This window comes from Amycolatopsis sp. FDAARGOS 1241 (assembly GCF_016889705.1).
GTDB lineage: Bacteria > Actinomycetota > Actinomycetes > Mycobacteriales > Pseudonocardiaceae > Amycolatopsis.
On sequence record NZ_CP069526.1, the window covers coordinates 6280693 to 6741118 of the forward strand.

418 protein-coding genes and 27 pseudogenes (2 of these 445 running past the window's edge) are annotated in these 460426 nt (G+C 71.5%); 177 read left to right on the forward strand and 268 right to left on the reverse strand.

Features of this window, described 5'->3' with window-relative positions:
• The 6 genes in view from I6J71_RS30755 to I6J71_RS30780 are tightly spaced (at most 10 nt apart) and all read right to left on the reverse strand, a layout consistent with a single transcriptional unit that may run on beyond the window.
• On the reverse strand, positions 1–1153 hold the 5' portion of the coding sequence (locus I6J71_RS30755; RefSeq protein WP_204090059.1) for an acyl-CoA dehydrogenase family protein. Its footprint begins 14 nt before the window's first position; 1153 of the gene's 1167 nt are visible here — the first part of the coding sequence; its start codon is at positions 1151–1153; the stop codon falls past the left edge of the window.
• Positions 1150–3102 (reverse strand): biotin carboxylase N-terminal domain-containing protein, encoded by a 1953-nt coding sequence (locus I6J71_RS30760; RefSeq protein WP_204090060.1) that lies wholly within the window; start codon positions 3100–3102, stop codon positions 1150–1152. The genes I6J71_RS30755 and I6J71_RS30760 overlap by 4 nt, the downstream gene beginning before the upstream one ends.
• Positions 3103–3112: 10 nt before the next feature.
• Positions 3113–4714 carry an acyl-CoA carboxylase subunit beta gene (locus I6J71_RS30765; protein ID WP_204090061.1) on the reverse strand — a complete coding sequence of 534 codons (1602 nt, stop codon included), beginning with the start codon at positions 4712–4714 and terminating at the stop codon, positions 3113–3115.
• Entirely contained in the window at positions 4711–5859 is a 1149-nt protein-coding gene (locus I6J71_RS30770; RefSeq protein ID WP_204097312.1) for an acyl-CoA dehydrogenase family protein, read from the reverse strand. The genes I6J71_RS30765 and I6J71_RS30770 overlap by 4 nt, the downstream gene beginning before the upstream one ends.
• The gene (locus I6J71_RS30775) at positions 5859–7619 is read right to left on the reverse strand and encodes an acyclic terpene utilization AtuA family protein (protein ID WP_204090062.1); all 1761 of its coding nucleotides are present in this window, start codon (positions 7617–7619) and stop codon (positions 5859–5861) included. The genes I6J71_RS30770 and I6J71_RS30775 overlap by 1 nt, the downstream gene beginning before the upstream one ends.
• Complete coding sequence (locus I6J71_RS30780) at positions 7616–8407, reverse strand: TIGR03084 family metal-binding protein (protein WP_204090063.1); 792 nt, start codon at positions 8405–8407, stop codon at positions 7616–7618. Before I6J71_RS30780 ends, I6J71_RS30775 begins: the two co-directional genes overlap by 4 nt.
• Before the next feature lie 144 nt (positions 8408–8551).
• On the opposite strand from I6J71_RS30780, the gene I6J71_RS30785 reads away from it, so the two are divergent.
• From I6J71_RS30785 to I6J71_RS30820, 7 genes are all read left to right on the forward strand, one after another.
• Positions 8552–9391, forward strand: a complete 840-nt coding sequence (locus tag I6J71_RS30785) for an enoyl-CoA hydratase-related protein (RefSeq protein WP_204090064.1) — start codon at positions 8552–8554, stop codon at positions 9389–9391.
• Positions 9388–10020 (forward strand): acetoacetate decarboxylase family protein, encoded by a 633-nt coding sequence (locus I6J71_RS30790; protein WP_204090065.1) that lies wholly within the window; start codon positions 9388–9390, stop codon positions 10018–10020. Before I6J71_RS30785 ends, I6J71_RS30790 begins: the two co-directional genes overlap by 4 nt.
• Before the next feature lie 220 nt (positions 10021–10240).
• Positions 10241–13258 (forward strand): ribonucleoside-diphosphate reductase subunit alpha, encoded by a 3018-nt coding sequence (locus I6J71_RS30795; protein ID WP_204090066.1) that lies wholly within the window; start codon positions 10241–10243, stop codon positions 13256–13258.
• 64 nt (positions 13259–13322) lie between these two features.
• Positions 13323–14393: a ribonucleotide-diphosphate reductase subunit beta gene (locus tag I6J71_RS30800; protein WP_204090067.1), complete on the forward strand. Its 1071-nt coding sequence runs from the start codon at positions 13323–13325 to the stop codon at positions 14391–14393.
• An 818-nt stretch (positions 14394–15211) separates the two neighbouring features.
• Complete coding sequence (locus tag I6J71_RS30810) at positions 15212–16672, forward strand: cytochrome P450 (RefSeq protein ID WP_204090068.1); 1461 nt, start codon at positions 15212–15214, stop codon at positions 16670–16672.
• A 244-nt stretch (positions 16673–16916) separates the two neighbouring features.
• The gene (locus tag I6J71_RS30815) at positions 16917–18773 is read left to right on the forward strand and encodes an EAL domain-containing protein (protein WP_239154017.1); all 1857 of its coding nucleotides are present in this window, start codon (positions 16917–16919) and stop codon (positions 18771–18773) included.
• Positions 18774–18848: 75 nt separating this feature from the next.
• Positions 18849–19310 (forward strand): peroxiredoxin, encoded by a 462-nt coding sequence (locus I6J71_RS30820; protein ID WP_204090070.1) that lies wholly within the window; start codon positions 18849–18851, stop codon positions 19308–19310.
• Positions 19311–19316: 6 nt separating this feature from the next.
• Here I6J71_RS30820 and I6J71_RS30825 read toward each other — a convergent pair whose 3' ends face one another.
• The 4 genes from I6J71_RS30825 to I6J71_RS30840 all read right to left on the reverse strand — a co-directional run bounded on the left by I6J71_RS30825 (position 19317) and on the right by I6J71_RS30840 (position 23273).
• Entirely contained in the window at positions 19317–19841 is a 525-nt protein-coding gene (locus I6J71_RS30825) for a GNAT family N-acetyltransferase (protein WP_204090071.1), read from the reverse strand.
• A 76-nt stretch (positions 19842–19917) separates the two neighbouring features.
• Positions 19918–21114 (reverse strand): LCP family protein, encoded by a 1197-nt coding sequence (locus I6J71_RS30830; RefSeq protein WP_204090072.1) that lies wholly within the window; start codon positions 21112–21114, stop codon positions 19918–19920.
• A gap of 117 nt (positions 21115–21231) precedes the next feature.
• Positions 21232–22491, reverse strand: coding sequence for a cyclopropane-fatty-acyl-phospholipid synthase family protein (locus I6J71_RS30835; RefSeq protein WP_204090073.1), 1260 nt, complete (start codon positions 22489–22491; stop codon positions 21232–21234).
• An 89-nt stretch (positions 22492–22580) separates the two neighbouring features.
• On the reverse strand, positions 22581–23273 hold the full coding sequence (locus tag I6J71_RS30840) for an alpha/beta hydrolase (RefSeq protein WP_239154018.1): 693 nt from the start codon (positions 23271–23273) through the stop codon (positions 22581–22583).
• Positions 23274–23385: 112 nt separating this feature from the next.
• Here I6J71_RS30840 and I6J71_RS30845 point away from each other — a divergent pair, with 112 nt between their 5' ends.
• Entirely contained in the window at positions 23386–24114 is a 729-nt protein-coding gene (locus I6J71_RS30845) for an SIS domain-containing protein (RefSeq protein ID WP_204090074.1), read from the forward strand.
• A gap of 319 nt (positions 24115–24433) precedes the next feature.
• On the opposite strand, the gene I6J71_RS30850 is transcribed toward I6J71_RS30845, so the two are convergent.
• Complete coding sequence (locus tag I6J71_RS30850) at positions 24434–26314, reverse strand: ABC transporter ATP-binding protein (protein WP_204090075.1); 1881 nt, start codon at positions 26312–26314, stop codon at positions 24434–24436.
• 250 nt (positions 26315–26564) lie between these two features.
• Between I6J71_RS30850 and I6J71_RS30855 the strand changes: the two genes are divergently transcribed.
• Complete coding sequence (locus I6J71_RS30855; protein WP_204097314.1) at positions 26565–27911, forward strand: glycosyltransferase 87 family protein; 1347 nt, start codon at positions 26565–26567, stop codon at positions 27909–27911.
• On the opposite strand, the gene I6J71_RS30860 is transcribed toward I6J71_RS30855, so the two are convergent.
• The 5 genes and pseudogenes from I6J71_RS30860 to I6J71_RS30880 all read right to left on the reverse strand — a co-directional run bounded on the left by I6J71_RS30860 (position 27898) and on the right by I6J71_RS30880 (position 35472).
• Positions 27898–28107, reverse strand: a complete 210-nt coding sequence (locus tag I6J71_RS30860) for a helix-turn-helix domain-containing protein (protein ID WP_003071237.1) — start codon at positions 28105–28107, stop codon at positions 27898–27900. The two genes, I6J71_RS30855 and I6J71_RS30860, sit on opposite strands and share 14 nt — an antisense overlap.
• A gap of 179 nt (positions 28108–28286) precedes the next feature.
• On the reverse strand, positions 28287–29915 hold the full coding sequence (locus tag I6J71_RS30865) for an ABC-F family ATP-binding cassette domain-containing protein (RefSeq protein WP_204090076.1): 1629 nt from the start codon (positions 29913–29915) through the stop codon (positions 28287–28289).
• Positions 29916–30110: 195 nt separating this feature from the next.
• Positions 30111–30743, reverse strand: a pseudogene (locus tag I6J71_RS30870) (acVLRF1 family peptidyl-tRNA hydrolase).
• A 52-nt stretch (positions 30744–30795) separates the two neighbouring features.
• Positions 30796–33663, reverse strand: coding sequence for a S8 family serine peptidase (locus I6J71_RS30875; protein WP_204097315.1), 2868 nt, complete (start codon positions 33661–33663; stop codon positions 30796–30798).
• A gap of 246 nt (positions 33664–33909) precedes the next feature.
• Entirely contained in the window at positions 33910–35472 is a 1563-nt protein-coding gene (locus tag I6J71_RS30880) for a deoxyguanosinetriphosphate triphosphohydrolase family protein (RefSeq protein ID WP_204097316.1), read from the reverse strand.
• 88 nt (positions 35473–35560) lie between these two features.
• On the opposite strand from I6J71_RS30880, the gene I6J71_RS30885 reads away from it, so the two are divergent.
• Entirely contained in the window at positions 35561–36697 is a 1137-nt protein-coding gene (locus I6J71_RS30885; protein ID WP_204090077.1) for a lycopene cyclase family protein, read from the forward strand.
• A 401-nt stretch (positions 36698–37098) separates the two neighbouring features.
• Positions 37099–38778: a GGDEF domain-containing protein gene (locus I6J71_RS30890; RefSeq protein ID WP_204090078.1), complete on the forward strand. Its 1680-nt coding sequence runs from the start codon at positions 37099–37101 to the stop codon at positions 38776–38778.
• A gap of 4 nt (positions 38779–38782) precedes the next feature.
• Here I6J71_RS30890 and I6J71_RS30895 read toward each other — a convergent pair.
• From I6J71_RS30895 to I6J71_RS30905, 3 genes and pseudogenes are all read right to left on the reverse strand, one after another.
• A pseudogene (locus tag I6J71_RS30895) lies at positions 38783–39374 on the reverse strand (response regulator); the annotation flags it as partial.
• A pseudogene (locus I6J71_RS30900) lies at positions 39278–40375 on the reverse strand (histidine kinase dimerization/phosphoacceptor domain-containing protein). The pseudogenes I6J71_RS30895 and I6J71_RS30900, both read right to left, overlap by 97 nt.
• A 368-nt stretch (positions 40376–40743) precedes the next feature.
• Positions 40744–41298, reverse strand: coding sequence for a snapalysin family zinc-dependent metalloprotease (locus I6J71_RS30905; RefSeq protein WP_204090079.1), 555 nt, complete (start codon positions 41296–41298; stop codon positions 40744–40746).
• Between the two features lie 1011 nt (positions 41299–42309).
• Here I6J71_RS30905 and I6J71_RS51230 point away from each other — a divergent pair.
• Positions 42310–42447, forward strand: a complete 138-nt coding sequence (locus tag I6J71_RS51230; protein ID WP_370541996.1) for a hypothetical protein — start codon at positions 42310–42312, stop codon at positions 42445–42447.
• Between the two features lie 18 nt (positions 42448–42465).
• Entirely contained in the window at positions 42466–43416 is a 951-nt protein-coding gene (locus I6J71_RS51235; protein ID WP_370541997.1) for an AarF/UbiB family protein, read from the forward strand.
• Here I6J71_RS51235 and lepB read toward each other — a convergent pair.
• From lepB to I6J71_RS30960, 10 genes are all read right to left on the reverse strand, one after another.
• A complete protein-coding gene (lepB, locus tag I6J71_RS30915) occupies positions 43340–44128 on the reverse strand; it encodes a signal peptidase I (RefSeq protein WP_204090080.1) in 789 nt (262 codons plus the stop codon). The genes I6J71_RS51235 and lepB overlap by 77 nt on opposite strands.
• Positions 44129–44157: 29 nt before the next feature.
• A complete protein-coding gene (locus I6J71_RS30920; protein WP_204090081.1) occupies positions 44158–44493 on the reverse strand; it encodes a YnfA family protein in 336 nt (111 codons plus the stop codon).
• Entirely contained in the window at positions 44490–44903 is a 414-nt protein-coding gene (locus tag I6J71_RS30925; RefSeq protein WP_204090082.1) for a hypothetical protein, read from the reverse strand. The genes I6J71_RS30920 and I6J71_RS30925 overlap by 4 nt, the downstream gene beginning before the upstream one ends.
• 1593 nt (positions 44904–46496) lie before the next feature.
• Complete coding sequence (locus tag I6J71_RS30930) at positions 46497–46919, reverse strand: metal-sulfur cluster assembly factor (protein ID WP_204090083.1); 423 nt, start codon at positions 46917–46919, stop codon at positions 46497–46499.
• Positions 46916–47365, reverse strand: coding sequence for a Fe-S cluster assembly sulfur transfer protein SufU (gene sufU / locus I6J71_RS30935; RefSeq protein WP_204090084.1), 450 nt, complete (start codon positions 47363–47365; stop codon positions 46916–46918). Before sufU ends, I6J71_RS30930 begins: the two co-directional genes overlap by 4 nt.
• Positions 47362–48675 (reverse strand): cysteine desulfurase, encoded by a 1314-nt coding sequence (locus tag I6J71_RS30940; RefSeq protein ID WP_204090085.1) that lies wholly within the window; start codon positions 48673–48675, stop codon positions 47362–47364. Before I6J71_RS30940 ends, sufU begins: the two co-directional genes overlap by 4 nt.
• Before the next feature lie 46 nt (positions 48676–48721).
• Complete coding sequence (sufC, locus tag I6J71_RS30945) at positions 48722–49492, reverse strand: Fe-S cluster assembly ATPase SufC (RefSeq protein ID WP_204090086.1); 771 nt, start codon at positions 49490–49492, stop codon at positions 48722–48724.
• Between the two features lie 78 nt (positions 49493–49570).
• On the reverse strand, positions 49571–50743 hold the full coding sequence (sufD, locus tag I6J71_RS30950) for a Fe-S cluster assembly protein SufD (RefSeq protein ID WP_204090087.1): 1173 nt from the start codon (positions 50741–50743) through the stop codon (positions 49571–49573).
• A gap of 2 nt (positions 50744–50745) precedes the next feature.
• A complete protein-coding gene (sufB, locus tag I6J71_RS30955; protein WP_204090088.1) occupies positions 50746–52194 on the reverse strand; it encodes a Fe-S cluster assembly protein SufB in 1449 nt (482 codons plus the stop codon).
• Entirely contained in the window at positions 52191–53030 is an 840-nt protein-coding gene (locus I6J71_RS30960; RefSeq protein WP_204090089.1) for a metalloregulator ArsR/SmtB family transcription factor, read from the reverse strand. The genes sufB and I6J71_RS30960 overlap by 4 nt, the downstream gene beginning before the upstream one ends.
• 134 nt (positions 53031–53164) lie before the next feature.
• On the opposite strand from I6J71_RS30960, the gene mptB reads away from it, so the two are divergent.
• The 6 genes from mptB (at position 53165) to I6J71_RS51240 (ending at position 59002) form a co-directional block, all read left to right on the forward strand.
• Positions 53165–54805 carry a polyprenol phosphomannose-dependent alpha 1,6 mannosyltransferase MptB gene (gene mptB, locus I6J71_RS30965; protein ID WP_370542235.1) on the forward strand — a complete coding sequence of 547 codons (1641 nt, stop codon included), beginning with the start codon at positions 53165–53167 and terminating at the stop codon, positions 54803–54805.
• Between the two features lie 6 nt (positions 54806–54811).
• On the forward strand, positions 54812–55738 hold the full coding sequence (locus I6J71_RS30970; protein ID WP_204090091.1) for an ABC transporter ATP-binding protein: 927 nt from the start codon (positions 54812–54814) through the stop codon (positions 55736–55738).
• Positions 55735–56523 (forward strand): ABC transporter permease, encoded by a 789-nt coding sequence (locus I6J71_RS30975; RefSeq protein ID WP_204090092.1) that lies wholly within the window; start codon positions 55735–55737, stop codon positions 56521–56523. The genes I6J71_RS30970 and I6J71_RS30975 overlap by 4 nt, the downstream gene beginning before the upstream one ends.
• 84 nt (positions 56524–56607) lie before the next feature.
• Positions 56608–57612 carry a heme A synthase gene (locus I6J71_RS30980; RefSeq protein ID WP_204090093.1) on the forward strand — a complete coding sequence of 335 codons (1005 nt, stop codon included), beginning with the start codon at positions 56608–56610 and terminating at the stop codon, positions 57610–57612.
• Positions 57613–57704: 92 nt separating this feature from the next.
• Positions 57705–58655 (forward strand): acyl-CoA desaturase, encoded by a 951-nt coding sequence (locus I6J71_RS30985; protein WP_204090094.1) that lies wholly within the window; start codon positions 57705–57707, stop codon positions 58653–58655.
• 92 nt (positions 58656–58747) lie between these two features.
• Complete coding sequence (locus I6J71_RS51240; RefSeq protein ID WP_204090095.1) at positions 58748–59002, forward strand: transposase; 255 nt, start codon at positions 58748–58750, stop codon at positions 59000–59002.
• Here the strand turns inward: I6J71_RS51240 and I6J71_RS30995 are convergent.
• Both I6J71_RS30995 and I6J71_RS31000 read right to left on the reverse strand, forming a co-directional pair.
• A complete protein-coding gene (locus I6J71_RS30995) occupies positions 58999–59865 on the reverse strand; it encodes a RimK family alpha-L-glutamate ligase (protein ID WP_204090096.1) in 867 nt (288 codons plus the stop codon). The two genes, I6J71_RS51240 and I6J71_RS30995, sit on opposite strands and share 4 nt — an antisense overlap.
• Entirely contained in the window at positions 59862–60179 is a 318-nt protein-coding gene (locus I6J71_RS31000) for a hypothetical protein (protein WP_204090097.1), read from the reverse strand. The genes I6J71_RS30995 and I6J71_RS31000 overlap by 4 nt, the downstream gene beginning before the upstream one ends.
• A gap of 96 nt (positions 60180–60275) precedes the next feature.
• Between I6J71_RS31000 and I6J71_RS31005 the strand changes: the two genes are divergently transcribed.
• Positions 60276–61247, forward strand: a complete 972-nt coding sequence (locus tag I6J71_RS31005) for a quinone oxidoreductase (RefSeq protein WP_204090098.1) — start codon at positions 60276–60278, stop codon at positions 61245–61247.
• 40 nt (positions 61248–61287) lie between these two features.
• Here the strand turns inward: I6J71_RS31005 and I6J71_RS31010 are convergent, their stop codons facing one another.
• The 5 genes from I6J71_RS31010 to I6J71_RS31030 all read right to left on the reverse strand — a co-directional run bounded on the left by I6J71_RS31010 (position 61288) and on the right by I6J71_RS31030 (position 66019).
• On the reverse strand, positions 61288–61533 hold the full coding sequence (locus I6J71_RS31010) for a cold-shock protein (protein WP_204090099.1): 246 nt from the start codon (positions 61531–61533) through the stop codon (positions 61288–61290).
• Between the two features lie 2 nt (positions 61534–61535).
• The gene (locus I6J71_RS31015; protein WP_204090100.1) at positions 61536–62111 is read right to left on the reverse strand and encodes an FKBP-type peptidyl-prolyl cis-trans isomerase; all 576 of its coding nucleotides are present in this window, start codon (positions 62109–62111) and stop codon (positions 61536–61538) included.
• Between the two features lie 10 nt (positions 62112–62121).
• Entirely contained in the window at positions 62122–64392 is a 2271-nt protein-coding gene (locus tag I6J71_RS31020) for an ATP-binding domain-containing protein (RefSeq protein WP_204097317.1), read from the reverse strand.
• A gap of 173 nt (positions 64393–64565) precedes the next feature.
• Positions 64566–64997 carry a hypothetical protein gene (locus I6J71_RS31025; protein ID WP_204090101.1) on the reverse strand — a complete coding sequence of 144 codons (432 nt, stop codon included), beginning with the start codon at positions 64995–64997 and terminating at the stop codon, positions 64566–64568.
• Positions 64998–65038: 41 nt separating this feature from the next.
• Positions 65039–66019 (reverse strand): heme o synthase, encoded by a 981-nt coding sequence (locus I6J71_RS31030; protein ID WP_204090102.1) that lies wholly within the window; start codon positions 66017–66019, stop codon positions 65039–65041.
• 497 nt (positions 66020–66516) lie between these two features.
• Here I6J71_RS31030 and tkt point away from each other — a divergent pair, with 497 nt between their 5' ends.
• The 10 genes from tkt to I6J71_RS31080 all read left to right on the forward strand — a co-directional run bounded on the left by tkt (position 66517) and on the right by I6J71_RS31080 (position 79266).
• Complete coding sequence (tkt, locus tag I6J71_RS31035) at positions 66517–68619, forward strand: transketolase (protein WP_204090103.1); 2103 nt, start codon at positions 66517–66519, stop codon at positions 68617–68619.
• Positions 68620–68645: 26 nt separating this feature from the next.
• Positions 68646–69761, forward strand: coding sequence for a transaldolase (tal, locus tag I6J71_RS31040; RefSeq protein WP_204090104.1), 1116 nt, complete (start codon positions 68646–68648; stop codon positions 69759–69761).
• A gap of 9 nt (positions 69762–69770) precedes the next feature.
• Positions 69771–71390, forward strand: a complete 1620-nt coding sequence (locus I6J71_RS31045; protein WP_204090105.1) for a glucose-6-phosphate isomerase — start codon at positions 69771–69773, stop codon at positions 71388–71390.
• Positions 71387–72913, forward strand: coding sequence for a glucose-6-phosphate dehydrogenase (zwf, locus tag I6J71_RS31050; RefSeq protein WP_204090106.1), 1527 nt, complete (start codon positions 71387–71389; stop codon positions 72911–72913). The genes I6J71_RS31045 and zwf overlap by 4 nt, the downstream gene beginning before the upstream one ends.
• Complete coding sequence (gene opcA, locus I6J71_RS31055) at positions 72910–73944, forward strand: glucose-6-phosphate dehydrogenase assembly protein OpcA (protein WP_204090107.1); 1035 nt, start codon at positions 72910–72912, stop codon at positions 73942–73944. The genes zwf and opcA overlap by 4 nt, the downstream gene beginning before the upstream one ends.
• Positions 73941–74717: a 6-phosphogluconolactonase gene (gene pgl, locus I6J71_RS31060; protein ID WP_204090108.1), complete on the forward strand. Its 777-nt coding sequence runs from the start codon at positions 73941–73943 to the stop codon at positions 74715–74717. Before opcA ends, pgl begins: the two co-directional genes overlap by 4 nt.
• Before the next feature lie 425 nt (positions 74718–75142).
• A complete protein-coding gene (locus I6J71_RS31065; RefSeq protein ID WP_204090109.1) occupies positions 75143–76333 on the forward strand; it encodes a sensor histidine kinase in 1191 nt (396 codons plus the stop codon).
• A 125-nt stretch (positions 76334–76458) separates the two neighbouring features.
• The gene (locus I6J71_RS31070) at positions 76459–77292 is read left to right on the forward strand and encodes an AraC family transcriptional regulator (RefSeq protein ID WP_204090110.1); all 834 of its coding nucleotides are present in this window, start codon (positions 76459–76461) and stop codon (positions 77290–77292) included.
• 79 nt (positions 77293–77371) lie between these two features.
• On the forward strand, positions 77372–78664 hold the full coding sequence (locus tag I6J71_RS31075; protein WP_204090111.1) for an FAD-binding oxidoreductase: 1293 nt from the start codon (positions 77372–77374) through the stop codon (positions 78662–78664).
• Entirely contained in the window at positions 78661–79266 is a 606-nt protein-coding gene (locus I6J71_RS31080; protein ID WP_204090112.1) for a dihydrofolate reductase family protein, read from the forward strand. Before I6J71_RS31075 ends, I6J71_RS31080 begins: the two co-directional genes overlap by 4 nt.
• A gap of 496 nt (positions 79267–79762) precedes the next feature.
• Here the strand turns inward: I6J71_RS31080 and I6J71_RS31085 are convergent, their stop codons facing one another.
• The 6 genes from I6J71_RS31085 to I6J71_RS31110 all read right to left on the reverse strand — a co-directional run bounded on the left by I6J71_RS31085 (position 79763) and on the right by I6J71_RS31110 (position 85044).
• Complete coding sequence (locus I6J71_RS31085; RefSeq protein ID WP_204090113.1) at positions 79763–80107, reverse strand: RNA polymerase-binding protein RbpA; 345 nt, start codon at positions 80105–80107, stop codon at positions 79763–79765.
• A 94-nt stretch (positions 80108–80201) separates the two neighbouring features.
• Positions 80202–80432, reverse strand: coding sequence for a preprotein translocase subunit SecG (gene secG, locus I6J71_RS31090; protein ID WP_204090114.1), 231 nt, complete (start codon positions 80430–80432; stop codon positions 80202–80204).
• Between the two features lie 131 nt (positions 80433–80563).
• Positions 80564–81349: a triose-phosphate isomerase gene (gene tpiA / locus I6J71_RS31095; RefSeq protein ID WP_204090115.1), complete on the reverse strand. Its 786-nt coding sequence runs from the start codon at positions 81347–81349 to the stop codon at positions 80564–80566.
• Complete coding sequence (gene pgk / locus I6J71_RS31100) at positions 81349–82560, reverse strand: phosphoglycerate kinase (RefSeq protein ID WP_204090116.1); 1212 nt, start codon at positions 82558–82560, stop codon at positions 81349–81351. Before pgk ends, tpiA begins: the two co-directional genes overlap by 1 nt.
• Before the next feature lie 5 nt (positions 82561–82565).
• Entirely contained in the window at positions 82566–83570 is a 1005-nt protein-coding gene (gene gap / locus I6J71_RS31105) for a type I glyceraldehyde-3-phosphate dehydrogenase (RefSeq protein ID WP_204090117.1), read from the reverse strand.
• A 286-nt stretch (positions 83571–83856) separates the two neighbouring features.
• Positions 83857–85044, reverse strand: coding sequence for a winged helix DNA-binding domain-containing protein (locus I6J71_RS31110; protein WP_204090118.1), 1188 nt, complete (start codon positions 85042–85044; stop codon positions 83857–83859).
• A gap of 72 nt (positions 85045–85116) precedes the next feature.
• On the opposite strand from I6J71_RS31110, the gene I6J71_RS31115 reads away from it, so the two are divergent.
• Positions 85117–85761: a LysE family translocator gene (locus I6J71_RS31115; RefSeq protein ID WP_204090119.1), complete on the forward strand. Its 645-nt coding sequence runs from the start codon at positions 85117–85119 to the stop codon at positions 85759–85761.
• On the opposite strand, the gene I6J71_RS31120 is transcribed toward I6J71_RS31115, so the two are convergent.
• From I6J71_RS31120 to I6J71_RS31135, 4 genes are read right to left on the reverse strand one after another with little or no spacing between them, the layout of a single operon-like run.
• On the reverse strand, positions 85758–86585 hold the full coding sequence (locus I6J71_RS31120; protein WP_239154019.1) for a TIGR03620 family F420-dependent LLM class oxidoreductase: 828 nt from the start codon (positions 86583–86585) through the stop codon (positions 85758–85760). The two genes, I6J71_RS31115 and I6J71_RS31120, sit on opposite strands and share 4 nt — an antisense overlap.
• A gap of 19 nt (positions 86586–86604) precedes the next feature.
• Positions 86605–91137: a hypothetical protein gene (locus tag I6J71_RS31125; protein WP_239154020.1), complete on the reverse strand. Its 4533-nt coding sequence runs from the start codon at positions 91135–91137 to the stop codon at positions 86605–86607.
• Positions 91138–91147: 10 nt separating this feature from the next.
• Positions 91148–91951 (reverse strand): hypothetical protein, encoded by an 804-nt coding sequence (locus tag I6J71_RS31130; protein ID WP_204090120.1) that lies wholly within the window; start codon positions 91949–91951, stop codon positions 91148–91150.
• Entirely contained in the window at positions 91951–93429 is a 1479-nt protein-coding gene (locus tag I6J71_RS31135; protein ID WP_204097319.1) for a hypothetical protein, read from the reverse strand. Before I6J71_RS31135 ends, I6J71_RS31130 begins: the two co-directional genes overlap by 1 nt.
• 77 nt (positions 93430–93506) lie before the next feature.
• On the opposite strand from I6J71_RS31135, the gene I6J71_RS31140 reads away from it, so the two are divergent.
• Positions 93507–93944, forward strand: coding sequence for a PPOX class F420-dependent oxidoreductase (locus I6J71_RS31140; RefSeq protein ID WP_204090121.1), 438 nt, complete (start codon positions 93507–93509; stop codon positions 93942–93944).
• Between the two features lie 321 nt (positions 93945–94265).
• Here I6J71_RS31140 and I6J71_RS31145 read toward each other — a convergent pair whose 3' ends face one another.
• Positions 94266–94856: a TetR/AcrR family transcriptional regulator gene (locus I6J71_RS31145; RefSeq protein WP_239154021.1), complete on the reverse strand. Its 591-nt coding sequence runs from the start codon at positions 94854–94856 to the stop codon at positions 94266–94268.
• 87 nt (positions 94857–94943) lie between these two features.
• Here I6J71_RS31145 and I6J71_RS31150 point away from each other — a divergent pair, with 87 nt between their 5' ends.
• Entirely contained in the window at positions 94944–95816 is an 873-nt protein-coding gene (locus I6J71_RS31150; RefSeq protein WP_204090122.1) for a sterol desaturase family protein, read from the forward strand.
• Between the two features lie 104 nt (positions 95817–95920).
• Positions 95921–96631, forward strand: coding sequence for a hypothetical protein (locus I6J71_RS31155; protein WP_239154022.1), 711 nt, complete (start codon positions 95921–95923; stop codon positions 96629–96631).
• Between the two features lie 72 nt (positions 96632–96703).
• On the opposite strand, the gene whiA is transcribed toward I6J71_RS31155, so the two are convergent.
• The 4 genes from whiA to uvrC are packed head-to-tail and all read right to left on the reverse strand — an operon-like array spanning position 96704 to position 101605.
• Positions 96704–97696: a DNA-binding protein WhiA gene (whiA, locus tag I6J71_RS31160; RefSeq protein WP_204090123.1), complete on the reverse strand. Its 993-nt coding sequence runs from the start codon at positions 97694–97696 to the stop codon at positions 96704–96706.
• A 36-nt stretch (positions 97697–97732) separates the two neighbouring features.
• Positions 97733–98704, reverse strand: coding sequence for a uridine diphosphate-N-acetylglucosamine-binding protein YvcK (gene yvcK, locus I6J71_RS31165; protein ID WP_204097321.1), 972 nt, complete (start codon positions 98702–98704; stop codon positions 97733–97735).
• A gap of 1 nt (position 98705) precedes the next feature.
• Positions 98706–99563: an RNase adapter RapZ gene (rapZ, locus tag I6J71_RS31170; protein WP_204097322.1), complete on the reverse strand. Its 858-nt coding sequence runs from the start codon at positions 99561–99563 to the stop codon at positions 98706–98708.
• Positions 99564–99613: 50 nt separating this feature from the next.
• Positions 99614–101605 carry an excinuclease ABC subunit UvrC gene (gene uvrC / locus I6J71_RS31175; protein WP_204090124.1) on the reverse strand — a complete coding sequence of 664 codons (1992 nt, stop codon included), beginning with the start codon at positions 101603–101605 and terminating at the stop codon, positions 99614–99616.
• A gap of 263 nt (positions 101606–101868) precedes the next feature.
• Here uvrC and I6J71_RS31180 point away from each other — a divergent pair, with 263 nt between their 5' ends.
• Both I6J71_RS31180 and I6J71_RS31185 read left to right on the forward strand, forming a co-directional pair.
• On the forward strand, positions 101869–102585 hold the full coding sequence (locus I6J71_RS31180; protein WP_204090125.1) for a trypsin-like serine protease: 717 nt from the start codon (positions 101869–101871) through the stop codon (positions 102583–102585).
• A gap of 58 nt (positions 102586–102643) precedes the next feature.
• Complete coding sequence (locus tag I6J71_RS31185; protein WP_204090126.1) at positions 102644–103474, forward strand: exodeoxyribonuclease III; 831 nt, start codon at positions 102644–102646, stop codon at positions 103472–103474.
• Positions 103475–103533: 59 nt separating this feature from the next.
• Here I6J71_RS31185 and I6J71_RS31190 read toward each other — a convergent pair whose 3' ends face one another.
• The 5 genes from I6J71_RS31190 to rpe all read right to left on the reverse strand — a co-directional run bounded on the left by I6J71_RS31190 (position 103534) and on the right by rpe (position 107241).
• A complete protein-coding gene (locus I6J71_RS31190) occupies positions 103534–103929 on the reverse strand; it encodes a PH domain-containing protein (protein ID WP_204097323.1) in 396 nt (131 codons plus the stop codon).
• Positions 103930–103991: 62 nt separating this feature from the next.
• The gene (gene ribH, locus I6J71_RS31195; RefSeq protein WP_204090127.1) at positions 103992–104498 is read right to left on the reverse strand and encodes a 6,7-dimethyl-8-ribityllumazine synthase; all 507 of its coding nucleotides are present in this window, start codon (positions 104496–104498) and stop codon (positions 103992–103994) included.
• Entirely contained in the window at positions 104488–105765 is a 1278-nt protein-coding gene (locus I6J71_RS31200; protein WP_204097324.1) for a bifunctional 3,4-dihydroxy-2-butanone-4-phosphate synthase/GTP cyclohydrolase II, read from the reverse strand. The genes ribH and I6J71_RS31200 overlap by 11 nt, the downstream gene beginning before the upstream one ends.
• A 90-nt stretch (positions 105766–105855) precedes the next feature.
• Positions 105856–106461, reverse strand: coding sequence for a riboflavin synthase (locus I6J71_RS31205; protein ID WP_204090128.1), 606 nt, complete (start codon positions 106459–106461; stop codon positions 105856–105858).
• Between the two features lie 93 nt (positions 106462–106554).
• A complete protein-coding gene (rpe, locus tag I6J71_RS31210; protein ID WP_204090129.1) occupies positions 106555–107241 on the reverse strand; it encodes a ribulose-phosphate 3-epimerase in 687 nt (228 codons plus the stop codon).
• Positions 107242–107439: 198 nt separating this feature from the next.
• Here rpe and phoA point away from each other — a divergent pair, with 198 nt between their 5' ends.
• Together phoA and I6J71_RS49145 are read left to right on the forward strand one after the other, a co-directional pair.
• The gene (gene phoA, locus I6J71_RS31215) at positions 107440–108651 is read left to right on the forward strand and encodes an alkaline phosphatase (RefSeq protein ID WP_239154023.1); all 1212 of its coding nucleotides are present in this window, start codon (positions 107440–107442) and stop codon (positions 108649–108651) included.
• Between the two features lie 72 nt (positions 108652–108723).
• Positions 108724–108798, forward strand: a pseudogene (locus tag I6J71_RS49145) (hypothetical protein); the annotation flags it as partial.
• Between the two features lie 44 nt (positions 108799–108842).
• Here the strand turns inward: I6J71_RS49145 and I6J71_RS31220 are convergent.
• The 3 genes from I6J71_RS31220 to fmt are packed head-to-tail and all read right to left on the reverse strand — an operon-like array spanning position 108843 to position 111690.
• Positions 108843–109346: a flavoprotein gene (locus I6J71_RS31220; RefSeq protein ID WP_204090130.1), complete on the reverse strand. Its 504-nt coding sequence runs from the start codon at positions 109344–109346 to the stop codon at positions 108843–108845.
• The gene (locus I6J71_RS31225) at positions 109343–110767 is read right to left on the reverse strand and encodes an RsmB/NOP family class I SAM-dependent RNA methyltransferase (RefSeq protein ID WP_204090131.1); all 1425 of its coding nucleotides are present in this window, start codon (positions 110765–110767) and stop codon (positions 109343–109345) included. Before I6J71_RS31225 ends, I6J71_RS31220 begins: the two co-directional genes overlap by 4 nt.
• Positions 110764–111690 carry a methionyl-tRNA formyltransferase gene (fmt, locus tag I6J71_RS31230; protein WP_204090132.1) on the reverse strand — a complete coding sequence of 309 codons (927 nt, stop codon included), beginning with the start codon at positions 111688–111690 and terminating at the stop codon, positions 110764–110766. The genes I6J71_RS31225 and fmt overlap by 4 nt, the downstream gene beginning before the upstream one ends.
• 103 nt (positions 111691–111793) lie before the next feature.
• Here fmt and I6J71_RS31235 point away from each other — a divergent pair, with 103 nt between their 5' ends.
• Complete coding sequence (locus tag I6J71_RS31235; RefSeq protein ID WP_204090133.1) at positions 111794–112249, forward strand: GatB/YqeY domain-containing protein; 456 nt, start codon at positions 111794–111796, stop codon at positions 112247–112249.
• 344 nt (positions 112250–112593) lie between these two features.
• On the opposite strand, the gene I6J71_RS31240 is transcribed toward I6J71_RS31235, so the two are convergent.
• On the reverse strand, positions 112594–112842 hold the full coding sequence (locus tag I6J71_RS31240) for a hypothetical protein (RefSeq protein WP_204090134.1): 249 nt from the start codon (positions 112840–112842) through the stop codon (positions 112594–112596).
• A 309-nt stretch (positions 112843–113151) separates the two neighbouring features.
• On the opposite strand from I6J71_RS31240, the gene I6J71_RS31245 reads away from it, so the two are divergent.
• Complete coding sequence (locus I6J71_RS31245; RefSeq protein ID WP_204090135.1) at positions 113152–113739, forward strand: hypothetical protein; 588 nt, start codon at positions 113152–113154, stop codon at positions 113737–113739.
• Positions 113740–113749: 10 nt separating this feature from the next.
• Here I6J71_RS31245 and I6J71_RS31250 read toward each other — a convergent pair whose 3' ends face one another.
• The 13 genes from I6J71_RS31250 to pyrR all read right to left on the reverse strand — a co-directional run bounded on the left by I6J71_RS31250 (position 113750) and on the right by pyrR (position 128666).
• On the reverse strand, positions 113750–115861 hold the full coding sequence (locus I6J71_RS31250; RefSeq protein WP_204090136.1) for a primosomal protein N': 2112 nt from the start codon (positions 115859–115861) through the stop codon (positions 113750–113752).
• Positions 115862–116079: 218 nt separating this feature from the next.
• Positions 116080–117282: a methionine adenosyltransferase gene (gene metK / locus I6J71_RS31255; protein ID WP_204090137.1), complete on the reverse strand. Its 1203-nt coding sequence runs from the start codon at positions 117280–117282 to the stop codon at positions 116080–116082.
• Positions 117283–117364: 82 nt separating this feature from the next.
• Complete coding sequence (gene coaBC, locus I6J71_RS31260; protein WP_204090138.1) at positions 117365–118603, reverse strand: bifunctional phosphopantothenoylcysteine decarboxylase/phosphopantothenate--cysteine ligase CoaBC; 1239 nt, start codon at positions 118601–118603, stop codon at positions 117365–117367.
• On the reverse strand, positions 118596–118865 hold the full coding sequence (rpoZ, locus tag I6J71_RS31265) for a DNA-directed RNA polymerase subunit omega (protein WP_098509382.1): 270 nt from the start codon (positions 118863–118865) through the stop codon (positions 118596–118598). Before rpoZ ends, coaBC begins: the two co-directional genes overlap by 8 nt.
• 5 nt (positions 118866–118870) lie before the next feature.
• On the reverse strand, positions 118871–119533 hold the full coding sequence (gene gmk / locus I6J71_RS31270; RefSeq protein ID WP_204090139.1) for a guanylate kinase: 663 nt from the start codon (positions 119531–119533) through the stop codon (positions 118871–118873).
• Entirely contained in the window at positions 119530–119847 is a 318-nt protein-coding gene (gene mihF / locus I6J71_RS31275) for an integration host factor, actinobacterial type (RefSeq protein ID WP_003096398.1), read from the reverse strand. Before mihF ends, gmk begins: the two co-directional genes overlap by 4 nt.
• 107 nt (positions 119848–119954) lie before the next feature.
• A complete protein-coding gene (gene pyrF / locus I6J71_RS31280; protein WP_204090140.1) occupies positions 119955–120803 on the reverse strand; it encodes an orotidine-5'-phosphate decarboxylase in 849 nt (282 codons plus the stop codon).
• Entirely contained in the window at positions 120800–124129 is a 3330-nt protein-coding gene (carB, locus tag I6J71_RS31285; protein ID WP_204090141.1) for a carbamoyl-phosphate synthase large subunit, read from the reverse strand. Before carB ends, pyrF begins: the two co-directional genes overlap by 4 nt.
• Complete coding sequence (gene carA, locus I6J71_RS31290) at positions 124129–125262, reverse strand: glutamine-hydrolyzing carbamoyl-phosphate synthase small subunit (protein ID WP_204090142.1); 1134 nt, start codon at positions 125260–125262, stop codon at positions 124129–124131. The genes carB and carA overlap by 1 nt, the downstream gene beginning before the upstream one ends.
• Positions 125259–125774 (reverse strand): transporter, encoded by a 516-nt coding sequence (locus I6J71_RS31295; protein ID WP_204090143.1) that lies wholly within the window; start codon positions 125772–125774, stop codon positions 125259–125261. Before I6J71_RS31295 ends, carA begins: the two co-directional genes overlap by 4 nt.
• A complete protein-coding gene (locus I6J71_RS31300) occupies positions 125774–127108 on the reverse strand; it encodes a dihydroorotase (protein WP_204090144.1) in 1335 nt (444 codons plus the stop codon). Before I6J71_RS31300 ends, I6J71_RS31295 begins: the two co-directional genes overlap by 1 nt.
• Positions 127105–128052 (reverse strand): aspartate carbamoyltransferase catalytic subunit, encoded by a 948-nt coding sequence (locus I6J71_RS31305; RefSeq protein WP_204090145.1) that lies wholly within the window; start codon positions 128050–128052, stop codon positions 127105–127107. Before I6J71_RS31305 ends, I6J71_RS31300 begins: the two co-directional genes overlap by 4 nt.
• Entirely contained in the window at positions 128049–128666 is a 618-nt protein-coding gene (pyrR, locus tag I6J71_RS31310) for a bifunctional pyr operon transcriptional regulator/uracil phosphoribosyltransferase PyrR (RefSeq protein WP_204090146.1), read from the reverse strand. Before pyrR ends, I6J71_RS31305 begins: the two co-directional genes overlap by 4 nt.
• A gap of 261 nt (positions 128667–128927) precedes the next feature.
• Between pyrR and I6J71_RS31315 the strand changes: the two genes are divergently transcribed.
• From I6J71_RS31315 to I6J71_RS31330, 4 genes and pseudogenes are all read left to right on the forward strand, one after another.
• Complete coding sequence (locus I6J71_RS31315) at positions 128928–129416, forward strand: transcriptional regulator (protein WP_003096372.1); 489 nt, start codon at positions 128928–128930, stop codon at positions 129414–129416.
• Positions 129417–129893: 477 nt separating this feature from the next.
• Positions 129894–130566 (forward strand): annotated as a pseudogene (locus I6J71_RS31320) (leucine zipper domain-containing protein); the annotation flags it as partial.
• Between the two features lie 310 nt (positions 130567–130876).
• Complete coding sequence (locus tag I6J71_RS31325) at positions 130877–132253, forward strand: IS110 family transposase (RefSeq protein ID WP_204090148.1); 1377 nt, start codon at positions 130877–130879, stop codon at positions 132251–132253.
• 16 nt (positions 132254–132269) lie between these two features.
• A pseudogene (locus tag I6J71_RS31330) lies at positions 132270–132556 on the forward strand (integrase core domain-containing protein); the annotation flags it as partial.
• On the opposite strand, the gene nusB reads toward I6J71_RS31330, so the two are convergent.
• From nusB to I6J71_RS31345, 3 genes are read right to left on the reverse strand one after another with little or no spacing between them, the layout of a single operon-like run.
• Positions 132553–133011 carry a transcription antitermination factor NusB gene (gene nusB, locus I6J71_RS31335; RefSeq protein WP_204090149.1) on the reverse strand — a complete coding sequence of 153 codons (459 nt, stop codon included), beginning with the start codon at positions 133009–133011 and terminating at the stop codon, positions 132553–132555. The pseudogene I6J71_RS31330 and the gene nusB sit on opposite strands and share 4 nt — an antisense overlap.
• Positions 133011–133574 (reverse strand): elongation factor P, encoded by a 564-nt coding sequence (gene efp / locus I6J71_RS31340; protein WP_204090150.1) that lies wholly within the window; start codon positions 133572–133574, stop codon positions 133011–133013. The genes nusB and efp overlap by 1 nt, the downstream gene beginning before the upstream one ends.
• Positions 133575–133618: 44 nt before the next feature.
• The gene (locus I6J71_RS31345) at positions 133619–134716 is read right to left on the reverse strand and encodes a Xaa-Pro peptidase family protein (protein ID WP_204090151.1); all 1098 of its coding nucleotides are present in this window, start codon (positions 134714–134716) and stop codon (positions 133619–133621) included.
• A gap of 137 nt (positions 134717–134853) precedes the next feature.
• On the opposite strand from I6J71_RS31345, the gene I6J71_RS31350 reads away from it, so the two are divergent.
• Positions 134854–135453, forward strand: coding sequence for a B-4DMT family transporter (locus I6J71_RS31350; protein ID WP_204090152.1), 600 nt, complete (start codon positions 134854–134856; stop codon positions 135451–135453).
• Here I6J71_RS31350 and I6J71_RS31355 read toward each other — a convergent pair.
• The 12 genes and pseudogenes from I6J71_RS31355 to I6J71_RS31405 form a co-directional block, all read right to left on the reverse strand.
• Complete coding sequence (locus I6J71_RS31355; RefSeq protein ID WP_204090153.1) at positions 135377–136906, reverse strand: beta-xylosidase; 1530 nt, start codon at positions 136904–136906, stop codon at positions 135377–135379. The two genes, I6J71_RS31350 and I6J71_RS31355, sit on opposite strands and share 77 nt — an antisense overlap.
• A gap of 21 nt (positions 136907–136927) precedes the next feature.
• On the reverse strand, positions 136928–137317 hold the full coding sequence (locus tag I6J71_RS51245; RefSeq protein WP_370542236.1) for a VOC family protein: 390 nt from the start codon (positions 137315–137317) through the stop codon (positions 136928–136930).
• A gap of 6 nt (positions 137318–137323) precedes the next feature.
• Positions 137324–137857, reverse strand: coding sequence for a GNAT family N-acetyltransferase (locus I6J71_RS49155; RefSeq protein ID WP_239154025.1), 534 nt, complete (start codon positions 137855–137857; stop codon positions 137324–137326).
• Complete coding sequence (aroQ, locus tag I6J71_RS31365; RefSeq protein ID WP_204090154.1) at positions 137854–138285, reverse strand: type II 3-dehydroquinate dehydratase; 432 nt, start codon at positions 138283–138285, stop codon at positions 137854–137856. The genes I6J71_RS49155 and aroQ overlap by 4 nt, the downstream gene beginning before the upstream one ends.
• The gene (gene aroB / locus I6J71_RS31370; RefSeq protein ID WP_204090155.1) at positions 138282–139391 is read right to left on the reverse strand and encodes a 3-dehydroquinate synthase; all 1110 of its coding nucleotides are present in this window, start codon (positions 139389–139391) and stop codon (positions 138282–138284) included. Before aroB ends, aroQ begins: the two co-directional genes overlap by 4 nt.
• Positions 139392–139401: 10 nt before the next feature.
• Positions 139402–139959, reverse strand: a complete 558-nt coding sequence (locus I6J71_RS31375; RefSeq protein ID WP_204090156.1) for a shikimate kinase — start codon at positions 139957–139959, stop codon at positions 139402–139404.
• Positions 139956–141143: a chorismate synthase gene (aroC, locus tag I6J71_RS31380; RefSeq protein WP_204090157.1), complete on the reverse strand. Its 1188-nt coding sequence runs from the start codon at positions 141141–141143 to the stop codon at positions 139956–139958. The genes I6J71_RS31375 and aroC overlap by 4 nt, the downstream gene beginning before the upstream one ends.
• 44 nt (positions 141144–141187) lie before the next feature.
• A complete protein-coding gene (locus I6J71_RS31385) occupies positions 141188–142024 on the reverse strand; it encodes an A24 family peptidase (RefSeq protein WP_204090158.1) in 837 nt (278 codons plus the stop codon).
• Positions 142025–142220: 196 nt separating this feature from the next.
• Entirely contained in the window at positions 142221–142628 is a 408-nt protein-coding gene (locus I6J71_RS31390) for a hypothetical protein (RefSeq protein ID WP_204097624.1), read from the reverse strand.
• Positions 142629–143168: 540 nt separating this feature from the next.
• Positions 143169–143243 (reverse strand): annotated as a pseudogene (locus I6J71_RS51250) (anti-sigma factor); the annotation flags it as partial.
• Positions 143240–143725: a sigma-70 family RNA polymerase sigma factor gene (locus tag I6J71_RS31400; RefSeq protein WP_204097325.1), complete on the reverse strand. Its 486-nt coding sequence runs from the start codon at positions 143723–143725 to the stop codon at positions 143240–143242. The gene I6J71_RS31400 and the pseudogene I6J71_RS51250, both read right to left, overlap by 4 nt.
• Before the next feature lie 43 nt (positions 143726–143768).
• Positions 143769–144173, reverse strand: a complete 405-nt coding sequence (locus I6J71_RS31405) for a hypothetical protein (protein WP_204090159.1) — start codon at positions 144171–144173, stop codon at positions 143769–143771.
• Between the two features lie 133 nt (positions 144174–144306).
• Here I6J71_RS31405 and I6J71_RS31410 point away from each other — a divergent pair, with 133 nt between their 5' ends.
• Positions 144307–144744, forward strand: coding sequence for a Rieske (2Fe-2S) protein (locus I6J71_RS31410; protein ID WP_204090160.1), 438 nt, complete (start codon positions 144307–144309; stop codon positions 144742–144744).
• An 83-nt stretch (positions 144745–144827) separates the two neighbouring features.
• Here I6J71_RS31410 and I6J71_RS31415 read toward each other — a convergent pair whose 3' ends face one another.
• Positions 144828–145283 carry a PTS glucose transporter subunit IIA gene (locus I6J71_RS31415; RefSeq protein ID WP_204090161.1) on the reverse strand — a complete coding sequence of 152 codons (456 nt, stop codon included), beginning with the start codon at positions 145281–145283 and terminating at the stop codon, positions 144828–144830.
• On the reverse strand, positions 145280–145516 hold the full coding sequence (locus tag I6J71_RS31420) for a glucose PTS transporter subunit EIIB (protein WP_239154026.1): 237 nt from the start codon (positions 145514–145516) through the stop codon (positions 145280–145282). Before I6J71_RS31420 ends, I6J71_RS31415 begins: the two co-directional genes overlap by 4 nt.
• 240 nt (positions 145517–145756) lie before the next feature.
• On the opposite strand from I6J71_RS31420, the gene I6J71_RS31425 reads away from it, so the two are divergent.
• The 4 genes from I6J71_RS31425 to I6J71_RS31440 all read left to right on the forward strand — a co-directional run bounded on the left by I6J71_RS31425 (position 145757) and on the right by I6J71_RS31440 (position 149019).
• On the forward strand, positions 145757–146566 hold the full coding sequence (locus tag I6J71_RS31425; protein WP_204090163.1) for a GntR family transcriptional regulator: 810 nt from the start codon (positions 145757–145759) through the stop codon (positions 146564–146566).
• Positions 146563–147801: a PTS transporter subunit EIIC gene (locus I6J71_RS31430; RefSeq protein WP_204090164.1), complete on the forward strand. Its 1239-nt coding sequence runs from the start codon at positions 146563–146565 to the stop codon at positions 147799–147801. The genes I6J71_RS31425 and I6J71_RS31430 overlap by 4 nt, the downstream gene beginning before the upstream one ends.
• Positions 147802–147832: 31 nt before the next feature.
• Positions 147833–148102 (forward strand): HPr family phosphocarrier protein, encoded by a 270-nt coding sequence (locus I6J71_RS31435; RefSeq protein ID WP_204090165.1) that lies wholly within the window; start codon positions 147833–147835, stop codon positions 148100–148102.
• Between the two features lie 101 nt (positions 148103–148203).
• Positions 148204–149019, forward strand: a complete 816-nt coding sequence (locus tag I6J71_RS31440) for a serine hydrolase (RefSeq protein WP_204090166.1) — start codon at positions 148204–148206, stop codon at positions 149017–149019.
• Positions 149020–149300: 281 nt separating this feature from the next.
• Here I6J71_RS31440 and I6J71_RS31445 read toward each other — a convergent pair whose 3' ends face one another.
• From I6J71_RS31445 to I6J71_RS31495, 11 genes are all read right to left on the reverse strand, one after another.
• Positions 149301–150242, reverse strand: coding sequence for a D-2-hydroxyacid dehydrogenase family protein (locus I6J71_RS31445; protein ID WP_204090167.1), 942 nt, complete (start codon positions 150240–150242; stop codon positions 149301–149303).
• A 19-nt stretch (positions 150243–150261) separates the two neighbouring features.
• On the reverse strand, positions 150262–150906 hold the full coding sequence (locus tag I6J71_RS31450; protein WP_204090168.1) for an HAD-IA family hydrolase: 645 nt from the start codon (positions 150904–150906) through the stop codon (positions 150262–150264).
• Positions 150903–152165, reverse strand: coding sequence for a GrpB family protein (locus I6J71_RS31455; RefSeq protein ID WP_204090169.1), 1263 nt, complete (start codon positions 152163–152165; stop codon positions 150903–150905). Before I6J71_RS31455 ends, I6J71_RS31450 begins: the two co-directional genes overlap by 4 nt.
• A 65-nt stretch (positions 152166–152230) precedes the next feature.
• Positions 152231–153061, reverse strand: coding sequence for a shikimate dehydrogenase (locus tag I6J71_RS31460; RefSeq protein WP_239155498.1), 831 nt, complete (start codon positions 153059–153061; stop codon positions 152231–152233).
• 19 nt (positions 153062–153080) lie between these two features.
• Entirely contained in the window at positions 153081–154655 is a 1575-nt protein-coding gene (mltG, locus tag I6J71_RS31465; RefSeq protein ID WP_239154027.1) for an endolytic transglycosylase MltG, read from the reverse strand.
• 668 nt (positions 154656–155323) lie between these two features.
• The gene (ruvX, locus tag I6J71_RS31470; RefSeq protein WP_204090171.1) at positions 155324–155824 is read right to left on the reverse strand and encodes a Holliday junction resolvase RuvX; all 501 of its coding nucleotides are present in this window, start codon (positions 155822–155824) and stop codon (positions 155324–155326) included.
• Positions 155814–158477: an alanine--tRNA ligase gene (gene alaS, locus I6J71_RS31475; RefSeq protein WP_204090172.1), complete on the reverse strand. Its 2664-nt coding sequence runs from the start codon at positions 158475–158477 to the stop codon at positions 155814–155816. The genes ruvX and alaS overlap by 11 nt, the downstream gene beginning before the upstream one ends.
• Before the next feature lie 111 nt (positions 158478–158588).
• Complete coding sequence (locus tag I6J71_RS31480) at positions 158589–158897, reverse strand: hypothetical protein (RefSeq protein ID WP_204090173.1); 309 nt, start codon at positions 158895–158897, stop codon at positions 158589–158591.
• Positions 158894–159289, reverse strand: coding sequence for a DUF948 domain-containing protein (locus tag I6J71_RS31485; RefSeq protein WP_204090174.1), 396 nt, complete (start codon positions 159287–159289; stop codon positions 158894–158896). Before I6J71_RS31485 ends, I6J71_RS31480 begins: the two co-directional genes overlap by 4 nt.
• Positions 159290–159472: 183 nt before the next feature.
• Positions 159473–160327: an NAD(P)-dependent oxidoreductase gene (locus I6J71_RS31490; protein WP_204090175.1), complete on the reverse strand. Its 855-nt coding sequence runs from the start codon at positions 160325–160327 to the stop codon at positions 159473–159475.
• A 73-nt stretch (positions 160328–160400) separates the two neighbouring features.
• Positions 160401–160952: a cupin gene (locus tag I6J71_RS31495; protein WP_204090176.1), complete on the reverse strand. Its 552-nt coding sequence runs from the start codon at positions 160950–160952 to the stop codon at positions 160401–160403.
• A 426-nt stretch (positions 160953–161378) separates the two neighbouring features.
• Here I6J71_RS31495 and I6J71_RS31500 point away from each other — a divergent pair, with 426 nt between their 5' ends.
• Positions 161379–161783, forward strand: a complete 405-nt coding sequence (locus tag I6J71_RS31500; RefSeq protein ID WP_204090177.1) for a hypothetical protein — start codon at positions 161379–161381, stop codon at positions 161781–161783.
• Positions 161784–161786: 3 nt separating this feature from the next.
• On the opposite strand, the gene I6J71_RS31505 is transcribed toward I6J71_RS31500, so the two are convergent.
• Complete coding sequence (locus I6J71_RS31505) at positions 161787–163166, reverse strand: replication-associated recombination protein A (RefSeq protein ID WP_204090178.1); 1380 nt, start codon at positions 163164–163166, stop codon at positions 161787–161789.
• A gap of 130 nt (positions 163167–163296) precedes the next feature.
• On the opposite strand from I6J71_RS31505, the gene I6J71_RS31510 reads away from it, so the two are divergent.
• The 3 genes from I6J71_RS31510 (at position 163297) to I6J71_RS31520 (ending at position 166063) form a co-directional block, all read left to right on the forward strand.
• The gene (locus tag I6J71_RS31510) at positions 163297–164001 is read left to right on the forward strand and encodes a TetR/AcrR family transcriptional regulator (protein ID WP_204090179.1); all 705 of its coding nucleotides are present in this window, start codon (positions 163297–163299) and stop codon (positions 163999–164001) included.
• A gap of 35 nt (positions 164002–164036) precedes the next feature.
• A complete protein-coding gene (locus I6J71_RS31515; RefSeq protein ID WP_204090180.1) occupies positions 164037–165245 on the forward strand; it encodes a cytochrome P450 in 1209 nt (402 codons plus the stop codon).
• Between the two features lie 62 nt (positions 165246–165307).
• A complete protein-coding gene (locus I6J71_RS31520) occupies positions 165308–166063 on the forward strand; it encodes a metallophosphoesterase (protein ID WP_204090181.1) in 756 nt (251 codons plus the stop codon).
• On the opposite strand, the gene I6J71_RS31525 is transcribed toward I6J71_RS31520, so the two are convergent.
• The 6 genes and pseudogenes from I6J71_RS31525 to I6J71_RS31550 all read right to left on the reverse strand — a co-directional run.
• Positions 166029–166898, reverse strand: a complete 870-nt coding sequence (locus tag I6J71_RS31525; protein WP_204090182.1) for an SGNH/GDSL hydrolase family protein — start codon at positions 166896–166898, stop codon at positions 166029–166031. The genes I6J71_RS31520 and I6J71_RS31525 overlap by 35 nt on opposite strands.
• A gap of 150 nt (positions 166899–167048) precedes the next feature.
• On the reverse strand, positions 167049–168236 hold the full coding sequence (locus I6J71_RS31530) for a phosphotransferase (RefSeq protein ID WP_204090183.1): 1188 nt from the start codon (positions 168234–168236) through the stop codon (positions 167049–167051).
• A 302-nt stretch (positions 168237–168538) separates the two neighbouring features.
• Positions 168539–170320: an aspartate--tRNA ligase gene (gene aspS, locus I6J71_RS31535; RefSeq protein ID WP_204090184.1), complete on the reverse strand. Its 1782-nt coding sequence runs from the start codon at positions 170318–170320 to the stop codon at positions 168539–168541.
• Positions 170321–170458: 138 nt separating this feature from the next.
• Positions 170459–170920 (reverse strand): hypothetical protein, encoded by a 462-nt coding sequence (locus tag I6J71_RS31540; RefSeq protein WP_204090185.1) that lies wholly within the window; start codon positions 170918–170920, stop codon positions 170459–170461.
• Positions 170921–171143: 223 nt separating this feature from the next.
• A complete protein-coding gene (locus I6J71_RS31545; RefSeq protein ID WP_239154028.1) occupies positions 171144–173072 on the reverse strand; it encodes an intein-containing Rv2578c family radical SAM protein in 1929 nt (642 codons plus the stop codon).
• Between the two features lie 158 nt (positions 173073–173230).
• Positions 173231–173964: pseudogene (locus I6J71_RS31550) on the reverse strand (FAD-dependent oxidoreductase); the annotation flags it as partial.
• 123 nt (positions 173965–174087) lie between these two features.
• Here I6J71_RS31550 and I6J71_RS31555 point away from each other — a divergent pair.
• Positions 174088–177105, forward strand: a complete 3018-nt coding sequence (locus tag I6J71_RS31555) for an AAA family ATPase (RefSeq protein ID WP_204090187.1) — start codon at positions 174088–174090, stop codon at positions 177103–177105.
• An 88-nt stretch (positions 177106–177193) separates the two neighbouring features.
• On the forward strand, positions 177194–178588 hold the full coding sequence (locus I6J71_RS31560; protein ID WP_204090188.1) for an FAD-binding oxidoreductase: 1395 nt from the start codon (positions 177194–177196) through the stop codon (positions 178586–178588).
• Between the two features lie 100 nt (positions 178589–178688).
• On the opposite strand, the gene I6J71_RS31565 is transcribed toward I6J71_RS31560, so the two are convergent.
• The 9 genes from I6J71_RS31565 to I6J71_RS31605 all read right to left on the reverse strand — a co-directional run bounded on the left by I6J71_RS31565 (position 178689) and on the right by I6J71_RS31605 (position 189694).
• Positions 178689–180002 carry a glutamine synthetase gene (locus tag I6J71_RS31565; RefSeq protein ID WP_204097327.1) on the reverse strand — a complete coding sequence of 438 codons (1314 nt, stop codon included), beginning with the start codon at positions 180000–180002 and terminating at the stop codon, positions 178689–178691.
• Positions 179999–181792: an IucA/IucC family siderophore biosynthesis protein gene (locus I6J71_RS31570; RefSeq protein ID WP_204090189.1), complete on the reverse strand. Its 1794-nt coding sequence runs from the start codon at positions 181790–181792 to the stop codon at positions 179999–180001. The genes I6J71_RS31565 and I6J71_RS31570 overlap by 4 nt, the downstream gene beginning before the upstream one ends.
• Positions 181789–183084 (reverse strand): lysine N(6)-hydroxylase/L-ornithine N(5)-oxygenase family protein, encoded by a 1296-nt coding sequence (locus I6J71_RS31575; protein ID WP_204090190.1) that lies wholly within the window; start codon positions 183082–183084, stop codon positions 181789–181791. The genes I6J71_RS31570 and I6J71_RS31575 overlap by 4 nt, the downstream gene beginning before the upstream one ends.
• On the reverse strand, positions 183081–184526 hold the full coding sequence (locus I6J71_RS31580; RefSeq protein ID WP_204090191.1) for an aminotransferase class V-fold PLP-dependent enzyme: 1446 nt from the start codon (positions 184524–184526) through the stop codon (positions 183081–183083). The genes I6J71_RS31575 and I6J71_RS31580 overlap by 4 nt, the downstream gene beginning before the upstream one ends.
• 422 nt (positions 184527–184948) lie before the next feature.
• Entirely contained in the window at positions 184949–185902 is a 954-nt protein-coding gene (locus I6J71_RS31585; protein ID WP_204090192.1) for an LLM class F420-dependent oxidoreductase, read from the reverse strand.
• Positions 185899–188010: a S9 family peptidase gene (locus tag I6J71_RS31590; protein ID WP_204090193.1), complete on the reverse strand. Its 2112-nt coding sequence runs from the start codon at positions 188008–188010 to the stop codon at positions 185899–185901. The genes I6J71_RS31585 and I6J71_RS31590 overlap by 4 nt, the downstream gene beginning before the upstream one ends.
• 20 nt (positions 188011–188030) lie before the next feature.
• Positions 188031–188882 (reverse strand): PPK2 family polyphosphate kinase, encoded by an 852-nt coding sequence (locus I6J71_RS31595; protein WP_204090194.1) that lies wholly within the window; start codon positions 188880–188882, stop codon positions 188031–188033.
• Positions 188883–188897: 15 nt separating this feature from the next.
• Positions 188898–189365 carry an SRPBCC family protein gene (locus I6J71_RS31600; RefSeq protein WP_204090195.1) on the reverse strand — a complete coding sequence of 156 codons (468 nt, stop codon included), beginning with the start codon at positions 189363–189365 and terminating at the stop codon, positions 188898–188900.
• On the reverse strand, positions 189362–189694 hold the full coding sequence (locus tag I6J71_RS31605) for a helix-turn-helix transcriptional regulator (protein ID WP_204090196.1): 333 nt from the start codon (positions 189692–189694) through the stop codon (positions 189362–189364). Before I6J71_RS31605 ends, I6J71_RS31600 begins: the two co-directional genes overlap by 4 nt.
• Positions 189695–189838: 144 nt before the next feature.
• On the opposite strand from I6J71_RS31605, the gene rocD reads away from it, so the two are divergent.
• Both rocD and I6J71_RS51255 read left to right on the forward strand, forming a co-directional pair.
• Entirely contained in the window at positions 189839–191074 is a 1236-nt protein-coding gene (rocD, locus tag I6J71_RS31610) for an ornithine--oxo-acid transaminase (protein WP_204090197.1), read from the forward strand.
• A 42-nt stretch (positions 191075–191116) separates the two neighbouring features.
• A pseudogene (locus tag I6J71_RS51255) lies at positions 191117–192293 on the forward strand (DUF2252 family protein).
• A 27-nt stretch (positions 192294–192320) separates the two neighbouring features.
• On the opposite strand, the gene I6J71_RS31620 reads toward I6J71_RS51255, so the two are convergent.
• Positions 192321–193199, reverse strand: a complete 879-nt coding sequence (locus I6J71_RS31620; RefSeq protein WP_204090198.1) for an FAD-dependent oxidoreductase — start codon at positions 193197–193199, stop codon at positions 192321–192323.
• A 104-nt stretch (positions 193200–193303) separates the two neighbouring features.
• On the opposite strand from I6J71_RS31620, the gene I6J71_RS31625 reads away from it, so the two are divergent.
• A complete protein-coding gene (locus tag I6J71_RS31625) occupies positions 193304–193879 on the forward strand; it encodes a phosphatase PAP2 family protein (protein WP_239154030.1) in 576 nt (191 codons plus the stop codon).
• On the opposite strand, the gene zapE is transcribed toward I6J71_RS31625, so the two are convergent.
• On the reverse strand, positions 193842–194801 hold the full coding sequence (gene zapE, locus I6J71_RS31630) for a cell division protein ZapE (RefSeq protein WP_204097328.1): 960 nt from the start codon (positions 194799–194801) through the stop codon (positions 193842–193844). The two genes, I6J71_RS31625 and zapE, sit on opposite strands and share 38 nt — an antisense overlap.
• 165 nt (positions 194802–194966) lie before the next feature.
• Between zapE and I6J71_RS31635 the strand changes: the two genes are divergently transcribed.
• From I6J71_RS31635 to I6J71_RS31665, 7 genes are all read left to right on the forward strand, one after another.
• On the forward strand, positions 194967–195713 hold the full coding sequence (locus I6J71_RS31635; RefSeq protein ID WP_204090199.1) for a pyrimidine reductase family protein: 747 nt from the start codon (positions 194967–194969) through the stop codon (positions 195711–195713).
• A complete protein-coding gene (locus I6J71_RS31640; RefSeq protein ID WP_204090200.1) occupies positions 195713–196255 on the forward strand; it encodes an RNA polymerase sigma factor in 543 nt (180 codons plus the stop codon). Before I6J71_RS31635 ends, I6J71_RS31640 begins: the two co-directional genes overlap by 1 nt.
• Positions 196255–196695 (forward strand): hypothetical protein, encoded by a 441-nt coding sequence (locus I6J71_RS31645; protein ID WP_204090201.1) that lies wholly within the window; start codon positions 196255–196257, stop codon positions 196693–196695. Before I6J71_RS31640 ends, I6J71_RS31645 begins: the two co-directional genes overlap by 1 nt.
• A 229-nt stretch (positions 196696–196924) precedes the next feature.
• Positions 196925–197062: a hypothetical protein gene (locus I6J71_RS51260; protein WP_370541998.1), complete on the forward strand. Its 138-nt coding sequence runs from the start codon at positions 196925–196927 to the stop codon at positions 197060–197062.
• Positions 197056–197298, forward strand: a complete 243-nt coding sequence (locus tag I6J71_RS31655) for a hypothetical protein (protein ID WP_204090202.1) — start codon at positions 197056–197058, stop codon at positions 197296–197298. The genes I6J71_RS51260 and I6J71_RS31655 overlap by 7 nt, the downstream gene beginning before the upstream one ends.
• 26 nt (positions 197299–197324) lie before the next feature.
• Positions 197325–198404: an ATP-dependent DNA ligase gene (locus I6J71_RS31660; RefSeq protein ID WP_204090203.1), complete on the forward strand. Its 1080-nt coding sequence runs from the start codon at positions 197325–197327 to the stop codon at positions 198402–198404.
• Positions 198405–198481: 77 nt separating this feature from the next.
• Positions 198482–200050, forward strand: coding sequence for an alpha/beta hydrolase (locus tag I6J71_RS31665; protein WP_204090204.1), 1569 nt, complete (start codon positions 198482–198484; stop codon positions 200048–200050).
• Positions 200051–200749: 699 nt separating this feature from the next.
• Here the strand turns inward: I6J71_RS31665 and I6J71_RS31670 are convergent.
• The gene (locus tag I6J71_RS31670) at positions 200750–200992 is read right to left on the reverse strand and encodes a DUF2630 family protein (protein WP_204090205.1); all 243 of its coding nucleotides are present in this window, start codon (positions 200990–200992) and stop codon (positions 200750–200752) included.
• 87 nt (positions 200993–201079) lie between these two features.
• Here I6J71_RS31670 and trxA point away from each other — a divergent pair, with 87 nt between their 5' ends.
• Complete coding sequence (trxA, locus tag I6J71_RS31675; protein WP_204090206.1) at positions 201080–201454, forward strand: thioredoxin; 375 nt, start codon at positions 201080–201082, stop codon at positions 201452–201454.
• A gap of 168 nt (positions 201455–201622) precedes the next feature.
• Here the strand turns inward: trxA and I6J71_RS31680 are convergent, their stop codons facing one another.
• Positions 201623–202552, reverse strand: coding sequence for a proline dehydrogenase family protein (locus tag I6J71_RS31680; protein WP_204090207.1), 930 nt, complete (start codon positions 202550–202552; stop codon positions 201623–201625).
• 12 nt (positions 202553–202564) lie between these two features.
• The gene (pruA, locus tag I6J71_RS31685) at positions 202565–204193 is read right to left on the reverse strand and encodes an L-glutamate gamma-semialdehyde dehydrogenase (protein ID WP_204090208.1); all 1629 of its coding nucleotides are present in this window, start codon (positions 204191–204193) and stop codon (positions 202565–202567) included.
• A gap of 135 nt (positions 204194–204328) precedes the next feature.
• On the opposite strand from pruA, the gene I6J71_RS31690 reads away from it, so the two are divergent.
• Genes I6J71_RS31690 through I6J71_RS31700 form a run of 3 tightly spaced genes read left to right on the forward strand, consistent with a single transcriptional unit; the run spans position 204329 to position 207086 of the window.
• A complete protein-coding gene (locus I6J71_RS31690) occupies positions 204329–205924 on the forward strand; it encodes a CdaR family transcriptional regulator (protein ID WP_204090209.1) in 1596 nt (531 codons plus the stop codon).
• A gap of 41 nt (positions 205925–205965) precedes the next feature.
• On the forward strand, positions 205966–206586 hold the full coding sequence (locus I6J71_RS31695; RefSeq protein ID WP_204090210.1) for a maleylpyruvate isomerase N-terminal domain-containing protein: 621 nt from the start codon (positions 205966–205968) through the stop codon (positions 206584–206586).
• Complete coding sequence (locus I6J71_RS31700; RefSeq protein ID WP_204090211.1) at positions 206583–207086, forward strand: AAA family ATPase; 504 nt, start codon at positions 206583–206585, stop codon at positions 207084–207086. Before I6J71_RS31695 ends, I6J71_RS31700 begins: the two co-directional genes overlap by 4 nt.
• Before the next feature lie 38 nt (positions 207087–207124).
• Here I6J71_RS31700 and I6J71_RS31705 read toward each other — a convergent pair whose 3' ends face one another.
• The 4 genes from I6J71_RS31705 to I6J71_RS31720 form a co-directional block, all read right to left on the reverse strand.
• Positions 207125–207370, reverse strand: coding sequence for a hypothetical protein (locus I6J71_RS31705; protein WP_239154031.1), 246 nt, complete (start codon positions 207368–207370; stop codon positions 207125–207127).
• A gap of 180 nt (positions 207371–207550) precedes the next feature.
• Positions 207551–208540, reverse strand: coding sequence for an LLM class flavin-dependent oxidoreductase (locus I6J71_RS31710; protein WP_204090213.1), 990 nt, complete (start codon positions 208538–208540; stop codon positions 207551–207553).
• A 42-nt stretch (positions 208541–208582) separates the two neighbouring features.
• Positions 208583–208975, reverse strand: a complete 393-nt coding sequence (locus I6J71_RS31715) for a DUF6221 family protein (RefSeq protein ID WP_204090214.1) — start codon at positions 208973–208975, stop codon at positions 208583–208585.
• 216 nt (positions 208976–209191) lie between these two features.
• Positions 209192–210214, reverse strand: a complete 1023-nt coding sequence (locus I6J71_RS31720; protein WP_204090215.1) for a DNA polymerase domain-containing protein — start codon at positions 210212–210214, stop codon at positions 209192–209194.
• Between the two features lie 89 nt (positions 210215–210303).
• On the opposite strand from I6J71_RS31720, the gene I6J71_RS31725 reads away from it, so the two are divergent.
• From I6J71_RS31725 to msrB, 5 genes are all read left to right on the forward strand, one after another.
• Positions 210304–210978, forward strand: coding sequence for a TVP38/TMEM64 family protein (locus I6J71_RS31725; RefSeq protein ID WP_204090216.1), 675 nt, complete (start codon positions 210304–210306; stop codon positions 210976–210978).
• 165 nt (positions 210979–211143) lie between these two features.
• Positions 211144–212802, forward strand: coding sequence for a serine/threonine-protein kinase (locus tag I6J71_RS31730; RefSeq protein WP_239154032.1), 1659 nt, complete (start codon positions 211144–211146; stop codon positions 212800–212802).
• Positions 212803–213093: 291 nt separating this feature from the next.
• A complete protein-coding gene (locus tag I6J71_RS31735; protein ID WP_204090217.1) occupies positions 213094–213354 on the forward strand; it encodes a hypothetical protein in 261 nt (86 codons plus the stop codon).
• A 338-nt stretch (positions 213355–213692) separates the two neighbouring features.
• On the forward strand, positions 213693–213998 hold the full coding sequence (locus I6J71_RS31740) for a hypothetical protein (RefSeq protein WP_204090218.1): 306 nt from the start codon (positions 213693–213695) through the stop codon (positions 213996–213998).
• A gap of 19 nt (positions 213999–214017) precedes the next feature.
• Positions 214018–214443: a peptide-methionine (R)-S-oxide reductase MsrB gene (gene msrB / locus I6J71_RS31745; RefSeq protein WP_204090219.1), complete on the forward strand. Its 426-nt coding sequence runs from the start codon at positions 214018–214020 to the stop codon at positions 214441–214443.
• Between the two features lie 312 nt (positions 214444–214755).
• Here the strand turns inward: msrB and I6J71_RS31750 are convergent.
• The 5 genes from I6J71_RS31750 to hemE all read right to left on the reverse strand — a co-directional run bounded on the left by I6J71_RS31750 (position 214756) and on the right by hemE (position 220296).
• A protein-coding gene (locus I6J71_RS31750; protein WP_204096803.1) for an IS5 family transposase occupies positions 214756–215552 on the reverse strand; the annotation gives its coding sequence in 2 pieces (ribosomal slippage) (positions 214756–215222 and positions 215222–215552; 798 coding nt in all).
• Between the two features lie 139 nt (positions 215553–215691).
• On the reverse strand, positions 215692–217077 hold the full coding sequence (locus I6J71_RS31755) for a CoA transferase (RefSeq protein WP_204090220.1): 1386 nt from the start codon (positions 217075–217077) through the stop codon (positions 215692–215694).
• 5 nt (positions 217078–217082) lie between these two features.
• Positions 217083–217775, reverse strand: coding sequence for a hydrogen peroxide-dependent heme synthase (gene hemQ, locus I6J71_RS31760; protein WP_204090221.1), 693 nt, complete (start codon positions 217773–217775; stop codon positions 217083–217085).
• Positions 217776–217822: 47 nt separating this feature from the next.
• A complete protein-coding gene (hemG, locus tag I6J71_RS31765; RefSeq protein WP_204090222.1) occupies positions 217823–219232 on the reverse strand; it encodes a protoporphyrinogen oxidase in 1410 nt (469 codons plus the stop codon).
• Positions 219229–220296, reverse strand: coding sequence for a uroporphyrinogen decarboxylase (gene hemE / locus I6J71_RS31770; protein WP_204090223.1), 1068 nt, complete (start codon positions 220294–220296; stop codon positions 219229–219231). The genes hemG and hemE overlap by 4 nt, the downstream gene beginning before the upstream one ends.
• Positions 220297–220532: 236 nt before the next feature.
• Here hemE and I6J71_RS31775 point away from each other — a divergent pair, with 236 nt between their 5' ends.
• From I6J71_RS31775 to I6J71_RS31790, 4 genes are all read left to right on the forward strand, one after another.
• The gene (locus I6J71_RS31775) at positions 220533–221096 is read left to right on the forward strand and encodes a DUF3000 domain-containing protein (RefSeq protein ID WP_204090224.1); all 564 of its coding nucleotides are present in this window, start codon (positions 220533–220535) and stop codon (positions 221094–221096) included.
• 722 nt (positions 221097–221818) lie between these two features.
• Complete coding sequence (locus tag I6J71_RS31780; RefSeq protein WP_033291604.1) at positions 221819–222535, forward strand: response regulator transcription factor; 717 nt, start codon at positions 221819–221821, stop codon at positions 222533–222535.
• A gap of 71 nt (positions 222536–222606) precedes the next feature.
• Positions 222607–223872: a ribonuclease D gene (locus tag I6J71_RS31785; RefSeq protein ID WP_204090225.1), complete on the forward strand. Its 1266-nt coding sequence runs from the start codon at positions 222607–222609 to the stop codon at positions 223870–223872.
• A 944-nt stretch (positions 223873–224816) separates the two neighbouring features.
• Positions 224817–225128, forward strand: coding sequence for a hypothetical protein (locus I6J71_RS31790; RefSeq protein ID WP_204090226.1), 312 nt, complete (start codon positions 224817–224819; stop codon positions 225126–225128).
• A gap of 2 nt (positions 225129–225130) precedes the next feature.
• Here I6J71_RS31790 and I6J71_RS31795 read toward each other — a convergent pair whose 3' ends face one another.
• Positions 225131–226081: a hypothetical protein gene (locus I6J71_RS31795; protein WP_204090227.1), complete on the reverse strand. Its 951-nt coding sequence runs from the start codon at positions 226079–226081 to the stop codon at positions 225131–225133.
• A gap of 125 nt (positions 226082–226206) precedes the next feature.
• On the opposite strand from I6J71_RS31795, the gene I6J71_RS31800 reads away from it, so the two are divergent.
• Complete coding sequence (locus I6J71_RS31800; RefSeq protein WP_204090228.1) at positions 226207–227442, forward strand: thiolase family protein; 1236 nt, start codon at positions 226207–226209, stop codon at positions 227440–227442.
• The gene (locus I6J71_RS31805) at positions 227439–229550 is read left to right on the forward strand and encodes a 3-hydroxyacyl-CoA dehydrogenase NAD-binding domain-containing protein (protein ID WP_204090229.1); all 2112 of its coding nucleotides are present in this window, start codon (positions 227439–227441) and stop codon (positions 229548–229550) included. Before I6J71_RS31800 ends, I6J71_RS31805 begins: the two co-directional genes overlap by 4 nt.
• Before the next feature lie 87 nt (positions 229551–229637).
• On the opposite strand, the gene I6J71_RS31810 is transcribed toward I6J71_RS31805, so the two are convergent.
• The 6 genes and pseudogenes from I6J71_RS31810 to I6J71_RS51265 form a co-directional block, all read right to left on the reverse strand.
• Positions 229638–229868 carry a hypothetical protein gene (locus tag I6J71_RS31810; RefSeq protein WP_204090230.1) on the reverse strand — a complete coding sequence of 77 codons (231 nt, stop codon included), beginning with the start codon at positions 229866–229868 and terminating at the stop codon, positions 229638–229640.
• 329 nt (positions 229869–230197) lie between these two features.
• Positions 230198–230710, reverse strand: a complete 513-nt coding sequence (locus I6J71_RS31815) for a hypothetical protein (protein WP_204090231.1) — start codon at positions 230708–230710, stop codon at positions 230198–230200.
• A gap of 30 nt (positions 230711–230740) precedes the next feature.
• Positions 230741–231874, reverse strand: a complete 1134-nt coding sequence (locus I6J71_RS31820) for a cell wall metabolism sensor histidine kinase WalK (RefSeq protein ID WP_204090232.1) — start codon at positions 231872–231874, stop codon at positions 230741–230743.
• Positions 231871–232548 (reverse strand): response regulator transcription factor, encoded by a 678-nt coding sequence (locus I6J71_RS31825; protein WP_204090233.1) that lies wholly within the window; start codon positions 232546–232548, stop codon positions 231871–231873. Before I6J71_RS31825 ends, I6J71_RS31820 begins: the two co-directional genes overlap by 4 nt.
• Positions 232549–232601: 53 nt before the next feature.
• Positions 232602–232721: a helix-turn-helix domain-containing protein gene (locus I6J71_RS49985; RefSeq protein WP_255570042.1), complete on the reverse strand. Its 120-nt coding sequence runs from the start codon at positions 232719–232721 to the stop codon at positions 232602–232604.
• A 1031-nt stretch (positions 232722–233752) separates the two neighbouring features.
• Positions 233753–234076: pseudogene (locus I6J71_RS51265) on the reverse strand (PucR family transcriptional regulator ligand-binding domain-containing protein); the annotation flags it as partial.
• A gap of 88 nt (positions 234077–234164) precedes the next feature.
• Between I6J71_RS51265 and I6J71_RS31835 the strand changes: the two are divergent.
• The 4 genes and pseudogenes from I6J71_RS31835 to I6J71_RS31850 all read left to right on the forward strand — a co-directional run bounded on the left by I6J71_RS31835 (position 234165) and on the right by I6J71_RS31850 (position 238486).
• Positions 234165–235620, forward strand: a pseudogene (locus I6J71_RS31835) (sodium:solute symporter).
• Between the two features lie 35 nt (positions 235621–235655).
• Positions 235656–236600 (forward strand): agmatinase, encoded by a 945-nt coding sequence (gene speB / locus I6J71_RS31840; RefSeq protein ID WP_255570915.1) that lies wholly within the window; start codon positions 235656–235658, stop codon positions 236598–236600.
• A pseudogene (locus tag I6J71_RS31845) lies at positions 236597–238289 on the forward strand (thiamine pyrophosphate-binding protein). The gene speB and the pseudogene I6J71_RS31845 overlap by 4 nt, the downstream one beginning before the upstream one ends.
• Before the next feature lie 11 nt (positions 238290–238300).
• Positions 238301–238486: a hypothetical protein gene (locus tag I6J71_RS31850; RefSeq protein ID WP_204090235.1), complete on the forward strand. Its 186-nt coding sequence runs from the start codon at positions 238301–238303 to the stop codon at positions 238484–238486.
• A gap of 139 nt (positions 238487–238625) precedes the next feature.
• Here I6J71_RS31850 and I6J71_RS31855 read toward each other — a convergent pair whose 3' ends face one another.
• Together I6J71_RS31855 and dxs are read right to left on the reverse strand one after the other, a co-directional pair.
• Entirely contained in the window at positions 238626–239444 is an 819-nt protein-coding gene (locus I6J71_RS31855) for a hypothetical protein (RefSeq protein ID WP_239154033.1), read from the reverse strand.
• 444 nt (positions 239445–239888) lie between these two features.
• Positions 239889–241808, reverse strand: coding sequence for a 1-deoxy-D-xylulose-5-phosphate synthase (gene dxs / locus I6J71_RS31860; RefSeq protein WP_204090236.1), 1920 nt, complete (start codon positions 241806–241808; stop codon positions 239889–239891).
• A gap of 207 nt (positions 241809–242015) precedes the next feature.
• On the opposite strand from dxs, the gene I6J71_RS31865 reads away from it, so the two are divergent.
• The 5 genes and pseudogenes from I6J71_RS31865 (at position 242016) to I6J71_RS31885 (ending at position 247897) form a co-directional block, all read left to right on the forward strand.
• Positions 242016–243485, forward strand: coding sequence for an aldehyde dehydrogenase family protein (locus I6J71_RS31865; RefSeq protein WP_204090237.1), 1470 nt, complete (start codon positions 242016–242018; stop codon positions 243483–243485).
• 65 nt (positions 243486–243550) lie between these two features.
• A pseudogene (locus I6J71_RS31870) lies at positions 243551–245087 on the forward strand (APC family permease).
• The gene (locus tag I6J71_RS31875; protein ID WP_204090238.1) at positions 245084–246631 is read left to right on the forward strand and encodes a GMC family oxidoreductase; all 1548 of its coding nucleotides are present in this window, start codon (positions 245084–245086) and stop codon (positions 246629–246631) included. Before I6J71_RS31870 ends, I6J71_RS31875 begins: the two are co-directional and overlap by 4 nt.
• Before the next feature lie 93 nt (positions 246632–246724).
• Positions 246725–247150, forward strand: a complete 426-nt coding sequence (locus tag I6J71_RS31880; protein WP_239154034.1) for a hypothetical protein — start codon at positions 246725–246727, stop codon at positions 247148–247150.
• A gap of 168 nt (positions 247151–247318) precedes the next feature.
• Positions 247319–247897, forward strand: a complete 579-nt coding sequence (locus I6J71_RS31885) for an ABC transporter substrate-binding protein (RefSeq protein ID WP_204090239.1) — start codon at positions 247319–247321, stop codon at positions 247895–247897.
• Positions 247898–248110: 213 nt separating this feature from the next.
• On the opposite strand, the pseudogene I6J71_RS49160 reads toward I6J71_RS31885, so the two are convergent.
• The 3 genes and pseudogenes from I6J71_RS49160 to I6J71_RS31900 all read right to left on the reverse strand — a co-directional run.
• Positions 248111–248503, reverse strand: a pseudogene (locus I6J71_RS49160) (hypothetical protein); the annotation flags it as partial.
• A gap of 424 nt (positions 248504–248927) precedes the next feature.
• A complete protein-coding gene (locus tag I6J71_RS31895) occupies positions 248928–250118 on the reverse strand; it encodes a class I SAM-dependent RNA methyltransferase (protein ID WP_204090240.1) in 1191 nt (396 codons plus the stop codon).
• Positions 250115–252178 (reverse strand): APC family permease, encoded by a 2064-nt coding sequence (locus I6J71_RS31900; RefSeq protein WP_204090241.1) that lies wholly within the window; start codon positions 252176–252178, stop codon positions 250115–250117. Before I6J71_RS31900 ends, I6J71_RS31895 begins: the two co-directional genes overlap by 4 nt.
• A gap of 150 nt (positions 252179–252328) precedes the next feature.
• Here I6J71_RS31900 and I6J71_RS31905 point away from each other — a divergent pair, with 150 nt between their 5' ends.
• Both I6J71_RS31905 and I6J71_RS31910 read left to right on the forward strand, forming a co-directional pair.
• The gene (locus tag I6J71_RS31905; RefSeq protein ID WP_204090242.1) at positions 252329–252994 is read left to right on the forward strand and encodes a TrkA family potassium uptake protein; all 666 of its coding nucleotides are present in this window, start codon (positions 252329–252331) and stop codon (positions 252992–252994) included.
• Positions 252994–253650, forward strand: coding sequence for a TrkA family potassium uptake protein (locus I6J71_RS31910; RefSeq protein ID WP_204090243.1), 657 nt, complete (start codon positions 252994–252996; stop codon positions 253648–253650). Before I6J71_RS31905 ends, I6J71_RS31910 begins: the two co-directional genes overlap by 1 nt.
• A gap of 76 nt (positions 253651–253726) precedes the next feature.
• Here the strand turns inward: I6J71_RS31910 and I6J71_RS31915 are convergent, their stop codons facing one another.
• Positions 253727–254482 carry a DUF3159 domain-containing protein gene (locus I6J71_RS31915; RefSeq protein WP_370541999.1) on the reverse strand — a complete coding sequence of 252 codons (756 nt, stop codon included), beginning with the start codon at positions 254480–254482 and terminating at the stop codon, positions 253727–253729.
• Positions 254483–254491: 9 nt separating this feature from the next.
• Positions 254492–254872: an OB-fold nucleic acid binding domain-containing protein gene (locus I6J71_RS31920; protein WP_204090244.1), complete on the reverse strand. Its 381-nt coding sequence runs from the start codon at positions 254870–254872 to the stop codon at positions 254492–254494.
• Between the two features lie 102 nt (positions 254873–254974).
• Between I6J71_RS31920 and I6J71_RS31925 the strand changes: the two genes are divergently transcribed.
• Positions 254975–255691, forward strand: coding sequence for an alpha/beta fold hydrolase (locus I6J71_RS31925; protein ID WP_239154035.1), 717 nt, complete (start codon positions 254975–254977; stop codon positions 255689–255691).
• Positions 255692–256022: 331 nt separating this feature from the next.
• Here I6J71_RS31925 and I6J71_RS31930 read toward each other — a convergent pair whose 3' ends face one another.
• Complete coding sequence (locus I6J71_RS31930; RefSeq protein WP_204090245.1) at positions 256023–256694, reverse strand: DUF3710 domain-containing protein; 672 nt, start codon at positions 256692–256694, stop codon at positions 256023–256025.
• Positions 256694–257197, reverse strand: coding sequence for a dUTP diphosphatase (dut, locus tag I6J71_RS31935; RefSeq protein ID WP_204090246.1), 504 nt, complete (start codon positions 257195–257197; stop codon positions 256694–256696). The genes I6J71_RS31930 and dut overlap by 1 nt, the downstream gene beginning before the upstream one ends.
• Before the next feature lie 24 nt (positions 257198–257221).
• Between dut and I6J71_RS31940 the strand changes: the two genes are divergently transcribed.
• Positions 257222–257713 (forward strand): DUF3093 domain-containing protein, encoded by a 492-nt coding sequence (locus I6J71_RS31940; RefSeq protein WP_204090247.1) that lies wholly within the window; start codon positions 257222–257224, stop codon positions 257711–257713.
• Positions 257714–257906: 193 nt separating this feature from the next.
• Here I6J71_RS31940 and I6J71_RS31945 read toward each other — a convergent pair whose 3' ends face one another.
• Positions 257907–258215, reverse strand: a complete 309-nt coding sequence (locus I6J71_RS31945) for a DUF4193 domain-containing protein (protein WP_204090248.1) — start codon at positions 258213–258215, stop codon at positions 257907–257909.
• A gap of 561 nt (positions 258216–258776) precedes the next feature.
• On the opposite strand from I6J71_RS31945, the gene cei reads away from it, so the two are divergent.
• Positions 258777–259460 carry an envelope integrity protein Cei gene (gene cei, locus I6J71_RS31950; protein ID WP_204090249.1) on the forward strand — a complete coding sequence of 228 codons (684 nt, stop codon included), beginning with the start codon at positions 258777–258779 and terminating at the stop codon, positions 259458–259460.
• 52 nt (positions 259461–259512) lie between these two features.
• Here the strand turns inward: cei and I6J71_RS31955 are convergent, their stop codons facing one another.
• Positions 259513–260334: an inositol monophosphatase family protein gene (locus tag I6J71_RS31955; protein WP_204090250.1), complete on the reverse strand. Its 822-nt coding sequence runs from the start codon at positions 260332–260334 to the stop codon at positions 259513–259515.
• Between the two features lie 64 nt (positions 260335–260398).
• Here I6J71_RS31955 and ppgK point away from each other — a divergent pair, with 64 nt between their 5' ends.
• The 7 genes from ppgK (at position 260399) to I6J71_RS31990 (ending at position 270815) form a co-directional block, all read left to right on the forward strand.
• Entirely contained in the window at positions 260399–261160 is a 762-nt protein-coding gene (ppgK, locus tag I6J71_RS31960) for a polyphosphate--glucose phosphotransferase (RefSeq protein WP_204090251.1), read from the forward strand.
• Positions 261161–261410: 250 nt separating this feature from the next.
• Positions 261411–262826 (forward strand): RNA polymerase sigma factor, encoded by a 1416-nt coding sequence (locus tag I6J71_RS31965; RefSeq protein ID WP_204090252.1) that lies wholly within the window; start codon positions 261411–261413, stop codon positions 262824–262826.
• Positions 262827–263960: 1134 nt separating this feature from the next.
• Positions 263961–264938, forward strand: a complete 978-nt coding sequence (locus I6J71_RS31970) for an ABC transporter permease (RefSeq protein WP_204090253.1) — start codon at positions 263961–263963, stop codon at positions 264936–264938.
• On the forward strand, positions 264938–265939 hold the full coding sequence (locus tag I6J71_RS31975) for an ABC transporter permease (RefSeq protein WP_204090254.1): 1002 nt from the start codon (positions 264938–264940) through the stop codon (positions 265937–265939). Before I6J71_RS31970 ends, I6J71_RS31975 begins: the two co-directional genes overlap by 1 nt.
• On the forward strand, positions 265936–268068 hold the full coding sequence (locus I6J71_RS31980; protein WP_204090255.1) for an ABC transporter ATP-binding protein: 2133 nt from the start codon (positions 265936–265938) through the stop codon (positions 268066–268068). The genes I6J71_RS31975 and I6J71_RS31980 overlap by 4 nt, the downstream gene beginning before the upstream one ends.
• A 41-nt stretch (positions 268069–268109) precedes the next feature.
• On the forward strand, positions 268110–269804 hold the full coding sequence (locus tag I6J71_RS31985; protein WP_239154036.1) for an ABC transporter family substrate-binding protein: 1695 nt from the start codon (positions 268110–268112) through the stop codon (positions 269802–269804).
• A gap of 81 nt (positions 269805–269885) precedes the next feature.
• Positions 269886–270815, forward strand: coding sequence for a hypothetical protein (locus I6J71_RS31990; protein WP_204090256.1), 930 nt, complete (start codon positions 269886–269888; stop codon positions 270813–270815).
• Here the strand turns inward: I6J71_RS31990 and I6J71_RS31995 are convergent.
• The 4 genes from I6J71_RS31995 to I6J71_RS32010 form a co-directional block, all read right to left on the reverse strand.
• On the reverse strand, positions 270792–271787 hold the full coding sequence (locus tag I6J71_RS31995; RefSeq protein ID WP_204090257.1) for a phosphotransferase family protein: 996 nt from the start codon (positions 271785–271787) through the stop codon (positions 270792–270794). The two genes, I6J71_RS31990 and I6J71_RS31995, sit on opposite strands and share 24 nt — an antisense overlap.
• Positions 271788–271833: 46 nt before the next feature.
• The gene (locus I6J71_RS32000; RefSeq protein WP_204090258.1) at positions 271834–272187 is read right to left on the reverse strand and encodes a nuclear transport factor 2 family protein; all 354 of its coding nucleotides are present in this window, start codon (positions 272185–272187) and stop codon (positions 271834–271836) included.
• A gap of 175 nt (positions 272188–272362) precedes the next feature.
• Positions 272363–272761 carry a hypothetical protein gene (locus tag I6J71_RS32005; protein WP_204090259.1) on the reverse strand — a complete coding sequence of 133 codons (399 nt, stop codon included), beginning with the start codon at positions 272759–272761 and terminating at the stop codon, positions 272363–272365.
• 19 nt (positions 272762–272780) lie between these two features.
• Complete coding sequence (locus tag I6J71_RS32010) at positions 272781–272939, reverse strand: hypothetical protein (protein WP_204090260.1); 159 nt, start codon at positions 272937–272939, stop codon at positions 272781–272783.
• Positions 272940–273128: 189 nt separating this feature from the next.
• Here I6J71_RS32010 and I6J71_RS32015 point away from each other — a divergent pair, with 189 nt between their 5' ends.
• The 5 genes from I6J71_RS32015 (at position 273129) to I6J71_RS32030 (ending at position 276685) form a co-directional block, all read left to right on the forward strand.
• Entirely contained in the window at positions 273129–273443 is a 315-nt protein-coding gene (locus I6J71_RS32015) for a hypothetical protein (protein ID WP_204090261.1), read from the forward strand.
• A 144-nt stretch (positions 273444–273587) separates the two neighbouring features.
• Positions 273588–274289: a sensor histidine kinase gene (locus I6J71_RS49165; RefSeq protein WP_239154037.1), complete on the forward strand. Its 702-nt coding sequence runs from the start codon at positions 273588–273590 to the stop codon at positions 274287–274289.
• Positions 274290–274331: 42 nt separating this feature from the next.
• Positions 274332–274526 (forward strand): hypothetical protein, encoded by a 195-nt coding sequence (locus I6J71_RS49170; protein WP_239154038.1) that lies wholly within the window; start codon positions 274332–274334, stop codon positions 274524–274526.
• A 21-nt stretch (positions 274527–274547) separates the two neighbouring features.
• Positions 274548–275210 (forward strand): response regulator transcription factor, encoded by a 663-nt coding sequence (locus I6J71_RS32025; protein WP_204090262.1) that lies wholly within the window; start codon positions 274548–274550, stop codon positions 275208–275210.
• A 17-nt stretch (positions 275211–275227) separates the two neighbouring features.
• Positions 275228–276685 carry an APC family permease gene (locus I6J71_RS32030; RefSeq protein ID WP_204090263.1) on the forward strand — a complete coding sequence of 486 codons (1458 nt, stop codon included), beginning with the start codon at positions 275228–275230 and terminating at the stop codon, positions 276683–276685.
• Here I6J71_RS32030 and I6J71_RS32035 read toward each other — a convergent pair.
• Genes I6J71_RS32035 through I6J71_RS32045 form a run of 3 tightly spaced genes read right to left on the reverse strand, consistent with a single transcriptional unit; the run spans position 276682 to position 279685 of the window.
• Entirely contained in the window at positions 276682–277446 is a 765-nt protein-coding gene (locus I6J71_RS32035; protein ID WP_204090264.1) for a hypothetical protein, read from the reverse strand. The genes I6J71_RS32030 and I6J71_RS32035 overlap by 4 nt on opposite strands.
• A 22-nt stretch (positions 277447–277468) precedes the next feature.
• Positions 277469–278821 (reverse strand): glutamine synthetase family protein, encoded by a 1353-nt coding sequence (locus tag I6J71_RS32040; RefSeq protein WP_204090265.1) that lies wholly within the window; start codon positions 278819–278821, stop codon positions 277469–277471.
• 21 nt (positions 278822–278842) lie between these two features.
• Positions 278843–279685, reverse strand: a complete 843-nt coding sequence (locus I6J71_RS32045) for a DMT family transporter (RefSeq protein WP_204090266.1) — start codon at positions 279683–279685, stop codon at positions 278843–278845.
• A gap of 340 nt (positions 279686–280025) precedes the next feature.
• On the opposite strand from I6J71_RS32045, the gene I6J71_RS32050 reads away from it, so the two are divergent.
• Positions 280026–280205: a hypothetical protein gene (locus tag I6J71_RS32050; RefSeq protein ID WP_204090267.1), complete on the forward strand. Its 180-nt coding sequence runs from the start codon at positions 280026–280028 to the stop codon at positions 280203–280205.
• A 494-nt stretch (positions 280206–280699) separates the two neighbouring features.
• Here the strand turns inward: I6J71_RS32050 and I6J71_RS32055 are convergent, their stop codons facing one another.
• The 5 genes from I6J71_RS32055 to I6J71_RS32075 form a co-directional block, all read right to left on the reverse strand.
• Positions 280700–281869, reverse strand: coding sequence for an ROK family transcriptional regulator (locus I6J71_RS32055; RefSeq protein WP_204090268.1), 1170 nt, complete (start codon positions 281867–281869; stop codon positions 280700–280702).
• Positions 281870–281892: 23 nt separating this feature from the next.
• On the reverse strand, positions 281893–283317 hold the full coding sequence (locus I6J71_RS32060) for a sugar ABC transporter permease (protein WP_204090269.1): 1425 nt from the start codon (positions 283315–283317) through the stop codon (positions 281893–281895).
• A gap of 22 nt (positions 283318–283339) precedes the next feature.
• Positions 283340–284113, reverse strand: a complete 774-nt coding sequence (locus tag I6J71_RS32065; protein WP_204090270.1) for an ATP-binding cassette domain-containing protein — start codon at positions 284111–284113, stop codon at positions 283340–283342.
• A gap of 96 nt (positions 284114–284209) precedes the next feature.
• Positions 284210–285343 carry a sugar ABC transporter substrate-binding protein gene (locus tag I6J71_RS32070; RefSeq protein WP_204090271.1) on the reverse strand — a complete coding sequence of 378 codons (1134 nt, stop codon included), beginning with the start codon at positions 285341–285343 and terminating at the stop codon, positions 284210–284212.
• Positions 285344–285748: 405 nt separating this feature from the next.
• Positions 285749–287494 carry a DEAD/DEAH box helicase gene (locus I6J71_RS32075; protein ID WP_204090272.1) on the reverse strand — a complete coding sequence of 582 codons (1746 nt, stop codon included), beginning with the start codon at positions 287492–287494 and terminating at the stop codon, positions 285749–285751.
• A 225-nt stretch (positions 287495–287719) separates the two neighbouring features.
• On the opposite strand from I6J71_RS32075, the gene I6J71_RS32080 reads away from it, so the two are divergent.
• On the forward strand, positions 287720–288865 hold the full coding sequence (locus I6J71_RS32080) for a YihY/virulence factor BrkB family protein (protein ID WP_204090273.1): 1146 nt from the start codon (positions 287720–287722) through the stop codon (positions 288863–288865).
• A gap of 3 nt (positions 288866–288868) precedes the next feature.
• Here I6J71_RS32080 and I6J71_RS32085 read toward each other — a convergent pair whose 3' ends face one another.
• Both I6J71_RS32085 and I6J71_RS32090 read right to left on the reverse strand, forming a co-directional pair.
• Positions 288869–289651 (reverse strand): hypothetical protein, encoded by a 783-nt coding sequence (locus tag I6J71_RS32085; RefSeq protein ID WP_239154039.1) that lies wholly within the window; start codon positions 289649–289651, stop codon positions 288869–288871.
• Positions 289652–289870: 219 nt separating this feature from the next.
• Entirely contained in the window at positions 289871–290113 is a 243-nt protein-coding gene (locus I6J71_RS32090; protein WP_204090275.1) for a DUF3039 domain-containing protein, read from the reverse strand.
• Between the two features lie 81 nt (positions 290114–290194).
• Between I6J71_RS32090 and I6J71_RS32095 the strand changes: the two genes are divergently transcribed.
• The 4 genes from I6J71_RS32095 to I6J71_RS32110 are packed head-to-tail and all read left to right on the forward strand — an operon-like array spanning position 290195 to position 293117.
• Positions 290195–290689: a pyridoxamine 5'-phosphate oxidase family protein gene (locus tag I6J71_RS32095; RefSeq protein WP_204090276.1), complete on the forward strand. Its 495-nt coding sequence runs from the start codon at positions 290195–290197 to the stop codon at positions 290687–290689.
• The gene (locus I6J71_RS32100; RefSeq protein ID WP_239154040.1) at positions 290686–291327 is read left to right on the forward strand and encodes a hypothetical protein; all 642 of its coding nucleotides are present in this window, start codon (positions 290686–290688) and stop codon (positions 291325–291327) included. Before I6J71_RS32095 ends, I6J71_RS32100 begins: the two co-directional genes overlap by 4 nt.
• A gap of 9 nt (positions 291328–291336) precedes the next feature.
• Positions 291337–292251, forward strand: a complete 915-nt coding sequence (locus I6J71_RS32105) for a pseudouridine-5'-phosphate glycosidase (protein ID WP_204090277.1) — start codon at positions 291337–291339, stop codon at positions 292249–292251.
• On the forward strand, positions 292248–293117 hold the full coding sequence (locus tag I6J71_RS32110) for a carbohydrate kinase family protein (RefSeq protein ID WP_204090278.1): 870 nt from the start codon (positions 292248–292250) through the stop codon (positions 293115–293117). The genes I6J71_RS32105 and I6J71_RS32110 overlap by 4 nt, the downstream gene beginning before the upstream one ends.
• A 249-nt stretch (positions 293118–293366) precedes the next feature.
• On the opposite strand, the gene I6J71_RS32115 is transcribed toward I6J71_RS32110, so the two are convergent.
• A complete protein-coding gene (locus I6J71_RS32115) occupies positions 293367–293693 on the reverse strand; it encodes a DUF3099 domain-containing protein (protein ID WP_370542000.1) in 327 nt (108 codons plus the stop codon).
• Between the two features lie 38 nt (positions 293694–293731).
• Positions 293732–294997, reverse strand: coding sequence for an amidohydrolase (locus tag I6J71_RS32120; RefSeq protein WP_204090280.1), 1266 nt, complete (start codon positions 294995–294997; stop codon positions 293732–293734).
• A gap of 28 nt (positions 294998–295025) precedes the next feature.
• On the opposite strand from I6J71_RS32120, the gene I6J71_RS32125 reads away from it, so the two are divergent.
• The 4 genes from I6J71_RS32125 (at position 295026) to I6J71_RS32140 (ending at position 300581) form a co-directional block, all read left to right on the forward strand.
• On the forward strand, positions 295026–296531 hold the full coding sequence (locus I6J71_RS32125) for a methyltransferase (protein WP_239154041.1): 1506 nt from the start codon (positions 295026–295028) through the stop codon (positions 296529–296531).
• A complete protein-coding gene (dtd, locus tag I6J71_RS32130; protein ID WP_204090282.1) occupies positions 296528–296953 on the forward strand; it encodes a D-aminoacyl-tRNA deacylase in 426 nt (141 codons plus the stop codon). The genes I6J71_RS32125 and dtd overlap by 4 nt, the downstream gene beginning before the upstream one ends.
• Before the next feature lie 312 nt (positions 296954–297265).
• A complete protein-coding gene (locus I6J71_RS32135; protein WP_239154042.1) occupies positions 297266–298297 on the forward strand; it encodes a sigma-70 family RNA polymerase sigma factor in 1032 nt (343 codons plus the stop codon).
• A 625-nt stretch (positions 298298–298922) separates the two neighbouring features.
• On the forward strand, positions 298923–300581 hold the full coding sequence (locus tag I6J71_RS32140; RefSeq protein WP_204090283.1) for a fumarate hydratase: 1659 nt from the start codon (positions 298923–298925) through the stop codon (positions 300579–300581).
• 57 nt (positions 300582–300638) lie between these two features.
• On the opposite strand, the gene I6J71_RS32145 is transcribed toward I6J71_RS32140, so the two are convergent.
• The 8 genes from I6J71_RS32145 to I6J71_RS32180 form a co-directional block, all read right to left on the reverse strand.
• On the reverse strand, positions 300639–301061 hold the full coding sequence (locus I6J71_RS32145) for a MarR family winged helix-turn-helix transcriptional regulator (protein ID WP_204090284.1): 423 nt from the start codon (positions 301059–301061) through the stop codon (positions 300639–300641).
• Positions 301061–302446 (reverse strand): MFS transporter, encoded by a 1386-nt coding sequence (locus I6J71_RS32150; RefSeq protein ID WP_239154043.1) that lies wholly within the window; start codon positions 302444–302446, stop codon positions 301061–301063. Before I6J71_RS32150 ends, I6J71_RS32145 begins: the two co-directional genes overlap by 1 nt.
• Before the next feature lie 152 nt (positions 302447–302598).
• On the reverse strand, positions 302599–303036 hold the full coding sequence (locus I6J71_RS32155) for an SRPBCC family protein (RefSeq protein WP_204090285.1): 438 nt from the start codon (positions 303034–303036) through the stop codon (positions 302599–302601).
• Between the two features lie 179 nt (positions 303037–303215).
• Entirely contained in the window at positions 303216–303722 is a 507-nt protein-coding gene (locus I6J71_RS32160) for a hypothetical protein (RefSeq protein WP_239154044.1), read from the reverse strand.
• A 41-nt stretch (positions 303723–303763) separates the two neighbouring features.
• Positions 303764–304147, reverse strand: coding sequence for a hypothetical protein (locus I6J71_RS32165; RefSeq protein ID WP_239154045.1), 384 nt, complete (start codon positions 304145–304147; stop codon positions 303764–303766).
• Positions 304148–304351: 204 nt separating this feature from the next.
• Positions 304352–305020: a phosphonatase-like hydrolase gene (locus I6J71_RS32170; RefSeq protein ID WP_204090287.1), complete on the reverse strand. Its 669-nt coding sequence runs from the start codon at positions 305018–305020 to the stop codon at positions 304352–304354.
• A complete protein-coding gene (locus I6J71_RS32175) occupies positions 305017–306126 on the reverse strand; it encodes a TIGR03364 family FAD-dependent oxidoreductase (protein ID WP_204090288.1) in 1110 nt (369 codons plus the stop codon). The genes I6J71_RS32170 and I6J71_RS32175 overlap by 4 nt, the downstream gene beginning before the upstream one ends.
• 95 nt (positions 306127–306221) lie before the next feature.
• The gene (locus tag I6J71_RS32180; RefSeq protein WP_204090289.1) at positions 306222–306602 is read right to left on the reverse strand and encodes a DoxX family protein; all 381 of its coding nucleotides are present in this window, start codon (positions 306600–306602) and stop codon (positions 306222–306224) included.
• 536 nt (positions 306603–307138) lie between these two features.
• Here I6J71_RS32180 and I6J71_RS32185 point away from each other — a divergent pair.
• Positions 307139–307879 (forward strand): trypsin-like serine protease, encoded by a 741-nt coding sequence (locus tag I6J71_RS32185; RefSeq protein ID WP_370542237.1) that lies wholly within the window; start codon positions 307139–307141, stop codon positions 307877–307879.
• Between the two features lie 371 nt (positions 307880–308250).
• Here I6J71_RS32185 and I6J71_RS32190 read toward each other — a convergent pair.
• Positions 308251–308776, reverse strand: a pseudogene (locus tag I6J71_RS32190) (nitronate monooxygenase); the annotation flags it as partial.
• A 289-nt stretch (positions 308777–309065) separates the two neighbouring features.
• Here I6J71_RS32190 and I6J71_RS32200 point away from each other — a divergent pair.
• Positions 309066–309374: pseudogene (locus I6J71_RS32200) on the forward strand (thiolase domain-containing protein); the annotation flags it as partial.
• 9 nt (positions 309375–309383) lie between these two features.
• On the opposite strand, the gene I6J71_RS32205 reads toward I6J71_RS32200, so the two are convergent.
• The 3 genes from I6J71_RS32205 to I6J71_RS32215 are packed head-to-tail and all read right to left on the reverse strand — an operon-like array spanning position 309384 to position 312489.
• Positions 309384–310406 carry a YhjD/YihY/BrkB family envelope integrity protein gene (locus I6J71_RS32205; protein ID WP_370542001.1) on the reverse strand — a complete coding sequence of 341 codons (1023 nt, stop codon included), beginning with the start codon at positions 310404–310406 and terminating at the stop codon, positions 309384–309386.
• 49 nt (positions 310407–310455) lie between these two features.
• On the reverse strand, positions 310456–311235 hold the full coding sequence (locus tag I6J71_RS32210) for a transglutaminase family protein (RefSeq protein ID WP_204090292.1): 780 nt from the start codon (positions 311233–311235) through the stop codon (positions 310456–310458).
• A gap of 27 nt (positions 311236–311262) precedes the next feature.
• Positions 311263–312489: a cytochrome P450 gene (locus I6J71_RS32215; protein WP_204090293.1), complete on the reverse strand. Its 1227-nt coding sequence runs from the start codon at positions 312487–312489 to the stop codon at positions 311263–311265.
• Between the two features lie 245 nt (positions 312490–312734).
• Between I6J71_RS32215 and I6J71_RS32220 the strand changes: the two are divergent.
• Both I6J71_RS32220 and I6J71_RS32225 read left to right on the forward strand, forming a co-directional pair.
• Positions 312735–313844, forward strand: a pseudogene (locus I6J71_RS32220) (acetyl-CoA C-acyltransferase).
• 51 nt (positions 313845–313895) lie between these two features.
• Positions 313896–314258 carry a VOC family protein gene (locus I6J71_RS32225; RefSeq protein WP_204090294.1) on the forward strand — a complete coding sequence of 121 codons (363 nt, stop codon included), beginning with the start codon at positions 313896–313898 and terminating at the stop codon, positions 314256–314258.
• A gap of 58 nt (positions 314259–314316) precedes the next feature.
• Here the strand turns inward: I6J71_RS32225 and I6J71_RS32230 are convergent, their stop codons facing one another.
• From I6J71_RS32230 to I6J71_RS32245, 4 genes and pseudogenes are all read right to left on the reverse strand, one after another.
• Complete coding sequence (locus tag I6J71_RS32230) at positions 314317–314931, reverse strand: hypothetical protein (RefSeq protein ID WP_204090295.1); 615 nt, start codon at positions 314929–314931, stop codon at positions 314317–314319.
• A 147-nt stretch (positions 314932–315078) separates the two neighbouring features.
• A complete protein-coding gene (locus tag I6J71_RS32235) occupies positions 315079–315567 on the reverse strand; it encodes a pyridoxamine 5'-phosphate oxidase family protein (protein WP_204097340.1) in 489 nt (162 codons plus the stop codon).
• Between the two features lie 36 nt (positions 315568–315603).
• A pseudogene (locus I6J71_RS32240) lies at positions 315604–316262 on the reverse strand (SDR family NAD(P)-dependent oxidoreductase); the annotation flags it as partial.
• Positions 316253–316461 (reverse strand): annotated as a pseudogene (locus I6J71_RS32245) (SDR family NAD(P)-dependent oxidoreductase); the annotation flags it as partial. The pseudogenes I6J71_RS32245 and I6J71_RS32240, both read right to left, overlap by 10 nt.
• Positions 316462–316541: 80 nt before the next feature.
• Between I6J71_RS32245 and I6J71_RS32250 the strand changes: the two are divergent.
• The 3 genes and pseudogenes from I6J71_RS32250 to I6J71_RS32260 all read left to right on the forward strand — a co-directional run bounded on the left by I6J71_RS32250 (position 316542) and on the right by I6J71_RS32260 (position 318655).
• Positions 316542–316838, forward strand: coding sequence for a hypothetical protein (locus I6J71_RS32250; RefSeq protein WP_204090296.1), 297 nt, complete (start codon positions 316542–316544; stop codon positions 316836–316838).
• 34 nt (positions 316839–316872) lie between these two features.
• Positions 316873–317845 (forward strand): annotated as a pseudogene (locus I6J71_RS32255) (NAD(P)H-dependent flavin oxidoreductase).
• Positions 317846–317854: 9 nt separating this feature from the next.
• Positions 317855–318655 carry an alpha/beta fold hydrolase gene (locus tag I6J71_RS32260; protein ID WP_204090297.1) on the forward strand — a complete coding sequence of 267 codons (801 nt, stop codon included), beginning with the start codon at positions 317855–317857 and terminating at the stop codon, positions 318653–318655.
• Here I6J71_RS32260 and I6J71_RS32265 read toward each other — a convergent pair whose 3' ends face one another.
• From I6J71_RS32265 to I6J71_RS32280, 4 genes are all read right to left on the reverse strand, one after another.
• Complete coding sequence (locus tag I6J71_RS32265) at positions 318656–319558, reverse strand: cytochrome P450 (RefSeq protein WP_204090298.1); 903 nt, start codon at positions 319556–319558, stop codon at positions 318656–318658.
• Entirely contained in the window at positions 319555–320130 is a 576-nt protein-coding gene (locus tag I6J71_RS32270) for a VC0807 family protein (protein ID WP_204090299.1), read from the reverse strand. The genes I6J71_RS32265 and I6J71_RS32270 overlap by 4 nt, the downstream gene beginning before the upstream one ends.
• 106 nt (positions 320131–320236) lie before the next feature.
• Positions 320237–320383, reverse strand: coding sequence for a hypothetical protein (locus tag I6J71_RS32275; RefSeq protein ID WP_204090300.1), 147 nt, complete (start codon positions 320381–320383; stop codon positions 320237–320239).
• 344 nt (positions 320384–320727) lie between these two features.
• Positions 320728–320934 carry a hypothetical protein gene (locus tag I6J71_RS32280; RefSeq protein ID WP_204090301.1) on the reverse strand — a complete coding sequence of 69 codons (207 nt, stop codon included), beginning with the start codon at positions 320932–320934 and terminating at the stop codon, positions 320728–320730.
• 78 nt (positions 320935–321012) lie between these two features.
• Between I6J71_RS32280 and I6J71_RS32285 the strand changes: the two genes are divergently transcribed.
• The 4 genes from I6J71_RS32285 to I6J71_RS32300 all read left to right on the forward strand — a co-directional run bounded on the left by I6J71_RS32285 (position 321013) and on the right by I6J71_RS32300 (position 326167).
• Positions 321013–322131, forward strand: a complete 1119-nt coding sequence (locus I6J71_RS32285; protein WP_204090302.1) for a sensor histidine kinase — start codon at positions 321013–321015, stop codon at positions 322129–322131.
• A 50-nt stretch (positions 322132–322181) separates the two neighbouring features.
• A complete protein-coding gene (locus tag I6J71_RS32290) occupies positions 322182–322772 on the forward strand; it encodes a response regulator transcription factor (protein WP_204097341.1) in 591 nt (196 codons plus the stop codon).
• Between the two features lie 21 nt (positions 322773–322793).
• Positions 322794–323732, forward strand: a complete 939-nt coding sequence (locus I6J71_RS32295; RefSeq protein WP_204090303.1) for a squalene cyclase — start codon at positions 322794–322796, stop codon at positions 323730–323732.
• A gap of 1046 nt (positions 323733–324778) precedes the next feature.
• Positions 324779–326167: a S8 family serine peptidase gene (locus I6J71_RS32300; RefSeq protein WP_204090304.1), complete on the forward strand. Its 1389-nt coding sequence runs from the start codon at positions 324779–324781 to the stop codon at positions 326165–326167.
• A 3-nt stretch (positions 326168–326170) separates the two neighbouring features.
• On the opposite strand, the gene I6J71_RS32305 is transcribed toward I6J71_RS32300, so the two are convergent.
• Genes I6J71_RS32305 through I6J71_RS32320 form a run of 4 tightly spaced genes read right to left on the reverse strand, consistent with a single transcriptional unit; the run spans position 326171 to position 330207 of the window.
• Positions 326171–327373 carry an amidohydrolase family protein gene (locus I6J71_RS32305; RefSeq protein WP_204090305.1) on the reverse strand — a complete coding sequence of 401 codons (1203 nt, stop codon included), beginning with the start codon at positions 327371–327373 and terminating at the stop codon, positions 326171–326173.
• Entirely contained in the window at positions 327370–328803 is a 1434-nt protein-coding gene (locus I6J71_RS32310) for a sodium:solute symporter (RefSeq protein ID WP_204090306.1), read from the reverse strand. Before I6J71_RS32310 ends, I6J71_RS32305 begins: the two co-directional genes overlap by 4 nt.
• The gene (locus I6J71_RS32315; RefSeq protein WP_204090307.1) at positions 328800–329003 is read right to left on the reverse strand and encodes a hypothetical protein; all 204 of its coding nucleotides are present in this window, start codon (positions 329001–329003) and stop codon (positions 328800–328802) included. Before I6J71_RS32315 ends, I6J71_RS32310 begins: the two co-directional genes overlap by 4 nt.
• A gap of 4 nt (positions 329004–329007) precedes the next feature.
• Entirely contained in the window at positions 329008–330207 is a 1200-nt protein-coding gene (locus I6J71_RS32320) for a M20 family metallopeptidase (RefSeq protein ID WP_204090308.1), read from the reverse strand.
• Between the two features lie 121 nt (positions 330208–330328).
• Here I6J71_RS32320 and I6J71_RS32325 point away from each other — a divergent pair, with 121 nt between their 5' ends.
• Complete coding sequence (locus I6J71_RS32325; protein WP_204090309.1) at positions 330329–331342, forward strand: Lrp/AsnC family transcriptional regulator; 1014 nt, start codon at positions 330329–330331, stop codon at positions 331340–331342.
• A gap of 532 nt (positions 331343–331874) precedes the next feature.
• Here I6J71_RS32325 and I6J71_RS32330 read toward each other — a convergent pair.
• The 3 genes from I6J71_RS32330 to I6J71_RS32340 form a co-directional block, all read right to left on the reverse strand.
• Positions 331875–333338 (reverse strand): DUF1996 domain-containing protein, encoded by a 1464-nt coding sequence (locus I6J71_RS32330; RefSeq protein ID WP_204090310.1) that lies wholly within the window; start codon positions 333336–333338, stop codon positions 331875–331877.
• Positions 333339–333535: 197 nt separating this feature from the next.
• Positions 333536–334285 carry a zf-HC2 domain-containing protein gene (locus I6J71_RS32335; protein ID WP_204090311.1) on the reverse strand — a complete coding sequence of 250 codons (750 nt, stop codon included), beginning with the start codon at positions 334283–334285 and terminating at the stop codon, positions 333536–333538.
• A gap of 6 nt (positions 334286–334291) precedes the next feature.
• Positions 334292–334846 carry a sigma-70 family RNA polymerase sigma factor gene (locus tag I6J71_RS32340; protein WP_370542238.1) on the reverse strand — a complete coding sequence of 185 codons (555 nt, stop codon included), beginning with the start codon at positions 334844–334846 and terminating at the stop codon, positions 334292–334294.
• A 242-nt stretch (positions 334847–335088) separates the two neighbouring features.
• On the opposite strand from I6J71_RS32340, the gene I6J71_RS32345 reads away from it, so the two are divergent.
• From I6J71_RS32345 to I6J71_RS32365, 5 genes are read left to right on the forward strand one after another with little or no spacing between them, the layout of a single operon-like run.
• Positions 335089–335649, forward strand: coding sequence for a hypothetical protein (locus I6J71_RS32345; RefSeq protein WP_239154046.1), 561 nt, complete (start codon positions 335089–335091; stop codon positions 335647–335649).
• Positions 335633–336406 (forward strand): DUF4142 domain-containing protein, encoded by a 774-nt coding sequence (locus tag I6J71_RS32350; protein ID WP_204090314.1) that lies wholly within the window; start codon positions 335633–335635, stop codon positions 336404–336406. Before I6J71_RS32345 ends, I6J71_RS32350 begins: the two co-directional genes overlap by 17 nt.
• Positions 336399–337007: a ferric reductase-like transmembrane domain-containing protein gene (locus tag I6J71_RS32355; RefSeq protein ID WP_204090315.1), complete on the forward strand. Its 609-nt coding sequence runs from the start codon at positions 336399–336401 to the stop codon at positions 337005–337007. Before I6J71_RS32350 ends, I6J71_RS32355 begins: the two co-directional genes overlap by 8 nt.
• Positions 337004–337228: a ferredoxin gene (locus tag I6J71_RS32360; RefSeq protein WP_239154047.1), complete on the forward strand. Its 225-nt coding sequence runs from the start codon at positions 337004–337006 to the stop codon at positions 337226–337228. Before I6J71_RS32355 ends, I6J71_RS32360 begins: the two co-directional genes overlap by 4 nt.
• A complete protein-coding gene (locus I6J71_RS32365) occupies positions 337221–338615 on the forward strand; it encodes an NAD(P)/FAD-dependent oxidoreductase (RefSeq protein ID WP_204090316.1) in 1395 nt (464 codons plus the stop codon). Before I6J71_RS32360 ends, I6J71_RS32365 begins: the two co-directional genes overlap by 8 nt.
• Before the next feature lie 91 nt (positions 338616–338706).
• On the opposite strand, the pseudogene I6J71_RS32370 reads toward I6J71_RS32365, so the two are convergent.
• Positions 338707–339136 (reverse strand): annotated as a pseudogene (locus tag I6J71_RS32370) (acetyl-CoA C-acetyltransferase); the annotation flags it as partial.
• A 1047-nt stretch (positions 339137–340183) separates the two neighbouring features.
• Between I6J71_RS32370 and I6J71_RS49175 the strand changes: the two are divergent.
• The 3 genes from I6J71_RS49175 to I6J71_RS32385 all read left to right on the forward strand — a co-directional run bounded on the left by I6J71_RS49175 (position 340184) and on the right by I6J71_RS32385 (position 342702).
• Positions 340184–340507 (forward strand): acyl-CoA dehydrogenase family protein, encoded by a 324-nt coding sequence (locus tag I6J71_RS49175; protein ID WP_239154048.1) that lies wholly within the window; start codon positions 340184–340186, stop codon positions 340505–340507.
• Positions 340508–340586: 79 nt separating this feature from the next.
• A complete protein-coding gene (locus tag I6J71_RS32380; RefSeq protein ID WP_204090317.1) occupies positions 340587–341621 on the forward strand; it encodes an acyl-CoA desaturase in 1035 nt (344 codons plus the stop codon).
• Positions 341622–341631: 10 nt separating this feature from the next.
• On the forward strand, positions 341632–342702 hold the full coding sequence (locus I6J71_RS32385) for an MBL fold metallo-hydrolase (RefSeq protein ID WP_204090318.1): 1071 nt from the start codon (positions 341632–341634) through the stop codon (positions 342700–342702).
• A 341-nt stretch (positions 342703–343043) separates the two neighbouring features.
• On the opposite strand, the gene I6J71_RS32390 is transcribed toward I6J71_RS32385, so the two are convergent.
• On the reverse strand, positions 343044–343895 hold the full coding sequence (locus tag I6J71_RS32390) for an MBL fold metallo-hydrolase (RefSeq protein WP_204090319.1): 852 nt from the start codon (positions 343893–343895) through the stop codon (positions 343044–343046).
• A gap of 498 nt (positions 343896–344393) precedes the next feature.
• On the opposite strand from I6J71_RS32390, the gene I6J71_RS32395 reads away from it, so the two are divergent.
• On the forward strand, positions 344394–344957 hold the full coding sequence (locus I6J71_RS32395) for a dihydrofolate reductase family protein (RefSeq protein ID WP_204097343.1): 564 nt from the start codon (positions 344394–344396) through the stop codon (positions 344955–344957).
• On the opposite strand, the gene I6J71_RS51270 is transcribed toward I6J71_RS32395, so the two are convergent.
• Both I6J71_RS51270 and I6J71_RS32405 read right to left on the reverse strand, forming a co-directional pair.
• Positions 344884–345282, reverse strand: a complete 399-nt coding sequence (locus tag I6J71_RS51270) for a hypothetical protein (RefSeq protein ID WP_204090320.1) — start codon at positions 345280–345282, stop codon at positions 344884–344886. The two genes, I6J71_RS32395 and I6J71_RS51270, sit on opposite strands and share 74 nt — an antisense overlap.
• A 120-nt stretch (positions 345283–345402) precedes the next feature.
• Positions 345403–346839: an IS110 family transposase gene (locus I6J71_RS32405; RefSeq protein ID WP_239154050.1), complete on the reverse strand. Its 1437-nt coding sequence runs from the start codon at positions 346837–346839 to the stop codon at positions 345403–345405.
• Between the two features lie 1713 nt (positions 346840–348552).
• Here I6J71_RS32405 and I6J71_RS32410 point away from each other — a divergent pair.
• Positions 348553–348807 (forward strand): Smr/MutS family protein, encoded by a 255-nt coding sequence (locus tag I6J71_RS32410; RefSeq protein WP_204090321.1) that lies wholly within the window; start codon positions 348553–348555, stop codon positions 348805–348807.
• Positions 348808–348935: 128 nt separating this feature from the next.
• On the opposite strand, the pseudogene I6J71_RS32415 reads toward I6J71_RS32410, so the two are convergent.
• Positions 348936–349448, reverse strand: a pseudogene (locus tag I6J71_RS32415) (flavin reductase family protein); the annotation flags it as partial.
• On the opposite strand from I6J71_RS32415, the pseudogene I6J71_RS32420 reads away from it, so the two are divergent.
• A pseudogene (locus I6J71_RS32420) lies at positions 349342–349977 on the forward strand (MaoC family dehydratase); the annotation flags it as partial. The pseudogenes I6J71_RS32415 and I6J71_RS32420 overlap by 107 nt on opposite strands.
• 58 nt (positions 349978–350035) lie before the next feature.
• Entirely contained in the window at positions 350036–350503 is a 468-nt protein-coding gene (locus I6J71_RS32425; protein WP_204090323.1) for a riboflavin kinase, read from the forward strand.
• A gap of 16 nt (positions 350504–350519) precedes the next feature.
• Here the strand turns inward: I6J71_RS32425 and I6J71_RS32430 are convergent, their stop codons facing one another.
• From I6J71_RS32430 to I6J71_RS49190, 4 genes and pseudogenes are all read right to left on the reverse strand, one after another.
• On the reverse strand, positions 350520–351089 hold the full coding sequence (locus tag I6J71_RS32430; protein WP_204090324.1) for a DUF5134 domain-containing protein: 570 nt from the start codon (positions 351087–351089) through the stop codon (positions 350520–350522).
• 187 nt (positions 351090–351276) lie between these two features.
• Positions 351277–352371, reverse strand: a pseudogene (locus I6J71_RS32435) (lipid-transfer protein).
• The gene (locus I6J71_RS49185; RefSeq protein ID WP_239154051.1) at positions 352368–352601 is read right to left on the reverse strand and encodes a hypothetical protein; all 234 of its coding nucleotides are present in this window, start codon (positions 352599–352601) and stop codon (positions 352368–352370) included. Before I6J71_RS49185 ends, I6J71_RS32435 begins: the two are co-directional and overlap by 4 nt.
• Before the next feature lie 28 nt (positions 352602–352629).
• The gene (locus I6J71_RS49190) at positions 352630–353412 is read right to left on the reverse strand and encodes an acyl-CoA dehydrogenase family protein (protein ID WP_239154052.1); all 783 of its coding nucleotides are present in this window, start codon (positions 353410–353412) and stop codon (positions 352630–352632) included.
• A 325-nt stretch (positions 353413–353737) separates the two neighbouring features.
• On the opposite strand from I6J71_RS49190, the gene I6J71_RS32445 reads away from it, so the two are divergent.
• On the forward strand, positions 353738–354706 hold the full coding sequence (locus tag I6J71_RS32445; protein ID WP_239154053.1) for an alpha/beta fold hydrolase: 969 nt from the start codon (positions 353738–353740) through the stop codon (positions 354704–354706).
• Between the two features lie 3 nt (positions 354707–354709).
• Here the strand turns inward: I6J71_RS32445 and I6J71_RS32450 are convergent, their stop codons facing one another.
• Positions 354710–355249, reverse strand: a complete 540-nt coding sequence (locus tag I6J71_RS32450) for a Uma2 family endonuclease (protein WP_204097345.1) — start codon at positions 355247–355249, stop codon at positions 354710–354712.
• Positions 355250–355761: 512 nt separating this feature from the next.
• Between I6J71_RS32450 and I6J71_RS32455 the strand changes: the two genes are divergently transcribed.
• Positions 355762–357435: a TIGR04141 family sporadically distributed protein gene (locus tag I6J71_RS32455; protein ID WP_204090326.1), complete on the forward strand. Its 1674-nt coding sequence runs from the start codon at positions 355762–355764 to the stop codon at positions 357433–357435.
• Here the strand turns inward: I6J71_RS32455 and I6J71_RS32460 are convergent.
• Positions 357432–358826 carry a wax ester/triacylglycerol synthase family O-acyltransferase gene (locus I6J71_RS32460; RefSeq protein WP_204090327.1) on the reverse strand — a complete coding sequence of 465 codons (1395 nt, stop codon included), beginning with the start codon at positions 358824–358826 and terminating at the stop codon, positions 357432–357434. The two genes, I6J71_RS32455 and I6J71_RS32460, sit on opposite strands and share 4 nt — an antisense overlap.
• A 58-nt stretch (positions 358827–358884) precedes the next feature.
• On the opposite strand from I6J71_RS32460, the gene I6J71_RS32465 reads away from it, so the two are divergent.
• Positions 358885–360132 (forward strand): alpha/beta hydrolase, encoded by a 1248-nt coding sequence (locus I6J71_RS32465; protein ID WP_204090328.1) that lies wholly within the window; start codon positions 358885–358887, stop codon positions 360130–360132.
• A gap of 1 nt (position 360133) precedes the next feature.
• On the opposite strand, the gene I6J71_RS32470 is transcribed toward I6J71_RS32465, so the two are convergent.
• Together I6J71_RS32470 and folE are read right to left on the reverse strand one after the other, a co-directional pair.
• Positions 360134–361354 carry an NAD(P)/FAD-dependent oxidoreductase gene (locus tag I6J71_RS32470; protein WP_204090329.1) on the reverse strand — a complete coding sequence of 407 codons (1221 nt, stop codon included), beginning with the start codon at positions 361352–361354 and terminating at the stop codon, positions 360134–360136.
• Between the two features lie 14 nt (positions 361355–361368).
• Positions 361369–361968 carry a GTP cyclohydrolase I FolE gene (folE, locus tag I6J71_RS32475; RefSeq protein ID WP_204090330.1) on the reverse strand — a complete coding sequence of 200 codons (600 nt, stop codon included), beginning with the start codon at positions 361966–361968 and terminating at the stop codon, positions 361369–361371.
• Between the two features lie 199 nt (positions 361969–362167).
• On the opposite strand from folE, the gene I6J71_RS32480 reads away from it, so the two are divergent.
• Entirely contained in the window at positions 362168–362827 is a 660-nt protein-coding gene (locus tag I6J71_RS32480) for a metalloregulator ArsR/SmtB family transcription factor (protein ID WP_239155500.1), read from the forward strand.
• Here I6J71_RS32480 and I6J71_RS32485 read toward each other — a convergent pair.
• The 3 genes from I6J71_RS32485 to I6J71_RS32495 all read right to left on the reverse strand — a co-directional run bounded on the left by I6J71_RS32485 (position 362812) and on the right by I6J71_RS32495 (position 368271).
• Positions 362812–363972, reverse strand: coding sequence for an SWIM zinc finger family protein (locus I6J71_RS32485; protein WP_204090332.1), 1161 nt, complete (start codon positions 363970–363972; stop codon positions 362812–362814). The genes I6J71_RS32480 and I6J71_RS32485 overlap by 16 nt on opposite strands.
• Complete coding sequence (locus tag I6J71_RS32490) at positions 363972–366713, reverse strand: DEAD/DEAH box helicase (RefSeq protein WP_370542002.1); 2742 nt, start codon at positions 366711–366713, stop codon at positions 363972–363974. Before I6J71_RS32490 ends, I6J71_RS32485 begins: the two co-directional genes overlap by 1 nt.
• A gap of 319 nt (positions 366714–367032) precedes the next feature.
• Complete coding sequence (locus I6J71_RS32495; RefSeq protein WP_204090334.1) at positions 367033–368271, reverse strand: hypothetical protein; 1239 nt, start codon at positions 368269–368271, stop codon at positions 367033–367035.
• 142 nt (positions 368272–368413) lie between these two features.
• On the opposite strand from I6J71_RS32495, the gene kstR reads away from it, so the two are divergent.
• Positions 368414–369043, forward strand: coding sequence for a cholesterol catabolism transcriptional regulator KstR (gene kstR, locus I6J71_RS32500; RefSeq protein ID WP_204090335.1), 630 nt, complete (start codon positions 368414–368416; stop codon positions 369041–369043).
• A 36-nt stretch (positions 369044–369079) separates the two neighbouring features.
• Here the strand turns inward: kstR and I6J71_RS32505 are convergent, their stop codons facing one another.
• The 3 genes from I6J71_RS32505 to I6J71_RS32515 are packed head-to-tail and all read right to left on the reverse strand — an operon-like array spanning position 369080 to position 371765.
• Positions 369080–370069, reverse strand: coding sequence for a TIGR03557 family F420-dependent LLM class oxidoreductase (locus tag I6J71_RS32505; RefSeq protein WP_204090336.1), 990 nt, complete (start codon positions 370067–370069; stop codon positions 369080–369082).
• 15 nt (positions 370070–370084) lie between these two features.
• Positions 370085–370915, reverse strand: a complete 831-nt coding sequence (locus tag I6J71_RS32510) for an LLM class F420-dependent oxidoreductase (RefSeq protein ID WP_204090337.1) — start codon at positions 370913–370915, stop codon at positions 370085–370087.
• Positions 370916–370934: 19 nt separating this feature from the next.
• Positions 370935–371765 carry an LLM class F420-dependent oxidoreductase gene (locus I6J71_RS32515; RefSeq protein ID WP_204090338.1) on the reverse strand — a complete coding sequence of 277 codons (831 nt, stop codon included), beginning with the start codon at positions 371763–371765 and terminating at the stop codon, positions 370935–370937.
• Between the two features lie 119 nt (positions 371766–371884).
• On the opposite strand from I6J71_RS32515, the gene I6J71_RS32520 reads away from it, so the two are divergent.
• A complete protein-coding gene (locus I6J71_RS32520; protein WP_239154054.1) occupies positions 371885–372601 on the forward strand; it encodes a class I SAM-dependent methyltransferase in 717 nt (238 codons plus the stop codon).
• A 46-nt stretch (positions 372602–372647) separates the two neighbouring features.
• Here the strand turns inward: I6J71_RS32520 and icmF are convergent, their stop codons facing one another.
• Positions 372648–375908: a fused isobutyryl-CoA mutase/GTPase IcmF gene (gene icmF, locus I6J71_RS32525; protein ID WP_204090339.1), complete on the reverse strand. Its 3261-nt coding sequence runs from the start codon at positions 375906–375908 to the stop codon at positions 372648–372650.
• Between the two features lie 144 nt (positions 375909–376052).
• Here icmF and I6J71_RS32530 point away from each other — a divergent pair, with 144 nt between their 5' ends.
• The 4 genes from I6J71_RS32530 to I6J71_RS32545 all read left to right on the forward strand — a co-directional run bounded on the left by I6J71_RS32530 (position 376053) and on the right by I6J71_RS32545 (position 378188).
• The gene (locus I6J71_RS32530; RefSeq protein ID WP_204090340.1) at positions 376053–376397 is read left to right on the forward strand and encodes a helix-turn-helix transcriptional regulator; all 345 of its coding nucleotides are present in this window, start codon (positions 376053–376055) and stop codon (positions 376395–376397) included.
• Entirely contained in the window at positions 376394–376837 is a 444-nt protein-coding gene (locus tag I6J71_RS32535; protein WP_204090341.1) for an SRPBCC domain-containing protein, read from the forward strand. Before I6J71_RS32530 ends, I6J71_RS32535 begins: the two co-directional genes overlap by 4 nt.
• Complete coding sequence (locus I6J71_RS32540; protein WP_204090342.1) at positions 376834–377484, forward strand: DUF899 domain-containing protein; 651 nt, start codon at positions 376834–376836, stop codon at positions 377482–377484. Before I6J71_RS32535 ends, I6J71_RS32540 begins: the two co-directional genes overlap by 4 nt.
• A 137-nt stretch (positions 377485–377621) precedes the next feature.
• Positions 377622–378188: a dihydrofolate reductase family protein gene (locus tag I6J71_RS32545; RefSeq protein WP_204090343.1), complete on the forward strand. Its 567-nt coding sequence runs from the start codon at positions 377622–377624 to the stop codon at positions 378186–378188.
• Positions 378189–378211: 23 nt separating this feature from the next.
• Here the strand turns inward: I6J71_RS32545 and I6J71_RS32550 are convergent, their stop codons facing one another.
• The 4 genes from I6J71_RS32550 to I6J71_RS32565 are packed head-to-tail and all read right to left on the reverse strand — an operon-like array spanning position 378212 to position 384536.
• Entirely contained in the window at positions 378212–378823 is a 612-nt protein-coding gene (locus I6J71_RS32550; RefSeq protein WP_204090344.1) for an ATP/GTP-binding protein, read from the reverse strand.
• Positions 378804–379586, reverse strand: coding sequence for a DUF742 domain-containing protein (locus I6J71_RS32555; protein ID WP_204090345.1), 783 nt, complete (start codon positions 379584–379586; stop codon positions 378804–378806). Before I6J71_RS32555 ends, I6J71_RS32550 begins: the two co-directional genes overlap by 20 nt.
• A gap of 7 nt (positions 379587–379593) precedes the next feature.
• On the reverse strand, positions 379594–380046 hold the full coding sequence (locus tag I6J71_RS32560) for a roadblock/LC7 domain-containing protein (RefSeq protein WP_204090346.1): 453 nt from the start codon (positions 380044–380046) through the stop codon (positions 379594–379596).
• Complete coding sequence (locus I6J71_RS32565) at positions 380043–384536, reverse strand: nitrate- and nitrite sensing domain-containing protein (RefSeq protein WP_239154055.1); 4494 nt, start codon at positions 384534–384536, stop codon at positions 380043–380045. The genes I6J71_RS32560 and I6J71_RS32565 overlap by 4 nt, the downstream gene beginning before the upstream one ends.
• A 957-nt stretch (positions 384537–385493) precedes the next feature.
• Between I6J71_RS32565 and I6J71_RS32570 the strand changes: the two genes are divergently transcribed.
• Together I6J71_RS32570 and I6J71_RS32575 are read left to right on the forward strand one after the other, a co-directional pair.
• Positions 385494–385922, forward strand: a complete 429-nt coding sequence (locus tag I6J71_RS32570; RefSeq protein ID WP_204097348.1) for a DUF485 domain-containing protein — start codon at positions 385494–385496, stop codon at positions 385920–385922.
• Complete coding sequence (locus tag I6J71_RS32575) at positions 385919–387514, forward strand: cation acetate symporter (RefSeq protein ID WP_204090347.1); 1596 nt, start codon at positions 385919–385921, stop codon at positions 387512–387514. Before I6J71_RS32570 ends, I6J71_RS32575 begins: the two co-directional genes overlap by 4 nt.
• 73 nt (positions 387515–387587) lie before the next feature.
• Here I6J71_RS32575 and I6J71_RS32580 read toward each other — a convergent pair whose 3' ends face one another.
• Positions 387588–388151: a TetR/AcrR family transcriptional regulator gene (locus I6J71_RS32580; protein ID WP_204090348.1), complete on the reverse strand. Its 564-nt coding sequence runs from the start codon at positions 388149–388151 to the stop codon at positions 387588–387590.
• Positions 388152–388400: 249 nt separating this feature from the next.
• On the opposite strand from I6J71_RS32580, the gene I6J71_RS32585 reads away from it, so the two are divergent.
• On the forward strand, positions 388401–389753 hold the full coding sequence (locus I6J71_RS32585; RefSeq protein WP_204097349.1) for an MFS transporter: 1353 nt from the start codon (positions 388401–388403) through the stop codon (positions 389751–389753).
• Here the strand turns inward: I6J71_RS32585 and I6J71_RS32590 are convergent.
• The 5 genes from I6J71_RS32590 to I6J71_RS32610 form a co-directional block, all read right to left on the reverse strand.
• Positions 389750–390100: a DUF3817 domain-containing protein gene (locus I6J71_RS32590; RefSeq protein ID WP_204090349.1), complete on the reverse strand. Its 351-nt coding sequence runs from the start codon at positions 390098–390100 to the stop codon at positions 389750–389752. The two genes, I6J71_RS32585 and I6J71_RS32590, sit on opposite strands and share 4 nt — an antisense overlap.
• Positions 390101–390136: 36 nt before the next feature.
• Positions 390137–390553, reverse strand: a complete 417-nt coding sequence (locus I6J71_RS32595) for a hypothetical protein (RefSeq protein WP_370542003.1) — start codon at positions 390551–390553, stop codon at positions 390137–390139.
• Positions 390554–390668: 115 nt separating this feature from the next.
• Positions 390669–391550, reverse strand: coding sequence for a lytic transglycosylase domain-containing protein (locus I6J71_RS32600; protein WP_204090350.1), 882 nt, complete (start codon positions 391548–391550; stop codon positions 390669–390671).
• Positions 391551–391672: 122 nt separating this feature from the next.
• A complete protein-coding gene (locus tag I6J71_RS32605) occupies positions 391673–392155 on the reverse strand; it encodes a helix-turn-helix transcriptional regulator (RefSeq protein ID WP_204090351.1) in 483 nt (160 codons plus the stop codon).
• Between the two features lie 305 nt (positions 392156–392460).
• Positions 392461–392628, reverse strand: a complete 168-nt coding sequence (locus I6J71_RS32610; protein WP_204090352.1) for a hypothetical protein — start codon at positions 392626–392628, stop codon at positions 392461–392463.
• 184 nt (positions 392629–392812) lie between these two features.
• On the opposite strand from I6J71_RS32610, the gene I6J71_RS32615 reads away from it, so the two are divergent.
• Positions 392813–393340, forward strand: a complete 528-nt coding sequence (locus tag I6J71_RS32615) for a GNAT family N-acetyltransferase (RefSeq protein WP_204090353.1) — start codon at positions 392813–392815, stop codon at positions 393338–393340.
• Positions 393341–393343: 3 nt separating this feature from the next.
• Here I6J71_RS32615 and I6J71_RS32620 read toward each other — a convergent pair whose 3' ends face one another.
• The gene (locus I6J71_RS32620) at positions 393344–394480 is read right to left on the reverse strand and encodes a CaiB/BaiF CoA-transferase family protein (RefSeq protein WP_204090354.1); all 1137 of its coding nucleotides are present in this window, start codon (positions 394478–394480) and stop codon (positions 393344–393346) included.
• A gap of 27 nt (positions 394481–394507) precedes the next feature.
• Positions 394508–395659 (reverse strand): acyl-CoA dehydrogenase family protein, encoded by a 1152-nt coding sequence (locus tag I6J71_RS32625; protein WP_204090355.1) that lies wholly within the window; start codon positions 395657–395659, stop codon positions 394508–394510.
• A gap of 94 nt (positions 395660–395753) precedes the next feature.
• Between I6J71_RS32625 and I6J71_RS32630 the strand changes: the two genes are divergently transcribed.
• The 6 genes and pseudogenes from I6J71_RS32630 (at position 395754) to I6J71_RS51290 (ending at position 398640) form a co-directional block, all read left to right on the forward strand.
• Positions 395754–396365, forward strand: a complete 612-nt coding sequence (locus tag I6J71_RS32630) for a TetR/AcrR family transcriptional regulator (RefSeq protein WP_204090356.1) — start codon at positions 395754–395756, stop codon at positions 396363–396365.
• Between the two features lie 93 nt (positions 396366–396458).
• Positions 396459–397229, forward strand: a complete 771-nt coding sequence (locus I6J71_RS32635; protein WP_204090357.1) for a hypothetical protein — start codon at positions 396459–396461, stop codon at positions 397227–397229.
• A gap of 190 nt (positions 397230–397419) precedes the next feature.
• On the forward strand, positions 397420–397611 hold the full coding sequence (locus I6J71_RS51275) for an aldehyde dehydrogenase family protein (RefSeq protein ID WP_370542004.1): 192 nt from the start codon (positions 397420–397422) through the stop codon (positions 397609–397611).
• Positions 397612–397636: 25 nt separating this feature from the next.
• Positions 397637–397762: a hypothetical protein gene (locus I6J71_RS51280; RefSeq protein ID WP_370542005.1), complete on the forward strand. Its 126-nt coding sequence runs from the start codon at positions 397637–397639 to the stop codon at positions 397760–397762.
• A 130-nt stretch (positions 397763–397892) separates the two neighbouring features.
• Positions 397893–398237 (forward strand): annotated as a pseudogene (locus I6J71_RS51285) (aldehyde dehydrogenase family protein); the annotation flags it as partial.
• 34 nt (positions 398238–398271) lie between these two features.
• A complete protein-coding gene (locus tag I6J71_RS51290; protein ID WP_370542269.1) occupies positions 398272–398640 on the forward strand; it encodes a hypothetical protein in 369 nt (122 codons plus the stop codon).
• A gap of 44 nt (positions 398641–398684) precedes the next feature.
• Here I6J71_RS51290 and I6J71_RS32645 read toward each other — a convergent pair whose 3' ends face one another.
• From I6J71_RS32645 to pyk, 7 genes are all read right to left on the reverse strand, one after another.
• A complete protein-coding gene (locus I6J71_RS32645; RefSeq protein ID WP_204090358.1) occupies positions 398685–399626 on the reverse strand; it encodes an amidohydrolase family protein in 942 nt (313 codons plus the stop codon).
• Positions 399627–399693: 67 nt separating this feature from the next.
• Positions 399694–402711 carry a helix-turn-helix transcriptional regulator gene (locus tag I6J71_RS32650; protein WP_204090359.1) on the reverse strand — a complete coding sequence of 1006 codons (3018 nt, stop codon included), beginning with the start codon at positions 402709–402711 and terminating at the stop codon, positions 399694–399696.
• A 73-nt stretch (positions 402712–402784) separates the two neighbouring features.
• Positions 402785–402994, reverse strand: a complete 210-nt coding sequence (locus I6J71_RS32655; RefSeq protein WP_204090360.1) for a hypothetical protein — start codon at positions 402992–402994, stop codon at positions 402785–402787.
• A 171-nt stretch (positions 402995–403165) separates the two neighbouring features.
• Positions 403166–403372 carry a DUF397 domain-containing protein gene (locus I6J71_RS32660; RefSeq protein ID WP_204090361.1) on the reverse strand — a complete coding sequence of 69 codons (207 nt, stop codon included), beginning with the start codon at positions 403370–403372 and terminating at the stop codon, positions 403166–403168.
• A 17-nt stretch (positions 403373–403389) separates the two neighbouring features.
• Positions 403390–404292 (reverse strand): helix-turn-helix transcriptional regulator, encoded by a 903-nt coding sequence (locus I6J71_RS32665; protein WP_204090362.1) that lies wholly within the window; start codon positions 404290–404292, stop codon positions 403390–403392.
• 490 nt (positions 404293–404782) lie between these two features.
• The gene (locus tag I6J71_RS32670) at positions 404783–405679 is read right to left on the reverse strand and encodes an acyl-CoA thioesterase II (RefSeq protein WP_204090363.1); all 897 of its coding nucleotides are present in this window, start codon (positions 405677–405679) and stop codon (positions 404783–404785) included.
• Between the two features lie 36 nt (positions 405680–405715).
• Positions 405716–407140 carry a pyruvate kinase gene (gene pyk, locus I6J71_RS32675; protein ID WP_204090364.1) on the reverse strand — a complete coding sequence of 475 codons (1425 nt, stop codon included), beginning with the start codon at positions 407138–407140 and terminating at the stop codon, positions 405716–405718.
• A 253-nt stretch (positions 407141–407393) separates the two neighbouring features.
• Here pyk and I6J71_RS32680 point away from each other — a divergent pair, with 253 nt between their 5' ends.
• A complete protein-coding gene (locus I6J71_RS32680; RefSeq protein WP_204090365.1) occupies positions 407394–408341 on the forward strand; it encodes a hypothetical protein in 948 nt (315 codons plus the stop codon).
• A 6-nt stretch (positions 408342–408347) separates the two neighbouring features.
• On the opposite strand, the gene I6J71_RS32685 is transcribed toward I6J71_RS32680, so the two are convergent.
• The 3 genes from I6J71_RS32685 to I6J71_RS32695 form a co-directional block, all read right to left on the reverse strand.
• Positions 408348–409013 carry a DUF2461 domain-containing protein gene (locus I6J71_RS32685; protein ID WP_204090366.1) on the reverse strand — a complete coding sequence of 222 codons (666 nt, stop codon included), beginning with the start codon at positions 409011–409013 and terminating at the stop codon, positions 408348–408350.
• An 85-nt stretch (positions 409014–409098) separates the two neighbouring features.
• Positions 409099–409287 carry a hypothetical protein gene (locus I6J71_RS32690; RefSeq protein WP_204090367.1) on the reverse strand — a complete coding sequence of 63 codons (189 nt, stop codon included), beginning with the start codon at positions 409285–409287 and terminating at the stop codon, positions 409099–409101.
• A 199-nt stretch (positions 409288–409486) separates the two neighbouring features.
• Positions 409487–409852: a helix-turn-helix domain-containing protein gene (locus I6J71_RS32695; RefSeq protein WP_204090368.1), complete on the reverse strand. Its 366-nt coding sequence runs from the start codon at positions 409850–409852 to the stop codon at positions 409487–409489.
• Between I6J71_RS32695 and I6J71_RS32700 the strand changes: the two genes are divergently transcribed.
• Positions 409815–410696, forward strand: coding sequence for a group II truncated hemoglobin (locus I6J71_RS32700; protein ID WP_239154056.1), 882 nt, complete (start codon positions 409815–409817; stop codon positions 410694–410696). The genes I6J71_RS32695 and I6J71_RS32700 overlap by 38 nt on opposite strands.
• Before the next feature lie 413 nt (positions 410697–411109).
• On the opposite strand, the gene I6J71_RS32705 is transcribed toward I6J71_RS32700, so the two are convergent.
• Positions 411110–412135 (reverse strand): 6-phosphofructokinase, encoded by a 1026-nt coding sequence (locus I6J71_RS32705; RefSeq protein ID WP_204090369.1) that lies wholly within the window; start codon positions 412133–412135, stop codon positions 411110–411112.
• Between the two features lie 301 nt (positions 412136–412436).
• On the opposite strand from I6J71_RS32705, the gene I6J71_RS32710 reads away from it, so the two are divergent.
• The gene (locus I6J71_RS32710; RefSeq protein ID WP_239154057.1) at positions 412437–413528 is read left to right on the forward strand and encodes a 3-deoxy-7-phosphoheptulonate synthase; all 1092 of its coding nucleotides are present in this window, start codon (positions 412437–412439) and stop codon (positions 413526–413528) included.
• A gap of 1 nt (position 413529) precedes the next feature.
• Here the strand turns inward: I6J71_RS32710 and I6J71_RS32715 are convergent, their stop codons facing one another.
• From I6J71_RS32715 to I6J71_RS32730, 4 genes are all read right to left on the reverse strand, one after another.
• On the reverse strand, positions 413530–414180 hold the full coding sequence (locus I6J71_RS32715; protein WP_204090370.1) for a S41 family peptidase: 651 nt from the start codon (positions 414178–414180) through the stop codon (positions 413530–413532).
• The gene (locus tag I6J71_RS32720) at positions 414141–414497 is read right to left on the reverse strand and encodes a hypothetical protein (RefSeq protein WP_204090371.1); all 357 of its coding nucleotides are present in this window, start codon (positions 414495–414497) and stop codon (positions 414141–414143) included. The genes I6J71_RS32715 and I6J71_RS32720 overlap by 40 nt, the downstream gene beginning before the upstream one ends.
• Before the next feature lie 26 nt (positions 414498–414523).
• Entirely contained in the window at positions 414524–415012 is a 489-nt protein-coding gene (locus tag I6J71_RS32725) for a polyadenylate-specific 3'-exoribonuclease AS (RefSeq protein ID WP_204090372.1), read from the reverse strand.
• A gap of 73 nt (positions 415013–415085) precedes the next feature.
• Entirely contained in the window at positions 415086–415847 is a 762-nt protein-coding gene (locus I6J71_RS32730) for a 1-acyl-sn-glycerol-3-phosphate acyltransferase (RefSeq protein ID WP_204090373.1), read from the reverse strand.
• A 221-nt stretch (positions 415848–416068) separates the two neighbouring features.
• Between I6J71_RS32730 and I6J71_RS32735 the strand changes: the two genes are divergently transcribed.
• The 3 genes from I6J71_RS32735 to I6J71_RS32745 are packed head-to-tail and all read left to right on the forward strand — an operon-like array spanning position 416069 to position 418498.
• A complete protein-coding gene (locus I6J71_RS32735; protein WP_204090374.1) occupies positions 416069–416833 on the forward strand; it encodes a carboxylesterase in 765 nt (254 codons plus the stop codon).
• On the forward strand, positions 416833–417348 hold the full coding sequence (locus I6J71_RS32740) for a hypothetical protein (protein ID WP_204090375.1): 516 nt from the start codon (positions 416833–416835) through the stop codon (positions 417346–417348). The genes I6J71_RS32735 and I6J71_RS32740 overlap by 1 nt, the downstream gene beginning before the upstream one ends.
• Positions 417349–417358: 10 nt before the next feature.
• Positions 417359–418498, forward strand: a complete 1140-nt coding sequence (locus I6J71_RS32745; RefSeq protein WP_204090376.1) for a glutamate--cysteine ligase — start codon at positions 417359–417361, stop codon at positions 418496–418498.
• Positions 418499–418794: 296 nt separating this feature from the next.
• On the opposite strand, the gene I6J71_RS32750 is transcribed toward I6J71_RS32745, so the two are convergent.
• From I6J71_RS32750 to I6J71_RS32780, 7 genes are all read right to left on the reverse strand, one after another.
• On the reverse strand, positions 418795–419658 hold the full coding sequence (locus tag I6J71_RS32750; protein WP_370542006.1) for an NUDIX domain-containing protein: 864 nt from the start codon (positions 419656–419658) through the stop codon (positions 418795–418797).
• 272 nt (positions 419659–419930) lie between these two features.
• Complete coding sequence (locus I6J71_RS32755) at positions 419931–420884, reverse strand: ROK family protein (RefSeq protein WP_204097353.1); 954 nt, start codon at positions 420882–420884, stop codon at positions 419931–419933.
• A 15-nt stretch (positions 420885–420899) separates the two neighbouring features.
• Entirely contained in the window at positions 420900–421343 is a 444-nt protein-coding gene (locus I6J71_RS32760) for a hypothetical protein (RefSeq protein ID WP_204090378.1), read from the reverse strand.
• Positions 421340–422500: an ArsA family ATPase gene (locus tag I6J71_RS32765; protein ID WP_204090379.1), complete on the reverse strand. Its 1161-nt coding sequence runs from the start codon at positions 422498–422500 to the stop codon at positions 421340–421342. Before I6J71_RS32765 ends, I6J71_RS32760 begins: the two co-directional genes overlap by 4 nt.
• Positions 422501–422508: 8 nt before the next feature.
• Positions 422509–422946 carry an SRPBCC family protein gene (locus I6J71_RS32770; RefSeq protein ID WP_204090380.1) on the reverse strand — a complete coding sequence of 146 codons (438 nt, stop codon included), beginning with the start codon at positions 422944–422946 and terminating at the stop codon, positions 422509–422511.
• Between the two features lie 26 nt (positions 422947–422972).
• Entirely contained in the window at positions 422973–423767 is a 795-nt protein-coding gene (locus I6J71_RS32775) for a metallophosphoesterase (protein ID WP_204090381.1), read from the reverse strand.
• A 13-nt stretch (positions 423768–423780) separates the two neighbouring features.
• Positions 423781–424194 carry a polyketide cyclase / dehydrase and lipid transport gene (locus I6J71_RS32780; protein WP_204090382.1) on the reverse strand — a complete coding sequence of 138 codons (414 nt, stop codon included), beginning with the start codon at positions 424192–424194 and terminating at the stop codon, positions 423781–423783.
• 114 nt (positions 424195–424308) lie between these two features.
• On the opposite strand from I6J71_RS32780, the gene I6J71_RS32785 reads away from it, so the two are divergent.
• Positions 424309–426105 (forward strand): long-chain fatty acid--CoA ligase, encoded by a 1797-nt coding sequence (locus tag I6J71_RS32785; protein WP_204090383.1) that lies wholly within the window; start codon positions 424309–424311, stop codon positions 426103–426105.
• A gap of 92 nt (positions 426106–426197) precedes the next feature.
• Here I6J71_RS32785 and I6J71_RS32790 read toward each other — a convergent pair whose 3' ends face one another.
• From I6J71_RS32790 to I6J71_RS32800, 3 genes are all read right to left on the reverse strand, one after another.
• A complete protein-coding gene (locus tag I6J71_RS32790) occupies positions 426198–426647 on the reverse strand; it encodes a YbjQ family protein (RefSeq protein ID WP_204090384.1) in 450 nt (149 codons plus the stop codon).
• A gap of 41 nt (positions 426648–426688) precedes the next feature.
• Positions 426689–427795 carry an NAD(P)/FAD-dependent oxidoreductase gene (locus tag I6J71_RS32795; protein WP_204090385.1) on the reverse strand — a complete coding sequence of 369 codons (1107 nt, stop codon included), beginning with the start codon at positions 427793–427795 and terminating at the stop codon, positions 426689–426691.
• Between the two features lie 72 nt (positions 427796–427867).
• On the reverse strand, positions 427868–429112 hold the full coding sequence (locus I6J71_RS32800; protein WP_204090386.1) for an aminotransferase class I/II-fold pyridoxal phosphate-dependent enzyme: 1245 nt from the start codon (positions 429110–429112) through the stop codon (positions 427868–427870).
• A 71-nt stretch (positions 429113–429183) separates the two neighbouring features.
• Here I6J71_RS32800 and I6J71_RS32805 point away from each other — a divergent pair, with 71 nt between their 5' ends.
• Entirely contained in the window at positions 429184–429666 is a 483-nt protein-coding gene (locus I6J71_RS32805; RefSeq protein ID WP_204090387.1) for a hypothetical protein, read from the forward strand.
• A 215-nt stretch (positions 429667–429881) separates the two neighbouring features.
• On the opposite strand, the gene I6J71_RS32810 is transcribed toward I6J71_RS32805, so the two are convergent.
• The 13 genes and pseudogenes from I6J71_RS32810 to I6J71_RS32870 form a co-directional block, all read right to left on the reverse strand.
• Entirely contained in the window at positions 429882–430316 is a 435-nt protein-coding gene (locus I6J71_RS32810) for a hypothetical protein (RefSeq protein ID WP_204090388.1), read from the reverse strand.
• A 252-nt stretch (positions 430317–430568) separates the two neighbouring features.
• A complete protein-coding gene (locus tag I6J71_RS32815; protein ID WP_204090389.1) occupies positions 430569–432080 on the reverse strand; it encodes an AAA family ATPase in 1512 nt (503 codons plus the stop codon).
• Positions 432081–432163: 83 nt separating this feature from the next.
• Positions 432164–432655: a hypothetical protein gene (locus I6J71_RS32820; protein ID WP_239154058.1), complete on the reverse strand. Its 492-nt coding sequence runs from the start codon at positions 432653–432655 to the stop codon at positions 432164–432166.
• Entirely contained in the window at positions 432652–433140 is a 489-nt protein-coding gene (locus tag I6J71_RS32825) for a hypothetical protein (RefSeq protein ID WP_204090390.1), read from the reverse strand. The genes I6J71_RS32820 and I6J71_RS32825 overlap by 4 nt, the downstream gene beginning before the upstream one ends.
• The gene (locus I6J71_RS32830; RefSeq protein WP_204090391.1) at positions 433140–434381 is read right to left on the reverse strand and encodes an MCE family protein; all 1242 of its coding nucleotides are present in this window, start codon (positions 434379–434381) and stop codon (positions 433140–433142) included. The genes I6J71_RS32825 and I6J71_RS32830 overlap by 1 nt, the downstream gene beginning before the upstream one ends.
• Positions 434378–435562: an MCE family protein gene (locus tag I6J71_RS32835; protein ID WP_204090392.1), complete on the reverse strand. Its 1185-nt coding sequence runs from the start codon at positions 435560–435562 to the stop codon at positions 434378–434380. The genes I6J71_RS32830 and I6J71_RS32835 overlap by 4 nt, the downstream gene beginning before the upstream one ends.
• Positions 435559–436749: an MCE family protein gene (locus tag I6J71_RS32840; RefSeq protein WP_204090393.1), complete on the reverse strand. Its 1191-nt coding sequence runs from the start codon at positions 436747–436749 to the stop codon at positions 435559–435561. The genes I6J71_RS32835 and I6J71_RS32840 overlap by 4 nt, the downstream gene beginning before the upstream one ends.
• A 34-nt stretch (positions 436750–436783) precedes the next feature.
• Positions 436784–437815, reverse strand: coding sequence for an MlaD family protein (locus I6J71_RS32845; protein WP_204090394.1), 1032 nt, complete (start codon positions 437813–437815; stop codon positions 436784–436786).
• The gene (locus I6J71_RS32850; protein ID WP_204090395.1) at positions 437812–438849 is read right to left on the reverse strand and encodes an MCE family protein; all 1038 of its coding nucleotides are present in this window, start codon (positions 438847–438849) and stop codon (positions 437812–437814) included. The genes I6J71_RS32845 and I6J71_RS32850 overlap by 4 nt, the downstream gene beginning before the upstream one ends.
• The gene (locus I6J71_RS32855; RefSeq protein WP_204090396.1) at positions 438846–440231 is read right to left on the reverse strand and encodes an MCE family protein; all 1386 of its coding nucleotides are present in this window, start codon (positions 440229–440231) and stop codon (positions 438846–438848) included. Before I6J71_RS32855 ends, I6J71_RS32850 begins: the two co-directional genes overlap by 4 nt.
• Positions 440228–441088 (reverse strand): ABC transporter permease, encoded by an 861-nt coding sequence (locus tag I6J71_RS32860; RefSeq protein ID WP_204090397.1) that lies wholly within the window; start codon positions 441086–441088, stop codon positions 440228–440230. Before I6J71_RS32860 ends, I6J71_RS32855 begins: the two co-directional genes overlap by 4 nt.
• Position 441089: 1 nt before the next feature.
• Positions 441090–441884 carry an ABC transporter permease gene (locus I6J71_RS32865; RefSeq protein WP_204090398.1) on the reverse strand — a complete coding sequence of 265 codons (795 nt, stop codon included), beginning with the start codon at positions 441882–441884 and terminating at the stop codon, positions 441090–441092.
• A 156-nt stretch (positions 441885–442040) separates the two neighbouring features.
• Positions 442041–442354, reverse strand: a pseudogene (locus tag I6J71_RS32870) (SDR family oxidoreductase); the annotation flags it as partial.
• Positions 442355–442356: 2 nt separating this feature from the next.
• On the opposite strand from I6J71_RS32870, the pseudogene I6J71_RS32875 reads away from it, so the two are divergent.
• Positions 442357–442798, forward strand: a pseudogene (locus I6J71_RS32875) (acyl-CoA dehydrogenase family protein); the annotation flags it as partial.
• A 94-nt stretch (positions 442799–442892) separates the two neighbouring features.
• Here the strand turns inward: I6J71_RS32875 and I6J71_RS32880 are convergent.
• The 3 genes from I6J71_RS32880 to I6J71_RS32890 are packed head-to-tail and all read right to left on the reverse strand — an operon-like array spanning position 442893 to position 447658.
• A complete protein-coding gene (locus tag I6J71_RS32880; protein WP_204090399.1) occupies positions 442893–445595 on the reverse strand; it encodes a bifunctional GNAT family N-acetyltransferase/acetate--CoA ligase family protein in 2703 nt (900 codons plus the stop codon).
• A 1-nt stretch (position 445596) separates the two neighbouring features.
• On the reverse strand, positions 445597–446769 hold the full coding sequence (locus tag I6J71_RS32885) for an acetoin utilization protein AcuC (protein WP_204090400.1): 1173 nt from the start codon (positions 446767–446769) through the stop codon (positions 445597–445599).
• A gap of 49 nt (positions 446770–446818) precedes the next feature.
• Complete coding sequence (locus I6J71_RS32890) at positions 446819–447658, reverse strand: sulfurtransferase (protein WP_204090401.1); 840 nt, start codon at positions 447656–447658, stop codon at positions 446819–446821.
• Between the two features lie 110 nt (positions 447659–447768).
• Between I6J71_RS32890 and I6J71_RS32895 the strand changes: the two genes are divergently transcribed.
• The 3 genes from I6J71_RS32895 (at position 447769) to galE (ending at position 451067) form a co-directional block, all read left to right on the forward strand.
• Positions 447769–448497 carry a metal-dependent transcriptional regulator gene (locus I6J71_RS32895; protein ID WP_304503249.1) on the forward strand — a complete coding sequence of 243 codons (729 nt, stop codon included), beginning with the start codon at positions 447769–447771 and terminating at the stop codon, positions 448495–448497.
• Positions 448494–449675 carry a galactokinase gene (gene galK, locus I6J71_RS32900; RefSeq protein ID WP_204090403.1) on the forward strand — a complete coding sequence of 394 codons (1182 nt, stop codon included), beginning with the start codon at positions 448494–448496 and terminating at the stop codon, positions 449673–449675. The genes I6J71_RS32895 and galK overlap by 4 nt, the downstream gene beginning before the upstream one ends.
• 411 nt (positions 449676–450086) lie before the next feature.
• Positions 450087–451067, forward strand: coding sequence for a UDP-glucose 4-epimerase GalE (galE, locus tag I6J71_RS32905; RefSeq protein WP_204090404.1), 981 nt, complete (start codon positions 450087–450089; stop codon positions 451065–451067).
• Positions 451068–452282: 1215 nt separating this feature from the next.
• Here the strand turns inward: galE and I6J71_RS32910 are convergent.
• Both I6J71_RS32910 and I6J71_RS32915 read right to left on the reverse strand, forming a co-directional pair.
• Entirely contained in the window at positions 452283–453362 is a 1080-nt protein-coding gene (locus I6J71_RS32910; protein WP_204090405.1) for a DUF4192 domain-containing protein, read from the reverse strand.
• 136 nt (positions 453363–453498) lie between these two features.
• Positions 453499–454350 (reverse strand): M23 family metallopeptidase, encoded by an 852-nt coding sequence (locus I6J71_RS32915; protein WP_204090406.1) that lies wholly within the window; start codon positions 454348–454350, stop codon positions 453499–453501.
• Positions 454351–454524: 174 nt separating this feature from the next.
• Between I6J71_RS32915 and I6J71_RS32920 the strand changes: the two genes are divergently transcribed.
• The 3 genes from I6J71_RS32920 to I6J71_RS49195 all read left to right on the forward strand — a co-directional run bounded on the left by I6J71_RS32920 (position 454525) and on the right by I6J71_RS49195 (position 456861).
• Positions 454525–455655, forward strand: a complete 1131-nt coding sequence (locus I6J71_RS32920) for a sensor histidine kinase (protein WP_204090407.1) — start codon at positions 454525–454527, stop codon at positions 455653–455655.
• Positions 455652–456293 carry a response regulator transcription factor gene (locus I6J71_RS32925; RefSeq protein WP_204097355.1) on the forward strand — a complete coding sequence of 214 codons (642 nt, stop codon included), beginning with the start codon at positions 455652–455654 and terminating at the stop codon, positions 456291–456293. Before I6J71_RS32920 ends, I6J71_RS32925 begins: the two co-directional genes overlap by 4 nt.
• Positions 456294–456570: 277 nt before the next feature.
• Positions 456571–456861: a hypothetical protein gene (locus tag I6J71_RS49195; RefSeq protein WP_239154059.1), complete on the forward strand. Its 291-nt coding sequence runs from the start codon at positions 456571–456573 to the stop codon at positions 456859–456861.
• Between the two features lie 281 nt (positions 456862–457142).
• Here the strand turns inward: I6J71_RS49195 and I6J71_RS32935 are convergent, their stop codons facing one another.
• A complete protein-coding gene (locus tag I6J71_RS32935) occupies positions 457143–458927 on the reverse strand; it encodes a Xaa-Pro dipeptidyl-peptidase (RefSeq protein WP_204090408.1) in 1785 nt (594 codons plus the stop codon).
• 85 nt (positions 458928–459012) lie between these two features.
• Here I6J71_RS32935 and I6J71_RS32940 point away from each other — a divergent pair, with 85 nt between their 5' ends.
• Positions 459013–460426, forward strand: the 5' portion of a protein-coding gene (locus I6J71_RS32940; RefSeq protein ID WP_204090409.1) for a DUF4139 domain-containing protein. It continues 122 nt past the right edge of the window; 1414 of the gene's 1536 nt are visible here — the first part of the coding sequence; it begins with the start codon at positions 459013–459015; its stop codon lies off the right edge, out of view.

The following is a 460426-nucleotide window of genomic DNA, read 5'->3' on the forward strand; positions in this document are numbered from 1 at the left end:
GCAGCCCGAGGCTGTGCTGCCCGACGAAGTTGAGCACCATCTCGCGGCTCACCGGGGCGATCCGCCCCAGCCGCACCGCCGTGACGAGCGTGCCGAGGCCGTACTCGGACGCGAGCCCGTTGCCGCCGTGGGTCTGCACGGCCTGGTCCACGGCACGGATCGCCACCTCGGCGGCGGCGTACTTGGCCATGTTCGCCGACTCACCCGAGGCGAAGTCGTCACCGGAGTCGTAGAGCGAAGCCGCCTTCTGGGTCATCAGCTTCGCCAGCTCCAGCTCGATCTTGATCTGCGCGAGCGGGTGCGCCAGGCCCTGGTGCGACCCGATCGGCGCGCCCCACACCTGGCGTTCGTTGGCGTAGGCCACGGCCTTGTCGAGCGCGTAGCGCGCCGTGCCGAGCGAGAAGGAAGCGCCCATGATGCGCTCGGGGTTGAGGCCCGCGAACAGCTGCGCGATCGCCGCGTCCTCCTCCCCCACCAGCGCTTCGGCAGGTAGGTGGACGTCATCGAGGAACAGGGAGAACTGGTTCTCCGGCGCGACGAGGTCCATCTCGATCTTGCGCCACTCGAAACCCGGCGCGTCGGTGGGCACGATGTAGAGCGCGGGCTTGAGGCGGCCCGTCTTCGCGTCCTCCGTGCGGCCGACCACGAGCACGGCGTCGGCTTCGTCCACGCCGGAGATGAAGACCTTGCGTCCACTCAGGACCCAGTCGCCGCCGTCGCGGCGCGCGGTCGTGGTGATCTTGTGCGAGTTGGACCCGGCGTCGGGTTCGGTGATGGCGAAGACCATCTTCTTGCTGCCGTCGGCGATCCCGGGCAGCCACTGCTTCTTCTGCTCGTCGGTGCCGAAGCGCGAGATCACCGTGCCGCAGATCGCCGGGGAGACGACCATAAGCAGCAACGGCGAGCCCGCGGCGGCGAACTCCTCCAGCACCGCGGCGAGATCCGCGATCCCCGCGCCGCCGCCGCCGTACTCCTCGGGCAGGTTCACGCCGAGGTAGCCCAGCCGGCCGGCCTCGGTCCACAGCTCGACGGTCTTCTCGTCCGCGCGGGCCTTCCTCGCGTAGTACTCGTGCCCGTACTTGCGCCCGAGTTCCGCGGCCGCCTTGCGCAGCGCGACGCGCTCCTCGGGTTCGACGAAGTTCATCGCGTTCATGCGTTCTCTCCCACCACAGCCAGAATCGTGCCCACCTCGACCTGCAACCCGACCTCCACCGGCAGCTCCGTGACGACGCCGTCGGCGGGCGCCGAGATCCGGTGCTCCATCTTCATCGCCTCCAGCCACAGCAGCGGATCGCCCGCCGCCACGGCGTCGCCCACGCCCACCGCGAGCCGCACGACCGTGCCCGGCATCGGCGCGACCAGCGAACCGGCGGCCAGCGCCGCCGACGGGTCGGCGAAGCGCGGCACCGCCGTCAACGTCACCGGGCCGAGCGCCGAGTCGACAAAGGACTGTTCCCCGTGGCGCGCGACGGCGAAGGTGCGCCGCACCCCGGTCACGTCCAGCACGACGCGGCCGGGCTCCGCGCTGACCAGCCGCACGTCTTCGTAGCCCTCGGCGCGCAGGCCGTCGCGCGTCAGCGAGTACGAGACTTCGTACGTCGTGTCACCGCGCGCGAAGACCTTGCGCTGCCCGCCCGAACGCACGTTGCGCCAGCCGCTGGGCAACCGGCCGAGCGTGGTCGCGCCCGCGCGGTTCTCCGCGGCACCGGCCAGCGCGGCGGCGAGGGCGGACAGCCGTTCGGCGTCGGCACCGGCCAGGGGCTTGGCGAGCGCGCCGAGGCCGTGGCGGTCGAAGAACGCCGTGTCGGTTTCGCCGGCGAGGAATGCTTCGTGGCGCAGGATGTTCACGAGCAGGTCGCGGTTGGTGACCACGCCGTGGATCTTCGCGCCCGACAGGGCGGCGGCGAGCCGGCGCGCGGCCTCCTCTCGGGTGGGCGCCCACGTGATCACCTTGGCCAGCATGGGGTCGTAGTGCACGCCGACGACCGAACCGCTCGCCACGCCGGAATCCAGCCGCAGCCCGGCGCCGGCGGCGAACTCGCGGTCGACGCCCGGCACCTCGAACGCGTGCAGCGTGCCGCTCTGCGGCTGCCAGCCCGCGGCGGGATCCTCGGCGTAGAGGCGGACCTCGATCGAATGCCCGTGCGTGCCCGGCGGTTCCGGCGGCAGCTTCGCGCCCTCGGCCACGGACAGCTGCAGAGCGACGAGGTCGAGGCCGGTGACGTTCTCGGTCACCGGGTGCTCGACCTGCAGGCGCGTGTTCATCTCGAGGAAGTAGAAGCGTCCGTCGGGCCCGGCGAGGAACTCGACGGTACCGGCGCCGACGTAGTCGATGGCCGATGCGGCTTTGCGTGCCGCGTCGAACAGTTCGGCACGCATGGCGTCGTCGACGAACGGCGACGGTGCCTCCTCCACCACCTTCTGGTGCCGGCGCTGGATGGAGCACTCGCGCTCCCCCACCGCCCACACCGTGCCGTGGGTGTCGGCGAGCACCTGCACCTCGATGTGCCGCCCGGTCTCGAGGTAGCGCTCGCAGAACACGGTCGGGTCGCCGAACGCGGACCTGGCCTCGGCACGAGCGCTCTCCACGGCCTCGGCCAGCTCGCCGAGCTCGCGCACCACGCGCATGCCGCGGCCCCCACCGCCGGCGGAAGCCTTGACCAGCAACGGCAGGTCGGCCGGGCCGACTTGATTCGGGTCCAGTTCGGACAGCACCGGCACGCCGGCGGCGGCCATCAGGCGCTTCGACTCCACTTTGGAGCCCATCGTCTCGATCGCCGCGGGCGGCGGGCCGACCCAGGTGAGCCCGGCGTCGACCACGGCCCGCGCGAACGCGGCGTTCTCCGACAGGAAGCCGTAACCGGGGTGCACGGCGTCGGCGCCGGCGTCGGCCGCGGCTTTCACGATCAGCTCGGCGCGCAGGTACGTATCGCCCGGCGCGTCGCCGGGCAGCCGGACGGCGACGTCGGCTTCGCGCGCGTGCGGCGCGTCCGAGTCGGCATCGGAGAACACGGCCACCGTGCCGATGCCGGCATCGCGGCAGCTGCGGAACACCCGGCGGGCGATCTCGCCCCGGTTGGCGACCAGCAGGTTGTGGATCACGACTGCACCCCTACATCCGGAAGACGCCGAAACCACCGTCGGCGCCCTTCACTGGTCCGTTGTGGATCGCCGACAGGCTGAGCCCGAGCACGGTGCGCGTGTCGCGCGGGTCGATGATGCCGTCGTCGTAGAGCATGCCCGAAAGGAACATCGGCATCGACTCGGCCTCGATCTGGTTTTCGACCATCGCGCGCATCGCCGCGTCGTTCTCCTCGCTGTACTCCTGCCCACGGCTCGCCGCCGCCGCGCGAGCCACGATGGACAGCACGCCGGCCAGCTGTGCCGGGCCCATCACGGCCGACTTCGCGCTCGGCCAGACGAAGAGGAACCTCGGGTCGTAGGCGCGCCCGCACATGCCGTAGTGCCCGGCGCCGTAGGACGCTCCCATGAGGACGGACAGGTGCGGCACCTTCGAATTCGACACCGCGTTGATCATCATCGCACCGTGCTTGATGATGCCACCCTGCTCGTACTCCTTGCCGACCATGTAGCCCGTGGTGTTGTGCAGGAACACCAGCGGTGTGTCGATCTGGTTGGCCAGCTGGATGAACTGCGCGGCCTTCTGCGACTCCTCGCTGAAGAGCACGCCACGGGCGTTGGCGAGGATCCCGACCGGGTAGCCGTGGATGCTCGCCCAGCCGGTGACGAGGCTCGGGCCGTAGAGCGGCTTGAACTCGTCGAAGTCGGAGCCGTCGACCACGCGGGCGATGACCTCGCGCGGGTCGAAGGGCACCTTGAGGTCGCTTGGCACGATGCCGAGCAGGTCGTCGGGGTCGAACAGGGGCTCGGCGTAGCCGGGCTTGGGCGCCGGGCCCTGCTTGCGCCAGTTGAGCCGCTTGATGATGCCGCGGCCCAGCCGGATCGCGTCCTGCTCGTCGACGGCGAGGTAGTCGGCCAGGCCCGACGTGCGGGCGTGCATTTCGGCGCCGCCCAGCGATTCGTCGTCGGACTCTTCACCGGTCGCCATCTTCACCAGCGGCGGGCCGCCGAGGAACACCTTCGCGCGTTCTTTGACCATCACCACGTAGTCGGACATGCCCGGCAGGTACGCGCCGCCGGCGGTCGAGTTGCCGAAGACCAGCGCGACGGTCGGCACCTTCGCCGCCGACGAGCGCGTGAGGTCGCGGAAGATCCGGCCGCCGGGGATGAAGATCTCCTTCTGCGTCGGCAGGTCCGCGCCGCCCGACTCGACGAGGTTGATCACCGGCAGCCGGTTCTGCGCCGCGATGTCGGCCGCGCGGAACGACTTCTTCGTGGTCCACGGGTTGCTGGCGCCGCCCTTGACCGTCGGGTCGCTCGCGGAGATGAGGCACTCCACGCCTTCCACCACGCCGATGCCGGTGACCACGCTCGCGCCGACGCGGTAGTCCGACCCCCAGGCTGCCAGTGGTGACAGCTCCAGGAACGGCGAGTCCTCGTCGAGCAGCAGCTCGATCCGCTCGCGGGCCAGGAGCTTGCCGCGCTTGCGGTGGCGCTCCACGTACTTCTCGCCGCCACCGGCGACGGCCTTCGCCTGCTCGGTGTCGATCTCGGCGAGCTTCTCCAGCATGGCCTCGCGGTTCGCGGTGAATTCACCGGTGCGAGTGTCCACGGTGGACCTGAGTGCGGTCATGCGGTGTATCCCAATCGCTTCGCGGCCAGTCCGGTGAGGATCTCGGTGGTGCCGCCGCCGATGCCGAGGATGCGGACGTCGCGGTAGTGCCGCTCCACTTCGGACTCGCGCAGATAGCCGAACCCGCCGTGCAGCTGCACGGCCTCGTTGACGACCCATTCGGCCGCTTCGACGGCAGTGTTCTTGGCGAAGCACGCCTCGGCGATCACTTCTTCGCCGGAGACGTGGCGGACGGCGGTCTGCCGCGCGTAGGTGCGCGCGACGTCGGTCTTGCGTGCCATCTCGGTGAGCTTGTGCTGCACGACCTGGCGCGAGATGAGCGGACGGCCGAACGTCTCCCGCAACCGGCACCAGTCGAGCGTGAGGTCGAGCGCCCGCTGCGCGTGGGCGTAGGCCTGCACCGCGAGCGAGAGCCGTTCGGTCACGAACTGCGTGGCCACCTGTGCGAAGCCGCTGTTCTCGGCACCCACGAGGTTCTCGGCCGGTACCCGGACGTCCACGTAGGACAGTTCGGCGGTGTCGGAACAGGCCCAGCCCATCTTCTCCAGCTTGCGCGACACCGTGAACCCCGGAGTGCCGCGTTCGACGACGAGCAGCGAAAGACCGTGCGCCCCCTCGCCACCCGTGCGGACCACAGTGGTCACGAAGTCGGCGCGGCACCCGGAGGTGATGAACGTCTTGGCGCCGTTGACCACGTACTCGTCGCCCTCGCGCACGGCGGTGGTACGGAGGCCCGCGACATCCGACCCGCCGTCGGGTTCCGTGACCGCGAGCGAGCCGATCTTGGTGCCGTCGAGCGCCGGACGCACCCAGCGTTCGATCTGCACCGGGTCACCGGCCTCGGCGAGGTGCGGCACGGCGATGCCGCACGTGAACAGCGAGGCGAACAGCCCGCCGGAGCCGCCGGCGTAGTGCAGCTCCTCGGCGACCACGAGGGCATCGAGGTAGTTGCCGTCGCCACCACCCACGGCCTCGGGGAACCCGACGCCGAGCAGGCCGAGGTCACCGGCCTTGCGGTGCAGCTCGCGCGGCAGCTCGCCCGCGCGTTCCCACTCGTCGAGGTGCGGCAGCACGTCCTTCTCGACGAACCGGCGCACCGTCGCGCGCAGTTCCTTGCGCTCCGGCGTCGCGAACGGGTCCACGATCACAGCAGGGCCTCCGGTACGTCGATCTCACGCGCCCGCAGCCATTCGCCGAACGCCTTGGCCTGCGGGTCGAACCGCGCCTGCGACGCCACGCCCTCACCGAGGATGCCGTCGACGACGAAGTTCATCGCCCACAGGTTCGGCAGCAGGTACCGCGTCACCGGCAGGTCGGCCGTCTCGGGCAGCAGCAGCCGGAACTCCGCGACGGTCAGCCGGTGCACGAGCCACCGCCACGCCTCTTCGGAGCGCACCCACACACCGAGGTTGGCACTGCCGCCCTTGTCGCCCGAGCGAGCGCCGATCACGTGCCCGAGCGGGACGCGCCGCATCGGGCCCTCGGGCAACGGCTCGGGCAGCGCGGGTTCGTCCACTTCGGTCAGCGCGAGGGTCTTCGCAGACGGTGCGATGTCGACACGTCGACCGTCGGCCAGCACGGCGACGTGGGGCACGGCGGCGGTGTCGACGTAAGCCGCCGAGTACACCCCGTAGGGCGAGGCGTCCGACGGCGGAGCGGTGACGTGGAAACCGGGGTAACTCGCGAGCGCCAGCTCCACCGCGGCCCCGCTGAACGCGCGGCCCGCGATCTTCGGGTCGGCGTCCTTGACCGCGACGTGCAGCAGCGCGCTGGCCTGTTCCTCGGTCTCGGCGTCGGGGTGGTCGGTGCGTGCGAGCGTCCAGCGCACCTCGGCCGGCGGCTTGCGCTCGAGAGCCGTCTCCAGCTGCTCGCGCACGAGCGCGGCTTTCTCCTCGATGTCGAGACCGGTGAGGACGAATGTCGTCTCGTTGCGGAACCCGCCGAGGCGGTTGAGCGCCACCTTGAGCGTGGGCGGCGGGGCTTCGCCGGTGACGCCGCTGATGCGCACGCGGTCGGGACCGTCCGGCGTGAGCCGGAGGGTGTCGAAGCGCGCGGTGACATCGGGGTTCGCGTAGCGCGCGCCGGTGATCTCGTACAGCAGTTGCGCGGTGACGGTGCCGGTGTTCACGACACCGCCGGTGCCCGGGTGCTTGGTGATGACGCTGGAGCCGTCGGCGTGGATCTCGGCGATCGGGAAGCCCGGCACACCGATCGGCTGCTCGCGGAAGAACGCGTAGTTACCGCCGGTCGCCTGCGCACCGCATTCGATCACGTGCCCGGCCGCGACGGCGCCGGCCAGCGCGTCGTAGTCCTCGCGCGCCCACCCGAAATGCGCGGCGGCGGGCCCGACGATCACCGACGCGTCGGTGACCCGGCCGGTGACGACCACGTCGGCGCCCGCGTCGAGGCATTCGACGATGCCCCACGCACCGAGGTAGGCGTTGGCGGTCAACGGGCTGCGTTCTTGCGGGGTACCCGCACCCAGGCGAAACCCGAGCTCGTCGGCGCGACCGATCAGGTCGTCGCCTTCGACGTGGGCGATGGTCACGTCGACGTTCAGCTTCGCCGCCAGCTCGCGCAGGGCCTTCGCCAGCCCGGCCGGGTTGAGGCCCCCGGCGTTGGCGACGATCTTCACGCCCTTTTCCTTGGCCAGCGCGAGGTTTTCCTCCATCTGGCGCAGGAAGGTCTTGGCGTAGCCGCGTTCGGGGTCCTTCATGCGGTCGCGGCCGAGGATGAGCATGGTCAGCTCGGCGAGGTAGTCACCGGTGAGGACGTCGAGAGGACCGCCCGTGAGCATCTCGCGCACCGCGGAGAAGCGGTCGCCGTAGAAACCCGACGCGTTGCCGATGCGGAGGGGAGCGGCGTTCGCTGCCGCCCCCGCGGGGAGGAGTCCGTCGGCGGTCATGCGAACTGCCCCGGCTTCCGGCCTTCCCCGGGCGGGCCGGCGAAAGCTTGCGCGATGCCCAGCCACTCCTCGACGTCGGCGCCGGTGGCGACGAGGTCGGTGTCGGCGTGGTGGCGCCGGCGGGTGATCACGAGGCAGAAGTCCACGGCGCTGCCGGTGAGGCGCTGCTCGGCGTCCTCCGGGCCGAACGCCCACGTGGTGCCGTCGGGCGCGGCGAGCTCGACGCGGAACTCTGCCGTGGGCGGGGCGAGGGAGTTGAGCTTGTAGGCGAAGTCGCGGGTGCGCGTACCGAAACGCGCGATGTGCCACAGCCGGGCAGTGGGCTCACGGGTCACGCCGAGCGCGTCGACCACGTCCTGGCCGTGGGCCCAGGTTTCCATCATCCGCGCGGTCGCCATCGACGCGGCGCTCATCGGCGGGCCGTACCACGGCAGCTTCTGCCCGTCCGGCACGGCGGCGAGCGCCTCGGCCAGCTCCCGGCGGCCCGTGCGCCACTTTTCGAGCAGCTCGTCCTTCGGCCGGGCGGCGCCTTCCTCGGCCGCGAGGTCGACGTAGTTCTCCCCCACGCTCAGCAGGCTTTCCACTTCGGCCTGCCACTGCTCGGGGTGCGCCGCGGAGATCAGCGCCTTGCCGTCCGTCCACGCCAGGTGGGCGATCTGGTGGGCGACCGTCCAGCCCTGCGCGGGCGTCGGCCGCGCCCACTCCTCGGCCGGCAGGCCGGCCACCACGTCGTCGATCGTCTGCGATTCGGCTGCCAGATCCCCGAGGATCACGCCGAGATCAGCCATCCTGCGCCTCCTTGCGTCCCTGTGGCCCAGCCTCGCACTGCCGGGACGGAAAAATCAAGCGCGCCTGATTGTTTTCTCCGGACGGGCGCGTGACCACTATTGACACATTGCCAGTAGCCCGCGGTTGTCCTACCGTTCAGTGCCATGAGCTCCTACGCGGACATCACCTACGAGGTCGCCGAGCGCGTCGCGACGGTGAAGCTCAACCGGCCGCAGGCGCGCAACGGCTACACGGTGCGGATGGCCGACGAGCTCAACGACGCCATGGACCGGGCGGACCGCGACGAGAACGTGCGGGTGGTGGTGCTGGCGGGTGAGGGCAAGGACTTCTCCGTCGGCGCGGACCTGTCCGCGGGCGGGTTCGACTTCAAGCTCGGCGACGGCCCGCCGGACGGGTGGCAGGAGCCGGCCGGGCGGTGCTCGAAGCGGATCTTCACGATGAACAAGCCCGTGATCGCCGCGCTGCGCGGAGCGTCGGTGGGCGGCGGGCTGACGATCACGCTCTCGTGCGACTACCGGCTCGCGGCCGAGGACTCGAAGTTCGGGTTCGTGTTCACGCGGCGCGGGATCTACCCCGAAGGCGCGTCCGCGTGGTTCCTCCCCCGGCTCGTGGGGATGGGCACCGCGATCGACTGGATGGTGAGCGGGCGCGTGTTCGGGCCCGAAGAAGCCCTTCGCCAGGGCCTCGTGCACAGCGTCCACCCACCGGAAGCCGTGCTGGGCAAGGCGTACGAGCTGGCGCGCGAAATCGTCGAGACGACCGCGCCGGTGTCGGTGGCCGTCACGCGGCAACTGCTGTACCGCATGGCGTCCGCACCGTCGCCGTTCGAGGTGCACGAGCTGGACTCGAAGCTCATCGGCGGACTGGCCACGAACCCCGACTCCGTCGAAGGTGTGCTGTCGTTCCTGCAGAAGCGCCCGCCTGAGTTCACCCTGCGCGTGGCCGGCGATCTGCCGCCCTACCTGCCCTGGCTCGAGGAATGACGGACTACCCGCCCGAACCCTGGCACCTCGCCGGCCAGGCGCACCTGTCGGTGTGGCTGCTGCCCGTGGCCCGGCTGCCGAAACTGCCCGAAGGGGCCGAACCACTCGTCGCCGGCGGCCACGCGCCGGTGTGCACCGCGTGGTTCGACTACCGCGCGCCCGGGCAGCTGACGTACCACGAGCTCCTGTGCGCCACAGCGATCCGCGGTGGGCTCGCCGCGTCGATCACCGACATCTGGGTCGACAGCGCGTCCTCGCGCGCGGGCGGGCGCGAGCTGTGGGGCATCCCGAAGGACCTGGCGACACTGGACTTCACCGGAGACCGCACGTTCACCGCCGCCGCGGCCACGGCCGGCGGCTGGATCGCCACGGCCGCGTTCACGCGCCGCGCCGGGCTGCCGGCCGCGCTGCCGACGCGGTTCGAGATCGCGCAGGCGCTCGGCGGCCGGCTCAAGCGCAGCCCCGTCTCGTCGCGCGCGAAGCTGCACGCGGCGGCCGCCGACTGGTCGATCAACCCGTCCGGTCCGCTCGGGTTCCTGGCCGGCCGTCGCCCGATCGTGAGCGCTCAGCTCCGCGATTTCAAGCTCGTCTTCGGGGCTGAACCCACTCCGAGCAGGCGCTCTGAGTGATCACCTAACCCGCGAGGGTGAGCCCGCGACACGCCACCCCTTGGGGCGCGTGCGACCCCCCACCCCTACATGTAGTCTCTGTGGACCGGCCACCCCCAGCGACGGGGAGACCGCTCGGGAAGGGCGGCCGGGCAGTTTTGAGAAGCAGCAGCGCACGGCCTCGACAGGTCGTGTGCGGCTCGAACGCGCCCATTTTTCGAAGACTCTGTTGGAGACACGCATGTCAGTGGAGACCGGTCAGCGTCCGCCGTCGTCGGCGGACACGGCACCGAGCGCGGTTCGCGTGATCCGGCGGGACGGCAGCGTCTCGCCGTTCGACGCCGGCAAGATCAGCGTGGCCCTCACGAAGGCTTTCCTCGCCGTCGAGGGCGGCGACGCCGCCGCGTCGTCGCGCGTGCACCACGTCGTCGCCGAGCTGACCGAGCAGGTCGAGGCTTCCCTGCTGCGCCACGCCGGCCCCGAGACCGCCCTGCACATCGAGCAGATCCAGGACCTCGTCGAGCTGGCCCTCATGCGCGGCGAGCACCACAAGGTCGCCCGCGCCTACGTGCTCTACCGCGAGGAGCGCGCCAAGGCCCGCGAAGCCGCCGCGCCCGCGCCCGCCGAGGCCGCGATCAGCGTGAAGGGCGCCGACGGCGCACTGCGCCCGCTCGACTGGGCCCGCGTGTCCCACGTCGTGGGCGAGGCCGTGGCCGGGCTCGACGACGTGTCCGCCGAGCCGGTGCTGGCCGAGGCCAAGCGCAACCTCTTCGACGGCATCAGCTCCGACGAGCTCGCCCTCGCGCAGATCATGGCCGCCCGCGTGCTCGTGGAGCAGGAGCCGAACTACTCCTACGTCAGCGCTCGGCTGCTGCTGGACAAGCTGCGCGGTGAAGCCCTGAGCTACCTCGCCGGCGCGCCGCGCCAGGCCAGCCAGGACGAGATGGCCCGCGAGTACCCCCGGTACTTCCGCGCCTACCTGCGCCGCGCGATCGAGCTCGAGCTCGTCGACGGGCAGCTGCAGACCTTCGACCTCGACCGGATCACCGCCGCGATCCGCCCCGAGCGCGACCTCGACTTCGGCTTCCTCGGCTTGCAGACCCTCTACGACCGCTACTTCCAGCACCACGACGGCGTGCGTTTCGAGCTGCCGCAGGCGTTCTTCATGCGCGTGGCCATGGGCCTGGCGATCCGCGAGGACGACCGCGAGGGTCGCGCGATCGAGTTCTACGAGCTGCTTTCCACCTTCCACTTCATGGCCAGCACGCCGACGCTGTTCAACTCGGGTACCACGCGCCCGCAACTCTCGTCCTGCTTCCTGACCACCGTGGACGATGACCTGGACTCCATCTTCCAGGCGTACAAGAACAACGCGCTGCTGGCCAAGTACTCGGGCGGCCTCGGCAACGACTGGACCCCGGTCCGCGGCCTCGGCGCCCACATCAAGGGCACCAACGGCCAGTCGCAGGGTGTCGTGCCGTTCCTCAAGATCGCCAACGACACCGCCGTCGCCGTGAACCAGGGCGGCAAGCGCAAGGGCGCGGCGTGCGCGTACCTCGAGACGTGGCACGTGGACATCGAGGAATTCCTCGACCTGCGCAAGAACACCGGTGACGACCGCCGCCGCACCCACGACATGAACACGGCCAACTGGGTGCCCGACGAGTTCCTGCGCCGCGTGGAGGCCGACGCGCAGTGGACGCTGTTCTCGCCGAACGAGACGCCCGACCTGCACGACCTCTACGGCACCGCGTTCGCCGAGCGCTACCGCGAGTACGAGGCCGCCGCCGACCGCGGCGAGATCAAGGTGTTCCGGCGCGTGCGCGCGGTCGAGCTGTGGCGCCGCATGCTGACCATGCTGTTCGAGACCGGGCACCCGTGGATCACGTTCAAGGACCCGTGCAACCTGCGTTCGCCGCAGCAGCACGCCGGCGTGGTGCACTCGTCGAACCTGTGCACCGAGATCACGCTGAACACCAGCACCGACGAGGTCGCGGTCTGCAACCTCGGCTCGGTCAACCTGCTCAAGCACGTCACCGCGGACGGTCTCGACACGAAGCGCCTCGAGAAGACCGTGCGCACCGCCGTGCGGATGCTCGACAACGTGATCGACATCAACTTCTACACGATCCCGGAGGCGCGCCGCTCCAACCTGCGCCACCGCCCGATCGGGCTGGGGCTGATGGGCTTCCAGGACGCGCTGTTCGAGCTGGGCCTGCCGCTGTCGTCGGAGGCCGCGGTGCAGTTCGCCGACGAGAGCATGGAGCACATCTCCTACTACGCGATCTCGGCCTCGACCGACCTCGCCGAGGAGCGCGGCGCGTACCAGTCGTTCGAGGGTTCGCTGTGGAGCCGCGGCGTGCTGCCGATCGACTCGATGCAGCTGCTGATCGACGCGCGCCAGGGCGACGCGCTCGACGTCGACACCTCCACCACGCTCGACTGGGCGCCGCTGCGCGAGCGCGTGAAGACCGTCGGTATGCGCAACTCCAACGTGATGGCGATCGCGCCCACCGCGACGATCTCCAACATCTGCGGCGTGGGCCAGTCGATCGAGCCGCTGTTCCAGAACCTCTACGTGAAGTCGAACATGTCGGGCGATTTCACCGTGGTGAACCCGCACCTGGTCCGCTCGCTCAAGGCGCGCGGCCTGTGGGACGAGGTCATGGTCAGCGACCTCAAGTACTTCGACGGCAGCCTCGGCCAGATCGACCGCGTGCCGGACGACCTGAAGGCGCTGTACGCCACCGCGTTCGAGATCGAGTCGAAGTGGCTGGTGGACGCCGGTTCGCGGCGCCAGAAGTGGATCGACCAGGCGCAGTCGCTGAACCTGTACATCGCGGCGCCGAGCGGGCGCAAGCTCGACAACCTGTACCGCTACGCGTGGCACAAGGGCCTCAAGACCACGTACTATCTGCGGGCGCAGTCCGCGACGCACGTGGAGAAGAGCACCCTGCGCGGCACGGACGGCAAGCTCAACGCGGTGTCCGCCGCTCCGGCCGCGGCAGCCCCGGCTGCGTCGCCGTCGGCTGCTTCGCCTTCGCCGTCGCCCTCACCGTCTCCGTCGGCGGCTGTCCCGGCGAGCCCGGCTGCGGCAGTCCCGGCTGCCTCGCCCTCGCCGTCCGCTGCGGTCCCCGCGACCCCGCCGGCCGCGAAGCCGGAGCCCCAGGAGCTGCCGAAGGTCGAGGACGTCGACTTCGTCGCCACCGAGGGCGCGGCCTGCCGCATCGACGACCCGGACTGCGAAGCCTGCCAGTGACCCCTCGCGGGTGGCGGTGCTCACGGGCACCGCCACCCGCGGCCTTTCCTTGGAGCCATTTCTGATGACCAACGTGGAGACCACGGCCACCGGCCTCGGCGAGATCGAGGTCGGCGCGGCCCGGATCAACGTCGACGACAAGCGCATGATCAACGCGCGCGCCGATGTGAACCAGCTGCTGCCCATGAAGTACCGCTGGGCGTGGGACAAGTACCTCGCGGCGTGCAACAACCACTGGATGCCGACCGAGGTCGCCATGCAGGCCGACATCGCGCTGTGGAAGTCGCCCGACGGGCTGACCGAAGACGAGCGCCAGATGCTCAAGCGCAACCTGGGCTTCTTCGCCACGGCGGAGTCGCTCGTGGCCAACAACATCGTGCTCGCCGTGTACCGCCAGATCACCAACCCCGAGTGCCGCCAGTACCTGCTGCGCCAGGCGTTCGAGGAAGCCGTGCACACGCACACCTTCCAGTACATCTGCGAAAGCCTCGGCCTGGTCGAGGGCGAGCTGTTCAACATGTACCGCGAGGTACCGTCCATTTCGGACAAGGACGCGTGGGCGCTGAAGTACACGCAGAACCTCGAGAACCCGGACTTCGAGACGGGCACACCGGAGGCCGACCAGGCGTTCCTGCGCGACCTCGTGGCGTTCTACGTGATCTTCGAGGGCATGTGGTTCTACACCGGCTTCGCGCAGATCCTGTCGCTCGGGCGGCGCAACAAGATGGTCGGCATCGCCGAGCAGTACCAGTACATCCTGCGCGACGAATCGATCCACCTGAACTTCGGCATCGACTGCATCAACCAGATCAAGATCGAGAACCCGCACCTGTGGACCGAAGCGTTCCAGGCCGAGGTGCGCGGGATGCTGCAGGAGGCGTGCGAGCTCGAGGTCGCGTACGCGCGCGACACCATGCCGCGCGGCATGCTCGGCCTCTCGGCCCAGCTGTGCGAGCAGTACATGCACTTCATCACCGACCGGCGTGCCCAGCAGATCGGCCTCGCGCCGATCTTCGGGGAGACGGAGAACCCGTTCCCGTGGATGTCCGAGGCGATGGACCTGAAGAAGGAGAAGAACTTCTTCGAGACCCGCGTGATCGAGTACCAGTCCGGCGGTGCCCTCGACTGGGATTGATCAACCGCGGCGCCCGGACCCCGGGGTACGCACGGCGCTCGGCCACGCCACTGGTTCGCCAGGGCGCGGCCGAGCTCGTTCCCGCTGTGCTCCGCCAGGCACCAGCGAAGCGCAGCGCCCCATCGGACCGAAGCGCGCCTCTGACGTGGTGCGTGCCGGAGCGGCACCCACGGCCGGCCTGGCGAAAGCGTTGTCCGGATCAGGCGCCCTGCTCGGCGACCAGCCAGCACAGGCAGAAGGGATGGCCGGCCGGGTCGGCGCAGACCGGGAAATCATCCTCGGAGGTGCTGCCGGCGGCCGCTTTCAGCACCTAGGCGCCGAGAGCCGCGACCCGCTCGTGTGCTTCGGCGAAGTCCTCGACCCACAGGGCGAGGTGCACCTGTTGCCTGGACCATCCGGCCATTCGGGCTGCGCATGGTCAGGCTCGAGCTGCACGCCGATCCGCGGGGCCCCGTCCACCACGACCAGGCGCCCATCGGTGTCCTCCTCCACCTCACCGCTGGGGACCCCGCCCAGAAGCGGCTCCCGGCAGCGAGATCGGCTGCGTCAGGGCGACGACCTGGTGCTTGATCCGCACCGTCGCAGTTTGCCGAAGAGGCACCCGCCCGCGCGGGCGAACAGCCGCCTGGGCGGACGTACACACCGCGAGCGGCCCGTCCTCGCGTGCACCGACCGAGCAGACCCCGTAGCCCCGATCCCTGGAGCCTCGGACCGCGCCGAGGATCACCCGGATGGATCGAGCCGCGGGTATTGTCAATCGGTCAACAAGGAGGCACGGTGGGAGCTGCACCGGTTTCCGCCAGCGAAGGTGGGTCGCCATGACGAGCGCGGTAACGAAGGTCGGCAAGGTCGCCGAGAGCTTGCGCGAGCGCGTGCCCCCACTGACGTCGATGCCGTTGCCCCGCACCGTGGACCGCCGGTGGCAGTCGGCGACCTACCCCGTCAAGGAGCTCGCGCCACCGCCCGCCGGGAGCGGCCTCAAGCCCGTGCTCGGCGACGACGGCCCGCCCGTGGTCGGGCACGCGCTGGAGATGATGCGCTTCGGCCTGGACTTCAGCCTCCGCCGCTACGAGAAGTACGGCCCCGTCTCGTGGATGGGCGGGTTCGGCCGGCGGATCGTGTCGCTGTCCGGTCCCGAGGCGACGCAGATCGCGCTCGTCAACAAGGACAAGGCCTTCTCGCAAGAGGGCTGGAAATTCTTCATCGAGAAGTTCTTCGACCGCGGCCTCATGCTGCTCGACTTCGGCGAGCACCACCTGCACCGGCGGATCATGCAGAGCGCGTTCACGCGCGAACGGCTCGTCGGGTACGTCGGGCAGATGGGCCCGGCCCTGCGCGCGGGCATCGAGGCGTGGCCCGGCGGCACACGGCCGCGCCTGTACTGGGCGCTCAAGCAGCTGACACTCGACGTCGCCACGGGCGTGTTCATGGACATGCGCTCCCCCGGCGACGCGATGCGGATCAACCGCGCGTTCGTCAGTACTGTCCGCGCGGGCACGGCGATCGTGCGCCACCCGGTGCCGGGCGGGCGCTGGTCCGCCGGCCTGCGCGGGCGGCGGCTGCTGGAGCGCTACTTCGGCGAAACCCTGCCGGAGAAGCGGCGCGCGGGCGGCGACGACCTGTTCGCGGCGCTGTGCACCGCCACCGACGAGGACGGTGACCGGTTCACCGACGCCGACATCGTCAACCACATGATCTTCCTGATGATGGCCGCGCACGACACCACGACCATCACCAGCAGTGCGATGGCCTACTACCTGGCCAAGCACCCGGAGTGGCAGGAGCGCGCCCGCGCGGAGTCACTCGCCCTCGGCGACGACGTGCCGGACATCGAGGCGCTCGAAAGCCTCGAGACGCTCGACCTCGTGATGAAGGAGTCGCTGCGGCTGCGGGCGCCGGTGCCGTCGCTGGCCCGCAAGACGACCAAGGACACCGAGGTGCTCGGGCGCTACCTGCCGGCGGGCACGCTGCTCGGGGTGTCCCCGACGCTGAACCACTTCACTCCGGAGTGCTGGACCGACCCGCTGCGCTTCGACCCCGAGCGCTTCGCGGAGCCACGGCGCGAGGACAAGTCGCACCGGTTCGCGTGGATGCCCTTCGGCGGCGGCGCGCACAAGTGCATCGGCCTGCACTTCGGCTCGCTCGAGGTGAAGGCGCTCATGCACGAGATGCTGCGGACTTTCCGCTGGTCCGTGCCCGAAAACTACACCGCACGCTGGGACTACGTGTCCCTTCCGGTCCCCGCCGACGGACTGCCGGTGCGTCTCGAATATTGTTGACGGACGCTGTGGGAGGCGGCGAACCGGGGGCAGAAGCCGGGACGAACCGGAAAAACACGATCGAGCACTCAAGGTGACATCCCGTCACCATTTGTGTTGGTGTCATCACTCGTTCAGCCGGTAGACACCCCGATTCGCGCGTGGTGCCGTGGCATCACTCACGGCCAACTCATACCTAGTGTGGGTCTGTGGATCGACACACCGGGTCTGAGCTGGCCTTTGTCCGCGCATGAAGAGGTGGAGTGTGCCTGAGCCTGGTGCCGCGCCAGGGTTGGTCGACGTCGCGCGCAAGTTCGCGGCGACGCTGACCGACACGAAAGGAGTAACGCTTCCCCCTGCGGAACTGGAGCGGCTCCTGCTCGAATTCGCCCACGAGGTCGTGGACACGGCGACCCCGGCCCACGAGGGCGCGCTGCTGCGCTTCACCACGCTCTTCTCCGCCGCGCCGATCGGGATCGCGCTCGCCGACACCTCCGGCGAGATCGTCGAGGTCAACGCCGCGCTGGCCAAGCTACTCGGCTCCACCCAGGAGCGGTTGAAGGGCCGGCACCTCGCCGACCTGGCGGCCAGCGGCCACGACGCCACGCGGCTGCGCGAGAGCCTCGAGCGCATGAGCCTCACGGGCGGCGACCGGCACACCGAACGCGGTGTGCACCTCGACCACAGCGAGGACGGCGGCCTCACCACCAACGTCACGCTCGCGTGGCTGCCCGGCGACCGGCCCGGCACGCAGTTCCCCGTACTCATGGCCGCGGACGCCGACGACCTGCACCTGCTCGGTGAGCGGCTGCTTCACCAGAACCTCCACGACCCGCTCACGGGCCTGCCCAACACGTCGGCGTTCACCACGCGCCTCGAGGCCGCGTTCGGCGTGCCCGACCCCGCCGAGATCGCGTTGGTGTACCTCGACATCGACGGCTTCAAGGTGATCAACGACGGGCTGGGTGCCGGCGTCGGCGACCAGGTGCTCAAGGAGATCGCGAACAAGCTCGCGGCCGTGTTCACCGGGCACCACGACGGGTACGTGGCCCGGCTGTCCGGCGACGGGTTCGCCGTGCTGCTGCGCGGCGAAGACCTCACGCGCAGCAAGGTGGTCGCGCTCGTCGACCGCGCGCTGGAAGACCTGAACGAGCCGATCTACCTCGGAGGGCACGGCATCGGGGTCAGCGCGAGCGCCGGCATCGTCGTGGGCGCGTGCCCCGGCGGCGGTCACGTCGAGCTCTTGCGGGCCGCGGAGCTCGCGCTGCACCGGGCCAAGGAGCAGGGCAAGGCGCAGTGGATGCTGTTCGACCCCGCCCGGGACGCGCGGGACCGCAGCCGCTACCAGCTCGGCGCCGTGATCGCGGGTGCGCTGGAGAACGGTGAGTTCTCCCTGATCTACCAGCCGACGGTGAAGCTCGCGAAGCCCGACGAGATCGCGGCCGTGAACGCCGGCCTGCGCTGGAACCACCCGGAGAGGGGCGAGCTGGACTCCGACGAGTTCTACCCGCTCGCGCGGACCACGGGCATGACCGTCCCGCTCGGCAAGTGGCTGCTCGCCGAGTCACTGGCCGCGACGGCGCGCTGGCGCTCGCGCTACGGCGACGCCGCACCCGACGTCTGCATCCGGCTGCCGAAGCGCCTCGCGACCGACGAGGACCTGGTCATGCTGGTCAAGGAACAGCTCGACCGCCACGACCTGCCGGCCCGCGCGCTGCGGCTGTGCACCGACCGCCAGTCGATGTTCACCGACGAAGGCGAAGTGCTCGACTCGTTCACGGTGCTCGCGGACCTCGGCGCCCAGCTCGTGCTCACGATCTCCGGCTCGGCGGACCTGGAGCTCATCCCCCGCTACAGCCTGCCCGTGCGGCACGTGATCCTCAGCGGCCCGGTCATCGACGCGCTCGCCGACGGCGCCGCCGAAGCCGACATGCGGCACGTTCGCCAGCTCGTCGAGCGCGGCAAGGAGCTCAAGCTGCGCATCGGCGCGGAGGGCGTGCGCAGCGCCGAGCACGCCGCCCGGCTGCGGGAGCTGGGTGTGCTCGCCGCGCGCGGTTCGTTCGTCGCGGATTCGGCCACGGGCGACGAAGTGGACGAAATGATCGAGCGCCACGCGCGGTGACCCCGCCGGTTGCGCGGCGGTGCCGGAGACCGGGGAGGATCGTCCCGACCGCCTCCGCCGACCGAAAGGGACCCGATGGACACCGGCGACCTCGCCCCCGATTTCACCCTCCCCGACGACCAGGGCGTCGAGCGCACCCTGTCCGGCTTCCTGGCCTCCGGACCGGTCGTGCTCTTCTTCTACCCGGCCGCGATGACGAGCGGCTGCACCGCCGAGAGCTGCCACTTTCGCGACCTGGCCGCCGAGTTCGCCGAGGTGGGCGCCCACCGTGTCGGCATCAGCCCGGACGAGATCGTCAAGCAGCGCCTGTTCGCCGAGACCCACGGCTTCGACTACCCCCTGCTGTCCGATGTGGACGGTGTGGTCGCGAAGCAGTTCGGCGTGTGGCGCAGGTTCATCCCGTTGCACACCAAGCGCACCACGTTCGTCATCGGCACCGACCGGCGCGTGCTGGCGGTGATCAAGAGCGAGCTGAACTTCACAGCGCACGCCGACCGGGCGCTGAAGGTGTTGCGGGAGCGCGAGAACGCCGCCTGACGCCGCTCAGGCCGGCCGCTCCAGCCGCCACACCCAGTCGTTGCCCGAGCAGGCCGGTGCGAGGGCGTCGGCCGCGGCTTCCTTGTGGTGCAACGTGAACCCGAGCCGCTGGGGGATGGCGCCACTGCGCGTGTTGAGCTCGTCGTGCAGGATCGTGACGTGCGGGGTGCCCATGCGCCAGGCTTGCCCGAGCAGCAGGGACGCGGCGCGGGTCGCGTAGCCGTGACCGGTGTAGGACTTCGCGAGCCAGTAGCCGATCTCCCGGCCGTCGCCGCGGCGCATGAGGCCGCAGCCGCCCGCGAGGGTCCGGTCGGCGGTGCGGATGGCGTACTCGTAGCCCTCTCCCGACGCCCACCGCTCGGCGGCGCCGGTGAGGAACTCCTCGCCCTCGGCGGGGCCGTAGCCGTTCGTCGCCCAGATCAGCCACGCGCCGACGTGCTCCAGGGACGCCGCGACCGTGGCCACGAGCAGGTCGAGGTCTTCGGGACGCCAGCGCTCCAGCGTCACCACGCCGTCCGTGAGGGTGTCCATGCACCCATCGTGACACCCGGGACGGCGCCGGGGCCCGCCGTTTTCGCGGCAGGCCCCGGTGGCCGGTACTACCCGCTCACTTGACGACGTCCGCCGGATCCACCGTGGTGTCGTTCTTCAGCGCGTCGAACAGCGCCGCCGACTTGGCCTTGTCCCAGTGCTCGGCCGAGCCGCTGGTGACCGGGACCGTGCCGGTGAGCACGCCGTCGGAGGAGATGCCGCGCATCGCGATCGCCAGCCCGGCGAGGTTGTGCACGTGGTCACCCGTGTCCATCGTCAGCGCGTCGGGTGCCGCCGACAGCAACGGGAAGAAGTCGAACGGGTTCAGCAGCGTGCCGGGGCTCGCGACCTGGCTGACGAGCGCCCCGATGAACTTCCGCTGGTTCGCCACCCGGTCCAGGTCCGACCGCGGCGTCGCGCTGCTGTGGCGCATGCGGACGAACCCGAGCGCGTCGCGCCCGTCGAGCTTCTGGCAACCGGCCTTGATGTCGATGCCGGTCATGGTGTCGTTCATGTCCTTGTCGACGCACATGTCGACCCCGCCGATCGCGTCGACGACGTTGGCGAACCCGCCGAACCCGATCTCTGCGTAGTGGTCGATGTGCAGGCCGGTGGCCCCTTCGACGGTCTTGACCAAAAGCGACGGCCCGCCGATCGAGAACGCGGCGTTGATCTTGCTCGTGCCGTGGCCCGGGATCTTCACCTCCGAGTCGCGGGGCAGGCTCAGCAGCGTCGGCTTGGTGTCGTTGTCCGGGAGGTGCGCGACCATGATCGTGTCGGTGCGCTGCCCGCCGCCGGCCGCCGCGACGTCGCCCGTCGCGAGCCGTTCCTCGTCCTCGGCCGACAGCCCGTCGCGGCTGTCGGAGCCGACGATCAGCCAGTTGGTTCCCGAGGCGGCCGCGGGACGGCCGTCGTAATCGCTCAGCGCGTCGACGCGCTTGATGGAGAACTCCAGGTAGGCCCAGATCCCGCCCAGGAACAGCACGAAGATCAGGATCAGCGTCATCAGGACCTTGCCGACGCTCCACCGGCGGCGCCGGCGCGGGGCCGGGCCCGGCGGCGGGACATCGCGGGGTGGCGCCTGCCGCGGTGGTGCAGGCGGAGGCACGGGGGCCTCACCGCGCATCGGTCTCGTGCGTGCGTCGTCGTAGGGGCTGCTGCTCGTACCCGGCAGCGGCATCATCTGCGCACGCTGGTGCTGGCGCGGGCGTGCGGCGGGCTGCGGTGGCCGGGGCGGCCTCCGCCGCCTGCCGTCGTCGCCTCCGTACGTCATCGGTCGATCACCCGTTCCCCGAATCCGGCGATTTGGTGCGGCCCAGTGAACCGCACGCCCTCCTACCTTGGACGTGCGGCACCCTGGGCGGGTTCATCCGGCGGGGGAACGGCCTGGTCAGCCCGGGTCGGCGAACCCGAACTGGTGCACCTTGAGGTGCCCGGAGCGGAACCCGGCCTCCGAGTAGGCGAGGTAGAACTCCCACATCCGGCGGAACACGTCGTCGAAACCGAAGCCGCGGATGTCCTCCCACCGGGCCTGGAACCGCTCGCGCCACAGCTTCAGCGTGCGGGCGTAGTCCTGGCCGAACTCGCGCATCCCGGCGAGCTTGAGGCGCGTGTTGTCGCGCATCCCGTCCTCGATGGCCTGGACCGAAGGGATGATGCCGCCCGGGAAGATGTACTTGTGGATCCAGGTGTACGACCGGGCCGCCGCCGCCATCCGGTCGTGGTCCATCGTGATCGCCTGCAGGCCGAACCGTCCGCCGGGGCGCAGCCGCTTGCCGATCGCGGCGAAGAACGTGGGCCAGTACGACTGGCCGACGGCCTCGATCATCTCGACGCTCACCACGGAGTCGTACTCGCCGGTCGCGTTGCGGTAGTCGCACAGCTGCACGTCGATGCGGTCGGACAGGCCCGCTTCGGCGATCCGCGCGTCGGCCAGCACCTTCTGCTCCTGCGAGATGGTCAGCGACGTCACCTTCGCGCCGCGCGAAGCCGCGCGGATCGACAGCTCGCCCCAGCCGGTGCCGATCTCGAGCACCTGGCTGCCCTCGCGCACACCGGCGTAGTCGAGCACACTGTCGAGCTTGCGGTGCTGCGCCTGGGTCAGGGTGTCGGCCGGGCCGAACAGCGCCGAGGAGTACATCATCGACTCGTCCAGGAAAGCGCTGAACAGATCGTTGGACAGGTCGTAGTGGCGGTGGATGTTCGACCGCGAGCCTTCGATCGTGTTCTCCTCGTGCGCCGGCTGTGTTCGCTCGGCGAGCCGGCGGAACCGTTGCAGGAACGGCGGCACGATCGTGGCCAGCTTCTCGGCGAAGGGCGTGAGCACGCCCGCGAGGTCGTCGGCGGTCCAGTCCCCCACCATGTACGACTCGCCGAAGCCGATCTTCGCGTCGGCGCCGAGGCGGTGGAAGAACGCGGCGGGCCGGTGGATCCGCATCTCCGGTGACTCCGGCCCGCCGGCTCCCAGCGTGGTGCCGTCGGGGAACGTGACACGGAGGTCGAGCGTCTTCACGGCGCGGCGGAAGAGCGCTTCCGCGGCCCGCGCGCGCAGCGGCGAGTGCGGCGGCGTGGCCAGGCCCGGCCACCGGGATTCGTCGGGCACCGGCTGCGAGACGGGTCCCGCCGCTCGGTCAACACTCGATGTGGACAAGACACTCCCTCCGGATGGGCTCTTCAGGCCCACGTCTGATGGTATTCCCGGCACCCGCCGGACGCGCTGCTCACGTGCACCGGATCCGGTCACACGGGCAGGCGCAAGCGCTCGTCCGCGGGCCGGTTCCACGCCTGGCGGAGAGTCTCGTCGGTTTCGCCCGCGTCGATCGCTTCCAGTGTGAAAGCACACATCAACCTGGTCCAGACCGCCGGGCGCCTGATCATCGCGTGGCCTTCACCGACGACCTCGAACCGGGCGAGGCGCTTGGCCAGCGCCCGAGCGCGTTCGGCGAAGGCGTGCGAGTCGCGCGGGGACGTGATGCGGTCCCGGGTGCCGTGCAGCAGGACCACGGACCGGCCCGCCACAGCGTCGGCGGGCTCCCCAGGCGGCGTCCACGGCGCGAGGGCGCACACGCCGACCACGGCGGGGTCGTCGGCGACGCGCAGCACCACGCGCCCGCCCATCGAGTGCCCGATGAGCACGACCGGCAGCCCCGGGTGTTCGGCGCGGATACGTTCCAGCGCCCAGCGGGCGTCGTCCACGGGGTCCTCGGCGGGCGCGTTCCAGCCGTAGCGGCGGTTGCGCACCAGGCGCACCTCGAGGCCGGCGGCGCGGCCCGCGCGGTGCAGGGCCTTCGCGAGCGGCACCATGCGCAAGTACGCGAGCCGCCACGGGCCCACGCGCGCCAGGCCGTGCTCCGCGCCACCGTGCAGCACCAGCGCCACGGCCCGGGCCGGGCCGCTCGCGCGCCGCACCGACACGACGGGTTGTCCGTCCACCTGCCGCCTCCCAGTCACCGGGGCCCGAGAAAAGATCAGCGCCCACGCTAATCCACCACGAAGCGTGGCCACGCGATACATTCGGCGCGCGGACCCGCGACGAAGGGCAGGTGTGGTGAGCGCCACGGAAATCTTGAAGAGCACCTCGGAGAAGCTCGCGGCGGCGCAGCGGGCCAACGCCGAGCAGCTGACGGCGGCGGCGGACCTCGTCCTGGGGGTGATCCGGTCCGACGCGCTCGTGTTCACCGCCGGTGCCGGGCACTCGCTCGCCGCGGTCGCCGAGACGTTCTACCGCGCCGGCGGGCTCGCGTGCGTTTACCCGCTGTACCACCCGGAACTGCTGCCGCTGCACGGCGCGCAGCAGAGCACGAGGACCGAGCGCCGCAGCGGGCTGGCCGAAGAGGTGCTGGCCGAGCGCGCGCCCGGTCCGGACGACGTGCTCGTGGTCTTCTCGACCTCCGGGGTGAACCCCTACCCCGTGGAGCTGGCTGCCGGGGCCCGGCGGCGGGGTGCCTCGGTGATCGCCGTGACGTCGCGCGCGTCCGTGGCCGCGGCGCCGCGCCGCTCGGACACCACCCTCGTCGAGGAGGGCACCGTGGTGCTCGACTCGCTCGTCATCCCCGGCGACGCGAGCCACCCGGCCGGCGCGCCGCGCACCGCACCACTGTCCACTGTGGTCAACGCGTTCCTGTGGAACCTGGTCCTGGCGGAGGTCCTCGACCGCGGCACCGCGGAGGGAATCGACGTCCCACTGTGGCGCAGCTCCAATGTGGTGGGTGGCGACGAGGCCAACGCGGCGCTGCTCGCCAAGTACGGCCCGCGCGTGCCGGCCCTGCGGTAGCGGCTCGCGGCCCTTCCGGCGAAAAAGGATCCGGCCCGGCAGGTCTTGCCGGGCCGGATCCGCGTTTGGGCCTCCGCTCATACCGACCAGCCGGTGCGAGTGGAGGCGGACGTGGACGACGAGACCGCGGTGACCCTGCAGGGCACGCGCGAGCCCGGCTTCGAGGGCGGGCAATGCGCGTTCGTCGAGAACATCTCCGACCGCGGCGAACCGGGGCACGGCGCTCGCCGTGGTGCGCCGCGGCGAGGTCGTGGTGGACGTGCGGGCGGGCAGGGCCGATCCGGACCCGGCGGGCCGAGGCGGCGCGCCGGGCGGAGCGTCAGGCGACCACCGGCTCCTCTTCGTCTTCGTCTTCGTCGAACTGCGTGTGGTGCAGTTCGGCGTACCGGCCGCCGCGGGCGAGGAGTTCCTCGTGGGTGCCGCGTTCGACGATGTGGCCGTGTTCGACGACGAGGATCAGGTCGGCCGCACGGACCGTCGAGAGGCGGTGGGCGATGACCAGAGCCGTGCGGCCCTGCAGCGCGCCGGTGAGGGCCTCGCCGACAGCGGCTTCCGATTCGGAGTCCAGGTGGGCGGTGGCTTCGTCGAGCACGACGACCCTCGGCTGGGCCAGCAGGAGGCGCGCGATCGTCAGGCGCTGGCGCTCGCCGCCCGAGAGGCGGTAGCCGCGTTCGCCGACGGTGGTGTCGAGACCGTCCGGCAGGGACCGCACGAGCGGCGCGAGCCGGGCCTGGGCGAGGGCGGCCCAGATCTCGTCGTCGGTCACGCCGGGGCGGGCGTAGGCCAGGTTGGCGCGGATCGTGTCGTGGAAGAGGTGCCCGTCCTGCGTCACGACGCCGACGGTGGCGCGCAACGTCGCGAAGTCCAGGTCCCGCACGTCCACCTCGGACAGCTTCACCGCACCGCCGTCCACGTCGTACAGGCGCGGCAGCAGCGATGCGATCGTCGACTTCCCGGCGCCGGACGACCCGACCAGCGCGACCATCTGGCCCGGCTCGGCGCGGAAGCTGATGCCGTGCAGCACCTCTTCCCCACCGCGGCTGTCCAAAGTGGCCACGTCCTCCAGCGACGCGAGCGAGAACCGGTCGGCCGCGGGGTAGCCGAAGCGCACGCCCTCGAACTCCACCGAAACCCCGCCCGGCGGCAGCGCCTTCGGGGCAGCGGACTCCTTGATCATCGGCTCGAGGTCCAGCACCTCGAAGACCCGCTCGAACGACACGAGCGCGGTCATCACATCCACGCGGACGTTGGCCAGCGCCGTCAGCGGCGTGTACAGCCGGGTCAGCAGCAGAGCCAGCGCGACGACGGTGCCCGGCGCGATCTGCCCGGTGAAGGCCAGGTACCCGCCGAGGCCGTAGACCAGCGCCTGCGCCAGCGCCGACACGAGCGTCAGGCTCGTCATGAACCAGCGCGTGAGCATCGCCGTGCGCACCCCGATGTCGCGCACCCGCCCGGCGCGCCGGCCGAACTCGTCGACCTCCTGGCGCGGGCGGCCGAACAGCTTCACGAGCGTGGCGCCGGGTGCGGAGAACCGCTCGGTCATCTGCGTGGTCATCCCGGCGTTGAGCTGCGCCGCCTCCCGCTGCAGCCCCGCCATGCGGCGACCCAACCGGCGTGCCGGCAGCACGAAGATCGGCAGCAGCACCAGCGCGACCACGGTGACCTGCCACGACAGCGTCACCATGACCACCAGCGAGAGCGCCAGCTGGATCACGTTCGTGACCAGGCCCGACAACGTCGCGGTGAACGTGCGCTGCGCCCCGATCACGTCGTTGTTGAGCCGGCTGACGAGCGCGCCGGTGCGCGTGCGCGTGAAGAACGCGATGGGCAGTTTCTGCACGTGCTCGAACACGGCGACGCGCAGGTCGAGGATGATCCCCTCCCCGATGCGCGCCGACTGCCACCGCTCGGCCAGCCCGAGCCCGGCGTCGAGGATGGCGAGCACGGCGATCACCACGGCCAGCCAGATCACGAACGACAGGTCGTGGCCGCCGACGATCGCGTCGACGACCTTCCCCGCGAGCACCGGCGTCGTCACCGCGAGCACGGCGGACACCACCGTGAGCACCAGGAAGACCAGCAGCCGCACCCAGTGCGGACGGGCGAACCGCCCGACCCGCTTCACGGTGCCGCGCGTGAGCGCCCTCGGCGTGTCGGCCCCGCGCATCGCGGAGCCGAGCAACGCCCACGTGTTGTCCATGTGGAGCCTCCCCCGGTCAGAAAACCTCTATATTACTCAAGCTTTTGTCATGATATGACCTGCACAACGCCGGTTTGCCCGGAGTTCTTCCCCGCCGCGTTCACCAACCGTGAACACGGTCCACCGGCGGAGCGCAGACAGCGTAGGACCACTGGCTCGGGCCGGGCGCGGCGCGCTCGGTAGCCTGACCCGACGGGAAGTGCCGGGTGACGAGGGAGCAGGACGTGCGAAGGACACCGGGCAAGTGCTGATGGCCCCCGCCCGACCCACCACCGGCCGCGTGAGCCTCGTGCTCACCTGGGACGTCGTCTTCTACCTGGGCTGCTTCGCCTTCGCGCTGATCAGCGCCTTGGTGTCCGAGTTCTACGGCTACCGCATCTGGGGCACCTTCGCCGCGGCCGGCTACGGGTTCGCCGCCGCCCACAGCGGGTGGCTGCTCGTGTCGGCCCGGCTCGGGCGCGCCCCGCGCGGGCCGCTCGGCTCGCGGTGGTGGGGCATCGCGGTGATCGGGTTGTTGGCGATGATCGTCCCGCTCGTCGTGCTCGTGATTCGCCGGCTGACCGGCGTCGACTGGCTCGTCACCCCGTTTTCGTGGGCCGCGCAACCCGAGGTGTGGGTGATCGAGCGCAGTGCCGGTTTGCTGCTTCAGCACGGCACGCCCTACATCGACGTGAACGCTCTCGGGCGCGCACCGGAAGTGAACGATTACACGCCGTACGGACCCGTGATGACGGTGTTCGGCCTTCCGCGCGCGTTGTTCGGCGGAACGCCGTTAACCAATGCGCTCACCGACGCGCGGTGGATGTTCGCGCTTTGTGCGTCTCTCTGTGTGATCGCTTCGCTACGAATGCTGAAATGGCCGCGAATTCCGGTTCTTTCGGCACAATTGGCAATCGCGTGCCCACTCACCGCATTGACGTGGGCCGTCGCCGGACCCGATCTCGCCATTGTGGGACTGCTCGTGCTCGCTTGCACACTCGCTGCGATCGGCCGCGCGGGCTGGGCCGGTTTCGTATTGGCGCTGGTGATCAGCGCGAAGCTGATCGTCGCGCCGGCCGCGGCGGTGCTCGCGGTGTTCGTGCTCTGCCGCCGGCGCGCGCAAGCCGGGCAGGCCGACGCCGGGCACGGTGAAAAACCCCGTGACCGCAGGGCACTTGCGTGGTTCGTGACCACTTTGGTCACCGCGACCGTGGTGCTGCACCTGCCGGTGTACCTGGTCGCGCCGGACGCGTTCGTGGAGCACGTGATCCGGTTCCCGCTCGGGATGGGCGTGGTGCGCTCCCCCGCGGCTAGCCCGCTTCCGGGCCACCTGATCGCGGAAACCGGCTCAGCGGGCCGCGTGATCTCACTCGTCCTGGTGGCGGCCGCGGCGGTCGCGATGCTGGTGTGGCTGGTGCGCCGGCCCCCCGCGACGGGATCCGCCGCGCTCTTGCGGATCGTCGTCGGACTCGGCGCGTTGGTCCTGCTCACCCCGGCAACCCGCTACGGCTACCTGGTTTATCCCTTGGTGCTGCTCGGAGGAGTGCTGGCTTTCCGAGCGGCCGAACAGGGACTGCGCCCCCCGCGCAGTCGCCCTGGTGCTGCTACTTCTTCTTGACCCGCGTGGCCCCGCCGCGCCCCCGCAGCTGGACCCCGGACTCCGAGAGAACCCGGTGGACGAACCCGTAGGAACGTCCGGTGGACTCAGCAAGGGCCCGGATGCTCGAGCCCTTCTCGTATTTCTTCTTCAGGTCAGCGGCCAGCTTGTCGCGCGTGTTGCCGGTGATCCGCGCGCCTTTCTTGAGATCAGCCACGTCGATCGCCTTCCCGCCGAGTGGAGTTCTGGGCCACTTAACGGCCCCTGCCGGGGCAATGATCGAACACTGAGCGCCGGAATGCCAGACGACAGACGTAAAACAACCGAAACTGCGATCACATTGGGCCATTCAAGTGCTCCGCGCGCCGGGGCAAGCACCCAAATGGACGCATCTGATCACGCCAGCTGGACAAGTTCCAGATAATCTTCGGACCAATGATCCTCGGTGCCGTCGGGCAGCAGGATCACGCGCTCGGGCTCCAGCGCCTCGACCGCGCCCGGGTCGTGCGTGACGAGCACGACGGCCCCGGCGAAGCTGCGCAACGCGTCCAGGACCTGTTCACGGCTGGCTGGGTCCAAGTTGTTCGTGGGCTCGTCCAGGAGCAGCACGTTCGCCGCGCTGGAGACCAGCCCGGCCAGCGCCAGCCGGGTTTTTTCACCGCCGGAGAGCGTGCCGGCCGGCTGGTCGAGCTGCTCACCGGTGAACAGGAACGAGCCGAGGAGGTTGCGCAGCTCCTGGGCACCCGTGTCCGGGGCGAGGTGCCGGATGTTTTCCCACACCGTCGCGTCGTGGTCGAGAGTTTCGTGTTCCTGTGCGTAATAACCCAGGCGCAACCCGTGACCTGGTTCAACGGAGCCGGTATCCGGAGTTTCCATTCCGCCGAGCAACCGGAGCAAGGTCGTCTTTCCGGCACCGTTCAGGCCGAGCACCACGACCTTCGAGCCGCGGTCGATGGCGAGGTCGACGCCGGTGAAGATCTCGAGCGAGCCGTAGGACTTCGACAGCCCCTCCGCGGTGAGCGGGGTGCGCCCGCACGGCGCGGGGTCGGGGAACTTGATGCGCGCGACCTTGTCGGCCTGGCGCGTCTCGTCGAGCGCCGAGAGCATCTGCTCAGCCCGGCGGGCCATGTTCTTCGCCGCGACGGCCTTCGTCGCCTTCGCGCCGAGTTTCGCGGCCTGCTGCTGCAGCGCGGACGCCTTCTTCTCGGCGTTCGCGCGTTCGCGGCGGCGGCGCTTCTCGTCGGTGGCCCGCGCGTCGAGGTAGCGCTGCCAGCCCATGTTGTAGGCGTCGAGCTCGCCGCGCGTGGCGTCGAGGAACCAGACCTTGTTCACGACGTCGGCGAGCAGCTCCACATCGTGGCTGATCACCACGAGCCCGCCGTCGTGCTGCTTGAGGAAACTCCGCAGCCAGGTGATCGAGTCGGCGTCGAGGTGGTTGGTGGGCTCGTCCAGCAGCAGGATCGTCTCCGACTTGCCGCCGGCGCCCGCTTCCGCGGCCGCGAACAGGATGCGCGCCAGCTCCACGCGACGGCGCTGCCCGCCCGAGAGCGTGTTGAGGGTCTGCGCGAGCACGCGGTCGGGCAGCCCGAGGTTCGAGCAGATGCGCGCGGCTTCGCTTTCCGCGGCGTACCCGCCGAGCGACGCGAACCGCTCCTCGAGCCGGCTGTAGCGGTTCACGGCCTTGTCGCGCTGGCGTTCGTCGACGAGCTCGGACATCGCCGCCTGCGCCTTCTCCATGTCGCGCAGCAGCGTGTCGAGGCCGCGCGCGGACAGCACGCGGTCCTTGGCCGTGACGGACAGGTCGCCTTCGCGCGGGTCCTGTGGGAGGTAACCGAGCTCACCGCTGCGGCGCACGTCGCCGGCGTGCGGTTCGCCCTCACCCGCGAGGACCTTCAGCGACGTGGTCTTGCCCGCGCCGTTGCGGCCGACGAGACCGATGCGGTCGCCGGGCTGGATGCGGAGGGTGGCGCCGTTGAGCAGGATGCGCGAGCCGGCGCGCAGCTCGAGGCCGGTGGCCGTGATCAAGGAAACTCCCGGAATCGGGGTGGACGTGGACAGCATCGGGCACCGGCCTCGCCCGCCATCCCCGCGCCTGCGGCAGGAATCGGTCACGAGCGCCCGGTGCGGCAGCTACTCCCTGAGGATCTCCCTCTCCACGGTGCCCAGTGTACGGGTCGGCCGGAAGCGGTTTTCGGCCCCGTGGCGGGGCTCACGCCGGCTTCACCCCTCGCGCACCACGACCTGGACCGCGAGTGCGCGGTGAGCCGCGTCGTCCACCACCGTGCGGCGGGGGCCGGGGATCTCCAGCACGCGGGCTTCGGCACGGGCGAACAGCGGGTCGAGGCGGTGGTCGGCGCGGAGGCGGTCGAGGGCGCGGCGGTCACCGCCGAGCACCACCGCGTCCACTTCGGACAAGTGGGGCACGAGGACCTCGAAGGCGTCGTCCGCGGCGGCGGCCGAAGCGCTGCTGCGACCACCCGCCCGCGGCCGTGCGACCCGGCACGGGGTGCCGGCCGGTGCGCGAGGGACCGACGACGCCGGCGCGGGCGAGGCCGAGGGAATGCCCGCCGAGTCGCACCAGCAGCACCGCGATCACCCGGGGGACGAGCGCGTGGGCCACGAGCGGTTCGACGGCGAGCCCGGCGCGGACCCGGTGACCGCGAGCGGTCCGAAGGGGACGGTCGCGGTGGCCGTGGCGCCGTTCCCGGCGGCGACGCGGACCTCGGCCGGCCCCAGTTCGGTCGTGCGGACGCCCTCGTTGCGTTCGGCCAAGCGCGCGAACCAGCCCGCGAGCCGCCCGGGCACGACCTCGACCTCCCGTCCCCCACCCGCGACCTGCCGCGCACCGGCCATGGCGGACGGTACGGGGCCGCCGCGAAAACCGCGCCGGCCCCGTACCGGGACCTCAGGCGATCGCCGGACCGGCGTGCACCGTCTTGTAGACGAGGGCGGCCGTGCCTGCCGTGCCCGCCGATGCGTAACCGTTCACGTGGAGCGAGACGCTGCGGATCGAACCGCTGTCACCGTTCGCGACGTCGACCGCCTTGAACGTCCACGTGCCGTCCGCCGAGGTGCCAGCGAGCGGTGTCTGCGGGTCGATCGGCTCATACGTGCCGGAGAACGGCGCGAACTGCGACCCGACCGTGCTCAGCAGCGCCGGGGCGCCGTCGTCGAACACGACCTGGCACAGGTTGTTGCCGCCGCTGCCGGCCCGCTCGAACAACGTGGCCGTGGCGCCCGAAGGCGAGGTCAGCGTGCCCACCAGGTCCGCGACGTAGGTGTGGTCCAGGCCCACCGTGGTCGACCCCGCATCCGCCGTGCAGCTCGACCCGTCGATCGACAGCGAGACCTTCGACGCGGCCCCGACGCCGCTCACCACCAGCGGCACCGAAGCGCCGAGCTGCGAGTTGTCCGGGATCGCCACCGGCGGGCCGCTGTAGGAGAAGGTCTGCACGACCGGCGACGGCGTGCCCACCGGCAGCGCGAACGTGCTGGTGACCGGCGAGAACGAGCCGGCGAACGTCACTTTGGCCGAGAGCACCACCGGCACGCCGAGGCCCTGGGTCGCCGGGACCGTGACGGTGAAGTCGTTCACACCCGTCTGGCCGGGGCTGATCGTGCCGTAGGACTTGGCTCGGGGCGCGATCGTGACGCCCGGGGTCGACGTGGTGAGCACGACGCTCGTGGACACAGCGATCCCGTCGCCGGTGTTGGTCACCGGCAGCGTCACCTTCGCGGTGTCGCCCGGGTCGAGCGTGCTGCCGCCGTCGGGCCCGGTGACGGTGGGCTGCTTCGCCTGCACGTACGGCTGCGGGCTGGCGCCGGTGTACTCGAGCACCTTGTCGGCGAGGAGCACACCCGCGCCGGTGAGGTTGTCGCTGCCCGGAGCTTCGATGTCCACGGCGGTGTGGAGGAACGCGTCGCGAACGTCCGAAGCGGACAGACCGGGGTTGCCCGAGAGCACGAGGCTCGCGATGGCGGCCGCGTGCGGCGCGGCGGCCGAGGTGCCGAAGAACGGGTCGAAGCCGCCCACCGAGGTGCGCACACCGTCGGCTGCCGTGATTTCCGGCTTGTTCCGCACTTCGCCACCGGTCGAGGAGAAGTTCCCCGGGGTGATGGGCGTGCCGTCGGCTTCGTAGAACATCCGGCGCGGGCCGTCGGAGCTGAACCGTTCGGCCTTGCTGGCCGAGGAGAACGCACCGGGGAACGGACCGGTCGGGTTCGCCGGGTCACCCGGTTCGAGCAGCCGGCCGAACGCGGCGGCCGCGGGTGCGGCGGCGACGGCGAACGCGTCCCGCGCCGACGAGTGGCCGACCACGACGCCCGGGGTGCTGTAGGCCTTGAGCCCGTCGGCGGAGTCGCGGAAGCGGCTGCCGAACGCCGTCAGCGACAGGTAGCGGCCCTCGCCGGTGAACTTGACGACCGCGAGCCGCAGGCCGGTGCCGCCGAACAGCGGGGTGGCCAGCTGCTCGTACGGGTCCTGGGTGCCGTCCTGCACGTCCTGGCTGAACGAGACGACGTTGCCCGCCGCGTCGAGCAGGTAGAGGTCGTAGTCGTCGGAGGCCGCGCCGAGTGGGTCGGACCAGTGAAGCGTCACGGGGATGTTCCCCGACGACGCGTCGGAGATCGGCTCGAAGATCTGGTTGCCGGCCGCGCCCGCGAAGTTGTGCGCGCTGCCCGCGAACTTGCCGACCGCCTTGCCGGAGTCGGCGAAGTCGCCCTCCCAGTGGGCGGCGGTGCCGTCGGCGATGTTGCCCTCGTTGCCCGCGGAGGAGAAGTAGAGCGCGCCGTCGGCGGTCACGTCGTTCACGGCCTGGGCGATGATCCAGTCCTGGAACGGGGATTCCTTGAAGTAGATGACGTCGTCGACGATCACGTCGCAGTGTTCGTCGAAGCGCAGCTTTCGGATGTTGTCCGCGAAGCTCGCGTCGGAGTTGAACGCGCCGGCGAAGCCCAGGGCCGCGTTGGGGGCGAGGTCGTGGATGATCTCGAGCATGGCGGTGCCCTCGTCACCGTCGCCCTCCTGCCCGGGCACGACGTCGACGGCCGGCAGCTCACCCTTGGCCTGCGAGACCTTGAGCGAGTCGATACCGTCGGACAACGCGCACGCCTTCACCCCGGTGCCGGTCACGCCGAACTGCTGACGCGCGATGTCGGCGTTGTGCGCCCGGTCCCCTTCGCTGGTGATCGTGGCCGCGGCGGCGCGCTGGTTCTTCGCCGCCAGCGCCTGGTTCAGTGCTCCCTCGATGCGGGCGGCCTTCTGCTCCTTCGACTCGGCCGGCGCGGTTTTCCCTTGTGCTGCCTCGTTTTCCAGCTCGTGCGCGGTGATCGCCCGGTCGGCGGTCTCGACCCGCTTCACGTCCGCGCGCGCGGCGATCGCGGGCAACGCCGCGAGGGGGACCTCGGCCCGGATGCTCGCGGCCTTGTCCGACACGGTGCGCACGGCGGCACCGGCCTTGCGCAGGTCGCTCACGAGCGCGTCGGACACCTTGATGGCGCGGATGTCGACGACGGCGGTGCTCGCCGCGGCGGAGCTCAGGCCGGGCACGACCGCGGCGCTGAGCCGCCGGGAGCGCAGCTGCTGCGCGACCAGCAGCCGGCTGTCCAGTTTGGACTCGGCTTTCGTCTGCCCGGTTTTGACCGCCTGCAACGCAGCGATCTGCTTCGCCGCGTTGGCGGAAAAGGAATCCGGGGTACCCGCGGTCGCGGCGCCCGCGGGCGGGGCGACGGCTCCCAGCGCGGCGATCAGCGCCGCGGCCCCGGCCGCGACGATCGTCGCCCGGGATCTCGCTCTCGTGATGGCTCTTCCGGACAGGGGCTTCGAACGGCTTCGACGCACGTGCGCCTCCGAATCTCGCACCGCGTGCCCCGACTCACGCTGGCCAACGCCGGTGATCACCGGCTGGATCCAGCTAAGTACCGCGCGTACAGGGTTACAAACGGCCGTTAGGGTGACAAACAGTCGTGAATTTCCCCGACCCGACAGAGGTCGTAGGCCGTTCAGCGGCTGTGCTCCGGCTCAGAGCACGAACGAGTCCGACCACGGCTGGGCCGCGCGCCCCGACAACGCGTCGAGCAGCGTCACAGCCTGCTTGTCGGTCAGCGACGACACGAAGTCCACCACGGCCCGCCCGCGCGCGAGGCCGCGGACTGCGTCGGTGCCCTCCACGCGCTCGCCGGTCGCCCCGATGAGCAGTTCGGGCGCGGTCTGCACCAATCCGGCGTACTCGTCGTGGGCGAGCTCGACCAGGTCGTGCAGGCGCCGCGGCAGCCGGCCGACCTCGTCGCGATCGAGCAGCCACGCGTCGAGCGCGTCGACGAGCGAGGTCACGAGGCTGGCCTGGCCGCGCTGGTGCAGCGCGAGATCGGGGCGCAGCAGCACGAAGCGGCGGTGCACGAACTTCAGCACCTGGACCTCGTGCCACTGGGCGGTGCGCAACGACACGTGCCCGGAACGCGTGGACGGCGACGAGAGCACGAACACCCCGTCGACGAGCCGCGAGGTCCAGTTCGCGGAGAACGCCGCGGTGGCCTGCTCGGCCTCGATCGAGCCGTCGAACCCGTCGGCGAGCAGGCCGTCGACGAGCTCACGCTGCACGCGCCGCACGGCGGCGGCGAACGCGTCGTCGTCGACGATCCAGCTGTCCTTGAGGTGCATGCGCCGGCGAAGCTGCTCGAGCGACCGCCCGGGACGGCGCAGCTGGGTGGCCAGCCGGTCGTCGTCGAGGGACGCGAGCTCCAGCGCGTGGTCGAGCCACTCCCCCAGCTCCGCGGCCACGGGCGCGTGCTGCAGCACGCCGATGCGGTGGAAGTCCTGCAGGTCGTGGATCGCGTAGGCGATGTCGTCGGCGGTGTCCATCACCGCCGCCTCCACCGTCTGCTGCCACTGTTCGACGCGGCCGGTGAACGGGCCGCGTGCCTGCGCGAAGTCGTCGAGTTCGGTGGCGTAGGCGGAGAACTTGCTCGCGCCCGTACCCGGCGCGCCGTCGGGTTCCGCCGCGCCGCGCGGGGGTGTCGGCATCGCCGTGGGGTGCGGCTGCGGGTGGTGCAGCCGCGCCCACGGGTACTTCAGCACCGCCGCGCGCACGGCCGCGGTGAGGTCGAGCCCGATGGCCGACGGGCCTCGCACGTCGGTGGTGGTGAGGATGCGGAACGTCTGCGCGTTGCCCTCGAAGCCGTCGGCGAGACCGAAGCGGTGGCGGGCGATGCGGTCGAGCGTCTGCTCGCCGAGGTGCCCGAACGGTGGGTGCCCGAGGTCGTGCGCGAGCGCGGCGGCTTCGCACACGTCGGGGTCGCAGCCGCCGAGCTTCGCGGCCAGCTCCGCCGACTCGCTGGCACCGGTGATCCGTTCGGCGATCGCGCGGGCGACCTGCGCGACCTTGAGGCTGTGGGTGAGCCGGTTGTGCAGCAGGCCCGCGCCACCGGCGTTGACCACCTGCGTGACCCCGCCCAACCGCGCGAAGAACGGGGACGCGGCGATGCGGTCGCGGTCGACGCGAAACGGGCTGGTCGCGAGATCGGTGTACCCGCCCGCCGGGCTGGCCGGGTCCCGGCGCGCGGCTCTCGGGTCGGTCTCGTCCATGCGCACCACCGTAGCCATCCGGGCACCGTAAACCCTCCAGCCCGCCGGCGCTCCGGAGGCCGGGCGCCGATGCGGCAGGATCGGACGGGTGACGGACGTGCTGATCGCGGGTGGCGGCCCCGCCGGGTGGGCGCTCGCGCGCGCCTGCGCCCGGCGCGGGCTCGCGACCACGCTCGTCGACGCCGCGCCGCTCGCGCCGTGGCGCGCCACCTACGGCGCCTGGGCCGACGAGTTGCCGGGGCTGCCGCCTCCGGTGATCGCGTCGGCGCCGGGCGAGACGGTCGCATTCGGTACGCGCGAGCACCGCCTGGCCCGGCGGTACCTGGTGCTGGACAACGAAGGGCTGCGCGAGTGGCTCACGACCGTGCCCGTGACGGTGGTGACCGGCCGGGTGGCCGGCGCGGAGCACGGCCGGCACGGCTCGACGGTGGTCCTCGCCGACGAGCGCCGGCTCGCCACCGCCGTGGTGGTCGACGCGTCGGGCGCGCACCGCGTGCTGTCCGGCGGCCCGCCGCGGGGCCACCGAGCCGAGCAGACGGCGTACGGGCTCGTGCTGCCCGCCGCCGACGCCGAGCGGCTGATTCCCGGCGCCCCGGACACGGCCGTGTTCATGGACTGGCGCGACGGCGCGCCGAGCTTCCGCTACCTGCTGCCGCTCGGCGACGGGTCGGTGCTCGTGGAGGAGACGTGTCTCGCGCACCGGCCGGGCGTCCCCGCCGGCGAACTCGCCGCCCGGCTGCGGACGCGGCTCGCCGCGGCGGGACTGCAGGCTCGCGGACGGGAGGAACACGTGCGGATCGTGCTCGACGTGCCGCTGCCGAGCCGAGGTGCGGTGGTCCCGTTCGGGGTCGCGGCGGGACTCGTGCACCCGGCCACCGGGTACAGCGTGGCAACGGCGTTGCGGCTCGCGCCGCGCGTGGCCGCGGCGCTCGCGGGTGCGCTCGACGCAGGGCCGGAGGCGGCCGTCCGCGCGGCGCGCAAGACACTGTGGACGGCCGAGGCGCGGGCCGTGCACACCTTGCGGCGGTATGGATTGCGTGCTTTGCGCCGGATGTCACCGGCCGAGCTCGCCGAATTCTTCGACCTGTTCTTCGCGCTGCCCGAAGCGGTCCAGCGGGCGTACACGTCGGGGCGCGAGGACATACCGGGCACCGCGGCCGCGATGGCCCGGCTGTTCCGCGCCGCGCCACCGCGGATCCGCGCCCGGCTGGCCGGACGGCGGTAATCACCAACCGGATTCGGTTCGCCACGGCGCGTCGGGAATCGGCGCCGAAACCGTGCGGCCGGTGCAGCCGGGAACGTGCCCGGGTGCGAAACCGGCGCGGCGAACGCGCGCCTCGCGCGAAATCCGCACGTGACTCTTCTTCGGTTGAAACGATCAAGGTCGGCGAGGCACTCGGCGCTGGTCACTGGCGTGATCCACACCGACACGCACTGTGCACACTCACGAACTCCGGAGTGCGGTGACGGGAGTTTTCACACCTCCGACCGGCTCGCGGAATCCATCCCGAAGGAGTGAGCCCTACCGATTTCGTTACTCCGATTCAGGTAACTCAGGTTCCGGCGCGGTGAACATCTGCTGACAACGGTTTCGTTTCCGCGCGAGAGGATGCGACGATCTCCGTCGTGACGACGCCCCGTGCGGTCCGGTTCGCCTTCCAGCCGATGTACAGCTTGCACACCGGCGGCGTTGTCGCGTACGAAGCGCTCGCCCGCCCCGGTAAGGGCACGGCCCACGAGCTGCTCGCCGACGCGCGCCGCGCCGGCCGGCTCGCCGAGGTCGACCTCGGGCTCGCGGCGGCCGCCGTGCGCCAGGAGGCCGAGCGGCCCAGCGCGCTGCCGCTGCACCTGAACGTCTCCGCCCGCACGCTCGCGTCCGGTCCCGCCGCGTTCGACGAGCTGATCTCCGAGCTGGGCGCCGCGGGCCGCCGCACGCGCGACGTCGTGCTGGAGATCGGGCCGCCGTTCACGCACCTGCCCGCCGACCGGCTGCTGGCCGGTATGCGCGCGTTGACCGAGTTGGGTTTCCGGCTGGCGCTCGACGGCCTCGGCCGGGGCGACCTGCCGCTCGCACTGCTCGTGCAAGCGCCCGTGGACCTGGTGAAGCTGGACCGCAGCGTGCTGCGCGGCCTGCCGGACGACCCGGGCGCGGTCGCGGTGGTCGAGTCGCTGCTGCACTACACGACCCGCACCGGCATCCGGCTGGTCGCGACCGGCATCGAGACCGGCCCGCAGCTCGACGCGGCGCAGGGGCTCGGCGTCCGGATCGCGCAAGGCAACCTGCTGGCGCCGCCGGCTGCGCACCGCAGCGCGGCGTCGGCCGGGGCGCTGGTCCCCGACGACCGCCGCTCCCCCGCCCCGCCGCAGGTGCCCCGCGTCGGCGACTTCCTGCGGCCCGCGACGACCCTGCCGGCCCAAGCGACCTGCGACGACGTCCGCGAGGTACTGGCGGCGGCCGACGCCCCGACCGGCGTGGTCGGCGTCGACGAGCACAACCGTCCACAGTGGTCGGTGGATCGGACCCGGTTCCTCGTGGCCGTGACCGGGCCGTACGGTCACGCCCTGCACGCCAAACGCCCGGCCGAGCGCCTGGCGGACAAACCGCACACGATCGAGGCGACGGCGAGCGCACTGGAGTTCCTCGAACTGGTCACCGACGCCGACTGGGGGCGCACCGGCGACGACGTCGTGGTGGTCGACGGCGCGGGGCGCGCGCTCGGCGTGGTGCTGGTGACCGAGGTGGTGCGTGGGGTCGCCGAGGCCAAGGTCGAGGAAGCGGTCACGCTGAACCCGCTCACCCGGCTGCCGGGTAGCGAGGTCGTGGCCCGCGACGTCGAGCGCCGCATCTCGACCGGCGAGCAGTTCGTCGCGGGGTGGCTCGACGTCGACTCGTTCAAGTCCGTCAACGACAACGCCGGCTTCGCCGCGGGCGACGACCTCATCCGCGCCCTCGGCGAGACCCTGACGGGCCTCACCCGCCGCCTCCCGCGCATGCGCGTCTCCCACGTCGGCGGAGACGACTTCCTGATCGTCTGCGACGTCGACGAGATCGGCACCGTCGCCGCGGGCCTGCTGGACACCCACTGGTCCGCCGAGGGCATGCCCGTCACCGTGTCGCTGGCGACGCTCGTGTGCGGCAGCGGGGCGATCGGCTCGTACCGCGAGGCCTCCCGCCTGCTCGCCCCGCTGAAGAAACGCGCCAAAGCCGTCCCCGGCTCGAGCTGGGTCCTGTCCCGCCCGGGCACCGACCGCGTCGAGGTGCTCCGCGGCATCGGCCGCGACGTGGCGGTCAGCCGGTCGGCCTGAGCGGTCAGCTGCCCGGCGTCACGAAACCCGACTCGTAGGCCCGGATCGCGGCCCTGCGTGCGGTCGCGCGCGCCGAGCTTGGCGAGGACGTTGCCGACGTGGGTTTGACCGTTTGGAGCCCCAGGTACAGCTCCTGGGCGATCTCGGTGTTGGGCAGGCCGGCGGCAACCAGACGCAGGACCTCGCGTTCGCGGTCGGTGGGGCCGGCCGCGGCGAGGCCGTCGCGCGGGGTGGCGCGGGCGTGCTGGGCGGGCGAGGCGGCGGATGGCGGCCGGGAACAGCAGCGACTCACCCGCGACGACGGTGCGCAGCCCCGCCACGATCTCCTCGGGGTGTGCGCGCTTGAGCAGGAAGCCGCTGGCGCCGGCGAGCAGCGCGTCGTACACGTAGTCGTCGTTTTCGAACGTGGTCACCACGATCACCTTGGGCGGCTCGTCCACAGTGGACAACAGCTGCTCGGTCGCGCGACTCCCGTCGACGGCGGGCATGCGCACGTCCATCAGCACCACGTCAGGGCGCAGCCGCGACACCAGGCCCGGCACCTCCGCGCCGTCGGCCGCCTCGCCGACGACGGGGACGTCCGGCTCGGCGTCGACCCCGCCGGTCCGGCCGACAGCTTGCCCCTCAGCAGTTCGGCGCGCTCGGCCATCCCGCGCAGCCCGCGCCCGCCCCGTGGCCGCGACGCGCGCGCCGTGCCCAGCGGATTCAGCACCTTCACGCACAGCTCGCCCGGCGCGATCGAAACGGCCACGGTGACCGGCACCTTCCCGGCGTAGCGGACCCGCACGTCCGCGCGGCGCAACAGCCCGAGCACGTGGTCCAGGTCTTCGAGCGCCGTCCGCGCCGACTCCTCGATCGCGGTCAGCGCCTGCTCGGTGAAGCCCGGATCGCCCCGCAACGTCCGGCGCGCCGCTCCCGGTTGCACCGTGACGACGGACAGCGCGTGCCCGACGGAGTCGTGCAGCTCGCGCAACAGCCGGGTGCCCTCCGCCAGCTGCTCGGTCCGCCGTTCCAGCTGCGTGATCCGCTCGGCCCCCGACATCCCCAGCAGCGTCCCCGCGATCCGCCGCAGCAGCCCACCGAGGCAGCCCACCGAGGCCCCACACCACGTAGCTCAGCAGCACGAACGCACCGACGAACACCGCAGGCAACCACACCGACGGCCACCCCTTCGGCACGGTCACGGAGTGCGTCCTGTTGTCCACCAGCTTGCCGGAGAACACCGCGCTCACCGCGAACCCGAACCCGACGGGCACCGCGAGCGTCACCGTGCTCACCACCGCGCCAACCCACGTGGACCGAGAACACGACGCTGCACCGCACCCGCGCCCGCAAGCTCACGGCCGACCCCGCTGCCACCTCCCCCAGCAGCTCCCGCACGGCTGCCGCCTGCGCACCGCCGGCAACAGCGACGTCGCCCCAGCACCACCAGCGTCGCCACGACGCCCACCGCGAACGCCCACCCCACCGACGTCACGAAAGACGCCAGGGCCGGCACCGCCACCGCCGCGAACAGCAGGTAGGGCACGCTGATCGCGCCGCCCAGGATCAGGTACACCCACCTCCGGTAGGTCACCCCGCTCACCACCGGCCGCAACACCCGTACGGCACGATCCTCGCAGTCCCGCCCCCGACTCCGCCTCCCTCGAGAGCGGCAGTCGAGGGACGGCTGGGGTTTGCGCGTGCTTCGAAGTCGGCTGGCGGTTTGTGTTGCAGGGGGCGTCTCGGCGGCTTTCACGCCAGCGGTCGGCGGTTGTGCCGCGACGGGCCGCGCCGGCTAGACGTTTCAGCGACACCCCCACCAAGCGGCGCCAAACCGCCGGCCGACTACGAAACCCGCGGGAACGCCCACCCCCGCCCCGACACGAAGCCGCCACACAGTCACGATCAAGCTTCGGGGCGCCTTCCCGCACCCCCTGCGCTCTCCAAAACCGCACCCGAAAGCCTCAATCCGCACACCACGAATCAATACACCGCCGAAGTCACCCGCGTCCCCCTCTCCCGGACTTCCCCCCGAAACCCGTTCTCCCACAACTGCTCCACCTTCGCGGCCTCCTCCGCACTGGGCTTCGCGTTCGTGCACGAAGTCCCCGGCCCATGCCCCGACATCAACTCCGAACACGGCCCCTCGTAGTCATCGGGAAGCCCCAGATTGTGCCCCAACTCGTGCGCCGCGATCCGAGTCGGATCAAACCCTTCCGCCACCTGAGAGGTATCCAGATAAACATCCCCGTTCCCATGTCCGTCGGTCTGCGTGTACGACCCCCCGCGGTGAATCTCGTGGAACACCACCGTGCCACCAGAAGCCTTCTTCACCAGCCTCACATCGGACACCGCGGCGTTCCAATTCGCCGCGCCCTGATCGATCTGCGTCACGAAATCCGGCGCCCCGCTCGACGTGTAGTACACCGTCGTCACCGCGACCGCCGACGCGCCGGGCGCTGCGACCAGGCCCACCCCGAACGGCGCCACCACGGCCACCGCCACCGCCGCGACCCGGCCGAACACGCGTGCCTTCATCCTCGTCTCCTTCACCCATCGATGTCCGACGGCCCCGACGTTAGGAGTTCACCAACCGGGCGGCCACGTCCGAAAGTAGGTGACCCGGCACTGTCCGTTATCGCGCTCACTCCCGAGGGGGAGCGCGATCACCCCGCGGCTGGCCGCGCCACGGCGCCTGGCCTGGTGTTCTCGTGTTCGTGGACACGCTGACTCGTCGGTCTCTTCGCCTACGTCTTCGTCTGTAGCCGCTGGTCACCGCGTCACGACGGGTGCTCGGCGTGCACATCGGGTACTTCCGCGCGTTGTGCGGCGCGGTGTTCGGCTGGCTAGTCGGCGGCCTGGTGGTGCGGGCGTTCCCGCTCGTGGTCCTGACCGATGCCGGCGCCGCCGCCGGATTGCTCGTCCCCCTGGCCGGGTGCGCGTTCGCCGCGACGCTGCTCTTCCTGTTCGTCGCGGAACTCGCGGTGCCATCGGGGACCGGACTGGGCCTGTTCGGCCAGCTGCGGTCGGTGCGCGCCCGGATCGACCGCGCGCGGCGCTACTCACGGATCACGCACATCGCCATCCGCCACGGCCTCGGCGGGTACCTCGCCGGGCGCCGCGACGCCGACCTCGGGCCCGGCCACCACGCCAAACTCGCGCGGTCGCTGCGCGCTCGAGGAGGGCGGCGTGACGTTCGTGAACTCGGCCAGCTGCTCTCGACGCGCGCCGACCTGCTGCCGCCGGCGTTCGTGCACGAGCTCAGCCTGCTGCAGGACCCCGTGGCACCGGCACCTGCCGACGAGGTCCGCGCCGTGCTGCGCGACGAACTCGGCGCGGACCCGGAGGACTGTTCGCCGAGTTCGACCCGGAACCGATCGCCACCGCGTCCATCGCCCAGGTGTACGGGGCGCGGCTGCCCTCCGGCGCCGAGGTCGTGGTGAAGTGCAACGGCCCGGGATCCGTGCGCGGGCCGAACGCGACGTCGACCTCGTGCGGCACCTCGCCACCGTGCTCGACGAGCGGGCGCCGTGGGCCTGATCGCTCGGCGTGGTGCAGCTCGCCGACGGGTTCGCCGAAGCACTGGCCGAGGAGCTGGACTTCCGCGTGGCGGCGGCGAACATCGAGGCCGTGTCCGCTCAGCCGACGAACGGGGTCACGCTGCCCACCGTCCACAAAGCACTGTAAAGGGAGCGCGCGCTGGTGATGCGCCGCCTCGACGGCAAGCCGCTGTCGACAGGAGCGCCCGGTGACCGCGAGGGGCTCGCGCGATCGTTGCTGGGTTGTCCGCTCGACCAGGTGCTGATCGGCGGCGTCTGCCACGCCGACCCGCACCCCGGCACCGTGCTGCTCCTCGACGACGGCACCCTTGGGCTGATCGACTTCGGCTCCGTCGGCCGCCTCGACGCGGGTCTGCGCGCCGGGCGGCAGAACCCGCTGCTCGCCCTGGACTGCGGAGGCCCGGCCGGGCTGCGCGACAGCCTGCTGGAGGTCGTCGACCGCACCGAGGAGATCGATGAGCGGCTCGAACGCGCACTCGGCGCCCTGCTCGCCCGCCAGTTCGGGCCGGGCCGCGCACCGGTTCTACCTGTTCGGCGACTGTCCCGCGTCGTCGCCGACTTCAGGCCCAGCGTGCCCCCGCCCATCGCCGCGGTGTTCCGGTCACTGGCCACGGCGGACGGCACGCTGGCCGCGCTCACACCCGGCTTCGACGTGGTGGCCGAGACCCGTGCCTTCGCCGCGGCGCGGACGGGCGCGCAGCTGCACCCGGGCACGCTGCGACCAGCCGTGACCGACGACGTCCCGGCACTGCTGCGCGTGCTGCGCCGGCTCCGCCGCCGCGTCGACCGGATCGGCCCGGCACTCGAACAGGGCAGGCTTTCGGTCAACGTGCGGCTGTTCTCCGACCAACGCGAACGCGACCGCGACCTCGTCACCGGCCTCGCACACGAGGTGCTGCCGGCGTTCGCCGGGATCGCGACCGGCCTCATGGCCGTACTGCTTCTCGGCAGCTCGGGCAGCCCGCGGCTGCTGCCGGACCTCACGCTCAACCAGGTCTTCGGCTACAACCTCTTCGTGATCAGCGCACTGCTGGGCCCGCGGCTGCTCTTCGTCGTCTTCCGGCGGACCGCACGACGGTCACGATCGCGCCGATGAACCCGAGCAGGAACAACGCAGCACCGCCTGCGGCCAGGTAGCGGCCGTTCGGCAGTCCGGTGTCCTCTGTGGATTCTCCGGGCAGCCCCGTGTCGGTGAACGCCGTCGTGGGTTGGACGGGCTCAGACGAGAAGAGGGTACCTTTCGCCACGACCACACCGTCCACCTTGGACAACGGGATGGCGCCACCGCCGGGCGAGTCGGCGTAGAAGCGGGAGTCGTTCGAGACGGCGCGGGTGTCGCCCGCCACGAAGATCGAACCCGGCGGAACCCGGGCGCTGAACTCCACCGCGGCGCCGGCCGCCGCGGACTCCTTCGGATCGAGGTAGGGCTCGGTGACAGCCTTGCCGTCCACCTCCAGCCGGTCGTCGGGGCCGCAGCAGGACAACCGGTCGCCACCGACCCCGATCACGCGCTTGAGCAGACGCGCACCTTGGGGCATGCCGGGCAACGCGTCGGCCTGGAACACAACCAGGTCGCCGCGGTGGATCTCGCTTCTCGCGGCCCAGTCGAAAACCACGGAGTCGCCGGACCGGATCGTGGTGCCCATGGAGGCTCCGTGCACGGTCACCATGCCGTACCCGAGGACCTTGGCCACCCCGGTCGCCGCGAGCGCGGCACCGGCCACGACGAACACCACGAAAAGCGCCAGGAGCGGCGAAAACCGCCGCTTGCGAGGCTGCGCCGCGGGGGGCGCCGGGAAGTCGGTCACGCTCGTCTATCGGGCCGGCCCCTGCGGCGTTACCCCCCGCGCGGCGCGTACATGATGACGGCGACGCCGACCAGGCACAGCAGCGCTCCGATCACGTCGAAGCGGTCGGGCCGGTAGCCGTCGGCGACCATCCCCCAGGCCAGCGACCCGGCGACGAAGACCCCGCCGTACGCGGCGAGGATGCGGCCGAAGTGGGCGTCGGGCTGGAGCGTGGCGACGAACCCGTAGAGCCCGAGCGCGACGAGCCCGCCGCCGATCCACGCCCAGCCGCGGTGCTCGCGCACGCCCTGCCACACGAGCCACGCGCCGCCGATCTCCAGCACCGCGGCCGCGATGAACAGCAGGATCGACCGCAGGACGGTCACGAGCCGGTGCCGAGATCGCTGTAGCCGATCGGGCTGGTCGAAACGCGCAGCGGTGTCCACGCGGGACTGATCGCGAACGCGACCGCGCCGACGAGTGCGATCAAGCACGTGAGCGCGCCGTGCAGCGTACCCCCGCGCGCGAGGCCACCGGTGCGTTCGCGCGCTCCCCCGGCGAGGCCCAGCACGATCGCCAGCACCCCGGCCAGCAGCGCGATGAAGAACAACGCCCCCAGCGCGAGCACGAACACCTGCGCCACGATCGAGTACCCGGGCACCGCCGGCACCCGCGGCCGCACCACCAGCCACGCGATCCACGTCGACACCACGAGCACGAAGCTCACGGCCGCGATCGCGATCGCGGCGATCGCCAGGCCACGCCGGGGTCTTCCCTCGTTGTCCGGTTCGGTCATGCCCCAGTCATAGCACCCGCGCCCGGTTTTCGTCGGACCTTCGCAAGTCGTTCACCGCCATGGATCTTGATGCCATCGCGAACAAACTCGCGACCGCGCTGTGCCGCGAGTGCGCGCAGCCGGCGGCGTACTGGCCCTCGACGCCTGGCTGGGCCCCGGGGTCGATGTCGGTGCCGCGGGCATGCGCGCCCTCCACGACACCCGGCCCGGCACGTACGAAGTGCGGCTGCAGGCTGACCGCAGTTACCCCTTCGCGCCCGGCGGTGGGCTCTGGCCGATCGCCGACGGCCGGCTCTTGTTCGACGAGGACTTCCGCTACCCGGCGCAGCCTCCGGTGCGCCGACGAATCCGGCCGTGCTCGCGGAGATCACGGCGCGGTGTGAGGAGTTCGCCGCGCATTGCATGCGGATCAAGGGCAGGCGCCACCCTGGCCTGCCGGGCAGACCGAGGCGGACCTCGCGGCAGCCGAAGGCCTCCTCGGTGCCCGGCTGCGGAAAACCGGCGTGCGCTCTACGTCATGGCCGACGGTGATCCCGGGAGACCGGGCCGCTGGGGCCCCGCTCGGTCAATCCGCTGGACCAGGTGGTCGCCGACCACACCGGCGGACCGCCGGGCGCGTACGGCTGCGATGACAGCGTGCCCGATACCGGTGTCGTGTTCGAGCCGCCGCCGTTCGGGCTCGTGAAACCCTTGTCGCGCAACGACTGGTGGCTCCCGTTCGGCAGCGACCGCGAAGCGAACTCCCTGTGCGCCGACCTCGATCCGGGCCCCGGGCGGACGCGCCGGCCGGATCCCCGAGTACGGGCGGGACGTCGAGGGGCTGCGCTACGTCGCGCCGTCGGTCACGGCCATGCTCCGCGAGGTCGTCGAGGCACTGCGCGCCGGCAAACGCGCGCAACCGCGCCGGCGGGGCTTACCTGCGGACCGGGGTCGCTTGGCGGACCACCGGGTTCCGCAGCCACAGCGAAGTGGTGACTGGCCCGGCGTCGGCAGCGGCCGAGATCGCCGACCGTCCGCTCGGGCAGGAGCTGTCCCTCAAACGACCCCGGCACCGTGAGCCTCAGCGTGATCGAGGGCTTCCCCGCGCTGCGCAGGCTGGTGGTGAACCACGCCGTGCGGATCACCGGCGGCTTCGATCACCTGCCGGCGATCGAGGCAGTGAAGGCGCGCGCGGGTGAAGTCGACCCGCCACCTTCGCCGGGAAGCGTTGTGGAGTCTCGAACCCGCCGGGCTCACGCGCGGTGGCGGCGCAGCAGTTCGCCGCTCTGCCGAACCCCACGCGGCACGATATCGCCGAGGTCGAGGTGCTGGACTCGGAGCGAATCGCCGAGCTGCCTTACCTGCGAGTGCTCAGCCTGCCCCGCGCTCAGATCAGCCACGGCGCGCGGCCGACATCGGCTCCCCCGCTTGGCAGCTGTGCAGGTCCCCTCCGGACACCGGTGGCCACGGCTGCCGGGCGCTGGAGCCGGTTGGCCGCCGAACGCGAAGCGCGCCGGTACGCCGAATCACCCGGGACCGTATAGGGCGTTATACGACTCCCGGTGCAGAACCGGCCACCCCGCGCGGTGCGGAGTGGCCGGTCCTCGGAAAGACTCAAACGGTGAACCCGAGCGCCCGGAGCTGCTCGCGCCCGTCCTCGGTGATCTTCTCCGGGCCCCACGGCGGCATCCAGACCCAGTTGATCCGGAAGTCGCTCACGAGGCCACCCGACTTCAGCGCCGCCGAGGTCTGGTCCTCGATCACGTCGGTGAGCGGGCAAGCCGCCGAGGTGAGCGTCATGTCCAGCGTGGCGGAGTTGTCGGTCTCCACGCGGATGTCGTACACCAGGCCGAGGTCGACGACGTTGATCCCGAGCTCCGGGTCGACGACGTCGCGCATCGCCTCTTCGATGTCCTCGATCTTGGCGATGTCGGCGGGCACCGCCGGCGCGGCCTGCTCGGGCAGGTCGGCGGCGGTGCGCCCTTCGCGGTGCTCGGGGGTCGCGGCGGTGTCCGGCGCCGCGGTCTCTTCGCTCATGCCTTCTCAGCTCCTGTGGTGGTGCGGGCCACGGCGTCCTTGAACGCCATCCAGCCGAGGAGGGCGCACTTCACGCGCGCCGGGTACTTGGCGACGCCGGCGAAGGCGATGCCGTCTTCGAGCACGTCCTCGTCGGGCTCGACCTTGCCCTTGCCCTGCATCAGTTCCACGAAGGCGTCCATGGTGGTGAACGCCTCCTCCACGGTGTGGCCCACGACGAGATCGGTCAGCACCGACGTGGAGGCCTGGCTGATCGAGCAGCCCTGCCCCTCGTACGAGACGTCGCTGACCTTCCCGTTATCGACCTTGACCCGCAACGTCACCTCGTCGCCGCAGGTCGGATTGACCTGGAACGACTCGGCGTCGAACGGGTCGCGCAGGCCTCGCCCGTGCGGGTTCTTGTAGTGGTCCAGGATGATGTCCTGGTACATGCTCTCGAGGTTCACTTCGCGACCCCGAAGAACTTCTGCGCCTCGCGGATCCCGGCGACGAGAGCGTCCACTTCGGACAGCGTGTTGTACAGGTAGAACGTGGCGCGCACCGTCGCCGGCACCGAGCACGCCCGGTGCAGCGGCCACGCGCAGTGGTGGCCGACGCGCACGGCCACACCCACGCTGTCGAGCACCTGGCCGGCGTCGTGCGGGTGCACGCCGTCGATCACGAACGACACCGTGCCGCCGCGGTCCGCGAGGTCCGTCGGCCCGATGATCCGCACCCCGTCGATCTCGCCGACCCCGGCGAGCGCGCGCTCGGTGAGCTGGTGCTCGTGCTCCGTGACGCGGTCCATGCCGACCGCCGTGAGGTAGTCCACGGCCGCGCCGAGGCCGACGGCCTGCGACGTCATCGGCACGCCCGCCTCGAACTTCTGCGGCGGCGGGGCCCACGTGGAGCCCTCCATGCGGACCATCTCGATCATCGACCCGCCGGTGAGGAACGGCGGCATCGCCTCGAGCAGCTCACTGCGCCCGTAGAGCACGCCGACCCCGGAGGGGCCGAGCATCTTGTGCCCGGAGAACGCCGCGAAGTCCACGTCCAGCGCGCGCAGGTCCACGGCCCCCTGGCCGTGCAAGCCGTGCGGCACCGACTGGCACGCGTCGAGCAGCGTCAGCGCGCCGACCGACTTCGCCTTCGCCACGAGTACGTCGACCGGGTTGATCGTGCCGAGCACGTTGGACTGGTGCACGAAGGCGACCAGCTTGGTGCGCGGCGTGATCAGCTCGTCGAGGTCCGACAGGTCCAGCCGGCCCTCCGGCGTCACCTTGAACCACTTCAGCGTCGCCCCGGTGCGCTGGCACAGCTGCTGCCAGGGCACGAGGTTCGCGTGGTGCTCCATCTCGGTGATCACGATCTCGTCGCCGGGACCGACGCGGAAGCGTTCGGCCTCCGGGCCGGCCGTGGCCGCGTTGCTCATCGAGTACGCCACGAGGTTGATGCCCTCGGTGGCGTTCTTCGTGAACACGAGCTCCTCCGGGGAGGCGCCGACGAACTCCGCGATCCGCGCGCGGGCGGACTCGTAGGCGTCGGTGGCCTCCTCGGCGAGCTGGTGCGCGCCGCGGTGCACGGCGGCGTTCGACGTCTCGAGGAACTTGCGTTCGGCGTCGAGGACCTGCGTCGGCCGTTGCGAGGTCGCGCCCGAGTCCAGGTACACCAAGGGTTTCCCGTCGCGCACGGTGCGCGACAGGATCGGGAAGTCGGCACGCAGTGCCGCCACGTCAAGGGGAACAGAGTTGGTCGGGCTGTTCGCCGTGGTGGTCATCGAGCCAACTCCTCTCGGTGTCGTCGGGAACTTCTCGTGCGCGGGCTCAGAGCGCCGCGGGCTCGGCCTTGCCCACGTACTTCACGTAGCCGGTCTCCTCCAGCTCGTCGGCGAGCTCCTTGCCGCCGGACTCGACCACGCGCCCGCCGGCGAACACGTGCACGAAGTCCGGGGTGATGTGCCGGAGGATGCGGGTGTAGTGCGTGATCAGCATGACGCCGACCTCGCTGTTGCTCTTGTACTCGTTGACGCCGTCGGAAACCACGCGCAGCGCGTCGACGTCGAGGCCGGAGTCGGTCTCGTCGAGGATCGCGATCTTCGGCTTGAGCAGCGCCAGCTGCAGGATCTCGTGGCGCTTCTTCTCACCACCGGAGAAGCCCTCGTTGACCGAGCGGTCCGCGAACTCCTGCGAAATGCCGAGCTTGCCCATCTCGTCCTTGACCTCCTTGACCCAGTGGCGCAGCTTGGGGGCCTCGCCACGGACCGCGGTGGCCGCGGTGCGGAGGAAGTTGGACATCGAGACGCCGGGCACCTCGACCGGGTACTGCATGGCCAGGAACAGGCCGGCGCGGGCGCGCTCGTCCACGGTCATCTCGAGCACGTTCTCGCCGTCCAGCAGCACCTCGCCGGAGGTCACCTCGTACTTGGGGTGGCCGGCGATGGCGTAGGACAGGGTGGACTTGCCGGAGCCGTTGGGGCCCATGATCGCGTGGGTCTCGCCCGACCGGATGGTCAGGTTGACGCCCTTCAGGATCTCCTTGGGGCCTTCCTCGGTGTTCACCGAGGCGTGCAGGTCCTTGATTTCCAGGGTAGCCATTCTCAGTTTCCTAAGGTCTTATGCGGACGGACGACGGGGCTCTGTCGATTCGCTCTCGGCGGGAAAGAGTGCCTCGAGCTAGGCGCCCACGGCTTCGAGCTCGGCTTCGATCGCCGCCTCCAGACGCTCACGCACCTCGGGCACGTCGATCTTGACCAGGATCTCGTGGAAGAACCCGCGCACGACCAACCGGCGCGCGGCATCCTCGGCGATCCCGCGCGACTGCAGGTAGAACAACTGCTCGTCGTCGAACCTTCCCGTCGCGCTCGCGTGGCCGGCGCCTTCGATCTCACCGGTCTCGATTTCGAGGTTCGGCACCGAGTCCGCTCGCGCACCCGGCGTGAGCACCAGGTTCCGGTTGAGCTCGTAGGTGTCGGTGGCCTCGGCGGCCGCCCGGATCAGCACGTCGCCGATCCACACGCTGTGCGCATCGCCACCCTGCAGCGCGCCCTTGTACATCACGCGCGACTTGCAGTGGGGCACCGCGTGGTCCACGAACAGCCGGTGCTCCTGGTGCTGGCCGGCGTCGGAGAAGTAGACGCCCAGCATCTCCACGTCACCGCCGCGCTCGGCGAAGGCCGCCGTCGGCGAGATGCGGACCAGGTCACCGCCCAGGGTGATCACGATGTGCTTGAGCGCGGCGTCGCGGCCGAGCTTGAGGTGCTGTTCGGAGACGTGCACCGCGTCGTCGGCCCAGTCCTGGACGCTCACCACGGTGAGCTTCGCCGAATCGCCGACGACGAACTCGATGTTGTCGGCGTAGGTGCCCGAGCCGACGTGGTCGAGCACGACCACGGCCTGCGCGAACGCCTCGACGCGGACCTGCAGGTGCCCATACGCGACCTCGCCCTCGCCGGGGCCGTGGATCCGCAGCACCGACGGCTTCGACGCGGCGGTCTCCTTCGCCACGGTCACGACGGTGGCCTGCTTGAAGGACGAGTACGCCTGCGCCGCGATCCGGTCACCCGGCACGCCGGCCTCGCCGAGGCGGGCGTCGTCGCGGTCGACGGTCTCGATCTTCAGCTCGGGCGCCGCGTCGGTCTCCAGCGTGATCTCGCCGGTGGCGACCGCGCTGCCGTCGTGCAGGCCGCGCAGCCGCTTCATCGGCGTGAACCGCCAGTTCTCCTCACGGCCGCCGGGGACCTCGAAGGCCTCGACGTCGTAGGAGGTGAAGCGCTCCGCGCGGGAGGCGGCCGGGATGACCGCTCCCTCGCGAAGTGCCTCGGAAACGTTGTTCTCGGTAACCGACATGACTAGCCGACGGACCCTTCCATCTGGAGCTCGATCAGGCGGTTCAGCTCGAGCGCGTACTCCATCGGCAGCTCACGCGCGATGGGCTCGACGAACCCGCGCACGATCATCGCCATCGCCTCGGCCTCGTCGAGACCGCGCGACATCAGGTAGAACAGCTGCTCTTCGCTGACCTTCGACACGGTGGCCTCGTGGCCCATGGACACCTCGTCGTTGCGGATGTCCACGTAGGGGTAGGTGTCCGAGCGCGAGATCGTGTCGACCAGCAACGCGTCGCAGACCACGCTGGAGCGCGAGTGGTGCGCCCGCTTCGCGACCTTCACGAGGCCGCGGTAGGAGGTGCGGCCACCGCCGCGCGCCACCGACTTCGACACGATCGTCGAGGACGTGTGCGGCGCGAGGTGCTCCATCTTGGCGCCCGCGTCCTGGTGCTGGCCCTCGCCCGCGAACGCGACCGAGAGGACCTCGCCCTTGGCGTGCTCACCCATGAGGAACACCGACGGGTACTTCATGGTGACCTTGGAGCCGATGTTGCCGTCGATCCACTCCATGGTCGCGCCCTCTTCGCACTTGGCGCGCTTGGTGACCAGGTTGTAGACGTTGTTCGACCAGTTCTGGATCGTCGTGTAGCGGCAGCGGCCGCCCTTCTTCACGATGATCTCCACGACCGCGGAGTGCAGCGAGTCGGACTGGTAGATCGGCGCAGTGCAGCCCTCGACGTAGTGCACGTAGGCGTCTTCGTCGACGATGATCAGGGTCCGCTCGAACTGGCCCATGTTCTCGGTGTTGATCCGGAAGTAGGCCTGCAGCGGGATGTCCACCTTGACGCCCTTGGGCACGTAGATGAACGAGCCGCCCGACCACACCGCGGTGTTCAGCGCGGAGAACTTGTTGTCCCCGGCCGGGATCACGGAGCCGAAGTACTCCCGGAAGATCTCCGGGTGCTCCTTGAGCGCGGTGTCGGTGTCCAGGAACAGGACGCCCTGCGCCTCCAGGTCCTCGCGGATCTGGTGGTACACGACCTCGGACTCGTACTGCGCGGCGACGCCGGCGACGAGGCGCTGCTTCTCCGCCTCGGGGATGCCCAGCTTGTCGTAGGTGTTCTTGATGTCCTCGGGCAGGTCGTCCCAGCTCGCCGCCTGCTGCTCCGTGGAGCGCACGAAGTACTTGATGTTGTCGAAGTCGATCCCGGAGAGGTCGGCCCCCCAGTTCGGCATCGGCTTCAGCTCGAAGAGCCTGAGCGCCTTCAAGCGGGCTTCGCGCATCCACTCCGGCTCGGACTTCTTCGCGGAGATGTCGCTGACGACATCCGCGTTGAGCCCGCGACGGGCGCTGGCGCCCGCCTCGTCGGAGTCGGCCCAGCCGAACGCGTACTTGCCAAGGGACTCGATGGTCTCTTCCTGGCTCAGTGGCGCGGTGGTGGGAGTGCGCTGCTCGGCAGCGGCAGTCATGCGGGTTTCCCTCCATTCGGGATCCGTGCTGTGCGCTCCTCGAACGGCTGAGCCGGCCGGGCCGGCTCGGTCGTCGCGCGGAGCCTGGTGCTGTCCGGCTCGGGAAGGGCCGGGGTACCCGACGGTGCGACGGGTACGTGTGTGGTGCACGCGTTGTCACCGCGTGCGATCGTCGCCAGCCGCTGCACGTGGGTGCCGAGCAGGCGGGCGAACGCCTCGGTCTCGGCCTCGCACAGCTGCGGGAACTCCGCGGCGACGTGCGCGACCGGGCAGTGGTGCTGGCAGAGCTGTTCCCCTACCCCGACCTGACGGGTCGACGCAGCGTAGCCCTCCCTGGTCAGCGCCGTGGCCAGGGCCTCGGCGCGCTCCGCGGGATCACTCGAACCGGTGATGGCCGAGCGGTGCGGGCCGACCAGCCGGTCGACCCGGCTCTCCGCGAACGCGCGGACCGCGTCGGGGCCGGCGTGCTCGGCGAGGAACCGGATGGCCGACACGGCGAGGTCGTCGTAGGCGTGGCCGAACCGGGCACGGCCCGACTCGGTGAGCAGGAAGAGCTTGGCCGGGCGGCCGCGGCCGCGCGGGCCGCGCCGGGGCGCGTCGCGGGTGTCGGCCTCACCGTCTGCCACCAACGCGTCGAGGTGCCGGCGGACAGCCGTCGGGCTGATGCCCAGCTGCTCGGCGGCCACCGCGGCGGTCATCGGGCCCTGCTCGAGCAGCAGGCGCGCCACCTCGTGGCGCGTGCGCCCCTCGGCCACGCTGACCTGCACGGGAACGCCGACGTCCGCGGCGCGCGGCGGCGCGCCGTGCTCCACTTCCGGGGTCCCGTTCTTTTTCACAACACAAGTGTGTCTTATTTCCGGCCCATGGGCAAAGGCGGGGTGTCCGGCAGTGACTCGCGTCACGGCAACGGGGACTCGATACCCTTCGTGGCGTGGCAGTCGGTGAGCACCCCGTGCAGCGGGACCCGGAAGTGGGCGTACCCGGCGACACGGCGACGACCGTGGCGCCACCGTCGGCGGTGCCCTCACCCGTCCGCCCGCGCGAGCCGCAGCCGCTCGACGCCGCCGAGCACCGCGGGCTCGACGTGGTCCGCCGCTTCGGCACGGTCGGCTCGCTGTTCCTCGCGCTCGGCTCGCTCGGCGCCGGTGCCGCGCCCGTGATCAACCCGGTGCAGGACCTGCCGGTGCTGCGCCTGTTCACCCGCATGCCGACGGTGTCGCTCGCCATCGCCTTCTCCGGGATGGGCATCCTCGTGCTGAGCTGGCTCATGCTCGGCCGGTTCGCGCGGCCCGCGAGCGCGCGCCTGGCCAGCCGCGGGCAGCTCGCGCGCACGATCGCGATGTGGGTGGCACCGCTGCTGCTCATCCCGCCCCTGTTCTCCCGCGACGTGTACAGCTACCTCGCGCAGAGCGAGATCGTGCACCGCGGCATGGACCCGTACGAGCTGGGCCCCGCCCCAGCGCTCGGCGTCGCCGACCCGCTCACCGCGGGGGTCGCCAACATCTGGCGCGAGACCCCGGCGCCGTACGGGCCGCTGCTGCTGCGCCTCGGCGGCTGGCTCGCGCCGGTCGGCGGGAACAACATCGTGGCCGGCGTGCTGCTGCAGCGTGCGCTCGCGCTCGTCGGCGTGGTCCTCATCGTGTGGGCCGTGCCGCGGCTGGCGCGCCGCTTCGGCGTGCAGCCGGCGACGGCGCTGTGGCTGGGCGCGGCCAACCCGCTGCTGATCTTCCACTTCATCGCCGGGGCCCACAACGACGCGCTGGCCATCGGCCTGATGGTCGCCGGCCTCGAGGTCGGCATCCGGCGCCTGCCCGTGCGCATCAAGGGCGACACCCCGCCACCGCTGGCGAAGGGCGAACTGCTGTTCATCGGGCTCGGCGTCGCCACCATCACCCTCGGGGCCGCGGTCAAGGTGCCGGCGCTGCTCGCGTTGCCGTTCTTCGCCGTGATGGTGGCGCGCCGCTGGCACGGGCGGGTCAAGGACCTCGTGTGGGCCGGCGTGCCGATGGCGCTGCTGTTCGGCGGTGTGCTCGTCGCCGTCTGCTACGGCACGGGCCTGGGCTTCGGCTGGATCGGCGCGCTCGGCACCCCGGGCCTGGTGCGCTCGTGGATCTCGCCCACCGCCGAGCTCGCGAACCTCGGCGGCGTGCTCGGGATCGCCCTGGGCCTGGGCAACCACACCGACGCGCTCGTACCCATCATCGGCGCGCTGGGCTACCTCGTGATCGCGTTCGTCACGATCAAGTTCCTGTGGGCCAGCTTCAAGTGGCGCTACCGGCCGATCATCGGCCTCGGCGTGGCGCTCGGCGCCGCGATGATCCTCCAGATCAACCTGCAACCGTGGTACGTGCTGTGGGCGGTGATCCCGCTCGCCGCGGCGGCCGGGACGTCGCGGTTCCGCGTGGCCGCGACCGTGATCAGCGCCGGACTCCCGTTCCTGCTGCCGCCGACCGGGAGCTCCTTCGACGGCCACGCCTACATCCTCCCGTGGGCCTACGGCGCGGCCGTCGTCGTGACCCTCGGCGGGCTCGCGATCGTGCGCCGGGTCTCCCCGCTGCTGTTGTCGAGGACGTCCCCGGAACGGCCCGCCGTCACCGACGTCGTATCGTGACTGGTTGTGGACAACCCCGCCGTCGAGATCACCGGCCTGGTGAAAAGCTACGGCTCCACCACCGCGGTCGACGGACTCGACCTGCGGATGGAGCGCGGCTCGCTGCTCGCCCTGCTCGGGCCCAACGGCGCGGGCAAGACGACCACCGTCGAGGTCTGCGAAGGATTCCGCCGGCCTGATGCCGGAAATGTCCGGGTTCTGGGCCTCGACCCCGTGAAGGACGGCGCCCGGCTGCGCCCGCGCGTCGGCATCATGCCGCAGGGCGGCGGTGCCTACCCGGGCGTGCACGCCGGCGAGATGCTCGGCCTGGTCGCCTCGTGCGCGGCGAATCCGCTGGATCCCGCGTGGCTGCTCGACGTGCTCGGTCTGGCCGGCGCGAAGCGCACGCCGTTCAAACGGCTCTCCGGCGGGCAGCAGCAACGCCTTTCGCTCGCGTGCGCGCTCGTCGGGCGCCCGGAGCTGGTGTTCCTCGACGAGCCGACCGCGGGCATGGACCCGCAGGCGCGGCGCCTGGTGTGGGACCTGCTCGCGGCGCTGAAAACCGACGGCGTCAGCGTGCTGCTCACCACGCACCTCATGGAGGAGGCGGAAGCACTCGCCGACCAGGTCGTGATCGTGGACCACGGCAAGGTCGTGGTGGAGGGCTCGCCCCACGCGCTCACCCTGGAAGCCGGCGACGCGGCGCAATTGCGGTTCCGCGCCCGCACGCGGCTCGACACGACGTTGCTCACGGCGGCCCTGCCCGAGGGTTACCGGGTAACGGAGTCTTCGCCCGGTTCGTACCTCGTCGAAGGACCCGTCGACCCGCAGGTGGTGTCGACTGTCACTTCGTGGTGTGCGCAACAGGGTGTGCTGCCGGAAGAATTGCAAGTCGGGCGCCGCACGCTCGAAGAGGTGTTCCTGGAACTGACCGGGCGGGAGCTGCGGGCATGAGCACGACGTTCCCACCGGGCACGTTCACCCCGGCACCGGGCCGCGGTTCGCTGGGCAAGATGCTGCGCACGCACTCGCGCGTGGAGGCCGCGCTGACGCTGCGCCACGGCGAACAGCTCCTGCTCACGCTGATCATCCCGCTGGCGCTGCTGATCGGCCTGAGCCTGCTCGACGTGCTGCCCGCGAGCCAGCTCGGCTCGGCGTCCAAAGTGGACTGGATCACGCCGCGGATCCTCGCGCTGGCCGTGATGTCGTCGGCGTTCACCGGCCAGGCCATCGCGCTCGGCTTCGACCGCCGCTACGGCGTGCTGAAGCGCCTGTCCGCCACGGCCCTGCCGCGCTGGCTGCTCGTGGCCGGCCGGCTGGTCGCGGCGCTCGTCGTGGTCGTGCTGCAGTCGGTGGTGATCGGTGCGGTGGCGGCGTTCCTGGGCTGGTCGCCGTCGGCCGCGGGCCTCGGCGCGGCGATCGTGCTGCTGGTGCTGGGCACCGCCGCGTTCGGCGCACTGGGCGTGCTGCTGGGTGGCGCGCTGCGCGCGGAAGCCGTGCTGGCGCTGGCCAACGTCGTGTGGTTCGTCCTGCTGCTCGCGGGCGGGATCCTGCTCGCCCCGTCGGTGCTGCCGACGGGGCTCGGCGTTGTCGTTTCCCTGCTGCCGTCGGGCGCGCTGGCGGAAGGCATGCGCGCGGCCTTGGTGGACGGTCACTTCGCGGCCGGCCCGATGGCCGTGCTCGCGGTGTGGGCGATCGTCGCGGGGCTGATTGCGACGCGCACCACGAAACTCACCTGAACCGGTCGTGAAAGGCGCGTGAGAAAAGCGCGTCCGGGTGTGCGGGGAGAAAACGCGGAATAACGCGCGAGTACCATTCCTCGCGTGTCCCTTCGCAGTTTGATCGCCCGCCTGCCCTATCCCTCCGCCGCGGTCCAGCGGGGCGTCGGCATCGCCGCCGTGGTGGCGCAGGGCGGGATCGGCGTCACGGGATCCGTGGTGCGGGTGACGGGCTCGGGCCTCGGCTGCCCGACGTGGCCGCAGTGCGTGCCCGGCAGCCTCGTGCCGGTACAGCACCCGGGCATCCACGCGGTGAACCAGTGGATCGAGTTCTCGAACCGGATGCTGACGGGCGCGGTCATCATCGTGGCCGCGCTGGCCGTGCTCACGGCGTGGCGCATCCTCGTCGACCACCCGAGCCGCCGCCGGCTCTTCGTGCTTGCCTGGACGATGCCGGGCGGCGTCGTGCTGCAGGCCGTGCTGGGCGGCATCACGGTGCTGGCGAAGCTCGAGTGGTGGACGGTCGCGATCCACTTCCTCGCGTCGACACCGCTGATCTGGCTCGCCGTGCTGCTGTTGAAGGCGTTCGGCGAAGGCGACGAACCCGCCCGACCGCTCGTCGCGCCGCTGGCCCGCAAGCTCCTGGTGGTGCTCACGGTGCTCATGTGGGCCGTGCTCATCGCGGGCACCACCGTCACCGGTGCCGGACCCCACGGCGGCGACATCAACACCCACCGCCTCAACGCCCCGATCGAGCGGCTCGCCCAGTTCCACAGCGGCCTGCTCATCGCCTACCTCGTGGTCCTCGCGGTGTTCGGTCTGGTCTTGATGCGCACGGCGACCCCGCGCGGCGTCTGGCAGCGCTACGCGTGGGTCTGGGGCATCGCGCTGGCGCAGGGCGTGCTGGGCACCGTGCAGTACAGCCTCGGTGTCCCCGAAGCCATGGTCTCGTTCCACGTCCTCGGCTCGGCCCTGGTGATCGTCGTGACGGCCACCCTGTGGACCGGCACCCGCGACCGCGGCCCGGCCGTGTCGCTGGAACCGGTGCCGGCGGCCGACGCACGAGTCGACGCCGGCGACCCGGCGCCCCGGACGGCCACGCGGGCGTAACTCCGCGTCGACGCGTCGTCGGCACGGCGGACAGGACGGGCACCTACCCTTCGGCGCGGAACCGCCAGCCGAAGCGCCGCGAGGTGACGCTCATGACCGCCGTCCCATCGAACCCGACCACGAACACCACCACGAGGAAACCGTTGCTCTCCGGACGCCGGGGACCGGCCGAGATGGTGGTGCTGAAGACGTTCCTGCTGGTGCCGTTCGCGGCCCTCCTGGCGGCCGTGCCGCTGCTGTGGGGCTGGGGCCTGAGCTGGGTCGACGCGGTGCTCGCGGTGGTGTTCTACGCGTTCGGGACGCTCGGGGTGACCGTCGGGTACCACCGGTATTTCACGCACGGGGCGTTCAAGGCACCGCGGGCGCTGCGCATCGGGCTGGCCGTGGCGGGCAGCATGGCCGTGCAGGGCTCGGTGATCTTCTGGGTCGCGAGCCACCGCCGCCACCACGCGTTCGCCGACCGCGAGGGCGACCCCCACTCACCGTGGCTGTTCGGCACGTCGCCGGTGGCGCTGCTGTGCGGATTCTGGCACGCGCACATGGGCTGGATGTTCAAGCGCGAGGTCACCAACGCCGACCGCTTCGCGCCGGATCTCGCCGGGGACCGCGACCTGCGCGTGGTGAACCGGTTCTTCTGGCTGTGGATCACGCTCAGCCTCGGTCTGCCGGCGGCGCTCGGCGGGCTCCTGACGTGGTCGTGGTGGGGTGCGGTCACGGCGTTCTTCTGGGCCGGGCTGGTGCGCATCGCGTTCCTCCACCACGTGACGTGGTCGGTGAACTCCGTGTGCCACCTGATCGGTGAGCGCCCGTTCGCCAGCCGCGACCGCGCGGCCAACTTCTGGCCGCTGGCCCTGCTGTCCATGGGCGAGTCGTGGCACAACTCCCACCACGCCGACCCCACCTGCGCCCGCCACGGCGTGCTGCGCGGCCAGGTCGACGTGTCGGCCCGGGTGATCTGGCTGTTCGAGCGCTTCGGCTGGGCCACGGACGTGCGCTGGCCGCGCGCGGATCGGCTGGCCGCGAAGCGCGTGAAGGCCGCGTAGGCCGTGTCCTGTACTTGATCTGGCTGCGGTTCTGGTTTGGTCTTGGGTAGGGGGAGGTCACGGATCGGGCGTGGGGTGAGCCGTCGCTGCGGGTGTCGGGGGGTCGGCGGTGGTGGGAGCACCTGCAGGCCCTGAGTGCGATTCTGGGGAAGTTGCGCACTGGTGCGCCGTGGCGTGACCTGCCGGAACGGTGTGGGCCGTGGAAGACCGTGCACGAACGGTTGCGGTTGTGGACCGCTGACGGCACCTGGCAGCGGAGCTTGGACGAGGTGATCGTCAAAGACGACTCCGTCCGTGGCTGCTTCAGCCGGCTCAAACAGGCCCGCGACCTGGCCAACGGGGCCTAGGCGAGCTGCTGGCGCACCGCGGACGCGAACCGCAGCGGTGCGCCGGCGTCGGCGTTGCGGAAGCCCAGCGACGGCTCCGTCAGTTCGAGTTCCAGCACCAGCGGGTGCCCGTCCTCGCCGCGGACGACGTCGACGCGGGCGTACAGGAGTTCTGCGCGCAGGATGCTCAGCAGCGAGCACGCCGCATCGAGCGCGTCCTCCGCGACAGCGCGCACGCCGGACGCCGGAACCGCCGCGGCGAGCTTCTCCGCGAGGAACAAACCCGACGGATCCACTCCGGACCCGAGCATCGCCGCTTTCGTGAAGGCGTGCGAATACACGCCGCCCAGGTACACGAGGGCGATCTCACCCTGGGTGTCCACACTGGACTGATACGGCTGCACGAGCGCGGTGCGCCCCTCGGCGTGCAGCGTGCGCAGGTGCTCGGCGGCACCCGCGGCGTCGGCGCCGAACCGGGCCGCGCCCACGGAACCGGCACCGACCGAAGGCTTCACCACGAACGGCACCTTCGGCCACTTCGCCTGCTCCCCCGGCTCGACGAGCGTCGTCGGCACGGTGGGCACGCCCGCGTCGAGCAGTTCGACGAGGTAGGACTTGTCGGTGTTCCAGCGCACGACCGCGGCCGGGTTGCACAGCGCCGGCACGCTTTCGCACCAGTCGAGGAACTCGGCGCGGCGCTCCGGGTAGTCCCAGGTCGCACGCAGCACCACGACGTCGGCGGAGGAGAAGTCCACCGCCGGGTCGTCCCACACGCCCCAGCGGACGGTGAACCCCAGGTCGGACAAGGCGGAGACCGCGGCGTTGTCGTCGCCGTCGCCCTCGGGCATCTTCGCGCAGGCCGCGAAAACGGCTTCGCGGGTCACCGGCCGGCTCGCGGACCGGCCATCTTGCGGCGGTGGGCCGCGCCGATCTTGGTCTGCTTCACGGTCTCGCTGTCCCATTCGGCGGGTTCGAGGTCCTCGACGGCCTCGATGAGCGCGGTACCCGTTTCGGGCCCCGGCACGACCACGTCGCCCATCGCGCCGTCGGCCCCGACGAGCACGACCCGCGCGCCCGCGCGGCCGATGTTCTCGACCACCGCGCGCGACGGTTTCCCGTGCCGTGTCACGAAGTCGCGCGCGGTCGCCACCTGGCGCGCTGTCGGTGCGGGGGGCTTCTGCTGGGTGTCCTCGGCCACGTCGGCGAGCTTAACCGCTCCCACCCGGTGGCGCGGAACAAGCGTGGCGTCGGCCATAGTTGGCACCGGTGAGTGATCCCGATGCGAGGAGGAAGCATGCCGACCGCAGTGCAAGTCCGGAAAACCGGTGGCCCCGAGGTGCTGGAGCTCACCGAGATCGAGGTCGGCTCGCCGGGCTCCGGTGAGCTCCTGGTGGACGTGGCCGCGGCCGGCGTCAACTACATCGACACCTACCAGCGCGAGGGCATCTACCCGCTCGAGCTGCCGTTCGTCCTCGGGCTCGAAGGCGCCGGCACGGTCACCGAGGTCGGCGACGGTGTCACGGGGTTCCAGCCGGGCGACCGCGTGGCCTGGCAGGGTTCGCTCGGCAGCTACGCGAGCCGCAAGCTGCTGCCCGCGGCCGGGGCCGTACGGGTGCCCGACAGCGTGTCCGACGAGATCGCCGCCGCGACGATGCTGCAGGGCGTGACCGCCCACTACCTCGTCCGCTCGACGTATGAGGTCAAGCCGGGCGACGACGTGCTCGTCCACGCCGCGGCCGGCGGCGTCGGCCTGCTGCTGGTGCAACTGGCGAAGGCCCGCGGCGGCCGCGTGATCGGCACGGTGTCCACCGACGAGAAGGCGGAGCTGGCCCGCGCGGCCGGCGCCGACCACGTGATCCGCTACGACCGGGAGGACTTCGCCAAGGTCACGCGCGAGCTGACCGATGGTGAGGGTGTCAACGTGGTCTACGACGGCGTGGGCAAGGACACCGTCGACGGCAGCCTGGCCAGCCTGAAGATCCGCGGCCTGCTCGCGCTGTTCGGCGCGGCCAGCGGCCCGGTGCCGCCGATCGACCCGCAGCGTCTCAACCAGGGAGGCTCGCTCTTCCTGACCCGCCCCACTTCCGGCCACTACGTGCGCACGCGAGAAGAGCTCGACTGGCGCGCCGACGAACTGTTCGCCGCCATCACCGACGGCTCGCTCGACATCCGCATCGGCGGCCGCTACCCGCTCGCCGACGCCCGTCGGGCCCACGAGGACCTGCAGGGCCGCCGGACCACCGGCAAGCTCATCCTCATCCCGTGACGCGCGACCGCCGGGCCGGGTGCGTTCCCGGCCCGGCGGTTCAGCACCCGTGCTTCTTCGGGGGTTTCTCCTTCACCCGCACCGCGCGCCAGTGGTAACCGTCCTGCTCGGCGCGCTCGACCGTGAACTCGACTTCGGCACCCGGGTCCAGGCTCCGGAACCCGCCCACGTCGACGTTCGAGTAGTGCGCCCAGACCTGCTCGGGCACCGTCCGGGCCTGGAGCACGCCCCAGCCGTCGTCGAGGTGCCACGCGTCGCCCCAATCGGTGTGGACGGTCTCCGCCACGCTCAGCTCTTGTCGGTCGGGACCGCGACGGCGTCGGTGACGAACACGAGGGTCTCGTTCGCCTTGATGCCGTTGCCGCCCTGGCCGTAACCGAGGTCGGGCGGGATGATCAGCAGCCGGCGCCCGCCCTGCTTGATACCGACGAGGCCCTGGTCCCAGCCGGGGATGACCTCGCCCGCGCCGAGGTGCAGCGAGAACGGCTCACCGCGGTCGAAGGAGCTGTCCAACTTCTGCTTGTCCGACCACGTGACCAGTGTGTAGTTCATCGACAGCTGCTGACCGGCCTTGGCGCCGCTGCCGGTGCCCGCGACCAGGTCCTTCGTGATCAGCTTCTTCGGCGGATCGCAGTCGTCCGGGATGGTGATGGTCGGCGCCTGGCCGAAGTTCCCGGTCGTCTTGACGTCGTCCGCGGTGCACTCGCGGCCCTCGGGCTGCGCGGCCTGCGCGGCCGAGCTCGACGGGGCGGGCGGGGCGGCCGCGGGCTGGGCCGCGGTGTCGTCGCCGCCACACGCGGTCAGGCTGAACGCCGCGGCCACGGCCACGGCGCCCACGGAGGCGATCTTGCCGATTGTCTGCATGCCGGAAACCCTAACCAAGCCCCGCGAGGGCCGGTACCGCGTCGCCGGTCTGGACCACGACAAGCCGCTGGGTCGCGCGCGTGAGGGCCACGTACAGCTCGTTCAGCCCGCGCGGGGAAGCGGCGACGATTTCGTCGGGCGCCACCAGTACCACGGAGTCGAACTCGAGACCCTTCGCGCGCTCCACGGTGAGCACGCTCACGCGGTCACCGAGGTCCACCAGCGCTGCCACGGCATCGAGGCGGGCCGCCGGCACCAGCACGGCCACCGTCCCACCGTCCACGGCGGACAGTTCCGCGCGGGCGGTCCCCGGCAGGTCGGCCTCGAGGTCGCTCGTGGCCTTCGTCCACGGCGGCACGCCGGTCTCGCGGACCGACGCCGGCGCGGCGAGGTCCACGTCGAGCTCCGCCAGCACCCGCGCGGCCACGGCCATGATCTCGGCCGGTGTGCGGTAGTTCACGGTCAGCTGCTCGAGCCGCCAGCGGTCGCCGACGTAGGGCGAGAGCACCTCCTCCCACGTGCGCGCGCCCCCGGCCGCACCGGTCTGCGCGACGTCGCCGACGAGCGTCATGGAGCGGTTCGGCGAACGGCGCATCAGCAGCCGCCAATCCATCGCGGACAGCTCCTGGGCCTCGTCGACGATCACGTGCCCGAAGGTCCACGTGCGGTCCGCCGCCGCGCGCTGGGCGGCCGTGAGCTCGCTGCGCTCCTGCTGGCGTTCGGCGAACAGCTCGGCGTCGAGCACGTCGGACACCCGCAGGATCTCCTCGTCCTGGATCTCCTCGTCCTGCTCCAGGATGTGCAGCACGCCCTCGGCGTACGCGCGCTCCACGCGTTCGCGGCGCTTGCGCTCGGCGCGCTCCTCGCTGTCGTCCTCACCGAGGAGCTCGGCCAGCTCGTCGAGCAGCGGCACGTCGGCGGGCGTCCACTTCGCGTCGCGGCCGCTCTCCAGCAGCGCGCGCTCGTCCTCGGACAGGAGCTTCCCAGCGGCCTGGTCGAGGCGTTCGCGCTCGGCGAACAGGTCGTCGAGCAGGCCTTCCGGGCTGAGTTTGGGCCACAGCCGGTTGACTGCCGCGGCCACGGCTGGGCTCGCGGCGAGCTCGGCACGGATGTCCTGCACGTCCTGCGCGTCGAGCAGGTCCTCCCCCAGCTTGCGGGCGGCCTGGCGGGTCAGGGCGTCGAGCACGTCGGACACGAACAGGCGCCGCGCGAGGTTGTGGGGCCTGCGTGAACGGCGGGCGCGCGTGCGGGCCTCGACGCACGTCTTGCGGTCGAGCTTCAGGATCTCGCGCTCGTGCTCGATCTCCAGCACGGGCTCGGGCACGCGCTGGCGGTCGCGCACCGCGTTGGCGAGCACGTCGGCCATCACCAGGCGCCCCTTGACCTCAGCGGCCTCCGGCGCCTCGACGCCGTCGGCGTCCAGGCCGGGCCACAGCTGCCCGATCGTGGCCAGCAGGACACCGGTCTCGCCCAGCGACGGGAGGACCTGGCCGATGTAGCGCAGGAAGGTGCTGTTGGGTCCGATCACGAGCACGCCGCGCGTGGTGAGCTGCTGGCGGTGCGTGTAGAGCAGGTAGGCGGCGCGGTGCAGCGCCACGGCGGTCTTGCCGGTGCCCGGCGCGCCCTGCACCACCATGACCCCGCCGAGCGGCGCGCGGATGATCCGGTCCTGCTCGGCCTGGATGGTGGCGACGATGTCGCTCATCTCACCCGTGCGGCGGCGCTCCAGCGCGGCCAGCAGTGCCGCCTCGCCTGCGAGCCCGAGATCCTGCCCCTGGTCGGCGGCGCTCAGGTCGAGGATCTCGTCGTCGAACCCCGTCACGCGCCGGCTCAGCGACCGCAGGTGCCGCCGCCGGCGCACCCCCTCGGGCGAGGCAGCCGTGGCCAGGTAGAACGGCCGCGCGACCGGCGCCCGCCAGTCGATCAGCAGCGGCCGGTAGTCGTCGTCCTCGTCGAACAACCCGAGCCGGCCGATGTAGGTCGTCTCCTCGGCGGCCTCGGGGACGAAATCCAGGCGCCCGAAGCACAGCCCCTGCTCCACCGACCCCAGCTGCGCGAGCCGGTCGGTGTACAGCGTCGTGGCGACGTCCCGCTCCGTGCGCGCCTGCGGGGTGCCGCCGGTCTGGCGCAACGTGCCGTCGAGGCGCCGCTGGGCGTCCGCCCGCTCGGCGTCGAGCTTCGCGTAGAGCGTCGAGACGTACGCCTGCTCGCGCGCCAGCTCGGCGGCGTGCTCGGGCGTGCCGTCCTCGAGGGTGCGGTCTGCTTCCCGGTCCGGGGACACGGACAAGAGAGATCCTGCTTTCGCATCGGGGAAAGGGTGGCGGAGAGCCGGAAAAGCACAACGGCCAACCAGACTACGCCATTCCCGGGCGTCCTTCAGCCGGCTCAGGCGGCGTGAAGCCGGTCCGCACGCCACAACGCCGCCGGGCCAGTCAACCGGCGCAACGCTCGTGGTCAGGAACGGCTGTATACCGGCGAAGTGACGCGGTAGACGTCGCCGGGGCGGCCGTGGTAGCCGCCCGCGACGACGAGCACGCTCGTGGCCGAGGCCGCCTGCCAGTATTCGCGGATGTTGTCGTCGTGCCCGGGCTCCTCGACCAGTCCGGCGCTCCGCCGGTCCAGCTCCGCCGCGAGCGCGGCGAAGGTCACGGCGCCGTCGAACGGGCCGTAGCGCTCGGCCAGCGCAGGGGCGGGCGCGAGCCGGCGCGCCTGCACGGAGAAGTGCGTGCCGGACCACGGCTGATCGCCCCGGGCGCGGTCCCAGAAGAATTCGACGAGGCCGAAGTCGTACCAGAGCTGGTGCCGGTGGCGGTTCTCGCCGGACTCGTCGCCGCCGAACAAGGCGACCGCGCGCTCGGGTGACCAGGTGCGGTCGGCCCCGAGCACGGTGCCGGTCTCGACGACGTCCGCGAAGAACGCGACCGCACTCAGAAGGGCAAGCCGAGCGTCGGCAGTCCGATCGCGGAGTCGACGGCCAGCGCGACGAACACGATCATCAGGTACGTGTTCGAGCGGTGGAACAGTGACATGGGTTTCGTCTCCTCACCGCGGCGGACGGCGGCTTGGAGGCGGTGGGCGTAGAAGAGGAACCAGGCACCGGCGAGGACGGCGAAGGTCGCGTACAGCCAGCTCGTCACAGGCAGCAGCAGGAGCGTCCACGCGACCATCACCCACGAGTAGATGACGATCTGCTTGGCCACGTGCTGCGGGGTCGCCACGACGGGAAGCATCGGGACGCCCGCGCGTTCGTAGTCCTCGCGGTACTTCATGCCCAGTGCCCACGTGTGCGGCGGCGTCCAGAAGAAGATGACGCCGAACATCACGAACGCGGGCCACTGCACGGTGCCCGACACGGCGGCCCAGCCGATGACCACCGGCATGCAGCCGGCCGCGCCGCCCCACACCACGTTCTGCGACGTGCGCCGCTTGAGGCCGAGGGTGTAGACGAAGATGTAGAAGAGGATCGTCGCGATGGCGAGGATCGCCGACAGCAGGTTCACGGTGAAGTACAGGACCGCAAACGAGGCCACACCGAGCACGAGTCCGAAGATCAGCGCGTTGCGCCGCGGCACCGAATCCTTCACGAGCGGGCGGCGCTTGGTGCGGTTCATCACCTTGTCGATGTCGGCATCGATCACGCAGTTGAGCGCGTTCGCGCTGCCGGCCGCCATGGTGCCGCCCACGAGCGTGGCGAGCACGAGCCACGGGTTCGGGATCTCGCGGCCCGCGAGGAACATCGCCGGGATCGTGGTCACGAGGAGGAGCTCGATCACCCGCGGCTTCGCGAGCGCGGCGTACGCGCCGACGACCTGGCGCAAGCTTCGCCGGGCACCGCGCGGTCGTTCACCGGTCGGGTGTTCGGCGCTGGTGCCGTCGCTGCGTCCGTGCGCAGCGTCCACCAACGACATTTCACTCCCTGGGTCAGTTCGGGGCCGGGCGGCGGTCCGGAGGGCCGCGATGGAACTGGTGAAGCTCCCGGACCAGGCCCGCGCTCGATGTTAGACGTGGCAATTCCGGTGCGTGATCGAGGGTCCTCGACACGCCGGGGTCTGTCTTCTGCGTCACGCCACCGCGTACGCGCTTCGGCCGGCCGGCGCGCCGCCGTGTTCGCGAACGGACCGCTCGCGCGCGCCGGTGTCCCCTTGGCACGGTCGGTGACCAGCACCGACCCGCGAGCGACCCGCTCGGGCGGGATCACCCGGCCGGATGGGACGGTCCGGCCGTCGCGCCTGCCCGCCGAACACCCCAAGCACTAGTCTGTCGCGGACGGGCCGAGTGGTGCCCGGCGCAGGGCTGCCAGCAGGAATATCGTCTCTTCGGGATCGATTGAGATTACTGGCAGTGCGTACCGGCAACACCACGAAGGAAAGCAAGCGACAACCTCAGGACGGGGAGTTCGAGTTCAGTGTCCGAAACCGCCTCTACCAGCGAGAACAACCCTTTGCTCCGGCGTAACGTGCCCGCCGACTGGACCGACACCGACACCCGTGCCGTCGACACCGTCCGGGTCCTGGCCGCGGACGCCGTCGAGAAGGTCGGCAGCGGGCACCCGGGCACCGCGATGAGCCTCGCTCCACTGGCGTACACGCTGTTCCAGCGGACGCTGCGCCACGACCCGGCCGACCCCGACTGGCGCGGCCGCGACCGGTTCGTGCTGTCGGCCGGACACTCCAGCCTCACCCTCTACATCCAGCTGTACCTCGCCGGCTACGGCCTCGAGCTCGAGGACCTCAAGCAGCTGCGCACGTGGGGCTCGCTGACCCCGGGCCACCCGGAGTACGGCCACACCAAGGGTGTCGAGACGACCACCGGCCCGCTCGGGCAGGGCCTGGCCAACGCGGTGGGCATGGCGATGGCCGCCCGCCGCGAACGCGGCCTGCTCGACCCCGACGCCGTGCCCGGCGAGAGCATCTACGACCACCACATCTACGCGATCGCCTCCGACGGCGACATCGAAGAGGGCGTCACCTCCGAGGCCTCGTCCATCGCGGGTCGCCAGGAGCTGGGCAACCTCATCGTCTTCTACGACGACAACAAGATCTCCATCGAGGACGACACCACGATCGCGCTGTCCGAGGACACCGCGCGCCGCTACGAGGCGTACGGCTGGCACGTGCAGGTCGTCGAGGGCGGCGAGGACGTCGCCGCGATCGAGGAAGCCATCAAGGCCGCCAAGGCGGAGACGCAGCGCCCGTCGTTCATCGTGCTGCGGACCGTGATCGGCTACCCGGCCCCCACGAAGATGAACACCGGCAAGGCCCACGGCTCCGCGCTCGGCGCCGACGAGGTCAAGGCCGTCAAGGAGATCCTGGGCTTCGACCCGGAGCGCGACTTCCAGGTCGACGACGAGGTCATCGACCACACCCGCAAGGCACTCGAGCGCGGCAAGAAGCTGCACGCCGAATGGCAGGAGCGCTACGACGCGTGGGCCGCCGCGAACCCGGAGCGCAAGGCGCTGGCCGACCGGCTCTCGACGCGCACCCTGCCCGAGGGCTTCGCCGACGGGCTCCCCCACTGGGACCCGGACCCCAAGGGCATCGCGACCCGCAAGGCGTCCGGTGAGGTGCTCAACGCGCTGCGCGACCCGCTGCCCGAACTGTGGGGCGGTTCGGCCGACCTCGCCGAGAGCAACAACACGACGATGAAGGGCGCCGACTCCTTCGCTCCCGAGAAGGCGGCCACGAAGACGTGGAACGCCCACCCGTACGGCCGGACGCTGCACTTCGGCATCCGCGAGCACGCGATGGGCTCGATCCTCAACGGCATCGCGCTGCACGGCGGCACGCGGCCCTACGGCGCCACGTTCCTGATCTTCTCCGACTACATGCGCCCGCCGGTCCGGCTCGCGGCGCTGATGGGCCTGCCCACGCTGTACGTGTGGACGCACGACTCCATCGGCCTCGGCGAGGACGGCCCGACCCACCAGCCGATCGAGCAGCTGTCTGCGCTCCGCGCGATCCCGGGCCTCAACGTCGTCCGCCCGGCGGACGCCAACGAGACCGCCTACGCGTGGAAGGCGGCGCTGGAGGACATCCACCACCCGTCGGGTGTCGCGCTGACGCGCCAGAACGTGCCGGTGCTCGAGGGCACCGACATGGAAGGCGTGAAGCGCGGTGGGTACGTCCTCGAAGAGGCCTCCAACGGCACCCCCGAGGTGCTGCTGATGGCCACCGGTTCCGAGGTCCACCTGGCCGTGGCGGCCCGCAAGACGCTCGAGGCCGAAGGCGTGCCGACGCGGGTCGTCTCGATGCCCTGCTTCGAGTGGTTCGACGCGCAGGAGCAGTCCTACCGCGACGCCGTGCTGCCCCCGAACGTCAAGGCGCGCGTTTCCGTCGAGGCCGGCGTCGCCCAGTCGTGGCGCCGCTTCACCGGTGACGCGGGGGTGAACGTTTCGATCGAGCACTTCGGCGCTTCGGCCGACGCGGCCACACTGTTCCGTGAGTTCGGGTTCACCCCGGAGCACGTCGTCGAGGCCGCCCGTCGCTCGATCGCCAACACGAAGAATTGAATTTCCGAGAAGGGGATGAAGCAGCAATGAGCACCACCGATCGGCTCGCGCAGCTCTCGGAGGCGGGCGTCTCCATCTGGCTGGACGACCTCTCACGCGAGCGACTGAACTCCGGCAGCCTCGCGGCGCTGATCCGCGACAAGCACGTCGTCGGCGTCACCACGAACCCGACGATCTTCGCGAACGCGCTGTCGAAGGGCGAAGCCTACGACGCGCAGGTGAAGGAACTGGCCGACCGCGGCGCGGACCTCGACAGCGCGGTCCGCGAGCTGACCACCACCGACGTGCGCAACGCCGCCGACCTGTTCCGCGACGTCTACATCGCCACCAACGGCGTCGACGGCCGCGTGTCCATCGAGGTCGACCCACGTCTGGCGCGCGACACCGAGAAGACGATCGCCGAGGCCAAGGACCTGTGGAAGGCGGTCGACCGGCCGAACCTGATGGTCAAGATCCCGGCCACGGCCGCGGGCCTGCCCGCCATCACCGCGGCGCTGGCCGAGGGCATCAACATCAACGTGACGCTGATCTTCTCCGTCGAGCGCTACGCCCAGGTCATCGAGGCGTTCTTCGCCGGGCTGGAGCAGGCGAAGGCCAACGGCCACGACCTCAAGGGCATCCACTCCGTGGCGTCGTTCTTCGTGTCCCGCGTGGACACCGAGGTCGACAAGCGCCTCAACGCGCTCGGCACCGATGAGGCCAAGGCCTTGCTGGGCGAGGCGGCCATCGCCAACACCCGGCTCGCCTACGCCAAGTTCGAGGAGCTCTTCGCCAGCGACCGCTGGAAGGCGCTGGCCGCCGAGGGTGCCAACGCGCAGCGTCCGCTGTGGGCCTCGACCGGCACGAAGGACCCGGCCTACTCCGACACCCGCTACGTCGACCAGCTCCTGGTCAAGGGCGTCGTGAACACGATGCCCGAGAAGACGATGGACGCGGTGGCCGACCACGCGGAACTGACCGGCGACACCGTCACCGGCCGGGGCGAGGAGGCGCAGCGCGTGTTCGACAAGCTGAGCGCGGCCGGCATCGACGTGCCGGACGTGTTCAGGACGCTCGAGGACGAGGGCGTCGAGAAGTTCGAGAAGTCCTGGCTGGAGCTGCTCGAGAGCGTGACCGGCCAGCTGAACAAGGCGAAGGGCTGAAGCCAGACCATGACAGGGGACGAAACCGGCGTCGAGCTCGTCGACGCCGAACTGGCAGGCAACGCGGCACCGCTGGCCGAGCGGCTCATCGCTGACCAGGCGGCGTCGAAGCTCGCCGCGCACGACTCGACGCTGTGGGGCCCGGACGCCGAGTCCGAGGCGTCGATCCGCCTCTCGTGGACGTCGCTGCACAAGTCGTCGCGGCCGCTGATCGGTGAGATCGAAGCGCTGCGGGCCGAACTGCAGGCCGAAGGGGTCGACCGGGTGGTGCTCGCCGGCATGGGCGGCTCGTCGCTCGCGCCGGAGGTCATCACCGCCACCGCCGGCGTCGCGCTGACCGTGCTCGACACGACCGACCCCGGCCAGGTCGCCGACGCGCTCGCGGGTGACCTCGAGCGCACGGTGATCGTGGTGTCGTCGAAGTCGGGTGGCACGGTCGAGACCGACAGCCACCGGCGGATCTTCGCGAAGGCGTTCGCCGACGCGGGGATCGACGCGGCGCGGCGCATCGTCGTCGTGACCGACCCGGGCTCGCCGCTGTCGGAACTGTCCGAAAAGGAGGGTTACCGCAAGACCTTCCTGGCCGACCCGCACGTCGGCGGTCGCTACTCGGCGCTGACCGCGTTCGGCCTCGTGCCGGCCGGCCTCGCGGGCGCGGACATCGCGCGCCTGCTGGACCAGGCCGCCGCGGTGGCCGAGATCCTCGGCACCGACTCGACCGACAACCCGGCGATCAAGCTCGCCGCCGCCTGGGGCGCGGCCCACGAGGGCGGCGCGGAGAAGGTCGTGCTGGCTGACACCGGTTCGGGCATCAAGGGTTTCCCGGACTGGGCCGAGCAGCTGATCGCGGAATCCACCGGCAAGCTCGGCACCGGGCTGCTGCCGGTGGCCGTCGAGAGCCCGCAGGCCCCCGGCTTCGCCGACGCCAAGGCCGACGCGACGGCCGTCGCGATCGGCACGCCGCAGGGCGCCGCGAAGATCGCGGTGACCGGCCCGCTCGGCGCGCAGTTCCTGCTGTGGGAGTTCGCGACCGCGCTGGCCGGCCGGCTGATCGGGATCAACCCGTTCGACCAGCCCGACGTCGAGGCCGCGAAGAAGGCCGCGCGGGCGCTGCTGGACCAGCCGGAGAAGCTGTCCGTCGGCGAGACTCCGGCCACTGTGGACGGTGCCGTCGAGGTGTTCGGCTCGGAAGGTGTCGCCACGGACGGAAAGCTGGTGGACGTGCTGCGCGCGTTCTTCGGCTCCGTCGCCGACGGTGGTTACTTCGCCGTGCAGGCCTACCTCGACCGGCTCGACGACGCGTCGACCTCGCTGCTGCGGGGCGAGATCGCCAAGCGCACCGGTGTGCAGACCACGTTCGGCTGGGGCCCGCGGTTCCTGCACTCCACCGGGCAGTACCACAAGGGCGGCCACCAGAACGGCAGCTTCCTCCAGATCACCGGCGCGGTCGCCGACGACCTGGCGGTGCCGGACCGCCCGTACACCCTGGGTCAGCTGCAGCACGCGCAGGCCCTCGGCGACGGACAGGTCCTCGCCGAGCACGGCCGTCCGGTCCTGCGGCTGCACCTGACCGACCGGGCCGCCGGGCTCGCCGAGCTCGTGCGGGCAGTACAGGAGGCCGGCGAGTGACGACCTGGCAGAACCCGCTGCGGGATCCGCGCGACAAGCGGCTCCCGCGGATCGCGGGGCCTTCGAGCCTGGTGATCTTCGGGGTCACGGGTGACCTGGCACGCAAAAAGCTCATGCCCGCCATCTACGACCTGGCCCACCGCGGCCTGCTGCCCGCCGGCTTCTCGCTGGTCGGGTTCGCGCGCCGCGACTGGGAGCACCAGGACTTCGGCGAGCTCGTGCACGACTCGGTGCGCGAGCACGCGCGGACGCCGTTCAAGGAGTCGGTGTGGAACCGGCTCGCCGAGGGCATCCGCTTCGTGCAGGGCACCTTCGACGACGACGACGCCTTCGACCGCCTCGCCCAGACCGTGAAGGACCTGGACACCGAGCGCGGCACCGGCGGCAACACGGCGTTCTACCTCTCGATCCCGCCGAGCGCGTTCCCGGTGGTGACGAAGCAGCTGGCCCGCTCGGGCCTCGCCGACGCCGACGCCACGACCTGGCGCCGCGTGGTCATCGAGAAGCCGTTCGGCCACGACCTCAAGAGCGCCAAGGAGCTCAACGGGATCGTGAACGACGTCTTCCCCGAGGAGTCGGTGTTCCGCATCGACCACTACCTCGGCAAGGAGACGGTGCAGAACCTGTTGGCGCTGCGCTTCGCGAACCAGCTGTTCGAGCCGATCTGGAACGCCAACTACATCGACCACGTGCAGATCACCATGGCCGAGGACATCGGCCTCGGCGGCCGCGCGGGGTACTACGACGGGATCGGCGCCGCCCGCGACGTCATCCAGAACCACCTGCTGCAGCTACTCGCGCTGACGGCGATGGACGAGCCGCTGTCCTTCGAGCCGAAGGCGCTGCGCGCGGAGAAGGCGAAGGTGCTGGCGGCGACGATGCCGATCCGTCCCTTCGACCAGACCACCGCGCGCGGGCAGTACGCCGGCGGCTGGCAGGGCGGCACGAAGGTGCCCGGCCTGCTGCAGGAGGCCGGGTTCGCGAAGGACTCCAAGACCGAGACCTACGCGGCCGTGACGCTGGAGGTGCAGAACCGCCGCTGGGCGGGCGTGCCGTTCTACCTGCGCACGGGCAAGCGGCTGGGCCGGCGCGTCACGGAGATCGCGGTGGTGTTCAAGCGCGCGCCGCACCTGCCGTTCGACTCCACCTCCACCGAGGAGCTGGGTCAGAACGCGCTGGTGATCCGCGTGCAGCCCGACGAGGGCATCACGCTGCGGTTCGGGTCGAAGGTGCCGGGGACCACGATGGAGGTCCGCGACGTCACCATGGACTTCGGTTACGGCCACGCCTTCACCGAGTCCTCCCCCGAGGCGTACGAGCGGCTGATCCTCGACGTGCTGCTCGGCGAGCCGTCGCTGTTCCCGGTGAACGAGGAGGTCGAGCTCTCCTGGGAGATCCTCGACCCGATCCTCGACCACTGGGCCGCGGAAGGCGCGCCGGAGCAGTACGCGCCGGGGACGTGGGGCCCGAAGAGCGCGGACGAGATGCTGGAGCGTACGGGCCGGAACTGGAGGCGTCCGTGATCATCGACCTGCCATCCACCACGACTTCGCAGCTCAACAAGAAGCTCGTGGAGATCCGCGACCAGGGCGGCCAGGTCGCGCTGGGCCGGGTGCTGACCCTGGTCATCGTCGCGGACGACGACGCCAAGCTCGAGGAGGCCATCGAGGCCGCGAACCACGCGAGCCGGGAACACCCGTCGCGCGTGATCGTGGTCGCCAAGGGGGCCCGGACGGCGGCCCCGCGCATCGACGGCCAGATCCGCGTGGGCGGCGACGCCGGCGCGAGCGAGGTCATCGTGCTGCGCCTCTACGGACCGCTGGCCTCGCAAGGCCAGAGCGCGGTCGTGCCGCTGCTGCTGCCCGACGCGCCGATCGTCACGTGGTGGCCGGGCGCCGGGCCGAAGGCGCCGGCGGAGGACCCGCTCGGCCAGATCGCGCAGCGGCGCATCACCGACTCGGCCGCGGAGAAGAGCCCCATAAGGGCACTCACCACGCGCGCGAAGGCGTACGTGGCGGGCGATTCGGACCTCGCATGGACGCGCCTCACCCACTGGCGGGCGCAGCTGGTGTCGGCGCTCGACCTGCCGCCGTACGAGGAGATCACCGGCGCGACCGTGACCGGCGAGGCCGACTCGCCGTCGACGGAGCTGCTCGCGGGCTGGCTCGCCGAGTACCTCAAGGTGCCGGTGAAGCGGATCAAGAGTTCCAGCGCCCAGGGCATCATCTCGGTGGAGCTCGAGCGGCGCTCGGGCGCGGTGGACCTGACCCGGCCCGACGGCCGCGTCGGCACGCTGACGCAGCCGGGCCAGCCGACGCGGCGCATCGCGCTGCAGCGGCGGAGCAACCCCGAGTGCCTGGTGGAGGAGCTGCGCCGGCTCGACCCCGACGAGGTCTACGAGGCGTCGCTGAACGGCCTGCACAAGATCGCCGCCCCGCACACGAAGGCGACCACGTCGGCGGCTGCGCCGACGTCGGCCGAGTCGGGTGGGGCCAAGCCGAAGACCGGCAAGTCGTCGGCCAAGAAGGCCAAGGCCGAGAAGAGCGCTTCGTGAGCAGGACCGAGGTCGTCGTCTACGAGAACGCCGCCCTGCTGGCCGCCGCGGCCGCGGCTCGGCTGGTCACGCGGATCGTCGACGTGCAGGCGGCGAAGGGCTCGGCGTCGGTCGTGCTCACCGGCGGCGGCACGGGCATCGCGGTGCTGGAGGAGCTGAACGGCTCGAGCGCCCGGGACGCGATCGACTGGTCGCGCCTGGACGTGTACTGGGGCGACGAGCGGTTCGTCCCGGCCGACTCGGACGAGCGGAACGAGAAGGGTGCGCGGGAGGCACTGCTCGACCACGTGCCGCTCGACCCGAAGCGCGTGCACGCGATGGCGCCGTCCGACGGCGAGTTCGGCGACGACGTGGACGCCGCAGCCGCGGCGTACGCGGCGGTGCTGGCCGCGCAGGCCGGGCCGGACTCGGGTGGCGTCCCGGAGTTCGACATCATGCTGCTCGGCCTCGGCGCGGAGGGGCACACCGCGTCGGTGTTCCCGGACTCCCCGGCGGTGCACGAGACGCAGCGTTCGGTGGTGGCGGTGCGCGACTGCCCCAAGCCCCCGCCGACCCGCGTCTCGCTCACGCTGCCGGCCATCCGCCGCGCCCGTGAGGTGTGGCTGATGACGGCGGGCGACGCGAAGGCCGAGGCCGTGTCGCTGGCCCTGTCCGGCGCTCCGGAGGTGCAGGTGCCCGTCTCCGGTGCCCGCGGCTACCGGCGCACGCTCTGGCTCCTGGACCGCACCGCGGCCGGGAAGCTGACGAAGGTGTACGAGCCGCCCACCGCATAGTCCTCGCTGCTCGAAGGCCGCTCTGGGAGTGTCCCGGGGCGGCCTTCGGCGTTTCCGGAGGTCCTGACGCTGGGTCTTCGGTGCCACTCGACGGGAAGGTGCGGCGTCACGCAGAAGAATGAAGATCATTCATGTGCCGAACGGGGCAGTGACGACTACGCCGAAGAGCGGATCACCAACCTGTGGGAACACCTTTAAGGTGAACGTACAGTGTTGTGATCGACACGAGGTGACGCCAGAGTGCCTCGTGCCACCTGGATGACGTAGTGATGGAGATCAGCAAGCCAAAGCTCCGTGAGCGGGTGAAACTTACCGTCGTCACACACCTCTTCGTTAGCATCCGCGAATTTGTTGTCCGCCGCGCGTCCCGATCGGGTGGCCGGCGCATCTCATCATCAAGTCCACAAGACGAATGGGGTCGCCGCATGAGCACTGAGGGACTCTCGATTCCAGGCATTTCGGTGGGCAGCCCCGGCGCGGGGGCGGCCGATCGGGTCAGGCGGTTCAGCTTCGCCGCGCTGCGCCGGCCGTTCGTGTCGGCGATCGGTGTCGAGGCCATCGCGGTCGTGGCGGCCGTGCTGGACGTCTGGTTGGTCATCCCGCCCAAGGCGCCGCCCTACTCGATCTACCTGTCGGCGGCCGCGTGCCTGGCCGTGGTGCTGCGCCGGAAGGTTCCGTTCGTCGCCATGGTGCTGGCCGTGCCGGGTTTCCTGGCCGGCTGGGCGCAGCTGGCTTCGATGATCACGCTGGGCACGCTCGCCACGCGCCGCCAGATCCACTGGCAGACGTGGGTGGGCGCCGGGCTGGTGTTCACCTGCCGGTTCGTGCAGTGGCCGCTGGAGGACTTCGTCCAGCTCAGCTGGCGCGAGCACGTGCTAGACGGCATCTACGGCGTGCTGGTGGCCGGCATGCCGATCGCGATCGGCCTGCTGATCGGTGCCCGCGCGGAGATCTCCGCGAAACTCGCCGAACTGGCCCGCAGCCGCGACCGCGAGCGCCGCTTCCACGCCGATGCCGTACGAGCGGAGGAACGCGCCCGCCTGGCCCGCGAGATGCACGACGTCGTCTCCCACCAGATCACCCTCATCGCCATGCAGGCAGGCGCGCTGCAGGCCCAGGCGAAGGAAGGCACGGCTCTGCAGACGGCCCAGGTCATCAGGCAGCTGTCGACCCGCACACTGGAGGAGCTGCGCTCGCTGGTGAGCGTCCTGCGCTCCGGCGCCGAGGACGACGGTCCCCGTCCCGGCATCGGCGAGCTGGACCACCTGATCCGCACCGCGGACGTCCCGGTGCACCTCACGGTCGAGCGGCTGCCGGACACGCTGCCGAGCCAAGTGTCGGCCGCCGCGTACCGCACGGTCCAGGAAGCCCTCACCAACGTCCACAAGCACGCCCCCGGCGCCACTGCGACCATCCGCATCCAGGGCGGCAGCGGCGCGTTGAGCATCGAGGTGCGCAACGAGCGGGCGGCGCGGGCGTCGGAACACCTCCCCTCGGGCGGCCACGGCCTCACCGGCCTCGCCGAACGCGCCCGCCTCCTCGGCGGCAGCTTCGAAACGTCGGACACGGAAGACGGCGGCTTCCGCGTCCGTGCGCGGTACCCCCTGGACCGCTGATCCCGGCGTCTCCCCCTCCCCCAGGTCGAAGGGGTGGCACCACGGTCCGGCCGCGATCCGGCCGACGCGGTGCCACCCCTTCGCCGTGTCTTGACGACGGTCCGTCCGGCCGCTTCAGTGCGGGGGTGACCTCGTACGTCGAACGGCCGCCGGTGCCGCAGCTCGCGGGCGTGGTGCGGACGGTCTGGGTCCAGCGGACGGGCGCGGCGCCCTACGTGCAGCGCCACCTGCCCACGGGCGGTGTCGAGCTCCACTTCCCGATCGGCGGGCGGCCTCAGCTGATCGGCCCGCTGACGGGTCCGCACGTCGAAGTCATCACACCGCACACCACGCTCGTCGGCGTGCGCTTCGGGCCCGGCGCCGCACCGCCGCTGCCGGCGATGCTCGACGACCTGGTCGACCAGCGCCTCGGCCTGGCCGAGCTGTGGGGCTCTCCGGTCGAGCGTCTCGTGGACGCGGTGGGCGGCGCGGCGACGCCCAAGCTCGCCCTCGACGCCCTCCAGGCGCACCTCCAGCGGGAGTTCCGCGCCGCCGATGCCGCGGATCCGCTGGTGGGTCAAGCCGTGCGGGCGCTGATGCCCTGGCGCCCGGTCGACATCGCCGCACTGGCCGGCCACCTGGCGCTGTCGGCGAGCCAGCTGCGCCGCCGCTGCCTGCACGCGATCGGGATGGGTCCCAAGGTGCTCCAGCGCACGCTGCGCTTCCAGGGGTTCCTGGCGCTGGCCCAAGCGGGCGCCACCGCGTCCGGCCGGGTCGGGGCAGATGGCGTGGCCGGGCTCGCGGTCGACGTCGGATACGCCGACCAGGCCCACCTGAGCCGTGAGTGCCTCCGCCTCACCGGCGTGACGCCGCGCAGCCTCCTCGGCGGCGACGTCGACCGGTGCGCGTGCGGCCACGACCACTCGGCGTCGTACCGGCCGTTCCTCGCCGGCCGCGGGCTGCCGGCGCCGCGGCGCTGAGTGTGTGCCGGCGCTGGGTGAGGGTGCGGCGCGCGTTTCGTTCAAGAAACCGCGGTGGCGCCATTCGTAGGGTCGGCGCATGTTCGGTTCTTCGCTCGACGGTGAGGTGTTCCGCCCCGGCTCACCGGGTTACGAAGCGGTGCGCCGGCCGGTGAACCCGGCCTTCGGGGACGTGCGGCCCCGGCTCGTGGTGCGGTGCCGGTCGGTCCGGGACGTCGTCGCCACCCTCGCCCACGCGCGGGCGACCGGGGACCACCTGGCCATCCGCGGCGGCGGGCACTGCTTCGCGGGCCGGTCGTCAACGGACGGGATCGTGCTCGACCTGTCCGCGCTGGACGACGTGACGGTGGCCGGCGTGGCCACGGTCGGTGCGGGCGCCCGGCTGGCGCGGGTGTACTCCGCGCTGCACGCGCACGGGTGCACGCTGCCGGCCGGGTGCGGGGCAGGCGTCGGCATCGCCGGGCTCACCCTCGGCGGCGGGATCGGCCTGCTGGGGCGCGAGCACGGGCTGACGTGCGACCGGCTCATCGGCGCGCAGGCGGTGCTCGCGGACGGCAGTGTCGTGGAGTGCGACGACGAGCGGGAGCCGGACCTGTTCTGGGCGTTGCGGGGAGCGGGCGGCGGGCAGTTCGGGGTGGTGACCTCGCTGCGGTTCGACCCCGTGGCCGAGCCGGCGATGACCCGCGTCGAAGGCCACCCGGCGGGCGCCGGGCTCGCAGAGCTGGTCTCGGCGTGGCAGGCCTGGGCGCCGGACGCGCCGGACGGGCTCACCGTGAACCTCACGCTGACGTCCTCAGCGGGGTCACCCGTGGTGGCGCGGCTGTTCGGCGCCTCGACGTTCGGGGAAGGGCGGACGAGCGCGCTGCTGCGGTGCTTCCCGGCGGTCGAGCTGCGTGGCGGTCTGACCGTCCCCGAGCTGAAGCGCACGTTCGCCGAGCCGCCGCAAGCGCGGACCGTGCGGATCCGGTCGGAGTTCTTCGCTCGCTCGCTGCCCGACCGGACGCTCGCGGAGCTGCTGGCCGGGCTCGGCGAGCCGCGCACCTCGGGCCGGCGGGAGCTCACGTTCACCGCGATGGGCGGCGCCTACAACCGCATCGCTTCCGGCGCCACGGCCTTCGCCCACCGGAGCGAGCGCTTCCTGCTGGAGCACCTCGCCGACGCCGGCGATCCATGGGTCGACCGCTCGTGGGCGGTCGCGCACACCGGCGGCTCGGGGCACGTCTACCCCAACTTCCCCGATCCCGCCCTCGCCGACGAACCCCCCGCCTACCACGCCGGCAACCTCGCCCGCCTGACGGCGGTCAAACGGGCCTACGACCCGCACGGGTTTTTCGCAGTTCCCCAGGTTTCCGAACGCACGGAGGAAAAATGAGCAAGGTCATCTGCGCCCACGCCGTCTCGGTCGACGGCTTCATCAGCGGCCGCACCCCCGACAGTCAGGAGGAGTTCGGCCGTGGCCTCGGTGACGCGCCCATGCTGTTCGACTGGTACTTCAGCGGGGACACACCGAGCCGCGTGTTCGACGGGTTCAAGCTGAGCGAGCCCAGCGCGCGCCTGTTCGACGACTTCGCGGCACGCATCGGCGCCGTGGTCGCAGGCCGCGCCACTTACGAGCATTCCAGCGGATTCGGCAGCGGCAGCCCGCACCCGACGGCGCCGCTGTTCGTCGTCAGCCACCGCCCGGTGACCGATCTCGCCGGCCCGCAGACCCACGTGACCACCGGCGTGGCGGACGCCGTCGCCGCCGCCCGCGCCGTCGCGGGCGGCAAGGACGTCGGCGTGATGGGGGGCGCTCTGGCCACCGAGGCGCTGAAGGAGGGCCTCGTCGACGAGCTCGTCCTGCACCAGGTCCCCGTCCTCCTCGGCGGCGGGCGCCGGTTCTTCCACGAGCTGCCGGACCACGTCCGGCTGCGCCTGCGCCAGGCCGTGGCGGCCCCTGGCGTCACCCATCTCCACTACGAGGTTCTCCGGTGATTCCCGTGACCGGCCGGCTCGGCATGATCGGCGCGCACACGACCCGCGCCCCTGACGGACCTCGGCCGTGAGGTCGTGGTCACCGTGCACCACCGGCCCGACGTCCCTTCGCCGCCACCGGGGTCCGTCGCCTGACCGCCGCATCCGGCACGTGGACACGCCGGCCCGACGCGTGGACCGGGCAACTGGTTCGCACCCGTGAACCAAGAGAGGGCGCGGCCCCCCGAAGATCCAGGCGGACGTACCCCCGCACTTCCCGAAGGGCGTCCGACGTCCGGTGGATCGGCCACCGCCGACAACCCGGGGCAAAGCTGCGGAGCGGCTGAGCTGTCCCCGACTTGGCGCCGCTGTGGGCAACTGCGCTCACGTCCCGGCGGGAACGCTGCCGGCGGTGTAGTGCGAATTCTCGTGCAAGCCCGATCGGGCCCCGGACACACGAAACCACCGACCTCGACCGGAAACCGGACAAAGTCGGTGGTTTCAAGAAAAGCAGGCGCTAGATCAGTTCCCGGCGCTGCCGAAGCCGTTCGAGGGCTTCCGCAAGGATCGCTTCGCCGTCGGCGTCGGAGCGGCGTTCCTTGACGTACGCGAGGTGCGTCTTGTACGGCTCGGTGCGGGGCGCGGCGGGCGGGTTCTGCTGGTCCTGCCCACCGGGCAGGCCGCAGCGCGGGCAGTCCCACTCGTCCGGGATTTCGGCGTCCATCGCGAACGACGGGCGGGCCTCGTGGCCGTTGGCGCACCAGTAGGAGATGCGGCGCCGCGGCGCGGATTCACCTCGCTCCGATTCGCCAGAAGGGCCGGCACCCACGCGGGTGCCGCGAATCGCGTTACCGCCAACCATGAATCCTCACACCTATGGAATCGGCGGCGCGCCCCCCAATAGGCACGCCGATGCGCACGGAGCCCTTGAGCGACGGGCCCGAGCGAGGGTCCGGTCAGACCTTGAGCAGCAGGCCGAGGCCGACGATGCTGATCAGCCAGATGGCACCCAGCAGCAGCGTGATCCGGTCGAGGTTCTTCTCGGCCACGCTCGACCCCGAGAGGCTGGACTGCATACCGCCACCGAAGAGCGACGACAGACCGCCACCCCGGCCCCGGTGGAGCAGCACAGCCACGACCAGCAGGACGCTGGAGGCGATCAACAGGATTTGCAGGAACAGCTTCATGTCATCCTCTGTGCTCTTCGGAGAACGCAGGGGTACGGCCCGACCCGCACCGCGGATCTCCACCGTACCCCTGGACTCGTCCACTGCTGTGTGACGGACCGGATACACAGGTTACCCGGTAGTGGCCTCGATCAGGGCAGCGGGCCACCCGCCGCGAGTGCGCAGAGTTTGGTGAACTCGTCACCGTCGAGGCTCGCGCCACCCACGAGAGCACCGTCGATGTTCTCGCAGGCCACCAGCTCGCCCACGTTGCCCGATTTCACCGAACCGCCGTAAAGCACCCGAACGGCCGAAGCGATCTCGTCGCCGTACTTCTCGGCGAGCACCGTGCGGATGGTCTTGCAGACCTCCTCGGCGTCGGCCGGCGTCGCCACCTTGCCGGTGCCGATGGCCCACACGGGCTCATAGGCCACGACCACGTTCTTCACCTGGTCGGGCTTCAGGCCCTTGAGTCCTTCGAGCAGCTGCCTCGTCGCGTGCGCGTGGTGCTCACCGGCCTCGCGGATCTCGAGGTTCTCCCCCACACACAGGATCGGCGTGATCCCGTGCTTGAGGGCGGCGCGCACCTTTCGGCAGATCAGGTCGTCGGTCTCGGCGTGGTACTCGCGCCGCTCCGAGTGCCCGATCGCGACGAACGTGCAGCCCAGCTTGGCGAGCATCGGCCCCGACACGTCGCCGGTGTAGGCACCGGAGTCGTGCGGCGACAGGTCCTGCGCGCCGTAGGTGAGCGACAGTTTGTCGCCGTCGGTGAGCGTCTGCACGCTGCGGATGTCCGTGAACGGCGGCAGCACCGCGACGTCCACCTTCGCGTAGTACTTCTCCGGCAGGGCGAAGGCGATCTTCTGAACCAGCGCGATGGCCTCGAGGTGGTTCAGGTTCATCTTCCAGTTGCCGACGATCAACGGCTTGCGTGCCACTAGTTCTTCTCCAACGCAGAGACGCCGGGCAGTTCCTTGCCCTCGAGGTACTCCAGTGAAGCACCGCCGCCCGTGGAGATGTGGGAGAACCCGTCCTCGGGCAGACCCAGCTGCCGCACCGCGGCCGCCGAGTCACCGCCGCCGACCACGGTGAACGCGTTGCTCTGCACGAGCGCCTCGGCCACGGCACGGGTGCCGCCCGAGAACGCCTCGAACTCGAACACGCCCATCGGCCCGTTCCAGAACACGGTCGCCGCGTCGGCCAGCTTGGAGGCGAACAGCTCACGGCTGCGCGGGCCGATGTCGAGACCCTGGCGGTCGGCCGGGATGGCCGTGGCGTCGACGACGTCGTGCCCGGCGTCGGCCGAGAACTCCGTCGCGGCCAGCACGTCGACCGGGAGCACGAGCTCGACGCCGCGCTTCTCGGCCTCGGCGAGGAAACCGGACACCTGCTCGAGCTGGTCCTCCTGCAGCAGCGACTGGCCGACCTCGTGGCCCTGGGCCTTGAGGAAGGTGTACGCCATGCCACCGCCGATGAGCAGGCGGTCGACCTTGGTCAGCAGGTTGGCGATCACGCCGAGCTTGTCCGACACCTTCGCGCCGCCGAGCACCACCACGTAGGGGCGCTTGACGTCGTCGGTGAGCTTCTTCAGCACGTCGAGTTCGGCCAGCACCAGGCCGCCCGCGTACGCCGGGAGCACCGCGGCGATCTCGTAGACCGACGCCTGCTTGCGGTGCACCACGCCGAACCCGTCGGACACGAACGCGCCGCCGGGCACGAGCGCGGCCAGCTCCGCCGCGAGCTCGGAGCGGTCGACGGCGTCCTTGCTGGTCTCCCGCGCGTCGAAGCGCACGTTCTCCAGCAGTGCGACACCGCCGTCGGCGAGACCGCCGACGAGCGCCTTGGCCGAGTCGCCCACGAGGTCACCCGCGAGCGGCACCTCGGTGCCGAGCAGCTCGCCCAGCCGCTTGGCGACGGGCGCGAGCGTGTACTTCGGGTCGGGTTCGCCCTTGGGCCGGCCCAGGTGCGCGGTGACGACGACCTTCGCGCCCGCGTCGGCGAGCTTCTTGATCGTCGGCACGGCGGCGCGAACGCGGCCGTCGTCGGTGATCCGGTCCCCGTCGAGCGGGACGTTCAGGTCGCTGCGTACCAGCACGTAGCGGCCCTGAACGCTCTCACTCAGCAGGTTCTCCAGGTTCTTGACCGTCATCGGGTTCAGGCGAGCTTCGAGCCGACGAGCTTGACCAGGTCGGCGAGGCGGTTGGAGTAGCCCCACTCGTTGTCGTACCAGCCGACGACCTTGACCTGGTTGCCGATGACCTTGGTCAGCGGCGCGTCGTAGATGCAGGACGCCGGGTCGGTGACGATGTCCGAGGACACGATCGGGTCCTCGTTGTAGCGCAGGATGCCGGCCAGCGGGCCCTCGGCGGCCGCCTTGTACGCGGCGTTGACCTCTTCGAGGGTGGCGCTCTTGGTGAGCGTCACGGTCAGGTCGGTGGTCGAGCCGGTCGGAACCGGCACGCGCAGCGCGTAGCCGTCGAGCTTGCCGTTGAGCTCCGGCAGCACCAGGCCGATGGCCTTCGCGGCGCCAGTGGAGGTCGGCACGATGTTGATCGCGGCGGCGCGGGCCCGGCGCAGGTCCTTGTGCGGGGCGTCCTGCAGGTTCTGGTCCTGCGTGTACGCGTGGATGGTGGTCATCAGGCCCTGCTCGATGCCGAACGCGTCCTGCAGGACCTTGGCCAGCGGGCCGAGGCAGTTGGTGGTGCAGGACGCGTTCGAGATGATGACCTGCGAACCGTCGTACTTGTCGTCGTTGACGCCCAGCACCACGGTGAGGTCCTCGCCCTTGGCGGGCGCGGAGATGATGACCTTCTTGGCCCCGCCGGCGATGTGCGCCTTGGCGGCGTCGGCGTTGGTGAAGAAGCCGGTCGACTCGACGACGACGTCCACGCCCAGCTCGCCCCACGGCAGGTTCGCCGGGTCGCGCTCCGCCAGCGCCTTGATGGTCGTGCCGTCGACGACGATGCCCTCGTCGGACAGCGACACCTCACCGGGGAACCGGCCCAGGACGGAGTCGTACTTGAGCAGGTGGGCCATCGTGGCGACGTCGCCGAGGTCGTTGAACGCGACCACCTCGATGTCGTGGCCGCTCGCCTTCACGGCGCGGAAGAAGTTGCGGCCGATCCGGCCGAAGCCGTTGACACCTACGCGAACGGTCACTGCTGCCACTCCTCTTGTTCGTGATCCTCGAACCGGGGCCCACGCCCCGGAAGACTGCCGGGTTCGGCGCAACCCTAGCGCGCGGGCGCGGTCGTCCCTGACTGCCCCGACGAGACTTCCACCACTGCGCCGCACCGTCAAGAATCGATTAAGAAGCCAGCTCACAAGCTTGCGCCCGGAAATCGGCTCGCGGCCCGGCCGGGGTGCGGACCACTCGCTTGATCGGTCTTGGTGCCGCGGTTCACGTGGTCGGCTGACGAGCCCGCCGTGTCCGGAAGACCGGAAATCACCCGCCGCCCGACAGCTCCCGTTCCACGGGAGTGCGGAACTTGGGCACGACCCGCGTCTCGCCGAGCCACGTCTGCAGGCGGGCGGCTTCGGCCTCCACCGCGGCTGTCCGCTCGCGTCCGGGGTCTTCGAGCAACCGCAGCGCGATCTCGCCGGACGGCTGCTGCGCCCAAGCGCCCACGACGCGGCCGTCCGCCCATACCGTGGGGCCGATGTTGCCGCTGCGGTCGAAGAGGGCGGCGCGGTGGGGACCGACGTACCAGTCGCGGGCGGACCAGCCCATCGCCGTCGGGTCGAGGGCGGGCAGCAGGGCGACCCACGGTTCCGGTTCGGGGACGGGGCCGAGGTCGTCGGAGAGGACGAGCCCGGGTTCGCCGTCGAGGTCGACGTCGGTGGTGTCGACGGCCGCGAGGGCCTGTTTCGTCTGCGTGGCCGTCCAGCCGGTCCACCAGCGGAGGTCGGAGACAGGCGCCGGGCCGAACGCGTGGAGCCAGCGGCGAGCCAGCTCCGCGCGGGCCTCGGCGGCCGGCACCTCCGGGAGGCCGCCCGGGAGCCAGCCGTCGAGCGGGGCCCAGACGTACTGGGTGCTCAGCCAGCTGCCGCGCGGCCGCCCGCGCACGATGCGGCCCTCGACCGCGAGCTGGAAGAGCACGCGGCTCGTGACGTTGCCGATCGCGCCGTACGGCTTGCCCTTCGCCATGTGCAGCTGCTGACGCAGGCGCGGTTCGTCGCCTGCCAGCTCCTGCGCGGTCGCGGATCCTCTGGCGCGCAAGGCTTTTTCGACGCTCACGGCGACGTCGGCGAGCCACCGCGGCGGATCCTCGACGTTGGTGGGGTGCCCGATGGTGCCGAGGTGCTGTTCGAGCAGTTTCCGTTGCCGCACGGCGATGTCGGCCGCGCAGCCGGCCTGCACGAGCGCCGCCGTGGCGACGTCGAGCACGAACACCGTGCGGCGCATGCCGAGCAGCCGCACCAGGGTGCGGTCTTCGTACAGCGCGCGCTCGACTTCACCCACGACATCGGTCCCGGCGGGCGTGCGGGCCCACGCGGCGAGGTACACCGACGCCGGGTCGGTCGCGTGCAGGGCGACGACACCGGCCGCGGCGTCCTCGACCGTCGCCGACGGAGTCGCGAGGCGGTGGCGCACCCCGAGCCGGGCCCGGCGCTGCGCGAGGGAGATCTTCACGCGCTCGTTGTACCAGCGGGGTGCGACAAAAACGCTTCGTCCGCCGCCGCGTTCCGCGATTACCCTCGGCCTATGGTCACCCCGGCGCACCTCGTGGCCTTCGCCGCGCTGACGTTCCTCATGGTCGTCGTCCCCGGCCCCAGCGTGCTGTTCACCATCAGCCGCGCGCTGACCGTCGGGCGCCGCGATGCGCTGCTCACCGTCCTCGGCAACGCCGCGGGCGTGTACACGCAGGTGGTGGCCGTCGCGTTCGGGCTGGGCGCGGTCGTGACGACATCGGCCGCCGTGTTCACCGCGATCAAGCTCGCGGGTGCGCTGTACCTCGTCTACCTGGGCATCCAGGCCATTCGCAAGCGCCGCAAGCTCGCCGACGCGATGGCGGCCTCCGTGCGCACCACGCCGGGTCGCACGCTGTCCGTCCTGCGTGTCGGCTTCGTCGTCGGCTTCGCCAACCCGAAGTCGATCGTGTTCCTGGCCGCGCTGCTCCCCCAGTTCGTCGATCCGGCCGCCGGGTCGGTGCCCGCGCAGATGCTGCTGCTCGGCATCTGCCTCCCGGCCATCGCTCTGGCCACCGACAGCGCGTGGGCCCTTGTCGCCGGGACGGCACGCACCTGGTTCGCCCGCTCGCCCCGCCGCCTCGAACTCGTGGGCGGCACCGGGGGCCTGGTGATGATCGGCCTGGGCGCGACGCTCGCGTTCACGGGACGGAAGGACTAAGCCAGCGCTGTCACCAGGTCGCGCTGCCACTCCCTGGGCAGCCCGTCGAGGGAGACGACCACCTGGTCGGCACCGGCGGAGCGGTACTCGCGCAGCCGGGCCACGACCGTGTCGAAATCGCCGTGCGCGGTCACGCCGTCGATGAGGCGGTCGGACAGGTCCGCGGTGTCGGCGGCAGTGAAGCCCATGCGGCGGAAGTTGGCCGCGTAACCCGGGACGCCGGCGAGGAACCGGAGGGAGCCGCTGCGCACGGTGTCGCGGGCACGGACCGGATCGGGGTCGGCGACGACCGTGGTGAGCACGGCCAGGCCGGTGTCCGGACCGAGCAGTTCGCGGGCCGACGCGACGTAGTCCGGCGTGACGAGGAACGGGTACGCCGCGCGAGCGCGGTCGCGGGCCAGTTCGAGCATGCGGGGTCCCAGTGCGGACAGCACGCGCTGCGCGGCCGGGACCACCGCGTCCAGCTCGTCGAGGTAAGCCGACAGCGTGGCGAGCGGGCGGGCGCCGTGGGCGCCGCCGAGGCCGGGCAGCCAGCGGCCGGGGTGGGTGGCCGCCAGGTCGCGGTAGCGTGCCGCCACGTCGGCCGCGCGCACCCGGTCCACGGACAGGATCCCGTTGACCACCGTGATCCGCCGCGTCGCGCGCACGAGTTCGGGCACGAGTGCCCCGTTGTCACCCTGACCACCCGGCACCCACACCGTGGCGTAGCCGAGTTCCTCCAGCCGCACCGCCTCCGCGACCGCCGCCGCCGAGTCCGTCGTGCCGAACGCGGGTGTCGCCGCTCCCACCGGGCCGAGTGTCGTCATGCCGGTGGCAACCGGCACCGGCCCGGTGGTGTTCCGCTCACGCCGGTTGTTCGTCGACAGCGGAATCCACAGCGGAAACCACAGCGGGATCCAGCACGGAATCGCCGGCGGGCTCCTCGGCCGAAGCCGGCACGTCGACCTTGCTGAACATCCGCGTCGCCGAGAGCCGGGCGACGCCGTCCGGATCGCCGAGGTCCTCCAAGCAATTGCGGATCGTCGAGTCCACCGACAGGTACTTCCGGCCGGCCCGCAGGTCGGCGTCGTTGCGCAGCCGCACGATGAGGGGGAACTCCGCGAGCGCGCCCGCGTCGAACAAGCCGGTGGTGTAGATCAGCTGCACGCCCAGGGCTTCCGCGACCGCGCGCTGCAGCTCCAGCAGGTACCCCGCCGACGCGCGACCGATGGGGTTGTCCAGGAACAGCACGCCGGAGTGGCGGTTGCGCGCCTTGCCGCGGTTGTTCGCGCGCAGCGCCGCGAGCGTGCAGTACAGGATGATCGCCGCGGTGAGCTGCTGCCCGCCGGAGAACACGTCGCGGATCTCCGACACGCGCTGGCGTTCGGTGCGCAGCACGGAATCCGGCTTCAGCATGTCGACGCGGAACCCCTTGGGCGCGGCCACCTGCACGCCGCGCAGCACGAGCGACAGCCCGTCGCGCTTCACGTCGCGGCCGTCGGCCGTCTTGCCCACCGCCGCCTCGTCGACGACCTCGCCGAGCTTCTCCGCGAGCACGTTGTCCTCGAGTTCGGTGAAGCGGATGCGCAGGAACTCCTGGCCCGACCAGTCACCGAGCCCGTCGGGCAGCCGCGACACGCGCTGGGCCGAGCGCAGCGTGCGCAGCGCGCCGTCGACCATGCCCTGCAGGCGCGTGATGATGCCGCCGCGGTGGCGGTCGATCTGAGCGAGGTCGTCGGTGAGCGTGCGCAGCCGCGGGCGCAGCGCCTCGGCCCACTCCACGGCGTGGGCGGGCAGCTGGTCGCGCTTGACCGAGATCACCTGCTGGCGCACCGGTGTGCTCAGCTTCTCGAAGCGCTTTTCCGTGGCGTACTGCGCCAGCTGGTCCGCGGCCGCGCGGACGCGCCGGTCGCCCGTGTCGGCGGCTTCCTGCGCGTTCGACAGCACGGTGTTCAGCTGCGAATGCTTGGCGCGCGCGGATTCGACGTCCCCGTCATACGCCTCGGCGCTCGTGTCCTCGACGAGCAAGTGCGCGAGCGACTCGCCGAGCAGCCCGAACCCGGACGCCGACGCCTTGGCCGCCTCCAGCGTCGCCTCCGCCGCCGCGCGCCGCTCCTGCAGCTCCTCCCACGTGCGGGCCGCGGCCGACACCTCGAGCGACGCCGCGTCGATGAGCTGCAGGCCGTGCTCGATGTCGCGCGGCCGCTCGGCCGGCGACGCCGCACCCGTCTGCAGCGGCAGCACGTCCAGCTCGGCCCGCCGCGTGGACACCAGGCCGATCGCCTCGGTGCGTTCCTCCTCCACCGCGTCCACCACACGCCGCGCGCGGGCCAGCGCCGCCGCGCGGGCCGACGCGTCGGAACCGTCCGGCGTCTCCAGCAGCTCCGCGGCGCGCGTGCGCACCCCTTCGTCGAGCGCTTCGAGCGCGGAGGCCGCCGCAGCTTCCGCGGATTCGGCCTGCTCCAGTTCGGACCGCAGGTCGCTGCCGACCTCCACCTTGGCGTAGGCGTCCGAAGCCGACGCGAACGACCGGCGCAGCGCGTCCACCGGTTCGACCGGCGCCTCGGTGTCTTCGGAGTCTTCCGTCACTTCGGCGGCACCCGGCACCTCGGCCAGCTCGGCCCGGGCGGTCGTCGCCGTGCGGCGGTGCCCGTCGGCGGTCCGCTGCTCCTCCCCCGCCTGCTCACGCAACCGCGCGGCGCGGGCTGCCGCGTCGGCCGCGGTGGCTTCGGCGCGCTCGGCGATCTCCGTGGCCCGCTCGACTTCTTCGGTCCACTCCGCCACGCGAGCCGCCCGGGCCGCGAGCTCACCGAGCCGGCGGGCCTTCTCCTCACTGTCGGCCACCGCGGCGCGCAACGCCGGCACGCGCTCGCGCAGTGCGGCCACTTTTTCGCTCAACCGCGCGAATTCCGCTTCCGCCCGGCCCAGCGCCGTCTGCGCGGTCTCGCGCGCGACGCGGGCGCTTTCGGCCTGTTCCGCGAGCGTCGCGATCGCGCCGGCCGGGTAGTCCTCGCGCCACGTGGTGAGCTTCCACGTCAGCGCGCCGTCGGTGGCGAGCGAAGCGGCGAGCTGCTCCAGGCGGCGCTGGCGTTCGGCGTGCCGCCGCGCCACCGCTTCGCGTTCGGTGTCGGCCGCTTCCTCGTCGTACATCGCCGGGTTCGGCGGCACGAGGAACTCCACACCCGCCGCGGCCGGCGCGTCCTCCTGCTGGAACGCCTCGGTGGTGCCGACGGCGACCACGGCGCTGGGCAGCAGCCGCCCGGCCGCCAGCACCTCGCGCGCCCGCGGCACTTGCGCGGCGTCGTTCAGCAGCACCCCGGCGACGAGCTGCGGCAGGCGCTCCAGCACCTCGTCCCGCCGCCCGGCGTCCAGTTTGGACAGATACCGCCAGCCGGACCACGCGGTGATCCCGGCCTGTTCGAGGGCGTCGAGGGCCGCCTGCACGTCGTGCGGTGGCGGCAGCAGGCCCCCGGAGCCGAGCGCGGCGAGCGCCCGTTCGTCGGCCGACTCCTCCATCCGCAGCGCCGTCTGCTCCTTCTCGACGGCCGCGCTCGCGTCGCGAAGCCGTTGCAGCAGCACGGGCAGATCGCTTTCGAGCCGCACGTCGTCGGCGGCCAGCAGCTCGACGAGCCGCGGTTCGGCCGCCAGCGCGTCCGTGCGCCGGTGCGCCCGGTCGAGGTCCTCGGCCGCGCGCGCCAGCCGGTCCTGTGTGGACCCCGCGAGCTGGTTCGCCTCATTGACAGCTCGTTGCGCCGCCTGCAAGTCCTCGCCCACGCGGTCGAGTTCCTGCTCGCGCCGGCCGAGTTCGGTGGCCGCTTCGTCGGCTTCGCCGCGCGCTGCGCGCGCCGCCTCCGGCACGTCCGCTCCGGCCGCGAGCAGTCCACTTCGGACGGAATTCGAGATCTCCTCGCGCAGCTCGGCGATGCGCGAGGACAGCCCCCGTGCTTCCGCCCGGCGCGAGGCGGCGAGGTTCGCGGCCTCGTCGCGATCGGTCTGCGCCTTTTCGGCCTCGGCGCGCAACGCGCCGGCGTGGGCCTCGGCCTGGTCGGCCTGCCGCTGTGCGTCGCGGGCCAGCGCCAGCAAGCCGCGCGCGAGCGCGGACGCCGCCGCGTTGCGCGCCGCCAGCGCGGGCTTCGCCTTCTCCTCGCGGTTGCCGACGAGCTCGCGCAGATCCTTGGCCTTGCGCGCCGCGTTGAGCTGGTTGAGCACGGTCGCGGTTTCGCGCCACGCCTCGGCGGCCGTCTTCGCGTCGGCCAGCTCGTCGTCCACCCGCTTGCGCGCTTCCTGCGCTTCCTCCAGCCGCAACACGGCGACGAGCCGGCGCAGCTCCGTGACTCCCGCCGCGAGGCGGCGATGGTCGCCCTCGGCGAGATTCTCCGCCGACTTGACCTCGTCGACGTGCTCTTCGAGCCCCGAAAGCCGCGCGTTCTCCAACTCGTTGCGCGCGTGGATTCGCCCGGCGAGCTCCCGCAGGTCCGCGCGGGCCGACTCGGCGATCCGGCGCGACGCCGCGGCCACGCCCTCCTCGTCGGCCAGCGGGCCGAGCAGTTCGAGCGCCCCCTCGACGAAGTCCTTCTCCGCCAGCAGTTCGCCGCGCTGCGCGAGGTTGTGGGCATACGTCGACACGACCTCGGCGAGGTCCTTCGGCTCGTCTTCCGACAGCACTGCGCGCAGCAGGAACTCCACGAACGCCTCGTCGGTGGAGAACTGGAACGCGTCGGCCGCCTCGCCCTCGCCGGCGTTCATCGCGCGCTGGTACCGGAACAGTTCCGTGTCGAGACCGAGCGAGTCCAGTTTGGCAGTCCACTCGTGGTGGCGCCGCGTCCACGACAGCTCCAGCTCCGGTTCGGCCATCGAGGCCGCGGCGATCCGGTCGTGGAAGCCGGACATGGTGAGCAGCCGGCCGTCCTCGGTCAGCGGCAGCGAGTCGAGCCCCACCGCCGCCGTCGGGCGGAAGCAGTACCACGAGTCGACGAGGTTCTCCGAGTCCGCCGACGTCACCTGCCCGCGCCACTCCGACACCTTGCCGGTGATCACGCGGTGCCCGGTATCGACGTGCAGCCACTCCAGCACGACGTGCGAAACGTCCTTGGCCGCCACGAACTTCTCCAGCACCTTGGTGCTCGTGGTGCCCACGACCTGGCGACGGCCCGGCAGCATCACGGAGAAGATCAGCTTGATCAGCACCGATTTGCCGCCGCCGTTCTCCAGGAACAGCACGCTCGCGGGGGAAGGCCGGCGCACCGGCCCCCCGGCGTGGATGCCGGCGCTGAACAGCGCGTCCTGCTTGGGCGCGGTGATGGTGGCGCCGACGCCGCTGAAGTCCAGCACCACGTCCTGGTAGCGGGCGCCCGCGGGGCCCACCGAGTGCAGGCGGACCCGCGAAAGCTCGTACATCGAATCCCCTCTACTGCAACGTGTCCGACGCGGTTGCGCGCAGCGTGCCCCCCGCGCTCGCGACCGCGACGACGCCGAGCGCGAGCAAGTCGTCGAACGCCGCGTCGGCGGCCAGCTCGCGCACCTGGATCTGGTACCGGGGCGTGGTGCGGTAGGTACCGCCCTGCTCGTCGCTCACCGGCACCAGGAAACCCTGATCGGCGAGGAACCGCAGGGCGCGCGCGACCATGCCCCGGGTGGTGTCGGCGGCCATGCGGCCGTCCTTCGTGGCCGCGGCGGCCGGGCGGCGGGCGTAGGCGCGCCACGCCTGTTCCAGCTCCGGCGCGTCGGCCGGCGGGTCGTTGTTGGTCTCGGCCTGCTGCGCGCGCTCGTCGAGGATGCGCGCGGCCTCACGCACCATCGCGTCGACCTGCTCCACGCTCACGCGGCCGATGTAGGTGTCGTTGGCGAGGTCGTCGGGCCGCGGGTAGGCGAGCGCGGCCGCGGCGAGGTGGATGAGGCCGTGCATGACCTTCTCGGTCTCGCGGCGCTCGCGGATCTTGGCCTGGCGCGCGTAGCTGTCCATCTTGATCTCGAAGATCGACTCGTCGACGGCCGCGAGCACGGCGCCCGCCTGCTGGTTGACCTCAAGCACCATGAGCCCGAGGCCCGACGCGACGGCGTGCGTGAGCGCCTTGAACGCGTTGTCCTCGGCGTAGCGGCGCACCAGCTCGCCGTAGACGACGTCGCGGGCGGGCAGCTGCTTCGGGCGCATGCCGAACGCGACCAGGCGCGCGGCGGCCTCGGCGTCGACGCTCGTGTGGGTCACGGGCATCAGGCGACCTCCTGGGGCTCGGGTTCGGCATCGTGGTCTTCGGCGCGCTCGACCTGCGCGGTGGACAGCAGCAGATCGGCTCCGCCGAACTCGGGGTCGTCGAGCAGCGTGCCGTCGTCGACGGCCAGCAGCACCTGGCGTTCCCCCTGGCGGCGCGCGGCGCCGACCTCGGGACTGTAGGCGTGCAGTGCGCGCAGCGCGACGAGAGCCGCCAGCCCGGGTTGCTTCGTGCGGCGCGCGTCCTCCAGCAGGCCTGACAGGCGGCGCGGCACGTCGGGCAGGTCGAGCAGGTCGTCGGCCAGGCGCCACACGTCGTCGCCGAAGCGGTCGGTGTCCTCGGCGGGCATCAGCTCGGGCTCGGGGACCTCGCCCACCAGCTGGTCGCGGTCGGGCGCCGGCCGCAGCAGCAGCGACACGAGCGAAGACAGCGACGGCACAGCAGGTGGCGTGATCCCGGCGACGGCGTGGAAGAAGTGCTCGGCGGGCGCGCCGGCGTCGGCCAGCGGCAGGCCGAGCGTCGGCACGAGCAGCTGGCCGAACAGGTCGATCGTCGCGCGCTGCGGCGGGCCGGAGAACTGCTGGCGGTCCTGCTCGGCGCGGAACACCGCACCCGCGGCGGCCAGGCGCGACTGCAGGCGGGTGTGGCGGCGGATGCAGTCGGCGACGATGTCGACGAGCTCGGCCGCGCGGCGCTTGTGGTCGGCGTCCTCGGACTCGTCCCGCGCGCTGGTGATGTTCTTGAGGATCGCGTTCTCCGCGCGGAAACGGGACTCGATGTGCCCGAGCGCGGTGTCGATCAGCTCCGGGACCTCGAGTTCCCAGTCGACGGCGCGCACGTCGCGGCGGGTGGCGTCGAGCTTCGCGCGCAGGGTCTCGCCGTACTGGACGGTGCGGTAGCGCGCCTGCTCGGCCGCGAGCTTCGCGTCGGTGAGCCGGCCCCGGTTGATCAGGTTCTCGAGCTTCACCTCGGCCGCGATCTGGGCCGACTCGACGTCGGTGTCCAGCGCGCCGACGAGCACGTTGATCGCTTCGTCCGTGGCGCGCAGGTACACCTCACCGTCGGGCGCGGCCAGCTCGACGAGCAGCTTGAAGTCGAACTGCCTGCGCTGGTAGCCGTCCGGGCCCATCGAACCGTAGACGCGCCGGAAGCCACGGTCGGTCGTGCCGACGTTGATCAGGTTGTCGAGCACCCACTTCGCCACGCGCACGTGTTCCTCGGGCGTGCGCGAACGCGCCTGCTGCGAGATGAACGGCAACAGCCGGTCGATCACCTGGTCGTGGCCCGCACCGGTGTCGAAGTCCATGGCGATGGTGACCTGGTCGATCGTGTGCAGCGCGATCTCGGCCATCTGGTAGACCGTGGCGTCGGCCCAGTCGAGCTTGGCCTTGCGGGCGTCGAGGTCGTGCAGCGGCGCGGTGCACGCGAGCGCCTTCAGCCGGCGGGTCAGCCCCTCGTCGGCCAGGCCCGCGCTCCCCATCTCGTCGTCTCGCACAGCAGGCCAGGCTAGTCGGCCTGCTCAGGCGCCCGCACACGCGGACGGCTAGCGTGACCCACATGCGTGAGATGACCAGGGACGAGTGGTGGGCGTTCGCGAGCGAGGGCACGCGGACGGGGATGCTGGGGATCGTGCGCGCGAACGGCGCCCCGATCGTCACGCCGATCTGGTTTCTGCTGAACGAGGGCCCCGACGGTGCCGAAATCGTGTTCACGACGGGCACGGACACCTTGAAGGGCAAGGCGTTGCGCCGCGACCCGCGCCTGTCGCTGGCGGTCGACGACCAGAAGCCGCCGTACTCCTACGTGCAGTTCACCGCCGAGGCGACACTGCACCACGACCTCGGCGAGATGCTGGACTGGGCCGCCCGCCTCGGCGCTCGCTACATGGGCGCCGACCTGGCCGAGGCGTACGGCAAGCGCAACGCGGTGCCGGAGGAATCCCTCGTCCGGGCGAAGATCACGAAGGTGATCGCCCGCGCGGACATCGCCGGCTGAGCCGCGTGGACCAGTCCACGCACGAAGGGTGCTCGGGCAGTCCGGTATTGACACCACTCCGTCCGGGATGGTGTGATCTTCCCACCAATAGATAGGAAAGTTTCCTAACTAGCACACTCGGTCCCCGACTCGACTCCCCGGCGTACCACACTCCCGGCTCGCACTGCCGCCGGATCTCCTGCGAGGGCAGGGGATTACACGGCCGCGGGTGCCGCCGGCCGCGGCGCGGCGCCGGAATGCAGGACTGTTTCGGGGGCGGTCGGAACGGCGCCGGCTGTCCCGGCCGCACCTTCCGCCGACCTGCCGTCCACACCGGACGCTTCACCAGCCGAACAGGCTCGCCATCACGCGTTCACAGCGCCGGGTCATCGACGCGGCCGTCTCGCCGGGCCGGTCGATCCACCACCCGATCAGCGAGTCGACGACTCCGGTCCAGACGTGCGCGACAGCCTCGGTGTCGAGCGGGTCGGGCAAGCCGCGTGACGCCAGCAACCGGCCGGCACCCACGAGAGCGAACGCGTCGAGCCGCTCGCGGTAGCCGGCGGCCGAGGCCGCGATGTCACCCGTGCCCGGCACCGTGGGGTCGCGCAGGAGCTTCCAGGCGTAGCGGTCGTGGTCGAAGGTCGCGAAGATCGCGGCCAGCACCGCGAGCGGCATGCGGTCGGGTTCGCCGCCGGCGGCCATGGTCTCGGCGACGCCGTCGGTGAGCCGGTCGCCCGCCCGGTGCAGGCACGCGAGGTACAGGCCGTCCTTGGAGCCGAAGTACTGGTACAGCAACGGTTTCGTGACGCCCACCCGGCGCGCGATCGCCACCATCGACGCGCCCGCGTACCCGGCCCGGCCGAATTCCTCGGTGCCTGCCGCGAGGATCTGCGACTCGCGTTCGCCGCGCGGCACACCCTTCGTCCCCACGGCCCTTGACCTTGTCACGAGGATGAGCCTACCGTAAGTGACCCTAAGGTAAGTTACCTTCGAGTCAGTTCCAGCGGAGGAGACGACGTGGCCGACTTCCTGGCGCACCTGCGTGATCCGGTGCTCTACGCGATCCCGGTGTTCCTGCTGTTCGTGGTAGTGGAGATCGTCGCGGTGCACGTGCTCGGCCGCGACGACGGCGTGGTCGGCTACAGCGTCGCGGACACCCGGACGAGCATGCTGATGGGCGCGGTCGCGCTCGGCGTCAACGCGCTGTTCCGGCTCGTGATGCTGGTGGTGTTCGCCGTGCTGTTCGAGCTCGCGCCGGTGAAGTTCGACCCGCGCGACTGGTGGACTTGGGTGCTCATGCTGCTCGGGCAGGAGCTCGTGTTCTACGCCTACCACCGCGCGAGCCACCGCGTGCGGCTGTTGTGGGCGGGGCACCAGGTGCACCACTCGAGCGAGCACTACAACTTCTCGACCGCGTTGCGGCAGAAGTGGACCCCGTACTGCCAGCTGCCGTTCTGGTCCGTGCTGGCGCTGTGCGGGATCCCGCCGTGGCTGATCCTGACGGGACTGTCGATCGACCTCGTGTACCAGTTCTTCGTGCACACGGAGAAGGTCGGCAAGCTGCCGCGCTGGTTCGAGTTCGTGTTCAACACCCCTTCGCACCACCGCGTGCACCACGGCGGCGACGCCGAGTACCTCGACGCGAACTACGGCGGCATCCTCATCGTGTGGGACCGGCTGTTCGGCAGCTTCGTCCCCGAGGGCAAGCGGCCGACGTACGGGCTGACGAAGAACATCGAGACGCATAACTTGCTAAAGGTCGGGTTCCACGAGTACGGCTCGATCCTGCGCGACGTCCGCCGCGCGACGACGTGGCGCGGGCGGGCCGGGTACGTGTTCGGCCCGCCCGGCCGGCAGCCGGCCGGTGCTGAAACAGCCGCCGTCGCGTGAGAAATCACTTGCCGCACATGGTGTTCTGGAGGGGTGCCTGAACCGATCCGCCCGTACCGCTGGGACCTCGTGCGCCCGGACCAGGTCGGCACCCTGCCCGCCGGGTGCCGGACCTGTGGTACCTGGACGAGCTCGCCGAGTGCGCCGCGCGGGTGCTGGCGTGCGGCGGCGACGGTGAGCTGTACTTCGTGGGCCGTTCCGGGGACAGCGTGCACGACCTGCTGAGCGGCGCGCTGACGGACACCACGAGGCTGCACCTGCTGCCGTTGTCGCTCGGCTGGGTCGGGAGCCCGCGGCTGCGCCCGATGCGACTTGACGAGACGGCTCAGCTGCGGGCGAACCTCGCCGACGCCGGGATCTCCCCCGCCCGGTTCACCCGTGGCCGCCCAGTGGTCTTCACCGATCTCGTGCACTCGGGCGGCACGTTCGAGACGTTCGTGGCGCTGCTGCGCGACTGGGCGAGCGACGACGGCGTCGCTTGGGCCGAGGTCCGGCGGCGGCCGCGGTTCCTCGGGATCACCTCGCGGGAGGCGACGAGCCCGAAGACGTGGCGGTGGCAGCAGCGCGCGGACTGGACCTCCGACCTGCCCGCGAGCGCGATCCGGAACGTCTCGCTCGACGGCGGCGTCTGGCACGACCTCGGCAACCCGCAACCGAAGCTGACGCGCTCCTTCACCGCAAGCGCTTGGCCGCCGAGGAAGTCCGCGCGCCCCACCACGACGACAAGACGCGCGAAGCGCTCGCCGAGGCTCAGGCGATCGTCAGAGCCGGGCGCACGGCAGCGGTGCGCGACCGCGTGGTCGGCGTGCTGGTGAAGGAGCCGGCGATCGCACAGCCGTGGGTGCGGGCGCTCGTCACCGAGCTGAAGCGCACCCGCGGCTGAGCGCTCAGGCGCCTTCGTCTTCGAGCATCTCCGCCGTCACGGCCGACTCCGTGTCCGGGATGCTCAGCTCCTTCGCCCGCTTGTCCGCCATGGCGAGCAACCGGCGGATGCGCCCGGCGACCGCGTCCTTCGTCATCTGGGGGTCGGAGAGCTGGCCGAGTTCCTCGAGGGACGCCTGGCGGTTCGACAGGCGCAGCTTGCCCGCGGCCAGCAGGTGGTCCGGGGCGGTGTCGCCGAGGATTTCGAGGGCGCGTTCGACCCGGGCGGCCGCCGCGACGGCCGCGCGGGCCGAGCGGCGCAGGTTGGCGTCGTCGAAGTTGGCGAGGCGGTTGGCCGTGGCGCGGACTTCGCGGCGCATGCGGCGTTCTTCCCACTGCAGCACGCTCGCGTGCGCGCCGAGGCGCGTCAGCAAGGCACCGATGGCGTCACCGTCGCGCACGACGACGCGGTCGGCGCCGCGGACTTCGCGGGACTTGGCCTGGATGCCCATGCGGCGGGCGGCGCCGACGAGCGCCAGCGCGGCTTCCGGGCCCGGGCAGGTGACCTCGAGCGACGACGAACGGCCCGGCTCGGTCAGCGAACCGTGCGCCAGGAACGCACCGCGCCACGCGGCTTCCGCGTCGGCGACCCCACCGGAGACGACGGCGGCGGGCAGGCCGCGCACAGGGCGCCCGCGCTGATCGATCAACCCGGTCTGGCGGGCGAGGCCCTCGCCGTCCTTGACGACGCGCACGACGTAGCGCGTGCCCTTGCGCAGGCCGCCGCTGGCGGTGATCACGTGCACGTCGGACTGGTGTCCGTAGAGCTCGTGGATCTCCTTGCGCAGCCGCCGCGCCACGGAGCCCGTGTCGAGCTCGGCTTCCACCACCACGCGGCCGGCCACGATGTGCAGCCCGCCCGCGAAGCGAAGCAGCGATGCGACCTCCGCCCGGCGTGGCCCCACCTTCGTGATCTCGAGCCTGCTGAGTTCGTCCTTCACCGCGGCGGTCATCGCCATGTAGTGCCCCTCCTGCCTTCCGCTGCGCGCCCTCCGTCAGCCACAGTGCCCGCTGGTTCCCCCGTCGAGGCCGAGAGCCTCTCGCATGCACCGGGCGAGCGCATCAGGATCATGCCGTCCCTCCACCACCGGGTCGGCCACCGCCCCTAGGTGGGCGCGGCCGCCGAGCCGCTCCGCCGCCCGGCGCAGACTCGCCGGGTCGGGCACGGAATCGCGATCCGCGATCACGGCGTCGACCCGCAGCGCGGGGGCGTGTTCGAAGAGTACGTCCAGATGCCGCTCAGGTGAGAATCCGGCAGTTTCCCCCGGCTGGGGGACAAGGTTGAGGACCACCACCTTCGTGGCCTTCGTGCGCACGAGCGCGTCGTGCAGATCCGGCACGAGCACGTGCGGCAGCACGCTCGTGAACCACGACCCGGGCCCGAGGAACACGACGTCGGCGCCCAGCACCGCGTCGATGGCCTCCGGGCAGCCGTGCGGCGGCCGTGCCTGGCGCGCGGCCGGGTGCAGGCTGATCCGGTGCACCTGGCCGGGCGTGCTCGCCACCGCGACCTGGCCCCGGATCCGGCGCACCGCGTCGAGGTCCTCGCTGTCGAGACCACTCACCTCGGCCTCGATCTCCAGCGGTTCCGGCGACATCGGCAGCACACGCCCCGAAATCCCCATCAACCGGCTCGCCTCGTCGAGCGCCGCGACGGGATCACCGAGCACCTCGAACAGGCCGGCCAGCAGCAGGTTGCCCACCGCGTGGCCGGCCAGCGCGCCGTCGCCGCCGAAGCGGTGCTGGAACACCTCGGCCCACAGCGCGCCGCCGTCCTCCGCGGCGAAGGCCGCGAACGCCTGCCGCAGATCGCCCGGCGGGAGGAGGCCCAGTTCGCGGCGCAACCGCCCGGACGAGCCCCCGTCGTCGGCGACGGTGACCACCGCCGTGACCTCACGGGTGACCCGCCGCAACGCGGTCAGCGTCGCGTGCAGTCCGTGTCCGCCACCGAGCGCGACAGCGCGCACGTCACTCACGGCCAAGGTCGCGGTGCACCACCTTCACGGCCATTCCGTCTTCATTGGACAGTCGGTGCGCGAGCTCCTCGGAGATCGCGACGCTGCGGTGCTTGCCGCCGGTGCAGCCGACGGCCAGCGTCAGGTACCGCTTGCCCTCGCGCTTGTAGCCGGCGCCGATGAGCCGCAGCAGCTGGTGGTAGCGGTCGAGGAATTCCTCCGCGCCCTCCTGCGAGAGCACGTAGTTGCGGACCTCGCCGTCGAGCCCGGTGTGGTCGCGCAGCTCCGGGATCCAGAACGGGTTCGGCAGGAACCGCACGTCCATCACGAGGTCGGAGTCCATCGGCAGCCCGTACTTGTAGCCGAACGACAGCACGGTCACGCGCGTCTGCGTGCTCGCCTCGGACCCGAAGGCGTCCTCGATCTTGGCGCGCAGGTCGTGCACCGACAGCGCCGAGGTGTCGAGCACGAGGTCGGCCTCCTCGCGCAGCGGCGCCAGCAGCTTGCGCTCGGCCGTGATGCCGTCGGCGAGCCGGCCGTCACCCTGCATCGGGTGCCCGCGCCGGACCGATTCGAAGCGGCGCACCAGCACCGCGTCCGTCGCCTCCAGGAACAGCACGCGCGGCTTGTAGCCCCGCGCGTCGAGGTCCTTGATCACCGAGGCCAGGTCGTCGGTGAACGCGCGCGAGCGCACGTCCATCACCACGGCCACCTTGGTGATGGCGCCGCGCGCCTGCGCGCCCAGCTCGACCATGGTGGCGATCAGTTCCGGCGGCAGGTTGTCGACGACGAACCAGCCCAGGTCCTCCAGGCACTTCGCCGCGGTCGAGCGGCCCGCTCCGGACAGGCCGCTGACGACGGCGACCTCCATCCCGGTTCCCCGGCTCTCCTCTTGCGCACTCACGGTGGTTCCTTCCCCGATCACGACCCCTTGTCCCCTCCCGATGCGGCGCCGGTCTCCCCGGCCAGCGCCGCCACCACGGCCTCCGCGGTGCGCCTGCCGAAGCCGGGCACCGCCTCGATTTCCTCGATCCTGGCCTGCTTGAGCTTCTTCACCGAGCCGAAGTGCTTGATCAGCGCGGTGCGCCGAGCCTGCCCGAGCCCGGGCACACTGTCCAATTCGGACACCGAAAGCCGCTTGGACCGCTTCTCGCGGTGGTACCGGATGGCGAACCGGTGGGCCTCGTCGCGCAGGCGCTGCAACAGGTACAGCGCTTCGGACGTGCGCGGCAGGATCACCGGATCGGGGTCGCCGGGCAGCCAGACCTCTTCCAGCCGCTTCGCGAGCCCCACCACCGCGATGTCCGTGATCCCCAGTTCGGCCAGCACGTCGGCGGCCGCCGTCGCCTGCGGGCCCGCGCCGTCGACCACGAGGAGGTTCGGCGGGTACGCGAACTTGCGCGGCCGGCCGGTCTCGGGGTCGATGCCGGGCCGCGCCGGATCGAGCTCCGCCCCGTCGCCGGAAGCCGGCTCCGCGTCGGCCGCGGTTTCCTTGAGGTAGCGGTGGAACCGGCGGCGCACGACCTCCGCGATCGACGCGACGTCGCCTTCCTCCGCCGCCTCCCGCAACGCGAACCGGCGGTACTCGGACTTGCGCGCGAGCCCGTCCTCGAACACCACGAGCGACGCGACGACGTCGCTGCCCTGGATGTGGCTGATGTCGACGCACTCGATGCGCAGCGGCGCGCTGTCGAGCGCGAGGTAGTCCTGCAGCTCCTGCAGCGCGGCCGAGCGCGCGGTCAGGTCGCCGGCGCGGCGCAGCTTGTGCTGGGTGAACGCCTCGCCCGCGTTGCGCTCCACGGTTTCGGCGAGCGTCTTCTTGTCGCCGCGCTGCGCGACGCGCACCCGCACGCGCGAACCGCGCAGGCCCGAGAGCCACTCGGCGAGCGCGTCGGCGTCCGCGGGCAGCTCGGGCACGAGCACCTCGCGCGGCACGACCGGACCGGTGTCGACGCCGTCACGCACCGCCCGCTCGGCTTCTTCGCCGTAGAACTGCGTGATGAACTGGTCGACGAGATCCGTGACGGCCATCTCCTCGGCCTTGTCGATGACCCACCCGCGCTGCCCGCGCACGCGCCCGCCGCGCACGTGGAACACCTGCACGGCCGCTTCGAGCTCGTCGTGCGCGAAGGCGACCACGTCGGCGTCGGTGCCGTCGCCGAACACCACGGCCTGCTTCTCCATCGCCCGGCGGAGCGCGCCGAGGTCGTCGCGCAGTCGCGCCGCGCGCTCGAACTCCAGCTCCTCCGACGCGGCGGCCATCTCCTGTTCGAGCCGCTTGATCATCACGTCGGTGCGGCCCGCGAGGAAATCGCAGAAGTCCTCGACGATCGAGCGGTGCTCGTCGGCCGTGACCCGCCCGACGCACGGCGCCGAGCACTTGTCGATGTAGCCGAGCAGGCACGGCCGGCCGATCTGGCCGTGGCGCCGGAACACGCCGGCCGAGCACGTGCGGGCGGGGAACACGCGCAGCAGCAGGTCGAGCGTCTCGCGGATGGCCCACGCGTGGGAGTACGGCCCGAAGTAGCGCACGCCCTTCTTGCGCGCCCCGCGGTAGACGTGCAGGCGCGGGAACTCCTCGTTCAGCGTCACCGCGAGCACGGGGTAGCTCTTGTCGTCGCGGTAGCGGACGTTGAACCGCGGGTCGAACTCCTTGATCCAGTTGTACTCGAGCTGCAGCGCCTCGACCTCGGTGGTGACCACGGTCCACTCGACGCTCGCCGCCGTGGTGACCATCTGGCGCGTGCGCGGGTGCAGGCCCGTGAGGTCGGCGAAGTAGGAGTTCAGCCGGCTGCGCAGGCTCTTCGCCTTGCCGACGTAGATGACCCGCTTCGCGGCGTCGCGGAACTTGTACACGCCAGGCGCGTCCGGGATGCTCCCCGGCGAGGGACGGTAGGTGGTCGGGTCAGCCACGCCTCTGAATCTACGCAGTGGCACGTAGTGCCTCCGTTGAGGGTGGTGGCGGGGCATGGATGGACTATGGCTCCGCCCTGACAGTTCTGCGAGGCCCCGGTGGTCGGTACCCGGGCGCGCCTTTCCAGCCGCTCAGCACCCGACGGAAGTCGGGTGATCCGGGCGCGAGCGACCTTCGTCGGTTCCCGGTCGGGTGACGCGCTGATTACGGTCCGTTCCGGCCGAGACCCGGCGCTTCCGGTCCCCACCGAAAGGAACTCCTCGTGAGAAGAACCCGTTCCGCCGGCGCGGCCACGGCCGCTGCGGTCGCGCTGACCCTCGCGGGCGGTACCGCCGCGACCGCGCAGACGAACATCGTCGGCGGCGGCACGGCACCAACCGTCAGCTGGGGCGCCCAGGTGTACGTGAACACGCCGGGCCGCGACTTCCAGGGCTTCAACTGCTCGGGCACCGTCATCGCGTCGCGCTGGGTCATGACGGCCGTGCACTGCCTCGACGAGGACGGCAGCGGCATGTACGTGCGCGTCGGCACCAACACGCTCTTCGGCGGCACCAAGATCGCCGTGGACCGGGAAGAACAGTCACCCAACGGCGACATCGCGCTGCTGCACCTCGCGCAGGCCACCACCGCGAAGCCGATCACCTTCGGTAGCGCCGACCCGGCCACGGGCGGCACCAACCAGCTCTACGGCTGGGGCCGTACGACCCCGACCGGCCCGCCCGCGTCGTCGCTGAAAGTCGCCGACGTCCAGGTCAGCGGGCACTCGACCGACGCGTACGGCGGGCGCGCGATCCAGAGCGTCGGCATCAACGGCTCGGCGTGGAAGGGCGACTCGGGCGGACCCGAGGTCGCCGGCGGCGTGCAGGTCGGCGTCGCGTCGACCGTGCAGAACCAGAGGGGCACGAACACCCGCGGCACCAACAACTACGCGAGCGTCGCCGCCAGCCGTTCGTGGATCCACGGCGCCGCGGGCGTCTGAGCCGAGCCGGGGGTGCGTGGCCGGGTGCCCCGGGCCACGCACCCCTATCCTGGCGGGCATGCGGATCGCGACCTGGAACGTGAACTCGATCGTGCCGCGGTTGCCGCGCGTGCTCGACTGGCTCGAGCACGCCGCGCCCGACGTGCTCTGCCTGCAGGAGCTGAAGAACACCACCGACGCGTTCCCGGCCGAAGGGGTGAAGGCGCTCGGCTACGACGTCGCCGCGTTCGGGCTGAGCCGCTGGAACGGCGTCGCGATCGTGTCCCGCGCCGGCCTGACGGACGTGGTCCGCGGCCTCACGGGCGAACCGCGGTTCGACGGCGCCGCCGAGGCGCGCGCCGTCGGCGCCACCTGCGGCGGCGTGCGGGTGTGGTCCGTGTACGTGCCCAACGGCCGCGAACCCGGCAGCCCGCACTACGCCTACAAGCTGGAATGGCTCGAAGCACTGCGCACGACCGTCGCAACCGAGCTGTCCGGGCTGTCCGGGCCGGCTGGGCTATCCGGGGTGTCCGGGCCATCGGGGCCGTCCGGCACGCCGTTCGCCGTGCTGGGCGACTTCAACGTCGCGCCCACCGACGCCGACGTGTGGGACCGGTCTCTCTTCGAAGGCTCCACCCACGTCACCGAACCCGAACGCGCCGCGCTGGCCCGGCTTCGCGACCTCGGGCTCGGCGATGTCTTCCCGCGCCCGCTCAAGTACGACCACCCGTTCACGTACTGGGACTACCGCGCCGGGAACTTCCCCAACAACCGCGGGATGCGCATCGACCTCGTGTACGGCAACGAACCCTTCACCACGGCCGTACGGGATTCCTATGTGGACCGGGAGGCGCGCAAGGGCAAGGGTCCGTCCGACCACGCGCCGATCGTCGTCGACCTGGATCTCTAGCGGCAGCGGAAAAGAAAGAGCCGCCCGGACCGTGCCGGGCGGCTCTTTTCGTGAAGACTTCAGGAAGCCGTGGCCTTCTTGTGCAACCGGCGCAGCGCGCGCACGGCGAGGACGGCGCGCTCGCGGTCCACGGCCTGCACGGCCATCACCGAGTAGTACTCGTCGTCGGGAAGTTCCAGGCGCGCCCACGACGCGCCGTCGGGGAAGCTCACCGACAGGACCTCCTGCCACGCGAAGCGGCGGCTGGTGAGCACGTTGCGGACCTCGATGCCGGTGGCGTCGGCCTTCACGCGCGCGTTGGCGAACAGCATCGTGCCCAGCGCCAGCAGCACGCCGATGCCGATCATCGCCACCTGGTCCGACTTCTCGAAGACCACGCCGGTGTGCGAGGTGCGCAGCAGCACCGCCACCACGACGAACACCGCGAGCAGCACCACGGCCAGCGCGCTGCACATGATCACCGCCCGCCGGGGGCGGATGACGAGGGTGGTGTCCTGCTCCTGCGTCACGGCCGGGCTCACACGAATCCCCGTTCGGTCCAGGGCTGGCGCAGGCTCCGCAGCACGTGCGCGGTGTCGAGCGCCGCGACCGTGGCTTCGTAACCCTTGTCCTCCTTGGACCCCGGCAGACCGGAGCGGTCGAGCGCCTGCCGTTCGTTCTCGACGGTGAGCACCCCGTTGCCCACGGGCGTGCTCTCGTCGAGCGCGACGCGCGTGAGGCCGGCGGTGACCGAGTCGCACACGTAGTCGAAGTGCGGGGTCTCACCGCGGATCACCACACCGAGCGCGACGACCGCGTCGTGGTGGCGCGCCAGCGCCTGCGCGACCACCGGCAGCTCGATGGCGCCGGCGACGTGCACGACGGTCGGCTCCTCCTCGAGCTCGGCCGCCTTGGCGGCGGCCAGCGCGCGCTCCAGCAGCGTGTCGGTGATGTTCGCGTTCCACCGGGTCGCCACGATGCCGAGCTTGAGCGCCTTGCAGTCGCTCAGGTCGAGCTCGTACTCGGGCCGTCCCTCACCGCTCATCGGGTGCTGTCCCCTTCTCCGCCTGGTCGGCGGCACCCACTTGTTCGTAGTGCTCCAGCTGCCTGAGGTCGTGCCCCATGCGGTCGCGCTTGGTGCGCAGGTAGTGGAGGTTCTCGGGGTTGGGTGAGATCGGCAGCGGCACCCGGCCGCTCACCCGCAGGCCGTAGCCCTCGAGGCCGACGCGCTTGGCCGGGTTGTTCGTGAGCAGCCGCATGGAGCGCACGCCGAGGTCGCACAGGATCTGGGCGCCGGTGCCGTAGTCACGGGCGTCGGCCGGCACCCCGAGGGCGAGGTTGGCGTCGACGGTGTCCGCACCAGCGTCCTGCAGCTGGTAGGCCTGCAGCTTGTGCAGCAACCCGATCCCTCGGCCCTCGTGCCCGCGGATGTAGAGCACCACCCCGCGACCCTCGTCGGCCACCGCCTGCAACGCCGCCTCCAGCTGCGGCCCGCAATCACAGCGCAACGACCCGAACACATCACCGGTCAGGCACTCCGAGTGCACCCGCACCAGGATGTCCTCACCATCGCCGACCTCGCCGTAGACGAACGCGATGTGCTCGATCCCGTCCAGCAGACTGTCATACCCCACCGCCCGGAACGTGCCCGCGGTCAACGGGATCCGCGCCTCCGCGACCCGCTCCACCTGCTTCTCCGTGCGCCGCCGGTACGCGATCAGATCCGCGATCGTGATGACCCGCAGATCATGATCGGCCGCGAACACCTCCAGCTCGTCCCGCCGCGCCATGTCGCCCTCGTCCTTCTGCGACACGATCTCGCACAACACCCCCGCCGGGTTCAACCCCGCCATCCGGGCCAGATCCACCGCGGCCTCGGTGTGCCCCGGCCGGCGCAGCACCCCACCCTCCTTCGCCCGCAACGGCACCACGTGCCCCGGCCGGCGGAAATCCTTCGCCGACGCCGCCGGATCGGCCAGCAACCGCATCGTGTGCGCCCGATCCGCCGCCGAAATCCCCGTCGTGATGCCCTCGGCCGCATCCACCGTCACGCTGTAGGCGGTCCCGCGCACATCCTGGTTCGTGTGATACATCGGCGGCAGATCCAACCGGTCGGCCTCCGCCTCGGTCAACGCCACACACACATACCCCGAGGTGTAGCGGACCATGAACGCCAGCAACTCCGGCGTCGCCTTCTCCGCCGCGAAGATCAGATCACCCTCGTTCTCCCGATCCTCGTCATCCACCACGACCACCGCACGCCCGGCCGCGATGTCCGCGACCGCCGCCTCGATGGCGTCCGCGTCGAACACCGTCCCGGAACCGCAGGGTGTCCAGCCCGCCTGCGGCTCGGCCGCCTTCGTCTCGCTCACGGCTGCTCCTTCGTACCGTCCGACCGAACGTCACACATTGTGCGCGCTCGCGGCCAGGTGTGGGGTTGCCAGCTTCTCCACGTACTTCGCGACCACGTCCACCTCGAGGTTCACGAGGTCGCCGGCTTCGCGCCGCCCGAGCGTCGTAGCCTCGAGGGTCGTCGGGATGAGCGCCACCGAGAACTGCTCGTCCGTGACCGACGCCACGGTCAGCGAAACGCCGTCGACGGCGATCGACCCCTTTTCCACCACGTATTTCCCCAGCGCCGTGGGCAGGGCGAACGTGGTCACGCCCGTGTCGTCACGGGACAGGAAGACCCCGGTGCCGTCGACGTGGCCCTGCATGATGTGCCCGCCGAGCCGGCCTCCCGCGGGGGTGGCGCGCTCGAGGTTCACGGCATCGCCGACCGCGACCTTGGTGAGGCTGGAGCGCGCGAGTGTCTCGTTCACCACATCGACGGTGAACTCACCATCCGAGACGGTCACGACCGTCAGGCAGACCCCGCTGACGGCGATCGAGTCGCCGTGGGCCGCGTCGGACGTGACCAGGGGACCACGCACGGTGAGCCGCGCCATGTTGGTGTCCTGCTCGACCGCGGTGATCTCGCCGATCTCTTCGACAATCCCGGTGAACACTGCTGCTGCCTCCTTGCCCGCCGTCACCGTCCGAAACCCGGTGATCCCTCCATCCAACACCCGCCGGCACCCCGTTGTTTCCCCGGGCGCGGGTCAGCTCGGACGGTGCCGCGCGGCCTGTTCGCGCAGCGCCGCGACCGCCTTGCCGGGGTCGTCCGCGCCGTAGACGGCGGACCCGGCGACGAAGCAGTCGACGCCGGCTTCGGCGGCCTGCTCGATGGTGTCGGCGTTGATGCCGCCGTCGATCTCGACGACGAGCTTGAGGTGGCCGGTGTCGACGAGCCGGCGGGCGGTGCGCACCTTCTCGAGCACGTCGGCGATGAACGACTGGCCGCCGAAGCCGGGCTCGACCGACATCACGAGCAGCGTGTCGTAGTGCTTGAGGGTCTCGACGTGGGGTTCGAGCGGGGTGCCGGGCTTGATCGACAGCCCGGCCTTCGCCCCGGCCGCGCGCAGGTCCTTCGCGAGCTTGACCGGGTCTTTCGCGGCCTCGACGTGGACGGTGACGTTGTAGGCGCCGGCCTCTGCGTACCCGATGGCCCAGCGGTCGGGGTCGTCGATCATGAGGTGGCAGTCGAGCGGCACGTCGGTGGACCTGAGCAGCGCTTCGACCACGGGCAGGCCGAGCGTCAGGTTCGGCACGAAGTGCGCGTCCATCACGTCGACGTGCACCCAGTCGGCGCGGGTCTCCCCCGGCCGCGCGACCGCGGCGATCTCCTCGCCGAGGCGCGCGAAGTCCGCGGACAGGATGCTGGGTGCGATGAGAGGTCGGTCTGCCACGGCCCGAGTCTAGGTGGGGCGGGTTAACCGTCGTGAACCGGCTGCGGCGCCCCCAGCGTTCGCTTTTCGGACATTCATTGATCATCAGAATTCTTCGCTCGGAACAGGTGCAGGCGGACTAATGGTCCGAGCCAGAATTTCCGGATTAATCCCGCACGAGGAGAACTGCATGAGAACGCTCTTCGCAGGCCGTCGCAAGTGGGTGACGGCGGGCGCGCTGGGCGCGGCCCGGTCGCACTGGCGGCGTCGGACCCGTCGGCCCCGTCGGACGCAGCCGGGGCCCGTGCCGCTTCGGCCGGCGACCGCACCCAGCAAGTCCGCAACGCGATCGAGGGCGGCACCGCGCGCAACGTGATCCTGTTCATCGGCGACGGCATGGGCCAGTCGGAGATCACGGCGGCCCGCAACTACGAGCGCGGCGCGGCCGGGCGGCTCGCGATGGACGAGCTGCCGCTGACGGGCGACTACACCACCTACGCCGTGGAGCAGAACAACCCCGGCAAGCCGAACTACGTGACCGATTCGGCCGCGTCCGGCACCGGCTGGGCCACCGGCACCAAGACCTACAACGGCGCGATCTCCGTCGACGCGTACGGCAACGCCGTGCCGACCATCCTGGAGCTGGCCAAGCGCGGCGGGCTGCGCACCGGTGACGTCACCACCTCCGAGATCCAGGACGCCACCCCGGCCGTGCTCGGCTCGCACGTGGTCAGCCGCGACTGCAAGGGCCCGGTCGAGACGACCGCCAAGTGCGCGCGCAACGCCAAGGAGAACGGCGGCGCCGGCTCGATCTCCGAGCAGCTGGTGCAGACCCGGCCCGACGTGCTGCTGGGCGGCGGCGCGACCTTCTTCGACCAGAAGGTGACGGCCGGCAAGTTCAAGGGCAAGACCGTGCTCGACCAGGCCAAGGGAGCCGGCTACGACGTCGTCACCACGGCCGCGGACCTGGCGAAGGCGAAGAAGGGCACGCCGCTGCTGGGCCTGTTCGCGAAGAACAACATGCCGGTGAACTGGACCGGCCCGGCCGCGGTCCACGGCGGCACGCAGCCGGCTCGCTGCACCCCGAACCCGGCGCTGCCGAAAACCCAGCCGAAGCTGGCCGACCAGACTCGCAAGGCGATCGAGCTGCTCGACGACCGGCGCAGCGACAAGGGCTTCTTCCTCCAGGTCGAAGGCGCCAGCATCGACAAGCAGGACCACGCGGCCGACCCGTGCGGCCAGATCGGCGAGACGGTCGATTTCGACGCCGCGATCGCCGCGGGGCTGGCGTACGCCCGCACCCACCGCGACACCCTCGTGCTGGTGACCGCCGACCACGGTCACAGCAGCCAGATCGTCGAGCCCACCGCCACCCCGGGCCTGACCGCGACGCTGATCACCAACGAGGGCGCGAACATGACGCTCGCGTAAGGCACGGCGGAGCCGGGCGGCTCGCAGTCGCACACCGGCACCCAGGTCCGCCTCGCGGGCTACGGGCCGCAGGCGGCCAACGTCGCCGGCCTGACGAACCAGACCGACCTGTTCTCGACGCTCAAGCGCGCTCTGCGCCTGCGCTGATCGTTCGAGCGAACTGCCCCCGGCCGTCGGACCGGGGCAGTTCGCTACGCGGCGGGCAGCAGGTCCAGCACCTCGGACCACGGCCGGCACGGATCGAGGCGGTGGAGGCGCACGCCCGCCGACGCGAGGGTGTCGAGGTGCCGTTGCCAGGCCGGGTGGTGCACCCGGGTGTCCTGGATCTGGTAGGCCGCCACGATCGTGATGCCGGGGGCGCCCAGGACGTCGCCGAGCAGCGTCAGGGCCTGGTTGTCGGCGATGCCCAGCGCGAGCTTGGCCAGCGAGTTGGCCGACGCGGGCGCGAAAAGGAACACCGACGGGTCCGGGAGCGGGCGGGGCTCGCCGGGCAACCGCGAAACGCTGCGGACCGGCAGGTCCGTGGTGGCGCCGAGCTCGGCCAGCCCGCCCGTCGAGTCGAGCCAGCGGTGGGCGACGGGCGTCAGCGTGATCGCGAGGCGCCAGCCGCGCGCCGACGCCGGCCGGGCGAGCTCGGCGGTGAACCGGGTGTCCAGCCCACCGCACGAGCTCGCGACCAGCCCGAGGTCCCTCACGGCTTGCGCAGGGTGGCGCAGAACATCGCGTCGGTGCCGTGGCGGTGCGGCCAGAGCTGCACGTATGGCCCGTCGCCGAGCTGCGGCACGCCCGGGAAGAACTCCCGCGTGTCGAGGATCTCGCTCTTGGTCCGGCGGGCGATCTCGCCGACCACGCCCTCGGTTTCGGCCAGGTGCGGCGAGCACACGACATACGTGACCACCCCGCCCGGCCGGACCAGGTCGAGCGCGGCCGTGAGCAGCTCACCCTGCAGCTTCGTGAGGTCGGCGACGTCGCCGGGCTTGCGGCGCCAGCGCGCCTCCGGGCGGCGCCGCAGCGCACCGAGGCCGCTGCACGGCGCGTCGACCAGGATGCGGTCGAAGCCGGGTTCGAGACCGGACTCACGACCGTCCGCGACGCGCACGGTCACCGGCAGCCCCGCCGTCGCCTGCTCCACGAGCCGGGCGCGGTGCGGGGCCTTCTCGACGGCGTCCACGGTCGCCCCGCTGATCGCCGCGAGCGCGCCGAGCAACGCGGCCTTGCCGCCGGGGCCGGCGCACAGGTCGAGCCAGCGCTCGTCGGAGCCTTCCAGCGGCACCTTCGTGGCGGCGATCGCGCACAGCTGGCTGCCCTCGTCCTGCACCGCGGCCAGCCGTTCGCGCACGGGCTCGGCGTCGGCCGGGTCACCGGCACCGGCAGGCAGCCGCACGCCGTAGGGCGAGTACGGCGCGGGGTCGCCGCCCGTGATCGCGGCCAGCTCGTCGGCGGAGATCTCGCCGGGGCGCGCGACCAGGTGCACCTCGGGGCGCGCGTCGTCGGCTTCGAGCGCGGCCTTCAGCTCCGCGCCCTTGTCCCCCAGCGCTTCCGCGAACGAGCGCGCGATCCAGCGCGGGTGCGCGGTGCGCAGCGCGTACGCGCCGATCGGGTCCGTCGCCTCGTCGGGTGCGAGCTCGTCGAGCCACTGCGCTTCGTCCTTCGCGGACACCGCGCGCAGGATCGCGTTGGCGAACCCCGTGGCCCACGAACCGGCTTCGGCGCGCACGAGGTCCACAGTGGACCCCACGGCGGCGTGCTCCGGGATGCGCGTGCGCAGCAGCTGGTACACGCCGAGGCGCAGCGCGTCGAGCACGACCGGGTCCGTCTTCTCGACCGGGCGTTCGGCGCACGCGCCGATCACGGCGTCGAGCAGCCCCTGGGCGCGCGAGGCGCCGTACGTCAGCTCGGTGGCCAGCGCCGCGTCGCGGCCGCCGAGGCGGCGTTCGCGAAGCAGCTGCGGCAGCACGAGGTTCGCGTACGCGTCCTTCTCCCGCACCGCGCGCAGCACGTCGAACGCGACCTGCCGGGCCGCGTCGACCTCCGGCGGACGGCGCGGTCCTTGCTTGCGCGGGGCCGGCCGGCCCCGCTGCGGCCGCGACGGCCGCCGTTCCCCACGCTCGTTCACCGCAGGCGCTCTCCCTCTTCGATCCGTGTGCCGCGCGCCCAGTCGGTGGCCGCCATCCGCTTCTTGCCCGGTGCCTGGACCTCGCCCAGCCGCACCGGTTTCGTCGCCGTGCCCACGAGCACGCGCTTGCGCTCCACCACGAGCTCGCCGGGCGCCGGGCCGGGCTCGTCGACGACGGTCACCGGGCCGAGCTTCAAGCGCTCGCCGCGGAACTCCGCCCACGCGCCCGGGTCGGGCGTCACCGCGCGGATCAGCCGGTCGACGGCCGGGGCCGGGTCGGCGAACGACACGCGAGCGTCGTCCACCGTCACCTTCGGCGCGTACGTCACCCCGTCGGCGGCCTGCTCGACCGCCTGCAGCGTGCCGGCTTCGATGCCGTCCATCGTGGACAGCAGCAGCTGCGCGCCCGATTCGGCCAGCCGGCCGAGCAGCGCGCCCGAAGTGTCGGCCGGCCCGACCTTCTCCGTGACGACGCCGAACACCGGCCCCGCGTCGAGCTCCTTGACGATGCGGAACGTGCTGGCGCCGGTGATCTCGTCGCCGGCGCGCACCGCCGCCTGCACCGGCGCGGCACCGCGCCACGCGGGCAGCAGCGAGAAGTGCAGGTTCACCCAGCCGTGGGCCGGGATGTCGAGCGCGCGCTGCGGCAGCAGCGCCCCGTACGCGACGACGGGGCACGCGTCGGGCCCCAGCTCGGTGAGCCGCGCCAGGAACTCGGGATCGCCCGCGCGGGCCGGCGTGAGCACCTCGATGCCGTGCTCGTCGGCGAGCGCCCCGACGGGCGAGCGCACGACATGGCGGCCGCGCCCGGCCTGGGCGTCGGGCCGCGTGACCACCGCGACGACCTCGTGGCGCCCGGACTCCAGCAGGGCGCGCAGCGACGGCACGGCGGGTTCCGGGGTGCCGGCGAAGACGAGCCGCATCACCGCACCTCCGGCTCGGGAAAGGGGGGTTCAACCTGGTCGGACATCGGGTCGAGTCTAGAAGACCCGCGCGTCGCCCCGGCGGTGGTGCCAGGATCGACCCATGACCACGCTCAAGCAGACCCTCCACGACGACCTCACCACCGCGATCAAGGCGCGCGACCAGCTCCGCTCCGCGACCCTGCGCCTGACGCTGTCGGCCATCGGCTACGAGGAAACCGCGGGCGACACCCACCGCGAGCTGGCCGACGACGAGGTCCGGAAGATCATCACCCGTGAGGTCAAGAAGCGCCGGGACGCCGCCGACGCCTTCGCCAAGGCCGGCCGCGCCGAGTCCGCCGATCGCGAACGCGCCGAGGCCGAGGTGCTCACGGCGTACCTGCCGGCGCAGCTGTCCGACGAGGAGCTGACTTCCCTGGTGACGGAAGCGGTGGCGGCGACCGGCGCGTCGGGCATGGCCGGCATGGGCGCGGTGATGAAGGCGGTGCAGCCGAAGATCGCGGGCCGCGCCGAGGGCTCCCGCGTCGCCGCCGAGGTGAAGCGGCAGCTGGCCGGCTGAGCCGGCCGGTCCCGGCGCGGCGTCCCGTGCTGCCCGTAGGAGTCGCGCAGCACGGGCGGGTGGCGGGCTTCTGCCGCCGGAACGAGAAAACCCGGTGCCCGCCGTCCACGGGACCGGGTTCCCGGCCGGCTTACCGAGGCGCGACCACGGCCAGCGTCGCCAGTCAACGAGACCGCCCACCGCCACGACGACACCGCCCAGCGAGGCCGCCGCGGCGGCGAGTTCGACGACGAATCCGACGAGCCGCCGCGCGATCCGGACCACCGCGGCGAACACGACGAGGACGAGCACCAGCACTACCGCCGAAGTTCCCGTGCCGTAGCCGTCGGCAGCCGCCAGCTCGTTCACCGTCCGCCTCGCCCCGCGAATTCCCGTTCCGCGGGCGGGTTTCGCGCGCGACCGCGCGGCCACGCCTCGACTTCTCGACGGATTTCGAGTGCGCGCCGGCGCTCCGAACCCAGCCGCCACGCCCAGCGCCAGCCCGCGCCGGGCGACACCGCCGAGCCGAGCACGAGTACCAGAACCGCTTGCCCGGCAAGGCCGTTCAGCGGCACGAGCCGCAAGACCACGAGCAGCGCCCACAGCTGGGTCACGGTGAACCGGATCACCAGCGCCGCCGCGTAGACCCGCGACGCCGGCGAATCGGTTGCGGGGCGGGAAGAAACGGGTTCATGACTGCTTCCCTCGTGAGCGTGTGCCTCCAGGATTCCCCTGGGGCCCAGGGAAATCTATGTCAGCAGACACGTTCGGGGAAGATCAGCGGGCGAGCCGGCCCAGCTCCGTGAACCGGTGGATCACGACCTGACCCCGCGCGGTGCTCAGCACCCCACGGCTACGCAGTTCCCGGGTCACCCGGGCCTACGATTCCCGCGAAACCGCCGCGGTGGCCGCGCCGCGCGATCGTGCCCCCGCCGAAGTCGAGCCGCGGCCACATCCGTGCGTGCAACCCCACCAGCACGGTCTCCTTCCGCACCGCGAACCGCCGCGTCCCGCTCCGGCCGAACGAGTACACGGCGCGCCTCGTGCTGCTCGGCGGCGTCGTCTGGAACCCGCAGACCCGCGAGCTGCTCGTCCTGATCCCCGCACCGATCCGCCAGGAGAACCGGGGGGCCGACCACGACGAGCCGGGCCGGTTCGAAGTGACCCGCCCGGACGGCACGACCGAGCAGTTCACACCGCAGATCTCCCCCGACGGCACTTTGTTGAGGGACGTCGCGCTCTTCTACCGCGGGGTGAACCCGCTGAACCGCAAACGCACCGTGACCGTGTGCAACGGGATGCACGGGCGGGGCACGCTCGGGGCCGTGCGCGCCTTGACCGACCCCCGCTTTCGCGACCGCAACCAGGCGTACGTGGACGCGCGCTTCGCGGGTGTGGAGTGCTTCGGCGTCCTCTGCCGGGTGCCGATCTTCAACAACCAGGGGCTGACCCCGGACTGGACCCTGGCGGAGCACCGGCTGCACGAATGGCCGGAACCGAGCCAGGCCTGACCGCGGCCGGCTAGATCAGGTCCAGTGGATCGAGCTGGATCCGCACCGGCTCGGCCGCCTTGCGGGCGTCCCGCCGGGCGGCGGCGTCGTGCAGCACCGTGGCCAGCGTCTTGCCCTCTGGACGGGCGACGCGCACCAGGGCGCGCTCGCGGGCGGCGTTGCCGTCCTGGTCGAGCTCGCCGAGGGGGACCGGACCGAGGATCTCGCCGGTGCCGGGCAGGGGCAGGTCGTCGAGGACCGAGGCGACGGCATCGGGCGAACCCTCGACGCTCGCCATCCGCATGGCAGGCGGGAACCCGAGCTCCCGCCGCTGCGCGAGCTCCAGACCGGCGTGCCAGGCCGGGTCCCAGCGGACCAGCGCCTGCACCACGGACAGGCCCGCCTCGGCGCCGACCACGATCCGGCCGCCCGAAGCAGCCGGGCGCACGAGGGCGCCGGCGGCCATCCAGCGGCGCAGCGTCTCCTCGGCGGCGCGCAGGTCCTGCCGGCCGAGCAACGCCCAGCCGTCGAGCAGCAGCGCGGCGCCGTAGCCGCCCTCGGCCACGGGTTCGGCCCCGGGGGTGCAGACCACCAGCGCGGGGCGCCCGGGCACGCTCGCCAGCACCTCGGCCGCCCCCGACGTCCGTACGGGCACGCCGGGGAAAGCCCGCCCCAGCTCCTCCGCCGTGCGTTTCGCGCCCACGATCACCGCGCGCAGCCGCACCGAACCGCAGGCCGGGCAGCGGAACGCGGTCTCGGGCACGCCGCACCAGCGGCACGCGGGCGGCCTCGGCGCGCCGTCGACGGAACCGCCCGGCAGCGCCAGCGGACCGGCGCAGCGCCGGCAGTGCGCGGGCGTCCGGCAGTTGCCGCACGCCAGCCCCGGCACGTACCCGCGCCGCGGCACCTGCACCAGCGCCGGCAGCCCGGCCGCGAACGCCTGGCGCGCCGCCTCGAACGCGACCGCGGGCAGGCGGGCGACGCGCGCGGCCTCGTCGCGCGCCACGTCGAAGTCCTCCCCCACCGGCGTCACGCGCGGAGCCGCCGCGCGCAGCGCGCTGCGGTCGGCCGCCACGGCCTGCGCCCAGCCCGATTCCACGAGCAGCTGCGCCTCCGCTGTCCGCGCAAACCCGCCGACGAGCAGCGACGACTTCGTGGCGTGCGCGCGGTCCATCAGCACGTCGCGCACGTGCGGGTAGGGCGCGTGCGGGTCGAGGTGCAGGTCGTCGCCGTCGTCCCAGACCACGAACAGGCCCGGGTCGGCCACCGGGGCGAACATCGCCGCGCGCGTGCCGACGACGACGCGCACGCCGCCGCGCAGCACGGCGAGCCAGCGCCGGTACCGCTCCGCCGGACCGAGACCCGCGATCAACGCGACCACCGCGTCTTCGCCCAGCAACGCGACACACGCCTCGTGCACCCGCGTGAGGTCCCGGTGGTCCGGCACCACGAGCACCGCGCCGCGCCCGCACGCCGCCGCCACCGCCGCGGCTTCCGCGAGCCGCCGCGGCCAGTCCTCACCCGGCAGCGCCTGCCACACGGCGTTGGCGGGTTTGCCGTCGGCCACGGCGTCGAGGAACGCCGGACCCCGCTGGTACCGCCCCCACGCGGACACGTCCGGCACCTCCGGCGCGGGCGCGGGCTCCCGGGCCGGCTCGCCCTCCGCCTTCGCGTGCCGCGGCGGCAACGCGAGCCGCAGCACGTCGGACAAGGTGCCGCCGTAGCGGTCGGCCACGGACCGGCACACCGCGTGCAGCGACGGCGGCAGCACCGGTTCGCTCGACGTCACCCGCTCCAGGTACGCGAGCTTCCGCTCGTACTCCGTGGTGTCCGTGCGCTCCACGAGGTAACCGTCCACGAGCTGGCCCGCGAACCGCACGCGCACGCGGCAGCCCGGCACCGCGGCCTCGTGCAGCTTGTCCGGCACTTGGTAGTCGAACGTGCGGTCCAGGTGCGCCAGCGGGATGTCCACCACGACCTTCGCCACGGGCAGCTCGGGCGCCGGTTGCTGCTGGCCCTTGCGCGGTGCGGCCTTCTTCTTCGCGCTGCCGGACGAAGCGCGCAGCGAAGCGGCCTTCGGCTCCGAGGCGGAGCGCGAAGGCTCCGGCAGGTCCCACAGCGGGGCGGGTTCGGAGCTGCTCACCCCGAGATCTCTACCAGACGCCTCCGACGGTCCCGCCGCCAGAACACGGACAGCGACACGGCCGAGGCCCCCGTTCCGGTGCTGGGCACCGGAACGGGGGCCTCGGGGAACGTGCTGCGCCGTTCATTACCAATCCGACCACAGTCACGGCCAACTGCCTTGCGTCGCAACGTAACCGTCTTGCTCGGGGTTCGGCCTGCTGTCGGTCGGATCAGCAATCAGGCGCCCGCGAGCGAACGCAGGGCCTCGGCGCGCGCGGTGCTCTCCCACGGCAGGTCGAGGTCCGTGCGGCCGAAGTGGCCGTACGCGGCGGTCGGGGCGTAGATCGGGCGCAGCAGGTCGAGGTCGCGGATGATCGCGGCCGGCCGCAGGTCGAAGACCTCGCTGATCGCGTCCTGGATCTTCGTCGGGTCCACGGTCTCGGTGCCGAACGTCTCCACGAACAGGCCCACCGGCGCGGCCTTGCCGATGGCGTAGGCCACCTGGACCTCCACGCGTCCGGCCAGCCCGGCGGCGACCACGTTCTTGGCCACCCAGCGCATCGCGTACGCCGCGGAACGGTCCACCTTGGACGGGTCCTTGCCCGAGAACGCGCCACCGCCGTGGCGGGCCATGCCGCCGTAGGTGTCGACGATGATCTTCCGGCCGGTCAGCCCCGCGTCGCCCATCGGGCCGCCGATCACGAAGCGGCCGGTCGGGTTCACAAGCAGGCGCGTGCCGGACGTGTCGAGGCCCAGCTCCGCGAGCTCCGGCTCCACCACGTGCTGCTTCACGTCGACGCCGAGCATCTGCTCGAGGTCGATGCCGTCGGCGTGCTGCGTGGACACGACCACGGTGTCGAGGCGCACAGGCTGCTCACCCGCGTACTCGATGGTGACCTGGGTCTTGCCGTCCGGGCGCAGGTACGGCAGCACGCCGTCCTTGCGGACGCCGGTGAGGCGGCGGGAGAGGCGGTGGGCCAGCGCGATCGGCAGCGGCATGAGCTCGGGCGTGTCCGAGCAGGCGTACCCGAACATCAGCCCCTGGTCGCCGGCGCCCTGGCGGTTGATCTCGTCCTCGTCGCTCTCCACCCGCGACTCGTACGCGGTGTCGACACCCTGCGCGATGTCGGGCGACTGGGAGCCGATCGCCACGTTGACGCCGCACGAGTTGCCGTCGAAGCCCTTGGCGGACGAGTCGTAGCCGATCCGCAGGATCACGTCCCGCACGATGGTCGGGATGTCGGCGTAGGCCTCGGTGGTCACCTCCCCGGCCACGTGCACCTGGCCGGTGGTGATCATCGTCTCCACGGCGACCCGGCTGCGCGGGTCCTTGGTGAGCAGGCCATCGAGGATCGAGTCGCTGATGGCGTCACAGATCTTGTCGGGATGGCCCTCAGTCACCGATTCCGACGTGAACAGCCTTTTGGTGGACGCAGTCACGACCTCGTCACTTCCCTCGGTTCGGCACGGTACCCAGCGAAACTTAGGTACCCCTTGCGCGGCCCCACATTACCCAGAAGGCCTAGTGCTGGAGTCGACGTTCCCGCAAGTCTGTTACAGCGTCCCACACTGTGGCCGCCAGCCTGGCCTTCGCGCCGAGCGGGATCGCCTGTTCGGTTCCGTCGGCCGCGAGCAGCCACCCGGAGTTGTCCTCGGTGCCGAACGCCTTGCCGTCGCCCACCGCGTTGACCACCAGCAGGTCGGCGCCTTTGCGGCGCAGCTTGGTGCGGGCGTGGTCGAGTACGCTGCCGTGCTCGTCGCCTGTTTCGGCCGCGAACCCGACCACAGTCTGGCCCTCGCGCCGACCCGCGACGAGCTCGGCGAGGATGTCGGCGTTGCGATCGAGGGTGATCACGGGGTCGGGCGAGTCGTCGGACTTCTTGATCTTGTGTTCGGCGCGCGTGGCGGGCCGGAAGTCGGCGACGGCCGCGGCCATCACCACGACGTCGGCTTCCGCGGCGGCCGCGTGCACCGCCTTGCGCAGGTCCTCGGCGCTCGACACGCGTTCGACCACGGCGCCGGCAGGCTGCGGGAGCTCGACGGTGTGGGCCGCGATCAACGTCACGTCGGCGCCGCGCTGGGCGGCGACGCGGGCGAGCGCGAAACCCTGCTTGCCCGACGAACGGTTGCCCAGGTAGCGGACGGGGTCCAGCGGCTCGCGCGTACCGCCTGCGGAGACGACCACCCGCAGGCCCTCGAGGTCACGCGGCAACGCGCGCGGCTCGTCGAGCAGCAACCGGGCGAGGTCGACGATCTCGGCCGGATCGGCCAGCCGGCCCTTGCCAGTGTCGACGCCGGTGAGGCGCCCCGCGGCGGGCTCGGTCACGACCACACCGCGCGACCGCAGCAGTGCGACGTTGTCCTTAGTGGCCGGGTGCTCCCACATCTCCGTGTGCATCGCCGGGAAGAAGGCGATCGGGCACCGGGCGGTGAGCAGGGTGTTCGTGAGTAGGTCGTCGGCGATGCCGTGCGCGGCCTTGGCCAGCAGGTTCGCGGTCGCCGGGACGACCAGCACGAGGTCGGCTTCCTTGCCGACCCGCACGTGCTGCACCTCGGGCACCTCGGTGAACACGCCGGTGTGGACCGGGTGTCCCGACAGGGCCTCGAACGTGGCCGCGCCGACGAAGTTCAGCGCGGCTTCGGTGGGCACCACACGCACGTCGTGCCCGGATTCCGTGAGACCCCGCAGGACCTCACAGGCCTTGTAGGCGGCGATGCCGCCGCCCACGCCCAGGACGATCCTGGGCTTGCGGTCATTCACCCTCGGTGTGCTCGAGCAGGCCACCGTGGATCTCGCGCAGCGCGATCGACAGCGGCTTCTCCCGCGGACCGGGCTCGACGAGCGGGCCCACGTACTCGAGCAGGCCTTCGCCCAGCTGGGCGTAGTAGTCGTTGATCTGCCGGGCCCGCTTGGCCGAGTAGATCACCAGCGCGTACTTCGAGGAGACCTTCTCGAGCAGGTCGTCGATCGGCGGGTTGGTGATGCCTTCGAGCTCTTCCAGCGTCGCCTGTTGAACAGCCACTCGCGCTACTCCGTATCGTTGCGAAGATCGGCGGCAGAGGTGTCGCCACCGGTAATCAAGTCTAGCAACCGCTGAGCAGCGGCCCGCACGTCGGTGTTGACGACCCGTTCGTCGAACTCGCCCGCGGCGGCCAGCTCACGCTCCGCCTCGGCGAGCCGGGCCTGCACCGCGGTCTCCGACTCCGTCCCGCGCCCGGTGAGCCTGCCGACCAGCTCGTCCCACGACGGCGGCATCAGCATCACCAGCCGGGCCTCCGGCATGGCCGCCCGGACCTGCCGGGCGCCCTGCAGTTCGATCTCCAGCACGGCGGGCCTGCCTTCCGCCAGCGCCCGTTCCACGGGCTCGCGCGGCGTGCCGTAGCAGTTGCCCGCGAACTCCGCCCACTCCAGCAGCCGCCCGTCGGCGACCATGCGGTCGAACTCCGCCCGGTCGATGAAGTGGTAGTGACTCCCGTCGACCTCGCCGGGCCTCGGCTTCCGCGTCGTGACTGAGACGCTGAAGTAGATGTCCGGCTCGAGCCTGCGCAGCTCCCCCACCACGCTCGACTTCCCGACCCCGGAAGGCCCCGAGACGACGGTGAGCCGGTGGCGGGAGGTTCCCCCCGCCACCGGCTCACCGTCGCGGCCGGTACCCCGGATCACCGGGTAGTCCTGACCGACGCCGCTCACTCGCCGCTGAACTCGGCCAGCAGCGCCTTGCGCTGCCGGTCGCCGAGCCCGCGGAGCCTGCGGCTGGGGGCGATCTCCAGTCGTTCCATGGTCTGCTGGGCACGAACCTTGCCGACGCCGGGGAGAGCCTCGAGCAGGGCCGAAACCTTCATCTTGCCGAGGACTTCGTTCTCCTCGGCCTGCTTCAGCACGTCGACCAGAGTGGTACCGCCCCGCTTCAGCCGCTCCTTCAGCTCAGCACGGATGCGGCGAGCGGCGGCGGCCTTCTCCAGCGCCGCAGCACGCTGTTCCTCTGTCAGCTGGGGAAGTGCCACGTTTTCCTCCGGTAGTTCTCAAATCTGGGTGGGTGACGCGACGGTACCCACCCTTGAGCAGGGGCCACAATGCGGGGGTGGCTGGTGGAGGCCGATTCCAGGGCCTGCTATTGGTCATTTTCGGGTGTCTGCACCAGCAGGTCCGCGACCTCGGCGGCCGCGCGGCGCAAGGCAGCGGGGCCGGGACCGTGGCGCAGCAGGTCGCGCGAGGACGCCGGCAGCACGCCCGGGAGGTCCGGACCGAACACTGCCCGTAAGTCCGCCACGGTTGCCCCCTGGGCGCCGAAACCGGGCGCGAGCACGGGTCCGTTGAGCCGGGAAAGATCCAGCTCGCCGGGGGTGATCGTGGCACCGACGACCACCCCTACGTCACCGTAGGGTTCAGTGCCCGCGTTGTGGTCCGCCGCCGCGTCGACGACACTCTGCGCGACCGTGCGGCCGTCGGGCAGCCGTGCGCTCTGCAGCGCGTGCGCCTCGGGGTTGGAGGTGCGCGCGAGCACGAACAGGCCGTTGCCCGCCGCGGTCGCGGCCGCCACCGCGGGATCGAGGGCGCCGAACCCGAGGTAGGGCGACACGGTGGCCGCGTCGGCCGTGAACGCGGCCTTGTCGGCCACGTAGGCGGCCGTGTAGGCCGCCATGGTCGAACCGATGTCCCCGCGCTTGACGTCCAGCAGCACGAGCGCTCCGGCGTCGTGGGCCGCGTCGACGACGCGCTCCAGCACCGCCACCCCCGGCGGGCCGAACGCCTCGAAGAACGCCGACTGCGGCTTCACGATCGCCGTGACCGCCGCCAGCGCCTCCGTGGCCCCCAGCGCGAACCGCTCGAGCCCGCTCGCGTCCAGCGGCAGGCCCCAGGACTCGATCAGGCCCGGGTGCGGGTCGATGCCGGCGCAGAGCGGCCCGCGCGCCGCCACCGCTCTGGCCAGCCTGGCCCCGAACCGCTCGGGCGCGCTCACGTCGTGGCCTTCAGCGCCGCCTGGAGGCTCTGGAGGCTCCGGACCCCGATGTCACCCCGGATGAGCGCTTCGATGCCGTGCACGGCCGCCGCCGCGCCCTGCACGGTGGTGATGCACGGGATGTCCCGCGACACCGCCGCCGTCCGGATCTCGTAGCCGTCGATCCGCGGCCCGCTGTTGCCGTACGGGGTGTTGATGACCATGTCGACCCCGCCGGCGAGGATCACGTCGACGATGTTCGGCCCTGCGTTGTCGGGCGTCCCCGCGGTGGTGGACTCGTAGTGCTTGCGCACCACCGTGCACTCGACCCCGTTGCGCCGCAGCACCTCCGCGGTGCCGGACGTCGCGAGGATCTCGAACCCGAGGTCCGCGAGCCGCTTGACCGGGAAGACCATCGAGCGCTTGTCGCGGTTGGCCACCGAGACGAAGACCCGCCCGGAGGTCGGCAGCGAGCCGTACGCGCCGCTCTGCGACTTCGCGAACGCCTTCCCGAAGGACACGTCCACCCCCATGACCTCACCCGTGGACTTCATCTCCGGGCCCAGCAGCGAGTCGACGCCGTGGCCCTCGGGGGTCCGGAAGCGGTGGAACGGCAGCACGGCCTCCTTGACCGCCACCGGGGAGTCGGCGGGCATCCGGCCGCCGTCGCCCTCGGCCGGCAGCACCCCGGAGGTGCGCAGGTCCTTGATCGTGGAGCCGGTCATGATCAAGGCCGCCGCCTTCGCGAGCGGCACCGCCGTGGCCTTGGAGACGAACGGGACCGTGCGCGAGGCGCGTGGGTTGGCCTCCAGCACGTACAGCACGTCGTCCTTGAGGGCGTACTGCACGTTCAGCAGCCCGCGCACGCCGACACCGCGGGCGATCGCCTCCGTGGAGCGGCGCACCTCCTCGAGGTCGGTGGCGCCGAGCGTGATCGGCGGCAGCGCGCACGACGAGTCGCCGGAGTGGATGCCGGCCTCCTCGATGTGCTCCATCACGCCGCCGAGGTAGAGCTCTTCGCCGTCGAAGAGGGCGTCGACGTCGATCTCGATCGCGTCGTCGAGGAACCGGTCGACCAGCACGGGGTGCTCCGGCGTGACCTCCGTGGCGCGGCGGATGTAGCCGGCGAGGGTCTCCTCGTCGTACACGATCTCCATGCCTCGGCCGCCGAGCACGTACGACGGGCGCACGAGCACCGGGTAGCCGATCTCGTCGGCGATCCGCTTCGCGCCCTCGAACGAGGTCGCCGTGCCGTACTTCGGCGCGGGCAGCCCGGCGTCTCCGAGGACCTCGCCGAACGCGCCGCGGTCCTCGGCCAGGTTGATCGCCTCCGGCGGGGTGCCGACGACGGGGACACCGGCGTCGGCGAGCCGCTGCGCCAGGCCCAGTGGCGTCTGACCGCCGAGCTGCACGATCACGCCCGCGACCGTGCCCGACGCCTGCTCCGCGTGCACGACCTCGAGCACGTCCTCGAAGGACAGCGGCTCGAAGTACAGGCGGTCGGAGGTGTCGTAGTCGGTGGAGACCGTCTCCGGGTTGCAGTTGACCATCACGGCCTCGAACCCGGCCTCGCGCAACGCGATCGCGGCGTGCACGCACGAGTAGTCGAACTCGATGCCCTGCCCGATGCGGTTCGGGCCGGAGCCGAGGATCAGCACCTTGGGCTTGTCGCCCTGGGCCACGACCTCCGACTGGGCCGCGGGGTCGGTCTCGTAGGCCGAGTAGTGGTAGGGCGTGTTCGCGGCGAATTCGGCCGCGCAGGTGTCCACGGTCTTGAACACCGGTCGCACCCCGAGGCGGTGGCGCAGCGCGCGCACCCCGTCCTCACCCGCGAGCTCCGGCCGCAGCGCGGCGATCTGCCGGTCGGACAGGCCCGTGCGCTTAGCGCGGCGCAGCAGGCCACCGTCGAGCACCGGTGCGTCGCGCACCTCGGCGCCGACCTCGCCGATCAGCGCGATCTGGTCGATGAACCACGGGTCGAGGCCGCTGGCCTCGTGCACCTGCTGCACGGTGGCGCCCAGGCGCAGCGCGCGCTCCACTTCGTACAGCCGGCCCTCGTGCGGCACGCGCAATGCGTCCAAAGTGGACTCCAGCGTGGCGCCTTCGGGGTCGGGTCGGGTCCAGAAGCCGGTGGCCTTGGTCTCGATCGACCGCATGGCCTTGCCGAGCGCCTCGGGGAAGCTGCGCCCGAAGGACATCGCCTCGCCGACGCTCTTCATCGTCGTGGTGAGCGTCGGGTCCGCGCCGGGGAACTTCTCGAAGGCGAAGCGCGGGATCTTCACCACGACGTAGTCCAGCGTCGGCTCGAACGCCGCCGGGGTCTCGCCCGTGATGTCGTTCTGGATCTCGTCGAGCGTGTAGCCGATGGCGAGCTTCGCGGCGATCTTGGCGATCGGGAAGCCGGTGGCCTTCGACGCGAGCGCCGACGAGCGCGACACGCGCGGGTTCATCTCGATCACGACCATGCGCCCGTCGGCGGGGTTGATCGCGAACTGGATGTTGCAGCCGCCGGTGTCCACACCGACCTCGCGCAGCACGGCGATGCCGACGTCGCGCATCACCTGGTACTCGCGGTCGGTGAGCGTCATCGTCGGCGCGACGGTGACCGAGTCGCCGGTGTGCACGCCCATCGCGTCGACGTTCTCGATCGAGCAGACGACCACGACGTTGTCGTGCTTGTCGCGCATCAGCTCGAGCTCGTACTCCTTCCAGCCGAGCACGCTCTCCTCGATGAGCACCTCGGTGACCGGCGACTCGTCGAGGCCGGTGGAGGCGAGCCGCTCCAGTTCCCCCGGCGTGTGCGCCATGCCGGACCCGAGCCCGCCCATGGTGAACGACGGCCGGATCACGACCGGCAGGCCGAGCTCGGCGACCGTCTCGCGCACCTCGGCCATGTCGTGGCACACGCGGCTGCGCGGCACCTCGGCGCCGACCGTGCGCACGATGTCCTTGAACTTCTGCCGGTCCTCACCGCGCTGGATGGCGTCGATGTCGGCGCCGATCAGCTCCACGCCGTACTTCTCGAGCACCCCGCGCTCGTGCAGTGCGACGGCGCAGTTCAGCGCCGTCTGCCCGCCCAGCGTCGCCAGCAGCGCGTCGGGGCGCTCCTGCGCGATGACCTTCTCCACGAAGTCCGGGGTCACCGGCTCGATGTAGGTGGCGTCGGCGAACTCGGGGTCGGTCATGATGGTGGCCGGGTTCGAGTTCACCAGGCTCACGCGCAGGCCTTCGCTGCGCAGCACCCGGCAGGCCTGCGTGCCCGAGTAGTCGAACTCGGCGGCCTGCCCGATCACGATCGGCCCGGAGCCGATCACCAGCACGTGCTGGATGTCCGTCCTCTTCGGCATCAGGCCTTCTTCTCCATCAGGGTCACGAATTCGTCGAACAGCGGAGCCGCGTCGTGCGGGCCGGCCGCGGCTTCGGGGTGGTACTGGACCGAGAAGGCCGGCACGTCGAAGGCGCGCACGCCCTCGACCGTGTCGTCGTTCGGGCAGTAGTGGCTGATCTGTGCCGCGCCGTAGGGCGATTCGAACCGCCGGCCGGGCTCGCCTTCGAGCGCGAAGCCGTGGTTCTGCGCCGTGATCGCGACGCGGCCGGTGGCCACGTCGATCACCGGGATGTTGATGCCGCGGTGGCCGTAGCGCATCTTGTACGTGCCCAGCCCCAGCGCGCGGCCGAGGATCTGGTTGCCGAAGCAGATGCCGAAGAGCGGGATCTCGCGCTCCAGCACCGCCTTCGTCAGCTCGGTCGCGTGCGTGGTGGTCGCCGGGTCGCCGGGACCGTTGGAGAGGAAGACGCCATCGGCTTCGACGGCGAGCAGGTCCTCGACCGAGGTCGCGGCGGGCAGCACGTGGACCTCGATGCCCCGCTGCGTCAGCAGGCGCGGGGTGTTGGACTTGATGCCCAGGTCGAGCGCGGCGACGCGGAAGCGCCGCTCGCCCTGGGCCTCGACCACGTACGGCTTGTCCGTGGAGACCTCGCCCGCGAGGTCGGCGCCCTTCATCTGCGGGCTCGCCAGGACCTCGGCGACCATCTCCTCCTCGGTGCCGAGCGCGTCGCCGGAGAACACGCCGGCGCGCATCGCGCCGCGCTCGCGCAGGTGGCGCGTGAGCGTGCGGGTGTCCACCTCGGCGATGCCGACCACACCCTGGCGCGTCAGCTCCTCGTCGAGGCCGCGTTTGGCGCGCCAGTTCGACGGGGTGCGCGCGGGGTCGCGCACGACGTAGCCCGAGACCCAGATGCGGGCGGACTCGTCGTCCTCGTCGTTCCAGCCGGTGTTGCCGATCTGCGGCGCGGTCTGCACCACGATCTGCCGGTGGTAGGACGGATCGGTGAGGGTCTCCTGGTAGCCGGTCATGCCGGTGCAGAACACCGCCTCGCCGAGCGTCCGCCCGCGCGCGCCGTAGGCCGCGCCGCGGAAGACCCGGCCGTCCTCGAGGACCAGCGCGGCCGGGCCGCGGGTGCCGTTCGCGGTGCTCACTGGGCACCTCCCTTGATGTCGTGATCCGAGTTGTCGGGGGAAAGCTGCTCGATCCACTGTGGATAGTCGTCGAGCTCGTCGCCGCGGAAACCCGTGTCGAGCCGGGTGTCTCCGAGGCGCCAGGTGATGACGAGCAGCGCGTCGGTGCCCATCACCTTCCCGGCGATGCGCGAATCGCGGCGGACGCCGATGACCGCCTCGCGCGGGATCCAGAAGTCGGGGGCGCCGCCGCGTTCGACCGCGACGCCGCCCGGGTGCAGGCGCCACACCGCGCCGGTGCGCAGGCCCGCGCCCCGGGTCACGATGCGGTCCTGCCAGTTGCCCGCGGTGGTGGTGCTCACGTAGAGCCCCGTGGATTCCAGGAGCACCTCGCCGGGGTCCGCGGGAAGCTCCGGGAACGGCGGCACGAGCACGCTCTGCGTGCGCGACTTGCGCCGCCAGCCCACCCACATTCCCCACAGGCACAGCAGGAAGAAGACGACGATCCCCAGCGTGAGGAGGAGCCGGTCCATCAGCAGATCTTCCCTTCGCGCGCCGTGATCCGCCCGCGCAGCACGGTGACCGTCACCACGGCGGGCAGCCGCATTCCCTCGTACGGGGTGTTGGCGGCGATGCTGGCGAGCTCCGCACCGCGCACCGTCCACTCGGCACCCGGGTCCACGAGCGTCAGGTTGGCCGGCTCGCCGACCTCGATCGGGCGGCCGTGGTCGGGCAGGTTGCCGATGGCGGCGGGCCGCTCGCTCAGCACGCGGGCGACGCCGCGCCAGTCGAGCAGGCCGGTCTCCACCATCGCGCGGACGACGACCGAGAGCGCGGTCTGCAGCCCGAGCATGCCGGGCCGCGCGACGCTCCACTCGGTGTCCTTGTCCTGCGGCGCGTGGGGTGCGTGGTCCGTGGCGACGCAGTCGATGACGCCCTCGGCCAGCGCGGCGCGCAGCTTCTCCACGTCGCCGCCGGTGCGCAGCGGCGGGTTCACCTTGTTCACCGGGTCGTAGGTGGCCAGGCGCTCGTCGGTGAGCAGCAGGTGGTGCGGCGTGACCTCGGCCGAGACCTTGGTGCCGCGGTCCTTGGCCCAGCGCAGCACGTCGACGGTGCCGGCGGTGGACACGTGGCACACGTGCAGGCGCGCCTTCGCGTGCTGGGCCAGCAGGCAGTCGCGGGCCACGATGGACTCCTCGGCCGACGCGGGCCAGCCCGGGTAACCCAGGCGCGCGGAGTGCTCGCCCTCGTGCGCCTGCGCGCCGACCGTGAGCCGCGGCTCCTCGGCGTGTTGCGCGACCACGGCGTCGAGCGCGGTCGAATACTCCAGCGCGCGGCGCATCAGCAGCGGGTCGGCCACGCAGACGCCGTCGTCGGAGAACACGCGCACGGCCGCGGCGCCCTTGGCCATCGTGCCGAGTTCGGCGAGCTTATCGCCCTTGAGCCCGACGGTCACGGCCCCGACGGGGTGCACGTCGACCAGGCCCACGTCCTGCCCGCGCCGCCACACGTGGTCGGTGACCAGCGCGTTGTCGGCCACCGGGTCGGTGTTGGCCATCGCGAACACGGCCGTGTAGCCGCCGAGCGCGGCGGCCGCCGAACCGGTCTCGATCGTCTCGGTGTCCTCGCGGCCGGGCTCGCGCAGGTGGGTGTGCAGGTCGACGAACCCGGGCAGCAACACCTGTCCGCCGGCCTCGACCACCTCGGCGTCGCCGGGCACGGAGAACCGGCCGATCGCCGTGATCACGCCGTCCTCGACCAGCACGTCCACCGGCTCGCCCTCGCCGTACGGGCGGGCTCCCTTGATCACGAGCGGGGTGACGGTGTTCGGCGCCGCCTCCGCGGAAGTGCGTGCGTCGGCGGTCATGCGGCGGCTCCTTCACTGGCCAGGAGGTGGTAGAGGACGGCCATGCGGACGTGCACGCCGTTGCGGACCTGCTCGGTGATGGCCGCGGACGGCGAGTCGGCGACCGCCGAGGCGATCTCCATGCCGCGCAGCATCGGGCCCGGGTGCAGCACCACGGCGTGATCGGGCAGCAGGCGTTGACGCCGCTCCGACAGGCCGTATGCGATCGAGTACTCACGCGAAGACGGGAAGAAGCTCTGCCCTGGGCCCCCGCCTGTCATGCGCTCGGCCTGTACGCGCAGCATCATCACGGCGTCGACGGCCGGCAGTTCGGCGTCGAGGTCGTGCGACACGGTGACCGGCAGGGTCTCCACGCCCACCGGCAGCAGCGTCGGCGGCGCGACCAGCACCACCTCCGCGCCGAGGGTGCTGAGCAGGTGGATGTTCGAGCGGGCGACGCGGCTGTGCAGCACGTCGCCGACGATCGCGACCCGGCGGTCCTTGAGCGAACCGAGCCGCTCGCGCAGCGTCGCGGCGTCGAGCAGCGCCTGCGTGGGGTGCTCGTGGGTGCCGTCGCCCGCGTTGACCACCGCGGTGCCGGCCTCGGCGAGCCAGCCCGACAGCCGGTGCGCCGCGCCCGAGGCCGGGTGCCGGATGATCACGCAGTCGGCGCCGGCCGCGGCGAGCGTGAGCGCGGTGTCCCGCAGCGACTCGCCCTTGTTCACCGAGGAGCTCGACGCCGAGACGTTGATCACGTCGGCGCTCATCCACTTCCCGGCGATCTCGAACGACACGCGCGTGCGGGTCGAGTTCTCGTAGAACAGCGTGATCACCGTGCGCCCGCGCAGCGTCGGCAGCTTGCGGACCTCCCGGCCGAGCAGCGTGTGCTTCAGCTCGTCGGCGGTGTCCAGGACGGCCGTCGCGGTGCCGGCGTCCAGGCCGTCGGTGGCGAGCAGGTGCTTCACCGGGGTTCTCCTTCCGGCGCGCGGAGCAGGACCGCGTCGCGGCCGTCCGTCTCGGACAGCAGCACGTTCACGCCCTCGGCCCGCGCGGTGGGCACGTTCTTCCCGACGTAGTCGGCGCGGATCGGCAGTTCACGGTGGCCGCGGTCGACGAGCACGGCCAGCTGCACGGCGCGCGGGCGGCCGTGGTCGCGCAGCGCGTCGAGGGCGGCGCGGATGGTGCGGCCGGAGAACAGCACGTCGTCGACCAGGATCACCACGCGGTCGTCGACACCGTCGGGCGGCAGCTGGGTCTGCTCGAGCGCGCGCGGCGGACGGCGTCGCAGGTCATCGCGGTACAACGTGACGTCGAGGGCGCCGGACGGGGGCACGACCCCGGAGAACTCGCCGATCTTGCCGGCGAGGCGGGCGGCCAGCGGCGTACCGCGGGTGGGGATGCCGAGCAGCACCGGTGGCGCGTGCCCGGCGGGTGAAGCGTCGCCCGAAACACCCGCACCGAGTGCGGTCTTCTCGATGACCTGATGGGCCATCCGGGCGATGGTGCGCGCGACATCACCGGCCGACAGGAGCTCGCGCTCCCCGACTGGCTCCGCCGCGCCACGGGGACGTGACGACAAGGCGGACCTCCTTCCCCGCCTCTCTGGACGGGTCCTTAAAGGACGTCGACTCCCAGCTCGTGCCGGGAAATCGCACCGACAGTAGCAGGAGCGGTCAATCAGCCTTCCGGGTGGTGTGCCCACCTCCGCGACCAGGTACGAAGACCTTCTGCTTGACCTGGTGACAACTATGCGTAACCATTACTCTGAGTATTCGACTCGAGGAGTCCCCTGACCGGTCAACCCGACCGGCGTGGGGGTGAGGAAACGGAGAACCACCAGATGGGCGATTACGCCAAGGCGCTCGGGGCCAAGCTCCGCGGGATCCGCCAGCAGCAGGGCCTGTCCCTGCACGGGGTCGAGCAGAAGTCGGGCGGCCGCTGGAAGGCCGTCGTCGTCGGCTCGTACGAGCGTGGTGATCGAGCCGTCACCGTCCAGAAGCTGGCCGAACTGGCCGACTTCTACGGCGTGCCGGTGGTCGAACTGCTGCCGGAGGGCCGCGTGCCCTCGGGTGCCGAGCCCGCCACGAAGATCGTCATCAACCTCGAGCGGCTGCAACAGCTGCCCGCGGAGAAGGTCGGCCCGCTCGCGCGGTACGCGGCCACCATCCAGAGCCAGCGCGGCGACTACAACGGCAAGGTGCTCTCCATCCGCACCGAGGACCTGCGGTCGCTCGCCATCATCTACGACATGACCCCCGGCGAGCTCACCGAGCAGCTCATCGACTGGGGCGTCCTGCCGCCCGAGGCTCGTCCGTCCAAAGAAGACTGATGCGCGGCGGATGTCCGACGCGGTGGGCGTTTTCGGCGGGGCACCGGAAACGCTCACCACGCTCCGGACACTCGCCGGCGCCCTCGCCCGGATGCGGACGGTGATCATCGCCGCCCCGCCGGTCCCCTCGCTGCCGCGCGGCCGCCCCGGCGCGTTACCCGATCGGGCTAGCGCTTCCGGGTCACCGTCCCGGTGAACCCGGTTCACCGGGCGACGCCCGAGCGGAGCGGGGTGTGACGAAGGCCTCTCCCGGACCCCACACGTGAGGCTTCCTGGGGGCACATCGGCTTCGGAAACGACGAAGGCCGCGCACTCCCGAGGGGTGCGCGGCCTTTCGTGTGTCGAGAGCGGGCTAGCTGTACTGCCGGGGGAGGTTGCGATCGTGGTGACACGTGATCGGATGATTTTGGTGTGTGGGAGGGCCTGCGGGTTCGGGGTGGATTGCGGCATCTGCACCGACTGCCCTGGAGGCCCCTCGTGACCCACGCGAACGCACCCCTGACCCCGACCGGCCGACTGCGCCTGGCTCGCTGCGTGGTCGAGGACGGCTGGCCGTTGCGCCGGGCGGCCGAACGGTTCCCGGTGTCGACTTCCACCGCTGCCCGCTGGGCCGGCCGCTACCGTGACCTCGGCGAAGCCGGCATGGCCGACCGGTCCAGCCGCCCGCGGACCAGCCCGAACCACACCCCGTCCAGGACGGAACGGCGGGTCATCAAGGTCCGGGTCCTGCGCCGATGGGGACCGGCCCGAATCGCCGACCTGCTCACCCTCAACCCGTCCACGGTGCACCGGGTCCTGTCCCGCTACCGGCCGGCCCGGCCGGCGCATCTGGACCGCGCCACCGGCGCCCCGGGTCCATCGCTACGAGCACCCCGCGCCCGGCGATCTGGTGCATGTCGATATCAAGAAGCTGGGCAACATCCCCGACGGCGGCGGCCACAAGGACCTCGGCCGCGCCGCCGGACGCCGCAACAGCGGTCAACGTGGCCACAGCTACGCCTACCTGCACAACGCCGTCGACGACCACTCCCGCCTGGCCTACACCGAAATCCTGCCCGATGAGACCAAAGAAACCGCTGTCGCGTTCTGGACTCGGGCGCAGGCGTTCGTCACCAGCTACGGCCTCACCATCCCGCGGGTGCTGACCGACATTCAAGCTGGGTGTGCGGCGTTGAGCCTGTCTCGTCGGCCGGCGGGAGGGATCGGGGTCGTCCGGCACCCGCCTGTGAACGTTGTTTGACCGAGTGGAGCGCTGCGCGACTCCTTGCCTGTTGACCATGCTGGCGGGCGGGGCCACTGCCGGAGTTCGAGATGCCCTGTTAGGAACCCGGTGACCATGTCCTGATCGAGGCGGATGTGGATCCCTGTTAGCGAATGTCTGGTGCGGCTCGGACTCCCACGGCGGTGCGGCGGCCGGATCCGAATTCACGCGAGCAAGGGAGCCGGCATTGATCGTTCGGATGGGCATCGACCTCGCGGTCCGCGCGCAGCACCAAGCCAGCATGGCCGACGAGCAGGGACGCGTGCTCTGGTCCGGGCACCGTTTCCGCACCCGCAGCGAGGAACTGGATCGGTTGTGGGCACGGCTGCCCGACGGCGTCACGGCTGCGGAGGTGACGGTCGTGATGGAGCCGACCCGCAACGCGTGGGTTCCGTTGGCCGCGTGGTTTCGCCGACGGGGCGCGACGGTGGTGCTGGTGTCCGCAGAGCGGTCGGCGGATCTGCGCGCCTACTACGCCAAACACACCAAGAGCGACCGGATGGACTCGGTCCTGCTGGCCCGGCTGCCGTTGCTGCACCCCGAAGGACTCCATCCCGAGCGGGGCACGGGGCCGGGCGATCCGCTGCGGCGCGCGACGAAACTGCACTCCACGCTGGTCCAGCGCCGCACCGCCGGCCTCGCCCGGCTCGATGCGCTGCTGGAGATCCTGGGACCGGACTGGCATGCCGCCCTCAGCGGCGATCTGGCGAACAAGACTCCGCTGCGGTTCCTCGCCGCCGGCTACGCCGACCCACACGCCGTCCGTCGCCTCGGCCGTGCGCGGTTGGCCCGATTCTTCTACCGGCACTCCCGCGGCGCCTGGGGCGACCCGGAAGCCGACAGGGTCCTGGCCGCAGCCGCCGCGACCACCGAATTGTGGGGCGAGGAACTGGCCTTTGCCGAGCTGGCCGACGACATCGCCGTCGAAGCCCGCCTCGCGCTGGCGATCACCGATGAAATCAAAGATGTCGACGAACGTATCGCCGTCCTGGTCGCCGAACGTGACCCCGAAGGGCTCATCACCTCCGCGCCCGGCGTCGGACCCGTGACCGGGGCAGTCATTCTCGGACGGCTCGGCAACGTCAACCGGTTCTCGTCCTTGGCAGCAGTCCGCGGTTTCAGCGGCCTTATTCCGTCGCTGAACGCGTCCGGCGTCTCCGGCAGCCACGGCGGCCCGACCAAACGCGGCGACGCCCTGCTCCGCGAAGCATTGTTCATGGCCGCCAGCCAGGCGCGCCGCCACGACCCCACCTTGGCCGCGAAGTATCACCGGCTGATGGTCGAAGCCGGCAAGCACCACAACTCTGCGCTCTGCCACATCGCAACCACCCTGCTGACCCGCATCGCATCATGCTGGAAAAACCACACGCCCTACCAGCTGCGCGACGTCAACGGCACACCCGTCACCGCGATCCAAGCCGGCGACATCATCGCCCAGCGATACACCGTTCCGGAAGACATTCGCCGATCACACAGGACAACCGGAGTGGGGACGGGCCAGCGAAACAAGAAGTCGCCAAGCGCTCCATCGACCGGCCCGTCCAACACCCACGCTAAACCCCACCAAGCGGCTTGACATCCCTTAGGAACGCAACGGCTCCTGCTACCGCTCACACCTGCGGCGCGACACGCTGCGCGACGCGGGCATCACACCCAAACGCACCCGGCCCTACCGACCGCGACCCAACGGAAAGTGGAACGCTTCAACCGCACCCTGCACGAGGAGTGGGCCTACCACCAGCCCTACCGCACCGACACCGAACGACGAGCCGCCCCGTCACACTGGCTGCACACCTACAACCACCACCGCGGACACACCGCACTCGCCGCCCAACCACCCGCCAGCCGCGTACCCAACCTCACGGGTCAGTACACCTAGAGCACGGCCCGGAGCCGGTCCGCGATGGTGCCGATGCGGCCGAGCACACCGTTGACGAAGCGGGGCGAGTCGTCCGTCGAGAGTTCCTTCGCGAGGCCCACGGCCTCGTCGATGGCGACCGGGTCCGGCACGTCCGAGGACCAGAGCATCTCGTAGACGCCCACGCGCAGCACGGCCAGGTCGACGGGCGGCATGCGCTCCAGCGTCCAGCCTTGGGAGTGCTCGGCGAGCAGCTCGTCGATCTGCTCGCGGTGCGCCGTGACTCCCTCGACCACCGCGATCGTGTAGTCGGCGATCGGGTCGACCTCGACGGAACCGACGCGATCGGCCAGGAGGGTGACCGCGTCGGTGCCGCGCTGGGAGGCCTCGTACAGGATCTCGACGGCACGCCGCCGGGCCTGCCGCCGGCTGATCGGGCCGCCGCGGTTGGGGTGCGGTTTCTGCTTGTCCGCCATCAGCCGGAGACGCGGCCGAGGTACCGGCCGTCGCGGGTGTCGACCTTGATCTTCTCGCCGGTCGAGACGAACAGCGGGACCTGGATCTCCGCTCCGGTCTCGAGCGTCGCCGGCTTGGTGCCGCCGGTGGAGCGGTCGCCCTGCAGGCCCGGGTCGGTGTGCTGGATGAGGATCTCGACCGAGGTCGGGAGCTCCACGTACAGCGGCTCGTTCTCGTGCACCGCGACCTGGACCTCGGTGTTCTCGAGCATGTAGTTGGCGTTGTCGCCCACGACCTCGGCCGGGACCGTGATCTGGTCGTAGGTGTCGCCGTCCATGAACACGAAGTCCTGACCGTCCTTGTACAGGTAGGTCATGTTCCGGCGGTCCACGGTGGCCGTTTCGACCTTCGTGCCGGCGTTGAAGGTCTTGTCGACGACCTTCCCGCTCAGCACGTGCTTGAGCGTGGTGCGCACGAACGCACCGCCCTTGCCCGGCTTGACGTGCTGGAACGCGGTGACGGTCCACAGCTGGCCGTCCAGGTTGAGGACGAGCCCGTTCTTCAGGTCGTTGGTGGTGGCCACGAGCTTTCGGTCTCCTGTGTCGATCTCTTCGTCCGCGGCCCGTCTCAGACGGCCACGAGGTCCTTGGTGGTCAGGGTGAGGAGTTCGGGCCCGGAGTCCCGCACGACGAGCGTGTCCTCGATGCGCACGCCACCGCGCCCCGCCAGGTACACGCCGGGCTCGACGGTGACCGCCATACCGGCGGACAGTGTACCGACGCCCGTGGTAGCGAGGCTCGGCGCCTCGTGCACCTCGAGCCCGACGCCGTGGCCGAGGCCGTGCGCGAAGTTGTCGCCGTGGCCCGCCTCGGCGATCACCGAACGGGCCGCCGCGTCCACTTCGGACACGACGGCGCCCGGCGAGACGGCCGCGGTGCCCGCCGCTTGGGCGCGGTGGACCAGGTCGTAGAGCTCGCGCTGCCAGTCGGCGGCCTTGCCGAGCACGAACGTGCGCGTCATGTCCGAGTGGTAGCCGTCGACCGTCGCGCCGAAGTCGAGCTTCACGAAATCACCTTCACGCAGCTCGGCGCCGGTGGGCTGGTGGTGCGGGATCGCCGAGTTCGGCCCGGCGGCCACGATCGTGGCGAACGACGGCTCCGACGAGCCGTGCCCGAGCATGCGGTTCTCCAGGTCGCGGGCCACTTCCAGCTCGGTGCGGCCGGCGCGCAGCCCGCCGGCCGCCAGCAGGTCGGCGAGCGCGCGGTCGGCCGCCGCGCAGGCCGAGCGCAGGGCCGCGACCTCGACCTCGTCCTTCACCGCGCGCAGCTGCTCGACCAGCCCGGGCGTGCGCACGAGCGCCACCTTCTCGAAGCGCACCTTGAGCACCTCGTGCTCCTCCACGCTCACGTGCTGGCTCTCGAACCCAGTCCGCCCGTATGCCGAGTGCTCGCGCGCCGCGAGGTCGGCCAGCACGCGGCCGCTCGCGCGGCCCGTGACGCGCTCCAGGTCGGGCACCTCGGCGGCCGACTGGGTCGTGTAGCGCCCGTCGGTGCAGAACACGGTCTTGTCTTCGCCGCCGGCGTGCACGAGCAGCGCGGCGTTGGACCCCGTGAACCCGGTGAGGTAGCGGATGTTGAGCAGGTCGGTGACGAGCAGCGCGTCGACCCCGGATTCGGTGATCAGGGACCGCAATGCGCCGCGGCGGTGAGCGTGGGTTTCAGGCACCCGGCCAGCTTAACCAGCCGGCGGCGGCCGGCCCGGGGACGCGCGCGGCAGCGACCACCGGCGCCCTGCGCGCACCCGGTGCCGCGGGTGAGGGGCGGACCGCACCGCGTTCACGCCCGGCCACCTACACTCCGTGCATGCTGGGTGCCTGGTTGACTCGCGGGCTGGTCATGGCCGTCGTGCACGCCGCCGCCATGACGCTGCTCGCCAAGTGGTCCGTGTTCCACCCGACCGACCAGACCGTGATCACCTCCGCCACGCTCGCCGTGCTGGTGGGCGTCGCGGCGCTGTGGAGCGCGGTCGACGGCTGGCGCGCCGTGGCGCACCGCGGGCGGGCCTGGTTCATCGCCGCGCTGGTGGCGGGCGTGGTGTCCGGCGTCCTGTACGTGATCGGCCGCGCGGTGTTCGTCGACCAGACGGGTGTGTCGGAGCTGGGCGCGGCGCTCACCGGCGGTGCGGCGTTCTCGGCGCTGCTCGTGCTGGTGCCGGCCGGGCTGGGGCTGTTCGTGGGCGGGCGCATCCGGCGGCCCGCGCCGGAGGCACCCGAGGCGGAGGCCACCGACGACGACTCCGACGACGGTTCGGGCAGCCAGTCGGGTCAGCTGGAGCTGCCGGAGCCCGAGCCCGCCGCGGTCGCCACGAACCCCAGGCCGTCGCCGGTCAGCCGCCCAGCGGCAAACCGGGCGCGTAGGCGTCCCACCGTCGCGGGTCGATCTCCGTCACCTCGGCCCCGTTGAGGCCGACGGTCGCGGTGTCGGGCAGGCCGTAGAGCACGTTGCCGAGCACCACGCCGTAACCGCGCCCGTAGGCGTGGACCACGGGGGCGGCGGACTTCAGCGTCGCCTTCACCGGGATGCCGCCGACGGGCGTGAGCGGCCGGTCGACGACCTCGCCAGCCAGCGCCACCGCGACCGAACGGCGGTCGACGCGGATGCGCTCGCCCCGGCGGAACAGGTCCATCCGGCGATCCGGTGACGGCATCGCGACCCCGTCGAACGTGGTCGTCACGCGGTCGGGGCTCGAGCAGCCGCCGGCGCCGCGCACGTCGAGGCCGAAGTGCTCGAGCCCCGTCGGCGCGCCCGCGGAGCCGATGGCGGTCGCGCGGACCACGTCGAGCGAGACCGTGTCGCACGGGTCCGTGACCGAGGTCGGCGCGTGCCCGTCGGGCCGGCGGACGAGACCGGGGCCCTCCTTCCACGCGCCGGGGATCGTGAGCGGCGCGTAGGGCTGGAGCGTGAAGTCGCGGTCCCAGAAGGTCAGCGTCGTGCCGGTCGCGGTCTCGTGGGCGATCGCGAACGCGTCGAGCGCGCCGATCCACTCGAGGTCGGCGCTGAACCCGTCGACCACCGAGCGCTCCCGCGGCGCGTTCGTCCCCGCGACGGGCGTGAAACCCTTGTCCCCCAGCGCTTCCACGCCGCTGCGGAACGCCGGGTCGTGGGAGCGGATCACAAACTGACCGGCGCCGTTCCAGCCGGCGGCGCGGCCGGTGGTGTCGGTGAACATCAGGTAGTACCAGCCGTCGAGGAACACCACGGACGGCTGGCCCGCGCCGTAGACGTTGTCGCGGTGCACGTCGTGCGAGGGCCCGAGGATCGGTTGCCCGCCCGCGGCGCGTGTCCAGTGGATGCCGTCGGTGCTCGTGGCGAGGCCGATGGCGTTGCCGAGCGCGTGGTCGCCGGCCGCGCCCGTGTAGTACAGGTAGTACGTGCCGCCGACGCGCAGCACCGACGGGTCGCACGTGTGCACCCCGTCGAATCCGCCGGGCGAGCCGGACAGCACGGCGATCGGCGCGCCGCCGCCGGGGCCGGTGAAGGGGCCGTCGGCCGACGGCGCTTCGGCGTACAGGATGTCGTCGCCCGGCGGGGGCGCGCTGCTGTACTGGCTGCACCACCACATGCGGGTCTTGCCGCCCTCGACCATCACGGTGGGGCCGTAGTTGTAGACCGCGTCCGCGGCGCCAGCGGCGACCACCCCGGAGCTCTGGCGGGCGTTCGCGGTGCCGAGCGCGACGTTCGCCTGGCGCGGTGGTTTCGCCGGAGCCTGCTCGCCGCCGGCGAGGCCGCCGTGGCCGGGTCCCTCGGCCTGGGACTGCGCGTAGCTGTCGCTGCAGCCCGTCACCACGGCCCCGGAGAGAGCCAGGGCGAGGAGGGCACGCACTGGTCGCGGACCCCCGCGACGGAACGGGCGCATGATGGCCGAGTGTAGCGAGCCTTAACCCGGACGGGTGAGTGGCTCCCGGCGTGGCGGGCGCTCCAGGGCAACGAGTTCGACCTCGAAGCCGTCTTCGTTCTCGAGGTAGGCCGCGTAGTGCGCCTTTCCTCCCGCGTAGGGGTATTCGGCGGCGAAGAGCGGCCGCCGGCCGGATCCGCCGGCGGCGAGCTCGTCGACCTGCGCGCGGGTCGCCACGTGCAGCGCGAGGTGGTTGAGGCCAGGGCGGGTGCGCACGTGGGTGCCGCCCGTCCGCGCGGGCGAGGCTTCGACGACGACGTACGTCGGGCCCAGGCGCCAGCTGACGCCCGGGGGCCGGCGCTGGAATTCGCGGTAGCCCAGCCGGCCCAGCAGCCGGCCCCAGCTGCGCTCGGCGCGGGGGAGATCCGGCAGCCAGAGCTAGATGTGGTGCGGTTTCCCGTGTGCTGTGGGAAGGGCGACGAGCACGCGGTGCTCGGCGCCGTAGTGCTCACCCGATCCGACGTCGAGGAACCCGAGCCGGCGCGCGACGGCCCGGCTGGCCGCGTTGTCCTCGTGGACCAGCGCCCAGACGGCGGGCAGGCCGAGACCGTGCAGGCCGTGGTCGATGAGCGCGCGGGCGGCTTCCGTCGCGTAGCCGTGACCGGCGTGCTGCGCCGCGATGAAGTAGCCCAGCTCCGCGACGTCGCCTGGCAGCTGCGAAGACGGACGCAGGTGCGCGACGCCGATGACCTCCTCGGCGCGTTCGATCGCCCAGTGTCCTTGGCCGTCGGGGCCGGTGTAGGCGAGCCGGCGGGCGGCCATGGCGCGGGCCCGCGCGGGGTCGGAGAAGTCGGTGGCGAGGTACCGGCTCATCGCCGGGCCGGCGAACACCGCCACGACGGCGTCGGTGTCGGCCTCGGTCAGTGCCCGCAACCGGAGCCGTTCGGTGGTGAGCTCCGGGACCGCGCTCACTTCGCGTTCGCGGCCAGCCAGCGCAGCGCGAGCGGGTACCCGTCCACGCCGAGCCCCACGATCACGCCGGCGGCGATGTCGGAGAGCACGCTGTGGTGGCGGAACTGCTCGCGCTTGTGGACGTTGGTGATGTGCAGCTCGATCAGCGGCGCAGGCACCTGCGCGGCGGCGTCGCGCACGGCGATCGAGTAGTGCGTCCAGGCGCCGGCGTTGAGCACGACGGGGGTGGCGGCGTCGGCGGCTTCGTGGAGCCAGCCGACGAGTTCGCCCTCGTGGTCGGTCTGGCGCACCTCGACGTCGAGGCCGAGCTCCTTGCCCGTGTCCACACACAGGGCGACGAGGTCGTCGTGGGTGGTGGAGCCGTAGACGTCGGGCTCGCGCTTGCCCAGCCGGCCGAGGTTGGGGCCGTTGAAGACGAAGACCTTCACAGCAGCACGCTCCCGCCGTTCTTGGGCTCCTCCGCGGCGACCGCCGAGTAGGCCGCGGCCAGCAGCGCCGGGTCGGGGCCTTCGAGCCGGCCTGGCTTGGCGAGCCCGTCGAGGACCACGAACCGCAGCACACCGGACCGGGTCTTCTTGTCGCTCTTCATGGCTTCGACGAGCTGCGGCAGCGCCTCGGGGTCGTACGTGGTCGGCAGGCCGATCAGCTTGAGCACCGAAGCGTGGCGCGCCGCGGTCTCGTCGTCGAGGCGGCCCGCGAGGCGCGCGAGCTCGGCGGCGTACACGAGGCCCACGCTCACGGCCGCGCCGTGGCGCCAGCGGTAGCGCTCGCGGCGCTCGATGGCGTGCCCGAGGGTGTGGCCGTAGTTGAGGATCTCCCGCAGGTCGGACTCGCGCAGGTCCGCGGCGACCACGTCGGCCTTGACCTGGATCGACCGGCGGACGAGATCGGCGAGCACGTCGCCCGTCGCGTCGAGCGCGCCGGCCGGGTCCTGTTCGATCAGCTCGAGGATGCGCGGATCGGCGATGAACCCGGTCTTCACGACCTCGGCCATGCCGGCGACCAGCTCGTTGGGCGGCAGCGTCTCGAGCGTCGCGAGGTCGACGAGCACGGCGCTCGGCTCGTGGAACACGCCGACGAGGTTCTTGCCGGCCTCGGTGTTGATGCCCGTCTTGCCCCCGACGGCCGCGTCGACCATGCCCAGCAGCGTCGTCGGCACGTTGACCAGGCGGACCCCGCGCATCCAGGTGCCGGCGACGAACCCGGCCAGGTCGGTCACGGCGCCGCCGCCGAGGCCGACGACCACGCCGCGGCGGTCGAGGCCGATGCGGCCGAGGACCTCCCAGCAGAAGCCGGCGACCGTGAAGGCCTTGCCGTCCTCGGCGTCGGGGATCTCCACGCGGTGCGCGTCGAGGCCCGCGGCGGCGAGTTCGTCGCGCACCGCCTCGGCCGTGGTGGTGAGGGTGGGCGGGTGGATCAGCGCGACCTTGGACGCGTCGGCGAGCTGCGCGGTGAGCTCGGCCAGCAGGCCGCGGCCCACGACCACGTCGTACGGGTGCGCCGTCGCGACGCGGATCCGGACCGGTTCGGACACGATTGTCTCACTACTCCTGCAACTGCTCGGTCTGCGCGGATTGCTCGGTCTGCCGGTCGGCGGCCGGCTCGAGCGCGGTGACGGCGAGGGCCACCACCTCGGCGGGCGTCCGCTTGTCGGTCTCGATCTCGACGGTCGCCACCTCGCGATACACCGGCAGGCGCCCGTCGAGCAGGGCTTTGAACGTCGCGCGCGGGTTCACGCCCGCGAGCAGCGGACGCGCGCTCGACAGGCCGGTGCGCTGCACCCCGGCGGCGAGCCCGACGTTCAGGAACACCACGGTGTGCTTCGCCAGCAGCGCCCGGGTTTCCGCCGCGAGCGGGGCGCCTCCGCCGAGCGACAGCACGCCGTCGTGCTCGTCCAGCGCCGTCGCGACGGCCTGTGCCTCCAGCGCGCGGAACGCCGGTTCGCCGTCCTCGGCGAAGATGTCGGCGATCGCGCGGCCGGCGCGTTCGACGATGTCGTCGTCGGTGTCCCGGAACGCCACGCCGAGCGCCTCGGCCAGCATCGGGCCCACCGTGCTCTTGCCCGAACCCGGCGGCCCGACCACGACGGCCCGGGGGCTCACCAGCGCTCCTCGAGCGCCTTCAGGTAAGCCTCGGCGTTGCGCTTGGTCTCGGCCAGCGAGTCGCCGCCGAACTTCTCCAGCGCCGCCTCGGCCAGCACCAGCGCCACCACCGACTCCAGCACGACCCCGGCGCGCGGCACCGCGCACACGTCCGACCGCTGGTGGATCGCGACGGCGGGCTCGCCCGTCCGCACGTCCACTGTGGACAGCGCCTTCGGCACGGTGGAGATCGGCTTCATCGCGACGCGCACGCGCAGGATCTCCCCGTTGGTGATGCCACCTTCCAGCCCGCCGGCGCGGTTGGTCCGGCGGGTGACGCCCACCGGCCCGGTGCCGCGGTCGATCTCGTCGTGGGCCTGGCTGCCCCAGCGCCGCGCCGTGGTGAAGCCGTCGCCGACCTCCACGCCCTTCATCGCCTGCACGCCCATCAGCGCACCCGCCAGGCGCGCGTCGAGCCGCCGGTCCCAGTGCACGTGGGACCCGAGGCCCGGCGGCAGCCCGTAGGCCAGCACCTCGATCACGCCGCCGACGGTGTCGCCCGCCTTCCGCACCGCGTCCACCTCGGCGACCATCGCCTCGGTGCCCTCGGCCGAGAACGACCGGACGGGGCTCTCGTCGATCGCCGCGAGGTCCTCGGGCTTCGGCAACGGTCCCCCGGGTGCGTCCGCGCCCCCGATCGACACGACGTGGCTCAGGATCTCCACACCGAGCAGCTGGCGCAGGAAGTTGCGCGCCACCGTGCCCAGCGCCGTGCGCGACGCGGTCTCACGAGCGCTCGCCCGCTCCAGCACGGGGCGCGCCTCGTCGAAGCCGTACTTCTGCATGCCCGGCAGGTCGGCGTGCCCGGGGCGCGGCCGGGTGAGCGGCTCGTTGCGCGCCAGTCCGGCGAGCACCGCCGGGTCGACGGGGTCGGCCGCCATGACCTGTTCCCACTTGGGCCACTCGGCGTTCTCGATCTGCACCGCGATGGGGCCGCCCTGCGTGAGCCCGTGGCGGACCCCGCCGAGGAACTGCACGTGGTCGGTTTCGAACCCCATGCGGGGACTGCGACCGAACCCGAGCCGGCGCCGCGCCAGCTGCGCGGTGAGGTCCTCGGTGGTCACCTCCACCCCGGCGGGCAGGCCCTCGAGCACAGCGGCGAGGGCAGGTCCGTGCGATTCTCCTGCGGTGATCCAGCGCAACACCTGGCAATCCTGTCACGCGTGACCACGTCGCCCGTGACAGGCCCTCAGCTCGGCACCACCCCCGAACCCACCCCGGGGAAGACCGCGCACGTCCAGGCCGCCAGCACCAGAGCCGGCCCATGGGGCACACCACACCGGATCGCCTGACGGGCACGGCCGGCGGCGCCGTTGTCGCCGCCCTGCGCCCACGCGCGGCCACCCGTGCCGAGGGCCGTCGGGAACGCACCGCCGCTCCCCGCGACCGCACCGCAGCCCGGCGAGAACCCGCCGTCGCAGGCCACGAACTGGCTGTCGCCCGGCGCGAGCACCCCCTTCCCGTCCGGCCACCGCGCCCGCGCCGCGACCTGCATCCGCAACGCGACCACCGCGACCACCGCGCTCACGGCCGCCGCCGTGATCGCCGCGAACACCATCGACGCCCAGCCCAGCGCGCCCAGCACCGCGCCCAGGACACCCGCCAGCTTCACGTCACCCGCGCCCATCCGGCCCGGCAGCGCGCGATGGACAGCGAGGTGCGCGCCACCGAACACCAGCGTCCCGGCTGCGGCGTCGACGAGGAGGGCCGTGCCCCCGCCCGTCGCCGCGGCCAGCCCGAGCGCGACCGCCATCGCGGGGTACGCGGGCAGCGTGAGCACATCGGGCAGCCGGCGGTGCTTGAGGTCGGCGAGACTCAGCGGCACGCCGACGACCGTGAGCAGCCACGGCACGGGCCACCACCACCGCGCCCACGCGGCCTCACTGCACCGCCACGCCACAACACCGAGCGCGGCGGCGACGAGCGCCACCGCGGCCACCGGCGGCACCGGCGCCCCGGCTCGCTTCACCGACCAGACGAGCAGCGGCACCACGACCGCTCCCGCCACGACCATTCCCCAGGACATGCCTCCACGTTGGCAGCGGTGCCGCGAAAGGCCAAAGCGGCGATGGCGCGAGTGGACCGTTCGCACCGAACTGTCCTCGAATTCACCCGACCGGGCAGCCACGCACAAAGCACGACCGGAACCCGGAACCGCAAAACCGCCGCAGCCCGCGCGAAAGCGAGCTGCGGCGGCAGCGACTGCTCCCCGTCCGGACGGATCAGGGATAACTCAAGCGCATCAACGGTTTCCCCGTCCTGACACTGCGGATCTCCAGCGACGCGATGTCTTGCGGCTTCAGCTTCGTCCCGACGACGACCTTCGCGGTGTTCTCCGGCAACGCCAGCCACGTCGCCAATTCCGCCTGGGAGCCGTCGCGGGCGATGGCGACCAGCGAATAGTCGCCGCCCCGACCGCCGCCGTAGCTGCAGGACATCTCGACTTCGGTGCCCCACGCCTGCGTCAGGAGGCGCGCCGCGGCCTGGATCGGATACTCGCCCAACGCGGACATCGCCAGTGCAGGCGGCTGCGGCGGTGCGGGCGCGACCGGCGTCGCCTCCGGCACCGTCAGCGACACCACCAACGCCACCCCCGCCGCGACGGCCAGCCCGGCGACGCCCCCCGTCACCCCGGTCCGGACCCGCCGCCGACGACGTACCTTGCGCATCAAGGTGGGAAGCAGGTCGGGGGCCGGCCCCTCCGAACCGCCCGCAACCTCCCCGGGCCCCTCGCCGTCCCCGACCGGCGGCGACGAACCCGAAGAACCGGTAACCCCCGAACCACCCGGCCACGCCGGGCCGGACACCACCGGAGAACCCGCAGCACCGGCTGGGGCCGCAACCTCCGCGGCATCCGGCACCCCCGCAACACCGGCACCAGCGGAGCCCGCACCCTCCTGAGACCCGGAAGCCGCAGCGGGGCCGGCAACCCCGGCAGCACCGGAAACGCCCGCAGGCTCCGGCGCACCCACAGCACCCGAAGCTCCGGGGACTCCTGAAGCACCGGACGCTCCCGAGGCACCCTCCACCCCGGGAAAGCCCGGAACCCCAGCAGCACCCGAAGCCCCGGTACCACCCGAATCCCGGGTCTGCGCCAGCAAACCCGGCAACCCCGCCAGCTCCCGCACCGCGGCGGCACACCGTTCGCACCCCGGCAGGTGCTCTTCGAACGCCTGGCGCTCCTCCGGTGACAAGGCACCGAGTATGTACGCCGCGTCGTAGGTCGCGAACTCGTCGGCGGTCACTGCGTCACGCCCCGCTCCTCCAAAGCCAGGCGAAGCGCCCGCAGCGCGTAGTGCGTGCGGGACTTCACCGTCCCTTCGGCGATCCCCAGGGCCCGGGCGGCGTCGGCCACCGAGTAACCCTGGAAGTAGCACAGGTCGAGCACCTCGCGGTGCCGCGCCGAGAGCTCGCCCAGCGCATCGGCCACCAGCCACCCCTGCACGGCCCGCTCCGTGCCGTCGGCCACCGCGCGCTCGGGCGGAGCGTCGGTGACGACCTCCGAGCGCGAGGTCGCCGACCGCCACCCGTCGATGGCGATGCGCCGCGCGACCGTGAACAGCCACGCACGGGCCGAACCCTGCGACTGGTCCAGGACGTCCGTGTGCCGCCACGCCCGCAGCAGCGTCTCCTGGACCACATCCTCCGCGTGGATCCGGTTGCCGCCGGTCAGGTGCAGGGCGTAGGACCACAGCGCGGCCGCGTGCTCCTCGTGCAGCGCCCGCATCAGCTGGTCCTCGACGTCGCTCCTCCCCACCGGGCCGCCTCGGTCAGCGACCGGCCGGCACCGCGTGCGCGCCGCCCGCCTGGCGCGCCCGCACCTCCTGCACCAGCAGCACCAGGCCGCAGATCACGCACAGCGCCTCGGTGACCACACCCCAGTACTCGAACTGGCTGTTGAACTGGTCGTGCATGCCGTAGAAGCCGACCGTCACCGACAGGATGTACGCCAGCAGCGTCACGCCGCCGAAGCCGAACGTGAAGAACGGCGGCACCCAGTGCCGCCACGTCAGCAGCGCGATGGCGATCACGACGCCGGCGATCCCGTTGACCAGGAAAAGCGGCCCGACCACGGGGATGTCCGAGTAGCCGCTGCCGAAGTACAGGTAGAAGTGGACCGCGGCGGACCCCACTAGCCCGAGCGCACCCAGTCCGCGCATCCAGTTGGCCAACATGGCTCTCTCCTTCACCTCACCCGTCCAGAATCCCTCTCTCCCACTACACGGACGCACCCGCCTTCCGGTTCACCGGACGAGGCGATGCGGTGAACGGGTGAACCACCGGGGCCGCGGTTTCGTTACTAGGGGCATGACTGCCGAACTGCACTCCCGTCGCTCCGTTCTCACCACCGGTGCCGCCGTCGCCGGCGTCGCCGTGGGCACCGTCGCCCTGGCGGCGTGCGGCGGCGGCTCGGACTCAGGCTCGTCGGGCGGGAACGCCCCCAAGCCCGGCGGGAAGGTCATCGCGCTGGCCGACGTGCCCGTCGGCCAGGCGAAGTCCGCCAAGACCCCCGACGGCCAGGACGTGATCGTGGCCCAGCCGACCGCCGGTACCGTGAACTGCTTCAGCGCCGTCTGCACCCACCAGGGCTGCACCGTGAACCCGCCGCAGGGCGCCGAGATCCACTGCCCCTGCCACGGTTCGGTGTACGACTCGCTCACCGGCGCCGTGAAGAACGGCCCGGCCGAAAAGCCGCTGCCGAAGGTCAACGTGAAGGTCCAGAACGGCGAGGTCGTCACCGCCTGACCGCACCACCCACCCGCCGCACGACGAAGGGCCCCTGGTGGACGATCGCCGTCCACCGGGGCCCTGCCACGCGGGTACCCGGCTCAGCCGGTCCAGGTGAACAACGGGTCGCCGGCGGCGACCGTGCGCCCGGGCTCGAGGCCCGCGAGCACCTCGGCCCGGGTGTCGAGCCCGACGACCGGCACGATCGGCGAGTAGCCGGCGGCCGCGACGGCCTCGGGATCCCAGCCGACCACGGGCTGGCCGGCGCGCACGGCCTCGCCCTTGACCACGTGGAGCGTGAAGCCCTCGCCCTTCTCCTTGACGGTGTCGATGCCGAGGTGCACGAGCACGGCGCGCCCGTCCTCTGTCGCCACCACGAAGGCGTGCGGGTGCAGCGTCACGACGGTGCCGTCCACCGGCGCGACGGCGTCGGCCCGCCCGCCGCTCGGCTTCACGGCGATGCCGGGGCCGACCATCGCCTCGGCGAACACGGGGTCGGGGACCTCCGTGATCGCGACGACCTCGCCCGCGACGGGGCTCAGGATCTCGAGGCTCACATCAGGTCCTCGATGTCGCTGGCGATCGTGTCCGCCTCCGGCCCGACGATCACCTGGACCGCGGTGCCCATCTTCACCACTCCCATCGCGCCGGCGGCCTTGAGCGCCGCCTCGTCGACGAGGCTGTTGTCCTCGAGCTCGCACCGAAGGCGCGTGATGCAGCCTTCGATCTCGACGACGTTGTCCGCGCCGCCGAGCGCCGCGAGAATCTTCTCCGGCCTGTCATCCGCCATCGCGGCCTCCTCGTTTCCCGTTGGTTCTCCACGTGGCCAGGTGCGCTCAACCACTACTACGCCGTTCGTCGGCATGCACGTCGCCGCAGGCCACGAACGCATAACGGTGGTTGACACCCGCTCGCGAAGCAGAGCATCCTGCCCCATCGGATTCAATGGTCTAGACCGGAACGTACCAATCTTCCGGCGAAGACGCGAGCACCGGTTGCCCGGTGCGACGACACGAGGAGGGTGACACCGATGAGCGCGGCCGCGCACGTCCCGCCGCCCGACCGGGTCGACCGGGTGGACCGGGTGACCAACGGGCCGACGCCCAAGCACGCCCAGCTGCGGGAGATCCTGCGCCGGTCCGTGGAGCGCGAGCTCCCACCCGGTTCGCCGATCCCGTCGGAGCGGGAGCTCGCGCAGCGTTACGGTGTCTCGCGGCTCACGGTCCGCTCGGCGATCGGCAAGCTCGTGGAGGAGGGCCTGCTGGCCCGCGTGCGCGGCAAGGGCACGTTCACCGCCGCGCGCCGGATGGAACTCCAGCTCTACCTGATGTCCTTCACCGACGACATGCGCCGGCGCGGGCTCACCCCGACCACCGAGGTGGTGTCCACGTCGGTCGAGGTCCCGCCGGTGACCTCGGCCCACGCGCTCGGCCTGGCCGAGGGCGTGGCGGCCCACCGGCTCGTGCGGCTGCGGCGCGCGGACGGCGTGCCGCTGGCCGTGGAGCGCGGCTGGTACCACGCCGGGCGCACGCCCGGCTTGCTCGACCTCGACCTCACCCGTTCCCTGTACGCCCAGCTGGCCGAGGCCTACGACCTGCGGCCGGACCAGGCGTACCAGACGGTGTGGGCCGAGTCCGCGGACCGCGACACGGCGCGCCTGCTCGGCATGCGCACCGGCAGTCCGCTCCTGGTCTTCCGCCGGATCTCCAGCGCAGGCGGAGAACCGGTGGAGGACATGACGTCCTGGTACCGGGGGGACCACTACCAGGTGACCATGCAGTTGGATCGGAACACCCCGGATTCCGGCCACGAACCCCACTACGGAGGTACCCGACGATGAGCGCCACCACCACGGAGGGGGCGAAGGGCAAGAAGGGCGGCGGCGGGCTCGCCGGGCTGCAGCGCTTCGGCCGCAGCCTGATGCTCCCCATCGCCGTCCTGCCCGCGGCCGGTCTCCTGAACCGGCTGGGCCAGGACGACGTGTTCGGCAAAACCGGTCTCGGCTGGGACAAAGTCGCAGCCGTGATCGGCGCGGCGGGCGGTGGCCTGTTCGACTGGCTGCCCCTGCTGTTCGCCATCGGTATCGCGGTCGGCTTCGCGCGCAAGGGTGACGGCTCGACGGCCGTCGCGGCGGTCGTGGGCTGGGTCGTCTTCAACAAGGTGATCCAGGCGATCGCTCCGATCAGCAGCCAGGAGGGCTACAAGCCCGCGTGGGACGGCTCGCCGATCCACTGGCCCTACAGCGTGCTGACCGGTGTGATCAGCGGCATCGTCGCCGCCCTGCTGTGGCAGCGCTACTACCGGATCAAGCTGCCGAGCTGGCTCGCCTTCTTCGGCGGCCGCCGGTTCGTGCCGATCATCACCGCGTTCTCGATGATCATCCTCGGCGTGATCTTCGGCCTGATCTTCAAGTACGTCGACCACGGCATCAACGCGATCGGTCAGGCCGTCGTCGGCTCGCCGGTCATCGGTGGGGGCATCTACGGCGTGCTCAACCGCCTGCTGATCCCGATCGGCCTGCACCAGCTGCTGAACGTGCCGGTGTGGTTCATCTTCGGCGGCGGCGACCTGAACAACTTCTTCGGCCACGTGCAGGGTTCCGGCACGTTCATGACCGGCTTCTTCCCGATCTTCATGTTCGCCCTGCCCGCAGCGGCGCTGGCGATCTGGCAAACCGCGAAGCCGGGCCAGAAGAAGATCGTCGGCTCGATCATGATCTCCGCGGCGCTGACCTCGTTCATCACGGGTGTCACGGAGCCGATCGAGTTCGCGTTCATGTTCGTCGCGTGGCCGCTGTACATCTTCCACGCGATCATGACCGGTGTTTCGCTGGCCGTCTGCAACGCGCTGGGCATCCACCTCGGCTTCTCGTTCTCGGGCGGCGCGATCGACTTCGCCCTGAACTCGTCGCTGGACACGGCCCACAAGGCGTGGCTGCTGATCCCGATCGGCCTGGTCTTCGCCGTCATCTACTACGTGGTGTTCCGCTTCGTGATCACCAAGTGGAACATGCGCACCCCCGGCCGCGAGGACGACTCGATCGAAGCCGACCTCGACCGCACGGCCGCGAAGTAAGATCGCCAGCAGAGAACGGGAGAGGACGACCATGCCGGAGAAACGAGTCACCGTGGCCAGCAAGGTGGGCCTGCACGCCCGGCCGGCCGCGCTGGTCGCCAAGGCGGCCGCGGCTCAGCCCGTCGCGGTGAGCATCGCCAAGGCCGGCGGCAACCCGGTGGCCGCCGGCAGCGTGCTCAACCTGATGACGCTCGCCGCCGCCCACGGCGACGAGGTCGTCATCAGCGCCGAGGACGGGGAGGGCGCCGAGGCCGCGGTCGACGCGGTCGCGCAGCTCGTCGCCACCGACCTCGACGCGTAAGCAGGTACCGCTCCGGGGCAGCCGCGCGGGGCCGTCCGGTGCCGGGAAATCCGGTGCCGGGTGGCCCCTTCGCGCGTTTCGGAGATGTTTAAGCTGGCGGTATGGAGAGCCTGCGCCTGATCGACGACTGGCCGGTGGACAACGCCGCGGCCGCGGTGGTTTCGGCCGACGGCGAGGTGCGCGGCCGCCACGGCGACACCACCCGCGTGTTCCGCCTGGCCTCGGTGACCAAGCTGTTCACCGCCTACACCGCGCACATCGCGCTCGAAGAGGGAGTGGTCGAGCTCGACACCCCGGCGGGCCCCGAGGGCTCGACCGTGCGCCACCTGCTCGCCCACACCTCCGGCCTGGCGTTCGACGCGCACAAGGCCATGGCCGAACCGGGCACCCGGCGGCTGTACTCCAACGCGGGGTTCGAAGTGCTGGCGGAAACCCTGGCGGAGCACTCGGGGATCGCGTTCGCCGACTACCAGCGGGAAGCCCTCTTCCACCCCCTCGGCCTGACCGCCACGACCCTCGACGGCTCCCCCGCCGCCGGCGCTTCGTCCACTGTGGACGACCTGCTCACGTTCGCCGCCGAGCTGCAGGCCCCGAAGCTGCTCGCGCCGGAGACAATGGCCGCTGCCACGGAGGTCGCGTTCCCCGGCCTCAACGGAGTGCTGCCCGGCTTCGGCCACCAGAAGCCCAACGACTGGGGGCTCGGGTTCGAACTGCGCGACCACAAGAGCCCGCACTGGACGGGGTCGAACAGCTCACCCCGGACGTTCGGCCACTTCGGCCAATCCGGCACGTTCCTCTGGGTGGACCCCGACGCGCGGCACGCGTGCGTCGCGCTGACGGATCGCTCGTTCGGCCCCTGGGCGGCGGAGGTGTGGCCGAAGTTCACGGATGCAGTGCTTGCCGAGGTCCGGGGCTGAAGGTTGGTCGTTGTGCGGGGTGCGGTCCTGCACAGGGTCGGCTGCGGTTGGTCTGCGGCTGGGATGCGGTCCTGTGCGGGGCGTGTCGCGTGGCGTATGCACCCCGAAGCTCGAGTGTGACTACGGCCGCTGACCCCGTGACAAGGCGGGAAAGCGTGCCTTGCCACGGGGTCGGCGGCCGTATTGAAGCTTCGGACCGAGGCGCCGGGCAGGGGCTGGGCGCATCCTCGGTGCGCAGGTGAGGGTGCGTTGCGGTGGGTGGGTGGCTGGGTCTTCTGTGGTCACTCCATGACGCGGATCGGTGTTCCCGCTTGGAAAGCCGCGATGTCTTCCACCGCGTCGCGGTAGAAGATCTCGTACGTCTCCTTGCTGACGTAGCCGACGTGGGGCGTGAGGATGACGTTGTCCAGCCCCCGCACCGGGTGGTCTGCGGGCAGCGGTTCGATGTCGTAGACGTCCAGCGCCGCGGCGGCGATCTTCTTGTCCCGCAAGGCGGCCAGCAAGGCGGCCTCGTCGACGATCGGGCCGCGGGAGGTGTTCACCAGCAGGGCCGTCGGCTTCATGCGGGCGAGTTCGGGCGCCCCGACGAGGCCGCGGCTGCGCTCCGACAGCACCACATGCACGGAAAGCACGTCACTGCGTTCGAACAGCTCGTCCTTCGACACCGCGGTCACGCCGTGTTCGGCGGCGCGCTCGGGCGTCAGGTTCGGGCTCCACGCGATCGTCTCCATTCCGAAGGCCTGCCCGATCTTCGCCGAAGCGCTCCCCAGGCGTCCCAACCCGAGCAGGCCCAGCGTCTTGCCGCTGAGCACCGTGCCGACACCGACCTGCCAGCCGCCGTCGCGCATCGAGCGCACGTCGGCCGGGAGGTTCCGGGCGGCGGCCAGGATCAGCGCCCAGGTGTGCTCCAGCGTCGGCGGCCCCAGGTAACCCGTCGCCGACACCACGACGCCGTTGCGCTTCGCGGCTTCGAGGTCGATAGCCGCGTTGCGCCGGCCCGTGCTGACGAGCAGCTTGAGGTGCGGCAGCCGGTCGAGCACTTCGGCCGGGAACCGCGTGCGTTCCCGCATCGCGACGACCGCGTCGAACCCGGCGAGCCGGCGCACCACGTCGTCGGGCCCGCTGAAGGCCTCGGTGAAGACCTCGATGTCGGCGCCGAGGGAAGCCCAGTCGGCGTAGGTGAGCGCGACGTTCTGGTAGTCGTCGAGGATCGCGATCTTCATGCGCCCCACCGTAGCCCGCTCACGCCCGCAGCACAGCGGCCTGCTCGACGTCGAGCCCGGCGCCCGTCCAGCGGATCCCCCGCAGGTCACGCACAACCGGCGAAGCGGGCGAATCCAGCGCCCCCGCCCCGACGCCGACGACGGCCGCCGGTTTCGCCGCCACCGCCGCCGCGAGTCCGTTGCCGCTGTCCTCGAAGATCGCGCACTCGCCGATCGGCACGCCGGCGCGCCGCGCCCCGAGCAGGTAGCCCGCGGGGTCCGGTTTGCCGCGTTCGACGTCCTCGGCGGTGATCACCACGGGCGGCACCGGCAATCCCGCCGCGGTCAGCCGTGCGTGCAGCAGCGGCGCCGACGCCGATGTGACCACGGCCCAGTTCCCGGCCAGGCCGGCGAGGAGCTCGGCCGCACCCGGGATCGCGACGGTGGTGCCGGCGTCGCCGATCTCCAGTTCGTCGATCCGGCGCAGTCCTTCCGCGGCTCTGGTTTCGGGCAGGAACCGGCGCACGGTCTCGGCGGACCGCCGGCCGTGCACCCCGTCGAGCACGGCCGCCGGGTCGAGCCCGTGTTCGGTCGCCCACCGCGTCCACGACCGCTCCCCGGACGCGGTGGAGTCGACGAGCACGCCGTCGGCGTCGAACAGCACGGCACGACAGTTCAGGTTCACTGTTCTCCTGCCACACAACGGAAGTAGAGGAACCGCGGCTTCGTCCGCAGCAACCGCGCGACCCGCGGATCCGCTTCGTCCGCTTCGGCCACCGGTTGCGGTTCCACCAGCCGGTCGACGGTGAACCCGGCGTCGCGCACCGCGTCGAACGTCTCGCTGAGCGGCCGCCGGTAGAACTGCACGCGCTGTCGGTACGACCCGAGCGGGAACTCGTCGTCGAGCAGCTCGGTCTCGAAGTAGTTCTCGCGGTCGAACCAGTGCCAGTCCTCACCGGGGTGGTGCACGGAGAACACGAGCAGCCCGCCCGGGCGCAGCACGCGGTGGAATTCGCGCAGCGCCGGACCGAAATCCGCCAGGTAGTGCAACACGAGGGACGCCGTGACGACATCGACGGAACTGTCCTCAAGGGACAGTGGCTGCGCCAGGTCGGCGACCTCGAACTCCGCGACGGCCCCGAATTCCTTGCGGGCCAGCGAGATCAGGCCCTGGCTCACGTCGAGGCCCAGCACGTCCGCGCCGCGCGCGGCCAGCAGCGCACTGAGGTGCCCGGCCGCGCAACCGGCGTCGAGCACGCGCTTGCCCGCGACGTCGCCGGCCAGCTCGACGATCGCCGGCCGGTCGTAGAGGGCGTTCGTCACGCTCTTCGCCGCGTGGTCGGCGTACGCCTGGCTGAACTCGTCGTACTGCGCGGCGCGGGCGCGGGCGATGATCTCGTCGATCACTTCGGACTTCGCGTCGGCGTAGTTCTGGATGTAGCGCCATGTTTTCGCGGCCAGCTCACGCTTCTTGGCGAGGTAGGTGGCCAGTTCTTCGGGGTGGGCGCGAAGCCGGTCGCGGAAGAGCAGGTAGCGCTCGGTCTGGCCGTTGCCCGGCGAGTGCACGTGGAGGTTCACCCGCGGGTCCGAACCGGACAAGGCACGGTGTTTCTCCCACTCGGGTTCGCGGATCACCAGCCGATAGCCCGCCGCTTCCAGCGCCGGGAGGTAGGCGGGTTCGTCGTCGGAATCCGGGACCTCCAGCAGGATGTCGATGATCGGCTTGGCGGCGAGGCCGGGCACCGACGTGGACCCGACGTGTTCGAGCAGCAGCACCCGCTCCCCCAGCGCGGCGCGGATGCGCTCGGCTTCACCCTCGAACAACGCGGGCCACCGCGGGTCGTACTCGGCGAGGTGCACCGTACTGTCGAGCCGGGGTGCTTCGTCGACCCACGCGTTCTGGATCTCCTCGTCGCTGTGCGGCGGCTGGCTGGTGGCCGGCATGCGTTCCCCCTGATCAGGTCGAGATGGGCAGTCGGCCAGACTAACAGCCGACCGCCATCCCGTCCTCAGGAAATCGGCAGCGGCAGGAGATCGCCGGTCGCCGCCCGCAGCGCCGCGCGCATCGGTTCCCGCGGCGCGCGCCGCCCGGTGAAGTGCTCCGCCTGGCCGAACGCCTGGTGCAGCAACATGTCCAGCCCGGTCGCAAGCCGGCCGCCGCGCGCGGTGACGGCCTCGGCCAGCGGCGTCGGCCACGGGTGGTAGATCACGTCGAGCACGCTGGGCACCGCGGCGAGCGCCGCGGCGTGCGGCCGCACCGCGTCCGGCGGCACGGTGTTCACGAGCACGGCGGTGCGCGCCGCCAGGTCCGGAAAGTCCACTTCGGACCACCGGAGCACGTCGACCTCGAGGCCCGCGCGCTCGGCCGCGTCGAGCGTCTCCCCCGCGCGCGCCGGTTCGCGCACCACGAGGCTCGCCGCCGCCACGCCCAGCGCCGCCAGCCCCACGACCGCCGCGGCCGCCGTGCCACCGGCGCCGAGCACCACGGCCCGGTCACCCGGCGAAGGCGTGTAGCCGCCCGCTGCCCGCAGCGCACCGGTGACGCCGTCGACATCGGTGCAGTCGGCGAGCCAGCCACCCTCGACGCGCACCAGCGTGTTGGCGGCGCCGACCGCCGCCGCGCGCGGTGTGGTCTCCGTGGCGTGCTCGAGCGCGCACCGCTTGCCGGGCATCGTCACCGACAGGCCGACCCACTCGGGGCCGAGCCCGTCGACGAAGCCCGGCAGCTCGTCGGCGTCGGTCTCCACCCGCTCGTAGGTCCAGCCGGTCAGCCCGAGCGCCTCGAACGCCGCGCGGTGCAACACCGGTGAGAGCGAGTGCTCCACCGGTTTGCCCAGCACCGCCGCTTTGCGCGGCACGTCAGAAGACACCACGTTGCTGCGCCAAGAGCCGGTTCTTGTTGTGCTCGGTGTTGGTCGAGGCGAAGCAGGAGTGCCCGTCCTTCTCGCACTTCACGAAGTACAGCCAGTTGCCTTCCGCCGGATCGAGCGCCGCCTTGATGGCGGCCGTGCTCGGCACACCGATCGGGGTCGGCGGGAGATCGTAGTTCAGGTACGTGTTGTACGGACCGGGGGCTTGGCGATCCGCGGTGTTGGTCAGCAGGGTCGGTTTGTCGACCACGTAGTTCACGGTGGAGTCGAGCCCCAGCTTGATCCTCTGGTCGAGCCGGTTGTAGATGACCCGCGAGATCTTCGGGAAGTCGTCGGTGATCGCCTCGCGCTCGATCAGCGACGCGATGATCAGCGTCCGGTACGGTGTCTGCTTCGGCCCGGTGTTCTGCGCGCTGAGGCCCGCGGCCTGGATCGCGTCGGCGGACTGCTTGATGAGGTTCGTCATCAGCTCCGTCGCGCTCCAGCCCGGTTTGACGTCGTAGAGTCCCGGCGCGATGAGTCCTTCGATGCGCTTGTCCTTGCTCAACGCCTTCTGCGAGTCGTTCACCGCCCAGTCGGGCACGCCGAGGGTCTTGAGGTCGGCGTCGGCGACCGTCTTGCGCAGCTCGTCGGTGGAGATGCAGGTGCTCTTGCCGTCGAGGTCGGCGCACGAGGCCTTCGAGATCAGCGAGTAGATCCCAGGCGCGACCTTGTCGCCGGGCTGCTTGACGTCGTCGAGCTGCATGTACGGGCGGATTTCGAGCCGCCCGACGTGCGCGGCCGGCGACGTGATCAGGGTGACCGCGCTGTCGCCGGACATGTGCTGCTTGAGCAGGTAGTAGCCCTGCTGGATGCGGCTGAGCGCCGTGTTGTCCTCACCGGCCTTGACGAACGCCTTCGTGCTCGCGACGACGCCCGCCTTCACCAGCTTGCTGCCGATGGCCGAGGTCGTGTCGCCGTCCTCGACCTGGATGAGCGCGCTGCCCTCGCCGGCGCCGTCGTAGTCGTCGTAGCCGAAGAGCTTGTGGTAGCCGTAGTACGCGCCGCCGGCGAAGAGCACGAGCACCATCAGCGCCGCGACCCAGCCGATCGCGCGCTTGCCGCGCTTGCGCCTTTTCTTGACGGGGGCGGGTTCTTCGGCGAACTCCTCTTCTTCGTACTCGGCGTCGGGGTCTTCGTCGTACTCGTCGTAAGCCTCGTCGTATTCGCCGTCGTACTCGCGGTACTCGTCTTCGTAGTCGTCTTCGCCGAAGAGGTCATCGAACCGCTCACCCTCCTGCGGGGCGGGGTCCTGAACAGTCGGGAGCACGTCCGTCGGGTGCTCCACGGGCGGTGGCGGGCGCCGGCGCCGCGGACCGGGCTGCGGCTGGTCGCCCGGCCGGCCCAACCGGGGGTCGCGCGGCATGGAGCCTTCGGCGAACCGCGGGTCGGGCGGCATGGAACCATCCGGTGGGCCGGCGAACCGCGGGTCCGGCGGCATCGAACCGTCGGCCGGGCCATTGAAGCGCAGGTCCGGCGGCATGGAACCGTCCGGCGGACGGGCAAACCGCGGATCCGACGGCATCGAACCATCCAGCGGACCGTTGAACCGCGGGTCCGGCGGCATGGGGCCATCCGGCGGGCCGGTAAACCGCGGATCCGGCGGCATGGAGCCGTCCGGCGGCCCGGGGCGGCGGACCGGACGCGACGGACCCGGTTCGGGCATCGGGACGTCACCGGTGTCCGAGCGCGGACGGCGGCGCGGCGGTGGGGGCGCGACGTCGCCCGGTTCGGCCCGGGGACGGCGGCGCGGTGGACCAGGCGGCGGACCCGGTGGCGGCGGCACGTCGCCGGCACCGCGCGGATCGCCCGAAGGCTGCGGCAGGTCACCCCGCGACGGGGCAGCGGGAGGCGGCGGGACGTCGCCGGGGCCCGGACGACGGCGGCGGCCGGTCGCGGGAGCCGGCGGGATTTCGGCGGGCAGCGCGACCTCGCCCGCGTCTTCACGACGCCGCCGGCGGCCACCGCTCGGCGGCGGAGGCGCCTCACCGGCGTCCTCGCGGCGCCGGCGCCGGCCACCGCTCGGAGGCGGAGCGGCGTCATACGGATCGGGGGCCGCGCGGCGCGAGCGCGCCGGCGGCGGGGGTACGTCGGGCGGGTTCTGCCGGCCGCGGCGGGGTTCACCCGCGGGAGGGTTTCCGGATTCACGGAGCCGGCGGCGGCCGCCCTGGTTCTCAGGACCGCGGGGGTCGGTCATGACTCGCCTTTCCGGGCGCGCTGCGCGGCGGCGGCGTCGAGCCAGGCCTGCAGGATCTCGACAGCGGCGGCCTGGTCGACCACCGCCCGCTGCTTGCGTCCCTTGACCCCCCGCGCCGACAGCATCCGGGAAGCGGTGACCGTCGTCAATCGTTCGTCGGCGAGACGCACCGGCACGTCGCCGATCCGCCCGGCGAGCTTGTCGGCGTACTCGACCGCGATCTGCGCGGCCGGTCCGGCCCGATTCGCCAGTGTCCTCGGCAAGCCCACAATCACCTCGACCACCTCGTGTTCGGTGACGAGTTCGGCAAGCTTGTCCAGATCGCTGTCGTCCTTCGCATCACGGGAGAGGGTAACGAGCGGGCTGGCGAGGACGGGGGCGGGATCGCTGAGCGCGACCCCCACCCGGACAGACCCGACATCGACCCCGAGGCGCCTGCCGCGGCCCGGATCGGACTCACCCGGCCGATCCGGACCCCTCCGCGGACTAGCGGGCAACGCCGGCGACGGCCGCGCGCACCGCCGCGACAGCCTGCTCCGCGCCCGCCGAGTTGCTGCCGCCACCCTGGGCCATGTCCGGCTTGCCGCCACCGCGGCCACCGATCGCCTCGGCGAACGACGGCACGAGCTTGCCTGCCGCGATGCCCCGGTCGCGCGCCGCGGCCGTGGTCGCGACGACGAACGCGATCTTGTCGCCCGACGGCGAGAACAGCGCGACCACGCCGGGCCGGTCGCCCAGCCGGCCGCGGACGTCGGACGCGAGCGCCCGCAACCCATTGCCGTCGACGTCCGGCACGACTTCGGCGACCACCGAGACACCGCCGGCATCCTGCGCCTTGCCGGCGAGCGCGCCCGCCGAGCCGAGCACCTGCTGCGTGCGCAGCTGCGCGATCTCCTTCTCCGCGGTCTTCAGCCGCGACAGCACGTCTTCGATGCGGCCGGGCAGCTCGTCGGTCGGCACCTTGAACGTGTTCGCCAGCTGCGACACGAGCAGCTGTTCCTTGCGGACGTACTTGAGCGCGTCCGGGCCCACCAGCGCCTCGACGCGGTGCACGCCCGACCCGATCGACGAGTCGCCCACGAGCTTCACGAGACCCAGCTGGCCGATGCGGTCCACGTGCGTGCCACCGCACAGCTCACGCGAGTAGTCGCCCATGTCGACCACGCGCACGTCGTTGCCGTACTTCTCGCCGAACAGCGCGACCGCGCCGAGCTCGAGCGCCTTGTCCTTCGTGGTGATGTAGCTCTGGACCTCGGCGTCGGTCTGCAGGTAGTCGTTCACCTCTTCCTCGACCTCGGTGAGGATGTCCGTGGACACCGAGGAGGGGGTGGTGAAGTCGAACCGCAGGCGCCCCGGCGAGTTCAGCGAACCGGCCTGCGCCGCGCGCTTGCCGTACGCGCCGCGCACGGCCGCGTGCACCAGGTGCGTGGCCGAGTGCGAGCGCTCGATCGACAGGCGCCGCGCCCCGTCGACCGAACCGGTGAGCTCGGTGCCGATGCCGACCTCGCCCTCGACGACCTCGACACGGTGCACGAACAGGCCTGGCACGATCTTCTGCACGTCGAGCACGTTGACCTTCGCGCCGTCGCCGAGCAGCACGCCGATGTCGGCGACCTGGCCACCGCTCTCGGCGTAGAACGGCGTGCGGTCGAGCACCAGCTCGGCCTTGTGTCCCGCGGCGACGCTGCGCACCGGCTGCCCGTCCTCGAGCAGGCCGACGACCTTCGCGCTCGCCTGCAGCTCGGTGTAGCCGAGGAACTCGGTCTCGCCGTGCTGCTCCAGCAGCTTGCGGTACTCCGACAGGTCGCCGTGGCCGTGCTTGCGCTGCGCCGCGTCGGCCTTCGCGCGTTGCCGCTGCTCCTCCATGAGCGCGCGGAACCCGTCCTCGTCGACGGTCAGGCCCTGCTCGGAAGCCATCTCGAGCGTGAGGTCGATCGGGAAGCCGTAGGTGTCGTGCAGCTGGAACGCCTTGTCGCCCGCCAGCACGTCGCCACCGGACTTCTTGGTCTCCGCCGCCGCGAGGTCGAAGATGCGCGAACCGCTGCTGAGCGTGGCGAGGAACGCCTCCTCCTCCACGCGCACGACCTCGGAGATCCGGTCGAAGTCCGTGACGAGGTTCGCGTACGTCGGGCCCATGGTGTCGCGCACGACCTCGGCGAACGCCTGCAGCACCGGCTCCTGCACGCCCAGCAGGCGCGTGGAGCGGATGATGCGGCGCAGCAGCCGGCGCAGCACGTAGCCACGGCCGTCGTTGCCCGGCGTGACGCCGTCACCGATGAGCAGCACGCCGGTGCGCGCGTGGTCGGCGATCACGCGGAAGCGGACGTCGTCGAGGTGGTTGGCGCCGTAGCGGCGGCCCGAGAACTCCTCGGCGCGGCCGATCACCGGGCGGACGAGGTCGGTCTCGTAGACGTTCTCCACGCCCTGCAGGATCGTCGCGACGCGCTCGACGCCCATGCCGGTGTCGATGTTCTTCGCCGGCAGGTCACCGAGGATGGGGAAGCCCTTCTTGCCGGCGCCCTCACCCCGGATGTTCTGCATGAACACCAGGTTCCAGATCTCGATGTAGCGGTCCTCGTCGGCGACGGGCCCACCCTCGCGGCCGTAGTCGGGACCGCGGTCGTAGTAGATCTCGGAACTCGGGCCGCACGGGCCGGGGATGCCCATGGACCAGAAGTTGTCCTCCATGCCGCGCGACTGGATGCGCTCCGACGGCAGGCCGGTGAGCTTGCGCCACAGCCCCGCCGCTTCGGCGTCGTCCTCGAAGACGGTGGCCCAGATGCGGTCGGGGTCGAGCCCGTAGCCGCCCTCGGCTTGCGGCCCGGTGATGAGCTCCCAGGCCGACTCGATCGCGCCTTCCTTGAAGTAGTCGCCGAACGAGAAGTTGCCGGCCATCTGGAAGAACGTGTTGTGCCGGGTGGTCTTGCCCACCTCGTCGATGTCCGGGGTGCGCACGCACTTCTGCACGGACGTCGCCCGCGGGTACGGCGGCGGCGCCTCACCCAGGAAGTACGGCTTGAACTGCACCATGCCGGCGTTCACGAACAGCAGGTTCGGGTCGTCCAGGATCAGCGAGGCGCTGGGCACGCGGGTGTGCCCCTTCGCCTCGAAGTGGCGCAGGAATCGGTCGGTGATCTCGTGTGTGTCCACGGGTATGTCCTCGGGCTGGGGTCCGGGCACCGCTCGGCGCGGGACCGGACCGGGAAACGGGGGAGGCGGCGACGGCGGAGAGCGCATCTGGTCGCGCGGGGCGCGACGAGATCAGCCCTCCGCCCGGCGAGCTCGCCGGACGGGGCGGCGCGCCGCGGCGGCGTGCCTGCCGGCACCGCCCTGCGGTGCGGTGTACCCGGTCCGTTCCTCGACCATGTCGTGCAGCTCCTGTTCCCGTTCGCTCATCCCGGCGCGCACCTCCGCACCGAACGAACCGACGGCGCCGGCCAGTTCTCGCACGGCGTCGCCCAAGTTCGATGCTAACCCGGCGGGGGTGGCCTGACGAACCGTTTCGCCGGCCTTGCGGGTGAGCGCGACCCCGGCGATGACGCCGATGCCGAGCCAGAACAGACGCTTCACTTCTTCCTCCGGCGAGCGGGGCGGGAGGCCTTCGCTTCCTGCTTCTTGCGGCGCGCGCGGATCGCCTTGCTGATCCCGTAGGACAGGGCGGCCGTCTTCACGAGCGGACCGCCGAGCGTCGCGGTGAACACCGAGGACAGCGCGGAGACGTTCCCCGTGACCGCCTGCGCGTTGGCCGTGATGCCGTCGACGCGCTCGAGCTGCGTGTTCACGTGCGTGATCGTCTCGTTGGCGCCGAGCAGCAGCGGGTCGGTGTTCTCGTGGGCCTTGCGGATCGCGATCGTCGCCTCGTCCAGCGTGCGGCCGAGCTTGAGCAGCGGGATCGCCAGCAGCAAGACCAGCAGTACGAACGCTCCTGCGGCGATCAGTGCGGCGATCTGCCCTGCCGACACGGGCCCTCCTCGGGGTTGCAGGGGTCTTCGGTGCCAGTGAGGTTACCGCCTGGCCAGCCGTTCGGCGGTGTCGCCCCGCCGGTCGGTCACGCAGCGCAGCCGAACCGGTTGCGACCTGCGGGAGCGGGAGCGCGGCGAGCCCTCCGCCGGGTCCGGCGGAGGGCTCGTCGAGGCTGCGGACGGTCAGGCTTCCTTGGCCACCGCCCGGTAGAGCACCGCCATGTCCTCCTCGCCGTGGCCGGCGTCGACGGCGGCCTGCAGGTGCGCGAGCGTCGCCGCGGTACCCGCCACGTCGATCGCGTCGCCCGCGGCCTCGACCACGAGCCGGGCGTCCTTCGCGGCGAGCGTGGCGGGGAAGCTCGCCGGATAGTCGCCGTCGAGCATGAGCGGGCCCTTCATCCGCGCATAGCCGACGTCGAAGCCGGTCCCGGTCATCACGTCGAAGAACAGCTGCGGGTCGACGCCGAGGGCGCGGGCCAGCGCGAGGCTTTCGGCGGTGGCGTTGGTGAGCGCGAGGACCCAGGCGTTCATCACGAGCTTGAGCCGCGTGGCGGTGCCGGGTTCGGTGCCGAGCCAGCGCGTGTTCGAGCCGACGGCGCCGAAGACCGCATCGGCCTTCTTGTGCGCGTCGTCCGGGCCGGCGGCCAGCACCTGCAGCTGCGCCTGCTCGGCCGGGACCTTCGTGCCCATCACGGGGGCGTCGACGAACACGACGTCCGCGGCCTTCGCGAGTTCGGCCAGCTTGCCGACCCACTCGACCCCGACGGTGCTCATCTGCAGCCACACCGTGCCGGGCGCGACGTTCGCCGCGGCGAAGACGTCCGCGACCGTCAGGCCGTCGGCCAGCATCGTCACGAAAACGTCGGCGCCGGCCGCGGCTTCGGCGGGGGTGCCGGCCACCGTGGCGCCGTCTTCGGCGAGGGGCTCGGCCTTGCCACGCGTGCGGTTCCACACCCGCAGCTCGACTCCGGAGCGGACGAGGTTCTTGGCCATGGGGTGTCCCATGATCCCGGTGCCCAGGAAAGCGACAGTGGTCATGATCTTCATCGTGCCCTTCGGGTTCTTCACGCGCACCCGGGGTCCGTGGCGCCGGGTCGACCGGCCCCGGAGTTCAGTGACTCAGCGCGGGCCAGGTCGAGGCGCGCCCGGCGACCAGCTCGTCGTAGCCCGGGAAGACGGCGGCCGTGAGCGGTACCTGCGCCGGCGCCGCCGCGCGTGAAGCGGGGTGGCGGACACGGATCGTCACGTGGTCCGCGTCCGCACCGCCGGCGTGCCAGTGGCGGGTGTGGGCGGGGACGCCGAGCAGGTCGCCGGGCTCGCACAGCACGGCGTGTACCTGCGGGCCCGCGTGGAGGTACCAGACGGCGGAGCCGCTCACGAAGAAGCGGTCCTCGTCCAGGGGGAGGACGTGCTCGGTCGCGTCGGAATCGCCGGTCACCACGTCGACGGCGTGGTAGCCCACGGCCGTGGTGCGCGAGTCGATGCGGTCCCGGTAGCGGGAGAGCACCTCGGACTCCGTGCCGCCGAGCGCGGGCGCAGCCAGCGGCCACCGGCAGAACTCGACGCCGATGCGGGCCAGCTCCGCGGTGATCGTCCCCGGGTCCTCGGTTCTCAGCAGCACGTGGCCCGGCCGGTCGTCGGGCCACACCGTCAGCAGTGTCATCGCCACCCCCTCCGTCGACGGGATCAACCGGCCCGACGGCCGGACATTCCCCCTGGTGCCGTTATACGGAAGAAAGTGGCGACGTTCACGGGGGTTTCAGCGAGCGGGATTCAACGGGGAACCAAGGCTGCCCGGCGGTAACGGGCGACGGCGCGCGCCATCCCGGGGCGGTGAACTGAGCAAATGCGACCAGGCGCAGGGTGTACGGCCTTCGGGCCAGGTCGATCGGCCACACTCTGCCGGGGCTGCTGGAGGCCGGTCCGCGCCACGGGAACGACCTCAAGCGGACCTGCGCCGAGCACCTCGGCCAGGACCGGCCGCAGCGCCACGGGCAGGGGCGCCGACGTTGTCGCGGCCGTTGAAAAAGGGCTCGCCGACGTCACCGGTGTCGAGCCGGGTGGCGACTCGCACCGCAAGCGCGGCGCGATGACGGACGCCGGCACCACCGACATCGAGATCTGGCGGCGCGCGCCGGAGCAGCCGGTCGCGCACCTGCGGAACACGCTCGGCACGAAGGTCGTGCTCGCACTGCTGGCCGGTCACGCCGGCCTGGTCGGCCGCATGCTCCGCCGGGACCTGGCGATCGACCGGCCGGCGCTCGGGCGCCGTCGGCACCGGGCCGGCACTCGGGCGCCGTCGGCACCGGGCCGGCACTCGGGCGCCGTCGGCACCGGGCCGGCACTCGGGCGCCGTCGGCACCGGGCCGGCGCTCGGGCGCCGTCGGCACCGGGCCGGCGCTCGGGCGCTGTCGGCACCGCGCCGGCGCTCGTGTTCGCGGTGCCCGCCCTGCCACTGCCCGCGCCGCGCCCCGCCTCGCTGTGGACGGAGTGAGCGCTATCCCCGCTCGTCCCTGATCGTGCGGCGCAGGCGGGGCACGCGTTCGGCGAGCGTGCGTTCCCCGCCGCGCTGGGTCGGGTGGTAGTAGTCGCGGCCGACGAGGTCGTCCGGCGGGTACTGCTGGGCCAGCACGCCTTCCGCGACGTCGTGCGGGTAGCGGTAGCCCTGCGCGTTGCCGAGCTTCTTGGCGCCCGCGTAGTGGCCGTCGCGCAGGTGCGGTGGCACGGTGCCGGCGAGTCCGGCGCGCACGTCGGCCAGCGCGGAGTCGATCGCGGTGACCACGGCGTTGGACTTGGGCGCCGTGGCGAGGTGGATCGTGGCCTGCGCGAGCGCGAGCCGGCCCTCCGGCATGCCGATGAACTGCACGGCGTGCGCGGCCGCCACCGCCGCCTGCAGTGCGGTCGGGTCGGCCAGGCCGACGTCCTCGCTCGCGTGCACCACCAGCCGCCGGGCGAGGAAACGGGGGTCCTCCCCCGCCTCGATCATGCGGGCCAGGTAGTGGAGCGCGGCGTCGACGTCGGACCCGCGGATGGATTTGATGAAGGCGCTGATCACGTCGTAGTGCTGGTCGCCGTCGCGGTCGTAGCGCACCGCCGCCTTGTCCACAGTGGACTCGACGGTCGCGAGGTCGATCGTCTTCGCCTCGGTGGCCGACGCCGCGTCGGCCGCTGCTTCCAGCGCCGTGAGCGCCCGGCGCGCGTCGCCGCCCGCCAGCCGCACGAGGTGGTCACGCGCCTCGCCGGTGAGCGTGAGTTCGCCCGCCAGGCCGCGGTCGTCGGCGAGCGCGCGTTCGAGCAGCTTCACGATGTCGTCGTCGGTCAGCGGCCGCAGCTGCAGCACCAGTGACCGCGACAGGAGCGGGGACACCACGGAGAACGACGGGTTCTCGGTCGTCGCCGCGACGAGCAGCACCGTGCGGTCCTCGACCGCGCCCAGGAGCGCGTCCTGCTGCGTCTTCGAGAAGCGGTGCACCTCGTCGATGAACAGCACGGTGTTCTCGGCGTTGTACTGCCGGCGCCGCCGCGCCTCCTCGATGACCCCGCGGACTTCCTTGACCCCGGCGGACAGCGCGGACATCGCGACGAACCGGCGCCCGGTCGCGATCGACACGAGGTTGGCGAGGGTGGTCTTGCCGGTACCCGGCGGGCCGTAGAGCAGCACGGACGCCGGCGCGGCCCCCTCCACGAGCCGCCGCAGCGGCGCGCCTTCGCGCAGCAGGTGCTGCTGCCCGACCACCTCGTCGAGCGTGCGCGGCCGCATCCGCACCGCGAGGGGCGAGCTCGCCGGGTCGGCCTGCGGTTCGGCGCGGCCGGTCCCCGTGGGCTCCGGCGGTGGCCCCAGATCGGGGTTCACCGTGAAGAGTTCGTCCTGTGCCACACCGTTGACGTTAACCGACCACCCCGACAACCCCGCTTGCCCGGCTGGCTCACTCGCGCTACTGTGGGCCGTGACCGGATGAGCAGATCCGGTCACAGGGTCAAAGGGCTCACAGCCACAAGGAGCTGCCGTGCCGGACGAGCCGAACCGCGATCGCGCCGACCGGATCCTCGACGCGGCCGCCGACCTGCTCGTCCGCTGGGGCTCGCGCAAGGTCACGATCGAGGACATCGCGCGCCACGCCGGTATCGGCAAGGGCACGGTCTACCTCCATTGGCGCACCAAGGACCGGCTGTTCGAAGCCGTGCTGATGCGCGCGTCGATCACGCTGCTCGAGGAGTGCGCGGCGCGGCTGCGCGAAGACCCGCGCGCGGTCGTGCCACACCGTTACTTCCGCACCACCTTCCTGCTGACCGTCCGTGACCCGCTGCTGTCGGCCATGCTCGCCAACGACACCGAACTGCTGGGCCACTACGCACTCACCGCGCGGGACACCCGGCAGGCCGCCGCGGAGACGACCGAACGCGCCTGGGACATCTGGACCAGCGGTGGGTTCCTGCGTGATGACGTGGCGAACCTCCGCTTCTCCGTCGCCGCGGCGGCGAGCGGCTTCTACCTCTACGGCAACGTCGACCCGGACTACGAACACGTGGCGGTCGAGAGCAAAGCCGACTCGCTCGCCCACGTGATCCGCTGCGGGTTCGAACCGGCGGCCGAACCCGCAGCGGCCGTGGTCGAGCGGGCGGCGGCCGAACTCCGCGAGGTGTTCGAGGACTACGTCTCGGCCTGCCACGCGGCGATCTACCCAGGGAGCACCACCACCGAGGCCGGCTGATCCCGGTCCGTCCGACAGATTGGGGCTGTCGCACCATGAGCACCGCACTTCCCGAAGCCTGGACCCTCCACGAAGGACAGTTCTGGCTGCGGGGCGAGCACCCGGAGAGCCCGGTCGAATACAAGCCCGAGCTGGGCACCTGGAACGTCTACGGGCACCCGGAGGCGCACGCCATCCTCTCCGACCCGGCCACGTTCTCGTCCGACACCGCTCGGCTCCTGCCCGAAAAGACCTTGGGCGACACCAAGGAGCTGTCGGCCGGGAACCTGCTGCAGCTGGATCCCCCGCTGCACAACAAGATGCGCAAGCTCGTCAGCCGCGCCTTCACCCCGAAGGTCGTGGCCGACCTCGAACCGCGCATCGCGCAGCTGACCTGCGAACTGCTCGACGAAGCCGCCGGGCGCGACCGGCTGGAACTCGTCGCCGACCTCGCGTACCCGCTGCCGGTGATCGTGATCGCCGAACTGCTCGGGGTGCCCGCGAGTGACCGCCACCTGTTCCGCGAGTGGGTGGACCGGCTGTTCGAGAGCCCCGAGCAGTTCTCGCTCACCGACGACTCCGAAGAGCAGCAGCGCCGGCTGCAGGAGCAGCTGGCCGTGAGCCGCAAGTTCACCGACTACCTCGGCGAGCATGCCGACGACCGCCGCCGCAACCCGCGTGAAGACCTGCTCACCAAGCTCGTCGAAGCGGAAGTCGACGGCGAACGGCTCACCCGCTCGGAGATCGTGAACTTCGCGCAGGTGCTGCTGCTCGCCGGGCACATCACCACGACGATGCTGCTGGGCAACACCGTGCTGTGCCTCGACGCGTTCCCCGAGTGGGACGAGCGCGTGCGCGCCGACCGCTCGCTCGTTCCGCCGGTGATCGAGGAGTCACTGCGGTTCCTCTCGCCGTTCGCGGCCGTCGCCCGGGTGACGAACCGCGAGGTGGAGGTCGCGGGTACCACGATCTCGGCCGACCAGATGCTGATGATCTGGGTGGCCGCGGCCAACCGTGACCCGCGGGCGTTCGACGAGCCGGACACGTTCGACCCGGGGCGCGAGGACATCGCCCACGCGCACCTCGCGTTCGGGCGCGGCATCCACTTCTGCATCGGCGCGCCGCTCGCCCGCCTCGAAGGGCGCGTGGCGCTGAACATCCTGCTCGACCGCTACCCGCGGCTGCGCACGATCCCGGGTGAGCCGCCGGCGTTCCAGCCCAACCCGGGCATGACGGGGGTGAAAACGCTCCCGTTGACGGTCTGAAGCGCGTTGCGCCGCCGGCGAACACGCCTCGCCGGCGGCGCCACACCAGGCAGAATCGCAGCATGGTGTCTTCCGTCGCGGTCCTGTCCGACATCCACGGTGTGCTGCCGGCGCTCGACGCCGTGCTCGCGGAGCCGGACGTCGAGTCCGCCGACGCGGTCGTGCTGTGCGGAGATCTCGCCGCCGGGCCGCTGCCGCGGCAGACGCTCGACCGGCTCGTCGCGCTGGGCGAACGCGCGGTGTGGGTGCGCGGCAACGCCGACCGCGAGCTCGTCGACCTTGCCGGCGGAGGCACCACGGCGATCCCGGACCCGATCGCGCCGTGGGCGGCCGGGCAGCTGCGGCCGGACCAGGTGGCGCTGCTCGCCGGGCTGCCGCTGAGCGTCACGCTCGACGTCGACGGGCTCGGCGAAGTGCTGTTCTGCCACGCGACCCCTCGCGACGACGAGGAAGTCGTGCTCGTAGACAGCCCGCTGCCGCGCTGGGCGGAGGTCCTGGACGTCGTCACTGTGGAAACCGTGGTGTGCGGGCACACGCACATGCCGTTCACGCGGCTGGCCGACCGCACGCGGATCGTCAACCCCGGCAGCGTCGGCATGCCTTACGGCACAACGGGTGCGCACTGGGCGTTGCTCGGCCCGGGCATCCAGCTGCGCCGAACCCCGTACGACGCCGGGAAAGCGTGCGAGGTGCTGGCCGCCGAGTCGGGGTACGCGGACATCACCGAGTGGGCCGACTACTTCGTGCGGAATCCGGTGTCGGACGCCGAAGCGCTGCGCGTGTTCAGTCCGCGCGCCCGCGGAACGAGCGCCACATGATCGCGACCGCGTAGGGCAGGAACTCGCGGCCGCGGCGCCACAGCCACGGCACGCCCTTCCCGACGAGCCAGCCGAAGTGGCTGAGCGCGCTTGGTTCCACGCCGCCCGAGCAGGTGAGGCTCACCGGCTCCGCCACGGCGTAACCGGCCTGCTCCAGCAGCGTCGTGAAGCCGAGTGCGAGCATGCGGTGCCCGAGCTCCGACGGGTGCAGCCGGTCGACGCTCCACGAGGTCAGCTCGTAGGCGCCGGGTAGCTCGTGGAGGTTGAGGCACGGCACTCCCTCGGCCGCGACGACCGCGTCGATGGCCGCGTTGAGCTCGGCGACGCGCGCGGCCAGCGCGCGCTTGATGGAGGACGGGAGGCGGAACACCTTGCTGTGGTCGTGGAACCGCACCGGCACGAGGAGTGTGCCCTGCGCGGCGAGGGTGCGGACGAGTTCGGTGAGGTCGGCGGAGATCTGCTCGGCGTCGAAGTCCGGCCGCAGCGTGTCGTTCATGCCGACCACCAGCAGGGCGACGTCGGCTCGGTGTGCGAGCACGGCGGGAAGTTGTTCGATGAGCACGTTCTTCATGCGCGCGCCCTCGAAGGACGGGTTGAGGTAACCGTCGTCGTCCACGCCGAGCGCGGCGGCGACCAGGGGACCCACCCCTCGCCAGCCGCCGCGGTTCGGCCGCGGGTCGCCGAGGCCGACGGCGGTGGAGTCACCCAGCACGGCCAGGCGCCGGGCGCGGCGCGGCTGTGCGGCGGGTGCCGCGGCGGTCGGCTGCGGCGCGGGATCGGCGGGTTCGGGGAAGTGGGTGACTTCGACGCTGATCACGGTCACGCCCAAGACCATCCGGCACCGAAACTCACCTGCGGTGATGACGAGGTAACGCCGCATGGACGGGGGCTGAAACTCTTGGCATGTCCTGTCCGCGCACGGGGGTCGGGAATGCCGGTTTCCCGCGTTCACCCGCCCGGCCCCGGATCTTCCGGACGAACCGGATCAGCGGAAGGCGGGGTAGAACGCCAGGTCCGCGTGCGGCCCCAGCCGCGCTCCCAGAGCCGCCGCCACGCGCTGCGCGTGCTCGGTGATGTCGGTGAGCCGCGCGTACCCCGCGTGCCGGGCCAGCTCGCGCCACCACGTGACGAGCGCGGCTTCGCGGCTCACCGGCGTCGCGTGGCGCGCGAGGTCCAGCGTCGGGAGGGTCTCGCGGGTGATGAGCCAGACCAGGAGCAGCTCGCTGATCGTCAGCTGCTCGGCGAGCTCCTCGTCGTCGGCGAACGAGGGCCACACGGACACGACTTCGGCGCGCCAGGCGGCGATCATGGCCTCGCTCATGCCCGCGGGCAGGGCCAGTGGGTCGGCACACGAGGCGAACGGCAGCCGCAGGTAAGCAGCGTCGACGAGGGCGGTGCGGACGCGGCCGCGTTCGAAGTCGAGGAACCGGACACCGGAGCCGGTCACCAGGTTGTTGTCCGGGCTGAGGTCCACCGGGCTGAACGCGCGGAACGGCGCCGACCGCGCCTGCGTGACGGCCCGCTCGACCCGCTCGAGGATCGGCGGGGCGACGACCACGTCGAGCAGTTCCGCCAGCAGCGGCGGCACTTCGGCGGTCGCCGCCGCGAGCCCGGCGTCCTGGTTGCGCACGGGGCCGCCGAGGCGGCGCAGCAGCGCGTTGAAGTCGGCTTCGCGGCTGGCGGTGCTCGCGTGCAGCCGGCCGAGCGAACGGGCCCACGACAGCAGCGCCCGTTCCGCCGCGCGGGAATCGCGCGAGGCGAGCTTGTCCTGCAGCGTCGGGGCGCGGCCGAGGTCCTCGATCACGAGCACCCGCTGGCGCCCGTCGTGGGCGAGCAGCTCGGGGCACATGCGCTCGTCGGGCGAGAGCGCCGTGAACAGCTGGTAGCTCACGGCTTCCTGCGCGAACGGGTCGGCCTCACCGGGCTCCGGCGGGTCCGGGTAGTGCTTGATGACGAGCGTGCGCGGCAGCGCGAACGACGACGACACGACCCTCGCGCGCACGACCGTCGCCGGTCCGCTGCCGGCGAGGTCTTCCGGTGACACCAAGGTGATCGCGCTGCCGAAGCGGCGCGAGAGCACCGCCTCGCCCGCCGCGACGGCCGCCGCGACAGCGAGCTGTCCGGCTCCTGCCCCGACGCCCGCGTCGCCGGCGGAGGAGGTGTCGACTGTCATTGGCACCGACCCTACTCGTGACTGAGCAACCATGACCACCGTGATCCGGGCAAGAAGCGGCGAACCGGCGGGGGTCCCGCGGCCCGTGTGAAACGGACGGAACAGGGCGGCGATACGTTGCTTGCACTTGCGAAGTATCAGCACATCGGCCGCCACGAGCACAATGCCGCAACCGCGTTCACCGGGGAGAACGGTTGTTCTTCGCTCTTGTGCCGGCCCGCCGCACCACGGGACCCGAGGACACCCCTGGCCCTGCGGGCTCCCCGCCGGGGGTCGCCCTCGCAGGTGAGGGCGACCCCCGGTCAGCTCTGCGGGGGCTGCGGCTTCGCGGGCTTCGCGTCGATGCCGGCTTCCTTGCGCTGCTGCGCCGTGATGGGCGCGGGCGCGGAGGTGAGCGGGTCGTAACCGCCGCCCGTCTTGGGGAAGGCGATGACGTCGCGCAGCGAGTCGGCCTTCGCCAGCAGCATCACGATGCGGTCCCAGCCGAACGCGATGCCGCCGTGCGGCGGCGGGCCGAAGGCGAACGCGTCGAGCAGGAAGCCGAACTTCTCCTGCGCTTCCTCTTCGCCGAGGCCCATCAGGGCGAAGACGCGCTTCTGCACGTCGCCGCGGTGGATACGGATCGAGCCGCCGCCGATCTCGTTGCCGTTGCAGACGATGTCGTAGGCGTAGGCCAGCGCGCTGCCCGGGTCTTGCTCGAACTTGTCGATCCACTCCGGGGTGGGCGAGGTGAACGCGTGGTGCACCGCGGTCCACTTGCCGGAGCCGACGGCCACGTCGTCGCCGATCTCCTCGACCGGCGCGAACAGTGGCGCGTCGACGACCCACACGAACGACCAGGCGTCCTCGTCGATCAGGCCGAGGCGGCGGCCGATCTCGTCGCGCGCGGCGCCGAGCAGCGGCTGCGCGGCGGACGGCTTGCCGGCGGCGAAGAAGATGCAGTCACCGGGCTTCGCGCCCGCCGCCTGCGCGACGTTCTCGCGCTCGGTCTCGGACAGGTTCTTCGCGACCGGCCCGCCGAGCGTGCCGTCTTCGTTCACGAGGACGTACGCGAGGCCCTTGGCGCCACGCTGCTTCGCCCACTCCTGCCACGCGTCGAGCTGGCGGCGCGGCTGGCCGGCGCCACCGGCCATCACGACGGACCCGACGTACGGCGCCTGGAACACCCGGAACGGCGTGTCGGCGAAGAACTCGGTGAGCTCGGTGATCTCGAGGTCGAAGCGCAGGTCCGGTTTGTCGGAGCCGTACTTCGCCATGGCCTCGTGGTAGGTGATGCGCGGGATCGGGCGCGGGATCTCGTGGCCGATCAGCTTCCACAGCGCGGACACGATGTCCTCGCCGAGCTTGATCACGTCGTCCTGGTCGACGAAGCTCATCTCGATGTCGAGCTGGGTGAACTCGGGCTGGCGGTCGGCGCGGAAGTCTTCGTCGCGGTAGCAGCGCGCGATCTGGTAGTAGCGCTCGAGGCCCCCGACCATCAGGAGCTGCTTGAACAGCTGCGGCGACTGCGGCAGCGCATACCACGAGCCGGGCTTGAGGCGGGCCGGGACGAGGAAGTCGCGGGCGCCCTCGGGGGTGGACCGGGTCATCGTCGGCGTCTCGACCTCGACGAAGTCTTGCGCGTCCAGCACCTCGCGCGCCGCGCGGCTCACCTTGCTGCGCAGGCGCATCGCGGCGGCCGGCCCGTTGCGGCGCAGGTCCAGGTAGCGGTACTTGAGGCGCACCTCTTCGCCGACGTCCACGCGGTCGTCGATCGGGAACGGCAGCGGCGCGGCCTCCGAGAGCACGTCGAGCTCCGTGGCGAGCACCTCGATCTCCCCGGTGGGGATCTCGGCGTTCTGGTTGCCCTCCGGCCGCTTCGCCACCTCGCCGACGATCTTCACGCAGAACTCCGAGCGCAGCGCGTGCGCGCGCTCCGCCATCTCGCCCTCGCGGAACACCACCTGGGCGACCCCGCTGGCATCGCGGAGATCGATGAAGATGACACCGCCGTGATCGCGCCGCCGGGCCACCCAGCCGGTGAGGGTGACGGTCTGACCGGCCTGCCCGGCACGCAGGGTGCCGGCTTGATGAGTGCGGAGCACTGCGACTGCTCTCCTTAGCCCACGGGTTCGTCGACGGGTTTTCGCCGAACACAGAGGCTAACGAACGGTCCGCCGACGGCCGCGACCAGGTTTGAGTCGCGGTTTCGGGCTCGGCGACCCCGCGGACCACGGACGGTCTCACCAGCCCCAGGGATGCAGGGCGCTCCAGGTGCCACCGGTCACCTCGAAGACCAAGTTCGAGCCTTCGAAGACCTCCTCGGCGTTCGCCAGGTGCAGGCTCCCGCAGCGTTCGGCGCACAAGTCGACCTGCAACAGCCCCTCGAAGCGGGTGAACTGCGGCGGATCGTAGAGGACCCAGCTGGTCGTGACGCTCTCGTCGATGCGGAACCGGCGCACGCCGTACAGGTCCAGGGACACCGGTTCCCACCGGATGTCCTCGCTCATCACCATGGCGTCGATCACGAGCCTGACGACCCGCGGGGGAATCGCCTGCCGCCCGGATTCCTGATCGACGACGACGCGGCGGAGGACGGAGTCGCCGAACCCGTACCGGTCCAGCAACGCCGCGACCCCCTCCTCGGTCAACGGGAACGGCCCGAGCTTCCGATCCGGCACCGACGCCGGTGGTGTCCAGATCACGGCACTCCTTCGTCCTCCGGCGAACGCCAGCTCTCCTTCGCCGACAGCGCAATCGCTGCGCGCCGTCGACGACGAAGCCGAGGCAACCACACCATTCGGCGGGCGGCGGCGACTGGGCAGGATTATCACGGAGCCGGGATGTGGCGGTGACCCGGCTGTCGGGGGCGTGGCGGCCGGGTCACCGCCCCTGAGCACGCCGGCCGAGGAAGGCCGGGCGGCGCGCTCAGAGCAGGCGCAGCTGTTCGGAGGCCGGGGGCGGGGCTTCGGCGCGGGGCGCCGGGACCTCCGGTTCGGCTGCGGTGCGGGGGTTGTAGCCCGTTTCTCGGGCCAGGCCGTGGCGGCGCAGCAGCGGGCCGACGCGTTCGCCGAGCAGCGCGCGGTAGCCGCGGTCGGCGTAGGCGCCGCGGGAGTAGAGGCGCTTGTAGCGGGGCACCAGCTGCGGATGGTTGCGCCCGAGCCAGGAGGCGAACCACTCGCGCGCGCCGGGGCGCAGGTGCAGGGGGATGACGGTGACGCTGCCGGCGCCGGCGTCGGCCAGTTGCGTGAAGAGGGCATCGAGGGCTTCGACGGAGTCCGTGAGGTACGGCAGCACCGGCGCGACGAGCACGGAGCACGGCAGGCCGGCCGCGCGGGCCTTGCGGACGAGGTCGAGCCGCGCCTGCGGGCTGGGGGTGCCGGGTTCGAGGCGGCGCTGCAGCTCGCGGTCGAGCAGGGCGATGGACACGGCGAGGCTCACCGGGACATCCTTCGACACCGCCTCGAGCAGTGGCAGGTCGCGTGCCATGACCGTGCCCTTGCTCAGGATCGACAGCGGCGTGCCGGAGTCGGCGAGCGCGCGGATGATGCCGGGCATCAGGCGGTAGCGGCCTTCGGCCCGCTGGTACGGGTCGGTGTTGGTGCCCATGGCGACGTGCTCGCGCTGCCAGCTCGGCCGTTTCAGTTGCGCCGCAAGCACTTGCGGCGCATTGACCTTCACCACGACCTGGGTGTCGAAGTCGTGGCCGGCGTCGAAGTCCAGGTACGTGTGGGTGTTCCGGGCGAAGCAATTGTGGGACACCATGCCCTCGGCGATGAAGTCGCCGGTGCCGGTGGTGATGTCGAACAGCGGCAGCTCCAGGCCGAGCGCGTCGACGGACGCGACGGTGCGCCGAGCGGATCCGATGGTGGCGCCGTCGAGAGAGCGCTTCCACGCGACGGCCGGGTCGGTCAGGTGCAGGAACCGCAGCACCTCCCCCGTGCCGCCGGTCAGCCGCGCCTGGCGCCGGCCCGGGTAGCGGCGGTGGCCGACGGTGTCGTACTCGAACGAAAACCGGTCCAGCGCCGCGAACATCGCGTCGACGACGTCGGTTTCGTCGTGGGCGATCGACAGCACTCCGCGCCGGTACGCGCCCGCCAGGTCGAACAGCCCCGCGAGGAATCCGCGCGACCAATGCGCGTCGGGTTCGGCCGGGAGCCGCATGAACCCGACGGACGAGCCGAAGTCGGGCAGGTAGCGCAAGGCGCGCGCCGCCGCGTCGGCCTCCGTGGCGAAGCCGCCGGAGCGGAGCATCCCGCACAGGTACCCGGCGCGGTAGCCGAGCGTTTCGTCGGGCGTGCGCGCGAACCGGCCCCCGCCGACGAGGTCCCCGCCCACCTCCAGGTGCGGCCGTTGCGCCGCGCCGAGCATGCTGCCCGTCACGTACTTCCAGCCCCGCGCGCCGAGGAACCGGTGGTCCGGACCGGCGACGATGGCGGTGCCGTCGTCGAGCGTCACGCGGTAGGCCTCGCGCACCGTCGTCCAGTGCGCCAGCACCTCCGTGGGCACCAGTCGCCGCGCGACGCCGTGCCCGCGCGTGCCGAAGATCAGGTCCCCCACCTTCAGCTCCGAGATCGGCTTGTGCCGGCCGTCGGCCATGAGGACGGGCGTGCCGCCTTCAAGGCAATACGTGCACGCGTGGGAGCACCCCCGGTAGGGGTTCACGGTCCACCGGAACGGCACCTGGGAACCCTCGGCCACCCGGTTCAGCACCGACTTGGCGTGCACCTCGTGAAAGGTGACGCCGTCGAATTCCGGTGACCGCACCGACCGCACCAGGCCGTCCAGCCCGGGCAGACTCGGCTCACCCTCCCCCGCTCGTTGTCGTTCCCATCGCACCCACCCAGTCGAACACATGTTCTAACCGGTGTCAAACAGGTGTTCGAACGCTCACGTCAGACCTGGAGTTGGTCCGGTGGCCCTGATCTTGTTCGTCGTGCCCAGGGTGGCGACCTCGTACGCCTCCGAGAGCGTCGGGTAGTTGAACACGGCGTCCACCAGGCAGTCCACGGTGGCACGGCGCCGTCGGCGACCTTCTCGCCGAAGCGGAACGTGACGCCAGATCGCGGAGGTGAAATTTCAGCGATTCCACGATCTCCGGGTCGCGGAAGTCCAGCATCTGGTCGCGCTGCTCGACCACGGTCACGCGCGAACCGAGCGCCGCGAACAGCGACGCGTATCCGATCCCGATCACGCCCGCGCCGACCACCACGAGCGACGACGGGATCTCCTCCGGCCGCAGGATCTCGTCGGAGTCGAGCACGCGCGCGGCGTCGAAGTCGACGTGGTGCGGCCGCGCCGGGCGGGTGCCGGTGGCGATCACAACCGGGTCCCCGGTGATCATCGTCCGGTCGCCCGGGTGCTTGCCCTCCACCAGCACCGTGTGCGGGTCGGCAAAGGAGCCCGTGCCCGGCACCAGGTCGAGGTGGTTGCGCAGCAACCGGCCTCGCACCACCTGGACCTCGCGCCCGGCCACGCGCTGCGTGCGCGCCATCAGGTCGGCGATCGTGATGTCCTGCTTCACGCGGCAACTGGCGGGAGGGGTTCGCGCAACGTCTTCGGCGGGATCGTGCCGGTGTTCACGCATACCCCGCCCACCACGTCGTGGCGACCCACGACCGCCCCTTCTTGCCCGGTTTCGCGGCCGCGGTGGCGGCCTTCCGCCCCCGGGGCCCGAGCCGATGACGATCAGGTCGTACTCGCGTTCATTCGCGGTCAAGAGCCTGCGCACCCGGCCGGTGCTCCGCAAACCCTGCGCACGCGCCGCCGCCGGGGATTCACGCGGTGTTCGCGCGGGCGTGCGCCGGACGGCGCAAGATCCCCCGGCCGGGACACACGGGACTAGCGTGCCTGCTCAGGAGGGCACCACGGGATGCTGCACATCTCGCTGCTGGGAGAGCAGTCGGTCACCGACGGTGCGACCGGGCCGGCGCTGACCCGGTCGCCGCGGGCGATCGCGCTCGTCGGCTTCCTGGTGACCCACGCCGGGCTGCCCCAGCCGCGGCAGCGGATCGCGGCGCTGTTCTGGCCCGACTCGTCCGACGCGCAGGCCCGCACGAACCTGCGCCGCGAGCTGCACCACCTGCGCCAGGTCCTCGGCGAGGAGTCGGCGCTGCTCGTGACGGCCCAGGACCTGTCGTGGCACGACACTCCGAGCTGCCGCGTCGACGTGCGTGTGTTCGAGGCCGAACGCCGCGCCGCCGTGGCCGCCGCGCGCGATGAGGAAGTGGTCGCGCACGCGGGTGCCGCGCTGGCCGAGTACCGCGGCGAGCTGATGCCCGGCCTGGCCGACGACTGGCTCGACGCGCCGCGCACCGAGCTCGAACAGGACTGCGTGGCGTTGTGCGACCTCCTGGGCGACGCCCAGGCGCGCCTCGGCGATCTCGCGGGCGCGGCCGAGACGGCCCGGCGCCGGATCCGCCTGCGGCCGCTGGAGGAGGTCGGTTACCGGACGCTGATGGGGCTGCAGGCCGAACTCGGTGACCGCGCGGGTGCCGTGAGCACCTACCACCGGTGCGCGGCGGTGCTCGAACGCGAGCTGGGCGTGGTGCCCGACCGCGCCACGCAGGCCTCGCTGCGGCGGCTGCTGGCCGACCCCGTGCCGGGCCGCGAGGGGTTCGATTCCCGGCTCGTCGGCCGCGCCCGCGAGTTCACGCTCCTGCGCGAGCTGTGGCGGAAAGCGGCGGGCGGGCAGCCGTCCGTGGCGCTCGTGCGCGGCGACGCCGGTGTCGGCAAGACGCGGCTCGTGGTCGAGCTGGCGCAGCTGGCGCGCAGCCAGGGTGCGGTGGTGGCGGGGACGCAGTGCTTCGGGACGTCCGGGCGCCTCGCGCTCGCGCCCGTCGCCGATTGGCTGCGCAACCCCGTGCTGCAGCCGACCCTGTCCGCGCTCGCCCCGGTGTGGCGCACGGAGGTCAACCGGCTCGTGCCCGCCGGCGGGACGAGCCGGCCGCCGCCGGTCGTGCGCGCCGTGGCCGACGCCTGGCAGCGGCACCGCTTTTTCGAAGGCGTCGCCCGCGCTCTCACCGGCGCCGGCCGGCCGACACTGCTGGTGCTCGACAACGCGCACTGGTGCGACCAGGAAACGTTGGTGTTCCTCCTCTTCTGCCTGGGCCTCGAGCCGCGGGCCCCGCTGTTGCTCGCCGCCACGCAGCGCACCGACCCCGGCGACGGCGCGCTGGCCGGCTGGACCGAGCGGCTGCGCGCCACCGGCCGCCTGACCGAAGTGGATCTGAGCCCGCTCGACGCGCCCGACACCGCGCGACTGGCCGAATCCGTGTCCGGCCGGCGGCCCGACGACGACGAGCTGGCGCTGCTGCACGCCGCGACCGGCGGATTCCCGCTGTCGGTGGTGGAGGCACTGCGTTCCGGCGGCGCCGGGCCGCCCGGCGACCTCGCCGCGGTGCTCGAAGCCCGGCTCAAGCAGCCGGCCCCGCAAGCGCGTGAGCTCGCCGGGCTCGCCGCGGCCGTCGGCCGGGACTTCACGCTCGACCTGCTCACCGAGGCGAGCGACCTCGACGCGGGGGCCGTGGTGCGCGCCGTCGACGAGCTGTGGCGGCTGCGGATCCTGCGCGACTTCCGCGACGGCTACGACTTCTCCCACGACCTGCTGCGCGACGCCGCCTACCAGCAGGTGAGCCGGCCGCGGCGCTGGCTGCTGCACCGCCGGCTCGCGCAGAGCCTCGAACTGCTGCACCCCGGCGACACCGGGTCCGTGTCCGCACAGCTGGCCGAGCAGTACGCGCGCGGCGGACGGCCGGACCGTGCGGTCGCGTACTACCGCCGAGCCGCCGAGCTGGCCGCGAGCACGTTCGCCCACGGCGAGGCGATCCGGCTGCTGCGCGAAGCGCTGGCGCTGCTGGCCGACGCGCCCGCCGGACCGGAGACCGACCGCCGGGAACTCGAGGTGCTCGAAGCGCTGTCGGGTCCCCTCAACGCCCGGCTCGGCTACTCTTCCGCCGAACTGCAGCGCACGCTCGAACGCTCCATCGAGCTCTCGGAACGCCTGGGACAGCCCGATTCCACGCTCGTCGGCCTCGTCGGGCTGTGGACGTCGAGGTTCGTGCAGGGCCGCACAGCCCGCGCGCACGAAGCCGCGAGCCGCGCACTCGCGCTCGTCGACGGGAGCACCAAGGACGAGCTGTCCGGATCCGCGCACTTCGCATTCGCGGGCTCGTCGGTGAGCCTCGGGCGCCCGGCCGAAGCGTTGCGGTACTTCGACGTGGCCGCGCGGCTCACGCGCGGGGCACCGTCGCTGCCGATCGGCACGCGGCCCGAGGTGCACAGCCCCGCGTGGGCCGCGCACGCGCACTGGCTGCTGGGTCACGACGACGAGGCCGTGCGGGAATGCCATGAGGCCGTGGAGATCGCGCGGACGTACCCCCACCCCTACAGCCTCGCCGTCGCGCTCGCGTACGCCGGGATCACGCACCAGATGCGCGGCGATCGCGCGCTGGTCGCGGCTTTTTCAACCGAACTGCGCGAACTGTGCGGCCGCTACGGCTTCGCTTACTACCGCGAATGGGGGCTCGTGCTCGGCGGGTGGGCGCGCGGTGACCGGGCCGGGCTCACGGACGCGCAGCGCGGCATCGCCAACCTCAAAGCCGAGGGTTCGCTGGCGCGCATGCCGTACTGGCTCGCGCTGCAAGCCGACCTGATGGCGCGCGACGGGCGGCCCGGCCCGGCCCGGGCCGCCCTCGACGCCGCCCTCGTCGTCGGCCAGGCGCGCGACGACCTGTGGTGGTTGCCCGAAGTGTTGCGGCTGCGGTCCGCCTACGACGCCCCGGAACGAGCGCGGCTGCGCCTGAAGGCCGCGGTGGAACTGGCTGCCGCGCAAGGCAGTACGACGCTGCGGCGGCGCTGCGAACGCGACCTCGAACGCTTCGCGGACTGAGGCCGAACGCTGCGCGAACGCCCCCTGCCTAGCTTCGGCGGCACAGGCAGCCCGACCGGGTGCCGTTCCACAACCAGGGAGAAGCCGCATGACCACCATCACCGCACCGTTCCCGGAGCTCGCCCTCGCACTGCGCGGCGACCTCGTGACACGCGGCGACGAAGGCTACGAGCAGGCGCGTGCCGTCTACAACGGAATGATCGACAAGCACCCGTCCGCCATCGCCTTCTGCCGCGACACCGCCGACGTCGTCACGTGCGTGAATTTCGCCCGGCAGAACCACATCGACCTCGCCGTGCGCGGCGGCGGGCACAACGCCGGCGGGCTCGGCATCGCCGACGACGCTCTCGTGATCGACCTTTCGGCCCTGCGCAGCACGACGGTCGACCCCGAAACCCGCACCGTGCGTGTCGACGCCGGCTGCACGTGGGGCGACGTCGACCACGCGACCGTCGCGTTCGGCATGGCGACCCCGTCGGGCATCATCTCCTCCACCGGCGTCGGCGGGCTGAGCCTCGGCGGCGGCATCGGCTACCTCGCCCGGCGCTTCGGGCTGACGGTCGACAACCTGCTGTCCGCCGACGTCGTCCTCGCCGACGGCAGCTTCGTGCACGCCAGCGAGAAGTCGCACCCGGACCTGTTCTGGGCGCTGCGCGGCGGTGGCGGGAACTTCGGCGTGGTCACGTCGTTCACCTTCCGCTGCCACGACATCGGCGAACACGGCACCGTCATCGCCGGGCCGGTGCTCTACGCACTGGAGGACACCGAAGACGTCCTGCGCTGGTACCGCGAACTGCTGCCGTCGCTGCCCGAAGAGCTCAGCGGCTGGTTCGGGCTGCTGACCATCCCGCCCGCACCACCGTTCCCCGAGGAGCTGTGGGGCCGCAAGGCGTGCGGCATCGTCTGGTGCTACACGGGTTCCCACGCCCGTGCGGACGAGGTGCTGGAGCCCGTGCGCTCGTTCGGTTCGCCATTGGTCGTCGGACTGATGGAGATGCCGTTCACGGCACTGCAGAGCGCGTTCGACGCCCTCTACCCCTCGGGCCTGCAGTGGTACTGGCGAGCCGACGTCACCACGGAGATCTCCGACGAGGCGATCGCGATCCACCGCCGCTTCGGGGAAGCCCTGCCCACCGGGCACTCGTCCATGCACCTGTACCCGATCGACGGCGCCGCGGCGCGCGTCGCCCCCGACGCGACGGCGTTCCCGTACCGCGACGGCGGCTGGTCCGGCGTGATCGTGGGCGTCGATCCCTCACCCGACAACCGGGAAGTGATCACGCGCTGGACGAAGGACTACTGGACCGAGCTGCACCCGACCTCGGCCGGTGGTGCGTACGTGAACTTCATGATGGACGAGGGCGACGACCGCGTCCGGGCCGCCTACCGCGGCAACTACGAGCGGCTGGCCTTGGTTAAGGAGCGCTACGACCCGAAGAACCTGTTCCACGTCAACCAGAACATCCGGCCTGCCGGCGGATGATTCCGGGGTGCGGGGGCAGCTGCGGTGCGGTGGTCGGGAGCGCACCGCAGCACCCCGGTCTCCGGGCCCTCGCGCGCAGTGGATCCCAGCGCGCGGCGGGTTACGAACGGAGCGCACCACGGCGGCGCTGGACGTCGGTGACGGCGTCCAGGCCCGAGTCCAGCTCCTCGCGGAGCACCGTGAGCTGCTGAGTGGCGAGTTGCCTGCCCAGCAGCTCTTCCACGCGCCCCTTTTCCAGCTCCGCCAAGGCGTCCCACGGTGTGGCCGCCAGCTCGCCGACGGCCGGGCCGGGCTCCGGCGGCGTCAGGCCGTCGACGACGCCCGCGCGGCCGGCCGCCAGCAACGCGGCGACCACGAGGTGCGGCTGGGCGTCCGCGCCGGCGAAGCGGAACTCCAGGCGCGGCGCGTCGGCGCGGCCGCACAACCGCACGGCCGCGGTGCGGTCGTCAGGGCCCCAGCGAAGCACACGCGGCGAGAACGGCGCGGTGCGCAGGCGGACGTAGCTGTTCCACGTCGGTGCCCACAGCGCGGTCAGGGCCCGCGCGTCGCGCAGCACCCCGGCGAGGAACGCGCCGAGGCCGAACGGGAAACCCGCCGGTCCGTCCGGTGTGGACAGTGAGAGGTGGACGTGGCACGAGTTGCCCTGGCCCGCTTCCGGGGCGGCGAGGTAGTCCGCCCGCGCGCCGTGGGCCGCGGCCGTGCGGCGCGTGAGCAGCTGGAGCAGCAGGGCGTCGTCGCACGCGGACAGGGCGTCGCGGTGGCGCAGCACGATCTCGTACTGGCCGGGGTGGCATTCGGCGCGGGCGGATTCGACGCCGAGCCCCGCCGCGGCCGAGCGCAGGTCCGTGAGCAGCGGCACCAGGCGTTCGGTGCCGCCCACCGCGTAGTCCACGCCGTGGCCGGTCAACGGCACGCCGTCGGCGTCTCGGAACACGACCTCGTGCTCAAGGCCCACCGACGGCACCAGCCCCAGTTCTTCGAGCTCCGCCAGCTGTGCGCGCAGCACCGAGCGCGGTGCGAGGGCCGCCGGTACCCCGGACGGCAGTTCGGCGTCGCACACCACCGCCCACGTGCGGTCCCCCAGCGGGACGGCCGACGCGGCGTCGGCGCGCATCCGCAGGTCGCCGAAGCCGCCGAGATACGGCCGCAGGACGTCGTTGTCCGGCAACGGATCCCGGGCCGGGGTCCACGCGAAGACGTAGCTGCACACGCCGTAACCGTCGTCGAGCACCTCGGCCGCGAACGGCGCTTCGAGTTCCACCGCGGCGAACCGCGCGTGCGGATCGGGCACGAGCAGCACGAGCCGCGTGCCGGCTTCGGCGAGCACGCGCCGCAGCACCGCCACCGCGGCCGAGCCCGCCTCGGCGCGCACCGCGAGGGAGCGCGCGCCGACGGGCCGGTCGAACGGCGTCACCACGCGCCGTCCGGATCGGGCGCGTGCAACGAGTTCGGCACGCGGCCCCAGCGCACGTCGAACTCGTCGTCGCGCTCCACCTTGTCGAAACCCTGCCCCGCGAAGTGCTCGCGGTTGAGGGTGACGCGCTCGACGTCGGGCGCGAACAGCAGGCACGCGTCGAACCGCTCGGCCACGTCCGGGTTCTCGTCGCGGTAGCGGCCGACGACCGCGCGCACCAGGGCCCAGAAGTCCGCGCGGGCCAGGCCGAGGTCGTCGAGCAGCACCTCGGCCCAAAACCGCAGCTGGCCGGAGAACACTGAGCTGAACAGCGACTGCGCGAGCAGGTGCGCCGGCCAGCGCAGCATGTCGGCGCCGGCTTCGGGCGGCAGGTCGGCGTAACAGGGGAGCTCTTCGTCGAGCAGGTCCACGCCCTGCGCGAAGTCCTTGATCGCCACCCGCACGGGCCGCCCCTCACCGTCGACGATCAGGATCAGGTTCTGGCCGTGGGGGCAGAAGCCGACGCCGTAGCGCAGCAGCCACTGCAGCAACGGCGTGAGCAGCAGGTCGAACAGGCCCGCGAGCCACGCTTCGGCGCCGTCACCCGACCGCATGATCAGCCGGGTCAGCACGGTTTCGCCCGCCGCGTCGCGGTAAGGCAGCGCGGCGAACGAGATCGCGTGCTCCCCCTCGGCGAGCGTCGCGACGAGCGGCTCGCGCCACAGCGCGCCGAGCGTCTCGTGGAACCGGTACGGCAGCTCGTCGAGCGCGCCGAACAGCGGGTGGCACACGGACACGCTCGCCACCTCGCCGAGCAACGTGAACCGGTACTTCTCCGACAGCAGCGGGTCGGCCGCGTCGATCCCCCGCAGCCACTCGGTGACCGCCGGCCCCGCGAGCGTCGCCGCGGAATTGAGGCCGCGGTAGACGAGCGTGTTGCGCACCGACACCGCGGTCTTGACGTCGTGGCGCTGGGGGCGGCTGCGGTTGGCGAGCGTGCGCACGGTCTGGTGCGGCCGGTAGGCGTCAGCGCTCTTCCCCAGCTCGACCATCCGGCCGGTGGCCAGTTCGGCGGCGTAGAGCGTGCCGAGGATCTCGTCGGCCTGCCACGGGTGCACCGGCACCCACACGTAGTCCGCGGGATCACCGACGGCGGCGACACGCGCGGTGAACTCCTCGCGTTGGGCCGCATCCAGCTCTTCGCGCAGCAGCACGGAAGCGTCGAGCCCGGCGACGCTGCGGAACTGCGCGAGGTCGCGGTGCACGGCGAACCACCGCAGATGCACATCGGCGCCGGCTTCCGGGGCGTAGCGGGCGCGATCGGCCGCGGAGAAGCCGACGCGGCCCTTGTTGAGCACGAGCCGCGGGTGACCGGTGAGGTGCCCGTCGGCGAGGTTGTAGTCCATCGTGGACAGTTCGGCCGCCGTCGGCGCCCGGCGCAGCCGCGCCGCTTCGTTGGTGACGGTCGCGGTCAGCTCGGCCAGGACGTCGGCGAGCCGCAACCCGGTGAGCCCCAGCGTTTCACGTGCGTCGACGACCAACGTGCGCGGGTCGTCGGCCAGCGCTTCGGCGTCGTTCTCCCGTCGCACGGCGCTGCCGGGCAGCACCGTCCACGATTCGAACGCGCCGCGGCGGGCCTCGAAGCGGTACGAGACGCCGCCGGGCAGCTCGAGGTGCCATGTGCGGTGGCCGGCGCGGGTCGGTTCGCCGGGCTGCGGCCGCAGCATCGCCTCGTAGGACAGCTCGCCGAGCATCTTGTGCGTCACGAGCGAACCGGCGGCCCGCCAGGCGGCGGCTTCGGTCAGGGTCACTGCTCCTCCGGGTCAGCTAGGCCGAACGTGGTGAACGCCGTGCGCTCGGGCAGGTCGTAGACGGCCTTGCCGCACACGGAGTTGAGGATCGCCGCGGCGCGCCAGGCACCGAGCCCGAGGTCGGGCGCGCCGGGGCCGTGGGTGTGGCGCTCGGCGTTCTGCACGAACACCGAGCCGGTCACACCGGCGCCGAGTGCCAACCGGTTGTCGGCCTGGACGGCAAGCCGCCCGCGACCGTCGCGCCGCACGTCGAGTGCACGCAGCAACGGCTCGATGGGCGTCTCCGCGTAGCCGGTCGCGGCGACCACGGCGTGCGTGTGGTGCGTGGCGGTGCGGCCCTGGTCGACGTGCCGCAGGCCCAGCTCGATGCCGTCCGCCTCAGCGGCGGCCGCGACCACCTCGACGCCAGGCGTGAGCGCCGCACCGGGCCAGCCGCCGCCGATGCTGCGGCGGTACAGCTCGTCGTGGATCGCGGCGATGGTCTCGGCGTCGATCCCCTTGTACAGCTGCCACTGCGCCGGCAGCAGCCGGTCGCGGACCGCTTCGGGCAGTCCGTGGAAGTACGCCGTGTAGTCCGGCGTGAACTGCTCCAGGCCCAGCTTCGAGTACTCCATGGGCGCGAACGCCGGGGTGCGCGCGAGCCAGCGCAGACCGTCCACAGTGGAGCGCGCGCGCAGGAGGTCGAGGAACACCTCGGCTCCCGACTGCCCCGAGCCGACCACGGTTACCGTCTCCGCGGCCAGCAGCTGGGCGCGGTGGCGCAGGTAATCGGCGGAGTGCAGGGCGAGCACGCCTTCGTCGGCCACCAGGTCCCGCAACGGTTCCGGCACGCTCGGCCGGGTGCCGACACCGAGCACGACCGACGCCGCGAGCACGGGCTCGGCGCCGGTGACGGTCAGCTCGAACGCGTCCTGCGCCGCGACCCAGCGGATGCCGGTGACCTCGTGGCCGAAGCGGCACGCGGGCAGCCGGGCGGCAGCCCAGCGGCCGTAGTCGTCATACTCCGCCCGGGGCAGGTGGAAGCGTTCGGCGAAGTAGAACGGCAGCAGGCGGCCGCGTTCGCGCAGGTAGTTGAGGAACGAGTGCCGGCTCGTGGGGTCGACGAGCGACACGAGGTCGGCGAGGAAGGGCACCTGCAGCGTCGCACCGTCGACGAGCAGCCCCGGGTGCCAGCGGAACTCGGGGCGCGCGTCGAAGAGCACCACGTCGAGCTGGTCTAGTGGATCGGCCAGCGCGGCGAGCGACAGGTTGAACGGCCCGATGCCGACGCCCGCGAGGTCGAAGGGCCTCACGAGGCGACCGGGCTCTGCGGGGCCGGCGCGATCCGCTCGGCCGCCGCGGTCTCGGCCACGCGGTCGAGCAGTGCGGTGTAGTCCTGCGCGGTGGTGTGCGGGTGCAGCAGGGTGAGCTTGAGCCACAGCTGGTTCGCCCCATCGGGCCCGGTCGGCAGCGCGCCGCGGCCGATCACCGCGGTGCCGGCTTCCAGCAGTGTCCGGCGCACGCGGGCCACGAGGTCGTCACCGGCTCCCCGTGGGCGGAACACCACTGTGGACAGTTCGGGGCGGCCCCACGACTGCAGGTCCGGGTGGCGCTCGACCAGTTCGTCGACCTCGGCGGCGGTGGTGCAGCAGCGTTCGACGAGCGCGCCGAGACCGTCGGTGCCGAGCGCGCGGACGGTGACGGCCATGCGGAACGCGTCCGGGCGGCGCGACGTGCGGATCGAGCGGCCCAGCAGGTCGGGCAGGCCGGCTTCGGTGTCGTCGTCGGCGTTGAGGTACTCGGCGCGCACGGTCAGCGCCGAGAGGTCGGCGGCGTCGCGGGCGGCGAGCAGGCCCGCAGCGACGGGCTGCCAGCCGAACTTGTGCAGGTCGAGCGCCACCGAGTCGGCCAGTTCGAGCCCGGCCAGCCGTGGGGCCAGTGTTTCGCTGCACAGGGCCAGGCCGCCGTACGCGGCGTCGACGTGCAGCCGGGCGCCGGCCAGGCGGCAGATCCGCGCGAGCTCCGGCAGGGGGTCGATGCGGCCGGTGTTCGTGGTGCCGGCGGTGGCGACGACGACAGCGGACGCGCCGAGCGGCGCCAGGGCTTCGGCCAGAGCCGCCGGGATCATGCGGTCGTCGGCGCACGGCACGACGACGGGAGCCGGGAGACCCAGCAGCCAGGCGGCGCGCGCGACGCTGTGGTGGGCGTTGGTGCCGCAGACCGGGCGGACGGTGCTGCCGGTCGTTTCCCGGGCCAGCAAGAGGCCGAGGAGGTTGGACTCGGTGCCGCCGGAGGTGACGACTGCGTCGGCGTTCGGCGCGCCGGGGAAGCAGAGGCGGGCGATGCCGGAGGTGAACTCGGCTTCCAGCTCACTCGCCATCGGCGCCTGGTCCCAGGAGTCCATGGAGGGGTTCATGGCCGCGGCGACGACGTCGGCGGCGACCGAGACGGCCAGCGGCGGGCAGTGGAGGTGGGCGGCACAAGCCGGGTCCGCGGGGTCGGCGGAGCCGGCGGCCAGGAGGGTGGCGTAGTCCTCCAGGGCCCGTTCGGCGCCGATGCCCGTTTTCGGGAGTGACTTGCCGGCGCCGGAGGCCGCCAGGGCGGCGGCGACAGCGGCGGGACCGCCGGCGGGGATGGGGCCGTTGCGTTCGGCTACACCTGCTGCCAGGCCGCGGAGGGCCGAAGGGAGCAGAGCTGTGAGGTGGTCGGTACCGGTGCGGCCGCCGGCCAGCCACGTTGCCGAATCTCCGCCCATGGAGCCGCCTTTCTTAGGGTAACCTTGCCTACCCTACGCAACAATACGGACACCCAGGGAGAGGGGGCTCGGTGGGTGTCGCCTCTTTCAGGATGGAGGGGTTGAGGTGGTGATGCGTCGGCCATTCGTGTTCTGGCTCGGGTGGGGTAGCAGTCCGGCCGCGGTGGCTGCGCGGGCGCGGACGGCTCGTCGCGGCGGCGGGGAGTGGGCGCCTTCGACTCGTCGCGCTGGCGCGCGACATCGTCGGGCGTAGGGCGCGCGAGGCACCCCGATTTTTGAGTGTCTCTGAGGAGAGCGGGGATTGAGGTGCCGGCCGGGGGCTGGGTGCGCTGGTGAGGTGCGTAGGGCCCCGGCGGTTGAGTTGTGGTGGTGCGGTGCGTATCGCTCTGGCGATTTGGGTGTGGTGGTGGTTTGTCTAGTGGTCAGCGTTGGGGGGCCAGGCCCCTGACCAGTTCGAAGGGGTCGTTGCCGGTGGGGAGGAGGGCGATGATGGGGGTGGTCAGGCCGTTGTCTGCATAGGACTGGACCTGGTCGCGGCAGGATTCGACGGTGCCGTGGATGACCAGGGAGTCGACGACGTCGTCGGGGATGAGGGTGTTGGCCTTCTTTCGGTCGCCGGCGGCCCAGGCTTCGTGCATGGGGGCGAGGGCGTCCTTGCGGCCGAGCCAGTCGTGGAACTTGGCGTAGACGGGGACGGTCAGGTAGCTGGAGATCATCATCCGGCCGAGCGCGCGGGCGGTGTCTTCGTCTTCCGTGGGGCAGACGAAGATCCGGGCGGCGAGTTCGACGTCGGGGCCGATGACCTCGCGGATCTTCGGGACGTCGGTGGCGGCGAGCCAGTTGGTGATGGCGCCGTCCGATTCCTGGGCGGCCAGGCGGAGCATGCCGGGGCGCAGGGCGGCCAGCATGATGCTCGGGGCCGGATCCGGCGAGCGCTCGAGGCGGAACTTGGTCACGGAGAAGGTGTCGTACTTCTCCGACACCTTCTCGCCCGCCAAGGCCGAGCGCAGGAAGTGCAGCGTGTCGCGGGTGCGGGCGAACGGCTCGTCGAACGAACCACCGTTCCAGTTCTCGACGATGACCGGCGACGAGGCGCCGATGCCGAGGACGAAGCGGCCCGGGGCGAGTTCCGCGAGCGTCGACGCGCTCATGGCCAGCAGGCCCGGCCCGCGCGTGTACACCGGCACGATCGCGGTGCCCAGGCGCAGCTGCGGAGCCCACTGGCTGGCCAGCACCAACGGCGCGAACGCGTCCGTCCCGGCGGTTTCGGCGGTCCAGGCGTCGGTGTAGCCGAGGTCGGGCAGCTGCTCGATCAGCTCGCGGTGCTGGGTGAGCGGCACCCCCGTGAGCGGGATGGTCAGACCCCAGCGGTTCATGCGTTCTCCTTGTCGACGGCGACAGCGGCGAGCTCACGCAGGATCCAGTCGACCTGCGTGCGCATCAGGTTCTCCGCGACCTCCTCGGCCTGCGGCGTCATGTGGGTGGCCCCGGCGAGCGGCAGGAACACGTGCGGCCGCCCGTGGGCGAGCAGCGCGCCGGACAACCGCAGCGAGTGCGCGGGGAACACGTTGTCGTCGGCGAGGCCGTGCACGATGAGCAGCGCGCGGGACAGCTCACCGGCGTCGGCGAGCAGCGAGTTGCGCTCGTAGACCTCGGGCGCGTCCTGCGGCTTGCCCAGGTAGCGCTCTGTGTAGTGCGTGTCGTACAGGGCCCAGTCGGTGACCGGGGCGCCGGCGACGGCGGCGTGGAAGACGTCCGGACGCCGCAGCACGGCGAGCGCGGACAGGTAACCGCCGTAGGACCAGCCGCGGATCGCGACGCGTTCGAGGTCCAGTTCGGGGTGCTCGGCCGCGGCCGCGCGCAGCGCGTCGACCTGGTCGGCCAGCGTCACCTCCGCCAGCTTGCCGGCGACCGCCCGCTCCCACGCCGCGCCGCGGCCGGGGGTGCCGCGCCCGTCGGCCACGAGCACGGCGAAACCCTGGTCCGCCAGCCACTGCGGCGTGAGGAACGCGTTGCGGCTCTGCAGCACGCGCTGCGCGTGCGGACCGCCGTAGGGGTCCATCAGCACGGGCAGCTTGCCCTCGCTCGGCTCGTACCCGCGCGGCAGCACGAGCGCGGCCCGCAGCCCCCGCTCCCCTAGCGTGAGCCACCGCAGGTTCGGCTCCACCTCGGGGTCCACAGTGGAGGATTGGATCCGGCCGGCGGGCTCGCCGTCGCGCAGCACGGTGACCACCGGGCCGCTGTGCGCGAGGCTCCATTCCGTGAGCACGGTCAGCTCCGCGCTGCCCGCGCCGACGTGCACGCCGTTCGCGGCCGAGAGCTGCCGCACGCCGCCGTTTTCCGTGCGGTAGACGTGGATCTGCGTCGGGTCGTCCGCCGACGCGGTGAAGAGCACCTCGGCGCCGACGTGCTGCACCGCGCGCAGCTGCAGGCCCGGCGGAGTGACGGGCTCGCCGGCGACGTACAGCCGGTGATCGCCGTCCGCGGCGCTGGTGGTGACGAGCCGCCCGTCGGCCGTCCACGCGGGCACGCCCGGGAGGATGTCGACCCAGACGTCGTCGGTGTCGGTGACCAGTTCGGTCACGGACCCGGCGGCCGGGTCGAGGGCCAGCACAGTGATCCGCTTCTGGTCGCGCGGCTGCACCGCGAGCAGCGGCGCACCGCCGGCCGACCAGTGGACCGTGACCAGGTATTCCCAGTCGCCGCGCTCGACGTCGACACGGCTGCCGTCCAAGCCCAGCACCGAAAGCGACACCTCGGCGTTGGCCGCGCCGGCCGCGGGGTACGCGACGACGTTCGCGGGACGGTCGGGGTTCGCCGGGTCGCCGATCGTCCAGCGCGGCACCGGGCCGCGGTCGGAGCGCTCCGCGATGAGGCTGCGCCCGTCCGGCGCCCACCAGTAGCCGCGCGTGCGGTCCATCTCCTCGGCGGCGATGAACTCCGCGAGCCCCCAGGCCACGTCGTCGCCGTCTTCCTCGACGAGCGCGCGGTCCTCGCCCGTGGCCAGCTCGATCACGCGCAGCCGCCGGTCGCGGACGTAAGCCACGTGCGTGCCGGTCGGGTTGGGCCGCGGGTCGACCACCGAACCGTCCACGAGGACGGCGGTCGCGCCCGTGGCCAGGTCGAGTGTGTAGAGCTTCCCGGACAGCGTGAAGGTGACCACGGTGAACGCGTCGTCCACGCCGTAGGCCACCACGCCGCCGCCGGTCTCCCGCGCTCGCTCGCGGCGCGCCCGCTCCTCCGCCGGCAGGTCCTCCTCGCCGGGTAGCAGCTCCGCGGCGTCGACGAGCTTGGTCTCCGTGCCGTTCGCGAGGTCCAGCGACCACAGGCTGTGCCGCAGGTCGGTGCCGGTTTCGCTGCGCAGGAACAGCACCCGCGAACCGTCCGGGGAGACGCGGAACTGTTTGGGCGCGCCGAGGGTGAAGCGCTGCGTGCGCGCCTGGCGGCGGAGGAACGAGAGGTCGTCGAGAGCAGAGTCGGTCACGCCCGCACTCTTCCAGACGATCAGGCCGGCACGCCATCACCCCGCAGCCGGGAAAGCTCTCCGGCCACGTCGAAGTGCGGATCCGGGAACGCGGGCGCGAGCTCGGTGAGCGTCTCGATCAGCAGCTCCGCGACGGCCCAGTTGCGGTACCACTTGCGGTCGGCGGGCACGACGTACCACGGGGCGTGCGGGGTAGACGTGCGCGCGAACACGTCGGAGTAGGCCTGGGCGTACGCGCCCCAGTGGCCGCGCGCTTCGACGTCGGACGGCGAGAACTTCCAGAGCTTCTCAGGCGTTTCGAGCCGCGCGACGAGCCGGCGCAGCTGCTCTTCGGGCGAGATGTGCAGGAACACCTTGACGATCGTGGTGCCCTCGGCCACGAGCTCCTTCTCGAACGCGTTGATCTGCGAGTAGCGGCGGCGCCGCTCGGCCGCGCTCAGCTGCCCGGACACGCGCGGCACCAGCACGTCCTCGTAGTGCGACCGGTCGAACACCCCGAGCTGGCCCGGTGCCGGCAGCTCGCGGCGCACCCGCCACAGGAAGTCGTGGCGACGCTCGGCCGGCGTGGGCGCCTTGAACCCCTTGTAGCGCACACCCATCGGGTTCACCAGCCCCAGCACGTGCCGGACGGTGCCGCCCTTGCCGGAGGTGTCCATGCCTTGCAGCACCAGCAGCACGCTGCGGCCGCCGCCGGCCTGGCCCTCGGCGTACAGCGCCTCCTGCAGGGCGTCGAGCCGTTCGCCCGCGGTGGCGAGCTTCTTCTCGCCCTTGGTCTTCTTGCCCGGCCCGACCGGTGACGAGCCCGGGTGCGGCAGCTGCGCGCCGGCGCGCAGCGCGTCGCGCACCCGGGTCCCGTTGTCCTTCTTCGCCATCCGGCGACGATAACCTCAAGCGGCGGCCTTCGCGGCGAAGATCTTCAGCAGCCCGGTCCAGCCGCCCTCGGTGTCCACCCCGTCGTAGACCTGCTGTGCGGTCGCGCCGTGGCGTTCGAACTCGCGGTGCTCGATCTCGACTCGCGTGGTCCCCGGCCCCTCTTCGGTGAACAGGACCTCGATCTCGCTCGCGTGCGCCGGGTCCGGGTCGACCTTCCAGTCGCCGTCGATGTGCCACGACAGAACCACTCGGCCGGGTGGCTCCCACGCGAGCACGCGGCCCCAGCCGCATTCGGACCCGTCGACGAGCCGCTCGAACCAGCGGCCGCCTTCGCGCGGCTCCAGCACGGCTTCGGCGAGGGCCGCCTCGCCCAGGTGGTGCTCGCGCGGCCACCAGCTGTCGAAACCCTCGGTGTAGACCTTGAACGCGTGCGCGCGCGAGCAGGCGACGGTGATCGATTTGCGGATCGGTTCGAGTGTCATGACTGTTCGCTTCCTTCGCTTTCCGCAGTGGATTCGGCTTGCCGGGCGAACGAACTCAGCGCGTCGGACCACATCCGGTCGAGGTAGGCGCGCAGCGCGGCGATCCCGTCGGGCCGGAGCCGGTACAGCCGTTTCGTCCCCTCCGCCCGATCGGTGACCAGGCCGGCCTCCTTCAGCACCTTGAGGTGCTGCGACACGGCGGGACGGCTGATCGGCAACGTCGCGGCCAGCTCTCCGACCGCGCGCGGCCCGGCGCGGAGCGCTTCGACGATCGCGCGCCGCGAGGGGTCGGCGAGAGCGGTCAGCTGCTCGCTTCCGTAAGTCGCCACGAACCGTAAGCTACGGCTTACCAATGATCGAGTCAACGATGTGCAGCGATTCGCCGTTCCAGCCGCCCGAGTGCGCAACGAATGGCGGGTGAAAGCAACGTTTCCCGGCTGAAACTCCCCCCGCGTTCGATCTAGCCTGAACGCATGACGACGTTCGCCGGTCGGGAGACCGCCAGCCCTGCCTCCACCGCCGGCTTCATCGAGCTCGACGAGCGGTGGAGCACGCACAACTACCACCCGCTGCCGGTCGTGATCGCCGAAGCCGAAGGCGCCACGGTGACCGACGTCGAGGGCAAGTCCTACCTCGACTTCCTGTCCGGCTACTCCGCCCTGAACTTCGGGCACCGCCACCCCGCGCTGATCGCCGCAGCCGTCGAGCAGCTGGGCAAGGTCACACTGACCTCGCGCGCGTTCCACCACGACCAGCTCGGCCTGTTCTGCCGCGAGCTCGCGGAGCTGACCGGCACCGAGATGGTGCTGCCGATGAACTCCGGCGCCGAGGCCGTGGAGTCGGCCGTGAAGGTCGCGCGCAAGTGGGCACACCAGGTCAAGGGCGTGCCCGACGGCACCGCCGAGATCGTGGTCGCCGGCTCCAACTTCCACGGCCGCACGACCACGATCGTCTCGTTCTCCACCGACGACACCGCGCGCGCCGGCTTCGGGCCGTTCACGCCGGGGTTCGTGACAGTGCCCTACGGCGACGCGGCCGCGGTGCGCGCCGCGATCACCCCGCGCACGGCCGCGGTGCTGCTCGAACCGGTACAGGGCGAGGCCGGCGTGATCGTGCCGCCCGCCGGCTTCTTCGCCGACGTGCGGCGCGCGTGCGACGAGAACGGCGTGCTGCTGATCGCCGACGAGATCCAGTCGGGCCTCGCCCGCACGGGCACGGTGCTGGCGCTGGACCACGAGGGCGTGCGCGCCGACGTCTACACGCTCGGCAAGGCTCTCGGCGGCGGCATCCTGCCGGTGTCGGCCGTGGTCGGCAGCCGCGACGTGCTCGGCGTGCTCAAGCCCGGCGAGCACGGCTCGACCTTCGGCGGCAACCCCGTCGCGTGCGCGGTCGGCCGCGCCGTCATCCGCCTCTTGGCGACCGGCGAGTTCCAGCAGCGCTCCACCGAGCTCGGGGCGCACCTGCACGAACGCCTGTCCGCGCTCGTCGGCCACGGCCTCGCCGCCGTCCGCGGCCGCGGCCTGTGGGCCGGTGTCGACATCGCGCCGGGCGGCCCGTCCGGGCGCGCCGCGTCGGAGGCCCTGGCCGGGCTTGGCGTGCTGTGCAAGGAAACGCACGACCACACGCTGCGGATCGCGCCGCCGCTGGTGATCACGCGCGACGAGCTCGACCGCGGCATCGACGCGGTCGCCCAGGTGGTGCGTCCGTAACCACCCGGGAGCGTTTCGCCCGGGGCGCTCGTTCAGTCCGCTATGGCGCGGCTGTACGCGCGGGGCAAGGAGCTGTGCGACCGCGCACCGGTCGAGGCCTACGACCACCCGGCCGCCGGCGAACGTCGGCCGGGCGTGCGCGAGTACTTCGAGGCGAGCAACGCGGGCCGGCTGCCCGAACTGGTCGAGCTGCGGCGGGAGCGGATGGCGGCGTCGCCCTTCACGTTCTTCCGCGGCGCGGCCGGGCTGCTGGCGGCCGACCTCGCGGGCTCGCCGTCGGCAGGGCTCACGGCGCCCCTGTGCGGCGACGCCCACGCGGCCGACTTCAGGCTCTACGGCACGCCCGAGGGCGGGATCGTCATGGACGTCAACGACTTCGACGAGACCGCGCCGGGGCCGTGGGAGTGGGATCTCATCCGGCTGTCGGCGAGCCTGGTGCTGGCCGGGCTCGAAGACGGCATCGGTGAAGCGGCCTGCCGCGAAGCCGCGGAAGACGCCGTGGAGTCGTACCGGCGCACGATCCGGGCACTGGCGCAGCTGCCGTTCCGGCGGTCGTGGCACGCGCTGCCCGACGCGTCGGTGGTGTCGAAGGCGCGCGCCGACGAGCTGATCGACGACTTCGCCGAAGCCGAGGAGAAGGCGCCCCGCGGCACCGGTTCGCCCAGGTGGCGGCCAAGTGGACGCGCCACGTCGACGACCACGAGACGAACCTGCCGCGACACCGGTTCACCCCCGACCCGCCGGTGCTGACGTCCGTGGACGAGGCGACGGCGGCTTCCGTCGCGGCCGGGCTGGTGTCCTATGTGGACACCCTGCGTGAGTCACAGCGGACGCTCGTGGCGCGCTACCGCGTGGCCGACGTCGCGTTCCGCGTGGTCAGCATGCGCAGCGTCGGGTTGCGCAGCTACGTGGTCCTGTTGCGCGAGCTCGAAAACGAAGACTTCGTGCTGCAGGTGAAGCGGGCGCAGCCGTCGGCGCTCGCGCCGTCAAGGGGGCGATCGACCCCGCCGCGCTGCGCAAGGACCACCTCGACGACTACGGCCGGCTCGCGGGCGCGTTGCTCGCGCGGGCGCATTCGCGCTCGCTGCACCCGCAGCCGCCGGACGGCTACTTCGCCGAGGACGAGGACCTCGACGAGGCGATCGGCGCGTACGCGGTGCGCTACGCCGACCAGACGGAAGCCGACCACGCCGAGTTCACGAACCTCGGGCGGCCCTGACACGGCCGGACTCGTCGAAGGTGCCGGCTAGACCAGTTCCGTCACGTCGTCCGCGCAGCCCCACGCGAGCGTGATCCCCGCGCCGCCGTGACCGTAGCAGTGGATGACGTCACCGGTGCGTTCCAGGCGGACGCTCGGGCGGCCCGGGCGCAGGCCCACGCGGGTGCCGAGGATGGCGGCGTCCGCCAGCCGCGGTTCGAGGGCGCGGCAGCGGCGCACGATGGCCGCCGCGGTGGCGGGGTCCGGCTCGAGGTCGCCGCGGCCGATCTCTTCGGTGCCGCCGCACACGACGTGGCGGCCGTGGGGGATGACATAGGCGAGATCGCCGTCGATCTCTTCGACGGACCACGACGTGAGGCCCGGGTCGGCGAGGTGCACGACCTGGCCGCGCACCGGCACCAGCGTGTCGTCGCCCGCCAGGGCACCGCCCGCCAGCCCGGTGGCGTTCACGACGACGTCGGCGTCGAGGTCGGCGAGCGACGTGACCGTGCGGTACTCGGTGCGCACGCCGCGCGCGGCGACCTCCTCGGCCAGCCACGTCAGGTACACGGGCGTGTCGACCAGCGCCGTGGTGAACGCGAGGACCGTGCCGTCTCGGGACACGTCGGTCATCGCGGCGAGCCAGGCGGGGTCGGGCGCGTCGGCGGGCACCCGGATCCAGCCCGGGAGGAACCGGATCCCGGGCGCGGCCGGCAGCGACCGGTACACGCCCACGGTCGTCGTGGTCCAGCGCGCCACGCGCTCGTCCGGCCGCACCACCGGCGGGTAGATCAAGCCGCCGGCCACGGCCGACGTCGTCTCCCCCGGCCCACCCTCGGTCACGACGGTCACGGTGTGCCCCGCTTCCGCCAGCCGGTGTGCGCAGCTCAGCCCGACGACTCCCCCGCCGGCCACGGTGATCCGCATGCAGTTCCCTCCGCTCGTGCCCCAGCACCGGTGATCGTGGCCGACGCGGGGTCACCGGCGCCACCCGCCATCCGCGTAGGCTCGCCTCGCGGAGGGGAGAGATCGTGAACCGGATCCTGGCGGTGGTGGCCGTCGTGTGCTTGCTGGCGACCGTCGCGGTGGGACTGGTCTACGCCGGCGGGCACTCCCCCGGCGCGCTCGACTCGGCGGTGGCGAACGGCGTCGCCGGCCTCGGGCGCACGACGTTCGACGTGCTCGTGCTGCCCACCGAGCCGTACGTGCTGCTGCCCGCGATCGCCGTCACAGCCGGAATCTGCGCGTACCGGCGGCGCCGGCCGGACGCGGCGCTGGCCATCGCGGCCCCGGCCGTCGCGGTGGGGCTGAACACCTGGGTGCTCAAACCGCTGTTCGACCGCTGGAAGGACGGGATCCTCGTCTACCCGAGCGGGCACACCGTGAGCCTCGTGACGGTGCTCGCCGTACTGGTCCTGCTCGCCCGGCCCAAGGCGCTGACGGTCGTGCTCGGCGTGCTTCTCCTGTGCTGCGCGGCGATCGGCATGATCGGCCTCGGCTACCACTACCTCACGGACATCGTCGGCGGCACCTTCTTCGGCACCGCCGTGGTCACCGGACTGCGGTCGGTCACACCGCGTCGCGTGCCAGCGCCGTCAGCCGGCTGACCGCACGCAGGTACTTCTTGCGGTACCCACCGTTCACCATCTCCTCGGTGAACAGCTCCGGCAGCGGCACCCCGGACACGACCACGGGGATCGCGCGGTCGTAGAGCCGGTCGGCGAAAGCCACGAGCCGCAGCCCCACGTTCTGGTCCGGCGCCGGCGTCACGTGCTTGAGGTGCACGCGCCGCACTCCGTCGAGCAGCTTGCCGTAGCGCGAGGGGTGCAGCCGGGCCAAGTGCGCCACGAGCGCGCCGAACTCGTCCACAGTGGACCCTTCGTGCGCGGCGGCGGACGCTTCGAGCTCCTCGTCGCTCACCGGCGGCGGCGCGTCGGGCAGGCCACGGTGGCGGTAGTCGGGCCCGTCGACGCGCACGACGTCGAAGCGGCGCGACAACGCCTGGATCTCGCGCAGGAAGTCCTCGGCGGCGAAGCGGCCCTCACCGAGCTTGTCGGGCAGCGTGTTGGACGTCGCAGCCACGTGCACACCGGCGTCGGTGAGCTCCTGCAGCAGCCGGCCGACGAGCGTGGTGTCACCGGGGTCGTCGAGCTCGAACTCGTCGATCGCGAGCAGCCGGTGCTCCGACAGGCGCCGCACGGCCTCGGCGAACCCGAGCGCGCCGACGAGGTGCGTGAGCTCCACGAACGTGCCGTACGCCTTGGGCGACGGCGCGTCGTGCCAGGTCGACGCCAGCAGGTGGGTCTTGCCGACACCGAACCCGCCGTCGAGGTAGAGCCCCGGCTTCGCGGCCGGCGTGGGGCCGCCGCCGCCGAAGAGCGAACGCAGTCGCGACTTCTTGGCCGGGCGCGCGCCGATCCCCCGCGCGAACGCCGAGCACGCGGCGACCGCGGCGGCCTGGCTCGGTTCGTCGGGGTTGGGCAGGTAGGTCGAGAACCTCGCCTCGCCGAAACGCGGCGGCGGCACCATCGAGGAGATCAGCTCGTCGGCCCCGAGCTCGGGAAACCGGTCTGTCAGGGCAGCAGCGGGCACGGGTGCAGAGCCTAACCGCGGCCCCGCCGCGGCCCGACGTGGTGCCCGGCCCGCGTATCCCCCGGTCGGGGCCGGGTCCGGGCGCGTGCTGGGATAGCGGGCGTGCGGAGCGTGTGGCCACCATCACCGGCCGGGACCGAGCTGTCCGACGAGGACCTGGAGCTCGTCTACGGCTACCCCGAGGACCTCCGCGGCCCGTTCGTGCAGGTCAACTTCGTGGCGTCCGCCGACGGCGCGGTGGCCGTGGAGGAGCTGTCGAAGGGGCTTTCACACCCGGCCGACCGGCGGGTGTTCCTGCTCGGACGCGACCTCGCCGACGTGATCCTCGTCGGCGGCGGCACCGTGCGCACCGAGAACTACCGCGGTGCCCGGACCAACGCCGTGCGCGCCGCGCGCCGCGCGCGGCTGGGGCTCGCGCCGGCGCCGCCGATCGCCGTCGTCACGCGCACGGCCACGCTCGACCCGGCCGGCCCGCTGTTCACGGACACGCGCGTGCCGCCACTGGTCGTCACCACGTCGCGGGCCGAGACGGGCGCGCTCGCCGAGGCCGGCGCCGATGTGCTCGTGGCGGGCGAGGACGACGTGGACCTGCCGCGTGCGCTGGCGATGCTGGCCGAGCGCGGCCTGCGGCGCGTCGACTGCGAAGGCGGTCCCGGCCTGTTCGCGCAGCTGATCGCCGACGACCTCGTCGACCAGCTGTGCCTGAGCGTCGCCCCGCTGCTGATCGGCGGCGCCGCGAGCCGGATCGCGGCGGGCCCGGCCGCCGCAGTGCCGCGCCGGCTGGACCTGGCGTCGGTCCTCGTGGAGGACGGCTTCACGCTGCTACGCTACCGGCGGGGCCGCGGCTGATGGCCGACAGCGAGGCGCTCGTCGCGGCCGCGGCGGCGGGTGACCACGCGGCGTTCGACACGCTCGTACGCCGGCACACGCCGATGATGTTCCGCGTCGCGCTGCGCATCACCGGCAGCCCGGCCGAAGCGGAGGACGTCGTCCAGGAGGCGTGGCTCGCCGCGTGGCGGTCCCTTTCGGCGTTCCGCCACGAGTCGGCCGTGTCGACGTGGCTGTACCGAGTGGTCACCAACGGCGCCCTCGCCCTGCTGCGCCGCCACCGCCCCACGGTGTCCCTCGACACCGTGTCGATCGACCAGGCGCCCGACCTCGTCGCCGTGGGTACACCCGAGCGCCAGGTCGTGCACGCCGAGCAGGTCGACGAGGTGCTGCGTGCCATCGCGCGGCTCGACGTGCCGCAGCGCGTGCCGCTCGTGCTGCGCGAACTGGAGGGACTCAGCTACGAAGAAGTGGCGGAAGTACTCGAAGTCAGCATCCCGGCCTTGCGTTCGCGTCTGCACCGGGCCAGGGTGGCGCTGCTCGGCCAGTTGAGGGAGCGGTGATGACGGAGGAGGCCATCGGCGGCCCGGCGGATCCCGAGCGGGATCCCCGCTGGGCCCTGGTGCGCGCCGCGGCCCACCGCCGCGTCGCCACGCCGCCCGGTCTCGTCGACCGCGTCCTGCGCTCGCTCGCCGTGGAACGCGAGGGCCCGCCGCTGTCCCTGCCTGCCGAGGACGGCCCGCTGTCCGTCTCGCAAGCCGCCCTGCTCCGCCTGGCCCGCACGGTCGCCACCGACCAGGCCGAAGACGTCGACGGCGTGACGGTCTCCGCCGTCGCCCTCGAGGACGGCGAACTCCAGGTCCTCACGACCGTGCGGTTGGGCACCGCCGCCGGCGAAGCCGCGCGAACCCTCCAGCGCCGCCTCACCGACGAACTCACCCGCCTGCTGCGGGCCCGGCCGCCGGTGGTGAACGTGCACGTCATCGACGTGCAGCCGCGCTGAACTCCCCTCAGTCGAGTGACTCGTCGTGAGCTTTTCGCCGGCTCGGACGTCGGAGGAGCGAGCAAGCTTCCGGCGCCGGAGCGAACACCCGCGCCGACCCCCACCGACAGCGAGGAGCGAACTCCACGGTGCAGCCGGGCCCCCGCGGGCCGAGGTCCCGGGTACCGCCATCACGACACCGCTGAACGACGACGGGGCGGCGGGCCGCACCACGATCTCCTCGCTGGTCGTGCAGGAGGTCGCCGCGCTCGCGGCGCGCGAGATCGCGGGCGTGCGCACGCCGGGCGCCGGGGTGCCGTGCGCGTTCGGGGCGCTCAAGGAGCGCCGAGCTCATCGTGACGGCCGCAGCACTCGGGCGCGGTGCTAGCCGATGCCGAAAACATCGACGGCGTCACGCGCGCCCGGGCGCGAGCCGTCGGCACGCCCGCCGAGCCGGCGCTGCGCGTGACGCGGTGGCTGAGCGAAGGCACCGACGTCCGCCGCCTCTGGGCGCACCTCGACGCGTTCGTCCTCACCCGCGCCCGCGAGGCGCTCGGGCTCGACGCGCTGCCCACCTCCGTCCGGCTCGAACTCGACACGGTGGGCCCGGCACGCGTGCGTTGACCGCGCGTTTCGCACAGAATGCCCGCATGGCCCTCCCAGTGCAGGCTCCGATCAAGCCCATGCTCGCCAAGCCGGCCAAGGCGATCCCCGACTCCGGCGGGCTGCTGTTCGAGCCCAAGTGGGACGGGTTCCGCTGCCTGGTATTCCGCGACGGCCCGGAGATCACGCTCCAGTCGCGCGCGGAAAAGCCGCTCAACCGCTACTTCCCCGAAGTCCTGGAGCAGCTGCTGGTGACGCTGCCGGACCAGGTCGTGCTCGACGGCGAGCTCGTGGTGGGGCGCGGCGGCAAGCTGGATTTCGATGCGCTGACCGAGCGCATCCACCCGGCCGACTCCCGTGTGCAACTGCTGGCCAAGGAGACGCCGGCCGAGTTCGTCGCGTTCGACGTGCTCGCGCTCGGCTCGGAGTCCTTCCTTGACGAACCGACGTCCGCGCGCCGCTCGCGGCTGGAGCTGCTCGCGGGCGACGGCGTGCACCTCACGCCGGCCACCACCGATCCGGAGACGGCGCGGCATTGGTTCGAGCTGTTCGAAGGTGCCGGTCTCGACGGCGTGATCGGCAAACCGCTCGACGAGCCGTATTCGCCGGGCAAGCGCGTGATGGTGAAGTACAAGCACTCCCGCACGGCCGACTGCGTGCTGGCCGGGCTGCGCTGGCACGTCGACGCCGCGCCGGGTGAGGCGGTCGGCTCGTTCCTGCTCGGGCTGTACGACGCAGGCGGGCTGCTGCACCACGTCGGCGTCGTCGGGTCGTTCCCGGTGAAGCGGCGCCGCGAACTGGCCGAGGAGCTGGCCCCGCTGATCACCGACGGCGAGGGCCACCCGTGGCTGGGCGACGCCGTGCGCGAGGGCCAGCGGATCCCGGGCGGGATCACGCGCTGGCGGTCGAAGGAACAGCCGTGGGTGCCGCTGCGGCTGGAGCGCGTGGTCGAGGTTTCCTACGAGCACACCGAGGGCGGCGACCCGGCGCGCTTCCGGCACACGGCGCAGTTCGTGCGGTGGCGCCCGGACCGGGAGCCGGCTTCCTGCGGGTACGCCCAGCTGGACGAGCCCGCGCGCTACGACCTGTCGGCCGTGTTCCGGGGTGAGGTCGTGCGGACCCGCTAACTGCCGTCCCACACCCGCCGTGCCAAGCTCGACGGACCGTAGCCTCGAATGCCACCGGAAGACGTGAGGACCCGCCCGTGCGCCGCCGTTCCACCAGCCGATCCTGCCTGCGCGCTCGGCTGGTGGTGGCCCTTCTGGGTGCACTGACGGTCGCGGGCTGCACGACGGGACCGTCCGTGCGCCCGGCGGTGGTGGACAACGACGGCGGCGTCACCACGCCCGCGGCGCCGAGCGCCGCGCCGGTGCCGCTGCCCCCGCTCACCGAGCCGCAGGGCGCGTCGCTGCGCTGGACCGACTGCGACGGCGACACCCGAGCACGCCTGGGTTCCCCCGGCGTGCCGACGTCGCTGCACTTCACGTGCGCGCGCATGACCACGCAGCTCGACGCGCCCGACGACACGCAGCACCTGCTCGCGCGCATCCTCGTGCTGAAGGCGGGCAACGGCCCGATCCCGTTGGTGGTCGTCAACGACGTCGGCGGCGAACCGGGTTCCGTCTTCGCCGCACGGCTGGCCGCTCAGCTGCCGCCCGCGTTCTTGCAGAAGTTCTCGCTGATCGGCGTGGACCGCCGCGGTACGGGCCTCTCGGGTGGCGTGCAGTGCGTGCCGCCGGAGGCGCGCGACGCGCTGCTGGGCGCGGACCCGGCCCAGGGCGGCCTCGGCGACGTGCTCGACGCGGCGCGCCGCGCCGGCCAGCAGTGCGCCATCGACCTCGACACCGCCCAGACTGCGCTCGACAGCTGGCGGACCGCCGGTGACCTCGACCAGCTCCGCCAGGACCTCGGCCTGCCGCGGTTGAACGCCCTCGGCCGCGGCGACGGGTCGAAGGTCCTGTCCGAGTACGCGGTGCGCTTCCCGGCCCAGGTGGGCCGCATGGTGCTCGACGGCCTGCCCGACCCGGGTGAGGACCGCGCCGCCGTCCTCGACGCCGTCGCGGCCGGCGCCGAGTCCACCTTCGACGCGTTCTCCACCGACTGCGCCTCGCGCGGCTGCCCGCTCGGCGACGCGAAAACCGCGCTCAAGCAGGTCACCGACCGCCTGCGCGCCGCGCCCGTCACGACCCCGGACGGCGTCACGATGTCCCCCGGCACCGCCAGCTACGCCGTGTACCTCGGCCTCGCCGACCGCACCCGCTGGCCCGCCCTGGCCGACGCACTGAACGCCGCGAAGACCGGCGACGTCACCGCCCTGGAGTCCTTCGCCGACCCCGTGCTGACGGACGCGGAGGGCCGCACGTCCCGCATCGGCGGCACCATCGCGACCCGCTGCAACGACAGCGCCACTCGCCTCCCCGCCGACCAGATCGACAAGGTCGCCCAGGGCATGCGCACGAAGTACCCCCAGTTCGGCGCGGCGATCGCCCAGGAACTCGCCTGGTGCGGCCCCTGGCCGGTCCGCCGCGAACCCCTCCCCGCCGCGGGCGCCCCCGGCGCGCCGCCCATCCTCGTCGCCGCCACCGCCTCCGACCCCGTCACCCCGGAGGTCGGCACGACCCGCGCCGCGGACCAGATGCCCAGCGCCGTCACCATCACCTGGCAGGGCTCCGGCCACGGCGCCCTCACCCAATCCCCCTGCGTCACCACCGCCGCCCAATCCTTCCTGATCGACGGCAAAATCCCCACCAACGGCACCCTCTGCCCCGCGTAGTGAAAATCGGCCGCCAGGCGAGGCTCACACACCACCGCCAGGGCACTACGCGCAATCACTCACCGGTGCGCCCACCGACCGCCCGATCCCACCCTGCGCCCCGCAAAGGCACAACGGCCCTGCCACGGCCGCCACGAACGAATTCGGCCCGCGCACCCGCTCAACGGCAAGAAAAGGGCCCGCCAACGCCCCCCACCCCCAAACCAATTACGAAACGAACCGCACCTACGAAGCCAAATCGATCAACCAGCCCGGCCCGACACCTCGCCGCGCACCCAACGCCGCAACAGCACAAAAAAAGGGTCCCCAAGGCCCCACACACCACCTACGAAACGACCACGGCCCACGAAGCCCGACCAGCCACCGGCCTGCACCTCGATCCCCGCTCTCCTCACGGTTCTGGGCCCTTTGTCAAGGCACGCTTTCCAGCCTTGACAAAGGGCCCAGAACCGTAGAGACACTCAAAAATCGGGGTGCCCCTTTCGGATCTCCGGCGCAACGTCGCGCGCCAGCGCGAAAAGCCGCCCGCGACCGCGCAGCCACACCGACGAGACAGCCACACCGACGAGACAGCCACACCGACGAGACAGCCACACCGGACGAAACAGCCTCACCCGACGAGACAGCAACAGCAGCCGGACAGCTCACACCCGACGAGGCAGCCACTCGACAAACAACCGAAGCACCCCCGTCGGCGCCTTACTGCCGGTACCCCTCGACTTCCCCGACAGAACGCACCTGCGCCTCTTCCGGGTTCTCGTGGAACTCCGTCTTCGCCCGCCGCTGCCGCAGCAGGTCCCAGCACTGGTCGAGCTCCTGCTCCACCCGCGTCAGCCGCGACTGGTCGTCTCCGTTGAGCCCCACGCCCACCGACCGCGACCGGAGTTCGTGCTCCTCCGCGATCAGGTCGTCGATGCGGCCCAGGATCTCTCCGTCAGCCATCGAGTGTCCTCCTCACCTCGTACTACCGGCCCATGACGCTACCCGCAGCCGGGGAATTCCCACCCGGCACCGTCCGTTGAGGGAAGCATGAGCACCGTAGAGCTGACCGCCGCCAACTTCGACCAGACCGTGACCGACAACGAATTCGTCCTGATCGACTTCTGGGCGAGCTGGTGTGGCCCGTGTCGCCAGTTCGCGCCGGTGTACGAGAAGTCCTCGGAGAAGCACTCCGACATCGTCTTCACGAAGGTCGACACGGAGGCCGAGCAGCAGCTCGCCGCCGCGTTCGACATCCGCTCGATCCCGACGCTCGCCGTGATCCGCGACAAGACGCTGATCTACGCGCAGCCGGGCGCGCTGCCGGAGGCCGCGCTCGAGGACCTCATCCGACAGGCCCGCGAGGTCGACATGGACGAGGTGAAGAAGGCGGCCGCCGAGCAGGCCACCCAGGAGCAGGCCTGACGGTTCCGAGCACCGCCGCGCTGAGCGGCCGGACGACTGACCGGGAACGCCGAAGACCCCTCGCACCACGGTGCAAGGGGTCTTCGGCGTTTCGGGCCCGGTGAGCCACCGGAACGCGTGGCTCGGGCACCGATCCGGAGGCTGAGCCACGCGTTCCCGTCAGGGTCGTCAGGATCGCGTCGCGAGACCACGCAAGAAGAACGCGAGGTTGGCCGGCCGTTCCGCGAGGCGGCGCATGAAGTAGCCGTACCACTCGTCGCCGCACGGCACGTACACGCGCATGGTCTTGCCTTCGGCCGCGAGGCGCTTCTGCTCCTCCGGGCGGATGCCGTAGAGCATCTGGAACTCGTGATCGCCCGCCTCGCGCCCGGCATCGGCGGCGAGGCGGGTGGCGATGGCGATCATGCGCGGGTCGTGCGAGGCCACCATGGGGTAGCCCTCGCCGGCCATGAGCACGCGCAGGCAGCGCACGTAGGACTTGTCGACCTCCGCCTTGTCCTGGAACGCCACCTCCTCCGGTTCTGCGTAGGCGCCCTTGCACAGCCGCACCCGGGAGCCCGGGCCGCACAGCTCGCGGCAGTCCTGCTCGGTGCGCCGCAGGTACGCCTGCAGCACCGCGCCCACCCACGGGTACTCGGCGCGCAGTTCCCGCAGGATCGCGAGCGTTGCGTCCGTCGTGGTGTGGTCCTCCATGTCCAGTGTCACCGTCGCGCCCACGGCTTCGGCCGCCGCGCAGATCTTGCGCGCGTTCTCCAGCGCGACGCCCGCACCGTCGCCGGGCAGGAACTGCCCGACGGCCGACAGCTTCACCGACACGTCCGCCCCCGCGGCGAGGCCGTGGGCGGCCAGGGCCGAAAGCAGCTCCTCGTAGGCGCGGACGGTCGTGGCGGCCTGTGTGGCGTCGGTGGTGTCCTCACCGAGGTGGTCGATGGTGATCGACCGGCCGTCGGCGGCCAGTTCACGCGCGGCGCGCACGGCATCCGCGGTCGTGGACCCGGAAACGAAGCGGCGCACGACGGATCGCGTCGCGGGCACAGCTTCGATCAGCGCGCGCATCCGCTTCGATCGGGCGGCCGCGAGCAACGGGGCACGCAACATGGCGGTTCTCCCTCAGCCCTGGTGCGGGTAGCGCACGGTGGTCGGCGGCACGAACGTCTCCTTGATCGAGCGCGGGCTCGTCCAGCGGAGCAGGTTGAAGATCGAGCCCGCCTTGTCGTTGGTGCCCGAGGCGCGGGCCCCGCCGAACGGCTGCTGGCTGACGACGGCACCGGTCGGCTTGTCGTTGACGTAGAAGTTGCCCGCGGTGAACCGCAGCGCTTCCGACGCCTTGGCGACGGCCGCACGGTCGGTCGCGATCACGGAACCGGTCAGCGCGTAGGCCGCGGTCTCGTCGATGACCTTGAGGATCGAGTCGAACTCGCGGTCCTCGTAGACGTGGACCGACAGGATCGGCCCGAAGTACTCGGTGCTGAAGATCTCGTGCTTCGGGTTCGAGGACACCAGAATCGTGGGCTGCACGAAGAAGCCGACGCTGTCGTCGGCGGTGCCACCGGTGAGGATCTCGACCTCGCTGTCGCCCTTGACCCGCTCGAACAGCGCCGCGTGCTTGTCGAACGCGCGCCGGTCGATCACGGCGCCGCCGAAGTTCGACAGGTCGCTGACGTCGCCGTAGGTCAGGGCCTCGGTCTCCGACACCAGGCCGTCCTTCAGCTCCTCCCACACGCTGCGCGGGACGTACGCACGCGAAGCGGCGGAGCACTTCTGGCCCTGGTACTCGAAGGCGCCACGGACGAGCGCCGTGCGCAGCACGTCGACGTCGGCCGACGAGTGTGCGAGCACGAAGTCCTTGCCACCCGTCTCACCGACGAGCCGCGGGTAGCTGCGGTAGCCGGCGATGTTCGCGCCGACGGTGCCCCACAGGTGCTGGAACGTCGCGGTCGAGCCGGTGAAGTGGATGCCGGCGAGGTCGCGGTGCGTCAGCGCCACCTCGGACACGGCCTTGCCGTCACCGGGCAGCAGGTTGATCACGCCCGCCGGCAGGCCCGCCTCTTCGAGCAGCCGCAGGGTCAGGTGCGCGGCGAAGCTCTGCGTCGGCGATGGCTTCCACAGCACCGTGTTGCCCATGAGCGCGGGCGCGGTGGGCAGGTTGCCGGCGATCGCGGTGAAGTTGAACGGCGTGATCGCGTAGACAAAGCCCTCCAGCGGGCGGTGCTCCATGCGGTTCCACACACCGGGCGAGCTGTTCGGCTGCTCGGCGAGCACGCGGTGGCCGAACTGGACGTTGAAACGCCAGAAGTCGGCGAGTTCGCACGCGGAGTCGATTTCGGCCTGCGTCGCGGTTTTCGACTGGCCGAGCATGGTGGCCGCGTTCAGCGTCGCGCGCCACGGGCCGGTCAGCAGGTCGGCGGCGCGCAGCAGCACGGCGGCGCGGTCGTCGAAGGACAGCGCGCGCCACTCAGGCGCGGCCTTCGCCGCCGCGGCGATGGCGTCCTTCGTGTCCTGCTGGGACGCGCTGGAGATGGTGCCGAGCACGTGGCCGTGGTTGTGCGGCTGGACGACATCGATCTTCTCGCCGCCACCAGCGCGCTGCTCGCCGCCGACGGTCACGGTCAGGTCGACGGGACCGGCCTGACCCAGCTTCTTGAGCGCACCCTCCAGCTCGGCGCGCTCGGCGCTACCCGGTGCATACGTGTACACCGGCTCGTTCTTCGGGGCGGGGGTCTGGGTCACGGCGTCCACGGCGGCTCCTCTGTCCTTCTCTTGAGCTTCGTGCTGGTGGGATGCCCGAACGGTAACTCCGGAACGCTCCGCCAGGTTTGTCCGACCGGCTAGAATCAGGGTGATGAACTTGTCCGGTCAGACGAAGGTGTTCGGGTGAGCGCAGACAGTGGCGACGGACTGCCCGCGACGTCGCTCAGGCACGTGCTGGCGACGCTCGGCGAGCCGCTGGTCCGCGTGCTGGTGGCGCCGCGCGGGCTCGGCGTGCGGGTCGACGACGTGGTGATCCTCGACCCGGAGGACCCACCGGAAGCGCACCCAGGCGACCTCGTCCTGGTGATCGGCGCCCGCGGCCGGGCGGCGGCGGCCGCGATCCGGGCGGCCGGGCGCGGCGGCGCGGCCGCGGTGGCCGTGAAAGGCGAGAGCGGCACGGACATCGCGGCCGACGCGGGTGTCGCGCTGCTGACCGTCGGTGCCGAGGCGCGGTGGGAGCAGGTGGAGGCGCTGGCGCGAGGCGTCGTCGACGCGGCCCGCGCGGGCGGCGAAGCGGAGACCGGCGAGGTGCTGGGTGACCTGTTCGCCCTGGCCCAGACGGTCGCGACGCTCACCGGTGGCCTGGTCAGCATCGAGGACACGGCGAGCCGGGTGCTCGCGTACTCGCGGTCGTCCGACGAGGTCGACGAGCTGCGGCGGCTGTCGATCCTCGGCCGCGAGGGACCCGAGCGGTACCTGGCGATGCTGCGCGAGTGGGGCGTCTACCAGCGGCTGCGCGCGGGTGAGGGCATCGTGCGGATCGATGAGCGGCCCGACCTGGGCATCCGGCGGCGCATCGCGGCCGGCATCCACGCGGGGTCACAGCCGCTGGGCACGATCTGGGTGCAGGAGGGCGCCACCCCGCTGACGGAACAGGCCGAGGTGGCGCTGCTCGGCGCGAGCCGCAGCCTGGCGCCGCAGCTGATCCGGGCGCGCACGCTGCCGAGCCCGCAGCTGCGCCTGCGCGAAGACCTCCTGGCCGGTCTGCTCGAGGGCCGCGTCGACGCCGAATCGGTGGCCGACGACATCGGCGCCGACCCCGCGCGACCCGCACAGGTGCTGGCGTTCGCGCTGTCGTCGGCCGGGCCCGCGGCGTCGGACCGGCTGTTGCGGCGGGCGGAACTGGTGCACCTCATCGCCGTGCACACCGCGGCGTACCGGCGCAGCGCCCTGGTGAGCGTGCTGGGCGGCCGGGTGTACGCGCTGCTGCCCGATCTGCCGGAGCACTCGGACGCGGCCGTTCTCTCACTGGCCAAGGAGATCGTCACCGCCGCCGAGCGCCACCTCGACGTGCCGGTGCGCGCCGCGCTCGGCGGCGTGGTGCCGCGACTGTCCGAAGCCGCCGCCTCCCGCGGTGACGCGGACCGTGTGCTGCTCGCCATGGCGCGCGACCGCTGGCCCGAGGCGGTGGCGTCGCTTGCCGACGTCCGCGCCGACGTGCTGCTGTCGGAAGTGCTGGCGTACCTCGGCGAGCAGCCCCGCATCCGCGACCCGCGGCTGACTGCGTTGCGTGCCCACGACGCGGACCACGGCGACATCCTCGTGCCCGCGGTCCTCGCGTACCTCGACGCGTTCGGCGACGTCCGGGCGGCGGCCAAGGCGCTGAACATCCACCCGAACACCGTGCGGTACCGCGTGCGCCGCGCGTCCGAGATCTCCGGCGTCGACTTCGGCGATCCCGCTCAGCGGCTGCTGACCGAGCTGCAGCTGCGGCTCTAGAAATCCGCTGCCGCCGGGAGTTCCGCTCGCTAGGGTGCGGCATGGAGCTTTTCCCCCGGGCCTGGAGCGCCCTGCAGGAAGCAGTCCGTTCACTCGAGGCCCCGCAGTGGGTCGCGCCGTCCGGGTGCGCCGGGTGGCTCGTGCAGGACCTGGTGTTCCACCTGATCATCGGGGCACAGGACATCCTGATCACGCTCGTCACGACCACCGGCGCGCCGGCGACGCGCGACGCCGTGAGCTACTGGCAACCCGGTGCTCCCGGCGACGGCACCGACGCCGAGTCGGCGTTCATCCGGCGCGGCGCCGGAGCGTATTCGGGCCCGGCCGCGCTGACGCACCACTTCGGCGACCTGGCCGTGTCCGCCGGAAAAGCCGCCGCGGCAGCGGATCCCACCGCGCGCGTCGAAACGCGGGACCAAGTTCTGACCGTGGCCGACTACCTCACGATCTACGTGGTCGAGTCCACACTGCACCACCTCGACCTCACCCTGCACCTGTCCGGAGTGGACGAACCGCCGCCCGAAACGCTGGCCGCCACCAGGGGGATCGTCGAACGCGTCGCGGGACGGCCGGCGCCCGCCGCCGACGACCGCGAGGCACTGCTGTTCGCGACGGGGCGGCTGCCCGCGCCGGCCGGGTTCGAGCCGGTGGCGCTCGGGTGATCGTCTGGCTCAACGGGCCGTTCGGCTCCGGCAAGACGTCCACCGCGCGGGAGCTCGCGGACCTGCTGCGCGCACGGATCTTCGACCCGGAGTTCGTCGGTTACCTGCTGCGCGTCCCCTTTCCCGAACCCGCCGGCGACTTCCAGGACCTCGACCTGTGGCGGCCGCTGGTCGTCGAGAACGCGGCGCGGGTGCACGAACACACCGGCGGTCCGCTCGTGGCGCCGCAGACGCTCCTCGTCGAGCGCTACGCCCGCGAGATCTTCACCGGGCTCGCCGAGCGGGGCATCGAGGTCCGCCACTTCGTGCTGCACGCCGACCGGGCCGAGCTGCGCCGCCGCATCGAAGCCGACGAGCCGAGCATCCGGCAGTGGCGGCTCGACCACCTCGAGGCGTACGAAGGCGCGTTGCCGTGGCTGCGGGAAACGGGCACGGTCGTCGACACCGAAGGCACCCCACCGGCGGACGTGGCCAGGAAGATCGCCGCCGCCGTGCGGTGAAGGCTGGGGCGGCAACCACACCGCCCCAGCCTCGGACGTCACGCCGCGACCAGGTTGAACCGCCGCTTTTCGACGTCGATCATCTGGATGCGCACCGACAGCCGCACGCCGACCTCCGGCGCCGCGCCGCGGTCGGTCACCAGCAGGCCGTGCACGCCGGGCGCCACCTCGACGAACGCGCCGAACGGCAGCTGCTGCACGACAACGCCGTCAAGCACGCCGCCCGTGGCGTGCTCGGACAGCCAGCCCCGCCACGCGGATTCCGCTGTGGACAAAGAATTCACCTCCTCTCCGCACTCGTGCTTTCTCCGGTGCGCGAGGAGGTGGCGGGCCGCGGGCCCGCCGGGAGGTCACGGCAAGGCCGGGTACCCCGTCTGCTCACGGCACAACGCCGACCCGGCAGTCATGCGCTCACGCTAGCAGCGCGGCGCGGCGGACGTAAGCGAATTTCCGGCGACGCCGGCTCAGCCGGAGAGAGCCGGCGCGGCCAGCTCCGCGAGCGCGGCGAACGACTCGACGCGCTCGGCCTGGTCGTAGGCGCTCGTGCTGACCAGCAGCTCGTCGGCGCCGGTGGTCTCGACCAGCGCGCCGAGCCGGTCGGTCACCTCGGCCGCGGTGCCGCCGATCTGGGTCGCGACGATGTCGTCGAGGCGGCTGCGCTCGCGGCCGGTCATGGGCAGCGCCAGGATCTCGTCGACCGGCGACAGCGGCGGGAAAACGCCGTGGCTGCGGGAGTACACCGTGGACCAGGCCTCCGGGACGAGCAGCCGGCGCGCCGCCTCGGTCGTGTCCGCGACGGCGACCGCGGTCGACACGACGACGTACGGCTCCGCGCCGGTGAACCGGTCGCGGTAGCGCCGGATGGCCTCGGCCATCGCCCGCTCCCCGTGGGCCGGCGCGATCACCAGCGGCAGGCCCAGCTCGGCGGCGAGGTCCGCGCCGGCGCCGGTGGCCAGCAGGAACACCGGGAGGTCCAGGCCTTCGGCCGGAATCGCGTGCACACCCGGGTAGATGGTCTGGTCCCCGCGGAAGAAGCCGAGGAGTTCGCGGACCTGCGCGCCGAAGCCGGCAGCGGCCTCGCGGCCCTGGCCGAGCGCGCGCCGCACGCCGTCGGTGAACCCGACGGATCGGCCCAGCCCCAGGTCGATGCGCCCGGGGAACAGCGACTCCAGCACCCCGAACTGCTCCGCCACCACGAGCGGCCGGTGGTTCGGCAGCATCACCCCACCGGTCCCGACGCGGATCCGCGCCGTCACCGACGCCACGGCGGCCGCCAGCACCGTCGGCGCCGAGCCGGCGACCCCGGGCACGCTGTGGTGCTCCGACACCCAGAACCGGTGGTACCCCAGCGCCTCGATCTCCCGCGCGAACGCCACCGTGTCCCGAAGCGCCTGCGCGCTGCCCCGCCCACGCCGGGCGGGTGAGCGGTCGAGCACGGAGATCCGGAGCGTCACCTCAGGGACAACACGAGCCGCAGGCCCCGGATTCCCCTCGGGTCAGGGCCGCCAGCGTTCGCTGTAGTCGGGGTGGTCGGCGTAGGGCAGGGCGAGCAGCCGCAGCGTCAGGCACCAGTTCGACCCGGCCTCGTCGGCGGGCACGTTGCAGGTCTCGCACCAGTACTCGCTGCCGTACAACGGAAAGCCGGGCACCTTCTCGGACACGGTGGTGCGGTGCGCGAGCATGATGCGCCGGGTGGCTTCGACCTCGTTGATCATCTGGTTGACGACGTCGAGTTCGAGGTCGCCGAGCGAGCGCACGCGCTGCTCGACCGAGACCTTCGTCTCGCCCCGGTTGAGCGCCTCACCGGTCTTCGCCTTCTGCACCGCCTGCATGATCAGCGCCTGCCGCTGACCGACCCGCGCGGCGAGGAACGCGATCAGGTCGTCCACGAAGAGCCTCCCTCCTCAAGCCTGGCTCCTCCGTCCGGTCGCGGCGCGCAGCCAGGGCGTTACGCCGCAGACACGAAACGGGCTACCCCCGGGCCCGCCGCACGCTACTCGCGTCCCGGTCTGACCTGCGGGAACGTTATGCAGCCGTGAAGGTGGAAAATCTCGCGTCCGGCCGAAGTTGATCACCGTGCGTGAGCACCCGTGGCGAAAGGGTGATCACTCGGTGTCGGCCCGCGCCTTGCTCGGCTGCACGCGCTTGGGTTCACCCGGCATCTTCGGGTAGTCCGGCGGATAGGGCAGTTCTGCCCCGCCGAGGTCGCGGTCGTCACGTTCGTACCACTCCAGCAGGGTTTCGAGCCCGAACGCCGTTTCGTCCATGGGCGCGTGCAGATCGCCGTGCTCCGCCAGGAACGCGGGCACGGTCAGCACGTCGAAGTCGTCCGGGTGCACCTCGTCGAGCAGCGCCCACGTCAGCGGCGTCGACACGGTCGCGCGCGGCGTGCCGCGGACCGACCACGTCGACGCGACGGTCCGGTCGCGCGCCGCCTGGTTGTAGTCCAGGAACACGCGTCCGCCGCGTTCCTCCTTCCACCACGAAACCGTGGCTTTGTCCGGGATGCGGCGTTCGACCTCGCGCCCGAGCGCGATCACCGCGTGGCGCACGGCGATGAAGTCCCAATCCGGCCGTACCCGCACGAGCACGTGGACGCCGCGGCCGCCGGACGTCTTCGGGTAGCCGGTGAGCCCGGCGTCGGCCAGGACCTCGCGGACGACCTTCGCGACGGCGACGGCGTCGTCGAAGCCGGCCGAGTCCGGTGGGTCCACGTCGATCCGCAGCTCGTCCGGATGGTCCACATCGGACCGCCGGACGGGCCAGGGGTGGAAGTCGAACGTGCCGAGGTTGGCCGCCCACGCAAACACCGCGGGTTCGGTCGGGCATACCTCGTCGGCGGTGCGGCCGGACGGGAACGTGATCTTCGCCGTCTGGACCCACTCCGGCGCGCCCTTGGGCACGCGCTTGGCGTAGAACCACTCGCCCTCGACGCCGTCGACGTAGCGCTTGAGCGTGGTCGGCCGCTCGCCGATCGCGCGCAGCAGCGGCTCGCCCACGGCGAGGTAGTGCTCCACGACCTGGCGCTTGGTGATGCCACGCTGCGGGAAGTAGACCTTGTCCGGGCTCGTCACCCTGACGGTGCGCTCCCCCACCTGGTATTCGACCGGATCGCCGTGTTTGGGCATGGGCCCACCGTAGCCGGATCCGGGCCGCGCGATGGCCTTTCGCAAGTGGGAGTGCACTTCCGGGAACACCGTGCCCTACCGTGGAGCGGGTGTCCGGCAGAACCAAGCTGATCCTCGCGCTCGCTGTGCTCGCCCTTCTCGCGGGGGCCGCGGTGTTCCTGCCGATCCCCGGCCCGGCCGAGTTGCGGCGCTGGGCGCAGGCGACGGGGCCGGCGACGCCGCTGGTGCTGCTCGTCGCGTACTCGGTGCTGACCGTGGCGCCGATTCCGCGCACCGTGTTCAACCTCGCCGCGGGGCTGCTCGTGGGGAGCGTCGCCGGGATCGTGATCGGGCTGGTCGGGACCACGATCGCCGCCGGGCTCTCGTTCGGCCTGGCGCGGCTGCTGGGCCGTGATCTCGTGCTGCGGCACCTGCATCGCGCGCCGGTGCGCGTGGTCAACGACCGGCTCTCGGGCGGCGGTGTGCTGGCGATCACGTCACTGCGGCTGATCCCCGTGGTGCCGTTCGCGCCGCTGAGCTACCTGTGCGGCGTGTCGTCGGTGAAACTGGTCCCCTACCTGGTCGGAACGGCCCTGGGCAGCGTCCCCGGCACGGTCGCCGTGGTGGTGCTGGCCGACGCGCTGACGGGCGACACGCCGCCCGCACTGCTGGCCTGTTACGCCGTGTTCGCGGTGGCCGGCGCCGTCGGCCTGGTCAGGGTGCTGAAGAACCGCGCGCCGGTGCCCGAGGCGGAACAGCCCGCCGCGTCCGCACCGGCTGGCTGACGGCGGCGACGTCTGCCCGACCGCTACACTCATTCGGGTGCGCGAGGGGAATCCGCGCTGTGTAAGGCCACGATCACCGGGATTTCGTCAGGAGCGGTCGCCATCGACACCGGGCAGCTGATCGCGGGGCACTACCGCCTCGTCGAGCACATTGGTAGCGGTGCCATGGGTGTGGTGTGGCGCGCGGTCGACGTGCGGCTCGAGCGAACGGTCGCGATCAAGCAGATCCTCCCGCAGCCGGGGGTGTCGGAGGCCGAACGCGACAACATGCGCCAGCGCGCCATGCGCGAGGCCAAGAACGCCGCCCGCTTCCAGCACCCGAACGCGATCGTCGTCTTCGACATCGCCGAACACGGCGGCGACCCGTGCCTCGTCATGGAATACCTCAACGGGCCGAGTCTCTCGGCCGTGCTGGCCGAGCAGGGCACGCTGCCCGTCGGCCAGGTCGCGCGCATCGGGGAGCAGGTGGCCGCCGCGCTCGTGGCCGCGCACCGCGCCGGCATCGTCCACCGCGACGTGAAGCCGGGCAACATCCTGATCGACGAGATCGGCACCGCGAAGATCACCGACTTCGGCATCTCCCGCGCGGCCGGCGACATGACGCTCACCCAGACCGGCCTCATCGGCGGCACCCCGGCCTACCTCGCGCCCGAGCTCGCGCGCGGCGCCGACCCCGTGCCCAGCTCCGACGTGTTCGCCCTCGGCGCGACCCTGTACCAGGCCATCGAGGGCCAGACGCCGTACGGCAACACCACCAACCAGCTCGCGCTGCTCTACGCGGCCGCGAACGGCCAGATCAACCCGCCGACGCAGGCCGGCCCCGCGACTGCGCTGCTGATGTCGCTGCTGCGCAGCGAGCCCGGCGAGCGCCCGAGCATGGCGGAGGCGCGCGAAGGCCTCGCCAAGCTGGCGTCGGGCGAACCGGCCACCCCGAAGCTCCTGTCCGGCCCGGCCGCTGGTGCTGCAGGCGCCGCTGGTGCGGCCGCCGCTGGTGCCGCGCCCGACCGTGGCGGCGCGCGTCCGCCGTGGCAGCGCTTCGACGCCCCGAAGCCCGCCGCCGCGCCGATCCCCACGCAGAAGGCCCCGTCGAACCCGCCCCGCACCCCGACTGCGGCGTTCATGCCGATGCGCTCCCCCGCGGCGCCGCCCAGCACCCCGCCGCGCCCCCAGCCGGCGGTCCGCCCGACCCAGCAGCAGCCCCGCACCCCCGCCACCACCGCGGCGGCGCCGAACTACCGCGCCGCGTCCGCCGGCGGCGGTCCGGACCACGACCGCAAACGCAAGATCGCCCTCCTCGCCGGCGGCGCGGCGGCCGTCGTGGTCATCGCGGTCGTGGTGTTCCTCGTCCTCAGCTCCACCAGCGGTGGCGGCTCGAACGGGACCGACAACACCGCACAGCAGCCACGGCAGACGAACTCCGCCGGTGCACCGGGGACGCCCACCAACAGCCCCTCGCCGACTCCGCCCGTCGCGGGTCTCGGCCAGACGCCGAACCAGGGCAAGCTCGATTTCAGCCCCGCCGGCCAGCGGGTGATCGACTTCTACAGCTTCCCCGAGAACACCGAGGCGGCTTGGGGCATGCTGACCACTGCCGCGCAGCAGGTGTACGGCAACAAGCAGGCTTTCAGCCAGTATTGGCAGCAGTTCAAGTCGGTGAGCAGCCGGGGCGCCCGCGGCGCGTTCAACACGGACGGCTCGGTGAACATCACCGTCACGGTGGTCTTCCCCGACCACACCGAAAGCCGCGTGTTACGTGTGATCAACTCCAACGGTCAGCTGCTCATCGACGCGAACACGAAAGCCAGCCAGGACGTCACCCAATAGCAGGTTGCGCTCAAGTGCCCTGGCAGCCGAGACGTCGCGATCCGCAGGAAACGTGCCGCCGTTCCCGCTCAGCGCGACATTACGTGCTTTTGTCACCTATTCGACGGCTTACCGGGCACCTGGTGCACGCAATATTTCTACCGAGTGAGAAAATGAACGATTTCCACTGAACCGGGCCTCCGCGCCAGACGAGCGCTAACCGTCACCCCGTCAGCCACCGCGTTGCTCGCGGGGCTCAGCATGCAAGCGGACGCTGCGCCCTCAGCCACCAAGAAAAGTGTGCCAGGCGCGATGGTGACGACGTATCAGGCGGTGAACATCCGACAGACGCCCTGGTCGTCCAGCCAACGACTCGGTGGCTACCCAGCGGACTACACGGTTTACGGCCTTTGCTGGGTGCACGGCGAACCGATTTCTGACAATGGCGTCGTCCGGAATGACATTTGGGTTTCAACCGGGGTCCTGAACGGCGTCCATTCGTATTTCATCATCGCCGTTTACCTGAAGGGCGATGCGCTGGGCGGGATGCCGGCGGGAGCGCAGTGCGCCTAGCCAGCGGACGGAAGTGGTGGACCGCCGACTACCGCCAACGTGCCCACCACTTCCGTGAGCGGCTCATGCGTGTCGATCCACACAGCCGACTTCCGCAGCGGTGGAGACAGCGAGCGCCGCGTCGATGCGGTTCTCGCACCATCGGCGGAGGTGAGCCGGTCCCGAGTCCGGGTCCACCGCGTGGTAACCGCGCTGTCGCGGGGAGTTGAGAACGGTGAGGCCGCACGTGCCGGACATGCCGGTCACGAAGGTCAGCGACCCGTGGTCCACGCTCGACGCGAGTGAGACTCACCGCGCAGGGAGTGTGCTGAGCAGGCGCGATGGCCTACCGTGGTGCCATGGCCGACAGCGGAGCTCAGCAGCCGGGCTGGAGTCCTCGGTTCCACGAGGACCTGGTCGGGCTGGATCCGTACGACCCGGAGGCTCGCGCGTTCGCCGCGCACCTCGACCGGATGGAGCGCACGGGCCCGACGTTCACCGTCGAAGCGTGCCTCGACCAGGTCGCCGACTTCGCCGATTCCAGCAGCCGCGCGGGCGGGCTGCGCTACTGGGTTTCGGCGCTCATCGTGGCCCTCATCGTGCTCGGGGTGATCGTCACCGCATGGGACATCGTGACCCACGCGATCGCGTTCCTCGCGGGGTAACGTGGACGTGGTGAAAGGTATGAAACCCGTGGTCGGCACCACGCCCCGTGTGGTGAAGTCCGAGCAGGAGTGGCGGGCGCAGCTCAGCCCCGAGGAGTACGCGGTGCTGCGCCAGGCCGGCACCGAGCGGCCGTTCACCGGCGAGTACACCGACACCAAGACCACCGGTGTCTACGAGTGCCGGGCCTGCGGCGCGGAGCTCTTCCGCAGCGACACGAAGTTCGAAAGCCACTGCGGCTGGCCGTCGTTCTTCGACCCGGCCGACTCCGACGCCGTGCTGCTGCGCGAAGACCGCACCCTCGGGATGCGCCGCATCGAGGTGCTCTGCGCGTCCTGCCACAGCCACCTCGGCCACGTCTTCGAGGGCGAGGGCTACGACACGCCGACCGACCAGCGTTACTGCATCAACTCGATCTCGCTGAAGCTCACCCCCGCTTCCGAGTGACGACCCGGTGCCCTCCCCGCGGGGAGGGCATCTCCATTCCACGGGAACTGCGCCGCAGGCGGCATCGGTTGTGCCGGCCCCACCTGGCGAAGCGCGCGGTGGGGGTCCACCGACGCCGAGGGTGAGGTAGCAGACCGTGAACGACTCCTGGGCATACTGACCAGCACGCCCGCGCCGGCGCGCCCGACCGCCTGCCGGTCGAATCCGGTGTCCTGCTCGGCAAAGGCCGTCGCCTGATCGCCCACCTGCACACGGCTCGAAATCCCGGGCGACGAGCGCTTCGAAGTCCGCGTCGACACCTAAGAGCTTGTCTCATTTGGCGAGTTTCTTGTGGCAGGTGATGGTGGCGGCGAGGGTGAGGAAGGCGAGGTAGTGGCCGGCTTTGCGTTCGTAGCGGATGGTCAGTCGCCGGTAGCCGGTCAGCCAGGCGATGGACCGTTCGATCACCCACCGGTGTTTGCCGAGTTTCTCGGCGGATTCGATGCCCTTGCGGGCGATGCGCGGGACGATCCCGCGCTGGCGCAGCCAGGCGCGCAGGGCGGGGATGTCGTAGGCCTTGTCGGAGTGGAGTTTGGCCGGTTTCCGGCGCCGCGGTCCGCGGCGCGATCGGATCGGCGGCAGCGCGTTGACCAGAGGTCTGAGCGCGTGGCTGTCGTGAGTGTTGGCCGCGGAGATCGCGACGGTCAGGGGCAGCCCGGCCCCGTCGGACAGTACGTGGATCTTCGAGCCCGGTTTGCCGCGGTCGACCGGGCTCGGACCGGTCAGACCGCCCCCCTTTTGGCCCTGACGGATGCTCCGTCGAGGACCGCGCGAGACCAGTCGATCAAACCCCGGCCGCCCAGTTCGTCCAGCACTGCCTGATGCAACTGCCGCCACAGCCCGGCCTCGGTCCATTCGGTGAACGTCCGGTGCGCCGTGGGCACCGATACCCCGAACGAGGGCGGCAGGTGCCGCCACGCACAACCACTGGTCAACACGAACACGATCGCCGTGAACACCGCCCGCGGATCAGTCCGCGCACGACCACCACCCTGCGGACGCTCCTTTGCCGGCGGGACCAGCGGTTCCACCAACGCCCACAAGTCATCGGGCACCAGCCGTTGCGACAGCGAGTCGATCACGGTACAAGATCATTGCAGCCCAGCGGGAAAGATCCAAACGAGACACGCTCTAAGCCGCCACGCACCCGAAACCGGACTGCGCCCCCCGCCTTCTCGGCGTGGCTCGGCGGACGTCGGCGCCGCCGGTTCAGGTGGTAACGGGGTGCCACACCGCGCTGTCGGCCCCTGGCAGGTGCGACGCGTGGTCCCAGTGCGGCGGCGCGCCCGGCAGCTCGCCGGCCATGCGCACGCGCGTGAGCCTGCCGAAGTCGCTGTCGACCTCTTCGACGAGGTCCGCGTGGTCGACGAGGGCGGGGTAGTCCATTCCGGACGGTCCGGAGTCCTTGCGGCCCAGGGAATCCAGCCAGCGGCCCGTGCCGGCGAGCGAGAGCCGCACGTGCCGGCTGCCGCCCTCTTCGACGGTGCGGCGCACGGCCGTCATGATGGCCGCGGCCGCGAGCCAGCCCGTCGTGTGGTCGAGCGCCTGCGCGGGCAGCGGCACGGGCCGGTCGGCACCCGCGACGCGCGCGCCCTCGTCGGCGATGCCCGACGACATCTGCACCAGGCTGTCGAACCCGCGCCGCCGCGCCCACGGGCCGGCCCAGCCGTACGCGGAGAGATCGGCTGTCACGATGCCCGGCCGCAGTTCGGCGAGCTCCTCCGGGCCGAACCCGATTCGGGCGAGGGCGCCGGGGCGGAACGACTGCAGCACCACGTCGGCGCGCGCGACGAGCTTCTTCAGCTTCGCTCGCCCGCCTTCGGTGTCGAGCGCGACGAACGCGGATCGTTTGCCGTGCCCGGTGTCCATCGTCAACGCGGGAATGCGCGGCAGGTGCGCGGCGCCGACGTGCAGCACGTTCGCGCCGTGCGCCGCGAGCACGCGCCCGGCGACGGGGCCGGCGAGCACGTGCGTCAGCTCCAGCACGCGCACGCCGCCGAGCGGCCGGTCGGAGTCGAACACCACCCGCTTCGGTGCGTCGCCGATCTGCCGGATCTCCACGAGGGGCAGGTCCGCCACGGCCCGGCCTTGCGGGTGCTCGAGCCACTCCGCACGCGAGCGCATGAGCGCGGCCGCACCGCCCGCGGTGACCACGGCCGACTCGACCTCGGCGGCGGGCCGCCCGGCCACGGCCTTCGCCACGGCCTCGCGCTGCGCGGGCACACCGAGCGCCCAGCAGATGGCGGCTTCGTGACGCGGGTAGTTGGCGTGCAGCTTCAGCCAGCCGTCGGCCGCGCGGTAGTCGCCCGCGATCGGGCCCCACGGGCTCGGCGGCGGCTCGCCGTTCACGCGCAGGAACGCCTCGCTGAGGATCGCGGCCGCGGCGTGCCGCGCGTCGACGCCGACGGCGCCGGCCTCGATGCCGCGCAGCCGCAGCAGTTCGGCGGCTGCGAGCGTGGCCGCGCCGACGCCGGCCGAAGCGGCGGCCGCGACGCGGAACGTCCCCGGGAGCACGGATTCGTCGCCGGTCAGGGAAACGGGCGGGAGGGAATCGCCGGTGAGCGTCCGCCACACCCCGGCCAGCACGTCCTGCACGGCGGTTACGGCAGGGCCGCGACGAGTTCGGCCGGCGCCACGCGCGTGCCGGTGTAGAACGGGATCTCCACGCGCACGTGGCGGCGTGCCTCGGTGGCGCGCAGGTGGCGCATCAGGTCGACGATGCGGTGCAACTCGTCCGCCTCGAACGCGAGGATCCACTCGTAGTCACCGAGTGCGAACGACGCGACGGTGTTGGCCCGCACGTCCGGGTAGTCCCGCGCTTCCTTGCCGTGGTCGGCGAGCATCTTGCGCCGCTCCTCGTCCGGCAGCAGGTACCACTCGTAGGAGCGGACGAACGGGTACACGCAGATGAACTTGCGCGCTTCCTCACCCGCGAGGAACGCCGGGATGTGGCTCTTGTTGAACTCCGCGGGGCGGTGCAGCGCGACCTGGCTCCACACGGGAGTCGACGCGCGGCCGAGCGGGGTGCGCCGGAAGCCGGAGTAGGCCGCTTGGACCTGCTCGATCTCCTCGGCATGCCACCAGATCATGAAGTCGGCGTCCGCACGCAGTACGGACAGGTCGTAGACCCCGCGCACGACCACGCCCTTGTCGGCGAGACCGTCGAGGAATTCCGCCGTCTCCTGGCCCGCGGCCCCGCGGTCCTCGCCCAGCCTTCCCGGCTCGGCCTTGAAAACCGACCAAGCGGTGTAGCGGATGGTGTCGTTGAGCTCGTTGTAGTTCAGCCGCGCCATGAACCCATCCTCCCACCGCGCGCGGGCCGAGCGCCAAGCGGCTGGCGTCACACTCCGAGGGCTGCCGCGATCCGCCGCGCGGCCGCGTCCGCCGTGGCGACACACGCGGGCAGGCCGACGCCGTGCAGGGTCGCGCCTGCGACCGCCAGGCCCGGTAGCCGGGCGACGGCGGTTTCGATGCGCGTGACGCGGTCGAGGTGCCCGGCGCCGTACTGCGGCAGCCCGCCCCCCCAGCGCGTGACCAGCGTGTCGATCGGTTCGGCGGTGACGCCGGTGAGCCGCGCGAGGTCGTCGCGCACCGCGGCCACGAGCGAGTCGTCGTCGCCGGTCAGGGCGCCCGGTTCGCGGAAGCGGCCGACGGAGCCGCGGACGAGCACGGGTCCTTCGCCGCCGTAGTGGGCCCACTTGTTCGAGGAGAACGTGAAGGCCTTCGACGCATACGGCACGCCGTCGTCGTCGCGCTCCCCCGCGCCGATCAGGATCCCCGACGCATCGGGCAACTGTGTGCCGGGCGGCAGCGCGAGCGCGACGACCGCCATCGAAGCCAGCTCGACTTCGGCGAACGCCGCGGAGGCGGCCGGGGCGACGCCGTCGAGCAGTTTGCGCGCGGCGGGCGCCGGAACGGCGAGCACGACCGCGTCGACACCCACCGGGGTGTCCGCGGGCGCGTGGGCCGGCGAGGCCGCGCCGATGTCGAGGCGCCACCCGGCGGCGGTGCGGGTCAGGGCCCGGACCGCGGCGGACGTCCGCACGCTCGCGCACGAGAGTTCCCGCAGCCGGTCGAGCAGCGTGGTCAGCCCGCCGGTCAGCGTGCCGAACACGGGGGCGGTGCCGGGGGTCTTGGGCAGCAGCGACGCCGCGGCGTCGGTGAGTGAGCCGGCGCCCTCGGCCACGGCCTTCGCGAGGCCGGGCATGGTCGCACGCAGGCCGAGACCGTCGGCACCGCCCGCGTAGACACCGCCGAGCAGCGGGTCGACGAGCCGGTCGACGAGCTCGTCGCCGAACCGGCCGCGCAGCAGCGGACCGAGGGCCAGGTCGGCTTCCGTGAGCTCGACGGGACCGAGCGAACGTTCCTTCTCGACGGCCCGGCGGCCGTCTTCGGACAGCACCCCGGCGACGACGCCGGCGCACCCCGGCACGCCCATCACGGTGCCCGGCGGCAGGCCGAGGACCGCGCCACCGGCGTGGATCTTGGCGCGCGCCTTCGTGGGGTGCACGAGCCGCTCGGCCAGCCCGATCTCGGTGACCAGTGCCGTGACCTCGGGCCGGCGCGCGAGGAACGCTTCGGCGCCGACGTCGTAGGGCACGCCGCCGACCTCGGCCGTGCGGAGCTTGCCGCCGGTGGCGGGGGTGCTTTCGAAGACAGTGATCGCGACGGCGTCGCCGAGCAGCGTCCGCAGCCGGTAGGCGGTGGTCAGGCCGGAGATGCCGCCGCCGACGACTGCGACGTGCTTCACAGCGAGTGCACCAGCTCGACGACCCGGGCCAGCACCTCGGGCTCGACGCCGGGCAGCACACCGTGGCCCAGGTTGAAGATGTGCCCGTCCGCCGCGCGGCCCTCGTCGACGATGCGGCGCACCTGGGCCTCGATCACGGGCCAGCCCGCGTACAGCAGTGCGGGGTCGAGGTTGCCCTGGACCACGGCCGAGCCGCCGAGCCGGCGCACGGCCTCGTCGAGCGGCACGCGCCAGTCGACGCCGACCACGTCGGCGCCGGCGTCGCGCATCGCCTTGAGCAGCTCACCCGTGCCGACGCCGAAGTGGATCCGCGGCACGCCGTAGTCCGCGACGCCTTCGAGGACCTTCCGCGAATGGGGCTGGACGAACTCGCGGTAGTCGCGCTCGGACAGCGCGCCGGCCCACGAGTCGAAGAGCTGGATCGCGTCGGCGCCGGCGTCGAGCTGCGCGCGCAGGAAGGTCAGGGCGATGTCGGCGAGCCGGCCCGCGAGCTCGTGCCACAGCACCGGCTCGGCGTGCATGAGGGCCTTGGTGTGCTCGTGGTTGCGGCTCGGCCCGCCCTCGATGAGGTAGCTGGCCAGCGTGAACGGCGCGCCGGCGAACCCGATCAGCGCCGTGTCGCCCAGGCGCTGGACGAGCAGGCCGACACCTTCGGCCACGCGCGCGACCTGATCGGGCTCGAGCAGCGGCAGTGCCCGCACGGCCGCGGTGTTGCGCACCGGCTCGGCCACCACGGGACCCGTGCCGGGCACGATGTCGATGTCCACCCCCGCCGCCTTGAGCGGCACCACTATGTCGCTGAACAGGATCGCCGCGTCGACGCCGTGGCGGCGGACCGGCTGCAGCGTGATCTCGGCGAGCATCTCGGGGTCGAAGCACGCGTCGAGCATCGGGACGCCCTCGCGCAGCTTCCGGTACTCCGGCAGCGACCGGCCGGCCTGGCGCATGAACCACACGGGGGTGCGCGCGGGCCGCTCCCCGCGCGCGGCGGCGAGGAAGGGCGAACCGGCGAGGTCGCGACGGGTCGGGACTGGTGCGGGGGAAACCTGGGCCACGACGTCCATGCTCCCACGCGCGCTCGGGGCGCCCGGGCGGGGAGGCGCCGGTCTGCCCGGTACCTCTGCCGCGGCCCCCGGGGCCGACGGCCGGTACGGACGCGGCGGCGGTGCAGGCTTCTTCCCGGCGACCGGGAACTTCACGAGTCCGGGCGGACCAACCGGAACGGGACCATTCGGCCGGTCGGGTCTTCCCTCGGCGCGCCTGCGTCCGCAACGGGGCGTCGCCGCCCTACAGTCGGTGCGTGACCGCGATGACGCCAGTGCCCGAGCTCTTCCGCGAAGCCGTCGCGGCGCTGAAGTCCGTCCGGCCCCGTCCCGAGGTGCAGCTGGAGACGATGCGCGCACCGCAGCGCCTGGCACCGTGGTCGTACGCGCTGAGCTGCGAGGTTTCGGGACCGGCCGACGTGCTGGCGTCGGGCCGCCTGGTGCTGCTGCACGACCCCGAGGGCCAGGAGGGCTGGGACGGCGTGCTGCGGCTGGTCATGTACGTGCGGGCCGAACTCGACCGCGAACTCGCCACGGACCCGTTCCTGCCGGCCGTGGGCTGGTCGTGGCTGACCGACGCCCTCGAGGCATCGGGCGCGTCGCACCGGGCGCTCGGTGGCACGGTGACGGAAACCTCGTCGGCGCGCTTCGGCGACATCGCCGGCCCGGCGCGCACCGACGACCTGGAGCTGCGGGCGTCCTGGACGCCCACCGACGCCGCACTGCGCGCCCACGGTTACGCGTTCTGCCAGGTGATGGCGAGCGTCGTGGGTCTGCCGCCGGTCGGCGTGACGCTGTTCGAACAGCGCCAGAGCTCCTGAAGCGCGAGCCGGCTCCCGGCTGAATCCCGCTCGCTTTCGTTCGATTTCCGAAGTTCACCCGGACGGGCACACCACCCGAGGGCCCTTGCGCGTCCTGAACGTGCCCACAACGGCCCTTCGTGGTCTGGACGACCGACGACACCGGCGGGCGACCGAACGCGGTTCTGAGCGCCGTTCACGTCCGTCCACCCCGGACCGCACGCACTAGCACGCACGGGCGCCCACGTTCGTGAAGACCCGGCGATCACGCGCTGTCATGCCCTGGTCACCCACCCCGTTGGCGCTCCGGGACCCGGATCCGGCCCCAGCGGCCCCGCGCGGACCCACCCGGAGCCCCATCCGGCAAACGTGAAGAAAGTTGATCTTGCCCCGGCCGAGGCCGATTTCCGGCGTCTGGTGGACTCCTCGGGAGGCCCCCGGGCGGAAGCACCGGCAGGTGCACGGCCCACCTGCACGGGCATTTCAGGCTCGGTAACTAGGTTGCATCGCACTTGCAAGCTCTTCCGTTAACAAATGACGCAGCACTAGCCCGATCGTGTGACAGCGAACGCCCTGAGTGACGGGTCGTTTCAGATAGATACCCATTCGATCCCCCCGTAACGGCCTCTGGGCGGCTACAGTGCCTTCGACGACACCACTTTCGGTCTAAAGCTGGCGCGGCTGAACGGCCGAAGGTCCCGGTGCCGGTCGGGGGGCACGACCGACTCCAGGGAGGTAGTGACGTGGCTACCGTCGGCTTATCTCAGGCCGTTCGATCCACGCCAGCCGGTGCATTGCCGGCGAGCATGGTTCCGCACCCGCGGGAAGAGCTCTTTTCCGTGTTGGTGGTCGATGACCACCCGCTGTTGAGGGAGGCGATCGCAGCACGACTCGCACAGATGGGTGCGGGCACGGTCCACGAGGCCGCCACGGTGGCCGAGGCGAGGGCGCGAGCACAGGCCACCGGCCCGTGCGACCTGGCGATCCTCGATCTCGGACTGCCGGACGGCAGCGGCATCGAGCTGGTTACGGAACTCCGTAGCCACGGATGGCCGCGTGTGGTGGTGCTCGCATCGTCCGACGACCCGTACGCGGTCAGGTCGGCGTTCCAGGCCGGTGCCCAGGCGTACCTGCTGAAGTCCGCGTCGCCGGTGGTGGTCACCGACGGCGTGCGCAGGGTCCTGGAAGGGGGCGTCTACGCCGACCCGAGCGTGGCCCCGGTCCTGGCGACCGGCACGCGGGTCGCGGGCACCGACAACACGCCGCGCGAGCTCTCCGCCCGCGAGGTCGAGGTGCTTCAGCTCGTCGCCGACGGGCAGTCGAACAAGGAGATCGGGGAGGAGCTTTCGCTCTCCGCGCTCACCGTGAAGTCGCACCTCTCCCGGATCGGGCGCAAGCTCGGCACGGGTGACCGGGCGCAGATGGTCGCGCTGGCGATGCGAGCCGGTGTGATCCGCTGACGAAGGCGAACAGAGGCCCTGCGGGGCGGGCGGACCAGGCGCGGTACGCCCGTCCCGTAGGGTCGCACACCATGGGAAGTGCACAGGCGGACGGCGTTCGGACCGGAGAGACCATCACCGAGGACGCCGGATCGCCCGTGCTGCTACGCGAGCCCGCCGAAGGCACACCCCCCGTCGTGACCGACGCGGCGGCGCTCGCCGAGGCGTGCGCACGGCTCGCCGCGGGGACCGGCGCCGTGGCCGTGGACACCGAACGGGCGTCCGGCTACCGCTACTGGCCCAAGGCCTACCTCGTGCAGCTGCGCCGCGAAGGCTCCGGCACGGTGCTGATCGACCCGATCGCACTGGCCGACGACCTCGCCCCGCTGCGTGAGGTCCTCAACGACACCGAGTGGGTGCTCCACGCCGCGTCCCAGGACCTGCCGTGCCTGGCGGAGCTGGACCTGCACCCGAAGTCCCTCTTCGACACCGAGCTGGCCGGCCGGCTGGCGGGCTACGAGCGCGTGGCGCTGGGCACGCTCGTCGAGCTGCTGCTGGGCTACACGCTCGAAAAGGGCCACAGCGCCGCCGACTGGTCGAAGCGGCCACTGCCTGTCGACTGGCTCAACTACGCCGCGCTGGACGTCGAGCTGCTCAACGAGCTGCGCGAGAAGCTCGAGGCCGAGCTGGTGGCCCAGGGCAAGATCGAGTGGGCGCGGCAGGAGTTCGAGAACGTCCGCACCGCTCCCCCGCCCGCCCCGCGCGCCGAGCCGTGGCGCCGGACGTCGGGCGTGCACAAGATCCGCAGCCCGCGCGGCCTCGCCGCCGTGCGCGAGCTGTGGCAGGCCCGCGACGAGCTGGCGCGCAAACGCGACCGCGCGCCCAGCCGCATCCTGCCCGACAGTGCCATCATCAACGCCGTCGTCTCCGACCCGAAGACTGTCGAGGAGCTGCAGGCCCTGCCAGTGTTCAGCGGGCGCGTGCAGCGCAAGTACACGGCCAGCTGGCTGCGCCACCTGCAGGCGGCCAAGAGGCTGCCCGCGAGCGAGCTGCCCAGCCCTACCCAGCCCTCCGACGGCCCGCCCCCGGTCAACCGCTGGGCCGACAAGGACCCCGACGCGGCCGCCCGCCTCTCCGCGGCCCGCACGGCGCTGGCCGCCATCGCGGAAGACCGCCGGCTGCCGGTGGAGAACCTGATGCTGCCGGACCTGGTGCGCCGCACCTGCTGGCGCCCGCCGGCGGACCTGTCGGAGGACGGCGTCGCCGAGGTGCTACGCGCCGGTGGGGCACGGCCCTGGCAGGTGGAGCTGACGGCGGGGGCCTTGAGCAAGGCGCTGCACTCGACGGCCGGCGCTTGAGCAAAACCGCTCGGGGTGGCGGTCCACGGACTGCCAGGCTTCCGCCCGTGAACATGCTTTCCTTCGGGCACCAGGGTCCGGCTTCGGCCACCCGCCGGTGCCCGCACCTGGGTGGTCCGCACTCTCTCGGCCACTGCCTGGTCTTCACCGGAGTCGCCGGAGAGTTCGACGTGCTGTGCGAGGCGTGCGCCGCTGATCCGGGCGCCGCTTCACTCGAAGCGATCTGCCCGAGGTGCGTGGCGACGACTCACCGGGTCCTCAATGTCGACCGTATCGTCGGCACGCCGTGGCCCGTCCACCGTGACGCGCCGATCGGCGGCCGGTGGCCAGGCGAGCGTGCTCGGTCGTCCCGCTCGGCGACCGCTGCCTCGCTCCCCTGCCGGACGGCTGGCTCGCCCTGACCGCCGAAGGTCTCGCGGCTATCCCGACGAAGACGGCCCCCGATCGGTCAGCGGGCCGATCCTGCTGCCCGCCGAGGGCTCGCCCGAGTCCCGGCACCACGAACCGACGCCGGCTCTGCACACGTCCACAGACGGCGAGCGGGCCGCTGTGGTCTGCGACTACGGCAGCCACGGCGTGGTCCTCGCGACCCGCACCGGCGAGGTCGTGCGGCGGCTCCACCACGAGGACTACCACAGCGAGCTGGTGCGGTTCCCGTTCGCATTCCTACCCGGCCACTCCACTGCCGCCACGGCGTGGAACCGCCTCGACCTCTTCGCCGCGGAGACCGGCGACCGGATCCCGCTGGACGGTGAAGACCCGGACCACTTCCACGGCGGCCTCACGCCGAGCCCGTCCGGTCGCTGGCTCGTCGACGAGGGCTGGGTCTGGCACCCGGTCGGCGTCCCCAGCGTGATCGACGCGGCGGCCTGGCTCTCCGGCGACGCTCGCGCACCACGAGATCCGCAGCCGCTGGCCGACCGCGGGTTCGGGTGGACACACCGATGGCCTGGCTGGGCGACGATCTCCTGGCCGTCCACCAGCCCGGCCCGGACCACGGCGAAACCATCGACGGGGTCGAGCTGTCCGACCCGGTCACCCGGGAGAGCCGCGGGCTCTTCGCGGGCCCGGACGGTCCGATGTGGGCGGTCGAAGACCTGCTGTACGTGACCGCCGCCGAGGGCTTCGAGGTCTGGGACCCGGCGGACGGCTCCCGGATCGCGTTCGCCCCCGGTTTCCGGCCCACTGCCGCCGACCCGCGCACCGGCCGCTTCGCCGAGCTGCGCGACGGGTCACTGCGCGAGTGGATCCGCTGAGCTCAGCCCCAGCGGTCCAGGACCTCTTGCGCGGCAACCAGTTCCGGGTGCCCCGCCGGCCACGCGCCCGCGGCCAGCACCGCCCGCGCGTGGAACGCCGCCACCTCCGGATCCGGGTGCACCTGGGCCAGCGTGCCGCGGTTGCGCAGCGTCTGGCGCCACCCGCCCCAGCCGTCGGCGACGAGGGGACCCAGGAGGCCGGCCGCGGCGGGGTGGTCGCCGGTGAGCACGAGCGTGTCGGCGAGGCACTGGCGGTGGAAGCCGTCGCGGGGGTGGCGGTCGGCGAGGGCGCGCAGGGGCTCGAGGACGGCGGCGCCGCGTTCGGCGGTGATCGTCAGACGGGTGGCCTCTGCGCGGTCGAGGTCGGCGGACTTGCGCAGGAACGGGACGATCTTCTCGTCGATCTCGCGCAGCGCCTCGTCCTGGCGGTCCGCGTCGCAGAGCGCGACCACGTCCGCGAAGCGCACGCCGACGGTCAGCGGGTCCTCGTCGCCCAGCTCAGCAGCGCAGTAGCGGACGAGCGAGGCCGACGCGGCGACGCGCTCGTCGACCCGGTCGGCGACGCCCAGGACCTCGACCAGCGCGCGGCGGCAGCCGATCGTCTCGGCTTCGGCGCCCCAGACCTGTTCGAAGACGCCCTCCGTCTCGGCCAGCAACGGCACCGCCTCGTCGGGCCGGCCCTGCCCGGACCACGACAGCGCGAGGTACTGCCAGACCGTCAGCGTCAGCTTGCCCTGCGCCCCGAACTCGGCGGTCGCGGGCGGAACGAGCTCGCGGAAGACCTGCTCGGCGTCGCGCCATTCGCCGCGCTCGCCGAGCGCTACGCCCACCTGGAGGAGCTCGGTGAGGTCGCGCGCGCCGGATCGGCCCCGCAGCCGCCCCGCAGCCGCGCGCAGCGCACCGACCTCGTCGACGGGCCGGGCTCCGAAGCGCCACCGGGAGGTTCTGTCCACGCTGCGAAGTATGTCAGGTGCGCGGGAGTGTGCCGTACCCCACTCGTCCGGGCCACTCCACTGGTTACTCATGGGTAACAAGGGCTATCGTGCGGACAGGATTTCTGTCTACTTCAGGAGCATTCGTGGCCGCACCAGTTACGCCGCCGCTCGCGCCGACCGCGCGAGGGGTACGGAACGTCGTGTTCGTCGAAGGGGTACGCACCCCCTTCGGCAAGGCGGGCGACAAGGGCATCTACGCCGGGACCCGGGCGGACGACCTCGTGGTCAACGCCATCCGCGAGCTGCTGCGGCGGCACCCCGAGCTGCCGCCCGAGCGGGTGGACGACGTCGCCATCGCGGCGACGACGCAGATCGGCGACCAGGGCCTCACGATCGGGCGCACGGCGGCGCTGCTGGCCGGCCTGCCGAAGTCCGTGCCGGGCTTCGCGATCGACCGCATGTGCGCCGGCGCCATGACGGCCGTGACCACCGTCGCGAGCGGGATCGGCTTCGGTGCCTACGACATCGCCATCGCGGGCGGCGTCGAGCACATGGGCCGCCACCCGATGGGTGAGGGCGTGGACCCCAACCCGCGCATCATCGCCGACAAGCTCGTGGACCCGACGGCGCTCGTCATGGGCCAGACCGCCGAGAACCTGCACGACCGGTTCCCGGAGATCACCAAAGAACGCACCGACGCCTACGCCGCGCGCAGCCAAGAGCGTTACGCCGAGGCCGTGAAGGCCGGCAAGATCGGCCCCGAGCTGGTTCCCGTCGCGATCCGGTCGAAGGAACTCGGCTGGGGACTGGCCACTGAGGACGAACCACCCCGGCCGGGCACGACCGTCGAAGGGCTGGCGAAGCTCAAGACGCCGTTCCGCCCGCACGGGCGCATCACCGCGGGCAACGCGGCCGGCCTCAACGACGGCGCGACCGCGTCGATCATCGCCGACGAGGAGACCGCGCGCGAGCTCGGCCTGCCCGCCGCGATGCGGCTGGTCGGCTACTCCTTCGCCGGCGTCGAGCCGGAGGTCATGGGCATCGGCCCGATCCCGGCCACGGAGAAGCTGTTCAAGCGCACCGGCCTGTCGATCGACGACATCGGCCTGTTCGAGATCAACGAGGCGTTCGCCGTGCAGGTGCTGGCGTTCCTCGACCACTTCGGCATCGACCAAGACGACCCGCGCGTGAACCAGTGGGGCGGCGCGATCGCGTGCGGCCACCCGCTGGCCTCGTCGGGCGTGCGGCTGATGACGCAGCTGGCGCGCCAGTTCGCCGAGCGCCCCGACGTGCGCTACGGCATGACGACGATGTGCATCGGCATCGGCATGGGTGGCACCGTGATCTGGGAGAACCCGGCGTACGAGGGGGCGAAGTGATGTTCACCGCTGAAGAGGCCAAGGCCGCGTTCCCGGACGAAGTCGTGACCACCGCCGTCACGCGCCTGGTGAAGGTGCCCGGGCTCGACAAGCCGGTCGCACTGATCACGCTCGACAACGGCCACGACCACACGCGCCCGAGCACGTTCGGCCCGCAGGGTCTGGTGTCGCTCAACGCGGCGCTGGACACGGCGTTCGTGGCCGAGCCCGCGGCGATCGCGGTCACCGGCAAGCCGTTCGTCTTCGCCGTCGGCGCGGACCTGTCCGGTGTGGAGGCCGTGGCGGACCCGGCGCTGGCGCGCAAGATCGCCGAGACCGGCCACGAGGTGTTCCGCCGCCTGACCGATTCCGCGATCCCGACGTTCGGCTTCGTCAACGGCGCGGCGATGGGCGGCGGGCTCGAGTTCGCCTTGTCGTGCCACTACCGCACGCTGTCGGAGAACACCGCCGCGATCGCGTTCCCGGAGGTGTTCCTCGGCCTGTTCCCGGGCTGGGGCGGCACGCAGCTGCTGCCGAACCTCATCGGCGCGGATGCCGCCGTCACGGTGATCATCGAGAACGCGCTGGCGCAGAACAAGATGCTGAACGTGAAGCAGGCGGCCGAGCTCGGCATCGTCGACGAGGTGTTCGGCTCGGCCGACTACCTCGAGCAGTCGCTGCTGTGGCTCGCCAAGGTCGTCAACGGCGAGGTCACCCCGGCGCGGCGCGAGATCGACCGCGGCGCCGGCTGGGACGCGGCGATCGCGCGGGCGAAGTCCATCGTGGACGGTCGCACGCACGGCGCGTCGCCGGGCGCGACGAAGGCCGTCGAGCTGCTGGAGCTGGCGCGGGAGAACGATCTCGACCGCGGGTACGCCGCCGAGACCGATGGTCTGGCCGAGCTGCTGATGTCCGACGAGCTGCGCGCCGGGCTGTACTCGTTCAACCTCGTGAACAAGCGCGCCAAGCGGCCGGCCGGTGCGCCGGACAAGTCCTTGGCGCGCAAGGTGGACAAGGTCGGCATCGTCGGTGCGGGCCTGATGGCGAGCCAGCTCGCGCTGCTGTTCGTACGACGCCTCAAGGTGCCGGTGGTGCTCACGGACGTCGACCAGGAGCGGATCGACAAGGGCGTGGGCTACGTCCACGGCGAGATCGACAAGCTGCTCGCCAAGAAGCGGGTGTCGCCGGACGGCGCGAACCGGCTCAAGGCGCTGGTCACGGGTTCGCTCGACAAGGCCGCGTTCGCCGACGCCGACTTCGTGATCGAAGCGGTGTTCGAGGAACTCGGCGTGAAGCAGCAGGTGTTCGCGGAGCTGGAGCAGCACGTTTCGCCCGAGGCGATCCTCGCGACGAACACGTCGTCGCTGTCGATCACCGCGATGGCCTCGAAGCTGCAGCACCCCGAGCGCGTGGTGGGCTTCCACTTCTTCAACCCGGTGGCCGTGCTGCCGCTGCTGGAGATCGTGCGCGGCGAGAAGACCGACGACGCGGCCCTGGCGACGGCGTTCGCGGTCGGCAAGCAGCTGAAGAAGTCGAGCGTGCTCGTGAAGGACGCGACGGCGTTCGTCGTGAACCGGCTGCTGCTGCGCTTCCTCGGCGAGGTGCTGGTGGCGGTCGACGAGGGCACACCGTTCGACGTCGCCGACTCGGCGCTCGAGCCGCTCGGCCTGCCGATGTCGCCGCTGAACCTGATGCAGCTCGTCGGACCGGCGATCGCGCTGCACGTGGGCGAGACGCTGCACGCGTCGTTCCCGGACCGCTTCACCGTGAGCGAGAACCTCGCGAAGTTCGTGCAGGCGGGCAAGAAGGGCGTCTGGACCTGGGACTCGTCGGGCACCGCGTCCGTCGACCCGGAGGTCGCCGAACTGTGGACACAGGGCGACGAGCCGTCCACGGCCGAGCAGGTCCGCGACCGCGCGCTGAACGCCATCGCCGAGGAAATCCGCATCATGCTCGACGAGGGTGTGGTCGCGGAAGCGCAGGACATCGACCTCTGCCTGATTCTCGGTGCGGGCTGGCCGTTCTGGCTCGGTGGCATCACGCCGTACCTGGACCGCGCGGGCGTGTCGGAGCGCGTGAACGGCAAGCCGTTCCTGGCTCCGGGTGTCGCTTCGGTTCCGGTCGCCTGATCGAGACCGGGGTGGCTGTCCTGTGTGGACGGCCGCCCCGGTCCGGCCACTCGGCGCGGCGGTTTTCGCCGGATTCCTCCTGCCCCGTCAGAACTCGCCCGCGCGCGGGCACGCCGCGCCCCGCTTGTCCGGCGCCACCCGATCGCGGACGGCGTTCAGATCGTAGGTTTGGGCGATCTTCGCGGCCGGGAACCGCTTGGCGAGTTCCGCCGCGTAGGCGGTGAGGTCGATGCCCGGCACGGGAACCACGGTCACCGTGGCCGGCATGTTGTTCTCCTGACTCGCCTCGGCCAGCAGGTCGCGCCGGTCCTTGACCATTTTGGAAGCGCACCCAGGCCTCCGCCTGGGTCTCGGTGCACACGCGGCGCGCCTTGGGGTCGTCGGCGAGCACCGCGGCCGCCTTCCGCACCTCGGCGTCGACATCGCGCCTGTCGGTACCGGCGTCGAAGAACACGCGCACGGCCGGTGCCCGGGCAGCGGCACCGGCGTGCGGTCCACCGGCAGCGGAGCCGGCCGCACGATCGCCGCGGCGACGACGGCCAGGTCGGCGCCCGCGCCGAGCGCGAGCACCAGCACCCGGGCGAGCCGGCGCCAGATGCGAATCCTCATGGGGCGATCATCACACACCCGGCCGGGACCAGTCCCGGTCAGAACTCCCCCGCACGCGGGCACGTCCGGCCGTCGCGGGGTTTGCCGAACATCTTGTTGAAGGCGTTGACGTCCATGGAGTAGACGTCCTGCGCCCGCGGGAACCGGGCCTTCAGCCGGGCGGTGTAGGCGGCGAGGTCGGTGGCCGGCAGCGGCAGCACGGTGACGACCGCCGGCGAGCTCTCCTCGCCACCCAGGCCGTTCAGCATCTCGGGGTGGTCCTTGAAGCCGTCGCGCAGTGAGAGGTACGAGTCGTGTTTGGTCTCGACGAAGACCAGGCGCGCGTCGGCGTCGTCGTGGAACGAGGCGGCGGCGCGGGTCATCTCTTCGTCGGTGTCGAAGTACACCTGGACGTCCCGGCACGGCTGGTGCGCGGCCAGCGGCACCGGCGTGCGGTCCACCGGCAGCGGGTCCGGCCGGACCACCGTGGCCACGGCGAAGGCCAGCCCCACACCCGCACCGAGCGCAACCACCAGGACCGGCGCCAGCCCGCGCCACATGCGAATCCCCACGCACGATCATCACCGAACAGCGCGGGAACGTTACCGGGCCGGGCCCACCGGCAGGTGCACTGTGACCGTCAACCCCCCGCCCACCACCGGTTCCGCGGAGATCGCGCCCCCGTGGGCCTGCACGGCGGCGCGGACGATGGACAGGCCCAGGCCGGCACCCGAGCGGGCCGTGCGGGCAACCCCGGCGCGGCGGAACGGTTCGAACAGCACCGGCACGGCCGCCGGGTCCAGCAGCCCGCCCGAGGAGCGCACGCGCAGCGTCGCCCACTGCGGGCCGGGCCGCGTGCTCACTTCGAGCCAGCCGCCGTCGACGTTGTGGCGGACGGCGTTCTCGACGAGGTTGCCCGCGATCCGTTCCAGCAGGGCGGGGTCGCCGAAAGCGGGTGCGCCGGTCAACGAGAACTCGGCGCGCAGGCCTCGCGAAGACGCCTCCGCCCGCACCGCCGCCCACGCGCGGTCGACGAGCACGGCCAGGTCCACGGGTTCCCGGACGACGAGCCCCGCACCGTCCGTGCGAGCCAGCAGCAGCAGTGAATTCACGAGCTGGCCCGCGCGTTCCGTGGCGTCGCGCACCACGCCGCCCATGCGGCGCAGCTCGGCTTCGTCGGCGTGCTCGTCCGACAGCGTCACGTCGAGTTCCGTGCGGATGACCGAAAGCGGCGTACGCAGCTCGTGGCTGGCGTTGGCGACGAAGTGGCGCTGCGCGTCGAACGCGGCCTGCAGGCGGTCGAGCATGTCGTCGAACGTGCGGGCCAGCTCGGCGAGCTCGTCGCGCGAGCGGACCTCGCCGATGCGCTCCCCCAGCGACTCCACCGACAGCCGCTGCGCCGTGCCGGTGATCTCACGCAGCGGCAGCAGCACGCGCGAGGTGAAGGTCCAAGCCAGGATCGCCGCCGCGGCCACGACGAAGCAGAACGCCAGCGATCCGAACAGCAGCACCCGGTTCACCGCGTGGGTGCGCAGGTGCTGCGCGAGCGTGGACGCGTCGACGTCCACGCCGTCCACCCGCACGACCGTGCCGGGTGGCATGTGCGGCACGGCGTCCACCGCGTCGCCCACGAGCGACCACGCCAGCCACAGCAGGAGCAGCCCGGCCGCGGCCACGAGTACGGTCGCGAGGATCGTGACCCTGGCCCGCAGGCTGCGTGTGCCGGGCAGGTTCACTCCGCGCCGGCCTCCGCGACCGGAACCCGGTAGCCCGAACCCACCACGGTCTCGATGATGCCCGGCTCGCCCAGCTTCTTCCGCAGGGTCATCACAGTGACCCGCACGGTCGTGGTGAACGGGTCGGCGTTCTCGTCCCACACGCGCTCCAGCAGCTCTTCGCTGCTCACCACGGACCCCGACGCCGACAGCAGCACCTCGAGCACGCCGAATTCCTTGCGCGTCAGCTCGATCGGCCCGCTCGCGCGGCGCACGGTGCGCTTCGCCGGGTCCAGCTCCACGTCGCCGGCGGTCAGCAGCGGCGGCGCGGCCGGGGTTGCGCGGCGGCCGAGCGCGCGCACGCGGGCGACGAGCTCGGGGAACGCGAAGGGTTTCGCGAGGTAGTCGTCGGCACCGAGCGACAGGCCGTCGACGCGGTCGGAGACGGAGCTGCTCGCGGTGAGCATGAGCACCCGCGTGAGCTCGCCGGACGCGACGATCTCGCGGCACAGCTCGTCGCCCGACATCCCGGGCAGGTCGCGGTCGAGCAGCACGACGTCGTACCGCGTCACGGTTGACTTCTCGTGCCCATCGTCACCCGTCAGGGCGACGTCCACCGCCATGCCCTCGCGACGCAGGCCGCGGGCGATCGCGTCGGCCAAGGGCTCTTCGTCTTCGACTACCAGAACACGCACGAGTCCACAATCCCACAGTTTCCTGAGAGCACCTGAGAGACCGGAATGGACACTCAGGCTGTGGACCACCGCAAGGCGAACCACAGCCGCATCCGCGTCTCCGGATCGGCGAGATCCACGGCCAATGCCCGCTCCGCCTGTCCGATCCGGTGCCGGACGCTGTTGCGGTGCACGCCGAGCTCCGCGGCCGTGCGGTCCCGGCCGCCATGGTGCCCCGAGCCACGTCCGCAGTGTCCGCACCAGCTCCCGGTCCTGCCTCCGGTCCAGCTCCCGCAACGGGGCGAGCACCCGAACGGCGAATTGCCCCGCCGCGTCCGGGGAAACCAGCACGTCGAAGCCGAGCGGATCGGTCTCGGCCACGACCGGCCGACCCAGTGTTCGCGCCCGCGCCAGCAACAGTTCCGCTTCGGCGAGCGCGCCCGGCAACCCGTCGGCAGGGACCGGAGAGCGCGCCACGGCGAGCCAGCCGTGTTCGCGCAACCCGTCGAGGCCGGCGGGCACCGCGGTCACCACGGCGAGGAACCGCGGCCCCGGCAGCACCTGGACGAGCGGGGTGTCGAGCCGGGCGCGCAGCCAGTCGTGCCACACGGCGACCTCGTCCGGGCCCCGGCGGTGCGCGACACCGGCGACGAGCCGGGCCCGCGCCGAACCCAGCACCGCCGAGAGCCCGGTCGCGCCGCCCTGGCCGAGCAGCAGTCCCGTGGCCGCGGCTCCGAGTTCGGCCGTGTCGGAGCCGGTGCGGCCGACGAGCCCGAGCAGCGCCGCGCCGACGGCCAGGATCGAGCGGGCGCCGCCGTCGAATCGGCGCCGCCGCCCGAGCACGAGCAGGTGCCGCCGTCGCCTGCGGGTACACCGGCTGCGCCACCACGTACGTGCCGTCGGCCAGTTCGGTGGTCGCACTGCGGACGCCGGTGCCCGCACGCAGCGTGGCGAGCAGCTCGGTCACCTCCGGCGGCAGCGGTTGCGGGGCGGCGTGCCCGGCCACGTGCTCGCCGACCGGCCCGACGAGCGCCACCCAGCCGCGCAGCCGGGCCGCCAGCGCTGTCACGAGCGCGCCCATGCCGTCGCCGGCGGCGCGCGTCAGCGCTTCCCACGCGGCTGCCGTCTGGCGCTGTTCCCGTTGTCCCGCTTCGGTGAGCGAGACCGCGACGGCCCGGCTGATCGCCAGGAACGGCGTGCGCGGTGGCACGACGACGAGCGGCAGGCCGTGCCGCACGCACGCGTCACGCAGCGGTTCCGGCAGCGTCTCCGACACCGTCGGCGTGAGGCCGAAATCGAGCGCGGTCACACCGGCGTCACGCAGCCGCCGGACGTATCGGTCGGCTTCGCGGGGCAGGTTGACCCCCGCGGTGAGCACCAGTTCGGCGCCCAGCAGATACGGCGCCGGATCGTCGAGCTCGCTCACGTGGGCCCAGCGCACCGGCACGTCGAGCGCGAGCTGCGGGTCGCCGATGACGGTCCGTAGCGGCACGGTCACCTCAGCGGACTCGTACTCGAGGTTCTGGGCCGTTCCATCCCGGCTTTCCACGGTTCTTGGTCGGATCGTCCCATGCCGCAGGGGTGGCGGGCGAACCTACGGTGGCCCGCACATCCCGCAGACGACCGAGGAGTACACCGTGGGCGGCGACTACGCGGTGATCGCGCTGTATATCGCGGGCATGATCGGCGTGGGCCGGCTCGGCCTGCGGCCGGCGAAGACGAAGCCCGATTACCTCGTGGCGGGCCGGCGGCTGGGCTGGTTCATGTACTCGGGCACGATGTCGGCCATCGTGCCCGGCGGCGCGTCGACGGTCGGCGGTGTGAAGCTCGGCTACGCCTACGGTGTCTCCGGCGCGTGGCTGGTGGTCACGATCGGCGCCGGCATCCTCGTGCTCCACGCGGTGTTCGCGCGGCGACTGGTGAGGCTGCGCGTCTACACCGTCGGCGAAATGCTCGACCTGCGCTACGGCGGGCGCACCCGCGCGGTCTCCGGCGTGGTGATGTGGGGCTACACGCTCATGCTCACCGTGACCTCGACGCTGGCGTTCGCGTCGATCTTCAAGGCCCTCTTTTCGATCCCGGCTGGGCGGGCATCGCCATCGGCGGTTCGATCGTGGTGGTGTACTCGGTGCTCGGCGGCATGTGGTCGATCACGCTCACCGACATCGCGCAGTTCGTGATCAAGACCGTCGGCATCCTGTTCGTGCTGCTGCCCGTCGCGCTGGTGTCCGCGGGCGGGTTCGGCGGGATGGCCGCGAAGCTCGACGGCACCCACTTCGAGTTCACCTCGATCGGCGGCGGCACCATCCTCACGTACTTCCTCATCTACACCTTCGGCCTGCTGATCGGGCAGGACATCTGGCAGCGCGTTTTCACCGCGCGCACGCCGCGCGGCGCGACCGGCGGCGGCATCATCTCGGGCGTGTACTGCCTCGTCTACGGTGTGGCCGGCGCTCATCGGCACGGCCGCGAAGGTCCTCTACCCCGACCTCGGCAGCGCACACGACGCGTTCGCCACCATCGCCGAACGGCTGCTGCCCACCGGCGTGCGCGGGCTCGTGCTGGCGGCCGCTCTGTCGGCGCTCATGTCGACCTCCAGCGGCGCGCTGATCGCGTGCTCGACCACCACGACGTCGGACCTGCTGCGCAAGATCGGTCTCAAGGGCGGCGAAGTCCTGCGCAACCGGATCACCATGCTCGTACTGGGGATCGTCGCCATCGGCCTCGCGATGGTCGTCGACGACGTGGTCGACGCGCTCACCATCGCCTAGACATTCTCGTCGGCGGCCTGCTGGTGACGATCATCGGCGCCTTGTTCTGGCAGCGCGGCACGCGGCAGGGCGCGTGCGCGTCGATGGTGGCCGGCACCGGGTTCGTTGATCGCGTTCATGATCCGTCGACGGTGTCGCCGCCAACAGCCCGATCTACTGGGGTCCCGGCGCGAGCCTCGTCGTGTACGTCGCGGTGAGCCTCGCGACGCCGCGCACGCCCGAAAGCATCCTGACGGTCTGGACGCGGCGCCGGATCGGGTCCGCGGCCGAAGCCGAAGCGACCGGCGTGTCTTCGGAATCCCCCGCCACCGCGCAAGCCTGAACCGACGAGAACCAGGAGAACCCGCAGTGAGTGACCTGCCCCCGATCGGCCCGCTCGACTCGTCGCGCGTCCCGCGCTTCGCCGGCTTCGCGACGTTCGCACGGCTGCCGCGGCTCGACGAGGTGGCGCACGCCGACGTCGCCGTGGTCGGTGTGCCGTTCGACTCCGGCGTGTCCTACCGGCCGGGCGCGCGCTTCGGCCCCGCCGCGGTACGGGAGGCGAGCCGGCTGCTGCGGCCCTACCACCCGGCGCTGGACGTGTCGCCGTTCGAGCAGCGGCAGGTGGTGGACGCGGGCGACCTCGCCGTGAACCCGTTCAACATCGGCGAAGCCATCGACAAGGTGCAGCAGGACGCCGAAGACCTCAGCGCCGGCGGCACGCGGCTGGTGACGGTCGGCGGCGACCACACGATCGCGCTGCCGCCGCTGCGTGCGGCGGCGAAGAAGCACGGTCCCGTGGCGCTGCTGCACTTCGACGCGCACCTGGACACGTGGGACACCTACTTCGGCGAGCCCTACACGCACGGCACGCCGTTCCGGCGCGCCGTCGAGGAAGGAATCCGCGACACCAGCGCGCTTTCGCACGTCGGCACGCGCGGTCCGCTCTACGGCAAGCGCGACCTCGAGGAGGACCGCCGGCTCGGCTTCGGCATCGTCACCTCCGGCGACGTGCTGCGCCGCGGGATCGACGAGACCGTCGACGCACTGCGCCAGCGCATCGGCAACCGGCCGCTGTACGTGTCGGTGGACATCGACGTGCTCGACCCCGCCCACGCCCCGGGCACCGGCACGCCCGAGGCCGGCGGCATGACGAGCCGTGAACTGCTGGAGATCCTGCGCGGGCACCGCGATCTGCACCTGGTCGGCGCCGACGCCGTCGAACTCGTGCCCGCCTACGACCACGCCGAGATCACCGCGATCGCGGTCTCGCACGTGGCCTACGACCTGGTGAGCCTGCTGGCTCTGGGGAAGAACGAATGAGCGAATCACCCAGCACAGCGCGTTCGGCGAGTGCCGGACCGAGCGCCGGCGAGGCGCGGGCAACTCGGATCGGGGGCGGTGTCGTCGTCGAGACGCTGCGGGCGCTCGGCGCGGACACGGTGTTCGGCCTGCCGGGCCAGCACGCGCTGGGCCTGTTCGAGGCGCTGCGCCGCGCCGGCGACGTGCGTGTGGTCGGCTCGCGGGTCGAGAACAACCTCGCGTTCGCGGCCGACGGCTTCGCGCGGGCCCGGCTCGCCGCGGATCCCCACGGGCCGGTGCCGGTCACGCCGATGGTCGTGTCGACCGGCCCGGGCGCGCTGCTGACGCTGGCCTCGCTGCAGGAGTCGCGCGCGGCGTCGGTGCCGGTGCTGGGGATCTCGAGCCAGGTCCCCGTCGGCGGGCTCGGTGGCGGACGGCACGGCTACCTGCACGAGCTGCCCGACCAGCAGCGATTTTCGCGACGTGGTGAAGTCCGTGCACGTGGTCCGCACCGCGAGCCAGATCCCGACGGCGCTGCGCGAAGCGTGGACGGTCGCGGCGACGGCGCCGTATGGGCCGGTGTGGGTTGAGATCCCGCAGGACGTGCTGCTCGCGCCGGCCGCACTGCCGCCGCTGAGCGCGGTCCCGGCCGCGCCCGCGCCGCTCGAACCGCTGCCGGACCTGGTGGCCGAGGCGGCGAAACTCCTTGCGGCAGCGCGAAACCCGGTGATCCTCGCCGGCGGCGGCGCACTGCGGTCCAGCGCCCACGACGAGCTGCGCGCGCTCGCGGAAGCGCTCCGCGCACCCGTGGTGTCGACCTTCGGCGGCAAGGGCGTGTTCGGCTGGGACCACGAGCTGTCGGCGCGGTCGTGGCTGGAGGACTGGCACACCACGGAGTTCCTCGCCGCCGCCGACGTGCTGCTGGCGCTCGGGTCCGCGCTCGGCGAGCTGTCGAGCAACACCGCGAGTTCGCGCCGCGCGGCCGCGTGATCCAGGTCGAAGCCGACCTCGGGAAGCTCGAGTCGAACTGCCCCGCGCTCGGCGTCCACGCCGACGTGCGGTTCTTCCTGCGGGCGCTGGAGGTTCCCGCCCGCGCCGCCGACGGGCGTGCCGAAGCGGCAGTGGCCGAACTGCTCGGCCGCGTCGAAACCCGGTTGGCCGAGCAGGACCTGGACGCGCAGCGCAAGCTCGCCGACGACCTCCGCGCCGCCCTGCCCCGCGGCGCACAGACGTTCTGGGACATGACGATCGGCGCCTACCGGGCGTGGTCGGCGTGGCGCCCGGACGGCGCGCCGATCCACACCGCGCAGGGCGCCGGCGGCCTCGGCTACGGCTTGCCCGGCGCTCTCGGCGCGGCCGCTGCGGGGCGTCCCGGCACTGGCCGTCTCCGGTGACGGCGGCGCGGTGTACGGCCTGGCCGAATTGGCGACCGCGAAACAGCACCGGCTCGACGTCACCTGGCTCATCATCGACGACGGCGGCTACGGCATCCTGCGCGAGTACCTCACCGGCGCGTTCGGCGAGACCACGGCCACCGAACTGACGCGGCCCGACTTCGTGGCGCTGGCCGAGTCGTTCGGCGTCCCGGGCGTGCTGTCCACCTTGGACTCCGTGGGCGCGAATCTCGCGAAGGCGCTGCGCACGCCGGGTCCGTCGGTGGTCGTACTGCCCGCTGTGCTGAAGATGTTCGCCCCGACCCACCTGGAGTAGCGGGGACCCACGTGCTGAACTTCGGCGCCGGCTCCCCCGCCGGCGCGGGCACGCTCAGCTACGCCGCGACCGGCGAGGCGTCCGGCACGAGCGTCCTCTCCGGACAGGCCGAAGTCGACAAAGCGATGACCGCCGCCGCGCGGGCGTTCCGCACGCGGCGCACAGCACTCCGACCGAACGCCACACCGCGCTGCTGAAGCCGGCCGGCGCTCGAAACCCGCGCGGAGGAGTTCGCGGCGCCGCCGGCAGCTCGAGGGCACTACGCGAGACGTGACCCGCGGTTCGGGTGAGGTGCGGACGAGCGAGAAGACCACCGAGCTCGAGCAGCAGGTCGTCTCACAAGTCGGCCGTTGACGTCGCGGTTTCCAACGAGTGGAGCGACACGTACCTCTGCTGCTGCACGAACGCTGTACCCCGGCCGCTGCCTTCGTGCGGCAACGACCTACTCAGTTGACGGTGATCGGGGTGACCCGGCCCGGTGAGCAAGAACACTTGGTAGCGCCCGTCGGCCCACACAGCAGAGGAGGCGTCGATGACCGCGGCGATCTTCCGATCGAATCGATCGGTTGACGAACGAAGCTTGCTCGCTGACACATCGGTCCACTCGACGTTGTCACGACGATGCAGGACGGCGGGAACCTCTCGCTTCACTTCGCGGTCTGCGTAGAACGCGAGGCGCTGACCCGGCCGGAAACCACGTCCAGCCTGGCACACGTAGGCGCGGCAGCTCTCATACAACGACCACGCGTTCTTCGCGGGCACAACGACGGTGTCGTCGGCGGTAACCGGCCGCTCTGCGTAGACAGCCAGGACGCGGCTGCACCTCTTCAGCCACTGAGCGGCCGCGTCGTCGATGTAGGAGGCGAGCTCCAGCACGTGGCGCACTTCGAACGGGATGTCGACGTTGATCGCCGAGTCGTGATGCGACAATCGGTTTCTGAACCTCCGGACGCGCTCGACCGCCACGGCGACTTGCTTGCGTTTGCCGTTCGAAAGGGGAAGCGCACGATGCAGGCAGTCGCGCCAAAGGTCCTCGTCCTTGACTCCGAGCAACCCCGACCAAAGGCCGAAGCTGAGGCCGGCGATGATCTGGTGCCGGGTCTCTTGACGCTGAGGCCTGAGGCGCTGTCTCACAGTGGCGACTGCCTCAGCCACGTGGTCTCCACCCGGAGTGGGCAACAGGAACCACGGAATCCCGTACTCATCCTCGCGATGGTGCTCCCGGTGACAACGGTCCAGAGCATTCCGGAGCAACACTTCCCAGTGGCCTACCGTGTGGAAGGCCGCCGAGGACGTGCGTGCGCTCCATTCATACAGAGCAAGAGCGACGGCTCGATCACCGTCGGCCTGGGCCAGGTAGGGGGCCATCCGCGGTTCGGACAGCATGCTCCAGACCGCAGGCCGATCGACTTCGACAGAATTCACTGAGTGATGTCATCGTTTACCTCGAACGCCCCAGTGTCGCCTCTGCTTGCACGCGCCTGGGGCTCCTTTATTTCTGGCGTCGGCCACCCACACGAACCCTGTCGAGGCAACGGGCAAGACGGAAACGGCGGATTCCCCGAAGGAAACCCGCCGTTCGATCAGCTCTGCCGGTGATCAGCCCCGCGGGTTCTCCGCCGGGACGTCCTGCGCCGAGCCCAGGCGGCCGGACGCCCACTCCGTGATGCGCCGCGCGACGTTCTGGGCGGTGAGGCCGACGCGGTCGAGAACCTGGTCGCGCGTGCCGTGCTCGTGGAAGGTCTGCGGGACGGCCAGGTCGCGCAGCGGGACGTCGCAGTCGGCGTCGCGCAGGAGGGCCGCGAGGGCGGAGCCGAAGCCGCCGTGGCGGCCGCTGTCCTCGACGGTCACGACGAGGCGGTGCTGCTCCGCGAGGGCGACCAGCTCGGCGGGCACCGGGACGACCCAGCGCGGGTCGACGACGGTCACGCCGATGCCTTGGTCGGCCAAGCGATCGGCGACCGCGAGGGCCAGTTTGCCGAACGAACCCACGGCGACCAGCAGCACGTCCGGCGTGCAGGTCTCGCGCGGGCGGCGCAGCACGTCGACCGTGCCGAGGCGCTCGAGGGCCGGCACGTCGGGGCCGACCGAGCCCTTCGAGAACCGCAGCGCGGTCGGGCCGTCGGAAACGGCCACTGCCTCGCGCAGCTCCTCGCGCAGGGTGCCCGGGTCGCGCGGCGCGGCCACCCGCATGCCGGGCACCATGCCGAGCAGCGAGAGGTCCCACATGCCGTGGTGGCTCGGGCCGTCGGGACCGGTGATGCCGGCGCGGTCGAGCACGAACGTCACGGGCTGGCGGTGCAGCGCGACGTCCATCAGGACCTGGTCGAACGCGCGGTTGAGGAACGTGGAGTAGACCGCCACCACCGGGTGGCAGCCGCCCATCGCGAGGCCGGCCGCCGAGGTCACGGCGTGCTGCTCGGCGATGCCGACGTCGAACCAGCGGTCCGGGAACCGGTCGGCGAACTTCTCCAGCCCGGTGGACCGCAGCATCGCCGCCGTGATGGCCACCACGTCTTCGCGCTCGGCGCCGATCTTCGCGAGCTCGTCGCCGAACACCCCGGTCCAGCTCGGGCCCTTCACCGGCGGCAGCCCGGTCTCGGGGTCGATCGGGTCGGTCTGGTGCATCTGGTCGGCCTGGTGGTTCACCGCCGGCGCGTAGCCGTGGCCCTTCTCGGTGACGACGTGCACGATCACCGCACCGCCGAACGAGCGTGCGCTGTGCAGCGCCTTCTCCAGCGCGACCAGGTCGTGGCCGTCGACCGGGCCGAGGTACTTGAGGCCGAGGTCGGAGAACATGACCTGCGGGCTCAGCGCGTCCTTGATGCCGGCCTTCGCGGCGTGCAGCGCCGCGTAGATCGGCTTGCCCACCACCGGCGTGCTGCGCAGGATCTCGCGGCCGCCGTCGAGCAGGCGCTCGTAACCGGGCTGCAGGCGCAGCGAGGCGAGGTGGTCGGCGAGGCCGCCGATGGTCGGCGAGTAGGAGCGGCCGTTGTCGTTGATCACGATGACGACCGGGCGGTCCTTGTTCGCCGCGATGTTGTTGAGCGCCTCCCAGCACATGCCGCCGGTCAGCGCACCGTCGCCGACGACCGCCACGGCGTGGCGCGGGGCGCCGCCGGACAGCTCGAACGCCTTCGCCAGACCGTCCACATAGGACAGCGCGGTGGACGCGTGGCTGTTCTCCACCAGGTCGTGCTCGCTTTCGGCGCGCGACGGGTACCCCGTCGGGCCACCGAGCTGGCGCAGTTTGTCGAAATCACCGTGACGGCCCGTCACGATCTTGTGGACATAAGCCTGGTGGCCCACGTCCCACACGATCGCATCGCGTGGTGACTCGAACACGCGGTGCAGCGCGAGCGTGAGCTCCACGACACCCAGGTTCGGCCCGAGGTGGCCACCCGAACGCCGCACCTTCTCGACGAGGAAGTCCCTGATCTCGGCGGCCAGCTCGTCGAGGTCCTCGACGCTCATGCGCTTCAGGTCCGCCGGTCCGTGCACGGAGTCCAGCATCGTCACAGCTCCACCTCGCCTGGTTCCCTTCGCTCCCGCCAGATCCGGCCAGTCTACGGACCGGCGCCACCACCGCTGCGGCACCCGCTCCCGGATCACACGTGAGCACCCGTCGCAACACCACGGTCGGGTGTGAACATGGGGTTCCGGCCAACTCGCGGCTACCGCGAGTGGCCACGATAATCCGAACCGGATCAAGATCGAGAGGACCTCATGGCGGACTTGTTCATCGGCGGTGAATGGGTGGACGCGAAGGCGGGTGGCCGGCGCGAGATCCGGTGCCCGGCCGACGGGTCCCCGGTCGCCGAGGTGGCCGAGGCCACGCGCGAGGACACCGAGGCCGCGATCGCCGCGGCGCGGCGCGCGTTCGACACCGGGCCCTGGCCCCGGACCCCCGCCGCCACGCGCGGTGACCTGCTGCTGCGCGCGGCCGACCTGCTCGACCGCGACGCCGAGGCGTTCGCCCGCGCCGAATCGCTCGATACCGGCAAACGCCTGGTGGAGAGCCGCTACGACATGACCGACATCGCCGCCTGCCTGCGCTACTTCGGCAAGCTCGCGGCCAACGACGCCGGCCGCGTGGTCGACACCGGCAGCGCCGGCTCGTTCAGCCGGATCGTGCACGAGCCGGTGGGCGTGTGCGGCCTCATCACGCCGTGGAACTACCCCCTGCTCCAGACCAGCTGGAAGGTCGCGCCCGCCCTGGCCGCGGGCAACACGTTCGTGCTCAAGCCGAGCGAGCTGACGCCCCACACGTCGATCATGCTGATGAAGCTGCTGACCGAGGCCGGCCTGCCCGGTGGCGTCGCCAACCTGGTGCTCGGCGCCGGTCCGGAGGCGGGCGCGCCGCTGTCGGAGCACCCCGACGTGGACCTGGTGTCCTTCACCGGCGGCCTGGCCACGGGCCGGGTCATCGCCGCCGGCGCCGCGGCGACGGTGAAAAAGGTGGCACTGGAGCTCGGCGGCAAGAACCCCAACGTGGTGTTCGCCGACGCCGACTTCGAGACGGCCGTGGACTACGCGCTCACAGCCGTGTTCCTGCACTCCGGACAAGTCTGCTCCGCCGGCGCGCGGCTCATCGTGCAGCGCGAGTGGCACGACGAGTTCGTCGACGAGCTGGTGCGCCGCGCCGAGCGGATCCGCCTCGGCGGGCCGTTCGACGAGCGCGCCGAGACCGGTCCGCTCATCTCCGCCGCCCACCGCGAGAAGGTGGAGCGCTACGTCGCCAAGGCCCTGGAAGAGGGCGCCGTGCTCCGCACCGGCGGTAAGCGGCCCGACGACCCCGCGCTGCAGTCGGGGTTCTACTACCTGCCGACGATCCTCGACGACGTGCGCCAGGGCAGCAACGCCGTGGTCGAGGAATCGTTCGGACCGGTGCTGACCGTCGAAACCTTCACCGACGAGGACGACGCCGTGCGCATCGCGAACGACACCTGCTACGGGCTCGCCGGCGGGGTGTTCACCAACGACGCGGCCAAGGCCCAGCGCGTGGCCGGCCGATTGCGCCACGGCACCGTGTGGATCAACGACTACCACCCGTACCTGCCGCAGGCCGAATGGGGCGGGTACAAGCAGTCCGGCTTCGGCCGCGAGCTCGGCCCGACGGGGCTCGCCGAGTACACGGAGGCCAAGCACATCTACCAGAACCTGCGTCCCGGCCCGCAGAAGTGGTTCGCCGGCTGACGCTGCCGCCCGTGCCCCGCCCCCAGCCCTAGTCCGATCGAGAACCACCGAAAGGACCAGTGCCCGTGAGCACCGACACCAGCGACCTCGAGCTGAGCGAATTCGGCTACACCAACCAGCTCAAGAGAACGCTGGGCAGCTTCCACACCTTCGCCGCGGGGATCAGCTACATCTCGGTGCTCACGGGGTCTTCCAGCTCTCCTACCTGGGCCTTTCCGAAAGAGGGCCGGCGTACTGGTGGTCGTGGCCGATGGTGTTCGGCGGGCAGCTGATGGTGGCGCTGAGCTTCGCGGAGCCGGCCGCGCAGTACCCGGTTGGCCGGGTCGGTCTACAACTGGGCGAAGAAGCTCAGCAACCCGCACGTCGCCTGGCTCGCGGGCTGGATGATGCTGCTGGCCTCGATCGTGTCGATCTCCGCGACGGCGCTGGCCTACCAGCGGACGCTGCCGCAGATCACGTCGTTCTTCCAGTTCGTCGGCGACGGCTCGGGCTCGAGCGATGCGGCCAACGGCGTGCTGCTCGCGACTTGCCTGATCGTGTTCACCACGCTGGTCAACGCGTTCGGCGTGAAGCTGATGGCGCGGATCAACAGCGCGGGCGTCTTCGTCGAACTGCTCTTCGCGGTGCTGCTGGTGCTCTTCCTCGCGTTCCACTTCGTGCGTGGCCCCGGCGTGGTCACGGAGACCAACGGCACGGGCGCGGGCCACGCGGGTGGTTACCTCGGGGCGTTCCTGATCGCGGCCATCGCGTCTTCGTACGTCATGTACGGGTTCGACACGGCGGCGTCGCTCGGCGAAGAATCCGTGGACCCGCACCGCAACGCGCCCAAGGCGATCCTGCGCGCGCTGGTGGCGTCGTTCGTGCTCGGCGGGTTGATCATCCTGTTCGCGCTGATGGCGGTCGGCAACATCCGCGCGCCGGAGCTCGGCACGATCGGCCTGCAGTACCTGCTGACCGACGCGCTCGGGCCGGCGATCGGGCGGATCTTCTTGTTCGTGGTGTTCGTGGCGATCACGGTGTGCGTGCTGGCCCGTGCACACCGCGGCCATCCGCATCGCGTTCGCCATGGCGCGGGCCAACGCGCTGCCCGGCGGTTCGAAATTGGCGCGCGTGAGCGAGAAGTCGGGTACGCCGGTGCTGCCCGCGATCGTGATCGGCGTGCTCGCGGTGGCGCTGCTGCTGGTGAACGTCAACTCGACCCAGATCTTCTCGGCCGTGACGAGCCTCGCGATCGTCCTGATCTACCTCGCGTACCTGCTGGTGACCGTGCCGATGCCGGTCAAGCGGCTGCGTGGCGGCCGGCCGCGCGAGGACTGCCCGCCAGGGCGGTTCTCCCTGGGGCGCTGGGGACTGCCGGTGAACGTACTGGCCGTACAGTGGGGCCTGGCCATGACCGTGAACCTCGCCTGGCCCCGCACGGAGATCTACAACGCGTCCCCGCCCTTCCACTGGTACCTGCGGTGGAGTTCGGTGCTCTTCGTCGGTGTCTTCGCGGCCGGCGGGTTCGCCTACTACTGGTTCGTGCAGCGCCACCGCACCGGGGTGCTGGCCGACCACGGCGCGGGGCCGCTTTCCCTTGCCGATGAGGAGGATTCCCGGTGAACGAGTTCGACTACGTCGTGGTCGGCGGCGGCACGGCGGGTTCGGTGGTGGCGGCGCGGCTCTCGGAGGACCCGGGCGTGACCGTGTGCCTGCTGGAGGCGGGACCGTCCGATGTGGACGACCCGGCCGTGCTCGAGCTGACGAAGTGGATGGCGCTGCTGGAATCCGGCTACGACTGGGACTACCTGGTGGAGCCGCAGGAGGCCGGCAACTCGTACCTGCGCCAGGCCCGCGCCCGGGTGCTGGGCGGGTGTTCGTCGCACAACTCGTGCATTGCGTTCTGGGCACCGGCCGAAGACCTCGACGACTGGGCCGCGCTGGGCCTGCCGGGCTGGTCGGCCGCGGACGTTTTCCCGCTGTACCAGCGCCTCGAGACCAACGACGGCCCCGGTGAGCACCACGGCCGCTCGGGTCCGGTGACGATCCGGTCGGTGCCGCCGAAGGACCCCGCGGGCGTTGCGCTGCTCGCGGCGTGCGAGCAGGCGGGTATCCCGACGACGGAGTTCAACTCCGGCAAGACCGTGACGCACGGGGCGAACTGGTTCCAGATCAACGCGCGCGAGGACGGTGTCCGGTCCTCGGCTTCGGTGTCGTACCTGCACCCGGTGCTGGACTCGAGGCCGAACCTGCAGGTGCGCACGGGCGCCCGGGCCAAGCGGCTGTTGTTCGACGGCCGCCGCTGTACCGGCGTCGAACTGCAGGCCCCGGACCTCATCCACCATTCGACGGTGACCGCGCGGCGCGAGGTGATCGTGAGCTCGGGCGCGATCGACACGCCGAAGCTGCTGATGCTGTCGGGCATCGGGCCGGAGGAGCACCTTCGCGAGGTGGGCGTGGACGTGCTGGTGGACTCGCCGGGCGTCGGCTCGAACCTGGAGGACCACCCCGAGGGCCTGGTCATGTGGGACGCGCTGCAGCCGATGGTCACGGAGTCCACGCAGTGGTGGGAGATCGGCATCTTCACGACCACCGAGGACGGCCTCGACCGCCCCGACCTGATGTTCCACTACGGGTCGGTGCCCTTCGACCTGAACACGCTGCGCCACGGCTACCCCACCACGGAGAACGGCTTCTGCCTCACGCCGAACGTCACGCGCAGCCGCTCGCGCGGCACGGTCCGCCTGCGCACCCGCGACTTCCGCGACAAGCCCCGCGTCGATCCCCGCTACTTCACCGACGAGCACGACATGCGCGTCATGACGGCCGGGGTGCGGCTGGCCCGCGACATCGCCGCGCAGCCGGCCCTGGACGAATGGGCCGGTACCGAACTCGCCCCGGGCCGCGACTGCGTCTCGGACGACGAGATCGCGGACTACCTGCGCAAGACCCACAACACCGTCTACCACCCGGCCTGCACGGCCCGCATGGGCCCGGACAGCGACCCCTCGGCGGTGGTCGACGCCCGCCTGCGCGTGCGCGGTGTGTCCGGCCTGCGTGTCGCCGACGCGTCGGTCATGCCCTTCCTGGTGACCGTCAACCCGTGCATCACGACGATGGCGATCGGCGAGAAGTGCGCGGACCTGGTGCGGGAAGACCGCGGCTGAACCGGCCGGGACCGTCCACCTGCGGCCGTCCGGAGGCGGTGGAACCGGTAACGGCACCGGTAGGCTCGGGGCCCCTGGGTCGCGGGAGGTGTCGTGGGCGGTGGGGCGCTGCGGAGAACACGGGCGGTCGTGGTGCTGGCCGCGTCGGTGGTCGGCGGGGTGGCCCTGGTGCTGCCCGCGGTGCGGTACACGACTGCGAAGTTCCCCGACGGGGTGCCGAGCCCGGACCTGAGCCTGGCGCTGCGCCTGGTGTGCGCGGCGGCGCTCGCGGCGGCCGTCGCCCTGGGGTGGGTGGCGCTGAAGCGCCGCAGCGACGAGGTGCTGGCGTTCGCGACACTGCCGGCGCTGATCGTGGTCGGGATAGCCGTGCGGTACCTGGTGCGGACGCTGCCCGGGCTGGCCGACCTCTTCCCGGCCGCGGCGATCGCGCCGGGGCTCGGGGCGTGGGTGCTGCTCGGCGTCGGGGTGCTGCTGACGCTGACCGGGCTGGCGAGCGGGTTCGCCGTCAAGCGCGGCTGAGCGTCGCCAAGACAGGCATGGCTACCTCGCATGGCTTCTGGCCTGGTGGGGCGGCGCGGTGCCCTCCGAGCCGCTGCAGGGCCGTCGGCGGGGCCGGCCCTCGCGGCGTGTGCGAGCGGCGGTTCGCCGGACGCCGGGGGTGCGCCGGCACCGGGCTTCCCGGTCGAGGTGAAAGGTGTCGAGGGCACGGCGACGATCCCGCGGCCGCCACAGCGCGTGGTGTCCGCGGGCCAGTACCGCGACGCCGACGCGGCCGTCGCGCTCGATGTCGTCCCGCTCATCACGCCGGACCTGGACAAGTTCCTGCCGGGCGGCCGGGTCGCCGTGGCTGACGGGCGAAGCCGGGGCCACTCGCCGGAACTGTTCGCCGACGCGCAGCTGCCTTTCGAGCGCATTGCCGCCCTCAAACCCGACCTCATCCTGGGCACCGGCGTTGCGCAGGACTGCAAGACCCTCAGCCCCATTGCGCCGACGCTGTCGTCGGCCGCCGGGTACCACAAGGACACCTGGCAGGTCACCACCCGCCGCGTCGGCACCGCGCTGGGCCGCTCGCCCGAAGCCGACCGCCTCGTCGCCGGCGTCGAAGCCCGGATCGAACCCGCGAAGGACCCGAACCCCGCGTTCGCGGGCCGCACGTTCACCATCGAACCCGGGACCGGCGACGGCACCGTCACCACGATCAGCAGCGTCACCGACGCTCCGCCGTGTTCTTCGCGCAGCTCGGGCTCGTGCTGTCGCCGAAGGTGACTTCGGTCCCCAGACCTCCATCCCGGGCCGCTCCCGGATCAGCCCGGAACGGCTCGACCTCGTCGACGCGGATGTCGTCGTCCTCACCGACACCCCCGGCAGCCGGGCCCGGACCGAGGGGCAGCCGCTGCCCGCCGTCCGCCGCGGCTCCTCCCTCGCGCTCGGCTTCACGACGACGATCGCGCTGACGTTCCCGTCGGCGCTGAGCGTGCCCTACGGCCTGGGTGAAGCCGTGCCCACGCTCTCCGGCGCCCTCAATGCCTGCTCCGGCGGGCACCGCACGCCCCCACCCGGCACCCTCCCCAAGAACGCCGCCAGCCGGTCCGCCGCCGCCGCACCCCGCGGACCCGGCTGCGGCGGTCCGAACGGCCCACCCGAGGCCCGCCCAAGGTCGCCGAACCGCGCCCGCCACGACTCCAGCGCCTGCGCCGCCGGCTCCGGCTCGAGGTCCGTCGGCTGTCCGGTCGCATCGGCAAGGTCCCAGCCGTGGGCGAGGAACTCGTTGAGCCGCAACTGCACGAGCAGCGAACCCGCCACTTCGCCCAGCGGTGTCACCACCAGCCGATCCGCGAGATCCGGCGCCGCCTGCACTGCCCGCACCCGCGAGACCGAAGCGGCGAACGCCGCCGCGGGATCCGTACCGAGGTAGTCGCGGGGCGGGCGGACCGGACCCGGCCCACTCCGCCGCCCGCGCGTTGCCGTGCGCGAGGTGGTTCACCACCGTGCGCACGTCCCGCTCCGAACACGCCCTCGGCAGCGCAAACTGGTCGCCGCGCACCGCCGAACCCACGTCCGGAACCGCGACCGCGGCGCGGTGGAAATCGTCGAGAAGCGTGATGCCGGAAGTGTCGCGCGCCACCGACAATTTCGCGTCCGACGTCACTGCGGCGGCCGGTGCCAACCTCACCACGGCGCGAGATCGCGCCGGCTCCGGACGGGGCGGTGCGATCGGCCCCCGGCCGATCCGACCGCTGCATCAGGAAGCCGGCTTGAGGCGATCTCGCACGCCCCGCCGGAGGCTGGGCCGAAATCACTGCAGGAGCGCCACGCACTCCACGTGGTGCGTCATGGGGAACGCGTCGAACGCCCGCAGGTCCGTCAGCGTGTACCCGTGCTCGGCGAACGTCGCCAGATCCCGCGCGAGCGCCGCCGGATCACAAGCCACGTACACGATGCGGTCCGGCTCCCCCGCGGCGACCGCGTCCACCACGGCGCGCCCGGCGCCCTTGCGCGGCGGGTCCAGCACCACCACGTCGACGGGCTTCGGCGCGCCCTCGAGCACGTGCTCCACCCGGCCCGCGCGCCACGAAACCTGAGGCAGGTCGGCGAGGTTTCGCTGACCGTCGGACACCGCCCGACGGCCGGACTCCACCGCGAACACGCGCCCGTCCGGCCCGACCTGCCCGGCCAGCACCGATGCGAACAACCCGACCCCGGCGTAGAGATCCCACGCCACGCCGCCGCGCGGCGCCTCGGCCCACTCCCCCACCAGCTGCGCGAACGTCTCCGCCGCGAAGGGGTGCACCTGCCAGAACCCGTGCGCGTCGAGGTGCCAGTCGCGGCCCGCCGCGTGCTGCACGGCCACTCCGCCCGAGAGGTCGCGCGATCGCGTGCGCCCGTGGACGGTCGTCAGCTCCCGCAGGTGCGTGTGCCCGTCGCCGTCGCTGGTCACCTCGAGCTCGGCACCTGGCCGCCAGCGCTTTGCCAGCGCGACGTCGAGCATCCCCGGCACCGCGATCGCGCAGTCGTCCAACGGCACGACGCGGTGGCTGTGGTGCTCGCGAAGCCCGGCACGACCGTCGCGCCCGGCGATGAGCCGCACGCGGCTGCGCCAGCCCAGCGGGCCGCCGTCGAGCAGTTCCACCACCACGTCCCGCTCGATCCCCGCCAGCCGCCGCAGCTGCTCGGCCACGACGGAAGCCTTGAGCGACCGCTGGTACCCCGGATCCGCGTGCTGCCAGTCGCACCCGCCGCAGCCGCCCGGCGTGGCCAGCGGACAGGGCGGCGCGACGCGGTGCTCCGACGCCGAGAGCACCTCCACCGCGTCGGCGCGGCAGAACGACCCGCCCTTGTCCTCGGTCACTTCCGCCCGCACGCGCTCGCCCGGCAACCCGTGGCGCACGAACACCACTCGTCCGTCCACACGGGACACACAGTGCCCGCCGTGCGCCACGGGCCCGATCTCGAGCTCGAGTGTGCGGCCGAGCCAGTTCTCCGTCATTCAGCCGGTTCCTTCGCCGGTTTCGGGCTTTCGACGGGCTTCGCCGGAGCGGGCGGAGCCGCACCACCCGCGGCCGCCGTGAAGCCCCGCCGGACGTCGCCGGCCGCCGGCCGCGCCCGCCGCTCGCGCTCGGCCGCCTTCGCCGACGACTCCAGCTGCCACGGCACGCTCGCGACGATGACCCCGGGCTGGAACAGGAGCCTTCCCTTGAGCCGCAACGCGCTCTGATTGTGCAGCACCTGCTCCCACCAGTGACCCACCACGTACTCGGGGATGAACACTGTGACCACGTTGCGCGGATTGTCGCCGCGCACGCGCTTCACGTAGTCCAGCACCGGCTTGGTGATCTCGCGGTAGGGCGATTCGACGACCTTCAGCGGCACCTTGAACTTGTGCGCTTCCCACTCGCCGGTCAGCCGGCGGGTGTCGGAGTCGTCGACGTTCACGGTGATCGCCTCGAGCACGTCGGGCCGCATCGCCTTGGCGTAGGCCAGCGCGCGCAGCGTCGGCCGGTGCAGTTTGGACACGAGCACGATCGCGTGGTTGCGCGACGGCAGCACGGTCGGGGTGTCGCCGAGTTCCTTCAGCTCTTCGGCGACGCGGTCGTAGTGCTTCCGGATCGCGGTCATCAGCGCGAAGATCGCCACCATCGCCGCGATCGCGATCCACGCGCCCAGCAGGAACTTGGTGATGAGCACGATCACCAGCACGGTGCCGGTCATCGTGAGGCCGATTGCGTTCACCGTCTGCGAGCGCCGCATCCGGCGCCGCTTGGAACCGTCGGTTTCCTTGGCCAGCAGGCGGTTCCAGTGCCGGATCATGCCCGCCTGGCTCACCGTGAACGATACGAACACGCCCACGATGTAGAGCTGGATCAGCCGGGTGACCTCCGCGTCGAACGCGATGATCAGCACGAGCGCGAAGATCGCGAGGAACAGGATGCCGTTGGAGAACGCCAGCCGGTCGCCGCGCGTGTGCAGCTGGCGCGGCAGGTAGCGGTCCTGCGCGAGGATCGAGCCGAGCACGGGGAAGCCGTTGAACGCGGTGTTGGCCGCCAGCAGCAGGATGATGCCGGTGGAGAACGAGATGTAGTAAAAGGCGGGCGGGAAGTCCGCGAACACGGCGTGGGCGATCTGCGCCACGATCGTCTTCTGCTGGTAGCCCGGAGGCGCGCCTTCGAGCTGCTCGGCCGGGTTGTCGGCGAAGTTCACCTTGGTGATCACGGCGAGCGTGATGATGCCGATGAGCATCGTGACCGCGAGCACGCCCATCATCAGCAGCGTGGTGGCCGCGTTCTTCGACTTCGGCTTCCGGAACGCCGGGACACCGTTGCTGATCGCCTCGACCCCGGTGAGCGCCGCGGCGCCCGACGAGAACGACCGCAGGATGAGGAAGACGAACGCGAACCCGGTCCAGGTGCCCTCGGAGTGCAGCTGGAAGTCGGCGCTCTCCGCGCGCATCGTGGTACCCGTCGCGGCCTCGATCAGGCCCCAGACGACCATGACCAGAATGCCCAGGATGAACCCGTACGTGGGGATCGCGAACGCTTTGCCCGATTCCCGGACGCCGCGGAGGTTCAGCGCCGTGAGCACGGCGACGATCACCACGGCGGCGAGCACCTTGTGCTCGGCGACCCACGGGATGGCGGACCCGATGTTGGCCACACCGGACGAAGTGGACACCGCGACGGTGAGCACGTAGTCCACGAGCAGGGCGCTCGCCACCGTGAGGCCGAACTTGCCGCCGAGGTTGGTGGTGGCCACCTCGTAGTCACCACCACCGCTCGGATAGGCGTGCACGTTCTGCCGGTACGACGCGACGACCGTGAGCATGACGACCGCCACGGCCACCCCGATCCACGGCGCGAACGCGTACGCGGACAGGCCCGCGAAGCTGAGGGTCAGGAAGATCTCCTCCGGCGCGTACGCGACGCTCGAAAGCGCGTCGGAGGCGAAGATCGGCAGCGCGATGCGCTTGGGCAGCAGCGTGTGGGCCAGGCTGTCGCTGCGGAAAGGACGTCCGAGGACCAGTCGCTTCAGCACGGTCGGGAACTTCGACACCCTGACGAATCTACAGCGGAGCGAAGCTCTTCCGTTGAGGGCGGTGGCGGGGAGGACGGTGGAGCCAACCGGGACCCGGCACGGTAGGTTCGGCGCTGGTGCGCGAGGGTACCTACGGACGGGTTTACCCCACCTACGAGGAGGCAGGGCGTGCACGTGGTGATCATGGGGTGCGGCCGGGTCGGCTCATCCCTGGCCGCGGCGCTGGAGCGTCTCGGCCACGAGGTGGCCGTCATCGACAAGAACCCCCAGGCGTTCCGCCGGCTGGGCAGCGACTTCCACGGCCAGCAGATCGTCGGAGTCGGTTTCGACCGCCAGGTGCTCGAGGAGGCGGGCATCGAGCGGGCCGGCGCCTTCGCGGCCGTGTCGAGCGGTGACAACTCCAACATCATCTCCGCGCGGGTCGCGCGCGAGAACTTCGGCCTCGAGAACGTCGTGGCGCGGATTTACGACCACAAGCGCGCAGCCGTGTACGAGCGCCTGGGCATCCCGACCGTCGCGACCGTGCCGTGGACCACCGACCGCTTCCTGCGCACCCTGCTGCCCGACGGCGTCGCCTCCGCGTGGCGCGACCCGTCCGGCAACGTCGCGCTGCTGCAGCTGCCGCTGCACGAGGGCTGGGTCGGGCGCAGCGTCCGCGACCTCCAGGACGCCACCGGCGCACGGGTCGCGTTCATCATGCGGTTCGGCAACGGTGTGCTGCCGGACAACAAGACCATGGTGCAGGCCGACGACCTGGTGTACGTCGCGGCCCGCTCCGGCACCGTCAGCGACGTGACGAGCGTGGCCGCTCGCGCGCCGGAGGAGGAGAACTGATGCGGGTCGCGATCGCGGGTGCGGGCGCCGTCGGGCGCTCCATCGCCGTCGAGCTGATCGACGGGCGGCACCAGGTGATGCTGATCGAGCGCGAGGCGGACCAGTTCGAGCCCGAGAGCGTGCCGCAGGCCGACTGGGTGCTCGGCGACGCGTGCGAGGTCTCGATCCTCGAGGAGTCCGGCATCGAGCGCTGCGACGTCGTGATCGCCGCCACCGGTGACGACAAGGCCAACCTCGTGGTGTCGCTGCTCGCGAAGACGGAGTTCGCCGTGCGCCGGGTGGTGGCGCGCGTGAACAACCCCGCCAACGAGTGGCTCTTCACCGATGCGTGGGGCGTCGACGTCGCCGTGTCGACCCCGCGGATGCTCGCCGCGATGGTCGAAGAGGCCGTGAGCGTCGGCGACCTCGTGCGGCTCATGACGTTCCGCCAGAGCAACGCGAACCTCGTCGAGCTGACGCTGCCGGAGGAGACCCCGCTGGCCGGCAAGCCCGTGAGCGACATCGCGCTGCCCCGCGACTCCGCCCTCGTCACGATCCTGCGCGGCGACCGCGTGATCGTGCCGCAGCCCGAGGACCCCCTGGAGGCCGGCGACGAGCTGCTGTTCGTCGCGACCGCGGACGTCGAGCCCGAGATCCGGTCGGCGCTGGGCTATTGAGCTCCTCGGAACTTGCGAACGCGAAAGGCCCCCGCACTGCGAGTGCGGGGGCTTTCGTCGCGGGTCTGGTGGCGGCTCAGGTTTCCGGGGTCGGGGCTTGCGCGTACTTCTCGCGCAAGCGCGCCTCGACTTCCGCGTCCGTCTCCGGCTTCGGCTCCTTCTCGGCCAGGGCCTTGAGGCGCTTGTCGGAGCGGCGGACGGCCCAGACGACCACGAGCAGGCCCAGCGCGTACAGCGGGTAACCCATGGCGATCTTGGCGAACGCGAGCCAGCCGGTGTAGTCGCTTTCGTAGAGCCAGCGCTGCACGACGAACCGCGCGGCGAAGATCACGGCCAGTGCGAGCGTGGCGACGTCGTAGCCGTAGCGCGACGGCTTGTCCTCGCGCCACGCCTGGCCGGCGCCGTTGAGCGCGCTCCACACGACGCCGGCGATCGGCCAGCGCACCACGATCGAGAGCACGAACACGGCGCAGTAGGCGAGGCTCGCCCAGATGCCGAAGAGGAAGAAGCCCTTCGCCGAACCCGTGCGGAACGCGATGAACGCCGCGATCGCCACACCGAAGAAGCCGGAGATCGCCGGCTGCAGCGGTTCCTTGCGCACGATCCGCAGGACCGTGATCGCCACCGCGCTGCCGATCGAGCCCCAGATGGCCGCGGTCAGCCCGAAGAACGCGTTCACCAGGACGAACACGATCACCGGCACGGCCGAGTAGAACAGCCCCGACACGCCGCCCATCTGCTCCAGCAACGTGGGCTCGGGCTTGCCGGTGTCGTTCCGGTCGTCCCCGCCTTCGGGCACGTGCTTCTCGTCGCGGGGGGCGGGTTCAGTCACGGGAGTCGATCAACCTACTGGGCTCTGGAGTTCGTAGTACGGGTTGTACAGCACCTTCTGACCGTCACGCTCGGCCATCCGGCCGCGGACCTTGATGGTCCGCCCCGGCTCGATGCCGGGGATCCGGCGTCGGCCCAGCCAGATTAGCGTCACTCCTTGTGTTCCGTCGAACAGCTCGGCCTGGAGCGTCGGAGCTCCCTCGGTCGGGCACAGTTCGACGCTGCGGAGCCTGCCGAGCACCGTCACCTCTTCGCCGGACCTGCAGTCACAGGCGCGCTGCGCACCTTCGGCCCCGGACCTTTCGGACATCTCGTCGGCGTCGAGGTCCTCGACGTCGCTGGTCAGCTTGCGAACCAACCGGCTGAAGTAGCCGCCGTCCTTGGCGGACATGGTGTGCTCCTGTGCTCCGGGGCCTCAGACTTCGCGGCCCGTGCGTAATCCAGCGTAGCTGTGGTCCACGTCAGCGAAACGGGTTTGGGCCAAGATCGCAACGTGACGTCCGCAATCCCGAAGCAACCCGTCGTCCTGATGCCCGGGACCGGGTCCGACGAGGTCTTCGTCCGTTCGGTTTTCGCGGGGCCGCTGGCCGCGCTAGGGCTCGAGTTGATCGCGCCCGCGCCACCGCCCGGCGCGGCGCTGGCCGAGGGGTACTTGGCGGAGCTGGACCGGCTCGCCCGGGTCCACGGGTCGCTGGTGGTCGGCGGCATTTCGTTCGGGGCCCACGTCGCCGCGGAGTGGGCGGTCGCCAACCCGGGGCGGTGCGAGGGGCTGGTTTGCGCTCTCCCGGCGTGGAACGGCGAGCCGGGGAACGCGGCCGCGGCGGTGGCTGCGCGGGCCTCAGCGGATCTCGTGGAGGCGCGCGGGGTCGAGGAGGCGTTGCGGGTTGCCGCGATGGGGAGTCCCGGGTGGTTGGTGGCGGAGCTGGCGCGGGCTTGGCGGCGGCAGGGGGCGGGGTTGGTGGACGGGTTGAGGGTTGCGGCGGGGAGGAGGGCACCGTCGTTGGTGGAGCTGGCGGGGGTTCGGGTGCCGGTGGGGGTGGGGGCGTGTGGGGACGATCCGGTGCATCCGGTTTCGGTGGCGAGGGAGTGGGTCGGTGCGGTGAGGAGCGAGGGGATCGGGGAGACGTCGTTGGTGGAGGTGGGGAAGGACCGGGAGGTGTTGGGGAGGGCTGCTTTGGTGGGGTTTCTGAAGGCTTGCTTTGGGAGGTGAGGTGGTCGTGCGAGGTTGCGGTTGTTCTGTGGGTTGACGCGGTCCGCGCGGGGGCGTGTTGCGGTGCGTATGCACCCCGAAGCGCGAAGGGTCGGCGGCCGTGTCGAGGCTCCGGATCGAGGTGCCGGGCGGGGGCCGGACGCATCCTTGTTGCGTAGTTTGCCGGCGGTGTCGTACGCGTGGTGCGTCGCCGGGCGAGGTGGTGGGCAGGGCCGGGCGCATCCTTCGTTGTGCAGTGGGGTGGCGGTTCGTAGGTGGGGTCCGTGGCCTTGGCAAGAAAAGAGGCCCCGGCGCCGGGTGTGGTGCGGGGCCTTCTTCGGGTGCGGCTGGGTCAGCCTTGCTGTTGCTCGGCGATGTGCTGGGCCACGGCGTCGGGGAGGGTGATGGGGAGCGGGGTGCGGACGGGCATCGGGGAGGCGCCGCGGTCGACGATGGTTTTGCGGACGATGGCGCGGAGCACGTCGGGGGCCGTGGAGGCAGCGCTCTGCGGGCCGGCGATGACACCGCGGAGCATCCAGCGGGGGCCGTCCACGCCGACGAAGCGAAGGGCCACGTCGCCGACGATGGCGGAGATTTCGAGGCCCCATTCGCCGCGGCCGATGGTGACCTTGGCGCCGTCGTTGCGGAGCTGGTCGGCGAGTTCGGTGCCGACCTCGCGCCAGAGGCCGCCGGAGCGAGGGGCGGCATACGCCGAGATCGTGATCTGGCCCTGTTCGGTCACCACGTGCACGGCGCGCACGCCGCCGGCTTCGGGGTCCATCTCGACCTGCACCTGCGAGCCGTCCGGGACCGGGACGCGCACCGAGCCCAGGTCGATGCGCGGGATGCCGTCCTCCTCCGCCACCTCGGCGACGTCGAAGGGGCCGTCGTCGGTCTGCGACAGCTGGTTCTCGGGCTCGACGGCGTAGTCGTCGGCGTCCTCGGCGGCGTCGCCGGTGGCGTCGTCGAACTCGGGCTCGGTTTCCCCGCCCTCGGACCGGCGCTTGCGTCCGAAAATCCCCACTACTTCTCCGTTCCTTCCCCGGTGGCCGCGTCCGCGGCCGGCACGTCCGGGACCAGTGTGGCGTGCCCGCCCGTCGAGCCGTAACCTCCGGCGCCCCGTTCGGTGTCACCGAGGTCGGCGACCTCGACGAACTCCGCGTGCTCCACCTTTTGCACCACGAGCTGCGCGACCCGGTCGCCGCGCGCGAGCACCACGGGCTCGCGAAGATCATGGTTGATGAGGCAGATGCGGATCTCACCGCGGTACCCCGCGTCGATCGTGCCGGGGGTGTTCACCACCGACAGCCCCACGCGGGCCGCGAGCCCCGAGCGCGGGTGGACGAACGCCGCGTACCCCGGCGGCAGCGCGATCGCGACCCCGGTGCCCACCACCCCGCGTTCGCCGGGCCCGAGCACGATATCCGAGGTGGTGACGAGATCGGCGCCCGCGTCGCCGGGCCGCGCGTAGGCGGGCAGCGGGACGCCGGGATCGAGCCGGGTGAGGAGTACCTGAACGCTGGACACGGGCGGCGAGACTACCCTTGTCGCGTGGCTGACACCGTGAACACCGCCGTGAAGAGCGGGCTGGCGCACTCCGAACGGCTGTACGTGCCGTGGTGGGGCTGGCCGCTGCCGATGCTGGGCGCGATCCTGATCGGCGTCGAAATCCACCTCGGCTACCCCTCGGTCCCCGTGTGGATCCCGCTGCCCATCGCGATCGTCGTGATGGCGGCCCTGCTGGTGTCGCTCGGCCGTTCGCGCGTGCGCGTCACGCGCGGTGCCGAACCGGAGCTGTGGGTCGGCGACGCGCACCTGCCCCTGCGCTTCGCCGGCGTGGTCGAGATCCTCGAGAAGGACGACAAGCGCCGTGCGCTCGGGCGCGACGGCGACCCGGCAGCCTTCGTGCTGCACCGCGGCTGGGTGGGCCCGGCAGTCCGCGTGCAGCTCACCGACCCGGCCGACCCCACGCCGTACTGGCTGTTCAGCACACGCAAGCCGCAGCGCATCGCCGCGTTGCTGCGCGGGCAGGCCGGTTCCTGACGGCTCGTCACCACTGCGTCACCACTGCGGCACCGGAGACGCGGAAGGGGGCCGGCCCGTAGGCCGACCCCCTTTGCCCAGCTCGCGAGCGAGCTCCCCCCGGAACCGCCGCGACTGTCTTCCCCTGAAAAACCCCGTGGTTCCCCGAGAGCCTGTGTGAGACCCCGTGCGCACCAGGCGCACGTCGCCCCACTCAGGCGCAGTCGCGGCAGATCAGCCGGCCGCCGTTGTCCTCGGCGAGCCTGCTGCGGTGGTGCACCAGGAAGCAAACCGAGCAGGTGAATTCGTCAGCCTGCTTCGGCACGACCTTCACGGTCATGTCCTCACCGGAAAGCCCGGAGAGGTCGGCGCCCGGGAGCTCGAAGTTCTCGGCGTTCGCGTCCTCGTCGACGTCGACGACGCCGGACTGGTTTTCGTTGCGCCGGGCCTTCAGCTCCTCCAACGAGTCTTCGGCCAGCTCGTCGGCTTCGCTGCGGCGCGGAGCGTCGTAGTCGGTAGCCATGTGTCCCTCACCCCTGCGATTCAGCTCTGTCTTGTTCTTCCGGTCCCGCGGACGTCGCCGCCCGTAAGCCCGTCGTGCCGCTGGTCAACGTTCCAGCGCCCCTGTTTGTGCCCGGCGGGTGCAGTGACCGAGGTCTCAGCCAGGTGCCCCTCTTCCTGCGGCCGGAGCCCGGGAAGGGTAGCTCACCGTTCGGCGCGCTCCGCACCAGGTCGCAAATTGCCGGTGATTCGTCACCCGACAGGGGGAATCCGCAGGTGAGGCGGCCGTCCCCCGTTCAGGTTGCCCGCGCGTCGCGAAGATCACCCAACGGCCGTGTCCGCTTGCTCCCGCGGAGGTGTCCGTGGTGCTATCGACCGACCGGGGAATCGTGTTCCGGCCTCGGCGCGGACCCCATGGGGTACAGGGTGACCCGCGCCACCGGTCGCGGCGCGCAGCGCCTAGGCTGACCGGCTACGAAGGTGTCGCTGAGTACACCGGGGCTACACCGAACGAGGCGCGCGGGACCTCGCGGTGCTGTGGGGTCCGCGGACGGGGATCCGCGTTCGGGAAGGGACGGGGCAGGTGGCGTCGGGGAACGGCTCGGGGGACCGTGGTGCGCGGCCCTATCGGAAGCACCGGCCACTGCCCGCGCTCCTCGTGATCGGGGTGCTCGCCCTGGGCGCGGTGATCGTGTGGGTGAACGCCGTGGTCACGCGGGGAGACATCGACGAGGCCGTGCACTGCACGCCGGCCGCCACGCCTCCGCCCGGCACCACGTACACCGTCGTGCCCCACAACGGCCTCGACGACCGCTCCCCCGTGCCGCCCGACAAGGTGGCGCTGAAGGTCCTCAACGCCAGCACCACGCGCGGCCAGGGCGGCATCGCCACCACGGCGCTGCGCGAGCTCGGCTTCTCCGGCATCGCCGACCCGGCCAACGACCCCGCCTACCCCAACGGCGACGCGAAGTGCCGCGGCCAGATCCGCTACGGCGACAACGGTGCCGCGGCGGCGCGCACGGTCAGCCTGGTCGCGCCGTGTGCCGAACTCGTCCGCGACAACCGCAAGGACGCCAGCGTCGACCTCGTCACCGGCACGCTGTTCGACGACATCCTTCCCCGCCCGGAGGCCGTCCAGATCCTCAAGAAGCTCTCGGACTGGTCCAAAGCCCACCAGGGTGGCGGCAGCAATGAGGCGGCCACGGGCCCCAGCGCGCCCGTCATCGACCAGACCCTCCTGGCCGCCGCCCGCGACGTGGCCTGCTGACGGCTGCTCCTCCGGCCCTGAACCCCCGCTCGAGGGTTCAGGGCCGCGTTCGTCAGACGGTGGCCGCGCCCGCCAGCGCCAGCACGTCCCGCAGCGGCTGGGCGATGCCCGGCGCCGCCGCGAACGTCGCGTCCTCGCCGAGGTCCGGGGCGGAGCCCGGCAGCAGGACACTGGCCCCCGCTTCGGCGGCGATGAGGGCTCCCGCCGCCCAGTCCCAGCGGTTGAGGCCGTGCTCGAAGAACGCGTCGAGCCAGCCCGCGGCGACCGCGCACAGCTCGAGCGACGCCGCGCCGTTACGACGGATGTCGCGGACGTGGCCGAGCAGGTCGGCGGCGAGGGCGCCCTGGCGGACGCGGCGCGCCCGGTCGTAGGCGAAGCCCGTACCGACGAGCGAGAGGTCCAGCCGCGCCGGCGCGGACACCGACAGGCGCCGGTCGTCGAGCCAGGCGCCGCGGCCGCGGGCGGCGGTCCAGCGCCGGCCGCTCACGGGCTCGACGACCGCGCCGGCCACGGACACGCCGCCGACCTGCGCCGCGAGCGACACGGCGAACGACGGGAGCCCGTAGAGGAAGTTTACGGTCCCGTCGATCGGGTCCACCACCCACGTCACCCCGCTGCCGGCGGCCTCGCCACCTCCTTCCTCGCCCAGCACCGGCTCGCCGGGGCGCAGCTCGGCGAGCCGCTCCCGCACCAGTTCCTCCGATTCCTTGTCGACGGCGGTGACCACGTCGGTGTCCGCCGACTTGGTGTCCACCCGGACTTCGCGACCGTCTTGCATGGCGGTCCAGGCCTCGCGCACCAGCCCGGCCGCTTCGGCGGCCACCTGCTCGGCAACGCTCTTCAGCAACGTCTCATCAAGTCCCACGACCGACATGTCACCACATCCGGTTAAAGTCTCCGGAGCAGACTTCTGAATCGTGCGAGAAGGGACCACGTCAGTGACGGCGACCCGAGGTTTCGGAATCGACATCGGCGGCAGCGGGATCAAGGGCGCGCTGGTCGATTTGGAAACGGGACAGCTCATCGGCGAGCGGCACCGGATCGAGACGCCGCAGCCGTCCACGCCCGACGCCGTCGCGGACGTGGTCGCCGAGATCGTCCGGATCGCCGAGTGGGACGGGCCGGTCGGCGTCACGCTCCCCGCGGTGGTCAAGAAGGGTGTCGCGCACACGGCCGCGAACATCGACCACAAGTGGATCGGCACGGATGCGGACGCGCTCTTCGCGCAGCGGCTCGGCATGAAGGTCGCAGACGTCGCGATGCTCAACGACGCGGACGCCGCCGGCATGGCCGAGATCCGGTTCGGCGACGAGCGCGCCCGCACCGGGGTCACGGCGCTGCTGACCTTCGGCACCGGCATCGGCAGCGCCGTCTTCCACGACGGCAAGCTCGTGCCCAACACGGAGTTCGGCCACCTCGAGGTCGACGGCCACGACGCGGAGAAGCGCGCCGCGGCGTCCGTGAAGGACAACGAGGGCCTCTCGTACCACCAGTGGGCCAAGCGGGTCCACCGCTACCTGACGGTGCTGGAGAACCTGATCTGGCCGGACCTGTTCATCGTCGGCGGCGGCGTGAGCAAGAAGTCGGAGAAGTGGGTACCCCTGCTGGACGTCCGCACGCCGGTGATCGTCGCGTCGTTGCAGAACAACGCGGGCATCGTCGGCGCGGCGGCCGCGGCAGCCGAGGGCATCGAGCACTGACGGCTGTGCCCCGGTGCCCCGGTGACGCCGGAAAACACACGCGGCGGTCACGGAAGGGTCACGTGCGGGTACCGTGCGGCAGGCCGGAGGGTGATCGCTTCGCGACGCACCGCCCGGCCGTCGTTACAATGGAACATGGCCCACGGCTGCGGGAGCGAAAACTGCAGGCCGAGGCGTGTTCCCCGAATGTGAGGCAGCCGAGGTGGCGATACCTCGGCTCGTCATGATCGACCGCTGCGAAAGGGCGTAAGTGGCAGCCGCAAGAACCGCAACCCGAGGCGGGACGAAGACAGCGACCGCAGCCGGCGAGCCGGCCGACGAGGCAGCCACCGGCGCGGCGAAACCCGCGGCGCGCAAGACCGCCACGAAGTCGGCAGGCGCGAAGAAGGCCCCCGCCAAGAAGGCGCCGGCCAAGAAGGCCACGACCAAGGGCACCAAGACCGAGGACGGCGAGCTCGACGGTCCCGAAGAGCTCGACGAAGCCGAACTCGACAGCCCGGATCTGTCGGACCTGGAAGAGGTCGAGGTCGACGTCGTCGACGAGACGGTGAACGACGAGGTCTCGGACGACGACAGCGACTCCGACGACGATGACGACAGCGAGGAGGCGGAGACCCCCGCCGCGCGCCGTCGCAGCACCGCCGCCGACAAGAACACCACGAAGTCGTCGGACAACCCCGACTTCGTCTGGGACGAGGAAGAGTCCGAGGCGCTGCGCCAGGCGCGCAAGGACGCCGAGCTGACCGCGTCGGCCGACTCGGTCCGCGCCTACCTCAAGCAGATCGGCAAGGTCGCGCTGCTGAACGCCGAGGAGGAGGTGGAGCTCGCCAAGCGCATCGAGGCCGGGCTCTACGCCGCCGAGCGCGTGCGCACCGCCGAAGAGGAGGGCGAGAAGCTCGTCACCCAGATGCGCCGCGATCTCAAGTGGATCGTGCGCGACGGCGAGCGCGCCAAGAACCACCTGCTGGAGGCGAACCTCCGGCTGGTGGTGTCGCTGGCCAAGCGCTATACCGGCCGCGGCATGGCGTTCCTGGACCTGATCCAGGAGGGCAACCTCGGCCTGATCCGCGCGGTGGAGAAGTTCGACTACACCAAGGGCTACAAGTTCTCGACGTATGCCACGTGGTGGATCCGCCAGGCGATCACGCGCGCGATGGCCGACCAGGCCCGCACCATCCGCATCCCGGTGCACATGGTCGAGGTCATCAACAAGCTGGGCCGCATCCAGCGCGAACTCCTCCAGGACCTCGGCCGCGAGCCGACCCCCGAAGAGCTCGCCAAGGAGATGGACATCTCGCCGGAGAAGGTCCTGGAGATCCAGCAGTACGCTCGCGAGCCGATCTCCCTCGACCAGACCATCGGCGACGAGGGCGACTCCCAGCTCGGCGACTTCATCGAGGACTCCGAAGCGGTCGTCGCCGTCGACGCGGTGTCGTTCACACTGCTGCAGGACCAGCTCCAGTCGGTGCTGCAGACGCTGTCCGAGCGCGAAGCCGGCGTGGTCCGCCTGCGTTTCGGCCTCACCGACGGCCAGCCCCGCACCCTCGACGAGATCGGCCAGGTCTACGGCGTCACGCGCGAGCGCATCCGCCAGATCGAGTCGAAGACCATGTCGAAGCTGCGGCACCCGTCTCGGTCCCAGGTCCTGCGCGACTACCTGGACTGATCAGCCGGATTTCCTGATCACCGAGGAACCCCGTCACCTCCGAGGTGGCGGGGTTCCTCGCTGTGCCTGGGGTTTTCCAGTGGCCACTGTGGACGCGGAGGCTGCGGCGCCGATCCACTTGCACTCCCGAGCGCCGGCCCTCGCTCCACCCGCCGCGCTCCGGTTCGCGCCCCGGCGGCTACCGCCCCTGGCTCCAGTACCGCACGCCAGCCCACGCCCCGGTCTCGCCCTGCGTGCCGTGTTCCGGTTCCGAGCTTCAGCCCCGCTCGCGCGACAGCAGAACCCACCCTCCCGGGGGCCGCCCATGATCCATTCTACCCGCGCACACCGACGAAACCCGGTCCTCAACCCGTTTGTCCACACCCCACTCGAGTTGTGGACAAGTCGAGCCGCACCCGAGGCGCGAGGCGCGAGGCGCGAGGCGCGAGGCGCGAGGCGCGAGGCGCGAGCCGCGAGCCGCGAGCCGCGAGCCGCGAGCCGCGAGCCGCGAGCCGCGAGCCGCGAGCCGCGAGCGCAGGTTAATCCACTCGCTAGGGCCGGCGGCCAGGAGCCGCCCGAACCACTCGCCGGGCAAGGCCACCCGGAGCGACGCGCGCGACCCATCGGCACACACCAGGCCGGTGCGCCAGCGCAACGGCGAGCCGCACCCGAACCGCGGCGAGACACGGCGAAGCGGAGAAAGCGCTCCCCCGCACCGCGGTTCCGACGCCTGCAGGTCCCGGGCTAGCCGGTCTGGACCACAACGGAGAGGTCCAGACCAAGTCCGTTATGTCCGTTCCCCTCGTTCCGCCCGCCACCGGAGCTTTCCGGAAACATTTCCGGAACGTGATCCGCGGTATTCGGGAGACCACCCACCGCGACGAACCGCAGGTAGTGATTACCGCGTGGACCCCGTTGACCGCAACAGCCGAAAGTCGGTGCTTTACCCGCCCAGCGCGGAAATCGTGATTATTTGGTTGCCTCGGAACGAAGATCGCAGGCCCCTGTCCGGATTATGCTGCGCCGACAACGAGCGTCAGCAGCATTCGGAAGGCAGCACCGGCTAGTGTTTTCGACGAAAACTCAATCGCGCGAGAGCCAGGCGTGGCCGTCGGCGCGGAGCGGATCCTCCGGTCGGCGTGAATCGAGGAAACCGTGATCGGCTTCCTCCTCCGCCGCCTCGTCAACTACGTGGCCTTGTGCCTGGTCGCCACCTTCGCGGCCTTTTCCTTGGCATCACTGGCGTTCAGCCCGCTGGACGCCCTGAAACTGCGGAACCCGCCGGCGCCGCAGTCCACGATCGACGCCAAGGCCGCCGAGCTCTACCTGAACCAGCCGATCCCCGAGCGCTTCTTCACGTGGCTCGGCGGGGTGCTGCAAGGGAACTTCGGCCGCACCGTCGCCGACCAGCCGATCACCGACGAGCTCTTCCGCCGCGCCGGCGTGAGCCTCCGGTTGTTCCTGCTGGGCATCACGATCGGCATCATCATCGGCGTGCTCGTCGGTGTGGTGAGCGCGATCCGGCAGTACAAGATCAGTGACTACGTGGCCACCACGTTCTCGTTCGTCGTGCTGTCCACTCCGGTCTTCGTGATCGCCACGATCCTCAAGGCCGGCGCGCAGTCCGTGAACGACAACCTGCTCGACGGCTACCAGTTCTTCATCGTGCAGGGCGAAACCAGCGGCCTCGACGGCAGTTTCGGCGACGTGCTGCTCGACCGGTTGCAGCACCTCATCGTGCCGACGCTCGCGATCGTGCTCACGCAGGTCGCGTACTACAGCCGCTACCAGCGTTCGGCGATGCTCGACGTGCTGGGCTCCGACTTCCTCCGCACCGCGCAGGCGAAGGGCCTCACCCGGCGGCGCGCGCTGTTCAAGCACGGCCTGCGCACCGCGCTGATCCCCATGGCGACGCTGTTCGCGTTCGGCTTCGGCCTGCTGATCACGGGTGGCATCTTCACCGAGAAGATCTTCGGCTGGTACGGCATGGGCGACTGGCTGATCACCGGCATCCAGAAGCAGGACACCAACATCGTCGCGACCGTGACGCTGTTCATCGCGATCTGCGTGCTGCTGGCCGGGTGGCTGGCCGACGTGCTCTACGCCGCGCTCGACCCGAGGGTGAGGATCTGATGGCCGCTCCCGTGAACGAGGCCGACATCGCCGACTCGGCCGTGCTGGCAGCTGACCCGCGCAGCGAAGCCGAGAGCAGGTCCTCCAGCCGCGGCAAACTCGTGCTGCGCCGCTTCCTGCGCAACAAGCTCGCGGTCGCCTCGCTGATCGTGATCGTGCTGTTCTACGTCGCGGCGTTCACCTACAGCTGGTACTCGCCCTGGGCCTACGACGAGCTCGACCCGGTGTCGAACCTGCTGCCGCCGGGCGGCAGCCACTGGTTCGGCACCAACCAGATCGGCGGCGACATGTTCGCGCAGACCATGCGCGGGCTGCAGAAGTCGCTCACGATCGGCCTGCTGGCCGCGCTGTTCTCCACCGGCGCCGCCTCCATCGTCGGCGCCGCCGCCGGCTACTTCGGCGGCTGGACCGACCGCATCGCCATGTGGGTCGTGGACCTGTTGCTGATCCTGCCGCCGTTCCTGATCATCTCGATCCTCTCGCCGGCGTTCCGCGGCAAGACCTGGCTGATCCTGGTGGGCCTGATCGCGCTGTTCCAGTGGATGATCACCGCGCGCATCGTGCGCGGCATGACGCTGACGCTGCGCGAACGCGAGTTCGTGAAGGCCGCGAAGTTCATGGGCCAGCCGGCGTGGCGGATCATCGCCAAGCACATCGTGCCGAACATGGCTTCGCTGCTGATCATCGACGCGACCATCAACGTCGGTGTCGCGATCATCACCGAGACCTCGTTGTCGTTCTTCGGGTTCGGCGTGCAGTCGCCCGACGTTTCGCTCGGCACGCTGATCTCGAGCGGGTCCGACGCGGTGCGCACGTTTCCCTGGCTGTTCTACATCCCGGCGGGCTTCCTCGTGGTCACCGTGCTCGCGGTGAACTTCGCGGGTGACGGCCTGCGCGACGCGCTCGACCCGTCGTCGAGCCGGTCGCGGCGCAAGGAGCGCAAGCGCATCGAAGAGAAGACGAAGTCGCCGTCTCCGAAGACCGTGGGAGCACAAGCATGAGCGCCGCACTCGAACTGAGCGCGGAGACCGGGAAGCCCACCGGCACGGTCCTGGAGGTCTCGAACCTCGACGTGTCCTTCCCGTCGGAATCCGGCCGCGTGCACGCCGTGCGCGGACTGAACTACCAGGTCGCGGCCGGCGAAGTGCTGGGCATCGTCGGTGAATCGGGCTCCGGCAAGTCGGTGTCGTCCCTCGCCGTCATGGGCCTGCTGCCGCCGCAGGCGCGCGTCTCCGGCTCGATCCGGTTCCAGGACACCGAGCTCATCGGCAAGTCCGACATCGAGCTGTCGAAGCTGCGGGGGAAGAAGATCTCGATGGTCTTCCAGGACCCGCTCTCGGCGCTCACGCCCGTGTACACCGTCGGCGCGCAGATCGCCGAGGCGCTGCTCGTGCACGCCAAGGGCTCGCTGAGCAAGCAGGAGGCCAACAAGCGCGCGGTCGAGCTGCTCGACCTCGTCGGCATCCCCCACGCCGCCGCGCGCGCCAAGGCCTTCCCGCACGAGTTCTCCGGCGGCATGCGCCAGCGGGCGGTGATCGCCATCGCGATCGCCAACGACCCGGACCTGATCATCGCCGACGAGCCGACGACCGCGCTCGACGTGACGGTGCAGGCCCAGGTGCTGGAAGTGCTCAAGACCGCGCAGGAGGTCACCGGCGCCGGCATCGTGATCATCACCCACGACCTCGGCGTCGTCGCCGGGTTCGCCGACCGGCTGATGGTCATGTACGCCGGGCGCGCCGTCGAGCAGGGACCGGTCGAGACCATCTACGACCAGCCGCGGATGCCGTACACGCTGGGCCTGCTGGGCTCGATCCCGCGCGTCGACGCGCACGAGAAGCAGCCGCTGGTGCCGATCGAGGGTCAGCCGCCGTCGCTGGTGGACCTGCCGCCCGGCTGCCCGTTCGCGCCGCGCTGCCCGCTGGCGATCGGCGCCTGCCGCGAGGCCGAGCCGGAGCTGTTCACGATCACGCCGGGCAGTCCGAACGCCCCCGTCGACACCACGCACCGCGCCGCGTGCATCCGCACCGAGGAGCTCGCCCGGCCCGAGGCCGACGCGGCCGAGGTGTACGGCGCCGAAGTGGTCGAGGAAGCCCCGGTCGCGCACGTGCCCCGCGAGCAGCGGTCCACCGTGCTCGCCGTGCAGGACCTGAAGAAGCACTACCAGGTCACCAAGGGCGCGGTGTTCAAGCGCAAGGCCGGCACCGTGAAGGCTGTCGACGGCATCAGCTTCGACATCGTCGAGGGCGAGACGCTCGGTCTGGTCGGCGAGTCCGGCTGCGGCAAGTCGACCACGCTGATGGAGATCCTCGAGCTCGCCGCGCCCGCGGGCGGTTCGGTCGCGGTCCTCGGCAAGAACGTCGCGAAGCTCGACGGCAAGGCGCGCAAAGCGATCCGGCGCGACCTGCAGGTGGTGTTCCAGGACCCGATGGCCGCGCTCGACCCACGGCTGCCGATCGGCGACATCATCGCCGAGCCCATGGTGACCCACGGCTACGACAAGGCGCGCATCGCCAAGCGCGTGCCGGAGCTGCTCGGGCTCGTGGGGCTGCGCGCGGAGCACGCCGAGCGCTACCCGGCGGAGTTCTCCGGCGGCCAGCGCCAGCGCATCGGCATCGCCCGGGCGCTCGCGCTCGAGCCGAAGATCATCGTGCTCGACGAACCGGTGTCGGCGCTGGACGTGTCGATCCAGGCCGGCGTGATCAACCTGCTCGACGAGCTCAAGGCCAAGCTCGGCCTGTCGTACCTGTTCGTGGCCCACGACCTGTCGGTGGTGCGCCACATCGCCGACCGCGTGGCCGTGATGTACCTGGGCAAGATCGTGGAGATCGGCGACGTGCGCACGGTTTTCGAGGCGCCGCAGCACCCGTACACGCAGGCCCTGCTGTCCGCGATCCCGATCCCGGACCCGGTGAAGGAACGCGAGCGGACGCGGATCATCCTCACCGGCGACCTGCCGAGCCCGGCGAACCCGCCGTCGGGCTGCCGGTTCCGCACGCGCTGTTTCGTGTTCGCTCAACTGTCCGAACAGGACAAGCAGAAGTGCATCGACCTCGAACCGCCGCGCGAACCGCGCGCGGCCGACCACGACGTCGCCTGCCACTACGCCAAGACCCGCGAAGTCGTGTAGCCACACATCCGTTGGCACACCAGGGAAGAAAGGTAAACACCATGCGACGGAGGATGGCCACGCTCGTGGCTCCCGTTGCCGCACTGGGGCTGATCCTGTCCGCCTGCGGCGGCGGCAGCGGAAGCGGCGGCAACAGCGGTCTCCAGGACGCCGGCAGCCAAGGGGTCAAGACCGCGGACATCAACCCACAGCCGGTCGAGAATCTCAAGGACGGCGGCGACCTCAAGTGGCCCGTGGACCAGCTGCCGGACAATTGGAACTACAACGAGGTCGACGGAACCGTCGCTGACGGCGCGTACATGGACGGGGCGATGATCCCCTATGTGTTCACGCAGAACGCCGACGCCTCGGTGGCATTGAACAAGAACTACCTGACCTCGGCCGAGGTCGTCAGCACCGACCCGCAAGTGATCGAGTACAAGATCAACCCGAAGGCCAAGTGGAGCAACGGGCGGCAGTTCTCGTGGGAGGACTTCGCCGCACAGGCCAAGGTCCTCAGCGGCAAGGACCCGGCCTACCAGGTCTCCGGCACCACCGGGTACGAGGACATCGCCAAGGTCGAGAAGGGCACCGACGACCTCGACGTGAAGGTGACGTTCGGCAAGAAGTTCGCCGAATGGAAGTCGCTGTTCAACCCGTTGTACCCGAAGGAGCTGAACGCCGACGCCGACACCTTCAACAAGGCGTGGGCGACGAAGCCGCTGATCACCGCAGGTCCGTTCAAGGTCAAGAGCATCGACTCGACGGCGAAGCAGGTCGTGCTCGAACGTGACCTGAGCTGGTGGGGCGACAAGCCCAAGCTGGACACGGTGACGTTCAAGGTCGTCGACCGCGCGGCGCAGCCGGACGCGTTCGCGAACGGCCAGATCGACTTCTACAACACCAACAGCGACATCAACACCTACAAGCGGGGGCAGGCCGACCCCAACGGCGTGATCCGCCAGTCCAACAACCCCGACTACACGCACCTGACCTTCAACGGTGCGTCGTCGTCCATCCTGGCCGACAAGGATCTGCGGCTGGCGATCATCCGGGGCATCGACACGGTCTCGATCTCCAAGGCGATCCTCGGCCAGATGCAGAAGGACACCACGCCTTTGGGCAATCACCTCTACCTCAAGGGAGACAAGAACTACCAGGACAACTCCGGTCCGTACAAGTTCGACGTGAACGCCGCGAAGGCCGCGTTGGACAAGCTGGGGTGGAAGCAGTCCGGCGACTTCCGCGCCAAGGACGGCAAGCCGCTCAAGGTACGCCTGGTGATCCCGTCGGGTACGCCGATCAGCCAGCAGATCTCGCAGATCTTGCTGTCGCAGCTCAAGGCGATCGGGGTGCAGCTGGACGTGCAGTCGGTGCCAACCACCGAGTTCTTCAAGAACTACGTCAACGTCGGCAACTTCGACGTGACGCTGTTCCGCTGGCTGTCGAACTCGTTCCCGATCGGCGGCAGCAAGGGCATCTACTACCTCGACCCGAAGAACATCAACCAGAACTACGGCCACATCGGTGACGACAAGCTGAACCAGCTGCTCGACACCGCGGCGCAGGAACTGGACGACACCGCGCGGGCCGCGGACATCAACGCCGCCGACAAGGAAATCTGGGCGGTGGGCCATCAGCTCCCCATCTTCCAGGCGCCGGGTGCCTTCGTTGTGCGCAAGACCCTGGGCAACTTTGGTTCGCCCGGCTACGCGAACACCCCGTACGACTTCGTCAAGATGGGCTTCGTGAAGTAACAGCAGCAAGCGCTCGCCGAAGAGCGGCGCGGGCCCCGGCTCGCGCCGCTCTTTCCTTTGTAGACGGTTAAGGTGGTTCTCGTGCGGAGGTTCCTGCGGCTGCGGCCGGTGCGCCACGTCCTCGTGACGAGCGCGGTGGTGCTCGTCGTGTGCGCGGCGGTGTTCGTGCTGCAGCTGCTGGAGTTCTCGCACGCCCAGGCGCAGCTGCGCGAGCTGACGACGCCGGCCACCGCGACCGTGGTGCGCGCCGACGACGGTTCGACGACCGTGCGGTTCCTCGTCGAAGGTTCGCCGGCGACCGCGACCGTCGAGCTCGACGGGTCGGCGCCCATGACGGATGCGCAGGTCCCGGTGCTGTACGACCCCGCGCAGCCGGCGCGCGCCGTGATCCGCGACGCGGCTCCCCTGGTGGCGGAAGACCGCGCGTCGACCTACGCCACGGTGACGGTGGTCGCCGCGCTGGTGGTGCTGGCCGTCGACGGGCTCCTGCTGGTCACGCGGTTCGTCCGGCCCGCGCGGGCTCCCGCGGGTTCACCGGTGCCGGTGCGGCGCGTGAAGGTGCAGCGCGGCCTGCTCACGCGCTCGTGGCTGGAGACCGAGACCGCGACGCCGCGGTGGATCCCCGTGTACTTCTCCCCTGCCTTGATCGGCCTGCCCACGCCCACGAAGGTCACCGTCCACGGAGACGTGCGCCGCGACCGGCACGTCGCGGTGTCCCTCGGCGACGAGGTGCTGTACCCGGCGGGCACCGTGCGCGACGCCGAGCCGCGCGGGCGGCGCCTGGACAACCCCGCCGAGCCCGACGAGGAACGCTCCCGCGCGGCCGCCCGGCCGGTGCCGCTCGCCCGGCAGTTCCGGGCAGACCTGCCGGTGCTCGTCGTCGCGCCCGTGGTCGGCGCGTTCTGGGCCGTCGTCGACGGCAGCGGCTTCACGGGCTGGCTGACGATCACCGTGCTCGTCGCCGGGTTCGGTTTCTGGTGGGCCGCACTACGCGGCTCCGACCCGTCCTGAACGCAGCTCGTCCAGCACGGCGGCCAGCTCGTCGTAGGAGTCGGCGAGCTTCTCCTCGCGATCGAGGCGGTGGCGCTCCAGCCGCAGGGCGCCCAGGTGGCGGGCGCGGTAGTAGAGCATGCGGCGGCGGGCGTTCGGGGAGTCGTCCAGTGGCCCGTACGCCGCCCAGAACTCATCACGCTCCGCGCCGGGCTTCGCCAGCGCCATCCGGATCGGCCAGTCGGCCGCCGGGTCGCCCCACCAGCTGCGGTCGTGGTCGTAGACGCCGGTGACGGTGAGGTCCGCCTCCAGCATCACGTTGATCGTCCACAGATCCCCGTGCAGCAGCCGGGGTTCGGTGATTTCGTCGAGCAACGCCGCGTCGCGGTAGGCGAGCTCACCCACCTCACGCACGTCGGCGGCGACGAGGCCGCGGTCCTCCAGGTCGAGCGCGGTGTCGGCGAAGTAGGCCACCAGCGCTTCACTCCAGGTCGCGAAGTGCGGCCCCGCGACCGCGCCGAAGCCGGACCCGCAGACGCCGTGGACCAGCCGCGTGAGCCGGCCCAGCTCGCGGTAGAACGGCCCCCGCTCGGCGGGCGGGTACGCCGGCAGCACGTCCGGCCCCGCCTTGCCGCGCAGCACGGCCTGCACCACGTAGTCCCGCGGCACCAGCTCGTGCGTGAAGTCCGCCGCGGCCGTGCGCGGCAGCAGGTGCGCGATGGGCGCGAAGTAGGGCGTCGCGAGGTACTCGTTGCGCATGAACTGCCATTCGATCCGCGTCTGCCGCGCCGGCTCGGGCGCCACGCGCAGGATCACGGGCCCGTCCGCCAGCTCGACTCGGTAGGTGGTGTTGTAACCACCCCAGCCCAGCTCCGTCGCCGACTCGACCTCTGTGCCGGGCCCGATCACCCGCTCGAACACGGCTTCGATCTGCTCCGGGGTCAGGGGCTGCTGGAACGCCCCGGCGGGCCGTTCGAGGGGGCGGAAGTCCATGTGATCATCCTGGCACCCCGGCCGTGGTCCCCGGGTGAGAACGGCGTCAATCGCTGATCGGGACGGCGGTGGCGTCGGGGACGCCTAGGCGCGCGTCGTGTACACAGGCGCGCCGGACGACGTCCTCGTCCCAGTCGTAGCTCAGCGCGGTGATGCGGCCCCAGCGCAGGACGGCGACGTGGCTGCCGTGGTTGGTGAAGGAATGTCCATCCCGGGTGGTGAGGTGGTCGGTCCAGTCGGTGTGGACCGTGGTGCGCCACGGCGGGCCCTTGACGACGACCGAGTGGACTCGCAGGAGCGCGGTGGTGAGCCGGAAGACCCGCTGCCACCACCGCAGGTAGCCGTCGCGGGTGTGCCGGTCACCGCCCAGCGATCCACCACCCGGCGTCGACGTGTGCACCGCCGGGCCCGCACAGGGCCGGCACGACCCCGTAGCGGCCCGCCGACGCCTGGCGGTACAGCCGGGGTACTGCCTTGCGCACCAGCCGGTGGTACCAACGCCACCGGCCGCGTCCGGTGAAGCGGGCCGGCTTCGGCAGCAAGCACGCACTGGACAACACCGGCGCCGTACCCACTCAGGGAACCGCGAGCCCTTCGTGCCGCAACGACTCCTCCACCCGCAGCCGTTCGAGATCGCGGTCGAGGCCCTCCGGCACGGAGTCCAGGCAGTGCGCAACGCCGACCTCGCGGCACGCGGTCGTCAGCAGTTCGTCGTACGCCTGGCGCGTCCCCAGCCGGCGAGCCGCGGGGGTGCCCGGTGGATACGCGGCCAGCAGCCGGTGCACGCGGCGAAGGTCCGCCGACAGGCGTTCCACCGGTGGGTCCGCGGAGGCGAGCCGGGCACGGCGCCGGTCCACCACCCAGTGCACGAGGACCGGCACCTTCAACGCGCACCAGAACAGCGCCGAGGGGGCGAGACTGACCACGGCGAAGAGGACGAGAGGCCCGGCCACGCTGCCGGTCGCGTCGGCCATCGGCCCAGTGTAAGCCCGGTCAGGGCTGGTCGCGGCGGCGTTTGCGGGACTGCGAGCCGGACAGGAGCACCCCGCCGGCCGCGACGTGCAGCGACGGCGGCAGCAGGTGCAGCTGGACGAACCAGCTGGGGTTTCCGGAGCCGGCCAAGCGGTTGATCAGGCCGCCGGCGCTGTTCACCGGCGGGCTCGTCGCCCGACGCCCTGCGGATGAAGAAGTTCAGCACGGTGCTACTGGCGGCTGTGCCCGTGACTGACGTGGGGGCGCTGTCCGCCACGGTGGCCGACCTGGCCCGCGGCGCCGGCGCCCACCCTGTCCCACGGTCTCGCCGCCGGGTACCTGGGCTTCAGCTTGGTGTTCGGCCCCGGCATGGTCCGCCGGGCCGACGTGCGCTTCGCTCACCGCTTCGCCGGAGGCCCGCCGCCTGCGCCGAAGCTGCGCAGCAAGGCGAAGGTCCGCCGCGAGTGGCGTGAGTGGTTCAAGTGCGTACTGGCCGGCGTGATCGCCGCCGTGCTGCTGCGGGCGGCCATTCTCGTCATCGGCCGGCCCGGCCAGGTCGGGCCGCTGCGGGACTGGCTGCCGCGGCTGGGCACGCTGACGGGCATCCGGCTCGTCGCCGGCCCGCTGTGGACCGAAGTGTTCGGCGAGCACGACTCGGTCGAGCAGGGGAAGGCGACGTCGTGATCGAACTCCTCGGCCTGCTGCATGGTCAGCCGGGCGTGCCGCTGCGACCGACCTGTTCAAGCCGCGGGAGCTGCCCGCGTGGCAAGAAGACGGCCTCATCGCCGTGTTCGTGTTCGTCGTGTTCGTGTTCGTCGTCGCCCTGGCGTGTACCTCATCGGCGTCCACCGCCTGATCCCGGGCGCCGACGGCTTCGGGCTGCGGGACCGGTTGCTGGAGCTCGCGGCGCTGTGCGGGCCGGCGTTCCTGCGCCGCTGGGTGCCCGGTGGCCTGCTGCTGGCCACCGGGCACCCCGCGGCGGACCTGTGCTTGAGCCTGTCGCTGCCGGTCGTCGCGGTGTACACCGACTTCCTGTACGCCTTGACGCTCCACGGTTCACGGCGCACGAGCCACGTGCTGATCGGGTTGGCCGCCACGGCTTCGCCCGCGGTGCTCGTCGCCGCACCGGCCGTGTCCACGCAGTGGCGGGTGACCGTCGTGGGCGCGCTCGGGGTCCTGCCGTTCCTGCTGGTGCCGGTGTGGTGGGCGGCCAACGGGCGCCGGCAGCGCGACGTCGCGGCGGCCGAGCGCGCCAACGCCGAGCAGCTCGCGGAGATCGCCGAGCTCGACCGGCGCGCGGCGGTGGCCTCGGAGCGGGCCCGCATGTCGCGCGACCTGCACGACGTGATCGCGGACCACCTCTCGGCCACCGCGATCCACGCGGAGGCGGCGCTGTCGATGGCGGCCGATCCGAAGATGTCGCGCGCGGTGCTCGAGGCCGTGCGCGAGAACAGCGTGAGCGCGCTCGACGAGATGCGCAGGACGATCACGTTGCTGCGCAGCGCTTCCGACGGTGGCGACCAGCAGTAGGCAACCACGTCCCCGGCCCGCCTCGCCGAGCACTCCCGGCTCGTGGAATCCGCACGCGCCACCGGCATGGACGTGCTCGCATACTCCACAGTGGACGCAACCACCGGCCTGCCCGCGGCCGCCGACCTCACCGCGTTCCGGATCGCGCAGGAGGCGCTACCAACGCGCGGGCGGGATGCTGAGCGCGGGCCCGGCCGGCTCGGGCTGGGTGGTCCGGGCGGAACTGCCGCTGGTTGAGGGACAAGCGAGACGGTCAAGGTGCTACTGGCCGACGACCACGGGGCGATCCGGGCCGGCCTCGGTCTGATCCTCGGCAACGCCGAGGGCATCGAAGTCATCGGCGAGGCCGCCGACGGCGCCACCGCGGTCCGGCAGGCCCGCGCGTTCAAACCCGATGCGGTGCTGGTGGACGTGCGCATGCCCGGCACCGAGGGCGCCACCGCCGCGCACGAGGTGATCGCCGAAGGCCTGGCGGAAGTACTCGTGCTGACCACGTTCGACCTCGACGAGTACGTGCACGCCGCCCTTCGCGCCGGCGAGGCCGGGTTCCTGCTCAAGTCGGTCGAAGCACCGCGCCTGATCGAAGCGGTGAAACTCGTCGCCGCGGGCGAAGGCGTGCTCGCGCCCCAGGTGACGCGCAAGCTCATCACGGCGTTCGCCCAGTCGGCGGAGAAGCCCGCGACCATGCCCGCGGGCGACCTCGCCGGCCGCGAGCGCGAGGTTCTGGCCTGCCTCGGCGCGGGCCTGGCCAACGCCGGGATCGGCGCCCGGCTCCGCATCGGCGAGACCGCCGTGAAGACGCACGTCTCGCGCGTGCTCGCGAAGCTCGTCCTGCGCTCGCGCGTGCAGGTCACGATCCTCGCCCAGGAAACTGGGGTACCGGTAAGTGACGGGCGCACCGTTCTGCGCGCCAAGCCGTGAGCTTCTAACGTTCCCCCATGGGTGTGCGCAGAACGTTGGACGTGGACGAGGTCCTGAAGCGCCAGGACTCGGGCGAGCTGAAGCGGCGGCTCAGGGGACGCGACCTGGTGGGGTTCGGCGTCGGGATCATCATCGGGACGGGCATCTTCACGCTCGCCGGCGTCGAAGCCAAGACGCACGCCGGGCCGGCGGTCACGTTGTCGTTCGTGATCGGCGCGATCGTGGCGGGCCTCGCGGCGCTCTGCTACGCGGAACTCGCCTCGAGCATCCCGACCGCCGGGAGCGCCTACACCTACGCGTTCGCCACGCTCGGTGAGGTGTTCGCGTGGATCATCGGCTGGGACCTGCTGCTGGAGTTCGCGCTGGGCGCCGCCGTGGTGTCGCGCGGCTGGTCCGGGTACCTGGCGAACCTGCTGGGCCTGTCGCCGACGTGGTTCGGTGAGGACGCGAAGGTCAACCTCGGCGCGGTGCTCATCATCGCGGTGCTGACGGTCGTGGCCGTGCTGGGGATCAAGGAGTCGGCGTGGCTCACCAACGTGCTCGTGGTCGTGAAGGTCGCGGTGTGCGTGCTGATCGTCGTCGTCGGGGTGTTCTTCATCAAGGGCGCCAACCTCACGCCGTTCATCCCGCCGGCGCAGCCGCCCTCCGGTGGGTCGGGCGTGCTGGAGCAACCGGTGGTCCAGGCCGCACTGGGGCTGGAGCAGTCCGTGTACGGCATCGCCGGCGTGGTCACCGCGGCGGCCGTGGTGTTCTTCGCCTACACCGGGTTCGAGGCGCTGGCCAACCTCGGTGAGGAAACCGTGAACCCGCGCAAGGACTTGCGCGTCGGCATCCTCGGCGCGCTCGCCGTGTGCGCGGTGCTCTACATCGCCGTCTCGATCGTGCTCACGGGCATGATTCCGTTCACCGACATCGACACCGGCGCACCGCTCGCGGCCGCGTTCGACAGCGTCGGCCGGCACTGGGTCGGCGCGCTGATCTCGCTCGGCGCGGTCACGGGGCTGACGTCGGTGATGATGGTGGAGCTCGTGACCATCGGGCGCATCGGTTTCGCGATGGGCCGCGACGGCCTGCTGCCGAAGGCCATCGGCACCACGCACCCGCGCTGGGGCACCCCCCACCGGATGACCATCGGCGGCGCGGTCCTCATCGCCGTCCTGGCGGCGTTCGTCCCGATCGACGCCCTGTCGGACATGGTGAGCATCGGCGCGCTGTCCGCGATGATCATCGTCGCGGTGGCCGTGCCGGTGCTGCGCAAGCGGCGCCCGGACCTCAAGCGCCCGTTCACGGTGCCGTTCTCACCCGTGGCGCCCATCATCGCGGCGATCGCGTGTTTCTACCTCATGCTGAACCTCGACGTGCTCACGTGGATCCGCTTCGCCGCGTGGCTGGTGCTGGGGTTGCTGATCTACTTCTTCTACGGCCGCAAGCACTCCCGGCTCGCCCCGGGGAACCGGGCGAAGTCCGGGACCTAACCGGGGAACCGCGCGGCCAGCCCCGCGCCGGTGACCGCTGCGGTGAGCACACCGGCGTGGGCCACGTCCGCGATCAGCAGCAGCGCACCGCTTCCGGCCAGCGCGGCGGTGACCCACTCCAGCGGCTGGTCGTGGACCCCGTTGTCCCCCAGCACGGCGTAGGTGTCCACAACGGACACCAGCGTGCCTTCGGCGCCGATACGCACGCCCGCCAGGAGCACGTGGTGGTACCCGGGCGGGCGCCAGCGGTTCGTCCACAACGGAGGGACGCCCGTGTGGAGGTAGTCGAGCAGCGCGCGCTCCGGCGTGTCCGGCGAGCCCAGCTCGGCCGGGTCGAGCCGCGCGATCACGGCGACGCGCGGCACGTCCCACAGCGCCGCCAGCAGCTCGAACACCGCGGCGGCGGACCACTCCCCCGACGCGGGCACCGCCGGGACGACCCGCAACCGCTTGCCCGACAAGGTTTCCACGGCTGCCGCGAGCGCCGCCGGCTCGGTGCCAGCTGCCGCGGCGTCGCATGGGATCGGCAGCCGGAAGTCGTCCCGGCCCTTCGCGCCGGCCGGTGGACCGCCCGGCGCGCGCACCGTGCCCGCCGCCGCGGCGACCTCGTCCTGGTCCGGCACGGCGAGCCCGGCGGCGCGCAGCGCGGCCAGCGCGGTGAACGCCGCGGCCAACCCGTCCTTCTGGGGCAGCTCGGCGCGCGCTTCGGCCACCAGCCGGGCCGCGCCGGGTAGCCACTGCACCGCGGAGAGCCCGCTCACGCGGCCGCTCCGCGCAGGGGATTCAGTACCGCCACAGGTGCGCCGCCACGATCTCTTCGGGGGTGCGGTCGGCCGCCCACACCGCGTCCGACGCGCGCACCGCCCGGAACGCGCCCAGCAGCTCGTCACCGAGGACCCCGGACACCCGGGGCGACGCCAGCAGCGCGGCGTCCTGCTCGGCGGGGCTCGCGGGCAACCGCAGCACGCCGCGCGTCTCGCGCTCCCCCTCGGTCCAGCCGCCCGGGTCCTCGCCGATGGGCGCCGGCAGCGGTGCGCCGTCCTCGATCCCGGCCATCCCGGCGGCCAGCACGACCGCCAGCGCGAGGTACGGGTTGGCCGACGCGTCCGACGTCTTGAGCTCGACGTTCGCGTGGTCCGGACCGAGCAGCGCCGACCCCGGCACGTAACGCAGCGGCGCTTCGCGGTTCTCCACGCCCCAGAACGCGTACGCGCCGGCGAAGAAGCCCGGCCGCAGCCGCATCGTCGACGGCACGCTCGGAGCCGTGACGGCGGTCAGCGCGGGCAGGTCCCGCAGCAGCCCGCCGAGGTAGGCGGCGCCGTCGTCGACCGGCAGTCCCTCGCCCGCGAGCAGGTTGCCGCCCCGGTGGTGCACGGACGTGTGCAGGTGCCAGCCGTTGCCGGCCGTGGCGAGGCTCACGAGCGGCGCGAAGCTCACGGCCAGGCCGTGGGCGTGCGCGGCAGCGTGGATGGTCTGGCGGGCCAGCAGCTGGTCGTCCGCAGCCGACAGGGGATCCGTGGCGGCCAGCGAGAGCTCCAGCTGGGCCACGCCGTACTCGGCGTGCAGCTGGCCGATCTCCAGGCGGTTCGCGGCGAAGTCGTGCAGCAGGGCCGCGACGAACCCGTCGAGGCCGACGAGCGCGTGTGGGCTGTAGGCAGGGCCGGGATGCCCGGGTGCCGCCGCGACGTCCGTGCTGCCCACCGGCGTCACGGTGAACTCGAGTTCGTAGCCGGCGCGGAACTCGAGCCCACGCCGGGTGGCTTCGGCGACCTGGCGCTCCAGCACCGAGCGCTGGCAGTACGGCCAGGGCGAGCCGTCGGCGGCGACCTGCCGCGCGGGGGCCCAGGCGAGTGAGCGCTGACCGGCGAGCCGGCGCAGGCGCTCCATGACCGGCACGAGCCGGATGTCGCCGGAGGGGGTCGAGAGACCGGCGTGGCCGTAGGTGATGGCGTCGTGGCTGTCGAACACGGGAAACAACGAGGTCGCGCCGATCCCGCGCTCGGCGGCGGACGCGAGGCCGCCGATGGGGACGATGCGCGAGCGCGGGATGCCGTTGTTGTCGGCCCAGGCGAGGTGGACCCCGCTCACCCCGGCCGCGGCCAGGTCCTTCGCCGCCGCCGACGCCGCCTTGGTCATCGCCACCTCCCGGGGATCGGGTCAGTATCGCTGCTCGGGGTGATCCCGGCCAACGCCGGCGCTCTTGCCCGCGCCGGCAGTGGGACCGGCGCCGTCGTCCCGGCCACGCAGCGCGACCCCGGCGACCACCGCGAGCGTGCCCAGCGCCTCCGGCAGGCTCGGCACCTGGGCGAGCAGCGCGTAGCCCGTGACGCCGGCCGTCACCGGGAGCAGCGCCAGCAGCACGGCGAACCGGGCCTGGCCCACGCGGCGCAGCGCGAGCTGGTCGAGCGCGTAGGGCACCACGGTGGACAGCACCCCGACGCCGATGCCGAGCAGCAGCATACGTGGCGAAGACCACATTTCGCCCGTACCGGCCGCGAGCGGCGAGAGCACGATCGTGGCCACGGCGAAGCCGACCGCGAGGCTGTCGATGCCGTCACCGGCCACGGCGACGCGCTTGCCGAGCACGATGTAGCCCGCCCACGCGGCCGCGGCGGCCAGGGCGAACACCACGCCCAGCGCGCCACCCGCCAGCCGCACGTCGGCGATCGCGACGACGCCGGCCGCCACCAGCACCAGCGCGCCGAGATCCCGCCGCCTGCGCGAGCCCACCGCGGCGACGACCACGGGCCCGGCGAACTCCAGCGCGACGACGGTGCCCAGCGGCAGCCGGGCGATCGCTTCGTAGAACGCGACGTTCATCACCGCCGTGACCACACCGAACGCCGCGGCGAGCAGGAACCGCCGCCCTCGCCACGCGGCCCGCCGCGGCCGCCGCCACGCGACCAGCACGACGGCCGCCCCCAGGCAACGCAGCCAGGCCACGCCGGCGGGCGAGCCGTGCCCGAACAGCCCCACCGCGATGGCCGCGCCGGCATACATCGAAATTCCGCTGAGAACGAACAAGACCGGAGCGGGAATGGTCGCGCTGCGTTTCTCCGATAGCGTAGAACTCACTCCCGCATGGTGCCTGACCTCGGAAAACCGCAGTGCGCAGGTGTCGTTGTCCTAAGGAGCGGGACACCACTACGGCAACCGGGGTAATTCGGCGTGACACAGGTCCCACCGGAGCGGGAACACTTGCGGGCCACGAAACGTCTGCAATATTGGAAGCACGAACACGCGGAGCCGGAGGCGATCCCCGCCGAGGGCATCACTGCCGAAGTGGGCGTAGCTGGATCGAGGTACCGGGCGACCGGTACCGGGACGGAGGGAGACTCCCATGACATCACCGACGCTCACCCGCCCCGAACTGACCGCTGCCGACCGTTGCGACCGGTGCGGAGCCGCGGCTCAGGTACGCGCCGTCCTCAGCTCCGGAGGCGAGCTGCTCTTCTGCGGGCACCACGCCCGTGAGCACGAGGCCAAGCTCAAGGAACTGGCCGCGGAGATCCAGAAGTAGGGGCCCGCAGGGAAACGAAAACTCGACTCGGAGGCGGCAGGTGCGCGGAGCACCTGCCGCCTCCGGTGTATCCGGGTCCGCACGAGCGCACCGCCGGGCGGGCGCTGGGCCGACCGGCTCGGCACAGCGGCCCCGATGGATCACCGTCGGCACCGGATACCGTCGCTGAACAGGCCGGTCCGAACAACCCAGTGCCGAACAGCGCAGCTTCGGACAACCGATGGCCGAACAGCGCTGTGCGAATGCCGAACGCCACTTGGCCTGTGCAACTTCCCTTTTCGCACCGGGTGCGGAATTGACAATTCCTGTCCGGCCCGACAGGCAAAGCCCGGGCGAAACCGGGCCGTGTCCGAATTCGGATCGAATCGTGGTGAACCTCACGCGGGCCGGAAGCGCAATTCCGGCCACCCCTGACGATTCATGTCCGGTTAGCCCCCAGTGACGGCGAAGGCGGCAGGTGCGCGGACACCTGCCGCCTTCCGCGGGTCCAGGTCTCAGACCGTGTCGAGGACCACTTCGAACGCGACCTCGGCCGCGCCCAGGAGCTTCACGTCGGCGCCCAGCGCCGAGCTGACGATCCGTGTGCCGCCGACCGCCCGGCTGACCAGGCTGCGCCGGCGGACCTCCGCGGCCACCGAGCGGATCACCGAGTCCGGCAGCACTGTGAGCAGGTCGCCCAGCACCACCAGCTGCGGCCCCAGGAGGTTCACCACGTTGACGAGCCCGAGCGTCAGCCACTCCGCGAACTCGGCGAGCCGCTCGGCCGCCGCTTCGGGGTCGCGGGCCAGCTCACGCAACTCGAACAGGATGGCGCCGCGGGCGGTGTCCTCGGGCAGGCCGAGGGCGCGGCACAGCGCCGCCTCCCCGATCTCCGTCTCCCAGCAGCCGCTGCTGCCGCAGTAGCAGGCGCGGCCGCCGGGGCGGATGACCATGTGGCCGATCTCCCCGACGTACCCGGCGCCACCTCGCAGCGACGAGCCCTGGGCGATCACGCCGCCACCGACTCCGACGTCGGCGGACACGTAGACGGCGTCGGACGAACCGCGGGCCGCGCCGCGCAGGTGCTCGGCGAGGGCGCCGAGCTCGGCGTCGTTGCCGACCAGGACGGGGATGTTGAGCACGGCGGACAACCGCTCGCCGAGGGCGACGTCGGTCCAGCGCAGGTTCGGCGCCTCGTGCACGTGGCCGTCGGCGCGCCGCACGACCCCGGGCACCGACACCCCGACGGCCACGGGCGTGACCCCGAGGTCGCCGGCGAGCACGGCGGCCGACTCGATCACGTGCGTGATGACCTCGTCGGCCTCCCGCATGCGCCCGCGCAGGTTCCAGCTGTTGCGGCCCAGGATCTGGCCGCCCAGCCCCACGAGCGCGAGCGCCACGTGCTCGACCTGCAGGTCGACCGCCAGCACGACCGCCGCGTGGGGCTGGGGCAGGACCAGGAGGGAGGGACGGCCCGCCCCTCGGCCCGGCCTCGGGACCCGCTCCTCGACGACCCCGGCTTCCGCGAGGCCGTCGACGAGCGTTTTGATCGTGCTCCGGTTGAGCCCGAGCTCCGCTGCCAAGCTCGCCCGGGTACTCGGCCCGCCGACGTGCAGCAGACGGAGCAGCGTCGTGCGGTTGTGCCGGCGCACCTCGTCCGGTCGTGCGACGGGTGAGTTCGTCACCGGCTTGTGCGTGACATCGGGCGTCAGCGCGCCGACGCAGCCGCTCGGCGCCGCGACAGCGCGTCGACCGTGGCGGCGAGCAGCAGGACGAGACCGGTGACGATGTTCACCACGGCCGCCGACTGCTGGAGCAGGCCGAGACCGTTGTTCACGATCGCCAGCACGGCACCACCGATGACCGCGTCGATGATCCGGCCCTTGCCGCCGAACAGCGACGTGCCGCCGATGACCGCGGCACCCACCGCGAACAGCAGCGTGTTGAGGCCACCGGACTGCGGGTTGACCGAGCCGATCTTCGACGAGTACACGATCGCGCCGATCGCCGCGAACGACGAACTGATCACGAACACACTGGTGCGCAGCTTCGCGACGTTGATACCGGCGCGGCGGGCCGCTTCCTGGTTGCCACCGACGGCGTAGAGGTGCCGGCCGTACTTCGTGCGGTTGAGCACGTAGGTGCCCGCGAACAGCAGCACCAGCACGATCGGGACGACGTACGGGACGCCGTCGATCACCACGGCGTCGTTGGACGAGCGGTTGAGCGTCAGCAGATAGGTCGCGACGGCGGAGATCACCGCGATCACACCGACCTTGAACAGGACGATCGGCGTCGGCTGCACCACGAGACCGCGTTTGAGCCGCGAGAAGTGCTGGCCCAGCGCGATGAGCGCGTAGCCGCCGACCGAGATGATGAACAGGACCCAGCTGCCGAGCACCGACAGGTTGCCATTGGCCACCGCGTTGAGGGTGTCGTCCGTGCTGATCGGCAGCGTGCCGCCCTCACCGATGAACTGCAGGATCACGCCCTGCCACACGATGAACAGCGCCAGCGTCACGACGAACGACGGCATGCCGATCTTCGACACGAGGAAACCGGTGATGCAGCCGATGGCGGTGCCGGTGGTGATCGCGATGACCATCTCCAGCCACGCGTTCTGCGGAGCTCCGATCAGGATCACCACGATGCCGACGAGCGACACCGCCGCGCCGGCCCAGATCCGCTGCAGCAGCGCGAGGATCACGGCGAGTGCGAGCACCGCGATGAACGTGATGAACACGCCGGTGCCCATCGAGCCCAGCAGGTTGCCGTTGCGCACGTAGTGCAGTGCCATCAGCGAGGCGGCCACACCGGACGCGGTACCGGCCGACAGGTCGATCTCCCCCAGCAGCAGCACGAACACGATGCCCATCGCGATGATGGTCTGGCCCGCGCCCTGCGCGAGCAGGTTCGCGATGTTGCGCAGCGTGAAGAAGTCGCTCGAGAGGGCGCTGAAGAGGATCGCCAGGACGATCACGCCGAGCACGGCGGGGATCGAGCCGAGCTGGCCGTCCTTCATCCGCGCGAAGTAGTCCTTGATCGCCTCGCCCGTCGACATCGACGTGGTGTCGATGCCGAAGTCGGCGATCGCCGCGTCCGGCTTGGCGGACTTCGCAGGGGTCTCAGTCATGTCCGGTTTTCTTTCTCGTTGCTCACAGCACGACGGATTCGGGGCGGGCCAGGCCGAGGTCGCCCGAGCGGCCGGAGGTGATGAGCTCCACCACCTGGCTCGTCGTCACGTCCTTGGTCTGGACCTCGGCGACCAGGCGGCCCAGGTACAGCACGTCGATGCGGTCGGCGACCTCGAAGACGTCCGCCATGTTGTGGCTGATCAGCACCACACCGAGACCTTGCTCGGCCAGCCGGCGGACCAGGTCGAGGACCTGGCGGGTCTGGGCGACACCGAGAGCGGCGGTCGGCTCGTCGAGGATCACGACCTTGCTGTTCCACAGCACCGACTTGGCGATGGCCACGGTCTGGCGCTGACCACCGGAGAGCGCGGACACGGGCGTGCGCACCGACTTGACGGTGCGCACCGAGAGGGAGGCCAGCGTTTCGCGCGCGGCCTGTTCCATGCTCGCTTCGTCCATCAGCCAGCTGCTGCCGCGCTCACGGCCGAGGAACATGTTCTGCACGATGTCGAGGTTGTCGGCCAGCGCGAGGTCCTGGTAGACGACCTCGATGCCGAGGGAGGCGGCGTCCTTCGGGTTGTGGATGTGGACTTCCTGGCCGTTGAACTTCACCGTGCCCGTGTCGTACGGGTGGATGCCGGCGATGCACTTGACCATCGTCGATTTGCCGGCACCGTTGTCGCCGACGAGCGCGGTCACTTCACCGGCCCGCACGGCGAAGTCCACGTCGTGGAGGACGTGGACCGGACCGAAGCTCTTGTTCAGGCCTTTGATGTCGAGAATGGGCTCACTCATGGGGTTCGCTGTTCTCTCGCGTGGGTACCGGGCCGGGATGCGTCGTCGGGGTACGCATCCCGGCCCGGCTGCTGGGTTGGTGCTACGCGGTACGGGTCAGCTGATGCCGTACTGGGTGCACTTCGCGGCGACGTCGCCGGTGCAGACCTCGGACGCCTTGACGTAACCCTGCTGGATCACGGTCTTGACGTCGTTGACCGTGATCAGCTGCGGGGTCAGCAGAACCGACTTGAGGTCACGGTTGTTCTTCGGGTCGTGCAGCGTGCCGGTGGCGATCGCGTCGGCGGCGGCCGTGTCGCCCTTGGCCAGCGCCGCGGCCAGCTTGGCGGTGTTGTCCGCCTCCTGCTTGATCGGCTTGAAGATCGTCAGCAGCTGGTCACCGCGCAGGATCGCCTGCAGGCCGGCCGCGGTCGCGTCCTGGCCGGTGACCGGGACCTTGCCGTTGAGCTGGTACTTCTTCAGCACGGTGATGACCGCGCCCGCGAGCTCGTCGTTCGCCGCGACGACACCGTCGACCTTGTTGCCCACGCGGGTCATGATCTGCTCGAAGGTCGTGCCGCCGACCTGCGGGTCCCAGTCGTTGATCGGCTGCTTCTGGACCAGCGTCAGCGCGCCCGAGGAGTACAGCGGCTTGAGGACCTTGTCGTGGCCGTCGCCGAACAGGGTCGCGTTGTTGTCCGTCGGGGCGCCCTCGAGCTGGACGACCGCGGCACCCTTCTTGTCCTTAAGCGCGTCGGCCATGCCCTGCGCCTGCAGCTCGCCGACCTTCTCGTTGTCGAACGAGACGTAGTAGCCGGCCGAACCGCCGAGGCTCGGACGGTCGTAGTCGATGACCGGGATGCCCGCGGTCTTCGCCTTGGCCTCGATCGCGGCACCGACGGCCGGGTCGGACGGGGCGATGACCAGGACCTTGACGCCCTGGCTGATGAAACCGTCGGCCAGCGTCGAGAACTTCTGGTTGTCACCCTGGGCGTTCTGGATGTCGGCGCTGAAGCCCTGGGCCTGGAGAGCGGCCTGCAGCATCGGCTTGTCGAACGCCTCCCACCGGGCGGAGGTGGCGGTCTCGGGCAGGATCACGCCGACCTTGCCGTTGGCGCCGCCGCCCGCCGGAGCGGAAGCCGAGGCGGAGGTGTCCCCCGAGCCCCCGGTGTTCGAGTTGGCACCGCACGCGGTGAGCACCAAGCCGGCGCTCGCCGTGGCGGCAAGGAGGGTAAGGGTTCTGCTGCGCATCCTCGTTCCTTCCGGATCATGCTCGCGGCGGCGATCCGGGAGCCCGGCGCACCGCTGCGCATATGTTGTGGCCGACAACATATGCCGCCGAGCTGCTTCGCGGAAGATAGCGGGATCGATTAAATGACACCAATTGGACACGGTTCGGCAACGCGGGCTGAACACAGCCCGGAAAGGGTAGATCCACTGACGGAGTGATCGCCGGCGCGCACCCAGCGTGACGCTCTCGGTCGAGGCTGACTCTTCGTGAGCCGAACCCGCAGTGCAGCGCCCCGGGCACGCTTCGTGAGCGGAACCAGTCGTGGGGCGCTGATCCTGGCGTCACGCCCACGGCGGCAGGATTCGGACATCGGCGCCGGTGCCCCGGCCTTTCGCCGAACTCACCGTTGCCCGGACGGCCGACCGCTACCAGGAACGCAGAGTGACGATCCGCTCCTCGAGCTGCTCCACCGTCGCCATGGCGGTCGGCGGACCGCCGCACACCCTGCGTAGCTCGTTGTGGATCGCGCCGTGGGGCTTCTTCGTGCGGTGGTGGTACACGCCGACGAGGGCGTTGAGCTCCTTGCGCAGCGACCCGAGGCGCTCGCTCACCGATTGAGGTCGCGCGGGCGCCGGCGCGGTCTTCTCGGCCTCCGGCTTGCGGCGCTTCTCGTCGGCGAGCTGCTCCTCCTGGCGCTTGCGCAGCAGCGCGCGGACCTGGTCGGGCTCGAGCAGCCCGGGCAGGCCGAGGTACTCCTGCTCCTCGTCGGAGCCGGAGAAGACGGCGGTACCGAACGAGTTGCCGTCGTAGATCACCTGATCGAGTTCGGCCGACGCGCCGAGCGAGGTGAAAGCTTTCTCCTCTTCGCCCGGCTCGTCCTCGGTGCGGTTGGCCTGGGCGAGCAGCTCGTCCTCCCACCCGTCCTTCTCGCGGTGGGGCTTGCCGAGCACGTGGTCGCGCTGCGCCTCCAGCTCACTGGCGAGTTCGAGCAGCACGGGCACGCTGGGCAGGAAGACGCTCGCCGTCTCGCCCTTCCTGCGCGCTCGCACGTAGCGGCCGATGGCCTGGGCGAAGAACAGCGGCGTCGACGCGCTCGTGGCGTACACGCCGACCGCGAGCCGCGGCACGTCGACACCTTCGGACACCATCCGGACCGCGACGATCCAGCGGTCGGTGGAATCGGAGAACTCCTTGATGCGCCCCGAGGCCTTCGGGTCGTCCGAGAGGACCAGCGTGGGCATCTCGCCGCAGAGGCGGTGCAGGATCTTGGCGTACGCGCGGGCCGACTCCTGGTCGGTCGCGATCACCAGGCCACCGGCGTCCGGCACGCCCTGGCGGACCTGCGACAGGCGCGTGTCGGCGGCTTGCAGCACCGAGGGGATCCACTCGCCCGCCGGGTCGAGGGCCGTGCGCCAGGCACGAGCGTTCTGCTCGGCGGTCAGCGGCTCGCCCAGCCGAGCGGTGAACTCCTCCCCCGCGCTGGTGCGCCAGGAGGCCTCGCCGGAGTAGGCGAGGAAGACGACGGGCCGGACCACGCCGTCGGCGAGCGCGTCGGCGTAGCCGTAGCTGTGGTCGGCCTTGCTGCGCTGGAAGCCACCCGCGTCGGGTTCGTAGGTCACGAACGGGATGGCCGAGTCGTCGCTGCGGAACGGGGTCCCCGTCAGCGCGAGGCGCCGCACGGCGGGCATGAAGGCTTCGCGCGTGGCGTCACCCCACGACTTCGCGTCGCCGGCGTGGTGGATCTCGTCGAGGATCACCAGCGTCTTGCGGTTCTCCGTACGCACGCGGTGCAACGTCGGGTGCGCGGCCACCTGCGCGTAGGTGACGGCAACGCCGCGGTAGTCCGACGACGTGACGCCGGTGGTGTTGCGGAAGTTGGAGTCGATGTCGATGCCCGCCGCCGCGGCCGAGGCCGCCCACTGGTGCTTGAGGTGTTCGGTCGGCGTGACGATCGTGATCGCCTCGACCGTGCGGTCCGACAGCAGCTCCGCCGCGATCCGCAGCCCGAACACGGTCTTGCCGGCGCCCGGCGTCGCGACCGCGAGGAAGTCCTGCGGCCTGGTGGCCAGGTACTTCGTGAGAGCCCGGCGCTGCCACGCGCGAAGCGGACGCGCGGTGGTGTCCTGCTCGGCGGGCGGTGCCCCGAGGACCCCCTGCGTCGGCTCGGACAACCTCGCTCACCCCCTCCCCGGGCCGCGGGACGCGGCCGTGACGTGCGAAAACCCCCACTGTGGCACCGGCTTCGACGCCGGCGACTGCGGTGAGGGCACTTCCGGGAGCTTACCTTCCGGGTCCGCGCGCACCCGGCACCGCCACGGGTGGTGTCCCCCGGCCCGCCCCCGTGAGGGACCCGCGACGAGCCAAATCCCGGGACATGGACCATGCTGGGACCCACCATGGGTGAGGTGAGACCGGACGCCGGAGCGGCGACGGCTGCGAAGACGGCTCGCAAGGGGCCGTGGCGTCTCATCACGCGCACGCTCGCCAAGGCCTGGGACGGCAACATCTTCTCCGAGGCCGCCGAAGCCGCGTTCTGGCAGACGCTCTCGCTCCCGCCGCTGCTGCTCGGGCTGCTGGGCAGCCTCGGCTTCGTCGGCGAGTGGTTCGGCCAGGGGGTGGTCGCGGCCGTGCACGACCGCATCATCACGTTCTGCCGCACCATCTTCAGCACCAACGCGGTGAACGAGATCATCGAGCCGACGGTCAACAGCATCCTCACGGTCGGCAAGGGCGAGATCGTGTCGGTGGGCTTCCTCATCTCGCTGTGGGCGGGTTCGTCGGCGATGTCGTCGTTCGTCGACGCGATCACCGTCGCCCACGACCAGTACGGCGTGCGCAACGAGGTGTGGCAGCGGATCTTCGCGCTGCTGCTGTACCTGTGCGCGCTGATCATCCTCGTCGTCGGCCTGCCGCTGCTGGCGATCGGGCCGGACCTGCTGCCGGAGTTCTTCCCCGTGGCGTGGCGCGACAACGTGTCGGCGTGGGTGGGGTCGCTCTACTTCCCGGTGCTGGGCGTGATGATCGTGCTGGCGCTGACCACGCTGTACAAGCTGGCGCTGCCGCGGCGGCTGCCGTGGCACCGCGGCCTGCCGGGTGCGGTGCTCGCGGGTCTGCTGTTCCTGGTTTCCAGCGTCGGGTTGCGCATCTACCTCAACTGGATCACCAAAACCGGTTACACCTACGGCGCGCTCGCCGCGCCGATCGCGTTCCTGCTGCTGATGTTCTTCATCGGCCTGGCCGTCGTCGGCGGCGCCTACTTCAACAGCGCCATCCAGGAACTGTGGCCCGCCAAGGCGACCCGGCGCCAGCGCCGCAAGTGGCGCAGGCTCGAGATGGAGCGTGCCGGCGAGCGGATGCGCGCCGACGAGGGCCGCAAGCTGTGGGACCGCAGCACGATCCCGTTGCGGCGGCCCAAACGCCAGGAAGACGAGAAGCCGGGGCACGACGACGAGTCCGGCGACGCCGGTGGCGGGCCGGACGAGGACGCCGAGCCCGGCCACTCCGGCCATTCCGGCCACGACGCCGTGCGCAAGCTGCCCTGACCGCTACCGCTGCTGGTAGCGCCAGGTTTTGCCGTCGAAGGCGATGCAGGCGCCCGGCGACATCACGATCACGCGCAGGGTGCTGTCGCACTCGCCTCGACCTCGAAGTTCCCGGCTCTGCAGCGGGAGCCGGCCCAGCGACGTCACGTGGCCGGTCACGTCGGAGCCGGACAACGGCCCGTCGAGGTCGATCTGAAGGAGTGGTTTGGTGGTGCCGAAGAGGCTGCCGTCGGGGTCGTCGGAGGCGCACATCAGCCGGGTGGCCGTGAGGAAGTCGCAGCCCTGCACGTCGCGGACCTGGTGGTCGAGGCGGATGGCGGAGGCGTAGGGCAGGTTCTGCGCGGGATCGGTGAAGGCGGCGTCCGGCATGGGGTGCACGAGCAGGCGGTTCATCGTGCCCCACTCGCCGGCCACCAGCCGGCGTGCGTCGGGCGAGACCGCGGCGAAGGAGTTGTTGCTCGCCTCGCCCGGCTCCAGCGCGAGCCGGTAGTCGGTCTGCGTGCCGTCGGGCGCTTGCACGCGGAAGAGCTTCGCGCCGCGGTCGTCGCGCCGGTAGGACTCCACGTACCAGCCCTGGGCCGCGCCCGGGTCGCCGACGCGGTTCCGGCCCTGCGCGGCCTGACCGGGGTCCACCGTGGCGACCCCGGTGTAGCAGATGGTGGCGCCTGACGGGCGCACGATCGTCGCGAGGCCCTGGCTCTCGTCGAGGGGACGGGCGCGGTCGGACCCGACGGCGGTCCAGCCCGTGACCGCCGCGGCGAGGCCCGGCAGGGCGGCGGCGAGCACCACGACGAGGGCGAGGACGAGCCTGGTTCAGCGAATGTGCGGTCTCCCTGCGGGAAGGACTGGCGGGTTCGCAGATCTACCGGTTCTTCCCCGGCCGCACAGCCACCGGGTGAAACAGCTTCGTGTTTGTCTGCCCTAGCGTGCCTCGCGGCCCCGACTCGAGGGCAGGCCGTCGCGCACCGGGCGGGGCCTGCGCGGCCGCGCCCGGGGCGTCAGGGCTTACTCGTCTCCGCCCGGGCGGAGACCGTCGTAGATCTCCTTGCAGGCGGGGCAGACCGGGGAACCCGGCTTGGGCGACTTCGTGACCGGGAAGACCTCGCCGCACAGCGCCACCACGTGCGTGCCCATGACTGCGCTCTCGGCGATCTTGTTCTTGCGCACGTAGTGGAACATCTTCGGCGAGTCGTCGTCGGTCGACTCGGTGCTGTCGGTCTGCGGTTTCGTCAGCGTCTCGGTGCTCACGCCTCCATCATGCCTCAGCGCCGGGGGTGCCGGAATCACCGGCCGCGAGGCTATCTTCGGAACCCGAGCCGGGGAGGCGCCGTGGACGGACCGATCGCCGCCAGACCGCACATGCCGGGGTACGGCATCGCGCCCGCGGCGGCCGGGTTGCTGCCATGGGAGTGGGCCGAAGAGCGGCTGCGCACCTCGCACGACTACTGGGTCGCCACCGTGACGCCCGCCGGCCAGCCGCACCTCATGCCCGTGTGGGCGGTGTGGACCGGCGAGGTGCTGTGGTTCTCCTCGTCGCTTCGGTCGGCGAAGGCGCGCAACGTCGCCGCCGGCTCGGCGGTGTCCGTCGCGACGGAGGATCCGCTCGAACCCGTGGTGCTGCGCGGGCCCGCCGAACTCGTCACGGACCTCGGCGTGATCCAGGGCTTCCTCGACGCGATGAACGCGAAGTACGAGACCTCCGCCGGCATCGAGTTCCTCGACCCGGCCGTCAGCGCGTCGGTGCGGGTGCGGCCGGAGACGGTGTTCGCCTTGCGGGAGAAGGACTTCACGACGTCGCCGACCCGTTGGGAGTTTCCCTCGTGACCGCCTGGGCCGACGCCGTGGCCCGGGTCGGCGTCGACGCCCGCGCCGCTCGCGAAGCGCAGACCGACCTGGAAGCGCGCTACGGCGAACCGCACCGGCACTACCACGACCTCAGTCACGCGGCGGCTGTCGCGCGCGACAGTGCGGCTCTGGCGGCGGGCTTGCCCGTCTCCGAACGCGCGGCGATCGCCCTTGCGGCGTGGGCCCACGACGTGGTCTACAACGCGGCGCCCGGCGAAGACGAACGCCGTAGCGCCCGGTGGCTACGGCAGTGGCTGATCCGGGCGGGCGTCGCCGAACCCCACGTCGCCCGCGCCGAGACGCCCGTCCTCGCCACCGCGGCGCACGAAGCCCCGGAGGGCGACGACGCGGGTACCGCCCTGCTCGACGCCGACCACGCGATCCTCGGCGCCGACCCGTCGTCGTACGCGGGCTACGCAGCCGCCGTCCGGCGTGAGTACGCGAAGTACGACGACGAGACCTGGGCAGCAGGCCGGACGGCCGTGCTGGCGAACCTGCTGGCCCGGCCGGTGCTGTACCGCAGCGGAACCGCGCGCGCACGCTGGGAAACCGCCGCGCGCGCCAACCTCGCGGCCGAGCTGACCCGCTGGCGCGCGAACCCCGGCGATCGCCGATGATGTTCGTTCGTGACCACTCAACTCTTCGTCCACGAGGAAGTCGCCTCGGCGGTGCGTGACGGCCACCCCGTCGTCGCCCTCGAGAGCACCATCCTGGCGCACGGGCTGCCCCACCCGCGCAACCTCGACGTCGCCCGCCGGCTCGAACAGGTCGTGCGCGACGGCGGCGCCGTGCCGGCCACGATCGCCGTGCTCGACGGACGGCCCGTGATCGGCCTGGCGGCCCCCGAGCTGGAGCGCGTGTGCGAGCCCGGCGCCGGACTGGACAAGCTGTCGCTGCGCGACCTCGGTCCGGCCGTGGGCCTGGGCCGCTCGGGTGCGACGACCGTGGCGGGCACCTCGGCGCTCGCCGCCGCGGCCGGGATCGGCGTGTTCGCCACCGGCGGGCTCGGTGGGGTGCACCTCGGGGCGGCGCAGACCTGGGACGTCTCGGCCGACCTCGGCGTGCTCGCGAAGGTGCCGACGGTGGTGGTCTGCTCGGGCGTGAAGTCCGTGCTCGACATCGCCGCGACGCTCGAGGTGCTCGAGACCAGCTCGGTGCCGGTGCTCGGCTACCGCACCGACGAGTTCCCGGCGTTCTACCTCCGTTCGTCCGGCCACCCCGTCGGCTGGCGCGTGGACGACGCCAAGAAAGCCGCTGCGGTGATCACCGCGCACCGCGCGTACTCGGATTCCGGTGTGTTGCTGGCGAACCCGATCCCCGAAGAGTCCGAAATGGACCGTGAGCTGCACGACCGGCTGCTGGCCGGCGGGCTCGCGAAGCTGCACGAAGACGGCGTCCAGGGCCGGGACGTGACGCCGGTGCTGCTGGAGCACTTCCACACCGCGAGCGCCGGCGCGAGCATCGACGCCAACGAGGCGCTGGTGCTCGACAACGCGAAGCTCGCGGCCGAGGTCGCGGCGGCGCTGGCGGTCCGGTCGTGACCGGGTTCGTGGTGGTCGGCGACGCCGGCCTCGACGTGGTGGCGCGGCACGACGAACCGCTCCCCCACGGGGGTGATGCCCGCGCGAAGATCCGGTTCACCGGAGGCGGGGCGGGCGCCAACACGGCGCTGTGGCTGCGGTCCCTGGGCGCCGACACGACGCTCGTCGCCCGCATCGGCGACGACTCCGGCGGGCGGCTGATCAAGGCCGAACTGGAGGCGGCGGGGGTGCGGTGCGCGTTCGCCGTGGACCCGCAGGCGCCGACGTGCTGCGTGGTGGTGATCGTCGACGGCGACGGCCAGCGCAGCATGCTGGCGGACCGCGGCGCGAACCAGCGGTTCGCGCCTGAAGACATCACGGCCGAGTCGTTGGCCGGGGCCCGGCACCTGCACTTGTCGGGTTACGTACTGCTGGATCCCTCGTCGCGGCCCGCCGGCCTGGCGGCTTTGGCACTGGCGAAGGAGGCCGGCCTCACCACCTCGGTGGACCCGCAGGCCGCCGCGCACATCCACGATCCGGCCGCGTTCCTGGAGGACGTGTGCGGGACCGATCTGCTGATGCCGAACACGGAGGAACTGGTGGCGCTCACCGGCTCCGCGGATCCGGCGAGCGCGAAGGAGCTGCTCGGGTTCGTCGGTGCGGTGGTGGTGACGGCCGGGCTCGGCGGCGCGAGCTGGGTCGACGCCCAGGGGGTGACGACGGTGCCCGCCGTCGAGGCCGAGTGCGTGGACTCGACCGGCGCGGGCGACGCCTTCGACGCCGGCGTCCTCACCACGTGGCTGGCCGGCAAGTCCACTGTGGACGTCCTACGCGCCGGCACGCGGCTCGGGGCACTCGCAGTCGGCCGCCTCGGCCCCCAGCCGTGAATTCCCCGGGTTTTCAGGGGCCTCGCAGGGCGTGTCACGTGGCGTAGGCACCCCGAAACTCGAGTGTGACTACGGCCGCTGACCCCGTGTCAAGGCGGGAAAGCGTGGCTTGACACGGGGTCGGCGGCCGTGTTGAAGCTTCGGATCGAGGTGCCGGGCAGGGGCTGGGCGCATCCTCATTGCGTAGTTGCGTTGCGCTGCGTAGGTGGCCGTGCGTTGCGTTGGGTGGGTGGTCGCCGGGTGGCGGAGCTAGCCGTCGATCACCCGGTGGTCGCGCTGCTCGATCTGCTTCGCCTCCCGCTCATAACGGTTGACGTGCTTCGACTTGCGCGGTGGGCGGTCGTTGGCGATGAGGACGGCGATCCACGGCAGGGGCACCGAGATCACCAGGAACGTGACCGCCAGCCACCACGTGTGGTAGGTCAGCCCGGCCAGGATGAGGCACGGGATGCGGCACACCATCATGATGATGTACTTCTTCTTCCGCGCGGCGAGCTGATCGTCGTAGGACGGCTCCGCCTCGGTGATGAGCACCGGGGCCGGGCGGGAATCGGATCCGCGGGCGGGCTCGTTCACAGCACCACCTCCACTCCCCATGCTCCCACTCCGGGCCGTCATCCGACACCCGGGTGGGACAACCGGGACAACGCGGCGACGACCAGCGTCTCCACGCCCGCGCGCAGCGTCGGGTCCAGGACCGGCGCGAAGCGCGGCGAGTGGTTCGACGGGATGTCGCGCTCGAAGCGCCCTTCGGTCATCGCGGTGATCACCTCGTGCGCGTCGAGGCCGCCGACGAGCCAGAACACCGAGGGCACGCCGGCGGCGGAGCCGAACTCGCCGAAGTCCTCGCTGCCGGTGACCAGCGGGGCCGGCATCACCCGCTCCTGGCCGAAGTGGCCGCGGAACACGTCGGTGAGCCGGTCGGCCGTCTGCTCGTCGTTGAAGGTGACCGGGTAGGAGCTGAGCAGCTCGATCGTCGGCGGTTTCGGCGCTCCAGCGGCTTCGGCCTCCGCGTTCACGATCCGCTCGATCGCTTCGCGCAGCCGCAGCAGCACCGCGCCGTCGAACGCGCGCGTGTTGACCTCCAGCACGGCGTCGTCGGCGATCACGTTGGCGACCGAACCCACGTGCAGCGACCCGACCGTCACCACGGCCGGATCGGTGGCCGCGACCCCGCGGGAGACCACTGTCTGCAGCTTCAGCACCACCGATGCGGCCATCACCGCCGGGTCGACGGTGGTCTCGGGGCGCGAGCTGTGGCCGCCGCGCCCGTGGAGCGTGATCCGCATGGTGTCGCTCGCCGCCATGACGACCCCGGGCCGGGTGAGCACCCAGCCGGCCGGTCCGGGCGCGAGGTGCTGGCCGAAGACCACGTCGGGACGGCCCGCGAGGTCGAACATCCCGTCGGCGACCATGCCCGCCGCGCCGCCGGCGGCTTCCTCGCCGGGCTGGAACACCACGACGAGCGTGCCGGCCCAGGCGTCGCGGGCGGCACTGAGCAGGCTCGCGGCACCCGAGAGCCAGGTGGCGTGCATGTCGTGGCCGCAGGCGTGCATCACGGGCACGTCGTTGCCTGCGGCGTCGACGCCGCGGGCGGTGCTCGCGTACGGCAGGCCGGTCTTCTCCTCGACCGGCAGCGCATCGATGTCGGCGCGGAGCATGACCGTGGGCCCCTCGCCGTTGTGGAGCACGCCGACCACGCCGGTGCGGCCGACGCCGGTGTGCACCTCGTAGCCGTCGGCCTCCAGCCGGCGCGCGAGCTCGGCCGCGGTCCGGGTCTCGGCGAACGCCAGCTCGGGGTGGCGGTGGAGATCGACGTAGAGCGCCTCCAGCCCCGGCAGGGCGGCGGCGAGCGGAGCGAGGACACGTTCGATGGTCACGACGGCCATCGTGGCAGGCTTACCCACCGTGAGCACGAACCCGCCTCTGCCCGACCTGTCCGACGACGTCTGCGCGCGGCTGCGCGAAGCCTTCCGGCGCGCTGCGTACGACGCCGACGGAGTGGTGGCCGCCCTCGGCGGCGCGGCCCACGCGGCGCTCGGCCGCGGCGAGCCCGAGCCCGCCCGGCGCGCGAGCCTCGACGCGGGCGACCTCGGTGTGCTGGTGCGGCTGTTCCTGCTCGGTCTCACGGAGCCGGAAAAGTCCGTAAAATCCGCTTTCGCCCCTTTGTCCCCCGAGGGCGCCGTCGCCGCGGGGATCCTCGACGCCGACGGTGACGACGGGTTCAAGGCCGCCCTCGACATCCGCCCCCACGGCGACGAACAAGGCTCGTGGTGGGTCGTGTCGGACCTCGACGCCGACATGCTGGGTCACGTCGTGCCCGAGGACCACGTGCTCGGCGTCGGGCACGCGTCGCTCAGCCTCATCCGCGCCACCAGCCGGCGGCCGGTCGGGTCGCTGCTGGACGTCGGCACGGGCAACGGCGTGCAGGCCCTGCACGCGACCCGGCACGCGCGGCGCGTGACCGCCACAGACGTCTCGGCCCGGGCGCTGGCGCTGGCCGCGGGCACGTTCCGGCTCAACGAACTCGACGTGGAACTGGTGCGCGGCGAGTGGTTCGCGCCGGTCGCGCGGCGGCGCTTCGACCAGGTCGTGTGCAACCCGCCGTTCGTGGTGGGCCCGCCGCGCGTGGACTACACCTACCGCGACTCCGGCCTGGCCGGCGACGACGCCAGCGCGCTCGTCGTGCGCCAGCTGCCCGGGTTCCTGACCGACAGCGGCGTCGGGCAGGTGCTCGCGTCCTGGCTGCACAAGGACGGCGAGGACTGGGCCGATCGGGTGGCGCGGTGGCTGCCGGCCGAGACGGACGCGTGGTTCGTGCAGCGCGACGTCGCCGATCCCGCGCTGTACGTGGGCACGTGGTTGCGCGACGAGGGCATCGACCCGCGCTCGCCCGAGGGCCGCGTGAAGGCGGCCGCATGGCTCGACTGGTTCGCCGAGAACGACGTGCAGGGCATCGGCTTCGGCTTCGTCACGCTGCGCCGCGCGGCCGGCCGGACGCCCACCGTCGTGTGCGAGGACCTGCGCCAGGCCTACGACGACCCGCTCGGCCCGGAGGCGGCGAACTGGCTCGACCGAGTCGAGTGGCTGCGCGCGCACGGTGACGACCTGCTGGACGTCGCGTTCCGCGTGCCGGACACCGTGCTGCTGGAACGCGTCGACTCCCCCGGCGACGAGGGCTGGGAGACCACCGTTCGGCGCCTGCACCGCACGGACGGACCGGGGTGGCAGCACGAGGTCGACGAACTCGCCGAGCGGCTGCTCGCGGGCTGCCGGGGCCTGCTGCCGCTGGAGGACCTCATCGAGCTGCTGGCCGCCGCCCAGGGCCTGGACCCGACGGAGCTGGCGGCGTCGGCGCTGCCGATCGTCCGCGAGCTCGTGCGCCACGGCATGCTCGTGCCGGCCGGCCGGTGAGGGCCGTCGCGGCCCGCGTCACCCGGGCGAAGGTGACGGTCGACGGCGACGTGACGGGCGCCATCGAAGAGCCGGGACTGTTGGTGCTGTTGGGAATTCACGCCGGCGACGACCGGGCGAAGGCCGCGACGATGGCGCGCAAGCTCCACGAACTGCGCTTGCTGCGCGACGAGCAGTCGTGCGCGACGGCCGGTGCTCCCCTGCTCGTGGTGTCGCAGTTCACGCTCTACGGCGACACGCGCAAGGGCCGGCGTCCGTCGTTCACCGCGGCGGCGCGGCCGGAGGTGGCCGAGCCCCTGGTGGACGCCGTGGTTCAAGACCTGCGCGACCGGGGCGCGACCGTGGCCACGGGGCGCTTCGGCGCGATGATGGCGGTGGAGAGCGTGAACGACGGTCCGTTCACGGTTCTCGTAGAGGTTTAGACCAGTACTTCCCTGGCCCGGGAACGGATCCGCGCTCGAAGTGGTTCAACCGATGAGCGGGTTCTCATGGAATTCTCATGATTATTCCCGCAGTGACGCGCTTCTCAGCAAAAGCTCAGTTTTGGTGGAGCAACCGCGCAGCGAGTCCGCCCGTCTTCCATTCAGCGAGCCGGGAACGTTTTGGAAACCCGGTGCGTTGACACAAGTGTCCAGCTAAGCCCGCTGGGCCGAAGGTACGGGTTTTCCACAGGGCCCGTGCTCCAGGCGCAGCTCCGGCGAGACACGTTCAGCCCGTGACCGGGGAGGCAGAGAATGTCAGTCCAGACTCTCGAACGCGAAGCGCGCGGGATTCGCGAGCGTGGGATTCCAGAACAGCAGAACGAGGAGCCCGTGGGTGTGGGGACGCCCACGGACGCCGATCTCGACGCCCAGAGCCCGGCTGCCGACCTGGTGCGCGTGTACCTGAACGGCATCGGCAAGACCGCGCTGCTCACCGCGGCCGACGAGGTCGAGCTGGCCAAGCGCATCGAGGCGGGGGTCTTCGCGCAGCACATGCTCGACACCGGCGAGGGCCTCACGTCCAAGCGCCGCACCGAGCTCACCGCGCTGGTGCGCGACGGGCACCGGGCGAAGAATCACCTGCTGGAGGCCAACCTCCGCCTCGTGGTGTCGCTCGCCAAGCGCTACACCGGCCGGGGGATGCCGCTGCTCGACCTGATCCAGGAGGGGAACCTGGGTCTGATCCGCGCGGTGGAGAAGTTCGACTACTCCAAGGGGTTCAAGTTCTCGACCTACGCCACCTGGTGGATCCGCCAGGCCATCACCAGGGGGATGGCCGACCAGGGTCGCACCATCCGGCTGCCGGTCCACCTCGTGGAGCAGGTCAACAAGCTCGCCCGCATCCGCCGCGACCTGCACCAGCAGCTCGGCCGTGACGCGACGCACGAAGAGCTGGCCGCGGAGTCGGGCATCCCGGTGCACAAGATCTCGGATCTGCTCGACCAGTCCCGCGACCCGGTGAGCCTCGACATGCCCGTGGGCACCGAGGAAGACGCGCCGCTGGGCGACTTCATCGAGGATTCCGAGGCGACCGACGCCGAGAGCGCCGTGATCTCCGGTCTCCTGCAGGACGACCTCCGCCGGGTCCTCGCGACGCTGGACGACCGCGAACAGCACGTCATCCGCCTTCGCTACGGCCTGGACGACGGTCAGCCCCGTACCCTCGACCAGATCGGCAAGCACTTCGGCCTCTCGCGGGAGCGCGTGCGCCAAATCGAACGCGAGGTCATGGCGAAGCTCCGCCAGGGTGAGCGGGCCGACCGCCTGCGCGCCTACGCCTCCTGAAGCGGAGGTCAGGGCGAGGCGTGCTCGCGGAAAGCGCTCGCCAGCCGATTCGCGAGGGTGTTTTAGGGGGGTTGAACCCCCAGACCCCGCCAGGGGGAAGGCCCCTTGGACCCCGCGGTGGTCACCTTGCCGCGGGTGATCGCCTGGCCGTGACTCTCCTTGCGTGGTCGCCGGCCTGATCCGGCGCAGAGCTTAGGTCGGCTTCGAAGGTCCCGTGGTCCCCCGGTCCGCGGGGCCTTCGGCGTATCGGCGAAGGCCGTAGCGGTACCGGGAAAAGTGGTTCGGGAGGCCGGGCCCACCCCGACGGACCCGACCTCCCGGGGAAAGCGGAAACGGATGCTGGCACCCGCACCGCGAAGCTCACACCTGGCGTTCCGTTCGCCTGCCACGACAGTCTCGTGACGTAGGTCATAAGTCAACGCGGCCGAACGGGTTGTTGCCCACTGCTTGCTACCCAGTGACCACGCCGATGAAACAGCCGTGATCGTCGGACTCCGGCCGGGCGCGTGAGATCCAGTGCCGTGAGATCCAGTGCCGTGAGACACAGTCGCCGTGCGGGCGTGCGGGGCGCCGGCGGCCGCTGAGTACCGTGGGCGGATCCCGATCAGGGCAAAGGAGCCTGGCTGTGCCGTCCACCACGTTTCAGCACACCGAAGTCCTGCCGCTGGGCAAGGACACCACCACCGAGTACCGGCTCGTCACCGCAGACGGCGTCGAGGTCGTCGAAGCAGCGGGCCGCAAGTTCCTGAAAGTCGAGCCCGCCGCGCTGACGACGCTCGCGCGCACGGCCATCACCGACATCCAGCACCTGTTGCGCACGTCACACCTGCAGCAGCTGCGCGCGATCGTCGACGACCCCGAGGCGAGCGGCAACGACCGGTTCGTCGCGATGGACCTGCTGCGCAACGCGGCTATCTCAGCCGGCGGTGTGCTGCCGATGTGCCAGGACACCGGTACGGCCATCGTCATCGGCAAGCGCTCCGAAGGCGTGCTCACCGGCGGCGACGACGAACGGGCGCTGTCGCAGGGGGTGTTCGACGCCTACCAGCAGCTGAACCTGCGCTACTCGCAGATGGCGCCCCTGAACTTCTGGGAAGAGCGCAACACCGGCACGAACCTCCCGGCGCAGGTCGAGCTCTACCACAAGGATGGAGATAGCGACCCGTCCTACGAGTTCCTGTTCATGGCCAAGGGCGGCGGGAGCGCGAACAAGACCTTCCTGTACCAGGAGACCAAGGCCGTGCTGAACCCGAAGCGGCTCGCGCGGTTCCTGGACGAGAAGCTGCGCAGCCTCGGCACCGCGGCGTGCCCGCCCTACCACCTGGCGATCGTCGTCGGCGGCATGTCGGCCGAGTTCAACCTCAAGGTCGCGAAGCTCGCGTCGGCGCGCTACCTCGACACGCTGCCGACGGAGGGCTCCGAGCTGGGCCACGCGTTCCGCGACCCGGACCTCGAGCAGCAGGTGCTGGAGATGACGCGCCAGTTCGGCATCGGCGCGCAGTTCGGCGGCAAGTACTTCTGCCACGACGTCCGCGTGATCCGCCTGCCCCGCCACGGCGCGTCGTGCCCGGTCGGCATCGCCGTCTCGTGCTCGGCCGACCGCCAGGCCAAGGCGAAGATCACCGCCGACGGCGTGTTCATCGAGCAGCTCGAGCGCGACCCCGCGCGGTTCCTGCCCGACGTGACCGAGGACGACCTGTCCGACGAGGTCGTGAGCGTCGACCTCAACCGCCCGATGGACGAGATCCGCGCCCAGCTCTCGCAGCTGCCCGTGAAGACGCGCCTGTCGCTCACCGGGCCGCTGGTCGTCGCGCGCGACATCGCGCACGCGAAGATCGCCGAGCGCCTCGACGCGGGCGAGGAGATGCCGCAGTACCTCAAGGACCACCCGGTGTACTACGCCGGTCCGGCGAAAACTCCCGACGGTTACCCGTCCGGCTCGTTCGGCCCCACGACGGCCGGGCGCATGGACTCCTACGTCGAGCAGTTCCAGGCCGCGGGCGGCTCGATGGTGATGCTGGCGAAGGGCAACCGTTCCAAGCAGGTCACCGCCGCCTGCCAGAACCACGGCGGCTTCTATCTCGGCTCGATCGGCGGCCCGGCCGCGCGGCTGGCCAAGGACTGCATCAAGAAGGTCGACGTGCTCGAGTACCCCGAGCTGGGCATGGAAGCGGTCTGGAAGATCGAGGTCGAGGACTTCCCCGCCTTCATCGTCATCGACGACAAGGGCAACGACTTCTTCGCGGCCACCAGCGAACCGGTCCTGCAGATCAGCTTCCGCTGACCCGGTCCTGACACGGCTCCGCCCCGCTCGCCGGCAGGTGAGCGGGGCGGTTTCGCGTCAGTCGACCAGCAGTTCCGTCAGCCGATCCAGCTCGGCCAGGTCCTCGGACGACATCGCGAGCATCGCCTTCGGCGGCTCGCCCAGGATGCGATTGGCGAGCGCCGCCGCGTCGTGGCCCGCCGGGGTGACGGTGACGACGCGGCTGCGCCGGTCCTCCGGGTGCTGTTCGCGCAGGACGAGCCCGCGCCGGACCAGTTCGTCGACGACGTGCGTGGTGTACGGGCGGTCGGTGTTGAGCTGCTCGGTCAGCTCGCTCATCGTGAGTGGCCGGGCGGCCACGCGGCGCAGTGCCTTGATCTTGATGAAGCTCATGCCGAGCGCGTCGCAGACCTCACGCTTGCGTTCGTGGCGATCGAGCACGAGCGAGCGCACGCGGGCCCAGACGCGCTCCGCCACCTCGTCGTCGTCACCGGACGGCATCAGGCGCGCACCAGGTCGGAGCCGTGGTCTTCTTCGAGGCCGACGCGGCGGGCGGTCGCGTGTGCCCAGCGCGTGGTGGTCACCAAACCGAGCACGATCACCAGCACACCGCACCCGCCGATGATCCACCACCCGGCGTGGCTGGCGGCCGGCAAACCGGAGGCGAACGGGCCGTGGACGCGGGCCGTGACGACCGCCCCGATCACCGCGACCCCCAGTGACGTGCCCACCTGCCGGCTTGTCGACGCGATTGCCGCGGCCACGCCCGCCTGCGCGCGCGGCATGCCGGACACCGCCGCGTACGTGATGGGCGCGTTGACCAGGCCGAACCCGATGCCGAAGACGAGGTAGGCGATCATCAGCAGCCACAGTGGCGTGGTCGCGGACAGGTCGACCATCAGCAGCGCGCCGACGACCGTGCCGATACCCGCGCCGACGAGCGGCAACCGCGCGCCGCGCGTGCCCACGAGCCGGCCCGAGATGGGGGCGCAGACAGCGCACATGATGGCCATCGGCAGCGTCAGCAAGCCCGCGTGCAGCGCGCTGTAGCCACGGGTGTCCTGCAGGTAGAGCGAGTTGAGGAAAAGGAACCCGGCCATAGCCGCGATGCCGGACACCGCGGTGAGCGTGGCGCCGGAGAACGGGGCGCTGCGGAAGAACCTCGGTTCCAGCAGCGGGTCTTCACGCCGGCGTTCGTACGGCACGAACACGGCCAGCGCCACCACCGCCAGCGCGAACGCGACGAGGATCTGCGGCGAGCCATAGCCGGAGTCGCGGCCCTCGATGATGCCGTAGGTGAGACCGGCGAGGAACACGATCACGAGCAGCTGGCCCACCGGGTCGAGCCGGCGCGGCCGCGGCGCGCGCGATTCCGGCACGAACACGGCGGTGAGCACGACGGCGACGATGACCACGGGCACGTTGATCCAGAAGATGGAGCGCCAGCCGGCCGCGCCCACGAGCGCACCACCGAGCACCGGTCCGACGGCCATGGACAGCCCCATCGTGGCGCCCCACATGCCGATCGCGCGCCCGCGCTCCTTCGGGTCCGTGAACGTGTTGGTGACGATCGACATCGCCACCGGGTTGAGCATCGAACCGCCGACGGCCTGCAGCGCGCGGAACGCGATGAGCAGCCCCACGCTCGGCGCGACGCCGCACAGCAGCGAGCCGAGGCCGAACAGCACCAGGCCCGTCTGGAAGGTGCGCCGCCGCCCGAGCCGGTCGGCCGTCGACCCCGACAGCATGAGCAGGCTCGCCAGCACGAGCGTGTAGGCGTCGATCGTCCACTGCAGACTCGAGACGGACGCGCCCAGGTCGTGCTGGATGGAGGGCAGCGCCAGGTTCACGATCGTGTTGTCGAGCCCGACGATGAACAGGCTCATGCAACAGACACCGAGCACCATCTGACGCCGCCGACGGCTGAGCTCCGGCACGGTACTCCTCGAAACTAGTTGTAGAACCCTAACATTTAGCACGCTACAACTAATCTTCCGTGCCGTCACCGGACGGCGGCGCAGCTCACGCCCCGACCCGGTCAGCCGGGGAACATCTTCGTGAGCCGGGCGAGGGTCTTCTCGATGCCGTCGGCGTTGCGCTTGGGGAAGCCGAGCAGCTGCAGCGCCGCGGGTGAACGCGCGGTGGAGTAGTCGAACGTCTCGGTCACCGACGTCTTCCCCTCGCCCGCCGGCTCGAGCAGCCAGCGCCAGCGGTGGCCCATGAAGTGGCACCACGCGATGAGCCGGTTCTCCTCGAACTCCACCACGGTGTTCCGGATCCGGTACGGCGCGCCCATCCGCATGTCCATGCCGAACGCCGCCCCGAGGGACAGCCGCGCGGGCCCGCCGTCACGGCCGGCGCGGACGGTGCCGGAACCGTCGATCAGCGGGTGGTTGGCGGGGTCGGCGAGGAGGTCGAAGATCTGCTCCGGACGGGCGGCGACGAGCACGGTGCGCGAGACCTGGCGAGTACCCATGGCCGGTGAGCCTAGGGGCCGGGTGGTGCGTCGACGATTCGAACGCCGTGCGGGGAAAGGAGATCACCCGGGTGCCGAGGGGGCAGAGGCACCCGGGTGACCACCGGAACCGGCGCCGGCGCGGCTCGGGCCCGAAGGCCCCCCCGAACGAGCCGCGTGACGCCGGAAGCACGAAATCCTCACCGCGGCGGTGAGTGCTTCAGCACCACCGTCCGCTCGCCGAGCGGCGCGGCGAGCGCCACGGACAGCACCGGGTAACGCAGGTCCATCGTGCACATCTGACCGGTCTGGGCCTTGGTCTCGCTCAGGTCCACGACCACGTGCTGGGCCGTCTGCTCGGTCGCCTCGCCGAGCGCGTGCCCGCAGCCGCCCTCTTCGGCGCGGAGGTTCAGGATCGTGCCGCCGTTGTCGGTGTTCACCTGGTGCGGGAAGCCGGACGGCAGGGCCGATGCGTCGACCTGCGAGGCCGGGACCGGCGTGCTGCCGGGCGGGAAGTCGAAGCGGGACACGCCCGGCGGGTTGGCCGGCGGCTTCGGGACCGCGGACGGCGAGGTCGAGATGCTGCCGCTCGGTGCCGCGGAGTCGCCTCCGGATCCGGGGTGGGTGGCCATCGTCTCCTGGCTGCCACAGGCGGTGACCGTGGCAAGGATCAAGCCCGTGCCGACCAGCTTCGTCAAGTACCTCATGCACCCAGGACGGAACGGGTACCGCGGTGGGTTGCACACGATCAAGGACCCGGCTGCAGCACCAGCGTGCGACCGCCGAGCGGTTCACTGAGCGGCACCGGCAGCGACACCTCGCGCACGTGCATCGGGCACATCTGCCCGTGCGGCGCCTTCGTCACCGTCACCCGCACGACCACGTGCTGCGCCGTCTGCTCGCCGGCGACCGCGGAAATGTGGTCGCAGCCGGCCTCTTCGGCGTGGATGACGACGACCTTGCCGCCTTGCGCGAGCGTCACGTCGTGCGGGTAGCCGGCCGGCAGCGCCGACGCGTCGAGCTGCCCCGGAGCCGGCGCCGTGTCACCCGGGGGCACGCCCTGCGTCGGGCGGCTCTGCGGCGGCCCGACCGGCGAAGGCGGGGGCGCCGGAGCGACCGGGGTCGTCCGCACGGGCGGGATGCCTGGAGTGGCCGGAGTGGTCGAAACCACCGGTGGCGGCGAAGAGGCCGGGCCCGGACCCGCCGGCACCGTTCGTTCGCCGCACGCCGCGGCCGAAAGCAGCAGCACGCCCACACCCAGGACCTTCACCGTTGTCCGCATACCGTGCGGACGGAACCGGCGCGGCCGCGGTTGCACGGGCGGGCGCGAAATCTTTCAGCCCAGGGCGTCCGGCAGGTCGCGCACGGAGCCGAGCACGTGCGTCGCGCCGGCTTCGCGAAGTTCGGTCCGCGTCCCGGCCCCGGTCAGCACCCCCGCCACCACGCGCGCGCCGGCGGCGAGCCCGGTCCGCACGTCCGCCGGCGTGTCCCCGGCGACCGCGACGTGCCGGACATCCGTGATTCCCAGCCGTAGCACCGCGGCCAGCACGAGATCGGGGTACGGCCGGCCGCGCAGCCCGTCGCCGGGCGCGAGCGCCAGGTCGGCGAGGCCGCGCCAGCCGAGGGCGCCGAGGATCGCCTGCTGCGTGGCAACCGCGAAGCCGGTCGTGAGCGCGACCTTGACACCCCCGTGGCGCAGGCCACGGATCACCTCCTCCGCGCCCGGCACCGGCTTGCACTCCCCCGCCGCGACCAGCACGTGGTACGCGCGCTCGAACTCGGCGTTGGCGCGCTGCGCGAGGTCCTCGGTGGGCAGCAGCGACCGGAACACGGTGATCTTCGGCTGGCCCATGGTGGCGTGGACGTGCGCCAGCATCCCAGCGAACCTTGAGTCCTCCTCGGACACCCCGGCCGCGCCGATCGCGGCGGTGAAGGCGCGCACGACGAGCCCGTCGTCGGCGACCGTGGTGCCGGCCAGGTCCAGCACGACCAGTTCCGTGGTCACAGACCCACCTCCAGCGCCGTGTCCTCGGCGATCGCCGGGGAGCACGTCATGCCGCGCCCGCCGGGTCCGGTGACGAGGAAAGCGTTGTCCGCCAAGCGTTCCCGGTGCACGATCGCGGCCGGGTCGGTGGCTTGGGCGTAGACGCCGGCCCAGCGGCGGACGATCCGCGGCATAGGGCGGCCAAGCAGCGCGCCGGCGACGTCGGCGAGGTGCTCGTACGGGTCTTCGGTCACGTCGAAGCCGAAGGGCTGCGCGTACTCGTGGGTGTCGCCGATGGTGAGCGAACCGTCGAGGCGCTGGACCACCAGCAGCTGCATGGCGTTCTTCGCGGCGACTTCGCCCTGCGGCTGGTCGCGCTCGAGGGCGTCGCTGCGGAACGCCGGGTAATAGCGGAAGCTGTCGGCGTCGGCGACGCTCGTGGTCAGCCGCTCGTCCAGCGGCTCGGTCTGCGCCATCTGCAGCCGGACGCGGCGGACGGGCAGCACGCCGGCGATCTCCCGGACCAGACCGCCGAGCCACGCGCCGGTGCAGAACAGGACGACGTCGCCTTCGTGGCGGTCGCCGTGGTCGTCCGTGACGCCGGTGCCGGTGAGGCTGCGCACTTCGCGGCCGGGGAGCCACCTGTAGCGGCCGGTGGACTGCAGCGCCGCGCGAAGGGCGGGTTGGGCGGTGCGCGGTTCGACGGCGGCGTCGCGTTCGCACCAGAGCGCGGCGGTGAAGCCGCCGCGGAGCGCGGGGTTCACGGCGCGGGCCTCGGCCGGTGTGAGGAGTTTGAAGCCGCGGTCGGCCGCGTCGGCGCTCCCGGCGGCTTCCCGCGCGACCGTGACCTCGGCCTCGGTCCTCAGCACGGTGAGGGACCCGTTCGCGCGGAAGCCCACCTCGGGGACCGACGCGGCGATCTCCTCCCACAGCCGGCGCGCCCGCAGCGCGGTGTCGAGCTCCTTCCCCGCCGCGCGGCCGCTGACCCAGACGAGGCCGAAGTTGCGGACGGAAGCGCCGCGCGCCTCGGCTTCCCGCTCGATCTGCACCACCTCGTGCCCACGGCCGGCGGCCTGCCACGCGTGCATCGTCCCCAGCACGCCACCACCCACGATCACCACTCGCACGCCCGTCACGGTCGCCGCCGGGCGGGAATGGTGGTTGGCGTGGCGAAGAACGTGGGGTGAAGAGGTGGCGGTCGATTGGGTCGCTTGTTCCGGGGTCAGAGCCGGCCGGTGGCGACGAACGCGGCCAGCGCGAGGATGAGGACGTTGACGCCGACGTTGCGCCACTCGGCGGCCTTGTGCCGGGTGATCGCGAGGCGCGCGTGCATGGCCATCGCGCCGATCATGACCACGACCAGGCCCAGCGCGGCCCACCCGGTCAGCGCCGGTGCGACGCCGGTGAGCTGCGGCAGGGTCAGCCCGAGCACGGCGAGCAGCTCGCAGACCGCCGCGAACCGCACCACCGGCAACGGATAGGCGGCGGCGCCCGTCTGGCCCGTTTCCAGCATGCGCTGACGCGACATCGTGGACTTGAGCGAACCGGACAGGGCGAACAGCAGCGCGAGGACGATCTGTCCGGTCCAGAGTGCGATGTTCACGCGGGGTCTCCCTTCGAAGGTGGCCGTCGGGAAGGGAACGGGACAGCGCCGCGAGGTGTGACACGGGCGAGGTGTCGGCGCAGTCGCCGCCGGCGATCGCCCGTGGTGGTTCGCCGGTGGCGATGCTCGCGGCCGCGACCGGAAGACCGCCTGCGGGTGCGCGGGCCGCCGCTCGCGAGGCGGGTGCTCGTGGACAGCACGCCGGCGGTCGTCAGCGCTCGTGGTCTACACCGCGGTCGCGGAGGCGCTGTCGCTCGCGCTGGGACCTGCGCTGACTCCGGAGACGGCGTCGGGCTCGGCGCCGGTGGCGCGGGTGGGCCGCCGGGTTTCGCGGGACAGCGCTGAAAGTTTCGCGACGAAGGGACCGTTCGCGCCGCAAATCCGAACAAAGTAGCTTGTCCGATTTGCCCCTCTCTGCTGTAGTCAGCTGATCACTCCCCGTATCCTTGTTCCACTTCGGACACCGGAAGGACGGATCCCCCGTGACCTCCAAGAGATGGTTCACCCTGCTCGGAAAAGCTCTTGTCGGCGTCACCGTGCTGGCCACGACCCTCGGGCTCGCGTCGCCGGCGGACGCGTCGACGAGCGGCACCCAGGTCGTCGGCGGCACGCGCGCGGCCCAGGGCGAGTTCCCGTGGATGGTGCGGCTCTCCATGGGCTGCGGCGGCGCCCTGTACACGCCGCAGATCGTGCTGACAGCCGCCCACTGCGTCACGCGCACGGGCTCGAACACGTCGATCACCGCGACACTCGGGGTCGTCGACCTGCAGAGCTCCAGTGCGAAGAAGGTGCGCTCCAGCTACGTGTACCGCTCCACCACGTACACCACCACCGGGGGCGACTGGGCCCTGATCAAGCTGGCGAGCCCCGTCAGCGGCATCCCCACGCTGCCGCTCGCCACGAGCACCTCGCTGAACTCGGGCACGTTCACCATCGCCGGCTGGGGCGCCGCGACCGAGGGCGGCGCGCAGCAGCGCTACCTGCTGAAGGCCCGGGTCCCCTTCGTCAGCGACTCGACGTGCGAAGCCCAGGGCGGCGACTACTCCGACCTCATCCCGGCCGCGGAGATCTGCGCGGGCAACGTCTCCTCCGGCGGCGTCGACACCTGCCAGGGCGACTCCGGCGGCCCCATGTTCCGCCACGACACCGCCGGCGCCTGGGTGCAGGTCGGCATCACGAGCTGGGGAACCGGCTGCGCCCGCCCGCACGCCCCCGGCGTCTACACGGAGGTGACGAGCTTCGCGGACGCGATCGCCTCGGCCGCCTCGAAGATGTAGCGTCCGCTGAGGAGAGTCCTTAGTTTCGGGTTCGGGTTTCGGGTTCGGGTTCCGGCTTCGGGTTCCACCGGCTGCACAACCGCCAACCACTTACGCCACGAAGAACCCACCCGACCCCTGCCCAGCACCCCGAAAGGCGACGGACCCCACCTACGCAACCGCCGCCAAACTACGCAAAGAGTGATGCACCCAGCCCCCGCCCAGCACCGCGATCCGAAACCCTCACACGGCCACACCTGAGCTTCGGGGTGCACACGCCTCGCAACACGCCCCCGCGCAGGACCGCCTCAACCCACAAACGAAACCGCCACACACGCCCCTGCGCAGGGCCCACACCACAACCGACCGCACGTTTGTCCTAACAAGACCCCTCACGAAAACTCCTTCACAGCCTCCTCATATCCCTCCACAAGACCGTTCATCACCTCCGCCACCAAACGAACTCGATCCATCCGGCCCACGATCTGGCCCACTGGCTTCGACACCACCGCCGGCTCGCTCACGGCGTGGATCCGGTTGTGGAAGTGGGAGACCAGCAGGTCGGCAACGGCATCGGCAACGGTTCGGGCGCGTCCGGCGCGGCACAGGCGTCCGTCCAGCGGGTTTTGAGCAGGCGCGCGGGTTTGCCGGTGTAGCTGCGGGCGCGGACGGCGGCGGAGGTCACGCCGACGAGCGCGGTCTGCATCGAGCCGGAGCCGGGCATGGTGCGGCGGTACACCTCCGTGGCGAGCCAGAACGAGCCCATCCACACACCGGTCGCGCCGAGCACCAGCGCGGTCGCGACCGGCCCGAGCCGATGCCGCCGGCAGCGAACACGGGGACGTCGGCGCCGACGGCGCCGACGATTTCCGGTACGACCACCATCGACGCGATCTCCCCGGTGCTCCCACCAGCCTCGACCGTCTCGGGGTACCCCGTTCTCGCCGCCGGTGTTCATCGCACTGCGAACCGCGGCCGAACAGCGTGACCGTGCCCTCGTCCTTGCCGAACGCGACGCGCGGGCCGGCGCTGTGGTCGGAGTCCTTGCCCACCATGCCGATCCCGGTGAAACCGCTCTCCGGCGAACCGATCGCGTCGGTGATCACGACACCCCGCAGCAGGTCGAGCATCTTCTGCTTCACCGACTGCGAGAACAGCGCGGCGCGGCTCGACGCGAGACACGCTCTTAGCGTCGTAGCCACTTCGGATCCACGTGCCGTGCTCGTGGTTCGAGCCGATGTGGCTCGAGAACCTGGGTTTCGCGGGCGAAGACGGGGGCTGGAAGGTGGCCGAAGCCGGCGATACCGCGCTCGATGACCGGCTGCCGGTGAACCCGCCGGGCGGCGTGCTGTCGTCGAACCCGATCGGCGCGTCGGGCATGCTGCGCTTCTCCGCGGCGGTCAAACAGGTGATGGGCCGCGCGGGCGACCATCAGGTCGACGAGGCGCGGGTCGCACTCGACCACGCGTACGGCGGCGGCTCGCAGTACTTGGGCTCGGCCAAATCCGGCTCGTGACCGGCTCGATCACGAGCGGGACCGGCGCCGGCCGCGCAACGCGAACACCGTACCCAGTGCGCCCAGGACAGCGCCGAGCGCGAGCGGACCAGCCGGGTTGTGCCTCGGCGCGGCGACCGGCCGCAGTTCGGTCGGTGTCGGCGGCGGAATCGGTTTCCGCGGGGCGTCGCGCGCGGTGGCCGTCCACGCCGTGATGTACACGAGCATGCGGGCGATCAACGAGATGAAGAACAACAGGCCGATCACCGAGCCGAACGCGACACCGGTCGGCGACACGCTGATCAAGCTCAAGTAGAAACCACCGGCCTGCTTCAGCAGCTCGAAGCCGAGCGCCGCCGCGACCGCGCCGCGCATCGCGCTGCGCCAGCCGACCCGTTCGCGCGGCAACCGCGTGAGCACCCACAGGAACACGAGCCAGTCTGCGGCCAGCGCCAGTGGCACGGACACCACCGACAGCACCGTGCGGCCCCAGCTCGTGTCCGCCACGCCGATCAGACCCAGCAGGTAGTGCCCGACGGCCGTGCCGGACACGGTGATGCCGAACGACACGAGCAGCGCTGCCGCGAGCCCCAGCAGCGCGAGCACGTCGACGGCGATCGTGCGCAGCAGCGGCTGGTCGGAGCGGTTCTGCCCGTACATCGCGGTGAGCGCGTCGCGCAGCGAGTTCATCCAGTTCCAGCCCGAATAGAGCCCGACGACGAGACCCGCGACCCCGACGCTCGTGCGCTGCTCCACGAAGCCCGTCAGCAGCTCCGCGGCTTTGTCGCCGAGCGAGCCCGGGAGCGTGCCGGAGATCGCGTGCAGCAACTGGTCGAGCAGCTGCGGCTGCGAAGCCAGCACGAAGCCCCCGACCGAGGACGCCAGCATCAGGATCGGCACGAGCGAGAGCAGGCTGAAGTAGGTGATCGACGCGACGTAGTGGTAGCCGCCGTAGTCGAAGTACCGGTTCGTCGCGAGGGCGAGGTGGTCGAGCCACCGGTACCGGGCACGCGCGCGGGCCCACCGGCTCGGCCCAGGCAATTCACGGTTCACGGTCACTGTCTACCCAGCCGGGGCCGGGTTTGTCGCAGCGGACACGCGATCAGCCCAGGACCACCGGTTTGCCCGGGTCATCGGGTGGTAGCGCGCCGTCGGCCGTCGCGAAGACGGTGGCGCCGAGGAAGTCGAGCTCGCAGCCGAGCGGGGTGAGGAACGCGGTGTCCGCGGCGTCGCGGCCGGTGGCGATCCGCAGCATCGTCCGGCGCGATGCCCGGCGGGTCGCGTCGAACACCAGCCAGCGGCCGCCGACGCCGGCCTCGAACACGGCGTGGAAGTCCATCGGCACCAGGCCGGGAGCGTAGACGGTGGTGAACCGGGCGGGGATGCCCGCGACCCGGCACAGGGTGATGCACGCGTGGGCGAAGTCGCGGCAGGAACCGACCCCCGCACGCAGGACTTCGGCGGCGTCGCGGCCTTCGCGGGCGCTCGCGACGTAGTCGAGGCGTTCGTGCACGTGGTCGGTGATGGCGTGCACGCGGGCGCGGTCGTCGGTGTGCCGCGCCAGGTCGAGCCCGGGCATGCGGTCGGCCGGGCAGTAGCGGCTCGGGCGGGTGTAGCGAGCGAGGTCCGCGAGCGTGACCGGTTCGGCGGCGGAGCGGTGCAGGGTGCGTTCGCCGTGGTAGGTGACGCGGTGCTCGCCCGCTTCGAGGTCGAACACCTCCGCGCGCGTGCCGTGGTCGAGCTCGGCGGCGCGGGGACTGCCGGCGCCGGACACGGCCAGCTCGTCGGCGTCCGCGTGCACGGCGGCGACCGAGATCGCGGCGAGGCCGGGTTTCGTCACCCGGACGCCGAACTCGACGTCGACGCACACGCGGTGGGTCACCCGGTCATCATGCCGGTTTCCGCCGGATCAGGCGTAGCGGACCTGGTAGTGCTTGATGCCGTTGAGCCAGCTCGAGCGCAGCCGCTGCGGTGGGGCGGCCTCGGTGATCCCGGGCATGACGTCGGCGATCGCGTTGAAGATGAGGTCGATCTCCAGGCGCGCGAGGTTGGCGCCGAGGCAGTAGTGCGAGCCGGTGCCGCCGAAGCCGACGTGGGGGTTGTCCTCGCGGAACACGTCGAACCGCCCGGGGTCGTCGAAGACTTCGGGGTCGAAGTTGGCGGCGCTGTAGAACATGCCGACGCGGTCACCCTTGCGGATGAGCGCGGCGCCGAGTTCGGTGTCGCGCGTAGCGGTGCGCTGGAACGCGACGACGGGCGTGGCCCAGCGGACGATCTCGTCGGGCGCGGTCTTGGGACGGGCGTCGCGGTAGGCCGCCCACTGGCCGGGGTGGTCGAGGAAGGCCTTCATGCCGTGGGTGATGGCGTTGCGGGTGGTCTCGTTGCCCGCGACGGCCAGCAGTATCACGAAAAACCCGAACTCGTCGGAGCCGAGGGCTTCACCGTCGACGTCGGCCTGCACGAGCTTGGTGACGATGTCGTCGACCGGGCAGCGGCGGCGCTCCTCGGCCATGTTCCAGGCGTACCCGACGAGTTCGGCCGACGCGGTGAGGGGTTCGAGCTCGTACTCGGGGTCGTCGTAGGCGACCATCTGGTTGGACCAGTCGAAGATCTTCATGCGGTCTTCCTGCGGGACGCCGATGAGCTCGGCGATGGCCTGCAGGGGCAGCTCGCAGGCGACGTCGGTGACAAAATCGCCTTCGCCCTTTTTTTGCGCTTCGGCCACGATGCGCTCGGCCCGGTCGCGCAGGGTGTCTTCGAGCTTGGCGATGGACCGCGGCGTGAAGCCCTTCGAGACGATGCGGCGCAGCTTGGTGTGCTGCGGGGCGTCCATGTTGAGCAGCACCAGGCGGTTGGCGTCGAGGTTCTCCGCCGTCATCTGGTCGTCGAAGCGGATGATGGCGGTCTTCTCCCACGACGAGTAGAGCTCGCTGTCACGGGAGACCTCTTTGACGTCGGCGTGGCGGGTGACGACCCAGTAACCGTCGTCACCGAAGCCGGCGGTGTTGGGGCGCTGCGGGTTCCACCACACGGGTGCCGTTCGGCGGAGCTCGGCGAACTCCTCCAGGGGCAAGCGGTTCGCGTAGAGGTCCGGGTCCGTGAAGTCGAAACCGGCGGGCAAGAGCGGAGCGGCCAAGGCTGCCTCCAGCACGGGATCGGCGGTGATTCGCGCACTGCAACACGTTCTACGAGCCAGTAGAGCATACGGTGTTAACTCACGGAACCCAATTGGGTGATACCCGTTTACTTTACCGATTCCGTCCAGGTGAACGAGCGCTCAGTCGGGGAAGATCGAAATATTGAGACAGCTGGGGATTCATGCTTCTTGGTGTAACGCGTTCTAGTTTGAGATGGTTTTCAATGGTGGACGAAGGGGTTCTGGTGCGCGAACCAGTGATCGTGGCGGCGGTGCGCCACGCCGATCGGCAAACGCGGCGGCCTGCTTTCCGGCCTGCAAGCGGCCGAACTCCTGGGCGCGGCGCTCCGCGCGGTGGGGGAACGCGGCGGAGTCGATCCGGCTCAGGTGGAGCAGGTCATCGGGGACGCGGTGACCCAGGCTGGCAACCTGACCCGCACGGCGTGGCTGCACACCGGCCTCCGCAAGGCGACGGGCGCCACGATCGACACGCAGTGCGGCTCCGCGCAGCAGGCCGCACCTGGTGGCGGGGTTGATCGCGGTGGGCGCGATTACGACCGGCATGGCGTGCGGGGCCGAGTCCATGCGCGGGGTGCCGCTCGGCGCGAACCGGAGCGACGCGGTGGGCACGCCGCGGCCGCCGTCGTGGTCCATCGACCTGCCGAACCAGTACGCGGCCGCGGAACGCATCGCCGTCCACCGCGGCTTGACTTGCCGAGGTGGACGCGTTCGGCGCCGCCTCGCAACGGAAACCCACGGCGGTGTGCGCGGCGGCGCACTTCGGCCGGGGGATCGTGCTGCTGAAGGACCCGGTGTCGGGCGAGACCCGGCTGGTGGCGCGAGGTCAGGGCTTGCGGAAGACCACTGTGGACGGTATGGCGCGCCTGAAGCCCGTACTCGAGGACGGTGTCCACACGGCCGGCATGTCGTCGCAGATCTCGTACGGCGCGGCCGCGTTGCTGATCGTGGACGCCGCGCCGGCCCGGTCACTGGTCCTGCGCCCGCATCTTGGCCGAGGCGCTGGTCGGCGCGAAGCCCTTCTACCCTTCTGGACGGCCCGATCCAGGCGACCTTTCGCGTGCTCGCGTCGGCGGGCATGACGATCGGCGACCCGGACCTGTACGAGGTCGACGAAGCGTTCGCCTCGGTTGTCCTCTCCGGGCAATCGGTGTACCAGCCGGACCTCTCGCGCGTGAACGTCGACGGCGGCGCCATCGCCCTCGGCCACCGCGTCGGCTCCACCGGCGCCCGCCTGCTCACCACAGCGCTGCACGAACTCGAACGCCGCGACCGCCCTCATCACCATGTGCTCCGGCGGCGCCACGTCCACCGCGACGATCATCGAACGCCTGTGACGACCGAGCTTCCGCCGGCCACGAAATCCGTGACGGACTTACGCTGAGGCGATGAAACTGACCGCAACCGTGATCGGCGCCCCCGACCCGCGGGCGCTGGCGACGTTCTACCAAGCCCTCCTCGGCTGGCCCCTCGGCGCGGACGAGGCGGACTGGGTCACCCTCCGCCCACCTCACGGCGGGGCCGGCCTGTCGTTCCAGCTGGAACGCGAACTCGTGCCCCCGGTGTGGCCACCGAAGCCCGGCTACCAGCAGATGATGCTCCACCTCGACATCGAGGCGGACGACCTCGCGAAGGCCGGCGCGAAAGCCGTCGCGGCCGGCGCACGGCTGGCGGAGTTCCAGCCCCAGGAACACGTCCGCGTCTACCTCGACCCCGCCGGCCACCCGTTCTGCCTGTGGGCCCAGCCCTGACCGGTCCGCACCGGCGCGGAGTGTTCACGCCCACGACCGAGCAGGGCGCCCCGCCGGCTCACGACAACGGCTCGGTGACGACGCCGGGTGGCATCCGCTCCGGTTCGCGCAGCCACACCGCGGCGAAGGCGTGGGCGAGCCGCTTCGGAACTTCGGCCTGCGCGCCACCTCCGTGGAAGTCGATGGTGACCAGGGTGGCGTCGACGTCCCAGCGGACGCGGCGCAGCAGCTTCGCGTAATCCGCGCTCTTGGACACGAAACCGAGGACCCGCCGGGTACCGAGGCGCTGCACCTCGTACTGGATCGCGGCCTCGAGGGTGCCGGGCGGCCAGTCGCGCAAGCGGAGTTTCCGGTCGTAGCACGCGATCGGCTCGTCCGCCCTCGCGACGCCGTAGCCACCGCTGAGGATGAGCAGCCGTCCGGACGCCGCGGCGTCGGGCAGCGCGTCGCCGACGTGCCGGTAGAAGTGGCCCCGGTAGCGCTGCCAGGCAGGTAGCTGGGTCCGGTCGTCGACAACCGAGCGGGGCAGGAGGTCCGCGCGAGCCCGGAGCAGGTCTTCGGGCCAATCCGCGCGAGCCGCCGTGCGTGGGCTGCCGCCGGTGACCTTGGCCTTCGACGGCCCGATGATCAGCAGGGTGCCGGGCTCGTCGACCAGGTCTTCCGCCAGACGCATGCCCGCATTGAACCACCCCTGAGGGCCGCGACCGCACACTCGACCTGCGGCCACGCCGAACTCAGCCGGGTCGGTTGATATCCGAACCCCGCTCAGGCTCGACCTCGCGCCGGACCCGACTGGTAACCGCGCCGTGCCGTGAAAAACTCAGCCCAGCACAGTCTTCTCCACTGGCCCGTTGTCTGGGCGGGCGAAGCGGACCCAGGCGCCGCCGTCGTGCCAGGATTCGATGAAGAGGGTGTTGTCGGCGACCCACGTGTACACCGCTTCTTGGATGTCGAGGTGGAACAGGTGGCTCGGGGCCTCCACGCCGAGGCGGGCGAGTACGTCCGCCTCGGTGATCTCCGCCGCGACGCCCGCGAGTTTGGCATCGCCCTCTCCGCCGTCTTCGATGCCCGGGTAGGCGTGCAACGCGAACCGGCCGTCGCGGCGGAGGTCGCGAGCCTTGAGGGCGCCGAGCATCGAGCCGATGTACAGACGGCCGTCGTCGCGGAAGTCGACCTCGGAGCCGCTCACGCGGGGTGAGCCGTCGCGGCGCAGGGTCGCCAGGACGTGCGATTCGCCGGCCGTGAAGCGTCTGTGCACGTGGTCCGCAAGCGAGGGAGCCGCCGCCGCGAAGGTCTGCCAAGTGGTCATGCGCGCCAGTGAAGCACTCCGCACCGACAATACTTGAGCGCCGTACACCGGTTCGGGTGAGGTCGCGGCTAGCAGCGCAGCCACCGAGAGCCCCAGCTCCGCGGCTTCCCCGGGATCCCTTGTCCCGCGCCGGACCGTGACGTCAGCCGTCCGCCACCGCCACGCGCCCACCGTCCACTTCGAACACCCGCACGGCCACGCCACCGGATTCGAGGGAACCCGGCCACACTCCCAACGGCGACATGTTTTCCGGTGCCATCGCGTCGAATCCCGACGCCGGCCCCGCCATGTCGAACGTCCCCTCCGTCATCCGCGTCCGCGCGGCAGGAGCGATCGTGTGCACCGTGACGCCGAAGCGCCCCAGCTCCGCCGCGGCCACCTAAGCGAGCCCCAGGATCCCCGCCTTCGCCGCCGAATAGCGGGCTTGCCCGACGCTGCCCAGCAGCCCCGGCGCCCGAGCTGGTCATCACCACCCGCGCCTCTCGCGGCCGTCCTGCCTTCGCCTCGGCACGCCAGTACTCCGCCGCGTGCCGCAACGGCGCGAAGTGTCCCTTCGAGTGCACCTGCACCACCGCGTCCCACTCGTGCTCCGCCATCTTCACCGACATCCGGTCCCGTAGGAACCCGGCGTTGAGCACTAGCACCTCCAGCGAACCGAACGCCGCCCCCGCCGCGGACACCAGCCGCGCGGCGCCCGTTCGACGGCGAGCGTCACCGTGAGGTTGTCCAGCCCCGCTTTCGCCGCGCCGTACGCCGCTGTCCGCGGTGACGGCCGCAAAGCGCTGACACTGCTGACGTTGACGATCACGCCGCCCGTTACCGCTGCATCACGGCGTTCGCCGCCTGCACCATGCCCAGCGTCGCCAGGAGGTTGAGCGCCACGACCTTTTCGTGCGCGGCGGTCCCGGCAACACCGCGGACGACCGCACGAGCTAGTGGATCCACGGCACAGCCGGCGCGGGTTCGTGGCCCGCGTGGCCGTGGTGTCCGGCGTCGGCTACCCCCGGGCGCGGGCGCTTTCCCCGCCCTACCATGACGTCCACCGCGTCGTGACCAACCTGGACGTGCTCGACTTCGGCGGCACCGGGCACGCACCACGACTGCCGCACACCCATCCGGGCGTGTGCGTCGACGAGGTCCTCGCCGCGACCTCGTTCCGGCTCGACGCGGCGGAAACGCGGCCGACGCGCGAGCCCACCGGCGAAGAGCTGGCACTGCTGCGCGACCTGCTGGATCCGAAGTCGCTGCGGGACAAGGAAGTCTCGTCGTGAAGGCCGCGTGCGCCACCCCGTGGCGCAGACCGGCATGGGCTGGGTCGCGGACCAGGCCTGGTGTCCGCGACGGCGGAAGCGGGCGGCCTCGGCATCCTCGCGTCCGCCACCATGACCTACGACGAACTCGCCGCCGCGGTCAAGGAAACAAAGGAGCCGCACGGAGAACCCGTTCGGCGTCAACCTCCGGGCCGACGTCGAAGACGCCGGCCGGCGCGGCGACCTGCTCATCGCCGAAGGCGTGCGCGTCGCGTCCTTCGCGCTCGCGCCGAAGCGTGAGCTGATCACGAAGGTCAAGGACCACGGGATCGTCGTGCTGCCGTCGGGCGGCGCGGCTCGCCACGCGGGGGAAAGTGGCGGCGTGAGGCGTCGATGCCGTGGTTGTGCGGGGCGGCGAGGGCGGTGGCCACACCGGCGGCGTCGCGACGACGTTGCTGCTGCCCGCGGTCCTCGACGCGATCGACATCCCGGTGGTCGCGGCGGGCGGCTTCTTCACGGCCGCGGGCCGGCGGCCGGGCGAGCCTACAGCGCGGCCGGGATCGCGATGGGCACGCGGTTCCTGCTCACGCGTGCAAGCACCGTCCCGCACGCCGTGAAGCGGCACTACCTCGAAGTCGACCTCGGTGGCACCGTGGTGACGCGCAAGGTCGACGGGATGCCGCATCACGACACACTCGAAAAGTCCGGGCCACTCACCGGGTTCGTGCGCGCCGCCGTGAACGCCGCGCGATTCCGGCGGCTGAGCGGGCTTTCGTCGGGCGCGCTCGTGCGCGAACGCCTGCGGCTGCGCCACGGCGGTCGCACCGGGCGCAGGTGCTGATGGCCGCGAACATACCGGTGCTGCTGCGCGCGGGTCCGTCGACGGTGGTCCGGCAGCGGGGGTACTGGCGTCGGGGCGGATCGCCGGCCTGCTGCGCGACCTGCCGCCGGTCGCGGACTTGATCGAGGGGATCGTGGCCGACGCGGAGGCGATCCTGCGCCGCCTCGACAACGGCTGTTGTGCTTGACTTCAAGGCATGATCCCGGAAAGCCGCTGCCCGGTCGCGGAGGGCGAGCTCGCCGTCCGCATCGGCGGCGAGGGCCCGATGCTGCTGCTCATCCCCGGCGGGACCGGGGGCGCCGACGCGTACCGCGCGCTCACCAAGCAGCTGCAGACGGACCACACCGTGGTCACCTACGACCGCCGCGGGCATTTCGCCAGCACCGACACGACCACGGGCCCGGTGCCCGTTTCGCTGCAGGCGGACGACGCACTGGCGGTGCTCGACCACGTCGGCGCCGGGCCGATCCCCGTGTTCGGCACCAGCGCCGGGGCACTCATCGGCCTCGATCTCGTGGCCCGCCACCCCGGCCGTGTGTCCGTGCTGGTCGCGCACGAACCGCCGGCCGTGCAGCTGATGCCCGACGCCACGGGCTGGCTCGAAGCCGCGCACGAACAGGTGCGGCTGGCCCGTTCGGGTGACCTCATGAGCGCCGTGACTCGCTTCTCCGACGGGATCGCGGGCGCCGCGCTGCCCGACCTGCCGCACCTGCGGCTCCCCCACGAAGCCGACTGGCTGCGGCTGTTCGACCGCGAGCTCACGGAGTTCTTCGACTACCTGCCCGACCTGCGCGCGCTGCGGCGGGCGAGCACCGAGATCGTGCCCGTGGCCGGCGAGGGCAGCCGCGGCCGCTACCACTACCAGCCGGCGAAGATCCTCGCGCTCGAGCTGGGCCTGCCGTTCGCGGAAGTGCCCGGCGCGCACCTCGCGCCGCAGCGCAACGCGCCGAAGTTCGCCGCGGCGTTGCGCGAACTGCTGTCGTCGGTCACCGACTGATCACCACGTCACCGGCAGCTGCGCGAACTCCGTGTGGCTGACGTCGAAGCGCCGTTCCAGCTCGCTCGGCGGGACGGCCAGGCGGAAGCCGGGCAGAACACGGGGCAGCGCGGTGAAGACCGCCCGCAACTCGAGCCGGGCCAGCGGCGCGCCGAGGCAGTGGTGAGGACCGTGCCCGAACGCGAGGTGGCCGCGCGCGTCGCGGCGGATGTCGAACGTCGTGGGGTTCGCGAAGACGGTCTCGTCGAGGTTGGCCCGCACCGCGCTCAGCAGCACGAGGTCGCCGGTGCGCAGGGTGCGGCCGCCGGTCTCGAAATCGGCGGTCGCACGGCGCGGGCGGCCGCCGATGAGCGGGGACTTCGGCGGCAGCCGCAGGATCTCCTCGACGGTGCCCGGCGCGAGCGCCGGGTCGGCCCACAGCGCGGCCCGCTGATCCGGGTGCGTGTCGAGCGGGACGAGACCCTTGTCGATCGCCGTCGTGGTCGTGACGTGGCCCGCGTACAGCAGGATTTTCGCGTGGCGGGCGGCTTCTTCGGGTGGGACCTCGTGGACGAGGTCGGACAGGACGTCGTCCGCGGGGTGCCCGCGCTTGAAACGGGCGACCTCGGTGAGGTCTTCGCCGGGCGGGGCGCCGAGGAGCCGGCGGATCACCAGCTCCGGGAACGGATCGGAGAAGGCCGCGTGGAAGTCGACCGGCGGGATCAGCTCTTCGAGGAGCCGGTGCGCGAGCGCGTCGACCCCGGGTTTGAGGGCCGCCATGCGCCGGGCGGAAAACGCGCCGGTCAGCAGGCGCCGCATCTGGCGGTGCTCGGCGGGGTCGCGCGCGGGCAGCGGCTCGAGGCGCGGTTCGGCGAAGAGCTGCTTGACCTCCGCGTGGCCGGTGACGACCCACGGCTCGCTCACGCCGCACGCAGCCGGTTGCGGTAGCCGAACACGGCCAGCAGCCCGACGGCGATCACGGCCCAGCCGACGGGCCGGCCGACGGTGACGAACGTCGTGGTCGGCAGCGAGATCGCCAGCACCAGCAGCACTCCGGCGTGCACAGTGAGCAGGCCGCCGATGAGCGCCGTCATCACCGTGATGCCCTTCCGCTGCCCGGGCGCGGCTTCCCGGCCGGTGAAGCGGTGCGCCAGGAGCAGCACCGGTTTCCCGATCAGCGCCGAGCCGAGCAGCACGAGCCCGACCGGCCCGGTGAACACCGCTTCCTGCAGTTTCAGCACCAGTTCGCTGCCGCCCGTGAGCGCCAGCACGATCAGCATCACGACGAACCCGGCGACAGCGACGACGCCGATCGGGTCCACGCGCCGCCGCACGGCGAAGCCACCGACAGTCACGAGCAGCGGGATCGCCGCCGAGATCGCCAGCGCCACCACCTCACTCCCGACGGCGGGTTTGAGCAGCAGGTACACCACCAGCGGCACCACGACGTTCCCCACGAGGCTCGGCACCAGCCGGCGCAGCAGTTCGGGTTTCACAGCAAGCCCTCCCGTTCGGTGAAGCGGACCCGCTCAGCGTGGCCGCGACGAGGGAGCTCCCGCGTCGGCGCCAGGGTGGGACTTGCGCGTGCACCCCGGGATGGAGTCAGGCGGTCTTGCTCTGCGCCCGGCGCAGCAGCCCGGCCCCGGCCGCGGCCGCGGCGATCAGCAGCCACACGAACCCCGCGGGTGCCGGCGAGCCGCCCGCGAGACCCGGGGCGGCCGGGATGGCCAGGCCCCGCACGAGCGGCACCAGCGCTCACCGCGGTCTGCGGCGAAGCTCGCGAGGGACCCGATCACCGCGAACGCGGCGACGCAGCCGCACAGGAGCCTGCCCAGGCGCTCACCGAAGTGGACGGTGTCGCAGCGGACGAGCGTCGGGTGCTGGCCCGGACCTTCCCGGCCGACCATCCTCGCGGTCAGGCCGGCGACGAGCCGGTCGCCTGAGACGGCGAACGTGCTGACCAGGTCTAGCGCCGGCCCGAGCGCCCACAGGTCGTAGCGCGCGGCCGGCGAGCACGTCGATGTACACGCCGGCGAACACCCTCGCGTGCTCCCCCTGGATGTCCGGGACCGACGCAGCCAGGAAGGCCAGGCTCAGAATCGCGAACAGCGCCGGGAACGTCCGTGCGGCGCCCTCGCGACGTTGCCGTAGACCGTGAAGCACATCCACCCCGTCCAGCGAGGAAACACACCACCCCGCGGACCGCGGCCGTGCACCAGGTGCGCGACGCCGGCGACCGCCACGAGGTCGAAGAGCCAGGACGCGTGCTGTTCTTCCCCGGCCGCGGCCTTGTCGGTCATGGGCGGCAGTGCGGCCGCCGGCGGATCTACACCCGGGGGTTGACGACCGGCGCGTTTTCCGCGGATACCGTCGATCGGGTGGCCGAACCCCTCGCGAGCGAGCACCGCTGGCGCCGTCCCGTGGCGGTGCTCGTCCTGGTGCTGCTGACGTGGCTCGCGGCCCAGACCGATCCGCGACCGGCGCTGCACGGCCCCGGGCTCGGCGTGCTGCTGGGCCTGCTGGGCCTGCTGCTGGGCGGCGCGGTGCTCGTCGTCCCGCAGCGGCGTCTGCCGGTGCCGGCAGAGGTGGCGCTGTTCGTGCTCGTGCTGGGGAGTTCGCTGACGCTCGTGTGGCTCGAACCCAACGGCACTGGGTTCTTCGGCGGCTTCCTGCTGGCGGGCACGGCGTCGGCGCGGATGAGCACCCGGGCGGGCGCGGCGGTCACCGGCCTCGGGGTGGCGGCGCTCGTCGTGGCGAGCCTGTTCGGCGCGCCCCACGCGGTGGTGCCGACCGCGCTCAGCGCGCTCGGCATGCTGGCGTTCTACCGGCTCGGCCTGTACACGCGGAAGCTCCGGGAACGCACGGAGGAGCTCGAGCAGACCCGCGCCGCCCAGGTCCGCGCGGCGGCGCTCGCCGAGCGGCAGCGGCTCGCGCGGGAGATGCACGACGTGCTCGCCCACTCGCTGTCCGGTCTCCTGCTGCACCTCGAAGGCGCCCGGCTGCTGTCCGTCCACAGTGGAGCCGATCCGCGGCTGACCGACGCCGTCGAGCGCGCTCACCAGCTGGCGCAGAGCGGGCTCGGCGAGGCGCGCCAGGCGATCGGCGCGCTGCGCGGCGAGGACCTGCCGGGCCCGGAGCGGCTGCCGGTGCTGGCCGCCGAGTTCGAACGCGACACCGGGATCCCGTGCGAGCTCGTCGTGAGCGGCTCGGCGCCGGACCTCGCGGCGCAGACGCGGCTGACGCTGTACCGGGTCGCACAGGAGGCGCTGACCAACGTGCGCAAGCACGCCGAGGCCGACCGCGTCGACCTGCGGCTGACGTACGAGCCGGGCGGCACGCTGCTCACCGTCGAGGACCTCGGCCGGCCGGGCACCGCGCCCGGCGGCCACGGCTACGGGGTGAGCGGCATGCGTGAACGCGCCGAGCTGCTCGGTGGCCGGCTCGACGCCGCACCGACCGGCACGGGCTTCCGGGTGAGCCTGTGGGCGCCGGCGTGATCCGCGTGCTGGTGGCCGACGACCAGCGTGTCGTCCGCGACGGCCTGTCGATGCTGCTCGGACTGCTGCCGGGCGTCGAGATCGTCGGCACCGCCGCTGACGGCGATCAGGCGGCCGAGCTGGCGCGCGAGCTCAAGCCGGACGTGGTGCTGATGGACCTGCGCATGCCCCGGTGCGACGGCATCGAGGCCACGCGCCGCATCCGCACCCGCGACCGCGAGGTGCAGGTCGTCGCGCTGACGACGTACGCCGACGACCGGTCCGTGCTCGACGCGTTGCAGGCCGGCGCCCGCGGTTACCTCACGAAGGACGCCGGTTCCGAAGAGATCCGCCGCGCGCTGAGCCAGGTGACGCGTGGCGCGGCGGTGATCGATCCGGCGGTGCAGCACCACCTCGTCGACGCGCTGACCGCCGGCGCGCCGCGCCCGGCGTCGCCCGCGCCGGACGGCCTGACGCCGCGCGAGGTCGACGTGCTCACCCTGATCGCCGACGGCCTGTCCAACACCGAGATCGCGCAGCGGCTCTTCGTCGCCGAGGCGACGGTGAAGAGCCACATCAACCGCATCCTCGGCAAGATCGGCGCGCGCGACCGGGCGCAGGCCGTCGGCTACGCCTACCGCCACGGGCTGACTTCCGGGTGAGCGCGGCCGTAGAGTCGGTCCATGGCTGAGCTCCTGGCGTGGCTGCTCGACAGTGATCCGGCCCTGCGCTGGCAGGTCGAGCGCGATCTGGCGGGCGAACCACCGGGCGTCTGGGAAGCGACACGCGCCCGCGTCGCCACCGAAGGTTTCGGCGCGCGGCTGCTCGCGCTGCAGGACCCGGACGGCCAGTGGCCGGGCGGCGCGTTCTTCCCCGCCGGGTTCTCCGGCTCCCCGGAAGGCGGCCAGCCGTGGACCGCGACCACGTGGTCGCTCAACGCGCTGCGCGAGTGGGGCGTCGACGCGTCGGTGCTGCGCGGCACGGCCGAACTGCTCGCGGCCAACAGCCGCTGGGAGTACGACGACCTCCCGTACTGGGGTGGCGAAGTCGACTGCTGCATCAACTCGTGGACCCTGTCCAACGGCCTGTGGCTGGGCGCGGACGTCGCCGGCCTCGCCGCGTGGTTCGTCGAGCACCGCCTGCCCGAAGGCGGCTGGAACTGCGAGTGGGTCGAGGGCTCCACGCGCTCGTCGGTCCACTCGACCCTCAACGCGCTGAAGGGCCTGCTCTCCTGCTCCGGGGCCGACGTCCTGGCCGCCCGCCGCTCCGGCGAGGAGTACCTGCTACGCCGCGGCCTCTACCGGCGCCTGTCGACGGGTGAGCCGGTGGCGCCGTGGGTTTCGCGCTTCAGCTACCCGTTCCGCTGGTTCTACGACGTCCTCAACGCCGCCGACTACTTCCGCGCCGCCGCCCTGCTCGACGGTTCCGCGCCCGACCCGCGCATGGCCGACGCCATCGGCCTCATCCGGGCGGCCCGCCAACCCGACGGCACGTGGCTGCAGTCCCGCCGCCACCCCGGCCAGGTGTGGTTCGAGATCGACGTCCCCGCCGGGGAACCGTCGAAGTGGCTCACGTTCCACGCCACCCGCGTCCTCGACTGGTGGGATTCGGCTCAGGTCTGAACCCACGCGGACAGGCCTCGCCACGCTCACCCGCCCGTGCCGGCCAGACCAGAGCGGTTGCCGGCACCCCTCCGCCGGAAACAAACCCCGCCTCGGTTCCGGCGAAGTTGTTGTGGTGTTCGGGTGGGGATGCCGAACAGGGTGAGGGCTCGTTGGGGTCGCAGGCGGTGTGGGGCAGGCCGGCAGTGATGGTGGTCCAGCCGGTGTGGTGCTGGTAGCGAGGGCCGGCCATGGTGCGGGGGGCGACGCCGGTGCGGGCTCGGGATTGGTCTTCGCGGTAGGTGACGTCGCGGACCCTGTGGAGTGTCGTTTCGAGCCAGTGGCCGCGGACGTCGTGGCCGCTGTGGGCGGGGTGGGTGTCGGCGGTGACGACCTGTCCGGTCAGGCCGATGGTATCCGGCAGTCGTGGCAACCACCTGGTCTCGCCGGCCCGGCCGGGCCCTGGCGTTGCCCGAGCACCGTCGGCGTGTCGTGGCGATCGCCGCGAGCAGGTTGATTCCCGCACCACCGGCGCGGGCGAACGGACCGCGCAAGGTTTTCCCATCCACCGCGATCGTTCTCGGCGCGGTCTCGACCAGATCGGTGGCAGCGGTGTCAGTGCGGTCGTGGGCGCGAGCCGGCTGCTGATCACGGCGTCGAGGGTGCCGCCGCCGAGCCGGCCCGCCACCCGCCGCACTGTAACCTCATCGCGTGCCACACACCGGCCTCGACCGGGATCGAAGCGGCACCCACTGCGACCGGCACCCGCTGCGGCGCGTCAGCGCCCCATTCCCCGCTCGCGGTGAACGACTGCGCACTCGCCACCACCGCTGCCGCGGCGAATTTTCTCAACCCACCCCGACCAAACCCGGTGCTCGCAGCCTGCCATTCAACGACAACTCGTCGCCCCTGTAGGCGACCGGCTCATCCCGAGGCGAGCCGGTCGATCCGGACTCGGCGGCGGCGTGAGTCGCGTCCGCAGCCCATTCACTCGGGCGGGTGGACGAGCCTGCCGCGGCGGGCCGGGCGGTGTAGGCCTGAGGGCAGGTCGCCGAACGGAGTAACGCATGAAGGTGGGTCGGGCGCTCGCGCTGGCCGTCGTCCTCGTCGTCCCGCTCGCCGCGCCCGCCGCGGCCGAACCGCCGGGCCCCGAGACCGCGCGGATCGCGCAGGCGGTGCGCGCCGGGACCCTCGGTCAGGACCACAGCGTCGCCGACGCGTGCACCGGAGTCCTGCAGGGACACCAGGTCGACCTCGGCTGTCTCGCGAACCTGGTCACCCAGGACACCTCCGCGAACGATCCCCTCACCACCCCCGCCCCGGCCGGGTTCTCGCCGCAGGAGCTCGCGAGCGCCTTCCACCTCCCCGGCCCGGACGCCGGCGCGAGCGGCCTGGTCACGATCGTCGGCGTCGGCGCGTACCCCACGCTGGAGAGCGACCTCGCGACCTACCGCAGCCAGTTCGGCCTTCCGCCGTGCACCGCCGCCGGCGGCTGCCTCAAGATCACCGACTACCACGGTGGCCCGCCGCTGAAGCCGCAGAAAGCGCTGGCGCAGGTCGAAGAGGCCTACGCCACCGAGACGGCACTCGACGTCGACCTCGCGTCCGCCGCGTGTCCGAAGTGCCGCATCGCCATGGTCCAGATCCCGATGGACGTCTCGCGCCTGCTCAACGCCGTGCTGCTGCAACAGCCCGGCGAACTCGCCGACGACTTCGGCACCGCGGTGAACTACGCGGCGAGCCTGCGCTCCGGCGCGGTCAGCATGAGCTACGGCGTGCCCACCGGTGTGCAGGGCACTTACCTCGGCACCGGCGCCCCGGCGCAGGCGCTGCACCACCCCGGCATGGCCGTCGTGGCCGCGTCCGGGGACAAGGGTTACCTCGGCGGCCCGCAGCTGTGGCCGCAGGAGCTGCCGTGGGTGACGTCGGTCGGCGGCACGTCGCTGAGCGGCACCGACGGGTCGTTCGTCCAGAAGGCGTGGGGCAGCTTGTTCACCCCGCACGGCGAACAGCAACGCTGGGTCGGCGCCGGCAGCGGCTGCGCGCCCGACCTCGGGCCCGCGCAGGGCCAGCCCGCCGCGATCGCCGCCAACTGCTCGGGCCACCGCGCCGGGTCCGACGTCGCCGCGGTCGCCGACCCCCTCACGGGCGTCGCCGTCTACCGCTCCTACGCCCCCAACGGCGGCAAGGCCGGCTGGCTCGTGGCCGGTGGCACCAGCGCGGCGTCGCCGTTCATCGCGGGCCTCTACGCCCGCGGCGGTCATCTGTCTGGTGTGGACGGTCCCAACTCGTTGTACCGAGCCCCGAACGGCACCATCGCCGACGTGTCCGGCGGCTCCAACGCGCAACACGGCGCAGCGGACTGCGCGCAGGTCAAGGCCGTGCTGTGCACGGCGGAGCCGGGCTGGGACGGCCCGACCGGCCTCGGCGTGCCGGTCGGGCTCGGTGCGTTCTGACGATCAGACCGCCCGCACCCCGTCTTGCCACACCTCCCGCACGTTGCCGGCCAGCCCACCGAAGTCGTACGCGTCCCCGGCGACCACCACGATGTCGGCGCGGTACCCGGGCGCGAGCAGGCCCAGCTCGCCGTCGAGCCCGAGCAGTCGCGCGGCCGACGACGTCGTAGCCGCCAGCACGTCGGCGGGGCTCATGCCGCACGAGTGCATGAGCTCCAGCTCCTCCAGGTTCGTCCCGTGTGGACCGACACCGCTATCCGTGCCCATGGCGATCCGCACCCCCGCGGCCACGGCCCGGCGGACCGAGTCGGCGTGCACCTCGGCGACCTCCTTGGCCTTCTGCACCACGGCATCCGGCAGTGACGCGCCCGCCGCCGCCGCGCGGATCACGTTCACCGGCGCCACGAGCGTCGGCACGAGCCACGTGCCGCGCGCCAGCATCAACTCGATGGCTTCGTCGTCGAGGTAGATGCCGTGCTCGATCGAGCGGATCCCGGCGCGCACGGCGTTTTTGATGCCCTCGGCGCCCTGCGCGTGGGCCATCACCGCGCGCCCCTGCATTTGGGCCTCCGTGACGAGCACGTCGAGCTCCTCCAGCGTGAACTGCGAGTGCCGCGGGTCGTCGCGCGGCGAGAGCACACCGCCGGTGGTGCAGACCTTGAGCACGTCGGCGCCCGCGCGCAGCAGCGTCCGCGCGACGCGGCGCATCTCGTCGGGGCCGTCGGCCCTCGCGTCGGGCCGGCCGGGGTGCGGCAGCGAGAGCGGAACGCAGTGGCCCGAAGGCATCCAGCCGTCGCCGTGCCCGCCGGTCGGGCTGATCAGGCCGATGGCGATCTGCAGCCGCGGCCCGGGGATGAGCCCGTCGTCCACTGCCTGCTTGATGCCGAGATCGGCGCCCGCGGCGTCGCGCACGGTCGTGATGCCGAGCTTGAGCGTGGTCCACAGGTTCCGCGCCGCCTCGTAGAACTGGTACGAGAACGGCTTCTGCACCCGCGGCAGCAGCCCGAGGTCCGAGACCGTCACGTGCACGTGGCAGTCGAACAACCCAGGCAGCAGGGTCGCGCCCGAGCAGTCGACCGAGCGGTCGCCGTCGAGGCCGGAGCCGACGTCGACGATCACCCCGTCTTCGATCACCACGTCGGCTCCGGCGGGTTCACTGCCGGTGCCGTCGAACACTTTTCCGCCGGTGAACACCGTGCGGGTCATACCGGTTCTCCTGTCTTCACGGGAACTCCGGGCCGCGTCAAGGCCCGTTCGATCAGCGTCGCCACGGCGAGCACCACGACGTTGGCCGCGAGCCCGATGAGGCCGACGTTCACGGTGCCGGCGAACTTCGTGTCGAAGAAGGTCAGCCAGACCACCACGAGCTCCCCCGCGATGAGCCCGGCCAGCACCGGGCCCTTGCCCACCGGCACCTTCTTGAGGAAGCCGAGCAGGTTGGCCGGCGCGAGCTGCACCGAGCCGGAGTACGTGAGCAGCAGCAGGTTGGCGAGCAGGTCGGGCCGGAAGATGCCGAGCACGAGCGCCAGCGCGCTCGCGAGCACGACCGTGCCGTGGTTGATCCAGAACTGCTTGCGCTCCCCGCGCACCCGCGCGATGTTGCGGGCCACGAGCGACGAGATGCCGATGAGGATGCCCGCCGCGGGAACCATCGCGGTGGCCGTCGCCGCGACGACCACGAGCCCGGTCACCCAGCCGGGTAGCGCGTCCTTGCTCAGGGTCAGCAGCACTCCGTTGGGGTCGCTGCCCTTGGGCACCACGAGGATCGCCGCGAACCCGATGATCATCGGCAGCAACAGGCACAGCTCGTAGATCGGCATCCACGTGTAGTTGCGCCGCAGCACCTTCGGGTCGCGCGCGGCCATCAGCGCGGGCCACGAGTGCGGCAGCGTCATCAGGCCGACGCCGATGGCGCTCACGAGCATGCTGGTGATGAACCACGTGTGGTCGTTGGTGCCGGCGTGGACGAACAGCTTCTCCGGGTGCAGCTGCTCGATCTTGTGGAACACCCCGGACACGCCGCCGGCGAAGTGCGCGGGCACCGCGATGATCAGCACCACGAGGACCACGAGCATGATCGCGTCCTTGAAGTACGACGTCGCGGCCACGCCGCGCAGCCCGGCCCACAACACGAACGCGACGATCAGCAGGCTGCCCACGACCATGCTCAGGTTGCCCGACGCCGCGTCGCCCGTGACCAGCCGGACGATCAGGCCCAGTCCGGTGATCTGCAGCTGCAGGTAGGGCAGCACGAAGATCACGCCGAGCACGGCCGAGAGCGTGCCGAGGAACTTGCTGGAGAAGCGGTCCTCGAGGAAATCGCCCTGCGTGAGGTAACCGCGCTCCTTGCCCACCCGCCAAAGGCGTTTGGCCAGGAAGAACAGGACCACGTAGGCGATGGGCACGTACGGCAGCGCGTACATCGCCGCGACACCGCCGGAGAACGCGAGCCCGGCCATGCCCAGGAAGGTGAAGGTGGTGAACACCTCGCCGGCCTGGAGGAACCACATCGTCAGCGCGCCGAACTTGCGGCCGCCGACGGTCCACTCGCTCAGGTCGGCCGCGGGCTTGCGGCGGCCGACGAAGCCGAGCACACCGATGAGGACGATGCCGACGAGCGTGAAGGCGAGGATCATTCGTCGTCCCCCACCCCGACGCGCGCCATCATGCGCTCGCTCAGCAGCAGGGCGGGGGTGAACATGAGGCACCAGAACGCGCCCCACACCAGCATCTTCGGCAGGCCGATCCACAACCCGGTGGAGTTGACGAACGGCAGGAACGGCATGAGGACCAGTGCGATCACGGGGATGATCGGGGGGAGGTGGTAGCTGCGCATGTGATCACGCTGCCAGGACCGCGAGCTGTCGGCACGCCAGCTCGGCGAGCAAGGTGGCACCGTCGGCGAGCACCGAGTCGTCGAACGCGGCGCGTGGCGAGTGGTTGTTGGGTGCGGTGGCCGGGTCGTCCGAGCGCGAAGCACCGAGGAACACGAACGCGCCGGGCACCTTCGCGAGCACCCGCGAGAAGTCCTCGGAGCCCGTCATCGGCTGCGGCAGCAGGGCGAACCGCTCTTCGCCGAACACTTCGCGGACGGTGTCGGCGATGAACTCGTGACCGGCTTCGTGGTTCACGGTCACGGGGTACTCGGCGTCGTAGGAAATCTCGACGTCGACGCCGTGCGCGGCGGCGATGCCCTCACAGGCGCGGACGACCTGGGTGCGGATGCGTTCACGGACCTCCGGGTCGAACGAGCGGACGGTCGCCTCGAACACGGCGTCGTCCGGGATCACGTTGCGGCGCGTGCCGGCGTGGAAGCTGCCGACGGTGAGCACGACCGGTTCGAACGCGCCGAAGCCGCGCGTCATGCGCGTCTGGAGCGTCGTCACCATCTCGCACGCGGCCGGGATCGGGTCGCGGGACAGCTCGGGCGCCGAACCGTGGCCACCGGCGCCGGCGACCCGCACCTTCACCGCGTCCGACGCGGCCATCAGCGGGCCGGGCCGGCAGGTGAACACGCCGCGCGCGTGGCGCGAAGACGAGACGTGCAGCCCGTAGGCGGCGTCGACCTGGCGGCCGGCCGCGGTGAGCACGCCTTCGTCGATCATGTAGCTCGCGCCGTCGCAGCCCTCTTCGCCGGGCTGGAACATGAACACGACGTCGCCGGGCAGCCGGTCACGGCGGGAGACGAGCAGCTGGGCGGCGCCGACGAGCCCCGCCGTGTGCAGGTCGTGGCCGCAGGCGTGCATCGCGCCGGCGATCTCGGACGAGAACTCCTCGCCGGAGGCTTCGGTGACCGGCAGGGCGTCCATGTCGCCGCGCAGCAGCACGGTGCCGCCGGCTCCGCCCCCGCCGCGCAGCACGGCGGTGACGGAGGACAGGTCCCGGCCGAGGGTGAGCTCGAGGCCGAGGCCGTCGAGGGCCTGCAGCACCTTCTCCTGCGTGCGTGGCAGGTCGAGGCCGATCTCGGGCGTGCGGTGCAGGGCGCGGCGCAACGCGACCAAGTCGGGGTGGAGCGCTGCGGCGTCGGAGCGCAAGGACATGGGTCTCCCTCGCTGGAACATCGACATATGCTGGCCCGACGATGATGCGAGTGTCGAACGCTCCTGCCGGTCAGATCGCAGGAATCCGCCAAATCGACGCTGTCGGAACGAAGGATCGGCCATGCTGAGCGAAAGCGACCTCAAACTCGTCGACGCGCTGCAGACCCGGCCGCGAGCGTCGTGGTCGGTGCTGGGCCAAGCGCTGGGCATCGGCGCCGTGACGGCCGCGCGGCGTTGGGAGACGCTCGTGTCGCGTGGGCAGGCGTGGCTCACCGCGTACCCGGGTGGCGAGCTCGTCGCGCAGCTGGCACTGGCGTTCGTGGAGATCGACTGCGCGCCCGGCGCGGCCTTGAAGGTGGCGCGGTCGCTGGCCGCGGACCCGCACGTGGCGACGATCGAGTACGTCGCCGGGCACTGCGACCTGCACATCCACCTCGTGGCCCGGTCGCTGCGGGACCTCGCCGACTACGTGCTCCACCGGCTCTCGGCGCTGCCCGGCGTGACGCGGACGCGCACGGCGGTGTCGCCGCGGCTGTTCACCGAAGGCAGCCGGTGGCGCGTGCGGGCGATCTCGCCGGGCGAGCGGAAGGCGTTGGTCTCGCCGGCGTCGCGGACGTCCGGGGCCCTGCGCTTCGGTGAACTGGACCGCGCGCTGATCCTGGCGCTGGGTGAAGACGGCCGGGCTTCCGCCGCGTCGTTGGCGGTGGAACTGGGCGTGGGCGCGAGCACGATCCGCCGCCGCCTCGACGCGCTACTGGCCCGCGGCGCCGTGCGGCTGCGGTGCGAGATCGCGCGCCCGCTGTCTCCCGCGCCCGTGACGGCGATGCTGTGGCTGCGCGTCCCGCCGGACAAGCTGGAGACGACCGCGCGATCGCTGGCGATGCTGCCGGAGGTCCGCATGTGCGCGGCGATCAGCGGCGCGGCGAACCTGATGCTCGTGGTGTGGCTCGGCTCCCAGCACGACACGGTGCCGCTGGAGAGCTCCCTGGCGGCCAAGCTGCCGTGGCTCGAGATCGTCGACCGCGCCGTGACGCTGCGCGGGCTCAAGCTGATGGGCCACTTGCTCGACGACGAGGGCTTCGCCGCCGGCCACGTCCCCCTCGACTTCTGGGCTCCGGTGCCCGGCACGCCCTGACCGGCCCGGCGCGTGCGGGGGGATGTGGGAGGGAAGCGCGCGCCGGACCGATCGTGGACCCGACCCGGCGAGTGGGGGTGGGTGTTGGGAGGGAACTCGCCGGGCGGGAGCTGGACGGCTGCCGGTGCCGGCAGCCGGGATTCTGGTGTGGACAATCAGGGTTCGTGGTCGGACTCGGTGTCGCCTGGCTCAGGAGTACCGCGGCACCGAAGTGACACGGATATCGCGGCACCGCGCGGTCCCGGCCGGTGCCGTGCGGCGCCGCGAGATCGCCCGGCTCGTGCGACGCGCCGGGTGGTGGAACCGCAGGACCCGGGAGCCCACTCGGCGCCGGCCACGTCGAGCCGTCGACGCCGTGCGGTGCGGGGAAATCCTCATCGAAACTCCTCCAGTCTCCTGACCGAAACCCCTCGGTGGTCCCCGACCGGCGCCACGGAGTGAAGGGGGCGGTCGTGGCGCCGGGCGGGGCGGGGCGGCCCGGGTCCCAGCGGCGCCCGAGCAAGGCACCGCACCGGACCGCCGGCGAGTGGGGTCACTCCTTGCAGCGCTTGCCGGTGTTGATGCAGGAGACCACGCGGTTCATCTGCGACTGCGTCATGACGTTGGCGAAGTCGTCGTGGTCCGAGCGGGGGTTGTGCTTCTCCTCGGGGAAGGCGTCCACTTTGTACTGGCCCTTGACCTGCACGTCGTGCGGGATGTTGTAGACCAGCGTGATCTTCAGCTGCGGCACGGCTTTGAAGCCGCGCTTGCAGTTGCCGTTCGCGTCGGCGAAGACGATGTGCGTGCGGTGGTTGGCGCTGTCGATGTTCTGGCCGTCCCAGCAGTTGGGGAAGGCGTGGATGCGCTCGACCTTGCTGCCGGCCGGGCAGATCGGGTAGAGGTCCGTCAGCCGGTCCTCGAAGCCGGTGCACGTCCAGCTCGCCCGGGCGTTCGCGGGACCGTTCGCGCCTTCCTTGGCGTCACCGTAGAGCACGCGCAGGAACCGCGGCATCGCGACGACCTTGCGCGCTCCACCGCTGCCGAACGACAGCGTCGCGGACTCCACGCGCTGGATCTCGCCGTCGTTGCCGGCGACCTCGTTGTTCTCGTTGACGCCGGGCAGTTCGGCCGCCGAGCCGTTCGCCTGCTTCTGCTGCTGCTCCTCGGCGTTCTCGCCCTGCGCCGGGTCGCTGTTCGCACCGCCGTTGTCGAGGCCGTCGCTGCCCTCGTCCTGCACGGCGCACGTCGACAACGCACCGGTGTCACCCGGTTTCGCACCCTTCGCGGCCATCGTGTCGGAGATCTTCTTCAGCGACGCGGACCGCTTGTCGCGCAGGGACTTCAGCACCCCCGTCCGGTCCTGCCCGGCGGCGACCTCCTTGTCGGCGGCGTCGACCTGCTCGTCCATGGCGTCGAGCTCGTCGTTCACCGCGTCCATCGCGTCGTCGGGGACTTCGGGCAGCTCACTAGCGACGTCGGGGCAATCGACCGCGGGCTCGGCCGCGTCCTTCGCCGCGGCGGCGCGGTCGCCGGCCACGCTCTCGTTCTCGTCCGGCTCCGCGGCTTCGTCGTCCTTGTCGATGCGCACGACCGGCCAGTAGTACGTCGACTTGTCGCCGTTCTTGCACGTCGTGCCCGCTCGGGCGAGGCTGCGGTTGGTCGAGTCGGCGTTGGTGGACAAGTTGCCGACGTAGTCGTGCAGGTGCTGCGCGCCGTTGCGGACGCCCGGCTGCGCGATGAAGTTGTCGGGGTTGAAGTGGCCGTTCTCGTTGCGTCCACAGTCGACGGTGAACGTGCCACGCGCGCCACGGTTCGCTGCCCGGTTGACGTTCGCACCCTTGGGCACCTTGTTGATGTCCAAGAAGAACGACTTGTCGGCCGGATCGGCGCCGGCTCGGTCGGGATCGCCGGACGTCGCGTTGACGGCCAGCGCGCCGACGGCGAGCGCCAGACCGAGCGCACCGGTGACAAGTGTCGTGCGCTTCGCGAGCCGATGTCGGGGCTGGTTCCTGCTCATGCTGGTGAACTCCCTGAAGTCGAGAGACGCGGCACCTCGGATACGGGGGTGGGGAGGTGCCGGCACTAGGGAATACGGGCGCGGAACCCAAGTGGTTCAAAAAGAAATCTCCGCGTTATCGGCGCGTGATCGGCGAACGGGCCTTGTTTGTCCACAAAGGACAGCAAATTGCCCCGCTGCCGAGAACGAAACCCGGATTACCGGTCGACGACCACGAGGAGCGATCCGTCGTCCGCGCGGACCTCGAACCTCGTGATCTGGTCGGCGGGCAGCGATGTCCCACCGGTGACGCGCAGCGGATCCGGTGAGCCCGGGACCCCGTAGCCCTTCGCGGGCACGGACCAGCCCGTGACCGTCCGGATGTCCCCGGCCCGTGAGATGGCCAGCAGCTGGCAGCTCACGGGCCCCGCGACGCCCGTCAGCTCGAGTTCGACGGCGCTGCCCCATTCCTCGGGCGTCACGGTCACGTGGGCCGCGAGCGCCGCTGCGCCCTGTCCCGCCGACTTCCCACCGCCCGGCGCCGACAGCGACGACGGCGGCGCCGGCGGCACCGAGGTCGGCGCGGCGAGGCTCACGCTGGGGCCGGCCGCGTCGGCGGGCCGCACCGCGAGCGTCACGAGCGGGCCCGCCACCACGAGCGCCGCCGCGGCCGCCGCGGCCAGCAGCCCGACCCGGCGGCGGCGCTTGCGCTTCACCGTCGCCTCGGCCATCAGCGCCCGCAGCACGCGCGGGCCGGGCGCGAGCGTGCGCCCCGGCGTGACCGGTACCGGCGGGTCCGGCCAGTTCTTCTTCACGAGGTCGAGCACGTCGGGCAACTGGTAGAGCTCCACCAGGTCCAGCTGGCAGTGCGGGCAGTCCAGCAGGTGCTGTTCGAACCGCGTGTTGTCGGCTTCGTCGAGCACGCCGAGCACGTACGCGGCGAGGTCGGTGTGCGCGGACCCGGCCACGTCAGCTCACCCCCGCTCGCGCAGCGCCTTCCGCAAGGCGCGGACGGCGTGGTGGATTCGCGATTTGACGGTACCGGGCGGCACGCCCAGCGTGGCCGCGACCTCGTTCACGGTCCGGTCGGCCAGGTAGGTCTGCTGCACTGCCTCGCGCTGCTCGGGCGAGAGTCCTTGCAGCGCTTCGTAGATGATCATCGCGGCCAGCGTCTTGTCCGACTCGTCGGGCACGAACACCGCGTCGGACTGGATCTCCTCGAGTTCCTGAGGACGGACACTGCGGCTGCGCCAGCCGTCGATCACCGTGCGCCGCGCCACGGTGAACAGCCACGCGCGCAGCATCGCCGGCCGGCGGTCGAGCTTGTCGGCGTTGCGCCAGGCCTTGATCAACGTCTCCTGCACCACGTCCTCCGCCCACTGCCGGTCGTGCCCGGTCAGGCGCAGCGCGAAGCCCATCAGGGCTCCGCCGAACTCTTGGTACAACGCTTTGGCCAGGTCGTCATGAGGGCCGGGAGTTTCGGTGTCATGATCGTCCATCGGGCTCAGCGTGCGATTGTGCCGTCCCACGCCAAACATCTTTGTGGCAACGACGCCATTTCGTCCAGTACCAACCTCAGGGGCTTTGGTCACGAAAGTTTTTTGAACCGTGTCGAACCTGTGCCCGTATCCCCTGTCGAAGACCCCGACGAAGCGTCGTCCCCCCGCGACGCGCCGCATTCACCATGGGCTCAATGTCCACAGTGGATCGCTGCGCCCGTTTCCCGGCCGTTCCCGCGCGGCCGTGCGCAGTTCCGCCCCTGGAGGAAGCCGTGAACCGCTTGATCGCCACGGCGGCGACGTCCGCCGTGTGCCTCGCCGCATTCACAGTGTTGACCGCATGTCAGTCCGGAACCGTTTCCAGCGGCTATTCGAGCGGGTCGGCGTCCGGCGCGATGAGCATGCCGATGCAGATGCCGGCCGACCAGACGGACCCGGCCAAGGCCGAACTTCGCGCCGCGCGCGCTTTCGACCTCGGACCGGTAGTCGTGGACGGGAGCGGTTTCACCGTCTACCGCTACGACCGCGATTCCGCGAAGCCGTCCCGCTCCCGCTGCGACGAAGAGTGCACGCAGCAGTGGCTGCCCGTGCGCGCCAGCGGTGACGTGAAACTCACCGGCATCGACCGTGCGCTCGTGGGCAGCGTCACGCGCCCCGACGGTACGGACCAGGTCACGCTCGCCGGCTGGCCGCTCTACCGCTACACCGGCGACGAGATGCCGGGCCAGACCGCCGGGCAGGGCGCGAACCGCGCATGGTTCCCGCTGACACCGGAGGGCCGCAAGATCGAGACCACCACCGATTCTTGGCGGGCCGATGCCTTCCGCCTCTGAGCCGCACCTTCCCGACCGCCCACCCCAGAACCGGTTGCGCCGCCTCGTCCGCGTGCTGTTCGTCGTGCTCACCGCCGTGGTGCTGCTGCAACCGCAGGCCACTGCCTCCGCCCAAGTCGGCGTCGACGCCGGCGACCAGCTGCTGCTCGTGAAGGTGCGCCAGGCCGGGCTATGGGAAATGCCGGCCGGCACGTGGGCCGAGACCCGCGGTGCGAGCCCGCAGGTCCGCGCCGTCGGCGCCGCGATCATGGTCGACCACGGCCGGCTCGACGTCGCGACCCGCCAGCTCGCGGCGAAGCTGAACGTCGCGCTGCCGAGCGAGCCGTCCGCCGAGCAGATGGGCTGGCTCACCGAACTGCAGAACGCACCGACGCCGCAGGACTTCGACCGGATCTTCGCCAACCGGCTGCGCGCCGCGCACGGCCAGGTGTTCTCGATCATCGCTCAGGTCCGCGCCGGCACGCGGAACCCGGAGATCCGCGCCTACGCGACCGTCGCGAACCAGGCGGTGCTGCGGCACATGACGCTGCTGGAGAGCACCGGGTTCGTCGACTTCACGGCCCTGCCGCAGTCCGCCGTGTCGTCCTCCGCGGCACCCGCCGGCGCCGCCCTCGACCTGCGGACGACCGACATCCTCGCCGCCGCCCTGCTGTTCCTGCTGGTCGGCGGGGCAACGCTGCTCGGCGTCCGCTACGTCAAGTCCGGCCGCCTGCGCGGCGGCCGGCTCCGCCCGACTTCAGGAGAAAACCATGGTTGACACCGTCCACGAGGCGGTGACCACACTCGCGCAGCAGTCCACGGACCCGGCCGCCCGCGGTATCGCGGCGCTGTCTGCGCGGCTGTCGTACGCGTTCATGTGCCTCACGCTCTGCTGGGGCATCCTCACCGCCACGGGCTGGGTGCGCACGGTCACCGGCCGCCGGGCCCTGCGCAGCGGCCACCTCGTGCTGGCCACCCTGACGCTCGCGTTCGGCTGCCTCCATGCGCTGGGCTTCCTGTACCTGACGGTGAACCCACTGTCCTTCGCGTACCTCTCGATCCCGTTCATGCCGGGTACCCTCGCACGCCACACGTTCGGCATCGTCGGGCTCGAGCTCATGCTCGCCATCGCGATCACGGCCGGTGTCCAGCGCTGGACGTCATACCGCCGCTGGCTGTGGCTGCACCGGCTGGCCTACCCGGCCGTCGCGCTGACCGCGCTGCACGCGTTCTTCGGCGCGATCGCCAACGGGCACCTCGCGACACTGTGGCTCGTCGGGATCACCCTGCTCATCCCCCCGGTCACGCTGGCGATGCTGCGGTTCCTGCCGCCGCGGACGCTCGAGCGGATCGGGCTCGTCGAGGAGCAGGTGGCGTGAAGGTCCCTGGCAGCGGCCCGCGCGTCAGCGTCGACAACGACCGGTGCGAGCTCTACGGAATCTGCGCGATGGAGGCGCCCGACCTCTTCGACCTCGGCCAGGACGGGCGCCTGCGGTTCCGCAAGCGCCTGCTCGGGGCCGCCGACATGACACAGGCGATCGCGGCGGCACGGATGTGCCCCATGCAGGCGGTCGTCTTGAGAGGGGAACTCGATGGCTGACGGCGATCGGATCGTCATCGTCGGAGCCGGAGTCGCCGGCCTGCGCGCCGCGGAACGGCTGCGTGAGCTGGGCTTCGACGGCGAGATCGTGGTGGTGGGCGACGAGGCCCGCCGCCCGTACCACCGGCCGATGGTCTCTAAGCAGCTCGTGATGGGCGCGGCGCGGCCGACCGACACCACGCTGCGGACGTATGGTGAGGACCTCGACCTGCACTGGCGGCTCGGCACGCGGGCGACGCACCTCGACACCGTCGAACGCGTCGTGCACCTGCCGGGCGGCGAAGCCCTCTGGTACGACGGGCTCGTGCTCGCCACCGGCGTCGTGCCGCGGCACCTGCCAGGCTCGCCGCGGCACGACCCTCGCGTGCGGGTGCTGCGCACCGTCGACGACGCGCTGTCGGTGCGCCGGTGCCTGCAGGCGAGCACCAAACCGGCCGTGGTGATCGGCGCCGGCCTCATCGGCAACGAGTTCGCCGCGAGCATGCGCCATCTCGGCCGCGACGTCACGCTCGTCGGGCACGCGCAGGCGCCGTTGCACCGCTTCGGCACGCGGATCTCCGACTCCGTCGTGCAACTGCACAAGGAGCACCGCGCCAAACTGGCCATGAAGTCCGAGGTGCGGCACTGGATCAGCACGAAGGAAGCCGTCGGCCTGCACCTGACGAACAACAAGCTGCTCGTGGCGAGCTGCGTGGTGCTGGCGATCGGCAGCGTGCCGGCCGTGGACTACCTGCGCGGCTCCGGCCTCGACGTCGAGGACGGTGTGCTGTGCGAGCCCACGCTGTTCGCCGAGCACGCGAACGACGTGGTGGTCGCGGGTGATCTCGCGCGCTGGCCCAACCTGCGCTTCGACGAGGTCCCGCGGCGCGTCGAGCACTGGATCAACGCCGTGGAGTCGGGGCGCGCGGCCGCGGAGAACCTGATCGCGGGCCGGTCCGCCGCCACCCCGTTCACGCCGCTGCCGCGCGCGTGGTCGACGCTCTACGACGTGCGGCTGCAGACGGCCGGCTTGCCGGCACTCGGCGAGGACACCGTGTCGCTCGACAAGGGCATCACCGGTTTCATCCGCGGCGGGCAGCTCGTCGGCATCACGGGGTGGGACCGGCCGCGCGCAATGCTCGACTGGACCGCCGAGCTCGAGCGGCGGCTCGCGGTGCCGGAGCACTCGCCCGTGCCGGCCGAGGCGTGGCCGGAAACCGACGACGACCGGTACTACGACGACCGGTTCTTCGATGAGCGGTTCGCACAGCGGCTGGCCGAGCGGTTCGACACCGGCGAGCGATTCGAGTCAGGCGAGCGGCTCGACACGGCCGAGCGGTTCGACACCCAGGAGTTTTACGCGGAGTTCGCCGACGAGCTCGACGCCGCCGCGGAGTCCCGGTGGTGAGAGCCGGGGGTGGCCGCGCGCGGCAGCCGCCCCCTCCCGCCGGTCACCACACCGTTCCTGCGGCTGGGCGGTGCGGTGGCCGGCCCCCGGTTCAGCGGCGTTCGATGATCGTGACGTTGGCGGTGCCGCCGCCTCCGCACAGCGTCGGCAGGTCGTAGCGGCCGTCGCGGCGCTCCAGCTCATGAGGAGCGCGTGGCGAGCAGCTTCGTGCCCGACGCGCCGATCGGGCGGCCGAGCGCGATGGCGCCGCCGTTGACGTCCACGCGCTCGGGGTCGGCGCCGGTTTCGTCGAGCCACGCGAGCACGACGCTCGCGAAGGCTTCGTTGACCTCGATCAGGTGGATGTCCCGATCGTCGAACCGGTCTTGCGCAGCGCGTGCGCGGTGGCCGGAATGGGCCCGGTGAGCATCCAGACCGGGTCGGCCGCGCGGACCGACAGGTGGTGGATCCGCGCGGCGGGTTTGATCTTGTGCGCGCACGAAGGTTTCCGAAGCCGGCGGCGTCGCGCTCGCGCCGTCGGCGCCCACCGCACCGGTCTCGCCGTCGCCGACGGTGCCATCCGCCTGACCTGGCCCGAACTGCACGCACGGGTCCGGTCGTTCGCCGCTTTCCTGCACACCCGCGGGTCGGCCTCGGTTCCCGGGTCGCGGTGTGCTCCCCCAACACGCGGCACTGTTTGGTCGCCGCCCTGGGCATCCTGTACGCGGGCACCACCCTCGTCCCGATCAGCACCCACTGCGGCGCGGAAAATCCACGACTTGGTCACCCGATCACACGCCTCCGGCTTGGCGATCTGCGGGCAGCTCCTGGACAATTCGCGGCTGCCGGGGTTGAGTGCGTTGCCGGCTTTGGTCGTGCGGGTGCCGGTGGACGTGGCGAGACCTCCCGTCCCCGGCGTGACGGAGCGGTCCGATATGGACGGTTGCGGTGATGCCATGCCCGCCGTTGTTTCGACGGCAACTCCTTACCCCGCTGCCGGTTTGGCTCTTGCCGCCGGTGACTCTGCCGCCCCAGTCAGGCCGCCGATCCGCCTTCTCGCTCGGGCACTCGTTCAGCGTCCAGGTCCTCAGATTCACCGGTTCGCGCAGCCGAACCGGCTGCCCCTGGCCGGGCCTCTGATCCGCCGTCCTCACTGTCACCGCCCTCCTCACCATCACCTACGACGCCGCACAGAAACGCCTCCTCTCCCCCGTCGCCGCCGGCCACGTCGGCGCATTCGCCAGGACTTCCGACGGCCGATGGGATCCACACCAGCCCGCCTTCACATCCGAAGAGTCCACACTGGACGGAACGACCCACTACGTCTGCGACGCCGCTCAAGCCGACGTTCTCCTCGCGGCCGCCCGAACCCCGACGGCCCTGCCCTCTTCGAGGTCGACCCGGCTGATCCGGGCGTCCGCTGCGAAGCCGTGCCCACGATGGACGAGACGCGGCACCTGGCCACGTAACGCTCGATCACATCCGCGCCCGGCCACTCGGCCAGGTCGACCTCGCCCGGGTCCGCGACGTCGCCTGCGCCGTCCTGGCTGCCGAACAGGCCGGTGCTGCCGCGGGCATTGGAGCTCACCGTGGAGTACTCGCAACAGCGAGTGCAATTCGGCCGTCCGATCGGCAGCTTCCAGGCACTCAAGCACCAGATGGCCGACGTCCACGTGCTGGGGGAGACCGCGCGCTCGGCCGCGGATGCCGCGCCCGGCTCAGCTCGGCTCGCAGCCGTCGCGCAGGTGCACTGCAGCGACGTGTTCACGAAGGTCGCCGCCGAGATGATCCAGCTGCACGGCGGCATCGCCATCACCTGGGGCCACCCCGCGCACCGGTACTTCCCACGGGCACACGCGACCGCGCAGCTGTTCGGCGCACCACACCACCACCTTTCCCGCGTCCACCGCTGACAGGGTGGGGCCAGCCCCAGCACCGGTTCTGGGGTTTGCCGGGTTCTGCCCGGCCCGCTTCCCCGAAAAACTCAGCGAGGTGACCACAGACAACCTCGTCCTCCCGCCCACGGCCGGTCCCGGCAGCGATTTCGCGCGCCTGTCCCGCCGGATCGCCGACGCCGGATTGCTCAGGCGGCGCCCTGGTTATTACGCAGCCCGGCTCACCGTGGTGACCGCCCTGTTCGCCGGCGGCTGGGTCGCCTTCGCGTTGCTGGGTGAATCGTGGTGGCAACTGGCCGTGGCCGCGTTCCAGGCATTCATGTTCGGCCAGATCGCCCTGCTGTCGCACGACCTCGCCCACCGTCAGGTGTTCCGCACCCGACGCCCGAGCGAGATCTCCGGGCGGCTGGCCGGCAATCTTGGCATCGGCATGAGCTACGGCTGGTGGATGGACAAACACACCCGCCACCACGCGAACCCCAACCACGAAGAGCTGGACCCCGACGTCGACCCCGACATCCTCGTCTGGTCGAAGGACCAAGCCCGCGCCAGCCGTGGCCTGCCTCGCGTCGTCGGAAAGCACCAGGCGTTCCTGTTCTTCCCGCTGCTCACGCTCGAGGGCCTGAACCTGCACTGGTCCGGCATCCGCGCCGTCGCCCGGCCCGGCCTGCGCCGCCGCGGACTCGAGGCAACGCTGCTCGCCGCACACTTCGCCGCCTACCTGACGGCTCTGTTCGTGGTCCTCCCGCCGGGTCTCGCCCTGTTGTTCTTCGCTGTCCACCAGGGACTCTGGGGTGTCTACATGGGATCGATCTTCGCACCCAACCACAAGGGCATGCCGACGCTCACCGGCCGCCCCCAGCTCGACTTCCTCCGCAAGCAAGTGCTCACGTCGCGCAACGTCCGCGGCGGCGTGATCGTCGACGTCGCGCTCGGCGGTCTCAACTACCAGATCGAGCACCACCTGTTTCCGAGCATGCCGTCGGTTCACCTGCGGCGGGCCCAGCCGATCGTGCGGAGCTACTGCGCGGAGCTCGGCATTCCCTACCTGCAGACCGGCCTGGTGGACTCCTACCGGCAGGCGCTGGCCCACCTCCACGAAGCTGGGGCTCCTCTCAGGAAGCGTTCGTAGACTCGGAGGCATGCTCAGGAGAACACTCTCGGCACTCGGTGACCTCCCGGTGGCCTTCGGCGCGAAGGCCACCGGCGCGCGTGCTGACCGGATGCGCCGCTCGCCCCAGTACGCCGGCGGCGTGTTCCACAATGCCTCACCCACGCGCGCGACCCCATCGCCCTCGGCCGCGGGCGGCATCCTGCGCGAGCTTCTCTTCGGCGACGACCGTGCGCGGCGCAAGCCCGCCGGCGCGATCCCGATGGTGTCCGAACCTGGGTCCGAGACCAGCGAGGGCCTGTTCGTCACCTGGTACGGCCACGCGTCCACGCTCGTCGAGATCGACGGCGCCCGAGTGCTGTGCGATCCGGTGTGGAGCGAGCGGGTATCGCCCGCCGCGTTCGCCGGACCTCGGCGGCTGCACGCGCCGCCGGTGGCCTTGGACACGGTCGGCCGGGTCGACGCGATCGTGATCTCGCACGACCACTACGACCACCTCGACCTCGCGACCGTCCGCGCGCTGCTCACCGCGCACGACGCGCCATTCCTCGTGCCGCTCGGCGCCGGCGCGCACTTGGAACGCTGGCACGTGCCCGCTTCGCGGATCGTCGAGCTCGACTGGCACGACGAAGCCGAACTCGGCGGCCTCCGCTTCGTGGCCACGCCGGCCCAGCACTTCTCGGGACGCGGCATCGCCAACGACAGCACGCTGTGGACGTCGTGGGTGATCGCCGGCCCGCGGCACAAGGTGTTCTACAGCGGCGACACCGGGTACTTCGACGGCTTCGCGAAGATCGGCGAAGAACACGGTCCGTTCGACGCCACGCTCATCCAGGTCGGCGCGTACGCCCCGCAGTGGCCCGACATCCACATGACGCCCGAAGAAGGCGTCGCGGCGCACATCGACGTTCGCGGTGGCCTCCTCGTGCCTGTGCACTGGGCGACGTTCTCCCTCGCCATGCACCCGTGGGGTGAGCCGGCGGACCGGGTGTGGCGCGAAGCCAAGGCCAACGATCTCGCGCTTGCGGTGCCGAAACCGGGACAGCGAATCGACGTGGCGAACCCGCCCGCTGTGGACGGCTGGTGGCAGACGCTCGGCTGATGCACCAGGTCTTCGTCTGGCGCCCGTCGATCCGTCCCTCGGTCTGCGACGACGACAAGGCACCGCGCGGGCCGACGGCGCGGTTGTGGTTTCTGCGATGGACATCGTGATCCGTTCTCTCGTACCGATGGTGTGCTGATCGACGACAAGCCGAGGTCTTGTCACTGAGGGATTTCCGCAAACCCGGGCAACGGGTCAAGCCACACCGTGCCCGGCTGCGTTCGATGAATTCGACAGTAGCGCGGCCTGCCGACAATTTCCTTGTTCACCGGCTCGATCACTCGATCGTGCGGCGAGAAGCTGGCACGACGGACGTGCAGGCCAGCCCCGCGAACGGATCGCTAGCCGGGCGTCCCGCCGCTCGCGCTCCTTTGGGCGAGGTGCTGAAGTTGCCGCTCGTGTACGCCAGGAAGCCACTCTTTCCCGTACGTGGCCGGCGGGCCAACCCGCGGGTCACTGGGAACACGGACGTCACGCAAGACGTGCACGTACGCCCGATCCTGGTCGATCCGTACGCGTACCTGACCAGCTCGACCGATGGACCCGTGGCCGGGGACCAGAACGTCGACGTCGCCCGCCGCGCCCTCGAGCAGCCGCAACGCGGCGAGGTAGTGCTCGACGGGGTCCCCGGTGGAATTGAGGTCGAGCATCGGAATCAGGACATCGGAAAGCATGTCGCCGGCGACGAGAACGCCGCGTTCCTCGATCAGCAGCGCCGCGTGGCCCGGGGCATGTGCTTGGTGCTCGACAATCCGGATTTCGGGGCCATCCCAAGGAATCCGAGCAGTTTCGGCCGGCAGGCCGGTGATGAGGCCGAGCAGGTCCAGCGGTACTTGCTCAGCGATGTCCGGCGGGATCAGCCCGGCGATGCGGGCCTTCGCACCCGCGTCCGACAGCCGAGCCCGGACAGCGGCCGCGCAACGCGCCGTGCCGTAACGAGGCGCCGTGCCGTAACGAGGCGCCGCGCCGAGCCGGGCGTGCCAGAGCAGGTGATCCCAGTGCGGATGCGTGGAAAACCCTGCCACAACGGGTTGGCCCAACTCGCGAAGATCGTTTGCGAGGCACGCCATTTCGTGGCCCTGCACCCCCGGGTCGATGAGCAACACACCGGCCTCGCCTTGCACGACAACGGCGTTGCTCTGGCAGAACTCGCTTCCGTGGATCAGCACACCGTCCGCGACCTGCCTCAGCACAGTGGCCCCTTCGGCTCGTGGTGTGCAACCGCTTGTCGAGACGGTAGTACCCGGCGGTGGTAGAGGAAAGCACTATGGGCCAAGCGGAGGAACCGCCGAGCTGCTCGAGGCTCCGTGTCGTCGATCCCTTTCCTCGACGGTCATCTCATCGGTCGGTATCGCGACTCTGCGCCTGCCCAAGGTCGAACTCCCCGTCACTGAGCAGCCCCGAATCCCTGGCAGCAGTCTGAGAGACACCACACTGATGATGCGTCAAGGAGTTGGCAGGAATTGATCTTGATTCGGCTGGGCTAAAAATTCGTGTACGGTTGGGCCCCGGCTAGTGATATTTTCACCGTACGGGGGGTGTCTGCAACACCGGTGGTCAAGGTGATGGCGGTCCGGGCGCCCCAGTGTCGGGTGTACGTGGTCAACCGGCCCTCGGAGTGGCCTGGCCGATGATTTTTCTGCGCCGTGCTGGTCTCGACGCCGAATACCGACTCACGGGAGGCTGACGCCATGCGGAAACTGACCTTTGGCATGAACCTGAGCCTGGACGGCTACATCGCCGCGCCTGGCGACGACCTCGGCTGGAGCGTGCCGAGCGACGAGCTGTTCCAGTGGTGGTCCGACCGGGTGGCGGCGACGGGCCTGGCGCTGTACGGGCGCAAACTGTGGGAGACGATGAGTTCCCACTGGCCGACCGCCGACCAGCAGCCCGGCGCCACACCGGCGGAGATCGAGTTCGCCCGCCGCTGGCGGGACATGCCGAAGGTGGTGTTCTCCTCGACGATCAGCACGGTCGATTGGAACACCCGCCTGGTCACCGGCGACGCGGTCACCGAGATCACCCGGCTCAAGGCCGAGGACGGCGGCCCCATGGACATCGGCGGCGCCACGCTCGCCGCAGCGGCGATGCGGGCCGGGCTGATCGACGAGTACGTGCTGGCCACCGCACCGGTCTTGGTGGGCAGCGGCACCCCGTTCTTCACGGCCCTGGACAACTGGGTCAATTTGGCCCTGGTGGAGACCCGGACATTTTCCGACGGCGTGGTCCTGACCAGGTACGAGACCAAGCGCTGAGTGCCCGACGTCGAATCGGCGCAGGCTTCGTGCCGCCCAAGTATCTCGTGCCGCTGTGTTCCGAAGCGATGGTGATACCCCGCCCGATCACAGGCCGGGTAGGTAAGGGATCCACCCAACGGGACGGCCGGGCCGGCGGATACTGGGTCCCTAGGCCGGTGACATCCGCCTGCCGCGCCGTCCTGTCGTCGAGGGTCGGGTGGAGCCGGAGGGTGTTGTGGGTGCGGCGGAATGGGCCGAGTTCGACGGCGAGGGCGTTGCCATCGCCGATGAGCGCGCGGTGGAGATGCTCGTATTCGAGGGTGCCGAAGAACCGTTCGACCACGCCGTTGGTCTGCGGCTCCGGATTCTGGCGCGGACGTGACGAAGCAGCAGGTCGTTGCCGGTGAACGCCTCGGCGAAGGTTCCGCCGCGGAAGCAAGGGCCGTTGAGTTCCTAACGGATGTCAAGCGGTGAGTTGAGTCGTAGAGTGGTTGATGGACGGGCCGTTCGCCGGAGCGCTGTGCGACTCCTTGATTCGTCGGCCCGTCCTTTGCTGCTGGTGGACCGCGCGTCGGGCGGCACGCAGCTCGGCGGGAACGGTGTAGTGCTGGATGACCAGCCGGCGGGCGTCCGGGATGGTGATGGGGCGGCCGTCAGGGCCGGTGAGTTGGTAGCGCTCGCCTCGACGCCAGCAGGCAGCGATCCGGGTCAGCAGCGTGGTCGCGATGTGGCAGAGCGCGGAGTTGTGATGCTTGCCCGCAGTGGTCATCAGCCGGTGATATTTGGCGGCAAGGCTGGGATCAGTGCGTCGGGCGGTGTTGGCGGCCATGAATAGCGCTTCGCGCAGGCACGCGTCACCGGATTTGGTCGGGGCGCCGTGGCGGCTGGACTGGCCGGAGGAGTCCAGGTCAGGGACCAGCCCGGAGTAGGAGCGGACGGCGGCCAGCGAGGCGAACCGGGAGGGGTCTCCCAAGCGACCGAGGATTTGCGCGGCCAGGACATGACCGACTCCGGGAACCGAGCGCAGGATTCCGGTCGGGTCGGCTTTGGCCAGCAGGACCGCGATGCGGTCGTCGAGGTCTTTGATCTCCTCGTTCAGGCGCAGGGCCAGCCGGGCCTCGATGGCGATGTCCTCGGCAAGATCGGAGAACTCCAGTCCATCTTCGGTCCAGAGTGCGAAGGTCTCGCGGGCAGCAGCGATGAGGCGGTCGGCCTGGTCCTCGCCCCAGGCTCCGCGGGAGTGTCGGTGGAGAAACCGGCCCAGTCGCGCCCGGCCCAGCCGGAGGACCTGGTGTGGGTCGGCGTAGTGGGCCAGGAACTGCAACGGAGTCTTGTTGGCCAGGTCAGCACCCAGCGCGGCGTGCCAGGCGGGGCTCAGGATCTCCAGCAGCGCGTCGAGCCTGGCCAGCACGCTGGTGCGGCGTTTGACCAGATTGGAACGCAACTTGACCGCGCGGCGCAGAGGCTCTCCCGGGCCAAGCCCCGCAGCCGCGTGCAGGCCGTCGGGGTGCAACAGCGGAAGTCGAGCCAGGATCTTGGAGTCCAGCCGGTCGGACTTGGTGTGTTTGGCGTAGTAAGCGCGCAGGTCCGCCGACTGTTCCGGGGGCACCATCACCACGGTCGCGCCGTGGCGGCGAAACCATGCGGCCAGCGGCACCCAGGCGTTCCGCGTTGGCTCCATGATCACGGTGATCGTGGACGCGTCGGCGGGCAGCATGGCCCACAGGCGGTCCAGATCCGTCACCGTGGTGCGGAACTTCCGGCCTGACCACAGGATGGTGCCGCGTTCGTCGGCCAGGCTGGCCTGGTGCGCTGCCCGACATGCCACGTCAATCCCCAGCGAAACCCGCAATGTTCTGCCTCTCCCATCCACGATGACTGCGTTGACCAGCGTGATCATCGGTTGCGGGTGGCGCACGTTCCAGACATTCGCTAACAGGGATCCACGCTCAACGTCGTGGTCACCGGGTTCCTAATAGGACGCGCCACCCGGCGATGATCCCGCTTGCCCCACGATCAACAGGCAAGAGGCACAAAAGCCCCAATCGGTCAAGCAGCGGTGGCAAGCGGGCGCCGGCACCCCCGGATTCTCACAAGGCCGGCCGTGCCAAGCGAGCCTCCGAAGGACTCCACCAAGCTTGAATGTCGGTGACCACTGCGACCGGTGCTGCCACCTGGCCGATGACGAAGTCCTCGGCGCCGACGACGTCCGTCTCCCATGGTCAGCGCGGAGGTCGCCGAGGTCTAGGACCCGTTTGGCCTCGCCGACGGCGCGAAGTAGGCAGGAACGCGCGTCGGCACCGCGAGACGTCGGGTGACGGTAGCCGCGAGGTAGTACTTGGTGGCGTAGTCGATGACCACGCAGATCTGCCGGCTCCCACCACGGGCGGTCTCGAACTCGGAGAAATCCCTTTGCCAACCCCGGTTCCGCTCCCGTGGCGGGTCGCGGAACACGCGCGTAGGCACGACCGGGACCTGCGGTCGACGCGGAACCCGGACGGCAGCAGCCCGCACCCGCTCCACGGTCGAGGTGGACACCTGGTGCCCGTCAACGCGTGTCATCGCGGCGATCTTGCGGTGCCGCCACACCGGCCAGCCCGCCGCGTACTTCGCTGCGGCAGCTTCGACCTGGTCGACCTCCGGGGACGCCCACGGCCCCTTCACGGGACTGCCGGCGCGATGCGGGGCGAGCCGCCGACAGTAGGCCCGTTCCGGGATCCCGGCCGGTGCTGCGAACCTCGACACCGACACGCGATGTGTCGCTGTCAGGGCCGCGCGGTCGGCGAAGGGACGGAGTCGATGTGACGCTGGCCTGTCGGAGACGGGACGGCGGCTTCGCGATGAGTGCAAGGAGCTGAAGCTGGTGTTGGCGAAGGCGACGGTGCAGTTGCGGATCTGGCAGAAGGGCTCCGAGTACAACACCACCAACAGACCTGGATCTGCCCGTCCACAGCCACCTGCCGGGACGGTTTCTCCGATCTGCTCACCCAGACACCCTTCGTGACCGGTCAACTGTCTGACGCATTCTCCGCTCGATCGTGCGAACATGTGTTCGAATCGATGCCCCGTGCTGATCTTTCTGGGCATGATGGACGAGTGCTGATCGAAGAACCTGAACGCCTCGGAGAGGTGGTGTGGCGAGACGGATGACGACTGGGCCGATGAAGTGGTGCGTGAGGAAAGGAGGAGTTGCAGACTGGGCATGCTGAAGTGGTGGCGCGGGCGCAGTGGCGATCCTGAAGCCGCCAAGCAGGTGCTATCGGCGTCCGACGCGGCATGGATGATGAGCCTGGTACCGGATTTGAGTCATCCAACGGACGTGCACTCATGCCCGGTATGCAGTTGGCCGTTCGACCTTGGCGTGATCGCCTGTCGGGTGCGAATCCTGTACGACGCCTGGGGTTCCGGTCACCATCGTGACCACGACTCTCGGTTGGTGGCTCGCATTCTCGCTGTGCAACGGGAAACCGGGGCCGGGCACGGTGGGTCACTGTTGTGGACCCGCGCCGACAAGATCCTCCGCGGGGCGTCGACCGGGTAGCCGAGAATCTCCGCGGCGTGACCGCGGGCGAGGAGTACTCAAGAACCGGTACCAGGTGGCAGGGTGAAGAGCATGAAGCTGAAGCTCGACCTGCACGACATCTACAACCGCGGCGGCGAGATCGACCGCGCGTTGCGGGCGGTGATCGACGAAGCCGTGGCGAAGAAGGCGCCGCTGGTGGAGATCATTCCGGGGAAGGGATCCGGGCAATTGAAGAAGCACGTGTTGAGGTTCTTGGAGAGGAAGGAGATCAAAGCGCTGTACCACCGAGTGGAGAAGGACAAAGACAATTTCGGCCGGGTGTTCGTGCACTTCCGGTGGAAGTGACCTACAGCCAGTTTTGGGGGCGGGGCCAGACATGAGTGCCCTGAGCACGTCCGGGCCGGTTCGTTGCAGGTGTAGTGGCCGCGGTGGAACAGCAGCGGCGGACGTCCGGGATGTCGCCGAGGGCGGTCACGCGGGCCGATGACGACGTGGTGGTCGCCGGCTGGGTGGACGGTCTCGAGGGTGCAGTCCAGCCAGGTGAGTGCACCGCCGATGAGCGGTCCGCCTGAAGGGACCGACCGCCAGGTGACCGTGGCGAACTTGTCGGTGCCGCGGGCGCCGAAGACGGCGCTGACGTCGCGCTGGTGCTCGGCGAGGACGTAGACCGCGAAGCGGCCCGTGGCCGCGAGCACCGGCCAGGTGCACTAGGCGCGCGAGACGTAGAAGAGGACGAGCGGAGGATCGAGAGACAGGGCAGCAAACGACTGGCACGCGAAGCCGGCCGGTGCTCCGTCGTCGTGCCCTGTGACGATGGTGACGCCGGTGCAGAAGTGCCCCAGCACGGCGCGGAATCGCGCCGAGTCGAGCAGGGAAGTTCCCGGCGTGGACGTCGACCTCGCCAAGGTTCTGCACGGCACGCAGGAGATCGAGCTGCACCGGCCGATCCTGGCGCACGGTGAAGCCCTGGCGCACACGCGCACCACTGGCGTGTTCGACAAGGGCAAGGCCGCTGTGCTCGTGGAGGAGACCACGGTGACATACGCCGACGGGAATCGACTGTGGACGGCCCGATCCGGCATCTCCGCGCGCGGCGAAGGCGGGTTCGGCGGCGAACGCGTGCCCTCGCAGGAGGTCGTGTCCCCGGACCGCGAACCCGACGCCGTGCTGACCATCCCGACGCTGCCGCAGCAGGCGCTGTTGTATCGCCTGTGCGGCGACCTCAACCCGCTGAACGCCGACCCCGCGTTCGCGCGAGTCGCCGGGTTCGATCGGCCCATCCTGCACGGCCCGTGCACCTACGGCGTGGTCGCCAAAGCGCTGACGGACGCGTTCCTCGACGGCGACCCGGCCCGGATCCGCTCATTCGGGATGAAGTTCGCCGGCGTCGTTTTCCGCGGTGAGCGCCTGCGCACGCGCGTCTGGCGCGAGGACAACCGCCTCCTGCCGACCACGACGGCGGCCGATCGGGACGATGCCCCTGTGCTGTCCGACACAGTGCTCGTACCCCGCTGACCGGCCCGCCAGTATTACGGTGTCGGGGAACGGCACCAGGACAGGGACGGGACGGCGGATGGCGGACGAACACGGCGGCACGTACTTCGTGGTTCGCGGCCCGGTGGAGCCGGGGGACAAGCGCGGCCGCGAGCTGGGCTTCCCGACGGCGAACATCGCGCTGCGCGACCAGAGCGGGCAGGTCGGCGACGGCGTCTGGGCCGGCTGGGCCGAGCGCGCCGACGGCACGCACGTGGCCGCCGCCGTGTCGGTCGGGCGCCGCCCGACGTACTACGGCGCCGACGGCTACCGGCTCGTCGAAGCGCACCTGCTCGACTTCAAGGGCGACCTGTACGGCGAGACGCTCACCGTCTGGCTCGGTGAGCACCTGCGCGACCAGGAGAAGTACGGCTCCGGCGAGGAGCTGATCGCGGCGCTCGACCGCGATGTCGCCGCGGCCCGCAAGTGGGTCGACGAACACCCCGCGGCGCGGCTACCCGTTCTGGGCACTCTCCCGCCCGCCGGCGAGGTCCGCCGCATCGGCTGAGCTCGGCGACAGACAGTCACACCGCGGCCAGCAGCACGTACCCCATACCCGCACCCATCACCGCGCGGCACACCGTGCGCGAGGTCAACCCGGGAGTGGCCACCGCGCGCGTGCGCACGGCGGCCACTCCCGACCACGCGGCGTCGACGAGGAAGTAGCCGGCGCCCACCACCGCGAGCAGCGGCAGCGCGAGCCTGGTCTCCATTGTGGACATCGTGAGCCACGGTCCGTGCGCCATACCGCCGTGGGGCATCGCGGTCACCATGTACAGCATCGCCACGGCCGAGAGCGCGTGGTGCCCGCAGCTCGCGGTGTGCGCCTGACCGCGGCCGCGCCACCAGGCGAACCCGAACCAGGCCGCGGTGAGCACGAACACCGCCTGCCAGCCCGCCGCGGGGATCGGACCGCCGACGGGCGAGAGCATCGCCACCATGGCGACCACGAGCAGCAGCTCGGCGAGGTCGGCGTGGCGCAGGCCGTGGCCCAGCCGCGCGTAGTCGAGCCGCACCAGTCGCAGCACGCACGGCAGCGCGAGCAGCGCGAAAACCGCGGTGAGCAGCCACGCGAGCAGCTGCGGCCCGCTCACGGCGAGCCCGCCGACAGGGGTCGGGACATGGCCTCACTCCAGGTTTCACGCTCTGTCGCCGATCTCGTGTCCACCGTGGCACTCCACGGCGGGTGAGCACCAGCCAGCAAAGAGGTGAAACCCGTTGGCCCACAAGAGTTACGGCGGCGAATCGCGCTACGGTACGGGACCAGGGTATGAATAGCGCTCAGTGACGAGTCAAGACCAGTCCACTGGTCGGACGCCGGTGCCCGCGGTCACCACCACGGTCTCCACGCCCGCCACCTGGTTCACCGCCGTACCACGCACCTGTGCGGACCGCTTCGGCGATGCCGTTCATGCCGTGGAGATAGGCCTCACCGAGCCGGCGCCGGTCAGGTTCAGCGGCAGCGCACCTTCCAGGATCAGCGTGTCGCCCGCGGTGAAGTCCTTGGCCTCGCCCCGGCCGCAGAAGCCTAGCTCTTCCAGCCGCATGAGCACGTAGGGCATGATGTGGCCGTAGAGCACCGCGACGTCCACATCGGACTGCCCGGCGTCCCGATTGGCGTCCACAGCTGCCGGCCCATCACACCCATCTCCGCGGCCGCGGCGACGACGGCAGCCGGGTGCCGCAGGGCGCGGGCGCGTCGACGCTCGTGACGACCAGCGCCGCCCCGCCGTCGCTTTCCCGGCAGCAGTCGAGCAGGTGCAGCAGTTCGGCGACCCACCGAGACGCCTGGTGCTCGGCCACGGTGATGGGCCGGCCGTGGAACCACGCCGCCGGGTTCGTTGCGGCGTGCGCGCGGTCGACAACGGCGATGCGGCCGAAGCCCTCCCTGGTGGCGCCGTATTCGTGCAGGCAGCGCCGCGCCACCATCGGGACCGTCGCCGCCGGCGTCGCGATGCCCATCGGGTAGTGGAACGCGTTGTCCAGCCCGGACGAGTTCACCTGCGCCGCCGCGGCGGGCTGCACGCGGACGAAGCGCTGTCCGGACCGTTCGTTGAAGGCCTGGTACGCCACCACCACGTCGGCAATCCCCGTGGCGACGGCCATCGCCGCCTGCTCCACGGTCGCGGCACCGCCGCAGCGGATGCGGCTGAAGAACGCCAGCTCCGCAATACCGAGCTCGCGGGCGAGCGCGATCTTCGCGGTGCCGTCCATCATGAACGACACCAGTCCGTCCACATCGGACGCCGACAGTCCAGCGTCGGCCAGCGCGTGCGTCACGCACTCTGCCACCAGCTGCGGCTCGCTGCGGCCCGACGCCATCGAGAACTCGGTGGCCCCGATCCCGGCGATCGCCGCCGCCTCGGCGAGCGTCACGACGCACCCCCAGGCAGAGTGAGCGCGACGGTGCCCGTCACGTGCTCGCCGAGTCTGCCCGCGGCGGACACGGCGACTTCCATGTCGCCGCCGTCGTGCCCGACGACCCGGCCGGTGAACATGAGCGTGTCGCCCGCGTTGCACGGCACCCCGAGCCTGATCCGGATCGACCGGATCAGCGCCTCGCCCGGCCGGTGGCCGGCAACGCCGAGCGCCCGGCCGAGGCTCACCGCCGACCAGTACCAGTGCAGCGGCTGGTCACGGTCGGCGCCCAGGCCGCCGTGCAGGTGGCAGGTCAGATGCGCGGGCAGCGCCTGGTCGGTGAGCCAGTAGGCGGCGATGCCGAGCTCCGTGTCGGCGTCCAGCCCGGCCGACGGCCGCCACACGGCCCGACGTCGCGGCCAGGTACACGATTCGCGCCGCCACGTAGCTGTCGGCGATCTGCTGCGCCACCGCCTGGAACGAGGCCAGCGGGCGGCCGAACTGCGTGCGCTCCCCCACGTGGTGCGAAGTCGCGGCAAGCGCGCCGGCCAGCAGCCCGGCCAAGCGCGAGCGCGCCCGCGACGGCGAAGCGGTGCAGCGTGGCAACGGCGTGACCGCGCGCGATCGCAGGAGCTCGGTGTCGGTGTCGGTGATGCGCACGCGATCGAGGCGCATGGTGTATTCCGGTGCGCCGGCGAAGCTGTGCTTGCGCACGAGTTCCACGCCGTCGGCGTGCGGGTCCACGAGCGCCACGGCGATGCCGCCCGGCAGAGCGGTCGGCGTGAGGACCCCGGGTGGCTTCGGCCGCGTACGGCACCCCGTCTTCATGCCGGTGAGCTGCCACACACCGTCGGCGGCCGAGCCGGCCGTGTCCGGCACGCTCGTGAGCGGCGCGGAGGGTTCGTGCTGCGCCGCCGTGAGCAACTCGTCGGCCACGACGGGCGGCAGCGGCGCTGCGCGCTGTCTCGGCGTGCCGAGCGCTTCGACGGGCAGCACACCCAGCGCCAGCACCGCATACACCGGCCCGGCGGCGGCCGCGCGGCCCACCTCCGTCAGCACTGCCGCGACCTCCGCCACGCCCAGCCCGTCACCCCGAAGTCCGAGGGCAGGGCGAGGGCGGGCAGGCCGGCGTCGGCCAGCGCGCCAGGTTCCACCGGGATCCGCGGCGTTGCCCAGGACCCACGCGGTCAGCGCAGCGATCTCCATCTGCGTATCGTCTGGGGTGAAGTCCACGCCGCTCCCTCCCTCCGGATCGCCGGCAAAAATGGAACACGTTCTAGTTTCTCAGTCGGAAGGGACGGGCTCGGTAACCCTCGGATGCTTCGGCAACCGGGTACTCCAGAAGCGGAAGAGGCCGTCGAACGAGAAGGAGCGCCGAGTCGACGTGGGTGCGGAACAGGTTCTCAAAGACGCGCTGAGCGACCTCGGCTGGCAAGCCACCAGGCGGCTCGCGACGATCCCGTCCACCGCCGGCGTGCCGGACCCCGTGCCGCTCTCGCTGCCCGGGCGTGGCCAGACCGTGGTCGTCGACGTCGGGCCGCGCCAGGCGCCGGCGATCATCCTGCTGCACTCCGTGGCCTGCACCGGGCTGCTGACCTGGTACCCGGTGCTCGACCGGCTGGCCGAGCACTACCGCGTGGTCGTGTTCGACCAGCGCTGGCACGGCCAGGGCATCCGCTCGCACGAGTTCTCGCTGCGGGACTGCGCCGGGGACGTCGTCGCGGTCGCCGACGCGCTCGGCATCGACCGCTTCCTGATCGGGGGCTACTCGATGGGGGGCATGGTCGGCCAGCTCGTCGCCTACCACGAGCGCGACCGCGTGAGCGGGCTCGTGCTGTGCTCCACGGCGAGCTACTTCCGCCGCGGCATCCGCCAGAAGGTGGCGCTCGACCTGTTCGGGCGCACGCTGCAGATCATGCGGGACCAGGCCAAGATCGGCTTCGTGCCGGGCGAACCGCGGCGTGAGCGCCTCGCGCGCCTGGAAGACCACCGCTGGGCGCTCGCCGAGTTCCGGTCCACGAGCCCGTGGGCCATCGCCGTCGCGCTCGACGAGATCGGCCGGTTCGACTCCGCACCGTGGCTGCACACCCTGCGCCTGCCGACGTCCGTCGTCGTGACGAGCCGCGACGGGTTCATCGCGCCCGCGCACCAGCGATCGCTGGCCCGGCGCATCGCGGACGCGGCGACCTACGAGATCCCCGCCGGCCACACGGCGTGCGTGCTCGCGGCGAACCAGTTCGTGCCCGCACTGATGGCGGCCACCACGTCGGTGCACGCGGCGATCGCCGACCAGGCAGCCGGCCGCAGGTGCGCCGAAGACGAAGGCGAAGGCGAAGAACCCGAGTCGGCGTAAGGGTCAGTAGGTCGAGACCAGGTCCGCCGGGCGGAGGTCGAGACGGTAGGGCACCTCGAGGCGCACCGTTTCCTCGCCGGTGGCCTCACCGTCGAGCACGTACTCGCCACCGTCGAGGCGGTAGCACGACAGCGTCGGCTCGCCGGGTTCGATGACCCAGTAGTACGGACAACCTGCCGCGGCGAGCCGGGCGGGTTTGAGGTGGCGGTCGATGTAGCGGCTGGACGGGGAGACGACCTCCACGGCGAGCACGGGCACCCCGACCAGGGCCCGTTCGGTGAAGGTCTCGCGCCGGCCGACCACCACGTCGGGGATCATCACGGTGAACTCGTCGAGCACCACGTCGACGGGTGCCGGGAGCACCTCGCAGTCCGCAGGACAAACCGGGGTGAGCGCCGCGAGCAGGCGCGCGACCACCCTCTGGTGCAGCGGGCGCGGGGACGGGCTCACCAGAAGCGTCCCGTCCACCAATTCGTACCGACGGCGTTCATCCGAGATCGTCTCCAGGTCCCGACGGGTGAGACGGTCGCCGTGCGCGAACATCGGGACTGTCATCATGCTGCCTTCGGGACGGGCCGACCGGAAAACGACTACGCAAGCGTAGACGTGTACAGGCCGCAGCGCGAACCCGCCCGCGACGCGTCGCGGACCCGGGCGGCCTATTCGCCCGAACGTCCGCTCATGTTCGCCGTCACGATGCGTGACGAAAATGCGGCGAAACAGACCCGGTCAGCCCAGGAGAACGCTCGGTAACGGGGCCGTTCGAGTTAGGTTGGCGAATTATCGAAATGGACATTCAGGGGGAGGTAATACGACACCGCAAGATTACCAGTTGTACTTCTGAGCTGGAGTAACCACTTCGGCGACTCGCCCGGTCGAAGTCCCCTCCGGGCGCTCCAGCACGATATCATTGCGTGACCGAACGGGACAGGGAACCCCGCTTAAGGTGAACTTCACCATTCCGCACCACGTTCGCTCTCCGTGATTAACCGAGCCGACGCGAAAAAAGGGCATTCTGGTCGGACGTTCGCACTTTTCCGTTCCCGGTGGTGGTCATGCCTGCCCCGTCCGCACCCAGCCGGCCCGTCTCCCTCTTCCGCCTCGACCGCACCGGCGCCGAGCCCGACCTGCTCGTGGCGCTCAAACCCGGACAGGTCAGCACCGACACGACGGTCGACCTCTCGGGCACCCGCGCGCGGCTCGTCGCGGGCGCGTTCCACACCGAGCAACCGCAGTGGCTCCCGCACGCGAGTGCCTTGACGGCCAACGATCTCGCGCTGTCGTCGACGCTGCCGTTCGCCGTGCTGCTCGTGCCGCGTCCACCGTGGACATACGCGGTGTCGTGGGGCGCCGGGCACCTGGTGCTCAACGACGAGTACGTGGAACAGGGTTTCGGACTGCTGTTCGGGATCCGCCGGCTCGACCCGTACGACCTGGGCCTGGTGGCGAGCGCCGCGCTCGACGTGTCGGCGCGCGCCACGCAGATCTCGATCCCCGGCGGCGGCGAGCTTTCCGCGTTCCGCCTCGAACCCTACGGCGACCTCGTGAACCGGCTCGCGGGCTCGGCGGACCTGGGCGATCTCACGTACGGACGCGTGACGGGCAAGCGCTACCGGATCCGCGTCGGCAACTCCCTGTGGGCGCCGCTCGCGAAGGATCCGCAGGCGTTCCTCGCGGACCTCGACGCCGTCGGCGCGGTGGTCGACGAACCGGACGCCGATTCGGCCCTGCGGTTCATCGCGCAGACGCGCCCGCTCGACCGCCACCACCGGCTGGTGCCGGCGCTCGAAGGGCGGCTCGCCGATGCGCTCGGCGGCGACACCGAGGCAACTTTGGGCCTCGCGTGGCCCGCCACCACCGTCGAACAGGCGGAGAACGCCGGTTCGTTCCGCATCACCGGGCTGGGCCCCGGCGGCCCGCTGCACGTGGAGCCGCGGCTGGAGCTCGACCACCTGACCGGCCGACTCGCGCAGCTGCCCGCCGACAAGCGGGTGAAGGCCCTGCGCGCCGGTCGCGTGGTCACCTGCGCCGACGAGGCCGGCGAGGAGGAGACCGGCTCGCCCGTGCAGGTCGCGCGCTGGCTCGTGTTCGAGACGACGATCGGCCACACCCGCTACGTGTTCCACCAGGGCCGCTGGTACCGCATCGGCGAGACGTACGTGGAGCAGATGCGCGCGCAGGTCGCGAACCTGTTGTCCCGCAAGTACGCGTGGCCAGAGCTCACGTGGAAACCCACCGGCGACCCCGACGACGAGCACCGCTACTGCCGCCAGGTCGCCACCCTCGACGGCTACGTCTGCCTCGACCGCGACACGGCGAGCACCCCGCTGCACCCGCGCTTCGAGCTGTGCGATCTGCTGGGCCCGCGCGACGAGCTGATCCACGTGAAGTGGCTCGGCCGGGCCACCGCCGCCAGCCACCTGTACACGCAGACGCTCGTGTCCGCCGAAGCTCTGCACGACGAACCGCAAGCGCTGGCCCAGCTGGCCGACAAGGTGTCCACTCTGGACAGTGGCCGAGTGCTCACCGGGGCGCCGGACACCGTCGTACTGGCCGCGGCGGGACGCGCCTGGAACGTCGACGAACTGTTCACGCTGTCGCAAGTCGCGTTGCTGCGCCTCGACCGTGCCGTTCGCGGCCTCCAGGCAACGCTGAAGTTCGCCGACATCCCGTACGTGGCCAAGAAGAAGACCCAGGCGCGACCGGCGAAACGGCCGCGCAAGACCTAGGCGGGCATCGCCTTCAGCAGTTCGGTCATCGCTTCCGGCAGCGAGTCCGCGAGCGGCCACAGGTCCTTCACGAGTTCCTTGGCGCCCAGCAGTCCGACGCCGACCTTGCCGTGGTAGGAGAAGACCGTGATGTTGAGCCCGGCGCCGTGGAAGACCGGGCCCAGGGGGTACAGGCCCTTGACACGCGCGCCGAGCAGGTAGAGCGGCACCTGCGGGCCGGGCACGTTGGAGATGATCAGGTTGTGCACGACCGGGTGGCGCTCGGCCAGCCGCAGCGCCGAGTACGCGCGCACGCCGAGGCCGAAGGCCGTCGCCGGGGAGAACTGGGCCCAATCGGCGAGCATGTCGGCGTCGATGTCGTAGTGGTGGTCCTTGGACAGGCGGTTGGCCTCGGCCAGGAAGAACACGCGGGCGGCAGGGTCTTGCAGGTGCGTGGGCAGCGACGCGAAGAACGCCGACACCTTGTTGCTGCCCTGGTCGCGTTCGGTGCGCTCGTGCACGGACACCGGCACCGTCGCCACCAGCGGGTCTTCCGGCAGCTCGCCGCGGCCGAGCAGGAACTGCCGCAGGGCGCCGGAGACGAGGGCCAGCACCACGTCGTTCACGGTGACCCCGAAGGCGTTCTTGACGCGCTTGACGTCCGCGAGGTCGACCTGCGCATACGCGACCGAACGGTGCCCGGTGATGGTGCCGTTGAGCGACGTGCGCGGCGCGGTGAACGGCACCGGCATCCCTTTGCCGCGCACCGCTTTGCCCAGCCAGCGCGGCACGAGCTCCACCAGCTCGGGCAGCAAGCGCGCGAGCTCGAACGGACGTTGCGAAAGGCCGAGCAGGCTTTCGCGGAGGATCTCGACGCGCGTGGGCAGGCCGCTGTTGCGCCGTTGGTCCAGCGGAATCTCGGGCAACGGCGCGTCGGGCTCGAGGCCGGCGAGGTGGGTGATCAAGCTGGCGCCGCCGACCCCGTCGATGCTCGCGTGGTGCATCTTGATGAGCACCGCGATGCCACCGCCCCGCAGGCCTTCGATCACGTAGAACTGCCACAGCGGGTGCGAGCGGTCGAGCCGCTGGCCCGCGATGTGGGCGCACAGCTCGGCGAGTTCGCGATCGTCACCCGGCGTTGGCACGCCGATGCGGTGCACGTGGTTGTCGAGGTCGAAGTCCTCGTCCTCGACCCACACGGGGTGGCTGAGATTCCAGAGTGGATTGTGCAGTTTGCGGCGGAATTCCGGGATCAGCGCGACGCGTTCCGCGAGGCGGCGCTTGAGCTCGGCGAACGAGTAGCCGCCGGGGATCGTGGAACCGTCGAGCGTGAGCAGGCCGCAGACGTGCAAGACCTGCGCCGGGGTCTCCAGGTAGAGGAAACTCGCGTCCAGCCCGCTCAGTCGCTGCATGCCGCCAGCGTAGGCCAGAACCGGCGCCCCGGCGGTGCCTGGCGGTAGCATCGAGCAGGTGAAACCCGCCTTCCCGACCCGGCGGGCAGTGCAGCTCGGGCTCACCGCCGTCGCGCTGCGCCCGCCACGCCACCGTTTTTCGTCGATCCCCGTGTTCTTCGCCGCGTGGCTCACCGACGAGCTGGCCCCGCAGCTGCTCGCGCTCGCCGCGGCCGACACGGTGCAGCACGTCGCGCGCCACCGCCTGCGATCACGCAGCACTAAGACCGGGCTCGCGCTGGCCGCGCTGTCGGCCGCCGGGCTGGGTTCACTGATCTCGACGGCGCAGAAGGCGCGCGGCGAGGTCGAGTCGGCGCTGACCGAGGCACTCGGCCCGGAGTACTCGCAGCGGCTGGCGCACCCGCCGAGCCCGAAGGACCTGGCGACGCCGTGGGGCCAGCTGGCGCTGCCCTTCCGCACGCGCGACCCGGAGGTGGTGCGCGAGCGGAACATCCCGTACGCCGTGGGCGGCAAGCGGTTCCTGCTCGACGTCTTCCGGCCCGCGAAACCGGTGACCGGCGCGCCGGTGCTGCTGCAGATCCACGGTGGCGCGTGGACGATCGGCACCAAGGACCAGCAGGGCCAGCCCCTCATGCGCCACCTCGCCCGCCGCGGCTGGGTGTGCGTCGCCATCAACTACCCGCTGGCGCCCGCGAACCGCTGGCCCGCGCACGTCGTCGCGGCGAAGCGCGCGCTGGCGTGGATCCGCGAGCACATCGCCTCCTACGGCGGCGACCCGGGGTTCGTCGCGGTGACCGGCGGCTCGGCGGGTGGGCACCTCGCCGCCCTGCTCGCGCTGAGCCAGAACGACCCGGCGCTGCAGCCGGGCTTCGGCGAGGCGGACACGAGCGTGCAAGCCTGTGTGCCGCACTACGGCGTGTACGACATCGCCGCCACCAGCGGCGCGGAGGAGAGCCGGTACCGGCTGGAAAGCCTGCTGGCCCGCCGCGTCTTCTCCCCCGACCGGGACCCGGTGCGGTTCCTCGACGACTACCTCGCCGCGTCGCCGCTGGACCGCGTCTCCGGCGACGCTCCGCCGTTCTTCGTCATCCACGGCCGCAACGATTCGCTGGTGCCGGTCGGGGAAGCACGCGAATTCGTGCAGCGGCTGCGCGCGGTGTCGAAGCAGCCCGTCGCGTACGCGGAACTCGCCGGCGCGCAGCACGCGTTCGATGTGTTCCCGTCGATCCGCAGCGCCCACGTGGTCCGGGGTGTGGAGCGGTTCCTCGACCACACCTACCGCACGTGGGCCGCCGCGGATCGGTGACTCAGGGCTCCAGCGGCGCGTCGGGATCGGCCAGGCGGTCTGCGTCGATCGGGCCTTCCGCGCGGATCAGGGCCTTGAGCTGCTCGCCGACGTCCCAGACGTTCACGTTCATGCCCGCCAGCACGCGGCCGCCGAGGAGCCAGAACGCGATGAATTCCCGGGCTTCGACGTCGCCGCGGAACACGACGCGATCGTAGCCACCCGGGATCACGTGGCCGTGGTACTCCATGCCCAGGTCGTACTGGTCGGTGAAGAAGTACGGCAGCTCGTCGTACGTCGCGTCCTGGCCGGCCATGACGGCGGCCGCGACGGCGGGCTGGTTGAGGGCGTTGGCCCAGTGCTCCACGCGCAGGTGCTCGCCGAACAGCGGGTGCAGCGCGGACGCGACGTCGCCGGCCGCGAAGACGTCGGGGTCGGAGGACCGCAGCGAAGCGTCCACCACCACGCCGTTGTCGACGGCCAGCCCCGCTGCCTGCGCAAGGCCCACGTTGGGCGCGGCACCGACGGCGACCAGCACCGCGTCGGCCCGGACCACCGTGCCGTCGTCCAGGCGGACGCCGGTGGCCTTGCCGCCCTCGGTGGTGATCTCGTCGACCGTCACGCCCAGCCGCAGGTCCACGCCGCGGGCGCGGTGCAGGTCGGCGAAGACGGTGGCGACTTCGCGACCGAGCACGTTCAGCAGCGGCAGGTCGGCCACCTCGAGCACGGTCACCTCGGCACCGGCTTCACGCGCGGCCGCGGCGACCTCCAGGCCGATCCAGCCGGCGCCGATCACGGCCAGGCGCGAGCCGGCCGTCAGCGTCTCCTTCAGCCGGACCGAGTCGGCGAGGCGGCGCAGGTAGTGCACGCCCTGGGCGTCGGACCCCGGGATCGGCAGGCGGCGCGGGCTCGACCCGGTGGCCAACAGCAGCTTGTCGTAGCCCACCGTCTCACCGCCGTCGAGGCGCACGAGCTTCCCGGCCCGGTCGAGCTCGGTCGCCGTCACGCCGAGCCGCAGGTCGACGTCGTGCTCGGCGTACCAGCCCGGGTCGTGGACGAACACGCTGTCACGCTCGGCCTTGCCGGCGAGGAACTCCTTGGACAACGGCGGCCGCTCGTAGGGGCGGTCGGGTTCGTCGCCGATGAGCGTCACGCGCCCGGCGAATCCGCCTCCGCGCAGCGCCTCCGCGGCCTTGGCGCCGGCCAGGCCCGCGCCGACGATGACAAAACCCTGCTCTGGCAAGGGGAACACCTCCGCTATGCGTTCACACCGGTCAGTGCGAAGAACTCCTGGCGGGAACGTGCATCCTCCCGCAAGGTGCCCAGCAGTGTCGAGGTCACCGTGCTCGACCCGGTGGCCTGCACGCCACGCAGCGTCATGCACGTGTGCTCGGCCTCGATCACCACACCGACACCTTTGGGGCTCAGCTGCTCGGCGAGCCAGCCGGCGACCTGCTTCGTGAGCCGCTCCTGCACCTGCGGCCGGCACGCGAAGTGCTCGACGACGCGGGCGAGCTTCGACAGCCCGAGGATACGTTCGCCGGGCAGGTAGCCGACGTGCGCGACCCCGGTGAACGGCAGCAGGTGATGCTCGCACACCGACCGCACCGGGATGTCGCGGGCGAGCACGAGCTCGTCGTAACCCTCGTCGTTGGGGAACGTGGTGAGGTCGAACGCGCGTGGGGTGAACAGCTCGGCGTACGCGCGAGCCATGCGCGCGGGGGTGCCCTGCAGGCTTTCGGAGTCCAGGGCGATGCCCAGTGCCGTCAGGAAGTCGCCCGCGGCGCGCGTGGCGGCGTCCAGGTCGATGCCGGGATCGGGTTCGTGGACGACGCGGAGAGCAGAGCCGGAGCGCATGGGGACACCTCGGGGTTCGACGAGTTTTCGCACATGAATATTGGTCTTATTCCGCGCGCTGGTCAAGGTGAGCAGGTCAACACCACAGGTTGCTGCTTGTGGACAACCTCATGGGCGTTATCGTGGGGACGTGACGACTGAGCCCGCCACGTCCGCCATCAAGGCCGTGGCCGCGCTGGAGGAGGACCTGCGTCGCGGGATGTACACGTTCATCCGCGCCGCGGGCCGCCCCGTCACGCGCGACGAGGCGGCCGCGTCGGTCGGCATCTCGCGCAAGCTCGCCGCGTTCCACCTCGACAAACTCGTGGCCGCCGGTCTGCTGCGCGCGCGGTACGAGGCCGTCGGGGGGATCCGCAAGGTGGGCCGCACGCCGAAGGTGTATGAGCCCGCCGAAACCGACTTCGCCGTCAGCATCCCGCCGCGCCGCCACGCCGTGCTCGCCGACATCCTGCTCGACGCCGTCGCGTCCGAGACCGAAGGCGAACCGGCCCGCGAGACCGCTCTGCGCGTCGCCGCCTCGCACGGCGAGGACCTCGGCGCCGCCGAACGCGAGAACCTGCGCCCGGGCCGCCTGGGCACCGAACGCGGCCTCACGCTCACCGAAACCGTCCTCGCCCGCCACGGCTTCGAGCCGAGTCGCGAGACGCCCGCGCGCGTGCGGTTGCGCAACTGCCCCTTCCACCCGCTCGGCGGCAAGCAGCCCGAGCTGGTGTGCGGCATCAACAAGGCGTTCCTCACCGGCATCCTCGCCGGCCTGGAAGTGCCGAACGTCGACGCCGTGCTCGTGCCCCCGCGCCACGGCGGGTGCTGCGTCGAGCTGCGCGGCACCGGTGACGAGCCGGATCACTCCGGCGGATAGGCGACGTCGAGCGGCTGCGCCGACGGCGGCCCGTCCAGCCGCCAGGCCGAGCCCGCGCGCACGAAGCGGTACCACCGGTGGTCGCGTCCGTAACGCAGTTGCAGGGGTCCTTGGGTGACCCGATTGCGCCACGCGGCCACGGTGTCCGCGGACCCCGACTCCGCCAGGCACGCGCGGGCGTCCGCGAGCGGGCCCGGTCCCGGTGACCACGTGTCGCGCAACGCCGACAGGCCCCCGCGGCCGGCTTCGGCCCAGGCTTGGGCCCACGCGGTGAGGTCCGCGAGTGGGAGCCCGGCGTCGGCGGCCAGCCCCGCCAGCTCGGCCGGCGGCCGCGCGGCGGCACGGCGCGCGAGGTCCTCCTCGAACGTCAGCTCCGCCGCGGCGCCGCCCGACACCAGCAGGTCGCGCGCCCACGCCGCTGCGTCGGCGGCCAAACCCACCAGGCGCTCCGACGTCCAGCCCGTGCTCGCCGGCGGATCGAGGTCGAGGACGGCCGGCGGCCCGGCGACGTCGGGCACCGGCGGCAGTGCGGGCACCGCCGTGACGCGGCGCGAGTAGGCGCTCTTCGGCGTCAGCCCGGGGTCACGGACGCGAGCGCGCTTCGGGCGGTCCGGCGTCCGCAGGCTGCGCAGCGTGGCGAGGACCTCGTCGCGCGGGCGGCCGCGGAGCTTGAACAGCACGAACGGGTCGGCGTCCACCTCGTCGGCGACCAGGTAGTACACGGCGGCGACGTGCTTGCACGGGTTCGCCGAATCCGGGCACGAGCAGCGCGGCCGCAGGTCACCCGGGCCGGGCAGCAGGTCGGCACCGGCCTCCCGGGCCTGGGCCGCCAGCTCCTCGGGCAGTTCGCCGTCGAGCAGCGCCGCGGTGTGGCCCAGCCGGCGGCCGATGACGTCGAGCAACCGGCTCCACTCCTCCGGCGTGAACTCGCGCATCCGGATCGTCACCCGGTAGGGCTCCGGGCGGCTCCCCCGCACACGCGCCGTCAGCTCACCCGGGCCGACCGCGAGCGCGCTCACCGTGCCCTTGCGGGCGTACGTGCGCCCGCGCGGCAACCGGTTGGGGTCGACGCTCGCGCGCTGCTCCAAGGCCTCCACCCACGCCCGGCCCCACCACGTGTTGCCGAACGTCCGCCGGGGCGGCATCACCCACCGCCGAGCCGCACGAGGTCGGCGAGTTCGTCGTCGGACAGCTCCGTGATCCAGTCCTCGCCCGCGCCCACTACGGCCTCGGCGAGCCCGCGCTTCGACTCCAGCACGGCCGCGATCCGCTCCTCCAGCGTGCCTTCGGCGATGAGCCGGTGGACCTGCACGGGCCGGTCCTGCCCGATCCGGTACGCACGGTCGGTCGCCTGGTCCTCCACGGCCGGGTTCCACCAGCGGTCGTAGTGGATCACGTGCGTCGCCCGCGTCAGGTTGAGCCCGACACCGCCGGCCTTGAGCGAGAGCAGGAACACCGGCACCTCACCGGACTGGAACGACGCCACGAGCTCGTCGCGCCGCTTCGGCCCGACCTCACCCGAGAGCAGCGCGACGGGCAGCCCGCGCTCGGTGAGCCGGCGCTCCAGCAGCCGGCACAGCCGCACGTACTGGCTGAACACCAGAACGCTGTCGCCCTCGTCGAGGATCACGTCGAGCAGCTCCTCGAACGCGGCGAGCTTGCCCGACCGTCCGCTGAGGACCCCGCCGCCCTCCTTGAGGAACTGGGCCGGGTGGTTGCAGATCTGCTTGAGCTCGGTGAGCAGCTTCAGCACCTGCCCGCGCCGCTGCACACCCTGGGCCTCGCGGATCTGCGCCAGGTTCTCCCGCACCACAGCCTCGTACAACGTGGTCTGCTCCGCGGTGAGCGGGACGAACCGGTCCGTCTCGGTCTTGCGCGGCAGCTCCGGCGCGATGTCTGGGTCGGTTTTGCGGCGCCGCAACAGAAACGGGCGCACGGTGGTCGCCAGGCGCTCGGTGGCGGCCTTGTCGCGGTCGCGTTCGATCGGCCGCGCGACCGTGCGGCGGAACCGGTCGAGCGGGCCGAGCAGGCCCGGGGTCGTCCAGTCCAGCAGGGACCACAGTTCCGTGAGCCGGTTTTCCACCGGCGTTCCGGTGAGCGCCACGCGCGCCGTGGCCGGCACCTTCCGCAGCTCCTTCGCGGTGGCGGACAACGGGTTCTTCACGTGCTGCGCCTCGTCGGCGGCGACGAGTCCCCAGTCCACTTCGGACAACGTCGCGCGGTCGCGGCGCACCACGCCGTACGTGGCGAGCACGACCTCGTCGCGCGCCAGGTCGTCGAGGTGCCGGCCGCCGCCGTGGAAGCGGCGCACGGGCACTTCGGGCGCGAACTTCGCGAATTCGCGCTCCCAGTTGCCCAGCAGCGAGGTCGGGCAGACCACGAGGGTCGGCCCGGCCCCGAGCGTGCGCCGGTGCAGGTGCAGCGCGATGAGCTGGATCGTCTTGCCCAGGCCCATGTCGTCGGCCAGGCACGCGCCGAGGCCCAGGTCCGTCATCGTCGCGAGCCAGCCGACGCCCGCGAGCTGGTACGGGCGCAGCGTCGCCACCAGACCGGCGGGCGCCGCGACCGGTTCGGGCGCGCGCGAGCGCAGCCGCTCCACCAGCCCGGCGAGCGCGGGTTGCGCGGCGAACTCGACGCGTTCCCCGTCGAGCTCCAGTTCGCCCGTGAGCGCAGCGGCCAGCGCCTCGGCACCCGTGAGCTTGCGGTCGCGCCGGGCCCGGACCCGCGCGAGCAGGCCCGGGTCGAGCTTCACCCACTGGCCGCGCAAGCGCACCAGCGGACGCTTGGCCTCGGCCAGCGCGGCCACCTCGTCGTCGGTCAGCTCGGCGCCGCCGAGCGAGAGGCGCCAGCGGAACTCCAGCAGTCCGGTCAACGGGAAAGCCGGTCCCGCCTCGCTCGCCGGCGCCTGCGTCGCGCCGGCCTTCGCGCGGACCTCGCCGGCGAAGAGGTCCTTGGGCCACAGCACTTCGATGCCCGCGCCCCCGAGCTCACGGCCGCCGTCGCCGAGCAGGTCCACGACGTCGTCGTCGGTCAGCTGCAGCTCCGTCGGCGCCGCCTCCGCGAGCACCCGCCCGAGCGGCGGCCACGCCCGCGCCCCGCGGCGCAGGCCGAGCAGCAGTTGCGTCTCCACCTGGTCGCCGAGCCGCTCCAGCACTGCGTCGGGCGCCTCCCACAGCGTCGCGGCTTCGACGACCAGGCTCGGCTCGAGCGCGGACCGCACGGCGAGCACGCCGGCGAACCGGTCTTCCTCGCGGACCTCGATCCGCAGGATCAGCTGCGCGCCGTGCGGGCCACGGGCTTCCAGCTCGGTGAGCCACGCCGCGCCGTCCGGCCCGATCAGCGTGGGCTCCGCCGCCGCGAACGCCGGCCCGCCCGCCCCGACGGAGGCGGCCGGGCTGCGCACGAGCACGTCGGCAGCCGCGTCCCACAGCGCCCGCACCAGCGACTCCGGCGAATGCAGGCGGATGCGCTTCACCCCCGAGAGCGGGAGCGCGTGTGCCTCCGGCGGCAGCGCCGACGCCAGCCCCCGCAGCAGTTCCTCGTCGGCCGCGTCGAGCGGGCCCACGCGCCACGAACCGACGCCACCGGGCGTGAGCGCGGGCCGCAACCGGCCGCGCGCCACGAGGTTCACCCCCGCGTTCACGGCGGCCGACCACGCGGCGACGGCCGGGCTGACGTCGTCGGGCACCACCAGCAGCCGAGGGATCGCCCGCGCGAGCGGCACGAGCCGCGCCGACACCTTCGTGCGCGTGAACTTCCCGCCGCCGGGCAGCACGAGCTCGATCGCGGTGTCCCCCGCGACCTCGTCGCCCCAGAGCGCGAGCACGCCCTCCCGCGGCGGATCCGAGGGGAGGTAGGTGGCCTGGGTGTCTGCGCCGAACTCCACGACCAGCACCGTAGGCCAGGGGTACGACAACCGGCTCAGCGCGGCGGCCGAGCGCCCCCTCCGCGACAGCCGGCAACAGCACCTGCGTGGTGCCGCCCGCGAACGATACGTGAGGAGGAACTCGCGCGAGGCGTCCTCGCTGAGCAGACGCAACGGGATTGCTTCTCCCCGACCACCCGACGGCGAACACGTCCTGCGCTGCACTGGCACCGGCTCCCCAAGCCCTCTCACACGGGAGCTGCGCAGCCCACGCGACAATGCCGCCGTCAGCCCCGACCGGCTGGTGACCGCGGCCCCGGCGCGCAGGCACGCCAACCGGTCAGCGCGGCAGCCCAAGCGCCCACTCCGCGACAGCCGACAACAGCAGAGCAGCACTCGCGCGCGGCGGCCGCGTTCGGCAGGCGCGACCACCGGGCGGCGAACAGGTCCTGCGCCCAAGCCAGATCGGCTCCTCGAAACCTTTCACAAAGAGCGGCGAACTTGATGCGGCAACGCCGCCGGCCCCGACCGCCGGTGCACGGCGGCCCCGGCGCGCACGCCAACGGGTCAGCGCGGCAGCCCAAGCACCCACTCCGCGACAGCCGACAACAGCGGAGCAGCAACTCGCGCGCGGCGGCCGCGCTCGGCAGGCGCAACGCTCCGCACCGACCACCCGGCGGCGAACAAGCCCTGCGCTCCACTGGCACCGGCTTCTCAAGACTTCTCCCACGGAGCTGCCAAATCCATGCGCCAACGCCACCGGCCCCGACCGCCGGTGCACGGCGGCCCCGGCGCCGAAGGCACACCGGCGGTTCAGCGCGGCAAACCGAGCACCCGCTCCCGCCACGGCCGACAGCAACACTTGGGTGGTGACACCCGCGATCGACAGGCAGCGGGTGAGCAGGAACTCGTGCGACGCCGGGTCGTCCGGCAGCAGCGCTGGGCTCTCGGCAGCGGTGGTCAGGCACCAGCGCGCGACCCCGGGCTCCTCCGCGACGGCGAGCGTGGCCGCGAGGTCACGTACGCCGGGCAGCTCCAGGACGTCGGGCACCGGCACGGGGGCGAGCTGACGGGAGAAGTCGAAGCGCGCCAACGGTTCCACGTGCACGCCGGCCGCGCCGGGCGGCAGCAGCACGTGGCCGCCGGGCACCGGGACGAGGAGCCACGCCGCCGCGTCGGCCCCCCGCAAGGGCGCGGTCTCACCGTGCAGGACTCCATCCGCGCACGGCGCCTCGAGGAGCACGGCCACGAGCGTGCTGCCGCCGGCGATGGACTCGACCAGCGCACCACCGTGATCCGCGAGCGGAAGCCCGGCCGGCGCCGTGCTCAGCAGCGGACCCGGGCACCAGCGCGTGAGCCGCCGCCGCGAGGCCCGCGGCCAGATCGGCGACGCTGCCGCCGGCGTCGTCGGCCGAGAGGGCAACACAACGCCGAGCAAGCCGAGGGCGGCGAACGCGCCGGGCACCGCGGCTGCGGTGTCCTCGGCCGCGCGCACGGCCGCGATGGGGTCGTGGCTCTTCGCCCAGCCGTGGACCGCGGCGGCCGGCGCCGCCTGTTCACCGGTGAGCGCGACCGCCATCGGGCCACCTCACGGGACACTACTCGCAGGCATAGAACGTGTTTCAGTATTCCGGCCAGTCTGGTCGGTAGTACAACGTTTCGCCAGGGACGGTACGCTTAACGCAGAACTGGAACGAGTTCCGCAAGACGGGAGATGGCCCATGCCGGGCAAGGCGAAGGCTCCGGCGGCGAAGGCGCGCACCGGACTGGGCACGATCGGCGACGAGCTCGGGTCGGCGGCCCAGCGCGACCGCCGGCGCCGCATCATCGACGCCACGCTCCAGCTGGCCTCAAAGGGCGGCTACGACGCCGTCCAGATGCGCGCGGTCGCGGAGAAGGCCGACGTCGCGCTGGGCACGCTGTACCGCTACTTCCCGTCGAAGATCCACCTGCTCGTATCCGGCCTGGCGCGGCAGTTCGAGCGGGCGCAGGAGAAGCTGGAACGCGCGCCGATCCCCGGTGAGACGCCCGCGGAACGCCTGATGTTCGTGCTGGGCCGCAACACGCGCCTCATGCAGCGCGACCCGCACCTCACCGAGGCGATGGTGCGCGCGTTCATGTTCGCCGACACGTCGGCCGCCGCCGAGGTCGAACTCGTCGGGCGGCTGATGGAGGACATGTTCGCGCAGGCCATGGGCATCGCCGAACCCACGGAGTCCGATCGCGACATCTTCCACGTGGTCGCCGACGTGTGGATGTCGAACCTCGTCGCGTGGGTCACCCGCCGCGCCTCGGCCGCCGACGTCGCGCACCGGCTGGAGCTGTCCGTGCACCTGCTGCTGGACAAGTAGGGCCGCGCGAGCGGACCCCACTTGCCCGGAAGCAGCTCAGGCGGTGAGCTTCGGCAGCACCTGAGAGCCGAACACGTCGAGGAACTGGTCCTGGTTGCGGCCGACGTTGTGGATGTAGATGCGGTTGAAGCCGGCGTCGATGTACTTCTGCAGCGAGGCGCGGTGCACGTCGGGGTCGGAGGAGATGACCATGCGGCCCTCGAAGTCCTCCCGCCGCACCAGTTTCGCCATCTGGGCGAAGTCGAACGGGGATCGGATGTCGGCCTTGGGGAACTTCATACCCCCGTTGGGCCACTGGTCCATCGCGTTGTCCCACGCGTCCTGCTCGTCTTCGGCCCAGGACAGGTGCACCTGCAGCAGCTTGGGCATCTCGTCGCCGTTCTTGCCGGCCTTCTTCGCCCCGGCGTTGAAGTTCTCCACGATCCCGGCCAGCTTGTCGATCGAGGCGCCCGGCGTGATCAGCCCGTCGGCCAGCTCCCCGGTCTTGCGCGAGGTGTAGGGGCCGGCCGAGGCGATGTAGACCGGCGGCGGAGTGTCGGGCAACGTCCACAGGCGCGTGGTGTGCAGCTTGAAGAACTCGCCGTTGTGCTTGACGTCCTTGCCGGTGAACAGCTTCCGGATCACCTCCAGCGCCTCGAACATCCGCCGTACCCGCTCCGGGGCCTCGGGCCAGTAGCCGCCGATGATGTGCTCGTTGAGCGCCTCCCCCGACCCGATCCCCAGCCACGTCCGGCCCGGGTACGTGGCCTCCAGGGTCGCGGCGGCCTGGGCGACCATCGCCGGGTGCAGCCGGAACGACGGGCACGTCACCCCGGGCCCGAGGTCACCGGTGGTGTTCTCGGCCAGCGACGCCAGCACGCTCCACACGAACGAGGCCTCACCCTGCTGCGGCACCCACGGCTGGAAGTGATCCGCCGCCATCTGCCCCGAAAAACCCCGCTCCTCGGCCGCCTTCGCCAGCCTGATCGACTCACGCGGCGAGAACTGCTCCAGCGCAGCCGCCAGCCCGATTTGCACGTCAGTCACGCGTTTTCCGCTCCTTCACCGGTACTTTTCGACGACCTTCACCAGGGCGTCGAGCCTGCTCAGGGTCTCCGCTTCGGGCCGCGTGCCGAGCAGGATCGTGATGCGCTCCACGCCCGCCTCCACGTAGGCCTCCAGCAGAGCCTCGTTCTTGGTGCCCACCGCGAACACCGACACCGGGGCGCCCGGTGCCACTTCGTCGCGCAGGGCCATCAGCTTCCCGACGCGTTCGGGCACGACCACGGAGTTCGGCATCCACACCCCGCCGTGCCGGCCAGCGCGCCGGGCCGCGTACTTGCTGTTGCCACCGATGTAGATCGGCGGGTGCGGGGCCTGCACCGGCTTCGGGTACGCGACGGCGCGGTCGAAGTGCGTGAACTCGCCGTGGAACGTGGCTTCTTCCGCCGTCCACAGCTGCTTCATCGCGTCGAGCCGCTCGTCGAGCAGCCGGCCCCGGGTGTCCGGGTCGGTGCCGTGGTCGCGCATCTCCTCGAGGTTCCAGCCCGCGCCGACACCGAACAGCACCCGCCCACCCGAGAGGTGGTCGAGCGAGGCGACCTCCTTCGCGGTCTGGATCGGGTCGCGCTGCGCGAGCAGGGCGACGCCGGTGCCCAGCAGCAACGTCGACGTCACCGAAGCCGCGGCGGTCAGCGCCACGAACGGGTCGTACATCCGGTAGTACATCCGCGGCAGCTCGCCACCCGCCGGGTACGGCGACTGCCGGTCGGCGGGAATGTGGCTGTGCTCGCCCACGAAGAGCGAATCGAACCCGCGTTCCTCGACCCCGCGCGCGAGCGCGTCGGGCCGGATGCCTTCGTCCGTGACGAAGCTGAAGATCCCGAACCTCATGCGGTCATCGAACCACGGTTCACCGGTGGTCCGCCGCGAGCCGGGCGAGGTCGTCGAGCGCGCTGAGCGTCTCGGCCTCGGGCAGTGTCGGCAGCATGAACGTGTAGCGCTCCACGCCGGCGGCGGCGAACCGCTTGACCGCGCCGGTGTCGGCCGCGCCACCGAAAACGGTGAAGGGCACGTCGGTGCGGCCCTGCTCCGCCAGCCACTCGCGCACCCGCCGGATCTCCTCGCTCGGCGTCTGCTGCCGCGGCAGCCACGCGTCGCCGTAGGCGGCCAGGCGCTTGAGCGCGGCGGGGCTCTCGCCCCCGATGTAGATCGGCGGGTGCGGGGTCTGCACCGGCTTGGGCCACGCGAAGATCGGGTCGAAGTCCACGTGCTTGCCGTGGAACTCGGCCTCCTCCTGCGTCCAGATCGCCTTGAGCGCCCCGAGCTGCTCGTCGATCAGCGCGCCGCGGGTCTTCGGATCGGTGCCGTGGTTCGCCATCTCCTCGCGGTTCCAGCCCACACCGACGCCGAACGCCACCCGTCCGCGCGACACCAGGTCGAGCGACGCGACCTCCTTGGCCGTGTGGATCAGGTCGCGCTGGATCAGCAACGCGATGCCCGTGCCGAGCACCAGCTCCGACGTGTTCACCGCGGCCGCCGCGAGGGCCACGAACGGGTCCAGCGTGCGGTAGTACTTCCGCGGCAGGTCCCCACCCCCGGGGTACGGGCTCTGCCGGTCCACCGGGATGTGCGAATGCTCGGCCAGGAACAGCGAATCGAAGCCCCGCTCTTCCATCGCCTCGCCCAGCACGTCGGGGCGGATGCCTTCGTCGGTCACGAACGTGGAGATCCCGAAGTCCATGCCTCGTTCTACCCGATGCGCGACCACCCTATTCCCGCGCGGCCGCCTCGAGTTGACAGCCGGCCACGGACCGTCGCAGCATGGGGTTAAATCATCATTCGTTGAATAAGGTGGTGGCCATGAGCAAACCGGGCATGAAACCCGAAGACGTCGATTTCGAACAGGTCTACCGCGGTGCCGCCCCGCTCGGCCCACGGATCCCCTGGGACGTCGGCTCGCCGCAGCCCGCGGTCGTCGCGCTGGCCGATGCGGGCGAGTTCACCGGCGAGGTGCTCGACATCGGCTGCGGACTCGGTGACAACGCCGCGTTCCTCGCTTCGCGCGGACTGTCCGTCACCGGTCTGGACCGCGCGCCCTCCGCGCTCGAGCAGGCCCGCGCCCGCGCAGCCGCGAAGGGCGTCGACGTGACGTTCGCGGTCGCCGACGCGACGAAACTCGAAGGCTGGGAAGGCCGCTTCGACACGGTGCTCGACAGCGCGCTCTACCACTGCCTGCGCGAACCGCAGCGGCACGAGTACCTCGCCGCGCTGACCCGCGCTACCCGGCCCGGCGCCCGGCTGCACCTGTTCTGCTTCTCCGAAGAGGTGCCGGAATCGTTCCCCGGGCCGTTCCGGATCAGCGAGGCCAACCTGCGCGAGACCGTCGCGAAGGATTGGACGATCGACCGCCTCGAACCCACCCGCTACGCCACGTCGTTCACCCGGGAAGAGCTCGGCGCGAGCGTGCGGATGTTCGCCGAGGGCAACCCCGGCGCCGGTGACCTCGACCGCCTGGAGACCGACGCGCAGGGCCGCGTCCAGGCACCGGCCTGGCACCTGGCCGCCCACCGCTCCTGAACGCGGCCGAGCCGGGTCCCGCGCGGGGACCGGCTCGCGCCGCGCGTCAGACGTTGCGGCGGTACTGGCCGCCCACCTCGAAGAACGCTTCGGTGATCTGGCCGAGCGTGCACACCCGCGCCGCGTCCACCAGCACGCCGAACAGGTTGCCGCCGCGGGTCGCGGCCTCGCGCAGCGCCTTGAGCGCCTGCTGGGCCTCCTCCTGGTGGCGGTGCTGGAAGTCGGCCAGCCGGTCGAGCTGCGACTTCTTCTCGTCCTCCGTCGCGCGCGCCAGCTCCACCTCGACCTCGTCGTCGGCCGCACGCGGGTTGCGGAACGTGTTGACGCCGACGATCGGCAGCGACCCGTCGTGCTTTTTGCGCTCGTACAGGATCGACTCGTCCTGGATCTTGCCGCGCTGGTAGCCGGTCTCCATCGCGCCGAGCACACCGCCCCGCTCGGAGATCCGGTCGAACTCGGCGAGCACGGCTTCCTCGACCAGGTCGGTCAGCTCGTCGATGACGAACGAACCCTGCAGCGGGTTCTCGTTCTTCGACAGGCCCCACTCCTTGTTGATGATCATCTGGATCGCCATCGCGCGGCGCACCGACGACTCCGACGGCGTGGTGATCGCCTCGTCGTAAGCGTTGGTGTGCAACGAGTTCGCGTTGTCGTAGAGCGCGCACAGGGCCTGCAGCGTGGTGCGGATGTCGTTGAAGCTCATCTCCTGCGCGTGCAGCGACCGGCCCGAGGTCTGCACGTGGTACTTGAGCTTCTGCGACCGCTCGTTGGCGCCGTAGCGCTCGCGCATGGCCACGGCCCAGATCCGCCGCGCCACGCGGCCGAGCACCGAGTACTCCGCGTCCATGCCGTTGGAGAAGAAGAACGACAGGTTCGGCGCGAAGTCGTCGATGTCCATGCCGCGCGCGAGGTACGACTCGACGTAGGTGAAGCCGTTGGACAGCGTGAACGCCAGCTGCGAGATGGGGTTCGCGCCGGCCTCGGCGATGTGGTAGCCGGAGATCGACACGGAGTAGAAGTTGCGCACGCCGTGCTCGATGAACCACTCCTGGATGTCCGCCATCATGCGCAGGCTGAACTCCGTGGAGAAGATGCAGGTGTTCTGCCCCTGGTCCTCCTTGAGGATGTCGGCCTGCACGGTGCCGCGCACGTTCTTCAGCGCCCACTCGCGCAGCTCGGCGGCCTCGGCGTCGGACGGCTCGCGGCCGTGCTCGGCGCGGAACGCGTCGAGCTTCTGGTCGATCGCCGTGTTGAGGAAGAACGCGAGGATCGTCGGGGCCGGGCCGTTGATGGTCATCGACACCGACGTGTTCGGTGCGGTGAGGTCGAACCCGTCGTAGAGCACCTTCATGTCCTCGATCGACGCGATCGAGACGCCGGACGTGCCGACCTTGCCGTAGATGTCCGGACGCGTGTCGGGGTCGTGGCCGTAGAGCGTCACCGAGTCGAAGGCCGTCGACAGGCGCTTGGCCTCGGAGTCGGCTGACAGCAGCTTGAACCGGCGGTTGGTGCGGTACGCGTCGCCCTCACCCGCGAACATGCGCGCCGGGTCCTCGCCGTCGCGCTTGAACGGGAACACGCCGGCCGTGTAGGGGAAGTAGCCGGGCAGGTTCTCCCGGCGCAGGAACGACAGCAGCTCTCCGGGCTCGGTGTAGCGCGGCAACGCGACGCGCGGGATCCGGTTGCCCGACAACGTGTCGCGCCACAGCTGCGTGCGCAGTTCCCGGTCGCGGACCTTCACCACGAGTTCGTCGCCGCGGTATTCCTCGGCGAGCTCGTGGAAGCGCTCCAGCAGCTTCGTCGATTCGCCGTCCACATCGGACTCTGCGGCGGCGAGCAGGCCGTCGATCGCGTCGGTCGAGGCGTCCGCTGTGTCCAGCTCGGACAGCGCGGCCTTCGCAGCGGCCAGGTGCTCGCGTTTGCGCACGGCGGCGACCTGCTTCGCGGTCTGGTCGTGGTACCCGCGCACGGTGTCGGCGATCTCCGACAGGTAGCGCACACGGTTGCCCGGGATGATCGTGCTGGCGTCGGTGGACACCTTGCCCTCGACGGCCGGCAGCGTCCCCGCCGACACCGACAACCCGCGCTCGGCCAACTGGTCGCGCAGGTGCTGGTAGAGCGCCGTCACACCGTCGTCGTTGAACTTCGCGGCGCTCGTGCCGTACACCGGCATGTCCTCGGGCCCCTCGGAGAAGGCCTCGCGGTTGCGCACCAGCTGGCGCGCGACGTCGCGGCGGGCGTCTTCGGCCCCGCGGCGCTCGAACTTGTTGATGGCGACGACGTCGGCGAAGTCGAGCATGTCGATCTTCTCCAGCTGCGACGCGGCGCCGAACTCCGGCGTCATCACGTACAGCGACTCGTCCACGTAGTCCACGATGCCGGCGTCACCCTGGCCGATGCCCGGCGTCTCGACGATCACCAGGTCGTAGCCAGCGGCCTTGCACGCGAGGATCGACTCCCGCAGCCCGATCGGGATCTCGCCGCTGGTCGTGCGCGTGGCGAGCGAGCGGAAGTACACCGGCGCCGCGCCGAGACCACCGGGCGCGAGGCAGTTCATCCGGATGCGGTCGCCCAGCAGGGCGCCGCCGCCCTTGCGGCGCGACGGGTCCACGGCGAGCACCGCGATCCGCAGCTTGTCCTCCTGGTCGAGCCGGAAGCGGCGGATGAGCTCGTCGGTGAGCGACGACTTGCCCGAGCCGCCGGTGCCGGTGATGCCGAGCACCGGCACCTCGCGCTTGTTCGCGGCCTCGGTGATGGCCGTCAGCCACTCGTCGGTGAGCTTCTCGCGCTGCAGCTGCGTGATCACGCGCGCGAGGGCCGGTACGTCGCCGGAGAGCAGCTTGTCGACAGAGGCGGGCGGCTGCGCGGCGAGGTCGACGTCGCACGCCTTGATCATCGAGTTGATCATGCCCGGCAGGCCCATCTCGTAGCCGTCTTCGGGCGAGAAGATCCGGGCCACGCCGCGGGAGTGCAGCAGGTCGATCTCCTCGCGGACGATCACCCCACCCCCGCCGCCGAACACCTTGATGTGCCCGGCGCCGCGTTCGCGCAGCAGCTCCACGAGGTAGGAGAAGTACTCGACGTGCCCGCCCTGGTACGCGGAGATGGCCACGCCCTGCACGTCCTCGGTGATGGCGGCGGTCGCCACCTCGTCGACCGAGCGGTTGTGCCCGAGGTGCACGACCTCGGCACCCTGCGACTGCAGGATGCGCCGCATGATGTTGATCGAGGCGTCGTGGCCGTCGAACAGGCTCGACGCGGTGACGAACCGGACCGGGTTCTCGGGACGGTACAGGTCGCTGCTCATACTCCTCAAAATACTTTGACTTCCTACTATTGGAAACCCGAGCTGCGGTGACGCAGCTCTCATCCATCCGTTCGAGGTGGTTGACATCGGCCAGCTCGGGCCTATATCAACCTATTAGTTGAACAACCAAGCGATTGAGAACTGATGGCCACTGACCAGCTCAGCACCACGTTCGCCGCGCTGGCGGACCCGACGCGGCGGGCCATCCTCGCCCGGCTCTCCCGCGGCGAAGCGACGGTGAACGAGCTGGCTGAGCCGTTCGCGGTGAGCCTGCAGGCCGTGTCGAAGCACCTGAAGGTGCTCGAGCACGCCGGCCTCATCACCCGCGGGCGCACGCGGCAGTGGCGCCCGTGCCGCCTCGAAGCGCGGCCGCTCGAGCACGTCGCCGACTGGGTGGGTGAGTACCGGCAGTTCTGGGAGGCGGGGTTCGACCGCTTGGACGAGCACCTGCGACTTTTGCAGGAGCCCCGGAGGGAGACCGAGGGATGACACAACGCGATCTCACCATCACGCGCGTGTTCGACGCCCCGCGTGAGCTGGTGTTCCGCGCGTGGACCGACCCGGACCACCTCGCGAGCTGGCTCGGCCCGCAGGACTTCGCCGCTTCGGTGGCGACGCTGGACCTGCGGCCCGGCGGCGCGTGGCGGGCGCGCATCCACAGTGAAAAACACGGCGTCGAACGGTGGATGCAGGGCGCCTACCGGGAGATAACCCCGCCCGAGCGGCTCGTCTTCACGTTCTCGTGGGACGACCCGGCCGACGAAGTGGGCGAAACTGTCGTGACCATCACGCTCGCCGACGTCGGCGACAAGACCGAGATGACGTTCCACCAGACGCCGTTCCCGAACGAAGCCGAGCGCTCCGGGCACCGGGACGGCTGGAACTCGACGTTCGAAGATCTCGCCCACTTCCTGGAGGAGGCCCGATGACCACCGCACTTCCCCGCGTCGTGTCCGCCGAAGAGTGGCAGGCCGCGCGCGAGTCCTTGCTGGCCAAGGAAAAAGAGCTCATGAAAGCGCAGGACCACCTGACCGCCGAACGCCGGCGGCTGCCGATGGTGCGCTTCGCCAAGCCGTACGAGTTCGACTCGGCCGAGGGCAAGAAGAGCCTGCTCGACCTGTTCGAGGGCCGGAGCCAGCTGATCGTCTACCACTTCATGCTGCACCCCGGCGACGAAGCGGGCTGCCCCGGTTGCTCGATGGTCATCGACAACGTGCCGCACCTCGCGCACCTGAACGCCCGGGATGTCACGTTCACCGTCACCGCGCCCGCGACGCTGCCGGAGATCGAGGCCTACAAGGCGCGCATGGGCTGGGACGTGCCGTGGGTGTCCGCGCACGGCAGCGACTTCACCGAGGACTGCGGCGTCGGCCGGTTCTTCGGCGTCAGCGTGTTCCTGCGCGACGGCGACGACGTCTACCGCACGTACTTCACCAGCGGGCGCGGCGCCGAGACGTTCCTGGCTTCACACCGCTACCTGGACATCACTCCGTTCGGCCGCCAGGAGGCGTGGGAGGAGGAGTCGCGCGGCACCGACGAGCCGGGCTCGTGGTGGCGAAGGCACGACGAGTACTGAGGATTCTCGAACACCCAGTCGAGTACTGAAAAGATTTCCGGCCGAATACCGACGGTCGTGTCCGGTCGCGCGACGCGGCTCCGACTCTGGGGTGAAGGGCGTCCACAGGGGACGCCGCCGGATTAAGGAGCCACGCCATGGGTAAGCTGCTGTTCTACGTCCACGTATCGCTCGACGGCTGCGTTGAAGGACCGCACGGCGAGTTCGACTGGCCGGTAATGGGACCCGAGCTGTCGCGTCAGTCCCAGGCGCTCTCCGACCGTGCCGCCGTGTTCGCCTACGGGCGGCGGGTGTGGGACATGATGGCGGGCTTCTGGCCGCGCGCGGAGTCGCTGTCGGACGATCCGCACGACATCGCGTTCGCGCCGGTGTGGCGGAAGAAGCCCAAGGTCGTCTTCTCGCGCACGCTCACCGATCCCGGCTGGGGCACCGAGGTGCTCGGCGGCGACCTCACCGAGGAGGTCGCGGCGCTGAAAGCGCGCTACACCAAGGACATCCTGCTCATGGGCGGTGCCGAGCTGCCCGCGGAGCTCGGCCGGCTCGGGCTGATCGACGAGTACCACGTGGTCGTGCACCCGGTGGTGCTGGGCGGCGACAAGCGGCCGTTCGCCGTCGACGCCGAGCGGCTCGGCCTGCGGCTGCTGGAGTCGCGTGTGATCGACGGGTCCGTGGTGCTGCTGCGGTACCGCCGGGTCACCGCGTGACGAGGTGACCCGGCGCCGCGGGTTCAGCGGGCCTTGGCCGCCCGCAGGGCGATCCACTGGCGCATGGCGTACTCGACGAGCGTGATCAGCGTCTGCTTCGTCGACTCGCGGTCCCGGGCGTCGCAGCGGACGATCGGGATGCTCGGGTCGATGGACAGGGCCTCGCGCACGTCGTTGATGTCGTGCTCGAGCACACCGTCGAACGTGTTGATGCCGACGATGTAGGGCAGGCCGCGGTCTTCGAAGAAGTCGATCGGCGCGAACGAGTCCGCCAGGCGGCGCGTGTCCGCGAGCACGACCGCGCCGATGGCGCCCCGGACCAGGTCGTCCCACATGAACCAGAAGCGCTGCTGGCCCGGGGTGCCGAACAGGTACAGGATCAGGTCGGCGTCGAGCGACACACGGCCGAAGTCCATCGCGACCGTGGTGGTCGTCTTGTTCGGGGTCTGGTCGAGGTTGTCGATGCCGCGGCTCGCGTCGGTCATCATCGCCTCGGTGGTGAGCGGCACGATCTCCGACACCGACCCCACGAAGGTCGTCTTGCCGGCACCGAAGCCGCCCGCGACGACGATCTTCGCCGATGTCATGGTCGGGGGTGCGGTTTCCCGCGGTGCCTTAAAGCCGACGGAGTCCACTCAAAACCCTTTCCATCAACATCAAGTGTGCTTCGGCGCCGTCATTGCCCGAAATCGTCCGGTGCACGGTGACGAGGCCCGCGTCGGCCGCGTCACTGATCAGCACCCTGGCGACACCCAGAGGCACCCGCAAGATCGCCGCGATCTCGGCGACCGAGCGCGGGCTCCGGCACTCTTCCATGATCGAGATGCTCTCGATCTGCTCCGCTGCCGCCTCGGGGAAGCCCCCCGCGACGACGTGGTCATTGGTGGAGATCAGCGTCTCGAGCTCGAGCGCGTAGTTCGCCCGGGTCCGGCCGCCGGTGAGAGCGTACGGCCGGACGATCGAGGTCTCCTCGGCCGGGTCCACCCGATCGGGTCGTTCCGGCCGCGTGAACGCGGCGGGCATCACGAACTCGCCGCTGGGCGGTCCGGGGTCGAAAAGCCCGCCTGGTCTGGGCCCGTCCGCATCGGTACTGCCCGGTGGAGAGACTAGAGAGGTCACACGATCTCCTAACTCGGCCGGCGGCGGCGGTGGTGGTGCCGCCGGCGGTTCCTCCGCCGCGTGCGCTCCCGCGGGTGCGGACGGGGGTTCGGGGGACTGGGACTCCTTGGTGCTCTTCTTCCGCTTCTTGCGCGAGCGGCCCGAATCGAGGCTGAAGGCGTTGAGGACGTCGGCGAACGTGCCGTCCTCCTCGTCGCGGGCAGCATCTTGTTCGCCCGCACGCGGGGGCTCGCCGCCGTCTCCGGGCTCTCCGCCGAATAATCCGGACCCCGTGCTCATCGCGTTATCATCCCACCGGTTCGCCGATCAGCGACCCTCCCGCGCCTTGCAGTTGGGCGCGGAGTTCGGGCGTGAGGATTTGGCCGACGCGGTCCACGAGCATCGTCATCTCGTAGGCCACCTGGCCGATGTCGCAGTTCGGCGCCGCGAGGACCGCGAGGCACGAACCGTCGCTGATGGACATCAGGACCATGATGCCGAGTTCCATCTCGACCACGGTCTCGTTCACGGCGCCGGCCTCGAAGCAGCGGGCCGCGCCCTGCGTGAGGCTCACGAGGCCCGAAGCCACCGCCGCGAGCTGGTCCGCGCGGTCCAGCGGCAGGCGGTTGGAAGCCGTGAGGAGGAGCCCGTCGGCCGACACCACGACGGCGTGCGCCACACCCGGGACTCGCTCGGCGAAGTCGTTCACCAGCCAGCCGAACTGGTTCTGTTGCGGCTGTGCCGTATTCGGCGAGGTCATTCACCCTCCAGTTTTTCGTGGTTGGTCTCGGCGGCCTGCGCAGTGCGGTGTCGGCCGCGCTGGATGCCCTGCTGGAAACTGCTCAGGCGGCCACGCACGTCGTGCGCGTCGCGGGTCGGACGGGGGTTCGCCGCGCCGGAGGGCGGCGGGGCGCTGCCGGGGAGGAGCTGTTCCCCTCGGCGGCGCCGGGGCAATCCTGCCGAAGTGAACGAAGTGGGCGTCGACTGGGACACCGATTGGACGGTCCGCCACCCCTCGTCGGACCCGAAAGACCAGTCCGCGGAGGGTGTCGCGGTGGGTTGCGGGGCCGCGGGGGGTGTCGCGGTGGGCTTCGAGGCCGCGGGGGATGTCGCGGTGGGCTTCGAGGCCGCGGCGGCCGCTTCCAGGTTCGCGACGGCGGCGGGCACCTGATTCGGGTCCACGGCCCGCGGGCCGGGTGGCAGGTTCGTGGCCGCCGGGCGCCGCGTGGGCAGCGCGTCGGGCTTGGCCGGCCGCGCGGGGTCGGGACGGCGTGAGGGCAGCGCTCCCGGCCGCGCGGTGGTGCCGTTGCCGTTGCCATCGGCCGGCGGCGCCCACACCCCCTGCGGGTCGAACGCCGGCGGCACCTGCTGGTCGGCGACCGGTCCCGGCGACGCGGTGCGGAACGCGCCCGCCACCCCCGACCGGTCCGCAGTGGCCTGGTCATCTTGGCCGGCCGTCCCCGCGTCCTGCGCGGTGCGGAACACGTTCCCCATGCCGGACTGCTCCGTCGCCGGCTGCTGCCGGGCGGGAGCTTCGCCGCCCTGCGGCGCGAACGCCGACGGCGCCTCGGCGTCGAAGGAGCCCGCCGCGCGCTGCCGGTCGGCCTGCGGTTCCTCGCCCTGCGGCGCGAAGGCCGAGGGCGCCTGCCCGGCAGGAGCCGAACCGAACGGACCCGTGACACCCGGCCGGCCGGCCGGGGCATCCCCGCCCTGCGGCGCGAAGGCCGACGGCGTACCACCGAAGGCACTGGCCACACCGGACTGGTCCGCCGGAGTTTCACTGCCCTGCGGCGCGAAGGCCGACGGCGACTGCTCGGCAGGAGCCGAACCGAACGGACCCGCCACACCGGACTGGCCGGCCGGGACCTCTCCGCTCTGCCGCGGGAACGGCGACGGCACCCGCCTGGACCGTGGCGAACCGAACGGACTGCCCACACCGGACCGGTCCGCCGGGACGTTCCCGCTCCGCGGCGCGAACGGCGACGGCGGTTGCTGCGCCGGAGCCGAATTCGCCGCAGCAGAGCCGAACGGCTCTCCCGCGGGTGCGGAGCCCGGGGCGGTGTCCTGGCGCGGCTGGGGGTCCGCTTCGAAGATGCCCGTCGCGGAGCCGTGCTGCGGGGCGATCCCCGCGTCGGCCTCCTGCGGTGGGCCCTGCAGGCGGTCGAGCGCTTCGGCGCCCAGGCCCTGCGGCGCCGCCGGGTCGATCATGCCGTCGCGAACGTCCTGACGACCGCGGTTCACCCCACGCTGGAAGCTGGTCAGGCGGCCGCGGACGTCGACGGGGTCGCGCGCCGGCAGGGCCGGCTTGGCGGCCTCGGCGGCCGGCGCCTGTTCCGGCGTCGCGCTGCCCGGCATGAGCTGCTCGCCGCGACGGCGGCGCGGCAGCCCCGCCTTGGTGAACGCGGTGGGCTCGACCTGCGACGCGGCCTGGACGGTGCGCCAGTTCTCGTCGCTCGCGAAGTCCCAGTCGCGCTCGCCCTGCTCCGGCGTGGTCTCCGGCGCGACACCCGGCTGCGCCTCGGCCGGCGCCGCCGGCTGCTCGCCCACCTTCGCGGCGGAGGTGTCCGCATCGGACTCTTCCGGGCCGGCCTTGTCACCGGACTCGTCACCGGTTTTGTCGGCGGCCTTGTCACCGGCCTTCTCACCAGGCTCGTCACGGGACTTGTCCGAACCGGACTTGTCCTCGGCGGACGGAGCCGGTGACCGGAACCAGGCCGAGAGCATCTCGTCGAAGATCGGCGTGTTCTCGATCGTGATCTCGTTCGCGGACGGCGGCGGAACCTCCGGCACCTTCTGCGCGGCTTCGTTCCACCACTCGCTCAGCGTGGTGGCGTTGGCGGAGAACAGGTCCTTGCCCGAGGGCAGGTTGCCCTGGCGCTCGGGGACCGGCGCCTCGCCCCGCGGCTCGGGCTGGGGCTCGGGCCGCGGCGGCGGTACGTCCACGATCTGCGGCAGCTGGGGCACCGGCGGCGGCGCGTCGTCGCGCGGGATCGGGCTGAACAACGCGGTGCCGGAGATCTCGAGGTCCGACGGCGGGCGCACGCCCGGGTCGACGGCGTGCCCGTTGGCGTACCCGGCGAGATCGCTGGCCGAGGGCCACAGCTGCTGTTCGTCGGCGCCGGCGATCGGCTGCTGCGGCACCGCCGGAGCCGGCCGCGCCGAACCGTTCACCGGGCGCTGGCGCCGAGGCAGTCCGCCGGGATTCACGGGCGGCGCGGTCACGCTGCTGAGCGGACCGGCCTTCGGCGCGTTGTCCACCGCGGCACCGGTGATGACCAGCTCCGGCGGAACCACGACGGTGGCCCGCACACCCACGATGTCCTTGCCACCGTGCAGCGAAACGCCGATGCGGTGGCGCCCGGCGAGGCGGCCGACCACGAACAGGCCCATCCGGCGCGACGTCGCGAGGTCGACCGAGCCGGCTTCGGTGAGGCGGCCGTTGGCTTCGACCACCTCGTACTCGTTCATGCCGATGCCCTTGTCGAGGATGTCGACGTTGAGCGAACCGTCCTCGGCCAGGCGCGTCGCCACGGTCACCTGCGTCTCCGGCGCGGAGAACGCGGTCGCGTTGTCGAGCAGCTCCGCGATCAGGCGCTGGACGTCGCTCGAGGCGAAGCCGACGATCTTCACCGCCGGCGGCTGCTGTACCGAAACCCGCTGGTACTGCTCGATCTCCGACACGGCGGCGCGCAGCACGTCGTGCGCCGACACCGGCATGCCGGAGCGGCGCCCCGGCTCGGCGCCGGAGAGGACCATCAGGTTCTCGTTGTTGCGCCGCATCCGGGTGGCGAGGTGGTCGAGCTGGAACAGCGTCGCGAGCTGGTCGGCGTCCTCCTCGTCGCGCTCCAGCCGCTCGATCAGCTGCAGCTGCCGCTGCACGAGGCTCTGGCTGCGGCGCGAGAGGTTGACGAACACGCTCGAGTAACCGGCGCGCATCGCGGCCTGTTCGGTCGCGAGCTTCAGCACCTGGCTGTGCACCTTCTCGAACGCCCGGGCCACCTCGCCGATTTCGTCCTTCGCCCGCACGGGCACCGGGTCGACCTCGACGCTCTGCGCGCGGCCCTCCTGGATGTTGCGGACGGCGTCGGGCAGGTCCTTCTCGGCGACGTCGAGCGCACTGCGCCGCAGAGTCCGCAGCGACCGCAGGATCTGGCGCGCGATGAGAAACACGACGGCCGCCGCGGCGACCATGGCGGCGAACAGCAGCACGGCGAGCAGGCCGGCGCTGCTGCTGGCGTCCTCGACCAGCGCGGCCGACGCGTCGGTGGCGTCGGCGCTCATCCGGTCGGCGACCTCGGTGAGCTGGCCGACCACGGCGTCGGAGGAGGAGTTCCACTCCTGCGCCGGGATCCGGCGGAGCGCCTGGTCGCTGGACAGGCCCTGCTCACCGAGAACCATGCCGGTCATGCGCTTGCGGTCGTAGGACGTGTCGGGCTTGATCGTGCTGTCGAAGTCCTGGCGCTGCGGCGCAGTGGCCGCGGCGTTGAAGTCGTCGATCCGGTCGTCGTAGCGGAGTTCGGCGTCGCGGACGTCGCTCAGCTGCTGCGCGGTCAGAGTGCGATTGGCGATGCCGTAGTTCACCAGCGCCTGGCTGACCGACACCTGTTCCTTGGCGGCTTCGAGGTCGTGCAGCGCGCTCGGCGTGCCGCCCAGCGCGTCGGCGCTCGCGCCCGCGGCGACCGCGGTGTCGGCGCCGATCAGGGCCCCGGTGACGGCGTTGTAGTCGCCCACCGCCTCGGCGGCGTCGAGCAGGCCGGCCCCGACCTGCTGGCGGATCACGGCGATCTCGTTGACCTGCGCGGTGGCCGAGTTCACCGCACCGGACACACTGGACTCGGAGCCGCCCAGGCGATTGGCCGCGGTCAGGAACGGCTCGACGGCGGCGTCGGTCGCGGCGCGGGCCGCCTTGAGCTCGGGCGTGACGCCGGCGGCGCCCTCCGTCAGCTGCGCCGCGGTGAGCGTGCGTTCCTTCTGCAGGCCGTCGGTGAGCTTGCGCAGCTGGGTGCTCAGCCTGACGAGCTGGTCGATCCGCTCGTAGTCGTCCGAGCGGCTGACCTGGCCGACGATCGCGGTGACGCCCAGCACCAGCGCGAGGACGATGGGGACCAGCGTCACCGCCGAGAGCTTGACCGGAATGCTCCAGTCCCGCCAGCGCAGCGCCGCGCGCCAGCTCGCGGCCCGGCTCGGCCGCCGAGGCGGCCGGCCGAGCAGCTTCTCAACAGGCACCTGGCCTTCTCCTGCAACGGTCACGAAAGTGACTCCCTGTCCCGCGTCGTGGCTGCCCGTGGGCGGTGTCCGGTGCTCCCGGAACGGTCCACGGCATTCCGCCGACCCGCGCGATCGACCCCACTGGGGCACGACTGTGCAGACTCGTCACCGTGTTCTCCGGCGTGCTGCTTCCCGGGACTTTGCACGTGCACGGGGCAACTTGCGTACTGCACGGCGGTGGTCGAGGTCAACTTGTCTGTGCCTATCGATCGCTGCGGTCAGCTGGGCCAAAGAATCGTACACCAATGTCCGCCGAGCTTATTGTCTTCGGCTTCGCGTCGTTGACCTGGGAAAAGTCGATTCGGCCCAGGCCGGGAGCCCGGGATTCGACCCACCCCGGGCCCGAAGAGGGAATTCCGGTTACCGGTTGCTCCGGGTCGCGCCGCCGAGCAGTCACCCGATCAGCCCACGGAGGGTAGTCAAATCCCTCGGAGGACCTACGCTCCGTGCCCCCATCGGGTGGGCTAGACCTCAAGTTGAACCCGATGTTGTGGTCCGGCAGCGACTCACCGCTCGAAGCGGTGATTTCTTTCAGCATCCGCCACCGGCCTGCGAATCCCCGCCTCGCCCCTCAGCCGAGCGACGCGAGGCCCCGGCGACCACCCCGCAGTTCGGCTACCGGGCGTCACAACATTCGTCGGATCATTGTTCGTGGCTCAACCATTTGCCGCAGTGTTCCTCAGCTGCGACAACGTGGCGTGACATTGACTCTCACTATTCCGAGTGATCTGTTCGTGATCTTCGCGAGGGTTCCCGTTTTCGTACATTTCCAGCCCGAAAACGAATTCCCGAGCCCCTTCCGCGGAACCGGCTTTTTCCCGTCCCGGACGCCGTCGTTACTATGGCCGCCTCCCAGTCCGCAAGGGCAGACCGGGTGCCACTCGACCGAGGGGGCCCCAGGAGGGCCACCACCACGGACGCAAGTTGCCGGAGGCACTGATGCACAACGTCGCGCCCACCCCCGCGACGGGAACCCCGCAAGAGGAGACCGGACAGCTGCCGGCCATGTTCGCCCGCGAGGGCGCGGAGCCGGCCCGGACCACCCGGCGCGGTCCCGACTACGAACTGATCCAGCGCAGCCCCGAGTTCGGCGCGCTGCGCAGGCGGTTCCGCAGATTCGTCTTCCCGATGAGCGCCGGCTTCTTCATCTGGTACCTCACCTACGTCGTACTGGCCGCCTACGCGAACGACTTCATGAGCACCCGCGTGTTCGGCATGGTCAACGTCGGCATGCTGCTCGGCCTCGGACAGTTCCTGACCACGGCCCTGATCACCCTCGTCTACGTCCGCTTCGCCGATCGCGAGGTGGACCCGCGCGTTGCCGAACTGAGGCAACGGGCCGCCGTGACGGAAGGACCCCGCAAGTGACCAGCACCGCGCTCGCCGAAAGCGCGCCGGCCAGCAATCCGCTCGTGAACACGGGGGTGTTCGCGGTCTTCGTCGCCTTCACCCTGTTCGTGGTCTACCGGGCGGGCCACCGCGGCAAGAAGACCACATCCGACTACTACGCGGCCGACAGCGTCTTCACCGGGCGGCAGAACGGCGTCGCCCTGTCCGGCGATTTCCTCTCTGCCGCGTCGTTCCTCGGGATCGCGGGCGCCATCGCGATCCACGGCTACGACGGCTTTCTCTACTCGATCGGCTTCCTCGTCGCGTGGCTGGTCGACTTGCTGCTGATCGCGGAGCTGCTGCGCAACACCGGCCGCTTCACGATGGGCGACGTACTGAGCTTCCGCATGAAGCAGCGCCCGGTCCGCGCGGCGTCGGCGACCTCGACGCTCGTGATCTCGTTCTTCTACATGCTCGCGCAGATGGCGGGCGCCGGTGGTCTGGTCGCGCTGCTGCTCGACGTGCACTCGCGCCTCGGCCAGTCGCTCGTGATCGGCGTCGTCGGCCTGGTCATGGTCGTCTACGTACTGGTCGGCGGCATGAAGGGCACCACGTGGGTGCAGATCATCAAGGCCAGCATCCTGCTCGCCGCCGCGACGCTGATCACCGTGTTCCTGCTGGGCAAGTTCGGGTTCAACTTCTCCAACCTGCTCACCGCGGCCACCGACAGGAGCCCGATGGGTACGGCCCTGCTCGAGCCAGGCGGCTCGTACGGCGCCAACGGCACCACACGCCTGGACTTCGTGTCCCTGTCGCTGGCCCTGATTCTCGGCGTCGCCTCATTGCCCCACGTGCTGATGCGCTTCTACACCGTGCCGAACTCACGCGAGGCTCGGCGCTCGGTCGTCTGGGCCACCTCCTGCATGTTCGTGTTCTACCTGTGCACGCTGGTGATCGGCTTCGGCGCCGCGGCGCTCGTGGGCACGGACGAGATCAAGGCCGCTCCCGGCGGTGAGAACTCCGCGGCCCCGCTGCTGGCCCTGCACATCGGCGGCACGCTGCTGCTGGGCATCATCTCGGCGGTCGCGTTCGCGACGATCCTCGCCGTGGTCGCGGGCCTGACGATCACCGCGTCGGCCTCCTTCGCCCACGACGTCTACGCGAACATCTTCAAGCGCGGTAAGGCCGAACCGGCCGACGAGGTGCGGGTCGCCCGCCTGACCGCCCTGGTCGTCGGCGTCATGGCCATCCTCGGCGGCATTCTCGCCAACGGGCAGAACATCGCGTTCCTCGTGGCGCTCGCCCTGGCCGTCGCCGCGTCGGCCAACATGTCGACGATCCTGTACTCGCTGTTCTGGAAGCGGTTCAACACCACGGGCACGCTGTGGAGCATCTACGGCGGCCTCGCCGCGTGCGTCGTGCTCGTGTTCTTCTCCCCGGTCGTTTCGGGCGAAGCGGACTCGATCTTCACGAGCGTCGACTTCAGCTGGTTCCCGCTCAAGAACCCCGGACTGGTCTCCATCCCGTTCTCGTTCCTGTGCGGTTTCGCCGGCACGATGTTCGGCCGCAAGGAGGAGTCGACCAAGCACGCCGAGATGGAGGTCCGGTCCTTGACCGGCATCGGCTCCTGAACGAGCGGTGGTACTGAACTCGTACTGAACTAAAGGGGCGGGTCCGGAGTGGACCCGCCCCTTCTGTTCGCGCTCACCCGCGCAGGCCGTCGAGCATCACCTTCATCAAGCGGGCCTTGTCGTCTTCCGAGGCGTTCTTCGCGGCGGTGCCCAAGCCGTGGCCGAGGCGCAGGACATCGACGCCGGTGACGTCGGGGCGCAGCGCCCCCGTGGACTGCGCGCGGGTGACCAGGTCGCTGCACGCAGTGCGCAGGCGGGTCTGGCACCAGACGAACGTCTCGGAGCCCGAGTCGATCGACGCCTTGAGGGCGGCGGCCAGGCCGTGGCGCTCGATGACGTACTCGACCTGCTCCTCCAGCCACGCCTCGAGCGCTTCGAACGGTGGCAGCTCGCCGGCGAGCACCGCGGCGCGCGACGCGAGCTGGTCGATCTCGTCGCGGTAGACGGCTTCCACGAGCTTCTCGCGCGTCGGGAAGTGGCGGTACAACGTGCCGGCGCCGACGCCGGCGCGCTTGGCGATGTCGTCGAGCGGCACGTCGACGCCGTGTTCGGCGAAGGCTTCCTTCGCGATCGCCACGATGCGGTCGTAGTTCCGCTTCGCGTCCGCGCGCATCGGCCGCGTCGCTTCCGCCGTCATCGCCGCACCTCCTGGCAGCCGCTCCCCAGAAAACGGAGAGATTCTCCGAATTCCCTTGCGGAACCGGAGACGCTCTCCATATTATCGCAAACGCAAGCAAGTGGAGAGTTTCTCCACTTCAGTCGTTCCTCGCTGGGGAGTCCTCCTTTGACCGAGTTGACCGAGCAAGTCCCGTCGGCCGAGCCTAGGCCGAGAGCCCGGACCGCCGCGCCCGGCCTCGTCCTGGCAATCGTGCTGACGTGCCAGCTCATGCTCATGCTCGACGCCACCGTGATGAACGTGGCCCTGCCCCGCATCCAGTCCGACCTGGGCTTTTCCGCCACCGGCCTGTCGTGGGTGATGACCGGGTACAGCCTCGTGTTCGGCGGCCTGCTGCTGCTCGGCGGGCGTGCGGGCGACCTGTTCGGGCGGCGCCGGATGTTCGTGCTGGGCACGGCCGTGTTCACGCTGGCGTCGCTGGCCGGCGGGCTGAGCACGTCGGCCGCGGTGCTGATCGCCGCGCGTGTGGCGCAGGGCGTCGGCGCCGCCATGGCGGGGCCGAGCACGATCGCGCTCATCACCACCACCTTCACCGAAGCCAAGGCCCGCGTCCGCGCGCTGTCGCTGTTCTCCGCCGTCGCCAGCGGCGGGTTCGCGATCGGGCTGATCGTGGGTGGTCTGCTCACCGAGTGGATCTCGTGGCGGGCCGCGCTGTTCATCAACGTGCCGTTCGGCCTGGCCATCGCCGTGCTCGCACCGCGGTTCGTGCCCGCGCCCGCGCGGCGGACAGCGCACCTTGACGTGCCGGGCGCCGTGCTCGGCACGCTCGGCGTCGCTTCGCTCGTGCTGGCCTTCACCCACGCCGCTTCGGACGGCTGGGGCGCACCGCTCACGCTCGGCGCGCTGACGGCAGGCGTGGTGCTGCTGATCGCGTTCGTGGTACTGGAGCGACGGGTGGCCCACCCGCTGGTGCCGCTGTGGCTCTTCGCCGAACGCAACCGCGCCGCGGCCTACGCGAGCTTCTTCCTCGGGCCGATGGCGATGATGTCGATGTTCTTCTTCCTGACGCAGTTCCTGCAGGACGTGCGCCACTTCGCCGCGCTGGCCACCGGGTTCGCGTTCCTGCCGATGGCCGCGTCGATCTTCACGCTCAGCCGGCTCGTGCCACGCCTGCTCGCGCGGTTCGGGCCGAAGCCGCTCGCCGTCACGGGCACCGTGCTGATGGTGTCCGGGGTCGCGTGGCTCTCGGCGCTCACGCCGGACAGCGGTTACGTCGCTTCGCTGCTCGGTCCCCTGCTGCTCATGGGCATCGGCGGCGGGCTGGCGTTCTCGCCGCTCAACGTGATCATCATGTCGACCGTCCCCGCCGAGGACGCGGGCGCCGCCGGCGGCGTGCTGCAGACGATGCAACAGGTCGGCAGCACGCTCGGGCTCGGGATCCTGGTGACCGTCTTCGGCGCCGCGACGCGCTCGGCCGCGGCGTCCGGCGCCACTGGAACCCCGCTGCTGGTCGACGGGATGACCGCCGCGTTCCTGGCGGCCGGCGGGCTCGCCGCGCTCACCGTCGGGGTCGCGCTGACCTTCCGCCGCCGAGCCACGGCCGCTGAGAACACACCGGCTTAGAAGATGTCCTTGCCTGCGTGCACGCGGTGCGTCACCCGGCGTTCGACGATGAACGAGACGAACGGGACACACCCGGCCAGCAGCACGAGGATCGTGCTCTTGATCGACCAGCGGGCCTTGATCGCCAGGTCGATGCTGCACGCCAGGTAGATCATGTAGAGGACACCGTGGATGGGCGAGTACACGGCCGCGGGCTTCGCGTTGCCGAAGCCGTACTCGATGACCATCGTCGCGCACAGCACGAGCAGGCCGACACCGGTGATGTACGCGGTGGCGCGGAAGCGCGTCAGAGCGCCGCCGATGCGGGCCGGGCGGGTCTGGGCGGCACCGTCGGTGCTCGTGGTCATGGAATCGTCCTCACTTCCGGGCTTGCTCAGGACTGCTCAGGACTGCTGGTCGCGGGCGTGCAGCTCGCGCAAGTAGCGGTTGTATGCGGCGAGCTCGGCATCCTCGCCCTCGGCCGCCGCCGGCGCGGGTGCGGGCCGCGGCGGGGTCGCCGGCCTCGGGGCGGGCACGGTCACCTCGGCCGGCTCGGCCCGGGGCGCCTCCCCGCAGTTCTGCTCGGCCTGCTCGCGTTCGCGCAGCTTCTTGATCCGCCAGAACATGAACGCCGGGAACAGCCCGAACAGCGGCCACTGCAGCACGTAGCCCAGGTTCTGGAACGTGCCGCTCGCCGACATGAACCGGTCCCACTGCCACCACGCCAGCCCACAGCACAGCGCGAGGCTCACGACGCACGTCGCGACGATCGTGAGCCGGCGCCCGAGCGGGGACGCGGCCGGGCCGGAGTTCGCTGGCACAGAGCTGACGCTAGCACTGGGAATGAGTCCCGAAGCGGAGAGGCGCACCCGCACGTGGCCCGGCTCTCAGCCGGTGACCTCGCAGTTCGCACGGATTTCACACCGCGCGGGGCGCTCAGCCGGCTTGCACGGCCCGGGCCGACTTCGCGTAGCCGTCCGCGAGCCCGAACACCTTCTGCGCGTATTCGGTCGAGTTGTTGTACGACAGGATGCCGGACCACCAGCCGGACGCGGTGGCCATGTCGCGCCCGCCCGCGCACAGGTAGCGACCGGCGGCCAGCGCCGCGTCGTCGATCTGCTGGGGATCGCCGAGGCCGTCGCCGTTGCCGTCGGCGGCCCACTTGCGCCACGTGCCCGGGATGAACTGCATCGGGCCCACCGCGCGGTCCGTCACCGGGTCGCCGTCGAACCGGCCGCCGTCGGTGTCGCCGATCGCCCGCACACCCGTGGAACCGTCGAGCGGGACGCCGATGATCGGCTTGGACGGGCGCCCGTCGGCTTCGAGCACAGCGCCGCCGTACTGGCCGTGGTTCGACTCGATGCGGCCGATACCCGCGAGCGTGGCCCACGAGACCTTGCAGCCGGGGTCGGCCGAGCGCATCGCGAGCTCCGCGTTGCCGTACGCGTGCAGAGCCCGGGCGGGGATTCCCGTGACAGCAGCGACCTTGCGTGCCCAGTCGTCGAGCGGATCACCGGACGACCGGGCCGACTGCGGCGTGGTCTGCTGATCGGCTCCGCCCGCGACGACGGCGTTCACCGGGGCGGCCGAACCGGGTCGGACGTCGGCGGCTTTGACGCTCAGCGCCGGGATGTCCGTGGTCGTCGGGCTCGCGACCGGAGCCGACGCCCGCGTGATGAACCAGATCCCGCCGCCGGCCACCGCGAGGACCACCACGACCACCGCGAGCCGCACCGCCAGCGCTGTTCCCGCGTGGGAGCGGCGGACCGGCGCGGCGGGCGCCGCGGTCTGGTCCTCGGTCTGTTCGGTAGCGGGCACGGACTGCGGTCCTCCAGCGTGGCGGTCGGTCCCTCACACAACGAGCCCGCGCAGGTTAGCGTTACGCGAAGCTCGGGATCGGTGCCGCCACGCCGGTTCACCCGGCCGTGTAACGGGATCCGTCAGGCGGACTTCTGCTGCCGCGCGAGACGCGCGACGCACCACGCCGGCGCGCTGCCGCGCCGCAGGTGCTGGAGAACAGTCATCGGGCCGAGCCGGCGGGACAGGTCCGAGGGCGACAGGCCCGCCGCACGGTAGTCGAGGGCGCGCTGGTCGAGCGGGCTGATGCCGGCGTCCCACCACAGTTCGGCCTCGGCGACGTCGCCGACCATCTGCCACCAGCCGGCGGCGGCCACGAGCAGCTCTTCGGGGACTTCGGGCAACCGCACGCGCATGGCGGCGAGGTAACCGGGGTCCGCGGCGTCGACGGGCGCCCAGCGCGACGGACCGGACCGGGCGCGCTGGCCGGGGATACCGGGCGGAGCCTGGGGCGCGTCGGCCAGCCAGGCGGACGTGATCCGGTTGACCTCCTGCTCCTCGGCCGTCTGCTCGCGCTCATCGGCCCACTGCCGGATCAACGCGTCCACTCCGGGATCTCCGGTCATCCCTGCCTCCTCATTGGTCCCCGACGGGCCGGCCCTGACGCCTGCCCCGTTGCGCGTCCACGACTTGCACCCAACCGGCGTGACCGTGCGGAAAACCCCGCTGTGGCCCGGTTCCCGGGGGACCGGAGAACCGGCTGATCACGCAATGTGAGCACCGTAGGGCCGAGGCTGGTTTCTCCGCCATAGCCAGGACCACACAAATTCCGCGACCAGGCCCTTTCAGGGGGCAATCCACCCGGATGGTCGAGCGAACGGCTCGGATTCCGAGATCGAGTTACTCTCAGTGATGACCGGGAGGTCGGGCCTCAGGAGAAGAGGGTCTGGAAGAAGGTCACGATCGCCTCGGCGCCGTTGCGCAGCCAGCCGAGCACCTGGTGCACGAGATTGGCCGACTGGGTGGGCTGGGTGATCAGGAAGAACAGCACGAGGACGACGACCCCGACGACCACGATCTTCTTCACGCCGCTCGACATGGCACCATCCGATCCGCTCCCCCTGCTTGCCCGACGGACACCGGCCACGAGCCCGCCGGGTCACGCTCACTCTAGTGACGAACACTGTGAATGGCCCGGCCGCCGATCCGGTGTCTTGCCCGACCGGGTGATCCCGGCCCGATCGAGTGAGGCGGGCGCGGCGCCGTCCCGCTAGGCTCCCGCGATGGACGACGGCGAGACGGTGCTGCTCCGGCCCGTGCGCGAGGCCGACCTCGACCTGCTCGAAGCCCTCACCAACGACCCGGCCGCAGCGGGCGAGTTCCAGTGGTACGGCTGGCACGAACCTGGTTACCTCCGCCGGCGCTGGCTCGACGGCAAGATCCTCACCCCCGAGGGCGGCCTGCTCGTCCCCACCCTGGGCGGCCACCCGCTCGGCCTGCTGTCGTGGCACCGCTCGCGTTCCGGACCCAGCTCGTACTGCTGGAACATGGGCCTCGTCCTGCGCCCGGAAGCGCGCGGGCACGGCCACGGCACCGAAGCGCAGCGGCTGCTGGTGCGCTACCTGTTCGCGCACACGCAGTTCAACCGCGTCGAGGCCAGCACCGAGGTGACCAATCGCGCCGAGCAGCGCTCCCTCGAGAAGGCCGGCTTCACGCGCGAGGGAATCCTTCGCGGCTACGGCTTCCGCGACGGCGAATGGCGCGACAGCGTGCTGTACGCGGTGATCCGCGCGGATCTGGCCACCTGGTGACCGCTAGGCGATCGCGCCCGCCGTGCGCAGCGCCGCGAGATCCTCGGTCGTTAGGCCGATTTCCGTGAGCACCTCCTCGGTGTCGGAGCCCACCGGGCGGGGCGCTCGCGGGGTTTCCGCCGGTGTGCGGTCGAACCGCGGTGCCGGGGCGGGCTGGACAGTGCCGCCGATGTCCACAAAGGACCCGCGCGCCGCGTTCTGCGGGTGCCGCGCGGCTTCCCACGGGGACAGGACCGGCGTCAGGCAGGCGTCGGTGCCTTCGGCGCGGGCGACGAGATCGTCGCGCGGGTGCTTCGCGACCGCGCCTGCGATGAGCTCGCGCAACTTCGGCCACTGAGCCTTGTCCAGGTGCGACGGCGGATCTTCGAGGCCGAGGACCTTCACGAGGTCACCCCAGAAGCGCATCTCGATCGCCCCGATCGCGACGTACTTGCCGTCGGCGGTTTCGTAGGTGTCGTAGAACGGAGCGCCGCCGTCCAGGAGGTTGTCGCCGCGTTCGCCGGGCCAGACTCCGGCGGCGCGCATGCCGTGGAGGCTGGTCGTCAGCAGGGCCGCGCCCTCGACCATGGACGCGTCGACGACCTGCCCGCGCCCGGACGACGTGCGCTCGTGCAGGGCGGCGAGCACGCCCATGGCGAGCACCAGACCACCGCCGCCGAAGTCGCCGACGAGGTTGAGCGGCGGCACCGGGCGGTCACCGGCGCGGCCGATGGGTTCGAGTGCGCCGGCGATGGCGATGTAGTTGATGTCGTGCCCGGCGGCCGCGGCGAGCGGGCCGTCCTGGCCCCAGCCGGTCATGCGGCCGTAGACGAGCCGCGGGTTGCGCGCGTGCACCACTTCCGGCCCGAGGCCCATGCGTTCGGCGACGCCCGGGCGGAAACCCTCGATGAGCACGTCGGCCCGGTCGGCGAGCTCGAGCACCACCTCGACGCCCTCGGGCGTCTTGGTGTTCACCCCGATCGAGCGCCGGCCGCGGGTCAGCGGATCGCCGGGGATGCCGAGCACGTCGGCGCCCGGCGTCACGCGGTCGACGCGCACCACGTCGGCGCCGAGGTCGGCGAGGATCATGCAGGCGAACGGTGCCGGCGCGAGCCCGGCGAGCTCCACCACCTTCAGCCCGCTGAGCGGTCCTGCTTTCACGGGAACGTCCTTTCGTCGGCGGAGGTGTCAGAGCGTGCGGGAGATGATCTCCTTCATGATTTCGCTGGTACCGCCGAAGATCCGCGAGATGCGCATGTCCGCCCACGCGCGCGCGATCGGGTACTCGGTCATGTAGCCGTAGCCGCCGAAGAGCTGCAGGCACTGGTCCACGACCTTGTTCACGCGCTCGGTCGTCCACAGCTTCGCCATCGCCGCACCCTGCACGTCGAGCTCGCCCCTGAGGTGGCGCTCGATGCACTGGTCGAGGAACGCGCGCGCCACGGCCGCTTCAGTCGCCGCCTCGGCGAGCGTGAACTTGGTGTTCTGGAAGGAGAAGATGGGCCGGCCGAACGCCTGGCGGTCCTTCGTGTAGTCGATCGTCAGGTCGATCGCGGCCTCCATGCCGGCGACCGCGGTGACGGCGATGATCAGCCGTTCCTGCGGCAGCTGCAGCATCAGCTGGATGAAGCCCTGCCCCTCGGCGTCACCGAGCAGGTTCGACGCAGGCACGCGGACGTCGTCGAAGAACAGCTCGGCGGTGTCCTGGCCCTTCATGCCGACCTTGTCGAGCACGCGGCCGCGGCGGAAGCCCGGTGTGTCGGTCTCGACCACGATCAGCGACACACCCTGTGCGCCGGCCTCCGGGTCGGTCTTGCACGCCACCACCACGAGGTCGGCGTGGTAGCCGTTGGTGATGAACGTCTTGGCGCCGTTGATCACGTAGTGGTCACCCTCGCGCACCGCGCGGGTCTTGATGTTCTGCAGGTCCGAACCCGTGCCCGGCTCGGTCATCGCGATGGCGCCCACGAACTCGCCGCTCGCGAGCTTCGGCAGCCACTCGCGCTTGCGCTCCTCCTGCGCGTAGGCGAGCAGGTAGTGCGCGACGATTCCGTTGTGGACGGTGACGCCCCACGCGCTGTCACCGGCACGTGCCTGCTCCTCGTAGAGCACGGCTTCGTGGGCGAACGAGCCGCCACCGCCGCCGTACTCCTCCGGGATCGAAAGCGCGAGCAGCCCGACCTCGCCCGCCTTCGTCCAGACCTCGCGGTCGAGCTTCTTCTCGGCGGCCCAGCGCTCCTGGTGCGGCACGAGTTCCTTCTGCAGGAACGACCGGGCGAGCTCCCTGAGGTCTTCGAGTTCAGTGGTGCTCCACGAGCTCTTCTGGATCTGCAACGGCACGGCGACGCCTCCTGCTGGAAAACATTACGCTTGGAAGGTAAGTTCCACGCGGAATGTACCTCCGGGGCGTCGGGTACGTAAAGCGGGAGGCGTGATGACCGAGGTTGCGGCGAAGGCGCACCGCACCCAGGCCCAGCGCCGGGAGCAGACGCGCACGGCCCTGCTCGACGCCACCGTCGAATGCCTGGTGGAGATCGGGTACGCCCGCACGTCGATGCAGGAGATCTGCGCCCGGGCGGGCGTGTCGAAAGGCGCCGTGCAGCACCACTTCGCCACGAAAGCCGAGCTGATGGCGACCGCGGTCGAGCACCTGACCACGAAGCTGCGCACGCAGCTGGCGACCTCGCTCGACGACCTGCCGGGCGGCGCGTCCGGCGTCGAGGCGGCGATCGACCTGCTGTGGACGGGGTACTCGGGCACCCTGTCCACCGCCGTGACCGAGCTGTGGGTCGCCGCGCGCACCGACCCGGAACTGCGCGCCGCCATCCGGCCCGTCGACCGCGCTCTGGGCCGCGCGACGCTGGAGCACATCAGCCAGGTGGCGGGTGAGCTGCCGAAGGAACGCGCCGAGACGCTGTTCTGGCTCACCGTCAATCTCACCCGCGGCCTCGCGCTCGACGCCGAACTGGGCGGCGACCCGAACCGGCGGCGCAAGCTGCTGCGGGAGTGGAAGCGCATCGCGGTCCTGATGTACTCCGACGCCTGACCCGGCCGGCACGCCCGTGCCGTGTCTTAGCGCGATCGCCCGGTTCGTGGTGGAATCGCGGGTAACCGCGTTAGAGCACGCGAAGGAGCCGCGATGACCAGCGTGCCGCAGTACCCGCCGCCCGCCGCCGAGCCCGGTGCGGTGTCCCGGCTGCTCGCCGGGATCCTCGGGGTGTTCGCGGCCGCGCTCGTGGTGGCGGGCACGTTCCTGCCGGCGGCGACCACCCAGGTGACGGTCGAGGGCCGCCTGGAAAGCGCGTTCTCGATCACCTCGTGGACCCGGCTCGTCGACGTGGCGCCGGCCGCGGAGCAGGAATTGTTCGCGATCAGCCACGTCGCCCGCTACGGCATCCCGCTCTCGGTCACGGCGGCCGTGCTGCTGGCCGGCGCGGTGCTCGCGTTCACCCGCGCCCGGGCCGCCGCCCGGATCACGCTGATCGCCGGCGGCGCGGGTGTCGTCGCGGCCGTGTGGACGATGAGCATGGACGTGTCGGCCTCCCTCAGCTACGAGCAGCGCACGTCGGCCGTGGTTGCCCACTACACGACCGGCACCGGCTTCTGGCTGCTGCTCGGGGGTGGCGTGGTGGCCGCGCTCGTGCTGGCGCTCGCCGCGTTCGGCGGGGCGCGGTGGCCGCGCGAGCAGGTTTTCGCTTACGCCGCACCGGGTTACGCCCCGCCGGGGTACGCCTCCCCGCCGCAGCCCTCCGCCGAGCCGCCCGAGCAGGGCTTCGTGGCGCCGGAACCCGAGGCGCCCGAGGACCGGGACGCCCCGGCGGGTCCGACGCCACCCTTCCCACCGCAGGACGTGCAGCCCGCTCCCGGCGTCGAGCCACCGGACCGCCACCGCGACGACGCCGAGATGTGAATAGGATTCACAATCGAGGTTCAGCCGGCATACCGACGGCATGGCGTACCCGTCGGTAACACCGCTTTGAACGCAGACGGCATGACCCGCACGAAACCGGCGAACCTCAGTGGCGACACGGGTCCACCCGCGAGGATCGGCGGTGTCGCGGGCGCCCCGCCGGTAGCGCGCGGCCCAGGGCGTCGCCCGCGTGACCGGCAGCGCGGACGCGGCGCCGATCCGGATGACCGCGCCGTTCACCAGGATGCCGATCACCACGCTCCCCCAGGCCACCGGCGCCGACGTGCACGGCGCGTTCGCCGCTGCCCGGGAGACCCAGCGCGAGTGGGCCGCGCGGTCCGTCGCCGAGTGCCGACGGTTCTGGTGCGGCTCCACGACCTGATCGCCAGGCCGAGGCTCTCGACCTGGTGCAGGTCGAGGCCGGCAAGGCAAGCCTCGACGCGTTCGACGAGGTGAGCGCGGCGGCGCTGGTCGCGGCGTACTACGGCAAGCACAGCGCGAAAATCCTCACGCCCGGCGCGCACCGGGCGTGATCCCGGACCTGCCGAAGGCCGGCGAACTGCGCCGCCCCAAGGGAGTCGTCGGGCTCATCTCGCCGTGGAACTACTTTTGGCGCTCACCGTGGTGGACGTCTTCCCGGCTCTGGCCGCGGGCAACGTCGTGGTGCAGAAACCCGACAACCAGGCCGCTCTCTCGGCGCTGTGGCTGCAGGAGCTCGCCGAGGAGGCCGGCCTGCCCGCCGGGCTGTGGCACGTGGTGCATGGCCGTGGTGCGGCCCTCGGCCCGGCGCTGCTCGAAGAGTGCGACTACCTCTGCTTCACCGGCGCCATCCCCACCGGCAAGGACCTCGCCGACCGGATCCCGTCGCGGCTCACCGGCTATTCGCTCGAACTCGGCGGCAAGAACCCGCTGATCATGCTGCCGGACACCGACGTCGGAAAGCCGCGACCGGAGCCGCCACCGCGTGCTTCTCCTCGGCGGGGCAGCTGCGTGTCAGCGGAGCGGATCCACGCGCACGAGAGCGTCCGGGAGGAGTTCACCCGTGCCTTCGTCGCGCACGGCCGCGCTCAAGCTCGGGGACGAGCTGACGTCACCGAGCCGGCTCGAAACCGTGTCGGCGCACATCGGGGACGCCCTGGTCAAGGGCGCCTGCGCGCTGACCGGTGGCCGCGCCCGCCCGGACCTCGGCCCGCTGTTCCACGACCCGACCGTGCTCACCGACGTCACGCCGGATGTGCTGCTGCACCTTCGGCAGCGTCGGCGTGTCGATGGGCGGAAGGATTCGGGCGTCGGCCGCCGCAACGGTGCCGAAGGGCTGCTGAATTACACCGAGGCGCCGTCGATCGCCGGCCGGCGCGGCCTGGCGCTGCGGCCGCGCGCTGCCTGCCGGGCGGCGTGTGGGCGCGGGTGATGACGTCGAGCATGAAGCTGCTGCGCCGCCTGCCACGGCGGTGATCAGCCCAGCCCGAGCAGCTCCACCGCGGTGCGGTCGAGAATCGCGCTGACGGCGTCGGCGGGCAGCCCGGCGCGTTCGACGTAGGTCACGGCCTCGACGAACCCTTCGCCCTTCTGGTAAGGGAAATCGGTGCCGAGCACCAGGCGGTCGGCACCGAGGGTGTCGGCGGCCAAGCGCAACGCCGGCCCGTGGTTGTGCCCGACGGTGTCGTAGAAGATCCGGCGCGCGGCGAGGCTCGGCTTCTCCGGGGTTTCCGGTGCCTCCCAAGGATTCTGGCGGTCGATGCGCGGGAGGATCATCGGCAGCGCACCGCCGAGGTGCGGCAGGATGATCTTCATCCGCGGGAAGCGGCTCGGCACGCCGGCGATGATCAGATGCATGACTGCGACGGTGTCCTCGATCGGCGCGCCGATCTGCCAGGTCAGGTTCCGGCCGATCAGCGGGGACTCGGCGCCGAGGCCGGCGGGGTGCACGAACAGGACGCTGCCGCGGCGGTCGAGTTCTTCGTAGACGGGCAGGAACGCCGGGTCGCCGAGCGAGCGGCCGAGCACCGACGTGGTGATGGCAGCGCCGAGGAAGTCCAGGTCGTCGAGCGCGCGGGTGAGCTCCGCGAGCGCCGCGTCGGGGTGTGGGAGCGGGAGCGAAGCGAACGCGCGGAACCGGTCGGGGTGCAGGCGGGCGAGCTCGGCGTATTCGTCGTTCACCCAGCGCGCGGCCTCGATGGCCGCCTGCTCGTCTTCGAAGTACGGCGGCGCCGGGGTGGTCGAGAGCACCTGCAGGTCGATGCCTGCCGCCGTCATCTGCTCGAACCGCGCGTCGAGCTCCGCCGTGGTGCGGTCCGCGCCGAGCCCGCGCTGGCCGGCGGCCTTCGTATTGCCCAGCCGGGTCAGCAGCTGCAGGTACGCCTCGCTCCACAGGTGAGCGTGCACGTCGACGCGCATCCGGGTACCTCCGAAGTGGCCGGCAAGCGATTGACGTGATCAGTCAACCACTTCGCGGGCCCGCGCGTCAGCCGCCGGCGGCCGGCGTGGTCAGCAGCCCGCGGTCGTACGCGATGGCGACGGCCTCCGCGCGCCGGCTGGCGCCGAGCTTGGCCATGACGCGGGAGAGGTGGACACTCACCGTCTTCTCGCTGATGTAGAGCTCGTCCCCGACCTGGCGGTTGGTACGGCCGAGGGCGACACGTTCGAGGACATCGCGTTCGCGGTCGGTGAGGGGGTTCGCCGCGACGGGGGCGGCGGCCGGGGACACGCCGGGGAGGTCCACGCGGGCACGATGGGCCAGGTCGCGAACCGCGTCGCGCAGAGGCAGGGCACCGAGCGAAGACGCGACGGAGTGGGCGGACTGCAGGGTGTCCACCGCGGGCAGCCCGCGCGCCAGCAGAGCCTGGGCTTCGAAGTAGCGGCACATGGCTTGTTCGTACAGCGCGCCGTAGCCGAAGGCCGTGGCGGCGGCCGCCCACAGAGCGGGGTCGGCGGGACCGCTCACCCCGGACGCGGCGGCTTCCAGCCGGGCGAGCCACGCGTGCCCCTCCGGGCCCAGCGTGCCCGAGCGCGGGGTGCCGTCGATCGCGCAGCGGCGCCCGTGCTCCAGCAGGCGCCGACCGACGGACACCATTTCGTCGGCCGTCTGCTGATCACCGCGCAGGCGGGCGTCGGCGGCGCGCGCCGCGACGGACGCCATGCCCAGCGCGGCGATCCGGATCCCGCCGAGCAGCCAGGGCTCGATCTTCTCCAGCCACGCGATCAGCTCTTCGGTCACGCGCACGGCCTCGAAGTGGTCGGCGCGCCAGAACGCCAGCTCGACGGCGGCGTCGCCCGCCGACAGCGCGATCTGGATGTCGGCCTGCCACTGCTGGCGCAGCCCCGGCAGGAGCCGCCCGGCGTCGTCGAAGCGGCCACGGGCCACGAGGAACAGCGCCCAGTTCGCGAGGATCCGCGCGGCCACCGCGCTCGACACGCCCCGCCCGGCCCGGCCGGCCGCGTCCTCCGCGGGCCAGTCGCCGGTGAGGTACCTCAGGTAGAGCTGCCGTGCCCGCAGCTCGAGCCCGTACGAGCTCCACGTGAGCCCCGACTCCTCCGCCCGCGCGACCCCGCGCGTGGCGTGGGCCAGCGCTTCGGTCATCTCGGCCTGGTCGTCGTAGCTCAAGGCGAGGAAGTACATGCCGCGCAGCTCGACGTTCAGTGCTTCGGCGTCGCGCGCCTTGCGGATGGCCTGGCGCAGCCGCTCACGTGCGGCCGCGGCGTCGCCCGCCGAATCGGCCAGCGTGCCGAGCGTGATCAGCGCCGACGCCTCGGCCCCGACCGCGCCCACGGCCCGCGCGTCGGACACCGCGGTGAGCGCGCTGTCGAGTGCCTCCCCCGGCTGGTCGATCGCCCGCAGCACGCCGGCGCGGGTGGCAAGCACCCACGCGCGCACCGGGCTCGGCTCCGTGTCCTTGACCAGCTCGTATGCCCGGTCGACGGCCTCCGTCGCCTCTTCCAGCGTGCCTTCCAGCGAAAGGAGGGCCTCCCCCAGCCGCCGCCACACCCGCGCGGCGCGGTCGAGCGGTGTGTCGGTGGCCAGCGCCTCGGTGGCGGACCGCGCGTACGCGACCGCCCGCTCCGGCTCGCCCGACGTGCCGGCGAAGTAGGACGCCTCGTGCAGCAGCTTCAGCTCGTCGACGCCTTCGGGCCGGTCCGCGACGGGCACGGCGTCCCAAATGGACAGTGCTTGCTCGGCGTGCCGCAGCGCGGCCCCGGGCGCGCCCAGCTTCTCCGCCTCGTCCATCGCGCTCAGCAAAGCGGGCAGCGCCGTGACGTAGTCGCGGCTCTCGAGGCTGTGGAACGCCAGCTTGGCGTCCTGCCCTCGTCCCTGCGGTATCGCGCGGATCCGGGCCGCGTACGCCGCGTGCATCCGCGTGCGCTCCCCCGGCAACAGGTCACCGTAGACGGCTTCCTGCAGCAAGGCGTGGCGGAAGACGTAGAACCCGTCTTCGATCACGAGCACGTGGTGCTGCACGGCCTCGCGCAGCGCCTCGTCGAGTTCCAGCTCGCCGAGGGCCGCGACCTCCGCGAGCGCCGCGTGCGACACCGGTTCGTTCGCCACCGAGATCACACGCAGGACGCGCCGCGTCTCCGCCGGGAAGCGCTCCAGCCGGGCGAGCAGCACCTCGGCGAGCCCGGCGGGCAGGTCGCGGCAGTCGGCGTTCGTCGCGAGCAGCTCTTCGACGAAGAAGGGGTTGCCCTCCGAGCGCGCGACGATGTCCGCGACCACGTCGGGCGGCAGCGGCTCGTCGGCCAGCGCCTCGACGAACGCCCGCGCGTCGGCGGGCCCGAACGGCCGCAGCTCGATCTGCTCGACCGTTGCCAGCCGCACGAGCTCCGACAGCAGGCCGCGCAGCGGGTGACGCCGGTGCACGTCCTCCTCGCGGTAGCTGCCCACGATCAGCAGCCGCTGCGCGCGCAACCTGCTGACCAGGAAGGACAGCAGGTTGCGCGTGGACGGATCGGCCCAGTGCAGGTCCTCGATCAGGATCACCACCGGCCGCGACTCGGCGACCTCGGTCAGCACCCCCAGTACAGCGTCGAACAACTGGAGCTGACCGAGGTCCTGTTCCGGTCGCGGCCGGCGCGCGGCTTCCCGCTCGCCACCCGACACCTGGCCGTGTTCCCCCGGCGCCGTCGGAGCCGGCTCCCCGCTCTGTGGCAGCAGCCGCGCGAGTGCCGGCCGGGACCGCACCGCCGCGGCGACGGCCGGGTCCCCCGACGAGGCCAGCGGGGCCAGTGCCTCCGCGAACGGCAGGTAGGGCAGGCCACCGTCGCGCACGTCGATGCAGCGGCCCGTGAGCACCAGCGCGCCGCCGGCCCCGACGTGCTCACCGAGCGCGGTGAGCAGCCGCGTCTTGCCGACACCCGCGTCGCCCGCGATCAGCACCGCCCCCGCCTCACGCCGCTCCGCCCGCGAGAAGGCAGCACGCAGCCGCCGCATCTCGTGGGTGCGGGCGACCAGCGGGATTCCGGAGCCTAAGCGGGGCACGAGGTGCATTCTGTCCTACCCCACCGACAGTTCCGCCATGGTTTTCACCGAGAGCGTGTTCGCAGCCGAGAGCGGCACGCCGTCACCGCGCGAGGTGCCCGGCGCGCGAGGCGATCGGCTCCGCCGTGCGGTGTTCCTGCACCGGTACGTCGATGTTGGTCAGCCGGTGGGTCCGCAGCCAGCGGACGGGCCGGCTCTGCTTCGTCATCCGCGCGTCGCGCCCGGCCTTCCGCAGCTGCTCCGCGCGGTAGGCGACCTCGGCGCTCATCGCGTCCAGGAGCTGATAACTCATCGCTTCGATCCCCATCTCCGAGTTGCCTTCTTCGGTGACACTCAGAGTCGTCCTGAGGGGGCGGCGCGGGCATCGGGTGATCACCCAGACCTGGACGCCAGACGACCCCTTACCCCAGACACCGACCAGCGACGAGCAGGTCGGCGGGGTAAGGGGTCGCCGGGTGGACCGTCAGTCGCGCACCGGGCCGCCGGCGCGCACCGCCGCCAGCAGCCCCCGCCAACCCGACGCGGGGAGGCGGACAGCACCCCCTTCGGGGTCTTTCGAGTCGCGCACCGCGGCGCCACCGCCGACGAAGGCGATCTCGACGCAGTCGTTGCCGCCACCGCTGAAGCTGCTCTTGCGCCAGGTGGCCCGGGAAAGATCCGCGTCTGGCATCGTGTTCCCCACTTTCCTCACTGTGTCCTCGGTTCCAGGTGGTGCACTGCGGCCGGCACGGCAGCCTGTTCGGCGAACCGGCCGGCCGCCTCGGTGATCAAGTCGACCGAGTCGTCCGGTTTCAGCGCGGCAGCGCGCAGGTGGTCGAACATCAGCGCGTAGCGCCGGACGTCTTCGGGTTGCTCGAGGTACAGGCCGCTGGACGTGCTGTCGTCGACGTAGACGACGTCGGGGTCGGCCTGCTCGGGGAAACCCATGATGAGGAACGGGCCCTCCATGCCGGGGTGGGCACCGGCGGAGAAGGGCACGACCTGGATGGTCACGTTCGGCTTCTCGGCGACCGCGGCCATGCGGAAGAGCTGCTCGGCCATCACCTCGGCGCTGTCGACCACCCGGTGCAGCACGGCCTCGTCGACCACGGCCCAGTACTCGGGCGGCGGGGTGTCGCTCAGCAGCTCCTGGCGGGCCATGCGCGCGGCCACGCGACGCCGGATCTCGGCGTCCTCGGCGTCGGGCCGCAGCGCACGGATCACGGCGTGGGCGTAGCGCTCGGTCTGCAGCAGCCCGGGTACGAGCAGCGCCTGGAACGCGCGCAGCGAGCTCGCGTCGGCCTCGAGCCCCACGAACGTGCCGGTGAACACCTCGTTGTACGCGTGCCACCAGCCGCGCTTGCGTGCCTCGCGGGCCAGCTGGACGAGCGCCTCCTGCTCGTCGCCGGTGATCCCGTAGAGCGCGAGCATGTCCCGGGCGTCGCGCGGGGTGACCCCGACGTGCCCGGTCTCGATGCGGCTGACCTTCGACGCGGAGCACTCGAGCTTCTCGCCCACCTCGTCGATCGTCAGGTCGGCGGCTTCCCGGAGCCGCCGCAGCTCGCTCGCGAGCCTCCGGCGGCGAACGGTGGGTCCCTGGCCTCTCGCCACGACAGCACCTCCGGATCGTCTTCCGCGTTGCGCGCACCGTCTGCCACCACTGCCCGCACCGCATATCTAACCAGCCGTCCGACTAGTCAGTGGGGTATTAACACCGCGGAATTCCCGCCGTCGAGGCAGGTCTCCGCCCTGCAATTTGCAGATTGCGCTTGTACTCTGACATCGGTGAACCGGAACCGGTCACGCCGTGCCGGTCGCACCGGCCGTCATGATCGGCCTGGGTTCCTGAGCAGCGTAGACGACGGCCAGCCGGAAACAGACACCGAGTGCGCGGGCGTTTCCGGCAGAAGGTGTCCGGGGCCGCCCCCCGACCGGTCCCGGGCACCTTCACCCTCGGTTGTCACGGCTTGTCGGCGCTTGCCGTGCACACCGTGACGATTACCCGGCAACGCATTTCGCTTTTCGCGCCACCCGGAAGTGTGGTTGATTCTGCGAACGCCACTCGGTGACACACCCTCAGTAGAACGAGCTGCGACCGTCCTCACAGAACGCGCAGCAGGCCCTCCTGGACGACGGTCGCGATGTGCGTGCCGTCCTGCGCGAAGAACCGGCCCGTGGCCAGGCCGCGCGCGCCCGAGGCGCTCGGCGACGTGCTGTCGTAGAGGAACCACTCGTCGGCGCGGAAGGGCCGGTGGAACCACAACGCGTGGTCCAGGCTCGCGCCGAGGACCTTGTCGACATCCCAGTAGACGCCGTGGCGCGCGAGAATCGAGTCGAGCAGCGTCATGTCCGAGGCGTAGGTGAGCACGCAGACGTGCAGCAGCTGGTCGTCCGGCAGCGAACCGTCGGCCCGCATCCACACGCGGTTGCGCTCCGGCCGCGCGCCGGTAGAGCGCGTGATCCACGGCGGCTCGCCCACGTAGCGCACGTCGATCGGGCGCGGTCGTTCGGTGAAGCGCAGGCCGAAGCCGGCCGTGCGCTCCTGGAACGTCGGCAGGGTCTCCGGGGCCGGCACGTCGGGCATCGGCTCGCCGTGGTCGAGGCCGTCCTCGTCGCGCTGGAACGACGCCGACAGCGCGAAGATCGCCTTGCCGTGCTGGATGGCGGTGACGCGGCGCGTGGTGAACGAGCGGCCGTCGCGGATGCGGTCGACCTCGTAGAGGATCGGCGCGCGCGGGTCGCCGCCGCGGATGAAGTAGGCGTGCAGCGAGTGCACGCGGCGGTCCTCGGGCACCGTGCGCCCCGCGGCCACCAGCGCCTGCCCGGCGACCTGGCCGCCGAACACGCGGACGGGCGAGTGCGCGGGCGAGACCCCGCGGTAGAAGTCCTCCTCCACCTTCTCCAGGTCGAGGAGGTCGACGAGCCGGTCGAGGACCACCTGTCCGCCGCCGCCGGCTTCGTCTAGCCCGGCGGCGGCGTTCCTGGCGATCTCGGTCATGACCGAACCCTATTCGGTCCGCCTGAATTTCGTCCGTTACGCGTGGTCGTCTTCACCGAGCCGGTGCACGTGGATCAGGTTCGTCGACCCGACGGTTCCCGGCGGGGACCCGGCCACGATCACCACGAGGTCGCCGCGCTGGTACTTGCCCATCGCGAGCATCGCCTGGTCGACCTGGTGGATCATCTGGTCGGTGGAGGCCACCTCCGGCACGATCGTCGTGACCGTGCCCCAGGTCAGCGACAGCTGGCTGCGCACGCTCTCCTCCGGCGTGAACGCCATCAGCGGGAGCCGTGTGTGCAGGCGCGCCAGGCGGCGCACGGTGTCACCGGACTGGGTGAACGCGACCAGTGCCTTGGCGTTGAGCCGCTCGCCGATGTCGCGGGCGGCGTAAGAGATCACGCCGCGCTTGGTGCGCGGGACGTGGGTGAGCGGCGGGACGACCGGCGAATCGGTCTCGACCGCCTCGACGATGCGGCCCATCGTCTGCACCGTCTCGATCGGGTAGCGCCCGACGCTGGTCTCGCCCGAGAGCATCACGGCGTCGGTGCCGTCGAGCACCGCGTTCGCGACGTCCGAGGCCTCGGCGCGGGTCGGCCGGGAGTTGTTGATCATCGATTCGAGCATCTGCGTCGCGACGATGACCGGCTTGGCGTTCTCGCGGCAGATCTGGATGGCGCGCTTCTGCACCAGCGGCACCTGCTCGAGCGGCAGTTCGACACCGAGGTCGCCGCGGGCGACCATCACCGCGTCGAAGGCCAGCACGATGGCCTCGAGGTTGTAGACCGCCTCGGGCTTCTCGATCTTCGCGACCACCGGCAGCCGGCCCTTGCCGACGCGGTCCATGACCTGGTGCACGAGGTCGATGTCGGCCGGCGAGCGCACAAAGGACAGCGCGACGAAGTCGACGCCCAGGTGCAGCGCGAACTCGAGGTCCTCGATGTCCTTGTCGCTCAGCGCGGGCACGGACACGTCCATGCCCGGCAGCGACACACCCTTGTTGTTGCTGACCGGGCCGCCCTCGGTGACCTCGCAGATCACGTCGGGGCCCTCGACGGACTTGACCACGAGGCCGACCTTGCCGTCGTCGACCAGCAGGCGGTCGCCGGGCTTCGCGTCCTTCGCGAGGCCCTTGTAGGTCGTCGACACGCGGTCGTGCGTACCGACAACCTCCTCGACGGTGATGCGGACTTCGTCGCCCGTGTGCCACTCGGCGGAGCCGCTGGCGAAGGTGCCGAGGCGGATCTTCGGCCCCTGCAGGTCGGCCAGGATGCCGACCGACCGGCCACTCTCCGCCGCAGCGGCCCGAACCAGGTCGTAGACCTGCTTGTGGTCGCTGTGGCTTCCGTGGCTGAAGTTCATCCTCGCGACGTCCATCCCGGCGTCGACGAGTGCCCGCATCTTCTCCGGCGTGGAGGTGGCGGGCCCCAGCGTACAAACGATCTTCGCGCGTCGGCTCACGTTCGCACAGGGTAGTCCTTCCCGCCACTCACGTCTGTACCGATACCGAAAGTTCAGGGGAAGTGTTCGGAAACCATTCAGATCCCTAACCTCCGAAGGTATGACGGTGGTTCGCCGGCTCATGATCTTGATCGCGACGTTCGCCCTGGTCGGGGCGTGCTCTTCGGCTGCCGAACCGCCGTGGCGCTCCGTTGACCTGCCGGTTTCCGGTACGCGCGTACTGGGATTCGTCCGCACGTCATCGGGAATCGTTATGACCGGTTCCACGCCGGCACCCGGTGGCCGGGCGCCCGGGGCGTGGCTCGCGGGCCCGTCGTGGACCCCGCTCCCGCTGCACGCGTCGACCGGGTACGGCCGGCAGGCGGAGCTGACGCTGCCGGCCGCCGCCGGGTCCCGGCTGCTCGCCCTGGGCTCCGCGTTCGGCGGCGCCCACGCCAACCCGCGCCCGTCGATCTGGACCGGCTCCGGCGCCGGGCTCACCGAGCACGAACAGCCGGTCGAGCTACTGGGCGGGGAACGCGCGGTGACGACGTCGGCCTCCGCGGCGAGCGCCGGGGGCTACCTGCTGACCGGCCAGTGGGACCACCGCACCGGCGGCGTCGGCGCGGCCGCGTGGACCTCTCGCGACGGCGTGTCGTGGACGCTCGCCGAGGACCCGGCCCTGCTCAGCACCCCGGCCGGCCAGACGCGCATCCTCGCGGCCGCCGGCTTCGGCCCCGGCTACGTCGCGGTGGGCGACGTCCGCGCCGGCCTCACCGTGCGGCCGGTGGCGTGGACGTCGGCTTCCGGCTCGACGTGGACACGCGTCGACCTGCCTTCCCCGGCCGGCTCGGCGGCCGCCTGGCGCGTGATGTGCTCGGCCTCCTGCACGGCCGTCGGCGCGACGAGCGAGCAGCGCCTGGCGTGCTGGCAGTCGGGTCCGTCGTGGACGGCGTTCGCCGGCGGCCCGGTGATCCCGCCCGCGCAACTGCTCGAGGTGACGGGCCTGACGCAGGACTCGACGGGCCACCTCGACGTCACGGTCGAGGTGGCCGGCCGCCCGCGGCTCTGGCGCGTCGGGCCTCAGTGCGACGGCTTCGCGGAACTCCCGCTGCCCGAACCCGCCGCGTCCCTCACCGCCATCGCCGACGGCCCTGGTCTCCTCCTGGCCACGACGACGGGCACGGGGAGCCGGCTCTGGCGCTACCCGCTCCCCCGCTGAGCGACCTCAGCGGCGCGGCTGCTCGCTCGGCCCCACGTGGTCGCGGGCCCACTCGTTGAACTTCTTCAGCTGCCGCCAGGCTTTGCGGACGCGGTCGAAGGCCTCGCGTTCGTGGAGGTAGTCAGCGGGTTCCCAGGCGCGGACGGCGTAGACCGAGCGGTAGCGCAGCAGGTCGAGGCGCGGGTGGTCGTCGGCGAAGCCGCGCGGGCGGGACTTCAGCCGGTCGCCCAGGATGTCCCAGCCTTGGCGGCGCAGCGTCGCCAGGATGGACTCCAGGGCGGGACCGTGGAGCTCCGTGTCGACAGCCGTGCGGAAGCGGGCGAGCTGGTCGGGCGCGAGGTGGAAGCAGCCGCCGCCGACGCGCAGGCCGGCGGGCCCCACTTCGACGTAGTAAGCACCCCCGCCGCGGCCGGCTTCGATCACGGCGCCGCAGTGGGTCTTGTACGGCGTTTTGTCCTTGGCGAAACGCACGTCGCGGTACGGGCGGAACACCTTGCCCTCGCCGAAGCCCCCGCCGAACTCGGGCTCGAGCTCCTTGAGCAGTGCCTCCATCGGCGCGCGCACGTCGTCCTTGTAGGTCGCCACGTTCGCGTCCCAGTAGGACTTGGAGTTGTCGGCCTCCAGGCCGTCGTAGAAATCGACGGCGTACTCGCCGAATCCCGAGAACTTCACCCGAAGCACGATATCGGCCGCCCCCGACAGAAAACTCCCGGTGCGGCCGGGCGGTCCCCGCGCCGCCGGTCGCAGCCGGAAGCAGCTACTTCGCGAGTGCCGTGATCAGCTCGCCGTTGGAGGTGGCACCGGCGAGCTCCCAGAACATCGCGCCGCCGACTTGCTGCTGGGAGTAGCTCGCCTGGTAGGTCATCACGTCGTACCAGTCGACGTACTGCGCCGCGCCCGCGCAGTCGGCGACGCCGATCTTGCCGCCACCGGTGCCGTCGGCCACGAGGTTGCAGCAGGAGTTCGCGAAGGCCGCGGGGTTCTTCGCGCCTGGCCGAAGCCGCCGACCATGAGGTGGACCAGATCAAGCCGTCAATGGTGCAGCCCACTGGCAATTCGGTCACGGCGTGGGGCATCATCCGGTGTCGGCAGAACGCGCCGCTCCCAAGCCGGTCGGAGGGCGCCACGCGCCCTCCCGATCCGCCTCAGGCTCGTCTCGCCCCCGCTTCCTGGGCCGGCGTCTCGAACGTGATCCCGGTGGCCGCCGCCCGGCGCTCACCCCACTCGTACAGCGCGGTCAGCGCCGGGCCGAGCGCAGCGCCCTCTTCGGTGAGCCGGTATTCGACGTGCGGAATCCGGCCGTCGAAGCTCTCCCGGCGCACCAAACCGTCGGCCGCGAGTTCGCGCAGCTGCTGGGTGAGCATTTTCTCGCTGATGGCCGGCATCCGCCGCCGCAGTTCGCCGTAGCGGTGGACGCCCTCCTTCAGGTGCGCGAGGATCACCGGCTTCCACCGGCCGCCGATCAGGTCGACCGTGAGCTCGACCGGGCACCAGTACCGCCTGTCCGCCATCGCGATCTCCCTCCCACGCACCGAAAAGTACGTGGTTGCCCTCGTCTTCCGCGTGCGCTGTGCTGAGCGGGTGCTCGAATACCTGCGCTACACCGTCCCCGCCGGCCGGGCGGCCGCGTTCGAAGCCGCGTACGCCGAGGCCGCTACGTCGCTCGCGAAGGCACCGGAGTGCCTGGACTACGAGCTGAGCCGTTGTGTCGACGACCCTACGCGCTACGTGCTGCGGATCCGGTGGACCTCGGCCGAGGCCCACCTCCAGGGGTTCCGCCGCGGGCCGCACTTCCCGCCGTTCTTCGCGGCGATCGGCGAGTACCGGGCCGACCTCGACGAGATGCGCCACTACGAGCCGACCGCCGTCGCCGGCGAGGGCGGTGGCCGGCCGCCGACGCTGTACGAATGGGCCGGCGGGCGCCTCGCGCTGGTGCGGCTCCTGGAACTCTTCTACGGCCACGTGCTGCGGGATCCGGTGCTGGAACCCGTGTTCCGCGGCATGGACGCCCGCCACCCCCGGCACGTCGCCGCCTGGCTCGGCGAGGTCTTCGGCGGACCGGCCGACTACACCGCCCACCACGGCGGTCACCCGCACATGATCGCGCGCCACGCCGGGCGCGGCATCACCGAACAACAGCGCCGGCGGTGGGTCGCGCTGCTGCTCGAAACCGCCGACGAGGCAGGCCTGCCCGCCGATCCCGAATTCCGGGCCGCGCTCGCCGGCTACCTCGAGTGGGGCAGCAGGCTGGCCGTGCTGTTCTCGGCCCCCGGTGCGGGACCGGCCGCGTTCGAGCCGGTGCCGCGCTGGGACTGGGCCAAACCGCCGTGGCAGCCGCCCGCGGCCTCGTCCTGAGCCGCCCTTGGTCCTAAGTGGACAGTGCACTCGATGCCGGGGCGCCCGGTGGCTCCCCCGAGCCGCTAGTTCGCGGTGGTCGACCCAGGCTCTCGCCCGGCCGGCGCGGAGGTCGCCGTCGAAGGTCGGCCTCGTGTGGTCGCGGTCGCGGCGGCGCACCGTGCGACGGTGCCAACTGACGTGGCGAACGTCGCCCGCTACCGGTGCCGTTCGGGATCCCGGCAGGCAGCTCACCGCGGTGACGGCGTGGGTGGCGAAGCGGCTGCCCGAGATCCCGACGAGCCGGCCGTAGCCGTCGGTCCGCCATCCGCCGTCCACAGTGGACGCACCGGAAACGGGTGGCCGCACCTGGGTCGCCCGGAATGCGGCGTTCCCGGCCGCCGGGTGGGGACGCCCCCACCCGGCGTGGAAACTCAGCCGAAGAAGACCTCGGCCTCTTCGTAGCGCTCCAGCGGCACCGTCTTCAGCTCGGCGGTCGCTTCCGAGAGCTTCACGCGCACGATGTCGGTGCCCTTCAGCGCCACCATCACGCCGAAGTCGCCGTCGGCCACGGCGTCCACGGCGTGCAGGCCGAAGCGGGTGGCGAGCACGCGGTCGTACGCGGTCGGCGTGCCGCCGCGCTGCACGTGGCCGAGCACCACGGCGCGGGATTCCTTACCGGTGCGCGAGGCGATCTCGTCGGCCAGCCAGGTGCCGATGCCGCCGAGGCGCACGTGCCCGAAGGCGTCCTTCTCGCCGGTCAGCAGCTTCTCCTCGCCGCCCTCGGGCAGCGCGCCCTCGGCGACCACGATGATCGGCGCGTACTCGTTCTCGAAGCGGCGCTCGACCCACTCCACGACCTGGTCGACCGAGAAGTGGCGCTCGGGCACCAGGATCACGCTCGCGCCGCCGGCGAGGCCGGAGTGCAGGGCGATCCAGCCGGCGTGGCGGCCCATGACCTCCACGACCAGCGCGCGGTGGTGCGACTCGGCCGTGGTGTGCAGCCGGTCGATGGCCTCGGTCGCGATGGCGACGGCGGTGTCGAAGCCGAACGTGTAGTCGGTGGAGCCCAGGTCGTTGTCGATCGTCTTGGGCACGCCGACGACGCCGATCCCGTCGTCGGTGAGCCGCTTCGCGACGCCGAGGGTGTCCTCGCCGCCGATCGCGATGAGCGCGTCGATCTCCTGCTCGGCGAGGACTGCCTTGATCTTCTCGACACCGCCGTCGACCTTGTACGGGTTCGTCCGCGACGAGCGCAGGATCGTGCCGCCGCGCGTGAGGATGTCCTCGACGTCGCGCAGGCCCAGCGGCCTGCTCTCGCCGGTGAGCGGTCCCTGCCACCCGTTGCGGAAGCCGACGAACTCCCAGCCGTGCACCTCGATGCCCTTGCGGACCACCGCGCGGATCACCGCGTTCAGCCCCGGGCAGTCGCCGCCGCCCGTCAGCACACCGACACGCATGTCTTGCCTCCGTCTTCCTCACGTGGAGATCGCACTCACAGTTCGCCGCCAGAGTAGCGGCTTTCGTCTGGATCGGTGCAGGGCGGACCACCTGGCCAATCGGTCTGCACGTGGGTGGAGCACGAGCCGGGCGCGCCGTGTGCTAGCTTCATCGCCGTGCAGCGCTATTTCTGGTTTACGAAGCCGGCCCCGGGTGGGCACGGCCGCGTGAACCTGCGCTGACTCCCACCCCGAGCCGGATCTCCAAACCGGCTCGGCGATTCCCCGCGGGTCGGTGTCCACCAGGAAGGAACCACCCGCCGTGACCTCCCCGCAGCTGACCGCCGGGCCCGCCGACGCGAGCACCCTGGACAACCAGCGCACCACGTCGATCAGCCCGCTGATCTCCCCCGCCCTGCTCCGCGAGGACCACCCCGTGGACGCCGCGGTGGCGAAGGTCGTGCACGCCGGCCGCACGGAGACCGTCGACGTGCTCGACGGCCGCGACGACCGCCTCGCCGTGGTCGTGGGCCCGTGCTCCGTCCACGACCCGGAGGCCGCGCTCGAGTACGCCCGCAAGCTCGCCGCGAAAGCCGAACAGCTGCGCGGCGACCTGCACATCGTGATGCGCGTGTACTTCGAGAAGCCGCGCACCACGCTGGGCTGGAAGGGCCTGATCAACGACCCGGACCTCGACGGCACGTTCGCCGTGAACAAGGGCCTGCGGATCGCCCGGAAGCTGCTGCTCGACGTGTCGGAGCTCGGGCTGCCGGTGGGGTGTGAGTTCCTGGACCCGATCACGCCGCAGTTCATCGCCGACATCGTCACGTGGGGCTCGATCGGCGCGCGCACGGCGGCGAGCCAGGTGCACCGCCAGATGTGCAGCGCCCTGTCGATGCCGGTGGGCATCAAGAACTCCGTGGAGGGCGACATCCAGGTCGCGGTCGACGCCACCCGCGCGGCGGCCGCGTCGCACGTGTTCCCCGGCATCAACACCGACGGCCTCGCGGCGCTGCTGACCACCTCGGGCAACCCCGACTGCCACGTGATCCTGCGCGGCAGCTCGAAGGGCCCGAACTACGACGCCGCTTCGGTCACCGAGACCCTCGGCCGCCTCGCGAAGTCGGGCCTGCCGGAGCGCGTGATCATCGACGCGAGCCACGGCAACAGCAACAAGGACCACGTCCGCTCACGCGAGGTCGTGCTCGAACTGGCCGACCGCATCGCCGCAGGCGAGCGCGGCATCGTCGGCCTCATGCTGGAAAGCTTCCTCACCGCGGGCCGCCAGGAGCTCGTCCTCGGCCACGGCGGTGACCTCACCTACGGCCAGTCCATCACCGACGCCTGCCTCGACTGGGACACCACGGCGGATCTGCTGGACACCCTCGCGGGATCCGTTCGCGCCCGGCGCTGATTCAGCAGCCGGGCTGCGTGTGCAGCCAAGCTGATGCGGGCGCGACCACCTCGCCGGTGGTCGCGGCCGCGGGCAGCGGGTGGTCGGGCTGGATCGGGGTGTTGCCGTAGCCGCGTCCGGTCCGGTCGACGTCGCGCACGGTCGTGATCCGCAGGTCGGCGCCGTCGCTGAGGTGGCAGGCCTCGTTGCCGGTGGCGAAGCCCGCGGTGGCTTGGCCGAACGTCGCGGCGCGGGCGAGACCGCGGAAAGCCGGCAGCGACGCCTCTCCCGAGCTCCCGGTGCGTGTGGAAGTGAGCACGGCGACCGGTGGTCGCGGCCGCGACAGCCGCAGCGGGTTCTCCTCGCTCACCCTCGGGTCGCCGGTGACCGAAACGCGGCCGCCTCGCAGGATCCAGGTGCTCGACCCGTCGAGGCCCCGGAACGAGCCCAGCGCACCCTCGTCCAGGAGTGGCACGAGGACGGTGAGCATGGGGACCATGTCTCCGCCGAAGTTTTCCCGCAGGTCCACGATCCAGCCGCACGGGCTGCCCGCGTCGGCGGATTCGACCGCGGTGATGCCGGCGGCGACGTACCGGCGTTCGCCCGCCGTGTCCGCGGCGAACGCGGGCACGGTCAGCACAGCCACGTCGCCGGCGGCCCGGCTCGTCGGCACTTCGATCTTTCCGCGGCGGGGGCTTTGGCCGCCGCGGGACCGAGCAGCACCGCGTGTTTGTTGCCCACCCGGACGAACGCGCCCCGGATCGCCGAGTACGTGCCTGCCGGCGTCGACGCGCCTTCAGCTCGGCGCAGCGCTCCGGCTTCCGCGGCCGGCCAGTGCACGGAGTCCCGGTCGATCGAGTGGGCCCGCAGCAACCCGAGTGCGCCGACGAGGTACTCCCGCGGCGAGTCCGGATCCGGTACCGCTGCGGCCGTGACCAGGCCCAGCACGACGACCAGCACCACCGACCCGGCCAGTGCGCGACGACGCACCCCCGACCCCGCCCCCAGTGACCCGCTCAGCGGCGGCGGAACGCCGATTCGATGACTTCCCAGCGTTGCAGGTTGTGCTTCGCGTCCGCCAGGGCGTCGTGCTGGTCGGTGGGGGCGGCGGGCAGTTTGGGCTTCCCCGCGTCTTCCCAGCGTTGGCGCAGGTCGCGCGTGAAGCGGGGCAGCTGGCGCGGCAGGGCCGGCATCGGGCCCCACAGCTGGGCCAGCGCGACGTGGTCGTAGGCCGCGAACCACGCCCACAGCTCGATGCCGCCCGGGGGCTTGCCGAAGAACTCGAGCAGGTCCGTGCGGATCTTCTCGCGGCTGCGCCACGCGGGGTCCGCGGGCGAGGGCAGCTTGGGCAGTACGTTGTCCCGCACCCACGGTCCCGCCTTGGCGGGGTCGAAATCGGTCGAGACGGCGTAGAACTCGCGGCCGCGCTCGTCAACGACACCGATCGACACCAGGTCGATCGTCACGCCGTCCTCGATGAACTCGGTGTCGTAGAAAAAACGCATTACGGAAAACTAGCAGCGGCGCGGAACGCGTCCGTTGAGGGCGTTGGCGGCGCGGAAAGCGGAGCTCGGCCGGTTAGCCGACCTTGCTGTCCGGCACCCGGGCCGCGTCGCGCCCGGCCGGCTGGGCGGGCACCTTCGGGTCGGCGCCGGCGGCCTCCGCGGCCAGCAGCTCCTTGGCCTTCGCCGCGTAGATGTCCACGTACTCCTGGCCCGAGAGTTCCATGAGCGCATACATGATCTCGTCGGTGATCGAGCGCTCGATGAACCGGTCGCCGGCCAGGCCGTCGTAACGGGAGAAGTCGAGCGGTGCGCCGAAGCGGATCTCGAGGCGCCGCGGCCACCACATCTTCGAGCCGATCGGGTTGACCTTGTCGGTGCCGATCATCGCGACCGGGACCACCACGCCCTTGGACTCGAGCGCGATCCGGGCGACGCCGGTCTTGCCCTTGTACAGCCGGCCGTCGGGCGAGCGCGTGCCCTCCGGGTAGATCCCCAGCAGGTGGCCCTGCTTCACGAGGCGGATGGCCGTGTCGAGGGCGGCCTGCGCGGCGTTGCCGCCCGAGCGGTCGATCGGGAACTGGCCGACGCCGGTGAAGAACCACTTCTTGAGCAAGCCCTTGAACCCCGGCTCGGTGAAGTACTCCGACTTGGCCGGGAACGTGACCTTGCGCTTCACCCGCAGCGGCATGAAGAACGAATCGGCGACCGCCAGGTGGTTGCCGGCGAGGATCGCGCCACCCGTCTCCGGGATGTTTTCGGCACCGACCACCTTCGTCGGCCACAGGGTCTTCAGCAGGGGGCCGATGAACACGAACTTCATGAGCCAGTACAGCACCGCGCTCCAGTCCTTCCCGAGGCTCGACGTTCGAGTTCTCGGTGCTCAAGGGTACGAAACCCGGCCGTCCGCGCACAATGTGCGGTGAACGGCTACTGGCTGGCAGCGATCGATCTCACAGCGGTAGCAGGCGGTTCGAGGCACCGGTGGGGCCCCCACAAGACCACCCGACCGTGAGAGCATGGAAGACCTAAACCGCTTCGATCGGAAGGGCGTTCGCCATGAGCGTGCTCGCCGGCGCGGAACCGTTCGCCCACACCGGTTCCTCCGGAGCCGGGTTCCTGCTGTGCCACGGCTTCACCGGCACGCCGGCCGGGCTGCGGGCGTGGGGCGACCACCTGGCCGCAGCCGGGTTCTCCGTGCGCTGCCCGCTGCTGCCGGGCCACGGCACGCGCTGGCAGGACCTGAACCGGACCACCTGGCAGGACTGGTACGGAGCCGTCCGCGAAGAGCTGCTCGCGCTGCGGGCCGAATGCGACACCGTGTTCGTCGGCGGCCTTTCGATGGGTGGCACGCTCACGCTGCGCCTCGCCGAGGAGTTCGGCGACCGGATCGCCGGGATCGTGCTGGTCAACCCGTCCGTCACGCGGCTGAGCGCCGACGCGAAGCTGCTGCCGCTGGTGGCGCGAATGGTCCCGTCGATCCCCGGGATCGCCAACGACATCGCCAAGCCCGGCGTGACCGAGCTGGCCTACCCGCGCACGCCGGTGCGCGCCGCCGCGAGCCTCGCGCGCCTGTGGAAGGTGACACGGGCCGACCTGGGGAAGGTGACGCAGCCGGTGCTGCTGCTCCGCTCGCGAGTCGACCACGTGGTGGAGCCCGAGAACTCGCGGATCGTGCTGGCCGGCATCGCCAGCCCGGACGTGACCGAGGTGGTGCTGGAGAACAGCTTCCACGTCGCGACGCAGGACAACGACGCGGAACTGATCTTCAGCCGCAGTGTCGACTTCGCCCGGGCGCTGCGGGCGGGACAGGTGGGTGCCTGATGACGCGGGGGAAAGGCACGGACGGGCCCGAGGACGTCGACGCCACATTCGCCGAGATCGTCGCCGATCTGCGGGCCGAGGGTGTCGGCATGTTCCTCGACGAGGACGTGCTCGAGCTCGACGACTCCGCGACCGGCACACCCCCGGACACCACCCCGCCGGCGACGGCGAAACCCGACAAACCGACTGAAACCCCCGAGCCGGACTCGTGGCGCACAGGTGGGACCACGTGGGACACCACGATGTTCACCGACGACCCCGCCGAGGACGACGAGCACTTCGTGCCGCCCGAGCCCCCGCCGCTGCCTCGCCCGCGCAAGGGCGCGTTTGTGGTGCTCCTGTTCTTCGTCGTCGGGTTGCTGCTGCTGATCGTGCCGAACCTGATCGGCGTCGGCCCGGCCCTGGCGACGCCGCTGGGGATCCTCTCACTCGCCACCGCCATCGCGCTCCTGCTGCTGCGGGTACGCCAGGGCCCGCCGCCGGGCGCGGACCCCACCAACGGCGCCCAGGTCTGACCGGGCGGGTATGCGGATCGACTTCAGCCCTTCGCGCCGGTCGACGATAGGCGCGGAGTGGGAGCTGGCACTGGTCGACCGGCGCAGCGGTGAGCTGTCGTCCATGGCGGAACGCGTCCTCGAGGCCGTGCGGCCCGACGGCGCCGCCGAGCACCCCAAGATCAAGCAGGAGCTGCTGCTCAACACCATCGAGGTGGTCAGCGGGGTCTGCACCACCGTCGCCGAGGTGAAGGCCGATCTGGCCGAATCGCTCGACGTGGTGCACAAGGTGATCGACCCGCTGGGCGTCGAGGTCTTCTCGGCGGGCTCGCACCCGTTCTCCAACTGGTACCGGCAGAAGGTGACCGACAAGGAGCGGTACGCGAAGCTCATCGAGCGCACGCAGTGGTGGGGCAGGCAGATGCTGATCTACGGCGTCCACGTGCACGTCGGTCTGGACCACCGCGACAAGGTGCTGCCGGTGCTCGACGCGCTGCTCAACTACGCGCCGCACCTGCAGGCGCTCTCCGCGTCTTCGCCGTACTGGGGCGCGGAGGACACCGGGTACGCCTCCAACCGCGCGCTGATGTTCCAGCAGCTGCCGACGGCCGGGTTGCCGTTCCAGTTCCGCGAATGGGCGGAGCTCGAGCGGTACGTCTCGGACATGTTCACGACCGGCGTGATCGACCACTTCTCGGAGATCCGCTGGGACATCCGCCCGGCGCCGCACTTCGGCACCGTCGAGATGCGGGTGTGCGACAGCGTGCCCACGCTCGAGGAGGTTGGCGCGATCGCCGCGCTGACGCAATGCCTCGTCGAGAGCTTCAGCGCGCGCCTCGACCACGGCGAGCAGCTCGCGACGCTGCCGCCGTGGCACGTGCAGGAGAACAAGTGGCGCGCCGCTCGCTACGGCACCGACGCGATCATCATCCTCGACGCGACCGGCCACGAGCGCCTGGTCACCGACGACATCACCGATCTGCTGGAGAAACTCGAGCCCGTGGCCCGGCGGCTGGACTGCGTGAGCGAGCTGCGGGACGTCGAGACGATCCTGCAGTACGGACCGAGCTACCGCCGCCAGCGCGCGGTGGCCAAACAGCACAACGGGTCGTTGAAGGCGGTGGTGGCGTCGATCGTGGCGGAGATGCGGGACGGGATCGCGCGGAGCTGACCCGCCGGGTCGGCGGTGCCCCGGCGCGGCCGCGACCTGTGCGGCCGGCCACCGCGGTCAGGCCGCGCCTGACGGCAACCGGCAGCTACGGCCGGGTCGCGGACACGGTGACGGTCCCGGCGATCGCGCCGCCGGCGCCGCGGATCGGGGCGGCCACACAAGCGGATCCCCGGTTCGGGTCGTGATCGACGAGCGCTGCGCGCCCGGGTTCGCCTACCTGACCGTGATCACCGTGGCCGGCATCCGGTCCTCCGTTCTCCTCGTCGGCCGGATGTGCCGCGTGCCGGATCCCGGGGCTAAGCGTCGAGCTCCCGCCACAGCGCGCCCGGGCCCATGATCGCGGCACCGAGGTTCGTCACGCGGGAGCGCAGCTCGCGATCGGCGGTCACCACGACGACGTGGTCCGCCGGGTCTGCCCGGGCGGTGACCTCGACGATGTGGGAGTCGCCGTCGGCGGGGGCCGTGGCGATTTCGACTCCTTCGATCGGCTCGACGCCCCGGGCCTGCCCCTCGACGACGAGGACGACCCGCGGCCACCACTTCCACGTCGGCCCGGCGCCGGCGCCGGCCACGTCGTCGGCGAGCCCGCGTTCGGAAAGCTTGCCGAGCCGGTCGCGCAGCCGCTCGGCAGCGCCACGCCGGTCGCGCCACCAGCCGTCGGGCCGCGAGCCCACGACGTTCGCGCCGTCGACGACCAAGACGAGCTCCCGACCCAGCTGTTCCCGCAGCATCGGCCACGAAGCCGCGAAGTCCCGGTGCAGCGGCAGGTCGGCGACGTCCCCGGGCGCAACCCACCGCAGCTCGGCGCTCTCCTCGTTCGCGACCCGCGCGTCGAGCGACCCGTCGGCCACCCCGAGCACTGTCGTGTACGCCCAGGTCTCGTGGTCGAGCACCGACGCCGACAGTGCCCGGAACGCCGACCGCGGCACGTCCGCCTCTTCCCACGCCTCGCGCGCCGCGGCGTCGCGCACGGACTCACCGGTCTCGATCGCACCGCCGGGCAGGGCCCACGTGCTGCCGTTGTGCACCCACCAGGCGCGCCGCTGCAGCAGCACGCCGCGCTCGGGATCGCACAGCAACAGACCGGCCGCGCCGTGCGCCCCCCAGTGCAACCGCCCGCACACACACCGCACGAAGCGGTTCGCGGTCATCGGCGTCACGCGACCAGCCTTCCACACGAAGCCCGCGCTCCGCAGCCTCCGCGTGGACGACGCCCGGCCCGGCCCTCAGCCGGCCGACCTCAGCCGGCCGACCTCAGCCACGCCGGCTTTCACCACGTCCTCGGCAAGCAGAACCCGGCGCCGGGCCACCGACCATACCCACCACGCCCACCGCCTCGACCCGACCCTCCCGACCGCGCCGACGCCACTCACCCGGGTCGCGGGCCGCAGCACGGGCACCAGGCCGAACGCACCCCCAGTCCAGCCGCAGCTCAGCCGGCGACCTCCGCGACGTCGGCCTTCGCCGCGTCGAGGGCCAGGGCGGCGGCGCCCACGATGGCCGTGTCGTCGCCGAGGTGGGCGGTGCGGATGCGCGCCAGCGGGCGGTGGCGGGCACCGGTGATGGCGCCCGCGTAGTGTTCGCGGGCTTCGTCGAGGAAGAGCGGCGCGGATTCGGACACGCCGCCGCCGATGACGATGATCTCGGGGTCGAAGACGTCGGCCACCAGCGCAAGGCCTTCGCCCAGCCACTTGGCCAGCTCGGCCATCGCACGCAACGCGATGGGGTCGCCGTCGCGGGCGGCGCCGGCGACGCGGCGGCCCGTGACGGAGCCCGGGTCTCCCGCGAGCTCGCGGGAGAGCACCGTCGAGCGGCCCGGGTAGCGGGCCAGCAGCTCCACCGCGGTGGCGGCCAGCGCCGTTCCGCTGCAGTAGCGTTCCCAGCAGCCGTACTTCCCGCACGGGCACGCGCGCCCGCCCGGCACCACGGTCAGGTGGCCCAGCTCGGGGGCGACGCCGTACGCGCCGCGGTAGATCTCGCCGTCGAGCAGCAGGCCGGCGCCGATCCCGGTGCCCAGGGCGACCAGCGCGGCCACCTGCGCACCCCGAGCGGCGCCGAAGCGGTGCTCGCCGACGACGGCCGAGTTCACGTCGTGCTCCAGCGTCACCGGCAGGCCCACGCGCTTCTCGATGCGGTCGGCCACGGGCGCGTCGCGCCACGCGAGGTGCGGCGCGAACATCACCGAGCGCCGGTCGCGCGCCACGAACCCGGCCACGGCCAGGCCCACGGCCGCCACGTCGTGGCGGTTGCGCAGGTCCTCGACGACGCCGGCGATGGCGTCTTCGAGGGCGTTCTCCTCACTCGGTGTCCCGACGCGGGCGGTGTCCAGGAGCGATCCCCGCTCGTCCACCACCCCGGCGCGCACGCTCGTGCCGCCGACGTCCACCCCAATCGTCAGCACTCAGTTCTCCTGCTCCGGCCGCCAGTCTTCCCGCTTGCGGACGGTGATGCGCTGCACCCGCGCGCCCACCGGCTCGTCCGCCGGAGCCGGGGGGCGGGGCTCGGGCCGGAAGCCCGGCATGTGCACACCCTCGTCCGGCTCCCAGCGATCCGCGAGCACCGCCCGCAGCAACGCCACGAGCTGCGCCGCCTGCTCGAGGAGCCGCGCGGCGAACTCCGGCCGTTCCCCTCGCACGACGGCGACGATCGCACACAACGGACACCACCCGCACGCGGAAGTCTCCCGGTCCCGGGGCGGTTCGTCCCGGTCCTGACCGTGCCCGGCGGCGACCACCCCCTCCAGCCACGGCGCGGCCCGCTCCACGACCATCTCGACCAGGAGGCGGATCTCCTCGGCCAGCCGCAGGCCCTCGGCGGCGTGCCCCGGCTCGTCCTGTTCGCTCACGCGCGGCCCCGGTTCCCGGCCAGGCTGATCACCAGGCCGCCTCCGTCGGATTCCGCACCGGTGATCCGGCACGGGCGCAGCGTCTCCGGCAGGGTGATCAGCCGCCGGAAGCCGTCCACGGTGATCGCCAGGTCGTCGTCGACGCGGGCGAGGTCCACGTCGGCTTCCCGCTGCAGCGGGATCGCGACGCGCAGCTGGAACCCGTCTCCATCCGGCGTCACCTGCAGCAGCGGGGTGACGGGTTTTCCGTTGCCGGACAAGGGATCCCGCGTGCCGTAGAGCTCGCGGGCCAGCTCGGCCAGCGCGGCCGCGCCCACCGGTTCAGCCGCCCGGTGCTCGACGCGCGCGAGCTCACCGGGCCCGAAACCAGCCCCGGCGAGGTCGGCCAGCACCGCGTCCTGCTGCGCGCGCCGCGTGCGCAGCCACGTGGCCGCCGACCCGCGCCAGAACCCGGGCGCCGGCATCAGGCGGTTGGCGATCAGCCCGTCGACGGCGATGCCGCGCAGCGCGAGCGACGTCAACGTCCGGCGCGCCTCGGCGACCACGACCCGTTCGGGCGTGAGCACCAGCCGGACGGTCGTCACGGTCGGGTCGGTCAGCAACTCCCGCAGCGCGTCCAGGTGCACGCCGAGCCGCCGCACCGAGCTCGCGACGCGGCCGCGCCGGCCGTGCGCGCGGGAGAGGTAGCCGGCCACGGCCTCGGGCAGCGCGAGCAGCCGCAGAGTCTCGGCGGTCGGCCCGCAGTCGACCACCACGGTGTCCCACGGCCCGAGCCCGGCCAGCCGGCGCACCTCGCCGAGCGCCAGCAGCTCGTCGACGCCCGGCAGCACGGTGAGCTCTTCGGCGTCCAGCGTGTCGAGCCCGGCGCCGGTCAGGACGGTCCGCAGCTGGTCGCGCAGCCCGTGCCACGTCCGGTCGGCCAGCGCGCGCGAGTCGACCTGCGCCGCCCACAGCCCCGCCGGCGAGCCGTCGCCCGGCACGTCCACTTCGGACGGCTCCGAGCGCAGCGGCGCGGCGAACGCGTCGGAAAGGGAGTGGGCGGGGTCGGTGGAGACCACGAGCGTTTTCCTGCCGCGGCCGGCCAGCGCGGTGGCGGTGGCCGCGGCGAGCGTGGTCTTCCCGACACCCCCCTTGCCGGTGAACAGCAGGATCCGCATGTCGCCCTCTAGCCTTCGGCCCGTCGCTTCAGCTCCTTGAGCGCCGTGTCCATCACCATCTTCTCGGCCTTGCGCCGCAGCAGGCCGATCATCGGCAGCGCCAGCTCCACCGAGAGCGTGTAGGTGACCTTCGTGCGCCCCTCACCGAGCTGCTCCAGCGCGTAGCGGCCGTTCTGCGCCTTCTGCATCTGACCCTTGACCAGGTGCCAGCTCACGCCGAGCCCAGAGCTGTCCCAGTCGTACTCAAGGGTGTAGACATCCTTGATCGGCCCGGCGTCCAGGGTCAGCTTCACCTGCTTGGCCCGCCCGGCGTCGTCGGTGCCCAGCACCTCGGCCTCCTGGACGGCCTTCGCCCACTCGGGATACGCGGGGAAGTCGGCGATCACCGACATGACCCGGCGGGGCTCGGCGTCGACCTCGATGGACTGCGTGGACTGCTCGGCCATGAACGAAGCGTAGCCGGACTACGTCGTCACCAGCGCAGCACGTAGGGCTGCCCGGTCTCCTTGAAGTGACCGACGTTACGGCACTCGGTGTAGCCGACGCGGCGGCGGGCGGCCAGCGGCTGGTGCACGTGGCCGAACACCGACCAGCGCGGGCGCTGCTCGCGAATGAGTTCCAGCAGGGCCGACGAGCCCAGTTCGGCGCGCCGTGCGACCACGTCGTAGGTCAGCTCCGGCAGGGCCGGCGGGATGTGCGTGCACAGCACGTCGACCCCGGACAACTTGGCCACCGACGCGTCGAAATCCTCACGAGGCCGCAGGTAGGGCCGCCAGGCCGCGCCTTTGCGCGGGCGCGGCACCACACCCTCGGGCAGCACCGCGCCGCCGGCGAAACCGAAGCGCAGGCCGCCGATGGTGGCGACCTCGCCGTCGAGCACCTGCACGCCGTCGCCGGCGAACTCGGGCCACAGCACGGGCGAGTCGACGTTGCCGGGCGTGGCGTACGTGGGAGCCGTCATCGAGGCGAACAGCGTGGCGTACTGCTCGCGCACCGCCTCGTCGACGGCCGCGGCCGGGTCGTCGAGCGTGGCCCACAGCGTGCGCGAGTAGGCGACCGTCTCGTCGCGGGTGCCTTCGCGGCGAAGGCGCGCGAACTGCGCCACCTTCTCCGCGCCGAACAGGGCGCCCATGATGCCCTTGTCGTGCTCGCGGTAGTCGACGAAGTCCAGCAGGTCACCGAGCACGACGAGCGCGTCGGCCCCCTCCCCCGCCCGCTTCAGCGCGTCGGCGTTGCCGTGCACGTCCGAAACGACGTGAACCCGCACAAGACCCTCCTAGTCAGTCCTCGGTCCGAGGTGGGATCCCGGGCGCTCGCCCGTCCTCGAGGACGTCCTTCAACCCCAGTGCCAGGTCCTTCGCGGCGCGGGCCCGCCGGTCCTGCTCCCGGCGCAGCTCACGCCACGTCAGCTGCCGCGGCGCACCACCGGGGCCGGCGGGCGTCGCGCGCAGGAAGTAGTGCAGCACGGTGCCGTCGAGCACGGGTTCCAGCCAGACCTCCATCGTACCGACGAGCGCGCCGGTCACGGTCCAGCGCAGGCCCTTGTCACCTCGGTCGGTGTAGACCTCGAGCACCAGGTCGGGCCAGTAGCGCCGCCACGACGCCGGATCGGCGAACGCCGCGGCGAGCGTGCTGGGCGGCACCACGATGAAGGTCTCGTCCACAAGATCGAGAGCGGGCGGTCCGGGGTTCACAGGCGCAGAATGTCACGACCTCGTCCGGCGGGGCGCCGCGGCGTGGTCTTAAGGTCTACGGCAAGCTAAGTTGACCGGCGGGTAACCCCGCACGCGTCGAACACGGAGGTCCACGTGCGCGAATACAGCGCCCCCGCCGGGAAGCCGGTGACCGACGACGAGAACCTGGCCGACGTCGTCTGGGCGAACGCCGAGCGGTTCTCCGACGTGGTGAGCTTCCGCAGGCAGGTCGACGGCACCTGGCTGGACGTGACGGCCAAGGACTTCGCCGACCAGGTCGCGGCCGTCGCGAAGGGCCTGATCGCCGCCGGCGTCGGTCACGGCGACCGGGTCGCGCTGATGTCGAAGACCCGGTACGAGTGGACCCTGATCGACTTCGCCATCTGGGCCGCCGGCGCCGTCACCGTGCCGATCTACGAGACGTCGTCGCCCGAGCAGGTGCACTGGATCCTGTCCGACTCCGCCGCCAAGGCCGTACTGGTCGAGACCGATGCGCACCGCGCGGCCGTCGACGAGGTCCGCAGCCGGCTCACCGCGCTGCAGCGCACCTGGCAGATCGAAGGCGCCGCGCCCGCGGTCGACGAGCTCACCGCGCTGGGCGCCGAAGTCACCGACGAGCAGCTGCACGCGCGCCGCCGCGAGGTCACCGCGGGCGAGCTCGCCACGATCGTCTACACGTCGGGCACCACCGGCCGGCCGAAGGGCGTCGAGCTGACGCACCGGAACCTGCTGGCCGAGATCCGCGCCGACATCGACGCGTTCCCCGAGCTCATGGAGCAGGGCAACTCGCTGCTGTGCTTCCTGCCGCTCGCGCACATCCTCGCCCGCGCGATCGCCGTGACCGCGCTGTCGGCCCGCGTGACGCTGGGCCACACGCCGGACGTGAAGAACCTGGTGGCCGACCTCGGCACGTTCCGGCCGACGTTCGTGGTCGCGGTGCCGCGCGTGTTCGAGAAGGTCTACAACGCGGCCAAGCAGAAGGCCCACGGCGACGGCAAGGGCAAGATCTTCGACGCGGCCGAGGCCGTGGCGGTCGAGTACAGCCAGGCGCAGGACAACGGCGGCGCCTCGTTCGGGCTGCGCGCGAAGCACCTGGTGTTCGACAAGCTCGTGTACAGCAAGCTGCGCGCGGCACTGGGCGGCCGCTGCATCGCCGCGGTGTCCGGCGGCGCCCCGCTCGGCGCGCGCCTGGCCCACTTCTTCCGCGGCATCGGCGTGCCGGTGTTCGAGGGCTACGGCCTCACCGAGACCTCGGCGGCGGCGAACGTGAACACGAAGACTGCGTTCCGCGTGGGCACCGTCGGCAAGCCCGTGGCGGGCACCTCGGTGCGCATCGCCGACGACGGCGAGATCCTCCTCAAGGGCGACGTCGTGTTCGGCGCGTACTACAACAACCCCACCGCGACCGCCGAAGCCCTCACCGAGGGCTGGTTCCACACCGGCGACCTCGGCGAACTCGACTCCGACGGCTTCCTCAAGATCACCGGCCGCAAGAAGGAGATCATCGTGACGGCCGGCGGCAAGAACGTCGCCCCGTCCGGCCTCGAGGACACCATCAAGGCCTCGCCGCTCATCAGCCAGGCCATGGTCGTCGGCGACCAGCGCCCGTTCATCGCCGCACTCGTCACCATCGACGAGGAGTTCTTCCCCGCGTGGAAGACCCAGCACGGCAAGCCCGCGCAGGCCACGGTTTCCGACCTCGCCGCCGACGACGACCTGCTGCGCGAAATCCAGGCCGCCGTGGACGAGGCCAACAAGCAGGTCTCCCACGCCGAGGCGATCAAGAAGTTCACCGTGCTGGCCAAGGACTTCACCGAAGCGAGCGGCGAGATCACGCCGAGCCTGAAGCTCAAGCGCAACGTGGTGAACAAGAACTACGCCTCCGACATCGAAGCGCTGTACAAGCGCTGAGCCCACCGGCCGGGTTCACCGATTGAATTCGCCGCTTTGATTCGCCGTGGCGTCCGGACACTTCGGACACCACGGCGAATTCGCGTCCGGGATCAGCCCTGCGGGAAACCCGGCGGCTGCTGGTACTGAGCCGGCTGCTGTTGCTGCTGCTGGTGGTGCTGAGCCTGGTGCTGCTGCGGCGGCGGCGCACCCTCCGGCACCACGTAGACGGCGGTGCCGTACGCGGCGATTTCGCTGGCCGTCTGGGCGATTTCGTTGCAGTCGAAGCGCAGGGCGAGCACGGCGTTGGCCCCGTGCTGCATCGCTTCCTGGGAAAGCCGGTTGAGCGCCTCGTACCGGGAGTCCGAGAGCAGCTTCGACAGGCCCTTCAGCTCGCCGCCCGCCATCGCCTTGAAGCCGGCTCCGAGATTGGAGAACATGTTGCGGCTGCGCACGGTCAGGCCGAAGACCTCACCGAACACGCGGACCACGCGGTAGCCGGGCAGATCGTTCATAGTGGACAGCAGGATCGGGAACTGCTGCGGGGGTGCGGCTTGAGTCATGCGCCGGATCGTAGCCACCCCGGACGGCGCCCACGGCCGATTCAGGCTGTGATTCGCTCGTTCCAGTCGATGTGGTGGTGGTAGAGCCAGCCGCGGTCCGCGCCGGCGTCCTGGCCCGCGCTGGCGGCCACGAGCTTCTCCACCCTGGCGCGGCGCAGCTTCTCGTAGGCCGCGAACGCGGCGGGCGCGTCCGGCAGGTCGCGCAGGCACAACGCGAGCACCACGCTGTCCTCCAGCGCCATCGAGGCGCCCTGCCCCGCCGCCGGGGACGCCGCGTGGGCCGCGTCGCCGACCAGGACCAGGCGCGGGGTGGACCAGACCCGGGTGGTCGGCACGTCGTAGGAGTGGCCGCCGAACACGTCGTCGCCCGTCGCGGCGACGATCTCCGCGCACGGCAGCGGGTCGCCGTCGAACGCGGCGAAGGCGAAGGCGCGCCAGCCGGCGGGGGTCACCGCGGCGATCTCGTCGCGCGAGCGTTCGGCGTCGGGGATGCGGGCGAACCAGAACGTGGCGCCGTCGGGCGCGGTGGTGAAGCCGAACGCCGCGCGGCTGCCGCGGATCATGCGGTAGATCCCGGGCGCGGCGGGCAGGCCTTCGGCGCGGGTGTAGCCGTAGACGACGGTCAGGCCGGTGAAGCGCGGCTGCGCGGCGTCCGGATCGATGAGGGTGCGGACCACCGACCGCAGGCCGTCGGCTCCGACGAGCACGTCGCCGGTCTCGGTGCAGCCGTCGGCGAAGGTGGCGACGACGCCGGACACCCCGGTTTCGGCGGAGACCAGCCGGCGGCCGTGCGCCACGGTGATCCCGCGGCGGCCGGCTTCCTCCTGCAGCGCGCGGTAGAACGCGGCGCGCGTGAGCGTGCGCGGCGCGGCGAGCTCACCGGTGTCGAACTCGCGGGTGCCGGCGGTTGCGCCGTCCGGGCCGACCAGCTCCACCCCCAGCGCGGCGAACGAGGCCTCGACCACGGGCCCGTCGGCGTCGATCGCCTTCAGCGCGTCCATGCCGTTGTGCATGACGGTGAGGAACGCGCCCGCGTCCGCGCCACCCGAGGGGTAGGCCTCGAACACCACCGGTTCGTGGCCGGCGCGCTGCAGCGCCATCGCCGTGACCGTGCCCGCGACGCCACCGCCGGCGATGAGAACGCGCATCGAAATCCCCCACCCCAAATGCCCGAACACGTGCCACCGCCGACCGTACCGGGCGGCGGTGGCACGAAGAGCTCAGGCGCGCTCGGCGACAGCGAGGCGCACGCACACGGCGAGGGCGCGCACGGCCTCCTCGACCTCGGCGAGCTCGGGGAAGGTCGGGGCGATGCGGATCGTCGCGTCCTGCGGGTCGTCGCCGTGGGGGTGCGTGGCGCCGGCGGGGGTCAGCGCGACGCCGGCCTCCTTGGCCAGGCGCACGACCTCCTTCGCGGTGCCCTCGGGCACCGTCAGCGAGACGAAGTAGCCACCCGTCGGCTTCGTCCAGGTCGCGAGACCCGAGTCGCCCAGCTCCTCGGTGAGGATGCGGTCGACCGCGGCGAACTTCGGCGCGATGATCTCGGCGTGCTTGCGCATGTGGGCGCGCACGCCGTCGGCGTCCTTGAGGAACATCGCGTGGCGCAGCTGGTTGACCTTGTCCGGGCCGATCGTTCGCTTGGCGAGCAGGCCGGTCCACCACGCGATGTTGGCCTCGGACGACCCGAAGAAGCCGACGCCGGAGCCGGCGAGCGTGATCTTCGAAGTCGAGCCGAACACGAAGGCGCGGTCGGGGTTCCCGGCCTCGGCGCACAGCGCGAGGATGTCGGCGACGGCGGCCTCGGTGTCGGTGAGGTGGTGCACGGCGTACGCGTTGTCCCAGAAGATGCGGAAGTCCGGGGCGGCCGTGGTCATCGAGGCGAGGCGGCGGGCGACCTCGTCGGAGAAGGTGACACCGGTCGGGTTCGAGTACTTCGGCACGCACCAGATGCCCTTGATGCCCGCGTCCTCGGCCGCGAGGCGCTCGACCACGTCCATGTCCGGGCCCTCGCCGGTCATCGGGACCTGGATCAGCTCGATGCCGAAGCGCTCGGCGAGCGCGAAGTGGCGGTCGTAGCCCGGCACCGGGCACAGCATCGCGACGCGCGGCTCGTCGGCCCAGCGGCGTTCGCCGCCCGGCAGCGTGCTCAGCAGCGCCTGCACCACGGCGTCGTGCATCAGCTCGAGGCTCGAGTTGCCGGCGGCCAGCAGCTGCTCGACCGGCACCTGCAGCGCGTCGGCGAAGATGCGGCGCAGCTCGGGCAGGCCCTTGAGGCCGCCGTAGTTGCGCGTGTCCGTGCCGTCCTCGGCCTTGTACTCGCCGTCGGGCAGGGTGAGCAGGTCCGCGGAGAGGTCGAGCTGCCGGGGGGACGGCTTGCCGCGGGTGATGTCCAGGGAGAGGCCGCGCTCGACGAGCGCCGCGTAGTCGCGACGGGCGGTGTCGACGTCGACGGGAGCAGTGGTCATGGCTCCAACGCTAAACCGCGCGCCGCTACCATTTCGGGTCACCCCCTGTCCAGGGTCTACGGTGGGGCCTCGTGCGCCTCGTGATCCACGCCGACCAGCGGCAGTTCTCCTTGCGGGACAAGACCGCCTGGCTCCCCGGCGACGGTGGGTGGTCCGACGAAGCGGTGACCTCGCACCGCGTCGCGGTGGAGCCGTCGTCGCTCGCCGTCGCCACCGCGCGGTCCGACCTCGTCGAGGCCGACCTCACCCTCCACCCGGCCGAGCCCCCGCTCCTGGCCGACGCCGAGCACGTCGTCGAGGCCGACCTCGCCGTGCCGAGCGGCCGGCTGACGGTCGCGGGCCCCGCCGACTACCCGGGCCAGGAGCACGTGCTCGACCTCGCCCCGGGCCGCTACCGCGTCCGAGTGTCCTATGTGGAGGGTGAGCCGCCCGCCACGACGTGGAACGAGCACGAGTACGGCGAGCACTACCGCTACGTGGTGGACCTCTGGCCCTCGGCCGAGCCGCGGCCGGTGACGGTGGTGCGCCAGGGCGCCGCAGTGTGGGACGGCTGATGCGCGGGTCAGCGCCGGACCGGTGCTGACCCGGTGCCGAATCGGTGCCGCCTCAGTGCTGGATCAGGCCGAGCTCGCCGAACATCCGCCTGCTCCAGGTCAGCGCGGTGGCCAGGTCGTCCCACTGCCGGTCCTCGTGGGTGAGGTACGGGAACACGTACGGCTCGGTGATGTCTGCCGGCAGGTCGCCGGCGTGGCATTCGGCCGACCTCGCCCTAGTTCTCGGCGTCCATGGCCGCGGCGACCTTCTCCGGCTGGCGGTCCCACACGCCGAACCAGAGCCGGCGCAGCATCGCCGGGTGGGCCACGGCGAAGATCAGCCCGCCGACGTCGAAGGGCTCACCCGCGGAGATCACCCGGGCCACCGCCCTCGTCCGCAGCAGCACTCCGGACGTCGGCAGCGTCGTCGCCCAGCCCGACCAGATCTCCACGCTGTGGCCGGCGTCGATGATCGCGGTGCACAGGGTCGCGAGCGCCAGGCCGCGGTTGATGATCACGTCGTGGCCGATCACGTGCGAATACGCGGCCGGGATGAGGAACGTGACGACCTTGCCGCGCCGGGACACCTGGCGGGGCACCGCGTCCACCATGCACTCGGGCACGCCCGCCAGGTAGGCGGCGAGGTCGACCTCGTGCCGGTCACCTCCCACGCCGGTTCCAGCTCCGTGACCACGTGGCCGAGACCGGCGCCGGCGCGCAGCTCCTCGACGGTCACGTCGGCATCCTCGAGGGCGATCGGCCACCCGTCGACGGCCAGCCGCAGTGCTTCCTCCCAGGTGGCGCCGTTCCAGTGGGATTCGGGTTGCCTGCTGGAAGCGTGCTTGATCGACGGCGGCGCGACGGCCGTCTCGATGAACTCGTGCCACGAGAGCATCGGTGGCAGGTGCACGGGCAGCACGGCGTCAGTCCAGCCCGAGCGCGGCGCGGTGCCCCTGCGACAGCCCGCGGATCACGCGCCACCGCATGACCTGCTCGACGGTGGCGCCGGCCTCCAGCAGCTTGGCGCCGTCGATGCTGGCCCGTGGCGAGATGATCACCGGGAGCTTCTTCTCCAGGGCCGTCTCGCGCAGGTCGCGGATCTGCTCGATCAGCTCGTCGACCGCGTCCGGGTACGACGGCGCGTGCCGCCGCGCGACGCGCTCCTCGAGGCCCTCGTCGATGGGCACGTCGACGACCACGAACCGGTCGAGCGTCGCCGAGTCGAGCGTCTGGCGGCCCAAGTACTGGCGGTCGCCGCCGGTGCCGTAGGTGTTGCCGGTGGCCACCAACCGGAAGGCGGGGTGCGCGGTGACCATGCCGTCGGCGAAGGCGCACACGCCGAGCGCGAGCGCCTGGTTGAGCTCGGCCAGCAGGCCGGGGTGGCCGTTGTCGAGCTCGTCCAGCAGCATCACGCCGCCGTGCTGGAACGCGCGCCGGAACGGTGTGTCGTGGTGCCGGCCGTTGGCGTCGTAGTAACCGAACACCTTGCTCATGGGCGTGGTCGGGCCCAGCGACAGCGCCTGGAACTCCAGCCCCAGCGCGGCGGCGGCGTGGCGCGCGAGCATGGACTTGCCCGTGCCCGCGGGGCCGACGAGCAGCACGTGGCACCGCGCGTGCAGCGCCAGCAGCAGCTCCGGCAGCACCGAGTGGGTGTCCTCAGCCGGCTCTACTGTCTTACCCTCGGGCAGCACGACCGAGACGACGGTCGGCGAGAACTTCGCGAGCAGCTTCTCGACCTCGACGTGCGCCGTCTTGCGCACGCGGGCCAGCGCGACCGCCGTGACCCGCTCGACCAGGTCACCCTGCGCCTCCCGGGTCACCTCCGCCACGGCCTCCCGCACAGTCCCGGACAGCTCCGCCGTCGCTTCGCGCAGCAGGTGCTCACGCAGCTGCGAGGGGTCGGGCGTGGCCTTCTCGACCGCGGCGCGCGCGAGCCCGGGCAGCACCTTCGCCGACTCGCGCTCCAGCACGTCGGCCACGGTCGAGCGCACGCCGTCGCCGGCCTTGTCCATCAGATCGGCGACGGCCCGGGAGGCCTGCTCGCGCACGAGCCCGGTCACCTCCGGAGCGGCCTTCGCGACCAGCTCCGCCCGCATGGTCTCGGGATCGGGCGCCGCGGCGCGCACCGCCCGCTCGGCTAGCTCCGGCAGCACCCGCGCCGACGAGCTCGTCAGCACCTCCGCAGCTTCGGCCCGCAGCAGTTCGCGCAGCTCGCGCTCGACGGACTCCTGCGCCTCGCCGAGGTCGGGCGTCGCGTCGGACACCGCCGCCTTGGCCAGCTGCGGCAGCAGGCCCTCGGCGTGCCGGCGGATCATCTCGGGCAGCCGGGCGTGGACCTCGCGGTCGACGCCCCAGTACAGCGCCGCCTGGGTGAACATCGAGCGCGCCACCGACTCGGAAATCCTGGCGATCTCGGCTTTCTGGCTGTCCCGCACCGGCCCTCCACGTTGTTCCGTCACTGCGGCGAACCGTAGGACGAACACCGTGGGAGGGGTCCCGGCCGGCGCCGAGCCGTGGCTCAGAGCGGATCGAGACCGGTGATCTTCCACTGGCCGTCGGCGCGGTGGGCGGTGACGGCCAGCTGCGCGACGGACGCCCGCGGTGCGCCCCCGCCCGGCAGGATCGTCTGCTGGTCGAGGAAGAGCAGCAGGGTGGCCTCGTCGCCGTGGAGGGTGCGGACGCCGGCGGAGCGGACGGTGGTGGTGCGGATGAGCTTGCCGTCGGTGGCACGCTTGCCCGCCGCGGCGAACTGCGCGCGGTACTGGCCGACGGCCGGGCCGCTGAGCACGTCGGCGGCGGCGCGCGAGGTGCGGTCGAGGTTGCCGTAGTCGTAGGAGAACAGGGCTTTCACCGCCGAACTCACCTGGTCGCGGACCTGCTCGGTGGTGGCCAGGTCGACGAGGGCGTCGTCGTCGCGGGGCTGCAGGGCCGAGGCCTGGACGGCGAACCAGACGGCACATGCGAGCGCGACGACGGTGACCGCCACGGCGGCCCGCACCGCGCGGTTCACGAACCCACCGCCTGAACGCCGCCGACCTTCCACGCGCTGCCCTCGCGCGTGAAGTCGACCGTCAGGCGCGCCTGCTTCGGCACCGCCGCGCCGCCGCCGGTGCTCACGCGCACGTCGAGTACCGCGATGACGCGCGCGGTGCCCGCGGCCGGGTCGAGTTCCGTGACGGCCGCCTGCCGCAGCGACGCCGTCGACACGGTCTTGGTGCTCGTCGCGCGGCCGACCTGCAGCTGCCGGTCGTCGGCGAGGTTCTTGCCGTACTGGCCGGTGGTGGCGCCGAGCCAGCGGTCGACGTCGGCGCCGGCGGTGCGGTAGTCGATCGTGTTGAGGGTGACCAGTTCCGTGGTCGCCGCCGCCAGCACGGCGTCGCGGTCGCGCCCGCGCGTCAGGGAGTCGTCGTGCGCCGCGCGCCACCACGACCAGCCGAACCACGCGGCGGCCACCACGGCCAGCACCGGCACCGCGACGAGCAGCCGCGTCCTCATCACGAGCCGCCCAGCAGCGCCCCGAGCCCGCCGGCGGGCGGCGGCGTGAGCAGGTCGAGCAAGCCCGGCAATTGGTTCGCGTCCGGCGTTGCCGACGCCGCCGGCTCCTTCGGCGCGGCCGGGATCGCCGGCGGTTTGCCCGCGTACGGCGCGTTCTGCGAACCGCGGACCCCGGTGGGGCTGCCGGGCGGTTCGGCGCAGTAGGCGTTCATGTTCACCGGCGCCTCGGTGGTGTCGTCGGCCGGCCGCTGTTTCGTACCCTCGTAGCCCTTGGTGCAGGACGCCGGGTCGAAGAAGTCGAACACCACGCCGAGGTGGCCGGTGCCGTCCGGCGATGTCGACGGCGAGAACGCCGAGATCACCGGGTACGCCACGAACAGCTCCTCGATCGCGTCCGTGCGCGCGGACGTGATCTGGGCCGTGGTCAGGGAATTCGCGAAGATCACCCCGAGGTCGGTGCCCGAGGTGGCCAGCACGTCGCTGATCTGGCGGCTCAGCTGCGGCGCCTGGTCGATCACCGTGCGCAGATCCGGATCCGACGATTTCAGCTGCGCCGCGATCGTCTTCAGCCCGCCCGCGAAGTCGGTGATGTCCTGCGCCTGCCGCTCCTGGGTCGCGAACACCGTGCGCGAGTGGGCGAGCAGCCCACGGGTGTCCGGGATGTACTGCGCGGCCGTGGCGGTGAGCGAACTCGTGCTGTCGAGCAGCTTCTGCAGCTGCGGCCCCGAGCCGGCGAACGCGTCGTAGGTCTCGTCCACCACGGTCTTCAGCGACTCCGGGTGCACGCTCGCCACCAGGTCGTCCAGGTGCGCCAGCACGGAGTCGGGCGACGCGGGCAACGAGGTGCGGTCCTGTGTGATCACCGACCCGTCGTGCAGGTACGGGCCTGTCTCGCGGTTCGGCAGCAGGTCCACGAACTGCTCCCCCACCGCCGACCGGTTGGCCACCTGGGCCTTCAGGTCGTCGGGGATGTCGGGGCCGCCCGAGTCGAGGTCGAGGTGCACGTCGAGGCCGTGGCCGGTGAGCGTCAGGTTCGTGACGCGCCCGACTGTCACGCCGCGGTAAGCGACCTCGGAGTTGACGAAGATCCCGCCGGAATCGGCGAGCTGCAGCGTCACCTGGTAGCCGCGCGAGCCGAAGAGCCGGTCGAGCCCCGCGTACTTACCGCCGGCGTAGACCACCGACACCACGGCGATCACGAGGAAGGCGATGAGCTGGAGGCGCGTCTTGCGGGTCGTCATCCCGCACCTCCGCCGAGCACGGGGCCGAGCAGGCCGCCCAGCAGTCCGCCGGGACCGGGCTGGTTCTTCGCCGGCGGTGCGGTGGTCGGCAGCGGCAGCGGCAAAGCCGGGGTGCCCGGCCCCGGCTGCGGGCCCGTCAGCCCCGGGATCTGGACCGGCGGCTGCGAGGAGCTCGTGAAGTTCCGCACGAGCTTGTCCAGATCCAGGTTCACGGTCGCGTCGACGTTGGCGTAGTCGCCCTTGATGGTGTTGCCCGCGTAGTCCGGGAACGGGTAGGTGAGCAGGATCTGCAACGCGGTGGGCAGGTCCTGGCCGGCCTCAGCGAGCTTCTGCAGCGTCGGCTTCAGCGCCTGGAGGTTCGCGACGAGCTGGTCACGGCTGCGGTTCACGGTGTCCACCGCGACGCCGGAGAGCTTGTTCAGCGCGGTCAGCATTTCCACGAGCTGGTCGCGCTGGTCCGCGACGATCTTCAGCCCCGGCGCCAGGTTGTCCAGCGCCGTCTTGATGTTCTGCTGCTGCCCCGCGAGCGTGTGCGAGAGCTTGCCGAGCCCGTCGATCGCCCGCAGGATCTCGCCCTTGTGCCCGTCCAGCTGCGTCGCGAGATCGTCCACACGCGACAGCAGCGCACGCATCTCCGGCTCGTTGCCGGACAACGCGTCGTTGAGCTCGTGGCTGATGTCCTGCAGCTGCCCGAGACCGCCGCCGTTGAGCAGCAGGGAAAGCGCGCCGAGCACCTCCTCGACCTCGGGGTTGCGGTTGGTGCGGCCCAACGGGATCTGCACGCCGTCGGCGAGGTGCCCTTCGGGCTTCTCCGCCGCCGGTGCGCTCAGCTCCACGAACTTCTCGCCCAGCAAGCTCGACTGGCGCAGCTCGGCGTGCGCGTTGGCGGGTAGCTGCACGTCGCCGTTCACCGTCATCGCGACGAGTGCGGAGCGGGTGTCGGGCGTGAGCGTGATCCGGTCGACCCGCCCGACGGCGACGTCGTTCACCTTCACGCTCGCCTGCGGCACGAGGTCGAGCACGTCGGTGAACAGCGCCGTCACGTGGTACGGGTGGTCGCCGAGGTCCGGGCCACCCGGCAGCGGGGTGGAGTACAGGCCGTTGAACCCGCCGTCGCTGCACCCGGCGAGCACGAGCACCCCGGCGAGCACCCCGGCCAGCCGCCGGCGCACGCGCTTCACTTGGCACCGCCCTGGGTCAGCACGTCCACGAGCGGCAGCGGCAATGGTGGCAGCCGGCCGTTCTCCAGTGAGTTGAGCGCCTGCGGCACCGTCGGCAGCTTCAGCGTGCCGTCGAGCACCGGCGCGAGCTGCTGGCAGATGTCGGTGAGCGTGGCCGGCACGTTCTTCGGGGTGCCCGCGGCCAGCAACCGGCAGACGGTGAGGATCGGCGGGTTGGTGATCTCGTTGAGGTTGTCGCGCACGGCGATCGTGCCCGACGCGGCGTCGTAGGAGTTGATGAAGTTCGTGGCGCCGGTGGGCGCGACGTCGAGCACCTCGGCAAGCGTGGCGCGCTGGTCCACGAGCACCTTCGTGAGCGACGCGAGCTTGTCTACATTGGATTCGAGGCCGGTTTTGTTGTCCGCCACGAACTGCTTCACCTCACCCAGCGACGAGGCGAGCGAGGTGAGCGCGGCCCCGACGTCGGCCGAATCGTCGGCGAGGAACCCGCTCACGTCGGCAACGCGTTCGTAGAACTCGTTGAGCCGGCTGTCGCTCTGCGCGAGGGCACCGGTGAACGAGTTGAGGTTCTGGACGGTCGAGAACAGGTCGTCCTTCGAATCGTCCAGGGTGCCCGCGAGGTCCGCGAGCCGCCCGACGGTCGAGTTGAGGTCCGCGCCGTTGCCCTTGAGGTTCTGCGCCGCCGTGTCGAGGACTTCGGACAGGGCGCCGTTCTTGTTGGCACCGTGGGGTCCCAGCGCGGTGGAGAGCTTGTCGAGGCTCGCATACAGGTCGTCGAGCTCGACCGGCGTGGCCGTCTTGTCGCGCGCGAGCACGGTGCCGCTCGCGAGCGTCGGGCCGCTGTCGTACGCCGGCGTCAGCTGCACGTAGCGGTCGCTGACGAGGCTCGGCGCGACCACGACCGCGCCGACGTTCGCCGGGATCGGCACGTCGTCGTTCACGCGCATGTCCACGCGCACGGCCTGGCCGTCGGGCGTCACCTCCGTGACCTCACCGACGGGCACACCCAGCACGCGGACCGAAGAACCCGCGTACAGCCCGACCGTCTTCCCGAAGTACGCCGACAACGTCGTCCCGGTGCCGCCGCGGAACACCAGCCACAGCCCGGCGGTGAGCAGCAACGCCAGCACACACGCGAACCCCAGCCACGACACCAGGTTCCGCTGCGCTTTGGTCTCGATGGTCATGCCGCCTCCGCGGGAGGAAGTACTTCTTCGGGCGTCACCGGCCACCCACCCCCTGGTTCGGCGCCGCGATCGGCGGGGTGCAGCCCGCGGGGTTGATCGACAACCCGCCCGCGGTGATCGTCGGCGGCAGCAGGCCGCACAGGTAACCCTCGAACCAGCGGCCGTTGCCCGTCGCGTTGGCGCCGACGCGTGCGAACGGCGCCATGAGCGCGAGGCCGCGGTCGAGGTTGCTCTGGTTGCGCTGCAGCACGTCGGTCACCTTCCCCAGCGCGTCGAGCGTCGGCTTCAGCTGCGTGCGGTTGTCGGCGACGAGGCCCGAGAGCTGCTGGGAGAGCTGCTGCGTGCCCTTCAGCAGCGCCGCGATCTGCTCGCGCCGGTTCTGCAGCTCGGTCAGCAGCAGGTCGCCGTCGCTGATCACCTGCTGCAGCTGGGTGTTGCGATCGGACAGCGTCTTCGAGATCGCGCTCGTGTTGGCCAGGAGCGTGTGCAGGTCGGCGTCGCGCGAGGACACCGTCTTCGACAGCGCGGACAGGCCCGAGAGCGTGTCCTTCAGGTATTGCGGGCTGCCCGACAGCGAATCGGACAACGCGGTGAAGCTGTCGGCGAGCTGCTTCGTGTCGATGTCGCCGACGGTCGTGGACAGCTGGTCGAACGCGTCCTGCAGCTGGAACGGCGTGCGCGTGCGCTTCAGGGGGATGGTGTCGCCGGGGCTCTGTGTGCCGGCCCCCTTCGGGTCGAGCGCGAGGTACTTCTCCCCCAGCAGCGTCTTGATCTCGATCGACGCGGTCGACGCGTCGCCGACGCGCACGCCCTTCACGCGGAACTTCACCAGCACCTGCTTGTGCGCCAGCTCCACCGACGTCACCTGCCCCACCTTCACGCCGGCGACCTCCACCTCGTTGTCCGGCGCGAGCCCGGCGGCTTCGCCGAAGTAGGCGGAATACGTGGTGCCGTTGCCGAACAGCGGGATGTCGTCGGAGAAGTAGGCGACGGCGGTCACGAGCAGGATCAGCACGAGCGTCACCGCACCGACCGACGCCTGGTTGTGTTCTTTGAGGGGTTTCACGGGCCACACCTCGGCGCGCGCTGCGTCGCGGGCAACGGCACGATCGGCAGCGTCACGTCGAGCGATGAAATCCCGACGGTGCCTTCGATCCCGCACAAGTAATAGTTGAACCAGCTGCCGTAGCTCAGGGTCCGCGTGAACTTTTCCAGGTTGCCCGGCAGCACCTGCAGCAGGTGGTCGAGCAGCTGGTCGGAGTCCGCGAGGTTGTCCGACAGCGTGCCGAGCTGCTTGACGTCGTCGCGCACCGCGGGCCGGGCGTCGGCCAGCAGGCCGGACGTCGCGTCCGTCAGTTCGCCCAGCGCGCCCACCGCGTCGCCGATCGGCCTGCGCTGCTCGGCCAGCCCGCTCACGAGCCGCTGCGTCTGGTCGATCAGGTCACCCAGCTGCGGCCCGCGCGCGTTGACGGTGGTCAGGACCTGGTTGAGGTTGTCGATGACCTGCCCGATCACCTGGTCCTTGCCGGCGATCGACGTGGTGATCGACGCCGTGTGCGCGAGCAGGCTCGTAATCGTGCCGCCCTCACCCTGGAAGACCTGGATGATCTCGGCCGAGAGCTGGTTGACCTCCTTCGGGTCCAGCGCCTGGAACAGCGGTTTGAACCCGTTGAACAGCACGGTGAGGTTGAGCGCGGGCTTCGTGCGCTCGGGCGGGATCGTCGCGCCGTGCGAGAGCGTGCCGCCGCCGGTCACGTCGGTGCCGAGCGCGAGGTAACGCTGGCCGACGAGGTTGCGGTACTTGATGGTCGCGGTGGTCAGGGCGGGCAGCTTGTACTGCGCGTCGACGGCGAACCGCACCTCGGCGAAATTCCGGTCGCCCTGCTGAACGGCGATGGAGTCGACCTGCCCGACCTTCACGCCCGAAATGCGCACGTCGTCACCCGCCTGCAGGCCCGACGCGTCGGTGAACTTCGCGGCGAACCCTGCCGTGGTACCGAAGTTCGTGTTCGCGATCGTGGTGGCGAGAATTCCGGTGAGCAGCACCGTGACCGCGGCGAACACGAGGATCTTCACCAGTGCGGGGACGAACGACCTCACTTGAGCTCCACCTCCGTCCCGCGGTAGAGCGGCCCGACGAGCAGGCTCGCCCAGTCCGGCACCTGGTCCGGGGTCGTGCCCAGCGCGGGCGAGACGAGCAGGTCGATGAGCTGCTGCTCGTCCGTCGACCCGATCACCGACGGCGCACCACCGGATTCGCCGCCGCCCCCGGCGACACCGTTCTTCGCGATGGTGCTCGACGTGATCGCGCCGGACGTGATCTCACCAGGCAGCGACTCGGGCGGGTTGTGCGGCGGCACGGGCTTCGTCGAACCGTCCTTCACGGCGCCGTCGGGCGGGTACTGCGGCCAGTACCCGGGTTTGGGCACCTGCGGGTAGCAGCGCGGGCCGCGCTTGTCGTCGTACTTCGGCTCGTCGACGCCGGGCAGGTACTTGCCGCGGCCGGCGGTGAACTCGATCGTCACGCGGCTCACCTCGGGGTGCGCGGTGCCCTTGCCGAACGCGAGTTCCGCCTCCGGCACGGAGCCGGCGAGCTGTTTGAGCAGGCACGGGTACTCGGGTGCGTACTTCGCGAGCACGTCGAGCGTCGGCTGCACGGCCGTGGTGAGGCGGATCAGGTTGTCCTTGTTCACGTCCAGGAAGCTCGTGAGGTCCGCGGACGCGGCGGACACCGAGGCGTACACATCGGACAGTCCCTGGCGCTTCGCGACGATGGTCTGGCTCGTGGTCGTCAGGTCCGCGAGGGCGTCGAGCAGATCCGGTGCAGCCTTGTCGTACGTGGCGGAAACGCCGGCCAGTCCCGTGATGTCGGCCTTGAGGTCCGGCAGCGACGGGTTCAGCTTGCCGAGGTAGTCCGACAGCTGCGCGAGCGTCTGGCCGAGCCGCTTGCCGTGCCCGTCGAGTGCGGTCGACACTGCGCTCAGCGTGCTCGACAGCTTTTCCGGCTGCACGGCCTGCAGCAGCGGCAGCACGTCGTCGAGCACCTGCTCCAGCTCGATCGCCGTGCTGCTGCGGTCCTGCGGGATCACGTCGCCGGCTTCGATGTGCCGCGCGGGGCTCGCGGGCAGCTGCAATGCGACGTACCGCTCACCGAAGAGCGTCTTGGGCAGCAGCCGGGCCGAAACGTTGCTCGGGATCTCGCCGATCTTGTCCGGTTGCAGCGCGAGTTCGAGCTCCGCGTGGTCACCCTTCGCCATGACCGCGCGGATCTCGCCCACGAGCAGGCCGCGCACCTTCACGTCACCGCCCGTGCGCAGCTGGCTGCCGACGTGGTCGGTTTCGAGCGTCACGAGCGTGACGGGGGTGAACACCTTCTTGTAGATCGCGATCGTCGTCGTGAAGAACAGGGCCGCGACGACGAGGAAGATCAGCCCCAGCACCTGGTACCGGAGCCGCTTCAGCAGTTCGCGCCGTGTGCTCATCCCGAGATCCGCACCGTCGTGTTGGCGCCCCAGATCGCGAGGCTCAGGAAGAAGTCGAGCACCGAGATCAGCACGATCGACGTGCGCACCGCGCGGCCCACCGCGACCCCGACGCCGGCCGGGCCGCCGTCGGCCGTGTAGCCGTAATAACAATGCGAAAGGATCACGAGCACGCTGAACACGAGCACCTTCGCGAACGACCACAACACGTCCTCGGGCGGGAGGAACAGCGTGAAGTAGTGGTCGTAGGTGCCGGCCGACTGGCCGTAGAGCCAGATCGTGATCTGGCGCGACGCGAGGTAGGACGAGAGCAGGCCGACCGCGTACAGCGGGATCACCGCGGTGACGCCGGCGAGCACGCGGGCGGTCACGAGGTAGGGCATGCTCGGCACGGCCATCACCTCGAGCGCGTCGATCTCCTCGGAGATCCGCATCGCGCCGAGCTGCGCGGTGAAGCCGCAGCCGACCGTCGCCGAGAGCGCGAGCCCGGCCGAGAGCGGCGCGACCTCCCGCGTGTTGAAGTAGGCGGAGATGAAGCCGGTGAGCGCGGCGGTGCCGAGCTGGTTGAGCGCCGAGTAACCCTGCAGGCCGACGATGAGCCCGGTGAAGAGGGTCATCCCGATCATCACGCCCAGCGTCCCGCCGATCACCGCGAGCCCGCCCGTGCCGAAGCAGACCTCGGTCAGCAGGCGCGTGGTCTCGCGGCCGTAGCGGCGGACCGTGCGCGGCGACCACGCGAGCGCGCGGCCGTAGAACGACAGCTGGCGCCCGAGGCCCTCCAGGCTCGCGCCCGGACGCGCGATGATCTCGAGCGTCCGGTCGGACAGCGCCGGGGCGTCGATCGGTTCGGCCGTCACGTCAGAGCGCCTTCGGCGGCACGATCTTGAGGTAGATCGCGGTGAGCACGACGTTGATGAGGAACAGCAGCAGGAACGTGATCACCACGGCCTGGTTCACCGCGTCGCCCACGCCTTTCGGCCCGCCCGCGGGGTTCAGCCCGCGGAACGCGGCGACGACCCCGGCGACGAAACCGTAGAGGAGCGCCTTGATCTCGCTGATCCACAGGTCCGGCACCTGCGCCAGGGCGTTGAAGCTCGCCAAGTACGCACCCGGCGTGCCGCCCTGCAGCACGACGTTGAAGAAGTAGCCGCCGAGCACCCCGACCACGCTGACCAGGCCGTTGAGCAGCACCGACACGACGATCGCCGCCAGCACCCGCGGCACCACGATGCGCTGCACCGGGTTGACGCCGAGCACTTCCATCGCGTCGATCTCCTCGCGGATCTTGCGCGCGCCGATGTCAGCGCAGACGGCGCTGCCGCCCGCACCGGCCACGAGCAGCGCCGTGATCAGCGGGCTGGCCTGCTGCACGATGGCGAGCGCGCTGGCGGCGCCGGTGAACGACTGCGCGCCGATCTGCGTGGTCAGCGACCCCAGCTGAAGCGCGATCACGGCCCCGAAGGGGATGGCCACCAAAGCGGTCGGCAAGATCGTGACACTCGCGAAGAACCAGCACTGCTGGATCCACTCGCGGAACTGGAACGGACGCCGGAAGATCGCCCGCAGCACCTCCCAGGACAGCGTGGCGAGCCGGCCGACCTGGGTCAGCGCCGCGGTGCCCGGGAGGGTGATCGAGCCGGTTTCGCCCACCACACCTCCCAGTAGTCACCCCCGAGTGTTGTCCATACCTCCCGCCCGATTTCCGTTAGCGGTGTTCACCAGTCGCTCTCAGTCGTGTTGATCACAGCTTCTTGAACACTTCCTCCACGCCCCACCGCCACTCTCAACGGAGGAGCGTCGCTCCGCTGTTCACACTTTCAACGCATGCGCAGCCGTCGCTCCCCATCAGCGACGAACTCACTCCCGGTGCAGTGCCAGCTCTCGTCACTCGCGAGGAACACCAGCAGCGGCGCGATCTCGTCGGCCCGGCTCACGCGCCCGAGCGCCACCTTCTTGCCGACCCACGACACGTCGACGTCGGCCCCGGCGACTTCGGACACCACCTTCGTGCCGATCATGCCCGGGCGGACGGAGTTGACCCGCATGCTGCGTGCGCCCAGCTCCAGCGCGGCGACCTTGGTCATCCCGCGGATCGCGAACTCGCTCGCGGTGTAGGCGACGAGGCGGTGACCTCGCCCGGGTGCTACGGCTGCGCGGCGCGCTCGGGTTGGGCGCGCAGCAGCTGGGCATCGTCGAAAGGGCGCTCGAACCGACGGCGGCGTACACGTGTGAGCGCGAGCAGTTCGGCCACGCGATCGGCGCGGTCCAGGCCGTGCGCCGGCGGCAGGCCGACGCCTACGTCGACGTCGAAGCGGTCCGGCTCGCGCTGTGGTAGACGGCGCGGCGGCTCTCGGCAGGGGCGTGCCCGCCGGCGCCGAGGTGGCGACGGCGAAGTACTGGGCTGCCGAATCCGGCCGCCGCGTCGCGCACACCGCGTGCACCTGCACGGCGGCGTCGGTATCGACGTCGAGTACCCGGTGCACCGCTACTTCGCGGCGGCCAAGCGCCCGGAGTTCACCGGCGGCGGCGCGACCGCGCAGCTGCCGGCCCTGGGCGGGCTGCCGGCGGAAGCCGACCCGGCACAGCTCGATCCGGCAGCGCCCCATCCCGCAGCGCCCCATCCCGCAGCGCCCGATCCGGCAGCGCCCTCTCCGCGAACGCTCAGTCCGACGGAGTGATGTGCCGCAGCCGCCGCGGCCCGGTGTCCGGCCGCGTCGGGGTCGGGCCGAGGACCAAACGCGCGTTGGCGACGAACGCGCCGTCGGGCGAAGCGAGGATCGGGTCGAGCGCGAGCGACCGGACCTCCGGGTTGTCCTCGGCCAGCGCGGCCACGCGCAGCACCATGTCCTGCAGCGCCGCCAGGTCCGCCGGTTCGTCGCCGCGGTAGCCGGTGAGCAGCGGCGACGTGCGCGGCTCGCGGATGAGCGTGGCGGCGTCGACGTCGGTCACCGGGATGGCGCGGTAGGCGCGGTCGCCCAGCAGCGTGCTGACCAACCCCGAGAGCCCGAACGACACGAGCGTGCCGAACGACGGGTCGTCCTGCAGCCCGATCACGCACGAGATCCCCTTGGGCGCCATTCGCTGCACGTACAGCTCGTTGTCACCGGAGACCTCGCACAGGTCGCGGTAGGCCACGCGGACGGAGTCCGCGGACGTGAGGTCGAGCCGCACGCCGGCGAGGTCCGGGCGGCCGCGCAGTCGCTCGTCGACAGCCTTGAGCGTGACCGGGTAACCGAGCTCCGCGGCGGCCGTCACCGCTTCGTCCACATCGGACACCACGCGGAACGGCACGACGTCCACGCCGTAGCAGCCGAGCAGTCGCACCACATCGTCGTCCGACAGCATCGTGGAGTGGCCGTCGGCGGCGAGCAGCTCGCGCACGATCTGCTGCGCCTTCTCCACGTGCAGCCCGGCCGGGCGCACGAGCGAGCCCTGTGGCCGCTGGCGCCAGGCCGAGTAGCGCACGACGCGGGCCAGCGCGTTCACCGCGCGCTCGGGGCTGGGGTACGACGGAATGGAACCCCGCGTGGGGACGCCGAAATCGGTGAGCACCGCGAGTTCGTCGGGCACGCCTTCGGCCGCGAGGAACGTCGAGACGACGGGCTTCGTCCGCTTCTGCTCGAGCACAGCCTGTTTCAGCGCCCGCGCGTAGGCGGTGCCGGGGATCGTGATCGGCGGCGCGAACACGGCGATCAGCGCGTCGACCTCGGCCGAATCCAGGGCGTCGCGCACCGCTTCGGCGAACGCGGCGGGCCCGGCCTGCGGGCCGATGTCCACGGGATCGAAGGCGACGTGCAGGCCCTGCGCGCGGGCGGTGTCGGCGGCGAGCAGGCCGATCGCGCTGGAGTTGCCGACGATCGCGATACGCGGCCCGGCCGGCAGCGGCTGGTGCGCGAACACCAGCGCCGTGTCGAAGAGCTGCGCGAGCGACTCCACGCGCACGACCCCGGCCTGTTCGAACAGCGCCTGCACGCTCGCCTCGTCGACTTCCGCCGACGTCGCGGCCAGCTGCGGGCGCACCGCGTGCCGGCCGGACTTCACCGCGACGATCGGCTTGCTGCGCGCGAGCCGCCGCGCGAGGCGGGCGAACTTGCGCGGGTTGCCGAAGGACTCGAGGTAGAGCAGCACCAGATCCGTTTCGGGGTCGGTTTCCCAGTACTGCAGCAAGTCGTTGCCCGACACGTCGGCGCGGTTGCCGGCGGAGACGAACGTCGAGAGGCCGAGCCCGCGCGAACCGGCGTCGGCGAGGATCGCGGTGCCCAGTGCACCCGACTGGCAGAAGAACCCGGTGTGTCCGCGCTTGGGCAGCCGCGGCGCGAGCGTCGCGTTGAGCCGGACACCGGGCGCGGTGTTGAGGACGCCGAGCGCGTTCGGGCCCACCACGCGCATGCCGTGCGCCCGGGCCTCGCCGACGAGCCGCAGTTCGGCGTGCAGGCCGAGCGGTCCGGATTCGGCGAAGCCGCCCGACACGATCACCAGTGTCTTCACGCCCTTGGCGAGACAGGCGTCGAGCACGGATTCCACGACCTCGGCGGGCACGGCCACCACCGCGAGGTCGACCGGGTCCGGGATGTCGAGCACGGACGCGTACGCGCGGACGCCGCGCACGGAGCGGTGCTCGGGGTTGACCGGGTAGACGGTGCCGGCGAAATCGGCGGCCAGCATGTTCGCGAAGGCCACGTGCCCGACCTTCGTGGGATCGGCCGACGCGCCGATCACCGCGACCGAGCGCGGGTGCAGCAGGTTGTGCACGCTGCGCGCCTCGGCGGCCTGCTCACGCGAGCGCGCGACGGCGAGCGACTCCTCCGTCGGGTCGATGTCGAACTCCAGGTGCAGCACGCCTTCCTCGATGGCGCGGCTCACCTGGTAACCGGCGTCGCGGAACACACGGACCATGGCGGCGTTCTCGGCGAGGACCTCCGCGACGAACCGGCGCAGCCCGCTCTCCGACGCCGCGGCGGCCAGGTGCTCCAGCAGGATCGAGCCGAGCCCGCGGCCCTGGTGCTTGTCGTCGACCACGAACGCGACCTCGGCCGACGGCCCGCCGTCGAGCCGCTCGTAACGCCCGACGGCCACGATGTCGTCGCCCAGCAAAGCCACGAACGCGACCCGGTCGTGGTGGTCCACAGTGGAGAACCGTTCGAGGTCGCGCGGCGGGATGCGCGGGTAGGCGCCGAAATAGCGCAGATACCGGGTGCGCTCCGAAAGGCGGCTGTGGAACGCGACGAGGTTGTCGGCGTCCGACGGCACGATGGGCCTCAGGTGCACGGTGCCGCCGTCGGAGAGGACGACGTCGGCTTCCCAGTCGCGGGGATAGTCGTAGGGGTCGCGCCGGCCCTTTCCTTCGTCGGGGTCTTCGGACATGTCAGTCCCTCGGGTCGTCCGGATCGAGGCCGTGGAGGGGGAAGACGGCGCGGCGGGTGTCGCGGATCGTGACGTCCACCGGTTCGTCGGCTTCGTCGCCCCACGGTTTGAACGCGGTGTCGCGCTCGTCGGTCATGGCGCGCGGGAGCTCGGCGGTCGGCGCGACCTTCGTGATCGAGGAGACCCAGCCGGGCGGCAGGGCCGTCTCGGGCGCGACGTCGCGATCGAGCACCGTGGCAATCAGGTGCGTCCACGAGCGCGGGACCACGCGGATCAGCTGGTAACCGCCCCCGCCGACCGCGAGCCAGCGCCCGTCGGCGTAGGTCTCCGCGAGATCGCGCATGGTCTCGTAGATCGTGCGGTGCCCGTCGACCGAAAGCGACAGGTCGGCCAGCGGGTCCTCCTCGTGCGAGTCGACTCCGCACTGCGTCACCAGGATCTGCGGCTCGAACTCCGCCAGCAGCGACGGCACCACCGCGTGGAACGCCCGCAGCCACCCGGGGTCCTTCGTCTGCGGCGGCAGCGGGATGTTCACGGACGTGCCTGCCGCCTTGCCCGTGCCGATCTCGGCCGCGTAACCCGTGCCGGGCCACAGCGTGAACGGGTGCTGGTGCAGCGAAACCGTGAGCACTCGCGGGTCGTCGTAGAACGCCTTCTGGACGCCGTCGCCGTGGTGGACGTCGGTGTCGAGGTAGGCGATGCGGTCGAAGCCGTGGTCGAGCAGCCAGGAGATCGCGACAGCGCAGTCGTTGTACACGCAGAAGCCGGACGCGTGGTCGCGCATCGCGTGGTGCAGCCCGCCCGCGATGTTGACGGCGCGCTTGACCTCCCCGTCCGCGATCTTGCGCGCCGCGAGCAGCGTCGACCCGACCACGAGCGCCGAGGCCTCGTGCATCCCGGCGAACACGGGGTTGTCCGCCGTGCCCAGCCCGTGCCCGACGTCCCACCCGACGAGCGGCGCTTCCTTCACCGCCGCCAGGTATTCGGGCGCGTGGATCCGCAGCAGCTCCTCGTCGCCGGCCGCGGTGGGCACGAGCAGCTCGACGCCTTGCAGCACCCCGAGTTCGGTGGCCAGCCGCACCGTGAGCTCCAGCCGGACGGGGTTGAAGGGGTGCTCGCCCCCGAGGTCGTACCCCAGCAGCGCGGCATCCCAGAGGACAGCAGGCGAGGACATGTACCGCACTGTACTGGCCGGACGGGCTCACAGCCCGGTTCGCGACAGCTCAGCCGCGCTCCGGGCCGGTGGCGGCGGGGCGCTCGGGGTCGCGGGACCAGTGCGACCACGAACCCGCGTAGAGCGCGGCCGGTGCCGGGTGGCCGGCGATCTCGAGGGCGAGGACCACCGAAGACGCCGTGACACCGGAGCCGCAGTAGGCACCGACGGGGGTGTCCGCGGTCAGGCCGAGATCCGCGAAGCGGGCGGCGAGGTCGGCCGGCGCGCGCCAGCGGCCGTCGGGCCCGGCGTGGTCCGACGACGGCGCACTCACGGCGCCCGGGATGTGCCCCGCGCGCGGATCGACGGGTTCGGTCTCGCCGGTGTAGCGGGCGTGGGCCCGGGCGTCGAAGAGCATCCCTTCGCGGGCGCGGGCGGCGGCTTCGTCGGCGGTGAGCACCGGCATGCCGCCGGGGCGGACCTCGAGGTCGCCGGGCTCGGGTGCCGGCACGTCGGCGGTGACCTCGCGGCCTTCGGCGAGCCACGCTGCGTAACCGCCGTCCAGGACCGCCACGTCGGCGTGCCCGGCCCACCGCAGCAGCCACCAGGCGCGGGCGGCGACGGAGCCGTCGGCGTCGTCGTACACGACCACCGGCCGGTCGGCGCGCACCCCGGCTTTCCGCAGCTCACGCTGTAGATCCGCGGAGGCGGGCAAGGGGTGCCGGCCACCCTCGCCCGGCGGGGCCGCGAGCGCCGTGTCGAGGTCGACGAACACCGCTCCAGGCACGTGGCCTTCGCGGTAGGAGTCGGCTCCGGGCGGCCCGGCCAGGCGCCAGCGCACGTCCAGCACGACGGGTCGCTCGGCGTCGGGAAGGGCGGCGAACTCGGCAGGCGTGATCAACGGTCCCATGGCCCCCATCCTGCAGGTCCGCGCGCCCGGAGCACACCGGGGCCGGACTTTTCAGGGCGGGTGGCTTGTTATGTCGCCGCGTGCCGTCGGTGCCGGGGCCAACGACTACGATGAGCAACGCGGACGAAGGGGACAGCGTGAACGATCTCATCGACACCACCGAGATGTACTTGCGTACGATCTACGAGCTCGAAGAAGAGGGTGTCGTCCCGCTGCGGGCCCGGATCGCGGAGCGCCTGCAGCAGAGCGGGCCCACCGTGAGCCAGACCGTGGCCAGGATGGAGCGCGACGGGCTGGTCGTGGTGGCCGACGACCGGCACTTGCAGCTGACCGACCACGGCCGGGAGCTCGCGATCGCCGTCATGCGCAAGCACCGTCTCGCCGAGCGCCTCCTCGTCGACGTCATCGGGCTCGAGTGGGAGCACGTGCACACCGAGGCGTGCCGCTGGGAGCATGTGATGAGCGAGGCCGTCGAGCGCAAGCTGGTGAAGCTGCTCGACCACCCGACCACCTCGCCGTACGGCAACCCGATCCCGGGCCTCGACAAGCTCGGCGACGGCGACCCGGCCCCGCCCGCGGAGTCCGATCTCGTCCGGCTCGACGAGTTCGCCCGCACCGGCGGCGGCGACGTCGTGATCCGCCGCATCGCCGAGCACGTGCAGCTCGACGAATCGCTGCTCACCGAGCTCAAGTCCGTCGGCATCGTGCCCGGCGGCCGCGTCACCGTGGGCAAGGCCAACGGCGGCACCGTCACCATCGAGATCACCGGCGGCGAGACCAGCTCCACCGCGCAGGTCTCCACCTCGGCACTGCACGCCGTGCTGGCGCAGGCTCGGTGAGCCCCGCCGGCGACGCGGCCAGGGCGTTCCAGGAGATCCACGGCCGGGCCCCGGCCGGGGTCTGGTCGGCTCCGGGCCGGGTGAACCTGATCGGTGAGCACACCGACTACAACGACGGTTTCGTCCTGCCCTTCGCGCTCCCCCACCGCCTCGCGGTGGCGGCGTCGCGGCGCGAAGACGGCAAGCTCAACGTCGCCACCCTCGGCGACGACGGGCAGCTGCAGTACTCGGACCTCCTCGACATCGCGTCCCTCGCCCCGGGTTCGGTGCAGGGCTGGGCCGCGTACCCCGCGGGCGTGGCGTGGGTGCTGCGCGACCACGGCTACTCCGCCGGCGCCGACCTCGTGATCGCCGGTGACGTGCCATCGGGCGCGGGCCTGTCCTCGTCGCACGCGCTCGAGTGCGCCGTGTCGCTGGCCCTGCTCGGGCTCGCCGGCGTCGAACTCGATGACGGCAACCCCGCCACCCCGGCCCGGCCACAGATCGCGCGCTGGGTGCAGCGCTCCGAGAACGACTTCGTCGGCGCCCCCACCGGCCTGCTCGACCAGACCGCGTCGCTGTGCTGCCGCGAGGCGTGCGTGCTCTTCCTCGACGTCCGCTCCGGCGAGATGGAGCAGGTGCCCTTCCCGCTGGCGGAGGCCGGCGCCCGCGTGCTGATCATCGACACGCGCACCAAGCACTCCCACGCTGAAGGCGGCTACGGCGAACGCCGGCGCGGCACCGAGCGCGCCGCCGAGCTCCTCGGCGTGAAGGCGCTGCGCGACGTCACCCTCGACGGTCTGCCCGCCGCCCTCGCCCAGCTGCCCGACGACCTCGCGCCGCTCGTGCGCCACGTGGTCACCGAGAACCAGCGCGTGCTCGACGTGGTGGCCCTGCTGCACCAGGGCAAGCTGACCGAGATCGGCCCCCACCTCGACGCCTCCCATGCCTCGATGCGCGACGACTACCGCATCTCCACCGCCGAGCTCGACCTCGCCGTCGACTCCGCCCGCACCGCGGGCGCCCTCGGTGCCCGGATGACCGGCGGCGGCTTCGGCGGTTCGGCCATCGCCCTGGTTCGCGAGGCGGACCTCGAGCGCATCCGCGCGGCCGTCGAGGAAGCCTTCGAGCACGCCGGCCTCCGCCGTCCCCGCACCTTCACCGCCGTCCCCTCCCGCGGTGCCGCCCGCGACGTCTGACCGCACTCCGCACTTCGATCACCACTGCCCCGAGGCCTCCCGTCTTGGGGGCAGTGGTGTGCCCGGGGCGCCGAAAGTGCGACGGTCGCAAGGGCACCTGAGACGCCGCGCTGCGCGGACGCCCGACGGCGGTGTCGCGATCCCAAGTGCCCCACCCCATCCATCTCACCGCGGCGGCCACGAGGGCACCCTGAGTCCCGCGCTGTCGCGGACGCCCGATGTTCGGGGCCCGCGCCGGGTCTGGGTGCGGCTTGGAAGCCTCGGGTTCGCGCTTGGCGTCGCGGGCGGGCGCATTCGGCGGGGCTGTAGCCGGTGCGGCAGGACCGGGCGGACAACCCCGGGCGGTCCCCTGCATCGTGGTGCGGGGAGACTGTGGCGCACAGTCACCACCCTCACCAGAAAGGCCACGCCGTGACGGACCCGCAGAGCCCCCTGAAACTGATCGTCACGGGAGGCGCAGGCTACGTGGGCAGCGTATGCGCCGCGCGGCTCATCGAGGCCGGTCACCAGGTCACGGTCGTGGACGACCTGTCCACCGGCCACGCCGACGCCGTCCACCCCGACGCGCGCTTCATCGAAGGCGACGCCGCCGCCGTCGCGGCGGGCCTCCTCAGCGAGGGCTTCGACGGCGTGCTGCACTTCGCGGCGAAGTCGCTCGTCGGCGAATCGATGACCGATCCCGCGAAGTACTGGGAAGGCAATGTCGTCACGTCGCTGCGCCTGCTCGAAGCCATGAAAGCCCACGGCACGCCGCGCCTCGTCTTCTCCTCCACCGCCGCCACGTACGGCGAGCCGGAGTCGTCGCCGATCCCCGAGACCGCGCCGACGCAGCCGACCAACACCTACGGCGCGTCCAAGCTCGCGATCGACCACGCCATCACAAGCTTCGCGCGCGCCCACGGTCTCGCCGCGGTGAGCCTGCGTTACTTCAACGTCGCCGGCGCGTACCACGCCTTCGGTGAACGGCACACCACCGAAACACACCTCATCCCCCTCGTCCTCCAGGTCGCGACCGGCGACCGCGCCCACATCTCCATCTACGGCGACGACTACCCGACTCCCGACAAGACGGCCATCCGCGACTACATCCACGTCGCCGACCTCGCCGACGCCCACCTGCTCGCCCTCCGCCACGCCACCGCCGGCGAGCACCGCATCTACAACCTCGGCAGCGGCACCGGTTTCTCGGTCCTGGAGGTCGTCGAGTCCTGCCGGCGCGTCACCGGCCACCCGATCCCGGCCGAGATCGCGCCCCGCCGCTCCGGCGACCCCTCGGTCCTCGTCGCGTCCAGCGACAAGGCCGGCCGGGAACTCGGCTGGAAGCCCGAGCGCACCGACCTCGACGGCATCGTCTCCGACGCGTGGACGTTCACCCAGTCCCGCCGCGGCTGAGCACCACTCCTCCCCGATGGGCCCGGCTCGTGGCGGCCCGGGCCCGTCGGTGTCTGCGGGCAGTCCGCCGGTGACGGGAGTGCCGGCGAGTTCGGTGGGGTTCGGCCCCCGGGTCGACAGGCCTGGAGGCACTCGCCGCTGAGTCCGCGTTCTAGGTGCGCTCGAGGGATGACGGCCGCTGACCATTCGATCGCCTTCACTACGGCCAGGGGTGGCACCGCGCTTTCCGAACGGATGGCGCCCGCGCATTTTCCGGCCATCAGAACCGCCTCGCACGACGCGCCGGCCCATGCCGCGGACGGCTCACCAGCAGGCGAGCCAGCCGCCTGCTGGTGGCCCGGCTCACCCCACACCGCAGCCGCTGCACCGTTGCCGAGCTGCGGGCTTCAGAAGAGCCGATCCGCCACGTCCGCCCCATGCCCTCCAGTCCACCTGGCGTCGCGGCCCGGAGCAGGCTTCGAGCCGGAGGGCCAACGGCAACCGGCCCAGCTGCCCGGGCGAGCGAAGCCCCGTCGGCAGTCACGTGCCAGGACACCGCGTACGGAGCCCACACACGGGTCCGGATCGCGGCGAGCCCACCGCACCGGTCGCCAGAGAACGTCACGGCACCGACGCGGACGTCAGCGGCGCCGCTTCCGTTCCGCCGAGGCCGCGGGGCCGAGGCCGGGTTCGAGCCGGCCGAGCACCGGGCATCCGACCGCGGTGCCAGTGCGACCGAAAGCCCAATCGGTCATCACGTGCCAGAACCGCGCGCACGGAGCACACATTGGCGTCCGGACCGCGTCCCACCCGCCTGGTCGCCAGGTAGCGTCACGGCTCCGGCCCGGACGGCGGCAGCGCCACTTCTGCCTCGCCCAGGCCGCAGGACCGAAGCCGGCTTCGAGCTGAAGGGCCTACGGCAAACAACCCGAGTGCCCAGACGAACGAAACCCCGGTCGACAAACACACACCCGGGAACGCATGTACGGACTCACCCAGGTCCGGGCCGCGTCGCGCCCGGCGAAACGGCAGAGAACGTCGCGGCTCCGACACGGACGTCGGCAGCGCCACTTCTGCCTCGCCAGGCCGCAGGACCGAAGCCGGCTTCGAGCGGGAGGGCAGACAGCATCCGGCCCGCGTGCTCGGGCGAGCGAAGCACCAGCCGGCCGTCAGCGCGTACGGAGCTCACACCACGGGCTCCAGGCTGCGGCTCGCCCACCCGGACGGAAGAGAACGTCACGGCTCCGACGCGGAAGGCGGTGGCTCTTCCGTCTCGGCGAGCTCGACGGCCGACAACCCCAGGTCGACGGCGTCGGAGAGGGACGCCAGGCCGGCGAGGCGGGACGGGCGGGTGCCGAGGTCCCAGGCGGTGCGGAGGAGACGGGCGAGGATGTGCTCGGGATCGGCGTCGAGGGCGTTGGTGAGCGCCAGGCCGGCGAGGACACCCTCGCCGCGCATGAGAGCGGCGTAGGCGAGCAGGGAGGCGACCTCCGCACGGTGCGGGGAGGGCAGTTCGCGTACCAGCGACAGCCAGAAGTCCGCGGCGGCGAGGGCGACGGGCGACTCCCCCGGCACGGCAGTGGCGAGGCAGGCGTCGCGCACCGGGGTGACGGCGACGGCGTGGGCGAGGCGGACGGCCTCATCGTCCGAGAGTGGTCCGGGGTCGCGGCGGTGGCGAAAGAACGCGGTGCGGATCTCGGCGGCCGCGGCGGTGAGTTCGTCGGCGGCGCGCCACGGTGGCGTCGCACCGGACAGCATCGCGCGGCGGCGCGCGACGGCCTCCGGCGAGCGCGGTTCCAGCAGGGCCTCGACCTCTTCCCGGCTGCGGAAGGCGACGAAACCGGCCTTGGTCGTTGTCGCCGCGACCACCGTGGACCGCGGATCGGGCAGCTTCCCACCACAGCCGGCGTCGCGGTAGCACCGCCACGGTGCCCCGGCGGTGATTTCGGCGGTCCACAATGGATGGAAGATCGGCAGCTCGTACTCGTGGAACGCCCGTCTCAGCTCCTCGGCGAACTCGGCGTGCGGCGGTTCGCCGTCCGGCGCGGCCCGACCGCCGACGAGCACCGCGGTGACGCCGACGTGGTCGTCCACGATGAACCGCGGAACGAGCGAATCCGCCTGCTGGGCAACGAGTTCCCGTGGCGGGAGGTCGGCCCGCAGGATCAGGCCCACGCGGGTGCCGGGTGGCCGGTGGCCGAGGAGGACGGCGGAGTCGGCGGGCGTGAACCCGAGCAAGTAGGGCAGCGAAGCGATCAGCTGCGCGGGGTCGGTGAGCGTGGCCCGGGCCGTGCCGGGCGGGGTGGAGGTGGTCACGGGTTCCACAATGCGGTGGGCAGCCGGGGTGTGGGGCCGGGGCCGGGAATCTGTGGATGGGCGGGGGTGGTTGTGGAGAAACCCGGCCCGGCCGTCGTGGCCGGACCGGGTTTTGTCGCCCGTGTGTGGTAGCCGCTCAGCTGCAGTGCTCGAACGGGCTCGTGTACGAGTCCGCGCCCACCGAGCCACCCCACTTCACGCAGGTGGCGCCCGCCGTCTGCTTCACCGGGCCCGCGTAGTAGGTGAAGTTGCCCGAGTCCGTGACCCTCGTCTTGCCCTCGACCTCGAGGAAAGCCGACGTCGGGCTGGCCGTGCCGAGCGAGACTGACTTCAGCGTGGTGACGCAGTTGGCCTGCGTCGAAGCGTTGTACAGCAGGTAAGCCGTGCCGGACGAGCCCAGGCCCTGCTGGTCGATCACCGAGAAGCCCGAGCCGCACACCTCGGTGGCCGAGTAGGGGTTGCCGTCGCAGTTGTTCTTGCTCGTGAAGTCCTTCTTGCCGTAGTAGACCGCGGCGACACCGTTGAGCACGGCCTTCTGCGTGACACCGTTCAGGTTTTCCTCGAAGTGCAGGTGCGGACCGGTGACGCCGCCCGTCGCGCCCGCCTTGCCGATCTCCTGGCCCTGGCCGATCTTCTGGCCCACCGACACCTCCTGCGCGGACAGGTGCGCGTAGCGGGTGCGCCAGCCGCCGCCGTGGTCGAGCTCGATCCAGCGGCCATAGCTGACGCTGCCCTCGTTCTCGACGCGCGTGACCGTACCGGGCGCCGACGCGGTCACGGGCATGCCTGTGATATCGGTCTTCTGGAAGTCGACGGAGTTGGCGGGGTTGTGCCCGCTGAACGTCGCTGCCGTGACGGTGACCCCGCACTTGAACGGCACCTGGAAGTTGGGCGCGGCGGACGCCGGCGCCTGGGCGGCGAACGTGAGCCCCAGCGCGGGCAGCACGGCGGCTGCGGTGAACACGGCGAGCCGGCGCATCCTGGACATGGTGCGTACCTCCTGTTTCGGCGTGAGTGACGCCGTCCAGGGAAGCCGGGAAAGGTACATTTTTCGTACATGCCGGGCGAACCGCCAGGTGACGCGCCGTGCGCGACGAAGCGGGCCGGGACCGGCCCTCCCGTAGATTCTCCCCAGGAGGCCCGTGGACGACCGGGGAGGACCATGGCCACGACGACCACCGGGAACCGCGGACGGCTCGGCACACCCGACTGGGTGCGGTGGGGCTTCGTCGTGTTCCCGATGCTCCTCTCGATCCCGTACTTCGCGCACTGGTGGTCGTGGACGCTGTTCGGCATCACGCTCGTCGCCTCCGCGCCCCTGTTGCGAGCGACGGCCGAATCGAAGCCGCGGTGGGTGTTGCCGGCGGCGATGCCGGTGGTGGTCGCGGCGTCGGCGGCGTTGTGGGTGCTGCAGCCGAACAGCTGGGTGTCGGTGGCGATGTTCAGCACCGCGTTCTACACGATGCGCGCGTTCGGCAAGCTCCTGTCCGCCGTGGTCCTGGCGACGACGGCCGCCGCGATCGTCGCGTGGGTGGTCCTGCGTGAGCTGGAGTGGCTGAACGCGCTGGCTCTGTTCGCGATCCTCGCCGTGATGATCCTGCTCGCCGCGAGCCGCCGCGACCGGGCGGCCCGGCTCGAACAGACGGAGCTCGCGCTGGCCCGCGCGCAGACCGCCGCGGAAGAGCACGCGCGCGCCGCCGCGCTGGCCGAACGCGCCCGCATCGCGCGCGAGGTCCACGACGTCCTCGCCCACTCCCTTGCCGGCCTCGCGCTGAACCTGCAGGGCGCGCGGCTCATGCTCGTGCGCGACGGCGCGAGCTCCGAAGCCCTCGCCCAGATCGAACGGGCCCAGAAGCTCGCGTCGGACGGGCTGTCCGAGGCGCGCAAGGCCGTCGCCGCGCTGCGGGAGGACGCCGTGCCGGTGGAGCGGGCGGTCGCGGACCTGCTGGCCGCCTACCGGTTGGACACGGGCGCACGAGCCGACCTGGTCGTGGCCGGTGACCCTCGTGAGCTCGACGCCGCGGTGAACACCACGCTCGTGCGCGCCGTGCAGGAAGCGCTGGCGAACACCCGCAAACACGCGCCGGGCGCCGCGGTCGACGTCATGCTCGCCTTCGCCGGGCAACAGGTGGAGCTGACCGTGCTCGACCGGCAGGGCAGGCGCCCACCGGACGCGCCCGCCCCGGGATACGGTTTGCGGGGCATGGGCGAGCGGGTCGCGCTGCTCGAGGGGAAGCTGGAAAGCGGGCCGGGGGAGGACGGATGGCGGATTCACCTGACGGTGCCGGCGTGAACCTGCGCGTCGTGCTGGCCGACGACCAGGCTGTGGTGCGCGAAGGCCTCGTGACGCTGCTCGGGTTGCTGCCGGGCGTCGAGGTCGTCGGCGCCGCCGCCGACGGGGACGCGGCGCTGGAGCTCGTCGCGCAGCACCAGCCCGATGTCTTGCTGGTCGATCTGCGCATGCCCCGTCGCGACGGCGTCGAGACGACGCAGCTGGTCCGCGAGCGCTACCCCTCAACGGAAGTCGTCGTCCTCACCACCTACACCGACGACGAATCCCTGCTCGGCGCCCTGCGCGCCGGCGCCCGCGGCTTCCTCACCAAGGACGCCGACGCCGAGGCGATCGCCCGCGCGCTCCGCTCGGCCGCCGCCGGACAGTCCACTGTGGACGGAGAACTGCAGCAGCGGCTCGTCGACGCCGCCACGCGGCGCAACCCCGTGCGCCCCCAGGAAGTCGAAGGGCTGACCGCACGCGAGATCGAGGTGCTGCGCCTCATCGCGGCGGGCCTGTCGAACACGGAGATCGCGCGGGAACTCGTGGTGAGCGAAGCCACGGTGAAGACGCACGTGAACCACTTGTTCTCGAAGGCGGGGCTGCGGGATCGGGCGCAGGCGGTGGCGTTCGCTTATCGGGCGGGGATCGCGGACTGACACAACACGCCTTCCCGGCCCTGCCGCGGACCGCCTGGCGCCGACGGCTGCCGGACACGCCGGCACAGCCGAGAGACGAGCCCACCAGCGCCGCAGTCCAATCGCTGCCCCGACACATCAGCCCGACGGGGCCCGCGGTGGTGCTCGTGGCCGGGCCGTTCAGCTACCGCCACTTCCCCGGTCTGCTCCAGCTTCGGAGCTGCTCTCGGAGCACTTCACGGTCTACAACTACGAGCGCCGCGGCCTCGGGGACAGCGAAGACACCCAGCCTTAAGACGTGCGGCGCGAGGTGGAAGACCTGGCCGCCCTAGTCGAACCGGCCGGGGGCGAGGCACACGCATGGGGCCTGGCCTCCGGCGCGGTTCTGGCGCTGCGTGCGGCGAAGGCCGGTGTGCCGTTGAGCAGGATCGCGCTGTACGAGCCGCCGTTCGTGACCACGACGGAGAACCACCCGCCGGCGGACTTCACCGCGAAGCTGGAACCCCTGGTCGCGCAAGGGAAACGCGGCGAAGCCGTGAAGTACTTCATGACGAACGGCAGGGGGCGCCCGGCTTCGTCGTCCCGATGATGCGGCTCATGCCGGGCGCCTGGAAGCGCCTCAGCGCCGTCGCGCACACGCTGCCCTACGACGCCGAACTCCCGAAGGGCCACTTCGGGGCCAACCGCTGACCGAGTTCGCCGCGATCGCCCAGCCCACCCTCGTTCTCGGCGGCGGCAAGAGCGCGCACTCCCTTCAGCAGGCCGCCCTGGATCTCGCCGGAGTCCTGCCCGCCGGGACGCACCGCACGCTCGATGGCCAGAACCACGCCGTGTCCATGAAGGTCATGGCCCCCGTCGTGGCGGAGTTCCTCAGAACCCCAGCGCCGGCTTCCCGCCGGTGACCGGCAGGATCAGCGACGTCCGCGTCAGGTCCAGCGACAGGCCGGCACCCGGGCGGGGCCGCAGGGTGTAGTCGTGGTCGCTGGAGGCCACGAGGAACTCCAGGTGGTGCCCGGCTGGGAGCACGTAGTCCTTCGGCATCAGCGAAACCGCGATGCGGTAGGAAATCCCGGGCCGGATCGGTGTGGTGACCGACGGCGAACGGCGGTTCTGCGGGTCCGTCCACCCCCGGCTGATCACGAACGACGTGCCGTCCGGCGAACGGTCCAGCAGCGCCACGGTGACGTTCGCGGCCGGCCGGTCGAACGCCAGCTGCAGGTCGGCGCGCGCGGTGCCCGACAGGCGCACCGGCTGTTTCACCGCAGGAGTCGCATACAGCAGGCGGTTGCCCGACGTCGCTGCATCGGCAAGCTGCTGCACGGTCTTCGACGCGTCGTCCGCCAGCGATTCGACGTCCGCCCGGCCCGGGACGGGGTGCGCGTCGAGCCCGCCCTTCGCACGGCCGCCAGGCCACGGGTGGACCTTGACGTCCCGCGTGCCCGGCGCGGGCCAGTCCGCCTCGTCGACCCAGGACTTGTCCTCGCGCTGGATCGTCGCCTTCGGTTCGCGTTCGATGCCGTTGTCGACGCCGTAGAGGTAGTGCGACAGCCACTTGTTCAGCGTCACGAGCCACACGTCGCGGCGCAGCGAGATCGGATCGGCGTGACCCGACTGGTGCAACCAGATCTTGTGCTCGACCCCGTGGGCTTTCAGCGCTTCGTACCAGGCGGCGACCTGGTCGGTCTTCACGTTCCAGTCGTTCAGCCCGTGCACGGCGAGCACCGACGCGTGCACCTTCCCGACGTCGTTGCGGTAGTTCCGCACGTCCCAGAACGGGCTGTAGTCCCCCGTCACGCGGTCCTGTGCGGCGGTCAGCCCGTCGATCACCGGACGGCAGATCGCGCGGTCCGCCCGCGTGTACACGTACTCGGCCAGCACGTCGGTGTCCTCGCCCTGGAACCCGCCCGCGGCGACGACCGCACCGTCGTTGCGGTAGTACTCGTACCAGTTCGAGATCGCCGCGATCGGCACGATCGTCTCGAGCCCTTCAACGCCGGTGGTCGCGACGGCGTTCGGCAGGGTTCCGTTGTAGGACACGCCCATCATGCCCGTGTGGCCCGTGCTCCAGCTCGCGGTCACCGGCGTGCCCGCCTCGTCGCGCGCCGGCGCGCGGCCGCCCAGCCAGTCGATCACGGACCGGGCACCGATGGTCTCGTTGACGTCACCTGTGGTCGGGCAGCCCGTGGACAGGCCGGTGCCCAGCGATTCCCCGTACACCACGGCGAATCCGCGCGCGGTGAAGTAGTCCTGGTAGCTCCAGCGGATCGGTGGCGGCGCGTGCGGACCAACGCCCACGGCCGCGGTTCGCGCCTCGCCCGGCACGTACAGCTCGGTGTCCACGTTGTGGTTCGCGACGTCGTTGCCACCCGCGAAGTACGGGCTCGCCTCGTACACGACCGGCACCTTCATCCCGGCGTCGGTCGCCTTGGGCCGTACCACCTGGGCGTGCACGAGATCGCTCTGCCCGTCGTGGTCGCTGTCCACCGGTGCGGTGACCCAGACGTCCTCGCGCACCACGTCGGCCGGGTCGAAGACCGGCTGCGCCTGCCCTTCCGAGAACACGGGCGCCGGTGGCGGATCTGCTTGAGCCACCCCCGATCCGAGCGGCAGCACGAGCACAGCGGCGACCACGGCGGCGATCCGAGCGGCTCCCACAGAACCCCCAAGGCGGACGAAGCGGGCGAACACCTCCGACACTTCCGGCAACCGCGGCCGCCGTCAACCGACTAACGTCGGAGTCATGGATGCTCCGATCGTCGCCGTCACCGTCTACCCGCAGCACGCGCGGATCACGCGGCGCGGCCGAGCGAACCTGGCCGAGGGCACGCGGGTGCGGATCACCGGGCTGCCGCTGGCCCTCGACGCGGAATCGGTGCGCGTGACCGGCACCGGCGCAGCGCTGATCACGGGCGTCGACGTCGGGTACGAGCAGCACGCCCAGCCGGCCGACCCGGTGCTGAGCGCGTTCGCCGACCAGCGCCGCGCCGACCAGGCGGCGCTCGACGCGGTGGCCGACCAAGAAGCCGCCGAAGCGGCGAAGGTCGAGCTGCTCACGGGGCTGGCGAAGCGCAGCGGTGCCAGCTTCGCGAAGGCGCTCGCGTCCGGCGTCGCCGGACCGGCACGCGTCGAGGAGGTCACCGGCGCCCTGGGCACCCAGCTCGCCGCGGCGTTGCGGACGCGCCGCGCGCTCACCGAACGGCTCGAGCGGATGCGCGAGGACCTCGCCGCTCTCGACCGGCGCGTCGCGAGCCACAGTGCACAGTCCGAACAGGATAGTTCCACCGTCACGGTCGAGCTGGAACCGCAAGAAGACAGCGGGAGCGTCGAACTCGAACTGTCCTATGTGGTCCCCGGGGCGAGCTGGGAACCCGGCTACGACGTGCGGGTGCGCGAGACCGAGGTCACGATCACGTCCTACGGCCTGGTCAGCCAGCACACGGGCGAGGACTGGCCGGAGTGCGAGCTCGTGCTCTCGACGGCCCGCCCCGCGAGCACCGTCGTCGTCCCGGAGCTCGACCCCTGGTTCCTCGACCGCCGGCAGCCCGCTCAACCGGCACGCCCGCTGGCCGCGTTCGCCGCGGCCGCCCCCGGCGCCGCCCCGGCGGGAGCCGCTTCCCTGCGTCGCGTCGCACCGAAGTTCGCCGAAGTCGAGCAGGGCGCGACGGCGCTCACCTACCGGCCGGGCCGCGCCGTCGCCATCCCGTCGGGCGCGCAGGGCCACCGCACCACGCTGGCTCGGCTCGAGCTCACGGCGGAACTCGGTTACGTGACCGCGCCCGTGCGCGCGTCGGAGGCGTATCTGCGCGCGACCGTCGTGAACACCAGCGAGCACACGCTGCGCGCCGGCCGCGCCGCCGTCTTCCACGACACCGAGTTCGTCGGCACCACGCGCTTCGACGTGTGGGCGCCAGGCGAAGAGGTCGAGCTCGCGCTGGGCGTCGACGACCGCATCCGCGTGGAACGCGAACTCGTGCGGCGCACCGCGAGCAAGGCCACCCTGTCCGGCCAGCGCCGCCGGGAAGCGGAGTACCGCACCAGGCTCACCAACCACAGCCCGCGCGAAGCCGTGGTCACGGTGCTCGACCAGGCACCCGTGTCGCGCGACGAAGCGATCACCGTGCGAGACGTGCGCGCGACGCCGGACCCGGTCGAGA

Coding starts and splice junctions, on each gene's coding strand:
- I6J71_RS30975 (WP_204090092.1), top strand. CDS start 55,735: ATGAGCACGACGTTCCCACCGGGCACGTTCACCCCGGCACCGGGCCGC.
- I6J71_RS31065 (WP_204090109.1), top strand. CDS start 75,143: ATGAGCACTGAGGGACTCTCGATTCCAGGCATTTCGGTGGGCAGCCCC.
- I6J71_RS31005 (WP_204090098.1), top strand. CDS start 60,276: ATGCCGACCGCAGTGCAAGTCCGGAAAACCGGTGGCCCCGAGGTGCTG.
- I6J71_RS32740 (WP_204090375.1), top strand. CDS start 416,833: ATGACGCGGGGGAAAGGCACGGACGGGCCCGAGGACGTCGACGCCACA.
- I6J71_RS31720 (WP_204090215.1), bottom strand. CDS start 210,214: ATGCCCAAACACGGCGATCCGGTCGAATACCAGGTGGGGGAGCGCACC.
- I6J71_RS31075 (WP_204090111.1), top strand. CDS start 77,372: ATGTTCGGTTCTTCGCTCGACGGTGAGGTGTTCCGCCCCGGCTCACCG.
- I6J71_RS31680 (WP_204090207.1), bottom strand. CDS start 202,552: ATGTTGCGTGCCCCGTTGCTCGCGGCCGCCCGATCGAAGCGGATGCGC.
- I6J71_RS51235 (WP_370541997.1), top strand. CDS start 42,466: ATGCGCCGCCTCGACGGCAAGCCGCTGTCGACAGGAGCGCCCGGTGAC.
- I6J71_RS31530 (WP_204090183.1), bottom strand. CDS start 168,236: ATGACAGTCGACACCTCCTCCGCCGGCGACGCGGGCGTCGGGGCAGGA.
- I6J71_RS31030 (WP_204090102.1), bottom strand. CDS start 66,019: ATGTCGTTGGTGGACGCTGCGCACGGACGCAGCGACGGCACCAGCGCC.
- I6J71_RS31555 (WP_204090187.1), top strand. CDS start 174,088: ATGCTGCACATCTCGCTGCTGGGAGAGCAGTCGGTCACCGACGGTGCG.
- I6J71_RS32770 (WP_204090380.1), bottom strand. CDS start 422,946: ATGGCCGAGCAGTCCACGCAGTCCATCGAGGTCGACGCCGAGCCCCGC.
- I6J71_RS32495 (WP_204090334.1), bottom strand. CDS start 368,271: ATGGCGGTCGCGCTCACCGGTGAACAGGCGGCGCCGGCCGCCGCGGTC.
- I6J71_RS32530 (WP_204090340.1), top strand. CDS start 376,053: ATGGCCACTGACCAGCTCAGCACCACGTTCGCCGCGCTGGCGGACCCG.
- I6J71_RS32555 (WP_204090345.1), bottom strand. CDS start 379,586: ATGAGCACGGGGTCCGGATTATTCGGCGGAGAGCCCGGAGACGGCGGC.
- I6J71_RS32410 (WP_204090321.1), top strand. CDS start 348,553: ATGAAGCTGAAGCTCGACCTGCACGACATCTACAACCGCGGCGGCGAG.
- I6J71_RS31785 (WP_204090225.1), top strand. CDS start 222,607: ATGGGAAGTGCACAGGCGGACGGCGTTCGGACCGGAGAGACCATCACC.
- I6J71_RS32355 (WP_204090315.1), top strand. CDS start 336,399: ATGGTTGACACCGTCCACGAGGCGGTGACCACACTCGCGCAGCAGTCC.
- zapE (WP_204097328.1), bottom strand. CDS start 194,801: ATGGTGCCGCCGCCGCGTTTCGGCGAGGCGAGGTTCTCGACCTACCTG.
- I6J71_RS32585 (WP_204097349.1), top strand. CDS start 388,401: ATGCTCATGCTCGACGCCACCGTGATGAACGTGGCCCTGCCCCGCATC.
- I6J71_RS32790 (WP_204090384.1), bottom strand. CDS start 426,647: ATGACTCAAGCCGCACCCCCGCAGCAGTTCCCGATCCTGCTGTCCACT.
- I6J71_RS31735 (WP_204090217.1), top strand. CDS start 213,094: ATGGTGACGACGTATCAGGCGGTGAACATCCGACAGACGCCCTGGTCG.
- I6J71_RS32065 (WP_204090270.1), bottom strand. CDS start 284,113: ATGAGTGAGCCCATTCTCGACATCAAAGGCCTGAACAAGAGCTTCGGT.
- I6J71_RS31955 (WP_204090250.1), bottom strand. CDS start 260,334: ATGTCGGTCGTGGGACTTGATGAGACGTTGCTGAAGAGCGTTGCCGAG.
- I6J71_RS31595 (WP_204090194.1), bottom strand. CDS start 188,882: ATGGCGAAGAAGGACAACGGGACCCGGGTGCGCGACGCGCTGCGCGCC.
- I6J71_RS32920 (WP_204090407.1), top strand. CDS start 454,525: ATGGCCACGACGACCACCGGGAACCGCGGACGGCTCGGCACACCCGAC.
- I6J71_RS31420 (WP_239154026.1), bottom strand. CDS start 145,516: ATGGCGGATGACAGGCCGGAGAAGATTCTCGCGGCGCTCGGCGGCGCG.
- I6J71_RS31730 (WP_239154032.1), top strand. CDS start 211,144: ATGGGTGTGGTGTGGCGCGCGGTCGACGTGCGGCTCGAGCGAACGGTC.
- I6J71_RS32135 (WP_239154042.1), top strand. CDS start 297,266: ATGTCAGTCCAGACTCTCGAACGCGAAGCGCGCGGGATTCGCGAGCGT.
- I6J71_RS32855 (WP_204090396.1), bottom strand. CDS start 440,231: ATGAGCACACGGCGCGAACTGCTGAAGCGGCTCCGGTACCAGGTGCTG.
- rapZ (WP_204097322.1), bottom strand. CDS start 99,563: ATGGAGGTCGCCGTCGTCAGCGGCCTGTCCGGAGCGGGCCGCTCGACC.
- I6J71_RS32300 (WP_204090304.1), top strand. CDS start 324,779: ATGAAGGTGGGTCGGGCGCTCGCGCTGGCCGTCGTCCTCGTCGTCCCG.
- I6J71_RS32005 (WP_204090259.1), bottom strand. CDS start 272,761: ATGGCCGACGCGACCGGCAGCGTGGCCGGGCCTCTCGTCCTCTTCGCC.
- I6J71_RS32535 (WP_204090341.1), top strand. CDS start 376,394: ATGACACAACGCGATCTCACCATCACGCGCGTGTTCGACGCCCCGCGT.
- whiA (WP_204090123.1), bottom strand. CDS start 97,696: ATGGCGATGACCGCCGCGGTGAAGGACGAACTCAGCAGGCTCGAGATC.
- I6J71_RS31910 (WP_204090243.1), top strand. CDS start 252,994: ATGCGGGTCGCGATCGCGGGTGCGGGCGCCGTCGGGCGCTCCATCGCC.
- I6J71_RS32745 (WP_204090376.1), top strand. CDS start 417,359: ATGCGGATCGACTTCAGCCCTTCGCGCCGGTCGACGATAGGCGCGGAG.
- I6J71_RS32540 (WP_204090342.1), top strand. CDS start 376,834: ATGACCACCGCACTTCCCCGCGTCGTGTCCGCCGAAGAGTGGCAGGCC.
- I6J71_RS31410 (WP_204090160.1), top strand. CDS start 144,307: ATGACTGCCGAACTGCACTCCCGTCGCTCCGTTCTCACCACCGGTGCC.
- I6J71_RS31045 (WP_204090105.1), top strand. CDS start 69,771: ATGACAGGGGACGAAACCGGCGTCGAGCTCGTCGACGCCGAACTGGCA.
- hemE (WP_204090223.1), bottom strand. CDS start 220,296: ATGGACGTCGTGGCCCAGGTTTCCCCCGCACCAGTCCCGACCCGTCGC.
- I6J71_RS32890 (WP_204090401.1), bottom strand. CDS start 447,658: ATGGGACCGTTGATCACGCCTGCCGAGTTCGCCGCCCTTCCCGACGCC.
- carB (WP_204090141.1), bottom strand. CDS start 124,129: ATGCCGAAGAGGACGGACATCCAGCACGTGCTGGTGATCGGCTCCGGG.
- I6J71_RS32480 (WP_239155500.1), top strand. CDS start 362,168: ATGTACACGTTCATCCGCGCCGCGGGCCGCCCCGTCACGCGCGACGAG.
- I6J71_RS32825 (WP_204090390.1), bottom strand. CDS start 433,140: ATGAGGACGCGGCTGCTCGTCGCGGTGCCGGTGCTGGCCGTGGTGGCC.
- sufC (WP_204090086.1), bottom strand. CDS start 49,492: ATGGCTACCCTGGAAATCAAGGACCTGCACGCCTCGGTGAACACCGAG.
- I6J71_RS31430 (WP_204090164.1), top strand. CDS start 146,563: ATGAGCGCCACCACCACGGAGGGGGCGAAGGGCAAGAAGGGCGGCGGC.
- I6J71_RS32395 (WP_204097343.1), top strand. CDS start 344,394: ATGCGGAAACTGACCTTTGGCATGAACCTGAGCCTGGACGGCTACATC.
- I6J71_RS30850 (WP_204090075.1), bottom strand. CDS start 26,314: ATGGACAACACGTGGGCGTTGCTCGGCTCCGCGATGCGCGGGGCCGAC.
- I6J71_RS32630 (WP_204090356.1), top strand. CDS start 395,754: ATGACCGAGGTTGCGGCGAAGGCGCACCGCACCCAGGCCCAGCGCCGG.
- I6J71_RS32260 (WP_204090297.1), top strand. CDS start 317,855: ATGATCCCGGAAAGCCGCTGCCCGGTCGCGGAGGGCGAGCTCGCCGTC.
- I6J71_RS31515 (WP_204090180.1), top strand. CDS start 164,037: ATGAGCACCGCACTTCCCGAAGCCTGGACCCTCCACGAAGGACAGTTC.
- I6J71_RS32840 (WP_204090393.1), bottom strand. CDS start 436,749: ATGACCATCGAGACCAAAGCGCAGCGGAACCTGGTGTCGTGGCTGGGG.
- I6J71_RS31135 (WP_204097319.1), bottom strand. CDS start 93,429: ATGGGGAGCGCGGGCCTGGCCGACGAGGGGCTGACCCGCCGGCTGAAG.
- I6J71_RS32320 (WP_204090308.1), bottom strand. CDS start 330,207: ATGTCCTTGCGCTCCGACGCCGCAGCGCTCCACCCCGACTTGGTCGCG.
- I6J71_RS31440 (WP_204090166.1), top strand. CDS start 148,204: ATGGAGAGCCTGCGCCTGATCGACGACTGGCCGGTGGACAACGCCGCG.
- I6J71_RS31385 (WP_204090158.1), bottom strand. CDS start 142,024: ATGTCCTGGGGAATGGTCGTGGCGGGAGCGGTCGTGGTGCCGCTGCTC.
- I6J71_RS31080 (WP_204090112.1), top strand. CDS start 78,661: ATGAGCAAGGTCATCTGCGCCCACGCCGTCTCGGTCGACGGCTTCATC.
- I6J71_RS32725 (WP_204090372.1), bottom strand. CDS start 415,012: ATGCGTTTTTTCTACGACACCGAGTTCATCGAGGACGGCGTGACGATC.
- sufD (WP_204090087.1), bottom strand. CDS start 50,743: ATGTCGGTTACCGAGAACAACGTTTCCGAGGCACTTCGCGAGGGAGCG.
- I6J71_RS31545 (WP_239154028.1), bottom strand. CDS start 173,072: ATGTGTTCGACTGGGTGGGTGCGATGGGAACGACAACGAGCGGGGGAG.
- I6J71_RS31300 (WP_204090144.1), bottom strand. CDS start 127,108: ATGACCGCCGACGCACGCACTTCCGCGGAGGCGGCGCCGAACACCGTC.
- I6J71_RS31740 (WP_204090218.1), top strand. CDS start 213,693: ATGGCCGACAGCGGAGCTCAGCAGCCGGGCTGGAGTCCTCGGTTCCAC.
- I6J71_RS32060 (WP_204090269.1), bottom strand. CDS start 283,317: ATGACTGAGACCCCTGCGAAGTCCGCCAAGCCGGACGCGGCGATCGCC.
- kstR (WP_204090335.1), top strand. CDS start 368,414: ATGCCGGGCAAGGCGAAGGCTCCGGCGGCGAAGGCGCGCACCGGACTG.
- I6J71_RS32670 (WP_204090363.1), bottom strand. CDS start 405,679: ATGACCGAGATCGCCAGGAACGCCGCCGCCGGGCTAGACGAAGCCGGC.
- I6J71_RS32650 (WP_204090359.1), bottom strand. CDS start 402,711: ATGCACCTCGTGCCCCGCTTAGGCTCCGGAATCCCGCTGGTCGCCCGC.
- I6J71_RS31295 (WP_204090143.1), bottom strand. CDS start 125,774: ATGGACCGGCTCCTCCTCACGCTGGGGATCGTCGTCTTCTTCCTGCTG.
- I6J71_RS31645 (WP_204090201.1), top strand. CDS start 196,255: ATGACGGAGGAGGCCATCGGCGGCCCGGCGGATCCCGAGCGGGATCCC.
- I6J71_RS31865 (WP_204090237.1), top strand. CDS start 242,016: ATGGCGGACTTGTTCATCGGCGGTGAATGGGTGGACGCGAAGGCGGGT.
- I6J71_RS32365 (WP_204090316.1), top strand. CDS start 337,221: ATGGCTGACGGCGATCGGATCGTCATCGTCGGAGCCGGAGTCGCCGGC.
- I6J71_RS32485 (WP_204090332.1), bottom strand. CDS start 363,972: ATGCCGCCCCGGCGGACGTTCGGCAACACGTGGTGGGGCCGGGCGTGG.
- secG (WP_204090114.1), bottom strand. CDS start 80,432: ATGAAGCTGTTCCTGCAAATCCTGTTGATCGCCTCCAGCGTCCTGCTG.
- I6J71_RS32460 (WP_204090327.1), bottom strand. CDS start 358,826: ATGCAGCGACTGAGCGGGCTGGACGCGAGTTTCCTCTACCTGGAGACC.
- I6J71_RS30775 (WP_204090062.1), bottom strand. CDS start 7,619: ATGACCGCCGACGGACTCCTCCCCGCGGGGGCGGCAGCGAACGCCGCT.
- pgk (WP_204090116.1), bottom strand. CDS start 82,560: ATGACGGTCAAGAACCTGGAGAACCTGCTGAGTGAGAGCGTTCAGGGC.
- I6J71_RS32290 (WP_204097341.1), top strand. CDS start 322,182: ATGCTGCTCGGACTGCTGCCGGGCGTCGAGATCGTCGGCACCGCCGCT.
- I6J71_RS30800 (WP_204090067.1), top strand. CDS start 13,323: ATGACCAACGTGGAGACCACGGCCACCGGCCTCGGCGAGATCGAGGTC.
- I6J71_RS32880 (WP_204090399.1), bottom strand. CDS start 445,595: ATGTCCGAAGACCCCGACGAAGGAAAGGGCCGGCGCGACCCCTACGAC.
- I6J71_RS31525 (WP_204090182.1), bottom strand. CDS start 166,898: ATGGTCTTGGGCGTGACCGTGATCAGCGTCGAAGTCACCCACTTCCCC.
- I6J71_RS31600 (WP_204090195.1), bottom strand. CDS start 189,365: ATGACACTCGAACCGATCCGCAAATCGATCACCGTCGCCTGCTCGCGC.
- I6J71_RS31455 (WP_204090169.1), bottom strand. CDS start 152,165: ATGCCGGCCACCAGCCAGCCGCCGCACAGCGACGAGGAGATCCAGAAC.
- I6J71_RS30905 (WP_204090079.1), bottom strand. CDS start 41,298: ATGAAGGCACGCGTGTTCGGCCGGGTCGCGGCGGTGGCGGTGGCCGTG.
- I6J71_RS31400 (WP_204097325.1), bottom strand. CDS start 143,725: ATGCGGGCGCTGCACGAGGAGCACGCGGCCGCGCTGTGGTCCTACGCC.
- I6J71_RS31350 (WP_204090152.1), top strand. CDS start 134,854: ATGCTGGGTGCCTGGTTGACTCGCGGGCTGGTCATGGCCGTCGTGCAC.
- I6J71_RS31235 (WP_204090133.1), top strand. CDS start 111,794: ATGACCACGCTCAAGCAGACCCTCCACGACGACCTCACCACCGCGATC.
- I6J71_RS32605 (WP_204090351.1), bottom strand. CDS start 392,155: ATGACCGGAGATCCCGGAGTGGACGCGTTGATCCGGCAGTGGGCCGAT.
- I6J71_RS31980 (WP_204090255.1), top strand. CDS start 265,936: ATGAGCGCCGCACTCGAACTGAGCGCGGAGACCGGGAAGCCCACCGGC.
- I6J71_RS32040 (WP_204090265.1), bottom strand. CDS start 278,821: ATGACCAAGGCGGCGTCGGCGGCGGCGAAGGACCTGGCCGCGGCCGGG.
- I6J71_RS31620 (WP_204090198.1), bottom strand. CDS start 193,199: ATGCGGATCACCGTGGCCGGCGGGGGAGTCGTCGGGCTGAGCTGCGCA.
- I6J71_RS32765 (WP_204090379.1), bottom strand. CDS start 422,500: ATGCGGATCCTGCTGTTCACCGGCAAGGGGGGTGTCGGGAAGACCACG.
- I6J71_RS31185 (WP_204090126.1), top strand. CDS start 102,644: ATGCGGATCGCGACCTGGAACGTGAACTCGATCGTGCCGCGGTTGCCG.
- I6J71_RS32050 (WP_204090267.1), top strand. CDS start 280,026: ATGACATCACCGACGCTCACCCGCCCCGAACTGACCGCTGCCGACCGT.
- I6J71_RS32515 (WP_204090338.1), bottom strand. CDS start 371,765: ATGGACTTCGGGATCTCCACGTTCGTGACCGACGAAGGCATCCGCCCC.
- I6J71_RS32230 (WP_204090295.1), bottom strand. CDS start 314,931: ATGCGTCTGGCGGAAGACCTGGTCGACGAGCCCGGCACCCTGCTGATC.
- mltG (WP_239154027.1), bottom strand. CDS start 154,655: ATGCCGTCGGATCCGCGGTTTGCCCGTCCGCCGGACGGTTCCATGCCG.
- I6J71_RS31015 (WP_204090100.1), bottom strand. CDS start 62,111: ATGCAGACAATCGGCAAGATCGCCTCCGTGGGCGCCGTGGCCGTGGCC.
- I6J71_RS32235 (WP_204097340.1), bottom strand. CDS start 315,567: ATGACCACTTGGCAGACCTTCGCGGCGGCGGCTCCCTCGCTTGCGGAC.
- I6J71_RS32655 (WP_204090360.1), bottom strand. CDS start 402,994: ATGAGTTATCAGCTCCTGGACGCGATGAGCGCCGAGGTCGCCTACCGC.
- I6J71_RS31580 (WP_204090191.1), bottom strand. CDS start 184,526: ATGGGCGGAGATTCGGCAACGTGGCTGGCCGGCGGCCGCACCGGTACC.
- I6J71_RS32145 (WP_204090284.1), bottom strand. CDS start 301,061: ATGCCGTCCGGTGACGACGACGAGGTGGCGGAGCGCGTCTGGGCCCGC.
- I6J71_RS32350 (WP_204090314.1), top strand. CDS start 335,633: ATGCCTTCCGCCTCTGAGCCGCACCTTCCCGACCGCCCACCCCAGAAC.
- I6J71_RS30985 (WP_204090094.1), top strand. CDS start 57,705: ATGACCGCCGTCCCATCGAACCCGACCACGAACACCACCACGAGGAAA.
- I6J71_RS31975 (WP_204090254.1), top strand. CDS start 264,938: ATGGCCGCTCCCGTGAACGAGGCCGACATCGCCGACTCGGCCGTGCTG.
- I6J71_RS30785 (WP_204090064.1), top strand. CDS start 8,552: ATGAGCTCCTACGCGGACATCACCTACGAGGTCGCCGAGCGCGTCGCG.
- I6J71_RS32150 (WP_239154043.1), bottom strand. CDS start 302,446: ATGAGCCTGTTCATCGTCGGGCTCGACAACACGATCGTGAACCTGGCG.
- I6J71_RS32610 (WP_204090352.1), bottom strand. CDS start 392,628: ATGTCGAGCGGCGTGAAGAAGATCGTGGTCGTCGGGGTCGTCGTCCTC.
- I6J71_RS32885 (WP_204090400.1), bottom strand. CDS start 446,769: ATGTCCTCGCCTGCTGTCCTCTGGGATGCCGCGCTGCTGGGGTACGAC.
- I6J71_RS31140 (WP_204090121.1), top strand. CDS start 93,507: ATGCGTGAGATGACCAGGGACGAGTGGTGGGCGTTCGCGAGCGAGGGC.
- I6J71_RS31660 (WP_204090203.1), top strand. CDS start 197,325: ATGGCCCTCCCAGTGCAGGCTCCGATCAAGCCCATGCTCGCCAAGCCG.
- I6J71_RS32735 (WP_204090374.1), top strand. CDS start 416,069: ATGAGCGTGCTCGCCGGCGCGGAACCGTTCGCCCACACCGGTTCCTCC.
- I6J71_RS32520 (WP_239154054.1), top strand. CDS start 371,885: ATGAGCAAACCGGGCATGAAACCCGAAGACGTCGATTTCGAACAGGTC.
- I6J71_RS31810 (WP_204090230.1), bottom strand. CDS start 229,868: ATGGTCAAGGACCGGCGCGACCTGCTGGCCGAGGCGAGTCAGGAGAAC.
- I6J71_RS31315 (WP_003096372.1), top strand. CDS start 128,928: ATGGGCGATTACGCCAAGGCGCTCGGGGCCAAGCTCCGCGGGATCCGC.
- rocD (WP_204090197.1), top strand. CDS start 189,839: ATGACGACGTTCGCCGGTCGGGAGACCGCCAGCCCTGCCTCCACCGCC.
- I6J71_RS30765 (WP_204090061.1), bottom strand. CDS start 4,714: ATGACCGCACTCAGGTCCACCGTGGACACTCGCACCGGTGAATTCACC.
- sufB (WP_204090088.1), bottom strand. CDS start 52,194: ATGACTGCCGCTGCCGAGCAGCGCACTCCCACCACCGCGCCACTGAGC.
- I6J71_RS30940 (WP_204090085.1), bottom strand. CDS start 48,675: ATGACCACCACGGCGAACAGCCCGACCAACTCTGTTCCCCTTGACGTG.
- I6J71_RS32315 (WP_204090307.1), bottom strand. CDS start 329,003: ATGCGCAGCTACCACCTCCCCCCGATCATCCCCGTGATCGCACTGGTC.
- I6J71_RS32895 (WP_304503249.1), top strand. CDS start 447,769: ATGAGCAACGCGGACGAAGGGGACAGCGTGAACGATCTCATCGACACC.
- I6J71_RS30925 (WP_204090082.1), bottom strand. CDS start 44,903: ATGACCGAACCGGACAACGAGGGAAGACCCCGGCGTGGCCTGGCGATC.
- I6J71_RS32450 (WP_204097345.1), bottom strand. CDS start 355,249: ATGTTCGCGCACGGCGACCGTCTCACCCGTCGGGACCTGGAGACGATC.
- I6J71_RS30810 (WP_204090068.1), top strand. CDS start 15,212: ATGACGAGCGCGGTAACGAAGGTCGGCAAGGTCGCCGAGAGCTTGCGC.
- I6J71_RS31790 (WP_204090226.1), top strand. CDS start 224,817: ATGGCCTGGCTGGGCGACGATCTCCTGGCCGTCCACCAGCCCGGCCCG.
- I6J71_RS32705 (WP_204090369.1), bottom strand. CDS start 412,135: ATGCGTGTCGGTGTGCTGACGGGCGGCGGCGACTGCCCGGGGCTGAAC.
- I6J71_RS32645 (WP_204090358.1), bottom strand. CDS start 399,626: ATGCGCGTCGACGTGCACGCTCACCTGTGGAGCGAGGCGTACCTGCAG.
- I6J71_RS31435 (WP_204090165.1), top strand. CDS start 147,833: ATGCCGGAGAAACGAGTCACCGTGGCCAGCAAGGTGGGCCTGCACGCC.
- I6J71_RS31130 (WP_204090120.1), bottom strand. CDS start 91,951: ATGCCCGTGACCCACACGAGCGTCGACGCCGAGGCCGCCGCGCGCCTG.
- I6J71_RS32800 (WP_204090386.1), bottom strand. CDS start 429,112: ATGACCACTGCTCCCGTCGACGTCGACACCGCCCGTCGCGACTACGCG.
- I6J71_RS32295 (WP_204090303.1), top strand. CDS start 322,794: ATGGCTGAGCTCCTGGCGTGGCTGCTCGACAGTGATCCGGCCCTGCGC.
- I6J71_RS30825 (WP_204090071.1), bottom strand. CDS start 19,841: ATGGACACCCTCACGGACGGCGTGGTGACGCTGGAGCGCTGGCGTCCC.
- I6J71_RS32305 (WP_204090305.1), bottom strand. CDS start 327,373: ATGACCCGCACGGTGTTCACCGGCGGAAAAGTGTTCGACGGCACCGGC.
- I6J71_RS30855 (WP_204097314.1), top strand. CDS start 26,565: ATGGCCCCCGCCCGACCCACCACCGGCCGCGTGAGCCTCGTGCTCACC.
- I6J71_RS31945 (WP_204090248.1), bottom strand. CDS start 258,215: ATGGCTACCGACTACGACGCTCCGCGCCGCAGCGAAGCCGACGAGCTG.
- I6J71_RS30820 (WP_204090070.1), top strand. CDS start 18,849: ATGGACACCGGCGACCTCGCCCCCGATTTCACCCTCCCCGACGACCAG.
- I6J71_RS30830 (WP_204090072.1), bottom strand. CDS start 21,114: ATGACGTACGGAGGCGACGACGGCAGGCGGCGGAGGCCGCCCCGGCCA.
- I6J71_RS31520 (WP_204090181.1), top strand. CDS start 165,308: ATGGTGTCTTCCGTCGCGGTCCTGTCCGACATCCACGGTGTGCTGCCG.
- I6J71_RS31190 (WP_204097323.1), bottom strand. CDS start 103,929: ATGTGCAGCGCGCTGGCCGTGGTGCTGCTCGCGGTGTTCGTCGTGGTG.
- I6J71_RS31115 (WP_204090119.1), top strand. CDS start 85,117: ATGGTCACCCCGGCGCACCTCGTGGCCTTCGCCGCGCTGACGTTCCTC.
- I6J71_RS32045 (WP_204090266.1), bottom strand. CDS start 279,685: ATGTATGCCGGCGCGGCCATCGCGGTGGGGCTGTTCGGGCACGGCTCG.
- I6J71_RS30790 (WP_204090065.1), top strand. CDS start 9,388: ATGACGGACTACCCGCCCGAACCCTGGCACCTCGCCGGCCAGGCGCAC.
- I6J71_RS31445 (WP_204090167.1), bottom strand. CDS start 150,242: ATGAAGATCGCGATCCTCGACGACTACCAGAACGTCGCGCTCACCTAC.
- I6J71_RS32680 (WP_204090365.1), top strand. CDS start 407,394: ATGACCGGTTCCACGCCGGCACCCGGTGGCCGGGCGCCCGGGGCGTGG.
- I6J71_RS31585 (WP_204090192.1), bottom strand. CDS start 185,902: ATGAACCGCTGGGGTCTGACCATCCCGCTCACGGGGGTGCCGCTCACC.
- I6J71_RS32405 (WP_239154050.1), bottom strand. CDS start 346,839: ATGATCACGCTGGTCAACGCAGTCATCGTGGATGGGAGAGGCAGAACA.
- I6J71_RS32695 (WP_204090368.1), bottom strand. CDS start 409,852: ATGGCGGACAGGCGGTACTGGTGCCCGGTCGAGCTCACGGTCGACCTG.
- I6J71_RS32510 (WP_204090337.1), bottom strand. CDS start 370,915: ATGAGGTTCGGGATCTTCAGCTTCGTCACGGACGAAGGCATCCGGCCC.
- I6J71_RS30930 (WP_204090083.1), bottom strand. CDS start 46,919: ATGAGCGAAGAGACCGCGGCGCCGGACACCGCCGCGACCCCCGAGCAC.
- I6J71_RS32080 (WP_204090273.1), top strand. CDS start 287,720: ATGGGTGAGGTGAGACCGGACGCCGGAGCGGCGACGGCTGCGAAGACG.
- I6J71_RS32570 (WP_204097348.1), top strand. CDS start 385,494: ATGCACAACGTCGCGCCCACCCCCGCGACGGGAACCCCGCAAGAGGAG.
- I6J71_RS31500 (WP_204090177.1), top strand. CDS start 161,379: ATGACGGACGCCGGCACCACCGACATCGAGATCTGGCGGCGCGCGCCG.
- I6J71_RS32590 (WP_204090349.1), bottom strand. CDS start 390,100: ATGACCACGAGCACCGACGGTGCCGCCCAGACCCGCCCGGCCCGCATC.
- I6J71_RS32830 (WP_204090391.1), bottom strand. CDS start 434,381: ATGACGACCCGCAAGACGCGCCTCCAGCTCATCGCCTTCCTCGTGATC.
- I6J71_RS31920 (WP_204090244.1), bottom strand. CDS start 254,872: ATGTCCGCCAAGGACGGCGGCTACTTCAGCCGGTTGGTTCGCAAGCTG.
- I6J71_RS32455 (WP_204090326.1), top strand. CDS start 355,762: ATGCCTGCCCCGTCCGCACCCAGCCGGCCCGTCTCCCTCTTCCGCCTC.
- I6J71_RS32225 (WP_204090294.1), top strand. CDS start 313,896: ATGAAACTGACCGCAACCGTGATCGGCGCCCCCGACCCGCGGGCGCTG.
- I6J71_RS32385 (WP_204090318.1), top strand. CDS start 341,632: ATGCTCAGGAGAACACTCTCGGCACTCGGTGACCTCCCGGTGGCCTTC.
- tal (WP_204090104.1), top strand. CDS start 68,646: ATGAGCACCACCGATCGGCTCGCGCAGCTCTCGGAGGCGGGCGTCTCC.
- I6J71_RS30780 (WP_204090063.1), bottom strand. CDS start 8,407: ATGGCTGATCTCGGCGTGATCCTCGGGGATCTGGCAGCCGAATCGCAG.
- I6J71_RS31125 (WP_239154020.1), bottom strand. CDS start 91,137: ATGTACGAGCTTTCGCGGGTCCGCCTGCACTCGGTGGGCCCCGCGGGC.
- I6J71_RS32915 (WP_204090406.1), bottom strand. CDS start 454,350: ATGTCCAGGATGCGCCGGCTCGCCGTGTTCACCGCAGCCGCCGTGCTG.
- I6J71_RS31495 (WP_204090176.1), bottom strand. CDS start 160,952: ATGACACTGCTGACGGTGTGGCCCGACGACCGGCCGGGCCACGTGCTG.
- I6J71_RS30795 (WP_204090066.1), top strand. CDS start 10,241: ATGTCAGTGGAGACCGGTCAGCGTCCGCCGTCGTCGGCGGACACGGCA.
- I6J71_RS32330 (WP_204090310.1), bottom strand. CDS start 333,338: ATGAGCAGGAACCAGCCCCGACATCGGCTCGCGAAGCGCACGACACTT.
- I6J71_RS31490 (WP_204090175.1), bottom strand. CDS start 160,327: ATGACCACTGTCGCTTTCCTGGGCACCGGGATCATGGGACACCCCATG.
- I6J71_RS31355 (WP_204090153.1), bottom strand. CDS start 136,906: ATGCGCCCGTTCCGTCGCGGGGGTCCGCGACCAGTGCGTGCCCTCCTC.
- I6J71_RS31670 (WP_204090205.1), bottom strand. CDS start 200,992: ATGGCTGACGGAGAGATCCTGGGCCGCATCGACGACCTGATCGCGGAG.
- hemQ (WP_204090221.1), bottom strand. CDS start 217,775: ATGGCGCGGCTGAACTACAACGAGCTCAACGACACCATCCGCTACACC.
- I6J71_RS32615 (WP_204090353.1), top strand. CDS start 392,813: ATGGACGACGGCGAGACGGTGCTGCTCCGGCCCGTGCGCGAGGCCGAC.
- I6J71_RS32030 (WP_204090263.1), top strand. CDS start 275,228: ATGGGTGTGCGCAGAACGTTGGACGTGGACGAGGTCCTGAAGCGCCAG.
- I6J71_RS32795 (WP_204090385.1), bottom strand. CDS start 427,795: ATGCGCGTTCTCATCGCCGGCGGTGGCGTCGCGGGCACGGTCACGGCG.
- nusB (WP_204090149.1), bottom strand. CDS start 133,011: ATGGCGGACAAGCAGAAACCGCACCCCAACCGCGGCGGCCCGATCAGC.
- msrB (WP_204090219.1), top strand. CDS start 214,018: ATGAAACCCGTGGTCGGCACCACGCCCCGTGTGGTGAAGTCCGAGCAG.
- icmF (WP_204090339.1), bottom strand. CDS start 375,908: ATGAGCAGCGACCTGTACCGTCCCGAGAACCCGGTCCGGTTCGTCACC.
- I6J71_RS31425 (WP_204090163.1), top strand. CDS start 145,757: ATGAGCGCGGCCGCGCACGTCCCGCCGCCCGACCGGGTCGACCGGGTG.
- I6J71_RS31985 (WP_239154036.1), top strand. CDS start 268,110: ATGCGACGGAGGATGGCCACGCTCGTGGCTCCCGTTGCCGCACTGGGG.
- I6J71_RS31405 (WP_204090159.1), bottom strand. CDS start 144,173: ATGTTGGCCAACTGGATGCGCGGACTGGGTGCGCTCGGGCTAGTGGGG.
- I6J71_RS31560 (WP_204090188.1), top strand. CDS start 177,194: ATGACCACCATCACCGCACCGTTCCCGGAGCTCGCCCTCGCACTGCGC.
- I6J71_RS32635 (WP_204090357.1), top strand. CDS start 396,459: ATGACCAGCGTGCCGCAGTACCCGCCGCCCGCCGCCGAGCCCGGTGCG.
- I6J71_RS32580 (WP_204090348.1), bottom strand. CDS start 388,151: ATGACGGCGGAAGCGACGCGGCCGATGCGCGCGGACGCGAAGCGGAAC.
- I6J71_RS31995 (WP_204090257.1), bottom strand. CDS start 271,787: ATGGACTTCCGCCCCCTCGAACGGCCCGCCGGGGCGTTCCAGCAGCCC.
- I6J71_RS32310 (WP_204090306.1), bottom strand. CDS start 328,803: ATGATCCTCGCCTTCACGCTCGTCGGCATCGTCCTCATCGGTGTGCTC.
- trxA (WP_204090206.1), top strand. CDS start 201,080: ATGAGCACCGTAGAGCTGACCGCCGCCAACTTCGACCAGACCGTGACC.
- I6J71_RS31325 (WP_204090148.1), top strand. CDS start 130,877: ATGGGCATCGACCTCGCGGTCCGCGCGCAGCACCAAGCCAGCATGGCC.
- I6J71_RS32325 (WP_204090309.1), top strand. CDS start 330,329: ATGCTGAGCGAAAGCGACCTCAAACTCGTCGACGCGCTGCAGACCCGG.
- ribH (WP_204090127.1), bottom strand. CDS start 104,498: ATGAGCGGTGAGGGACGGCCCGAGTACGAGCTCGACCTGAGCGACTGC.
- I6J71_RS32070 (WP_204090271.1), bottom strand. CDS start 285,343: ATGCGCAGCAGAACCCTTACCCTCCTTGCCGCCACGGCGAGCGCCGGC.
- I6J71_RS32425 (WP_204090323.1), top strand. CDS start 350,036: ATGGCGGACGAACACGGCGGCACGTACTTCGTGGTTCGCGGCCCGGTG.
- I6J71_RS30880 (WP_204097316.1), bottom strand. CDS start 35,472: ATGGACGAGACCGACCCGAGAGCCGCGCGCCGGGACCCGGCCAGCCCG.
- I6J71_RS31085 (WP_204090113.1), bottom strand. CDS start 80,107: ATGGTTGGCGGTAACGCGATTCGCGGCACCCGCGTGGGTGCCGGCCCT.
- fmt (WP_204090132.1), bottom strand. CDS start 111,690: ATGCGGCTCGTCTTCGCCGGCACCCCGGAACCCGCCGTGCCGTCGCTG.
- I6J71_RS31695 (WP_204090210.1), top strand. CDS start 205,966: ATGGAGCTTTTCCCCCGGGCCTGGAGCGCCCTGCAGGAAGCAGTCCGT.
- I6J71_RS32155 (WP_204090285.1), bottom strand. CDS start 303,036: ATGGGTACTCGCCAGGTCTCGCGCACCGTGCTCGTCGCCGCCCGTCCG.
- I6J71_RS32545 (WP_204090343.1), top strand. CDS start 377,622: ATGGGTAAGCTGCTGTTCTACGTCCACGTATCGCTCGACGGCTGCGTT.
- I6J71_RS32280 (WP_204090301.1), bottom strand. CDS start 320,934: ATGACCGACAAGGCCGCGGCCGGGGAAGAACAGCACGCGTCCTGGCTC.
- I6J71_RS31640 (WP_204090200.1), top strand. CDS start 195,713: ATGGCCGACAGCGAGGCGCTCGTCGCGGCCGCGGCGGCGGGTGACCAC.
- I6J71_RS32660 (WP_204090361.1), bottom strand. CDS start 403,372: ATGCCAGACGCGGATCTTTCCCGGGCCACCTGGCGCAAGAGCAGCTTC.
- folE (WP_204090330.1), bottom strand. CDS start 361,968: ATGCGCTCCGGCTCTGCTCTCCGCGTCGTCCACGAACCCGATCCCGGC.
- I6J71_RS32560 (WP_204090346.1), bottom strand. CDS start 380,046: ATGACCTCGCCGAATACGGCACAGCCGCAACAGAACCAGTTCGGCTGG.
- I6J71_RS32160 (WP_239154044.1), bottom strand. CDS start 303,722: ATGAGGTACTTGACGAAGCTGGTCGGCACGGGCTTGATCCTTGCCACG.
- I6J71_RS32015 (WP_204090261.1), top strand. CDS start 273,129: ATGGTCCGCCGGGCCGACGTGCGCTTCGCTCACCGCTTCGCCGGAGGC.
- I6J71_RS31895 (WP_204090240.1), bottom strand. CDS start 250,118: ATGACGGAGAACTGGCTCGGCCGCACACTCGAGCTCGAGATCGGGCCC.